Origin of the sequence: Bacillus coreaensis (assembly GCF_050586445.1) — a bacterium.
Classification (GTDB): domain Bacteria; phylum Bacillota; class Bacilli; order Bacillales; family Cytobacillaceae; genus Robertmurraya_A; species Robertmurraya_A coreaensis.
Map to the genome: position 1 here is coordinate 1 of NZ_JBOCCY010000004.1, position 338,466 is coordinate 338,466.

Here is a 338,466-nt window from a genome sequence, read left to right on the forward strand (position 1 = left end):
ATTATTAATTATTATTAAAAAAAGCGTAAATAGAAGGAGAGATTCCGCCTATTGGCTCGAAAAAGTCAAAAAGGAGCAATTTTTCTTTGCATAAGCGGAAAACCTCCCCTTATTTACCCCCAAACGAGGCTCCATTCTGCATTTAACCGGAAAATCTCCTCTTATTTTACTTTTGCTGGCAAGAGGCCAGTATGAATGGTTCTCTTGCTTTGTTTATGTTACGCTTCAGGATCGATATGTTTGACGATTTTCTCACAAATTTCGTGGGTGGTGAGAGAGTCATCAATGGATGGGTCTGGTGTCGAATTTGTTTGAACACATTCGATGAAATGGTCCATTAGCTGGTAAAAACCACGCTTATATAGCGTCGGCTCCCAGTCACCGAATTTTGTTATGCTAATTTCTTTATCATGATATCTCGTTGTTTCTAATAGGCTGTTCACGACAAATTTCTGATGCCCAGACATATATTCAATGATTTCTTCAGTAACACCACCATTCCGATTCATGATTCCGATAGCTATACAACCATCACCAATTAGCTGGATAACAAGTTGATCCAGTTTTTCTTTGTTTTTTACATAATCAACCTTTACCTCTTTGACTTCAGTAGCCATGAGGAAACGTAGCGTATCTACAACATGGATAAAATCTTCTACCACAAATCTACGTACATAATCTGGTGCTGCAAAGCGATTCTTTTGCATAATAATAAGGCTTGGTTTCCCGTGTTCTTTTAGCTCTCTTACACGAGGGATAAATCGTCTGTTGAAACCTACCATGGCAATTTTCCCTTTGTCTTTAGCTAGCTTAACAATTCTGTCAGCTTCATGAAATTTCATGGATATGGGCTTATCGATATATGTATGAATCCCATTTTCAAGCAACATTTCTGCTATTTCAAAATGACCTTCTGTCGCTGTGCTTACGATGGCTGCATCAATTTTTCTTGAAAGTAACACATCGATATTCTCAGCGGTTTCTTGAATTCGGTATTTTTTAGACAATTGAGCAAGCGTTTCAATATTTCTTGTACAAAGGACAAGCTCAATTCCTTCTTTTTCAGAAAGTACGGGTAAATATGCTTTCTTTGCAATATCTCCTAATCCAATGATTCCAATTTTCATAAAAACACCTCATTTCTACTCATTTAAAAAACAGCCCCACAATTCTTATTGTGGGGCATAAACTCTTAAATCTCAATATCTACACCGATGCTATCAAGTCTTCCAACCTCGCGGATGAAGGCAGCAACTTCTTGGTGTTGTTCATTTATTGTATAGGCTTCAACGGCAGCCACATTTTCGAAGCGAACCATAAGAATCACCTGATATTCCTTACTTTTTTCAGAAAGATTAAAGGCAGCTTGAATTTCAACCACTCCAGTAATTGTTTTTTTCAGTGCTTTAAAGCGTTTGATTACCTCTTCCATTTGCTCCTGTGTTGTTGTTTCAGCGAATTTTAGTAATACAGTACGTTGTATCATGTTGATCCTCCTACTAATTTTCTTTTCTTGTATTCTATAATGTTCGAGCATATATATCAATAAATACATGAATTCCCATTTTTACTACAGAAATAGTGTTCATTCGGCAAAATCATTTTCATAATAGAACAAAACTAGTCAAAGGAGAAATTTCTCATACCTAGAAATTAAACTAGTACGCGTAATTTCTAGTAGATTTACTAGAAAATTACATAGAAAAAAAGCTTTAAGGGAGGAATACTTGTTGAAGATAGCAAGGAGCATGAAAAGTATTTTTGGAGTTCTCTTAATTTCTCTATTAATTTTTACAGCAGCTGTACCGATTCAAGCGATAGTAAAAAATGATGATGGACAATCTTCTGTTACCGTAGACAGTGAATATGCTTTTATACAGTTTGGAGACGTCCCAATTGCTTCCTATGAGGGAACGATTGCGGGATATGAGAAGACAAAACCATCACAAGGGAAAAAAGTAGATTTGCAGTCACGAGCGGCAAAGAAATATGGAAGTCGTTTGGAAGCCCAGCGCACAAATTATATAAAATGGTTAGCTAAACAATTTCCTCAAGTAGAAGTGGTAACAGAGTATGATGTTACGTTCAATGGAATTGGCTTAAAGTTAAACGGAGCTTCCCTAAAGGAAGTTAGCCGTGGTCCAGGAGCCGTAAAGAGTGGGTATAGTGCAACCTATCAAAAAGCGATGAGTGAAAGCACGGCTTTAATTGATGCAGAAGCGATTTGGGAGTCTGTTGGTGGACAAGCAAATGCAGGGGAAGGAATGAAAGTCGGTATTATTGATTCAGGAATTGATCAAACACATGAATTCCTTGAGCCAAATGAGGGAATGACATATCCAGAAGAATTTCCTAAAGGGGATACAAGTTTAACTACTCCTAAAGTCATTGTAGCTAAGGTATATAGCCAGAATCCAAAGCTAAGCGCAGAAGCAGTCGATAGCCATGGTACGCATGTAGCAGGAACGGTTGCAGGAAAGGCAGGTACAGAAACGGAAATAGATGATAAGACCTTGAGTGGAGTAGCACCTGGAGCGTACCTAGGGAACTATAATGTTTTCCCGGGAGATATCGCAAATGCAAAAAGCTTATTTATTGCTAAAGCCGTTGAAGAAGCGGTTGAGGATGGTATGGACGTTCTTAACTTAAGTTTAGGGGGAACACCACATAAAGGGGCAGACCTGCTTGATATGACCGTGAATTCTGCGGTAGATGCTGGAGTAGTAGTGGCCATCTCAGCTGGAAACGAAGGACCAGGGAACTATACGGTTGGATCTCCTGGAACAGCGGAGAACGTAATCACGGTAGCAGCAACAACAAATAGTCGAACCTTTGCGATGACATTGGAGTCAGAAGCATTTGCAGAACCAACCATTGCGACAACAGGTACACAGGGTGGAGAGGTAAAAGAACCTTTAACAGGAGAGTATGCGGTATGGGCTGATGTGGCTGGTGGCGATAAATTGGCATGTACCGCTATATCTGGAAAGCCATTAGAAGGAAAAATTGCGGTGATTCAACGCGGCTCTTGTACATTTGCTGAAAAAATTAATAACGCGGCTGCAGCAGGTGCAGTAGGGGTGATCATCTATCAGCTTGATGGAATTGCAGAACCAACGCCAATGTCTTCTGATGGGGCACTAGTTCCAGCCGTTATGATTGGAAACGAAGCAGGAATGGCGCTTGTAAGCTGGACGGGAGATCGTACCGTTACCATCAATAGTGACTTACAAAAGGTGAGCACAATTCCCAATCTGTTAGCAAACTTTAGCTCGTGGGGACCAACGCCAAATTACACACTTAAGCCTGATGTGGCAGCTCCAGGGGTAAATATTTACTCATCCGTCGTGGGTGGAGGTTATGAGCTTTACCAAGGTACATCAATGGCATCTCCACATGTAGCAGGTTCTGCCGCCGTATTATTAGCGTATAGCAAGCAAAATGATTTAGGCTGGGGGCCAGCTGAAGTGAAAGCGGCCTTAATGGGAACAGCAAACGATGTAGAAGGAAGTGTTTTACCTGATACAGATGTTTCTGATCCATTAAAAGTGGGAGCAGGTCTTATTGACCTTAGCAAAGCAATGAGTCCATCAGCGCTTGCCTTTCCATCATCCTTAAGCTTTGGATTAGTTCGCCCGGTTGGAAACCAGACGTATAAGATGAATGTTACGTTAACGAACCCAACTAATGAGGAGTTAGCTTATACCATTAGAGATGATGAAAATGTAAAAGTGAGTGATATGGAAGTAACGATTCCTGCTAAAGGAAGTAAGGAGATTACGGTAGAAGTGGTGAACCGTGGTACTCATACAGGGGGACAAGCAGGTACACCAAATTTCGTTAGCAGCTACTTGAACGTAAGCTCAGCTGCAGGTGATATTCGGATTCCATACTTATATGTAATGGATTACAATCGCTAAAACATATAAAAGGAGATTGCCAGGGGGGAAGGGCAATCTCCTTTTTTCAAAGTTAAGAGATATTGTTATTTTATTAAGGTGTTGTCCAGCTGCAGCGCCTAGCTCCTCGATGGAATAATCTAAAGCCATTATTCCTAGGTCATAAGTCAAAGCCCTACAGAGGTCAGGACCTCTTACGGTCTCCGCCTTTTGCCTTTCGGAGCTGGACAAGGCGCTTCCGCATTTCAGTTACGCTGTAAAATTCCCATCATAACTTAGCATAATGGCGGATCTTACTCCATCCATTTCGGAAATATTGTTGATAAAGCTCATGTCATTGTCCCTTACGCGGATTTCATAAGTGACTTCATACTCATTACCAGGCAATACTGATTTTGATTTAATCGTATGCTTTTTTGAGTTCTCAGTTACCACATGCTCTAATGACTTTTCAATCGAGTGGCCATTGTATCGTACGACTAATAGATATGGATTTTCCACTTTAATACGATTTCCAAAGAAGATTAGAATGGCTGCAATGAGTAGTGAACCAAGAACAGCAAGTGGCACAAAGCCAGCTCCGCTAAGAATACCTACAATGATTGCCCAGAACAAGTAGACGATGTCAATTGGATCTTTAATCGGTGTACGGAAACGAACAATCGATAATGCACCAACCATACCAAGTGATAATAATACATTAGATGAGATACCGATAATCACTAGGGATGTGGCCATTGACATAACAATAAGTGAGATATTAAAGGTGTGTGAATAGATCACACCTGTGAACGTCTTTTTATATACCCAATAGATAAAAAGACCAATCACTAATGATGCAAATAATCCAATTAAGGAATCGACGATTGAAAAGCTGTTTGTTTGCTCTAAAAATTTAGACTTGAAAATATCCTGAAAATTAATTGTATCCATTTTCTATTCCTCCAATATTGTTAACCGAACATACGGCTTATTTGGTATTTTGAATAAGTGCCTCTTCGTCTGTCATGAAGCTGAACTAACTGCTTGATGACATCAGGTAAAAACTCATCGTATTTTACTTCTAAAATGACAATACCAGGGGTTGTTTCCACCATTGGTACATCCGGATTTAAAAGATCATTGTTTCGGAAGCTTGTCTTAACGGAGCTATCGAATGTGACTCGGACATTTCCATACTCGTAAATAAAAACCTCTCTCTCATAATCCACGATGGTCACGGGTTTGATTTGCAGGAGATTCATTTGCATGTACAAATCTCTCATCAATGGTCGTGAATCATTTTCCATCCAAGCGATGTCTCCGATTCTTACCTTTTCATATTCATCAATGGTCATACGACATTTTTGTTTATATGTCATATTGTTTCGTTTGCTCTTTTTTTCGAGATTAATGTAACTCGTGTTATGGTCATACAGCCTGACACGGAACTTGTCTCGTTCGAAAAAACCTTCCTTCTTTTGTTGAAGAACTTTATTATCAAAATTATCGAAGTATACACTTCGGATTAAGTATTTCCCATCATTATTCGCGTTTGGGTCAGCCGTCATCACATGTTGTAGCTTGCTTCTTAATAAGTAGCAATCCATTTTTGTGATTTCGTGCTTTAGTTCATATCTCCCTTGAACACCATTTAAGGTCATTGCCTTCACCATGTTTCAACTCCTTTATGTTAGCTCCTTGATTCACATTATCGGTGAGCAACCTTAAACAAACCTTAAAAGAAATTTACAATATAATTTTTTGTACAGAGGAAAGCTAGTAAAATAGTAGTAATAATTTTTTCCGTTGAGAAACGGAAAAAAGATAGATATTAATGAAATCGCTTTCATTGTAATATGAAATCAACAAGGAGATGACAACACATCTTCTTAATCAAAAGAACTTATCTCTGATTTATTAACTAATAAGCAATTAAAACACTTTAGGAGGAATTTATAATGAACATCTTATTATGCTGTGCAGCAGGTATGTCTACAAGTTTACTAGTAACAAAAATGGAAGCGGCTGCAAAAGAACAAGGTCTTGAGTCAAAAATCTGGGCAGTAAGTGCGGATCAAGTAAAAGCAAATATTGATCAAGCGGATGTCCTTCTTCTTGGACCACAAGTACGTTACCTATTGCCACAAATGCAACAACTAGGAAAAGAAAAGAATATCCCAGTTGACTCTATTAACCCAATCCACTACGGAATGTGTAATGGTGCAGAAGTATTAAAAACAGCAGTCGCACTGAAAAACTAACAAATTATCTCTATTTAGAGAAGGGAATGAAACGTGATGAATAAGTTTTTAAATTTCCTAGAATCAAAGTTTATGCCTTTTGCTGGTAAGTTAGCAGCACAAAGACACTTAGGTGCATTAAAAGATGGAATCATCCTAGCCATGCCAATGATTATTATCGGATCAGTATTCCTAATCTTAGGCTTCCTACCGATTCCGGGCTATGCTGATTTCATGGCAAGCGTGTTCGGAGATCAATGGTTAGCAAAACTAATGTATCCAACAGATGCAACGTTTAACATGATGGGTCTAATCGCAGCATTCGGTATTGCTTATCGTTTAGCTGAGCGGTATGGGATCGACGCCATTACAGCTGGGGTTATCTCACTGTGTGCGTTCTTACTAGCAACACCATTCAATGTTCCTTTTACTCCAGATGGAGCAGCAGAAGCCATTGCAGTTGGAGGAGCGATTCCCGTTGCCTTTATGGGAAGTAAAGGACTTTTCGTAGCCATCTTAATCGGTTTATTTTCAACAGAAGTATACAACTTCATTTTGAAGAAAAATATCGTTATTAAAATGCCAGATAGCGTTCCACCGGCAGTAAGTAAATCGTTTGTTGCACTTGTTCCTGGTTTTATTGTTATCAGTATTATCTTCTTCATTCGCTTAGTGATTGAATACTTTGGAATCAGCAGCATTCATGACGTGGTTCAACTAGTTCTTGGTAAGCCACTTGGTTTATTAGGTGGAAGCTTAATCGGTTCCATTGTAGCTTACATGCTTATTATGATGCTTTGGTCAGCAGGTCTACACGGAACAAACATCGTTGCGGGTGTACTAAGCCCTGTTTGGTTAATGGCAACAGAAGAAAACCAAATCGCATTCCGTGCGGGTGAAGAATTACCAAATATCTTTACATCTCAATTCTTTGAAGTATTTGTCAATATCGGTGGTACGGGTGCCACATTTGGTCTAGCGATGTTAATGCTTTTCTGGGCAAAGAGCCAACAGATGAAGGCATTAGGTAAATTATCCGCTGGTCCTGGAACATTCATGATCAACGAACCTATTATTTTCGGTACACCAATCGTAATGAACCCATTACTAATCGTACCATTCTTCTTAACACCAATCGTTCTAATCATTGTAACGTACTACTCAATGAAGTTAGGTTTAGTGGCAAAGCCAGCTGGAATCGCGATTCCATGGACAACACCACCAATTATCGGTGGATACCTAGCAACTGGTGGGAAAATTTCAGGTGCGGTTATGCAGGCTGTCAACGTCGTTATTGCTCTAGCTATCTACTTCCCGTTCTTCAGAATGTGGGATAGAATGAAGCAACAAGAAGAAGGCGGAGTAAATAATTCATCAAAAGTGAGCTAATAACATCAAGACATCAAAACAATTAGTCTCACATGAGTACATGTGAGACTAATTTCTTACGGAGGGTTTTACAATGGCATCTATGGAAGAAACGATATTTCAAATTATTTTACATGGTGGAAATGGAAAGAGCTGTTCAATGGAAGCGATCGCGGCTGCAAAGCGTGGGGAATTCACCGAAGCAAGAGCCAAGCTGCAAGAAGCGGCAGATGCACTGAACGAAGCACACCATGTTCAAACCTCCTTGATACAAAGTGAGATTAGAGGAGAAAAAGTAGAAATCTCTCTATTGATGGTTCATGCGCAAGACCATTTGATGAACTCAATCACCATGAAGGATTTAGCAACAGAATTTGTTGAGTTGTACGAAACAATTAAGTTAGAAAAGGTATCTAGCTAATGATAAACATTCAATACTTCTAATTAAGGTATGGGTTAATAAAATCCATGCCTTAATTTTTGTATAAAAAAGAAGACCACATTTGTGATCTTCTATCTTGGTAGTTTGACTTTAAAGGTAGTACCTTTGTTTTTATTCTGGCTAGCCTTAATGGTTCCATCATGCTGCTTTACAATCCAGTGAGCAATAGATAACCCAAGACCGACTCCACCTGTTTCTCTCGAACGGGCTTTATCTTCGCGATAGAAACGGTCAAATATATATTTCATATTTTCTTCCTTGATCCCGATTCCCGTATCACTTACCTCAAAGACAATTCTGTTGTCTTCATCATACGTTTTCACACCGATACTATCATTTTCACCAGTGTATTTTAATGCGTTATCAAGCAATATAACGAGTAGTTGATGAAGGCGTACTTCGTCTGCTTCCATTTTCATGTCGCAATTTAACTGAAGCCACAGATGCTTATCCTGTGACTCTGCAATTTCCACATAAGGGGCACATACGTTTTTCACGAAGGTATCCACATGAACGGTTTGCTTTACGAGCTGTGTCTCAGCAGAATCAGCACGAGCCAGTGTTAGTAAATCAGAAGTTAGCTTCGATAGTCTTCTAGTTTCGGATAAGCTTAGCGCAATATTTTCAAACTTGTTTGCTATTTTTTCCTGAGGAGAGGTTAATAATAGCTCCAGTTTATTTTGGATAATCGTCAAAGGAGTCCGTAACTCATGTGATGCATTTTCGACAAACTCGGCTTGCTTTTTCCACGATTGAATAATAGGATGCATCATCTTTTTTGATAAAATATAACTCGCTGAAATAGATAGAACGATAAAAACGATTGAAAAAATAATGATTAACTTTTGGAAGTTATTTATGATCGTTTCTTCTGCGTCGGTATTAATTATTAATTGTACATATGCCACATCATCATCTTGGTTCGTATCTTCAAATAGCAAATATCGATAGTGGTGATCGTCTATAGTAGTATTGGTCACCGTATCAAGATTGTTTTTGTCTAAAGTAAAGTCTTGTAAATAACTTTCGTAAAATAATGATCCAAATAGATCTTCCTCTATCATTTCGCCCTCTTTACTCCAGTTTAAGACAATAATTCGTGGATTTTTGATTGCCCTTTGGTCCTTCATTGGAGGAGTACGATCGGTATCATCTAATGGCCGGTCTCCATTGGTCATATCAGAGAACTCACCTATATTTTTTTCTTTCACCATGAAAAGCTCTTCGTCCGTTTTTTTAAATAGCGTTCCTTGAACTTGGCTGAAAATGACAATCCCAAAAATCGTGAAAATAATTGTAAAGGCAATAAGGTTAAAAATCATGAATTTGAGCTGTTGGCTACGAAAGATTTTCTCCTTAAACATTTCCTTCACCATCTGAAAGCATATAGCCTAACCCTCGAAAGGTTTTGATATATTGGTCATAATCGTATTTTTTTAAGTTTTTGCGTAAGTTACTTGCGTAGACTTCCACCACTGTCGTTGATGTATCAGACTCAAATCCCCAAATTCGATCAAAAATTTGTTCTTTGGTTAGGATCGTATTTTTATTGTTGATTAAGTACTCGAGTAAATCAAACTGCTTGCCATTTAGTTTAATCACTTCCTCACCAATCGACGCTGTTTTATTTTTCAAGTGTAAATGTAAGTCCTTAAAGGAAAGGATATTTTCTTTAAATGAACCCACAGACCGTCGAACCATAGCTTCTAAACGTAATAGAAGCTCCTCGCGATGGAAGGGTTTGACTAAATAATCGTCTGCACCCACCTTAAATCCTTTAATCTTATCATCTATGCCGTCTTTTGCTGTCAGGATAATAACAGGCGTTGTAATATTCTTCTTTCGGAGTTCCTCTAGTACCTCGTAACCATTCATATGAGGCATCATAATGTCTAAAATGATCACATCAAAAATATTTTGTTCTGCTAAATACAATCCTTCTTCTCCATCAAATGCTTGTTCAACTTGAAACAAATCATTTGTCGTTTCTTTGATCGATTCCGATAGGACTTTATCATCTTCTATAATTAATAGATTCAATTTTCTTCGCCTCCTTGTAGGAACTGTTTTTGCTTGAATGAATTAAGTTCGATTATAGGGGCTAATTCGAGAAATGCAAATTATTTATTGAATATAAATTTTTTTAAGGTTTTGTTAAGGTTGGGCAAACATAATAGGCTTATCAAATAGAAAAGGAGCCAAGTTGATGAAACGAAAATATAAATTTACGAAGTTAATTGCACCTTTATTGTGCACCACATTATTATTTGCTTGCAGCAATACAGAAGAGGAATCAAGTACAAGTACAAGCACAAGTACAGCCACAGAGGTTAATATAGAGAGCTTAAGTACACTAGGAGATAGTGACATAAAATCCGTTGTAAGCGGACTTGTAAGCTATAGTGATGATGATCTTTATACAGACTGGGAAAATGAAGAGGTAACAAGTATCCAGTTGAATGGATCAACAGCAACCTATGAAGGATCAGGTGGTGTAGTTGTTTCAGGAAGTACCGTTACGATTAAAACAGGGGGCGTATATGTTCTTAGTGGAACATTAGACGATGGTCAAATTGTTGTAGATGCAGAAGATAACAATACCGTTCGAATCGTATTAAATGGAGTAGATATTACTAGCAGCTCTTCAGCCCCTATATATGTGAAGAATGCAGAGAAGACAGTTATCTCTATGCCTGAAGGAACGGAAAATACAGTAACAGATGGAACACAATATGTGTACGATGATGCAGAAGCAGAAGAACCAAACTCAGCCATTTTTAGTAAAGGCAATTTAACGATTAATGGGGAAGGAAAACTTGTGGTTGAAGCGAATTTTAACAACGGAATTACAGGAAAAGATGATCTGAAAATCACGGGTGGAAATATTGAAATTACCGCTAAGGATGATGCGATTGTTGGAAGAGACCTGCTGGCTATTAAGGACGGAACGTATACGATCACAGCAGGTGGTGACGGCATGAAAACGACCAATGATGAGGATGTTGAAAAAGGAAATCTAGTCATTGAAGCTGGATCATATTCGATTACAGCAGAAAATGACGGAATTCAAGCCCAAACCTCTCTGTATACATTAGGTGGAGACTATACCATTACAACTGGTGGAGGAAGCCCTGAGACGGTAGCGGCAAATGAAAATGCGATGGGTGGAAGAGGCCAAAGTGAATCAACTACTACAACAACAACGACAGAAACAAGCAGCTCAAAAGGGTTAAAGGCAACAGCTGAACTGGCCATCGCTGGTGGAACATTTGACATTGATTCTCTTGACGACGCCGTTCATAGTAATGGTAACGTCCTTATTGAAAGTGGGGAATTAACGATTGCAACGGGAGATGATGGTATTCACGCAGACGCATCTGTCTTAACAAAAGGTGGAAATATTACTGTTGCTAAGAGTTACGAAGGAATTGAGGGTTCAGTAATTGCGATTGCAGATGGAACGATCGATGTAACAGCAAGTGATGATGGACTCAATGTTGGTGGTGGAGTCGATGGGTCAGGAATGGACATGGAGAGCAGTGCATCTTCTGATATGATGCTTCAAATCAGTGGTGGTTATGTGTCTGTTAATTCACAAGGTGATGGACTTGACTCGAATGGAAACTTTGTTATGACTGGAGGAACGGCGGTCGTAAGTGGCCCAACCAACTCTGGGAATGGTTCATTAGATTATAATGGGACCTTCGAAATCTCTGGAGGATTATTAATCGCAGCTGGCAGCTCCGGAATGGTCCAAGCAAGCTCTGATACGTCTGAGCAAAATGGCATTCTTATGACATACCCAGCAACTCAAAGTGCAGGGACATTAATACACTTAGAAGATAGTGAAGGAAATACAATAGCTACATTTGCACCAGAAAAAGAATATTCTTCTGTATATATCAGCTCGCCTGATTTAGAAAAGGACTCTAGTTACACATTATATTCTGGAGGAAAATCAACAGGTACAGAAACGAATGGTTTATACACGGATGGAGAATATAGTGGTGGCACGAAGGTGGTCGAGTTCACTATTTCCGATGTCGTAACCTGGCTGAATGAATCAGGAGTGACAGAAGCCCAAAGCGGTATGGGTGGAATGGGAGGCCGTGGTGGTGGCGGCGGAATGAGAGGCGATGGAGGAACACCGCCTGAAGGCATGGAACGACCAGATAGAGGGACAGCACCTGGCACGGATTCAAGCACGACCGACCAAAGCACAACAACGGGTGATAGTTTATAAGAACGAGTAAAAGGTAGAAGGGATTGCCTTCTACCTTTTTTAACATGGAATATGTTTTTGATTTTTTACATCATACAGTCCTTGAGCGGTTAGCTTAATTTCTGGGATGACTGGTAGAGATAAGAAGGATACCGTTAAGAACGGGTTGAAGCCTTCGCCTACTCCAATTTCCTCTAATGCAAAGGTCAGCTTATTTAAACCAGCATACACGTCTTCATATGTGCCCAATGAAAGAAGACCAGCAATGGGGAGGTGAAGAGAGGCTAATACTTCTCCATCTTTCACAACGACAAGTCCGCCCTGCATTTCCTTTATTTTTTGAGCAGCAAATAAGATATCAGAGTCGCTTGTTCCAGCGACCACTAAATTATGTGAGTCATGAGCAACAGTAGACGCAATCGCTCCATTTTTCAATCCTAACCCTTTGACGATTCCTACGCCAATTTCATTCGTATAATGATGCCTTTCAATAACAACTAGCTTACATTGATCTTTTTCAAACGAAGATTCAAAACAACCCGTTTCGTTTACGGTCACTTCTTCAATGAGATGATTGGTTACGAGACTGTTTTTATTGATTTCTATAATATTGGCTTTGTTTTCAGTAATAGGAAGATGTAATGCCTCTTCGGTAAAATCATGAAAACAAACGGTGTTTACATATTCAGAGGAGATATCTGCTTGCTCATTTTCTGGGAAATAAATTAATTGCCCATGTTCAACCATAAGATTTCCATCTTTAAATACATGGGAGATGCTTACGGATTCCAGATCATCTAGCAGTAAAAAGTCTGCGTCATATCCTGGTGCAATTGCTCCTTTTTCCTGTAACCCAAAGCACTCAGCTGTATTAATGGTAGCTAACTGAATCGCCGTAAGGGGGTCGAGTCCTTCTGAAATGGCTAATCGAACATTGTAATCAATGCTTCCTTCATGAAGGATATCATCAAGATGCTTATCGTCTGTAACAAATAGACAGCGTCTAGCATTTCTTTCGTTAACGACAGGAAGCAGCTTCTTTAAATCTCTAGCAACGGTACCTTCTCGAATCATAAGGTACATCCCGCGGCGCAAACGAGCCATCGCATCTTCGGCCGTAGTACACTCATGATCGGTACGTACACCAGAAGTCATAAAGACATTAATGTCCATATCACTTAGACCAGCGGCATGACCATCAATTTTTGCGTTTAACCGCTTTGCTTCATATAGCTTATTTAACATCGACTCTTCCGCATGTTTCACAGCTGGAAAATTCATAACCTCTGCTAAACCGAGCACTCTTGGATGGGAAAACAATGGCGACAGATCCTCAATCTCAAGTGTGGCACCCGCTAACTCAAAGCTAGTGGCAGGTACGCAAGAAGGAAGCATAAAGTAAAAGTTAAAGGGGAGATTTTCTGAAGTATCAAGTAAAAGCTTTATGCCTTTTACACCTAGTACATTGGCGATTTCATGAGGATCGGCAATAATAGTGGTCACTCCTCGTAGCAGCTCAACCTTCGCAAATTCCTTTGGAGACACCATAGATGATTCAATATGAACATGACCATCAAGAAAAGCAGGGCATACATATCGCCCGCTTGCATCAAATTCCTTTTTACCAGAATAATTCCCTACTCCAACAAAGGCACCATCTGTAATAGCAACGTCACCTTCATAGATTTCACCGGTAAATACATCAATAATTTTGCCATTTTTTATGACAAGGTCAGCCTCCATTTTCCCTGAAGCTGCTTCAATACGTTGTTTTAGTCTGTTTTTGTCCATACTCTCCTCCTAGAGTGTCTATAAGAGACTAGTATTCTGTTTTGTCAGATGATACTTCCCACATTTTAAACGGTAGATTGTACTGCTCAACCGTAATTTGATTCATCATAATCGTTCTGTTTTCAATTGGCAAGCTAATTTCTTCATAAATAAAGTGGTCATCAAAGCCAATTTGAGCCGCTTCCTCTTTCGTACAAGCATAATAAACTGCCTTTGGTCTCGCCCAATAAATCGCTCCGATGCACATCGGACATGGCTCACAGCTTGTATAAATCTCACAATCTGTTAATTGAAAGCTACCTAAATAGGAGCATGCCTCACGAATCGCTTGAACCTCAGCATGGGCAGTAGGGTCATTGCTGCTCGTGACCTCATTTTTTCCTTTTCCGATAATTTTCCCGTCTTTAATTACAATTGCCCCAAAAGGACCACCATGATTACTTAACACATTCTCACAAGCTAACTTAATCGCTTCATTCATAAAAAATACTTTTTCCAAAAAAATCACCTTTTCCGATGTTGTGAATGTTTGTGTAAAAAACTAACCTTTGTAAAAAGGTTAGTTTTTTGGGGTTGGAGGGATAAAGAAGGTTCATATAATAGGTGGGTATATTTCTTTATTATATGTATGTTTGAATATTCTGTCTGTTATGTTGTAACATTTTTTAACAATAAAAAAGCTCTTACCTGGAAAAGGTAGGAGCAACTTGTCAGATTATTTACTTAGAACGTAGTCTCTTGATAGCTTTTACGAGTAAGATGATATATCCAATCATGATCCCATAACCAATCAGAAGAATAAGCATAGGCACATATTCGGGAGTAGTCCCAGAATCGGTAGACATGCCAGCCAAGAACAAAGGCATGATTGGAAGCATGATGACACCTGGTCCCATTCCAAGTACCGGTAAGGCACCGATCCCAATGACTACCCATGGCCAAATAGGTTTTTTCTCTTGAGGAGTCGGATCTAGATTTGTTTCAATGACAGTGTATTTTGCTTTATATTCGTTATATTTCTTAATGGCTGTCCAAGCTCTCTTCATTCCCCATAGCAAAACAACAATCATGCAAACACCAATTGTAAAGAAAATGATGGAGATAGAAGTTACGATTTCTAGTTGTCTGATTTGCATAAAAAGTGTTAACAGTATACCGGGTAAAGAGAAAACGATAAAAAGGCCACCCAAAATAAGAACAACCCAAGCCCAAATAGGTTTTTGTTGATATGGTTGAGACATATGTGATCCCCTTTTTAATAGAATAAGTGATATTTTCTTCCTATTATAATGGGTAAAAAGGGAAAAATGTTACTTTGTTTTATTAATAATGGAAGAATTTATTTGAGGAAGATTATGATACCAAATAGGTATAAGGAACTATTTAATGGTTGCTCCTGTTATTAATTGGAATTGCTATTTCTGAAAAATAAAGATGATAAATGAGGAAATTGAAGATACTGCTCTGTATGGGAAAATAGTATAGAAAATGGTGTTTTTAAATAATGTTTAGCCAACATTTCCTAATAGTAAATTTACATAAAACCTCTTTTTTTTTCATTTTTTTTAGTGTAGACTACTAGTAAATAAGTAATGTTTATCACAGAGTCTTTTTCATTAGATAAGGGCGCGAAGAAATATGACTTGTACGTGGGCACCTGAGTCATATCGAGCGATTGGTGCAACCGACCTTTACAACTACATTCTATAGAATGAGCTGTAAAGGTCTTTTTATTCCCAAATTTAAGAACAAGCTCTCGAAAAAACATAAAAATTAAAAGGGGGACCTTTCTTCATGTTAAAATCATTAAAGAAGAAAATGAAAGACCAAGCGGGTTTAACACTGATTGAACTACTTGTTGTTATTGTTATTTTGGGGATTATTGCTGCTGTTGCTTTACCGATGGTAACAAGCAACAAAGATAAGGCAGCAAAAAACACAAACTTGCAAAATATTGCTATATTAGAGGATGCTGTTAATCGATATAATACACTAAATACGACTGCCATAACTTCACTAGAAACTTTAACGGTTGCTGAATCAGGAACTAGTAATATAGGCGGTAAATACTTAGAGTCTTTACCTGAGGTTAAAACCTTTAATGGGTGTAGTGGTTCTTTTGTATTATCTGGGACAGATGTACAAATTAAGAACGGAACAACTAATAACACTGCTGCATGCACGCAATAATTATTTTATATAGGCTGTCGCGTCTCTTAAAGACGACGGCAGCTTTATTTTTACTAACTTTAGCAATAATAAAGGGGCTGTAAATATGTTTATATTTGATCTTTTTATTATTATAATGTCCCTACTTTTCGGTAGCTTCTTCAACGTAGTAGCTATCCGCCTACTAAAAAAAGAATCCATCTCCTATCCTCCATCCCACTGTACCTCCTGTAACCACAGGCTAGGTTTCTTTGACTTATTTCCTCTATTTAGTTATCTGTTCTTAAAAGGTCGTTGTCGTTATTGTAAAGAAGAAATATCTCCTCTATATCCATTAGGAGAAGCTATGACTGCAAGTATATTTTTTGTGGTTTACAAAGAAATAGGCCTTACGTCAGAACTAGTACCTGCAATCCTATTATCAACTTTACTAATTCTTTCTGTGTTAACAGACATTCGTGAGAAGTTAATCTTAGACGTAATTACTCTACCTAGTATTGTGGTTCTTGTCATTGTCCGTTTCTTCATCGGGGAAGATCCATTTTTATCTTACATACTAGGCGGTTTGATAGGCTTTGGTTTGCTCTTGTTGCTTGCAGTAGTCAGTAAAGGCGGCATGGGTGGCGGTGACATTAAGCTATATGCAGCTATTGGAGTGGTACTCGGCCCAGCACTTACTGTAATGAGCTTGGTTTTAGCCTCATTCGTTGGAGCAGTTGTAGGAATACTATTAATCGCTTTGAAAATTGTTAAACGAAAAGAACCGATTGCCTTTGGGCCTTCGATTATGATTGGAACATTAGTGGCATACCTGTACGGAGAGGATATTTGGACCTGGTACAGCTCACTACTCCTATAAGGGGCAGATAAAAATGAACAACGAAAAGGGAGTCACATTAATTGAATTATTGATCTCTGTCGTTATTGCGGGCATGGTGATTGTTCCGTTGCTCCTAATCATGACGGGTTCTTTTACCAGGACAGTAGAGCAAGGGGAAGACACGCAGTTGAACTATTATGGTCAACAGATCATGGAAATTATTCGTGAAAAAGGGTACAAAAGTGGTAACTCCCCTACACAATATTATTGTCAAAAAGATCAGGGATGTGTCACCACTACCATAGCTAACTATGATGCAAAAGTTACGATCACAGCGAAACCGGTTATGTATAGTGCGATTGAGTTCTTTGAAATAACAGCAAAAGTAGTATCTAATGACTCCTCTAGTCTAGAGCTTGTCACGGTGGTGAAAAAGCAGTGAGAAATGAAAAAGGTGTAACCCTAATTGAATTACTCATTGTCATTTTAATTATGGTAAGTATCTCAGCACTGGCCTTCTCATTGTTTAGCTATGGCACAAATATGGAACGAACGGTAGCGAAAGAAAATGAACTACAGCGTGAGGCCCGTTTTATTATGGAAACGATCTCGAATACGGTAAGAGATGGACAAGAGATTAGTAGTAAAATCGTTTATTCAAATGGCGAAATAAAGCTTGTATCAGGGCCCGTTTTATCTAAGAATGTTAAGAGCTATACGGTTACTGAACAGCTAGTAGAAGGTGGAACGAAAAAACGGTACAAAGTGATACTTATATTAGAAAAAGATGGTCACGAGTATAAAGTTTCAACAGAAGTCTTTAATGACGCTCAAAAACGAGTAAGGTATTAAGTGGTCGATGGGGGGATCAATATGATTCAAAGATTAAAAGAAAACGAATCAGGGGCAGCGTTAATGATTGTCCTCTTTATTGTTATCCTTGTTAGTATCGTGGGAACAGCCATGTTATCAACCACTACGTATGGCCTTCAGAATGTTGTTAAAACAAAAAAGGAACAAGAGGAATTTTATCGGGCTGAAGGTGCGATTGAAATAGTCTTGTCTGAAATGACCAATTATAAAAATGCTAGCACTGGGAACAGTGGTCCTTTTGCCTATTTGAGGGATATGACAAATAATACGAATTCTTATCAAATTGGTGGAAGAAATGTACAGGTAAAAGTTACATCTAATCCAATAAACATAAGTTCCATTACCCCAAATTCAAATGTGCAAACGGTGAAAGTAAGCCTTGAAGCAAGCTATTCTAATTCAAATCAGTCTAAAATTGCTCGATATATGGAGTTTGATGTAAATGTCAGTGCAGATGCATTAACAAAAACAAAAACAGCTTATGGTTATGTCTCTCCTGGACATTTTATTGATAAAGATCAATTTGCAGATGGTCTTAGGACTTACATTGCATCTATCGATTATAACAAGGTTATATCAGAGTTAGGGATTAATTGGAGTAGCTATACTGATACAATTGGACCGAATGATATTAAAAAGGGTGATGTATATACTTTTCCAAAAGGGATCACAAAGTTTTCTCAAATCTCGATAAATGGTGGGGGAGAAACAATAATTATTCCTAAAGGAGCTATTGTTTATGTGGAAGATATATCGATTGGTGGAAGCGGAAATGCAGTGACGCAATTAACTATTGAAGGTGCATTAATCGCAAAGTCAATCACACATAGTGGAAACTCAGTAGTGACAGTAAATAGCGGATTAATAGCTGAAAATTATAATGGAACGTCCCACTTTGAGGTAAATGGTAAAGGGGAAGGGATTGAGTGTTCAGATATTAAAAATGTATGTTCAATTATTAACGGCACAGCTTCCTCTGATAAGTATACGTCTAGTCTAGATTCATCTACTATCAATTTTTCAACCAAACGATAATTCAACAACAGAAAGAAGGTGCAACATGTTCAACTTCAAGAAAAACGATACATTCTCTGGTATAGACTTTCGCGATCAGTATATTACAACTGCGAAGGTCCAAATCCAAAACAATAAACCTGTTTTACTTGATATAGATATGACAGATACAAAGAATACCATATTAGAAAATTCAAGAATTGCCGATATAAAGGGTGTAGCCAGTTTGTTGAAGGAGAAAGTGGTGGACAAGCAGGTTCATCTAGCCTTTCCTACACAAAACATTATTGTGAGAAGAATTACCTCTCTTCCTGATTTAAAGGAAGAAGCGCTTGCGAAGCTTCTTCAATACCAGGTTGGGGAAAGTATCCATCTCCCTTTTGAAAAGTCTATTTATGATTTTGTGAAGATCGGGACGATCAAGGCAGAGCCCGACGAGCAGATGGATATCGAAAATTTGACGGCTGTGGAGTTTGCTTCTGAGGTAAGAGAAAAGGCAACCGATAAAGCGGATATTCTGTTTTTTGCGACGTCTTTGCCGTTATCGGAGGACCTTTTGGAAGTGAGTATTCAGGCTGGTTTGAAGCCGTTAAGTGCGGAGATTCGCGGCACAGCTTTGCAGAGATTGGTTTCACATACAAACCCAGAGTGGTTGCAGGGAACCGAAATGATCGTGGACCTTTCTAGAGACTCTATAGATATCCATATTTTCGACAATGGAACCATAGCCTTTTCAAGAACGATGACAGTGGGAGCGATCGAGTCGGAACAGGAAGATTTGTTTTCAACCAGTGATGTGTTGCCTTTTGATGGGTTTGTTGAGAGCTTAATAGAGGCGTCTGTATCAGCTGAGGAGACAGCCATCTATGAAGAGACTTATATTAACGATGTTGTTACTGAAATAGAGAAAGCACAGAACTTCTTTCAATTCTCATTAAGTAAGGGAAATGGCTATTTTAAACGAGTGATTGTTACCGGGGTTAATGCTTGCCAATTTGTATCTGTTCTTTCTGATAGACTTGAGGTACATGTAGCAGATATTGATTTTTCAAAGATTGTTACGGACCATTTCCCAAACAAAGACCTATTGAACTCAACAAGTGTTGCGATTGGACTAGCTCTTAAAGGAAATGAAACTGTAAAGAAGAAGTGGAAAAAGTAATGGTGGTAGTTAGGAGAGATCGTAGTGAACTTTAGCATTGATTTATTGCCACAGGAAAGGAGAAACAGGTTAAATAGATTGCCATACCTACTTGGCACAGCAGCCTTGTTTCTTGTGATTTCCGCATTACTCATTATTTTATTTATTACGGGGAAAAGTTCAATCCACGAGCTCGACGAGAAAATTGCAACGAGCACGGAAGCGAGAGATACGGTATTAGCGGAGATTACGGCCCGTCGATCGGGTGTGACAGAATATAATTTTGTAGATAAATATAATAGAATTCATGGGTTTTTAAATGCTATTTATAAAAACCCAATCAATATAAAAGAAGATTTATACAAACTTCTTCCAGAAGGTGGTTCCGTCTCCAATTATACCTTTGAAAATACGGGTGCATTGACTATGACGGTTTTATTCCCAACAAAGGATTCAGCAGCGACCTACCTTCAGCAGCTATTACAGGCTGACTTTGTCACAGAGGCAAAGGTGACGAGTATTAATTTAAATACGGAGAAGAATTTATACGAAGCATATTTTGAGGCGACTGTTGTGACGTTAGAAGGTGAGCAGCAATGAAATTAGAGAGTTTGCTAAAAGAAAAGATACTAATTATTGCAATTGCGATATTGGTTGTATTTAGTGGAATCTTTTACTGGGCTATCTTACGACCACTTTCTGCGGAACAAGCAGAAAAGGAAGCGAACCTACAAAAAATTGAAGCTGACACTAGCAGCTATGAAAAGGTGCTCCAATCATTAGAGCCACAAACGATGACGGAAGCGGAAAAGCAGGAGTTATTTCAAGGAATTCCTGGACGTCCGAATATAGAGCAGGTCATCAAGGATATTGAAAAAACTGAAGGAGAAACAGGAACATCGGTTTCTACTATTTCTTTCCAAACGGAGTCAGACGAAGAGACTCAAGCTGAAGTGACAACTACCGCTGATGGAACGGTAGAGCAGGATCAGTGGAGTACATTATTTCCTGAATCGATCTACAAGCTTCTTGAAGAAAGAGTAAGTGAGGTCAAGGAGTTTACGGTTTCTTACAATGATGTACAAATCTCATTGAATGGCAGTGATGAAGACATCAATGAGTTCGTGGATAAGCTTGAACAATTGCCGAGAGTGTTTCATATACAGAATGTCACATACTCTTTAAATTCTGAAAAGGGTAATATGGATGCAACTGTCTCTGCACGAGTATTTTATTGTGAAGCTTTTCAACAGGTACTTGAATAACTCAGGAACAATACAACAAAAAGGAGAGCAACAGAATGGCACTTAAGCGAAAGCGTATAGGCGATCTGCTTATTGAAACAAATGTAATTACAGAAGAGCAATTAATGGATGCCCTGCTTCAGCAAAAAAGTTCTGGTTTGCGTCTCGGTGATCAATTAGTTGCGATGAATATTGTGGATGAAGACACGATTATTCAAGTGCTAGAGTTCCAGCTCGGCATTAAAAAGGTGAATTTGTATGAGCTTGAGATTGATCGAAAGCTTATTAATATTATAGATGAAGAATTAGCGAGAAAGTACCAGCTGCTTCCGCTTAAAAAGACGAATGATAAATTACTAGTCGCGATGGTGGACCCGCTCGATTATTTTGCGATTGATGACCTTCGTTTGAGTACTGGCTTCCGGATTGAGCCTGCGATAGCTAAAAGGCATGAAATTCAAGTAGCCTTAAATCGTTATTATGGCATGCAAAAATCGATTGATAAAATGCTCGAGGATATGCCGTTAAACGAGGATGATGAGGGCTTTTTAGAGGCACAGCAGTCCGATGATTCGCCAGTTGCGAAAATGGTGAATCAGCTCTTGAGTCAGGCGCTTCAAGTCGGAGCGAGTGATATTCATATTGACCCGCATGAACACGAAACGCTTATTCGTCTTCGTGTGGATGGGGTTCTGAGAACAGAGAGGACCCTTCCTAAAAACATGAACAATGTTCTTGTTTCAAGAATCAAGATTATGTCCAAGTTGAACATCGCAGAAAAGCGCCTTCCGCAAGATGGCCGTTTTAAAATGGACATTGATATGAGAAGTATTGACCTTCGTGTATCCATTCTTCCAACTGTTTTTGGAGAAAAGGTTGTTATGCGTTTGTTGGATACAGGAAACGTGGTGCTCGGAATTGAAAAGCTTGGTTTTTCAGAGAGAAACGAAACCAATTTCCGAAAAATGATTAGCAATGCGTACGGAATTATTCTCGTTACAGGTCCTACTGGGTCAGGAAAGTCGACGACCCTTTATACCGCGTTACAAAAGCTGAATACCGATGAAGTGAACATCATCACGGTTGAAGATCCTGTTGAATATCAAATTCGTGGAATTAATCAGGTTCAGGTGAAGGCGAATATTGGTATGACGTTTGCGGCTGGGCTTCGCTCCATCCTCAGACAGGATCCAGATATTATCATGCTTGGTGAGATTCGTGATACTGAAACAGCAGAAATTGCTTTACGATCAGCGCTCACCGGTCACCTTGTATTAAGTACGCTTCATACGAATGACTCGGTTTCTGCGGTGAGCCGTCTAATGGACATGGGTATTGAGCCTTTCCTTGTGTCATCAGCTGTTACGGGAGTAGTCGCACAACGTTTGGTTCGAAAAATATGCAAAAATTGCGCTAGTCCATATGAACCGACAATGGAAGAGACGGTGATGTTTCAATCAAGAGGAATTGATACAAGCCATTTGAAAAAGGGGAAAGGTTGCTCTGTATGTAATAACTCAGGCTATCGCGGACGTATGGCCATTCATGAGACTCTCCTCATTGATGATGAGCTACGAAATATGATTACACAAAAGATGCAGGACTCTGCTTATCGTAAGTACGTAAACACAAAAGGTTTTGTATCGATGTTTGAGGACGGACTGCAAAAAGCCGCACAGGGTTTAACCACATTGGAAGAGGTTTATCGCGTAACGGTAGAATAATGGGGGAAGAGCACGATGATTCAAAAACTATTATTATTCGCGTTTCAAAATGGGGCATCGGATTTACACATTACAACGGCGGTTACTCCCATTGTAAGAATCAATGGAAAGTTAAAAAAGGTAGGAAGCCAAGCACTCACTCCTAATGAAACTGAGGAAATGGCAAGGGAGCTCATGACTCCAGAGCTGCAGGAGCATTTTGATCAAAAAGGTGAGGTTGATTTTTCCTATGCTTTGCCAGGGATCTGCCGTTTTCGTGTGAATGTTTTTAGACAGAGAGGTTCTGTTGGGATTGTCTGTCGTGTGATCAATAGTAATGTACCAAACTTTCTTGATCTTCATCTCCCAGACATTATCAAGGTGTTTGCACAGAAGACACAAGGATTATTAATCGTTACAGGACCAACGGGAAGTGGGAAGTCCACGACGCTTGCGTCCATTGTTGACTTTATAAATGAGAATATGAGCAAGCATATTTTAACGCTAGAAGATCCAATCGAATACTTGCATAAGCATAAAAAAAGCATCGTGAATCAGCGAGAGATTGGATTGGACTCCAATTCCTTTGCGATTGGTTTACGAGCGGCACTAAGGCAGGACCCTGATGTGATTCTCGTGGGAGAGATGCGAGATCTTGATACGATTCGAACAGCGATTACGGCTGCTGAAACAGGACATCTGGTTCTTGCAACTCTTCATACATCTGGTGCAGCACAGACGGTTGATCGAATCATCGATGTGTTTCCAGCCGAGCAGCAACAGCAAATTCGTACCCAGCTCGCAGGGACGTTAGTGGGGGTTGTGTCTCAACGATTATTGCCTGTTGCCAAAGATGACGGAAGAAGAGCAGCTATGGAGATTTTAGTGAATAACCATGCAGTTGCCAATTTGATTCGCTCCAATAAAATTCACCAAATTCAATCCATTTTGGAAACAAATAAGGCTCTTGGTATGCAAACGATGAATATGTCAGTTAGAGAGCTGGTCCAAAGTGGGATTATTACGAAACAAACGGCTGATGAGTTTATCCCGAATTGGGATGCCCATCAGTAATCATGGACATTACGCGCTATAGGCGGTGAAATCATGCAATTTAAATACAAGGGAATTGACTCCCTTACCGGCAAAGAGCAAAAAGGAAAGCTCATGGCTGCCAATCAAGGAGCGGCAGCAGAGGAGCTTGAACGAAGAGGTTTATATATTGCCGAGCTAAAGGAAATAAAAGAGTCGATTTTAAATAAGGATCTTAATATTATTATTGGAGCACCTGTAAAGAATCAGGACTTCGTTATTTTTTGCCGTCAGTTAGCTACCTTGTTGAATGCAGGGACACCGATTGTCGATGCGATTAATCTTTTGTCCGAGCAAGTGTCATCAAAGCCCTTTCAACAAGCGTTAAAGACGATTTATCAAGATGTTCGTTCCGGGACGTCTTTGTCAAAATCATGTTCACAGTTTCCGAAAATCTTTGATCGTATTTTTGTCAATATGGTTCTTGCTGGGGAAACGAGTGGGGACTTAGAAAATGTGATGAACCGGTTGGCGATCTTTTATGAAAAAGATCGTAAGGTGAAGGAAAAGGTAAAGTCAGCGATGGTCTACCCGATTGCTGTTTCGATTGTTGCAGTTATCGTTGTCGTGATCCTTTTAACAAAGGTTCTTCCGAGTCTATTAAACAACTTACTATCAGTAGGTGGAGAAATTCCTGTTCCGACGAAAATCGTGATGGCAGCGTCTGATTTCTTGATTCATCAATGGTATATCGCCCTTTCCGTTGTCATCTTACTAGTAGTAGGATTTATCGCAACGAAGCGGAATCCAAAGGGAAGATATATGCTTGATTTAATCGCTTTACGAACGCCAATCTTTGGGACATTATTACAGAAAACGATCTTAGCTCGTGTATCAAGGACGATGGCTTCTCTGTTTGCTAGCTCGGTTCCGGTTCTGCAAACACTAACCATGAGTGCAGAGGTGGCAGGGAATTCAGTTGTCGCGAAGGTGCTAGAGGACTCAAAGAATTCATTAAGACGAGGGGAAAGCTTATCCACTCCGCTTGCAAACAGCTGGGTATTTCCTAAGATAACTACGCATATGGTGAGAATTGGGGAAGAAACCGGTCAGCTTGATACGATGTTTGAGAAAGTTGCCGAGTTTTATGAAGATGATGTGGAGGAAATGTCGACTCGTTTGAGTGCGATCTTAGAGCCGCTTATGATCGCTGTGTTGGGAAGCATCGTCGGGTTAATCGTAATGGCTGCGATGCTACCGATGTTCTCCATCTATGAAAATTTTAAATAACAGCAATAAACCACATAAAAGCTGACTCACAAAGAGTCAGCTTCAACTATTACGCCACTCGATTCCAATTCGAAATATCTTCTTCAAGCGGTAAATTGTTTGCCCGTGCTTTTTTCGCCGCTCGGAAGAACATGACCACTAAAACCACTGTTCCGATCAACCCACCAATCCATGAAGTATTCATAGAAAGTCCGAATCCAATTTGGGCATTTAATATATACGTGATAACCATCACGAGCATAAATGTTCCTGGTACGAGTGCAATATAGTAATTCTTTTTCGCGATGTAAAGGTACATGGCTGCAACGAATAACGCGATTACAGCCGTGGACTGGTTAGCCCAGCTGAAGTATCTCCATAATAAGTTAAAGTCCATTTGAGTTAGAACAGCAGATACTGCAAATAATGGAACAGCGATCCATAAACGGTTGCTCAGTTTCTTTTGTGCGACATTGATATATTCAGCGATAATCATACGTGCACTTCGGAAAGCTGTATCACCCGAAGTGATAGGAAGAACGACTACACCAAGGATTGCTAATGTACCACCGATCGCACCAAGTAGGGCAGTAGACGCTTGGCTAACAACGGCTCCAGGTCCTCCAGCAGCTAGAACCTCTTGTAATCCTGCATAACCACCATCAAATACGCTCATCGCAGCCGCCGCCCAAATCATAGCGATGACACCTTCTGTGATCATCATGCCATAGAAAATTTTACGGCCTTGTTTCTCGTTTTGAGTGGTACGAGAGATGATTGGCGTTTGTGTGGCATGGAAGCCAGAAAGAGCTCCACAAGAGATCGTAAAGAATAACAATGGTAAAACTGGTAGATTATCAGGGTGGAAGTTTGTTAATGATAGTTCAGGAATAGGTGCACCTGTGACCACCAACATGACTCCAACACCTAGTGCACTGATTAGTAAAAGCGCTCCGAAATATGGATACAAACGACCAATTAATTTGTCCACTGGAAGCAAAGTAGCTAAAACATAATAAGCAAAAATAGCAAAAATGATAAGAGACAAGGCAATTTTTCCATCCATCACAACATGTAATAAGCTAGCTGGAGTGGTGACAAACACGGTTCCAACTAGTAAAAGAAGAAGAACCGCAAAGCCATTTACAACGTGCTTCATCACTTTTCCTAGGAAGCGGCTCGCTAGCTCAGGGAGATGAGCTCCTTTGTTTCGGATAGAAATCATACCGGTTAAATAGTCATGAACAGCACCTGCAAAAATACAGCCAATGACAATCCAAATGAAGGCAACCGGTCCGTAAAGAGCTCCTAATATCGGTCCGAAAACAGGCCCTGTACCAGCAATATTTAAAAGCTGAATAAGGGAGTTCTTTGGTGTGCTCATTGGCACATAGTCAATTCCGTCGCTATTCACATACGCGGGTGTCGCACGATCCACTTTCACCCCAAAGATTTTTTCAACGAATTTTCCATAAGTAAAGTAACCAACGATGAGTAGGGCAATTCCTGCTAAAAAAGTATACAAATTAATTCCCCCTTATAAGATTAATGAATGCGTTTTCAAAAATAATTATAAAAGACAAGAAAGCTTGAAAGGGGGATTTTGGACTGAAAAGCAGTTTTCCAACGTTATCATGTCGTTAACCTGAATTAACCTGCATAATAAGTAGATCATTAGATTTCAAGTCTTGCTCGGAGTGCTTTCACATAGTTTCTACTCACAGAAAGAAGCTCCTTTTTTCCTTCAAGTTCTAACTGGTAAGCACCGTTAAACCATGGAGTTAGCCGTTTAACATAGGTTAAATTCACAAGAAAGCTTTTATGAATACGGAAAAAGCTAAAGGGAACAAGCCTTGATTCAAATTCTTTAAGAGGGAGCTTCGTAATGAGCTCATGATCCTCCGTAACCAGCTTCGTACTCTTCTCATCTCGTACAATATAGTAAACTTCCTTTGGGTCAATAAATAAAATTTCCCCGTCTGCTTCAATCGCAAGCTTTCCAGAGGTTTTGCTTTGTTCCTTTATTGGAGAAAGCTTTTTTTCTAATCTTCGGATGGTTTCGTGTAGCTGCTCTTCATCAAAAGGTTTCAACAAATAATCCAAGGCATCATACCGAAAGGCTTCCGCAGCAAACTCAGGATACGCGGTAGCAAACACAATATAAGGCGGTTTTTTAAATTCTTTAAGTGCCTTTGCTAACTCCATTCCGTTCATACGAGGCATTTCGACGTCTAAAAAGATAACGTCTGGCTGAAGCTGTAATACTTTCATAAGGGCCGCTTCACCAGACTCTGCTTCTCCAACCACTGATATGGTTGAAAAGGACTGCAGCAGATGCTTTAATTCTTCGCGACTGTACGGCTCGTCGTCCACCACCATCACTTTAATGAATGAATCCATCTTCGTCCACCTCCCCGATTGGTATCGAAAACTGAATGCTCGTACCTTGTTGTAATATGCTGTTGATTTGAAGGGTAGTTTTTTCACCAAATACAAACGATAGGCGACGGTTTACATTGTATAGTGCGACTCCACTTCCTGTTTCAGAAAGAATGGGCTGCGCTAATAATTGCTGAATTCTCTCAGTAGGAATTCCTTCGCCATTATCTTTAATGGTGATGAGTATATGTGTTGGTTCTTTTTTAATTGAAATATAGATGAAACAATTCTTCTCTTTATCTTTAAAACCATGCTTAATCGCATTTTCAACAATGGGTTGAAGCGTAAGCGGAGGAATATTTTGCAACAATGTATGTTCGTCTATATCGTAGGTGACCGATAATTTATTAGAAAATCGTGCCTCCTCAATGGCTAAGTAAGCTTTCACATGCTTTAGTTCCTGCTCGAGTGTAGTTAAGCTTTGAGTGGTAACGGACAAGTTTTGCCGTAAAAAATGCGACAGTGAAACAAGTAGCTTGCGTGCCTTCATAGGATCCAGACGAATGAGCGACAGAATCGTGTTCAGTGTATTAAATAAAAAATGTGGACTGATTTGTGCCTGCAAAGCTTTAATTTCTGCTTCCTTTGCCAGCTGATAAGCACGATCAACATCAGCGATCTCAAGCTGATTACTTAATAATGAGCTTAATCCTGACACAAGCTCCATAATTACAGGAGTGATTTCTTTTTCAGAACGAAAGTAAAATTTTAACGTTCCAATTGTTTCTCCTCTTTGTCGTAATGGAGCAACCACTACAGCACCAAGAGGACAACTCTTTTCGCGGCATTGAATGGCAGTTTTATCGGCAACGATTGTTTCTCCCTTTTGGATAGCAGACTGTGTAATTTGCGTTTGGATGGGGCTCCCAACTTGATGATGGTCATAACCAAGCCCTATATGCGCAAGAATTTCCTTCGTATTGGTCATAGAGACAGCACTTGTACGGATCTCGTTATGGAGAATATGACAGACAGCTTTTGCCGAATCATGTGACAGTCCATTGCGTAAATGGCTAAGCGTTTTTTCAGCAATACGAAGTGTTTTTTGTGCTTGAATGGCACCGGTTCGCTCTTCTTCGTTAATTACGCTTTTGATAATTAGTAAAAAGAGTGCGCTTCCAATTCCGTTTGCGAGAATCATAGGAATACCGATAATTTCTACAAGTGTCCAAGCCTTTTCAAACGGGCGAGAAATCAGTAAAATAATGAGCATTTGAACAGACTCTGCCAGGGCACCGATAAAAAATGCCGATTGCAATCGAACATGTTTATTTTTGCGGTGAAACAGACCCGCGAGAATTCCAGCGATGATGGCGGCAAGTCCACAAGAGATGCCGGTAAAGCCCCCAAGCGTGAACCGGTGCAGACCAGCGATAATTCCTGCCCCAATGCCAACCTTATATCCTCCAAGCAGTCCAGCAATCACCACGCCTACGACACGCGAGTTCGCAATCGCTTCATCTTGGTTCAAACCCGCTGTCCACGAGCTAAAGTGTAAACTTTCCGTGCTTAATGTTAATCCCGAATAAGTTCCAATAATGCCAAAGAAGCCAAAAAAGAGGATGGCCGTAAATTGCTGTTTTCGATCCAGCTGTTCTTGATAAATCATGTCCCGGAAAAAAGGAAAACGTGTTAACACGAACGCAATCGTAACAATAATCCCCAACCGTTCAACCATCGTGAGCAATAATTCAAACATGGCGCAAGACCCCTTATCGTGATTACTCTTCTATATATATTTTAGCAGTTTTGTAGGGAGGGGGGCATTTTAATTTTTAGAGGTTGGGGGGTTCAGTACCCGTTTGGGAGGAAAAAGCAGTTGAACGGTAAATGAAGAGGGGTCAGTGCCCGTAAGTTTAGAAAAAGCTGTTAATCGGTAAGATAGGGATATTCTAATTGCCCACTGCAACCCTATAGGTCACCGACCGGTCAAATAGCGCAACTCTAATTGCCCGCAGCAACCCAAAAAGTCACCAACCGGTCAAATAGCACCGCCTCTAATTGCCCGCAGCAACCCAAAAAGTCATCAACCGGTCAAATAGCACAACTCTAATTGCCCGCAGCAACCCAAAAAGTCACCAACCGGTCAAATAGCACAACTCTAATTGCCCGCATCGACCCAAAAGATCCCCAACCGGTCAAATAGCGCAACTCTAATTGCCCGCAGCAACCCAAAAAGTCACCAACCGGTCAATTAGACCAGCCCATAATATAAAAAAATCAGGTTTGCGCTTCCCCCAACCTGGGTATTTCATTAAAACAAAAAAGAAGCAGCAGATGATTATCCATCCACTACTCCTTTTTTGGAATATGATTAAATATTTCCTTGGATTCGAGGCTGTCAACAAAACGGTTAAGCCAGTCATAGTAATCTAGTGCATATTGATATTTTTCAATATCTAACTCTGCAGAAGTCTTTACTTCGTCACTTGTTTCTGGATTTTCAAGAAGAGCACGGAGCTCTTTCAGGGATCTATTAATAGTAGAGATATTAAGGGAGATGCCTGTTCGCCAGCTTGTGGTAAACAAAGCAGAGAAGGATTCGTACCAGTCGTCTGCGGCTTGGTATAAATCTTTTCTTTCACCTTTCTTCCACACTTTTTCTACCATATTTAGTTCTTGAAGCTGTCTGACAGCTGTGCTCATACTCGTTTTGCTCATTCCAAGCTCGTCTTTCATTTCATCAAGAGTCATTGGCTTTTCATTAAAGTATAACAATCCATACAGTCTTCCTACCGAATGGGTAATTCCGTAAAGACTCATATTTTTAGCCATAGAATCAATAAAACGATCTCTTGCCTTCAATAGTTTGTCTTGTTCATTCAAGATATTTTCACTTCCCTGAGCTTTCTATCTATAGATTATCACATTGAATTTAAAAGTAGAAACCTATTATTTTGGAGGATTCTGGAGCATTCGGGAGGAATTTTAACCATTATGTTGTTTAATTTGTACAGTTAAAACTTTACGAACTATATATACGGAATATACAGAAATTTCGGCTTTGTTAAACACATGACAATCAAGCTACAATAAAAGGGCAGGAAAACTTTAAAACTATTTACTCTCTTCGTTTTTCCTCTTATATACAATACACATCTTTTCAATCTATCAATCTATCAAATAAATAGAGATACAAAAAAGGGGTTATAAAATGAATAAAATTCATGTGAAAAATCTCACGAAGGTGTTTGGCTCAAATCCAAAAGAAGGAGTTAAGCGCTTACAGCAAGGGCAAAGCAAGGAACAAATATTAAAAGAAACAGGAATGACCGTCGGTGTCAACAATGCTTCTTTTGAAGTGAAGCCCGGAGAATTCTTTGTTCTTATGGGACTATCAGGGAGTGGGAAGTCGACACTGATTCGCTTAATCAACCGTTTGATTGAACCGACCGATGGTGAAGTTCTGATCGATGGTCAAGATATTACGAAAATGAATAAAAACGACCTGATGCAAACTAGAAGAAAAAAATTATCAATGGTGTTTCAAAAGTTTGCTTTGTTTCCACATCGGAATGTACTAGAAAATGTGGCTTATGGCCTTGAAGTACAAGGAGTAGAAAAAAGCGTAAGAGAGGAAAAAGCTCGTAAATCTATTATGGATGTTGGGTTAGAAGGATACGAAAATAGTTTTCCTGATCAACTGAGTGGTGGGATGCAGCAACGAGTGGGGCTTGCGAGAGCTCTTGCAAATGATTCCGATATCCTTCTCATGGACGAAGCGTTCAGTGCACTAGATCCCATTATTCGTAAAGAGATGCAGGATGAGCTTCTTCAGCTTCAGAGCAAGCTTGGAAAAACGATTCTCTTTATTACACATGATCTTGATGAAGCACTGAAACTTGGTGACAGAATTGCGATTATGAAAAATGGAGAAATCGTTCAAATTGGAACCGCTGAAGAAATCCTTGAGAATCCAGCCAATGAATATGTATACAACTTTGTAGAGGACGTGGACCGTTCGAAGGTACTCATGGCTTCTAATATTATGAAAAAGCCTGACGTTATCACAACGTGGAAGGATGGCCCAAGGGTCGCGATGAAAAAGATGGAGGATGCAGGCCTCTCAAGTATTTTCGTCGTGGATAAGGATAAAAACTTAAAAGGGATTTTAACGATCGATGCGGCCATCAAGGCCTATAAGGAAAACAAATGGGTGGAAGACGTACTAGAGTCAGATTTCCATACGACTGATCCTTCCACTCCACTAAGTGAACTGATTGGTATAGCAGCAGAATCAAGATATCCTATCGCTGTTGTGGAGGAAAAAAACAAGCTAGTAGGAATTATTGTTAGAGTTTCGATCCTTTCGGGACTTGTGTTAGGGAAAGAGCAAAGCGAGGGGATGAAAGAATGAACTACTTTACATTACCGTTAGAGGATTGGACGAATAATTTTGTATACGACTGGTTAATTCCAGTCATGGGTGGCTTTTTTGATTCGGTCAGCTCCATTATCTCTTTTTTCATCAATGGCGTGGCTGACTTGTTTCTTATGATTCCAGCTGAAGTCATTGCTATATTATTAATTTTATTAGCTTGGAAAATTGCTGGAAAAGGGATTGCTATTTTTACTTTAATCGGTACTTTATATCTTGGTTCCGTTAACCTGTGGGAAGATGCGATGTTAACATTGGCCGTTGTTATCGTAGCAACCGTCTTTTCCATCCTCATTGGATTACCATTAGGAATTTTAACGGCAAAGTATGCAGTTTTAGATAAAATTGTTCGTCCAATATTGGACTTTATGCAAACTTTGCCGAGTTTTGTGTATTTGATACCGGCCATTCTGTTATTTGGATTAGGTGAAGTTCCAGCCGTTATTTCAACGTTTGTGTTTGCGACTCCGCCAGCGGTGCGTATGACAACCCTGGCCATTAAACAAGTTCCTGAAGATATGGTTGAAGCAGCAAGGGCTTTCGGATCCACTTCATGGCAAATGCTCGTGAAGGTACAGCTACCCGTTGCGATTCCAACGATTATGGCAGGGGTAAACCAAACGATTATGTTAGCACTATCGATGGCAGTTATAGCATCTATGATCGGTGCACCGGGCCTTGGTTCAACCGTATTAGCCGGAATATCTAGCGTTAACGTTGGATTAGGACTGGTTGGTGGATTAGGAATTGTTGTATTAGCTATTATCCTAGACCGTATTACACAAGGTTTAGGTAATAAAAATAAAAAATAGTCAAGGAGTGGGGAAGATTGAAAAAACTAAAGGTAAGCTTATTATTACTACTGGCGTTCATTTTACTTGTTGGTTGTAGCAGTGGAGCAAGTACTTCTGGAGAAACTGAAGAAGACAGCAAAGATGTCACCATTAACTTTGGAGTAACACCGTGGACGAGTACAATCCCACCTACAAAGGTTGCCAAGCTTCTTCTTGAAGACTTGGGTTACACAGTAAAAGAAACAAGTGCTGATGCTGGTGGAGTGTATACTGGTCTTTCAAAAGGAGATCTAGATGTATTTATGGATGCATGGCTTCCAGTCATGCATGCGAACTATATGGAGCAATTTGGAGATAAACTTGAAGATACAGCAGTAAGTTATACAGATGGAGAGCTTGGTTGGGTTATTCCAACGTATGTAGAAGGCATCGAGTCTGTTGAAGATCTAAAGGGCAAAGAAGATTTATTTGGTGGAAAGGTTTATGGAATTGAAGAGGGAGCAGGAATGAGTGTAACCTCTCAAAAAATGATTGAAGAGTTAGGATTGGATCTTGAATATGTGGCATCCAGTGAAGGTGGGATGCTTGCACAAGCACAGCGTCTAATGGCGAAAGAAGAGCCCGTTCTTTTCCTTGGTTGGAGACCACATCCAATGTTTGCTAACTATGATTTAAAGGTACTTCCAAGTCCAGAAGGATACTTTGATACATCTGAAGTTCATGTTATTACAAACAATGAGTTAAAAGAGAAAGCACCAGAAGCATTTGAACTATTAACCAACTGGAGTATGAACGTATCAGATATTGAAAAAATGATTGTTGAGATTGAAGATAATAACCGTGATGCAGAAGAAGTGGCACAAGAATGGATTGACAATCATCCTGATGAAGTAAAAGCTATTAAGGGTGAGTAATAGCAAGTAGAAAGGCTGACGATTAAATGTCAGCCTTTTTTTATGAAAAAAGTGTAGATTTACACTGTGTTTACTTGGTATAATATACCTGAAATGGAACTTATAGTTGTTTTTAGGGGGATAAATATGGAGTACAGACGTAGAAATACCACGGCCTTTACCGTATTAGCTTATTTTACATTCTTTGCAGGGGTATTCCTTTTTAGTATCGGTCTTTATAACGCTGACAGTCTTGAACTTAATGAAAAAGGGTACTATATCGCTGTTATGATTCTAGTTGCTGTAGGCGCGATCTTGACTCAAAAAGTAACAAGAGATAATGCAGAGGATAACGAAATTCTCGCTGAACAAGAGCGTCAGCGTTCACATTCAAATAGTGTTGAGTAAGAAAGAGGGAATGACTTGAGTCATTCCCTCTTTTATTTTTTCACAAGCTAAAATTCCGCGTTTTTCCTAGTTACTAGCCTGTACACTTTTTAATTTTATGAATCTAATGTAAAGAGAATGTAAATAAAACACTGGTTTGTAGGCAGTGAATAGTATGTAGAAAGGTGGTTACTTTTTTTGAACACTAGCGAGTTAAGACAGATGGTTGAGAGCATTACAGTCAATAATCTAGAAAATCAAGATGTAGAAGTGATCAATAATGGCCCGCTTCGAATGATCGGGAAGGGGCGTCAAGGAGCAGTATTTCAATATACCGACGATGTATGTGTCAAGGTATTTGGAAATGAAGAAGATTGCGCGAGGGAGTATGAAGCATTATTGATGGGAGAGCACACGGGTTTGTTCCCACGGGTTTATGATCATGGACCTCTTTTTATTGTGATGGAAACCATTAAAGGCGTTGATTTGAGGGAGTACTTACAATCACACCCGCTAACAGAAGAATTATCAGCAAAGCTGATTGAAATGCTAGTCACTTTTAAAGATATTGGCTATGAGAGAATTGACCATCATAAGAGGCAAATTTATCTCCAAGCAGATGGTAGTCTTCGCGTAATTGATGTCGCAAGGACGATTTGGCGTGACCGGGTATATCCATATCCTCGCAAGCTATTAACCTCATTAGGAGAAGCTCATAAAGAGACGTTTCTATCGCATGTAAAGGCTTTTTCTCCAGAGCTTCTTGAGGAGTGGAGCTATTATATGCGCATGGAAGATCTAGCCAGAGAGATTTACCCTTTGTTATTAGAGAGCGGAAAAACGAAGGAAGTGGTTAAGGATATAAGTAGTCGACTGTTAACGAAGGATGAAAAGGAAAATGCTCACAATCTCGTTAACTTAATGCACAAGGTATTTAAAGAAGAATGGGTAAAAACAATGTTGGCTAGAGGGCATAATCCTGATGAAGTGATGCAGAAAATTGATGAGCACTGGGATGCATTAGAGCAGAATCAGCAACTACAACAGCAGCAACCAGTAGTTGAAGGGTCAAACACAAAACCACAAAAAATTGATTTTACAGACATTCAACGTATCATTGATGGATTTAGCAAGCCAGACAAAAAAGAAAAAGATGACAAGAAAAGCAAGATGGATAAAAAGAAATTTGAAAAGGCTTCTCCAGCAGAGAAAAGCAAAATGTTAAGACAGGAGCTAACATCCATATTAATGCAAAAAATCATGGATAACAGTAAAAAAGGCAAAAAATAAGGAGAGTCATGATGAAAATACTTGTAATCTGGCGTCTACTCACGGTTGGAGGGGTGAATGCTGGGTGGCGTAACCGGGCGATTTATTTTAAAAAATATGGCATAAAAACAGAGTTTCTGTATACGACAGATCACGGTGGTATGCATATTATGGAAGATATCGCTCCCGTTTATTTGACGAAGGACAAAAACGAAATAGCGAAAATCATACAAGATAATCAATATGACGCAATCATTGTTGTTGATACAAAGGATGCTTTTAAATGGCTACAAATGGCCAATTACAATGGACCAGTAATAGTTGAAGCACGTACCCCGGAACTTATAAAACTCACTCCTCATCTCCAGAACTTTTACGGCATTCAACCGGTTGCAGTCATTGTTCCCTCCCATTATCAAAAAGGGCTTGTATCCATCCTTATTGAAGGAATTCCAATTGAGGTGATTTATAACGGAATTGATCCAGCTTATTATTATGCACTTAATGAAGAAGAAATCGATTATGATGCTGAGCCCAGCCTGCCAAAGGATAAAAAGGTTATCGGTTGGATTGGACGATTGGATAAAAGGAAGAACTGGCCAATGCTTGTGGAAATCGCTAAAATAGTAAAACAGGAACGAGAGGATATTGAATTTTGGATCATTGGTGGAGCACAAAGTGTGCAGAGAGATGAGTTTGCGGCAAAGTGGAAAGAAGAAGGATTAACCGACATCATCAAGTGGTTTCCGGTCATTCCTTACCAGCAAATGCCACATGTGTATGCAAAGATTCGTCAATCTGGTGGCTGTACAATCGCGACTACAAAAACGGAGTCATTCGGGAACACCTTTGTGGAATCTATGATTTGTGGAGTCCCAGTGGTTGCGTCTCGCATGATGCCCGTCACAGAGATTGTAAAAGATGGAGAAACAGGGAAACTGTTTTACGGAATGAATATTGATGAGGCAATCAAGAAGCTATATTTCATTATCGACCAGCCAGAAGTACAGAAAGAGATGTCTGAAGCGGCAATCTTACACACACTTGAGCACTTTCATATTCACCGAGTGGCCGAGAAATATGTCCAGTTTTTACTAGCAATCATGCAAAAAGAAACAGGTAAAGATGGTGTGGTGAAGGTGGATGATTAAGCCGGTTTCATACGTAAAGAAGTTAGAAGGGAAATCAAACACTCACTTAATCAAGTTTGACGATGGATATGAGTATGCAGTGAAGTATTTCATACCAGGGTTCGAAAAATCATTGCCAAACGAATGGGTAGCATACTGCTTAGCCAGATACTTACAGCTACCAATTCCCTATGCTCAAATTGTAGAAATACCAGCGGAGTTCTCCGCTCAAATTCCTGATTTTAGCGGAAGTACCAGTCGCTATCAGTTTGCCTCACGATATATTTCTGGTTGTTACAACGGACATGAAGTCTCTCAAATTAAGGGAATTGTAAACGAGCAACAGCTAGCCTCAATTATTTTATTTGATTACTGGTTATCAAACCGCGATCGAACGAAGAAAAATATACTACTAAAAGAAGCGGGCAATGAGACGTATCATCTATGGATTATTGACCATGCGGAATGCTTTGGTTCCTATAACTGGACAGGAGAACAAGTAGAAGATCTTCCTGTGAAAATATTAAAAAGTGCGACTCATCGTTTAATGGCCCAATTTGTAAAGGATGAATCGGATTTTTATGAAGCAATAAAAGTGATTCAAACCATCCCTAACTTCCTAATTGAGGAAATTGTCAGCATCATTCCTGATGATTGGCAAGTAAGTGCAGAAGAGAAAAAAATACTTTCTCAGTATTTAATTAGACGCCGTAAAAAGATGCTTCCACGTAGTTTGAGAAAATTCATGGAAAGAGAGTACCTCCCGCTTCAATCGGCAGAGAGGACTAGAGGGGAGGGTGAAGGATGAAGGTACGAAAGGCAATTATCCCTGCTGCAGGATTGGGAACAAGATTCCTGCCAGCAACAAAGGCACAGCCAAAAGAAATGCTTCCCATCGTCGATAAACCGACGATTCAATATATTGTCGAAGAGGCAGTCGCAGCTGGGATAAAGGAAATTGTGATTATAATCGGGCGAGGCAAACGTTCGATTGAAGATCATTTTGATAAATCTTATGAGCTCGAAGACACATTAACAAGGAAAAACCAGGTAGAGCTTCTAGAAGAAATTCGCAAGTTATCCAGTTTAGTAACCATCTATTATGTACGGCAAAAGGAACCACTTGGATTGGGTCATGCGATTCTATGTGCGAAAAGCTTTATTGGGCAGGAGCCGTTTGCCGTCATGCTCGGTGACGACATTGTGGAATCAGAAGTACCTTGCTTAAAGCAGCTCATGAATGTTTTCGAATACTGCAATAGTTCGGTTGTGGCTGTTCAAACAGTGAGCGACGATGAGGTAAGCAAGTACGGAATTGTGAAACCGAAAGGAGCCATCGGAATTCCTAATCTATTTTCACTAGATTCATTAGTCGAAAAGCCAAAGAAGGAGGATGCTCCCTCAAACTATGCGATTATCGGAAGATACGTATTTAGACCAGAAATTTTTGAAAAGCTTGAGTCATTACCGATCGTTCCTAATGTTGAGTTGCAGCTAACTGATGCAATTAATGAACTGAATAAAGAACAAGCTGTATTTGCTTATTCATTTGAAGGTACACGTTACGATATTGGAGACAAACTTGGGTTTGTGAAAGCAACACTCGATTTTGCGCTAAGAAGGGAAGACATGAGGGAAGTGGTTCTAGAGTATATAAGAGACATCTATGAGAATATGGATTTTCAACAACGAGAGAATGATGGAGTATGAGAATAGCTGTAATTGGAACGGGGTATGTAGGATTATCTACAGGTGTTTGTTTAGCGGAAATCGGCCACCACGTTACATGCATTGATACGAGTGAGGAAAAAATAAACCTTCTTCGTGGGGGAAAATCCCCCATTTATGAACCAAGAATGGAAGAATTGATAACGAATAATATGGATGCCAAACGATTGCAGTTTACCACGTCGCATCAAGAGGGCTTGGAGAAGGCAGAAGCCATTATCGTTGCGGTTGGTACTCCTCAGAAAAATAGTGGTGAAGCAGACTTAACGTATCTATTTCAGGCAATCCAAGATGCTGTTCCCTATTTAAAAGAAGAAGCAATCATTGTGATAAAGAGTACCGTACCTGTTGGCACAAATGAAAAGGTGAGAGAATTACTGGAGGCAACTGGTCAAAAGAAAATTTCGCCTTCCGTTGTATCCAATCCGGAATTTTTGCGGCAAGGATCAGCTGTGCTAGATACATTACATCCTGACCGCATTGTGATTGGGTGTGAGAACAAGGAGGCAGCTGTAGTAATCGAAAAGATGTATGCTCCTCTAAATGCTCGGGTTGTCACGACAGATGCAAGAAGTGCAGAAATGATTAAGTATGCATCGAATGCTTTTTTAGCAACAAAAATTAGCTTTATTAATAATATAGGAAATCTGTGTGAGGCAGTAGGTGCAAACGTAGAAGATGTATCGAAGGGAATGGGTCTAGATCAACGAATAGGGGCAGCCTTTTTACAAAGTGGAATTGGTTATGGCGGGTCCTGTTTTCCTAAGGATGTTAGTGCTCTTTTAGCTATCGCTAAAGAATATCAGGTGCCTTTTTCAATGATTGAAGAAACGATGATGATTAACAACCGACAAAAGCAGCTTCTTGTGAATAGGGCTCTGAATCGTTTCGGAAATCTGAAGCATAAGAAAATAGCTGTATTAGGCTTTGCTTTTAAACCGGAGACAGATGATATGAGAGAAGCACCTTCGATTACAATTATCCATTCTTTACTGAAAGAAGGAGCAACCGTAATCGGATACGACCCAGTGGCAACTCGTAATGCGAAAATGATTTTCGGAGAACAAATCACATATGCTACTTCGGTAGAAGAGGCGTTAAAAGACGCAGATGCAGTCTTTATCGTTACGGAGTGGAAGGAAATCAGGCAGCTCGTATTATCAGAAGTTATTTCTCATATGAAAGAGCCAATCGTATTTGATGGAAGAAACAGTTATTCGGAAGATGCCGTTCGGAACTGTGAAGAAATTGAATATTATCCCATCGGTAAACCAGCCATCATTAGTAGAAAAAGCTGAAGAATACCCTTCAGCTTTTTTACTGTTTCGGTTCGTAATTCAGGTTTTTAAACAGTTCCCTTTTTTCTTCTTTTGTTAAATCTCTCCACTGACCAAGAGGGAGGCTGCCAAGATGAATGTTCATAATTCTAGTACGCTGTAGGCGAACGATGCCGTACCCTAAGCTTGAACACATGCGACGAATTTGTCGGTTTAATCCTTGTGTTAAAATAATTTTAAACACGTACTTTGAAAGCTGCTCTACTTTACAAGGAAGGGTTTTTGTATCAAGAATTTCTACACCCGATGACATTTTTGCGACAAACTCTTTTGTGATGGGTCTGTCTACAGTCACAATATACTCTTTCTCATGTTTGTTTTCGGCTCGAAGAATTTCATTGACGATGTCCCCGTCATTTGTTAGCAGAATTAAACCATCGGAGTCTTTATCAAGCCTTCCAATATGGAATATCCTTAGTGGGTGATTGACGAGATCGATAATATTCCCTTTAATATGACGCTCGGTTGTACTCGTAATTCCGACGGGTTTATTAAGCGCAATATATACATAGTTTCTCGCTACCACGATGGATTTGCCGTTCACCCTTACATCGTCTCCCGCTTCCACCTGACTCCCAAGCTCAGCGACACGCCCGTTAATGGACACTTTCCCTTCACTAATGAGCTTGTCTGCTCCGCGTCTGGAAGTAAAGCCCGATTCGCTAATAAATTTATTTAATCTCATTATTTTTACATCCTTTAGGTGTTTTGTCCTTTAAAGAATACAGCAATTGTTTGTTTGTTTTCAAGCGGGTGGGTGGATGAGGGGGTCATTCCCTTTAATTTCAACCATTTTTTCTAGAAGAACTCATTGAATCTATCGAATGATAGGAGTACGATGAAACATAAGATTACTAGTTCAGTTCATTAGGAGAAGTTGCCCTATGCGAAGTTACCTTATTTTAGCGATGTGTGGCCTTTATTTGATTCAATATTTTGTAGAGCTAACGTGGCTTCGGTATGTGGTGGTGGCTCTAGCTTTAATTGCGTTCGTCGGTAGTGCTCCGAAAGCAGACCCTTTACCAAGACTTCTTGGCTTTTTTATGATGGGACTTGGAATTGTCCTTGAAATGGGGAAGGGGACAGGTGTTGAAGGAATAAGTGAGGGCCTGTTTCTTATTTTACCTCTACTTTGTTTAATTACGTTAGCCCCTCTGTTGTCGATTCCCTTGCGATTCGGAGGGTACTTTGAGGCGGTAGCTCTTCTTCTAAAAAAGTTGATGCAGCAGCCAAAGAAATTATATGCCGGAATTACAGGTACTTTGTTTTTATTAAGTCCGGTCTTAAATCTAGGCTCGGTTCGGATTATCAATGAATTTTTAGATGAATTAAAGCTCCCATCGATGATGTCGGCGAAAAGCTATCTCGTTGGTTTTACGACCGCCATTTTCTGGTCTCCTTACTTTGCATCGGTTTCATTAGTGCTTCATTATTTACATGTTCCGTTCACTCAGTACATTGGATATGGAATCGTTCTGTCATCTTTGTCTTTATTGATCGGAAATGTCTTATTTGCCCTTTGGCAGAAGAGAAATCCTATGAATGTGGAATCAACAACATTTCATTTACTAGATAACAAGATTCGTAATCAGATTATTCGACTCGTTTTCTTCGTTGTCTTGTTAATGAGCTCTTGCCTTTTAATTGAGTGGGCTACCCATTGGTCGATGATCGTTATTGTTTGTCTGATTTCTGTTCTTGTTCCGGCAGCATTTGCGGTTCTCCCTCGCAACTGGGAGAAAATGCGCCCACTGTTAATTGATTATCGAGATCGTACCGTTCCACTGATGAATAATGAAATGATGCTCTTTATGAGTGCGGGAATGCTTGCCTTTGCTATAAAAGGAACCGCGTTAGCAGAGGGTGTCAATTTTGTCTTAACTGGGTTTGCAAAGGAGTCCTTTTTCCTCTTTGCACTAGCCGTCATTATGATCGTACTTATACTCACCTATATGGGAATTCACCAGATTGCTGTTGTCGGAGCGCTAGCGATGCAGCTTCAGCCCGCTGAGCTTGGGATAACAAGTATTTCTCTGGCGCTATTATTGTTACTCACCTGGGCGATGTCAACGGCGCTTAGTCCGTTCTCTGGTTTGAACTTAATGGTTAGCCGCTTTGCAGGAATTTCTGGTGTTCAGGTTGGATTGCGAGCCAATGGGGTGCATATGTCCCTCGTTGCAATCGTAGGAGTCACGATTATTTCATTTATTAGTTAACTAGTCACCAATGGGCCTCTTAGATATTCTAAGAGGTTCTTTTTTTACAACAAAAGAGCCGTACCGTTATACTTATATAAAAAGCAGGAACGATAAAAAGAATTGAATTCGCATGTGAAAGACAGGGAAGGGAGTAATAAGATGGGTTATCATGAGCAGTATTTTCTAAAAACAAACCGTCACAAAGAGCTTTATAGCATGGTGAGTAAGCTAGCTGATTCCTTTCAAGAACGCTCAGAACAATATGACCGGGAGGGGAGCTTCCCATATGAAAATATCGAGGAGTTAAAGAAAAGTGGCTACACGAAGCTTTCTGTTCCAAAGGAATTGGGAGGAGAAGGGATTTCACTTTATGAACTTGTTCTTCTGCAGGAAAGACTCGCTCAGGGAGATGCCTCGACTGCTCTTTCGATTGGTTGGCATTTAGGAATTGTCATGGATACTGCCGAAAAGAAGTTATGGAAAAATGGTGCTTTTGAGAAAATCGCAAAAGACATCGTACATAATGGAGCGTTATTAAACAGTGCCGTATCTGAGGCAGCAACAGGGAGTCCAACAAGAGGAGGCAGACCGCAAACTCTTGCCGTACAAGAAGGAGATCAGTGGGTATTGAATGGTCGAAAAACGTTTACGACGATGTCCCCTGTACTGGATTATTTTATTGTCGTTGCAGCGGTGGAGAAAAATGGCGAAATTGCTCAGTTTATTGTTCCACGTGAAACAAAAGGGTTGGAAATCGTCGAAACATGGAACACTATGGCGATGCGTGGAACAGGAAGTCATGACATTGTTTTACAAAATGTGAGAGTTCCTTATGATGCGCTTGTACAAGTTCTTGACCAGGAATCAAAGAAGAAGGCGAGCGGGTGGCTTTTGCATATACCGGCCTGTTACATGGGAATCGCGTTAGCAGCAAGAAATTATGCGGTTAAATATGCAAATAATTACAAACCTAATAGTATCAAAGGTCCCATCAGTGAGCTTCCCAATATTCGTCAGCTTATCGGGGAGATGGAGCTGAAGTTAATGAGCGCCAGAACCTTCCTTTATTCCGTTGCGGAAAGATGGGATCAAGATCTGGAACATCGCTATGAACTACATGCGGAGCTTGCAGCGGTGAAACATGTGGTCAACAATACAGCCATGGAGATTGTTGACAAAGCTATGCGCATCGTAGGAGCGCAAAGCCTTTATCATAAAAATCCACTGCAAAGATATTACCGAGATGTTCGAGCGGGTCTGCATAATCCGCCAATGGATGATGCAGTTGTATCAATGCTTGCACAAAGAGCCCATAATGAGAAATAGATATGTCAATAAATAGCCTTTCTTTCAAAGAGATAGGCTGTTTTTTTTTGCGTGATAAAATGCTATTCTAATGTAAGAGCAAACGATTGCACAAAAACCAGTGCATATGAGAGGAGAAATACATATGGATCAATCGTGGTGGAAAGAAAGTGTCGTTTATCAAATTTATCCTCGAAGCTTTAAGGATAGCAATGGAGATGGAATTGGTGATCTTCAAGGGATTATTGAAAAGCTTGATTATTTAAAGGAGCTCGGTGTTGATATCATTTGGCTGTCTCCTGTATATAAGTCACCAAACGACGATAATGGATATGATGTAAGCGATTACCAGGATATTATGGATGAGTTTGGAACGATGGCAGATTGGGAGCATTTAGTTCAGGAGATGCATGACCGGGAAATGAAGCTCATGATGGACCTTGTAGTAAACCACTCATCAGATGAACACCGATGGTTCCTTGAGGCGAAAAAGTCCAAGGACAATCCATACCGGAATTATTATATTTGGCGCAAGGGAAAGGATGGCAAAGAGCCAACGAATTGGGAATCATTTTTTAGTGGTTCAGCATGGGAGTATGATGAAACCACTGACGAATACTTTCTCCATCTATTTAGTAAAAAACAGCCTGATTTAAATTGGGAAAATCCAAAGCTTCGCAGAGAAGTGTACGATATGATGAATTGGTGGATTGACAAGGGTGTTGATGGATTCCGAATGGATGTAATCAATCTAATTTCTAAAGCAGGATATCAGGATGCACCGAATCTAGAAGGAAAAAAGTATGCTTCAGGTGCAGAGTATTTCTTTAATGGCCCTAAAATACATGAGTATTTACAGGAAATGAATAAAGAGGTGCTTTCAAAAGGTGTCGTTACGGTAGGTGAGACGCCAGGTGTAGATGTGGAGCAGGCGAAGCTTTATACCGGTTCAGATCGAAATGAGCTAAATATGGTGTTTCAATTTGAACATATGGATCTTGATTCAGGACCAGGTGGGAAATGGGATTTGCGTCCGTTGAAGTTAAAAGACTTGAGAGACAATTTTACTAAATGGCAAAAGGGACTTGAAGGGGAAGGTTGGAATAGCTTGTACTTAAACAATCATGACCAGCCTCGTATGGTTTCACGATTTGGGAATGACGGGAAGTATCGAGTAGAATCAGCAAAAATGCTTGCTACCTTCCTTCACACTCTACAAGGAACTCCTTATATTTATCAAGGTGAGGAAATTGGCATGACAAATGTCAAATTTGACACCATAAAAGAGTATAAAGATATTGAAACATTGAATATGTATAACGAAAAGGTTAAAGATAACAACGAAGATGAAGCAAAAGTAATGGAGTCCATTTATGTGAAAGGTCGGGACAATGCGCGAACACCGGTACAGTGGAATGCTAGTGAACATGCTGGTTTTACAACGGGAACGCCATGGATCGCTGCAAATCCAAATTACAAAGAAGTGAATGTGGAACAAGCAATGGCTGATCCGGATTCAATTTTCCATTACTACAAAAAGCTGATCAAATTAAGAAAAGAGAATGATGTTATCGTGTATGGGACATATGATTTACTTCTTGATGATCATGAACAAATCTATGCCTATACGAGAACGCTTAAAAAAGAAAAGCTGTTGGTAATCCTGAATTTCTCTGATCATCGACCGGTGTTTAAGCTACCAGAAGATATGATTTGCCGTGATGTAGAAGTACTAATCAGCAATTATGAGCAGCCAGAGAAGCCGGATGTGACTTCGATCAAGCTTCGTCCATACGAGGCAGTCGTGTATAAATACAGATAACAAAACAGGCGAGGGAAGAACCCTCGCCTATTTTAATACGCCCTCAATCACTCGTTTGGTTAGTGTGGGAACCACTTCTAAGGAGTAGGTCATTTCGAGTCTTTCTAATCGTTTGTGTGCGTCAATTCCGTATGGTCCGATATTGATGACAGGAACATTAATATCTCGTATATCTTGGAAATTGATATAGTGCTTCCGTCCCCAGCTTGGATTGTTGTTTGTGACTGCTTGTAGGCCTGCATCATCATCGCTTAATGCAACAAAGCTCATATCAGAGATATAAGGGAAAAAGTTACGTGTGACGATCGGATATGGGTAGTCTGGCTGTACTTCAGCAACTGCATCATCAAGTGCCTCAATAAGGATGGATTCATCAGATGTTTTCCCTGTTAGTTCAATTCTTGGTGAATACAATGATGAATAAAACAATATCATGGCAGGGCTCTTGTCCTTCATCCATTTCCATGCTTCCTCTACTACACGCGCGGCATACATCCGGCTATCCAATGATTTGTCTTCCTGCAGTCGGTCTTTAAATTGGTTCATATGTTCTTTGTACGTGTCCCCATGATCAGCAAGCAGCTTTTCTTCCATCTGCTCATAAGTAAACACTCGTGTTTTCCATGGAAGGGGTCGGTAAGTTTCTCCGCTAATTTTACAATAATTTTTATAGCGCTCCTCATATGTACGTAAGGCACGATCAAAAGCAATGGTCGCTTGTTCGGTCAGCTTGTCGATGACATCCTTTGGCGTCCACGAATGAATAAAAAAGTTATAGTACACATAAGCAGCTAAGGCGGTTTGTACGTCATATGAAGGCTTCATATCCATTTGTTTTAGAGATACAGGAGGGACGGTCGTTTCCCCTAACGCCTCGTTGCAAAGCTCCGGATTATAATTGATTTGCTGCGTTAACTCGGCTGCTAAAAAATTGGGGTCTAATCCTTCAAAGCAAGCTCCGACATGTGTTTCTGCACCGGTGATGAAAAAGGAAGGCAGGAGCTTTCCGACAGTTCCTTTGTATATGTATCGATTTTGATCCCCTTTGAATCGTGGAGCTACGAAATCAGCGTTAATCGCTGCAACATAGTCGAAGTGATGCTCCGTTTTCCATCTTTTTAATGTTTTTAACGATGATAAAATTCCGTTTGAACTGTCCTCCTCGTCACATTCTGCCAAGAAGACCAGATTTCCATCAAGCTCTTCAGGATGTTCGGAGTAGTATTTTAGTAGATAAAGGTGGCTCGCAAGTCCGCTCTTCATATCCAGAGTGCCTCTACCGAAGAGCCAGTCCCCAGATTCAAGCTGTTCCTTTACCTCTTCAGCTAAGTTTTCTTTCTTTAAAGCTTCAGCTAGATCGTCAGGATAACAAGCAAGGCCTTTTAATTGATTGAAATCATCTATCCCAACGGTATCCACATGCCCCATTAGAATGACCGTGCGGCTGCTTGTTCCTTTTGTTCCTTTTACAAAGGCAAGAACATTATATCTTTCGTAATCATCATCAATGGTTGGTTCAATGACGAGATGTGAAGGGTTTTCTTGAAAATAAGGAAATGAAGTCAGGAGTGTATGCAATGAATGTGAGATGACTTTTTCTCCATCTGTATTGACGACACTTTCAATTTGAACGAGCTGTTTGGTGAATGTTAACACATCAGTAAGACAAGGTAATAGCATGGGTTTTCTCCTTTTTCCTTGAAATAATCAGCTACTTTCACTATACGACAACGAATTCTTAATAGAAAGTAGCAAGTGTAAGAGGATTGTAACAATATGGATGATTCAACGAGTTTGTTAACTCCTATAATGAGAACATTGAAAAATTAAAAAGATGGTTAGGTGATACGATGCATGGGAAACATGTTCCTGTTGATTACAGCCAAAATCCGTTTATTGTCATATGGGAAGTAACGAGAGCTTGTCAGCTTAAGTGCGTGCACTGTCGAGCGGACGCACAGCTGACGCCAGACCCAAATGAGTTAACCCATGAAGAAGGGATCGCTTTAATCGACGAAATTTATGAAATGAACAACCCAATGCTAGTTTTTAGTGGTGGTGATTGTATGATGCGCGACGATCTACTGGAGCTAGCAGATTATGCGGTTAAAAAAGGAATGCGAGTTTCTATGACTCCTAGTGCCACGGTCAATGTGACAAAGGAGAAGATGAGACTAGCAAAGCAGGTGGGGTTATCAAGGTGGGGATTTAGCTTGGATGGACCGACTGCTGAGATCCATGACCAATTCCGTGGCATTCCTGGTTCATTTGACTTAACACTTGAGAAAGTGGCGTACTTGCGTGAGTTAAACATGCCGCTTCAAATCAACACAGTGATTTCGCGTTATAACTATGACCATCTTGAGCAAATGGCCAAGCTAATGGAAGAGCTTGATGTGGTGATGTGGTATATCTTTTTACTTGTACCTACGGGAAGAGGCCAAGTGGATGATTGTTTAACGCCGCTTGAACACGAAAGGGTATTTAAGTGGTTGTACGACTTAAGTAAAAGAGTCCCATATGATATTAAAACAACGGCAGCGCAGCATTATCGGCGTGTGGTTCTTCAGCAAAAAATGAAAGAGCATAAAATTGAAACAGGTCATATTTGCTACGAAGATACCATGACGATGGATCAGAACAGAATCCGAGATGGTTTAAAGCGAGCGCCAAAGGGTGTGAATGATGGAAATGGATTTATCTTTGTTTCTCATACCGGAGATGTGTATCCGAGCGGCTTGCTGCCAATAAAAGTCGGGAATATCCGTGAGAATCGGTTAGATCATATTTATCGAACATCACCAGTCTTAAAGGAACTCCGTAATCCAGACCTCTACAAAGGAAAATGTGGAATGTGTGAGTACCGTCAAATTTGTGGAGGTTCCCGTTCTAGAGCATATGCTATGACAGGGGACTACTTAGCAAGTGAACCGTTTTGCGTATATGTACCACAAAGCTTACGATAGCTGCTTGTATAAGTATGAAAAAAGGTAAGCCTGCTGATTCATGTCAGCAGGCTTTTTGATTTAACTATTTTGAACGTTTCGAAGAATTTCATAAGCTTTTTCACCAGCTTCACTTGTTAGACTCTCCCAGATTTCGTCTCGAAGTAGATCTAGTTCAATAATCTTCTTGGCTAAGGTAATCGCATCTTCAGTTTTCATCATCATTCTTCCTTTCCTTTTTCTTTCTTGATGCTACCCATTTTCTATAGACCTCTTCCATTTCGGTAAGAGTGAAATCAGCTGAGTCTTTACGAACTGTGAGGGCACCGGCTTTTGTTAGGAAACTCTCATACTCTTTTCGCCTTTTCTCAACCATTTCTCTTAGAAGCGCCATGGGGAGTTCATCCTTTCTGATTGGTATTAACGTTATTGTAAGCGGAATGGAAGTACTTATCACCTCGAGTGTTAGTTTAATTAACAGCATATTTAAAACTTGTTAGAAAATCTTACAGGTTAGACGTCTATTGTGTAAGGTAATGGTATAATCTAGAAGCAAACGGTGTGGGAAACGGAGGAATAAACCATGGGGGAAGATACATCATATAAAAGTCGAAAAGTCATAACGATTGGTGTAGTTAGTGAATTAACAGGACTTTCCGAAAGGCAAATCCGTTATTACGAGGAAAGAAAGCTCATTTTCCCTGAGCGGTCTGAACGAGGAAACCGAAAGTATTCATTCTCTGATGTAGAAACGCTAATAGAAATAGCGAATAAGCGAGAAGAAGGCGTTCGAACGTATGAAATTAGGCAGGATATGATTAAGAAAAATAATTTAGCCAAAGATGAAAAACTCCGTAACAAAATGCTTCGTGGCCAAATTAACGCTAGATTCGGAATTCAAAAAAATCAATAGCCCTTACTTGAAGAGCCTGCATAAGGCTTTTTTGTTTGCCATAAAAGATGATTGAATATTTTGTACACTCTATTAATATGTTACAATTAAAATATTAAGGGTAGCTAAATAATTTGTAGGTTTTTCTGTAATGGAAATGGAGGGATCCGCCATGAAGAAGCTTTTTAAATATATATTTCCCTATAAATATGCAACGATCATCGCTTTATCACTTACCGGCTTTGAGTTGGTAGTGGAGCTTATACAGCCTTTACTCATGGCAAAAATCATTGATGAAGGCATTACAAACGGAGACATGAGTCCTGTTTACCTATGGGGAGGCATTCTCTTACTTCTTTCTTTTATCGCCTTTGTTGCAGGAATTATAAACTCCTTTTACTCCTCGCAAGTAGGTCAAGGGGTCGGTTACGATCTTAGGAGAGACTTGTTTGAAAAGATCCAACAATTTGCCTTTAAGGACTTTCAGGAAATTCCCACTTCTAGCTTAATTACGAGGCTTACAAACGATGTAACTCAAATACAAAACTTTCTTTTTATGAGCTTACGAATTGCACTCCGAGCTCCTTTGTTTATTTTGGGTGGTATGATTATGGCGTTCACGGTAAACGTGAAGCTTGCTACTATTCTGCTTATTTCCGTTCCTCTCTTATTGGTGATTGTTTTGACACTTATTCGAAAGGGAGTCACTCTTTTTCAACTTGTTCAAAAAAAGCTTGATACAGTGAACAGTATCATTCAGGAAAATTTAGTAGGTATCCGGCTTATTAAAGCGTTTACAAGAGGTAACCATGAGCAGGGACGGTTCGAAAAGGTAAACAAGCTGCTAAGAGAAGATAATAAGAAAGCCCTTCAAATCATGGAGATGACCATGCCTATTCTTATGTTCGGAATGAATGTTGCGATGGTGATCATTCTTTGGTTTGGCTCTCTTCAGATGGATATGGGTGGGGCACAAGCGGGAGAAATCGTCGCTGTTCTGAATTATGGAACGAAAATTATGTTTGCTTTTACCGTTTTTTCATTTGTTATGATGAATTACTCAAGGGCACAAGCGTCTTCAGGAAGGCTTGTTGAAATACTTGAACAAGAGACAAATGCTGAACAGCTAAAGACTTCTTCAACAGGAAAAATCATAGACGGAAGAGTGGAATTCCAACAGGTGAGTTTCCACTATCCACAATCGCTCAAGCCAACACTGGATAACATTAGCTTTACGGCCGAGGCAGGTCAAAGAATTGGAATCTTAGGGGAAACAGGGTCAGGAAAAACATCCTTATTTCAGTTAATTCCTCGTTTGTTTGAGGCAACTGAAGGACAAATTACGATTGATGATGAGGATATTACTAAGTATGAGAAGGAAGAATTGCGGAGGCAAATCGGAATGGTCCCGCAAGAAGCCCATTTATTTACGGGGACAGTAAAAGAGAATATTGGCTGGGGGAAGGAGAATGCCACTTTTGATGAGATCATAGAAGCTGCAAAAAAGGCAGAAATTCATGAGTTCATCATGACTCTCCCACATCAATACGAAACCATGGTAGGACAGCGTGGGGTAAATTTATCAGGTGGTCAAAAGCAACGTCTCTCCATCGCGCGGGCAATTGTAAGACAGCCAAGTATCTTGTTAATGGATGATAGTACGAGTGCGCTTGATGCCAAAACAGAGGCGAATATTCTAGCCTCGATTAAGGAACAAGCATGTACCACATTTATCATAGCTCAAAAAATTAGTTCAGTTATAAAAGCCGATCAAATTCTTCTTCTTGAAGAAGGCCGATTAGTCGCAAAAGGGACGCATGAACAATTGCTAAAAGAAAGTAACAGCTACCGTAGAATTTACAAGTCCCAGATGCAAAAGGAGATGGAGCAGCTTGCATAAACCTCAAACAAAGCCAAAAGCAAAGAATATGAAAGGAACACTGCTTAGGGTTCTTGGCTACGCAAACAAAGAAAAGACCCTGCTTTCTTGGGTTCTTTTTATGGTAATTGCAAGTTCTGTTTTTTCCTTGATTGGTCCTTATCTATTAGGAGTGGCGGTTGACGATGTGATAGCGGGAACCAATAAAGAACGATTTTTATTATTGTTATTTGGAGTCATCATCGTCTTTCTTTTGCAATCAGGGGCCCTATTTTTCCAAAACTATTGGATGATTGGAATCGCTCAAGAAATTGTTTTTCGAATGAGAAACCAGCTTTTTAAAAAGCTACATCTGCTTCCTATTTCCTTTTTCCAGAAGCGTCAGCATGGGGAGCTTATGAGCCGCTTAACAAATGATATGGAAAATGTTAGTCGAACATTAAACACAGCTATTTTACAAGTGGTGACAAGCACATTAACAATTATAGGAACGGTTGCCATGATGTTATGGCTGAGCCCGTTGCTAACGGTATTAACATTAACAATCGTTCCTGTCATGTTTGCTGGACTGAAATGGATTACGAACCGAACAGGGAGGTTTTTTAGGGAGCAGCAAAAAACACTCGGTGATATGAACGGTTTTATCGAGGAAACACTGTCTGGTCAAAAAATTGTAAAAATGTACTCGCAAGAACGAAAAGTCATTGGGCAATTTGCGGAGAAAAACGATGCGTTAAAGAAATCAAATTATTGGGCACAAACATACTCAGGTTTTATTCCGAAACTGATGAACATGCTAAATAACGTCAGCTTTGCGATCATTGTTGGGATTGGTGGAATTCTTGCCATTAAGGGGACGGTCTCGATCGGTATTATTGTTACCTTTACTACATACTCTAGGCAGTTCACGAGACCATTAAATGATCTCGCCAACCAGTTCAACATGATTTTATCGGCTGTAGCTGGTGCTGAGCGTGTGTTTCAAATCGTGGATGAAAAAGACGAACAGGTGGATGAAGGGAATGCAATATCGATTGATCGTTTGCATGGAGAAATTGTATTCGATCAGGTTGGCTTTTCCTATGATAAGGGCCTTGCGACATTAAGGGATGTCAGTTTTCAAGCAAGAGCTGGTGAGACGGTTGCATTAGTTGGACCAACGGGAGCGGGCAAAACGACGGTGATTTCCTTGCTTGCTCGGTTTTATGACAGTGATCAGGGTACGATTTGGATTGATGGAAGAGATAGCAAGGAAATTACACGAGACAGCTTAAGAAAGCAAATTGGTTTTGTTTTACAGGATTCCATCCTTTTTGAATCAACCGTTCGAGAAAATATTCGATTTGGTCGTCTAGATGCTACTGATGAAGAGGTGGCCCAAGCAGCGAAAGAAGCAAATGCGCATGATTTTATCATGAAGCTTCCCCATGGATACGATACCGTGCTAAACGGGGAGGGAGCAGGAATTAGTCACGGACAGCGACAGTTGCTATCCATTGCCCGTGCGTTATTAGCAGACCCAGCTCTGTTGATTCTAGACGAGGCGACAAGCAGCATTGATACGATTACGGAAATGAAAATTATTGAGGCGTTAGAAAGACTGATGAAGGGCCGAACCACCTTTGTGATTGCCCACCGCCTTAACACGATTCAAAATGCAGACTTAATCGTAGTATTAAAGGATGGTCAAGTGATTGAAAAAGGTTCGAACAAAGAGCTTCTGAAACAAAACGGATTTTATGCAGATTTAGTACGTACACAACAACAAAAGGCAATTATGTGAAAGTTGGCCCTTAGTGGGTCAGCTTTTTCTTCTTTTATAGCAAAAAATACGTGGTAGTTGGGCAAGGTAAGGAGGTAGAAAGGAGCAGAAAACAGTGATGTATGATTGCGTGATTATCGGTGGAGGAATTGCTGGATTACAGTGTGCCATACAGTTAGGAAGATATATGTATAAAGTGCTCGTGATTGATTCCGGAGATGGCCGGTCTACTCTGTGCCGAAGCTATCACAATGTACTCGGTTATCCATCCGGGGTGAGCGGGGAGTATTTACGGTCGATTGGGGAGAAACAGGCAAAGCAGTATGGAGTCGAGTTTTTACTAGAAAAGGTGGAAAAGGTGGAGAAGAAAAAAGAGGTCTTTCATGTAACCACTCATCATGGAGACGAGAAAAAGGCAAAGAGATTGTTAATTGCAACTGGCGTTATGGACCGGATTCCGCCTATCCCTGAGCTGTACCCGTGCCTAGGTCAGAGTGTGTATATATGTCCTGATTGTGATGGATACGAAATTAAAGACGAGGAATGTATTGTGATCGGCTCTGGTAATGTTGGAGCCAATGCGGCGTTGACTTTATTGTTTTGGTCAAAAAAGCTAGTTTATGTAAATCACGAGCGAAAAGAAGTGGATGAAAAACTACTTAAACAGCTTAAAAAGGAGAATATTGAGTACTATGAACAGGCGATTGATCAGGTACAGGAGAATAACGGCCAGTTTCAAGGTGTCACCTTGGCAGATGGAACTCAGTTAGTTTCAAACCACGGATTTGTCGCATTTGGAAACAACGAGGTACGTTCCGAGCTTGCTGCTCAACTGGGAGTGGAACGCATGGAAAATAAACATATCCTTGTTGACCCTCGTTCCAAAATGACCAATATCAAACATGTATGGGCAGCAGGTGATGTGGTCGCTCATTCCGAGCAAGTGACTGTTGCGATGGGAGAAGGTCTTCAAGCAGCCATTTTTATTCATAAATCATTGATGAGTGAATCTTAAATGGGAAACTGGCCGTTTTTTAGGACGGCCAGATGATTTTTTGGGTTAAGTGGGGTGGTTAATTGAAATGGTTCATTCGCAACGGAGCAAAAAAGAAATCAGTATTGCGTAAATTCCATGTAGGCATTAAACTATAAACAACAGCGCAACCTTTTAATAGGTTATTTTTTATCTCATTTTATGCAAACGATTGCGCACTAAAAAAGTAATTTATAGCATGAAAAAATAGAATGTCAGAGGGGTAATGTATGAAGAAGATATGGTGGAAGGAAGCCGTGGCATATCAGATTTATCCAAGAAGCTTCCAGGATTCAAATGGAGATGGAATTGGCGATTTACAGGGAATCATTGGGCGCCTTGATTATATAAAAGATCTTGGGATTGATGTGATTTGGATTTGTCCCATGTATAAATCACCGAATGACGATAATGGATACGATATTTCTGATTACGAAGACATTATGGAAGACTTCGGGACGATGGAGGACTTTGATGCTCTTTTAGCTGCCGTTCATGATCGTGGAATGAAGCTAATTATTGATTTGGTCCCTAATCACACAAGTGATGAGCATCAATGGTTTATCGAATCACGTCAATCAAAGGACAATTCGAAGCGCGATTGGTATATTTGGCGGGATGGGAAAGATGGGGCAGAGCCGAATAACTGGGAAAGTATTTTCGGAGGTTCTGCTTGGCAATACGATGAGCAAACACAGCAATACTATTTGCATGTGTTTTCAACTAAACAGCCTGACTTGAATTGGGAAAACCCGGAGGTTCGTGATGCTGTCTATAGTATGATGAATTACTGGTTAGACAAAGGTATAGATGGGTTCCGAATAGATGCGATTAGCCATATTAAAAAACGTCCAGAATTCCCGGATATGCCAAATCCCGAAAATAAGAAATACGTTTCTTCTTTTAACATGCATATGAACCAGGAAGGAATTCATGAATTCCTTTCCGAGATGCAAGAGAAGACGTACGGAAAATATGATGTGATGACGGTAGGAGAAGCAAATGGGGTGTCAGTAGACGAAGTACATCTTTGGGTAGGAGAAGAAGAGGGTAAAATGAACATGGTATTCCAGTTTGAGCATCTGGATCTTTGGGATACCGATCCTGCCAAAGGTCTTGATATTTTAGGCTTGAAAAAAGTGCTCACACGCTGGCAAAAGGGATTAGAAAACGACGGCTGGAATGCGTTGTTTATTGAAAATCACGATAAACCGCGAATTGTCTCCACATGGGGGAACGACAAAGAATACTGGTACGAAAGTGCAACAAGTATGGCCGCGATGTATTTCTTGATGCAGGGGACACCATTTATTTATCAAGGTCAAGAAATAGGAATGACCAATGTCCACTTTGCAAGTATAGATGATTATGATGATGTGGCTGTTAAGAATATGTATCGTTTGAAGCGTGAAGAAGGGGTTTCACATGAGGATATTATGGATATCATTTGGGCCACTTCAAGAGACAACAGCCGTACACCTATGCAATGGTCAGATGAGCACGAAGCTGGATTTACAACAGGAACACCTTGGATGAAGGTGAACCCAAACTATAAAGAAATTAATGTAAAAAAACAGCTAGAGGACGAACAATCTATCCTTTCCTTTTATAAAAAAATGATTCAACTGAGAAAGAACAATGAAGTGTTTACGTACGGTAAATATGAGCTTCTATTAGAAGAAGATCCACAAATTTACGTGTACACACGAGAAAGCGAAAACGATAAGGTCGTGGTTTTAGCGAATCTAACAGGGGAAGAAGCAAGCTTTGCTGTAGACGGATTAGAGTTAAAACACAATCAGCTGTTATTAGCGAATTATGAGATGGATCAACATGAAAACATCAACGGATTTACATTAAAACCATTTGAAACAAGGGTATATCGTTTGACATAATACTGCTCGAAAAGACCATATCCACTCGATATGGTCTTTTCAATTTCTTAACACGATCTTAGCAATTCTCTCCACTCATACAAACTATACTGATAATAAGACAGAGTAGATATCAGTGGGGGTGGTCTGGATGAAAATTACCGTATGCGGGACAGGGTATGTTGGATTGGTCACCGGTGTATGCTTAGCTGAAATAGGGCATGAGGTGGTTTGTTTTGATCGTGATGAACAAAAAATCAATATGCTTAAAGCGGGGCAATGTCCAATTTATGAACCAGGTTTAGAAGAGCTTCTGTTAAAGCAGCTTATCGCAAAAAGGCTCCACTTTTCAACAGATGCAAAGCAAGCTTATAAGGAATCCGAAGTGATTTTTCTAGCAGTTGGCACTCCACAAAAAGAAGATGGAGCGGCAGACCTAACGTTCATAGAACAAGCTGTAGAAACCATCGCACAACATATCAATTCACATAAAATTGTCGTAACAAAAAGCACCGTCCCCATTGGTACGAATGATCAGATCCAAGCAAGATTTGACGAGAAAGGTGTGTCTGTTGATGTAGTCTCAAACCCTGAATTCTTGCGAGAAGGTTCGGGCATCTATGATACGTTTCACGGTGACCGAATTGTAATTGGTTCCAATCACAAGGATGCCAAGGAGAAAGTGGAGAAAATCTTTCAACCTCTTCAGATTCCAATTGTTCATATGAGTAGACGATGTGCTGAAATGGTTAAGTACGCGTCCAATACCTTTTTAGCGACAAAAATTTCATTTATTAACGAAATAGCAAAGCTTTGTGAATATGCGGGTGCAAATGTAGAGGATGTTGCACTTGGAATGGGGATGGACAGTCGAATTGGTACGCCTTTTTTAAAGGCAGGAATCGGTTTTGGTGGGTCCTGTTTTCCAAAGGATACGAAAGCATTAGAAAATGTGGCAAGTCTGTACGGATACGAGTTTCAAATTCTCCAATCCGTTATAAAGGTGAATGAAAAGCAAAAGTCCCTTCTTTTTGAAAAAGCGGTGGACCGTATGGGGACGGTTAAAGGAAAAACCGTTGCTGTTTTGGGTCTTTCCTTTAAACCAAATACAGATGATATAAGGGACGCTCCCTCTATTCCATTAATGGATGATTTATTAGAAGCAGGGGCCCATGTCCGGGTGTACGACCCTATTGCTCTTCATCATGTCAAAAAGAGATATCAAAATACAATCCACTATTCGAAAACGATAGAAAACGCTATAGAGCAAGCAGATTTAGTATGCATTGTGACGGAATGGGGAGAAATTAAGGATTTTCCACTCGACAAGTACAAACGAATGATGAGCGAACCACTCCTTATTGACGGTCGAAATTGTTATAAGCTTGAACAAGCGAAACAAGCGGATATCACGTATATTTCAATCGGTCGAGAAGTAGTTGAGAGGAAAACACCAATATTCCGTTATTAAATACACCTTCAGTGGCAGGGAATTGTATCTCCCTGTCTTTTTTCGTATCATAAAAAATGGGTGTTTTGGTAAAGATTATTGTTAAAATCTTAAAGCCGATTTTAACGAGGAAATAGCTATTTTGCGCTTAGGGATTTAGTTTACAAGCTTTTTTCTTATTAAATTTATGCTTATTTCTGCGGAAACTTAGCACAATTGTTACAATTATGATCCAAAAGCAACAAGGTTTAAGAAAAAAGCCTAAAAAATAAAAAGGGTGCGGTGTATGGCGAAGCAGGCAAAAACCAATGCAATGCGAATTCTAGATAGTAAAAAAATCGACTATGAATTAATCACGTACGATTCACATGATGGGAAAATTGATGGAGTGTCTGTGGCAGAAAAGATAGGAAAAGATCCAAAGCAGGTGTATAAAACGCTTGTTGCCCAAGGTGCGAGCAAGCAACTGTATGTTTTTATTGTTCCTGTTGAGAAAGAGTTAAACCTGAAAAAAGGGGCGCAAGCATGTGGTGAGAAAAAAATAGAGATGATCCCCGTCAAGGATATTCAAAAATGGACAGGTTATATTCGTGGCGGGTGTTCACCCGTAGGGATGAAAAAACAGTACCCAACTGTAGTTGACGAGAGTGCAGAAGAGTTATCTTCGATCATCGTGAGCGGTGGGAAAATCGGAGTCCAAATGGAGCTGAAGCTGCAAGACTTACTTTTTGTTACAGGTGGGAAATTAGCCGAACTTACGAATGAATAAGTAAAAATCATTTGGGGTCATCCACTATGTTAGATTATGTGCTAAGACAAGGAGAGAAACGCATATATTTCTAATGCTCCACGTATGAATTTTCAGCAAAGGATGTGTGCGGATGGCTGGGAGTATTAGAAACTACTATGCTGGCGGAAATACAGCTAAGGGTTTTCATAGTTTATTTGATGACTGTTTAAAAGATTTACAGAAGGTTTTTATATTGCAAGGGGCACCAGGAACAGGAAAATCAACACTTATGAAGAAAGTGGGAGAATACTGGGCGGGAAGAGATTATCAAGTGGAATACATGCATTGTCCGCTAGATACTTCCTCTGTTGATGGTGTGATCATTCCAGAGCTCAAGGTGGGAATCGTGAACGGTTCGAGTTTCTATACGATTACCCCAAGGGCAATGGGTGCAATAGAGGAATACGTAAACCTAGGAGAAGGCTGGGACTCAAGTAAACTAACAGAACAAAAAGATCCAATTCTGAGATTGTCTATGCTAGCAGGTAATGCCAAACAAAAAGCGTATGAGCACTTTGCCGAAGCGTTAAGCATTCATGATAATTGGGAAAAAATCTATATTGAAGCGATGGATTTCCAGAAAGCAGATGATTTAACTAGAAAATTAGTATTACAGTTTTATGGAAATATGACCTTAAATAAAGAATCAACGGTAAAGCACCGATTTTTAGGTGCAGCTACTCCGGATGGAGCAGTTGACCATGTTCCTAATTTAACAGAGGATGTGGCTAAAAGGTATTTTATTAAAGGAAGACCAGGATCTGGGAAATCAACGATGCTAAGAAAAATTGCTGAAGAAGCACAAGTCCGTGGATTAGATGTAGAAGTATATCATTGTGGATTTGATCCAAATAGTCTAGATATGGTCATTGTTAGGGAGCTGGGAATTGCCATCTTTGACAGTACGGCACCGCATGAATATTTTCCAAGTCGCGATGGAGACGAGATTGTGGATATGTACGGCTCCGTCATAGCTAGTGGAACGGATGAAATTTTCGAAGAAGAGATATCCAATCATAAAGCAGCCTATAAAAATATGATGGATCAAGCGATGGGATTTTTAAAGGAATCAAATGAGTACAATCAAGAACTAGAACAAATTTATACAGGTGCTATGAACTTTGAAAAGGTCAATGAACTGACAGAACAGGTTCAAGATATAATTCATCAGCTCGAGGAAAAATAAATGACCACTCACCCCTCGTAGGCGTTTTGCATACATTACAACGAGATGTATGTAGAGAGGGGTATGAACGTGAACTTTTATCATCCGAATTATATTTCAAATGACCGACAACAGCCAACAACTGGAGGCTTCCCGGGCGGATTTCCAGGCGGCGGCGGATTCCCTGGAGGAGGCTTCCCGGGCGGCGGATTTCCAGGCGGCGGCGGATTCCCTGGAGGAGGCTTCCCGGGCGGCGGATTTCCAGGCGGTGGCGGATTCCCTGGAGGGGGCTTCCCGGGCGGCGGATTTCCAGGCGGTGGCGGATTCCCAGGAGGGGGCTTCCCAGGAGGGGATGACGACTTTCCTGGAGGAGGCTTCCCACCATTTGGCGGCGGCGGAGGTGACCAATACGGTCCACCATCAGGCCCACCGCCTTCTTACACACCGCAACAAGGTTTTTCTCCTTTCGCGGTTGACCCTGGTGCCATTAGAAGATGTCGATTCCGCTTCACGTATATTTGGTTAAATAACGGTCGTAGCTTCTGGTTCTATCCAACGTATGTTGGAAGAGATTCCATTGCCGGCTACCGTTGGAGAAACAGACGTTGGGTTTATTATGGTACGGATTTAAGAAGAATCAGCAGCTTCCAATGCGGTGGAAGATAGCTAAGACTGAACAGGCATGAACTCATCTGGGTTCGTGCCTTTTTCTATGAACAGAAAAACCTCAGGAAGAATATCATATAGGTGTCAGACCTTATGAGGAGGAGAACGATGTACCCTGTATACCCATATTACGGAATGATGAAAGAAACAAAAAATGTTCCGATTGCCTTCCCGCCCCAGGAGCAACCGCGTCAGCCTGGTTTTGAATATGAGATGATTCCTCTTCCTATTTCCGAACATCCAGCCTACCAAGGATCCGGAAAACTTCGTGGAAAGGTAGCGATTATTACAGGAGGAGATAGTGGAATTGGTCGGGCCGTTGCCTATTCTTTTGTGAAAGAGGGAGCAAAGGTTGTCATTGTTTACTTCGATGAGCACCAGGATGCACAAATCACTGAGAAAAGAATTCAGGAGCTTGGTGGGGAAAGCCTTTTGGTACCCATCGATTTACGAGAGGAGAAAAGTGCGCAAGTGGTCGTAGACAAAACTCTTGAAGCATTTGGGAAAATTGATATTTTAGTAAACAATCATGCGGTTCAGTTCGTTCAAAAAAGTATCCTCGATATTACGGCTGAGCAGTTGTTAAACACATTTCAAACGAATATTTTTTCCTTTTTCTATTTAGTAAAAGCGGTTTTGCCTCATCTACAGTACGGTAGCTCGATTATTAACACCGCTTCGATCACAGCTTACGACGGACATAAGAAACTCATAGATTATTCCTCAACGAAGGGGGCTATCGTTACTTTTACACGATCCTTATCTCTATCATTAGTGAAAAAGGGGATTCGGGTGAATGCGGTAGCGCCAGGACCGATTTGGACCCCGCTGATTCCGGCAAGCTTTTCCGCCAAAGAGGTGATGAAGTTTGGGGTAGATAACCCAATGAAGCGTGCCGGACAGCCTTTTGAGCTGGCGCCAACATATGTGTATTTAGCTTCAGATGATTCCAGGTATGTATCCGGTCAAGTGTTGCATGTAAATGGTGGACAAATGGTCGAATCATAAGAAAAGATGGCTGATTCCCGCATCTAGGTTCAAGAGAGTCCGCACTAACAGATGAGAGTTCAGGCTAAGTATCCAAACTGATAAATAGCCGGAGAAGTTCCGCTTAATAAGTAATTATTATTAAAAAAAGCTTAAATAGCCGGAGAGATTCCGTCTATTGGCTCGAAAAAATGGAAAAGGGGAGGTTTTACGTTGCATAAGCGGAAATCCTCCCTTTATTTACCCCGAAACGAGCTCCAATCTGCATCTAACCGGAAAATCTCCGCTTATTACTATTGTTGATTTCAGCACGTATTTTAAGAAAAGCACTTCAAAACGGCACCCCTACTTTCGTGAGTTTCGGCCTTTTAATAAATTTTTACAGTTGCATTGTTGGAAAATTTACAAAAAAACTCTTACAATAAAGTTATGTCACTATAAAGGAGCACTGTATGAAAGAGATCCTCATCCTAACAAAATTATTTCGAGCGAATGGAAATCGCGAGAATGCTTATTATATGGAAAAATATATGCGAAACCAGTTTCCTTTTCTAGGAATCAAAACGCCATTAAGACGTGAGCTTATGAAGCAGTTTTTTGAGGAAACCGGTTTATTAAAACAGCCATATAATGAAGAGTTTGTCAAAGAGGTATGGGCCCTTCCAGAAAGGGAGTTTCAAGCAGCTGCACTTGATTATATGGAAAAATCGTTAAAAAAGCTGGAAAAAAGGCATCTGCCTGGAATTGAAAAGCTCATCACCACCAAGTCATGGTGGGACACTGTTGATGTCCTCGGTCCCAAAGCAGTCGGAAAAATAGCAGCCGATCATCCAGAAGTAATTAAAGAAACGATTGATAATTGGGCGTATGGTGATGATTTATGGTTAAGGCGTGCAGCAATTCTTTTTCAATTAAAATATAAAAAGAATACAAATGAAGAGCTTTTGTATCGTTATTGTAGAGAAAACGCCGACAGCAAGGAGTTTTTTATACAAAAGGGGATTGGCTGGGCATTGCGTGAATACTCAAAAACGAATCCGAGCAGTGTAAAGAATTTTATTGAACGCACGTCTTTATCTAAGCTCAGTATTCGTGAAGGCAGTAAATACATATAGAGGTGGAACCGATTATGATTAAATGCATCGCTAGTGATATGGATGGAACATTATTAAACTCAAAGCAGGAAGTATCCGAAAAGAACCGCGAGGCGATTCAAAAGGCGCTGAATTCAGGAGTAGAAGTCGTTATTGCAACGGGTCGTTCCTATGAAGAGGCTATATCAGTTTTACAGGAGTCTGGCTTACAGCTACCGATTATTTGTGCCAATGGGGCAGAGATACGAACAAAAGAAGGCGAAGTCGTCAAGGCTCATCCGCTAGATCACAAGATCGCAAAACAAGCAGCAGACGTGTTAAATCAAGTCGGCATTTACTACGAAATTTATACAAGTGAAGGTACTTATACAGTCGATTATGATAAGGGAGTTGATATCATTATCGACATCTTTACGACTGCGAATCCTGAGCTTTCAAGAGAGCTAGTGGAAGAAGAAGCTCAACATCGATATGAGAAAGGCTTGATTCATATGGTGGATAGCTATGAGCCAATTTTAAACGGAGAAAAAACCATTTATAAGCTATTAGTATTCCATAAGGATCACAGCTTTTTAGATGAGGTCGAGGAAAAGCTTAAGCAAATTGATCATCTTGAAGTGACCTCTTCAGCATTTGGAAATCTAGAGTTGATGAACACACAAGCACAAAAGGGGATTGCATTAGCTGAGTTTGTAGAAGAAAAGGGAATTGCCTTACAAGATACGATGGCGGTTGGCGATAATTATAATGACTTATCCATGTTTCGAGTGGTGGGTCGATCAGTAGCCATGGGCAATGCCAATGACGATATTAAAGAACAATGCACGCATGTGACATTGAGAAATGACGAAAGCGGTGTAGGAGAAGCGATCCTACAAGCGTTAGCTGAGTAAAACAGGAAGGCTTGGGGAATGAACCCTCAAGCCTTTTCTTCTGGTGCTAATCCATGCAAAATAAATTGAATCGTTGCTTCGATTTCTTGTTCATCGTCCCAATCTAGCTCGGGAAATAGAAGATAGCGCCCGATCAGGAATCCGAAAATACTGGAAGCTGTCATTCGAACGACTTGATATGGAGGAAGGTCAATCAATTGGCCAGCCTCTTGATAATGCTTGATAATAGCTTCCATTCTTTCGTAAACCTTAATCGCAATATGCTCTTTGAATTGCTTTTGAAGTTCTGGTTGAAAAGGAATTTCTTGAAGGACAATTTTGAACAAGGGAATGTTTGCATTTAGAAACTCGGCCCGATTATGAATCATTGCCCGCAAAAAATCTTCTAAGCTTTCAAAATCCTGGTTCAACACTTTATTCAAGTCTTTTATCACAAACGGTGCAATCAGCTTTGCCATCATAGGGGCAACAATCGATAACAAGAGATCTTTTTTTGTTTTATAATGGCGGAAAATGGTGCCTTCAGCTACACCTGCCTTCTTTGCGATTTCACTCGTGGAAGTAGCGGCATAGCCTTTTTCTGCGAAGGATTCAATAGCAGCTTCGAGAATGAGCTTTTGTTTTTCGGTAAGATTCTCGTTTTTATCTATAATCTCATCAATCATATGATTATCTGACATATAAACTCCTTGTTAAATAGAACGATATTTTTTTAGGGCAAGGATGTTTAAAACCATGAAAAGAAGTGAAAATCCTGCTAACATAAGCAAATCAAATGAAATATCACCCCACCCATACCCTCTTATCATAACATTTCTTAAGGCATCAGCTCCATAGTATAAGGGAGTGAGTGGGCCAATCCAGCTTAAATAATCTGAAATCGTCTCAAGATTAAACAATCCAGAGAAAAAGATCTGTGGAACGATGACAAGCGGAATAAACTGAATCATTTGCAATTCATTGTTTGCGAAGGCTGAAAGCAATACCCCTAATGTTAAAGCGGTCAAAGATAAGAGTAAGGTAATGACAAGCACATAAATAAACGCACCCTCCATCATCATTCCAAGAACATAGATGGCATAGGAGGCAATAATGGTCGCTTGTATCATCGTGAAAATTCCAAAGCCGATCACATAACCAACCACGATTTCCCATTTTCGAAGAGGACTACAAAGCAGCCTTTCCAGCGTTCCGGTCGTTCGTTCTCGTAAAAAGGATACTCCAGCAATAAGGAATACGAAAAAGAAGATAAAAAATCCGAGCAACACGGGCCCAAACGAGTCAAACTGGCTCATCTCGCTTGAACCGTGGAGATAGTTGACCTCAAGCATAGCAGCGGAGGAGTCAGGTTGCATTGACTTCAGTGACTCCTGTAACCACTTCATCGTTGCTCCTGACATATTCACATATCCATCAATATCTCGTTTCTTTAAGGCCGTCTTTGCTTCGTCGGTTGTATCGTATAGGGTGATGGCCGCTTCATCATCATCGAGCTGTTCTACAAGGGGAGTGGGAAGATCAACAAAACCAACCTTTGGTGAGTAGCTATCTCCATTAAAGACGAGATGAAGCATCGTTAAAACAAGAATGGGAGCCATAATGAGCAGTAGCATCGTTCGTTTATCACGAACAATTTGTTTTAAAATTCTTCTTACAAGGGCCATGACGCGCATCAGTTCCCACCTCCGTAGCTCAAAAAGGCATCTTCAAGATTCGTACTGTTCATGCTTTCTTTTAGTGCTTGTGGAGTACCGACAGCGATTAAGTGTCCGTCTCTTATCATCCCTAATCGATCACATTTTTCTGCTTCATCCATGACATGTGTGGTGACAATAATGGTTACTCCTTGCTTTTTTAACTCATAAAAGGATTCCCAAATGCTTTTCCGAAGCACAGGGTCAATCCCGACCGTAGGTTCATCTAAAATTAATAGCTTTGGTTCATGGATAAGGGCAATTGCAAGTGAGAGGCGGCGCTTCATTCCTCCTGAGTAATTGGAAACTGGTTTATTGATATGGTCAGTTAGCTGAACAATCTCCATACAAGCTTGAATTCTTTCCTTTTGACGGGCTCCATTTATTCCGTATAAAGAAGCAAAGAATTGAAGATTTTCTCTTGCCGTTAGTTCTCCGTACAAGGCATCCGACTGAGCCATATAACCGATTTTTGAAATGATTTCAAGTGAAGGCATCACGACGCTAAATACTTTGTTTTTCCCAGTTGAAGGGAGCTCAAGGCCCACAAGCTGCTTCACGAGGGTGGTTTTTCCCGCGCCGGATGGACCAAGTAATCCGAAAATTTCTCCCTCGTTAATATTTAAACTAATTCCTTTTAATACTTCTTGCTTTCCAAAGTGCTTTGTCACCTGTTCAATTTGGACAATTGGATTCATGTGAATCCCTCCTTAAAATAAAAGTGAGTAATCACTCACTACAATCATAAGCGAAACTTTTTCAAATGAAAAGGGAGATTTTGTGAATATTTTCGACAGATATTTTACGGTATTTTAGTATAATAAGGACAAACAATCGTCCCGAGGTGATTATAAATGGCTGATTTTCGAGTAAGTGAGATCATTCACCGACCGATCGAAGAAGTATTTAGTTATCTATCAAACCTAGAAAATGCCACAACTCTATTGCCGTTTGTGACGGATATGGAGAAATTGTCTAATGACCAGTTGGACATGGAAGCCGATTCTTAGAAACAAGGCTAGTCAGAAGAAGACGTATACAAGCGGAAGTTCATATAACCATGTTCAATCGACCAACGGCCTTTACTTCAAAAAGCACTTCAAATGGAGTAGAAATCCTTTATCACTATACATTTTCGGCCATTGAGGAAGGTACCCAGGTAGAGATGGTGGCCGAAGTGAAAACAGGGGGATTTTTAAGCTTCCTTACGAAAAAACAGCTAGTCAAAATTATTAAAAATGAAGATGGCGGACAGTTACAGAAGTTAAAAGAAGTACTTGAGGCGGAAGAAGTTTACAGATAAAGAAAGTGCCCACAGGCTAGAAATCCTGTGGGCATTGTTTTTAAAATTTATACGTCCAAAAACGTTCGTTATTAACCCAAGCAATCATGTCGGGATCATTTGCTTTAAGCTTTTCAGCCATATTTTGAATCATTAATTGCGTTTGTGACGCATGAGCCTGGATCGTGGCAATTTTCTGATCAGATACTGCAGTAACATCATTTACGATGTCCGGTGCTCCAAGCTCCTCCAACGAGTTTTTAGAAAAAGCGACACAGTGCAGCTTGGGTCTTTTTTCTGGAGCTAATCGACCGACCGCGTTTACAACTGCAGCACCCGTTGCATCGTGGTCAGGGTGTACGGAATATCCTGGGTAAAACGTGATGATTAAGGACGGGTTCACATCGGCAATGATTTCCCCCATATGATCGGCCAGTTTTTCAGGATCCTCAAACTCTACCGTTTTATCGCGATATCCAAGCATGCGTAAATCTTGGATTCCAATCGATTTGGCTGCATTTTGAAGTTCCACTTTACGAATATGCGGGAGCGATTCTCTTGTTGCAAACGGTGGATTCCCTAAATTGCGCCCCATTTCACCAAGTGTTAAGCAAGCATATGTGACAGGTGTCCCGTTTTGAATATGCAAAGCAAGGGTGCCTGAAACACCAAATGCCTCGTCGTCAGGATGAGGGAAAATGACTAAAATTTGACGTTCTTTTTCCATGATGGCTCCTCTCTACTCAAATGGTGTTGGACTGATTTGGAAAGCAACTGCTAGTTTTCCTTGATAATCGTGTCCAGCCATTAATAATCTATTTTGATCATCTACTTCAAAATGAGTAATTCCTTCTGCATAAACCCAGCCAATATTCAGCTTCAAGCCAATGCGATAAGGACCATTTCCTTTGATTTGACCAATCTCGTATTTCACCAGTGCATTGCGAATAAATGCCCCTGAGGAAAAAAAGGATTCATCATTATGAGTCGCATACGCTCCATTTGTCGTTTCTAAATGTATATACACATCTTGGTTCGCAAGACGGTTTAGCTCTTTTTGAACTTCTTCCACTATGACAAGCTCCATCTTATTTCCTCCTTCACTTCTTTAACACATATAATAATCTATATATTACTAAAAACGTGCTGGAAAAGCGAAAAGTAGGATTGGTTGATTTTAAAACAATATTGTGTCTGTAAGAGTTTTAGCTTTTCATTTGCGGAATGTTTAGGGTATAATGAGAGCAATTTAAATAGTATTCCTTCGGGGTCGGGTGCAATTCCCAACCGGCGGTGATGAAGCAAGAGCTTCTTAGTCCGTGACCCGTTTGAGTGTTCATTCAAACGGTGGATCTGGTGAAACTCCAGAGCCGACAGTTAAAGTCTGGATGGGAGAAGGAAAAAAATTTTGGTTTATGTGTATGGGTGAAGTGTACCCATTTTTAGACCTTTATTTGACATTGGCTTTTTTCTGACCCCGTTCCTTAATTGGTGCGGGGTTTTGTTTTTGTTTATGACTCCATCATGAAGGAATATTTGAGGCAAAAGGTCATAAAAGAGTGGTTATGACTTGTTGCCATTTGAAGATTCAGGTTAAAAGGTCATAAACTATGGTTTATGACATGTGCGCTTTTAAAAAGGGAATGCTTTAGGTCATAAAAGCTTGTTTATGACCTTATGGATGAAAATTCGGTCTCCATCAGTCATAAGCAATGGATATGGTCTTACACGAGAGAATCCCGAGATTTTCGGAAATGCTACAAGTAGGAAAAGGTAAAATGAGCGACATAAGTAGCTTGACTAAGGAAGGAGGCAAGAAAAATGTTTACAGGGATTATTGAGGAAATTGGACTGGTAACCAATACAAAGAATACAGGGCAATCTTCGGTGCTAACGATTGAGGCCAATCATATTCTCACGGATGTAAAGCTTGGCGACAGTATCGCCGTGAATGGAGTTTGTTTAACGGTCACTTCTTTCACGTCTAACGCATTCACAGTAGATGTGATGCCGGAGACAATTAAGGCGACCAGCTTGCGAGATGTGGAACCAGGGTCCCATGTGAACCTGGAAAGGGCGATGGCAGCTGGCGGACGGTTTGGTGGTCACTTCGTGTCGGGGCATGTGGATGGTCTCGGAGTGATTAAAGAAAAGAGAGAGGTTGCCAATGCTGTGTATTACGAGATAGAAGTATCGAGTGACCTTTTACACTATATAATCGAAAAAGGGTCTGTTACAGTGGACGGAACTAGTTTAACGGTTTTTGGTGTGTCAGAAACGAGTTTCCTTCTTTCATTGATTCCACACACGTTATCGGAAACGATTATCGGGCGAAAAGGGGCTGGGGATATCGTGAATATTGAGTGCGATATGATTAGTAAGTACATTTCACACTTTTTATCCAAACAAGCAACTCAAACCATTCAAAAGAGTTCTTCTCTTTCGGCTCAATTTCTAGAGGATAATGGGTTTAAATAAGGAGGAAAAGATATGTTTAATTCGATTGAAGAAGCATTGGAAGACTTAAAGAATGGAAAAGTCATCATCGTTTGTGACGATGAAGACCGAGAAAACGAAGGAGATTTCATTTCGTTAGCGGAAAAAACAACCCCTGAGGTCATCAATTTAATGGCCACACATGGTAGAGGGCTGATTTGTGTTCCAATCGAAGAGGAGTTAGCTCAGAAGCTCGAGCTCATGCCGATGGTTGCTAGAAACACGGATCCGCATGGGACAGCCTTTACTGTAAGTATTGATCATAAAAACTCTACGACAGGGATATCCGCCTTTGAGCGTTCGGATACGATTTTAGAAATGCTCAATCCAGAATCAAAAGCGGCTGATTTTAAACGTCCAGGTCATATTTTTCCGCTAATAGCGAAAAAAGGCGGGGTACTGAAGCGTGCAGGTCATACGGAGGCAGCTGTTGACTTGGCCATACTATCAGGCGCAAAACCAGCAGGGGTTATTTGTGAAATCATGAATGAAGATGGCAGCATGGCACGTGTACCGCAGTTAAAAGAGATTGCCAATAAGCTGAATGTCAAAATGATTACGATTAAAGATTTAATTGAGTATCGTAATCGCGAAGATCGCTTAATTCAAAGAGAAGTGGAAATTGAACTTCCAACTGAATTTGGCCAATTCCGAGCTGTGGGATATTCCAATGTCATTGATGGCAAAGAGCATGTCGCTTTAGTAAAAGGAACGATTGACTCTAGCAAACCAATTCTAGTTCGCGTTCACTCTGAATGCTTAACAGGTGATGTGTTCGGTTCGTATCGTTGCGACTGTGGTCCTCAGCTACATTCGGCTTTAAGCCAAATTGAGCAAGAAGGTACAGGAGTGTTACTGTATTTACGTCAAGAAGGTCGCGGACTTGGACTTTTGAACAAGCTAAGAGCGTACAAGCTTCAAGAGGAAGGCTACGATACGGTTGAAGCGAATGAGAAGCTTGGCTTTGGGGCCGATTTACGAGAGTACGGGATTGGCGCTCAAATTTTAAAAGACTTAGGGATTAGCCAAATTCGACTGTTAACGAACAATCCTCGAAAAATGAAAGGATTAAAGGGGTATGGTTTGGAAATTGTTGATCGTGTGCCGATCCAAATGCAATCACGAGAAGAGAACGAAAAGTATTTAAAAACAAAACAAAGTAAATTAGGACATTTACTACACTTCTAGGAGGAATTAATGATGGGAAGAAGCTTTGAAGGAAATTTAGTTGGCAGTGGGTTAAAGGTTGGAATCGTTGTAGGTCGTTTCAATGAGTTTATTACAAGCAAATTACTTAGCGGAGCACAAGATGCTCTGAAAAGACACGGTGTAGCTGACGAAGATGTAGATGTGGCTTGGGTACCAGGTGCATTTGAAATTCCATTAATTGCCCAAAAAATGGCCCAAAGCAAGAAATATGATGCGGTAATCACATTAGGAACGGTTATTCGTGGAGCCACTCCACATTTTGATTTTGTATGTAATGAAGCAGCAAAAGGCGTACAGGCAACCACACTAAACACAGGCGTTCCCGTTATTTTCGGTGTGTTAACAACCAATACAATTGAACAAGCGATTGAAAGAGCAGGAACAAAGGCTGGAAACAAAGGCTGGGAATCAGCAGTTTCAGCGATTGAAATGGCGAATTTAGGTCGAATGTTTGAATAAAGAAAAGCGGAAGTACACTAGTTGCTGGGCAATGGAGCTAGACATCTAAAGGAGAAAAGCCGCTGGAATCTACTCCAGCGGCTCTCTTTATTATGCATTCACTTTTGCACCAAAAGTACGGTACGCACCGTGCATTGTTGGTCCAACATACTCATTTAACTTAAATCCATGTGCGATTGCCGCTGTAATGAAGTCCTTTGCTGTAGCAACAGCTTCCTTCACCGATTTTCCTTTTGCAAGCTCGGCTGTAATAGCTGAAGAGTAAGTGCAGCCTGCACCATGAATATAAGTGGTATCAATTTTTTCACTTTCTAGTAAAGTAAATTCCTCCCCATCAAACAGAAGATCGACTGCTTTTTCGTGATGTAGCTTACTTCCACCCTTAATTAATACATACTTGGCACCAAGTGCATGAATTTTTACCGCTGCTTGCTTCATATCTTCAATCGTACGAAGAGGAGCGGTTTGTGCAAGCTGACTGGCTTCAAATAGATTTGGAGTGACAACTGTTGCACGTGGTACAAGGATTTCACGAAGAGCATCGGTCGTCTCTGGCTGCAATACTTCGTCTTCCCCTTTACATACCATAACTGGATCAATAACGACGGTTTGAAGCTGGTTCTCATCAATTACCTTAGCAGCTAGCTCAATGATTTCCACCGTTCCTAACATGCCTGTCTTCATCGCATCGATTCCTACAGAAAGAATCGTTTCAAGCTGTGCTTCTAGCGTTTCAATCGCAATGGGAAACACATGGTGATGCCAATGATTTTTCGGATCCATCGTTACAATCGTTGTTAGAGCGGTCATTCCATACACGCCAAGCTCCTGGAATGTTTTTAAATCCGCTTGAATGCCAGCGCCTCCGCTTGTGTCAGAACCAGCGATTGTCATTACCTTTTTTAATGTCATTGTGTTGAACCTCCTATGAGCTTTATTTTTCTAATCATAGTCTAGTTTCCCAGATGTTTCTAGTATTTTCTTTCGGTTACCTAAATTAGTGATAAACTGTGCTCAATTTGTAAATAAAGGCGAACAAACTTAATAGTCTTTCTCCTCTTTCCATATTAAAATAGAGGCATATATTCTTAAAGAAAGGTGGACGATGAGCCTGAGTAGAACGGGGATTATTTTAGCAGGTGGTCAATCAAGTCGAATGGGGCAAAACAAGGCATTGATGATGATTGACGGTGTACGAGTCATCGAAAGAATTAAAAATGAACTTGAAAAAATCACGGATGAGCTACTCATCGTTACCAACACATTTCATACTTATGAATATTTGAACATACCGATGGTTGAAGACGAGCAAAAGGGGAAAGGTCCCCTTGCAGGCATACAAGCAGGACTTAAAGCTTCCAAGTCCGAGAAAAACTTAATCGTGGCCTGTGATATGCCGTTTATCTCTTCAAGCCTGGGGGAATTTTTACTAGAGGAGTTAGAAGACTACCAAGCAGCCATTCCAAAACTTGAAGGTCGAATGCATCCTCTATTTGGTGCATATCGAAAGGATGTTTTACAAGCTGTTTCGCAGTCTTTAGAGAAGAACGAGCTTCGTATCATGAGCCTGTTTCAGAATCTTCATGTGAAGTATATTTCAGAAGATACCTTGAGCAGAGAAGGCATCCTAGTGAAGAATACTGCTGTTTTTAATATGAATAATCAGATAGAGTATGAAAAAGCGTTAAAGCTAGATTGTGATGGGAACTCGTTTTGTGAGAAGAGCGAGGGAATATGATACAATCTTAAGACAAGATAGAACGGAAGTAGGTGCAAACATGAATTTTGAAATATCGAAAGAGCCCCTTGATACGCAATCGATTATTGACAAAGTCGTTCAAAGGGAAGTGGGAGCCATTACAACGTTTATTGGAACGGTAAGGGAGCTAACCGCTGGGAAAAAGACTTTATACTTAATTTATGAAGCATATGAGAGCATGGCTGTTAAAAAGCTGGAGCAAATTGGACGTGAAATCAAAGAGCGCTGGCCGGGGGCAAAGGTGGCGATATCGCACCGAGTAGGTAAGCTTGAAATCACGGATATAGCTGTTGTCATTGCTGTATCTACTCCACATCGTGCAGATGCATACGAAGCTAATCGTTACGCAATCGAACGAATCAAGGAGATCGTTCCCATTTGGAAAAAAGAGCATTGGGAAGACGGAGAAGAATGGATCGGAAATCAACTTGAAACGGTTGCTTATCCAAAAGGAAAACCAGAGGAGAGTGATCTAAATGAATAAAGTCATGTTTTTCGCTCATTTGCGTGATGCGGTTGGAGAAGAATCGGTAGGGGTAGACCTTACAGGAAAAACAATTGCGGAGGCTAAAGCAATTTTAAGCGAGCAGTATGGAGTGAATTTGGATACGGTTATGGCAGCAGTAAACGAAGAGTTTGCTGGTGACGAAGATGTGCTGAGTGATGGAGATGTGGTTGCGTTTATACCTCCTGTGAGTGGAGGGTGATTAGACAAGAGTAGCCGGACAGAGGAAGGAGGTTTGAAGCATGGATGATCGGTATTCAAGGCAAATTCTTTTTTCGCCGATTGGAAAAAGTGGACAGGACAAGCTGAGATCTAAGCATGTGCTGATGATTGGTGCCGGTGCACTTGGGTCGGGAAATGGTGAAGTGCTTACGCGCGCGGGAGTTGGGAAGCTAACGATTGTGGATCGAGATTATGTGGAAGCGAGCAATCTGCAAAGACAGCAGCTGTACACAGAAGAAGATGTTCGAGAGAAGCTTCCAAAGGCGATTGCAGCTGAAAAGAGATTGCGTGCCATTAATAGAGAGGTTGAGATTGTGCCGATTGTTGGCGATGCATCGCCTGACATCTTAGAGGAGCTTGTCGAGGATGTGGACTTGATCTTGGATGCAACGGATAATTTTGAAACGCGAATGGCCATTAACGATATTTCTCAAAAGTACAAAGTCCCTTGGATCTATGGCGCTTGTGTTGGGAGCTTTGGCATGAGCTTTACGATTATTCCAGGCAAAACTCCTTGCTTAAATTGTTTGCTGAAAAGAATCCCTATTCAAGGAATGACCTGTGATACAGGAGGAATCATTGGACCGGCTGTGCAGATGGTCATTGCTCATCAGTCGGCAGAAGTGCTGAAGATTCTTGTGGAAGATTGGGAGGCGGTTCGTGATTCATTCGCAAGCTTTGATTTATGGCGAAATCAGTATACGAGCATGAAAATGGGAAAAGCAAAGGATCCAGGCTGCTTGTCATGTGGCGAACTTCGCGAGTATCCGTATTTGGATAAGGAAAATCTTTCACGCTCAACGGTACTCTGTGGTCGTGATACGGTGCAAATTCGGCCACCACGCCAAAGTGAACTAGATCTAGCGGACTTATCGAGTCGTCTAGTTCAGCTGGGGTACGTGGTGAAGGCAAATCCATATTTGCTTTCGGTTGAAATGGACGAGCAGCGTGTGGTTCTTTTTAAAGACGGAAGAGGACTTGTTCATGGAACGAAGGATATGAGTCAGGCACGGTCGATTTATCAGAGATTGTTGGGGTAGTTTGGTAGTTGGAGAGACGCTTTTTGAGTGCTTACTTATTAAAAGACACAAGAAAGACGTATGAATACGTCTTTTCTTTATTTATTAACATTTCTATTCCCATAGCTAGGTTCAAGAGGGGCCGCACTTATCGGATTGGGGATCAGGTTAAGCCTCGAGCTGATAAATAGACGGAGAAATTCCGCCTATTGGCTCAAAAACTACGAAAATAGGAGATTTTGCTTTGCATAAGCGGAAAACCTCCCCTTATTTACCCCCAAACGAGGCTCCATTCTGCATCTAACCGGAAATTCTCCGCTTATTCCACTTTTGCTGGTTCCTCGATTAAGGACAAGCCATCTTATTTAATCTACTAATATCTTCTATACGACTTCTTTCTGCAAAATTCTACAAATTCCCTCGGCAGCCGTTATAATGAAATTTAGAAGTTTGTAAGGAGGGTGAAGATGAACGAGAAAGAAGTACAGGCGCAATTAGAGGCCTTGCAGAAGGAACTTACGGAAGCGAAGCAGCAAATGGCAGCCTCAATAACATTCAATGAGCTACAATATCATAATCAATCAAAAGCGAGAGTGATTCCGAAATCATTAGCATGGAAGCTAATAGGAATGGCCATTTTCATTCTAGTCATAATCGGAGCCGTTTTTGCGATAAAAGGAACCAATCAAGCTACCGTACAAAAAGGTAGTTTTATAGAGCAAATAAAAGACTTGTCGTCACTTGCGTCAGCACAGGCGTATGTAAAGGCAGTTATTGAAAAAGAGGACAATCAGCTATTTGGGAAGGAAATTAGTACGAATCTTCCCGGAACAAAGAGAAAGTTCCTTCTTATTATTCCGGGTACGGTTACGGCGGGAGTGGACTTAACTGGAATCACCCCATCCAATCTCCACGTAAATGAAGAAGAAAAAACAATAGAAATCAAGCTTCCACAAGCTTCAATTATCCAAGAGCCAACACTAGATTTTGACCAAGCTCAGGTGTTTTCCGTGGAAGGAATCTTTCGGGATGAAGTGAATTGGGATGAGGCTTACGAGCTTGCAGAGGAGGCCAAGGGGCTCATAAAGGAAGAGGCACTATCTCAAGGGCTCATACAGGTGGCAGAACAAAATGCAGAGAAAACATTAACGGAATTTTTCTCAGCACTTGGATATCGCGCGGTGATCACGTATGAAGAGTAATTGGAATGGCTGGGAGTCTTACATCGGGGACGAGTTTAAAAAGGAATACTTCACAAAGCTCGAACACCTGATTGAAGAGGAGTATGAACGGTATACGATCTATCCGAAAAGAGAGCATATCTTTTCTGCATTACAGTACACAAGGTATGAGCAGGTGAAAGTCGTCATACTTGGTCAGGATCCTTATCATGGACCAGAGCAAGCTCATGGCCTGAGCTTCTCAGTCCTACCTGGTGTTCCAACGCCACCATCGTTAAAAAATATTTTCAAAGAGTTGCAGAGTGATGTAGGCACCCCCGTACCAAACCACGGATATTTAAAAAAATGGGCCGATGAAGGGGTTCTTCTATTAAACACCGTTTTAACCGTTCGAGCGGGTCAGGCACATTCTCATAAAAAAATGGGCTGGGAAATCTTCACCGATGCAGTGATTAAAAAGCTTAGTGAGAGAGAGAAACCGATGGTGTTTTTGTTATGGGGGAAACCAGCACAAGAGAAAAAGAAGTTGATTTCCGACCATCATTTTATTATTGAATCTCCTCATCCAAGCCCGCTTTCAGCTCATCGCGATTTCTTTGGGAGCCGACCGTTTTCAAAGGCAAATGGCTGGCTGAAAGAGAATGGCTACACAGAGATTGATTGGACAATCGAATAGGAGGGGAATACATGAAGGTGGAAAGAAAGGACTGCTTTAAGTGCCAATATTTCTATGTTACCTGGGACCCTCATTTTCCAAAAGGATGTAAAGCATTTGGGTTTAAAACCAGGCAGCTTCCGTCTGTTGAAGTAATGAAGGCTTCGGGACAGGCTTGCCTACGTTTTGAGAAAAAGTAACGCTATTCTTTGGAAAAATCCGTGACAGGTCGTATACTATAGGGTAGACAAGGGTATGAGGTGAACGAATTGGATATTAGTGTGCAAAAGCTACTTTTAAAAATGGAACAGGAGCTACAGGCAGCCAAATCAAGTGGAACAAACTCACAAGTGAGAGAACGAGTTCAAGCGATTAAAACGTTATGCGAGCTTGTCCTTGAAAGTCAAATGGGTGAGACCACACGTGAGCTACCGCGAGCGAATCCTATGATTCCAACAAACGAGAAGCAAATTCTAACTCCTTCACCCCTTCAAACACAGCCGAAAAAGCTGCAAATAGATGATGAAAGTAATGGAGATTCACTGTTTGATTTTTAACATAATGGGGTGGAGAGGTTGAAAACGTTTATTATTATTGGTGCCATTAATGCTTTTTTATCAGTAGCATTAGGGGCCTTCGGCGCACATGGTCTAGAAGGTCGAGTGGAGCAAAAATACTTAGAGATTTGGAAAACGGGAGTAACGTATCAAATGTTTCATGCTACCGGCTTACTGATTGTAGGTGTGTTGCTTGGACGCTTGCCGGCTAATGCGCTTTTATCATGGTCAGGCTGGATGATGTTAATTGGTATCATTCTTTTCTCAGGTAGTTTGTACGTCATGACATTAACGAAAATAAGCATCCTTGGTGCGATTACACCATTAGGAGGCTTGTCGTTTTTAGCTGCATGGATTTTAATCATAGTAGCAGCGGTAAAATATTTGTAAACAACAAGGAGCATCCTGCATTTGAAGGATGCTCCTGTTTTTATATTTTATTAGCGGGGAGGATAAGAAGCTAATCCAGGAACATAGCCAGGATAGTCATACTCAAGTTCCTCATCAAATGTTGCGTACGCGAAGTAGACCATCGGAATTAAAAATCTCATTCCTGTTTGCGGGTCACTTAAAATTAAATGGTCGCGTCCAGCAGCTTCAATAATTCCCTTAAAGGTTCTAGATAGACCCTCATCGTTTCCGTCAAAATTGGTGTACACGGTAGTTAGCTTTCCTTTGTTTAGGCGGAAGATGTTTTCGATATATGACTCCTCAAGCGGTAGCATACCTGGTACTTGAGGACCAGCTGATGGCGCGTTAAAGGCACCTGAGTATCCAGGAACAGCGCCTGCTGGTGGAATCGTTGAGCCCGCTGGCATAGTAGGATATGCTTGTGGTAGTGCACCGTATGTAGGCACACCGGTGCCAGCGCCTGCTACTTGGCCTGCTGTCGGATATTTTGGTGCAGTGGGCTGGACAGGGGCTCCGAAATAAGGTTGTTGATACCCTGTTTGTCTGTAAAAAGCATTTGGATCATAATTTTGTGACAAAGAAAATCCCTCCTAGAAAAATGTTCGTTAATAGACTTTTGGACAGTCCTGCTGGGTGGGACTGAAGAAACAGTGTGCTTTAAAGCGCCCTGTGTTCCACTGGTTATACCACTGAGCGGGACAGGCGCCAGTTGGTCTAAAAAACCAAAGAGCATTTGAACCGGGGTGAAATCGCTCCCCCTTTATGACACGTCTTGCCAGCTTTATCTCATTTTCTCTCGGAGCTTGATAAAAGTATCCTTTGACAGTTGCTTCAAATCCACCGGGACGCTGAAAGACCATTTTTCGTAAGTCACGTATGTCTTTAAAATCCAGACATTGTCCTCTTACTCTGTTCACACCAACATTTCCAACTAACAGCATACCTAAATTTCCATCGCCTTCAGCTTCAGCCCGAATTAATCGGGCCAACAGCTTTACATGTTCTTCTGTGTAAGGGATCACACCCATAAATTTCACCTCTCTTCGTGTTGTACCTTCTGTGGTGAGATGAAAGGGTCAATTAAAAGGAAAAGCTCACTAATTCATTCGTATGTGAGGAGAAATTCTTTTATTCCTAGGTAATACAAAAAAACCCTCTAGCCGAAGCTAGAGGGCCAAACATAATTTAATTAACGTGTAAGAAGCTATGTAGACGATCGATTTCTAGTAAATTTCCTACAAAGAAGGCACCGAATTCACCGTAACGTGCACTAACTTCATCGAAGCGCATTTCGTATACGAGTTTCTTAAATTGTAATACATCATCTGAGAACAGTGTTACGCCCCATTCGTAATCGTCGAAGCCAACAGATCCTGTAATAATCTGCTTCACTTTTCCTGCATACTGTCGACCGATCATACCGTGGCTGCGCATCATTGTACGACGCTCTTCCATCGGTAGCATGTACCAGTTGTCATTGCCTTGGCGACGCTTGTCCATTGGATAGAAGCACACATGCTTCGCTTTTGGTAGAGTTGGATACAAACGAGCAAGGATTTCAGGGCTTTGATAAGGATCCTGATCAGCTGGAAGATAGTTGCTTAGCTCAACAACAGAAACGTATGAATGAGCTGGAATGGTATATTCCGCTAGCATGGTCTTACTGAATTCTGTTTCAATTTCATTTAACTCTTCCATCGTTGGGCGTAAAATCATCATCATAAAATCAGCTTTTTGACCAACAATTGTATATAAAGCATGGCTGCCCTCTTTCTTATCCTGAGTGGCATTCCATTTTTCTACTAAACCTAAAAATTCATGAATAGCGGTTTGTCTGTCGTCGCTTGATAGTAATTTCCAAGCACTCCAATTAATTGTACGGAAGTCATGTAAACAATACCAGCCATCAAGGGTTTGTGCTGCTTCTGCCATTTGTTTCACTCCTCATTAGAATTATTATAATGTACAAAACATACTATACCATAGTTTCACCAGGAAACGTGTGAATAAAACCTGAATTTTCACGATGGTATTATTAAAAAAGGATATTTTTAATGAGAATTGCAGATAGTAAAGAAGATAAGTATTTTGTGGATTATTCAGAAAACAAAAACTTTTTAGGTGGAAACGGTAACAATCTGTGAAATAGTTGAAATTTTATGTGGTAAGCGTATGCTAAAGGTATAGTACATAAGGGAGGATTCGTCATGAGCGACCTATTTACAGGACTGAAGGAAAAAGTAAGTGGACAAAACATTAAGATCGTTTTTCCTGAAGGTCTAGACGAAAGAATTATTAGTGCAGCTGGACGTTTAGCTGAAGAGAATGTATTAACGCCTATTTTAATAGGAAATATAGAAGCAATTGAAACGAAGGCGAAAGAATTAGGCGTGTCTCTAGAGAAGGCTGAAATCTACGACCCAAGTCAATTTGCGATGATGGATGAGCTAGTGGCATCCTTTATCGAGAGAAGAAAAGGGAAGGTAACAGAAGAGGATGCACGCAAGATTTTACTTGATGAAAATTACTTTGGAACGATGCTTGTTTATTCAAACAAAGCGGATGGACTAGTAAGTGGTGCAGCCCATTCAACGGCTGATACGGTAAGACCTGCGCTTCAAATCATCAAAACAAAAGAAGGCGTTCGTAAAACATCAGGTGTATTTGTTATGGTACGTGAAGATGAAAAGTATGTGTTTGCAGATTGTGCGATCAACATTGCGCCAGATGCACAAGACTTAGCGGAAATCGCAGTAGAAAGTGCAAAAACAGCAAGAATGTTTGATATCGAGCCAAGAGTGGCGATGCTAAGCTTCTCAACAAAGGGTTCTGCGAAATCTCCAGAAACGGAAAAGGTATCTGCTGCTGTTCAAGAAGCAAAGCTAAGAGATCCTCTTCTAGTATTAGATGGAGAATTCCAATTTGACGCTGCATTTGTTCCTTCTGTAGCAAAGAAAAAAGCGCCAGACTCAGTGATTCAAGGCGATGCGAACGTATTTGTTTTCCCAAGCCTAGAAGCTGGTAATATCGGGTATAAAATTGCACAGCGTTTAGGAAACTTTGAAGCGGTTGGACCCATTTTACAAGGCTTAAACCGCCCGGTAAATGATCTTTCTCGCGGTTGTAACGAAGAAGATGTATACAAGCTGTCATTAATCACAGCTGCCCAAGCATTAAGTCAATAAATACAAGTGAGCCAGTTCTCTATAGCTGGCTCTTTTCTATGGTAAAATAAAGGCAAGAAAACACGAGGTGACGGAAACGATGGAAGAAGCGCAGAAACTATTAAACCAGCCAACATGGCGAATTATTGATCAATCAAGTACGGGACTTCATATGAGTGCTCTTCATTCGTTTGGGTATGATGATACGCTCTGCGCCTCGATAGGTACAAAGGGAGCACCTGCAACCGTTCGAGCATGGGTTCATGCCGATACCATTGTACTTGGAATTCAAGATACTAGATTGCCTTTTATAAGTGATGGACTAGAGTACTTGAAAGACCAAAGCTACGAGTATATCGTTCGTAATTCAGGTGGATTAGCTGTTGTACTCGATGAGGGGGTTCTAAATCTATCAATTATTCTCCCAGAACAGGAAAAGGGAATCGATATCAATCGAGGATATGATGCGATGTGGACGCTTGTTCAAGAGATGTTTGCTGATTTTGACCGTTCGATCGTGGCTCGTGAAATTGTAGGTTCTTACTGTCCAGGAAGCTATGACTTAAGCATTGATGGAAAAAAGTTTGCTGGAATCTCACAGCGACGTTTACGAGGCGGCGTGGCAGTACAAATTTATCTTTGCGTTACGGGAAGTGGAAGCGAACGTGCCAAGGTCATACAAGAGTTTTACAGTCGGGCCATTCAAGGGGAGGAGACGAAGTTCTCTTATCCAAAAATAGAGCCAGAGGTCATGGCCTCTTTGTCTGAGTTGTTTGGTGTTTCACTTTCGGTTCAAGATGTGATGTTAAGGCTCTTGCTCACCTTGAAAAAGAAGGCAGGACTCTTGCAGGCAGGAGTGTTAGCGGACGAAGAATTGCAAATGCTTGATTCTTATGTCTTAAGAGTCGTAGAGCGGAATGATAAATTTTTAATTGAGGCGAATGAATAAAGAGAAGTACAAAAGCCGTACCCTATGCAGGTACGGCTTTTCAACTAAGAGATATTGTTGCCTACTCTCCCAAAATAAGTCTCTATGTTTAAAAGAAAATATAAATTTTTGAACTTTGAACAGTGTCTAGCTCCAGCGCCCAGCGACTAGTGTACTTCGCTCTCTTCCCTACGATAAGTCAACATCGGAACGCTTACGCTCTCCGTGTTTCCTTTATCTCAGTCAGAGTGCTCCAGTCCATACGTCACTAAACGGGCACTTCCGCATTTCGTTATTCTGCGATTTTCTCCAGATTTCCATTTCGGTCCATTTTGAATTTGGTGGCTGGGCGTTCTTCTTCTTCCTCTAACACCACTAGTTTACGAGCACGATTCATGATTTTCATTAATGTCTCGTAATCTTCTTGGATAATTTCTGTATTTTGCTCAAGATGGTTTATCTTTCCTTCTAGTTCTTCATTGCGTCTTTTTAATGAAGCAATTTCGCGCTTCAGTCTCTCATTCTCACTTTTTAAAATATCCACTTGAATATTGGACCCACCTAGTGATCGGAGATAAGAGATGACGGTTTCCATATTCATCTCTCTTGAAGATGGCATTTGTTGTGCTGCCGGGCTTGGTAAGGCTACTTGTGTGACACTTTGAGCGATTGCTGCTGGCTCAACGGCTATTTCTTCAGAGAAATTTGGTACTTCATAGGTTTCTACTTCAGCTGCTGCAATGGGACCAACTTCTTCTAATGTTGGAACTGGTGGTGAGTATAATAGTTTCTTTTTCCCACCTTGGTCTTTTCCTAGTATTCTTTGACGCTGCTTTCGTTGCTTTTTCGCTAATTGTAATGCTTTTTCGTAGCGATGTCTTACAACGGCATTCCAGCGGAAACCACATGCTGCAGAGGTACGATTAAGCTTGTCCCCAACCTCTTCAAATGCATTTAGCTGTGTGCTTCCTTCTCTTACATGTCGTAAAACCGTTTCGGCTAGTAATAAATCATTTTCATCTGTCCACGCGTCTTGTCTAACTTTCATTCTACTCAACTCCCTGACTTTAATACATTTTCAAGTTCTTAGTTAAAGCATGACCACATGCGGCTGGTTTTATACAAATTGATTGCAAGGATAGTAGAGTTTTTTTAATACTCTTTTTCAAAAGTGTCTTTATTCAATGCAAAGTAATAAGATACTATACTCATTTTTTGATAAATACTCCTTATGTCAGCTTGAAAAGAGCAATGGATACGAGATAAGTAGTGCTATCTTAATATATAGTGTAAAAGGCCGGATCTTGGGACTTTTACGAAAATAACAATGTTTGTAAACATTACAACCTTTAAAATTAATTAAGATTTCACTAGATAGACAGGTTTTTTATGGATAATCGGCTAAGGATTACAGCTTGCATTAGAAGAAAAGAAACGGTAAAATACCGTTTAGATTATTAAAAAGAGTTTACTTGGCTTAGTTTGCACCGAAGAAAGGGTTGTAATATAGATGGCAAATGAATTTCGTGTGTGTGACGATTGTCAGGCCGTAAATTTAAAAACGTTGATTCCTCGCTTAAAGGACATCGATCCTGAGGCAACAATTGAAATTGGCTGTCAATCATACTGCGGACCAGGGAGAAAGAAAACATTCGCATTTGTGAATAACCGTCCCCTTGCAGCGCTAACAGAAGAAGAATTAATGGATAAAATTAATAAGAAGCTGAAAAAATAAAATCACCTATTGGAACGGAAGATAGGTGGTTTTTTTCTTTGTAAAGTCTTGTGGACACTTAGTCCAGCTCCAGCGCCTAGACCCTCGGGGTCATAAGCTAAAATCCTCCAGAAGGCAGGCCTTCCTGCGGATTTCGTCTTATGCCTGTCGGGTCTTAACAAGGCGCTTCCGCTTTCTAATTTTGTCGAAATTCTGTAGATTTTTTCCTTTTTTAGGGTGAATTGTAGAATGAATCAAGTTATAATAGTTTAAAGATAGATAGGAAGAGGGATTCTACAGTGGCATATTCACAGGAAAAGCTAGTGGAGGAAAAGGTTTTTAAAGATCCCGTTCATCGTTATGTACATGTGAGAGACCGTGTGATTTGGGATTTGATTGGTACGAAGGAATTCCAACGTTTACGCCGGATTAAGCAGCTTGGAACGACATATCTTACATTTCACGGGGCAGAGCATAGCCGTTTTAACCATTCGCTCGGAGTCTATGAAATCATTCGTCGCATTATTGATGATGTGTTTGATGGACGACCGGAATGGAACAGTGAGCAGCGCTTGCTTTCACTTTGTGCTGCACTCCTTCACGACCTCGGACATGGACCCTTTTCGCATTCGTTTGAAAAAGTATTTGACCTCGATCATGAAGCTTTTACTCAAAAGATCATTCTTGGTAACACAGAAGTAAATAGAGTTCTTACAAAAGTAAGCAAGGATTTTCCGAAGATGGTCGCTGAGGTGATCGCCAAAACCTCGCCAAACAAGCTTGTGATTAGCTTGATTTCTAGCCAAATTGACGCGGATCGTATGGATTATTTGCAGCGTGATGCGTACTTTACAGGTGTGAGTTATGGGCATTTTGATATGGAACGGATTCTTCGTGTGATGCGACCGAAGGAAGATCAAGTCGTGATCAAGCAAAGCGGTATGCATGCAGTGGAAGACTACATCATGAGTCGATACCAAATGTATTGGCAAGTGTACTTCCATCCCGTTACTCGTAGTGCAGAGGTGATTCTGACCAAGATTCTCCACCGTGCCAAGCATTTGTACCAAAAAGGCTACCAATTTAAGCAAGAGCCGATTCATTTTTATTCTGTATTCGCTGAAAATATTACCCTTCATGACTACTTGAAATTAGATGAAGCGGTTATTCTCTATTACTTCCAAATGTGGGAAGAGGAAGAGGATTCCATCTTACGTGACCTGTGTGTCCGTTTTATGGATCGAAATCTGTTTAAATATGTGGAATTTGACCCAGCAAAAGAGTATAAGAAGCTAAGTGAGCTTTCTACTTTATTTGCTAAGGCTGGTCTTGACCCGGAGTATTATTTAGTGGTTGATTCTTCGTCTGATTTACCATATGACTTTTATCGCCCAGGTGAGGAAGAAGAACGCCTGCCGATACAATTGCTCATGAAAAATGGAGAAGTAAGAGAGCTTTCAAGGGAATCTCAAATCGTTGATGCCATTTCAGGGAAAAGAAGAACGGACCATAAGTTGTATTTCCCTGCGGATCTTTTAAAAGACGATTCATCAAAAAAGAACATTAAAAAGCAAATTCGCAACTTACTAGACCTATGAGATAGGTTCTTGATATAAATATGAAGTAGGAGAGGGTCTCATTGTTAAAGGATCATGCCAAAATAATGCAAGCTTTTGCAGCGGCAGGGGAAATTGTTGGTCGGAAAAAACTGCAAAAAATGATTTATATAGCGAAAAAAGTAGATTTTCCTTTCCAAGAGAGGTTTCAGTTTCACTTTTATGGACCTTACTCCGAAGAGTTGACCCTTCGCGTAGAGGAGCTATGCAATATGGGCTTTCTTAACGAGGTAAAGGAGAAAAAGGGCGGGTACATGCAATATCGCTACTCCTTAACAGATGAGGGAATGGAATTTTTAAATATGAACCTAGTGGAACTTCCGGCACTAGAGGATTGTTTAACAGACATGAATAGCCAGAATGCTAGGTTTCTAGAACTCGTATCAACGGTACTTTACTTCGACGAATTAGAAGTAGAGGAAGTAAAGGAGAAAATCTTTACTCTAAAGAGCAAGCAAAAATACACCGAAGACGAAATTAAGCAGGCATATGAATATATTGAAGCATTAAAGGGGAAAGTAGTCCCTGTATAAAAGAGAGGCTTGGACATTTTTTGTCCAAGCCTCTTTCGATAGGTTGTCGGTTGTAATGCAGGCTCGAGCCTTTATTCCAATAGGAATACCAGCGAAGAGAATGCATAACAACCGACATCCAGTCACTAATTTTACTCGTCAGACATCCTTTTTCCAGCAATCCCATAATTATTTTTCGTCATTTCATCAATGAATACAACGACTTTCTCAGCAGGTGCTCCAGTTGTTTCCACAACAGCAGCGGTTACTTTTTCCACAAGAGCTTTCTTTTGGTCGTCTGTACGGCCTTCTAGCATTTTTACGGTTACGTATGGCATGGTGATTGCCTCCTTGAGAGATATGTAAGTTCTTCATACATAATCATAATGTTCCAAACGTGAGAAAGGAATACTCATTTTTCCATTTATCCTATATTTCATGTATAATTTGGCTAAATAGAGTCTTCGAAAAGGAGTTGTCGTGTTGGAGCAACTATCTAGGTTTTTAGCTTTTGATTTAGAAATGATCCCATACGTGGTTATTACGCTTATCATAGCGTTTTCCGTCCATGAATTTGCACATGCGTGGGTAGCCTATAAGTTTGGGGATCATACGGCGAAAAATCAGGGCAGACTAACTCTAAATCCGATGAAGCACTTGGACCCATTTGGCACATTGTTAATTTTTTTAATTGGATTTGGTTGGGCGAAACCTGTTCCTGTGAATCGCTTTTTCTTTAAAAATCCTCGCCTAGCAGGTATTCTTGTATCAATAGCAGGACCTCTCAGCAATCTATTGCTATCCATTCTTGGCTTTGTGTTATTGTATGGATTGGTGGCTACTGGTGCGGCGGAAACCCTACCTCCATATGTGTTTGAGTTTCTTAATATATTTTTGTATTTAAATGTTGCTTTATTTGTGTTTAATCTGCTGCCGTTCCCACCGTTAGATGGATACCGAATCGTTGAAGACCTCGTTCCGGTGAATGTACGGGCAAAAATGACACAGTATGAGCAATATGGAGCACTAATCTTTCTTATTTTAGTTATTACTCCGCTTGATCAATATACGATTGACCCATTGTATTCCACTGTCGTTCCGTCGATTCTTTCGACTTTAGATCAGTTCTTTTATCAGTTATTTTTGTAGGAGGCGTTCATTTTTATGGAAGAAAAAAAGAAGAAAAATATTGGCTTTAATATTATTAAAAGTGATCCAACTGAGGGACATGGAGGATTTGGTGTTGGAGCTCTAACCCTAGATAATGTATCACCGGTTATTATTGATGTGGATGCAGGGGACGCGGTCATTGATGTTGGGGCCATGCATGCAAGAAGTGTGGTGGAAAAAGGGATTAAGTTTTTAAAAACAAAGGAAGAAGTTCCAAATGCAAAGCCGTACTGGCTGGTATGGGTCACGATTGACCGAAAGCAGGAAGGACCTTATTATGCGGGTGTGACCGCTTGTGAAATGACCGTAGATCGTGAAATTCGTCGTGGCTATAAGTCACTCCCTGAGCATGTGAATCGTATGGATAAGTCGATTAAACGTCATATCATCGTCGACCATATGGATAGTCGCTCAAAAGGAATTTTAGCTGAATTTTTGAAAAATCATGACGCGGGTATGTGGGAGAGATCAGAAGAGAAATTGAAGGCTGATCTTCAAGGGTAAGAAAATTATCCTAAAAAGGTTTTTTTAACAAATTGTAAGGAAATACTTGCCGTTTTCCGTTAAAAAAAGTAAACTTTAAACAGCGATAACACGCTATAGCACTAGGACAGAAAAAGCCCCGAGTACATGTGACTCGGGGCTTCTTCGTATTTTTGAATAGTGATGGGTTGTGGCGATGGCCTGTAATCGCAAGTAAGTAGGGTGAACCGCAAATAACTGGAGCAAATAAATTTTGAAGATCGCAAATAAGTTTCAGGAATCGCAAATAAAATCTGAGAATCGCAAATAAATTTTTGAAATCGCAAATATCCTGAAAAAAATTCCCCCATTTTCCTTTCAGAGGCCTCGAAAAACCGCAATTTCTAATTAAAAAGGAGCCAACTCAGGTGAAAACCTGTTAGCTCCAATCAAAAATCCTCTTATACCACGTCTTTTTCTCTTTCTTTTCTTCTTTTTTCTTTTCGGTTGGCTTTTCGGCATCATGTTCAAGATGATTGATGCAGTGCTTGGTTGGTTCTGTTCCTGCAATAAAATAGGTTAGCCGTTTGACAGGGCAGTCGTCGGTAGCTAATAGGCCGCTTTCAGGATCGATATATACTCCAACGGTTCCTTTAGGGGCTTTGAAGTTTTTAATCGGCTCATCAGCTAATGCGTCCTCCATATAGTTGACCCAGATGTTTTTCGCGTACGATTTCTCGGCCACGATTTCAATCGGGTTTCCTTGGTCATAACCTGTCCATACCGCGGTCACTAACTGAGGAGAAAAACCGACCATCCAGCTATCGGAATCTGTGGAGCCAGACTTTCCCGCATAAATCCGTGTCATATCATTGATCATGGAGCTCCCGGTCACATTGGAATAGCCATCGAGCTTTTTATCAAACATCCCTGTCATCATATGAGTCATAACGAATGCTTCATCAGCTTTTAATACACGCTCATTTTCCTTTTCGTACTCATAAATGACTTCCCCACGATGGTCTTCCACTCTTTTAATAAGAACCGGTTTTACTTTTTCCCCACCGTTAGCAAACAAACTATAGGCATTGGCCATATCAATCACCTTAACCCCACTAGTCCCAAGTGCCAATGACGGTACTTTTTCCATTGGAGTCGTAATCCCAAATTGCTTGGCTGTTTTTACGAGTGTGTCTTCTCCTAAAAATAAATGTGTTTTAACTGCATACACATTATCGGAAAGGGCTAGCGCTTGTGCCATCGTGATTTCTTTTCCCGCATACTTATTATTAAAATTATGTGGTGTATACTCCGCTCGGTTATCGTCAAATCGGAAGGTCGTCATTTCGCTTCGCACTAATGATGCGGGCGTAAATCCTTGGGATATCGCCGCATAGTAAAGAAGTGGTTTGATGGTAGAACCTGGTTGACGAACCGCTTGAACGGCACGGTTGAACGGACTTTCCACATAATCTCTTCCGCCTACCATCGCCTTAACATACCCGTTTTTCGGATTCATTGACACGAGTGCTACCTGCAATTCAGAATCCTTTGCCATATGAGTGGAAACATTTTTCTCTGCTAACTCCTGCTGTTCGGTATTAAGTGTTGTATATACACGTAGTCCGCCAAGCTCAATCGTCCGGTCATCCAAACCTAAGTCATTTTTTAATGCTTGCTTGACAGCATCCTGAAAATACGGAGCAATTTGTGTCACAGCATGGGAATGCTCACCAACAAAGGAGAGCGTCTCATGTATCGCTGCATTGGCATCAGCTTCAGTAATGTATTTGCTTTTTACCATAGAATCCAAAATGATTTTTTGACGACTCTTCGCATTTTCCTCAGAAATAAGAGGAGAGTAGATGCTTGGACCTTTTGGAATTCCAGCTAGCATAGATGCCTCAGCTAGAGTCAAGTCAGCGGCATTTTTTCCTAAATAATACTGACTGGCTGCTTGTATTCCGTATGCTCCTTTTCCATAATAGATCGTATTTAAATAACCTTCGAGAATCTCGTTTTTCGTATAATTCATTTCGATTCGTATCGTGTAGAGTGCTTCTAGCAGTTTACGCTTCCACGTTTTTTCATGCTCGAGAAATAGATTCCGGGCATACTGCTGACTAATCGTGCTTGCACCTTGAACTTTGGCCATTGCCTTAAGGTCAGCAAGGGCAGCACCAGCAATTCGTTTAAAATCAAATCCGTTATGCTTATAAAAGGATCGGTCCTCTATCGCTACGGTTGCTTCAATTAAATGGGGAGAAATTTCATCGATTCCTACCCAGTATCTCTTTTCTCCATTATTGCTTTCACCGATAACTTGCCCATCATCCGAGTAATATAGAGACGATTGTGGCACGGCAAGAGGAGGAGGGCCCTGCACCTTGGCGTATAAAAGAACACCGGTCACTAATAAAACAAGTAAACCAAGACCGATTGATCCAAGAATGAGTAAGGCACGTATGTATTTCATCGTTCTTCTAAACCGCTGATCCGTAATAACCTCCAAGGATTGACACCTCACCTTCAGATAGATTTTTCCTGTTTTCCCATCTTTCTTACTAGTATGAAAAGAAAGAGGCTGTTTTAAACGCCTATCTATTAAAAAAAGAATTTTTTTCTTGCAATTTTGCTAGATTCATCTATACTTTTTCTCATGTTTGAGTTTTTTTGGGGAAGAATAACAATACAGGAAATTAGTATTGAAACCGATAGATATTTTTTAAATAAGGAAGGATGGCGTAAATGGGACTTTGGTTTACGGAAAAACAAACTGAGAATTTTGGTATCACAATGAAGGTAAAGCGCACATTACATACGGAGCAAACAGACTTTCAAAAGTTAGATATGGTAGAAACAGAAGAATGGGGCAATATGCTTCTTTTAGATGACATGGTAATGACGTCTATTAAAGACGAGTTCGTATACCACGAAATGGTTGCGCATATTCCATTATTCACTCACCCAAATCCAGAAAACGTACTAGTTGTTGGTGGCGGAGACGGTGGAGTTATTCGTGAAGTGTTAAAGCACCCAAGCGTGAAAAAAGCAACACTTGTTGAAATCGACGGAAAAGTAATTGAGTACTCTAAAAAGTACCTTCCAGAGATCGCAGGACAGCTAGACGATCCACGCGTAGAAGTAAAAGTGGATGATGGTTTCATGCACATCGCTACAGCAGAGAACGTATACGATGTGATCATGGTTGACTCAACGGAGCCAGTTGGTCCAGCAGTAAACCTATTTACAAAAGGTTTCTATGCAGGGATCTCTAAGGCGTTAAAAGAAGACGGAATCTTCGTTGCGCAATCAGATAACCCTTGGTTCAAAGCGGACTTAATTCGTTCTGTACAAAAAGACGTAAAGGAAATCTTCCCGATCACTCGCCTTTACATCGCAAACATCCCAACCTATCCAAGCGGAATGTGGGCATTCACTTTAGGATCAAAGAAGCATGATCCACTTGAAGTAGCTGAAGAGCGCTTCCATGATATTGATACTAAGTATTACACAAAAGAACTTCACAATGCAGCATTCGTGCTACCGAAGTTTGTTAAAGATTTAATCGAAGGCTAATAATAAATAAGACGGGGGGAGATTCTCTCCGTTTTTTACTGTGGAAGGATAGAATGTGGGGGGCAGTTTCCGCCTGAAGGAAGCCTTTGTTACGTAGTAACACCAGCTGACGTAAGGCGAAACTGACCCCCTCTTAATTTAAAGGAGGAAACAAAATGCGTTTTGATGAAGCATACTCAGGTAATGTGTTTATTAAAAGCCATCCAAGCTTTGAGGAAAGTAAAGCCGTATTGTACGGAATGCCAATGGACTGGACAGTAAGTTACCGCCCAGGATCTCGTTTTGGTCCAGCGCGTATTCGTGAGGTGTCCATCGGATTAGAAGAGTACAGCTTATACTTAGACCGTGAGCTAGAAGATGTGAAATACTATGATGCGGGAGATATTCCACTTCCATTCGGAAATCCACAGCGCAGTTTAGATATGATTGAAGAGTTCGTCGATCAGGTGCTTGATGCAGGGAAATTTCCACTTGGCATGGGTGGAGAGCATTTAGTTTCTTGGCCCGTTTTTAAAGCAATGGTGAAAAAGTATCCGGATTTAGCCATCATACATATGGATGCACACACAGATCTTCGTGAGAACTATGAGGGAGAGCCATTATCTCACTCCACACCGATTCGTAAGGTCGCAGATTTAATCGGGCCACAAAATGTGTATTCATTTGGGATCCGAAGCGGCATGAAAGAAGAATTCCAATGGGCGAAGGAAGTGGGCATGCATATTTCTCCGTTCGAAGTGCTTGAGCCTTTGAAAAAAGTATTGCCAACATTAGCGGGGCGTCCCGTGTATGTAACGATTGATATCGATGTTCTTGACCCTGCGCATGCACCAGGAACAGGTACAGTTGATGCAGGTGGAATCACTTCAAGAGAGTTACTAGCTTCAATTCACGAAATTGCACGCTCGGAAGTGAATGTAGTGGGAGCAGACTTAGTAGAAGTAGCCCCAATTTACGACCACTCAGAACAAACAGCAAACACAGCAAGCAAACTTATCCGCGAAATGATTCTTGGATGGGTGAAATAAGAATGGACTCGTGCACCTGCCAGTTTTTGGCGGGTGTTTTTTTGCTTGTTCCTAAATAAAAAAGACCTCAGTGGTAACAAATAGGATAATTGAGTGCCCGAGAGGCCGTCCAAAAGAGTTCAGCGGTAAATGAATAGGTGATTGAGTGCCCGAGAGGCCGTCCAAAAGAGTTCAGCGGTAAATGAACAGGTGATTGAGTGCCCGAGAGGCCGTCCAAAAGAGTTCAGCGGTAAATGAATAGGTGATTGGTGCCCGAGAGGCCAACTAAAAAGACCTCAGCGGTAACTGAATACCACAATGAGTGTAACAGCAAGTAAGTGTTGTCACTATAACCAACAATAATATACAATTCCACTGTTCTCACACCTTGCGTTCCCCCACCAAAATCTTTATAATTATTAAGTTATAGAGAAAGCAATGATAAAAGGAAGTGTATGGCCGTTGCCGATTCAACCAGCGGATCAAATTGCCGTAAAAATTAAGGTACATACGACGATAGAGAATGGTGGGGAAAAGGAAACTTTTGAACTCACAACTTTTGGTCGATACTATGTAAAGAATGCGAGCGGCTACCTTCAATACGAGGAAAGTACAGAAGAGGGGCCGATGAAGACGACGATGAAGCTCACGGATGATGGAATTCTTCTGATGAGAAGTGGCTCGATTAAGATGCGAATGCTGTTAGAAGAAAAGAAACAGCATCGTGGCAGTTATACAACTCCATTTGGAGAGCTGCTAATGATTACAGATACAAAAGAACTTCAGCATAGATGGAACAGTGAGAGTAGTAATGGAAGGATTGATGTTTTATACGATCTTTCGATACAGGGCTCAAAAGCAGGTACATACAAATTGCAAATCGTGTTTGAGGAGGAATAACGTTGAATATCGTTGAACAGGTACAATTGAAGCTTAAAGAGGAAATAAGAGCGGCTGTTATCAAAGCTGAGCTAGCAACAGAGGAACAGCTTCCAGATGTGATTTTAGAAACGCCGAAGGATAAAGCAAATGGGGACTACTCGACCAATATGGCGATGCAGCTAGCGAGAGTAGCAAAGAAAGCACCGCGTGCGATTGCGGATGCGCTTGTGGCAAATTTTGATCAATCCAAGGCATCGATTGAAAAAATTGATATCGCTGGTCCTGGATTTATTAATTTTTACATGAACAATAATTATTTAACAGATTTAATTCCAACCATTCTTACAGCTGGTGAAAAGTACGGGGAAACAACGGTTGGAAACGGGCAAAAAGTTCAGGTTGAGTTTGTGTCTGCGAATCCAACCGGAGATCTTCACCTTGGACATGCTCGTGGTGCGGCTGTTGGGGATTCTCTTTGTAACGTGCTAGCAAAAGCTGGTTACGATGTGTCGCGTGAATACTATATTAACGATGCAGGAAACCAAATCAATAATCTGGCCTTATCGGTAGAAGCTCGCTACTTCCAAGCGCTTGGGATGGAAAAAGACGTACCGGCTGATGGATACCATGGGGAAGATATCATTGGAATCGGTAAGCGTTTGGCTGAGGAGTATGGCGACAAGTTCGTCAATGTTGATGAGAAAGAGCGCTTTGACTTTTTCCGTAGCTACGGGTTAAAAGAGGAAATGGCTAAGCTGAAGCAAGACCTTGAGGACTTCCGCGTGCCATTTGATGTGTGGTACTCAGAAACATCTCTTTATGGAGATGGAAAAATTGATGTAGCTTTAGACAAGCTTCGTGAAAATGGATATATTTACGAAGAAGATGGAGCCACTTGGTTTCGTTCAACCGATCTAGGAGATGACAAAGACCGCGTGCTTATTAAGCAGGATGGTTCTTACACCTACCTAACACCTGACATCGCTTATCATAAAAATAAGCTTGATCGTGGCTTTGAAAAGCTTATCAATATTTGGGGTGCGGATCACCACGGATATATTCCTAGAATGAAAGCAGCGATCGAAGCATTAGGATATGGAAAAGATGTACTTGAGGTGGAAATCATTCAGCTTGTTCACCTTTACAAAAACGGTGAAAAGATGAAGATGAGTAAGCGTACAGGGAAAGCTGTTACGATGCGTGATCTAGTGGAAGAGGTAGGATTAGATGCGACTCGTTACTTCTTTGCGATGAGAAGTGCGGATACACATATGGACTTTGACCTTGATCTAGCCGTATCACAATCCAATGAAAACCCAGTATACTACGCTCAATACGCACATGCTCGTATTTGTAGCATCCTTCGTCAAGGGGAAGAGAATGGGTTCACGTACGATACGAACGCTGATTTCTCTTTAATCGGCGCTGAAAAGGAAATTGAAGTACTGAAAAAGCTTGGTGAGTTTCCTTTAGCAGTGGCAGAAGCTGCCGAAAAGCGCATGCCACACCGAGTGACGAACTATATTTATGAGCTTGCATCTACTTTCCATAGCTTTTATAATGCAGAAAAAGTATTGGATGCGGAAAACGTGGAGCGCACAAAGGCACGCCTTTCATTAATTAAAGCGGTGCAAACGACGTTAAAGAATGCACTGAAATTAATCGGAGTTTCCGCTCCTGAAAAAATGTAAAAAGTGAGAGGCTTCCGGATGGGAAGCCTCTTTTGAAACTTAAAGGTGGAGGAAGACATGATTAGAGACTGTTCAGTTGAAAAGTTTTTAGAAAATAAAGAGCGATATACGACGATCGATGTACGGTCACCAGGTGAATTCGCTGATAGCCATATTCCTGGATCGGTCAATATTCCTCTTTTTACAAATGAAGAGCGGGCCTTGATTGGAACCCTATATAAGCAAGAAGGGCAAAAGGAAGCTAAGTGGAAGGCGATGGAGATTGTTAGTCCGAAAATTCCTGATATACTTGCTCAAATTCAAAAGATTGAAGAGTCTGGTCGCGAGCCCATGGTGTACTGCTGGAGAGGTGGAATGAGAAGCCAATCCGTTGCCACGTTTGCCACACTTGCTGGGCTTCATGTGAGGAGAATCGAGGGAGGCTACCGTGCCTATCGTGAGCATGTGATAGAGCATATCTCTGACTTAATTCCTGCTGAATCTGTGGTCATTACCGGGATGACAGGAACAGGGAAAACAGAGATTCTTCAGCATTTAAAAACGGCGGGGTATCCAGTGCTCGATTTAGAGAAGTACGCGAACCATAAAGGATCGGTTTTTGGCTCGATTGGTGGGGAAACGCCACATAACCAAAAGATGTTTGATGCTCTTCTTTTTGAAGATTTAAAGAAGCTCAAAGGCTCTCCCTATTTCATTATGGAAGGAGAAAGCAAACGAATTGGACATGCAGTGCAGCCGCCTGAGTTAACCGAGAAAAAACTAAAAGGACTTCATATTACGGTTTACTCCTCTATTGAAAAACGAATGGAACGTATTTATGAACAATACGTAAAGCCTTACGAGCATACGGATGCCTTTCATGAACGGGTCGAACTTGCTTTAAAGATGATTATTAAGAGAATAAAATCAGTCGATTTTCAAACGGAGCTGCTAAGATGTGTGGAAGAAAGAGATTATTTGCCCCTTATCAGACTGTTAATGGAACATTATTATGATCCGCGCTACAGCAATAAAGTAGGGGACTATGAGAACCCGGAAATTTTTGTTTGCAGTGATTCGATTTTAGAAGCAACAAACAAGATAGCTGAGATTATTGAGCAATCAAGAAGAGCAAAAATCGAAGTATAAAGGAGCATTGTGGGGAATGCTTTAAAGTATACAAATGATTTTTGGAGGGGTTCTATGAAGCTTGTCCTGCTATCGTTAGTCACAGGTTTTTTCGTCGGGTTTATTTTTGCCCTCTTTCGTCTACCGATTCCGGCTCCACCTGCTTTAGCGGGTATCACCGGGATTGTTGGGATTTATTTAGGTTTTAAAGTGTTTGAGCAGTTAACTCCATGGCTGCAAAGTTTCGGGAGATAAGTAAGTGTGAAGGTCTTGCCCTTAATCGGCTAACCAGGAAAATAAGCGGAGATTTTTCCGTTAGACGCAGAATGGAGTTCATTTTGGGGTAAATAAGGGGAGGTTTTCCGCTTATGCAAAGCAAAACCCCCCATTTTCGAATTTTTCGAGCTAATAGGCGGAATCTCTCCGTTTATATAAGCTCTTTTTAAAAAAAATTACTAGTTAAGCGGAATTTCTCCGTCTATTCATCAGCGCGGGTGCTTAACCTGATCCCTCAGCCTAATAAGTCGGACCTTACAGAGGGTCATTTCCATTCAATCTCAGCACCGCCCACTCGTTTCACCCCCCGAATGCGGCTAATGTCTTCTACAAGTTTGAGGCATGCCATATCCTTCGCCTTTGCTTCAATCATAAAGTCGACATCCACATTCATGGAACGGAGAAGTTCGATCAAGGGCATGATATATTCCAAATCAACAAAATCAGCATGTGCTCGGTACATTTTTTCCGACTTCGGTGAAGAAATATGGATTTTCGGTTTTAATGAATGGCCTTCCCATGTTTGAAAGACTTTTGGAAGCAGCGTATCCAGAGGCTCTTCACTCAAATTGGCCATATGATGGTGATAATCAAAGACCAGACGAATGCCTTCTTTCCGACATACAGAAAGGGTCTCCTCGGTTGTGTACGTTTTATCATCATTCTCTAAGGTGGTGACTTCTTTGATATGGGAGGGGAGAGATTGGATGTTTTCGTGAAATCGTTTTAGTGACTGTGTTTTATCCCCGTAGGCTCCTCCGACATGAATATTCAGGACCCCCTCTTTTTCCACTCCCATCGCTTCTAACATTCTGTAATGATAGTCCATATCAATCACCGCATTCTTTGTTACTTCTTCACGAGGAGAGGTGAACAAAGTGTATTGGTTAGGGTGAAAGCTTACACGCATCTGATGTCTGCGAATTAAATCGCCAAGCTCCTTCCACTCCTTTCGAAACGGGGTGACAAAATCCCAGTTTACCTCCGGGTGGGTAGAAAGAGGGGCGATCGAACTAGATAAGCGATACACTTGAATGCCGTGCGCGATATTATAGGATACCATTCGTAACGTATTAAAGATATTTGCACCCGTAACAGCCATTAGTTTTTCCTCGCGTTCAGAAGCAGGAAGCTGCTTATACCGGGTAAAGGTTAAGGCTCTTGCAGGCGACGCCTCCCAAAGAGAGAGAGCAGTCGATACATAGCCAAAGCGAATTCTCATGGTTATATGAACTCCTAACTAAAGAAAATAAGAAATAGGGCGGGCGATCCATTCGAGTATTTTTTGCTTGAAGCTTAAATGAGTTAAGTCATGAAGGGATAGTTTTTTTCCATCTTTTATATCCGTTTCATATATGTCTTTCATATGTGTGATGATGTCTGGATCGTACATATAGCAGTTAATTTCAAGATTTAAGAAAAAACTTCTTTTGTCAAAGTTGGCGGTTCCAGAATCACAAATCCGATCATCAATGATAATGATTTTTGCATGGTAAAAGCCTTTGACATAATCGTAGACATTGGCTCCCTTAGAAACAAGCGTGCGCAAATAGGGGAACGAGGCTTCTTTCACAAATGGGTGGTCAGGAGTTTGGGGAACAAGGATGGTCACTTCCACACCGCGATCCAATGCAGCCAACAAATCTTGAAAGATGCGCTTGCTAGGGATGAAATAAGGAGAACCGATGTGAATCGATGTCTCAGCCCCTCGAATCATTCCGGAGAAGGTTTCTTCGAGGTAAAACCCTTCGGATGGAATAATTTGGTGACGAATCGGTCCAGAGACTGGATCAGGAAAATATGTGGGAATCTTCAGAAGATGCTCTTGCGTTTCCTCTTCCCAGTCCTTTAAAAACTCACGTTGTAGATCATGAACCCCTTCACCTATAATTTTCAAATGATAATCACGCCATGGGTTCAGCTTTGGATCCTCGTTTAAATACTCTTTTCCGACATTGAATCCCCCAATATAACCAAGTTTTCCATCAATGACCGTAATTTTTCGATGATTTCGAACTTGTGATCGGTAAAAAAGAAAGGGAAATTTCGGTTTATGGCTATACGAAAAATGTATGCCGGCTTGTTTCGCTTCATTTACGATTCTACGTGGAACACTAAAGCTTCCTGCCCAATCGAGGAGCAGTCTAACTTCCACCCCTTCTAATGCTTTGTTTTTTAAAATCTGCAGAAACCTGCGGCCATATGGATCATCTTTTAATATATAAAAAAGAACATGAATATGCTCGTTTGCGTGTTCGATTTCTGAAAATAAGTCAGTAAAGAGGGCATCTCCTCTGGTAAATACATCAATATGACTTTGCCTCATGGGATAACTTTTTCTATAAATAGAAGATAAATGTTGTCTTCTGCCGAGGATAAAGTCGACATACAATAGCAATAGGATGAGTATGAAAGCAAGCAGGATGAAACCAATAATCTTCATCAAATTCTCTCCCTTCAGAGGATATCCCATTGGTTCAGGAGTGATCGTACGTTGTAGTATCTCCTGTTAATGTTCTTTCTATGAAGACAGAAAGTTGCGATAAAAAAATGTTGACTGAATGATCATTCATTATATAATAGGGGTAGATACTATTCAGAAAATTATCCATTTTCACGCAAAACCTGTGCTACTTGAAGGGGAGTTCGAGTAAGCCAGAAAGGGGTAGAAAAGATGAATGCCATGCTTTGGATCAACTTGATTGCTTTTCTAATTGTAACCGCTTACGCAGTTAGTCTGTTTGTTTATGTAGTAAAAACGAGAATCGAGTACATAAAGCTTGGGAAAAAGGTTGAGTTTGATTCTCGAGTAAAGGAAAGACTCGAGAAAATTTGGGTCAATGTATTTGGTCAAAAAAAGCTATTAAAGGATAAGAAAAGCGGAATTATTCATGTGATGTTTTTTTACGGATTTATCCTTGTTCAATTTGGGGCAATCGACTTTATTGTTAAAGGTCTTGTACCTGGTGCGCACTTGCCACTAGGGCCTCTGTATCCAGGTTTTACATTTTTTCAGGAAATCGTCACTTTAATGATTTTAGTTGCTGTTTTCTGGGCATTCCATCGTCGATATGTAGAAAAGTTAGTTCGTTTGAAACGGAATTTTAAATCGGGACTGGTGTTAATTTTTATCGGTGGATTAATGCTTTCTGTACTACTTGGGAATGGAATGAGTATCATCTGGCATGCTCATGAAGCCTCATGGACAGAACCAATTGCCTCATTAGTGAGCGTAGCTTTTTCTTGGATAGGAGAGACAGCTTCCATCGCGATTTTCTATGTGGCTTGGTGGATTCATCTTTTGTTCTTACTAGCTTTCCTTGTGTATGTTCCCCAGTCCAAGCACGCGCACTTGATTGCAGGTCCAGCCAATGTGTATTTTAATCGCTTAGAAAAGCCAGGGAAATTAACCAAGATTGATTTTGAAGATGAAACACAAGAGACTTTCGGTGTGGGGAAAATTGAGGATTTCACTCAGCACCAGCTCATCGACTTATACGCGTGTGTTGAATGTGGACGCTGTACGAATATGTGTCCAGCAACAGGGACAGGAAAGATGTTGTCGCCGATGGACTTGATTGTAAAAATGCGCGATCACTTAACAAATCATGGTGCGGCTATTACGCAAAAGCAGCCATGGGTTCCGACCTTTGCTTTTTCCAGTACAAAAGGAAATCAAATCGCATTAGCAGCTGCTGGTAAAGGAGTTCAGGAGTCTGCGGCAAGTCTAGCTTACAGTCCAAGCTTGATCGGAGATGTGATAACAGAGGAAGAAATTTGGGCTTGTACCACTTGCCGAAACTGTGAAGATCAATGTCCGGTCATGAATGAGCATGTGGATAAAATTATCGATCTTCGTCGTTATCTTGTTCTAACAGAAGGAAAAATGGATGCCGATGCACAAAGAGCAATGCAAAACATCGAACGTCAAGGAAATCCTTGGGGACTAAACCGCAAAGAGCGCGAAAACTGGCGCAGTGAGAGAGAAGATGTTCTCATTCCAACGGTAAAAGAAATGAAAAAGTCTGGTGAAGAGTTTGAGTACTTATTCTGGGTGGGTTCTATGGGCTCTTATGATAATCGCAGTCAAAAAATTGCTTTGTCCTTTGCGAAGCTTTTAAACGAAGCGGGTGTGAAGTTTGCGATTTTAGGAAGCAAGGAAAAGAACTCGGGTGACACCGCAAGACGTCTAGGAAACGAGTTTGTATTCCAAGAGCTTGCGGCGAAAAATATTGAAGAATTTGAAAAGAATGAAGTGAATAAAATCGTGACGATCGATCCTCATGCGTATAATACATTCAAAAATGAATACCCTGATTTCGGATTACAAGCGGAAGTGTACCATCATACGGAGCTACTTGCTGAGCTTGTGAAGGATGGAAGATTAAAGCCTAAGTTCGAAGTGAACGAAACAATCACGTTCCACGATTCTTGTTATTTAGGACGCTACAATGAAGTATATGAAGCCCCACGCGATATATTAAAAGCCATACCAGGCGTTACACTCGTAGAAATGGCTCGTAACAGAGACAAGGGAATGTGTTGTGGAGCTGGTGGTGGGCTGATGTGGATGGAAGAAGAAACTGGCCATCGTATCAATGTGGCAAGAACTGAGCAGGCATTAGCGGTTAAACCGTCTGTGATTTCATCTGGGTGTCCGTATTGCTTAACCATGCTTTCAGATGGCACAAAGGCAAAGGAAGTGGAAGAAACGGTTTCAACCTATGACGTGGCAGAGCTTTTAGAGAAAGCTGTTATTGGAGAGACACAAATCGTGTCATAAACCAAATAGAAATAATTTGCATGATTTTTGTGTAAATTATTTCTATTCTAACTATTTTGATAGTAAAATAGAAGAAGGAAATAAAGCGCTTACAAATTAAATTTACTTCAAAGGAGAAACTCCAATTCTCCTTTTTTCCACCTCACATACTGAGCGAGCGTTCAGTCACATCACAGAATCAATCAAACAAAGAAAAAATCCAAACAAATGAATACGAAAAAGGGGAGAGTAACATGGGGAAAACAGTTATTTTAAGCGGAGTTCGTACACCTTTTGGAAAAATGGGCGGAAGCTTAAGCTCATTTACAGCTTCTGATTTAGGGGGAATGGTGATCAAGGAAGCACTTGGTCGCGCAGATGTGGAAGCAGAAAAAGTTGATGAAGTGATTTTTGGAACGGTTCTGCAAGGGGGACAGGGTCAGATTCCATCACGACAAGCAGCTCAAAAAGCAGGACTTCCATGGAATGTAAAAACAGAAACGATTAATAAGGTTTGTGCTTCTGGCATGCGGAGTGTGACGTTAGGAGATCAAATCATCCGTTTAGGAGATGAAGAAGTCATCGTTGCCGGAGGAATGGAGTCGATGAGTAACGCTCCTTATTTTCTTCCAAAGGCTCGTTGGGGATTACGAATGGGTGATTCGTCAGTTAAGGATTTAATGGTGTATGACGGATTAACTTGTACGTTTACGGGTGTTCATATGGGAACATACGGAAATGGTGTGGCAAAGGACATGGAGCTGTCGCGTGAGGAGCAGGATCAATGGGCGCTTAGAAGTCATCAACGTACCGTTCAAGCAATGGAATCTGGTGTCTTAGCCGAAGAAATTGTAGCCGTCCAAGTTCCGCAGCGTAAAGGCGAACCACTTGTGGTGGCGACTGATGAGTCACCGAGAAAAGATACGAGCATTGAAAAGTTGGCTAAGCTTGCACCAGTGTTTAACTCAGACGGAACGATCACAGCAGGGAACGCACCTGGAGTGAATGATGGAGCTGCCGCATTGGTGTTGATGAGTGAAGAACGAGCAACTCGGGAAGGAAGAACACCAGAAGCATACATTATCGGGCAGGCAGCTGTCGCGGTAGAAGCAAAGGATTTCCCGAAAACACCGGGAATCGTGATTAACGAATTATTGAAGAAAACCGGCAAATCCGTTGAGGAGATTGATCTATTCGAAATTAATGAAGCGTTTGCGGCTGTTGCCTTGGCAAGTGCAGAAATCGCAGGACTGGATCATGAAAAGGTCAATGTGAATGGAGGAGCCGTAGCGATTGGTCATCCGATCGGTGCAAGTGGAGCAAGAATCATCATTACATTAATGTATGAGTTGAAAAGACGCGGTGGTGGAATCGGTGTAGCAGCGATTTGCTCAGGTGGAGGGCAAGGAGATGCGATTATGATTGAGGTGCCAAAGCAGTAGAATTTATGGGGGATTTCCGAACATCTTGTACGGAATGTCCCCTTTTTTAAGAACTCTAATGGTAGAAAAGGGGGATTAGATGGAAATCAAAAAGGTAATGGTCATTGGTGCTGGCCAGATGGGATCGGGAATTGCTCAAGTTTGTGCACAAGCTGGGTACGATGTCATTTTGCACGACTTGAAGGAGGACTTTGTTCTGCGTGGGCTGGGTGTCATCCGAAAAAACCTAGCTCGTCAAATCGATAAGGGAAAAATGACACAAGATCAAATGGAAGTGATTTTAGCCTACATCCAGCCTTCAACCGATTTGCATAACGCAAGTGGTGTTGACCTAGTGATCGAAGCAGCAGTGGAAAACATGGAGATCAAAACAAAGATTTTCCGTGATCTCGATAAAATCGCTCCTGATCATGCGATCTTAGCGAGCAACACTTCTTCGCTACCAATCACAGAAATTGCTGCAGCAACCTCAAGGCCAGAAAAAGTCATCGGAATGCACTTTATGAATCCTGTCCCAGTGATGAAGCTCGTAGAAATCATCCGCGGCTTAGCAACAGATGACGAGGTATATGAACTCATCGAAGGCATGACAAAAACGATTGGAAAAGTGCCAGTTGAAGTGAATGATTTCCCTGGATTCGTGTCCAATCGAATTCTCATGCCGATGATTAACGAAGCCATCTTCACTCTGTATGAAGGGGTAGCAACGAAGGAGGCCATCGACGAGGTCATGAAGCTTGGGATGAATCACCCAATGGGCCCACTCACCTTGGCCGACTTTATCGGGCTCGATACCTGTCTGTATATTATGGAAACCCTCTACGAAGGCTTTGGCGACAGCAAATATCGCCCATGCCCACTGCTCCGCAAATACGTAAAAGCTGGCTGGCTCGGAAGGAAATCGGGTCGCGGATTTTATGAGTATAGTTAACTACCCCTATATCAGGAGGAAATGATATGGATTTACGATGGACGGAAGAACAGCAGATGATGAGAAAGATGGTTCAGGATTTTTCCCGAACCGAGATCAGTCCATTTATTGAAAAAATGGAACAAGGGGAGTTTCCCAGAGGCATCCTTAAGCAAATGGGGAAACTCGGCCTCATGGGGATCCCTGTTTCCGAACAGTACGGCGGAGCGGAGATGGATTTCACCTCATATATCATAGCGATTCACGAGCTTTCAAAAGTCAGTGCCACAATCGGAGTCATTCTCTCTGTGCATACATCGGTCGGTACGAACCCTATTCTTTATTTTGGTAATGAAGCGCAAAAGAAAAAGTACGTTCCTAAGCTCGCAAGTGGGGAATACTTGGGCGCCTTTTGCTTAACCGAACCAAGTGCGGGCTCTGACGCTGCGAGCTTAAAATCACGTGCCGTCAAAAAAGAGAATCATTATGTCGTAAACGGCTCAAAAGTGTTTATTACAAATGGTGGGGAAGCAGATATTTACATTGTGTTTGCCACAATAGAAGGCAAGGGAATCTCGGCTTTTATCGTTGAAAAAGATACCCTAGGACTTGTGATCGGGAAAGATGAGCACAAGATGGGCTTGCACGGGTCAAGAACCGTTCAGCTTACATTTGAAGATATGCAGGTGCCGGTAGAAAACCTACTGGGTGAAGAAGGCCAAGGCTTTAAAATAGCTCTTGGCAATTTGGAAGTTGGACGAATCGGCATTGCAGCCCAAGCGCTTGGAATTGCCGAAGCAGCCTATGAGGCAGCTGTCGACTACGCGAAACAACGTATCCAGTTTGGAAAGCCGATCTCCCATCAGCAAGGAATTGGATTTAAATTAGCTGATATGGCAACGAATATTGAAGCTTCAAAACTATTAATCTATCGAGCAGCCGAGCTCCGTTCCCTGGGGCAACCATGTGGAAAAGAAGCTTCCATGGCGAAATTATTTGCCACTAAAACGGCGATGGAGGTAACGACGGAGGCAATTCAAGTGTTCGGTGGTTACGGCTATACAGAGGATTACCCAGTTGAGCGTTTTTTCCGGGATGCAAAAGTGACCGAAATCTACGAAGGAACGAGCGAAATTCAACGTATCGTTATTAGCAAGCATTTATAGACTTTGAAAAAGCGAGGAGAACAGGATGAATTTCAAATTGTCAGAAGAACATGAAATGATTCGTAAGATGGTTCGTGACTTTGCGAGAAATGAAGTGGCACCAACCGCCGCAGAAAGAGATGAAGAAGAACGATTTGATCGCGAGATTTTCGATAAAATGGCGGAGCTCGGTTTGACGGGGATTCCGTGGCCAGAAGAGTACGGTGGAATTGGCAGTGATTATTTAGCCTACTGTATCGCGGTTGAAGAACTATCTCGCGTATGTGCGTCAACCGGTGTGACGCTGTCCGCTCATACCTCTTTAGCTGGCTGGCCCATTTATAAGTTTGGTAGTGAAGAGCAAAAGCAAAAGTTTTTGCGTCCGATGGCATTAGGTGAAAAGATCGGTGGTTACGGGTTAACTGAACATGGTAGCGGGTCTGACGCAGGTGGCATGAAAACCACCGCACGTCGAGATGGTGATGATTTTATTTTAAACGGCTCCAAAATCTTTATCACAAACGGCGGCATTGCTGATATTTATGTCGTGTTTGCGGTAACAGATGCCACCCAAAAGCATAAGGGCACCTCGGCCTTTATTGTTGAAAGTGATACGCCAGGTTTTTCGGTAGGGAAAAAGGAGAAAAAGCTGGGCATTCGTTCGTCACCAACAACAGAAATCATCTTTGAAGACTGCCGTGTACCTGCCGCTAACATGCTCGGAGCTGAGGGAGAAGGATTTAAAATTGCGATGATGACGCTTGATGGTGGACGTAACGGAATTGCGGCTCAAGCCGTCGGAATCGCGCAGGGTGCACTAGATGCAGCAACCGATTATGCCAAAGAACGTGTGCAGTTCGGAAAGCCAATCGCCCAGCAACAAGGCGTCGGCTTTAAACTAGCTGACATGGCAACAAGCATTGAAGCCTCTAGATTATTAACCTACCAAGCAGCATGGCTAGAGTCGGAAGGCCTTCCGTACGGAAAAGAATCGGCGATGTCCAAATTATTTGCGGGTGACACGGCGATGAAAGTAACAACCGAAGCGGTCCAAATCTTTGGCGGTTATGGATACACAAAGGATTATCCAGTAGAACGATATATGCGCGACGCAAAAATCACGCAAATTTATGAAGGAACGCAGGAAATCCAGAGGCTCGTTATTTCAAGGATGATTACGAAATAAATAGGGACTTAGGGGGTGGTTTTTGGTAAGAGGCTTTTGGTTAATTTAGTTGGGTTGAGTTGAGTTGAGTGCCTGAGGGGGATGAAAAAAGAGCTACGCAGGAACTGAAAGCATGATTGAGTGCCCGAGGAGGAGGAAAAAAGAGCTGCGTGGGAACTGAAAGCATGATTGAGTGCCCGAGGGGGAGGAGAAAAGAGCTACGTGGGAACTGAAAGCGTGATTGAGTGCCCGAGGGGGAGGAGAAAAGAGCTACGCGGGAACTGAAAGCGTGATTGAGTCCCCATGCGAGCGAAAAAACGAGCTGTACGGGCACTTAAGTACCTGTTGATACCCGAGGGCTAAAAATTATCCTGGTTGCGGTAACCAAACCAAATCCTTAGGTGAACAAAATTCCAACCACTAAAACCGAAGCTAACGAAACCCAGCCACATAAAACCCAACACCCAATAACAACTAATCTCTCTAAAGGGGTAGAAAAATCGATGAAAAAAAGAGAAGTTCATGCCTCTGTGAAGGATGAACAGCTCGTCTTGAAAAGGCGTGACCAGATGATTAAAGGGGCGGTTGCGCTTTTTAAAGAGAAGGGCTTTCATCGCACTACAACTAGAGAAATTGCGAAAGCATCCGGCTTTAGCATTGGAACCTTGTATGAATATATACGGACAAAGGAAGATGTGTTGTACCTAGTCTGTGATCATATTTATGACGAAGTGCAGGAGCGGTTGCAAAAGGATTTAGATACGAAAAAGGGAACGTTACAAAGCTTGGAACGAGGAATTGCCAACTATTTTCGCGTCATGGATGAGCTTCAATCAGAAGTGCTCGTCATGTACCAGGAGGCAAAATCGCTGAACAAGGATGCTCTTCCGTATGTACTAAGAAAAGAAATGGAAATGGTCGCGATGTTTGAAGATGTCATTGCCCACTGTGTGGAAAATGGGGAAATCAATCTGACTGAAAAACAGGTGAAAATGATTGCTCATAATATTTTTGTTCAAGGGCAAATGTGGGGATTCAGACGCTGGGCACTCCAAAAGCTCTACACACTTGAGGAATACATCACCCTTCAAACAGAGCTATTGTTTTCAGGCATAACGAGGATGGGAGGAGAACAATGAGTACGGAACCAACGTATACACATAAGCATCATATCCGATTTGTCACCGCGTCTAGCTTGTTTGACGGACATGATGCCTCCATCAATATTATGAGAAGAATCCTACAGGCAAGTGGGGCAGAGGTCATCCACTTAGGCCATAATCGCTCGGTGGAAGAAGTGGTGAATGCTGCGATTCAAGAGGATGTTCAAGGAATTGCGATTTCCTCTTACCAAGGTGGACATGTGGAGTACTTTAAGTACATGTATGACCTTCTAAAGGAAAAGGGTGCCACTCATATCCGTATTTATGGTGGTGGAGGTGGGGTGATTATTCCACGTGAAATTAAGGAGCTTCATCAATATGGCATTGCTCGGATCTTCTCACCTGAGGATGGGAGATTACTTGGCTTGCAGGGAATGATTGACCTCATGCTAGAGGAGTGCGATTATCCAACGATTACGACTGAAGTGGATTCGTATCTTTCAAAGCTAGATTCGGGTGACACGATTGCGACAGCCAAGCTAATTACCTTTGCCGAGCAGCAGGTGGGTGCAAATAAAGAAAGTGCCGCAGCGGTAGAAACGGTGATGCAGCAGGTGAAGGCACGGCAAAAATCAGTTCCTGTCCTCGGGATTACAGGGACAGGTGGTGCGGGTAAAAGCTCTTTAACAGATGAACTGATACGTCGCTTTATTAATGAAGTACCGGAGCAAAAGATCGCGGTACTCTCTGTTGACCCAACCAAGCAAAAAACGGGTGGGGCGTTGCTGGGGGATCGAATTCGCATGAACGCGATTTTTTCTCCGAGAGTATATATGCGAAGCTTAGCGACCAGACAATCAAAGACCGAGCTATCGCTTGCGATTCAAGATGCGATTGCGGTCGTTAAGGCGGCTGGCTTTGATCTCATCATTGTAGAAACAAGTGGAATTGGCCAAGGTGATGCAGAGATTGCGGAGATTTGTGATGTCTCTATGTACGTTATGACAAGTGAGTTCGGTGCCCCGTCACAGCTTGAGAAAATAGACATGATCGATTACGCCGATTTAATCGTCATCAATAAGTTTGAGCGAAAAGGATCCGAAGATGCTCTTCGACAAGTACAAAAGCAATATCAGCGCAGCCGTATGCTTTTTGAAAAAGAGCTGGATGACATGCCAGTGTACGGGACGATTGCAAGTCAGTTCAATGATTCGGGCACAAATGCTCTGTTTGCGGCATTGATTGAAACATTGAATGAAAAAACGGGATCCTCTTTCTCGACCACTTTTACAAAAAATGCTCTTGTAGAAAAGCAGAGCGTCATTATTCCTACTGATCGCCGCTACTATTTACGTGAAATCTCAGATGCTGTTCGAGGCTACCATAAAAAAGCGGAGGACCAGGCAAATCTCGCTCGAAAGCTTTATCAAATAGAAGGTACGCTTGATGCTTTAACAGAAACAGGCACGAGTGAAGATGCGATAAAGGCGTTAGAAGAACTAAAAGCTCAAGTGGAGGAGAAGCTTACTGCAGAAACCCAAAAGGTATTATCTTCTTGGGAGGAAAAACAAAAGCTATATAGCTCTGAGCACTTTGTGACAGTAATCCGCGACAAGGAAATCGTAACGATTTTAAAAACAAAAAGCTTGTCCGGCTTATTGATTCCAAAGGTTGTACTACCGAAATACAAAGACTATGGAGAAATAATTCGCTGGGTGTACAAAGAAAATGTACCAGGTGAATTTCCATACACAGCAGGAGTGTTTCCGTTTAAGCGTGAGGGCGAAGACCCGAAGCGTCAGTTCGCAGGGGAAGGAACACCAGAAAGAACCAACCGACGATTTCATTACCTCTCAAAGGATGACGATGCGAAGCGCTTGAGTACGGCGTTTGACTCGGTTACTTTGTACGGGGAGGACCCAGATTATCGGCCAGATATATACGGCAAAGTTGGGGAAAGTGGTGTAAGCATCTGTACATTAGATGATATGAAAAAGCTGTATGATGGCTTTGATTTATGTCATCCGTCTACTTCGGTATCCATGACGATTAACGGTCCGGCTCCGATCATTTTGGCGATGTTTATGAATACAGCGATTGAACAGCAAGTGGAAAAAAAGGAACAGGAACTAGGTCGACCGCTGACACTCGAAGAATGGACGGGAGTCAAGGCGGCCACTCTTTCAACCGTGAGAGGCACAGTTCAAGCCGATATATTAAAAGAAGATCAAGGGCAGAATACATGTATTTTCTCCACAGAGTTTGCGCTTCGAATGATGGGAGATATTCAGCAATATTTTATAGATCATAAAGTTCGTAACTATTATTCTGTTTCAATTTCTGGTTACCATATCGCTGAAGCGGGGGCCAATCCCATTTCTCAGTTGGCCTTTACTCTTGCAAATGGACTGACGTATGTGGAGTACTACTTAAGCCGTGGTATGCATATTGATGAATTTGCACCGAATTTATCCTTCTTTTTCTCTAACGGACTGGACCCTGAATATACAGTGATTGGTCGCGTGGCCCGTCGTATTTGGTCTACCGTAATGAGAGAAAAGTACGGAGCGAATGAGCGTAGTCAAAAGCTGAAGTATCATGTTCAAACAAGCGGTCGCTCTCTTCATGCGCAGGAAATTGATTTTAACGATATCCGCACGACACTTCAAGCACTTATGGCTCTTCAGGACAACTGTAACTCGCTTCATACGAATGCGTACGATGAAGCCATTACGACCCCAACAGAAGAGTCCGTTCGTCGCGCAATGGCGATTCAAATGATTATTACAAAAGAACATGGCTTATCGAAAAATGAAAACCCTCTTCAAGGCTCTTTTATTGTTGAGGAGCTCACGGACTTGGTGGAGGAAATGGTTCTTCAGGAGTTTGAGCGATTGAATGACCGTGGGGGAGTCCTCGGTGCGATGGAGACGCAATACCAACGCGGAAAAATCCAAGACGAGTCAATGTACTATGAAATGAAAAAGCATACGGGGGAGCTGCCGATTATCGGAGTCAACACGTATTTGAATCCGAATCCTCCGTCAGAAGAAGAGACAGACAATATGGAGCTAGCACGAGCAACAAAAGAAGAAAAAGAACTACAAATTCAAAATTTGCGTGAGTTTCATGAGAGGAACGAAGATCAAATAGCAAAAGCGTTACAAAAACTAAAACAAACAGCAGTCAATAACGGCAATATATTCGAGGAACTAATGGAAACAGTAAAAGTAGCAAGCCTCGGTCAAATTACCCGGGCGTTGTATGAGGTTGGAGGGCAATATAGACGGAATATGTAGGTTTCAAAAAGAGCAAAGTGAAAGCTAGCGCTTTCTCTTTGCTCTTTACACTTTTTTTACATAACTCATACCTAAAATGTCCTAATTTTTACTATAATAGAAGAAGATCAAATGGTCTTTTTCGAAGGCTATTTTCTAAAACATTGTTGCTATATACACACTTTTTCGGAACTATATGTTTCAACAGCTAATCAGGATTTTATCATCCTTAGAAAAGAGCTACTCTCAAAATAGACCAATATACCCAGTGTTATAAGGGGAAAAATCCGGCTTCTGGGATTTTTCCAAAACAACAAACTTTACGAAAACAGCCTTTTCAAACGAAGGACCTAACCATTTATCACGGGATGTGAGATTATTTGAAACAACTTCTTCAATTTATTGCTGTTATTCTTACTGTTGTTTCTGCTATTTATCTATACTCATTGCAGCTTGGTGCCATCCCTTTCTTTCTATTGGCCATTTTTTTCTTTTATTTAGCAGTCAGATTGTTTGTTAAGGAGAAAAAGAGGCAAAAAAGTGAGGGCAAGTACTAAAAAGTTTGGTATCGATTAGATAGAACTAGCATAAAGGTCCATATTTTGTTTATAATGAAGAATATGCAATAATTGTGTACATATTTAATTTGTCGTGTTTTACATAGCGAAAGGAAGTGCAAATATTGAGTTTGAAACAAGTTACTCAAGAAGAATTGCAAGAAATGTCCTTAATTGAGATTGCGTTTGAATTGCTTAAAGAAAAGAAACAGCCGGTCTCTTTTAAAGAATTAATGGATGAGATTACAGAACTGCGTGGATTAACAGAAGATGAAGTGAGAGTGAGAATTGCTCAATTTTATACGGATTTAAATATAGATGGACGCTTTATGACGATTGGTGAAAACCGCTGGGGTCTTCGCGTTTGGTATCCAGTAGACCAAACAGAAGAAGAACACGTAACAGCTGTGAAGCCGAAGAAGAAAAAGGCGAAGAAAGTGGTCGATGAGGACGAGGATCTTGACATTGAAGAGTATGACGAGTTAGAGGAAGAAGAACTCGACTACGATGATGTGGATGATGACTTTGATGACGAAGATGATGATGACGACGATCTTCTAGAGGATGACATTGATGAAGATCTAGAAGACGATGATGAAGAGCTACTCGAAGATGATGAGGAATTCGATCTGGACGAAGATGAAGAAGATGAAGACCTTGAAGAAGATGATTTTGATGATGAGGACGATGAGAAGCTTTAAGTCGAAATTTGTAGGATCTCGACTTGACTTTTTACAGAGCTGTAGGTAGAATACTTTTTGGGCTCCTTAAAAAGGAACAATCGAAACGTAATTTCACGCTCCCCTTGCTATTTCTAGCAGGAGGGGCGTTTTTATTTTTTTTATAGGCTTTTTTCAGGTGTGAAAATCGGTCTTCAAAAATCGTTTGATCCCCTTGCCAATGTAATGGATTGATATTTTAAAAATATGCACAAACTTAATAAGAGGGGGATTACAGATGACAAAGTATATTTTCGTAACAGGTGGAGTGGTTTCTTCATTAGGAAAAGGAATCACAGCAGCATCTTTAGGACGATTATTAAAAAATCGTGGCTTAAGCGTAACAATCCAAAAATTTGATCCATATATTAACGTGGATCCAGGGACAATGAGTCCGTACCAACACGGAGAAGTATTCGTCACAGGTGATGGTGCTGAAACGGATCTTGACTTAGGTCACTACGAGCGTTTCATTGACATTAACCTAACGAAGTACAACAACGTGACAACTGGGAAAATTTACTCAACGGTTCTAAAGAAAGAGCGCCGTGGAGATTATTTAGGTGGAACAGTACAGGTTATTCCGCATATCACTAACGAAATTAAAGAGCGCGTATTCCGTGCGGGTCGTGAAACAGGTGCGGATGTGGTAATCACAGAAATCGGTGGAACGGTTGGGGATATCGAATCATTACCATTCCTTGAAGCGATTCGCCAAATTAAGAGTGATATCGGTCGTGATAATGTAATGTACATCCACTGTACACTGATTCCTTACATTAAAGCAGCAGGCGAAATGAAAACAAAGCCAACTCAACATAGTGTAAAAGAGCTTCGCAGCTTAGGAATTCAGCCAAACATTATCGTTGTGCGTACAGAAATGCCAGTATCACAGGACATGAAGGATAAAATCGCTTTATTCTGTGATATCGATTCGAAGGCAGTCATTGAATGCCAAGATGCAGACACATTGTATGCAGTACCAATCGCACTTCAAGAGCAAAAAATGGATCAAATCGTATGTGACCACTTAAAGCTTCAAAGTCCAGAACCAGAAATGACAGAGTGGTTAGCACTACTAGATAAAGTTCGCAATCTCTCGAAAACTACTCGTATTGCACTAGTTGGTAAATACGTGGAACTTCAAGATGCGTATATCTCTGTTGTAGAATCATTAAAGCACGCAGGATTTGCATTTGATTCGGATATTGATATTAAGTGGATTAACGCAGAAGAAGTGACTGAAGAAAATGCACGTGAGCTTCTTTCTGATGTGGATGGAATTCTTGTTCCTGGTGGTTTCGGAGACCGTGGAATTGAAGGGAAAATCACGACCATTAAATATGCACGTGAAAACAAAGTGCCTTTCCTTGGAATTTGTCTTGGTATGCAGTTGGCTTCTGTTGAATTTGCGCGTAACGTGCTTGGTCACGCAGATGCGAACTCTGCGGAAATTAACCCAGAAACAAAATACCCAATCATTGACCTTTTACCAGAGCAAAAAGATATCGAAGATCTTGGCGGAACACTGCGCCTAGGTATCTTCCCATGTAAGCTAGAAGAAAATACAAAAGCATTTGCTGCTTACAATGATGAAGTGGTGTACGAGCGTCACCGCCATCGTTATGAGTTCAACAACCAGTTCCGTCAAGAAATGGAGCAAGCAGGCTTCATCTTCTCTGGTACTAGTCCAGATGGACGCTTAGTGGAAATCATTGAGCTTGCTGACCACCCATGGTTCGTTGCATCTCAATTCCACCCAGAATTTATCTCAAGACCAACAAGACCTCAACCATTATTCAGAGATTTTGTTGAAGCTTCATTGAAGTCTAAAAACTAATATAGAAGGCCTCCCGCGGATGTTAAAGAGTTCCGTTTCGAACCGAATTGACAGTCGTATTGGCATCATTATGGGTATATAAAATAAACTCGCCATAGTAAATTGGCGAGTTTATTTATTATGAATACAAAAAAAATTATATAAAGCCTCACTCCTTTATAAATAAGATGTTTTGTCCTTAATCAAGTAGCTAGCAAAAGTGAAATAAGCGGAGAATTTCCGGTTAGATGCAAAAAGGAGCCTCGCTTTGAGGTAAATAAGGGGAGGTTTTCCGCTTATGCAAAGCAAAATTTCCTATTTTCGGATTTTTTGAGCCAATAGACGGAATCTCTCCGTTTATTTAAGCCTTTTTTAATAAGAATTACTAATTAAGCGGAATTTCTCCGTCTACTTATCAGCTCGGGTGCTTAACCTGATCCCCAAAAGAAAAGTGAGGACCATCGCTTCCGCTTTTCTATTAATATTCTTCCATAATCTCATCAATAGTAAATTTTAATCCATAATAAACGTATAAGGCAGACATGGATGCGGGGTAGCCATAGCGGTTTCCTTCCTCATCGGGAAGCAGTCCCTTTTTTAATTGAAGGTCGATATGAACGTGAGCTAAATCATTCAGCGCATCTCCATCACCCTCGTCTACAGTAGCAACCGATACAAATGGAATTCCTTTTTCTTCAAGAGCTTTCCCCATCGCGACTGCACGGTCATCGTGAGTGGTTCTCGCCATAATTAATACACGATCAGCAACTGTCACCTGATCGATTTCAGCCAAACCCTCAAGTACACGTGCGCGTTGTAAGGGCTCCTTGCTATGAATAGCTTCCGCTTGAACGGCAGAAAGTTCATTCTCTGCAAAAATAAATATATGGCCATCTCCAATAAGCGCTTGGGCAAGAAGTCTTGCGCCATCCTCTATGGCAAGATCTTCTTTATCTTGGATTTTTTTAAATAATCCAGTCAATTGGGTTGTGAACATTTTTAACATAAAAGGCCTCCAAATCTTAATCTTCATATATTATAAAAGAAACGGACAAGGAAGGTAAAATCATTAACTGTAAAAATTTATATGATTTTGATGTAAAATGTTAGCAGGAGAAATAAAGTAGTATATCGAACTACATGAAGGTGGATAGTCCTAATCGTTTAATTACATACAAAAATTAAAAATCCAGAAAAAGAAGGTGGCTTTTCATGAAAGGCAAAATATTAATAGTAGATGACCAATTTGGTATTAGAATTCTGTTAAATGAAGTGCTACAAAAGGAAGGCTACGAAACATTTCAAGCGGCAAATGGAGTACAAGCACTTGAAATCGTGACGAAAAACCCGCCAGACCTTGTATTATTAGATATGAAAATTCCTGGGATGGACGGAATTGAAATTTTAAAAAGAATGAAAGTTATTGAAAAAGATATTCGTGTCATCATTATGACTGCCTATGGGGAGCTAGATATGATTCAGGAAGCAAAGGATCTAGGAGCACTCACTCATTTTGCAAAACCATTTGATATTGATGATATTCGTGCGGCGGTTAAGAAGTATTTACCAGTAAAAAATAGTTGATTTCCACAAAGTTTGGCAAAATATACAAATGGTAGCGATTGCATTTCATCTATTTTATGACATCCTATAAAAGTGACCAAGATTGATAGCATTTCTATTTTTTATTTGGTATGATTACAAATGAATTTAGCGGATGATCAATCAAAGTCAGGATCTCAAATTACATAACGTTAATTGTTTAGGGAAAACTCTAATAGGGAACCTGTCTATAAAAAGGTCATCATGAATAGGAGGAAGAAGAATGCCTTTAGTATCTATGACAGACATGCTCAAGAAAGCAAAAGCTGAAGGGTATGCAGTAGGACAATTCAACTTGAACAACCTTGAGTTCACACAAGCAATTTTACAAGCGGCTGAAGCAGAAAAATCTCCAGTAATCCTTGGGGTTTCTGAAGGTGCAGCTCGTTACATGGGTGGCTTCAAAACAGTTGTAAAAATGGTAGAAGGTCTTTTAGAAGATTACAAAATCACTGTACCTGTGGCTATCCACTTAGACCACGGTTCAAGCTTTGATAAGTGTAAGGAAGCAATCGATGCTGGTTTTACATCAGTTATGATCGATGCATCTCACCATCCTTTCGAAGAGAATATCGAAACTACAACTAAAGTAGTTGAGTATGCTCATTCAAAAGGTGTGTCTGTTGAAGCTGAGCTTGGAACAGTTGGCGGACAAGAGGATGATGTTGTTGCTGAAGGTGTTATCTATGCTGACGTTCAAGAATGTAAAGAACTAGTATCTCGTACTGGTATCGATTGCTTGGCTCCAGCACTTGGTTCAGTTCACGGTCCTTACAAAGGTGAACCTAACTTAGGCTTCAAAGAAATGGAAGAAATCGGTGCAGCTACTGGTGTACCATTAGTTCTTCACGGTGGAACAGGAATCCCAACAGCTGACATCCAAAAGTCAATCTCTTTTGGAACAGCAAAAATTAATGTAAATACTGAGAACCAAATTGCTTCTGCAAGAACGGTTCGTGAAGTGTTAGCAGCGAAACCAGATGAATACGATCCACGTAAATACTTAGGACCAGCTCGCGATGCGATTAAAGAAACAGTTATCGGCAAAATGCGCGAATTCGGATCTTCAGGTAGAGCGTAATCGAACTTATTTGCTTCATAAGTTGAAACCGCCTTTTCTTGAAAAGGGCGGTTTCAATTGTATTGATGTCATTTTAAAAAAAAAGTCGATTAATGTAAAAGGGAGAGTGGAACAGGTGAAATTTTTTATTGATACAGCAAATATGGAAGAGATTAGAGAAGCGTATTCTTTAGGAGTTGTTGCAGGGGTTACAACAAATCCATCATTAGTAGCAAAAGAAAAAAATGTTTCATTTGAAGACCGTCTTCGTGAGATCACGGCATTAGTTCCAGGTTCAGTTAGTGCAGAAGTGATCGCGCTTGATGCAGAAGGTATGATTCGCGAAGGTCGCGAGCTAGCTGCCATTGCTCCAAATATTACAATTAAAGTGCCAATGACACCAGAAGGTTTAAAGGCGGTATCGACTTTTTCTAAAGAAGGCATCAAGACAAACGTAACATTAATTTTTAGTGCAAACCAAGCATTGCTAGCAGCAAGAGCTGGCGCTACATATGTATCTCCTTTTGTTGGTCGATTAGATGATATCGGTTTCAATGGACTTGATTTAATCTCAACAATTGCAGATATTTTCGCGGTTCATGGTTTAGAAACAGAAATTATTGCTGCTTCAATCCGTCACCCGCAGCACGTGACAGATGCAGCTCTACGCGGGGCGCATATTGCTACGATACCATACAAAGTAATTATGCAATTATTCAATCATCCTCTAACTGATAAAGGCATCGAAGCCTTTTTAGCAGATTGGAAAAATAGAGAAAACTAATAAGTGGGACATTTTTCCTATTTATAACTTTTTTATAATTCCATACATGAAGTTTAAAATTTCGTGTAAACTATAAATTAATGGTATATGTCGTTTTTTGTATTTTTTTAGTGGTAAAATATACCTCGTATAGATTGTCGAAAAAGCATATATGGAAAAATAAAAAAGATGAGCCAAATCAGTACAAGATATAACACGTATTCTGTGTGAATGATATGGCTTAGAAGGGAGTCAACGATGGATAAGCTGATGATTGCCGGTGGAGACCCTTTAAAGGGAACCGTTCGTATAAGTGGTGCCAAAAACAGTGCAGTCGCACTCATTCCAGCGACCATTTTAGCCGATTCACCAGTAACGATTGAAGGATTACCTGATATTTCCGATGTTCAGATTTTACAAGGATTGCTAGAGGAAATCGGAGGGAAGGTCACTTTTACAAACAATGAAATGTGGGTGGACCCTTCCGAAATGATCTCTATGCCTTTGCCAAACGGAAAGGTAAAAAAACTTCGTGCAAGCTATTATTTAATGGGTGCGATGCTTGGCCGTTTTAAAAAGGCAGTGATTGGCTTGCCTGGTGGCTGTCATTTAGGACCAAGACCGATTGACCAACATATTAAAGGTTTTGAAGCACTAGGGGCGACCGTGACCAATGAACAAGGCGCGATCTATCTACGTGCGGACGAGCTTCGTGGGGCAAGAATTTATTTGGACGTGGTGAGCGTCGGTGCAACCATCAATATTATGCTTGCGGCAGTTCGTGCGAAAGGGCGTACGATCATTGAGAATGCGGCAAAAGAGCCGGAAATCATTGACGTGGCTACGTTGCTTACGAATATGGGTGCGAAGATTAAAGGAGCAGGAACCGATGTTATTCGTATTGACGGAGTGGACGAGCTTCATGGCTGTCAGCATACGATTATTCCTGACCGGATTGAGGCTGGTACGTATTTAATTCTTGGTGCAGCAGTAGGAGACGGGCTGTTAATAGATAATATTATTCCTCAACACTTAGAGTCGTTAATTGCGAAGCTTCGTGAAATGGGTGTACCGATCGAAACAAGTGATGACCAAGTATTTGTAGGAAAAGCCGAGTCGTTTAAAGCAGTCGATATTAAAACATTAGTTTATCCAGGTTTCCCAACGGATTTACAGCAGCCACTAACCTCGTTGTTAACTAGCGCTGTTGGGACAAGCATGGTGACGGATACGATTTATGGAGCTCGCTTTAAGCATATTGATGAATTAAGAAGAATGAATGCCAACATCAAAGTCGAAGGTCGCTCAGCGATTATTCACGGACCTGTCAAACTGCAGGGTGCCAAAGTGAAGGCTAGTGATTTACGAGCGGGCGCTGCTTTAGTGATCGCCGGATTGATGGCAGAGGGAGTTACAGAAGTAACGGGCCTTGAGCATATTGACCGTGGATACAGTCATCTTGTCGAAAAATTAAATGGACTTGGTGCAACCATCTGGCGTGAAGCGATGACAAAAGAAGAGCTTGAACAGCTCAAGAACGCTTAAAACCTAACAATAGATAAAGAAAAATAGAAAGAAGGCAGACCTGCTTTCGTCTGCCTTTTTTTATTATTATCCTCCTTACTAACTTCCCTATAAAAATAATGTTGATTAATAATTAATAAAAAGGGTAAAATAGAAATTGTTTTTTAAAAAAAGGCTTACACTAAAAAAGCCTTGTCTTTATAGAATATAACTTTCTCTATCTCTTCTTATACTTCTAGAAAGCCTCAAACATTCAATTCTTTCCATCCATTTTATTGAAAAAATTCATAAAGCCTGTGGTGGAACAACTTATTATGTAAAAGAGTGGTGTACTAATGGAATTAACAATTTCAAGCCTGGAAAATATGAAGCTAAAAGAGCTTTATGAGCTAGCCAAGACCTTTAAAGTGTCTTATTATAGCAAGCTAACAAAAAAAGAACTTATTTTTGCGATTTTAAAAGCACGTGCGGAATCAGAGGGCTTTTTCTTTATGGAAGGTGTTCTTGAAATCATCCAGTCTGAAGGCTTCGGTTTCCTACGACCTATCAACTACTCCCCAAGCTCAGAGGATATTTATATTTCAGCCTCACAAATTAGACGTTTTGATCTCAGAAATGGTGATAAAGTATCTGGTAAAGTTCGTCCACCAAAGGAAAACGAGCGTTATTTTGGACTTTTACAGGTTGGTGCCGTTAACGGTGATGACCCAGAATCAGCAAAGGAACGTGTTCATTTCCCTGCGTTGACACCTTTATATCCTGATCGTCAAATGAAGCTTGAAACGTCACCAAAGCATGTGAGTACAAGAATTATGGATCTAATATCTCCTGTCGGTTTTGGTCAGCGTGGATTGATTGTTGCTCCACCAAAAGCGGGGAAAACGATGTTATTAAAGCAAATTGCCAATAGCATTACGACGAATCATCCAGAAGCAGAGCTGATTGTTCTGTTAATCGATGAGCGTCCGGAAGAAGTAACAGACATCGAGCGTTCGGTTGCTGGAGATGTGGTGAGCTCAACGTTTGACGAAGTACCTGAAAATCATATTAAAGTGGCTGAGCTAGTGCTAGAGCGTGCGATGCGTCTAGTGGAGCATAAGCGCGATGTAATCATCCTTATGGATAGTATTACTCGTCTTGCTCGTGCGTACAATCTGGTTATTCCTCCAAGTGGCCGTACGTTATCAGGGGGGATTGACCCTGCAGCCTTTCACCGTCCGAAACGATTCTTCGGTGCTGCGCGTAACATCGAGGAAGGTGGTAGCTTAACCATCCTTGCCACAGCGCTTGTGGATACAGGATCTCGTATGGATGATGTGATTTATGAAGAATTTAAAGGAACCGGTAATATGGAGCTTCACCTCGATCGCGGCCTAGCTGAACGCCGTATTTTCCCTGCGATCGACATCCGTCGTTCGGGAACTCGTAAGGAAGAGCTGCTTATTCCGAAAGATCATTTGGATAAGCTATGGGCTATCCGTAAATCGATGTCCGATACGCCTGACTTTGTCGATAAATTTCTACGTAAGCTGAAGCAAACAAAGTCAAATGAAGAGTTCTTTGCTAAGCTTGACGAAGAAATAAAAGCAAAAAGGAATTCATAGGGAAATAAATCCCATGTTGCAAAACCTATACCTGCTTGTTATAATAACATCAGTGTGTTTTTCCATTACACCTTGTGTGTATGAATAACTCTGTTTCGAACGACTCAGGGCAAAAGGAGATGAAAGGTAATGAGAGAAGGAATTCATCCTAACTATAAAAAAGTAACGGTATCTTGTGCATGTGGCAACACATTCGAAACTGGTTCAGTAAAGAAAGAACTTCGTATCGAAACTTGCTCAGAATGTCATCCATTCTACACAGGACGTCAAAAGTTTGCTGAAGCAGGCGGACGTGTTGACCGTTTCAACAAGAAATACGGAATTAAAGCTTCAAACTAATAAGAAAAAAGAAACAGGCAAGAAGATTTCAGACCTTGCCTGTTTTTTTATGAGGCTCTTTTCTAAACTTCATTGCTTTTGGAAATGAAAAATGCTTGATTGAGCTAAAATTTTATGAAAATGAACGTACATAGTTAGACAGTGAAAGGATAATTTACGTAAAAACTGTCTACTTTAAAATAGAGAGCGAAGCGGAAGGAGAGGCCGTTTATGTATGTAATGAAGCACCATGGTTGGGTAGAAGTGATTTGTGGCAGCATGTTCTCTGGGAAGTCAGAAGAACTGATCCGCCGCGTAAGAAGAGCCCAGTTTGCCAAACAAAACATTGCCGTCTTTAAGCCGAAAATTGATAATAGATACAGTGATGAAGCTGTTGTCTCTCACAATGGTACATCGTTTATTGCGCGTCCAATCGCGCATTCAACAGAGATTTTTCAGCATATTGATCCTGAAATCGATTTGATCGCCATTGATGAAGTGCAATTTTTCGATGACGAAGTCGTAAAAGTGATTCAGCACTTAGCTGATAGTGGTCATCGCGTTGTGGCTGCAGGCTTGGACCAAGACTTCCGTGGCGAACCATTTACCGTCATGCCAGCATTAATGGCTATCGCAGAGCTAGTAACAAAGCTGCAAGCGGTATGTGCGGTTTGCGGATCACCAGCTAGTCGAACGCAACGTCTCATTAACGGAGAGCCAGCCTCTTACGATGATCCAATTATCCTGGTAGGTGCATCAGAAGCATACGAACCGCGCTGTCGCCACCACCATGAAGTACCGAAATCACCAAACATAATCGAACGAGCGGACTTTACACAGTCAAAATTATAAAATGGTATCCACCCTATGTGTAGGGTGGATTTTTGGTTAAAAGAGAAACCGGAAATAATTAGCGAGAGTAATTTCGAAAAGCGATTGCAACACTATCCATAGGAGGTGTTGGCAGTGAAAAGATGGCTATTTATACTTTTGGCAGTTTTACTTTTGGCGGCTTGTAACAATAATCCGAAGGGCTTGGCTGATCAACAGGAGGATCGTGCGGGAAGGTCATTTGTTGCTAATAAAGATACTGGGCAAGACAATACTCAGTCAAGAGGGTGGCAACGAGGTGATCAAAATCCAAACTTTTTGAATACTGATGGTGGTCGGGTTGATTACGATGGGTATATTGATAAAGCGAGAGAAACGGTGAATGCGACCGATGAGTTCGAAGCAGGATCGATTTGGGTGAATGGAAATCGTCTGTGGGTGACCGCCTATAAAAAAGGGCAGATGTCACGTCAGGAACGAGTGGATGCAGAAGCGCGATTACACAAGAAGCTCGTAAAGGCTGTCCCACGTTATGATATTGAAGTACAGGTCAAAGAAGACCGCTCATAACATGTCCCAAAGGGCATGTTATTTTTCTATGGGGAGGATGGTTTTGACGAGGTGTTTCACCTATACTATAATAGAAATGTTAAGCACTTATAGATTTGCTTTTAGATTCGGAATAACTAGCGTGTAACCACGCGTGACTAATATAAGAGGTGAAGGACTTTGTTTGATCGTCTTCAATCAGTAGAGGATCGCTATGAAAGGCTGAACGAGCTTTTAAGTGACCCAGAGATCGTAAATGATTCGAAAAAATTACGTGAGTACTCGAAGGAGCAGTCAGATTTATCTGCAACTGTCGAAGTGTATCGTGAGTATAAAGATGTAAAAGAGCAGCTTCAAGATGCAAAAGCGATGCTTGAAGAAAAGCTGGATGCAGATATGCGTGAAATGGTAAAGGAAGAGCTAAGTGAATTAGAAGACCGTATGGAAGAGCTTCAAGCTCGTCTACGTATCCTGTTGATTCCGAAGGACCCGAATGATGACAAGAACGTTATCATGGAAATCCGTGGAGCAGCTGGTGGAGATGAAGCAGCGTTATTCGCGGGTGACCTGTACCGCATGTACTCTAGATATGCAGAATCGCAAGGTTGGAAAACAGAAGTGATGGATGCCAACACAACGGGCGTTGGTGGCTACAAAGAAATTATTTTTATGATTAATGGTACCAGTGCATATTCGAAGCTAAAGTTCGAAAACGGAGCTCACCGCGTACAGCGTGTTCCGGAAACAGAATCAGGCGGACGTATTCATACATCAACAGCAACGGTTGCCGTTTTACCGGAAGCAGAAGAACTAGAAGTAGAAATTCATGACAAAGATATTCGTACAGATACCTTTGCATCAAGTGGAGCTGGTGGACAGTCCGTTAATACAACGATGTCAGCCGTTCGTTTAACGCATATTCCAACTGGTGTTGTCGTTTCGTGTCAGGACGAGAAATCACAGATTAAAAACAAGGAAAAAGCGATGAAGGTACTTCGTGCCCGCGTGTACGATAAATTCCAACGTGAAGCACAAGCAGAGTACGACCAAGTTCGTAAATCGGCAGTTGGAACAGGTGATCGTTCTGAGCGTATCCGTACGTATAACTTCCCACAAAACCGTGTGACTGACCACCGCATCGGGTTAACGATTCAAAAGCTTGACCAAATTTTACAAGGAAAGCTTGATGAAGTGCTTGAAGCGTTAATTGTGGAAGAGCAATCAAGAAAGCTAGAAGAAGCATCAAATGAGTAAAAAAGTGTTCGAAGCCCTCGCTTGGGCTTCTTCTTTTTTAAAGGAGCAAGGCCGCGACGAAAATGCAGGGGAATTATTGCTTCGGCATTATATGAATATGTCTCGGTCAAGCCTTTTGGCGAGTTTGCATGATGTGGTCGAAGAACCGATATGGAAGCAGTTTGTTGAATCAGTCAAAAAGCATGGCGAAGGAACTCCTGTTCAATACATGATCGGTTATGAAGAATTTTACGGTCGTCGTTTTTCTGTTAATCAAGAGGTGTTGATTCCAAGACCAGAAACCGAAGAACTGGTGTATAGCGCATTAGACCGTATAAAGAGGTTATTCGGTGAGGAGCAGGTTCAGCTGGTTGATATCGGAACCGGGAGTGGAGCGATCGCGATTACGATGAAGCTTGAGCGTCCCATGATACAGGTAACAGCGACCGATATTGCTGAGACTTCGCTAGTGGTTGCTCGAAAAAATGCTAAGGAGCTTGGAGCCAAGGTTGAATTTTTACAAGGAGACCTGCTCTTGCCATTTATAGAGTGTGGAGCGAAATTTGACGTGGTACTCTCTAATCCCCCTTATATTCCGACCGGAGATGAGAAGGAGATGTCGGTCGTCGTGACGAAGCACGAACCACACCGAGCCTTATTTGCGGGAGAAGACGGCTTGGACTTGTATCGCCGCTTCATGAATGAACTCCCTCAAGTAGTAAAAAATAAAGCGTTAGTTGGCTTTGAAATTGGTGCTGGGCAGTCAGAAGCAGTTAGCGGAATGCTTAAAAAGACGTTTCCAAATGCATCAGTTGAGGTTGTATATGATATCAATGGTAAGGACCGGATGGTTTTTGCGGAAATAGGGTTTTGATTAAGATGATGACTCAGAAGGTGTGTTGAACAACAACTTTTTGAGTCATTTTTTTATTTATGTTTCTATTAAACACTCTGTTGATTGGAGCGGAAGGCGCTTGACTCCTGGGGTATTAGCGCGACAGGTTAGACCCCGCAAGAGCAAAGCGATGAGGAGGCTCGGCGAACGCCGCCCGGAAAGCAAGCGCCTGGAGCGGAAATCAGTACCCCAATTGTTCTACTATTTTTTTTCAATTTACTAGTTTAAGATGAACATCTCTTGTCCACACTGTTGATAGTGAAGGGATGGTGCTAGTAAATGAAAACAAAAACACTTGCGAAATTATATATAATCATATTATCCATAGGAACATTATTAAGTTTATACATACCAAAAAACGAAGTTACTGCCGACGAAGCGATTGTCATCCCAAATGAGGCCATTCGCTTACGAATTCTAGCAAACAGTGATTTAGAAGTAGACCAAGAACTCAAGCGTGAAGTTCGAGATGAAGTAAACGCAGCGATCACCGAATGGGTAGCAGAATTAACCTCCGTAGAAGCAGCACGCGACTTAATTCAATCACGCTTACCAGAAATTAAGGCGATTGCAGAAGAAGTATTAGAGAAGAATGGATCGAACCAAAGTGTAAAAACAGATTTCGGAAAAGTAGAGTTTCCAACGAAGTTATATGGTGAGTTCTTGTATCCAGCAGGTGAGTACGAAGCGGTACTGATTACATTAGGATCAGGAGAAGGGGCGAACTGGTGGTGTGTGTTGTTCCCGCCTTTATGCTTCCTAGACTTCTCTAATTCCGTAGCCGTAAAAGAAGGCGTGGACGAGCAAGAAGAGAAAGAAGTAAAAGTAGAAGAAGAAAAAGTCGAAACTCAAGAAGCAAAAGAGCCAGTGTTCGTAGAGGAAAAGAAGGATGAGCAAGAAGTTGAAGTGAAGTTTTTCCTGGTAGAGCTTTGGGATAAGATCTTTTCATAAGAAAATGGGGCGCAACCGTTGTGGTTGTGCTTTTTTTAATGGGAATGGTTGCGTTCTTAGAGAATTTGGGGATTATACTTGCTATTTAGAAGATTTTATTTGCGGTTTCAAAAACTTACTTGCCATTCCAATGATATATATGCGTTTATTTTCCCATCTCAAAAAATTATCCCCAAATCTAGTTCTACTTTCCCTACCTTTTCATATTCATAGAGTAACAACAAAAAAATAGAGGTGATTTGGGTGGAAACGATGGTTCGTTGTGCACAAGTAGAGGATGTAAGAAAACTAGTAAACTTTTTAGAAAAGGCAAACCTAGGAACAGATGGAGTAGAGGAAGCTGTGGATTATTTTCTTCTATTAGAAGACGAAGCTGGAAATATTCAAGCAACACTTGGAATCGAACCACATGGTCCCGTCGGATTGTTGCGATCATTAGCCATTACCTCCCGTGCGAGTGAAAAGGAATTGCTGTTAATTTTTGAACAAATGCTATTATTAGCGAAGGAAAAGCAGATGCAATCATTATATTTAGCCACAAACAAAAAAGGATCTGTCCAATTTTTCGAGATGATGGGTTTTCAACAGGTGGAAAGAGAAAAGTTACACGAAAAAATATTTGAGTCCGCTCATGTTCAACATATCCTAACTGTGGATAACTCTTTGTTCATGGAGTTGAAACTGGATTAATCCACAAAGTTACCCACAAAATAGCAAATGTTATACACAATTTGTGGATAAAACTTGAGTTATACACCATCTTCTTTTATACTTTCTTACGTATTACAAGAAAAATAGGGAGAAATACTCAAGGTGGAAAACATACAAACAAAGCTATGGTCAGTGGATAAAAATGTGGATAATCCAAAAAACTATCCACAAATTGCACAGGCTGCATCAATTTTAAGAGAAAATGAAGTGGTTGCATTTCCTACTGAGACGGTATATGGACTCGGAGGAAATGCACATTCGGATAAAGCAATTCACAAAATATATGAAGCAAAGGGTCGCCCGAGCGATAATCCACTAATTATTCACATTGCCGACAGGGAACAACTAAATGAATTTGTTACCCACATTCCGGAAAAGGCTAATAAGCTAATGAATGAGTTTTGGCCGGGCCCGCTTACGATCATCTTTGAAAAAAAGACATCTGAATTGTCTCAGCTAGCAACAGCGGGTTTAACCACAGTGGCAGTAAGGATGCCGGGTCATCCCGTTGCTTTAGCAGTGATAAAAGAAGCGGGAGTTCCGATTGCTGCGCCAAGCGCGAACAGTTCAGGCAAACCGAGTCCGACGAAAGCGTCTCATGTGCTAGAGGATTTGAATGGAAAAATCGCTGGTATTGTGGATGGTGGAGCAACAGGAGTGGGAGTGGAATCAACCGTCATTGATTGCACAGAAGAAATTCCGATTATTTTACGGCCGGGTGGAGTGACAAGGGACGAGCTTGAGCAAGTGGTAGGTGAGGTTCTAGTGGACCCAGCTCTAAAGGATCAGAACGAAGCCCCGAAATCACCTGGCATGAAGTATCGTCATTATGCACCCAAATCACCTCTTTTTTTAGTAAAAGGAGACAGAGACAAGCTTCAGCAACTGATTGAAAAAGAAAGAAGTGAAGGTCGAAAGGTTGGCGTGTTAACGACAACAGAGAATGAAGGGTTTTACCAAGCAGATGAAGTGATTTTCTGTGGAACAAGAGAAAATTTGGCTACTGTGGCAAGCTCTTTATACGATGTGTTACGCTCGTTCGACCAAAGAGAGGTAGACATTATTTTTAGTGAAATGTTCCCTTCTACAGGAGTGGGAGAAGCGATTATGAACCGACTGATGAAGGCAGCAGGAAACCAGATTATTGAATAAGCATTTTTGAATGATTTTCTCATTCTAAACCCTTTTGGACGTGCATATGCTGAATTAGCAAGTCCAAGGGGGCGAAAGTATGTCATCGATGGTTGGAGAATTGGTCACACTAATAATAATGGCATTTGCACTAGGAATGGATGCATTTTCCGTGGGCTTGGGAATGGGAATGTTCAGGCTCAGACTTCGGCAAATTTTAAAAATTGGAATCACCATCGGGTTATTTCATATTTGGATGCCGTTATTAGGGATGATTGCAGGAAGATTTTTGTCCGAGCAGTTTGGTGCATTTGCTGCTTATTGTGGTGGAGGCCTGTTAATTGTATTAGGTTTGCAAATGCTTTGGTCGTGCTTTAGAGAAGACGACAGTTCCTTTATCACTCCGGTAGGTTTTGGGTTACTTGTATTTGCACTAAGTGTTAGTCTTGATAGCTTTTCGGTCGGGTTGACACTAGGTATTTATGGTGCCAAAACATTTCTAGTCCTAACTTGCTTCGGAATTGGTGCCACTATTTTAACTTGGTTAGGTCTTCTTGTAGGGCGTAAAGTTCAAGGGTGGCTTGGAACATATAGTGAAGCATTAGGAGGCACGATTTTGCTTGCCTTTGGGATTAAATTATTGCTACCATTCTAATACAATAAACCATAGTAAAAAGGTGTTTTCGATATGAAAATGCCTTTTTGCGTTAAAAGTCGGACTTTAGTAATAAGGAAATATGTCATATAATAAAAATGGAGGAGAGAATTATGATTAATGTTCTGTTTGTATGTACCGGAAACACGTGCAGAAGTCCAATGGCTGTGGCTATTTTAAAAAGTAAAAATATACCCGGAGTAGAAGTTCGTTCTTCCGGAGTATTTGCGATGAATGGAAACGAGGCATCTTCACATGCAAAAAAAGTACTAGACACTCAACAGATTGTGCATGACCATCAATCCTCTTTATTAACGGAACAGCAGGTAGAGTGGGCCACGTATATATTAACGATGACAGCGGGTCATAAAGCGAATATTGTTGCCACGTTCCCGTCAGCACAAGTGAAAACCTTTACATTAAAAGAGTTTGCTGGTGAATTTGGGGATGTGAGTGATCCTTACGGTGGATCTCTGTCTGTTTATCAGCAAACATTCGAAGAACTGAAACAATTAATTGAAAAAAGCTTACACAAATTATCGTAACACAACCAGGGGGAAGGCTTTATGGGGGAGAAAAAGGCATTCAAGTTTGGCCTTAGGAAAAAGCTAGTTTTATTTACAACTATTTTAGCAGTGATTACGTATACAACGAGTGCGTTATTTATTGATGTATTATTTCCGATCATTCAGGACGTTATTGGAATGAATAAAGCGGGCTTTTCCATCATCACTTATTTAATGGGGATCATTTGGTCCGGGATTTTAGCATTTTTAGCGGCTGGTTTTATTATTAAGCCCCTTCAAAAGTTAGAGCGAGTCACATTAAAAGCAGCTCACGGGGATATTGGTGAGGATGTGGAGTTATCCCAATCGGATGATGAAATTCGCTCGTTAGGCGTTGCGTTTAATCATATGCTGTTTAATTTACGTGATATGGTCCAAACCATTGATGAGAACTTCAAGCAAACGAATGAAAAAGTAATTGCCATTTCAAAAGAAAGTGCCTTGGCGGCAGAAAGGGCAGAAATGATCGATCGAACGGTCAATGAAATCTCGCTTGGAGCGGAAAACTCAGCGGCTGCGACTCAAAACTCAGCCAGTTCGATTGATGAAGTGACTCACCTGGCGGAAGAAGTTCAATTAACGGCAAAGCAGTCGAAAGAAATTTCCGATGAAATGGTTGAGGAGCTTGACCAGTCTAAAAAGGTGATATTCTCACTAGTATCAGGTATTCAATCGCTAGCTGAAGATAATAAACAGTCACTAGTATCAGTAAAAAAACTAGAGGAAAATGCGTCGCAAGTGGAACACATTATCCAATTGGTTGGGGATATCGCGGCCCAGACTAACCTTTTAGCGCTTAACGCATCGATTGAAGCAGCTCGGGCGGGTGAGCATGGAAAAGGCTTTGCGGTTGTAGCGGATGAAGTTCGTAAGCTAGCGGATGAAAGTGCAAAAGCGGTTCAAGGAATTTCTGAGCTGATTCAAAATATACAGGGTGAAGTACGAAGTGTGGTATCTCAAATAACAAACCAAGTAGAAACAACACTTGGACAAGCTGAAAAAGGTAATGCGACTAACCAAGCAATTGGAGAAATGACAAGGACAGTCGTTCAAATGGCGTCAGCAGTAGAAAAAATTTCAACTCTTGTTGACCAGCAAATGGAAGGAATTCAGCGTACGGCCACGCAATCACAGGAAGTGGCTGCGATAGCAGAAGAAACGTCAGCAGGAGCAACAGAGGTAGCCGCGGCGATCGGTCAGCAAACAGAGGTCATCGAAAACGTTGAGCGCCTTGCACACGAGTTGAACGACCAGGCAGTTAAACTTAAAGGAACGATCACTAGATTTAAGATGTAAGAGATATGGACTCTGCAAACGGATGCAGGGTCTTATTTTTTTAGAAGCACAACCTTTATCTTTATATAAGGTTATGTCAAAATAAAGGTAGTTTTTACAAATGGGAGGCGTAACGATGAAGGTAGCAATTGCATCTGATCACGGTGGCGTAAATATTCGAGAAGAAATTAAAAGTCTTATGGATGAAATTGGCATTCAGTATGATGATTTTGGCTGTGAATGTGATACATCAGTCGATTATCCTGATTTTGCTTTGCCGGTTGCGCAAAAGGTAGCAAACGGGGAATACGATCGTGGAATCTTGATTTGTGGGACAGGAATCGGTATGAGTATTGCTGCCAATAAAGTAAATGGCATTCGTTGTGCCCTTGTTCATGATGTATTTAGTGCGAAGGCAACACGTCAGCATAACGACAGCAATATGCTAGCGATGGGAGAAAGAGTTATCGGACCTGGACTGGCACGTGAGATTGCTATGGTGTGGCTTGAAACAGAATTTGAAGCCGGAAGACATGCAAATAGAATTGGGAAAATAAGCGATTACGAGAAAAGCAAGTAAGTCGATGGAGGGGTACAAATGACAAGTGAATTGTCCATTTGGAAAAACCAGCTGCAAACGATTTTAGCAGATCTTTCGGACCAAGTAATGTTAACGGATAAGCATGTACTTGTGATTGGCTGTAGTACGAGTGAGGTGATTGGGAAGAAAATTGGTACAGCGGGTACAAATGAAGTAGCTGAGCTCATTTTTTCAGGTCTTCGTGACTTCAGTCAACAAACAGGGGTTTCCCTTGCTTTTCAGTGCTGTGAGCATTTAAATCGTGCCCTTGTTGTTGAGCAAGCGACTGCTGATCAAAAGGGATGGGAGGAAGTGTCCGTTGTTCCAGTGAGACAAGCTGGGGGAGCGATGGCTACATATGCCTATAATCACTTTTCTGAACCGGTAGTCGTTGAGTTTATTCAAGCGGATGCGGGGATTGATATTGGAGATACTTTTATTGGGATGCATATAAAGCATGTAGCAGTTCCGGTTCGAGCATCGATTTCTGAGCTTGGCAGTGCACATGTGACGCTGGCTCGAACGCGTCCGAAATTAATTGGAGGAGCTCGAGCAATATACGAACATTCGAAGGGTAATGAGTCTTGTTCATAAAGCTTTTGCAGATTTTGCAGAAGCTTTTTTCTTTCGAATAGCGAAAAATGTTGGAAAAAGACGAAAATAACGCTTACAAAAATATTTTTTTCGTGCCTGTCATATGGAGGTTGTGTTAAGATAAAGTAGGAATTTTCGAAACTGCTATATAAATTAGTTTTTTAACATACAAGGGGGATTACGATGAAGCATTTAGCACAGCAAGATACGCAAGTTTTACAAGCTATTCAAGACGAATTAGGGCGTCAAAGAACGAAGATTGAACTAATTGCATCAGAAAACTTTGTAAGTGAAGCGGTAATGGAAGCACAAGGATCTGTTTTAACAAACAAGTATGCAGAAGGCTATCCAGGCAAGCGTTACTACGGTGGCTGTGAGCATGTGGATGTGGTAGAAGACATCGCCCGTGACCGCGCAAAAGCAATCTTCGGTGCGGAGCATGTAAACGTACAACCTCACTCAGGTGCTCAAGCCAATATGGCAGTTTACTTTACTGCTCTTGAGCAAGGTGACACGGTACTTGGGATGAACTTATCACATGGTGGTCACTTAACACACGGAAGTCCGGTTAACTTCAGTGGTGTTCAGTATAACTTCGTAGAATACGGAGTGGACGAGCAAACACAAACGATTAACTATGACGTCGTTCGCGAAAAAGCATTAGAGCATAAGCCGAAAATGATCGTTGCTGGTGCTAGTGCATACCCTCGTGCCATCGATTTTAAAAAGTTTAGAGAAATCGCTGATGAAGTGGGCGCTTACTTAATGGTCGATATGGCTCATATTGCTGGTTTAGTAGCAGCTGGTTTACACCAAAATCCAGTACCATACGCTGATTTCGTAACAACAACTACACATAAAACATTACGTGGCCCTCGTGGTGGAATGATCCTAACTAGTGAGGAATGGGGTAAGAAAATCGACAAGTCGATCTTCCCGGGAATCCAAGGTGGTCCATTAATGCACGTTATCGCTGCAAAAGCAGTTGCTTTCGGAGAAGTGTTACAAGATAGCTTTAAAGAGTATGCTGGAAACATCATTTCTAACGCAAAGACATTAGCAGAAAGTCTTCAAAAAGAAGGGATCAACCTAGTATCTGGTGGAACAGACAACCACCTTCTATTAATTGATGTACGTTCTTTAGGCTTAACTGGTAAAGTAGCTGAGCATGTACTTGATGAAGTAGGAATCACAGTGAACAAAAACACCATTCCATTTGACACAGCAAGCCCATTCGTAACAAGCGGAATCCGTATCGGAACAGCAGCTGTTACTTCTCGTGGATTTGGTGCGGCTGAAATGGAAGAAATCGCAGGCATCATTAGCTTCACGTTGAAAAACCATGAAGATGAAGCAAAGCTAGCAGAAGCAAGAGAGCGCGTATCTGCATTAACGAGCCGTTTCACTTTATACCCAGAAAGACAAATATAATTTTTTGCTAGCCAGCCTCTTGTTTTTTAAAGGGCTGGCTTTTTACTTTGTCTCAGAATTGTTATATCCAATTTCTGTTCGAGGTTGCCCGCGGGAAGTTTTTTCTGTAAAATTAGACGAAGTGTTTATGAATCGAGTTAGAAAAGGAGAGATGCTAGATGGCAAAGGTATATGTGTTTGATCATCCCCTCATTCAGCATAAGCTTACATACATCCGCGAAAAAAATACAGGAACAAAGGACTTCCGTGAGCTAGTAGACGAAGTAGCAACATTAATGGCGTTCGAAATTACTCGTGACATGCCGTTAGAAGAAATCGAAATCCAAACACCAGTAAGCACAATGAAATCAAATGTGTTATCTGGGAAAAAAATAGGGATTGTCCCTATTTTACGTGCGGGAATCGGAATGGTAGATGGTATCTTAAAACTTATCCCTGCAGCAAAAGTTGGACATATCGGTCTGTATCGTGACCCAGAAACATTGATGCCAGTTGAGTACTACGTTAAGTTACCGAGCGACGTAGAAGAGCGTGACTTCATCGTAGTGGATCCAATGCTTGCGACAGGTGGTTCAGCGATCGAAGCGCTCCACTCATTGAAAAAGCGCGGCGCGAAGCATATTAAATTTATGTGCCTAATCGCAGCACCAGAAGGCGTGGACGCTCTTAAAGAAGCACACCCGGATGTAGACATCTACATCGCAGCGCTAGACGAAAAATTAAACGACCACGGCTACATCGTCCCTGGATTAGGTGACGCTGGTGACCGTTTGTTTGGAACGAAGTAAGAATGGGCTAACCGCCGGGGCGGTTAGCTTTTTTTGCATAGAGTAGTTGATGTGCGCTGAAGGGTACTTGGATAACTAATCCCGCTAGCACAAGGATTGTGTCTGAATAGAGGTGTCATTCGGCCAGGAAAGAGCGCTGGGACCAGGGGTGTGGTCTGAATAAAGGTGTGATTGAGACAAAAAGAGTGCAGGGTCCAGGCGATGAGTCTGAATAGAGGGGTCATTCGGACAGGAAAGGGCGCTGGGACCAGGAGAGTAGTCTGAATAGAGGAGTGATTCGGACAAAAAGAGAGCAGGGTCCGGGCGGAGAGTCTGAATAGAGGTATCATTCGGACAAGAAAGAGCGCTGTGTGCAGGAGAGTAGTCCGAATAAAGGTGTGATTCGGACAAAAAGAGTGCAGGGTCCGGGCGGAGAGTCTGAATAGAGGTATCATTCGGACAGGAAAGAGTGCTGTGTGCAGGAGAGTAGTCCGAATAAAGGTGTCATTCGGACAAAAAGAGAGCAGGGTCCGGGCGGAGAGTCTGAATAGAGGTATCATTCGGACAGGAAAGAGTGCTGTGTGCAGGAGAGTAGTCCGAATAGAGGTGTGATTCGGACAAAAAGAGAGCAGGGTCCGGGCGGAGAGTCTGAATAGAGGTATTATTCGGACAGGAAAGAGCGCTGGGACCAGGGGTGCAGTCTGAATAAAGGTGTGATTCGGACAAAAAGAGTACGGGGTCCAGGCGATGAGTCTGAATAGAGATATCATTCGGACGAAAAAAGGACTGGAACTATGTTCAAGTTCGAATATAACTCAACCTTCAATTCTCTGGGAATAAAAAAAGGCACTATCGATCACTCCCACATACGCATAACTCACCACCCTATGGCAAAACATAGTAAAAAACTTCGGAGGTGCTAACACAAAGTGAAACTGAAAATCTTCACTCTTTTAACAGCCGTAGTATTCTCATTTGTTTGCACTCCACCAACATCAGCAAAAACACTCATTCATCCTCCTATTCCTGAGGAAGACCCAACAACTGAAAAAGTGGCAATCGTGACATTGCCGGAAAAAACAAATGTACACCAAATTAAAGAGCTCATCACACCATACCCTGACCTTGAGCTCCGCCATATTTTCACTGAAGCTCTGAATGGTTTTTCGGTTAAAGGGACGAAGGGATCTCTTGATAAGCTCGCACAAACGTCCAAAGTCGAGTCAGTTTCCCCGGTGACAACCTACAGCGTACAATCGGAAACGAATACGGAGATCATCGGTGCAGAAACGATCAGGGGCTATTTTGATCCGAAACATCAAAGACTTACCGGAAAAGGAATCACCGTTGGGGTCATTGATACAGGCATTGATTACAATCATCCTGACTTAAGACGAAGCTATAAAAGAGGCTATGATCTGGTTGATATAGATGATGATCCGATGGAAACGAAGGGAATGTATGGCCAAAGCACCTTACATGGGACACATGTAGCTGGCATTATTGCGGCAAACGGAAAGATCCAAGGGGTGGCTCCGGACGCGAAGATTATTGCCTATCGTGCACTGGGTCCAGGTGGCTCGGGAACAACAGAGCAAGTGCTTGCTGCAATTGAAAAAGCCATCAAGGATAAGGTCGATGTATTGAATCTATCACTAGGAAACAATGTGAATGGACCTGATTTACCAATATCACTTGCTCTAAATAAAGCGGTAGATAACGGTATTGTCGCTGTGACCTCGTCTGGAAACTCTGGCCCGAATATGTGGACGGTTGGTTCCCCTGGTACGGCTGCAAAGGCCATTTCGGTTGGTGCCTCCACACCCCTATTAAAAGTTCCATATCTCACGATCGATGGAACAAAAGATACTTTAAGGCTTGAACCGATACAGGGCTCTATGGATTGGAAGCTTGATCGGTCGTATGAAGTGGTATATGGGAAGCTTGGGAAGAAAGAAGACCTTGCAGCTGTGTCTGGAAAAATTGCTCTTATTCAAAGAGGCGAACTAACCTTTTCGGAAAAAGCATGGTATGCACAGGAGGCTGGTGCCGTCGCTGTGATTATTTTTAATAATATGAATGGTGAGTTTGCTGGAAATCTCGATCGTCCGATTGATATTCCGGTTGCTACCATGTCTAGAGAGCTCGGGTTAGACATCGTAAAATCAATGGCTAGCCAAAAAATACTTGCAAAAACAAATATAATAGAAGAAAAGGATTTGCTTGCTAGTTTTAGTTCGAGAGGACCTGTTACTTCCACTTGGGAGATTAAGCCGGATGTGGTAGCGCCGGGAGTAGCCATAACAAGCACGATACCTGGGGGCTACCTAGCCCTTCAAGGAACTAGTATGGCGGCTCCGCATGTGGCTGGAGCAGCAGCGCTTATCAAACAAGCACATCCAGATTGGGGACCGGAAGATATCAAGGCTGCTCTCATGAATACGGCCATTCCTATTGTGGATGCAAAAAACGTTCCTTATAAAACGTACGAGCAAGGTGCTGGAAGAATAAGAATTCCTGAAGCGATTCAAACCGGTACGCTTGTCAAACCAGCTTCCTTGCAATTTGGGAAATTCAAGTTAGTAGAAAGGCAGCATGAACATACACAGCAGCTTACTTTTAAAAATGTAAGTAATCACCGGATGTCCTATCGATTTGAGGTTCCTCATCAAAGGGATGGCATACAGTTTGAACTGCCGCAATCTTTTTCGGTAGATGCGGGCAAAGAAAAGACGGTGAACGTTACGATGAGTGTGGATCCCAAAGAACTTACGAAGAAGATACATGAAGGTCATTTAACCATCATGGCTGGCTCTCAAAAGGTGAGTGTCCCCTATCTGTATGTTTTAGAGGAACCGAACTATCCTCGGATTATGGGGTTTGAATTTGGTCCGGGAGATAAACAGGGTGTGTATCATTACGAAGTGTATTTGCCGGGTGGAGCAGATGAATTTGGTATTGCTCTCTTCGATCCAGACACGTATCGGTTCGTTAAATTCTTAGATTGGAAACGGAATGTAGGGAGAGGAATGCTGAAGATGGACATCCTGCCCGAACAACTACCAGAAAATGGATTATACTTAGCGAAGGTTTTTGCAAAAAAAGCTGGAAAAGAAGATATGGTCGAAACAGGGATTGCTGTCTCGAAAGTGAAAGAGCGGTAAGGAAAACAGGGGCGAGAACAACGCTCGCTCCATATGCAATAGGAAAATAAAAAACTTTTTGAACATAATGTGAACAAGAATTTCTATTGTTTGAATTGTGAACTTTTTCACTCCAAACTAATTGACATTGACAAGTGCCTATTGTATGCTTACAAAGGGTATTAATGATAGGGTTTTCAACATGGGTACTGTATAAATGATGCTTTCCTAAGCAAGCAAGTCCATTGTAAAAAACAAACTTCTATCTACCAGTCTCTTTAAAAGGACGTGCCTGAAATGAATCAAAAAAACCGTCGTCCATATCAAGCAATGGCGTTAATGTCGGGGATTCTTTCGCAGTTGGTAGGCTCCGTATTAATCGGCATTTTTGCTGGAAGATGGCTTGACCGTTCACTGGACACCGAGCCGCTCTTTTTAATCATCGGACTACTCCTCGGATTAGCCGCTGGCGTATATGCCATGATCAGACTAATTCAACATTTCTTTTCAGGAGATAATAAGTGATGCCCGAAATACAACTGATCTACATCCGGCAACGAAAGTACATATTCTTCTTACTAGCTTTATACGTGCTAGGGTGGGGATTTACCTCATATCAAACTGTTTTTTTAGGGCTTATTTTAGGTACGAGCTTAAGCCTTTTTAATTTGTGGTTATTGGCCAGAAGGACTATTAAATTCGGCGATGCGATAGCAAAAGGCGAAAAGGTCCGTTCCCTCGGCATGTTTTCAAGAATGGCGACGGCTGTTTTAGCCGTGATGATCGCTCTTGAATATCCTGACAAGCTCCATCTTTATAGCGTAATTATTGGATTAATGACCTCATACGTGGTTATTATGATAGATTTTTTTCTTCAAGCATTTCATTCACATAAATAGCGGGGAAGAGAGGTGAATACTGTGCATCATGAAGCTCCTTTAAGAGAATTTATGGGCCTAACCTTTAACTTATCAAATGTCTTGATGATAACAATTGCTAGTGTGATTGTCTTTATCATCGCAGTGCTTTCCACTCGCTCATTGGCTATGAAACCAACGGGGATACAAAACTTCTTCGAATGGGTAATGGATTTCGTCAAAGGAATCATTAATAGTACAATGGATTGGAAAGATGGTGGAAGATTCCACATTCTGGGTATTACATTGATTATGTATATATTCGTATGTAATATGCTTGGACTTCCATTCGGAATTACTTATGACGGGACATTGTGGTGGAAATCACCAACAGCTGATCCAGTGATCACACTGACATTAGCAACGATGGTCGTCGGGCTTTCTCACTATTATGGTGTAAAGCTGAAGGGAGTAAAAGAATACGGTCGAGATTTCGTTCGACCAATGTGGTTCTTGTTCCCGCTGAAACTTATTGAAGAATTTGCAAACACCTTAACACTCGGGCTTCGTCTCTACGGTAACATTTATGCAGGAGAAATCCTTCTAACGTTACTAGCAGGAAGTCTAGCAACTGGAGTCGGCGGCCATCTCGCTGCGGTTATTCCAATGCTTGCTTGGCAAGGGTTCTCAATCTTTGTCGGCGCGATTCAGGCGTTTATCTTCACCATGTTAACAATGGTTTACTTGGCACACAAAGTGAGTCATGACCATTAATATATACCTGTTCATTTAATGAACAAAATAACACAAAATCATGTTTATACAATTTAAGGAGGAACTTTATAATGGGTCTTTTAGCAGCAGCAATTGCAATTGGTTTAGCGGCACTAGGTGCAGGTATTGGTAACGGTCTTATCGTATCTAAAACAGTTGAGGGTATCGCTCGTCAACCAGAAGCTCGTGGTATGCTTCAAACAACAATGTTCATCGGGGTAGCGTTAGTAGAAGCGGTTCCGATCATCGGCGTAGTTATCGCGTTCATGGTTATCGGCGGCTAATATACGGTTTTTTAACAAAACAATGGCGAAGAACATTTTACGTGAAGCTTCGCCATTCCTTTATGTTCATCTATTAACATTTGTAACGTTATAAATTGTAAGTGTACGACTCTTGAAGGGAGTGAGCAAGGGTGTTAACAAGCAGTCTAGTATTAGGTGCAGCTGGTGGTGGGTTTAACGAAGGAGATATCCTTTTCCAATTAGTAACTTTCATCATCTTGTTAGCATTACTTAAGAAGTTTGCATGGGGTCCATTAATGGGCATCATGAAACAACGTGAAGAGCATATTGCTGGAGAAATTAATGCTGCTGAACAAAGCCGCGGTGAAGCAAAGCAATTACTAGAAGAGCAACGTACGCTTTTAAAAGAAGCTCGTACAGAAGCTCAAGGATTAATTGAAAATGCGAAAAAGCAAGGCGATGTACAGCGTGAAGAAATTATTGCGTTAGCGCGTGCGGAAGCAGACCGTCTGAAGGAATCTGCTAAGCTTGAAATCGAACAGCAAAAAGACCAAGCGGTTGCTGCTATTCGTGAACAAGTCGCTTCATTATCTGTACTTATTGCTTCTAAAGTAATTGAAAAAGAACTTTCAGCTGCGGATCAAGAGAAGCTAATCAATGAATATATCCAAGAGGCAGGAGAAGGGCGATGAGCAACTCGACTGTAGCGAAGCGCTATGCGTTAGCTCTTTTTCGACTAGCAAAAGAGCATCAACTTCTTGACCAAATGGAAAATGAAATGCGTGTAGTTAAAAATGTAGTAAAAAATAACGGCGACCTAGGTGTTGTCTTAAAGTCTCCTAAGCTTACGAATGAGAAGAAAAAGGAGATTATTAAACAGGCATTCTCTGGTGCTAGCGTGTACGTTCTAAATACGTTAATGATCTTAATTGATCGTCATCGTGAAGACTACATTGAAGCAGTAGCTGATTATTTTATTGAATTCGCAAATGATGAAAGAGGAATTGCTGAGGCGAAAGTGTACTCCACTCGTCCGCTAACAGAAGCTGAGCAACAAGCATTATCTGCTTCGTTTGCAGCTAAAGTTGGGAAGCAATCTCTCCGTATTGAAAATATTGTTGATACCAATCTGCTCGGCGGCATCAAGCTTCGAATCGGAAACCGAATTTTCGACGGTAGCTTGCGCGGAAAGCTGGAGCGCTTGGAACGTCAATTGTTAGGCTAAGATTCGTAGATAGGGGTGAAACTCATGAGCATCAATGCTGAAGAAATTAGTGCGCTGATAAAACAGCAAATCGAAAACTATCAGTCGGAAATTCAAGTGAGTGATGTAGGTACTGTTATCCAAATTGGTGACGGAATTGCTCGTGCTCATGGTCTTGACAATGTAATGTCAGGTGAGCTAGTTGAATTTTCGAACGGCGTTATGGGTATGGCGCAAAACCTAGAAGAAAATAACGTTGGTATTATCATCCTTGGACCTTTCACTGATATTCGTGAAGGTGACGAGGTTCGTCGTACAGGACGTATCATGGAGGTTCCAGTTGGTGAAGAGCTAATTGGCCGCGTGGTAAACCCTCTTGGACAACCGGTTGACGGTATGGGTCCAATTCAAACAACAAAATCTCGTCCAATTGAAGCTGGAGCACCTGGTGTTATGGATCGTAAATCTGTACACGAGCCACTTCAAACGGGAATTAAAGCGATTGACGCACTTGTGCCAATCGGTCGTGGTCAACGTGAGTTAATCATCGGAGACCGTCAAACAGGTAAAACATCTGTTGCTATCGATACCATCCTTAACCAAAAGGATCAGAACATGGTATGTATCTATGTAGCCATCGGACAAAAGGAATCAACGGTTCGTAACGCAGTTGAAACCCTTCGTAAAATGGGTGCATTAGAGTACACAATCGTTGTAACAGCTTCTGCATCTCAACCAGCTCCATTATTATACTTAGCTCCTTATGCTGGTGTAACAATGGGTGAAGAATTCATGTACAATGGCAAGCACGTACTAGTAGTATACGATGATCTTTCTAAGCAAGCTGCGGCTTACCGTGAATTATCACTATTACTACGTCGTCCTCCAGGTCGTGAAGCATATCCAGGGGATGTATTCTACTTACACAGCCGTCTATTAGAGCGTGCTGCAAAGCTTAGCGATGCAAAGGGTGCTGGTTCAATCACAGCTCTTCCATTCATCGAAACTCAAGCAGGTGACGTATCTGCTTATATTCCAACAAACGTAATTTCGATTACGGACGGACAAATCTTCTTACAATCTGACCTATTCTTCTCTGGTGTACGTCCAGCGATCAACGCAGGTCTTTCTGTATCACGTGTAGGGGGCTCTGCCCAAATCAAAGCGATGAAAAAGGTTGCAGGTACACTGCGTCTTGACCTTGCTTCATACCGTGAGCTAGAAGCATTTGCTCAGTTCGGATCTGACTTAGATAAAGCAACGCAAGCAAAGCTTAACCGTGGAGCTCGTACTGTTGAAGTTCTTAAGCAAGATCTTAACAAGCCGTTAAAAGTAGAGAAGCAAGTAATGATTCTTTACGCATTAACTAGAGGTCACTTAGATGATATTCCGGTAACGGATATCCAGCGTTTCGAAGGTGAGTTCTTATCTTGGTTAGACCACAACCGTAAGGACGTGCTTGACCAAATCGTAACTACAAAAGACCTTCCAGCTGACGATGTATTAGTTTCTGCAATTAACGACTTCAAAAAGACGTTTGCTATTAGCGAGTAATTAATGAATGGGAAGAGGAAGACCGGTTCTTCCTCTTTCCCAAGTGTTTCACTTTGAAAACAAGGTGGTGAGAATCTGTGGCATCATTACGCGATATAAAATCTCGTATTACTTCGACGAAGAAGACGAGCCAAATTACAAAAGCCATGCAAATGGTATCTGCTGCAAAGATGAATCGTGCGGAAATGAACGCGAAAGCTTTCGTTCCTTACATGACGAAGATTCAAGAGGTTACTGCTTCGATCGCACAAGGAAGTAAGGGCGTGCAAAACCCATTGCTTACAAGCCGTCCGGTAAAAAAGACTGGGTATGTAGTCATTTCTTCTGACCGTGGTCTTGCGGGTGCATACAACAGTAACGTGCTAAGGCAGCTATTTAATACAATTAAAAGCCGTCACAAATCAAACGACGAATTTGCGATTATCGCAATCGGACGTGTTGGCCGTGACTTCTTTAAGAAACGCAATATGCCGGTTATTCTGGACATCATTGGAGTTCCAGATCAACCAAGCTTCGCTGAAATAAAAGACATCGCTTCAAAGACCGTTGGTATGTTTGCTGACGAGACATTTGATGAGTTGTACCTATATTACAGCCACTACGTAAGTGCGATTCAACAGGATGTAACCGAGAAGAAGCTTCTCCCTCTAACTGATATTCAATCAGAAGGGAAACTTACATCTTACGAGTTTGAACCATCTGCGGAGGAAATTCTTGATGTCCTATTGCCACAGTACGCGGAGAGCCTAATTTATGGTGCCCTTCTTGACAGTAAAGCAAGTGAGCACGCTGCAAGGATGACTGCTATGAAGAATGCAACAGACAACGCAAATGATCTAATCAGCAACCTAAGCCTTGTCTACAACCGTGCACGTCAAGCGGCAATTACACAAGAGATAACAGAAATTGTTGGTGGAGCAGCTGCGTTAGAATAGCGGAAGCGGCTTGACCAGCTCCGACAGGCATAAGACGAATACCGCAGGAGGTCCTGACCTCTGGAGGGTTTTGGCTTATGACCCCGAGGAGCTAGCCGCTGGAGCTGGACACCGAAACACAATACAATACCATACCATTCTTCTATGGGCCTGATATCCATAGATTATATTTGCTAAGTTTTATGAAGTATTAGGGAGGGAACACAATGACTAAAGGACGCGTTCTTCAAGTTATGGGTCCGGTTGTTGACGTAAAGTTCGAAAGCGGTCATCTACCACAGATCTATAATGCACTTAAAATTGTAAACAACGCGCAGAGCGAATCTGAAGTTGATATCAACTTAACCCTTGAAGTTGCCCTTCACTTAGGTGACGATACAGTTCGTACCATCGCAATGGCTTCTACTGATGGATTAACTCGTGGAATCGAAGTAGAAGACACTGGTGCTGCTATCTCTGTACCAGTTGGTGATGTAACACTTGGACGTGTATTTAACGTACTTGGTGAGGCAATCGACTTAAATGAGGAGATTCCTGCGAGTGCTCGTCGCGACTCTATCCATAGAGAAGCACCAAAATTCGAGCAACTTTCTACACAAGTAGAAATTCTTGAAACAGGTATCAAAGTAGTAGACCTACTTGCTCCATATATTAAAGGTGGAAAAATCGGTCTATTCGGTGGTGCCGGTGTAGGTAAAACAGTTCTTATCCAGGAGTTAATCAACAACATCGCTCAAGAGCACGGCGGTATCTCAGTATTCGCAGGTGTTGGTGAGCGTACACGTGAAGGTAACGACCTTTACCACGAAATGACTGACTCTGGAGTTATTAAGAAAACAGCGATGGTATTCGGACAAATGAACGAGCCGCCTGGAGCACGTATGCGTGTTGCTCTAACGGGTCTGACAATGGCTGAATTCTTCCGTGATGATCAAGGACAAGACGTTCTTTTCTTCATGGATAACATCTTCCGTTTCACACAAGCAGGTTCTGAGGTTTCTGCCCTTTTAGGTCGTATGCCATCAGCGGTAGGTTACCAACCAACTCTTGCTACTGAAATGGGTAGACTGCAAGAACGTATCACATCTACTAACGTAGGTTCTGTTACATCTATCCAAGCGATTTACGTACCTGCCGATGACTATACGGATCCGGCTCCAGCTACAACTTTCGCTCACTTAGATGCAACAACTAACCTTGAGCGTAAGCTTTCTGAGATGGGTATCTACCCTGCGGTGGATCCACTTGCTTCAACTTCTCGTGCCTTGTCACCTGATATCGTTGGAGAAGAGCACTACTCAGTAGCTCGTCAAGTACAATCAACATTACAACGTTATAAAGAACTTCAAGATATCATTGCGATCCTAGGTATGGATGAGCTTTCTGACGAAGATAAGCTTATCGTAGCTCGTGCTCGTCGTATCCAGTTCTTCTTATCTCAAAACTTCCACGTGGCTGAACAGTTCACGGGACAACCAGGTTCATATGTTCCTGTTAAAGAAACGGTTAAAGGCTTCAAAGAAATCCTAGAAGGTAAGTATGACCATCTTCCAGAAGATGCATTCCGTCTTGTAGGTAGAATTGAAGAAGTAATCGAATCTGCAAAGAAAATGGGCGTAGAGGTCTAAAATAGGACCAGGAGGGTAAAAAATGAAGACGATTAAAGTCAGTGTTGTTACTCCCGATGGCCCGGTGTATGAATCAGATGTGGAAATGGTAAGTATGAAAGCTCAAAGTGGTGAGCTAGGGATCTTACCAGGACATATTCCAATGGTCGCACCGTTACAAATTGGATCTGTTCGTTTGAAAAACGGCGGCAAAACAGAATACGTAGCAGTAAGTGGCGGTCTTTTGGAAGTTCGTCCAGACCAAGTATCAATCTTGGCTCAATCTGCGGAAGTATCTGATAGCATCGACGTCGAACGCGCACTACGTGCAAAAGAGCGTGCAGAAGAACGCCTGCGCGAACAACAACGTGCACACGTAGACTTCAAGCGTGCCGAAATGGCATTGCAACGTGCCATCAACCGTATCTCTGTTTCAGAGAAGCGATAAAACAATCAATCAACCCCCTTGGGCGATCCTAAGTCAGATCGTCGGAGGGGGTTTTTTATGTTTATATTTTGGTGGAGCGGGGAATAAGAGGGTGTTAGGTTCCCATGAGCGAGGAAAAAGCAGTGTGAGGGTAACCATTGTCAGGCTTTAGTGCCCGTGAAGCTGGGAAAAAAGCTCGTTTGGTAACTGAAAGGGTGATTCAGTGCCCGTGGAGCAAGCAAAAAAGTTTGTATGGTAACTGAAGAAGGGTTTCAGTGCCCGTGGAGCAAGCAAAAGGGGCTCGTATGGTAACTGAAGAAGGGTTTCAGTGCCCGTGGAGCAAGCAAAAGGGCTCGTATGGTAACTGAAGTAGGGTTTCAGTGCCCGTGGAGCAAGCAAAAGGGCTCGTATGGTAACTGAAGTAGCGTTTCAGTGCCCATAGAGCAAGCAAAAAAGTTCATACGGTAACTGAAAGGTCGATTCAGTGCCCATGGAGCAAGCAAAAAAGCTAGAAAGGTAACTGAAAGGCCAATTTAGTGCCCGTATAGCAAGAAAAACCACTCGACCGGTAACTGAAAGACCAATTCAATGCCCATGGATCATGAAAATACTCTTCCATGGTAACTGAATCAAACAAAGACTCACCAGCACAACTCAATGATCTACTAATCCTCCAAAAATAATAATATTTTCATATTTTATTGATTATTCTCACAGACAAACACCGCTTTTTACCATTTAATAGAATAAAGATTATTATTTCACATACTATATCCTCGAGGGACAAGAAAACATTTTTTTAGAAATTCCAATAAAAGTCTTTGGCTTGTCGACACAAATTTGTAACAGTGTTATAATGAATTCGGTTACATAATTAAATGTTTAGAAAATTATAAGACATTGGAGGGGATGGACATGGAGCTGTTAAATGTATATCAGAATAACTATCTGATTGTCTTTGTGTTTCTATGTCTTGGTGTTTTATTACCTGTGGTTGCGCTGTTTCTGGGGAAACTATTGCGTCCGTATAAGCCTTATGATGCGAAGTACACCACATACGAAAGCGGAATTGAACCATTTCACGATTCTAGAGTGCAGTTCAATGTCCGCTATTATATTTTTGCTCTAATGTTTGTAATCTTTGATGTTGAAACCGTGTTTCTTTATCCATGGGCAGTAGCTTATGAGAAACTCGGTATCTTTGCATTGATTGAAATGCTTATTTTCGTATTAATGCTGCTTGTAGGACTTGTCTACGCTTGGAAGAAGAAGGTGTTAAAATGGACTTAAAATTGGAAAACATCTCACCAGAAGAATTAGAAGAGTTAAAGAGAAATGTATTTTTAACAACCCTTGAACAAATTAAAGCCTGGGCGCGAAGCAATTCATTGTGGCCAATGACGTTTGGGCTTGCTTGCTGTGCGATCGAAATGATGGGCGTAGGTTCTTCACACTATGACCTTGACCGGTTCGGATCGTTTTTTCGTACGTCACCACGTCAGTCAGATGTCATGATTGTGTCAGGTACTGTGACGAAGAAAATGGCACCAATTGTCCGTCGACTATACGATCAAATGCCAGAGCCTAAATGGGTAATCGCGATGGGGTCATGTGCTACAGCAGGTGGACCTTATGTGAAATCCTATTCGGTGGTAAAGGGAGTTGACCAAATCGTACCGGTCGATGTGTATATCCCAGGCTGCCCTCCAAACCCAGCAGCACTTATTTACGGAATTAATAAATTAAGAGAAAAAATTCGCTATGAGGCTAAGACTGGGAAGAGGGTGATTTAATCCATGAGTGGGGAAAAGGACCTGGAACAGTTAAAGAAGGAAGCTGCGGAAAAAGCCAAAGCTGCCGCACTTGCAAAAATGAAAGCAAAGGAAGCTTCAACAGATGCATCCAATGATAAGCCGATGACGGATGAGGAAAAAGCAAAGGCAAAAGCTGCTGCATTAGCAAAAATGAAGGAAAAAGAGCAAGCTGAGGTAGTGTCGTCTAGCTCGGAGGACACGGATTTAGCAAAACAAAAAGCTGCCGCCGCTGCCAAAGCGAAAGCCGCCGCAGCCGCAAAAGCAAAGGCCGCTGCACTAGCAAAACAGCAAGGTGGAGCAGAAGAAGCACCAGCAGAAGGTGACGAAAAGGCCAAAGCCATCGCCGCTGCCAAAGCGAAAGCCGCCGCAGCCGTAAAAGCAAAGGTCGCTGCACTAGCAAAACAGCAAGGTGGAGCAGAAGAAGCACCAGCAGAAGGTGACGAAAAGGCCAAAGCCATCGCCGCTGCCAAAGCGAAAGCCGCCGCAGCCGCAAAAGCAAAGGCCGCTGCACTAGCAAAACAGCAAGGTGGAGCAGAAGAAGCACCAGCAGAAGGTGACGAAAAGGCCAAAGCCATCGCAGCCGCGAAAGCGAAAGCCGCCGCAGCCGCCAAAGCAAAAGCTGCCGCACAAGGCGGTGCTCCTGGAGATGATGAAAAAGCAAAGGCGATTGCCGCCGCCAAAGCGAAAGCTGCAGCTGCAGCCGCTGCAAGAGCAAAGGCAAAGCCTGCGGAAGAAGAGGCTCCTGAAGAGCTGGTCCCATCGCCAAACCAACCGTATTTGGATAAATACGTGAAGGTGATTGAAGAGCATCTTGGCAAAGATGTATTGGAAGACTTCTATATTAATAATCTGTCGAAGGACGTACCAACCTTGGTGGCAAAGCCGGAAACCTATTATAAAATTGCTGAGTTCCTTCGCTACAATGAGCAACTTGGTTTTAACTATTTATCAGAGTTTCATGGGGGAGATTTTGAGACGCACATGGAAGTGTATGCTCATCTTTACTCATATAATAACAGGCAATCCGTTGCGTTAAAGGTGAAGATTGATCGTGAGAAACCTGAGGTGGAGTCGCTTTCTAAGCTTTGGGCAGGTGCCAACTGGCCAGAGTGTGAAGCGTATGACTTACTGGGAATTCAGTTTAAAAATCATCCGAACTTATACCGAATTATGCTCGGTGATGATTGGATTGGTCACCCTCTACGCAAAGACTACGAACCATACGATGTGGAGGTGTAACGAGTGCTTCGAACGGAAGAAATGCTATTAAACGTAGGGCCTCAGCATCCAAGTACGCATGGTGTTTTCCGTCTGGTGTTAAAAATTGATGGAGAAATCATCAAGGAAGCAAAGCCAGTCATTGGATATTTACACCGCGGAACGGAAAAGTTAGCTGAAAATCTACAATACACGCAAATCATTCCTTACACAGACAGACTCGATTATTTAGCAGCGATGACGAACAACTACGTGCTCTGTCATGCAGTTGAAACGATGATGGATTTAAAGATTCCGGACCGAGCAGAATACCTGAGAGTCATTGCGATGGAGCTTGGTCGTGTCGCGAGCCATCTGGTTTGGTGGGGTACATATTTACTCGATATTGGAGCGGTAAGTCCGTTTCTTTACGCATTCCGTGAGCGTGAAATGATTATTAATATGTTAAATGAATTATCCGGTGCACGCCTTACCTTTAACTACATGCGTGTAGGTGGCGTGAAGTGGGATGCACCTGAGGGTTGGATTGAAAAAGTGGGCGAGTTTATTCCATATATGCGTGAGCAGCTGAAAGGCTACCATGACCTTGTGACGGGGAATGAAATATTCATGAACCGTGTGAAGGGTGTAGGTCGCTACACGAAAGAAGATGCGATTAATTACTCACTAAGTGGAGCTAACCTAAGATGTACGGGAGTCAAATGGGATCTTCGTAAAGATGAGCCGTATTCAATTTATGACCGTTTTGACTTTGATGTTCCTGTTCAAGAAGGTGGAGACGCATGGGCAAGATACCATGTTCGTCTAGATGAGCTCGAGGAATCTTTGAAAATCTTAGAACAAGCGGTCGAGCAGTTCCCGAAAGAGGGAGAGATCCTCGCGAAAGTTCCAAAGATTATTAAAGCACCCAAGGGTGAGGCTTACGTTCGTATTGAGTCACCTCGTGGAGAAATTGGATGTTATATCGCGAGTGATGGAAAAAAAGAGCCGTACCGCTTGAAGTTTAGAAGACCTTCTTTTTACAATTTGCAAATTCTTCCGAAGCTATTGGAGGGAGAAAATATAGCAAACTTAATCGCGATTTTAGGTGCAATTGATATTGTCCTAGGGGAGGTTGATGGCTAATGGTAGAGGGACTGCTGCAATCACAACCAGGACTCTTAAACTTTGGGATTTTCTTTTTACTAGCAACGGTTCTATTATTAGTGGTTTTAGGATTTGTTACGTATGCCATTTTAGCAGAGAGAAAAGTCATGGGATTTATGCAGTTGCGTCAAGGACCGAATCAGGTTGGTGGACGCTGGGGCCTTTTGCAAACGGTAGCTGACGTATTAAAGCTTCTATTAAAAGAAGACACGATTCCAAAGCTAGCAGACCGCCCGCTCTTTATCCTTGCTCCTGTCATTGCATTCGCACCGGCATTTATGGTGCTAGCAACGATTCCGTTAACTGATCATCTGCAGTTTGCTGATATTGGTGTGGGGTTATTGTACTATATCGCCATTTCCGGTTTAACCACTGTGGGAGTGGTAACAGGTGGATGGGCATCGAATAATAAGTACGCACTGCTTGGTGGGATGCGTGCGGCTGCCCAAATGATTTCCTACGAAATCCCACTCGTTATGTCGGTGATTGGGGTTATCCTTTTTGCAGGCAGCTTGAATTTGAACGATATCGTCGCCGCTCAAGATGAGCAAGGCTGGTTCATACTTTGGCAACCGATTGCGTTTCTTGTCTTTATCATCGCGTCCGTTGCTGAATTAAACCGTACACCGTTTGATTTGCCAGAAGCCGAGTCCGAACTAGTAGCCGGATTCCACGTCGAGTACTCAGGCTTCCGTTGGGCATTTTTCATGCTCGCGGAATATGTATACTTATTCGCAATGGCATCACTAACAACCGTACTATTTCTAGGAGGATGGCTACCACCATTCGACTTCTTAGGATTCATCCCAGGAGCCGTATGGTTCGCCCTAAAATTCAGCGTCGTCATCTTCTTCCTAGTCTGGATCCGAGTCACCTTCCCACGCCTAAGAGCAGACCAACTAATGGAATTCGGATGGAAGGTGCTATTACCAGTAGCATTAGCGAATATTTTCTTAACCGCAATTGTTAAAGAATTGTTGAAACTTTTTTAAAAAAATCTGTTAAGTCAAAGTGGATTTTACACTCTGTTGATTGGAGCGGAGGGCGATTGACTCCTGGGGGATCAGCGTTACAGGAGAGACCCCGCAGAAGCGTTAGCGCCGAGGAGGCTCTCCGAACGCCCCCCGGAAAGCAAGCGCCCGGAGCGGAAATCAACACCCAGTTTAACAGAGTCAAACTAGAGAGGGTGAGTCAACGTGCTTGGATTAGCAAAAGGGTTAGCCTATACACTCAAGAACCTAACAAGGGAAAAAGTAACCTACGATTATCCAAATGAGCCGCTGCCACTTCCGGACCGGTTCCGTGGGATACAGAAGTTTTACCCCGAAAAATGTATCGTCTGTAATCAGTGTGCAGCCATTTGTCCAACCGATTGCATTCAATTGACCGGGAAAAAACACCCTGACCCTACGAAAAAAGGAAAAATCATTGATACGTATGATATCAATTTCGAAATCTGTATCCTATGCGATCTTTGTACGGAGGTATGTCCGACAGAGGCCATTATTATGACGAATAACTTTGAGCTCGCGGAATATAGCCGAGATGAGCTATTTAAAAACCTAGAATGGTTAGATGAAAACGATGAAAATATTCGGAAGGTGAATAAAGCATGACAGTTACGGGTGAATTAATCGCATTTATGTCGCTAGCGCTCGTTGCGGTCATTGGCGGCGTTCTGTTATTGAATTTAACGAAGGTTGTTCATATGATCGTGGCTCTTGTGTTCACCTTTGTGAGCATTGCGGGAATTTACGTGATGCTCTCTGCTGAATTTGTCGCAGCGGTTCAAATATTAATCTACTCAGGCGCCATTACCATCATTATGCTATTTGGGATTATGCTTACCCGTCATAATGATACGAGCGAACCAGAAGAAGGTTGGATTCGAAAGACTCTCCTTTTTATCGGTGTCCTTGGTTTTGCGGTTGTGATGTATATCGGGTTGTATGATTTAGATTTGGCCTCTGTACCAAATACTCTTCATGAAAATAATACCGAGCAAATTGGTGTGGCGCTTTACTCAAAGTTTGTCATTCCATTTGAAATCACTTCTGTCATCTTGTTAGTTGCTTTGATCGGAGCGATTGTGTTAGCGAAAAAAGATGATGAAAAGGAGGCGAATAAGGAATGAGTTCAGTTCCCGTTTCAGCCTACCTGACGCTTGCGTTAATTCTGTTTTGTATCGGATTGTACGGTGCATTAACGAAGCGAAATACGGTTATCGTATTAATTTCCATTGAATTGATGCTAAACGCAGTCAATATTAATCTGGTTGCCTTTAGTAAGTACGGTGCGAATCCAGGGATTACGGGTCAAGTGTTTGCATTATTTTCGATCGCTGTGGCAGCAGCGGAGGCAGCCGTTGGGTTGGCGATTTTAATTGCCCTTTACCGTAACAGAAAAACCGTTAATATGGATGAAATGAACACCTTAAAGCATTAAGAAAAATATGACTCGCTTATTACAGCGGGCCTCAATCAAACGCGCAACATACCAAAACCGGAGCGCGTTCTAAAAAGGGGATTGTGATATTGATGGAAAATGCATGGATCATACCGCTTTTCCCGCTACTATCATTTTTGTTCCTTCTTCTGTTCGGAAAAAAGCTAAAGGAAAACAGCGCCTATGTCGGTATCCTGCTAGTGGGTGTGTCGTTTGTTTATTCGCTCATCGTCTTATTTGCGCGTTTTACACAACCGACCTATAAAGCAGAGGGCATATGGCTTTCGATCGGAGATGTTCAACTAACAGCGGGTTTTGAAGTAAACCAGTTAAATGCGCTAATGCTCGTCATCGTATCTCTCGTTAGTTTGCTTGTACATACGTATTCAAAGGGATATATGCACGACGATGAACGCTTTCATGTGTTTTATGCGTATTTAGGATTATTTACGTTTGCAATGCTTGGTTTGGTTTTATCACCTAACCTTTTACAAACGTATATTTTCTGGGAATTAGTCGGGGTTGGTTCCTTCCTCTTAATCGGTTTCTATTTTTATAAGGAAGACGCCAAAAAGGCGGCAAAAAAAGCTTTTATCATGACCCGTATTGGGGATGTTGGCCTTTTTATCGGGATGATTCTATTATTCTGGCAGGTAGGAAGCTTTGAATATGATGAGATTTTTGCTGCGGTAGAGGCGGGCTCGATTTCTGCAGGCATGATCACATTAACGGCAATCCTGATCTTTATTGGAGCCGTTGGGAAATCTGGTCAATTCCCGCTTCACACTTGGTTACCGGATGCCATGGAAGGTCCGACACCTGTGTCAGCATTAATCCATGCGGCAACGATGGTTGCGGCAGGGGTATACTTAGTAGCGGCTTTATTCCCGCTTTTCACTGCGAGTGAAACCGCGTTAATGACCGTTGCTGTGATTGGGGCAGTTACCGCGATCTTTGCGGCTAGCATCGGTTTAGTTCAAACCGATATCAAACGGGTACTTGCTTACTCAACGGTATCTCAGCTTGGTTATATGATGTTAGCACTTGGATCGGCAGGCTATGTGGCTGGGGTATTCCACCTGATGACACACGCGTTTTTCAAAGCGTTATTGTTCTTAGCCGCAGGCAGTGTCATCCATGCCGTTCATACGCAAAACATTGAAGAAATGGGTGGCTTATGGAAAAAGCTTCGCGTCACTGGTCCATTATTTTTAGTGGGAACATTGGCGATTAGTGGAGTTCCATTATTCTCAGGGTTTTTTAGTAAAGATGAAATCTTAATTTCAGCTTGGGTTCATGGAAACACAGCATTATTTTGGTTAGCTGTGATCGCTGCTTTCTTTACGGCTTTTTATATGTTCCGTTTATTCTTCCTCGTCTTTACGGGTGAGGCTAGAAAAGAAATCAAAAATGTACACGAGTCACCTTCAGTGATGACACTTCCTATGGTGGTGCTTGGCGTACTGGCTGTGGTTGCTGGATATGTGAACACACCTTGGTTTGGGACATTTTTAGGCGATTGGTTAGTGGAAGGCAATGAAGCGCTTGGCCATGGTCACGTCGAAGGTCCAGCGTGGATCATGATTGTGGCAACACTAGTGTCACTAGCAGGAATTTTCCTTGCGTATCTTATGTATGGGAAAAAGTCTCTGTCACGCGATTGGTTATCCAGCCGTGCACCAGTGACGTACAGTGTTTTATACAATAAGTACTTTATTGATGAGTTTTACGAGTTAACGATTGTGAACATAACCAAGTTCTTTAGCTTGTTCCTCAAGTATATTGAAGTGTTTATTGTGGAAGGAATCATCAAGCTAGTCGTGGAAGCTGTCCAGATGTTTGGAAAAACAGGTTCACGCGTGCATAACGGTCAGATGCAAATGTACGGAACCGTTGCTTTCGTTGGCTTAGCTGTATTGTTTGTGATCTTTGCTGTAACAGGGGGGTACTTCGGATGAATTTGATGTTAGCACTCATCGTGTTTTCCCCGTTACTTGGGATTCTCGTTTTATCATTTATACCAAAAATGCAGGAGAGTTCCATTAAGCTAGTTGGGATTCTTGCCACTTTGCCAGCGATGGTTCTTTCATTGGCTGTTTTCTCTCAATATAAAAATGGCACAGAGCTGTTTGCGTACAATCTGAAATGGAACTGGATCCACTTTGGAATGAGTGAAGGAGTATTTGAAATTCCGTTTGAGTTAGGGATGGATGGCTTCTCATTGGTCATGGTTGTTTTAACAAGCATTCTTTCTTTGTTAGCGGCCATTGCTTCGCTTCATATTAAAAAAGAGTGGAAGGGCTACTTCATGCTATTCCTTCTCCTTGAAGTAGGGATGCTCGGAGTATTCGTGGCCGAAAACCTCATTCTGTTCTTCTTATTCTTTGAAATCACGCTCATACCGATGTTCTTTTTAATCGGAAAATGGGGTTATCATGAAAAAGAAAAAGCGGCTTATAGCTTCCTTATTTACAATGGACTTGGTTCAGCTGTCCTACTGATTGTCATTATGGTGTTGTTCGCTCGCACAGGAACATCCAATATTGATGTGTTGCAGCAATTGCTTACTGCAGATGCAGGTCATGCACGTATCACAGACAACGTAAAAATGGGGCTATTACTAGCATTATTAGTTGCATTCGGTGTAAAGCTGCCAATTTTTCCGCTACATACATGGATGCTACGCGTTCACGTTCAGGCTCCACCATCGATCGTTATGCTTCACTCAGGAATTCTTTTGAAGATTGGGGCATACGGGTTAATTCGCTTTGGAATGGGCATTTTTCCAGAACAATTCACCTCCATTGCTTGGTTGCTTGCCACACTCGGTGTTGTGAACTTGCTGTATGGTGCCTTTCTTGCACTGATTCAAAAGGATTTCAAGATGGTGCTCGCGTACTCTTCAATTTCTCATATGGGAATTGTGTTAATCGGAGTGGGAGCGCTCAATGAAGCGGGGATACAAGGAGCGATCTTCCAAGTGGTTTCTCACGGCTTGATCTCTGCCTTATTGTTCTTCTTAGTAGGAATCTTTTACGAACGTTTCCATACGTCTGAAATTACCAAGCTTGGCGGAATGGCAAAAGGAATGCCGATTGCAGCTGGTTTCTTATTAGCTGGAGCAATGGCTTCACTTGGTCTACCAGGAATGAGTGGTTTCGTAAGTGAGTTCATGGCATTTTTAGGATTATTCGAAGCCATGCCGGTACTCGCTGCAGTCGGCTGCTTTGGAATCATTTTAACAGCTGTGTACTTACTGCGAGCGGTGTTAGGGATGACATTTGGAAAAGCGCACCGTGAATTCACTAGCATATCGGATATTCGTTCCTTTGAATGGGCACCGGTTCTCGTGCTTGTGATGTTAATTGTGTTAATTGGTGTTTACCCAAGTGTACTAAGTGAACCACTACAAGCCACACTTGAGACTATCATGCTTGGGTTAGGAGGGTGATGAAGGATGGATCTTGAACAAATGTTATCGTATCAATGGGCAATTATGACACCGGAGTTCATCATCCTTGGTATTGCAACCGTCCTTTCCATCATGGACTTGTTCATGCCGAAAAACCAAGATCGAAAAATTCTTGGTTGGATAGCATTCACAGCTATTATTGCAGCGTTTGTCTCACTATTAGGATTGGTAGATTTAGAATTAACGAGTATTTTATATGATACGTTTCGCTTAGATTCATACGCAAAAGCATTTAAGTTGTTACTGCTCCTTGGTGCAGCGCTTGTTATGTTACTCGCAATCAGCTATGAACCAAAGGAAGGGATGAATGAATACAAGGGAGAGTTCTATTATTTGTTTTTAACCGCTTTGCTCGGAGCAATGGTTATGACGTCGAGCGGAGACTTAATCACATTATTTGTCGGACTTGAACTTTTATCACTTTCTTCTTATATATTAGCGGGCATTCGTAAAAAGCATCTTCCATCCAATGAATCAGCCATGAAATATGTCATCAATGGTGGAATTTCAACAGCTGTCACACTGTTTGGATTAAGCTATGTGTTTGGTTTAACAGGATCAACCAATTTAACCGAGATTACAGGTGTGTTATCAGCGAATTTTGATACACAGCAGATCTACTTGCTTGGGTTATCCTTTTTACTAGTATTTGTTGGTTTATCGTTTAAATTGGCATCGGTACCGTTTCATATGTGGGCGCCGGATGTGTATCAAGGGGCACCAACTCCAGTTACTGCGTTTTTAAGCGTAGTGTCCAAAACAGCTGGATTCGTGATATTGCTTCGTATTCTATTGACTGTATACGGGGCGGCACCATCTGGTTCGAGTACCGCATCATATCCAATGTTAATTAAGATGCAGGATTACATCGCACTGCTTGCAGGAGCGACGATGATCATCGGGAATGTGATTGCGTTACGTCAGCGTAATGTGAAACGACTATTCGCATACTCGAGCATCGCGCATGCGGGTTACCTATTGGTAGCGATAGCGGCATTGTCAGCGTTCATGTTTGACGCGATGTGGTTTTACTTAGGAGCTTACTTGTTTATGAATCTTGGTGCATTTGCCATCATTCAACTGATCAGTGGAAAATCTGATAATGAAGATATTAGTGCATTTGCTGGCCTTTATAAGCGTTCACCAATCTTGGCTGTTTCGATGGGAGTGTTCCTCCTTTCGTTAGCGGGAATTCCTGGAACAGCAGGCTTTATCGGAAAGCTGAACATCTTTATGGGAACGTTCTATGTGGATCCAGCACACTATGTGCTAGCATCGGTCATGATCGCCACGACCGTCATTTCGTACTTCTACTATTTTGGCATTTTTACACAAATGTTCTTCCGACCAGCAGCAACCGATGAAAAAATTCAACTGCCAGCTGGAATCATTGTCGTGTTAGTCATTACGGTCGCAGCAACGATTGTATTCGGTCTATTCCCGAATTTGGCGTTTGATTTCTTGCACAATCACTTCAACGGCTTTTCGGACATGTTTCAATAAGTAATAATGGGAGAAAAACTAGCAAGAGTTGGGGGACTTTTGCTAGTTACACAACACGGTAAGATGGGGTTTTAATAGAGGAAGCAAGAAGAGGGTTGGGGAACCCTCTTCTTTTTTATGTAAGGTTTTAAATACTGGGATGTGGGGAAAAGAGGGTTTTATGACGTGTTAGAGGAGAAAATTTAACTGGTGTGCGTCATAAAGATCCGTTTATGACATGAAATGATAAAAATCATGATACATAAGGTCATAACCATGGTTTTATGACGCTTCACGCGATTACCCATAGCTTGAATATGTCATAAAACCTCCACCGATAAAAATCCCTCAAAAAAATGAAACTTTTCCTGACCCTCATTCGTCAATAATGAGGTATGTGGTTCTGTTTTCGTTAAAAAAATGATACAATGAAAGGTAGGCTTGCCCAAAGACCAATTGTACAAAGGGAGAGAAGAAGTACCGATGATCGCAGAATTTGGACATCAAGCGTTGATTAGTATTATGTCGCATTTGTTTTTTATTGCACTTGCCTGGTGGGCGCTACAGTCCATTAATTACGAAAAACTACTAAGAGCGAACCATGTGTTACAAGCACGAGTGTTATTTATATTTTTATCCATTGTGATTGGTTCTACTGTTAGTAATTTTTTCCTGGATTACCTGCTTTGGTCACAACAACTACCACTACTCTTTCAAATGATTTGTAAAATATAGGTCTTCTGACATTTTTATTAGCGTCTAAATTTAAGTACAATTCTCTTTGTGTGTTACTGCACAAAATCTTACATAAGACTTGTCAAAAAGTGACGACAATTCCTAAGTATGACCTTGAGCTACCTGGTAACAATGGTAGTAAGGGGAGGAATTGTAGATGAAAAAACTTTCTTATGTCTTATTAATACTTTGCTTAACAGGTTTTGCCATTATAAACATTGGGAATAAAACGATAGTAGCTAAAGAACAGCTTGACTTACTAACACTTGCATCTGTCGTGGAAGGGGAACAAATTCCCATCACTGAATGGTCTCTACATGCAAGAGAGAAAATGGATCATTTAACCAGCCTTGAGGACGTGAAGGAGTTCGGTAACGACTTGCAAAAAAAATTTCCTGAATGGTCATGGAACGTGAATTCTAAAGCGAATATGTGGGAAGCTACAGGTATAAGCACCACTGACCATGGTCCAAAGGAAAAAATCCAAGTTTTAACAACCCTCACAAATCAGCACCCTCAAACGTATATCATTTATGAGGTGAATGACGAGAATTTTTCGCAACAAACCACACAATTTCTTGAAAAGGAACTACCATTGCTGCTCTCTGACATATTTCGAGGAAAACCAACAATTTTCTCTTGTATAAAAGGCGAATTCAGTGATAAGATGAATACGTCTTTGCCTGATACTGTCAATCAATTGCTGTCACAGTTTAAGGCGGAAGAGATCGAATCATTAGACGAAAATAATTTTGTATCAACATCGGCGTATTCGCCTATGTTGTCAGAAAGTTTAACAAGCAACCAGAAAGAAATGAATCTACAAGTAGGACTTAGAACGCAAGGATTGGGCGCAAAGACTACCCTAGTAGTTGGCACACCAATCATTACGATTGAATATTAATATAGAGAAAATGGACGCGGAGGGGAATACACTTGGAAAAAATCATCGTCCGCGGCGGAAGAAGGCTTAGTGGCTCAGTGAAAGTAGAAGGCGCTAAAAATGCAGTTTTGCCTGTGATCGCCGCAACATTATTAGCAAGTGATGGAAAATGCGTAATTAAAGATGTGCCGACGCTCTCCGATGTATATACAATCAATGAAGTGTTACGTTATTTGAATGCCAATGTTGGATTTAAAGATAACACGGTAACGGTTGATGCATCTGGAGTATTAAGAGAAGAAGCACCATTTGAATATGTTAGAAAAATGAGAGCATCTGTACTAGTAATGGGTTCATTGCTAGCTCGAAATGGCCGTGCACGAGTTGCATTGCCGGGTGGCTGTGCGATTGGTTCACGTCCAATTGATCAGCATTTAAAAGGCTTCGAAGCTATGGGTGCTAAGGTAAAAGTTGGAAACGGATTTATTGAAGCCGAAGCTCCAGAAGGTCGCTTACACGGCGCAAAAATCTATCTAGACTTCCCAAGTGTCGGTGCGACTGAAAATATTATGATGGCCGCGACTCTTGCCAATGGTACAACAGTGATGGAAAACTGTGCGAAAGAGCCAGAAATTGTGGACTTAGCGAATTTCCTTAACAAAATGGGTGCCAAAGTAAGAGGAGCAGGAACAGGTACGATTCGCATTGAAGGTGTAGACGTTCTATTTGGTTGCGAGCATCATATTATTCCTGATCGTATTGAGGCTGGAACATTCATGGTCGCTTCCGCTATTACTGGTGGAAATGTGCTTGTAAGAGGAGCCGTTCCAGAACATTTAACCTCACTAATTGCGAAAATGGAAGAGATGGGCGTTATTATTGAAGAAGAGGCGGACGGCTTACGTGTCATTGGACCAGAAAAGCTTAAAGCTGTTGATATTAAAACAATGCCACATCCAGGATTCCCAACAGATATGCAATCACAAATGATGGCATTACTTCTTCACGCAAAAGGAACAAGTATGATTACGGAAACGGTATTTGAAAACCGCTTTATGCACGTGGAAGAATTCCGTCGTATGAATGCTGATATTAAAATTGAAGGTCGTTCAGTGATTATGAATGGACCATCTAACCTGCAAGGAGCAGAGGTTGCTGCAACAGATTTACGTGCGGCTGCTGCGCTTATTTTAACAGGGCTAGTGGCTGATGGCATTACTCGTGTAACAGAGCTTAAGCATTTGGACCGTGGGTATGTTGACTTCCATCATAAGCTTGCAGCACTTGGTGCAGATATCGAGCGTGTGACAGAAGTTGTTGAAACAATCCAAGAAACATACGTTAGCGATATGAATGCTTAAATAAATATATATTCGAAAATGTAAACCGTAGAAGTATTCCATACTCTGCGGTTTTTTACATTTTTATTACATAAAAAAGATGACCACCTAGAATATTGTGATGCTTCCATGATGTTTTTATTCATGAAATTTGTATTCGAAAAGATTATTGTTAAAATCTTAAAGCAGATTTTAACGTGGAAATAGCTATTTTGCGCTGGAAAATTTAGTTTGCAGGCTCTTTTCTTATTAAATTTAAGCTATTTACAGCGGAAACTTAGCACAATCAATAAATTTATGTTCCAAAAAGCAATAAAGTATAAGTAAAGAACTTTCATGAAAGAAGAAAAAGTCATATTTGCTTGTCCAAGTCCATATGTATGAATGGAGACGGGACTACATATTCCTTGTTACCTAATGCGTACTGGAGGCACAAGCATAATGAAACTAAAACCATTTGTAATCGTATCCGCCATTCTATTCGTCGTCACACTCATGATTCCTACACTCGTCGTGCTCCCTTTTTCAGAGGGTAAGGTAAGTGGTAAACTTGGAGAGGAAACCGCTAAAGAGACGGTAGCTGAAGCACCACCAACGGGTCCGGCTGTAGAAGTTGCTGTCTACCGTACGGCATCAGAATCGGTTGAGACATTAGAACTCGATAACTATGTAACGGGCGTCGTTGCATCGGAAATGCCAGCCACGTTTGAACTTGAAGCATTAAAGGCACAAGCTCTTACAGCCAGAACCTATATCGTGAGACAAATGATCAGCTCGGAAAAGCTAGAGGTACCTGACGGGGCGATCGTGACGGATACGGTACAGCACCAAGTATTTAAAAATGAAGAAGAGCTTCGGAAAATTTGGGGCAAGGATTATTCTTGGAAAATAGAGAAGATCCGTAAAGCTGTACAGGAAACGAGCGGACAGATACTAACCTACGAGGGAAGCCCAATCGATGCAACGTTCTTTTCAACTAGTAATGGGTACACTGAAAATGCCGAATCAGTCTGGCAAGGGGCACTTCCTTATTTAAAAAGCGTTGAGAGCCCTTGGGATGTGAACTCAAAGGAATTTAACGGACAAAAGGTCGTTTCAGTGGCAGACTTTGAACGCTTGTTAGGAGTAAAGATTGGCTCAGGTGATACAATTGGGAAAGTGGTTGAACGAACATCCAGTAACCGAGTCAGCAAAGTGGATTTTAGTGGCACGGTTTTGACAGGGCAAGACATTCGTACGAAGCTGGAGTTGAAATCCACCGACTTTACGTGGGAGCGAAAAGGCGATCAAATCGTAATTAATACAAAGGGATACGGCCATGGCGTGGGTATGAGCCAATACGGGGCGAATGGAATGGCGCAAGAAGGCAAGAACTACGTAGATATCGCGAAGTACTACTATCAAGGAGTAGAAGTCGTATCATCAAACGATCTGCTCACGAAGATTACTGCCCAGAAATAAGCTAGAGCTTTTGCTCTAGCTTATTTTTTTTCAAAAGATAAAAACGGTTAACGGCATAATAAGCTACGGTGACACCAATGACGTCCTTTACAAGGTCAATCCACGTGGCGGAGCGGTAGGGAACGAAGGACTGGTGGATTTCGTCTAGTGCCCCGTACAGGCAAGCGATGATCGCAAAGAGTAGGCTCGTCTTTTTTGTTAGCTGACCATTTCCATATAGTGCAAGGGCGAATAAAAGATACAGAATACCGAATTCAACCAGATGTAATGATTCTTTAATGATACGATCGAGGGACAAATCAGTTAGTGCGACGAATTCGTCCGCCGGGAAGCTGGAAAGTGTCCAAATGAGCGCCATATATGCAAGGGGAAGGGCCCAAAGAAATTTTTTCATAAAACATTCTCCTATCATGAATAATTGTAAAAGCTTTGTCGAAAAATAAGTCTAAAAAATTTTTTTATCACAAGGTATATATTTCTCTCACATTGTTCAAACTGGTTGCTGAGGTGATGATAAATGAGAGAGGAAGAAAAGAAACGATCTTCTCAAGATTCAAATGTTAAGCGCTTTTTAAAGAAAAGATGGGCATTCCCAGCAATTTATCTAGGAAGCGCAGCGATCATTTTAACCGCGGTTTTATGGTATCAAAACGGTGCAACAGACTCAGACAAGTTTGGGTACAACAACGAGGCTACTGACGTTACAGACAAGAAGTTCAATGAGCCAGCTGTTGAAGTATCACGTACAATGGAAAACTTTGTAATGCCGGTAACAGATCCAAACAAAGTCGAAATTCAAAAGCAATTCTATGATAATAACGGCTCAGAAGAACAGCAAGAAGCAGCCCTAGTATTCTACGACAATTCATACCATCCAAACACTGGTATTGATATTGTGCAAAAAGACGGGGAAGCATTCGATGTTGTTGCAGCTCTTAGCGGAACCGTTACGAAAGTGGTTGATAACGATTCCCTGCTTGGAAATGTGATTGAAATTGAGCATGACAAAGGAATTGTAACACAATATCAATCAGTTAGTGACATCAAAGTAAAAGTGGGCGATGAAGTAAAGCAAGGTAAGTCAATCGCAACTGCAGGTGAAAGCCTTGTTAATGAAGAAGCTGGCGTTCACGTACACTTTGAAATTCGCAAAGATGGAGTCGCTCTAAATCCAATTGACTACTTCCAAAAGCCTTTAAGTGCACTGAAAGATGTTAATGTGTCTGATATGGAAAACAGCGGAAAAGATGATCCAAATGCAGTAGAAGAAGAAGAGGAAGCAACGGATGATGAAGCAGAAAAGAAAGCTGCTGAAGAAGAAGATGCGGACAAGTCTACTGAAAAAGAAGGAACAGATTCTGGTAAAGAAGAAACTCCTGGAACTGAAGAAGGAACTGACAGCACAGATAATTCTGATGCATAGGTTATGAAATGAGGAAACCCGCCATGTGCGGGTTTTTTTGTTGAGGAGAAGGAACTTTGTTATCAAATGTCCACCTGAGACGGACAAAAACCAAAATTTGTCCACGTGCGGTGACAGACACCCTAGTTAGCAATTTCTTAATTATTGGAAAAATTCAAAATCTATCGTATAATATTTCGAAAGACGAAGTTTAATAGGGGGAGTTTCATTTGTCATACCTTACATATCCGTATCGATCGCAGCGAATGGCGACGATTGCTAGAAATGGCATGGTGGCGACATCTCAGCCACTGGCAGCACAAGCAGGGCTAGATATGCTAAAAAAGGGCGGAAATGCCGTGGATGCGGCGATTGCGACAGCGGCGTGCTTAACCGTGGTTGAACCAACGTCAAATGGCATTGGTGGCGATGCCTTTGCACTTGTTTGGATCAAAGATAAACTGTACGGTTTAAATGGGAGCGGACCTTCCCCGCAAGGAATATCGATTGAAAAAATGAAAGAGCTTGGGCATGAACAAATGCCATCGCACGGCTGGATTCCCGTCACGGTACCTGGTGCACCCTCTGCATGGGCGGAGCTCTCCAAACGCTTCGGACGTTTGCCATTAACGGAAGTGTTACAACCGGCAATTTCATATGCACGTGATGGCTACCCAGTTTCCCCAACGCTTGGGAAGTATTGGGCTGGTGCTTATAAAATTTACCAGAAACGCTTTGGAAATGACCTTCCATACAAAGAATGGTTCCGCGTGTTTGCTCCAGATGGAAAGCCACCACAAATCGGTGAGATGTGGAAGTCGGAGGATCATGCAAATACCCTTCAAGAAATTGCCGAAACCAATGCTGAAAGTTTTTACAGAGGCCGATTGGCAGATGAAATCGACGCTGCTTCTAAGGCTCATGGAGGATTTTTACGAAAAGAGGATTTAGCAGCCTACAAAGCAGAGTGGGTCGATCCGATTAGTGTAAACTACCGAGGCTACGATGTGTGGGAAATTCCACCGAACGGACAGGGCTTGGTTGCGCTTATGGCACTCAATATATTAAAAGGCTACGAGTTTTCACATCGTGAAGATTTAACTGGATTGCATCTGCAATTAGAAGCGATGAAGCAGGCATTTACGGATGGGAAAACGTATATTACAGATCCAACCACGATGAAGGCAAGAGTTTCAGATATGCTCTCAGAGAAATTTGCCGAGCAGGCGCGCGAAAAAATCACAGACGAAGCTCAAATACCAGAACCAGGCACTCTTCCAAAGGGTGGAACGGTGTATTTGGCGACTGCTGATGGGGAAGGAAATATGGTTTCTTTTATCCAAAGCAACTATATGGGCTTTGGCTCTGGAATCGTCGTTCCAAACACAGGGATCGGACTGCAAAATCGTGGCCATGATTTCTCATTAATTGAGGAGGACGAAAATGCGCTTGCTCCTGGGAAAAAGACGTATCATACGATCATTCCTGGTTTTATAACGAAGGATGGCGAGGCAGTCGGACCGTTTGGTGTGATGGGTGGATATATGCAGCCACAAGGTCATGTACAGGTAGCGATGAATATGATTGATTATGACCTCAATCCACAAGCGGCGCTGGATGCTCCTAGATGGCAATGGATATCAGGAAAGAAAATAGAAGTAGAGCATGATTTCCCGAATCATCTGGTTCAGGGTCTAGTGAGAAAAGGACATGAGATGGTTGTTGCTCATGATTCTGGCGGATTTGGTCGAGGTCAGGTAATTGTTCGCAATCCAGAGACTGGCGTGCTTACGGGAGGTACGGAGAAACGTACGGACGGTAGCATTGCTAGTTATTAAGGGGAGACTTCTCTATGAAAAAGCTATTGTTAACGGGGTTTGAACCGTTTCTAAATCATCCGATCAATCCAACAGAGGACATCGTGTTAAGACTGGATGGAGCACAAATTGGTGATTACGAGGTGAAGGGGGTACTTTTGCCGGTAGATTTTGAAAAAGCACCAGTGACGATATTGGAAGCGGTTCGTGAGTTTGATCCTGATGCGGTCCTGTCGCTAGGCCTTGCTGCTGGACGAACGGAAATAACACCAGAGCGGATTGCCATTAATTGTCGCGACGGGGCAGCGGATAATAGCGGGAGAGCTTTAGTAGATTCTAAGATCGTTGAAGAGGGAGCGGACGGCTATTTTTCTACGCTTCCTATTCGGATGCTAGTGGATGCTCTTAATGAGAAAGCTTATCCTGCATCTATCTCCAACAGTGCGGGTACGTATTTATGCAACAATGTGATGTATACCGTTTTACATGAGTTAAACGAGAAGCAACTAAATATTCCAGCTGGCTTTGTACATGTTCCGGCCTCCCACGAACTTGTGATCGATGAGAAAAAAGCGATGCCAAGCTGGTCCTCAAGAGACTTGCATGAAGCCGTTAAAATAATGATTAAGACATTGAGCATGTGAGCTTTTCACATGCTTTTTTTATGTTGCCTTTTTGGTTGGGGTTTCTAATTTCAACATAGTGATAACTCATATGATAAACTCTTTGAAAGAAAAAAGTTTTCGACGGATGTTTTAAAAGGAAAGTATTGGTAATGCTGTGTTTCCTAGTTCTATCTTCAAATTTCGACAAGCCCTCTGAAAATTTAATGGCTAGTCTTACTTGACCAAGAGACAGTTTATGTAGATAATAAATATTGAATTTTCGTAAAATTTCAGAAAAGTAAAAATTGTTAACGCTTTCACATAAAAGGAGGCAAGAAATGATCTTTTTTGGCTTACTTCTCATCTCTGTCGTTTGTTTGTTTTTTGCATTTAAAAAGAAAAGACCCTTCTTCTTAGTCATTCCTTTCCTATCCATTTTCGTCTACTTTATCGTACAAATCATTCTAGTTCCTATGCCATTCATTGATACCATCAAATTTATCTTCAGCTTAAGCTAGTACGGTTGTTGGCTTTTTCTCGCATAACTGGCGGGTAAAAGTTCATATACATTTTTTTGAATAGAAAGGAGGATATGTTTTACAAAAAAACAGTTCATCTAGACACGCACAGGAACATCATTTTTCATGGGGGTGTAAGTGTGAAGAAAATTGATAAAGAAGTAGCCGATCGTTATTTCCGAGAAAGAACTCGCAATATTATTATTTATTTTATCGTCTGGTTTCTCGTTTCTTTTGGGGTGGTCTTTTTTGCTGAGCCACTAAGTCAGTATTCCATTAATGGATTTCCACTCCATTATTTCATGGGAGCTCAAGGGGCAGTGATTACGTTTATCATTTTACTATTTGTTAATGCGAAGCTTAGTGACAATGTGGATAAAAAATACGGAATTGATGAGAGCAAAAATGAACAAATCAGTTCTGGAAAAGTGTTTGAGCATTAAAGTGGAATGCTCGGGGGGTCTCAAATAGAAAAAGACGAAATCAATCAATAGGGGGGAATACATTTGGATACACAATTCTTGGTCTCATTAACGATCATTTTAGCGACGTTTGCCCTGTATATCGGGATTGCCATTTATAACAAGGCGAAGGCAACCTCTGATTTCTATGTAGCCGGACGCGGGGTACCACCTATTTTTAACGGGATGGCCATTGGGGCGGATTGGATGAGTGCAGCTTCATTCATTGGTATGGCGGGTACGATCATGCTACTCGGATACGATGGTCTTGCTTATATCATGGGTTGGACGGGCGGTTACTTATTACTGACGTTCTTGCTTGCTCCTCAGCTACGTAAGTACGGTCGCTACACGGTTCCTGAATTTATTGGTGACCGCTTTGACAGTCATACGGCTCGTGTCATTGCGGCTCTCATTACAATTATTATTTCTTTTACGTATTCGATCGGTCAGCTGTCAGGCTCTGGGGTAGTTATCGGCCGACTGTTTGAAATCGATGCGAAGCTTGGAACGATGATCGGGGTTGTGTTAATTGCCTTCTATGCGGCGTTCGGAGGAATGAAAGGGATTACATGGACGCAGGTAGCTCAGTATATTATTTTAATTATTGCCTACTTGATTCCAGTTATTTTTATGAGTTTACAAATTACAGGCAACCCAATGCCATGGCTATCATACGGGGAGCTTGTTGGAAAAATGGGTGAACTCGACCGGGAGCTCGGCATTTCTGAATACTTTGCACCATTTACAAACGGAACGAAGTGGCAGTTCCTTGCTCTTATGTTTACACTTATGGCTGGAACGGCTGGACTTCCACACGTAATCGTTCGTTTCTATACGGTATCAACGATGAAAGCGGCACGTTGGTCAGGAGCTTGGGCATTGCTTTTCATCGGATTATTATACTTATCGGCACCAGCTTATGCGGCGTTTTCACGCTTTATTTTAATGACAAAAGTGGCTGGTAGTAAAATTGCGGAGCTTCCGGCTTGGACAAAAACATGGGTCGACACTGGAAAGCTTCAGGTAGCGGATGCTAATGGTGATGGCATTCTTCAGTGGAGCGAACTAGTAATCTCAAACGATATCGTCGTTATGGCGACACCTGAAATTGCCAACCTAGGTGTATTCGTCATCGGTTTGGTAGCTGCTGGTGCGATGGCTGCGGCTTTATCAACGGCAGGTGGATTGATGATTGCGATCTCCTCTTCCTTTGCACATGATATTTATTACCGTGTGTTGAAGCCGAATGCTACTGAAAAGAAACGTCTTTCTGTTGCACGCTGGTCGATCGTTATCGCGACTTTATTTGCAGGGTTGATCGCACTTAACCCACCGGGAGCCATTACACAGATTGTGGCTTGGGCGTTTGCGCTTGCAACAGGAACATTCTTCCCAGCACTTGTTCTTGGGGTATGGTGGAAGCGTTCGAATGCAAAAGGAGTAATCGCTGGATTATTAGTCGGCTTGGGTGTGACGTTAACGTATATTTTTGCCGCAAAATACGGTGGATTTACGATTTTAGGCATAATTGATACAGGGGCGGGAGTGTTTGGAGCAGCTGCGGCGTTCCTAACGAATATTATCGTTTCTTTATCAACGGAAGCTCCATCTCAGAAAATCCAGGAGGAAGTTATTGACTTACGCTATCCAGAGCAGATGGTGTATAAGAATGGCGAGGTTTGGATGAACGATGGAACCAAACAACTATAATGAAACCATTTTTGAGGCTGTACGGTTTCACCCCTTTTTTCAAGGGGTGGATGTTCGTACGGCCCTTTCCCTTATCGAGCTTTGTGAGCTGCGGATGTATGAAAAGCACGAACCGATGCTGAAAAAAGAAACGCAGCGTGACGGCTTGCTCCTCATCTTATCGGGGATTGCTGAAGTGTATATAAAAAATGAGCACAGGACGCAGGAGGAAGTGCTAGAGATTGTTCAAAAAGGGGAGTTGATTGGTTTTTCTAGCTTGGCTGATTTCTTAGGTGCCTCCAAACTAGGCAAGGAGTCAGCCACTCAAGTGGAGGTACGAGCGGTCGAACCGTGCAAAGCCCTTTATATCCCTTTTACCGTCATTGCCAAGCGGTGGAATGACCCCAATGTGCATGATTATTTATTAGCCCAGGTGAGTGTGCGGCTTAAGGATATTTATGCCTCGTTAGCAGAGCAGGTTCAGCTTGCACGTGATTTTGGGGAAAGAGATGCGTTTATGCTGCGCGTTCAAGATTTGATGACGGAACAAGTAGTGAGTGTTTCCCCGACAACAACGGTTCAAGAGGCAGCCCTTCTGATGTTTAAAGAGCGCACAAGCTCTGTACTAGTAACGGAAAATGGGAGACTTGAAGGAATCATTACAGAACGAGATATGGTTGAGCGGGTAATTGCGGCAGGACGATCTCTGGATTGTGTCGCGCGCGATGTCATGACACCCCATCCGGTTACGATCTCACGTTTCTCCTATTATTATGATGCGTTATCTTTAACTCTTTTAAGAGGAATCAAGCATTTGCCGGTCGTAGAAGGTGAAAAACTCCTCGGCGTGGTTACGTTATCGGACTTATTACGGAAAAAGAATGAAAATGTGATGAAGACGATTCAAAAGATCGAGCAATGCACGGAAGAGACAATTGTTTCTGTGAAAAAGGCGATTTATGACATACTTGAAACGCTTATTAAAGACAAGATTCCTATGTTAAAAACGTTAGAGATTGTGACACAGTTGTACGATCGACTAGTAAAGAGAGCAGTGGAGCTTTCAGTCGATAAGCTAGGGGAAGAGGTTCCCTGTCACTATGCTTTATATCAAATGGGAAGTGCGGGCCGTGGGGAGCAGTTTATGCTCACGGATCAGGATCATTTTCTTGTTTACGAGAAGGAAGAGTACAAGGAGTATTTTACAAGATTAGGCATGGAGATGACAAACATGCTTGAAAAAGCAGGATATGCCCGGTGTATTGGTTTGATGATGTGTAGTGAGACGAGTTGGCGTGGGACCATCTCTGAGTGGCAGGAAAGGGTCAGAGGGTGGATGCTGCAAGCGACGAATGACCATCTCTTATTAGCGCAAAACTTCTTTTCGTATCGCTTTTTAACAGGATCTCATACGTTGCATGAGAGATTCGAAGAGGGAATACGAGAGCTATTACAGCGCTCCAAAATCTTTTTGTATCGATTGTCTCAAGTGGAGAGAGAGCATGTGATTCCGACTCTAGATCAACCGATAAGGTCATTATTCAAGCTGGAGCGAAAGCAGCTTGATATGAAAAAGGAAGTGTTATTTCCTTATCATCATAGCTTGCAAATTCTCACTCTTTTGCATGGGGGAGTGTCTGGGACGTCTATAGACAAGATCGTCTTTTTAAAAGAGAAAGGGGTTCTTTCGGACGTGTTTGCTAACGATTTGAAGCAGGCGGTGGAAGAGGTATTGCGTCTGTATGTCACTCAGCGCTGGCAGCAGCAAGGAAGGACCCATATCGAGTTTGCTAGACTATCAACACGTGAAAAAGAAGAGCTTATTCTCAGTTTAAAATCATTAAAAGAGCTGCAAAGCCAAGTGTTTGCTAATTTTACTGTATAGAAGGAGGGAAGAGATGTTCTTTCTACGAAAATCACTCACTTGCCCGCTTCTATATCAGGAAATACCGTTATCCACTCCACTAGAAGAGCTGAAATTTGTCGTTTTTGACACGGAAACGACAGGGTTCGAAATAGCTACATCAGACAGATTGATAGAAATTGGGGCGGTTCTAGTAGACGGTTTTAAGGTTTGTGAGGCTTCAAGCTTTCAAACCTATGTGAATCCATCTCGACAAATTTCTCGGGAAATAACGGAATTGACGTCTATTTCTAATGAACAAGTGGCTGGTGCACCCTATGCATTTGAGGCCATTTCTGATTTCTTTTCGTATGTGAGAGAGCAGGAAACGGTGAGTTTGGTTGGGCATTATGTAAGCTTTGACACGCTTGTGTTGAAAAATGAATTGAAACGAGAAAGGATCGGGCTAAAGGGGACTTTTACGATTGATACACTTGATCTGATCGGGTTTCTTGCTCCGTCCTATGATATGCGCGACCTCGAGCGATATGCGCGTGCGTTTGGAACAAGAATTTATGAGCGGCATCATGCAGTAGGTGATGCGAAGACAACGGCGTATTTATTTGTGGAGCTTATCCAACAATTTCGCGATCGCGGCTATCGTACATGGGGGGAGCTGGTGAAGGCAACAGAGAGTCAAGCGCGTTCGTTACAGCTGTAAGAGCATGGGGAAAACCCCATGCTCTTACGTTTATTCCGGTTGTATAGATACTAACGCACCATTTTTATAGGAAAGAATGTACTCTTTACCTGATAGCTTCTGATAGGCCTCAGCCGTTCCGTAAGACACTTTTAAGGGAAGTGTTGAAGTGGCTGTTTGGAACTCGACGGTAAACTTGTCAATCGCACCAACTACCTTTGCTCTTGTGGTGATAGGTGCTTCAGTAATCAGTAATTTTTGTCCGATTAAGATCATTTCTGTATTTAGGCCATTTTGTCCTTTTAACACATCAATGGACGTACCAAAGCGCTTTGCTAAGCCATAGATGGTATCTCCAGGTGCAACGGTATAAAACTTCGCAAGCTGCTTTGCTTTTTGTGATATTTCCTTTTCCTTACTTGGAATCAGTAAATTTTGTCCGATTTTGATTGTATCCGATGATAGTTTGTTTGCTTTTTTAAGTTCTGAAATCGTTGTTCCGTATTTGACAGAAATTCGATATAACGTATCTCCGGAAACTACCTTGTGTGATTGAAAGGAAATCTCTTCATAGTCCTCTTCTTCCCCAAGGTGAGTAGGAACCTCAAGCTTTTGTCCGATATAAATCTTGTCGGAAGCCAGCTTATTTTCCTTCATCAGCTCGTTTACGCTTACATTGTATTGTTTGGCAATGCGTGTAAGGGTATCACCCTTTTGAACGGTGTAGAAGCCTGCTTCTGTTTCTGCTTTTGCTGACTTCATACCAGATCCAAATAAGGATGAAGCTGTAATCGCTGCCATCATGGTCACACCAGCAAGTTTACGACGGTTTGCCTTTGAAGCAGCTTTTCTTTCGTTTTGAATCCTTGTTTTTCTTGAATAGTCCATAATATCTCCCCAAAATGTAGTAGTAAAACCAATATTTATGTATAAATTCACCTCATTCTACGTAATATGTCCCTGGGTAGACAATAGGGATAACCTCTCTAAAATTTCTACAGAGTTCTTCAAACCTTTCACCTATTTTTCAACAAACTGTGAAAGTTTTTGGCATAATACGACCTACGCTTTTGGGTGGTATTTCCAGAATTTACGGCAACAGGGTCAAAATGACCGGTAAATGATAGTTGCTTGTCCTTTATATCGAATGGTCCTTTTAACTTGTTTTTGACGATTTTGTAACATTTATTACGAAAAAAATATGTGAGGATAGATCGTTTTTGTCCGATTTTTCAAAAAATTTTCAATAAGCCTTGTCCCTATTGTGTTTTTCGTGCATATATTCTCAACCAAGCTAATAAAATGGTTACAAACCTACAAAGAGAGTGTATGAGGTGAGGAGTCGTTTGCAAATGCGCGAGATTTAGTTCCATACATGTTTATTCCTTGTAACGTTTAGAAAGTGTCACACTTTCTGCCGCACACAATGCTCAGAAGAAATTTCTTTTTGAAAATAATAATGGATGTTGTGCGGGTAACAGTACACCAAAAGCGGAAGCGGGTCTCATTTCACACTTCTCACATCCAATTTAGGGAGGGCGAGTGGTGTGCACGATTACATCAAAGAGAGAACTATCAAGATTGGAAAGTATATCGTGGAGACGAGAAAAACAGTTCGCGTAATCGCGAAGGAGTTTGGCGTGTCCAAAAGTACAGTCCATAAAGATCTAACCGAAAGACTACCCGAGATAAACCCAGAACTGGCAAACGAAGTGAAGGACATATTAGATTACCATAAATCGATCCGCCACCTGCGCGGGGGAGAAGCGACAAAAATGAAGTATAAGAAAGAAGAACTAGAAGGCGAGCCTGTTCAGTGATTTTTAAAACCTTCCATGAATGTATGGAGGGTTTTTATTTTGTTTGTGATGATCCGGCGATTGGTGCAGATAATACGTGTATTGACCTTGTTTTACATAGAAAAGGATAGTGAACTTTCGTATTCAAAAGTTTTTTTGACATTTTGTCTGTCTTTTTGACAAATTATTATTGTAATTTACCAATTTGTGATAAAATACTCTATTAGAGACATTAGGTTCGTAATAGGTAAGTCTCTTTTCCTACACACCGAGTTTTTAATAAGAATTTAACCCATGATATATATGAGAAGAGCACGAATACGATTGTTACCTTTCAAGGAGGAAATGAGAAGGATGTTTGCGAGAGATATTGGAATCGATTTAGGAACAGCTAACGTACTGATCCATGTGAAAGGCCGCGGCATTGTGTTAAATGAACCATCAGTTGTGGCTATAGATAAGAATACGAATCGTGTGCTTGCCGTTGGTGAAGAAGCGAGAAAGATGGTTGGACGTACACCAGGGAATATCGTTGCGATTCGCCCACTTAAGGATGGAGTAATCGCTGACTTCGACGTAACAGAAGCGATGCTTAAGCACTTTATTAATAAGTTAAATGTGAAAGGCTTTCTATCTAAGCCACGCATTTTGATTTGCTGCCCAACCAACATTACAAGTGTGGAGCAAAAGGCAATTAAAGAGGCGGCTGAGAAGAGCGGTGGGAAGAAGGTATACTTAGAAGAGGAGCCAAAGGTAGCAGCGATTGGCGCTGGGATGGATATTTTCATGCCAAGCGGAAATATGGTTGTTGATATCGGGGGCGGAACAACAGACGTTGCTGTTCTTTCTATGGGTGATATCGTTACTTCTTCTTCTATTAAGATGGCTGGAGATAAGTTTGATAACGAAATTCTTCATTATATCAAGCGTCAATATAAATTATTGATCGGTGAGCGTACGGCAGAGAATATCAAAATCAATATCGGGACGGTTTTCCCAGGTTCTCGTTCAGAGGAAATGGAAATTCGCGGGCGTGACATGGTATCAGGACTTCCACGCACGATTACGGTTCGTTCAGAAGAAATCGAAGGAGCACTTCGCGAATCAGTGGCTGTTATTGTACAAGCCGCAAAATCTGTTCTTGAGAGAACACCACCAGAATTATCTGCGGACATCATTGACCGTGGAGTGATTTTAACAGGTGGAGGAGCACTACTACACGGCATCGACATGCTTCTTTCCGAAGAGCTGAAGGTTCCTGTATTAGTAGCAGAAAACCCAATGGACTGCGTAGCGATCGGAACAGGCATCATGCTTGATAACATCGACCGCCTACCACGCAGAAGACTAGGCTAAAACCAAACAAAAGGCACTTCCGTCCGGAAGTGCCTTTCGTTTGACGTCTTAGGGTGTCTGTCACCCTTCGTGGACAAAACAACCCAATTTTCCACCTCAGGCGGACAGTCTGATGAGTGTCCACCCCAGACGGACAAAAGTGACCAATCTGTCTTTCTTTGGTGACAGACACCCTCCGTGGACAAAATGGGGTGATTTGTCTTTTTGTGGTGTCTGTCACCGAGGTTTCGAATTTCCTGAAAAAACATAATGTGCTTTTCGACATTTTTTTTTATAATAGAAAGTAAGTGTGGTTTTGAAATATATTCTGATATTTATATAGATAGTTGAAAATGAAGAGGTGACAAGATGTTTAGAGGGTTTTATACGGCTGCGTCAGGTATGATCTCCCAACAGAGAAGAACAGAGATGTTCTCTAATAATATGGCGAATGCGAATACTCCAGGATTTAAGGCGGACCAGGCATCCATGCGTGCGTTTCCTGAGATGCTATTAAAACGGTATGATTCGCTATCCATTCCAACTGAAAAAGGGTTAAACCTTACGACCGGAACGACGATTGGTGCAATAAATACGGGTGTATATATGCAGGAAGCTGTTCCGAAGTTCATTCAAGGCGATTTACAAGCAACAGAGCAACGTACGGATATTGCACTAGTTGATGTGTATATGCCGGCTAATGCGCAAAATGGCCTAGCAGGATCGGTTTTTTATAGCGTACAAGGTGCAGATGGAACGGTAAAATATACTCGTAATGGTGACTTTACATTAGATGGACAAGGGTTTTTGACGACTTCTAGTGGCAACCTAGTCCTAAATGATCAGGGACAACCGATCCAGCTTTCAAGCGATCAGTTCACAGTAAGTGAAGATGGCCTTATCACCGGTGCAAATGGAGAAACAGCTCGCCTAGGAGTAGGATTTGCAGAAAATCCACAGCGAATGATTAAAGAGGGCGATGGGTTATACCGCACAGAAGATGGAAATCCACTTGTCAATGCCTTTGACACAGATGGCATTCAGTTTAAACTGCAGCAAGGGTATTTAGAACGCTCTAACGTCGATGTGAGCCGTACAATGACAGATATGCTAACGGCATATCGTGCTTTCGAAGCCAACCAAAAGGTGCTTCAAGCGTATGATAAGAGCATGGACAAGGCAGCGAATGAAATTGGAAGAATTGGATAAGGAAGGAGGCACTCATTCATGAATCGTACGATGATTACAGCGACAAATACATTATCCCAGCTTCAAAAGCAAATGGATATTATCTCTAATAATATGGCAAACGTAGATACAAATGGCTATAAAAGAAGAGAAGCTACCTTCACCGATCTATTGGTTCAAGAGTTTAACAACCAAGAGCGTGCGAATAAAGAAGTGAACCGACTGACTCCCAATGGTATCCGCCAAGGAACAGGAGCAAAGCTTGGACAGGCTCAACTCGTTATGACTCAGGGAGCACTTAAACAAACCGATCGCTCACTAGATACGGCTTTTACAAAAGAAGGGCAATTTTTTAAAGTACTTGTTCAAACTAATGGAGTAAATGAAGTTCAGTATACGAGAAATGGTGCGCTTTATTTATCGCCTCTTTCCGATACAGAAGTGATGCTTGTTAATGGCGATGGATTGCCAGTACTTGACGAAAATAATAATCCGATTACAATAAATGGTGAAGCCAAGGATTATAATATCGATGCGAATGGCCAGTTAACGGTAACGAAAACGGCAGGAGCGACAGAAGTGTTTAACCTTGGAGTAGTTCGTGTGAACAAGCCACAATTCTTAGAGCAACGTGGTGGAAACTTACTTGGTCTTCCAGCAAATGTGGCTGAAGATGAAGTATTAACAGAGCTAAATGGAGGGCTACGAGCAGAAATCAGCCTTCAACAGGGAGCGCTCGAACAATCGAATGTGGACCTTTCAAAAGAAATGACTGAGCTAATCAATGTTCAGCGTGCATATCAATTTCAATCTCGCTCCGTGACACTTGCAGATCAGATGATGGGACTTGTGAACGGAATTCGTTAAAAGGGGAATCAACCATGGCTGTAAACAATAGTAACCAGGAAGCTGTTTCCTTACGCGAGCAGCGAAAAAAGGAACGCAGAGAAGAAAAGGAGAAAGCGCTGAAGGAAGGCCGAAAGCGAATTCGCGTTCGTCTGATTCCGATCTGGCTTCGGGTTATCATCGTTGCCATTCTACTTGTTGTAAGTACCGTATCAGGTGTAATGGTCGGATACAGCGTCATGGGTAATGGCAAAGCCAAGGATGTGTTTGACAAATCAACGTGGACGCATATCGTTGAATTGGTGAATAGTGATAAATAAGCAGAAAGCAGTCAAATATTTGACTGCTTTTTTTGTTTGCTTTTCCTACTGGCTTTCCGATACAATAGTATATATAAAACCTAGTATTAGTAGGAGGTACTAAATCTCATGTTGAATATAGAACAAATTAAAGAAATCATTCCGCATCGTTATCCATTCTTGCTAGTGGACCGAATTTTAGAGCTTGAAGAAGGAAAACGTGCAATCGGTATTAAAAATGTGACAGCGAACGAAGAGTTTTTCAACGGACATTTCCCTGAGTTTCCTGTTATGCCTGGTGTTCTCATTGTAGAAGCTCTTGCACAGGTGGGAGCCGTTGCGATGCTCGTTAAAGAAGAAAATAAAGGCCGTCTGGCATTTTTTGCAGGAATTGATAACTGTCGCTTTAAGCGCCAAGTTGTACCTGGTGATCAGCTTCGATTAGAAGTCGAAATGACAAGAGTACGCGGCACTTTTGGCAAAGGCAAAGCGGTTGCTACGGTAGAGGGCGAACTTGTATGTGAAGTGGAAATTATGTTTGGTCTTGGAGACAAAAAGGAATAGATTAAATGAGGCCGAATCATTGGATTTGGTCTATTTTTTTGGAGGATATATGAAAAAGCTTTTGATTGTTTTACTAATACTAATAGCGGTGAGTTATTCTTTATTTCAAGTATCCAAATCTCGAAGCTTTCAATTTTTTGGAGGCATAGTCGAAAAAGTAGAGACGGAAGAAAAAGTCGTCGCATTAACGTTTGATGATGGGCCAGGGGTTCATACCGATGAGATTCTGTCCATTTTAGAAGAAAAAGGGATAAAAGCGACCTTCTATTTAACAGGAGTAGAAATTGAAGAAAATATGGAAGAGGCAAAAAAGGTTGTGCAGGACGGGCACGAAATAGGCAACCATACCTATTCTCACGAGCGGATGGTGTTAAAATCACTAAGCTTTATAAAAAATGAAATCGAATCGACGGATGAGTGGATTCGGGCAGCTGGGTACGAAGGTGAGATTACGTTTCGACCTCCTTTTGGAAAAAAACTATTGTTCCTCCCATATTACTTGAATAAGCATGATCGACCAACAATTATGTGGAATAGGGAGCCAGAGACCGATCCAGACATTGCCGCTGATTCTAAGAAAATAACCGATGATATTGTGACGCATGTTGAGCCTGGTTCGATTATTTTACTGCATGTGATGTATGAAAGTCGGAAAGAGAGCTTGAATTCGGTGGGGCCAACTATTGAAGCTTTGAAAAAGAAAGGATACACTTTTGTGACGGTTTCTGAGCTTTTACAGTATGAATGAAAAACATGGGTTGTAGGAAACTCTAAGGAAAAAAGGAGTTTCTGATCATGAAATTGAGACAGCAATGGACAGTTAATGTGATCATGGTGATTCTCTCTTGGGCCACGGTGTTGTTTTTAGGAAAACAAAATATTAAGAGATTTTTGCCTGCATCGATCTTTGCTGTAACCTTTGAAGCCATTAATGTGTTATATGCAAAAAAGAAAAAATGGTGGGTCTTTTATAATAAACCTAAATCGTATGTAACGGGGGAAATGTCTTTTAATATTGGTCCGTTTATCGTGGCTTCTATGTGGATATTAAAGTGGACCTACGGAAACCTAGGAAAGTTTTTGTTACTGAATGCAGGGATGAACGCCTTTTTTGCCTTTATTGTGATCCGGGTTTTAGCCCGCTTAAAAGTAGCTAGGTTAAAAAAAATCAGTCAACCCCAATTTTTTCTTTACTTCTTTTTCAAATCGTTCTTTTTATATGGATTTCAGTTTATGGTTGATAAGGTAAGGAAGTAAATGAAACGTCAACAAGCAATGCTCGTTGACGTTTTCTTATGAGGTAGAAGTTAATTTGGGTTTGGTCATCATTTTTTCACGGAATTCGCGTAATAGCTCTTCTCCGCTTAATCCTTTGTCAATCAGGTCACTTAACAGTAGCTCTGCGTAATTTTTCGATCTTTTTAAAAAGCCTTCAAATAAAACAGAAAGACGACCATCGATTTTTTTCACAGAAAGAACCCTAGTGGTAAAACTGGCAGGATCGTTTTCCTTTTTGGATATGACAACTTGCGCTGGTGTTTCTTTTTCCGATTGTAGAAGCTTCGTAAAAAAATCATGATAGTTAGCACCTACATACGCTTCAATTAGCCATCTGTTTCTTTCGTCCTCTTTGTTGATAATTAGTCCGTCATGGAGAGTAATATCTAGTGCTTCACTGTCGTCAATGATTTGTAAAGAAATCAATTTGAACGTTTTCATTTTGATACCTCCCGAACAAGCTTTCCTAAATTATAACATATGCAGAGATGAAAGCGAATTCTGCTTCCTTTTGAAAAAATCCATGCGAAATGGTCAAGGAAAAGCTCTATGAATAAGATATTAGCATGAGCTAGTTTAGAGGTGATTTCTTTGTATTTAGAGGGTGAAGAATTAAATGTGGTTGGGGCCAATTTATTGGCGATAGGTGCTTTCATTTCGGCCGTTGGGGAAACGGGGGCTCATCCAGTGGAAGAAATCAATAAGAAGCTCATACGTGATGGCAATGCGGTACAAGCGGTTGGAAATACCTTGCAAGGAGTTGGCCGGTTAAAGCTGATGGATGAGCCGGAGGAAGAGAAGAATGTCCTTGGGATGGTCGGAACCTTTTTGCAGGCAAGTGGAAATACGATTAATAGTTTGGCAACCAATATGGAAATAGAAAGCCCCTCACAAGAGAATACAAGGTTCAATTCATTAGGAAGCACGATTCAATCGATGGGGGCGGCGCTAGAAGCAACTGGTGTTGCCCAAGTCGGAGAAGGAACGGCACCAAACCTAGAGTTGGCTGGATTGAGTCTGATTACGTTAGGTACGATCCTCGATTCAATCGGTGTACTAACTCCGGAGGAAAAGGAGAAACAAAAGCGAATCCTTCTTTTTACAGGAGGGTGGGTGGAATTTGCGGGAACAGTCCTTATTGCCTATGCGTTGAACAAATAGCTTTGTCGAAAAAAACTTTTGAAAAGGTGAAAATCATAATTTGGAGAGGTAGTTAGAGGACAAATTTGCATTTTTATCTAAGGGAATGATGAAAAATTCATGGGAAATAAATAGGAAAATTGAACCATGACTATTTTACATAGGTATCCTTTTCCAATTATGATAAGAGCATCAATTGGAGAGGAGATGAAAGATGATTAATCAAGTGACATTGGTAGGGAGGTTGACGAAAGATCCGGATTTGAGAGTGACCCCAGAAGGAGTATATGTCTGCAATATCATCCTCGCAGTAAACCGACAATATCGAAACCAAAAAGGAGAGGTGGACACAGACTTTGTTCATTGTACCTTATGGCGAAAAACCGCCGAAAACACATCTGCCTTTTGTAAAAAAGGCTCCCTCATTGGCATTACCGGCAGAATCCAGACACGCAGCTATGATCAACAGGGGAAAAGAACGTATGTAACCGAAGTGGTCGCTGAAAACGTTCGATTTATCGGTCCGAGAAGAGAAGACGACCGGGCCGCAAAAATCCCACTTCCAACTCCTCCACCAGAAAGAGAGGTCGTTGCTCCTTGATACAAATGAACGAACATGTAGTGGAACAGCTGATTGAGCTCGTGGGTAAATCCCATGAACATATCTCTCTGTTACAAATGAGAATCGCTCAGTTAGAATGTGCGATACGAGAAACGCACTTAAGATACTAAAATAATCCTCATATTTTCTCCCTTAGATAGAATCAATGACCGCCCCACTCCCCCTCACTATTCGAGCAGCTTTATTGGCTGCTCGATTTTTTGTGTAATGTCGATTGGAATGCAGAATCGAGCCTTAATTCGATAGAAATAACAGCAAAGAGAATGCAGTCCAATCGACCACCTTCTATATGTTTTTTTATGGCAGTTTTCTATAAAAATAGTTGTTATTCTTGACTTTAAATTATTCCAAATGGGTTTTGAAATTAATTCCCTAATTTTTTTTCAGTTTTAGATAAGAATTTATCAAATGCTTCACTAATATCAATATCCATGCGTTCAGCCAAAACGGTCAGCCACCACATACATTCACCAAGTTTGTGTTCAAGTTCAGGTATAGTGTCTCCATTTGTTGTCCAACGACCTTGTTGAGACATTGTTAGACGACCAATCAAACCTGCATCCGTAAGAAAAGCTAATGCATCCTCTTCTACAGTCCATTCTTTCTCATGATGCTGTCTTTCTAAATGATGATATAGTTTTCTTATTTGTTTAGAACGCTCAACAGCTTTACTAAAGTCCAAATTTTCCAATTATATTCCTCTTTTCGCTTTTATTAAAAACCTCTCGTAATTCAAGCTTTTCAAATATTTAAAATCCTAGCTTGGTTCATGCTACTTACATGATCGAAAAATCCTTATTTTTGATTATTGCTACACCGATTACGATAGCTCAATAAGGACTGCGCATCGAATTTCGATAGTCGTAAGCTATCGCACGTTTCTGTCATTGCAAATACAAATGATGTTAATAAAAACTCTTTTTATGGTGTTTTAAGCATTCTGTCGAGTCGAATGTACGTTCTCATTATATCAAGGTTTCGGAAAGAGTTCAAATATCAACACTGTTCTTTAACAGAGACATTTACCAAAATTTTCAAGTGGGTGAATTATTTTTTGAAAGGTCACTAACATCACGATAAACGTGTCTCCGCATATCTGAGCACTTTCATAAACGGCATTATAGCAACAAAAACAGCGTTTTTTATAGTAAAATGAAGATAGTCTTTATTAAAAAGGTGGCGAATCAACTCGACTATGTACGTTACGAAGGTAATTTTTCAGATTGGTATATTGATTGGTTTATTTTATATAGGCAGTTTCTTCCAAGGCTTTCTCCATATTCCTCTTCCTGGTAGTATTATTGGATTGTTATTATTGTTGCTTTTATTATTTTTTAAAATTATTCTTGTCGTTTGGATTCAGGACGGTGCGAGTGTTCTTATCACTTTTCTTCCACTGTTACTAGTACCAGCAACGGTCAGTGTGATGAATGAACCATCCCTTTTATCAGGAAAAGGGTTAATCTTATTCGGGATTATCATGGTAAGTACGATCGTGACGATGATATCGGTTGGGCGGTGTTGTCAGTTCTTGGAAAGAATGGCCCAAAAAAGGAAGGAGAAAATTCAGTGCAACAATTCCTTGTCTCAATAATAATTGTGGTATTAACGGTTGGCATGTATCTTTTGATGAACCGGTTGTACTTGAAGTATTCCTTCGCGTTTCTTCTTCCCTTACTGACAACCACCATTGCGATTATAGTGATATTAAGTGTGTTTCAACTATCCTATGAAACGTATATGATTGGTGGAGAATGGATCAACCACTTGCTTGGACCCGCAGTTGTTGCTCTTGCCCTTCCGTTGTATAAGCAGAGAAAAACGTTAATGGGTCAGCTGGTTCCGATTGTGGGAGGGGTGGTTATGGGGTTAGTAGTAGGTATGGTTAGCGGAGTGTTGCTGGCGGAGGTTTTAGGAGTTTCACAAAATCTCATTCTTTCTATTATTCCTAAATCGATTACCACTCCCGTTGCCATCCAGGTGACAAAAGCGATCGGAGGATTTTCGTCTATGACGATCGTATTCGTGTTGCTGGCAGGCCTGACAGGAGCGGTGTTGGGACCTACTATCTTTAACTGGTTCCGAATTACAAGCCAATTAGGGAGGGGAATGGCCTTTGGAAGTGCCTCTCATGCGATTGGAACCTCGAAGGCGAAGGAATTTGATGAATTAACGGTTTCGATTAGCTCGGTTGCTATGACGTTAAGTGCGATTTTAGGTTCGAGTTTTGCGACGTTGATTGTTTGGTTGTTTTATATATAAAAGAATTGTCGAACACTTTTTCTAGAATTGGAATAATTTTCTGTTATTCTGTTCTCATAAAGGGAGGTTGTCTTTATGAGGGCAGAAAGGCGTAAGAAAAAGCGGAGATGGGTCAGGGTAACAGGAATCATCCTGCTGCTGCTTTTTCTTGGTGCAGGTGCATATGCATATTCGGTGTATCACTCGCTGAGTAAAGCGATGGAGACGATGCATGATCCAACGAGTAGGAAGGTTTCCGACAAGAGGGCACAGGAGGTTTCGCTCGAGGCGCAGGAGCCGTTCTCTGTGTTGATGCTTGGTGTGGATGAGAGAGAAGGAGACAAAGGCCGATCAGATACGATGATTGTATTGACGGTGAATCCGGAATTAGAGACAGTGAAGATGTTGAGTATCCCTCGTGATACGAGGGTGGAGATCGTTGGTCGTGGTACCGAGGATAAGATTAATCATGCGTACGCCTTCGGAAATGAAGAAATGGCGATGGCAACCGTTGAGAACTTTCTCGACATCCCGATCGACTATTATATAAAGGTGAATATGGAAGGTTTTCAAGATATTGTGGATGCAGTAGGCGGAATTACAGTAAACAACTCGTTTGAGTTTTCTAACGGGGGCGTTACTTTTAAAGAAGGTGAAATCGGCTTAACGGGTAAGGAAGCTCTTTCGTATGTGCAAATGAGGTACGATGACCCACAAGGTGATTTCGGAAGACAGCAGCGCCAGCGCCAAATTATTCGAGGAGTTATCCGTGAAGGGGCAAGCTTTAGCTCACTAACCAATTTCGGTGATATTTTCTCCGCACTCGGAGAAAATGTACGAACGAACCTAACTTGGGATCAAATGGTCGATATCCAGAAGAATTATCGGAAATCGGGGAGGATGATTGACCAACTCACGATTCAAGGTGAAGGCGGGTACATAGGGAGAGTGTGGTACCTTTTTGTCTCCGACGAGGAAAAAGAACGAGTGCAACAAGAACTAAAAGGACACTTAGCAGTATAAAGGAAAAGACCCAGCCATCGTGGCTGGGTCTTTCTACGTCCCGCTTGCGGTGACAGACACCCTTCGTGGACACTTTTGTCGGTTTTGTCCACCTGAGACGGACAGTAGACAGAGTGTAAAGTGTCCACCCCGGGCGGACAAAATGGCCCGATCTGTCTTTTTGTGGTGACAGACACCTTATTGCTAGGAGAGTAGGATTAAGTCGCGGAGCTCGTCGGTGGAGAGCTCGGTGATCCAGTTGTCGCTTTGGATGATGGCATCGTTTAGCGTTTGTTTTTTCTCTAGCATGGCGTCGATTTTTTCTTCGAGTGTGCCTGTGCTGATGAATTTGTGAACGTGGACGAATCGTTTTTGACCGATTCGGTAGGCACGGTCGGTTGCTTGGTTTTCGACGGCTGGGTTCCACCAGCGATCGTAATGGATGACGTGATTTGCCGCTGTTAGATTTAACCCGGTTCCACCGGCTTTTAAACTTAGCAGGAACACAGGGAACTCGCGGTTTTGGAATCGTGTGATCATTTCATCACGTTTGGCTTTTGGCACACTTCCGTTTAAGAAAGGAACTTCAATGCCGTACTTCTTATTTAACACACGTCGGATGATTTCACCCATTTCGATGTATTGGGTGAAAATCAAGCCGCTTTCTTCGCGCTCGAGTACCGCTTCAATGAGCTCGGTTAATTTTTCAAGCTTAACTGAACGTTCAAGAAGCTGTAACGGATTTTCTTCCTTCAAGTAAAGGGCAGGGTGGTTGCATAGCTGCTTTAAGCGGCTCAACAATTGTAAAATAAGTCCCTTTCGTTCGAGGCCAGTAAGCGTTTCGATCTGAGCAAATGTATCTTGGACGAGTTGCTCGTATAATGATGCCTGCTCGGCAGTGAGCGGACAGTATTCCTTTTGTTCCTGCTTATCCGGTAGATTGAGCGCCACTTCTTCATCTTTTTTCGTCCGTCTGAGTAAGAATGGTCGAATCAATGCTTGAAGCTCACTGATTTTTTCCTTCTCATTGTCTTTTTCAATCGGCAAGACGAACTTTTTCTGGAAATTCCCTAAGCTTCCTAAGTACCCGTGATTGGTAAAATCAAAAATGCTCCAAAGCTCGGTTAACCGATTTTCCATCGGTGTTCCCGTTAGTGCGATGTGGTGCTTACCGTTCAGCTTTCGGACCGCACGAGATTGCTTTGTTCCAGCATTTTTAATATTTTGCGCTTCGTCGATCGCGACCGAGCTCCATGTAATGGGCTCGAACTCGGCTGTGTCGATATGAGTGAGTCCATAGGAGGTGAGGACGACGTCGGACTCTAACGCTTTTTCCTTGAACTTCTCCTCTTTCAAACGATTCGAACCGTAATGGAGATATACTTTCACATTAGGTGCAAAACGTTCGATCTCCTTTTGCCAGTTGCCAAGTACAGAAGTTGGACAAACAATCAAAGCGGGTGCTGGATTTTTGTCCTCTTTTTTCACTTGTAAAAGGTAACTGATCAACTGAATCGTTTTTCCAAGTCCCATATCATCAGCTAAAATCGCACCAAACCCATACTTACGCAAGAACAATAGCCAGCTCATGCCTTGTTTTTGATATGGTCTCAGCTCACCAAGGAAGCTTTCTGGGACCTCAACCTCGGGAATCGAACGAACGTCCTGAAGTTGCTTGATCATTTGCTTCCATTGACGGTTCAGCTCAATTTGTATTTTGGCAAACGCACGTGGATCATCCAGCGATTGAGAAGGATCTTCATCATCTCCACCTAAAAGCTCCTGCTGGATGAGGTCTCTTACGTGTAAGCCTTCTTTTTCCGCCTTTTTCATTAAGTCTTGAATGGTACGGATAAATCCTGGGTCGAGCTTGATCCAACGACCGCGAATAAACACGAGGCGTCTTTTTTCCTCAACCAGCTGATGGAACTCATCTTCACTCAGCTCCACTCCGTTCATCGAGAAGCGCCAGTTGTAATCAAGCATCGCCTGGAGTCCCACAAAGGACTGACCGCGTGAGCCCGTTCCCTTGAGCTTGGCTTTGACCTTCAAGTTCGCGTTCTTCATCGCTTGCCACCAAGAAGGGAGGAGAATTTCGACTCCTAATGCCAGCAACGTTTCACTCGCATCAGACAAGAACATCCAAGCATCGTTTTCCGTTAACTGACTGGTGACTCCACGTCTTCCTTCCAGCCATGGAAAAAGCTCCACCCAGCGCTGTTGCTCACGTTCAATATACGAATCATACGCCTGCCAGCTTTTAGGCATATTGCTGTCATCTTTGGCATCGACAATCAGATCGGGTTGATTTTTTCCGCGTAAAAAGACTTGAAGCTCCCATGTTCCATCAAGGTCCGCTGGCTCTTCTAAGCGCAAACCTAATGAAAACGGTACTTGAGACTCTTTCAGTCCAATCCATTCGCTCCATGTTTCTTCATCAAAATAGGTAGCCAATGCGCGTGGAGAAAGGGCTTGGTTTTTCAAAGCATCAAGCTTTACTCCGACTTTTTCGTGCCATTCCTGGTTTCTGTCGAAAAAGGCGCTAAGGGAGGAATCGAACCATTTTTCTATAAAAAGTTGAACGGTTTCATCCTCAGAAATTTGTTGCTCGAAAAAAGACGGATCAAATTCCTGCTTGACCCGCTCAGGAAGCGCCCAGCGGAATTCGTCTTGTTCCCATGCTGAAAAGTCAGGAAGCCAATCTTTTTCCGAAATCGCTTCGTGCAGCGAATGGGCAGAGGCCAGACAGATTTGCGCCGTTTCATCCCAATCCCACTCGATAAGCTGATTGAATTGCTCTTGTGCTAAAAGGGACACAAGCTGCCAAGCGTCGATGGACACGCCGGGATGTTGGTCAATCGTTTCTTCATCGACAAAGGTACCGTAATACGATTCCTTGTGACGGTTAAAAAGAAGCGATTTCCACTGTGACGGTTGGACGTCGTCGTTATGGTCATTGGTTGCCCAAATAAAGTATCGGTTGTTTTCTATATGACGAATGTGTATGTGTACGAGTCTCGTTTTAAGCATGAATCAGCTTACCCCTTTGACATTCCTCGTGAAACGCTCGAAGCCGTTTCGTGCGCTCAAGTAATAGGTCGAAAAATTGCTCAAATTCGTCTTGGCGCTTGAGTTTTTTGTATAGTGTTCGAAGCTTTTTTAGCTCACGAACGGCTTGGCGATAGTTGCCACGATTTTTCAAATCAATATTTTTCTGAATCGATTGATGGTAGAGCGGCAATAGGACGGCTGGGTCCTCTTTTTGAAGCTCTTTGATTTTGTCGGTCGAGATGGAGGTCATGTCATAGCCGATATAGGCTTGCAGGTCGCTCCATTTTTCGTATTGCTTTTCCATATATAAGTATTGCTCGTATTCACGGTAGCTATAGGGAAGAAGCTGCATGAGAATTTTTTCATACAGATCAATCCGATTAGTTTCAGCACAATAGGATTGCAGCACTCTTGTTGCATACCTTGTGAAGTCAAAGCACGCGTAGCTGTTCGGCAAGCTGAGTAAATAAGGGCGTAAATAGCCTATAAATGCCTCGACGAATGGCCCCATGCGTTTCCAGTCACGCTGTGATTTAAAGTCCTCTAACCAGATGAGAAGAAAAGGACTAATGTCTGCTTCGTGTTGAGTGATGATGGATAGAGCTTTTTCGTCTCGTTTTAACAACAGATTTAGATGAATGTAGCCAATGGATAGGGCGTAGGAGCCATTGATTTTCCCAAGGTTCGCTAGTTTTTCTAGCTCTTCTTCACGCCAATGCTTCTTTTTAAAAAGAGAACTCCAAAGCAGCTGATAAAGCTGGATTCGTTCAAACTCTAAAGCAACCTCGTCAATGAGAAGGTCGGTTACATCATCTTTGAGTCGGGCGATGAACTCATCAAAGGCGAAAGGAAGGGCGTGTACGCTTAGGCGGTTGATGAGCACTTCGATTTCGTCAATGAGTGAGAAAAATAGCTGCTGGTAGTTGCGTTCAATGTCATACGAGCTATGACCGGATTCCTGACTTAAGTTGAGTAACTGGCGGAACGAAAAGATATTTCCGACCAATTGATACAGATTCTTCCACTCTAATTCAACCGGTGCGGTGGCACGCAGTCGTCTCGTATAGGCCTGGTACAGTTCTGGGATGAGGTAGGGCTTTGGTGTTCCTTGGCCATTCATGATGGATTGGAAGCTGTTTTGAAAGGTTTGAACCCAATGATCGTAATCGGGTTTGATGGTACCTGATCCTTTCATTAAATCCTTGGCCTTCATGAGTCCGAGCTGATGCGCCGTTTTTTTCTCATGAAGAGGGGTGCGCCATTCCTCGACCCAGTCAGCCACACTGCCGACTTGGGAAAATGCGTAAAGGAATGTAGCGACGATATGACGGCAAATTCCATCAGCTGGGCAGGAACAGGAGCTTGTTTGGAAGAAGTTCAACTCCACCTGAACAAAAACCGGTGTAACATCCTGAACCGTTGATGTAACCGAGCCATCCTCGTAACGGACCTTTGTAACGAGTCCTTGCCTATATATAAGAAGTCCTTTTTGCATCAGCTTCGCATCCGGTTCATAACCCGGACTTAGGAGCTTCGAAACATCTGCGGCAGCCGTTTCAATTAATTCTTTGTAAACCTCAGGGATATGTGACATCCGTCCGACCCTCCCGTTATCAAAAATAGTCTATCCTCCATTATACCACCGAATGCGGTGACAGACACCCCTCGCGGACAGAATGTGGGAAAGTGTCTTTTTGCGGTGTCTGACACCCTTCGTGGACAGAAATACTGTTTTTGTCCGTGTGGCGTGGACAGTGGGGGCGAACAACCAAAAAAACTGACCCAAATTAGTTGGGTCAGTCAGTGATTCTTATGTTCGAGCACTTATTTCTTAAGCTTCTGCCAAGTTGCGTCGAAGGCTTTCATGGTGTCTTCTTTAGATGCTTGGCCGCCAACGTATGCTTGAAGCGCTGCACCGAATTCTTGACCAGCACCGTCTGGGTACTTCATGAACTGCCAAGAGTATGTTTTGCCTTCTTGAGAGTACTTCAGAAGGTCAGCGCCTAGAGGTCCGATGTCGTCAGCAGATGCTTCAACAGACTTGAATGCAGGGATGTACTTGAATTCTTTTGTTAATGCCGTTTTACCAGCTTCAGAGGTAACCATCCAGTTTAAGAAGTCTTTTGCTACTTCTTTTTCTTCATCCGTTGAACCGTTGTGAACAACCCAGTTACTTGGAACGTCAACCATTAGCTTATCTGTTTGAGCTTCGTCATCTGTAAGTGGCATTGGAATAAATCCAACTTCAATTTCAGGGTTGATCTTGTCTAACATTGGTTGAATCCAGTTTCCTTGTTGCGTCATTGCAGCTTCGCCAGTAGCGAATAGCGTTACTTGTGTGTTGTAGTCAGTTGTTAATGGATTTTTGTTACCGTACTTGATCGTTAAGTCGATTAAATCAAAGTACTTGCTTACGAATTCGTTGCCTTCAATTTTACCAGAACCGTCGTTTAAGCCAGTGAAGAACGCGTCAGTGTCTTCTTGGTAAGCAAATGGAACGTTTAAGCCGTGGTTTGCTAATACCCACCACTCGCCATAACCGATCGAGAATGGAGTGATGCCAGCATCTTGAAGCTTCTTAGCTGCTGCTTCTAATTCAGAGAATGTCGTAGGAAGCTCCGTGATACCTGCTTTTTCAAATAGTTCTTTGTTATAAGCAAAGCCGTAACCTTCCATGTTTAAAGGCATACCGTAAATTTTCCCGTCAGATGTCATTCCATCTAAAGTACCATCGAATGCGTCAGCTACCCATGGTTGATCAGATAAATCTTCTAACTTATCCTGCCAAACCAATAATTGTGCATCTCCATCATTTGTGAAAATATCAGGTGCTTTATTAGAAGCAAATTTTGCTTTTAGTGCAGCCGCACCGTCCGCACCGCCACCAACTGTTTCAATATTAAAAGTCACATCTGGATGTTCTTTTGTATACTCATCTGTTAACGCTTTCAATTGATCAGCAATTTCAACCTTCCCTTGGAAAATATCAATTACCACTTTATCGTCCTTGCTTGCACCTTCTTTGTCGCCAGAAGTGCTATCGCTTGAACAAGCTCCTAAAAGAAGTGAGGCAGACAATACACCTGCTAAAACCGAATACTTTTTCAACTTTAAAGCCATTTTTGTTTTCCCCCTTGGAAAAAGATCTTTAAAATTTTTATATTTGATTCCACAGCCTGAGCCAGTCAGACCGTGGAGGTAAAACCCTTACTTAATTGAACCGCTAGTAATTCCCTTAATGATGTGTTTTTGCATCGAGAAGAAGAAAATCAATAACGGAATGATACCAAGTACCAATGCAGCTAGTGCTAAATCCCACTGCTTCGTATATTGACCGAAGAAGAAGAAAGTCGCAAGTGGAATCGTTCTTAGCTCCGGATCCTGAAGAACAAGAGACGGCAATAAGAAGTCATTCCAAATCCATAAGCTGTTTAAAATCACAATCGTCACCGTAATCGGCTTCAATAGAGGAAAAACAATTCTCCAGAAAACCCCGAATCGTGAACAGCCATCAATGATAGCTGCTTCTTCCAGTTCAACCGGAATTCCTTTAATAAACCCGTGGTACAAGAAGATCGTCATTCCAGACCCGAAGCCTAAATACATAATCACCAGGCCCCACATGCTGTTCAGTAATCCAAAATTTCCAGCTGTTTTAATCAGCGGAATCATAATCGATTGGAACGGAATAATCATCGCAGCAACGAAGGTCATAAAGATGATATTACTAATCTTCTTTTTCGTACGAACGAGCATATACGCCGCCATCGAGCAAAAGAGCACCAAAACTACATTACTAGCAATTGTGATAATCAACGAATTTTTAAAAACGTTAAAGAAATCAAGCATTTCAAAAGCTCGTACATAGTTTTCAAACTGAAACACTTTCGGTAGTGCCGATGTATTCGTTAAAATTTCGGCAAAAGGCTTCAAGGAATTTGACACCACATAATAGAAAGGGACTAGGAACAAAAGTCCGAGCACAATCGCAAAGATCTCAACACTGAAGGTTCTCCATGAATACTTGTGACCCATCACGATTCAACCTCCCTTTTCTTAGAAATCGTCACTTGTAGTACGGTAATCGCGGCTACGACAAGGAAGAAAATCAATGCCTTTGCTTCACCAATTCCGTAACGGTTATTAACGAAAGCCTCTGTGTAAATATTAAGCGCTAACATCTCGGTTGATTTAAATGGTCCACCATTCGTTAGCGATAGGTTCGCATCAAAGATTTTAAAAGAGGATGCCGTTGTTAAAAATAAACAGATCGTTACAGCTGGTGCAACTAATGGCATCGTGATGTGACGGAGAATTTGAAATCTGTTAGCTCCGTCAATTCTTGCTGCTTCAATTAATTCTTGTGGAACATTTTGTAGTGCGGCGATGTAGATGATCATGATGTAACCTGCACCTTGCCACACGCTGACAATCACAATTCCCCAAAAGGCTGTGCTTGCATCTCCTAACCAAGCTAGTTCAAAAAGTGGAATTCCTGTGATCTCGCCGATAGAAGCGAAACCTTTTACAAAAATGAACTGCCAAATGAATCCTAGTAAAAGACCACCAAGTAGATTTGGCATGAAGAAGACTGTTCGTAAAATATTTCTCGTTTTCAGCATTTGTGTCACGATAATCGCTAATCCAAACCCGATCACGTTTGTTAGCAAGATTGCTACAACCGTATATTTCGTCGTTAGAAGGAAGGAAGCGTGAAACTGTTTATCTTCAAAAATCAAATACTTAAAGTTATCAAGTCCAACCCACTGGACCGACCCTGTAATCCCGTTCCAATCCGTAAATGCATAATAAACACCCGAAAAGAAAGGAATTAAGACAATTAAGGTAAATGCTAAGAACACAGGTCCAACGAATAAGGTGAACAATCCTGCATCTTTCAGCTTCTTTTTACTAAACAAAGGAGTGGACACAGCTTTTTGCGTGCGTTTCTCACTAACAACAACTGCCCCGTCAACTTCTTTTACATTACTTTGACTATTCATCCCCTGCACCTCCATAGTCCTATTTTCAACTATTTTAAAAAACTATGAAACGGCTTACATTGACCAACAGGGTGGAAAATATTGAACGGTTTCATTTTTTACACCCTCTGTTGAAGTCCAAGAAAATTGTGCTACAATGAGTGGGATTTCGTGTCCAGAGGAGGAGCAGGGAGCTATGAAGTGGGGAATTCGAAAAAAGTTAATCATCTTTTTAATGCTGGCAACCATCCTTCCATTTGGTACAGCGATTGGAATCACCTATTACCAAACCACCAACTCTATTAATGATCAGTTTGTCTCCACGAATCATGACCTTATCACAAAAGGGGAGCAGGAGCTGACGGTGTATCTGGAAGATATTGCACAAATGTCAACGGTGCTCTATCGATATGACCCGCTAATGAGCGTGATGAGAGAAGGAATATCGGGAGACATTGGGAGTAACCAAGAAGAAATCCGACGCGCGCTAGCGTATTTATTTAATACACGTCCTGAAATTGAACAAATGCATCTGTATATTGATAAGGAAAAGGACTCGTTTACGAACTATCATTCTACGATTAGTGGCAGGGGTGAATACGAGAATATCATGTCGCATCCTTATTATGCGCAGCTGCCTCGTCATGATGATTTTTATTTAATTGAACCGCCACATGAAATATCCAGCTACAACAATATGGCCTTTATACCCAAATCACAGAGTACAAAGGTCCTCAGCTTTCATAGCATCATTCGCGACGTACCAGCGGAAGATATATTAGGTTTTCTCTCCATTGATATTAATTTATCAAGAATCGGAGCGGTTGCGGATCGATTATATACGAAGGACATCGAAGAGCTTTTCATTGTGAATGACCAAGGAATCGTGGTGTATTCCTCTAATGAAGAGATGATTGGAGAACCGATGACCGAAAGTTGGTACGAACCAATCAAGGAGCAACCAACCTCCACAAAGAGCCTCGAGTGGGAAGAAGGGGTGATTGTGTTTGACCAATTTTCAGGACCTGTGGAAAATTGGTATATTGCGAAGCGAATTCCGTATGATGTGTTGTACCAAATCGCTCGCCAGACAGCCTTCACCAACATTCTAATTGGAATTGTAACCATGGTGGTCGTACTAGTAGCCACCATGTTTGTTTCCTTTAAAATTACAGCCCCTATCAAAGTGCTGATCACTAATATGAAAAAGGTAGAAAAAGGGGAGTTCAAGGCTGATTTTGAGTCATTAGGAAATGACGAAATTGGTATGCTAGGAAAGCATTTTAAGAGCATGATTGAAAAAATAAATGAACTGATTGAACGCGAATACCGGTTGGATATAGAGAATAAAGCCTCCCAGCTTCGTGTTTTGCGCTCACAAATCAATCCGCATTTTTTATATAACTCACTTCAGTCGATTGGCACGTTGGCACTCAAAGCTAACGGGACAAAGGTGTATACGTTGTTAACGTCACTTGCAGGAATCATGCGATATAGCATGAATATGAAGGAAGATGTAGTTCCACTATCACATGAAATACGGCATGTGAAATCATACTTGCAGCTGCAGAAACAACGATTTGATGATCAATTTAATTTTCACTTGGTTATTCAAAAGGAAACAGAGGGAATTTTGGTTCCGAAAATGATTCTGCAGCCGATTGTTGAAAATTGCTTTAAGCATGGCTTTGATCAGCATACAGATAAACAAGCGATCATCATTTCTGCGGCTGTCCAGGAAAATGGGATGCTTAAAATATCCGTGAAGGACAATGGAGCAGGGGTAACCGATGAGCAATTAAGCCTTATTCGTCACGAGTTGTATAGTGGAACGGAGAAGTCGTCGGCATCGATCGGCCTGAAAAATATTTATGATCGATTAGTGATTTATTATCGAAATCAAGCGGATTTTTCCATCTATAAAAATGGAGAAGAAGGCTTTGTTGTAAGCATATGCATTCCTGTTGAAATGCCAAAGGAGGGGAACTAGCCGTGATCGTTTTAATTGTTGATGATGAAAAACATGTACGTGAAGGAATCAAACTTCTAGGGAATTGGGAAAAGCACGGAATCACCACGATCTATGAAGCAAGCAATGGAGAAGAAGCAACCAACCTCATTGAAAAACACCGTCCAGAGATCATTTTTTCCGATATGAAAATGCCGAAAATGGACGGCACGAAGCTACTCGAATGGATCAAAGGAAATCACCCCACAAGCAAGGTGATCGTCGTCACTGGGTACGATGACTATCATTATATGAGAAAAGCAATTCACTTCGGAAGCACGGATTATTTGCTGAAGCCTGTGGATCCGGAAATATTGAATCAAACGTTAGAAACGGCAGTGAATGAATGGAAAAAGGAAGAAGAGGAGCGGAAAAAAGAAGAAACGAGCGGGCAGTTGATGAATATGATGAAGCCCGTCTACCGCGACCGAAAGTTCACGCAGCTCATGAATAGTGACGAGGGTGTGGACGAGGGATTGTTCGAGGAATTAGGATTTCAGTCATCACGAAGTTATAAGGTAGGGATTATTCGGGTGAACCGAAGAACGATTGAAGCTTTTGGTGGAGATCGTGATTTAGCCTATTTTACAGTACTAAATGTGGTAAACGAAATGTTACTAGAAAAAGAGTGCGGAATCGGATTTCGATATTTATCTAACAAAGGTGAGGTTGTCATCATCTTTTGGGATCGATTTGATGAGGTGAAGGAAATTCTCACTGGCATTTACAAATCGTTGCAAGCGGCTATGAATATCGCCTGTCCGATCGCTTTAGGGAAAATGGTCGAGGAAAGCTCCCAGCTGAAGGGATCGTACCGAGAAGCGAGGATGGTACTCGTGGGCAGAAATCTGTTGGAGCCAAAAGCATGTAAGGTGTATGTGGAATATATGATGCCGGACAAACCGTTGAAGAGCCTTATGGATTACTCCTCAAGCATAGACCTCGCGATTCAGGCAGGGGAAATCGAAGCATTTGATGAGCTCATTGAGCAGGTGCGGATCGATTTTACCGAACAGAACTACTTATCGGTTAGACAAGTAGTGCAGTTTGAAAATGAGTACTTGCTATTGAGCAATCGCTGGTATAAAGCCAATAAGCTTGAGGTGAAGGTATCTGAAGATGTCGAGGGCCGAGTCGATTCGTTCTTTGATGAAGAAGGGAACTTCATGCTGGAAGACTATGTGGCTGCGAAAAGGCGCGAGATCAGTTTGTTTTTAAGGAAGCTGAAGAAACAGGTCAGTAGAAAAACAACTAATATCATTGAAGATATTGAAGCGTATTTGCAGGCAAACTTCGATCGTGACGTGAAGCTACAAGAGATTTCTGAGCATTTTTACATTAGCCGCGAGTATATTTCACGAAAGTTCAAGCAAGAATTTAACGTAAATATCTCTGATTACATCGTGAACATCCGCATGAAAAAGGCAAAATCGCTGTTGAAAAATAGCCAGCTGAAAATTTATGAGATTGCAAATATGATTGGTTATCAGGATGATAAGTATTTTCGTAAGGTGTTTAAGAAGGTTGTGGGGATTACGCCGAATGAGTATCGGGCGGGTTTGGTTGGGAAGAAATAGAGTTATTGGGAGACTACTTTGAGGTGGTCTCTTTTATTTGTATGGGGAAATTTGTAGGTGGTTGGAAAGGAGAGGTCGAGTTGGCGGGGGTGTCAGTGCCTGTTTATTAGGAAAATAGGGTTTGGTGGTCACTGAAAGGGTGATTGAGTTCCCGATGAAGGGAGGAGAACGGGGTTAGCGGTAAATGAAAGGGCAGTTGAGTTCCCGTAGGAGGGAGGAGAGCGGGGTTAGTGGTAAATGAAAGAGCAGTTGAGTTCCCGTAGGAGGGAGGAGAGCGGGGTTAGCGGTAAATGAAAGAGCAGTTGAGTTCCCGTAGGAGGGAGGAGAGCGGGGTTAGCGGTAAATGAAAGAGCAGTTGAGTTCCCGTAGGAGGGAGAAGAACTGGTCTAACGGTAAGTGAAAGGGCAGTTGAGTTCCCGTAGGAGGGAGGAGAGCGGGGTTAGTGGTAAATGAAAGAGCAGTTGAGTTCCCGTAGGAGGGAGAAGAACTGGTCTAACGGTAAGTGAAAGGGCAGTTGTGTTCCCATGGAAGAAGAGAAACTAGTCTAGTGGTAACCAAAAGAGCAGTTAGGTTCCCGTGAGGCAGGAAACCAAGTCTAGTAGTAATCAAAAAGGCACTTAGGTTCCCATAAGGGCAGGAAAACTAAGCTACCGGAAACCAAACATCCAGTTAGATTCCCATGAAAGCAATAAAACGAAACTTATGGTAACGAAAAGGGTTTCTAAGTCCCCATGAAGCAGAATATATATATTTGATAGTAATCTGGTTACTTTCACATCCGGTGAGGTCAATATTTTCCACCCTACTCGTCAATGTAAGCAGTTTCATAAAATCTATGAATCTCTAAAATAGGGAGTAAGATATTGTAAAAGGAGTGGTTTGACGTGGTGAAGGTAACAGTATGGAATGAGAATCGACATGAGCAGAAGAATCCAGTGGTAAGGGATATTTATCCGGAGGGTATTCACGGGGCGATTGCGTCGTTTTTAACTTCAGCAGGTTACGAAGCGAAGACAGCGACACTTGATGAGCCGGAGCATGGATTAACGGATGATGTGTTAGCGAATACAGATGTACTTGTTTGGTGGGGACATCTTGCTCATAACGAAGTATCAGACACAGTCGTACAAAAGGTGCAGCAGCGCGTTCTTGATGGAATGGGCTTAATTGTGCTTCATTCTGGCCATTTTTCGAAAATCTTTAAAACATTAATGGGAACGAGCTGTGATCTGAAGTGGCGTGAAGCGGATGAGAAAGAGCGTCTTTGGGTAGTGAGCCCGAGTCACCCGATTGCAGAGGGAATCGGTGAATATATTGAGTTACCACAGGAAGAAATGTACGGTGAGCATTTTGATATTCCGCAGCCAGATGAGCTTGTTTTTACTAGTTGGTTTGAGGGCGGCGAAGTGTTCCGAAGCGGCTGTACATATACACGCGGAAACGGGAAGGTGTTCTACTTCCGACCAGGACATGAAACGTACCCAACTTACCATAATGAAAAAATTCAAAAGGTCATCACAAACGCAGTCAAATGGGCACAGCCAGTGAAGAGAGAACGTCCAGTTTACGGAAATGCAAAACCGTTAGAAACGATCAAAGGGGGAAACTAGCATGAAAAAACTACGTGTAGGTGTGATTGGCTGCGGAAGTATCGCGCGCCATCGCCATTTACCTGAATATGCTGCAAATCCGAATGTGGAGATTGTGGCGGTTTGCGACAATAACGCGGAGAGAGCACTAGAAATCGGAGAAAAGTATGGAGTTCCATCGTACACAAGTTTCGTGGAACTTTTAAGAAACGCAGAAGTTGATGCGGTGAGCGTGTGTACACCGAACTATCTTCATGCACCAATCTCGAATGCCGCGCTGCTTGCAGGTGTTCATGTTCTATGTGAAAAGCCAATGGCAACTTCAGAAGAGGAAGCAAAATCGATGATCGAGACAGCGAAAAATAGCGGCAAAAAGCTAATGATCGCGCACAACCAACGTTTTGTGGCTTCTCATCAAAAAGCTCGTCAATTGATTCAGAGCGGTGAAGTTGGAAAGATTTATAGCTTCCGTACCGCTTTCGGACACGGTGGACCAGAAGGCTGGAGCGTGGAAGGCAAGGAAGGTTGGTTTTTCCAAAAAGATAAAGCGTTCGTTGGTGCAATGGGTGATTTAGGTGTTCATAAAACAGACCTTCTACGATATATACTAGGAGAAGAAATCGTTGAAGTGGGTGCATTTGTTGAGACGAGTGCAAAGGAATTTGCTACGGTTGATGACACAGCAGTTTGTGTGTTGAAAACAGAAAGCGGTATCATTGGGACACTTGCGGCGAGCTGGTCGTATGTGAGCAAGGAAGACAACTCAACGATTATTTATGGAGAGAATGCGATTCTTCGTTTAGAGGACGATCCAACCAATTCGTTAGTTGTTCAATACAAGAATGGTGACGTCGTGAATTACCAATTAGGAAAAATTCAGTCGAATGACGAGGGCGGCCAAAGTAGTTCGCATGTGATTGATCTGTTTGTGGATGCTGTGCTAAATGATAGAGAAGTGGCTGTGAGCGGCGAAGAGGGAATGAAGTCCTTAGGAGTAATCTTAGCAGCTCTTGAGTCTAATGAAACGAAACAAATTATGAGAGTAAAAGAATAATGGAAAAGCTACGAATCGGGATTATCGGGGTTGGCGGGATTGCACAGGCCCGCCATATCCCGGCTTTTCTTGCTTTAGGCGATAAATGCACGATTACGGCCGTTAGTGACGTGAATGGTGAACGAGCTCGCGAGGCGGCGGAAAAGTTCAATATCCCACATGTGTTCGAGGACTATAAAGATCTTTTTCAAGAGGTAGATGCGGTTTGTATTTGTACTCCGAATAAATTTCATGCAGAAATTACGATTGCTGCGTTTGAAGCGGGAGTCCACGTGCTTTGTGAAAAACCGATGGCGCTAAGTGCGGCCGAGTGTGAGAGGATGATTGACGCTTCGAAAAAGGCAAACAAGGTACTGGCGATCGCGTATCACTACCGTTTTATGAAGGAAGCCATCGCGGCGAAAAAGTCGATGGAAGACGTTGGGGAGGCATTGGTTGTCCGGGTTCAAGCGCTCAGACGTCGCAAGGTTCCTGGCTGGGGTGTTTTTACAAACAAAGAACTACAAGGTGGCGGAAGCTTAATTGATTTCGGTTGCCATCTTCTTGATTTGGCTCTTTGGCTGATGGGAAATCCGAAGCAAACAAGCGTTACGGGTCGCACATACAATACGTTAAGTAAAATTCCTGGTCAAGTAAACCAATGGGGAACGTTTGACCATCAGACGTTTGAGGTGGATGATCATGTAACGGCTTACATGAGGTTTGAGAACAGAGCTTCGATGCTGTTTGAAACGTCTTGGGCAGCCAATATCAAGGAAGATGTGGCGAACGTGAGCATTTCGGGTGTTGAGGGCGGAATAAATGTATTCCCATTTGAACTATACACAACGAAAAACGGCATGCTTTTTAACATGCAAGCGGATTGGATGCCAGGGGAAGAGGAACCAGATGTGCCACAGGCAAGGAATTTTGTCGCGGCTTGTTTGGGTGAAGCGGAGCTTGTGGTAAAACCAGAGCAAGCACTACAAGTATCACAAATTATTGACAAGATATACGAGAGCAGTGAAAGGGAGGAAGGTTCACGATGAAACTAGGTGTATTTACAGTGCTTTTTGCAGAAAAATCATTCGAGGAAATGCTTGATACGGTAAAAAATGCAGGCTTACATGCAGTTGAAATTGGTACAGGGTGTTATCCAGGGAATAACCATTGTGATCTGGACGGTCTTTTGGAAAGCGAAGAAGCAAGAGCAGAGTATCTTCGTAAAGTGGAAGAGCGCGGTTTAATTATTAGTGCGTTCAGTTGTCATGGTAACCCGATTTCTCCTGATAAGGAATTTGCGGAGCAGTCCAATGATACGTTGTTGAAGACGATCAAGTTGGCGTCACTTTTAAACGTACCAGTGGTGAATTGTTTCTCTGGTACAGCTGGTGATCACGAGGATGCGAAACAGCCGAACTGGCCGGTGGCACCATGGCCGAATGAGTATGGCGATGTGTTGAAATGGCAGTGGGAAGAGAAGTTGATTCCTTACTGGCGTGAAGTTGGGCAATACGCTAAGGATCATCATGTGAAAATTGGTCTAGAGTTACATGGCGGATTTTTAGTTCACACACCATATACTTTGTTAAAGCTACGCGAGGAAACTTGTGACGCAATTGGGGCGAACCTAGATCCGAGTCACTTATGGTGGCAGGGAATTGACCCGGTGGCTGCGATTAAAATTTTAGGAAAAGAAAATGCGATTCATCATTTTCATGCGAAGGATACGTATATTGACCAAGACAATGTCAATATGTACGGATTGACCGATATGCAGCCGTATGGGGAGATCCGAACTCGTGCGTGGAACTTCCGCAGTGTGGGTTGTGGACACAGCCTGAAGGAATGGTCCGATATGATGAGTGCGTTACGAACTTACGGCTACGATTATGTTGTGAGCATTGAACATGAAGATCCAATTATGTCGATTGAAGAAGGCTTCACTCGTGCAGTTGTGAATTTAAAGTCCGTATTAATTGAACAGCCTGTATCACAAATGTGGTGGGTGTAAGTAGAAATAGAGGTGCGAACGTGAACAAGAAGTGGTGGAAGGAAAGCGTTGCCTATCAGGTGTATCCAAGAAGCTTCATGGATAGCAATGGAGACGGGATTGGCGATTTAAAGGGGTTAACCTCGAAGCTAGATTATATAAAGGATTTGGGCATTGATGTGATTTGGCTTTCGCCGATGTACAAATCGCCGAACGACGATAACGGCTATGATATTTCCGATTATCATGACATTATGGATGAGTTTGGGACGATGGCGGATTTTGATGAGCTGTTGGCGGGTGTTCATGAGCGTGGGATGAGGATTATTTTGGATTTGGTGATCAATCATACAAGCGATGAGCATCCTTGGTTCATTGAGTCACGGTCGAGCAAGAATAACCCGAAGCGCGATTGGTATATTTGGGCCGACGGGAAGGAAGGCAAGGAGCCGAATAACTGGGAGTCGATTTTCAGTGGTCCGGCTTGGAAGTATGACGAGGAGACCGACCAGTATTTCATGCATATCTTCTCGACGCGTCAGCCTGATTTAAACTGGGAAAATCCAGAGGTGCGTGAGTCGTTGGAGAACATGGTGAACTGGTGGCTTGATAAGGGCATTGATGGATTCCGTGTGGATGCGATTTCTCATATTAAAAAGAAGCCAGGTTTCCCGGATATGCCGAATCCTGAAGGGTTAGATGTGGTTCCTTGCTTTCCTTACATGATGAATGTGGAGGGAATCGATGAGTGGCTGGCTGACTTTTCACAGAGGACCTTTAAAAAGTACGATGTGATGACGGTCGGGGAAGCAAATGGGGTTAAGATTGCTGACGCGGATCGCTGGGTTGGAGAAGAGAACGGCTATTTTAATATGATTTTTCAGTTTGAGTTTTTGGACCTTTGGGATAAGAACTCGGATGACAGTCGTGTGGATGTGCGCGCGTTGAAAAAGGCGCTGACAAAGTGGCAAACGGGATTGGAAGGAAGAGGATGGAATGCGCTCTTCATCGAAAATCACGATCAGCCGCGCCGCGTGTCGAGCTGGGGGAATGACAAGGAGTACTGGAAGGAAAGTGCGAAAATGCTGGCTGCGCTGTACTTTCTGATGAAAGGAACTCCGTTCATTTACCAAGGCCAAGAAATTGGAATGACAAATGTGCAGTTCCCGAGGATTGAGGATTACAACGATGTGGGTATGGTGAATTATTACCGAGTGGAACGCGAGAAAGGTCGCTCACATGAGGAGCTCATGAAGCTTATCTGGAAGCAATGCCGAGACAACTCTCGCACGCCGATGCAGTGGAATGCTTCATCAGAGACGGCTGGATTCACGAGTGGGGATTCTACATGGTTGGGCGTGAACCCGAATTATGTGGATATCAATGTCGAGAAGCAGCTGGACGATCCGGATTCGATCTTGAGCTTTTATAAGCAGTTGATCCGGTTGAGAAAGGATCAGCCTGTATTCGTGTACGGTACGTATGAGTTATTGCTGGCAAATCATCCGAAGCTGTTCGCGTATACGCGCAAATGGGGGAAAAAGATGGCGCTTGTGGTGAATAACTTCAGCGAAGACGTGACAAGATTCAGAGTGCCGGGAAGTTCTGTTGTTAGTGCTGGAGGGAAACTAGGAGACTTTGAATTAGTGTTGGCAAACTATGAAGGGGTTGACAGGAAGCTCCACAAAGAGTTCACCCTCCAACCTTACGAAACAAGAGTCTACTTACGGTGACAGACACCGTCCGTGGACAAATATGGCCAATCTGTCTTTTTAGGGTGTCTGTCACCCTTCGTGGACAGATTTGGTCTTTTTGTATTTCTGGAGTGGACAGTTGGTAGAGGAGGGGAGTAGTATAATACAAGCCTCCGCTTTCCCAAAGCAATAACCCCCAATATTGTTAATGAATATTGGGGGTTAATATGCATTATTTTTTCTTCCCACATAATACACATTCACTTGTATAGTAGCTGTATTTATGATATCTCCTGATAAAACACAGGATAGCTTTTAATTTCCCCATATATATTAACTCCTCTATTGTTAAATACCTTAGGACAATAATAGAGGAATGTTATTATAGGCTGGTTACAATTTGATTAAGAATTATAACATTGCTATTACAATATAGAGACAGGGGGCTAATTTAGTCCTCGTTTTTATTTTTAAGTTGAAGGTGAGGGTAAGGTGATTGTTCATATAGTTGATGCCACATCTTGCGGTGACAGACACCCTCGGTGGACAAATATGGGCAATCTGTCTTTTTAGGGTGTCTGTCACCCTTCGTGGACAGATTTGGCCCTTTTGTCTTTCTAGAATGGACAGTTTGGAGGGAAGAGAGATTGTTATGTTTATTATGATTTGTATGAGGTAAACTGTTGACTCTATTTATTGGTGGGTGAGAGAGTAGTATAATACAAGAAACCCCGCTCCCCCGTTTTTTAAAACTACCAAGTTCTCCACAAAAAACACCATTCTAATTAAAGGAGGTTCACGCATGGTAAGACGTGCACGTACTTGGTTTCCGGGTGCGAAGTATCATATTACAAGTAGAGGAATCAGGAAGCAACCCTTGTTTTACGATGATCCCGATCGAAGGAAATACTTAGGAATGTTATTTGAAACTAAAGAAAGATACGATTTTAATATCCACACCTACTGCCTTATGTCCAATCATATTCATCTTCAGCTTGAAACCACAAAAATTCCTCCAGGCCCGATCATAAAATACCTTCATAGCAAATACGCCAGGTATTTTAACCTCAAATATGACTTCTCCGGACATGTGTTCGAAAAGAGATATTTCCACGATATAATCGATTCCCCTGAACATGAGTTAGAACTTAGCCGTTATATTCACAGAAACCCCTTATCTGCAGGTATCGTTGAATCTTTAGAAACTTACCCATGGAGCAGTTACCGAGCCTACATGTTCAACGAACACAATCCCCTTGTAACCAAAGAGCAAATTCTCTCGTATTTTCCTGAACCAAGGCAAGAACACTATCTAGAGTTTTTGATGCAAAAAGAGAATTATGGATCAAAAGAAATGGAGCGGTTGTATGGCTTCAATTGTTTATAGTTTTGCTTTGTTGGGGATTGATGGGCAGGTGGTTGAAGTGGAGACAGATACAATGGTGGGAATGAGTTCCGTATCCATTGTGGGGTTAGGTGATAAAGCAGTGAAAGAGGCACGAGAAAGACTGGAAGCAGCGATGTTATCATCAGGCTTTGTTTTTCCTGTAGTCAAAGTGGTTTTTAACCTTGCCCCTTCTGATATGAAGAAAACAGGAACTCATTACGATTTGGCTATGGCAATAGGGTTACTTTTAAGAAGCAACCAAATACCCGAACCAAAGGATTTGAATCAAACGGCATTTATTGGAGAACTTTCATTGAATGCTAACATTCGTGGAAGCAGTGGAATTCTTCCCATGGTTTTAAAAGCAAAAGAGGTTGGAATTAAGAAAATTCTCCTACCTATAGAAAATGTACAGGAAGCGAAATTAGTAAAAGGGGTAGAAATCTTTGGATGTAGGGATTTAAGAGAGGCTGTTGGAATATTGGGAGGGAAGGTACCAGACGAACTACTACTAAGTGAAAACGGTATTCTAGAACAACAAACCTCACTAGATTTTATTGATGTTAAGGGACAGGAAATCATCCTTAATTACATGGTAATAGCAGCAGCTGGGGGACATAATCTACTTACATTAGGTTACATTATCAGCCAATATAATCACTGACATTAAGATTGGTATAATCTATTCTCTTCCCTCGTATTTGTTCTGAATAGTTACCAACATATCTATTTATCACATCAAAAACTTTTAATTCAAAATTCGCATATGGTTGCTTTCTATTCTCACTATCTCTTTCAATTGTTATAGTTTTTATATTATTGATTATCTCTTCTCTAGTGAAGACTTTTTTTATACCCTCGGTTTTTATCATACTTATTATTTTATTTAGTTCCTCAATATCTTCTAATATTTCATTTTGCCCTTTTGAAAGTTCAGTAATTTCTTGTTTAATTCTCTTTATTTCCTCTTCAATTTGTTCATTTTTTTCATGTAATACACTCATGTCAAAGGTATCCTCTAAATATAAATCAATAATTTTACTTTTCTTTTCCTCCAATGTATTCAATTCATCTTTTTTAATTTCGGCATCTTCAAATGTATCTTTATCAATACTTTGCTTCATTCTTTCTTGTATCTCAGTCAACTGTTCTATTTGTATATCTTTATTATTGTTAAAAACTTCATAAAGTCCACCATGTGCAAGACCATATAAAGCAGTATGGATATATTCTTCTGAAAGATTAACATTATCACACGCTTTAATACCTCTAGTTTTCTTTGTAGAGCAATTATAAAAAACCCTTCCTTTATCTACATTTCTTGTATATGATGCACCACATTGTTTACACTTTATTAATCCTGCAAATTCGCTCTTCCCATGATAGACACCTCTTTGTTTTCTTGCCTTTGATTTTCTTATTTCTTGTGCTTTTTGAAATATGTCCTTTTCGATAATGGCAGGTACTCTTTCCTCATGGATTACCCATTCATTTTCAGGTCTTTTTTTAGGAGTTTTTTTCTTATGGAATACAACACCTGTGTCATATTTATTGCGTATTAAAGTTCCACAATATTTTTCATTTTCTAATATTCGTGAAATAGTGCTTTTAATAAATGGCTTTCCTTCTCTCGTTCTATAGTTATTTTCATTTAAATAATCAACTATTTTACGAAATCCATATTTGTGATTAACATACAAATTGAAAATTTTAGATATTACTTTTGCTTCATCTTCAATAATCTCTAATTCCTTTGTTACTAAATTGTAGTTGTACCCATATATTCTTTTATTAGTAAAGATATTTCCCTTTTTAGCACTTTCGAAAATACCAAATTTGACCTTTTTACTTTTATCAATCGAATCTTGTTGGTCAAAATTTAAAAATAAATTTAAAACAAACTCATAGTCTTCTTTGTCTGTAGAGATATTTATATCAAAAAAGTCAATGTATACACCGTTTTCCTTTAACTTTCTAATTATAGATATTACTTCCATATTCCTAGCGAACCTACTAGAATTTTTCACTAAAATACGCTTAAACATAGGTTTACGGTCATGGTCAATTCTAAAAGTTGGTTCTCCTTCAACGTCAATTATATTTAATCCTGCGTCATACAACATTTGATTAAATTGTTCCCGTTTACTTAGAGATGTTCCTGTAATTCCCTTATCTGCATAGATTTTATAAAGGGAATATTTTTCATTTTTTTTAATTTCCCGTTCAAAATAAGATTTTTGATTTTCAAAGCTATTTTCTTGGTCTTTTGAATCGGTGGAAACCCTACAATAAGCACATACACTAACCTTTTCCATAATGCTATATCACCTCACCTTGATATTGTACCTTAATTAATTATACTACATTATCAAGTTAATTGATTGTCATTTTTAATTAGATTGTGGGAGTGGGAGTGCTTGTACAATAGACTATATTCAATCATTATATTTTGGTGATAACATACCCCCACTAAAACAAAAAAGACACTCTTTAGGAGTGCCTAGAATAGTAATTCGAGTATTCTCTATATAGATTCTCTAAATACCTTTTATTTGGCGATATGCTGTACGGGACATAAAATTTCACAAAAACAACATTAAATCAATGTTTTGGCTTTTTTATTCCTATTTATATGTGCTTGTATTCTTTATTGCTCGTAACAATCGGTCTTGTAAAGAACCTACCTATTTTTATAGCTGGTTTTTCGACTAGAGAATACATAAGACTTGAAATAACAAATGTTCCTACAACTACAATCAAACAAATAGTCCATATAGGCATAATACCACTTAGTAGGTGTATACACGAGAATAAGACTGCTAGATGTGTTAAATATAAACTATAAGATATCTTACCAATGTAATTCACAAATCTGTTTCTTAGTATTTTCGAGAATAGATTAGGTGAAACTGCAAATGAAATTAAAATAGTTGCCCCAAAAGAAGTAAACCAAGTATCAATAACTGCTCTATAGAATGGATTAAAATCTTGAATTAAGATATTTAATACAAATGAGGGATGAGCATAAAGGTATAAAATTATTCCAATAAGAAACAAAAGAATTTTACTCTTTATACTAAGAGTTGAGAGTTTATTGATAACATTTACTCGATATTTTGCAAGTAACGCTCCTACTATAAATAAGGAAGTGCAATGAATTGTATAATACAATTCTGTCCCTAAAAAGGGCTTATCTGATGTAAAAGAAACAATAATACCAATACTTGATAATAGAATTGCTAATCCAATTCCCTTTTTAAAATCTGATTTGATTAATATTAACATGATCACTGGAAAAATTAGAGAGATTCTCATTTCATGTACTAATGACCACACTACATTATTTAGATTACTTGTAAATGTGCCAACTAATAACAAATGGTCTTTTATAGAATTATAATCCAATGACTGCGACCAATTCACATTAAACCAAGCTGTTAAACCTTCTACTTTTCCTGTATAGAACATTTCTCTAAATATAATTGCGATTACCATAGCAATTATATAAGGTATATAAATCCTACAAAAACGTTTAACAGCATATGCTCCATAATTAAAATGTTTTTTAGAATAAAAAGGTAAAGATAGCACAAATCCACTCAAAACAAAGAATAATGTTACTGCTTCACTTCCAGCAACTGTAACACGTAATAATCCATATTCAAACAGTAATTTAGAAACAATAGTTTCATGGAAGATTAGATACATATGGCTAAAAAATACTGATAATGATGCTAACCCCCTAAGCGAATCTAGTTCTTCATAGCGACCAATAATAAACGCCCCCTTTATTATGATAAGAAATCTCGTATTGTTGGACAAATGATAATAAGTTTTTTTAAAATATCCATCCTATCTATGTACATATCAATATAGAAACTATATCATCTTTTTTGTTCTATTTAAAGAACATTTTATTCTTTATTTTAAATTGCCTCAATACCATACATTTAAACAGGACTTAAAATTAGAAATATGACTAGACATTATGAACCCTAAAAAATCTATTGCTATCAGCTTTAAAATTGCACATTAAAAAGACACTCATTAATTTATGAGTGTCTAAATTGTTAGTTCATACTCTCCTATAATTTTATAGAAGGTGTTCTTCTTTAACTCTAACATGGTCATAAACTCAACGCTTGTAATCTCTTTTCTTTTCCATTTAGGATAGTTGCCTTCTAACGTTTTCTTTTGTTCTTTATTAAGAGTGTTTAAATCTAATTTTGGTCTACCTAGATGTTTTCCTTGTGCCTTTGCTACTTTTATTCCTTCTGCTTGTCGTTGCAAAATATTATCTCGTTCACGCTCACTAACGAAGGCTAACACTTGCAAAACCAAATCAGATACGAAAGTTCCCAATTGGTCTTTATATTGCGTTGTATCGAGTAAGGGCATATCCAATACTTTTATATCAGCTTTGATATTTTGTGTAATATCTTCCCATTCCTTCTTTATCTCTTTTGAGTTTCTTCCAAACCTATCAATAGATTTAATGTAGAGTAAATCCCCTTCACGTAAACATTGTTTTAATGCTTGGTATTGGCTTCTATTAAAGTCTTTTCCACTCTCTTTATCAATAAATATATCTCGTTTGTCAATGCCTAATGCTTTGATTTCTTCTAGTTGCCTTGCTTCATTTTGGTCTTTACTTGATACCCTTATATAAGCAAATGTTTTCTTACTCATTATGCTTCACCATTCCTATAGGTTATTTATTAATTAAATTATAACCCATCAGTTTATAAAGATAAACAATACTTTATAAACGTTTATAAATAATAAAAATACCCTTTACAAACAACAAAAACACCTCATTATCTATAGCCTTAAAGGTATACCTTAATAAACTATAAAGAGCCATATTAAGATGTATGTCATTGTTTAATACGTCTGTTCAATGGCCTTTTTCACAAGACTTATTAGACTATTCATGGTTCTTTCCATACCCGTAATAATTGTATGAATCTCCTCTTTATCCGTTACATGACCAACTTTATTGCGTAACGATGTATAAACTGATTTTGTTTCTTCTGTACCATCAGTTCTCTTCCGGGTCATTAATTCATTATTAGGGTCATGTTCTGCAATAAACTTTTCAACCCTTTTTTGTTTATCACCATTAATAAGTGCTAATAAACTATAAAGTAGTAAAAATTTTGCAATCGTATCATCAATTAGCATAATTTTTCTTAAAAAAATATGGTAAGGATTTGAATTTAATTCTTTAATGAATTTACTATTCTTTAGACTATCAGAAAGCTCAGATGAAAAATCTCCAATAATCTGTTTCAATCCAAGAGTAGTTGAAGACGCTGTTCCATAAACATATCGATTACCATCGCTATAATATGCTATTGGAATCGAATTGTAACTAATACTGAACCTATAAGAAACTATATGAAGAATGTCTCCTAGTAAGTCATTCGTGAAATTCCTTGCACGTTCTTTATCATTAACCTTATCAGTAAAATAGAATCTTACATCTAATAAATTATTACTTTCTTGTTCAATTTCAACCCTAATTACATACTCACTATCATATTTATGAATAAACTTATTGGGTAATGGAAAACTAGGTATCTCGACTTTATATTGGATATAATTCATATAGACCCCCATATTATGATAAATAATTCCCTCTTTATAACACTATTTTCCACTTACTTTGTTCGTTAAAAATTGCCTTTTATACAGCTAATCTAGCTAAATAAGATTTAAAAAACATCAAATTTTCCTCTCACATAATTGCGAATATATTTTTTAATATAAATTTTACCATTTAACCCTATAATTTGTATGTAATAAAATAGAAAAGACTTATAGCGTTTGAAAATATTATGTGAAAAACACACGGTAAAAGCATGTCAATAGACGAGATTTAATGAAATTTCATACGGTACAGGTATTTAATAAACTGTGGGAGTATAATACTTCTTTTTACAGCAATTCTTTTGATAAAAATCGAATCTTATTTATCAGTAAGTAAGCAAAAACAAATAACTAAGCGTTATAGCCTAGTTATTTGTTTTAAAAATAATGTTTTTATATCCATCTAAACTAAATTTTTCTATTAATTCCCTATTTGCTTTTCTATATTCAAGCCCATGTTTTCCTTTAATGATAGAAATACTTCTATTAAATTCTCTTTCAATAATCGCAGTTTTACTACCTTTTAAAAATCCATACTCTTTATTATTAACCTTTTTAAAATTAATCTCCAATTCGTTAATTATTTTACTCTTGGTCGTATATCCAACTTTTTCAATCTCATCTAATATAAATTTTTCTATTTCTCCAGATACATAATTACTATATTCTGAAACAGATCGATTATCTTGAAAAACCTTGTCAGCAAATTCCTGTCCAAAAACGTTAATTAAAAATATCTTTGAAAAGGCATTTGCTCTATAATTATTTTCTAACATAGTTTTTGCTAATCGGTTGGCTTTCATGAGAGTTTTTTTATCATAAAGAGGAATAGTATAAAATGTAGCTTCTTTTAGTTTAGTTGCATTTATATTCATAAATTTTGCCAACTGTTTTTTCTCTCTTATCGCTCTTCTTCTCATGGTTCTATTAATATTATCAAATGGTACTTTTTCTATTAAACCTAGAGTACAAAAGATATTAATATTTCTATTCCAAGTATTGTAATTTGAATAATTAAAAATTAAGGGCAAATCCCTGCTTTTAGCAAAAAAATAAAAATGACCATTCTTAGTTGCCAATCGGCTAACCATCTTATCAATCGAATAATGAATAAAGTCGGTTAAATAACGCAAATTTCGGTTTATTACCCTATATAAGAAAGTATAGTTTTCTTTTAGGCTGTTGTTATCCTTTAAAGTTGAAAGATTTTTCTCTAACTTAATGAAATGGTCTATAATATTCTCAGCATAAAAATTCGGATAACGAGTATGATGTTTTTTTAATAACTTTTCTAAACCTTCTTTTGTTATATCAAAGGGTTCTTTATCATTGTCCACAACTTGACCTTTATTAATGGTAAACCTCGGTATTAGCAATTTCTTATTATTATTCAATTTCACCACATCATTTCTCACGATTATTTATATTCACATTATAACTTTGTGGAACAATAAATAGTGCCACTTAATATTTTACATGGTCTTATTTCTAAATCAAGTCAAAACCATGTATAATAAGGCATTTTCAATAACAATATATATCTTGATATTGTAATATAATCTCCTAATGATTGGGCCACCCGGTTGTGGCAAATCAATGATTGCTAAAAGAATTCCTACGATTCTTCCTGAGATGAGTGAAAAAGAGTCATTAGAAGTAACCAAGATTTATAGCATAGCAAGTATGTTACATGAAAAAGGAACCTTAATAACACAGAGACCGTTTCGTGCACCCCATCATAATGCTTCAACAAACTCACTCATTGGAGGTGGACCATTTGCGAAGCCAGGAGAGATTTCTTTTGCACATAATGGAGTTCTTTTTCTTGATGAGATCGCTGAGTTCAGTAGGAAAACTCTTGATGCTCTAAGGCAGCCTCTTGAGGATCAGATGGTCACAATCACTAGAGTGTGGGGTTCAAACTCCTATCCTGCTAATTTTATGCTAGTTGGTGCGATGAATCCTTGTCCTTGTGGTTATTTTGGGAATGAAAAATGTAGATGCACAGACTACGAAATTATTAAATATCGGCAAAGATTATCAGGTCCGATCATGGATCGAATGGATATTCAGAAATACGTTAATAACGTAAATTTCTTTTCAAATGTTCTTCCATCAAAAAGTTCGGCTGAATTAAAAGCGCGGGTGGACAATGCAAGAAAGATCCAGGAAAAACGGTACAAATATATATCAGGAATAAGCTCAAATGCTCAACTAACGGCATCCTTAATCACGCAATTTTGTCCTTTAGATTCTGAAACTACTTCATTGCTTCAAAAGGCATACGATCGTTTTAAGTATAGTGGTAGGAGTCTTCATAAATTTATAAAAGTGGCGCGGACCATCGCTGATCTAGAAGGTGAAGAGAAAATAAATTCAAATAACATGAGAGTAAGTTTACAAAGTAGAGACTTGGATAAAGACGCATTTCATTTGTTTGGAGGAGGCCATGGATAAGTATTGGATTTGGCTATCAACATTAAAATATATTGGTCCAGTTATGCAGAAGAATCTCTATTCATATTTTAATGGTGATCTTAAGAGGATTTACGAATCAACACAAACGGAATTGAGTGGAGTTCCTGGTATCACTACACGAATGATTCAACAAATAATGGATAACAAGAGTTTTGAAAAAGTTGATTCAATTAGCAGAACCATTGAAGAAAAGGGTATAGGTTTGTTACCCGTTACTGATGACAGGTATCCGGAAATCGCAAAGACATGTGGGGAGTCGCCAATCCTACTTTATTATAAGGGTAAGTTGCAGAAATTTGAGCGGTCGATTGGAGTCGTTGGTGCGAGACGTTGTACTGAATATGGGAAAAAAGTAGCCAGGGACATAGGAAAAGAACTTGCTAAAAGGGACGTAGTATTAGTGAGCGGCTTTGCGAAAGGTATTGACTCGTATTCACAAGCTGCCTGTATGAAGGCGGGTGGTAAAACGATTTCTTTTTTAGGGAGTGGGGTGGACATATGTTATCCCTCTGAACAGCGAAAGCTATATGATGAACTGCTTGAATCAGGAAGCGTATTTTTATCTAAATATCCACCTGTAACACCAGTTAAACAACAGCATTTTGTCGAAAGAAATGCCTTAATTAGTGCTTGGTCAAACGAAGTCATTATAGTTGAGGCTGGTGTCAAAAGTGGGGCACTCTGGACCGCGAAGTTTGCTGAAAGACAGAAACGGGAGGTATATGCAGTCCCGCATCCCATCTATTCATTAGATGGTCAAGGATGTAATCAATTATTGGTAAAAGGAAAGAGGCCATATGTTGGAGTGGAATCAGTATTTCACGAAAATGCGAGTATGGATTCTATAGCTGCTACTAAACTAGATACAAATTTAGTTTTATTGGAGAAAATACCACAGTCTAGCTCAATCAGCAAATTAAAACAGGTGTTAGGGTCGGAACATAGAGATCTAGAAGAGCAACTATTTTCATTGGAATTAGAAGGAAGAATTATTATAAGAGGAGATCAAGTAGTTAGAATATAACGATTAAGGGTTGGCTCACAAAGAGCCAACCCTATTTTTATGAAAAAGTGTCCACTCCACACGTACAAACTGGGTGGAACTGTCCACGAAGGGTGACAGACACCCTCCGTGGACAAAACTAGCCAATCTGTCTTTTAAGGGTGTCTGTCACCATAACTACATATTCACTGTGTTATCTGTAGATGACGTATTCGTAGCTGCACCTTTCTCTTCGGCTAGCTTCTGTGTGTCCCACATTTTAAAGAATGGGAAGTAGATGAAGAATGACACTACGATGATAGCCAATTGAAGAATGGCACCTGAGATACTGCCTGTGATGATATAACCGTTTAGGATAGGAGGCATGGTAAACGGTGTTACGACACCGATTGGTTTTGCTACCAATCCTAAATCCATGGAAACAAACGTCATAATAACCGCAGCAACTGGTGCTAAGATAAATGGTATCATCATAATTGGATTCAGAACGATGGGCATACCAAACGTTACTGGTTCATTGATATTAAAGATTCCTGGTCCAATACCAAGGCGCCCTAACTGTTTCATCTGTTGGCTTCTTGCGAAAAATACCATCGCGAGTACCAAAGAGAGAGTTGTACCAGATCCACCAATAAAGACAATATCATTAAATTCGTTTGTTACAATATTTTTTACAGGTTCGCCAGCTTCAAATGACATCGCATTTTCTTGTGTCAGAGTTAACCAAACCGGTAAGATAACTGCGTTAACAATATTTGCTCCGTGTAAACCTAAGCACCATAACATTTGAATAAGTATAAAGACAATAATTGTTCCAACCAAGCTTGTGCCAAGGCTCGTTAACGGCTGCTGCAAGAGGACGGATACAACATTGTGTATGCTGCCGAAGTCACCAATGTTTTCTACAAGCAAGCGTAATCCCCATGCTACAACAACAGCTACAAACGCTGGTATTAAGGCAGAGAATGATCTTGAAACAGCAGGAGGTACTCCATCTGGTAGCTTGATTACAATATTCATTTGAGTAATTTTTCGATAAATTTCGGTGGATAGGATGGCAATGATCATCCCAACGAATAAACCTTTACTTGTAAAAAGTCCAGTATTATATGCATTTTCCAAGATGTCTGCACCGGTATTTGGATCTTGTCCAATCACATAGCTAGTAAAAGGAGATACAACAAAGTAGGCAGCAAGTGAAATGGCAGCTCCAGCTAGTGCATCGAGCTTATAACTTTCAGATAAGCGATATGCGACTCCAAATGTAGCGACGAGCCCCATGATCTCGAATGTCCCACGGTATGGATACAAGAGGCTAGTTTTAATGGTAGGGTGTTCTGCTAGATAGTTAGTCCAAGCGGCAATTGGGAAGTTAGCAATGATTAAGAAAAGAGAACCAATGATAATCAGTGGCATGGCTAGGATAATACCGTCTCGTAGTGCACCAAGATGTCGCTGGGCAGCCAATCTACCTGCCACAGGCATTACTTTTGTTTCTAAGAAGCTATTAAATTTACTCATCCTCTTTCCCCCTATGTACGTCTTTAACTCACGTCCTAAGATCGATCTATAAATATTTAATAGGTGAAAACTCTTCTGTTTTTCTGGATGCGATAAATAAATACCTCATATGTTCGTATGTCCCCTGATAACTAAATAACTGAAGATTCAGATACCTGGGTGTGTAGGTGTTGGTGATATTTGACAAGTACTTGTAATCAACATTGTAATCGCTTACACATTGTGGGTAAATAAACATTATGTATATAGAGATTTTTACCATTCGTTGTAATTTATTCCTTCAGAGAAACACTATGTATTCCTTTAGGCTTACTAAATAAACACTTTAGAATAAGTTAGGAAACAGACTGTCCGCCCCACGCGTACAAAAACACAAAACTGTCCACGAAGGGTGACAGACACCTTATTAACACCGCAGTAGTGCTTAATACGTAAAAGACACCTGCATCACTGCAAGTGCCTTTACGTTGAGTCTATTCAATTTTCATCCTGGTAGTCCAACTCTATTAGATCCCAAGCAGTAATGATTCCTAGTGGTCTTTCGAAATTTCTTCCATTTTCAGTAATAATAATCGCTTCTAAATCCACCTTATTCTTATGTTTTTCTTCATAAATTTCTTCTACTGAAAAGATGTCCATTGTTTTTGAAACAAACTCTATTGGGTGGTTTTCTACCGTTGAAATAATATCAAAAACCCGAATGTCAGTAATATCTACAATCGTATTGATCAGATTCTCAGACATCCACCTAACAATATCATCAGTGGATAATAAACCTATACATTCTTTATTTTTATAGAGAGGATATTGAGCGTATCCATATTCTTTTATGACCTTGAATACCTCTTGTAGGCTATCTTCGTAATCAAAACAAATCACATCTTTAGTCGCGATGGATAATGCATAATTTGGTCTTCTGAACACTTTAGCAATCATTTCAATATGTTCGACAATCTCCCCATGGGGTTCGGCAATATAAAAGCCTAACTCACGCTTATCATGGACAATCGCATTTCTTAATTTAGCATATTGTTTTAAATCCTTTTGATAAGTTGCTATCAACTGATGTCTATTCGCACCTCTATCCAGCAACACTACAAATCTATCGTCATTTATTTTTACTTTGGTTTTTAGCACTTCATGGATTTGGTTAAAGGCAACCTCAAAGCGCTCCGATAATGTATAGTTCATCGTATGTTTCATGGTGGTAGCTCCTATTATATGTAAGTGGTAATGAATGTATTTTACATGAAACTTAAGGATTGTGTAAAAGGTCCTGCACTATAAAAGTTTAACTGTCCTCTTGTATACTATTAGAATGGTGATATTAGGCGAAAGATCAGAAGAAACTCATATTTAGGAGGGATATCAATGATAAAGTCAAATGAAGAGCCACTTGAAAAGGCATTACGAAATGCGAAAGCATCTCTAGAAATCTCAGGCTTAAACGTGACAGCGAAACATGAGAAGCTAGTTCAATCAAGGCTAAACGGAGAAATAAGCGAAGAGGAATTTTTGAAAAAGGCGTTAGAACTAGCAAGGAATCCAACGAAGACTAAGTAATAATGTAATGGAGTGTCCATCTCAGGCGGACAAAAGTGTAGGATCTGTCCACGAAGGGTGACTGACACCGCTCGTGGACAAATTGTACGATTTTGTCTTTTTGTGGTGACAGACACCATAGTGGGGTGATATTATTAGGTTAGTAGTTTGTGAAAGCGCTTGCGCAACTTGTTGCACAGGGCGTCAACTGAACTATTATCTCTTTTTTCATCTTTTGTGCAACCGATTGCACAAACCTCTGCCACCCATTGCAACATGAAGCTACATAAAGTAACAAGTTGTACCACATTTCTCAAAAAACAACACCAAGATCTACAGTTAGCCAGCAACATCCGTAAAACAGAATAGGAGGAGAAGCGATTGAGTAGGAAGAACATGAGGGCATTCTCGATAGTGATGGTTTTTGCTCTGCTACTTCAGCTAGTTTCAGGAAGTGGATTGTATACAAGAGCAAACGCCGAAACTACACCAGCGAGCCCGATCATCCATGAAGACAACAGCGTTACCTTTAACTATGTGAGCACAGGGGAAACTGCCGCGTATGTCATTGGTACCCATAACAACTGGACGCTTGAGACAGCGACCCCAATGACCTTAGAAAACGGTGTGTTTACCGCAACTTTACCAACCCTAGCGGAAGGAAACTATGAATATAAGTTTCTATTAAACAACAAAAGCTGGGATCAAAGCACGGCGGACCCATTAAACACGAACCCGAAAGCGGGGGATAATTCGACTTTCCTTATCGGACCGCCACCAGCGACAGCCTCAAGTCCAATCATCAGCGATGATGGCACGGTCACGTTCCAGTACTTAGGTGAGGCTGACCGTGTGCGTGTCGCAGGCAGTTTTACGAGCTGGGCAGACAACGCAAAAGAGATGACGAAAAATGCTGAAGGTGTGTGGCAGCTCACCACTGAGCTTGCTCCAGGAACGTACGAGTACAAATTTATTATTGGGGAAAGCAACTGGATCACCGACCCAAGCAACCCGAACCAAGCGAACGGAAACTCCGTCGTCCATGCACCAGGCCTAATCATCAACGCGCCAGCCACAACGAAAAAAGGCCAAACGGTCACTCTCTCTGCGAAAGCACTTAACGAAAAGGGAGAACAGTCTGATGTGACTCCACAATGGAGCCTGAAGGATGGTAGAGTCGGAATCGCGTTATCCAACAACAGCTTATCGATCGCTGATACGTATTCCGTTAAACCAAATGACAGCATCACCGTCCAAGCCTCTCTTGACGGAAAAACAGCAGAAAAAACAATTCAAATCCTAAGCACTACTTATTCTTATACGATTAATTACTACCGCTTTGATGATGCCCAAAACAATTGGGATATGTGGATTTGGGAGGATGGAAAAGAAGGAGCAGCTTATCCATTCACGACAACCGTCGACGGATTTGCGCAAGCAACGTACGAATTCTCATCAAGCTCCATCAACATCATCACAAGACCAGGAGACTGGACGACACAAGATGTTCAAAGAAAAATAGAGATCAAAGATGGCAACTCAGTAGAAGTTTGGCTCACCCAAGACCAAGCCGAAGTAAGCTACACCAAGCCTGACTTAACGGCAGCTGTTCAAGCGGCATTAATGGACGCAAAAAACAGCATCACCGTTTCCGTAAACAAAAAGCTAGCGGATGACACCATCTTCACACTAACCGATGTCGCTGCGAACCAAGACATTGCAACAACAGTAACCAAGCTTAGCGACACAAAAGTGAAGCTAACCATCACAGACCCATCCATAATCGACGTAAGAAAGCAATATCAAGTGAACGCAACAGGTTACCAACCTACAAAGGTGACCATGAGAAACATACTAAACGATGATCAATTCTATTATGATGGAAAAGACTTAGGCTACACATACACACCATCAGAAACAAATTTCAAACTATGGGCACCAACTGCTCAAAAAGTAAGCGTTGCCACCTACGATAACCAAGGAACATATGAAGGGGCGTTCGTCACTGACAACTCAAACGGTCAGGAAACCCTAATGACTCGTGCTTCAAACGGGGTATGGTCACTGACCCTAAACGGTGACCAAAACGGAAAATATTATATGTACAAAGTCGAGTTCGCGGACGGAACGACCAACTATGCTGTTGACCCATATGCCCGCTCCACTTCGCCAAACGGTCAACGGACAGCGATCATCAACTTGGATGATACCGACCCAACCGGTTTTAATCCTGAAGCAAAACCAGCGTTTGTGTCGCCAACCGATGCGATTTTATACGAGTTGCACGTTCGCGATTTTTCAATAAATGAAAATTCAGGCATGACCAATAAAGGGAAGTACAAGGCATTCACCGAGTCGAACACCACGGGGCCAAATGGCGTCAAAACCGGCTTAGACTCACTAAAGGAATTAGGAGTGACACACGTTCACTTACTACCAGTCTATGACTTCGGTTCCGTGAACGAGCGAACGGTCGATGACCCGAACTCCACCGACCCTAAGTTCAACTGGGGCTATGACCCGATCCACTTCAACGTACCAGAAGGATCGTACGCCACCGACCCAGCGGACCCAACGTCACGCGTGACGGAGTTCAAGGAAATGGTTCAAGCCATGCACAACAAAGGCATTCGCGTCGTGATGGACGTTGTGTACAATCACACGTACATCCCTGAAGCGACCCAGCTTTCTGGTGGTTCTCCGTTTGATAAAATCGTTCCGGGCTACTACTACCGTACGGACGATGCCGGAAAAATTACAAACGGTTCGGGCACAGGAAACGAAGTCGCATCCGAACGACCGATGGTTCGTAAGTATATTAAAGACTCCGTGAAATATTGGGCATCCGAATATGGAGTCGACGGCTTCCGCTTTGACTTGATGGGCTTAATCGACCGTCAAACCATGAGCGAGCTAACGAAGGAGCTGAAAGAAGAAGTTGATCCGAGCATTCTGATTTATGGCGAGCCATGGACTGGCGGATCCACAAGCTTAGATGCTTCCTTACAAAACTTCAAAGGAACGCAAAAAGACCAAGGTTACGCGGTATTTAACGACAATATCCGTGGCGCCATTAAAGGCGGAAGTGATGACGCATCCACTGGTTTCGCAACAGGCGCAACTGGAAAGGAAGCGGACGTTGCAAAGGGTGTCATCGGTTCAATCACCGACTTTGCGAACCGTCCATCCGAAAGCATCAATTACGTGACCGCGCATGACAATTTGAACCTGTGGGACAAAATGATGAAGGTCGCGAACCAGGATATCACGACGGATCCGCACGCGATTATCACGGAAGACATCGCGCTACAAAACGAATGGGTCAAACGCAGCCTACTAGCGAATGGCATCGTGCTTACGTCACAAGGAATTCCTTTCCTCCATGCAGGGGAAGAAATGCTAAGAAGTAAATACGGTAACCACAATAGCTATAAGAGTCCAGACAGCATCAACCAAATCCGTTGGGAGCTGAAGGACCAATACCAGCCAGTGTTCGACTATTACCAAGGCTTAATTGAGCTACGTAAAGCGCACCCAGCGTTTAAAATGAACACAAAAACAGCGATTGAGCAAAATCTGCAAGTGTACAAAACTGAAGACAATATCGTTGCATTCCAGTTGAAAAACTATGCGAACAACGATTCTTGGAAAAACATCGTCGTCATTTACAATGCGAACAACGCAGCGAAGGAAGTTAGCCTCCCATCCAGCGCGACTTGGAATGTCGTAGTCGACGACCAAGCGGCCAGTGTCGAAACGCTTCGCACGATCAATGGGGCTCAAGCAACCGTCTCTCCATTATCGATGATGGTAATGTATGATGAGGCGGAAGGTGAATACACACCAACGGTCACAAGCATCGAAACGAGCACAACCAGCTTTGCGATCAACCCAGGCACAACGAAAACGATCACGGCTTACGTGAAAGACCAAAAAGGTCGCATCATGCTCGACCAAAACATCACATGGACGTCTTCCAATCCAGAAGTAGCAACAGTGGAAGGCGGGAAAGTCTCCTCTGTGAAAAATGGGTCAGCAACGATTGTTGCCGCAGTGGGTGATGTGAAGGCGGAAATTCTAGTCACGGTGGCCACACTCGCACCGAAGAGTATCACGATTTCAGGAGATAATTCCGTTTATGAAACGTATACGGCTCAGCTATCCGCGCTAGTTCGTGACCAATTCAACCAAGAAATGCTTGGCGCAAAGGTTACTTGGACATCGTCTGACGAGAGCATTGCCATCGTGGATGGAACAGGCAAAGTATCAGGCTTAAAGCCAGGAACCGCAACGATTAAAGCAAAAGCAGGTGAAGCAGAAGCAACAATTGCTTTAACGGTAAAGAAAAACGTGAAACGCTATGTTCGCGTAAAATACGTAAGACCAGATAAGGATTTCACTGACTGGAATATTTGGGTATGGAATACAGGCGTGAAGAACGATCAAATCGACTTTACGGAAATCAATGATGATACAGCGATTGCCAATATTGAAATCGCGCCAACAACCGAATCCATTGGCTTCCTCATCCGAAAAGGAACGGACTGGGCAACGGCGAAGATTGCACCGGACAGTGACGACCATGTGGTGAAAATTGACCGTGATGAAGTCATCACAAAGGTAACGGTGGTCACAGGTGTGGCGGGCCAAACCGTTGTACCAGCAGTAAAAGGACCTGTTTTAGAAGATGGAAATGTAACGTTCTACTATCGTGATGAAGAGCTGTACCAAAACGACGAGATGCACACGATTGAAGGCGTGAAGGTGAAAGTCGGAGCTCAGGAATATGTGATGACATATGACGAGAAGAATGAGTACTTTTACTACACGTTGAAAAACCTCGACCCAGGCACCTACGAGTACAGCTTCCTTGTGACAAAGGACGGCGAAACAACTGAGGTGACCGACCCGAAAAACACGGTCGATGGCAAATCGGTCATTGTGTATACCGTGCCAAAGGTGACAATAGAAGGTCAGGTCTCACCAGGGAAAATCACGCATAACGAAAATGCCGTTTTAAAAATCAACGTGACAACGGAAGAAGAGGTTACTTATAAAGAAATGTACGTGGATTTGGCGCCACTTGGTGGGAAATCCAAGCTCATGATTGACCCGCAGCTTCAAGCCGTCACAATCGGAGTGAAGGATTCGGTTGCTGCAGGAATCAAGAATCTGACGGTAACCGCGGTGGACGAATTCGGAAACCGTCACAATCAAACGGTACCAGTTGAAGTCGCACCACGAACGTACCAAGGAGATCTTGACTTTGATTGGGATGAAGCACGAATTTACTTTATGCTCACAGACCGTTTTAAGGATGGAGACACAAGCAACAACCCGGTTGGATACGATCCGAACCACAGTGAAGCATATCACGGTGGGGATTTCCGAGGAATCATCAATAACCTTGATTACTTGGATGACTTAGGAATCAACACAATCTGGATTTCGCCAATCGTTGATAATATCGACTTCAATAAGGGTGTCGATTTTACAACAACCGAGGGCTTAGATGCGAAGCAATACGCGTATCATGGGTACTGGGCAAAGGACTTTACGTCTCTAGATGAAAGCCTCGGTGACATGGAAACATTCAAAAAGCTAATAGAAAAGGCGCACGACAAAGGCATCAAAATTATGGTGGACGTCGTGTTAAACCACGCTGGTTACGGAATGGATTCCATCGAACCGAACTGGCAGGGTGAAGCAGGCCTACCAACTGCAGAGGAGCAAGCGGCATTAAAGGATATGCTTCGTACCACAATGGAGGACCCAACCGTTCGCGGAGAACTAGACGGACTTCCTGACTTTAGAACCGAAGACCCAGACGTTCGTGCCAAAATCATTGAGTGGCAAACCGCTTGGTTGGAAAAAGCAAGAACGGATAGCGGAGAAACGATCGACTACTTCCGTGTCGACACCGTGAAGCACGTCGAAGAAACCACATGGATGGCGTTCAAAAATGCGTTAACCGAAATCAGCCCGAGCTTCAAAATGATTGGCGAATATTGGGGAGCTAGCGTCACCAATGACGGAGGCTACCTGCGTTCCGGTCAAATGGACTCGTTGCTTGACTTTGATTTTAAAGAAAAAGCAAAGAACTTTGTGAACGGTGACATCAGTGGAGTCGAGTCATATTTAGTCGAGCGCGATGCTCGTATCGACAACACCTCAACGCTTGGACAATTCTTAAGTTCGCATGACCAGGACGGCTTCTTGTCCGAGTATGTGGGTGGCGATGTTGGCAAGCTGATGGTCGCAGCGGCCCTGCAAATTACGTCCAAAGGTCAGCCAGTCATTTACTACGGAGAAGAGCTTGGGAACTCCGGCAAATCAAGCTGGGAATCTAGTAATGGCGTTGTATCCGCATTCGGCCAAAACCGTGACGGAATGCCATGGGAAAAGCTTGAAAGTGGAGACGAAACCGCGGTTAAGCTGCATGACCACTATGCTAAGTTGCTAAATATTCGTGGCGATTACTCGAAGATTTTCTCGAAAGGTACACGAATGATGGTGGCTGGCGGTAATGAAGAGAAGTACTCCATTACGAAGCGTGAGTACCTCGAAAAGAAAGTGTATGTTGGATTAAACACAGCCACAGAAGCGAAGAAGGTCACATTTGCGGTGGACTTTGAGCCGGGCACGGTGCTGGTGGATGAGTATAGTGGAGTGAGCTATACCGTTTCTGGTGCGAGGGAAGTAGCGGTGGATCTTGCTTCTCGTGATGCGGGTGGAACGGTTATTTTAGCTGAGGCGGCAACTACTGGGGAGCCAGGTGACGGAGATGGTGGAAATAATTCGGGGAACCCAGGAAATCCAGGGAACGGAGGCAATAATCCAGGAAATGGTGGAAACAATCCTGGAAATCCGAATAGTCCAGGAAACCCAAGTGTTCCTGGCAACCCTGGAAAGCCAAACAATCCTGGCCAAAACAACGTAGTAACAAAGCCAACTTTGAAAAATAGAGTCGCAACCATTACAGACGCTGAAGTTACACAAGTGGTTCAAAACGGTACAATCACCGTTGAAATGAAAGAAAAGAATGCAAAAGTAAGTTTTACTGCTGAGCAAATTAAAGAGCTCAAGGAAAAAGGAGCAAAGATCGTGTTTGCGAATGGGGAAGCCTTGTTAACTATCCCAGCATCCATACTTCCAAACGGTGCAGTAAGAATTGAAATGAAGCAAATGAAAAAGGTCGATGGTGCTGTAAGTGAAGTGTACGACTTTACCATTTACGATGAAAAGGGTAAAAAGTATACAAAGTTCAGCTCACCAATCACGATTACCTTTAATGTAGGAAAACAGTCTAACCCAGAAGGCCTAGAAGTCTACTATTATAATGAAGAGGCGGATAGATGGGAGCTTGTCCCTGGAGCCGAGTACAAAAACGGTCAGGTAAGTGTTCCAACGACTCACTTTAGTACATTTGCGGTTTTTAATAAAGATGTAACTAAGGTAGCGTCAGCTCCGAAAGTAGGAAAGGCATTGCCAAACACAGCAACCCATCTATTTAACGTATTGTTGCTAGGAGTGGCGCTACTTTCTACGGGATTAACGATGTTTGGAGTTAGATTGAGAAGGAAATAGATTATAGAGGAAGGGAATCTCTCAATAGAGGGATTCCCTTTTTCCCCAAAAGGAGTGCTATAATTTTTAAAAGGGGGACTGGACAGGATGAAGGTTATTATTTATCTTTTCATTCTCTTAGGACTAGGTATTACTGGATATGCAGGGTATCAAATTCTGCATTCGAATGTACAGGCAGAACAATCCTTGATGGAAGCAAAGGGTGTTGTGGAAACTCAGGAAGAGCAAGTGGATGAGACTGCTTTTGAGCCAGAAGTTGGAGAAGTGGTAGGGCTACTCTTATTACCAAAGATAGAGTCAGAGCTAGCAATTGTTGAAGGAACCGATCCAGACGTACTCGCAAAAGGAGTTGGCCACTACAAGGGTTCTTTTTATCCAGAACAAGGTGGCCAAATTGTCTTATCAGGTCACCGTGATACCGTATTTAAACGGGTAGGGGAACTAGAACTTGGTGATGAACTTGTTATGAAGATGCCGTATGGAGACACATCGTATAAGATTGTAAATACGAGGATTGTTGATGCTGACGACACAAGTATTATTACGTTGCAGGATCAGGAAGAGCAGCTTATTCTCACCACCTGTTATCCGTTTGGGTATATTGGGGATGCTCCTGAACGGTATATTATATATGCTACTAAGCAATAAAAATTGATGGCCAAACCTAAAGGGTTTGGTCATTATTTTTTAGAAAAAGATAGTACTACTTCGAACGAAAAAAATCCGCTATTGCCTAGTTTGCTCTTTTACCAATAAAGGGAAAAGGGTAAATAATAAATTAGTGAGGTGATTACCATAGTTAAAATATTTATAGATCCTGGTCACGGTGGTACGGATCCTGGTGCAGTAGGAAATGGTATTCAGGAAAAAAATATTACACTCCAGATTTCTCAAAAAATTAGAGAAATTTTAGAAAGAGAATATTCTAATGTAGAAGTAAGAATGAGTAGGACTGGAGATCAGTCTTTAAGTCTTAAACAAAGGACAGATATGGCTAATCAATGGGGAGCAAATTTCCTGTATTCAGTTCACATTAATTCCGGTGGTGGTATAGGATACGAAGATTTCATTTATAGTCGATTATCTAACACTTCGAGAACAGCTCAAATGCAGAGAACCATTCATGCAGAGATTGTATCAAGAAATGGTATGACCGACAGAGGTGCAAAGAAAGCAGACTTCCATATGTTACGTGAGAGTAACATGGATGCAATTCTTACAGAGAATGGATTTATTGATAATCCGAGTGATGCGGCAAAGATGAAAAATCCAACATGGATAGAGTCTACGGCTAGAGGTCATGTAGTAGGCTTAGAGAAAGTGTTTAATCTTACTAGAAGACAAGGTGCACAAACACAGCCTCAAAGAGTATCTACTTCACCCTACAAAGAAACAGGTGTAATTCGTTATATCTACACTGGTGGTTTTGCCGGTCAAGCATTATTAGATGTCCATACATTTCTAACCACTAAAGGGTATTCATTTAAAGCAAGGAGCAATAATGACTTGTCTATTTCCTTCTTAATCGGACCTTTTGATGTAGGAACAGAAAGTTATGCAAGATTAAAATACTTCTTAGATCAAAACAAACATCATAATACTCTTTTAACTAGGGAAGAAGCAGATAAATGGAGATAATGCCCTCTTTTTGAGGGCCTCCTTATAGAAAATTCACATGTTTCTATACATAAGAAAATGATTCAAAAGGTGCTTCGCTAGTTATTATGGTATAGACAGTGCTGATAACTAAGCATTTGAAGCATATAGTAATGATACCGAATTTCGTAGTAATAAGATTGTGGAACCAGGAACCATTCTAGCTAAGCTTGAAGACCTTCAGATTAGAAATTCATTCACACGAAATAGTCTGGGTTAGCGAGATTCCTTTTGTTACCCAATAGTGTACTATGATTTTTCTAAAGGGGGAATCAGACAGAGTGAAATAGATCATTTATCTATTCATTCTCTTGGGATTGGGGTTTACTGGTTATGCAAGTTATCAGATTTGGCAAACGAATATAATAGCAAATAAATCGTTGAAAGAAGCAAAAGGAATTGTAGAAGAAACCTCTTCAGAAAAGATTTATGAGGGTACTTTCAACCCAATTACTGGGGAAGTGGTAGGTTTACTTTTAATCCCCAAGATATATTCTGAATTAGCTATTATAGAAGGTACAGATCCAGACGAGCTAGAAAGAGGAGTTGGCCATTATAAAGGCTCATTTTTTCCAGGAGAAGGAGGACAAATTGTCTTATCTGGACATCGTGATACTGTTTTTAAACAGGTAGGGGAGCTTGGGCTTGGGGATGAGCTTGTTTTGAAGATGTCTTATGGGGAATCCTCCTATGAAATTGTAAATACGAAAATTGATGATGCAGATGACACAAGTATTATTACCTTATAGCATCAGAAGGAAGAGCTAATTCTAACTACTTGTTATCCGTTTGGATATATTGGTGATGCGCCGGAGAGATATATTATATATGCGAAGAAGAAGTAATACTTCTAAGATATTCAAGTTTAATTAAAGAATTCTCTTGCTAGACTTTTTTACCAAAATATATTGATTTTTACCACTTATGTAGTATTATGGTAATAGTTCAAAAGGGGGGTGATATTGTGAAGTGTCATAAACATTATGAGATGGACGCAGTATCGACTTGTGTCGACTGTGGAAAGGCTCTATGTCCACAATGCTCTGAAAAGTTTACTTTTCCTATTTGTGATAGTTGTAACTTAACAAGAATTAAAAATGACAAAAACCTTCTTGTTAAAAACTCTATTATTATGGCAATATTGTTTATCATAGGTTTTTCTTCTTCTAGCGGTGGATTTTTCGGTGCTTTATTATTAGGGTATTTCTTTGCAGGAATCCCATGGGGATGGAGCGCGCTAAATAAAATCACACCTAATATTTTCCTTTTTATGCCACTTATCGGCTGGGTAATCTATTTTGGTATTAAACTTGTATTATCATTATTAATTGGTATGTTTGTAACACCATTTAAGATTTACCAGATTGTGAAAGGTATGAAAGAGGTAAAGGAACTTGAGGAGTACACTAGGGCTTCTTAATAGTATACATAACCAAAGGGTGTCCCAAAGTTTTGGCTTTGGGACACCCTTTTTTTAATTCCAGACAATTAGTTGTTTTTATTTAGATTATTTAGTGAATCTTAAATTAATATTTACAAAAAACAGGAAAAACCCTAATATTTAGACTTGATAATAGAAACCATAAAATCCCTTTTTCGTCTAATATTAAGAGGTGTTGTAAATGTTGAGGTTCATGATCTTATTATTAATTTTGGGTTTAACAGCTTGTTCTAGTCCAGAGGATGTATATTTAGAGGGATATGTCACATATAGAGATAAGAAGAGTGTTGAGGTGGAGCTTATAGGAGCTACAAATCACAGTTCTAATAATATAACTGTTAAGGTCAAGAGTGAAAACATGTTAACAGATGTAGATGAAGGTGAGAGTATAGTGGTAAAGTGTAAAGGCATAAACTGGTGGGCAAACCCTCCGGAAGCTGAGGCCTTAACAGTTGAAACTATTAGTTTTAATGAATATTGATCATTAAATAAGAGGGGAAACTTGATCAGGTCCCCTCTTTCTATCTAAAAATTAATTATTAATATACTTCTCAAACACATCACCAAAATCTTTTTCATGATACTGTTCACGAATAGAAGTTAACCAGTTGAAGCCAAACTCTGTTAGTTCCTTGTACTGCTCAGATAGCTTCAATTCCTCTGTACGAGAGTTTTGCAGAATAGCAACAGCCTTCGCCAGACTTTCGTTTGCTAAGCTAGTCACTACTGAATTTTCATAAGTAGTCTCAGAGATTCGTAATAACGCCTTATACAAATCCTTCAGCTTTTCAATTTGATCCTTTTGCACATCAATATCAAACTGAACATCACCTAAACGGAATTTAATCTCCACATCCATATCAAGCTTTCCGGCAGTTTCTAATGTAACGTTGGAAATCTTGTGCTGAGAATAGGGGTAACGATACAATGTTCTTTTAGATGAAGCAGCACTTTGCCCATCCACATGAATCAAAGCTAAATTCGTAAAGCAATATTCATCTGCCTTTGTCTTGATTAAGAAGTAAATTCTTTCATTGTCTTCATGCATGACATAATCGTCAGCATCAGTCTTGTCAAAATCCTTTGGCTCAATAATCTTTCCAATATCCGATAAACCTAATGCATCAGCAGCGATTTTTTTAAACAACTCCATCATCCTCCTAGAAATTATGTACTATTCCATTTTAATTCCATTTTTGACAATTATGAATACTTTTAGAAAATTCCCCAATTGTAAGGGTAGAATGTCATAAAATTATTCTTCTATTAATTACAAATTTTGTTATAATTCTCATAGAATGGTATTTTTATAATACAATAATAATTGAAGATAAGTGGGGAAAAAGTATGAATCATTGGAAAAGGCTCCAAAAAACAGCTTTGCCCGCAGCGATGTCCTTGCTGCTGATTGCAAGTCCGCTCAGCACCTATGCACAAACAACCTCTGTAGCCGGTAAAGAAACTCAAAATTTGAAAGAATTGCTTCTTAGGGAAACTCAGAACAGTAACGACAAGAGATTTTCTTTGCAAATGAACAGCGGTGAAAAACAGACAGAGGAAAATACATACATAGTTAAATATTCAGAACCACTGTCAACTAAAGAGCACAATTTGGCCGGGGTTACAGTCAAGAAACACCTTCCGAAACTAGGCTATGACGTTGTGACCGTCAATTCAAAAACCAGCCTCAAAAAAGTAGTAGAAGCTTATAAAGCGAATTCGAAGGTTGATTCCATTACACCAAGTGTGCAGTATAAAAAATCAGGAGTATTTGACCCGAAATTAGATCAAATGTACCATTACTCTCAATTAAATCTTGCTTCAGCCCAACAAGAAGCAGGTGACAGTGAAGTTAAGGTAGCCGTCATCGATGGCGGGATCGACATTAACCATCCGGACATGAAAGATAACGTGATATCGTCTGTCAATATCATGGATCCAATGAGAAAGGCACCTGCTGATCTGCATGGTACCCATGTGGCTGGGATTATCGCGGCCCAAAGTGGAAATTATGTTGGTGGCGTGGGAGTTAATCCCAATGCAAAGATCTTGGGAATCGATGTATTTAATGGTTCTCTAGGCGCTTACGATTATATCATCGCAGAAGGAATCATGTATGCGATCGAGAATGGCGCTGAGGTTATTAATATGAGCCTAGGCAGTCCGTTTCCGTCTCCAATAATTGAAGCGGCTGTTCAAACGGCAATTGATAGCGGCATTACTGTTGTAGCAGCTGCTGGTAATAGCGGTGTCAATGCGATGGAATATCCTGCTGCATACGAAGGGGTTATCAGTGTTGGGTCAACAAATGATAAGAAGAAACTCTCTGAGTATTCTACTTTTGGTCCTTCCGTTGATTTGGTCGCACCAGGTGAAGCGATATACAGTACGGCCTATAATGGGAAATCAACTTATCAAAAACTTAGTGGAACATCGATGGCATCTCCAATCGTTGCCGGCGTAGCATCTATGCTAAAATCTCAATCAAAAGAACTGACTCCATTTGAAATTGAAAGTATTCTTGAACTGTCCGCTGACGACCTGGGAGATAAAGGTTATGATGTAAAATTCGGTCACGGGCTCATCAATCCGATCGCTGCTTTGGATTTCGATCTTGAAAAACTTCCGGCAGATGCTAGCTTGTCACCTGAAGAAATTGCCGACAATGCCAAAGCTCTTGAGCTTGCTGAAGCCGTGACGGTTAAAGGAGTCCTGAAATCTCCTAACCAATCCGACTGGTTCAGCACTGAAGTTATTGAGGGGGATTACATTCAGCTGTTATTGGAAGGTTCAAAGCTTCATGATCTTGGGTTTGAACTTTATTTCCTTTCAGAAGGAGAGACGCAACCTTATCTTTGGGAAGAAGTAAACAATGCTACTGAAACCCAAAAAGAAGGATATCTGTTTGAAGCATATGAAACAGGAACTCTCTTTATCGGGGTAAAAGACGCCAATGGAAATTACGGTGAAAGCGGAAGCTATAGCTTTACAGCAGAAAAAAGTACTTCATTGAAAGATGATGGCAACGATTATGAAACTCCAGTTGACATTGCTTCTTTTCCTTATGATACAAATGAGCATTACTTGAATGGGGAAGATGGAGATGTTGATTATTATGGCTTTTCAGTCGAGGAAGCACAAGTAGTACGAGTCAAGTTGGACGGGCTTCCTGGAGTGGATAACGGAATTAATGTCTACATGGCAGATCCAGAAACTGGGGAAGAATATGAGTTGGCTTTTGCGAATAACCAATATATTTCCGGTGAGGAGGTAGTTGTGTTTGAAGCTTTGCCTGGCTATCAATATTCCGTACAGGTAACCAATACACCTATGAGTCTGGATGAGTTTTTCGGAATTGAATTTGATATATGGGGCGGAAATTCCAACCTACCGTATCATTTGAATATTAATGGGAAAATTCTCCCTGCAGATGCAGACGGTTTTCCTGATTTTGGAAATAGCGAAGAAGAATTATTAAGTGATACATTGACAGTAGAACAATATGCGAAATTAAAGCTTGAACAGAAAGCTGAGTCAGAGGAAGAAATTCCTGGCGAAGAAGAAATCATTGACGAAATCACTCAGTATGCACTTGATTATCAATTGGGTGAAACGGTTGAGGAGTATTTCCAATCTGCAGCGGACATCGACCTTTATAAGTTTACCGCGGAAGAAGATGCGATCTATAACTTTGCAATTAAAGGTAAAGATGGGATCACTCCGTTGCTGGAGCTTCTTCAATATGATGAATTGATGGGCTGGATTCCTATTAGTGTTAATTTTGGTTCGGTGGACTTGGAAGAGAACCAACAAACTGGATTAAGAAAAGGTGTTCAGTACGCTCTTGTAGCATCCTACTTTGAACCGTCATTCGAAGAGTATACTATTAAATCGTCCAAAGTTACCGATATTTCTGACGCAAGCGAGCCTAATGAGGTTGAGAGTGATGCAATTATTTTAGATGGTGAAAAAGTTAAGGGCAACTTCGCCTTCACGGGTGATGTAGATATGCACTATTTGGAAGGTGGGGAAGCAGGTATTATCGGTTTTATGGCTGATCCTGACTCTTCTGTTGAAAATGCTCCATCCGGATACTTGGAAACACCATTAGATCCAGCTGTTTTCATCGTCGAGGATACGAACTCCAATCAAGTAATCGATGAAGAAGAATTTAACACGGTAATCGCAATTGATGCCGGTTGGAATAATGAAATTGAAACAGGATCTTTCAAACGTAAGGAAGACACTGGTTACTTTTTAGTGCTTACCAATTATCAGTGGCATATTAACAGGGTTCCTCTTGCAAATTATGAATTAACCGTTGCTCCGGCTGTAATAAATGATGAAGATGCTGGCTCTGAAGTAACAGGTAATGTTCCGTCAGCTTCTTTATCTTTGAAAGTTGAAAGCAAGAATTCCTATTCGGCAAAAGGCTTTGTGAATTACAGTGAGAATGATGGAGATGCTGACTGGTATGAACTTAATAACAGTGCAAACTCCACTACAGCAGTAACCCTAAAAGAACCTAAAGACCTGAACGGTGAACTGGCTGTATATAGCAAAGATGGAAAACTACTTGCTTCTTCTGAATTGTACGGACGCGGGGATGGGGAAGTTCTAGTATCGAATCTGCCTGCAGGTCCAAATTATATTAAGGTTTCCAGCGCAGATAAGAACCCAAGTCTGGAGCCTTACCAATTGAACGTAACAACTGAAGTCCTTCCAGCAGAAGGAAATGTTGAAAGGATTTCTGGAGAGACAAGATATGAAACATCTCTTGGATTCGCCAAGCGTTTGCCTGACGATTCACTGGACACTGTCCTTATCGCTTCAGGGGATAATTATCCTGATGCACTTTCCGGTGGGGTCTTGAATGATGTGGTGATCGGTACGACGATTCTTATCAAAGATAATAAGAATGTGATTGAACAGGTACTTAACGAAGCCAAGCGTTTATTAAAACCAGAGGGGAATATTGTCATCCTAGGAGGAAAAAAGGCTGTTTCAGAAAACATTGAGAAGTCATTTGCAAAAGAATTCAATGTCAGCCGTATTTCGGGAGATGACAGAATGAAGACTTCAATAGAAATTGCCAAAAAAGTAACGAAATCACCTAAGGAAGTTTTTGTTACTACAGGGCTTGATTTTGCAGATGCGTTAAGTGTTGCCCCATATGCAACACAAACACAAATTCCGATTTTACTCAATGGCTCCAAGAAATCATTAAGCAGTGAAATTGAAAAGTATGTGAAAGACAATAAAATCAAAAAAGTCACTGTAGTTGGCGGTAAAAACGCTATATCAGCAGATGCTGTATCTAAATTAAAAGCAGCAGGTGTGACAGAGATTGAAAGAATTTCAGGAGATGACAGATTCCAGACATCACTTGCAGTTGCGAACAAATACTTTCCTAAAACAAAGAATGTGGCTCTTTCTAATGGCAGGAACTTCCCTGATGCTCTGAGCGGAAGCCATTTCGCAGCCGAATTAGAAATGCCGGTTGTTCTAACGGAACAGAATAAATTGGCTAGTAAAGCAAATGAGTATTTTGAAAAGGCTGAGGTCGAAAACTTCTATCTGTATGGGGGAACAAAGGCTATCAGTGATAGTATCATAGAGTAATTGAAACAAACCCTTCCAGCTGGAAGGGTTTGTTTTTCGTTAGTTGTGCAATATACCAGACTCAAGAAGAGGCCGATAACAGTATTAGTATTTCTTCTTTCCTGCTAGGAACATAAGTCCATGATAGATAAGAGCTAAAGCAAAGATAAGGACAGTTAGAACTCCAATGCCATCGATCAGTGGATCAAGAGGTGTTAAGAAACCGCTTACAGGAACGCGTAACAATCCAAAACCAGCAAGCATGGCAGCTAAGAATAATAAAGGATAGCTATTCAACATAAATCCCTCCTTTCAATAGTATGTATATTCATGCAGTGGGACATATGTTAATAAAGTTCACTAAATACTGCTGGAAAGGTGGAATATTTACATGCTAAATAGCATAGAGAATAAATGTTTTAAAGTGAGCGATGATTAATTATTCAGAGGTATTACTTGAAGACATTGCCTGTGACCGAAAGCTAATGGCTTTTAAAATAAAGATTTTGTCTTGAGCAGTAAGCATCTTCCAGCTTTTGACCTTAATCTTCACAAGACCACTCCTTTGTAATTGTCACTTCAACCTAGGTATCAAGTACTCTTTATTTACCACATACCATATACAGATAAACAACCAAAACTTCTACAAAGTCCGACACCAGCAACTTTAATGGGCCTATCATGCCTAAGCGGTGTCAGGGACTGTCCACCCCACGCGGACAAAACGAGTGTGTTTGTCCACGAGCGGTGACAGACACCTTAAAAAGACAAATCACCCAAAAGTGTCCACGGAGGGTGTCTGACACCCGGTGTTCCCAGGTTCTCAGTCTTGAGACCTAGATGTAAATACAAAGGAAGTCCATTTTGAATATGGTCAATTTCGGTTATATTGGTTATAGAGAATTTTAGTTGGGTCAAAAACTAGATTCATGCAAACTTGAAACTTTTTTTACAATTGGTTCGTATTACTTAATATAGAAATCCCGAGAGGTCAGGAGTCGATTATAGTGAACTTCTTAATTGTGTTGCTTATTTTTACCTTTGTTTCCATACCAGCTTCCATTTTGACATGGCTAATTAGCTTTTTTGCTTTGAACAATGGGTTCCTTACAGCATCAGGAATCTCACTAGTAGCTGGTATTGCTGCTTATTTAATCACCAACGGAATCGTTAAGGCAAAAACATTCAAGAAATATAACATCTCACGTAAAGAGTATGTATACATTAGAAAGAACCTAAAAGAAGCTAAGCCAAAGCTGCAGCGTTTGAGAAAAGCATTCTTCCAAGTAAGAGACGTCGCGGCTTTTAAGCAACAGCTTGATACACTTCGAGTAGCAAATAAGATCTACTCCATTACAAAAAAAGAACCAAAGCGCTTTTATCAAGCGGAACCATTCTATTATTCACACTTAGACTCAATGGTTGAGCTAGCAGAAAAATACGCGTTCTTATCTAGCCAACCGAAAAAGAACTCGGAATTACTTATCTCTCTTCAAGATACGAAAAGCGCTCTACGTGACCTTTCCCGTGTAATTGAAGAGGATTTAAACCAAGTGCTATCGAATGATATAGATAAACTGAACTTCGAGCTTGATGTGGTGAAGAAAATTACCCTGAAGCCGAAGAATCTAGACCCGAATGAAGAAAGTAGGAGAATTAAATGACAGATCGTAACAATGAGCCGCAATTGCAGCGGGCAGCATCTAGCAGCAATATGTTAGACGATTTGCTCGGAAATCCATTTGCTGATCCGATTTCAGCACAGGACCAACCTATTTTAGCTACGCAACAAACAGATAAACCCTTAAAGCTAATTGACGTAATCCCACCGGAGAACAGGGAGAAGGCATTTCAATTAGCGCAACAAATTGACCCGAAAAACCATCAAGCAATCATCACGTACGGAACGCAAGCGCAGTCGAAGCTAATGACTTTCTCGAATTCGATGATCGAACATGTAAAAAAAGAAGACATTGGAGAAGTGGGGGAGATCCTCTCTGATCTTATGAAGAAATTCAATGAGGTCAATCCAGACGAACTAAAGCCGGAGAAACGCTCGATGTTTTCAAGGATGTTTGGGAAAATCCAAAATTCACTACAAGAGGTGCTCTCGAAATACCAAAAAACAGGTGCGCAGATTGATCGAATCAGTGTAAAGTTAGAGCGCTCGAAAAATACATTAATGAGCGATGTGGTGTTCCTCGAAAAGCTATACGAGCACAATAAAGAGTATTTCCACGCACTGAACGTATACATTGCAGCCGGTGAATTAAAGCTTGATGAACTGAACCAATCTACCATTCCAAAGCTTAAGCAGAAGGCTGAACAAACTCAAGATCAAATGGCATTCCAAGAAGTCAACGACATGATGCAGTTTGCGGACCGTCTAGACAAGCGTATTTACGACCTAAAGCTCAGCCGTGAAATCACCGTGCAAAGTGCACCACAAATTCGCTTGATTCAAAACACCAACCAAGCACTGATTGAAAAAATTCAATCATCCATTATGACAGCAATTCCACTATGGAAAAACCAAGTGGCCATTGCACTCACGCTTATCCGTCAAAGAAATGCAGTAGAAGCACAAAAACAAGTTTCAAAAACAACAAATGAACTCCTACTCAAAAACGCTGAAATGTTAAAAACAAACACAATCGAAACAGCAAAAGAAAATGAACGTGGCTTAGTCGATATTGAGACACTCAAGAAAACACAAGAAAACCTCATTCAAACACTAGAGGAAACCATCCGCATTCAGCAAGAAGGTCGAGTCAAGCGTCGTCAAGCGGAACACGACCTCGCTCAAATGGAAGACGAACTAAAACAAAAGCTCCTCGATTGGGGAACGAACCCAAGGTAAATACTCTGTCCACAAAGGGTGACAATCACCTTTCGTGGACAACAAATACATAAGTTAATACCCTAGGGGGAAGGTGTCTGACACCTTCCCCCTAGGGTATCCTCATAAATTATGTTTAAATAATAATTAGTAATTAAACAAGGATGAATCATCTGAGCACTTACCGTCTCACCGTCGGAAGTGGTCTTTTTTTGTCGATTTCGTTTCCAAAATATATCAAATCAAGTAAAATAAAATGTAGTAATATCGCAATAAATGCCAAAAATTGGAGGATAACTATGATTTATCGTGTACAGTTGTTCCGTGGACTGAAAGAACCATACATCATCGGACATCAGTTGACAAACGCTGAAAAAATAGAAGGGACTTGGAAGTATACGATCATCCTCACCTTCGCTAGTTTCCTATTATACTCATTGAGTGCATATCTGGGTATTGGTAGTGAAATGCTATCTAAAGAAATCTACCAGCTAACTAGTGCTGAATTCGAAGCAACAAAGCTTCTTTTTGCTGTTGGACAAGTTCTACTAGGGGTGGTAGGTACTATTCTCTTCATCTTTTTTCCTGCACTAGTTTTCTGGTTATGTGCAGATACGAACTATATCAAACTAGTAAATATACAACTTATCATCACTATGATTATTTTAATAGAAAAAGCAATCAGTATTCCGTTTCATTTCTACCTTGGTCTTGACCCAGTGTCACTTCCCTATTCGTTAGGAGTGATTGCTCAGCATCTTACAGATAATCGATACCTGATTCTATTCTTTTCCCGAATTTCCTTGTTTCAAATTTGGTTAATTACCCTTCAGTATTTTTACGTAAAGAGAATACTGAATCGAAGCAAACCAATAGTATTATTAATAATTATTATAACAAATGTTTTCATTTGGCTTTTGATGGCGTTATTCTCATACATTGATTTTGAAAAAGTACTTTAAAGGAGTTGCTAGATTTATGAACTGGAAAAAATGGACAGTCATCCTAGTGGGCACTCTATTCGTGATCAGCAATCTCTACCTGATTTTTAAGAAGGATAGTCAAATTAGTAGAATTAGCTACGTCGATACCTGGACAACGGTTTCGGAACAGAATTTAGTAGAGTCTAAAGCAGATAAAGGGTTAATCATGCCAGTAGAAGAGGAATATATCTATTACGAAGAAAATACAGGTGACTTTAAAACCTTTCTGGTAAAAGAAGGGGACCAAGTAGAGGAAAACACACCAATCCTTGAGCTTTCATCCGTCAATATTGATGCAGCAATTGCACAGAAGGAAATAGAAATTTCGAAACTAGAAGACGAAATTGAGGCATTAGAAGACAATATTGATAATTTAGATGATTTATTAAGTGATATAGAAAGATCGACAACAGTAGAAAATGAGACCACGAATAGTGTAATGGCAAACTCACTGGAAATCGAAATCTATGAGAAAGAGCTTCAACTAAGTAGATTAGAAGCTGAACTTGAGACACAAGAGACCGCTTTATCAAGCATCGATGGGAGATTATCGAGCCTTACGATAAACAGCACAATTTCAGGTACCGTTAAAGAGATTCGACAAGATTTAATGAATCCAATCGTTACAATCACATCAAATAACCTTCAAGTAGAAGCAACTCTTTCTGAAAAAGAAATGGCTAATTTTGATGTAGGCATGAAGGTATATGTATCCTCTCATCTTCAAAAAGAGAAAATGGAAGGTACAATTGGAAGTATCTCAACTTTACCGAAAACAGAGCCTGTGGAAGGAAAAGAAACTCAATTTACCTATACCATCCAATTTAATGAGCAACCTGGTTCCTTAATTCCAGTTGGAACAAATGTGGATCTTAAAATCATTACAAATGAAATAAATGATGCCCTCACAGCTTCCACAAAAGCAACTCAAGAAAAAGGTATCAAAACGTATGTATACGTGATGATGCCCAATGGAACAATCGAGCGCCGAGAGGTTGAAACGGGACTACAACTTAACCATGTAGAAGAAATTAAAACAAACGTTGAAAAAGGTGAAAAGCTAGTAGTAACAGCAAATACCCTTAAGAACAATACTGAGTTTTTTACCTCTCTTGAACCAAAGAAGCTGGAAAAAAGTGTGTTTAAAGAGATGGGGAAAAAAGCTGCATTTAAAGAGTTTTTAAGAGGTGTATTAGTAAATTGATAAAAACAAACCCAAAGCGGTTTGTTTTTCATATTTTATATATATTATGAAATACTAAATGTAAATAAATTGTAAGTGAGAACAAATATGAAGCCATTTGATAAATTACCAAAGAACATTAAAAAGACCATTAGATACATTAATCAAGATGTTAAGTCCTTAGAAGATTTGGAACACCTAGAACAAACCATTTTTTCTTTTATTGAGAGAAGAAAAACACAATTAAAGCATCCGAAGTAAACCACACAATATTAATTAAAGATAGCCTCGATTATAGGGAGGCTATTTTACTATCTAATAACAGCACCCGTACTAGAATGAGCATAAATCTTCACTCTACCAAAGTCAGCTGTATCAATGATATATGTGTCCGGCTCACGACCATTTGCTACAATTCGGTAAGATAGTCCACCAAATTTCGCTGGTCTTAGTTGCCCGATTGCATTGGCTCTGACTGGCGCATCATTCACATGATAAATTCTCCAAGTATCAGCAGAATCTGGAAGATAAAGAAGTCTACCTGATGATGGTGCAGGAGAAGGAGATGGCGCCTGTGTAGGTGTGGCAGCAGGTGTAGATGCTACAGGAGCATTCCCGTTTCTTGTAAGGTTATAGATTCTTTCCAGTCCAACTACATGTCCTCTCGCCACTGACTCAATCCATGCTGGATCCTTCATTTTAGCCGCATCCCCAGCGTTATCGATGAATCCATTCTCTGTTAACACGGCATCCATATTCGTCTCACGAAGCATATGGAAATCCGCTTTTTTCAGTCCTCGGTCATTCATATTGTTTCGAGCGGTAATCTCCGAGTGAATGGTACGTTGCATTTGTGCGGTACGAGAGCTACTAGACAATCTACTATAAATATAATCCTCGTATCCAACACCACCACCTGAATTCACATGAACGGAATAGAGAAAATCGGCTCCCCATGAATTTGCAGCATTTGATCTTTGATTTAAAGAGACGGTGGTATCTCCTGTACGACTCATCCTTACCGACACATTGGAGTACTCTCTTTCTAAAATATCTCTAATTCTTAATCCTATCTGCAAAGTCACATTCTTTTCTTGAATCCCGTTTCCTACAGCGCCTGAATCCGTTCCTCCATGGCCAGGATCAATAAATATTTTTACCATCTTGTTCACCTCATCTTTTTTATGTTTCTCTTTTCCCTTTTGAAGGGTAGTCACAAACTAGACGAATGCGAATTTATCAATACATTTACATTTATATGGTAAAATAGGTGAAGAGGTTAAAGGAGGAGACGTATGAAAAAGTCGCTTTGGTTTGTAGTCATGATCACCTTAATCTTTCTTGCGGGCTGTAATAAGGAGCCGCAGCCAGAAGATCAATTTTCTACGTATGTAAAGCTTTGGAATAATCAAAAGTTTGAAGAAATGTATGATTATTTATCCACAGAAGCAAAGGAAAGCATTAAAAAAGAAGAATTTGTAGACCGTTACAAAAAGATCTACAACGATCTCGGAATCACAAGCCTTAAAGTCACCTATGAGAAACCTGAGGAAGAAAAGGAACGTGACAAAAAAGTAACGGAAGTAAGTCTTCCTTTTTCCATCAGTATGGACAGCATCGCAGGTGAGATTAGTTTTGAGCATGATGCCCGACTAACGAAGGAAGAAAAAGAAGACAACACGAATTGGTACCTAAATTGGAACACTACATATATATTTCCTGAGTTGAAAGAAGGAGATAAGGTGGGAATCAATACCGTCTCACCAAAAAGGGGTGATATTCTCGATCGAAATGGATTAGAACTTGCCACCACTGGAACAGCTCTTGAAATGGGTTTGGTCCCTAAAGAAATTGAAGGACAGGAAGAAGCTGTTATCGAGCAGCTTGCCACAGCTCTCGGAATCACGAAAGAAAGCATTGAAAAAGCACTGAACGCTAGCTGGGTTCAACCAGACTATTTCGTCCCAATTAAAACCATTGCAGAAAATGATACCGAATTGAGAGCGAAGCTTGGTCAAATTCCAGGTGTACAAAAGAAAAATGTAGAAGCTCGTGTGTATCCTTTCGGTGAAGCAGCTGCGCACCTTATTGGGTACGTCGGAGCTATTACAGCGGAAGAACTAGAGAAACAAGAGCCAGGTACGTATACTGCCAACGATGTCATCGGAAAAAGAGGTCTAGAGCAAGTTCTGGAAAAACGGCTAAAGGGTGAACAGGGTGTTCAAATTCTCATTCAAAAAGAAGATGGAGAAGAAACCATATTAGCTGAAAAACTTGTGAAAGACGGAGATCATATAAAACTTACAATTGACGGGGCTGTTCAGCAAGACATGTACCTCGAGTTGAAAGAAGAAGCAGGAATGAGTGCGGCCATTCACCCAACTACGGGTGAAACACTCGCTTTAGTAAGTAGCCCAAGCTTTGATCCTAACAAACTTTCACTTGGTGCAACAGCAGCTGAATGGAAGGCGCTTGAAGAAAACTCGAAGCAACCACTATTGAACCGTTTTAAGGCAACATTCGCACCTGGATCTGTGATTAAGCCAATAACGGCCGCAATTGCTCTGCAAGCTGGAACTACAGACTGGCAGAAAACCATGCAAATCAGTGGAAAGCAATGGCAAAAAGACTCCTCTTGGGGCAGTTACTATGTAACAAGGGTTACCGATCCAAATGGACCAGTAAATCTTGACAAAGCGTTACTATACTCAGATAACATATACTTTGCCCAATCATCATTAGATCTGGGAAAAGAGAAATTTGAGGAAGGTTTGAAGTCTTTTGGATTTGAAGAGGAATCAGACTTCCTATTCCCATTAGAAACTTCCACATTTGGAGATATGAGTTCTGAAGTGACGCTAGCTGATTCGGGCTATGGTCAAGGTCAAGTTGAAATGAATGTATTGCACCTAGCAAGCACATACACGCCATTGTTAAGCAATGGAAACATGATCAAACCAACACTCCTTCTGGATGACCAAGATAGTCAGGTATGGAAAGCTGGCTTGATTGGTGAAGAAAACCTAACCAAATTAAATGCTGCATTAAAGCAAGTTGTTGAAAATCCAAAAGGTACAGCAAATGCGGCAAAAATAGAAGGTTACCCTCTAGCCGGAAAAACGGGAACAGCTGAGTTCAAAGAAAAGCAAAATGAAGCAGGAAAAGAAAATGGCTGGTTCGTTGCCTACAACACAGATAATCCAAGCCTCTTAATCGCAATGATGATTGAGCATGTCGAGGGTAGAGGTGGTTCAAAGGTAGTCGTTGAAAAAGTGAAACGAGTGTTCCAAACGGAATAAAAAAGGCCCCTCTTAAAAAGAGGGGTCAATACGTTGAAAGGTAAGAGATAAAATGAAACTAAATAAAATCCATCATATCGCCGTTATTTGTAGTGACTACAAAAAATCAAAGGAATTTTATACCAAAGTTCTTGGTCTGACACCCAAAAATGAGGTGTACCGTAAAGAAAGAGACTCATATAAGCTTGACCTCGAAGTTAATGGACAGTATCAAATTGAATTATTCTCCTTTCCCAATCCACCTAAAAGACAGAGTTTTCCAGAAGCTACTGGGTTAAGGCACTTGGCTTTTGAAGTTAATAATATTGAAGCTACTGTAGGTGAGTTAAAGGAAAAAGGAATCAAAGTGGAACAAATTAGAGTGGATGAATTTACCATGAGGAAATTTACCTTTTTTTCAGACCCAGATGGGTTACCGATCGAATTGTATGAAAAGTGATAATTATCAACTGTAAATTCCCTTCCAAATAATTCTCGGGGTGTTCATAAGTCTATTAAATTAATATAATAGTTACTAGACTTATAGAACTTTGGTTTTAGGAAGGAAGTTGGCATGAAAAAGAGAATAAGGTCATCGCTATTGCTAATATTAGCTATTACGGTCATAGTAGGTTGTGGAAAACAAGCAAGTAATGAAAAGGTACAGGTAGAAGAAGATAAATCTGAGAAATCAATATTGGCAGAAATACCAGAAGTATCTCATGGTCTTGGGTATATAGATGGGCATTATGTTACAAATACGATTGAGGCCTTTGAGGAGAACTATAAACGTGGTTTTCGTGTGTTTGAAGTAGATTTAATTATGACTTCTGATAACCGGCTAATTGGACGTCATGATTGGACTCTTGGTCATTATGGTTGGTTGGGGCAAGAGGCACCAGCTGTTGAAGAACCGCTCCCTTTTGATACAGTAATGGGATTAACAATACATGGTGAGTATCATGCTCCATCATGGGAACAAATCCTAGAGTTAATGCAAAAATATCCAGATGTTTATTTTGTAACGGATACTAAAGATAAAGATGAGGCCAATGTTCGAAAGAGTTTTTCTTATATTGTGAATACCACAAAAGAAGTGGCTCCATCTTTACTAGATAGAATTATTCCTCAAATTTATGACCAGCCAATGTTGGGGTATATAAACTCCTATCATGTTTTTAATGAAGTAATATACACACTGTATCACCATACAAATGAAAATATGCCTACCCCAGAGGAACTTTCCAAATGGTGTGTAGAAAACAATGTAACCGCAGTTGCAGGTCTTCCATTTCGTCTAACTGCTGAAATGCAATCAACACTAAAGGATAGTAATATTGCGATGTATACTCATACGATAAACAATCCTGAAGAGGCTGAAGCTTTCAGGGCTAATGGAATAGGGGTATATACCGATTATTTGTTATATGATGGAGAAAAGTTTTTAACTCCTAGTGGTGTCAAGCAGTAATATAAATTCGAACATTAGGAAACCCTCATTATAAAACATAATGAGGGTTCCTTTTGTTAAAATAATGGTACAGGTGGGTCGATACCGAGTACAGGCACTCCATCAACTGTTAACCAGATATAATAATGATCGATTTCTCTATTGATAATGGACTCAATTTTTGCAATCAACGCTTCTTGAAGTTCAAACGATAGCCTTGCTGTTTCTGGACCTAGGGGAACATCTTTTAAACCAAGTAGGTCTGCGATAGCACGCGCTTCTTCATAAGAAACTTCTACATACTGGTCATATTCAGATAAATAAGCTGCTTTAGCTGGTGAAACGGCAACACTTATTGCAAAAATTAATAGAGCAACAGCGGTGATCAACGTCTTTTTCATTCTTCTTTCACTCCTAATATAGTATTCTTTAATCCTATGAATGTATCAACTACCTCAGGGTGGTACATGGATCCTCGGCAGCGTAATAATTCCTCAAAAGCATAGTCTGGAGATCTTCTAGATTGATATATTCTGTCTGATGTCATAGCATCATAGGAATCAACTACTGATATAATGGCCGATTCAATACAGATATTCTCTCCGGAAAGTCCTTTTGGATAGCCTGTTCCATCATATCTTTCGTGATGCTGTTCAACTACCTCTCCTATTGAAGCTAAGACGGGTATTTTTGTATCCTCTAACAGTTTCCTTCCGAATGTGGGGTGTTGCTTCATAATTGACCATTCATCAGAAGTCAATTTGCCAGGCTTTTTTAATATTTCTTCTGGAATGTTCACTTTTCCAACATCATGAAAGAAGGAACCTAAGTTCAATCTAAGTATTTGCTCAGAGTCGAGGCCTAAAGCTTCCCCGACATGCATAGACATTTTACTTATTCTAGTACAGTGATCGACAGTATAACCATCTTTCTCTTCAATTGATATAGCAAGTGACATAATATCTCTAACAATATTACTATATCTATGAAATATAGGTTGTGAGCTAACATAAATAAATTCGGTTACACCTACAGCCTTAAATGTATAGAATTCTTTGACTGGATGTCTATAAAAAGAATCACCGGGTTTCAGGGAAGGGACCGTTTCATTCTGTGGAAATGTTTTAAGTTCTCCCTTAAGAATAATTAAATATTCTAGAGCATTCCAGCCTTCTTCAGGTTCAATAGCCCAACTTGTCCCATCATCAAGGCGATGATGGATGATCTCTGCAGTACTGCTAGAGGCGAGCAGTGATACCTGAGTTCCCTTCATACGAATCGTCTCTATAAAATCCTTTTCATTTATATTAATCACGGAGAATCCTCATTTCTAGTAGTAAAATGACGCTGCTTACTATATATAATCGGTGAAGATTCCTATTTTGTTAATAGGTAATTAGTAAATTTGACGGTATAAAAATATGCCAAAACACTCACAAACTCATTATATAGAAAATATTTACTGGAGGAAAGTAGAAAAAGTTAGTATTTGGATGTAATTTGTGAATATTCATATTTTTCGATGAATAAAAAACCATCCCTTCATATGAAGAGATGGCTCATTTTATTTAGTAGAATCTCTTAAACCCATCTAAATGCTTTTGATAATAGGAGTTAGAGAGTTTAGTAATGGTCACTCCTTTAGTGGAGTCCGCATGAATAAATTCGTTATTTCCAAGATATATTCCCATATGAGAGATTCCACGTTTGTATGTACCTTCAAAGAAAACAAGGTCGCCAACTTGGGGTTGATCTACATAGTATGAACGGCTATAGTACCCTTCCGCTGAGTAACGGCCCATTTTTTCTCCAGCTTTATTAAACACATAATAAATAAAGCCACTGCAATCAAAACCTGAAGCGGTACTGCCACCCCATACGTACGGAACACCAATAAGACTTTTTGCGATGTCTACAACGGATGTGGAAACACTCGGTGGTGTAGTAACGGGAGCACTTGATGTACCATTTTTGCTAACAATCAGCTTTTGACCCACATAAATCATATCCGACTGCAACCCATTCAATGATTTAAGCTCTTGTACGGTCAGCCCAAATTGTAAAGCAATCTTTCCTAAGTAATCCCCACTTTTAACGGTGTACTCAGTCCCCGTTGTTGTGGTAGGGGGAGTAGCGGGTGATGGTGTTGGTGTTGTCACTACGGGAGTACTCGGAGTGGTGCTTCCAGGGTTCGAAACGATAAATTTTTGACCAGGATAGATTAAATCACTTGTTTGGTTATTCCATTTCCGCAAATCGCTTAAAGAGATACTATATAAGCTTGCGATTTTACTTAAACTGTCGCCAGGTACTACCGTATGATAGGTAACTTGACTAGTAGTTGGAGTAGTAGGGGCTTGAACGCCACTAGTAGTCTCTCCCTCCCCGACCTGAAGGACTTGATTGATATAAATCATATCAGAGGTTAACTGATTCAATGATTTTAAAGCTGGTACGGTTGTATTGTATTTTCCGGCAATACGAGAGAGCGTATCCCCTTTTTGAACCGTATAGCTACTTGCTAGTGCATTGGTAGCGAATGTTGAGGTTAATAGGACAGCAGAGGTAAGAGTTACGACTTTTTTCTTCATTTTTTTACAATTCCTCCTAAATCTACTAAAGATAGATAAATCTATATTACCATATTGAATAATTGATAGAAAGAAATCCTTTAATCAGAAGATTTTATATGGTACTTTTTTCTTACTTCGGTTTAATTGCCAATAATAAAAAGAGCTGTACTCCCAAATTAGGAATACAGCTCTTTTTTTGAGCAAAATAAATTAACTTGGTTGATACTTCGTAAGTGTTAGTTTTTCTTCATCATTATGCTGTATGATAATTTGGTTAGCATCTATCTCAATCAATACTTTCCCGCTATTGCCAAAACCATCATCCTCATATTCAAGTGTTCCTTTATTAGATGAAAATTCAACTTCCATCAGATCTGTAGAACCTATCGAAGTGCAGTTGTTCCAACAATAATCGAAATAAATATTAGCTTTGTTTGTTGTATAGTCTTCAATGGTTAAAAACCTTGAATTGTTCCGATCAATCCATTTTCCATTGTAATCGATTTCCCCATTAGATTCAGTTGAGGCTTTCTTAGGTTCAACTTCTTTTTCATCCTTATCTGATTCGTTCTCCTCAGCAGAAGCAGTATCATCGGCTTTTTCTAAAGTTGCTGCCATTGCATGTATAAGAGCCATTACATTTTCATCCTCTGTTGCTATATCCGTTGTAAACTCTAACGCTAAAACCCTTCCATCTTCCTCAAGTTTTACAAGTTCATAATAATTTGAGCTAATCATATCGTCATTCTGAGAACTAGTTAAATAAAAATTATAATTGGATAAAACAGGGTAATTAGATAAATCAATTTCTTGTACCTCATTATTATTAGATCCTATTTTCATGGCCTGAATATGATCCTTTTTTGCTTGTTCCAATGTCTTTATGTCAAAAGACTTAATAACGAACATTTCATCTATTGTTTTTTTCGGATCTCTATCTTTTCCTGTGAAAATTTCATCGATACCTTCATACTCATTTTCCATTAACCCAAAATGTTCTGGAACAGTAACATTATAGCCACTCGTTGTAGTAATAACTTTTGCATCGATTTCTACTAGTTTCCCATTTACCTCATATGATAATTTTGTCTTTTCCTCAGTTCCTAGTTCATCCTTAGAATCGGATTCAGAAGTCTCTTTTCCGCTTGCTGTTGAGGTTTGTGAGACTTTTGTCTCTGTGTCAGTTCCACAAGCGGTTAGTGCCAATAGTACTAATATTGTTAAAAAAAATAATCTCTTTCCCATGATAAATACCCCTTATATAATTGTTAAATTTTGCACAAATAATTATAATACTAAAATTCAATATTTAAAATTATGTAAACTGTGTGTTGTAGTCCCTCTGGTTTTTTAGTAATAAATAAGTTCAATTTACCTATGAATATCCTTGCTATATTGTAAGTCTATTAACGAAGGAAAATAGTCTTGTAAGACTATTTGACAAAATCGTCAATATGTTACAAATTTAACGAAAATTTACAGAAAAATGTACAAATTATGTCAATATGAGTTTATAATCGACTTGGAAGTATAAAAGATTGAAAGGTGGAATCGTCTTGAAACGAAGCAAGAAAAAGCTTAGTGGATTAGTAGCATCGACTTTGGCAGTAACTATGTTAGCACCTTTTGGTGGGAGTTTTGTCTCAGCTCAATCAACACCGACGAATGTCCTATCAAATGAGGCCTATGTTGACCTGAAAATTATGGGTACAACAGATATTCATGGAAGTATTATGAATTATGATTACTATTCAGGTACTTCAGCGAATAAAGGACTTGTGCAAGTAGGCACTCTTATTAAAGAAGAGCGTAAAGAAAATAGTAACAATCTTTTATTAGATAATGGAGATTTACTTCAAGGAAATCCATATACCGATTATCTTGCAAAAGTAGATCCATTAACTTTCGTTGACCGTGTATCAGGAGCAGATCGTTTTAACACAGCCATTCAGGTTTCAAAAGAAGGTTGGGAAACATCGAACACAGTCATTATTGCTCGTTCAGATGATTATGCCGATGCATTAGCGGCAACTCCTTTAGCTTACCAACTAGATGCACCCATTCTTTTAACTAGCACAACATCGTTAAATGCAGATACGAAGGCAGAAATTAAGCGCTTAAAAGCCAAGAAAGTTATTATTCTTGGTGGTACAGGGGCAATCTCTGACAAAGTACAAAAAGAAATTCAAAATGATTTAAAAGTATATATTAAGAGAATCTCTGGTAAGGATCGTTTCGAAACAGCCGTAGAATTAGCTGCTGAGCTTGGAAGTGATACGAGCACAGCAGTATTGGCATACGGAAGAAACTTCCCTGACGCAGTATCTGTTGCTGCCTATGCGGCCAAGAATGGTCTGCCGATTCTATTAACTGAAAAAGATAGTCTTCCTGCGAGCACAAATACAGCTCTAGAAGGGAAAGAAAGTACGATTATTGTGGGTGGAACAGGTGTCGTTTCTCCTGCAGTAGAAGGTGCTGTTACAAACCCAACTCGTATTAGTGGAGCAACCCGTTATGAAACTTCATATCGTGTGGCAACGGAACTTGAAGGAGAAAGCAATAGAACATTCCTAGCAACTGGAACTGGATTCGCTGATGCCTTGACAGGTTCAGTACTAGCAGCAAAGCAAGGAGCAAATGTTCTTTTAGTAAGACCTGATTCATTAACAGAAGAACAAACAGCATATGTTGACGGTAACACCGTTACGATTTTAGGTGGAAAAGCAGCTATTGCTGATGGTTTAGTAGAAAATGAAACAAACCCAACTTATGATGCAATGAATCTATTAGGATATGATGCTGCAACATTTGGAAACCATGAGTTTAACTATGGTTTAGACTTCTTAGAAGGTAGCATTAAAGGGGCAGACTTCCCTTATGTTAGTGCGAACGTATACGTAGATGATCATGACAATGATCCGACAAATAACAAAACTCTTATTAAGCCTTATCAAATCATTGAAAAAACTGTAAAAGATTCAGAAGGCAAAGAACAAAAAGTCAAGGTTGGGGTAATTGGTTTTGTTGCTCCACAAATTATGCAGTGGGATAAAACAAACCTTGAAGGAAAAGTAGTGACAGAAGATATCGTTGCATCGGCTGAAAAGTGGATTCCTGAGATGAAGGAAGACGGTGCAGAAGTCATTGTGGCTCTTAACCACAGTGGTTTTGATAAAGATAAGACAAATAAGGAAAACACAGTATACGCTTTAAGTGAAGTGGAAGGAATCGATGCGATTATCTTTGGACACACACATCTTTCATTCCCAGGTACAGATGCTTCATTCAAGGATGTAGAAGGTGTTGACCCTGTTAAAGGAACAATTAACGGAGTAGCAGCTGTTCAATCGAATGTAGATGCAAGTGCATTAGGTGTTATTGATCTGAAACTACAACAAGCAGATGGGAAATGGACAGTCGTTGATTCTCAATCGGAAGTTCGTAGCTCGGCTGACGTTGCTGCAGATCAAGAGCTCGTTGATGTAATGAAGGAATCACATGATGCTACGGTTGAGTACATTAACAGCCCAGTAGGAGAAACAACGGATTCAATTCACAGCTATTTTGCACGAGTTCAGGATGACCCATCGGTGCAAATCGTTAACAATGCTCAAAAAGAGTATGTGGCTGACGCATTAAAAGGAACAGAATACGAAAATCTACCACTTCTTTCGTCAGCAGCTCCATTTAAAGCTGGTCGAAATGGTGCGGATGAGTACACGTATATCCCAGAGGGTGATATTACGATTAAAAACGTGGCTGACCTTTATAAATACAACAACACAGTACAAGCGTTGTTACTTTCTGGTGCTCAACTAAAAGAGTACTTAGAATGGACGGCTGGTAACTTTAATCAAATTGATCCTTCAAAGACGGAAGAACAGTCTCTAATCAATCCTGACTTTAGAGCTTATAATTTCGACACAATTGACGGTGTAACATACGAGTTTGATGTAACTCAACCAGCAAAATATGATGTGAATGGAACATCCATCGTTAATCCAGCTGCTAACCGTATTAAAAACTTAATGTACAATGGGAAGCCGGTAACAGACGATCAACAATTTGTTGTTGCAACAAACAACTACCGTGCAATGTCTACGAAAGTGGCAAATCCAGATGGTCAACGTGTGATTTTTGAATCGCCAGATGAAAACCGTCAAGTGGTTATGAACTATATTATTAAAAACGGTACAATCAATCCATCAGCAGATAGTAACTGGAAGATTGCTGGTATTGCAGGGAACGTAAATGTAACATTTGAATCTTCAGGTTCAGAAACAACTCAAACATTAGCGAAAGAAATTTCTAATGTTCAATACGTTGGACCAGTTGATGCAGCAAAACCAACTGGATTCCATAAGTATTCAATTGATTTAAAAAAGAATATTGAGCTTCAATTATTAGGTATTAACGATTTACATGGTCAGTTAAATACCATTACAAATGTAAGTGGAAAACAAGCAGGTGGAATTGAGTATTTAGCTGCATACTTAAAGGAACGTGAAGCAACAAATCCAAATACAGTTATGCTACATGCAGGTGATGTGGTAGGAGCGAGTGCTCCAGTATCTGCGTTACTTCAAGATGAGCCGACAATCGAGATATTAAACGAAATCGGTTTTGATCTAGGAACAGTTGGAAACCATGAGTTCGATGAAGGTGTCGAAGAGATGCTTCGTTTAATCAATGGAGGAACACATCCGAAAACAGGAGATTTTGCAGGTGCAGAATTCCCTTATATTGCAGCAAACGTAGTGGATGAAACAACAAATGAGCCAATTTTAGATCCTTATGTGGTCAAAGAAGTTGAGGGTGTGAAGGTTGGATACATTGGTATTGCTTTCTCAGGTACACCTGGAATCGTTATTCCAAGTGGAACAGCAGGAGTTAAGTTCACTGATGAAGTAGAGGCCATTAACAAATACACTACTGAACTAAAAGAGCAAGGTGTAGAATCAATCATTGTTGTTTCTCACAATGCAGTTAAATCAGATTTTGATGGTGCAAACCCAACAGAAGAACTAGTTGATATTGCAAATGCCGTAGATGATGAAGTAGATGTTATCTTTGGTGGACACAACCACCAATATGCAAACACGGTAGTGGATGGCAAACTTCTTGTTCAATCATATTCTTATGGATCAGCATTCTCTGATGTTGACTTGGAAATTGACCCAGTAACAAAGGATATTGTTAAGAAAGAAGCCGAAATAGTAACAACTTTCCAAGAAGGTGTTACTCCTGATGCAGAAATCAAGGCTATTCTTGATAGTTATATCGAGCAAGTTGCGCCAATTTTAAATGAAAAAATTGGGGTAGCTGCAGATGAAATTTCAAGAGACGCTAATGCTGATGGCGAATCTGAAATGGGTAATGTCATTGCTGATTCTATGAAAGCATATACTGGAACGGACTTTGCGTTCATGAATCCAGGTGGAGTTCGTGCAGGAATCGATGCAGGTGACATCACTTGGGAAGAGGCTTTCAAGGTTCAACCTTTCAACAATGACCTTGTAACAATGGAATTAACTGGAGCTCAAATTAAGACGTTATTCGAATCTCAATGGGGTTCAAAAGAGAGAATTCTACAAATCTCTGGTATTAAAGTTTCTTATGATAGTTCCAAAGAAGCGGGTAGCAGAATGGTTTCTATCACAAAAGCAGATGGAACACCAATCGTAGATACTCAAACGTATACAGCTACAGTAAATAACTATATGGCTGGCGGTGGAGATGGATATTCGGTTCTTAAAGAAGGAAAGAACCAAGTCATTACGATTGTCGACCTTGATGCTTTAGTGGAATACATTAAAGACCAAGGTACAATTTCTACAACTACTGAAGGTCGTATTACAAAGTTAAACAAATAGAACGAAGAAAGGAACCTAGTCAATGACTTAGGTTCCTTTCTATCTATTAATATGGCAAGTTTATTAGGTCCCACACAACTTGATCACTAACGGCACTATTTCCACCCAGAATAGTAAACCACATGTAGTCATATTCTTCAATAAAGCTCTTTACACTAGGATGTAAGTAATTTGATGGTGTTAACAACAATGGTTCTCCGTAAAAGCTAGCATTTACCGAACCAGTTAATGCATCGGCAAAGTTGGAGCCGGTAGCTATATAGGCACTATGTCCTTCAAAATGACCTTTTAGAGCGGGATCATAGAAATATTCTGCTACCTTTGCAGAGGTTTCATACCGATCAGCTCCGCTTATACGAGTTGGATTACTTAACTTTTTGTATAGAGTTTCTGATACGGCGCCTTTACCACCAATAACAAATGTGTCTCTATATATTTTAAGTTTATTAGAGGTTGTTGTAGGTATAGAATTTGATTCAACCAACAAGATAGGTGCTCCTTCCCGAGCAGCAATAGGAGCAATGGAAAGGGCATCGGGGAAGTTTCGCCCATTAACCACATAGGCGGTACTATCTCCATTGTAATTAACTAAACGATCCGAGATTTGAGCGGCCGTATCAAACCGATCCTTACCAGCAATTCTCTCAACTTTAACGCCTAGCTCAGTTTTTAAGTACAGTTCAACCTTTGCTGATATAACTCCTGTGCCACCAATAATGGTTACCTTGGAAACGTTCGAATCGTAAATGTAGTCAACTACAGCATTAGGAAGCTGATCCTTTTTGGTTAATAGGATGGGAGCATCCAGCTGGTTTGCTAAAGGACCAGCAGCTAAAGCATCTGGGAAATCCTGCCCCGTTGTTAGTAAAACTTCATTAGCAGAATAGCCCCAACCATCATACGCGATTTCTACAGAAGTCTCATATCTGTCCTCCCCAGAAAGTCTATAAAAACTACTTGGAACTAACATGCTTGCAAATAAGTACTCTTGTTCATAAGCGATTCCTGGTCTTGGAGTCAGTTCAACATAATAACTTCCTGGTTCAAGGAGTACAGCTCCGCTGAAAAACATGTCTTCGGCAGTTTCAGAGTCCGTACTAACTACTTCACCGTTAGAACCGTATATAGTAGCTTGTACCCAAGAAGTGGTTCCATACACAATACCAGTTGTAAAAAAGTACCCTTTCTCAGTAACGTCCACTTGATAAAAATCTACATCGTTACTTGACATGGTGCCACCATAGACCTCTTCCAACATCAGATAATCTGCTGAAAAAAAGTTATCATTCGGCTCAATCTCGCTTATTACATCACCATGTTCAAGGGATTGAGTGAGCTCATTTCTAAAATCCTTTTTCTCAAATGCATAAGCGTTATTCGGTATGCACACTAAAAGTAAGGTTGCTACTGTAGCGAGAGAAACTAAAATTTTCCTCATAAATCATCCTCCATTTTATAGTTTCATACTACACTATTTTATCAGTTTAATAACGGTGGTAAAACCAAAATTTTCTATATTTTTCGTAATACTTAAACTTTTTGTACTTTATTAAGAACTGCGGATGTGTCCCAAAAGTGTCGGAGTAATTTGATAAAATGGTAAGGGGAGTGTTTTGTTAGATGGTTTTTTGTAACAATATAGGGGGTTAGTATGAAAAAATTATTAGTGTTATTGATGATTCTTGGATTAGGAGCATGTTCTGGGTCAAACTCTACAAATAATACTGTTCTATTACCAGAAGGCTTTGAAGGAATTATCTTTGTATTTTATAACATTCCTGGTGAAGAAGAATTACAAATGGAAGGAGATTATACAGTAATACGTGTCGAACAAGAGGCATTAGATGAATTAAATGCAATGGGGGTAAAAGGTTTCGGGACCTATTTTACTTCAACACCGGATATGAAGTATGGGACAGTAACTGATAAATACTACTATGTAAATAAAGGCTCTCACAGAACACCGATTAACAATGATTGTATCCACTTATCAGGAACCGGAGTAATAACCACAGAGAATGGAAGGGATATTCCTTTTAGTAAAATGCAAGTGACCGGAACTAATTGTACTAGTAACTTCAATCTAAGGGGAAGTAATGAACTAAGTAATAAATTATCAGAAGTAGAAAGCTATTTACTTGATTACATTAGCTATACATACTAGGTTTGATTAATTTATGTAAGGGTCCTTATAAAAGAGTATTTTGAAGAAATGAACTAAATAAATAAAAAAACCTCCTAAAAAGGAGGGGAATTAATAATATTATTTGATTTTTCCTTCAACTGTATCTGAAATAGCACTCTTTCCACCAAATAATACGATTTTCTCTTTATCGTTAACTGTAGTGAGAACACTAGCGGGTACATCATTTGAGGGAATTAAGATAACAGGCATATCCTCAAAGTAAGCAAATGGACCAGCAGATAAAGCATCTGGGAAACTGAAGCCATTGGCAATTGAAACTTTAGTCGATCCAGGGAAGTAGGTTTTTGCTACTTCTAAAGAGGTTTGCGTTCTGTCAGAACCAGAGATTCTAGTTACCATAACTTGATTCTCTTCCAGTGTATGAACAACAGCCTCAGGAATCGCGCTAGATCCACCGACTAACGTAATCTTCTCAATACCATGTGTTTTGATATAATTGAGAAGTTCAGGGCTTAATTCCGTTTTGCTACTATTTAATAAGATCGGCATATTCATTTTATTAGCAGCTGGAACCACCGATAAGGCATCAGGAAAATTATGTCCATACACAAGGAAAGCCTCGTTTGCGTCCGGATATCCAAGCTTTGCTACCTCGATGGATGTATCTACTCGATTTTTACCAGCTATTCTCTCGACGGTAAAGCCGTTTTTTCGATAATATTCTTCAGTTCCAGTAGAAATGGCAGATGTACCACCGACAATATAAATTTTCCCATTCGTCTCCATTAATAACCGTCTGATTTCTGGAAGACTGTTGGTTAACGTTGAACTTTGGTTATTGATAAGAACAACAGCAGTGTTTAATGGTTTGGCTAATGCTCCTCCAGCTAATGCGTCTGGATAGTTTTCTCCTGACACGAGAATAATATGGTCAAGAGAATGATCAGGGAGCTGCTGTAGGATTTGACGATTTGTTGCATAGCGGTCTGACCCGCTTAAGCGTTGCACCTTTGAACTGTATTCGGTAACTAGGTTAGTACCAGGATAGTAGAAGGTAAGAATATCCTTATAAGATTGACCATTATCAGCACGTTTCTTGGCTCCCCATTGGCTAAGACCTACACCATGACCGTCTCCTCGTCCTTTAATAGTAGTCAATGTTTCAGTCGTAACTACTTCATCAACTAAATAACTTAACATTTGACGGTTCCCTAACAGCGCACGAATGCGAACGGCTGTGGTATTAGACAAGTCAAGTTTTTGTAAGACAAGCTGATTATTCGCGTCTCTGATATCTCTTACAAAAAACTTTATTACAATGGAGCCCTTTGTTACTCTGCCACCACTTGAAGGCTGGGAAAGGGAAAGGTTGTTGACAGAGACAATTTTTATTTCCTTATTATAATACCCATTATTATAAAGCCATGCTTTAATATTGGATGCAATAACTGGATTGGCCTCTGTTGTTGTGTTCCACCATTCCTGCTCATTGATCAGATTTTTGTTCGTTACATTAATCTGTTCCTTATTAACTGTAATGGTCCAAGCTGTTTTCGGATCAAAGGAATCCTCTTTTACGATGAAATAAGGAACCGGTGTAGAACCCCAAACATTCGCGTTCGATTCAGTCATACCGCCATTGCTTGCGGAAAAAACTGCATTAATCAGTCTTCCGTTATATTTTAATACCTGTCCCGCGGTAGCTTTGATAGCAGCATCAGAATAGGGATGAGTATTTAAACCACCATACACTTGATAGTTAATGGTGTCGTCAATAACACCACCGAGGTAGCTTAGTGCATACGTACGTGCAGCCACAGACTGAGCTTTTAAAGCATCTAATGACCAAGAAGCAGGCATTTCATTTGGAACGACTCCACGTAAGTATTCCTCGATGGTAATGGTATTAATTGGACGAATATATCTGGCATAAGAAGTAGACTCTATAGTAAAGATAAAAGAACCAGAATAAGGTTTTTGGTTAATGGTCAAAATATTTGTAGAATGCAAAGGTGATAAAGAAATAGAGTCAAAGCGACCAATAAATTGGGCTCCAGAATACATGGCAATTTGGCCATTCTCTAACTTTAATTTTAGTGAAGTGCCGTCACTCATAACTGTATTGGAGTTACCAAGTAAATAGTTCCCTCGAATAGACACGGTTACTTCTGTTTTATTTCCTAAATAATTGCGTAGCTTTACTTGAAGCGTGGGCTCTGCCGCAGATGTTTTGGTTATTGGAAATAATGAAAAGATGATTGTAAATAGAAGTAATATCTTCACTAGTTTATTTATCATAAAGAGGACTAACCTCCTAATCTATTTTACCTACCTTAGATATTGTAAGAGATTTGGAAGTTTACTAGCAATGTAAATTGGTGGAAGAAGCACTGAACTAGGTGAGAGGGGTTGATTGGTATGCATTCTCTTCGCTGTTATTCCTATTGGAAATAAAGGCTTGTTTATACATACCAATCAACAATACATTTTATATAAGAAAAAGAACCTCATAAAGGAGGCTCTAAAAGGATGCTATTAATTATTAATAAAGTAATCAGCTAAGAAATTTGCCCAAACCTCTTGGCCTTTATCATTTGGTAAACTACCTTCTTCATCAAGATAGCTTTGAATCTCAACAGTAGTTGGGTCTGGCCAAGCAGTCCAATGGTTTAGATAAGGAATTCCATTATCAGTTGCAAATTTCTCAAGTGAAGAAACCTGAATTGGATAGAACTTCGTATTGTATAAAGGATGTGGTGGCTGAAGGATCACGGTAGCATCAATTTCAGCTATCATCGTTAGGATATTTGCATGAGATTGCTCTATCACGACTTCACCATTATCATTTAACGTAAAAGGTTCAAATACAATTAAGTCCGCTTCACTATTCCATTGTTTATACAATTCCTGTGCAACGTATTCATCTGAGATTAAATCAGTTGTTATGGTTTCAAAGGTAAAAACAGATTCGCCATATGCTTCTTCCATTAATAATTGGAGTTGTTGGGGCCAAGGGTTGCTTCCAGCTTCGATTGCTTTCGAACCTACGAATAAGATATGAAACGGTTGTCCTTCTGAAAGTGCAGCTTGGAATGCTACCTTTGTGTCTTCTGGCCAATTTCCAGCAAGCTCTAATATTTTTGCGATGTCTTCTTCTGTCTTAGTTTCTTTTTCCTCTATATTAGTAGTAGGCTCGTTATCTCTCTCTTCAATCTCATCTCCTGCCTGAACAGAAGTCCTCTTATTCCAATGTATATTTCCTAGAATAAGAACGGCAACGCAAATAATGGCTAACAAAGTTGTAAAAAATGCCTTCAATTCTATTCCTCCTCCAATATGTAGAAAATTAATTGTAAGTTAGTTCCAAATGAAATTTACTACTACAATTTTAAAAAACAATCATGTACTATTAGCAGTGTCATAAAAACACAAGGTATGACAAATCTACTAAAATTATGACAATAAAAACAAAAATTTACAACATTTTATGATATAATTACACTTAGTTTTTTTAAGTAGAATTCAGGAGGAGAACAATGGAAGAGACTATCAGTTTAAAAGAACTTTTTCAAACTCTGAAAAAAAGAATGAGTTTGATCGTGATAATAACATTACTTGCAGTAATGGCAAGTGGAATCATCAGTTTCTTTTTCTTAACACCAATCTATCAAGCTTCAACGCAAATTCTAGTAAACCAAACGAAAGATGATCAAACTTATTACAATACGAATGAAGTACAAACGAATCTTCAATTAATTAATACGTATAATGTTATCTTAAAAAGTCCGGCAGTTCTAGAGAAAGTAATAAATGATTTAAACTTGGATCTGTCAGTAAGTACATTAAATTCAAAAATTAGTGTGGCAAGCGAGAATAATTCGCAGGTTGTAAACATTAATGTTCAAGACGAGGATCCACAAAGAGCAGCTGATATTGCAAACTCTACAGTTAAGATGTTCCAAAAGGAAATCAAGACCATAATGAATGTAGATAATGTAAGTATTCTAGCCAAAGCAGAAGTTGGTGAGAACCAATCTCCAATTAAACCACAACCTTTATTAAATGTAGCAGTTGCTATGGTAGTTGGATTAATGCTAGGAGTAGGTGTTGCATTCTTACTTGAATACCTGGATAACACATTAAAAACAGAACAAGATATTGAACAAACTCTAGGTTTACCAGTACTAGGGGCTATTCCTATGATTAAAGAAACGGATCCAATAGATTCACGCTCAAGCAAAAAGCGTACAAGAGGTGAGAAATTTGGCGCATAAATTAAAAAAACAAAAAGTGACTAACTCTAAAAGAAAACTAATTGTAAAAAATGATCCGAGATCTCCTGTATCTGAACAATATAGAACGATTCGTACTAATATTCAGTTCTCAACAGTAGATAGTGATATACAAACTTTGATGATTACGTCCTCTGGACCAGGGGAAGGAAAATCAACAACTACTGCAAACCTGGCAACCGTATTTGCTCAACAAGGAAAGCGTGTGTTGTTAGTTGATGCGGATATGAGAAAGCCAACTGTCCATTATACATTTAGTTTAACCAACACATTCGGTTTAACTACTGTACTAACGAAACAAATGGACTTATTAGATGCAGCTACAGAACTAGATACATCGAATCTTTTTGTTTTGCCAAGTGGTCCGATTCCTCCGAATCCATCCGAGTTAATGGGCTCTCGAGCAATGGATGAGTTCCTTGAGTTGGCTAAAAGAGAGTTTGATTTGGTAATTTTTGACACGCCACCTGTATTGGCGGTAACTGATGCGCAAATCCTTGCGAATAGATGTGATGGAACCATTCTAGTTGTTTCATCAGGTACTACAGAAAAAGAAAATGCAGTTAAGGCAAAGGAACTACTAACTGCCGCTCAAAGTAAGATTCTTGGGGTAGTACTAAATAATAAAAAGCAGGATATGAACCAACAATACTATTACTATGGGACCGAAAAATAGAATAATAGTGATAATTTTACAAATAAGTAGGTCTATGGTAATATGTAGACCGTCTAAAAATGTTTATTAGAGGAGTTGTGGGTTGTATGATAGATATTCATTGTCATATTCTCCCTTCAATAGATGATGGGGCAAAGGATATAAGTGATTCTATTCAAATGGCGAGAGAAGCGGTAAAAGAAGGCATTCATACAATTATCGCGACTCCTCATCATATGAATGGAAAATATGAAAATCCAAAAAAAGAAATTATTAATAGAGTAAAAGAATTAAATGCTGTTTTAATGGAAGAGAATATTCCGCTTAAAATTCTTCCAGGTCAGGAAACGAGGATCTTTGGCGATATCCTAGAAGAAACCGAATTTGAACATATTTTGCCTTTAAATCACACACAGTATGTATTTATTGAACTTCCTTCTAATCATGTACCAAGATACACTGAAAAGCTTTTGTTTGATATTCAAGTTAAAGGTTTGATACCAATTATAGTTCACCCTGAGAGAAATCAAGAAATAATGTCTAACCCGGATTCATTATATAATTTAGTGAAAAAGGGTTCTCTAACCCAGGTGACCGCTTCGAGTGTAGCAGGATATTTTGGAAAAAAGATTCAGAAATTCTCACAACAATTAATAGAAGCAAATTTAACACATTTTATCGCTTCTGATGCACACAATGTGAATAATCGAACATTTAAGTTGGAAGAGGGACTAGATATTATTGAATCCAAGTTTGGTGTAGATATGGTTTACTATTTTAATGAAAATGCAGATCTCCTTTCTAATGGGAAAAACATTATGAAAGAAATTCCAGAAAAAGTAAAGATAAAAAAATTCTTAGGCCTCTTTTAAACAAAGTATTACACAAATATCTAAAGAGAAAGTATTTATCCAAAATATGTCTTTTCTTTAGATATTTTTATGACTTCCATGCTTTAGTTTAAGAAAGTGTTTTGTAGATTACCTAAATAAAAAAGAAAGGGAGGGATATTATGACGTATCAAAAGAGGTTAACGTTTCTATCTTTGTTAGATTCATTAATTGTTTTAGCGGCTATTTTTGTAAGTTATATTATTCTTCATCCATCATTTGATGTCATTACATACAAACCGTTGTTAATGACACTAATAATTAGTTCTGTAACCCTATTGATAAGCCATCATATATTCGCCTATTTTTACCGTCTCTACCAGAAGGCATGGGAGTATGCGAGTGTTGGTGAATTAGTTGCAATTGTGAAAGCAGTAAGTTTTGCGGTCATTACGGCGGCTATAGTTCAGTTAGTACTATTTCAGGACATTTATGTAAGAGCGCTTGCTCTAGCATGGATGATGCATGTCCTATTAATAGGAGGCTCCCGTTTTTCTTGGAGAGTTTATCGCGATCGTTATATAAAACCAAAGGTAGAACAAAAAAGAGCATTGATTATCGGAGCAGGAGATGCTGGAACTCTGCTAGTTAGGCAATTAATGAGTCACTTAGATACAGGGCTTCTACCAGTTGCTTTTATTGACGATAATGCAAAGAAGCAAAAGCTAGATATCTACGGTGTACCCGTCGTTGGCACTTCAGCAAATATCAATGAAGTGGTTGGTAAATATAAAATCGATAAAATAATCATTGCCATCCCATCACTTAGCAAAAACGAAATGAACAACATCTTTCAAGAGTGTGCAAAAACGAAAGCAAAAACGGTTATTATGCCGAAAATCGAAGATGTCATGCTTGGTAGAGTGACAGTTAAGCAATTCCGTGATGTAGAAGTAGAAGACCTTCTAGGACGTGATCCAGTTGAACTAGATATCGAAAGTATTTCAAAGAAGATAACTGGAAATACGATTCTAGTTACTGGTGCTGGAGGTTCTATTGGATCAGAGATTTGTCGTCAAGTTAGTAAATTTCAGCCGAAAAAACTACTTCTATTAGGACACGGTGAAAACTCAATTTATCAAATTGATATGGAACTTAGAAACAAATATAAAACTGATTTCGAAATTGTTCCTGTCATAGCAGATATTCAAGATCGTGGTCGAATCTTTGAAGTGATGGAAACCCATCGTCCAGATGTCGTGTACCATGCTGCTGCTCATAAGCATGTACCTTTAATGGAGTATAACCCTAAAGAATCAGTAAAAAACAATGTGATTGGCACTAAGAATGTAGCAGAAGCTGCTGATACGTTTTCTGTAGGAACCTTCGTATTGGTTTCCTCAGATAAAGCAGTTAACCCAACTAATGTAATGGGCTCAACCAAGCGCATTGCAGAAATGGTGATTCAAAACCTAGCACAGAACAGTCATACAAAGTTTGTAGCTGTACGATTTGGGAATGTTTTGGGGAGTCGAGGTAGTGTAATCCCGCTATTTAAAAAGCAAATTCAAGCTGGTGGGCCAGTAACTGTTACACACCCAGATATGACTCGTTATTTCATGACAATACCTGAAGCTTCAAGGTTAGTGATGCAAGCAGGTGCATTAGCGCGTGGAGGAGAAATATTCGTCCTGGATATGGGTGAACCAGTGAAAATTGTAAATCTAGCAAAAAATCTAATCAACCTGTCTGGGTATTCTATAGAAGAAATCGGAATTCGGTATTCAGGAATTCGTCCAGGAGAGAAGATGTATGAAGAGCTTCTTGGAGAGAATGAAGTTCATGGTGAAGCTGTGTTTCCTAAAATTTTTATTGGAAAAGCTGTGCTCAGTGGATATGACGAAGTGGAATATTTAATTAACGAGTATACTCATATGAATTCAAAGGAGATTCAAGAGTACGTTCTGGGACTAGCGAATAAGAAAGATTCTCTAGAAAGCGTGTTTGCAGGTTAAGACGGTCCTAGATTTTTGGTAGAAGTGACTTGGAGATGATCTTCTTGATTGGAAACTTGCTTATAGTGGGTGCTGGTGGCCATGGTAGAGTTGTAAATGAAACTGCGATTGCTATGAATTCTTTTGGGAAAATTGATTTCTTAGATGACAATTCTGATATAGCAATCGGGAAATGTAATGAATACGGAAAATTTGTCAACAACTACAACTATGCTGTTATTGCACTTGGTAAAAATAAAATAAGAATGAAATGGACTGAAGAATTAATAAAAGTTGGTTTTCAGATTCCAATTCTTATTGAGCCAACCTCATATGTCAGTCAATCCGCTAGTATTGCAGCTGGGTCTATAATTTGTGCCAAAGCAGTTGTTAATACCAATGTAAAAATAGGGATGGGGAGCATCATTAGTGTGGGAGCATTAATAGATAATGACAGCTATGATGGTGAGTATTGTCATATTAATGCTAGTGCAATTGTCAAAGCTAATAGTAAGATTGATAGGCTAAAAAAGTTAGATGCCGGAATGATTTGTTAGAATGAGATTTACAAAATGATAATTGGGGTGTAAGTAGTATGTATTTGAAGATAAAAAGGTTGGTTGATATAATCTTATCTTTTATCGGACTTATTGTTTTATCACCAGCTTTTTTAGTTCTAATTATAGCTATAAAACTTGAATCTAAAGGGCCAGTGTTATTTAAGCAGAAGCGTGTAGGTATTAATAAGACCCATTTTAATATATTGAAGTTTCGTACAATGAGAATAGATACTCCAAAGGATACACCAACTCACTTGCTAGAGAATCCAGAGCAGTACATTACTAGAATTGGCAGATTTCTGAGAAAAACCTCACTAGATGAGTTACCTCAGATTTGGAATATCTTTGTTGGACAGATGAGTATTATTGGGCCTAGACCAGCACTATGGAATCAATACGACTTGATTGCTGAACGTGATAAGTATGGAGCAAATAATGTACCACCTGGCCTAACTGGATGGGCTCAAATTAACGGGCGTGATGAGCTTCCAATTGAGGTCAAATCCAAGCTGGATGGGGAATATGTTGAAAGGATTAGTCTCTGGATGGATGTAAAGTGCTTCTTTGGGACCATCGTTAGCGTTGTAAAAAGTGATGGTGTTGTTGAAGGTGGAACGGGAGCCAAGAAAGAAGTACTTAAAAGCAAGGAGAGTATTTCTAAATGAAAAGAGTATTAGTAACCGGTAAAAATAGTTATGTAGGTTTGAGTTTTGAGAGATGGGTTGCAAAGTATTCGGAAAACTATTTAATAGAAAAGATTAGTCTTAGAGAAGACAATTGGAAGGAATTAGACTTCTCCGGCTATGATGTTGTGCTTCATGTTGCTGGTATTGCACATGTTTCATCTGACCCAAAAATGGAAGACTTATATTATAAGGTAAATCGTGATCTGACAATAGAGGTTGCAAAAAAGGCAAAGACTGAAGGAGTAAGGCAATTTATCTTTCTGAGTAGTATTATTGTATACGGAGATAGTAGTAGTGAAAAAAGAGTTATTTCTCAGAATACAATCCCTACTCCAAGTAACTTTTACGGAAATAGTAAACTTGAGGCAGAAGAGGGTATAAAACAATTAAATAGTGATCATTTTAAAGTCGTGATTATTAGACCGCCAATGATTTATGGAAAAGATTCTAAAGGGAATTATCCGAAGCTTGCAAAAGCAGCTCAAAAACTCCCTATATTTCCTGATATAGATAATCAGCGAAGTATGCTTCATATTGATAATTTAAGTGAGTTTATTAGATTGATAATCGATAATAAAGATAGCGGCTTATTTTTCCCACAGAATAAGGAATATGTTAGGACTAGTGAGATGGTGAGATTAATAGCAGAGGTTCATGGTAGAACGATTAAGCTTACTAAGGTCTTTAATCCTTTATTAAATATATTAGGGCCAAGGGTAGGAATTATTAATAAAGTCTTTGGTAATCTGGTATATGAGGAAAGTATGAGTGTTTATAAGGATGATTATCAAATAAGGAATCTTCAAAAAACAATCGAGATGACCGAAGTATGACTAAAGGGGGGTGGAAGAGAATTGAAGAAACATATATTAGTTATTTCACAATATTTCTACCCTGAGCAATTTCGTATTAATGATATATGTACTGAGTGGGTAAAAAAGGGTTATAAAGTAACTGTAGTAACTGGTATTCCGAATTATCCGAAAGGTAAGTATTACAGTGGGTATGGGCTTTTTAAGAAGACGAGAGATACTTACAATGGAATTAACATTATAAGAATTCCATTACTCCCGCGAGGAAACAGCTCAATAATGCTTGTCTTAAATTACCTATCATTTGTTGTATCAGGATTTTTTTGGGGGAAATTCACTAAGTTAAAAGCTGATCAAGTCTTTATTTTTGAGGTATCCCCAATGACTCAGGCGTTACCTGGTGTATGGTTCTCGAAAAGGAGGAAAATTCCTTGTTACTTATATGTCCAAGACCTATGGCCAGAAAACGTCGAGATTATTACTGGAATAAAAAATAAACATATAATTGGTGCTATTGGTAAAATGGTTGATTATATCTATAAACATTGTACAAAGATATTTACTACTTCAAATAGTTTTGTCGAAGCCATTGTTAAACGTAATGTGCCTAGAGAAATGGTAGAGTATTGGCCACAATACGCCGAGGATTTCTATATACCGTTAGCTCCAAAAAATATTGCTGAAATCCCAGCTGATGATGTATTTAATATTATTTTTGCAGGTAATATTGGGAACGCTCAAGGTTTAGATATTTTACCTAAAGTGGCTGTGTTATTAAAAGAAAAACGATTAAATAAAAAGGTCAGATTTAATATCGTTGGTGATGGCAGGTACAAGCAAACGTTAATTGATATAGTAAACTCTTCCGGTTTAGGTAGTATGTTTAATTTTATAGAAAAACAACCTGCTGATAGAATACCTGAATTATTAGCTGCTAGTGATGCAGCTTTCCTAAGCCTAACGGATAGTCCTCTTTTCTCAATGACCATTCCTGCAAAGCTACAATCATATATGGCTTGCGGAATGCCAATAATTGCATCTGCTGAGGGTGAAACATGCAAAATCATCCATGAGGCAAAATCTGGATATTCAAGTCCTGCAGGTGATGAAGTGAAACTATCAGAGATTATTATCAAAATTTTATATAAATCTAATAAGGAATTATCACAATTAGGTGAAAATGCTAGAAATTATTATAATTCTAACTTTAATAAAGATGAATTGCTAAAAAAAATGGATATACATTTTAATCATAATTTAAAAATGGAGGAGAAGAAAATTGTTTAATAATAAAACTCTCTTAATTACAGGTGGTACAGGATCCTTTGGTAATGCAGTTATGAAAAGATTTCTAGATACAGATGTAAAGGAAATACGAATTTTCTCAAGAGATGAGAAAAAGCAAGATGATATGAGAAAACTATATAAAAATGAAAAGTTGAAATTTTATATTGGTGATGTAAGAGATTTGGCAAGTGTTAAGAATGCTATGCATGATGTTGATTATGTTTTTCATGCAGCAGCTTTAAAGCAGGTACCATCTTGTGAATTCTTCCCTCTTGAAGCAGTTAAAACAAATATCATCGGTACAGAAAATGTTTTGACTGCAGCAATTGAATATGGAGTAAAAAAGGTTATATGCCTTTCAACGGATAAAGCAGCTTATCCGATTAATGCAATGGGTATATCCAAAGCAATGATGGAAAAGGTGTTTGTTGCCAAATCAAAGACAACATCACCTGAACGAACTCTTATTTGCGGTACAAGGTATGGAAATGTAATGGCATCCCGTGGTTCGGTTATTCCCTTATTTATTGAACAAATTAAAAATGGACAGCCTTTAACCATCACAGACCCAACGATGACGAGATTTCTAATGAGTCTTGAAGAAGCAGTTGAACTAGTTGTTTTTGCTTTTCAAAATGCTCAAGCAGGAGATATCATGGTTCAAAAATCACCGGCAAGCACAATAGGAGATTTAGCACTAGCTTTAAAGGAATTATTTGATGTGAATAATGAAATTAAAGTAATAGGTACCCGTCATGGGGAAAAACACTATGAAACATTACTCACTAAAGAAGAGTATGTTGTCGCGGAAGATATGGGTGGCTTTTATCGAGTCCCTGCGGATCAAAGAGACTTGAATTATGATAAATATTTTGCAGATGGTGATAGTAGATTATCAACAATGGAAGAATATCACTCTTCTAACACTCAACAGTTAACAATAGAAGAAATTAAGGGGAAGCTACTAGAATTAGATTATGTACAAGAGGAATTATTGAAATGGAAAGATAAAACAAAAGTAACGATTTAAAAGGTGGTTATTTGATGAATATCCTAGTTACAGGAGCAAACGGATTTATTGGAAAAAATTTAATCGCAGAGCTTAAAAATCAAGGGTATAATAACATTTTTGAGTTTACTAGAGAAAGTGATCCTTCATCACTAGAGAAATATGCTAAAGATTGTGATTTTGTCTTTCATTTAGCTGGCGTTAATAGACCCATTGAAGAAAAGGAATATATGGTGGGTAATTTTCATTTAACACTACACTTATTAGAACTATTAAAGAAATATAATAATAAAGCTCCAGTTTTAATTACTTCTTCTATTCAGGCAGAGAAGGATAACCCATATGGTAAGAGTAAAAAGGCGGGGGAGGATTTATTATTTAATTATTCCTATGAAATAGACTCGAGAGTATATGTATATCGATTACCAAACGTATTTGGTAAGTGGAGCAAACCTAATTATAATACAGTAGTAGCTACATTCTGTCATAATACAGCAAGAAATTTAGATGTACATGTAAACAATTCGGATGCAGAACTTAATCTGTGTTATATAGATGATGTACTAGCAGAGTTTATAAATGCACTAAAGGGAAATCCTACTAGGGAAAGTGATTTCTGTATTGTTCCTGTAACTCATAATATTAAACTTGGAGATTTGGCCAACCTTATTAAGAGTTTCAAAGAAAGTAGAACAACTTTAAACATTGCTAACATGAAAGATGAACTGACAAAAAAGTTATATAGCACTTATTTAAGTTTTTTACCTGAAAACGAGTTCTCTTATGATCTTAAAATGAATTGTGACCATAGAGGCTCTTTTACAGAATTTATAAGAACACCAGAAAGAGGACAAGTTTCTGTAAATATATCTAAACCTGGTATAACTAAAGGTAATCATTGGCATCACACTAAAAACGAGAAATTTTTAGTTGTTAGTGGAGAAGGTTTAATACGATTTAGAAATATAGATTCTGAAGAGATTATTGAATATAGAGTAAGTGGTGAGAAATTACAAGTAGTTGACATTCCTACTGGATATACACATTCTATTGTTAATATTGGAGAAGCTGACTTAGTGACAGTAATGTGGGTAAATGAATGCTTTGATCCGGAAAAGCCGGACACTTACTTTTTGGAGGTATAACTAATGAAGAAATTAAAAGTCATGACGGTTGTAGGTACTAGACCAGAAATTATAAGACTGTCGGCCGTTATTAAAAAACTGGAAGAATCAAATGCAATCGATCATACACTTGTTCATACCGGACAAAACTATGATTATGAATTGAATGAAGTTTTCTTCAAAGACTTTAATTTAAAAAAGCCAGATTACTTTCTTAATGCGGCTAATGGTACAGCTGTCGAAACGATTGGAAACATACTAATAAAGGTAGACCCTATTATGGAGAAAGTACAACCCGATGCATTATTAGTACTTGGGGATACGAATAGCTGTTTGTGTGCTATTGCAGCAAAAAGACGTCATATTCCTATATTTCATATGGAAGCAGGAAATAGATGTTTTGACCAAAGAGTGCCAGAGGAAACCAATAGAAAAATTGTTGACCATACGGCAGATATTAATTTAACATACAGTGATATTGCTAGAGAGTATCTTTTAAGAGAGGGTTTCCCTGCAGATAGAATTATAAAAACTGGAAGCCCAATGTTTGAAGTTTTAAGCTCAAGAAAATTAGATATTGAAAAATCTAATGTGCTACAAGAGCTAGACTTAGTAGAAGGGAATTATTTTGTTGTTTCTGCTCATAGAGACGAAAATATAAATTCTGATATTAACTTTCTTGATTTAGTGAATAGTCTGAATACTATAGCAGAAAAGTACAAACTACCTATTATTATGAGTACTCATCCAAGGACTAGGAATATGCTAGAGGCTAAAGGCATTGTATTTAATCCGTTGATAAGAACAATGAAACCTTTAGGGTTTAATGATTATGTAAAACTTCAGAGTAATTCTAAAGCTGTACTAAGTGACAGTGGAACGATCAGTGAAGAGTCCTCAATCTTAGGGTTTAAAGCATTAAATATTAGGCAAGCGCATGAACGTCCAGAAGCAATGGAAGAAGCATCAGTTATGATGGTAGGATTAGAAAGTGATAGAATACTCCAGGGACTAAATATACTAGAAACTCAAGAGGAAAAGTCATTAAGGCCTGTAAGTGACTATAGTATGCACAATGTATCGGATAAAGTCCTAAGAATAATTTTATCATATACAGACTATGTTAACAGGGTTGTTTGGGGTAAAAAATTGTGAAAGTACTACAGATAAATTCTGTATGCGGTATAGGTAGTACAGGGAGAATAGCCACAGACATTCACAATATACTAATTGAAGGTGGTTATCAGAGCTACATTGGATATGGAAGGGATAATCCGAAAAATTGTGAAAATAGTATTAAGATAGGAAATAAGAAAGATATTTATTTTCATTTATTTTTATCTAGAATATTTGATAAACACGGTTTTGGGTCAAGTTCTGCTACTCATAAATTTATAAATGATATAAAAAATATTAATCCTGATGTAATTCATCTTCATAACATACATGGATATTACCTTAACATTCAAATACTTTTCGAATTTTTAAAGGAATTTAATAAACCTGTTATTTGGACTTTACATGACTGCTGGTCATTTACAGGCCATTGTGCCTATTTTGATTATATTGGTTGTGATAAATGGAAAGATTTATGTTATAAATGTCCAGCGAAGAAAGCATATCCTTCTAGCCTAATGATAGATAATTCTAAAGAAAACTACTTGAACAAAAAACAAATATTTAATGGGCTTAAAAATTTAACTATCATAACACCTTCCGAGTGGCTTGCTGAGAAAGTTCAGAATTCCTTTCTAGGACATTATCCAATTCAAGTTATTAACAATGGGGTAGACGTGAACGTTTTTAAACCAAGCAATGGGAATATTAGGGAGAGGTTTGGGCTTAAGGATAAGTTTATCATTTTAGGTGTTGCGAGTATATGGGATAGAAGAAAAGGCCTGCAGTATTTCAAGGATTTAAGTGTGAGACTTGATGCAAATGAATTAATATTATTAGTAGGATTATCAGATGAGCAAGTTAAAGATCTACCAAATAATATAATTAGCATTCCCAAAACGAATAACATTGAAGAGTTAGCAGAGATTTATTCTTGTGCGGATGTTTTCGTAAATCCAACTCTTGAGGATAATTTTCCTACTACGAATTTAGAGTCCTTGGCATGTGGTACTCCAGTTATTACATTTAATACTGGAGGTAGTGTTGAATCTGTAGACCATGGGAAAACAGGGTTCATAGTTGAAAAGGGAAATGTTAATGAGTTATTGGACTATATACGACTAATAAAACAAAAAAGTAAATCCTACTTTTTTGAAAATGCTACAAATAGTGCTAAGAGTAAGTACGATAAACGGAAAAAATATAAAGAGTATGAAAAATTATATATTTCTATGACATAGATGCTGAAAAATATTTTAGCGAGAAATATAAAAGGGAGTTATAGTAATGAAAAAAATAGTATTATATAGCCCAGGTTTATCATCAATGAATTTAGGAGATAAGATTATTGCTGAATCTGCAAAAGATAGAATTGATTTCCTCTTAGAAGATTCTTTTTCGGTTGAAGTAGCAACACATTTACCTCAATCATTTTATTATATGAGAAATTTAAGAAGTGCGGACTATAAATTTGTATTGGGAAGTAATCTTTTAAAGTCAACCTTTTTTGGCTTTAAAAGACAATGGGATGTTACATTAAGATTAGCCAAGGTTACTGGTCCGTGTATTCTAATAGGAGCGGGTTGGTGGCAATATGGAAATAAACCAAACCTTTATACTAAGCTGCTGTTTAAATCAATACTATCAAAAAAGCATATCCATAGTGTGAGGGACGATTATACTGAGGAAGTTCTAAGAAGTATGGGTTTCGATAATGTTATTAACACATCATGTCCAACGATGTGGGAGTTGACAGAAGAACATTGTAAACAAATCAAAGAGGAAAAATCAGAAAATGTTGTATTCACTTTAACTGATTACAATAAGGATGCTTTAAGAGACAGTAAGCTAATTAGTATTCTTGCAAGTAATTATAAGACTGTATATTTTTGGCCCCAAGGTTTACCGGACTATGAGTATTTTGCTGAAATTAACAAACGTTATAAAAATATAACAATATTGGGAGCATCTTTAGATGCATTTAATGAAGTCTTAGAAAAAGGCAGTATTGATTATATTGGAACTCGCCTACATGGTGGAATTAGGGCACTGCAGAAAAAAGTAAGAACTATAATTATCAGTATTGATAATCGAGCAAGAGAAAAAAGTAAATCATTTAATCTGCCCATTATTGAAAGAGATAATATTGACAGTTTAGAGGAGTTAATAAATGCTAAGTTTGAAACAAAAATAAATATCCCAATAGACAATATAAATGTTTGGAGAAAGCAATTTGAAAAGTAATTCAAAAGATATTAGTCTTATTATAGATTTTATTATTATCTTTTTATTATCTCCTTTTCTTTTTATTAAAAAATTATACACCGTAATAAAAAGGTGTAGATTATACCCTTTAATTTTTATAGAAATATATGTTCTATTCACAGTCATACTGTTTTATTTTGGTCCAATAGAATATCCTTTAGTAAATCCAATTAAGACCGTATGTCTGATTCTTTTATATAATTTTGCCCTCATTGGTGGTTATTACCTTGCAGATTCCAAGTTTATTGTTAAGGGAAACAAGTTTAGAATGAATTTTATAAGTGTGAGAATGCTATTATGGATAGGGACAGTAGTTAGTATTACATTTTCGTTCGTACTATTTACCCAATATTCGAGTACTTTAAGTTTATCTATAATTATTGATGACTTAATGTTAGGAATAACAGATCCTGGAGAATCTTATCTTAGAAACATTAATAATGCCAAGGAAAGTAGTATCTTTACGCAACTTATGACTCTTCTCTCTCCATTGACATATCTAGTAATACCACTAGGCTTATTTTATTTTTCTAAGTTAAGATTTTTAGAAAAAGTCCTCTTGATTATTGCGATAAGTTTTGAACTTTTTGCCTTTATAATTAAAGGTACAAATTTTGGTGTTTTTAAAGTTGCAGCTATTTTCTTTGTTGTATTTTTTCTTGTTAAGAAAAAAAGGAAGATTAATGCTAATTCCAAGATTTTAATAGTATTTGCAATTGTATATTTCTTATTTTCAATTACAAATAGAATGAATCTAACGGGTATTCCAAATACTGTGTATGGTATGGAGATTGATCAAAATCACTTATTGTTTAATATTTTACCAGTATCATTAAGTATTCCCATAATGTTAGGTACTTCCTATATCTCTCAAGGTTATTATGGGCTTTCATTGACATCTTTATATAATTTCGATTCTACCTATGGTTTTGGAAGTGGAAGATTTTTATTAACTAAGGTAGAAAGTTTGTACAACATTGAACTTTGGGAAAGAACATACCAATATAAAATGGATTTGCTTTGGGATTCTAGGGTGAACTGGCATACAATTTATGTCTGGTTTGCAAATGATTTTGGACTACTGGGTGTTCCAATTATAATGGCTTTAATTGGATTTATGTTTTGTTTAATTTTTAGAGATGTGAAGGAGCACAAAAGTGTGTTAGCTACAATACTGCTCCCACTTTATGTACTAATGATACTGTTTATTCCTGCAAATAATATAATATTTGATAATCCATTAATGTTTATTCCTTTTATCTTTTTCAATATATTATGGATCTTTTCAAAAAGGTGGAGGGTGAAACTGTGAAAAGAAGAATATTGTTTGTAGTTAAAGGATACTATCCTGATCTTTCACCTTCGGGTAATTTAGTAAAACCCTTAGTTGAAGAATTATCAAAGAATAATTTTGTTTATGTGCTATCTTGGTCAGGTAAAAGTCATACTGGGCAATATACTAAAAATTTACATTTTAAGAAAATAGAACTAAAAAAATCAGGTGGCATTTTTTTTAGGTTATTGGGGTTCTTGAAGAGAAATTTTGGACTTAAGATTTATGATAATAATCTAGTAAACAAAATGAAATTGGAAATTGAATCTCTAGATAGAGAATATAATTTTGATTCTATAATAGCTGTTACTTTTGAAGAGATTTTAGCATTGATGTATTCTAGAATACTTGCTAAGAAGAAAAGTGCATTTTTACTAGAAAAAATACCTTTAGCTTCAAATATTAAGGTTCCCTTCTTATATCCTTATAGGAGGGAACAAAAAGTTAAAATAGAAGAAGAAATAATGGATAAATTTAATAGCGTTTTTGTGTTACCGATAATGTATAAGTACTTTTCACAGAATGATAAATATAAAAATAAAACTAAACTGGTGGAACTAGAACACCCAATGGTAGTTAACAATATAAGTTCGAAGAAAAGCAACAATAAAGTATATAAATTAATATATGCAGGAGGTCTAGATAGAAACCAAAGAAATCCATTGCAAATACTGAACTTCTTTTTAAAAGTAAGTAAAGTAATAATGGTTGATTTGAAATTTTACTCATATGGAAACATGCAGAATAGTCTTTATAAGTTTGCATCTGCAAATAGTTTTTTTTCCCAGAGTGCCGGGATTAGTGCAGATTTACTTAAAAAAGAGATTGATGGAACAGACTTTATAGTTACTATAGGAAATAAGGAGTCAGATATTGTACCTAGTAAGATATTTGATTGTATCTCCACGGGTAAGCCAATAATTCATTTTGCCCAGATTGCAGAAGATCCGTATAAGAAATATCTAGATCTCTATCCCAATTCAATAATGGTTAATGTTCAAGATTTGAGTGAAGATGAAACAGTATCAAAAATTGTTAGCTTTATGGAGAAAAATTATAATAATCAAACAACCTATAAATACATTTATAACAATTTTTATGAGTGTACACCTGAATATGTGGGTCGGAAGCTATTAGATATATTACAACAGGAATAACTTAATCTAAACAAACAAATTCCCGCTATTATAATGGAAGTTAATATATTCCTTAAAACTTAGTGATATGGAAAGATCGGAATGATTTAATGAAGTCGGTATACCAGGTTCTATCTTTTGATATGATATCAAAAATATTTATAGGTTTTGTTAGTATATTTATTATTAGGTATTTAGCAGAAGACCAATATGCAACCTATACTCTTGCTTTATCATTAATTACAATTGTTTCTCAAACAATTTCTTCAACTTTTAGAAGAATATATATTGTTGGTTTCGAGAATTTTAATATGAAGGAACATAAAAGGTCATTTCTTGGGTTACAAATTATACTTGCATTTGTTATAGCACTATTTTTATTACCAATGCTAGGAGATATACCACTATTCTTAATTACTTTTAGTGTAATCTTTGGATATATACTTATTGAATTCCTCAAGACGACCTATCAGCAAGAGCTAAAATTTAAAGAATATTCGTCAATTGAGATAACTAGATCTACTTCATTCTTTTTATTTACAATAATTCTCATCTTATTATTGAAATTTGACCTGAAGGCATGGCAGGTTTTAACTGTTCAATCTATTAGCATGATAATTATCTATATAGTGTCAAGTTTTTTGCAAACAGATAATAGTCAAGTGATAAATATAAAAGGGGCATTTAAGATAGGTAGAGATATAGTTAAAGGTAGTTATTTCTACTTACTAGGCTATACATTGTTTGGAACAATGTTAGGTAATTTAGATGTAGTATTGTTAAAGTTGCTGGCAAATGAAAATGAACTTGCAACATATGGTTCTGCTTTTCGTTATTACTCATTATTGTTATTAGCACTTGGTTCAGTTAACTCCGTATTACTACCAGTCATACAAAAAGTAGAAAACTTAAAAGAATTGCATGACATATATAGAACTCACAGAAAACTGATTACAATATTTGTCCCTTTAGTAATTTTAGGGGCTTGGTTATCAAAGTGGGTAATTCCTATTATAGATTTAGGAAAATATCCAGATGCAGTTTATGTCTTTCAGATACTAGCTATATCAGCTTTGATATCGTTTGTTTTTAGCCCACATACAAATTTTATAATGAAGTATGAAGATTTTAAGTTTTTATTTATTATTATTATAATCTCTGTAATAATTAACATATCTCTGAATATATTATTAATTACTAGATTAGGTGCAATTGGAACAGCTTGGGCGACTTTAATTACATTTGCCTTTAGTAATATCATCACTTATATTAGGTCTCGGAATTTCCAACAAAGGTTAAAAATAAACAAGATAGGATAAATACAAAGTTTTTGGGTATTTATCCCTTTTTGACATTTATAAGTGATTACGTAGGACTTAATTATATAAATTATTGTATTACTAATAGTAGACAATTTTCTTTGAACCTTTAATTAAAAATTCAGTTGAATTCAGTTCCCTCATATAATATCATCAAAAAATCTTATAATTTGGAGAATCTTAAATTTTGGTATGTCAGTAGTTTTATAGTTCGTTAAACAGTGAGCCTTGAAAAATCAGGGGCTTCTCAGTCTATTAAAAATATTCTTCCATTAATCAATCTGAGGGTTGTGGTAATGATGCTTTATTATTTATAATATTTTTTTATAAGTAAAAGCTCTCCCCCTTGCTTTTTTGTTAAGCGCTAACACGAATTAATTTTGGATTAATAAAATGGGAGCCTTCTATAAACCTCATAAGTATATCTACTCCTACTAAAACTCTATTCAACTTTAGAATGACGAAGTAATGGTCACAAAATTAATTAAGTTCTTTCGCGATATATTTAAGAAATTACCACAAGATTAGTGGGAAAGCATAAAGTACTTTTAACTATTGGATTATAAATTTTCATACAATAACATTTATTATTTAATTTATTATTTTTAGCTTCATTAAATACAAGAAACTACTATTCGAACGTAAGGGATTTCACATTGTAAGGCAAATATACTTATGATAAAACGATAGCCTAGAAATTATGAAAATCATACACTATGATAGTGATTGTTAAATCACCTTGACAACGTAATCATTTTGATTTTACACCTTAAAATTGAAATATGACTAGAATCCAACGTGCTTATTTAAACTACTTTTCAGTGGTTTTGGAGTCCATATGATAGGGTGAGCTAATTTATATGGAGTTTAGTAAATGTTTCTATAGCAATGTACTTAGTAAAGGTTAGATAAAGTATAAGGAAAACCGTTTAATCTATAATTGTCGTTTTACTTGTAATATATTATTACAGTGAGTGAGAGAAGGGTGGGGATTTTATGAAAATTACTATTGCAGGGACTGGCTATGTGGGATTATCCAATGCAATTTTGTTAGCTCAAAATAATGAGGTAATTGCGCTGGATATTATCCAAGAAAAAGTAGATATGCTTAACAGTAGAAGATCTCCAATCATTGATTGTGAGATAGAAGAATACTTAGCCACGAAAGAGTTGAATCTAACTGCAACAACCGACAACTTTAAGGCTTACAAAGATGCAGAGTATGTCATTATTTCCACGCCAACAAATTACGATCCAGAAAAAAACTATTTCAACACTAGAACTGTTGAAGCAGTTATTGAAAATGTGTTATCCATTAATCTTGATGCAATTATGGTTATCAAATCAACAGTTCCAGTTGGATATACAGAGAAAATCAAAGAGAAATTTAATACAGATAATATTATTTTCTCACCAGAATTTTTGCGTGAAGGGAAAGCATTGTATGATAATTTATATCCTTCTCGTATAATTGTAGGTGAACAGTCAGATAGGGCAAAAGTTTTTGCTGATTTGTTAACTCAGGGAGCTCTCAAGGAAGATGTTCCAGTTTTATTTACCCATTCAAGAGAAGCGGAAGCTATTAAACTTTTTGCTAACACTTATCTAGCGATGAGAGTTGCTTTTTTTAATGAATTGGATTCATATGCAGAGGTAAGAGGTTTAGATACAAAACAAATAATCGATGGAGTTGGCCTAGATTCTCGTATTGGTAATCATTATAATAACCCTTCATTTGGATATGGTGGCTATTGTCTACCTAAGGACACAAAACAATTACTAGCAAATTATTCTGATGTTCCAAATAATATTATGACTGCGATAGTAGATGCGAATAGAACTAGAAAAGATCATATTGCAGAAATGATAATTAAAAGGAATCCCAAAGTAGTAGGAATCTTTAGACTTACAATGAAAATAGATTCTGATAACTTTAGACAATCAGCTGTTCAAGGTGTAATGAAGCGTATTAAAGCAAAAGGTATTGAAGTTGTTGTATACGAGCCTGCTCTAAATGAGAGAACTTTCTTTAATTCAAGAGTGATAAATGACTTTGAAGAATTTAAAAAAATAAGTGATGTGATTCTAGCCAATCGTATGTCTGATGATTTAAGAGCAGTTGAGGATAAGGTTTATACAAGAGATTTATTTAGTAGGGATTGAAGCTGACCAGATAAAAGTACTCACTGGACTGTCTTAATTGGCATCTTAGTGGGTATTTTTTATCTCAATTTTTTAAAATCTTAACTATAAAAGCTTTAATTTGAAATATAACTGATTACGGCCACTGTAATCTAAAGTTAATAACTTTGGTTTTGCTGCTGATGACATAGGATGCATTATAATTAGATATCCATAGTTTGAGCTCGGAACGAAATCAGATTAGACAATAATTCATTAAGAGTTATAACATCATGACAGGGGGGAATGGATGTGGGTTCACAAAGAGTGAAAATTATTATAGTCTCTCTCTTACACTCACTATTTGTTTTACCGAATATAGGCGTGGGGTTCCAAACATTATTAGTGGGTGAGGAAAAGGAATCTTTGCTTGAAAACTACCAAATCCTACTATTTGTATTTGCTGTATATTAATAAACTTTTTTATACATTTCATACCTGCAGTACTAATTGGAATAATGGGATGGCTTGGATTTACTAGTTTAACTGTCTTAGTGTCTATGATCTTCTTTGGCGTGGATTATATAGTTTTATACAGACAACCCTCAATGAAATTTAGACATACTCCTAGTCCCTTTGGCTATTATCCTTTTTTCAAGCTTACCCGCGATTATGGACAGAGTTCAAGATGCTATTGACTTTACCGTTATAAAATCCAAAGAAACTCCTGAAATTGAATTATATGTTAATTAGGAAAGGATATCTATTCGTCCAAGTTCCTGTTGGAATAGTGATAACAGTGAGGGGTGTATGGGTGATACCGTACCAATTATATTGTCGATTAGTCCAGTTGGTCTTGATGAATTCGTTGTTTCAGGTGAAGTAGAGATAGAATTAAATGTAGCAGAAGAAGAGAAATTTCCTATGAAGGCGTACTATTTAGACAGAGACGAGATTGTAGAAATGAATGCCAAAGGAAACAAATTTACGTTGCCAGCACATATTCATGAACAAGGGGTAAAGGTGGTAGTCACAACAGCAAATAACCAAATTTTATCCTTTGCATTTGGAATCAGGAATGGAGTTAGAGACTATTAAGCTTTACTTTTTGGTTGAAAAAAATAAGAGGTTTGAAAAAATGTAAAGATAAGGGACCCTTTCTATAATAGAATGGGTTCCTTTGTTCTTAAAACGGAATGGTTTTGTCACAAAGTATCTACATTTATAGAAAAAATTACCTAACGATTTTTAACATTCACCTATATAACTTCTATGAATGGATTTTTATTTGAAAGGGCTGAGGTTAAAGATGGCTAAGTATAGAATCGTACATACTAATTTTTGGCAAAATCCCATTGTTTTAGAAGAGATGACTCCGGAGGATAGGTACTTTTATCTCTATCTGATTACCAATCCACATACTACTCAAATTGGAATTTTTAAGATAACAAAGAAACAAATAGCTTTTGATTTGGGTTACTTACTTGAGAGTGTTCACTTGTTAATGGAACGATTCATTGTACATCACAAGTTGATACGTTACAATCCTGAGACTAGAGAACTAGCCATTAAAGACTGGGGCAAATTTATCTTGCATAAAGGCGGGAAACCAGTTATAGACTGCATTGCTTCCGAGTTAAAAGATGTTGAGGATCTTTCGTTGATCCAATATGTATCGGATACCATTAGTAAACGGGAAATCCTTAGTCTATACGAATCTTTTTATAAACAAGAAGAGAAGAGTTTCATTGAGGAGGTCGAAGAAGATGAAATGAATACATATGTAGATATGGAAAGTAAAGGGTTTGACGATACGTTCATGGGTCAAAATACGATACGTAGACAAAAAGAAAAAGAAAAACAAAAAGAAAAACAAAAAGAAAAACAACAACAAAAAAAGCTTTTAATCCTAATGTAGAGGAAAACCGACATATAGAGATTCCACTGCAAATGAATCAAGAAACAGAAGCTGTGAAAGAGATTGTTGAGTTTTGGGATTCTAATGGATTTGGTATTACGAACGTCCATGCGAAACAGCAGTTATTGTCTCGGTTGGATGATTCTATTTTTTTACAGCCAAAGGATATGATTTTAAAAGCCATGAGGATTGCCTGTGAGAATAATAATCGAAAATTGAACTATAGTTATGGGGATTATGAGAAAGTGGGAAAAAGAGTCATTTCTGACCGTTGAAGACACTATTTTGTATAGGGAAAATCAGAAGCAAGTTTTAAGGCATAGGCAATCAACCGTACCAGTTACTACTGGTAGAGATATTCCCCAGGAATTTGTATTCGATATTACAGCAGGTGAAGATTGGTGAAAAAGTGGGATATGGGGACAGGTTCCGTCATGTGGGGGAAAGAATCTAATCGTATTTGTTTTTTGGGCAAGGGACCTGACCGCTTGTACTCCTATATGCTATAATTTTACAGGAGAATGAAGCTTTAATCTGAATCATTTTGTCTTCACTACTACTCACGAACAGGAATGACCATCTATGATCGGTAATGAATTAATTCATCGTCGAAACGTTCTTTTGCTCAGCTTAATGGCTACTTTTTATTTCGTACAAGTTACGATCAATTTTTCCATTGAAGGATTAACAAGTGAATTTCCACCGGCTTTTTTATTCATCACTGTGGGTATTCTTGTGTTAATGATGATTCTTAGGAAAGTAAACCCAAGTGTGATCATGTATGTAATGATCTTCTGTACATATATCTATTTTTACTTTCTCTTGACTGATTCTCTGTACCTAGTCAATTACTTATTTATGTGGTTGGGGCTTCCTCTAAGTGCTATCTATCAAAACTATCGAGTGGTATTACTAGCTTTTACGGGCTCAATGATAATAAACTATTACTCTTTCTTTTACTTACATGAGGAAATATTCCCGAATGTCGTTAAGGGAGAATTTGTGTATCTCGTTTTGTTTGGTGTATTTTCTACGGCTTTTCTATTAACATTTATCCATATGACTCTCCGACTATGGAGGGAAACGAGAGAGGCGAATGAAAAGCTTCAGGAGATAGCCTATCATGATCCATTGACTGGGGCAGCTAACCGTTTATTGCTTAAGAAAGAATTTGAACTACTAAAGAATAAAGAAGTGGATTCCATCGCATTATTATTCCTGGATATGGATCAGTTTAAATACATCAATGACACGTTTGGTCATGATTTTGGAGATCAATTATTAGCGAAGGTTGTATTAAGGGTAAAAGGAAGGCTTAGGAAGTCGGATTTACTCTGTCGATTGGGTGGAGATGAGTTTGTGGTCCTATTATCAAATATAGACCACAAAGAGTTAGAAGGGCTATCAGCACGAATTCAATCCTCTATGGAACAGCCGCTGAGCATCAATGATCATACGATACAAGTTTCTGCAAGTATAGGCTCGTCGTTTACAACAGAATTATCCTGTGTTGATCTAGATGCAATGATTAAAGAAGCGGATGGAGATATGTACATGGCAAAGAGGATGGGAACGCGGGGACAGGCACTGTGACCCAATCTAGTTTTGAGATGAGGGACATTGAACTTGACCTTCCCTCACTTTTGATATAATCAAAATAAAAAGAGGAACCCCAATGTATAAAATATTTTTGTATACATCAGTCTTTACACTACTTTTTTTCATTATCTGGGTAGGGGTAGAAACAATACACATAAAAGTTGTTTTAGCTGTTATCGGTCTAACACTTTTAATACCAAAAGTAAGAAAAAAACTATACAAGACTCGCCTATTAATAAGAAAAAGTATAGTGGCTCTATATACGTCTTTGACTCTTACATGTTTGTCTTTTATTTTTGTCTTTAAAGAAGTTTTAACAAAATCGGATTTTGAGTTAACAAATTTTATGCTCATATTTGCTATATTTTTATACAGCGCTTTAGGAAACTTTATTTATGGAATACCTGTATCGTTATTTTCAGATTTGGTAACAGCAAGTCTAAAAAAATTTAGGATCTACAGTTCTTTCTTAATTCATATTGGATTTGGTTTACTTACTTGCTTTTTTATTGGTCCAGGTATGATCTTCGCGGCTCTCTGTTCATTAATCTTTTTTCTTATAGATGAATTTTTAAGGAAAAGAGATTATAGTCCTTATGAAATATAGACTTACATCTGTCTTGTTTGCGGAAAACTAAATCAATCCAATTTTAATAACATTTTGATTCTCAAAACTATGGTTTTATATCTTTTGTCACCAGAAAGGTTATATTGGTAACCAATTTGGCATTCTTTGGTGCACTTCTTATTAATTGGTAGAAAACCCCATGTAAGAGGTGGTACATTTCAATAGCTGTAATCAATAGTAAAGGTCAACCCTAAAACAGGTTGACCTACCGTTAAGTACCCATGGAGAATTCAATCAAACGTTTGATTGAAAATTACTTTTCCCGTTTTTTAAGGTTAATCCTTGGCTTTCTTTTATTTGGATCCAATACCATCAACATCGATCTTGGATTTTTCCCCATTTCGGTTGTTATGTTTCTGAGTTGCATGGCATTTTGGAGCTTGGTGTTAAAGGCAGTGATCGAGCAATGGATAATGAGAGTGGTCCCATTGGTGAATTCTATGTATGTTTTCTTATTATAACTGGTGGTGCGAACAATATGTGCAGGGTTAAACCAAATCGTGTCGTCATTCTTAGCTGATTTGTTAGAAAATAAGCAAATTCGTTGTATCGGGTTAATCATAACAGGTGGCATATGGATATCACCTAAAATCCATTTTGCTGATGACATGGCTCCTTTTAAATTATAACCAATAGATTTAATGCTGTTTTCTAATATGTGGAGAGGAGAATCATCTATGAACAAGGTCTTTTCCAGTTCTCTAACGATGGTACAAAGCTTTCCATTTCGATCATAAACACCATTCAGATAATGAGTATTCGGATTAATCATATAACATTCTACTAACAACAAGTTCCTCAGCTCCCTCAGCTTTCAAATAAGTTTACAATCCCCCCTTAACAATACCTCCTATACTTAATTAATGTCTTCCCCTTTCTTGTGATTATAAGTAAAAAGTAGTGGGTTTAAATACCTGTTGCAAGAAGTTCTTCCAAGGCAATATTGTGAATCGGAGGAACGGTTAGTGGTCTCATTTCCGAGTATCGATAGTGGTTTTCCCTTTTTTAGTACTTGTTTGTAGGGTTCGAGGCTTTAGTGATAATAATCACTTGCTTATATAAAGGGGGGATTTTACACGAGTAATTTTCGTAACTAAAGGGGGAGAAGATCGAACAATGACCGAGTCAGCGAATGTTGATATGCAGTTTCAAGCAGAAATTCGACCAGGAATTTTCAAATGCATAGACGGCAATCATCGAAAGGCAAGAGCCTATCGCAAGGAGTGAGCACATGTGCCTTCCTACAAGCTAAAGGGCGAACAGCTCTTGCGATTCTTTAAGGATAGAACTGAATATTGGACGTTCGTGGAGTATTAGAACTTAGAGCTTTAAGAAAGGGATGAGATAAGGAACCTGTCCTTTAGTCTCTTTCTAGCCCCTGATCGCCAAAGCTTTACGGTTGACTGTGAGACGTTTTCGAGTGTAGAAATCTCTTTAACGGTTAAGCCGTAAATGACAGTGTACATCAGCCATTTCTTTTCCTTATATGTTAACTCCTCACAATTCAAATCCTCCCATTCAAATGGAAGCCGACAGTTTAAGTCAGGGATGTATTCCCAACTTTCATCATCTATGCATACATAATGTTCCATATGCTTGTTTCTCTTGGTCATTTCCGTCTGGAGATGTCCTTTAATATAGGAATAAGCAAAGGAGGAAAAAGCTCCACGTTTTTGATCGTATCTTTCGGCAGCATGCCAAAGAGCAATTAATCCCGTTTGAAAGAATTCTTTTCGATTTTTATAGATACCTAGTGTCTGAATAATTTTGTGAATCATAGGCTCATATTGTTTTGCGATTACATTAAAGTGTTCCACTTGCTATCCCTTTCAGGAAGCGCGCTACCAATTGTATTCCCGGGTACCTTCACAATACTTGTTGGGAAGCTAATTGTTCCAATTGTGAAATGTGGAGTTGGTATACAAAATAAAGGCTTAAATTTCTGATTTGAAATAGATATGGGCTAAAAATATAGTAGATGTGACTCAAATTTTAAAAACAATGAAACTGGGGTATGGTTTTACAGAGATATAGTTCTATAGTAGTATTTAGGAGATTAATAGGAAATTGTGAGGTTGTTACATATGAAAAAGATACTGGGTGTTATCCTTGTTTCAGTGGTAACGGTTTTAGTGACGTTGGTTGTCTTATGGAAGTTAGACGTTATTATTCTTAATACTGAACCGGTAGTCCCCTGAAAAAGTAAAAAAAGTAGCAGGTGTGGATGAGCTTTCAAAGTTGTTAGATCTTGAATATCCGCGACTTGGAGATCCGATGGAACAGGCACATGAGTTATTAGATGAGGTAGCCTTTGAGTCAGAGGACCAAATTGATTTTTATTCTTAGAACAAGAAGAAAAGTTGTACGTTGAGTATCAGAAAGATCAAAATTCTAGTGAAGATACTATAATTTCAATGCATCTGTACACAGAAGGTGAGATAAAGGACATTCAAAAATTGGGAGAAAAAATGCTTCCTGAGGGATATTCCTTTGTCAAAAGTGACTACTCTGAATCGGAGGATAGAAATGAATCTTTTAGATATACAGAAACTAATTATGAAGACACTTTTATCTATGAACCTCCTAATCCGAATAGTTATGCTGCTGTACAAGTCACTCACAGTACATCTGATTTATTTTCCGATAAAGAAAAGGAAGAAATGCCTGAGAAGCCGATTATTTATAGAATGAAAGTTTTTCTTGTAGAGGATTTAGAGGAGTTTGAACTCGAAGTAGGTACAGTGGAAGATGTAGTCACAGACAAGGAGGGTAGTGAAGAAGTGGTGGTGGAGGAACAAGACTCTGCCGAAAACAATGAGCAGACAAGCGATCAACCTTTTAATGATGAGGTTGTTCATAGAAATAATAATATCTTAGGAGAGGGAGATTTCTTATCTTTTGCCTCTCAAGGAATGATTAATGGGATAGATGTTTCAGTTGGTTCACCAATTGGTCCTACTATTGAAAATGTAATCGGTTTGCCTGAAGAAGAGTGGGAATCGCATGGAGGAAAGCTACTAATCTACAATAGCAATGGTTATGGACTTGGAGTGGATTATGATTACGAAGCATACCCCGAGTCACCTGTTTATAGTCTCTACCTTCCTATTAAACTTTCCTATGATGATCTAATTCGGTCATTAGGTGAACCTGAAGAGGAAGGACAAAGTGAAGTCGACTCCAGATATTATCTTTATTATCAGGCAGGAGAATATTCAATCTATGTAAATAATAGTGGAGGGAGTGCAATCGGCACATTTGACTCCATTACCTTGAAGGCGAGATGAGAGGTAGCAGTGTGGAACTAAGAAAACTCTCTTTGGAGCGGATATAATAAATAGAAGCAGTCTATCAAAGATAGGCTGCTTCTCTATATAACTACTATAATTGGTGGGAAAGCATTGTTACTACAGCACTTAAAATCATTGTACCTAGGATAATTGATGCGTAAAGAATAACTTTATTTCTCTTTCTTCTTACCATCACTTCTTCAGGTGTAAGAAATCTTGACATATCCCATTCTCCTTTGTTATTGATAATAGCTGGCTGGCTTTATCCTTTTGATAGAGGCCCCTATAGTTTTGCGTGAGTCACCTTTCAGCGACCTTGCCTTTAGTATCTAGTACTATTATTGTGTAAAGGAGACAAAAGGTTAATAGGAAAATGTGACTAAATGTCAAACGTTGTCGAAATTTTTATTGTGCGGGTTCCTATCTATGCCATCGACTTTCCATATAACTCGTTGCTGATGAAAAGTAATCAGTTACAGATATAAGGCCGATGCTATATTTTCCTTCCTCTGGCTTCCAAATTCCATAGGCGTTTAATGCTTGTTGATAGGTTTTTTTTGAACCAAAACGCATTTTGACCTTCTTTGAATAGGAAATATTTTCAAATTCCTGAATGGGAATATGATAATATCCACGTTCGGTAATTCCCTCAGAAGTTAACTCTCTTAAGGCTATTCCGGTAGAAGCATGATCAGCATGTGGGTCTTGATCACTCATCACATGGTGCTTCGCCCCAATATATTTCTTCTCCATTTCCTGAATGACCTCTTTTACTAACTCACTCGTAAATTCTCCATCAGGTAGATCTTTTATGATAATATGATTTTCAGGTACTCCCATCGAAGTAACGGAATGTTTAAATTCCTCGATTCGAGCCTCTCCAAATACCTCTAATCCAATCGGTTGCTTTCCTTCACTTTCTAATTTTGCATTAACCTTATTTATTGCGGAACTTGCTAATCCTTGTGAAAGAAGAACAACGTAAACCTCGTTCCCCTTTTTTACCTCTTTAATAATAGAAGCACCCATACTTAGTACTTCGTCATCAGCATGTGGAGAATAAAATATGACTGTTTCTTTTTTGAAAAATAGAAAACTACTGAATAGTAATGTGACAGCAAGTAAGGCGAAAATTGTAAAATGCTTCAAAAAAATGACCTCTTTTCTGCTTTTTTGGCGAAAAATATTATATCATAGAATGGAATTGAAAGAGAAAGGATTCAAATAAATGACAGAAGAAATGCAGTCAACCAAAAAGAAGGATCGCTTCCGTTCTCTAGATGTAACGAGGGGCTTAATTGTTATGCTTTCGGTCTTGTTGTATCATATCCCACCTGGAGGATATGAAGCGCTACGTCATGCGGAATGGTATAACGTGAAAATTATGGACTTTATTCTACCTTGCTTTATCACAGTTTTCGGAACAGGGATGGCATTCGCCTACCATCGTGGAATCGCTTGGGGGAAGTTCTTAACCAGAACCATTCGTTTGATTGTCTATGGTTTTATTTTTAATATGGTCGTTGCTTGGAGTATTGATTTTACTACTCTACGAATAACAGGGGTGTTGCAACTCTATGCTGTATTGGGACTAGTAACGGTATTATTAACAACATACATTCCTTGGAAAAAGCTTTTTCTACCCGTCATTCTCTTAGTTATCACACAAGGATGGATCTTGCTTTCCTTCAGTAACAGTTGTGTGAAAGGGTTGCCTCAAATAGACTGTAATCCATCTGGAATGATTGATGTCATGATATTTGGTGCCTCTCATTTATATAGAGGTGGAACCGCTGGGTATGACCCGGAAGGTATTTTAACAATATTTGGAGCCTTAACCAATGTATTAATAGGTTTTATAGCTGGGAAAATTTTATTGGAATATCGAAAGAGGGGGGCATGGATAAAGCTATTTGGCTTGGGTACGCTTGTTGTTGTAATTGCCTACTTTACCTCAGACATTCTTCCTTATAGCAAAAAGATCTGGACACCTACCTTTGCCCTATTAACTGCAGGAACTAGTATACTAGCGCTGAGTATTCTCTATATACTAGTGGATGTCATAAATAAGAATCAAAAGAATGGATTGATTTGGTTTATTGAAGCCTACGGGCGAAATAGCTTCTTTATCTATTTTGGAAAAATGGTTCTGTTCTCCATCATAACCCATTGGACGATTCATATGGGTGGTATGGACAAATCTATATCTACGATTATTTATGACTATATCGCGATATATACGGAGATTCCTCAGCTCATGTACGCATTTGTCATGTTTATCGGATGGTCGTTGGTTGCCATCATCCTTCATAAAATGAAATGGTATGTAAAGGTGTAGGGCTAGAATATGAATAAATACAAAAAAGGAACACGAAATTGGTTCAAAATCATCCTTCTACTCGCATGTCTCATTGCCTGTACATGGGTCGGCCTTGAAATAAAGGGTATACATGATCTCTTATATAAAAAATATTCTGTCACGTTCTATGATGATAAAGATAAAAAGATAATAAAGATTGAACAAAAGCTTATTGATTATGACCAAATAAAGGACGTTCTTCCCATGATTCAAGCGGTTTCAAGTAAGGAGATGGAAAACCAACTCAATCAGGAAGGTCTTTTCGCAACTACCTATTCTTCACTTTTCATGAATGAGGAAGAAGAGATAGCCAGTTACTATAATCATCAATACTTTGGCGGTGGAATGATGGGAATAGCGACCGCTGCTGACTATCTTTTTCAAAAGGATATCCAACAACTAGAAACATCTGAATGGATTTATCTTCTTGCTTTAGTGGATGGCAAAAAAGAGCTTGTTACAGAGGAGACGGCAAACATTAATACCTATATAAAAAAGGTGAATGATGAGCTGCTACGTAAAAAAATACTAACTACTTCTGAGGTAACTAAGGTAGAGGGAGAAATCCCTACTCTTATTCAGACGACCAATGATCAGCCAATCGCTGAGTGGTATTCATATTTTGATTTGGTGCTAAGTGAAGCCGCATATGTAGAGGGGGTATCTGAGCAAGAGTTGCTGAAAGATCACATAAAACTATACACGGAGCTTGACTCTAATCTGCAGAAGAAGACATTTGACACCTTCCAAGTTAATGAGAATTTTCCTGAAAGTGTACACGTAGAGAATCCCATTGAAGGGAGTATGATCGTGATCGATCATACGACTGGTGGTGTAAAGGCGTTAGTAGGTGGAAGAAATCCTTTTGGCTTCATCCAAAATCAAGCAACTGAATTGAAGCGTCCACCAGCGTCAACTTTTAAACCGTTAGTCGTCTTTGCACCTGCTATGGAAGCGGGTTGGAAGGCTTCAGATGAGTTAAAAGATGTTCCACTTCAGTTAGAAGATTTTAAGCCCAAAAACCACGATAAAAGCTACCGTATTAAAGTGACATTAGAACAAGCGATCGTTCAATCTCTCAATGTACCTTCAGTTTGGTTGTTAGATCAAATCGGACTCCAAACAGGGATTGATTATCTGAGGAAATTCCAGCTGTTCACATACCATCCTTTAGATGAATACCGAGTGGCATTGGGCTTTTTAAGAGAGGGTACCTCCCCGTACCAGCTAGCGCAAGCTTATACAGCATTTCCGAATGAAGGAAAGATGAAAACAGGGCATGCATTGAAACAGGTAGAAGGTGAACATGTTCGATTCGAGGTCGAATCTGAACAAAGGGAGATTTATACAAAGGAAACAGCTGAAGCTACACTGGACCTATTAAAAAAAGTGGTAGAGGAAGGAACGGCACAGCGAGCAAAGCTTCCAAACACCATTACCTATGGAAAAACAGGGACCACTTCTTATGATGGGTGGTTTGTCGGGATTTCTTCAAAGTATACTGCTGCTGTTTGGGTTGGCACTCAAAGGCAAGCGAGTGGACTTGAGCAAGAAGTGGCGGGTGGAAGTGCACCTGCTGAAATATATAAAAAGATTATGACAACAGATAGTAAATAAGGAGGGCATCATGAGTTTTCGAGCAATCATCTTTGGTTTTGTTTGTCTTCTTTTCATTTTCACCCCTTTCCAAAAGGGGCTTTATTTTGACTCCAACCTATATATGATCGAACTATTCATCTTTTTATTTTTTATTTTGGTCGTTAGTTATCAGTTAATTAGGCAGAAGCAGGTACTTTTACAGTTTCCACTACTAATCGTTGTCCTGCCTCTATGTTGGGTTGTTTCCTATTTCTTTGCTGAAACACCATTAGGAGTGATTAATCAAATTCTGCGATGGACGGCTTATAGTGCGTTATTTTATGTGATGTCTTATGTCGCACTGAGCGAAAAATATAGAACCTATTTACTTTATTTAGTACATCTAACAGGTATTATACTAGCTTTCCATGCCATTCTCGGATATATGGGACTAATTGAAGCCGAAGATATCATTTTAGCTGATAGGTTAGCGGGTGTTTTTCAATACCCGAATACACTAGCGGTTTTATTAGGGGCATTGTTTTTATTCTCCATAATAAAGATATTGGATCCATTATTATCAAGGAAAGAAAGAGTGTTCTATGGTGCACCTATCGTTTTGTATGTATTGTTACTTCTCTTCACAGAATCTCGAGCAGTCATAGCTCTTCTCCCTGTTAGTTGGCTGATTTCGCTTCTAGTGTTAAAAATTGCAGATCAGGTACGAATGACTATTTTAACCATACTTGCTGGTGCATGGGGTCTTATCGGTTATCAGTTCTTTGCTCAGCATCACCTCTTGCTGTTAGGTACCATAATAGTTGCTTCTGTAGCATTGATCTGGGTAAGTGAGTATTCGCTAAAACTAGATATAAAAGTAGAAAAAGGCGTAGGAAGAATAAAAGGAATTCACTTTATTCTTCCTATCGTGGGCCTCGGCTCTATAGTGCTTTTAGCGCTAGATCTATTCTATAAGGGTTTTGTTTCTAGATTATTACCTGCAGCAATACAGGACAGATTATATAATCAGCCTGATACCTTTATGGAGAGAATGATCATTGCCAAGGACGTTATTCGGGCTAGCATGGATGCCCCTATCTTTGGCTTTGGGGGAAATGCATGGGGCGTTCTTTATCCTTCTTATCAATCATTACCGTATCAAGCTCGGGAAATTCATAATGGATTTTTAGAGTGGTTAATTAATACAGGTTGGTTGGGGCTACTTTCGTTTTTCATTGTTTTTACTTATTTATTCATTCAAGTCTTTAAACAAATAAAAATAGAAATGAACTATACAGCGATTTCTGCACTGATCTTTATTCTAATGATCTTTATTCATAGTGTAATTGATTTCAATCTTTCTTTTGGAACCATTTGGTTATTTATTTTTACAATAATGGCTGTTGCTCTTCCAGTTGAGAAGGTAAGTATTGGATCTAGGTCGAAAGGCATCTTGATTACGGGAATGAGTATGTTGGTCGTACTTGTGCTATTTTCTAGCGTTTATTCGTATCGGTTTCTCCAATCAAACCAGGTTTATGAAAATGCCTTAGAGGAACAATCAACTTCTGTTATCAAGACAGAAGTATATAAATCCTTACAATATAACCCGTACGATGTTGAGAAGTGGAATGCTCTAGGGATTCTCCTGGAAGATAGTAGTACGATTGATAAACAAATAGAACTGGAGCCAAATAACCCAAAGGTCTATCAAAATGCAGCCAATCTGTTTGAGGAAATAGGGAATGTAAAAAAAAGTCTAGTGATGGTTGAGAAGGGGTTAGAGTTAGATGCAATGAACAACGATCTCCGAACAAAGGAGATACAGTTAAACACCAACTTGGCTCTTTCTGAAGGGAAATCATACGCTGAAATGGCTATTAAGAGGTATAAGAAATACCAATCTGATGTAGAAAAGATAAATGTGGCACTTCCTAGCCAACGTTACAATAGTCGGGAATTTGCTGTAAGCGAGGAAGCCATTTATTATACGGCTCTTTCGTACTTCCATTTAGAACAATGGGAGGATATTAATCTGATCATACCTGACCCTACAAAGGTGAAAAATCAACAGGTCAAAATTAGATTATTGGTCCTTAGTGAAATAGCCTCGGATAAAATGGATATTCCATCTCCTTATATTCAATGGATTAGAAAACACGAAAGTGAAGAGGAATATATCTCCTATTATAAACAAATTTTAGGACTTTAAATAAATAAATGGAAATAATCCATTTTTCTGGTATAATAGTCAAGGTGTGTGATTATACCTAATCTTGATAAAACTAATATAGGTCTATGGTATGTGTTCACGCTAAATAATATTTCAACGATCACCCGCCTTTCAACTAGCGGGAACGAAATTAGCAGCTTAAAAGGTTTAAATAGTCTAACAAAAATTGACCAGCTTGATCTTAGTGATAATAAGATTAGTAGCTTAGAAGGTCTAAATCTATCTGTTTCCGAACATGCTTATGGGACATTTGATTTTAGTGGAAACAACATTAAGACAGTAGGAGAACTAAGTAAGCTTGCTTCTGCTGAAATGGACTTAAGAAACAATGATATTTCTGATATCACTCCATTAAAAAATATGAAGAGTGGTGCATTGTACTTAACAGGAAATCCATTAAATGCTGATTCATTAGCATTGATTAAAGTATTAAAAGACCGTGGAGTATATGTAGAATATAATGAAACGGTTACACGAGTGTCTGGAAGCACACGTTACGATACAGCTGCCCAAATCTCTCAACAAGGTTGGGAAACAGCAGATACTGTTATTATTGTTCGTGGAGATGATTTCCCAGATGCACTAGCTGGGGCTCCACTTGCCTATCAATATGATGCACCAATTCTTATGTCTGCAAAAGACAGTCTTGGTACAGCTACAACAAATGAAATCAAGCGTCTTGGTGCAACGAATGCCATTATTCTTGGTGGAACAGGTGTATTATCAGATAACGTAAAGTCTGAGTTAACGAAATTAGGTCTTGATACTCGCCGAATTGGTGGGAAAAATCGTTATGAAACATCGAAGCTAATTGCAGAAGAGTTAAACCCTACTGATACAGCTGTAGTTGCGTTTGGTAGAAACTTCCCAGATGCTTTAGCCGTTGCTTCTTATGCAGCGGTTATGGGATATCCAATCCTATTAACAGAAAAGGAATCTCTTCCTGCAGAAACATCTGCTGTACTTGATGACAAGTCAAACACCATTGTAGTTGGTGGAACAGGTGCGGTAAGTGATAAAGTGTATAAGCAATTACCTGGAGCAGATCGTGTATCTGGAGCAACAAGATATGAAACTGCTGCAAAGATTATTTCAAAATTCGATGAATCAGGTATCCCGGTTGAAAAAGCATTTATTGCAAACGGACGTGGATTTGCTGATGCATTAACAGGCTCTGTCCTTGCGGCAAAACAAGGTGCACCACTTCTACTAGTAGAGCAATCTTATGTACCAGCAGAAACTAGTGCCGCCATTTCAGATAGCAAGATTAATGAATTTACTATCTTAGGTGGTAAGAATGCTGTGTCAGATTCAATTTACAATGAACTAAAGTAATAGTAAATACCTTGACCGGATGAATGATCATCCGGGTTTTTTTTTATAGGAATGACTGTGTTTATGCATTAACTTGTTAAAAGGTGATAATAGTCTAATAAAAAAAAGACAACCCCATTGGATTGCCTTCAACAACTTCTATAGTTCTAAATGACCTTTTAACTCATTTTGTACCCTAGCTTTTTCTTCTTCGGATACTACCAAATAGTAAATGCTATTGATCTTAGTTCCTTTGCCAGTTACTTGAAGTTGTTCGATATTTTTAGCTGCGTTTTTATAATTTGCTTGAATATCCACCATTTCATCAAAGGTAATATTTGTTTTTACATTTTTACCAAGAGCGGCGAATATATCGTCAAATTTTGTTAAAGAGCTAAAGCTTGCACCGCGATTCACAACACCTTGAATAACCTGACGCTGTCTTTGTTGGCGACCAAAATCACCTTGTGGATCCTCATAGCGCATTCTAACATAGGATAAAGCCTGGTCACCATTTAAGCTGATTAGACCTTCATTAAAGTTAAAGCCATCTTGAGAAAAATTCAGAGTATTATTCACTTGTATTCCGCCCACTGCATTAACAATATCCTTAAAACCTTCCATATTCACACGAACATAATAATCAATAGGTATATCAAGGAAGTTCTCCACTGTATTCATCGCCATTTCTTCTCTACCGAATGCGTATGCATGATTAATTTTATCTTGGGTCCCGCGCCCAACAATCTCTGTTCGTGTATCACGTGGAATACTGAGCATTTTAATAGAGTTTAGATTGGGATTCACTGTTAATACAATAGTGGTATCGGAACGACCACTGTCGCCTTCTCTCTGATCCACACCCAATATTAAAATTGAGAAAGGATCCTTTTTCTCAAGCGTCACCTGTTCCTCACGTTTATCTGATTTTCCTCGATCGATTGGCTGGTGCATCGTATCAACTGCTTTAGTTAAAGAGTGATATACCGAATATATATAGGCACCCGCGCCAACAAATAGTAGTAAAGCTACTATCCCTAAAACCTTCACCCAGGTTCTTTTTTTCTTTTTATTCTCTCTTTTCAACGTAATTCCTCCTGAATATGACAAAAGTCTACATACTACAATACCAGAAAAACTGTAATAAAAAAATATAAAAATATGGTAGAGATATGGGAAATAAGTAACTATATTCGACAATATTTGTTCTGCCAATTTTCACAAGTACTTGTCTATTTTCCAGACATATGGAATAATTATTCATAGTGAATATTCATAGAAAAAAGGAGATTTATAGATGCAAAAGGTAAAGAAGGCCATTATCCCTGCTGCTGGTCTTGGTACAAGATTCTTACCAGCGACGAAAGCCCAGCCAAAAGAGATGCTACCGATTGTTGATAAGCCAACACTCCAATATATTATTGAAGAAGCCGTTCAATCAGGAATCGAAGAGATCCTCATCATTACGGGAAGAAATAAAAAGTCAATTGAAGACCACTTCGATAAGTCTGTTGAGTTGGAACTTGAACTAGAAACGAAAGGTAAGCATGAATTATTAGCGCAAGTTCGAGAAATATCTGAGATGGTTAATATTCACTTTATTCGACAGAAAGAGCCAAAAGGCTTGGGGCATGCCATTTATTGTGCGAAAAGCTTTATCGGAAACGAACCTTTTGCTGTCCTTCTAGGTGATGATATTGTCTATAGTGAAAAGCCTTGCTTAAAGCAAATGATTGATACTTATGAGGAATATAAAACCACGATTTTAGGTGTGCAGGAAGTATCTAGTGAAGATGTGGATAAATACGGAATCATTGATGGAAAGCATATTGAAGACCGTGTGTATAAGGTTAAAGGGCTTGTTGAGAAACCACCAGTTGACGAAGCACCTTCCAATGTGGCAATCCTTGGAAGATATATTATTAATCCAGCCATTTTTGAGATTTTGGAGAGTACAAAGCCAGGTAAGGGTGGAGAAATTCAGCTTACTGATGCATTAAAGGAACTCGCTCAAAAAGAAGCTGTCTATGCTTATCATTTTGAAGGCAGACGCTACGATGTGGGCGACAAATTAGGTTTCCTAGAGGCTACAGTTGAATATGCGTTGAGAAGAGAAGATTTACGTGAAGACTTCCTTAAGTACCTAGTGAAAATAACAGAAAATGAAAAAGTTTCAATTTAATGTAAAAGCTTGGCTCTTGTTAGAGTCAAGCTTTTTTACATTTCCTTTACATAACTTTATTTATCTTTAACGAAGGAGTAAAATAGATAACTAAAGAATATACAGTGGAGGAAACAATGAAAAAAACAAAGATACAAACAACCATTTTGTTGCTTACTACGAATGTTTTCTTTGCATTGTTGGCTTTATTTTTTATTAAATTGTTTCGAAATAATTATAGTATAGAGAACTTTATTCTTTGGGCACACGATGAAACGAAAAAAATGGCCTTCTACTTCATTGTGTTGCTTTTATTTTTCCTTGCAACAGCAAAGCTTCAGTTCAAGACTATTCAATACGCTAAAGGACGCTTTCCATGGTTATTAACTATTAGTAAGGTCATAGGAGTTTTTTTTCTTACATTATTTACTGCTATTATAGTTAATTATTTTTTTCAATATTTTCAGTGGCTACAGGACCCAGTGAATACGACAAAATGGATTACCGAAAATAGTAATATTTTTATAGCTGGTATCCTTTATCTACAGATGCTGTTCTTGTTAGTGTTTGCAATAATTGGAAACGTTTTTATTAGCTCTTTTTTAACAAGTGTGTTATTACTTCTTCTTGGTTTTGTTCATTATAATAAGTTAAATTTACGGGCTGAGCCTTTGTATCCCATGGATTTTTTGCAAATCGGTCAGGTGAAAGATGTTATTCCAATGGTGAGGGAATATCTTTCAGTTAGCTTAGCTATTGGAGTTCTTGTGGGGATCTTATTTCTAGTACTTTGGATAATGGCTTTGCCAAAAATGAAAATGAAAATATGGGTAAGAGTAAGCTTGTTATGTGTTTCACTTTTTCTTGTTTATGCCTATACGAACTTTCCGAAAACCTTTATGAACAAAGTAACTGATTACTTTGAAGTGGCCATAGTTCAGTGGAATCAGCCTTCTAACTATGAAACCAATGGGTTTTTGTTCGGTTTTATATACAATTTATACAATGATAGCTTTGCGGAACCTGATAATTATTCCAAGTCACATGTGTTAGAAGTGGCTAATAAGTATAAAAATTTCTCAGATCAAGAAGAAAAAGGAACATCGAATACGCCTAATATTGTTTATTTAATGAGTGAGGCTTTTTGGGACCCGACTAAATTGCCTAATGTAAACTTTAGTGGCGATCCGATGAGTAATCTACGCCGACTCATGACAGAGTATTCCTCTGGTCAGCTAGTATCCCCTGTGTATGGCGGTGCAACGGCCAATGTGGAGTTTGAGGCTTTAACCGGCGTAACTACATCCTTTTTAAAGAGTGGATCTATTCCTTATCAAGAGTTAGTGGACAGAAAAAACTTTATTCCTACCATTGTCAGTGACTTGGAGAAAAAGGGATATAGCTCGTTAGCTATTCATCCTTATAAGCGTATTTTCTATAAACGGAATTCCGTTTATAACACATTCGGGATAGATGAGTTTTTAGATGAAGAAACCATGGCAAATACAGAAAGAACTCAAGGTGGGGTCATTTCTGATCAGTCCTTAACCAACGAGATAATGGATAGCCTAAAGAAAGAAGAAAAGCCCTTATTTATTCATGCGGTATCCATGCAAAATCATATGCCATATAACCCTGGTGCATATGAAAGTACAGCTATTCAAGTAAGTGGGCTTACACCAGAATCCATTGCACAGCTAGAGGTATATACAGAAGGAATTAGAAGATCAGATGAGGCGCTTCAGCAGCTTGTCAATCAATTAGAGGAGTTAGATGAACCGACGATGGTGGTTTTTTGGGGAGACCATCTACCAGTGCTAGGCGCGAATCGTGCGATTTTTAAAGAAGCTGGCTTCGAAGAGAACTTAGGTAAGGTAGATGAGGAATTATTGTATCATGAAACTCCTCTTCTAATTTATTCAAACTTTGACGTACCAAAACAAGTTTTAAATAGTGTGAGCTCTTTTTACCTAGCTTCCATCGTTTACGAACTTAGTGGAATGGAAAAACCAGTGTACTTTCATCTTCTAGGCCTTTTGCAAGAACAAATTTCGGCTATAAAAGAAGCAACGAAAATAAATAGTGATAGAGAAATTATGGAAGAACTAACAAAAAAGCAAAAAGAACTACTCGAAGATTACCGGTTATTGTCCTATGACTTATTAGTGGGTAAGCAATATAGTTTATCTGTTTTATATGGTGATTAAAGGAAGTTGGGCTTGTACCAACTTCTTTTTAATGTCAATTTGTAACAAAATTTTAATAATTCCGCCTTTTTCTCGTATGATATACTAAGAAAAGTCATAATTATACATAATTCGGAGGAGTAGGTATGAGGAATAGGAGTGGTTTGTACGTATATTTCATTATGTTCGTTCTTTTTATTTTAATAAGACCTGTAAGTGCTGAAGCAGTAAATTTGGCATTTAAACGGATAAGTGGGGTGGATCGATATGATACCGCTGTCAAAGTGTCTCAGGAGGGTTGGACGTCATCTCAAACCATTGTCCTTTCAATTGGGACAAACTATCCTGATGCCTTAGCTGGAACGCCTCTAGCCTATTCACTTAATGCACCTATTTTATTAACTCAACCTATGAGTTTACCAAAACAAACGAAAGAAGAGATTCGTAGGTTAGGAGCGAAGAAAGCGATTATTCTAGGAGGATACTCTGTTATCTCGGAAGCGGTGGAAAGGGAACTAGGTACAATAGGAGTTTCAACGGAAAGAATAAATGGAACAAACCGTTATGAAACTTCTCTAAAGATCAATCAACGGTTGAATTCGACAGGTGATACGGCTGTAATTGTGTCTGGTAATAATTTTCCCGATAGTTTGTCTATTGCTTCTATAGCAGCTAAAAATAAGTACCCTATATATTTGGTAGAAAAAGATCATTTAAATCCACAGGTTAAGGAAGAGTTAAAAAAATATAAGAAAACGATTGTAGTTGGAGGAGAGGCAGCAATAAGTTCATCTGTCTATCACCAGTTGCCTAATCCTCAGAGGATAGCAGGAACGGATCGCTATGATACATCAGCTAAGATTGTCAATTCCTATGTTTCCGCTCAACCCTCGACTGCCTTTATTGCAACAGGGCAAAGCTTTGCTGATGCTCTTGCAGGTTCTGTTCTTGCAGCAAAGAAGGGAACGGCGATGATGCTTGTCCAACAAAGTGCAATCCCTAGCTCTATTAAAACAACGATTGAGCAAAAAAAGATCAACCATCTCACCGTTATAGGTGGAACAACCGCAGTATCGGATATGGCCATTCAAGCTTTAAAGTCCCCAATCGAGGATATTATAGCAACAGCTCAGTCTTTGGTTGGAACTCCTTATGCATGGGGAGGGACTACTCCAAGTGGCTTTGATTGCAGTGGCTACTTGAACTATGTTTTTAATGCTCATGGAGTGGCGTTACCTCGCACAGTCGCTGACTTATGGAATATGGGAACAAACTCTGAATTAGAGCGGGGAGCGGTTGTGTTCTTTGAGACATATAAGGCAGGCCCTTCTCATGCAGGCATTTATTTAGGCAATAATGATTTTATCCATGCAAGTTCATCAGGAGTTATGATTTCTAGTATGAGCAATTCTTATTGGAGTCAGCGTTATTTAGGTGTGAAGTCCGTTCTAAAATAAAAAATCAATTCTATTTAAAACCCTTCATTTAACTTTGAAGGGTTTTTCCATTGGTTTTACCTATCATTAGGCTTTCTATTTTACTATACTTGTATTTATAAAGAGTGAAGGTGGGATACAATTGCAAGTTGTTCGATTGTTCTTTTTAACTATTTCTCTATTACTTATTGGGTTTGCACATATTACTCAAGAAGCATCGGCTGAAGAGAATGTGCGTATTTTAGTAAAATATAAAAATAATGAAATTGTGACACTCTCTAAAAATAATAAAGTAGCAAAAAAGATAGAAGTTGTTCAGACAACAAAAGATAAAGTAAAGACCAAAATTAAGGAATTAGAACAAAATTCGCAAGTGGAATATGCAGAAATCGATCAGAAAGTATATACACAAGGATATACGCCTAATGATCCTAACTACTCTTTGCAAAAAACAGTCTTTGATGTGTTAGATGTAAGTGAAGCATGGGGGAATTACAAACCTACGACCGAGATAGTCGTTGCGGTAATTGATTCAGGTGTGGACCTCGACCACCCTGATTTAACCGATGCACTTGTTGAAGGAGAAAATGTTATAAAACCTGAAAGACTTCCGGAAGATACAAATGGCCATGGGACTCATATAGCAGGTCTTGTTGGTGCTTCAACAAATAATGGGATTGGGATCTCCTCGATTTCTAAAGATGTAAAGATCATGCCTGTAAAAGTTTTGGAAGGTGAGACAGGCTATATGTCTGACGTGATCAAAGGAATATACTTTGCAGTTGATAACGGAGCGAATATTCTAAATCTCAGCTTAGGTAGTTATACAAACATGCAGGGACTGAAAGACGCGATAGATTATGCTGAATCAAAAAATGTGCTGATAGTGGCAGCGGCTGGGAATGATGGATTAAATCGAGTCATGTATCCAGCTGCTTACGAAGAAGTAATCGCTGTTGGAAGTGTGATAACAGAGACATTAGGTAGAGCAACATTCTCTAATTATGGAAGCTATGTTGATGTATATGTTCCTGGAACTAGCATTTACAGTACGTTTTTAGATAATAGATATGCAACAATGGATGGAACAAGCATGTCCACGGGTATTGTTAGCTCGGTGGCAGCCATGATTAAGCAACAGGCACCATTTTTACAACCAGCTCAAATTCAGAAGATCATAGGGGAGTCTCTACACTCCAAGACTCCTGGACAAGAAGGAATTGTCAACGCTGCAAAAGTATTAGAACTAATTGAAACGTATCAGCGTCTATCAGGGGCAACTTCCGTAGAAACCGCCATTGAAATTTCTAAAGAAGGGTGGCAGTCTCTACAGGAGAAATCGCTATCGGTAAAAGGAAAGCAATTAAAAGGGTCGTTTGTTGTCCTAGCAACGGCCGATACGTATCCTGATAGCTTGGTTGCCTCGCCATTAGCATCATATCTTGATAGTCCAATTTTACTCGTGAAAAATCAAAAGATAACGGAAGAAATCATTTCTGAAATCACTCGTCTACGGCCAACTTACACAGTAATTGTGGGTGGGAAAAATGCCGTTAGTTCAGAATCAGAGGCTACATTAAGTCAGTTAGGTACACAAACGGTCAGATTATCAGGAAAAACTCGTTATGAAACAGCTATTGCTGTAAATGAAGTGATTCCTTATACAACTAATAAAACGTTCATTGTATCCGGTGAAAACTACCCAGATGCTTTATCCATTGCTCCATATAGTGGACATCTTCAATATCCTTTACTATTTACACGTTCCACGGCCCTGCCAACGGAGGTGGTGTCGTATTTAAAAGAAAAAGCAATAACCAAGTCGTATATTGTCGGTGGATCAGCAGTAATATCTAAAACGGTAGAAAACCAACTACCTAGTCCATTTAGATTATCGGGAGTGGATAGGTTTGCTACTAATAATGTTGTGCAAAAAACGTTTGGACAAACAACGTCTGAAGTACCCCTATTTTACGCAACAGGTTTTAACTACCCAGATGCTTTAGCAGTAGGTCCTTTGGCTGCGAGAACAGGGAGTCCTGTTATTCTTGTCAATAAAACTGACAGCTTGATATTAAAGGATTCTACAGAGTTATTTTCCTCGAAAAATTATTATATTCTTGGTGGAAATGGGGCTATTCCTTTTCAAAAGGCTTGGGAAATAGATGTGTATGTAAATAATTAAATAGACTTGCATTTGCAAGTCTATTTTTTTTGTAAACTTTTGTAGAAAAAGAGTTTAATATTGGAAATTAGTTGACTATATTTAGAAAAAACTAGTAAAATCTAATTATATTCCGACTTGTTAGAATTTTTTATAAATACTAACAATGATAGAGTAGACAAATTCATAGGAGGGGAAGACTTTGGGGTTTAAGAAAAAAGTATTATCCGTGGTTGCTAGTGCGACTATGGTAGCAACCTCATTTACTGGTGTCGTCTCATTTGACCCGCAAAAGGCAGAGGCTGCACTACAGGAAACGAAGAAGTTTCGTGTTTCTAACTTTCAGGAAGTTATGTCTCTTGCACTGAGTGGTCAACAAACTCAGGAATTAATTGTCATCGGTAACGGAAAAGATGCAACGACTCAACTGGAGAAGTTGGGGGCGAAGGTAAAGCTAAATCATAAGAATTATGCTTATCTAGCTGAGGTACCGACTTCTAAGGTTTTACAAATCGTTGAACTAGAAAATGTTCGTACAGTAGGTAAGAATGTTGAAGTTCAATTGGATAAGGTTCAAGACGAAGAACTAAGGGTGGAGGGCCAAAACGAGGTAGCTTCTGATTCAGCAGTCACTCCAGATCAAGCTGAAACACATGAACCTACTGGTGTTCTTGATTTCCACAAGCAATACACTGGAGAAAATACACGTATCGCTGTGATTGACTCTGGTCCAGATCCAGGGCATGAATCCTTTACAAGTGCATTAGATGAAGCAACTCGTAAATACGGGGCTTCTAAAATTGTAGGTGTACGTGATTATACAATCTCCACGCCAAACGGTGTTCCATCTGTCGTTGAAGGAGTTAATGGATTAAAGTACAAAGCAGAAGGCGATGTATACTTTAGTTCTGAGCATGCAGAGGGGGCTTCTGTAACCGTTGATGGTGTTACATATAACACTGATGGGCTTGATTCTTCTGATGATAAAGTTTACTTCGGGACAACAAGCTTTGAAAGAAATCCTTATGGACCAACTCATGCTGATTACACCAATCAGGACTTAAATGCTGATGGTAAGACTGGAAACGATGTTAAGACTTCAAATGGATCTTTCCAACAGTCTGATAACTTCCCAGTGCTATTAGTTGGTGACAAGGTGTACGTGGACACGGACCTTGATAATGATTTTACAGATGAAACGGCGTATGCTAATGGAGAAACTGGAACGTTTGACGTGGATGTAAATGATACTAAAACAGGCGCAAACTTCCGAATTTCTGATTTGAATACAGAAGACAAGTATGTAACGTTATTTACAGACTTTAATGGTCATGGTTCACACGTATCTGGTATTGCAGCTGCTGATGGAAGCCTAGTTTCTAACCAGTATGGTGCAGTTGCTGGTGAAGGGGTAGCACCTGGAGCAGAATTAGTTGGATTACGTGTGTTCAAAGCTGCTGGTGGTGCTTCTACTTGGAGTATCCAAACAGCGATGATTGATGCGGCATTACCTGAATCACTGGGTGGTTTTGGTGCGGATGTTGCGAACTTAAGTTTAGGTTCTTCTCCAGACCTTAACGATGGTATGGGATCATACGGGGAGTTAATGGCAGCTCTTAGCGAAGCGACTGATATTATTTTCGTTACTTCTGCAGGGAATGCTGGTCCTGGGGTAGATACGGTTGGATCTCCTGGGGATGTAGCGCCGATCATTTCCGTTGGAGCCTACATCAACTCTGAAATGTGGGCAAAAGAATACAACTACTATCCATATGGTATAAACAAAGATGGCACTCCTGTTCATGGAGAAGGTTTATGGTACTTCTCGTCTGTTGGACCAAATGAAGTTGGTAACCAAAAGCCTGATATCGTTGGACCTGGATCTGCTTATGCAGCGCACCCAGTACAAAACGGACCATATGTAGTGATGCAAGGAACAAGTATGTCCTCTCCTTACGTGGCTGGTGCGGTAGCATTGTTAAAATCAGCTGCTGAGAAGGATCGTGTACCATTTAATTACGAAATTGCCCGTGAAGCATTGCTTCAAACAGCTAAGGGTTTAGATGGTTATAACCGTGCTCAAGAGGGGGCTGGATTAATTGATATCCCGGCGGCCTATGAGTACTTAAAGAAACATTTTATTTCTGATATTAAAGAATTAGATGTAACGGTGTATCATGGAGAAAAAATTTCTGGTGGACCAGGATTATACGTAAGAAATAAAGAAGTCCCTGAAACAGTTGAAGTTCTTGTAGAAAACAACACAGACGAAGACAAGTCTGTTAATGTTTCTGCTAGCGAAGGCTGGTTCACTCCTTCTGTTGATAAGTTAGATCTACCTGCCGGTACGTCTAAAACGATTACAGTAAAGTATGACGAGGATAAGCTTGCAACAGGCACAAATGCAGGAACATTACTGTTCGATGACGCATCTACTCCATATACAGAAGCAAGATCTTATCAAACTATAATCAAAGGAAATGAATTTACTGCGGAAAACAACTTCCGATCTAGCGTAACGGATGAAGTCATTTCTTCACAAACGAAGGGCTACACGTTTGAAGTTGAACCAGGTGCAAGTGAAGTACGCTTCTCTTTAAGCGCACTTAGTGAAGGTGATGAATACCAAGGGCGCGTTCGTATGATCGTATTTGATCCAGATGGGAAAGAAGTAAACACATACATTGGTTATGCTGGTTACAGTGGTCTTAACGTGGAAGATGCTGTATTTAAGGGTCCTAAGCCTGGTGTGTGGGAAGTACAAGTATACGGTACTGCTGCTCCAGTTGCTGGTAAAGAAGTGAACAAGTACAAATTAGAAGCGTTTGTTCAAGATGTTGTTGCCCAACCAGGTGAAATTAAGCTTGGTAGCGTAGCTGCTGAAACAAAAGTAGAAGAAGAGGTTACCTTCTATAACTACCTATCTGAAAAGAGAAACGTGAAACTTGCTGCCGCCGGTTTTAGCGGGCCGAAAGAAATAGCAGGTCGCTATGAAGTAGCAAACGAAGCAAGCTATACCGTTCCATTAACAATTAAAAACAATGTCTCCTTTAGTGCAAGTATTTCTAATCCAGGGGATGTTACTGCTGACCTAGATTTGACTCTATATGATGCAAACTTCAATGTAGTTGGTCAAAACTGGGATGGTGGCTCTGAAGAGCAAATATCCTTCACAAGTCTTCCTGATGGAGAGTACTATTTAGATGTTTTCGGATATTCAGTCCCTGAAGGAAACACAGAGTTTGACCTGTCATTCTCAGAAGAAAAAGTATTAGACCCGGGTGAAGCTGGAACAGGTACCATTGCTGTAGAAGAGACTGAAAAAGCATTAGCCGTTGGTCAATCTCTATCAGTTAATGTATCTATTACAACTCCTGAGGAAGCTGGTAAATATACTGGTGCAGTATATTTATTAGATGCTAATACAAATGAGGTCCTATCTTTATTACCAATTTCAACCGATCAAAGTGTGTTGAACAGCGTAGCGGGAGCTAACCGCTTTGATACAGGTATCGAAATTTCTAAGCAGTTACATCCAGAAGGATATGCTGAGGGAGACGAGAATAAAGCGGTTATTTTAACCACTGGCTATAACTTCCCTGACGCATTATCTGCTGGTCCATTAGCTTCTGCATTAAATGCACCGATTCTTTCTGTTGGCCAAGACGGCAAGCTATCTGCTGAAGTATTAGCTGAAATTGAAAGACTTGGAGCTGAGAACGTATATGTTCTAGGTGGTAGTGCAGCAGTTTCTGATGAAGCGATTGCACAATTAAAAACAGTTGGAATTAGTACTGAAAATGTAGAAAGATTAGTAACTGAAGGAATGCCAAACCGTTATGGGACAAACTTAGCAATTGTTACGAAGTTGAAAGAACTTGGTTTTGCGGGTAACGGTGTGTTCCTAGCCACTGGAGCAAACTTTGCGGATGCTCTAAGTGCTGCTTCTGTTGCTGGTGCAAATGGAATGCCAATCGTTTTAACAGATGGATCTTCTCTATCTGAAGAAGCGAAAACAATTCTTGAAGATGAAGCCGTTTATGTGGTTGGTGGAAAAGCTGCTGTATCTGATAGTGTTTATAAAGAAGTAGATAAAGTAGCACTAAGTGTTGAAAGATTATCTGGAGACACTCGTTATGGAACGTTGGCTAAGATTCTAAATACATTTGCTACTGGTACAGATCGCCTATATGTAGCTAGCGGAAGAAACTTCCCTGATGCATTATCTGCTGCTCCGCTAGTAGTTGGAAATGGCGGGTTATTATTACTAGTTGAACCTACTGCTTTACCAAAAGAAGTGGATGCGTTCTTAACGAAGTTTGTTTATACAAACAAAGTAAACTCTGTAACTGTACTTGGTGGAAATGGTGCTGTCAATGAAGATGTACGTGCTGCACTACAAGCGAAGGTTACAAAATAATGTACAGTTTGATAGTCTCTCTATTTTAGAGAGACTATTTTTAATTTGGAAATATTTCGTGAAACCATAACAAATTTGGATATGGTAAAATAAGACTATGAAAATATACTTATGTAGATGGGAGAAAAATAATGGGGGAATTTCGTAAGTTACTAACCTTATTTATAGTCTTACAATTACTTTTCATTCCAACGAGTGTTTTCGCCAATGAGGTGAAGTTGGTTGAATTTCCGAAACCAGAACTAACTATTAAAAAGGATATGTCCACAGATGAGGTAACGAAGCGTCTTGCCAACCAAGAGCTTAGTGTCAATCCGGCTGATTATCCCTTATTGGTTGAAGCTGATTACGTATATCTCAATGATTCATATAATACGTATCATTATTTATTTTACCAAGGAATTTATGAATCATATTATGATAGTGGAGAGTTCACGTTAGATCTAACTTATTACTCAGATGATATGTATTATAAAGATCCGCTTGTTACCTTGGAATTTTATAAAGACAATGGGTACTCATTAGATTATTCAGGTTATATAGAATTTGATACATATGGGGAAGATGCACTCTATCTAGAATCGTACCTTACAAAAAGCGAATTCGATGACCAAAGATATATCTACGTAAGATTGGGAGTTTCTGAGAGTGTCTATTCTGAATATTACTCAGATGTAACTCTGTTTAAAGTGGAAAATCCTTATTACAATCAGAGTGGTGACGGGGGCGGAAGTACGCCACCACCATCAACAGAGGAAGATACTTATGCTGTCATTAGTAATGAATCCGTTGATGGGTACAGTAGCCAATATACAGGTACATTTAGTGTAAATGAAATGAAGTATACAATGGATTCTAGTTTAAAGCAAGAAGCTTATAAAATGGATGCGGTTTTACCTTTCGATTTTAAAGAGAACGAAGATGAACTGGTGAAGCAACAATCGATTCCAAAGAGTTATAGTGTTGGAGATTACAAGACTTTTTGGGTGACTAATTTAAGCACGTATGAAGACTATCAAATTAGTGCGAGGCTAGCGTATAACGGAACAAACTCATATGTATGGGTGTACAATAATGAAATTACCGATGCAGATGCGAATATGATGGGGAAAGAATTCGATCAGAACATCCATCCATCAGTAACAGCTAATTTTGGTGTGGAATCTGATATTAATAATGATGGAAAAGTAAATATCCTTTGTTTTGATATTCAGGATGGTTTTAATGGGTATGGTGGTTATGTTGGTGGGTATTTTTATTCAAGGGATTTATCGAACGATTATTATTCGAATATGTCCGAGACATTCTATATTGACACGTATCCTGCCATGGGAATGAGTTCAACAAAGGATGTAACAAGTGCATTTGAAACGGTAGCCCATGAATTCCAGCATATGGTTAACTTTAATCAAAATGTATTGGTTGAAGGTGGAGCAGACATGGACATATGGCTAGATGAAGCATTATCCATGGCATCGGAGCAAGTCTATAGTGGACAGGGATTAATGGATCGAGTTGACTACTATAATATGTCTAACTCCGTTACCAATGGTCATTCCCTGTTATATTGGGGTCACAATGGTGATGTGCTCTCAAACTACTCTTTATCATACTTATTTGGACAATATATTAAAAAACAAGCGGGTATTGGTGATCGAGTGTTCAAAGAGATTACAATGGATCCTAACAATGATTATCGTGCAGTTGAAAACATAGTTAAGAAATATATTGATCCGAATATGACATTCGGTCAATTCATGACAAACTTCCGTATTGCACTGCTATTAAATGAACCTACAGGCTTGTATGGTTTCAAAAATGATCCGTTTTTTGATTCCGTAGAGAAAAAGATCTACAGTGGAAGCTCAGGTTATTTAAATGGTGGGGGAGCAATTGTAACTACACTTAGTTCCTCAGAAGGCTTGGAAGAACCATACTATAAAGGTGAGGATATCACTTATACGTATTTTGATATGTACCCTTCAGAAGGTGGAGACGTTACACCTCCTAGCAGTCCTTCGGTAAATGCAGTAGGTGATTCAGATACTACGATTAGTGGTTATGCTGAGGCGAATTCTACTGTATATGCTATGGTAGGCCAATCAGAGATTGGAAGAATTACAGCTGATATAGATGGTAGCTTTAAAATGAGTGTTGCACCTGTTTCAGCCAATACAAAAATTCTAATCTATTCAATGGATGCTTCTGGAAATATAAGTGCTCCAACTGAGATAACAGTGGGAGACAAAACCGCCCCGTCAGCACCAGTGGTCAATCAAGTGACAGACCAATCGACGGTCGTAACGGGAACAGGAGAAAAGTCAGCGAAGATTACGGTGAAGAGTGGAAGCAATAGCTGGACAGGAACGGTTACCCAAGAAGGAACCTTTTCCATCTCGATTCCAAAACAGAAGGCAGGTACTGTATTAGAAGTAACCGCAACAGATGCTGCTGGAAATGTAAGTGCAACAGCGAAAGTAACCGTAGTGGATAAAACTGCCCCGTCAGCGCCAGTAGTCAATCAAGTAACAGATCAATCGACGGTTGTAACGGGAACAGGAGAAAAGTCAGCGAAGATTACGGTGAAGAGTGGAAGCAATAGCTGGACCGGAACGGTTACGCAAGAAGGGACCTTCTCTATCAGCATTCCGAAACAAAAGGCAGGCACGGTGATAGAAGTAACGGCCACAGATGCGGCTGGAAATGTAAGTGCAACAGCGAAAGTAACAGTAACCACCGTAGCAGATAAAACTGCTCCGTCGGCACCAGTGGTCAATCAAGTGACAGACCAATCGACGGTCGTAACGGGAACAGGAGAAAAGTCAGCGAAGATTACGGTGAAGAGTGGAAGTAATAGTTGGACAGGAACGGTCACCCAAGAAGGGACCTTCTCCATCATGATTCCGAAACAAAAGGCAGGAACAGTGTTAGAAGTAACCGCAACAGATGCTGCAGGTAATGTAAGTGCTGTTACTAAAGCACAAGTGCTAGAAACAGGCCTTCAGCAGCTAGTTGGTAAAACGAGATATTCAACTGCAGTAAAGGTGTCAGAAGAGGGATGGTCTACAGCAAATACAGTTGTCTTAGTAAATGGTGGGGCCATTGCAGATGGATTAACAGCTACACCACTTGCTTCAGCTAATGGTGCACCTATTCTTTTAACAACAAAGGATAGCTTGCCTAATGAAACATTGGCTGAGCTTCAAAGATTAAAGGCAAAGAAGATTATTCTTATTGGTGGTACAGGAGTTATTTCAAAAACTGTTGCTGATAACCTTGTAGCTAAAGGATATACGGTATCAAGAATTGGAGGAGTCAACCGCTATGAAACATCCTTGCTCATCGCGAAGGAAGTGGATAAGTTAGTTGATGTTCAAAAAGTATTTATGGCTTATGGATACGGTGAGCCGGATGCACTTTCCATTGCTGCACAGGCAGGAAAAGAAAAGCAACCAATTATTCTAACAGATAAGCAAAGTGTTCCGACAAATACATTTAATTGGTTAAAGGGTGAAAACCTAGATACATCCTATTTCATTGGTGGGACAGGTGTAATTAAACCAGCTATACTTAGTGAAATGGATAAGATTACATCACAAAGTGTCCTAAACAATCGATTAAGTGGTTCCGATCGTCAAGAAACCAATGCTAAAGTTATTCAACATTTCTATAAAGAATCAGCTATGCAAACGATTATGATTGCTAATTCGCAAACGGCTAAACTTGTTGACGCTCTATCAGCAGGTCCGCTTGCAGCGAAGTATAATGTACCAGTATTATTAGTATCTGATAAAATTTCAGTTTCGCAAATTAATGTTATTACTCCTTATCAAAGCCCAGCTGTACACCAAATTGGTGGAGGAATTAATACTTCAGTTGTGAACCAAGTGGTAGAATTAATGAAATAAGCTTAAAATTATTGAAGAGTGAAGGAAGGACGTGGTCTGGAATTCACTTTTCTTTTTGTTTAGGTATTCAACGGGGCATTGCTTGTCTTAATTGATTCAGTATGGAATAATTTATGTACCTACTATTGAACAGGAGTTAGTTAAAATTGAAAAAAGCACAAATACTATTGTCGACCTATAATGGAGAAAAGTATATAGAGCAGCAGCTAGACAGTCTTTTGAATCAAGATTATCATCCGTTGGAAATACTTATTAGAGATGACGGGTCCAAGGATCGAACTCTTAGTATCTTAGATGAGTATCAACGGAAATATGAACAGATTAGAGTAATAAAGGCGGAAAACAAAGGTGTTATATCAAGCTTTTTTGAATTAGCAATGGAAGCTGACACTGAAGCGGAATACTTTGCCTTTTGTGATCAGGATGACTATTGGCAACCTTCGAAGGTTTCAAGAGCGGTTAGTATGCTTGGAAAACAAGAGAGTAACGTACCACTTCTATATTTTTCTCGTTTAGATATTGTTGATGACAATCTTCAATTATTAAAGCAGTCTCAGATTCCACCTAGAGGTGTTGGCTTTAAAAATGCCCTTATTCAGAATGTTGCTACTGGTTGTACCATAGTTTTTAATAAAGAAATGCTAGAACTGTTTAAATCAAAAATTCCAGATACTCAAAAGGTAACGATGCATGATGGATGGTTTTATTTATTAGCATCTGCATTTGGAAAATTGGTTTATGATCCGGAGTCTCATTTGCTGTATCGCCAGCATTCCTCAAATACGCTAGGGATGGCTAATAACAAGGTTCAAAGTGCCATAATTCGCTATAAGAACTTTAAGAAGACAGGCAAAGAAAAGCCATTCACCAAACAAGTAGAAGAGTTTTACCGACTGTTTAAAGAAGAACTTCATCCAGAGAAACGAAAAATAGTTGAAGACTTTTTATATAAGAGAAATTCAACGATTTCCAGAATGGTATATACACTAAATACACCCTTATATCGCCAGAATGACAGGGATACGATTATCTATAAAATGTTGTATGCTTTGAAGAGCTATTAGATTTGTAGAGGGATCGCAAAAATAATACAAGAATCGCAATTATATTTTGGGAATCGCAAATAAAAATTTAGAATCGCAAATATAATTTTGGAATCGCAAATAAAAATCTAGAATCGCAAATATATTTCTGGAATCGCAAGTAAAATTTAAAAATCGCAAATAACTGCTAAAAAGATAATACGAATCAACGAAAATAATATTAGTTCGAGATCATATTGAATAAAAACGGCCGTTTTTTGACTCAAACAACCAAAAAACCCTCAGGAAGTATCAAAAACTCCTGAGGATTTTTTAAGTTGTGCTTCTTTATCCTTGATTCTCCACGGAACTATACTGGTTTTTCCACTTCCAAACATGAATACCCTTTTTCCATAAGAAAATGGCCATTATAGATGTGGCAAAGATTTCAGTTAATACTGCAGTCCAAGCTGTTCCATATTGGAGTAGGGTTGGAATAAGTGTCACCATACAAATGACGCTAAAAATACTAGCAGCTACATATATCCGTGATAATTGTTTTTTGTATTCAAAGTTGATCATCGTTAAGATTCCGAAAATGTTAGCCCACCCAAGAACAATTGGGAGTACCGATAGAATTTTCAGAAGTGGGATGGATTGTTGATATTCTTCCCCTAAAGCAAGGTTCACTAACGGTTCAGCGAAAATACCAAGTGCAAAAGATAGAAGACCCATCGTTACTGTAATTAGAATAAAAATCTTATTAATGATACCAACCGCTCTTTCCTTTGAATCTTGTAGAGCTCTGCTTAGGAATGGATAGACCGTTTGAATAAGTGGTGAAATCATACTTGAAACAGCTTTGACTATTTTCTCCGCACTTGAATAATATCCAACGATCGTGTTGCTTGCAAAGAATCCAAGGATAAATACATTACTAATGGTGTAAAGACTTGTCGCCAAATTGGAAACAAAGATGTCCCAGCCTGATTTTAACTGATGTACAAATTGGTCCTTTGTTGGCTTAACTACTTTCACTTTGTATCGGATAAGGATGATATATAGTGCGGCTATTCCAACAGCTATATAACCTAGTGAATTTAAAATGGGTACAATTAAGAACTGATCCTGATGTTTCACAAAAACAAATATTCCAATTGTAAACACGGACTTGGAAATGATATTTAGGATAGATATGACTTTCATATGCTCCATCCCTTGGAAGAACCAGACTGGGAACATCACATTTCCAATAACCATTCCAAAGGTTAAATAATAGATGATACTGTATTCATGGAACTTAGGGATGAATGTTACGACCAGTAACAATATCACCAAGCTAATAGCTAACAGCAAAATCCTTACCAACATAACGGAAGAAAAGATTTCTGCAACCTTCTTTTTATCATCTCTATGAATCGAAATTTCTCTTGTTGCGACAAAGTTAAATCCATAGTCTGTAAAATAGATAAAATATGTGATAAATGCTTGGGCAAAACTAATGAGTCCAAATTTACTTGGACCAACGACCTGTAACAAGTATGGCAAAGTCACGATTGGAAGTATAAAGTTCAGCCCTTGCATGGTGGCTAAGGACATAAAGTTAGTAATCAAACGCTTTTTTGTGGACATGTTTGAGTAGGAAGCTCCTTTAGGTAATATCGTAATAAACTCATCATTTTATTATAAGTGAAGGGAGAGAGGTTATCAAAGAATAAATGAACTTGAAAAAAGGAAGAAAGAGATTATGATATGATAGAACATATATTGATCGAAAAGGAATTCAAACGATGTCAAAAAAAATACGTATATCTGTTCTTTTGTTTCTCTTTTCTACTATTTTACTGAAGTTCTCCAGTATGTTTCGTGATTTAGTTATTTCAGCCCTATATGGTGCTTCTTATAAAGCTGATGCTTATTTTGCTGCTATGACGATACCAAATGCCATTATCCTTTTTCTGTTAACGGGTATGAAAGATGCCTTCCTACCTTCTTATTACAAATTTGAAAAGGATGGAAAGGGTTTTTCCCACTTAACTAATATTGTAAAAGGAACCTTTATCCTTTCGGTTATTATTGCGATATTGGGGGCTGTTTCTGCACCGGTTATTGTAAAATGGCTTTATCCTGAGTTTGGTCAATATCAAGATGGCTTTAATATTGCTACTTGGACCATTGCCTTTTATTTTCTTTCTATTATCTTCTTGGGAGTAAACGCAGTTTATGAAGGGTATTTTGATGCAAAAAGAAGATTTTCTTTTTCAACATTTTCTCAAACCATTGTTGTGTTAACTACCCTAGTATTTGCTTTGCTTTTTCATGAATCATTAAGTATTTATTCGGTTCCAATCGGATACCTTGTCGGATCATTGCTTTCACTTTTATTAAAGGTCGTTGTGTTAACGCCTAGAAAACTGATGGACTGGGGTCAAAAAGCCGATTGGAAGGAAATTAAGAGCTTTTATTATATTTTTGTACCAATTGGCGTAACCATTGCTGTTGGCCAGATAAACTTAACCGTAAATATGCTCTATGCATCTAGGATGGCTGAGGGGGTCGTTTCTAACCTTAACTATGCATTCAGATTGGTCACGATTCCGCAGGCTATTTTCGGTGTTACTATTGCCACTATCGTCTATCCCACATTAGCAAAAGCAATGTCATTAAATGATCAAAGCATGTTTAAAAAGGGGATTGAAAAAGGACTATCTTCTATGTTCTTATTAATAGCCCCATCCGTAGCTGGAATGATGATCCTAATCGAACCAATTGTTAGACTTGTTTATGAACGTGGTGCTTTTACACCTTCAGCTACTGAGATAACTAGTCACTACGCGTTGTTTTATATGGGCTCTGTTTTGTTTTATAGCATTCAAGCAGTGGTAGCAAAAGGCTTCTATACTTTGGGAAAAGGAAGCTCCTTTATGCGCATTGGTCTTTTATCCATCCTTTTAAATATTGTCTCAAACTATTTTTTTGCAACATGGATGGGACCAACTGGATTAGCGTTGTCAGCTTCTATCGTTGGGGTAATCTACTCAACTCTTACATTTACTACTTTGCACAGACTTTCGGGTGGTTTCCGTTTAAAGCATCTCGGTAAAGAATTTGGAAAAATCATGATGGCAACTACTACAATGATAGTTAGTCTACTTGCTGTACTTTCCATCAATGGATTTAAAGAACAGAATGATTGGGTTATCTTGGCATTAACTATACCGGTAGGAGTAGTGATATATTTTGTTATTCTTTGGTTGAGTAAATCACTAACCTTATCAAAATTACTCCAAACCTATTTAAAAAGAAACCGCGTGAAAAGAGCAGAGTGATCTGCTCTTTTTTTAGATTTTCGAAATATACTACTTTTGAACTATTTTCCTATTGTAAAAGTTTGATGAAAACCTATGAAAATTGTAATAAAATAGAATAATATGATGGTATAATGTAGAAATGTAGCGAATTGTGGAAAAAAGTAGGAGGTCTGAAATGCGGGGGAAACAAGGGAAGATAATATTCTTTATGATGCTACTATTGTTCCTTTTTCCATCAAGTAGTTTTGCAGAAAAACTATTAGTCCTTGATCCAGGACATGGTGGGAAATATTCAGGAACCTGTGGGTACTCAGGGAATAAAACAGGATTTTGTGAAGAAACAGCAAATTTGTTGGTTGGTCAAAGAGTTAGGGAGATCTTAAAAAATACTGGAATACGAGTATTTATGACGAGAGATACAGATCGGGAATTTAGTACAGTTAGTGCAAGTGCCGATCTAATCGAAAGAATGAAGGTTGCAAATCAAGCAGCAGCTAATAATAATGATAATAGTTTATTCATTTCTATTCATCATAATGCTAGTCCGTCAAGTCCTTATGTGAAGGGACTTGAAACCTATTACTATGACGGTGTGAATCACTACCAACCGGACTACCCACCAGATCCAATTCAAATGGGGTATTTGTCTGAAAGTAAAAGGTTAGCAGAAACAGTTCATCCTAAGCTTTTAAATTTGCTTGGTTCAACCAATCGTGGAATTGGAAATGACCAAAGCTTCTATGTTATTCGTACAGCACAAATGCCAGCAATTCTATTAGAGTTAGGCTATATGACGAATAAAGAAGAAGAAGCTCGTATCAAGACAGCAGATTTTCAACAAAGAGCGGCTCAAGCCATTGCAGATGCTGCTATCGAATTCTTTAAAGTGTTTGAGGTTCATGACGATAATGGAAAAATCCTCAAAATGTTTAAAACGCAACAAGAAGCTATTAATTATGCCAATCAGCTTTCTTATAATGCTAGAGTCTTTGATAAGGATAAACAAACGTATACGTATACTAATAGTAGATACGAAGTTTACCATCGTACCAATGGTCTGCTAAAGACGTTTGCTACGGAAGAGTTAGCTGTAAATTACGCAAAGGGCTGGTTAAACACTCGCGTAACATCGATTGAAACTGGACGAACAGTTTGGTCTAACTACCTTGCCAAGAAATATAGCGTGTTTGTAAACAACCAGTTAAGTGCAGGTTTTTATGAGTATGATTCAGCACTCACATATAGCAGTGGAAAATCTAGTGTAAAGATTATAAATAATCAAACGAATGATGTGTTATGGACAAATGCTTCGAACGTGGCTGTAACTAGAGACGTAACCGTATCTAGTCTATCTGGAAAGACGCGTTTTGAGACAGCAATCCAGATTTCAAAAGAGATGTATCCAAATGGATTTGCAGCAGATAAAGAGCAAAAAGTTGTTATTTTAAGTACGGGATATCAATTTGCTGATGCTTTATCCGCGGGGCCATTAGCAAGCTATTATGATAAAGCACCAATTTTATTGAGTCGTGCAGATGCTCTTGATGAGACAGTAAAACAAGAAATTACAAGACTAGGTGCTACGAAGATCGTTTTAGTTGGTGGAACAGCAGCACTATCAAAATCTGTTGAAGATACATTAAATAGTATGAAGCTAGAGGTGGAAAGAATTTCTGGTTCTACTAGATATGAGACGAACCGAAAGATTTTGGAGAAAATCGGTCAGGTTGAAGGTCTCTTTGTAGTGTACGGTGAAAACTTCCCAGATGCTCTTGCGGCGGCTCCGATCGCAGCTAACAATCAGTGGGGAATTCTTCTAGCACAAAAGGATAAGGTAACACCATTACAATCACTGAACTTAGCAAATAAAGAAGTAGTTATTGCTGGTGGAACAGCAGCGATTTCTGATGGTGTAAAGCAGCAGTTGAGTAGCAGTTATCCTAACAGTAAGGTGATTCGCCTTTCAGGTAGCGACCGTTATGCAACAAATGCAAGAATTAACCTATACTTTGAAAACATCGTACAATCAAATAGTATTTTGTTAACAACTGGTAAGGACTTCCCAGATGCTCTTGCTTCTGCTCCATTATCAATTGGTACAGGTTCCCCGTTAGTATTAATGGGAGACCAAATGTCTAAGAGTATGGAGTCATTCTTGCTTGAGTATGGTAGTGATAACGTTGTTAATGAACTACAAGTAATTGGCGGAGTTGTTAATGTCCAATCATCGCAATCTGTAGTAAACAAGGTGAAATAGATGTATGGATTTATAAAAGACTCGATAATGTGTTATCGAGTCTTTTTTCCAAAAAGGTGGTTTGAAAAATGAAAAATAGACTTATAGTGTTTCTTATTAGCTTATTAGTCTTATTACTAGGCGCATGTAATCAAGTAGATAATTCTAGTGAAAATGAGAATAAAACAACAAGTGTGAAGACAGAAGATATAGATCAATCGAGTGAAAATGAAGAGACAACAGATGAAGCAGAAAACTCTGAAGAGCCTGGAGCTGTAGAAGAAGGTTTAAACTTTCAAGAGTTCCGTCCGGAAGTAGGAAGTAAAAAGACATTTACTTCAGATGGAGAAGTGATTTTTACGGAGGAAATTATTTCTGCTAATGATGAGTATGTTCAAACTCTGTTTCAATTAGGTGATAACTTAACGACAGAAATTTATCGCTGGACGAAAGATGAGGTAACCTTATTATCCTCAGAATCTAACAGTGAGAATCCTAGACAAGATCAATTGCCTAACTTTACTCCATTAGAACAGTTAGAAACCTTTATGGCAAATGATGCGAATAAGCAAACGACCTGGAAGCTTCTATCAGTAGATGGAACTGAGGAAGTTCCTGCTGGGACATTTCAGGATGTCCTAATGATTCAAAAATCAACCAATGAAGTTGTTGATGAAGAAACTACTTTAACTAGGTACTATGCTCCAAAGGTAGGCTTAATTAAAGAAATCTACACCCAAAGTGGTGAAAATGGATTTACAGCAACATCCGTTTTAGAAAAAGTAGAATAAGAGAAAACGAGGAGTGATTACGGTTGAGTGTTAAAAAAAGGGTTTTGCTATTGCTAGCCTTGTTTTTATTGGCAGTTCCTTCGTTCGCTGGAGCAGCAACTGAGCAAGTGTCAGTAAAGCTAAAGCATCATATTGGAAACACATCATCTATTACGCTATCTGTAAAAGGGAAGTATTTAATTAACAATGTAGCACAAATTGGTGATGGCCAAAACTTTACGATTAAAGTTGAAAATAGTACAACATTAGGATTATATGAGAACAATGTGAGAGTTAGCACATTTCAAAATAGCTTTGTCATTACTCCGGTTCAATATGGAACAAGTAATTACGCGGCAATCAATGGTCGTCATTACTTAGGAACCACTCAGTTTACAATTGAAAGTGGGGCATATGTTAGACCAATTAATTCCCTTCCTCTTGAGGATTACTTAAAGGGTGTTGTACCAGGTGAAATGCCAGCATATTGGTCATTGGAAGCTTTAAAAGCACAAGCGGTTGCAGCTAGAACTTACGTAAAATCAAAATCCGGATCAGTAATAGATGATACAACCACTTACCAAAGATATGATGGATTTATTTGGGGTTCATCTTCTTACAATAATTCTAATGCGGCAGTTGATCAAACTGCTGGTAAGGTCCTTAGATATAATGGAAATCTTATCTCTGCCGTCTATTCTTCAAGTAACGGTGGATACATCGAGTCAAATGCAAATTACTGGGGAACAGCTCAAGTTCCATACTTAACAGCTAAAAAAGATCCTTATGATCCAAAAAACACATGGAAAATTGCATTAACTAAACAACAAATTAACACTTCTCAACTCGATTTAAATCACCCTGAAAAATGGTGGAGTAGCGTAAAGGAATCACAAGCAAGTACTACTGAGTTTAGTAATATCAAAAACTATGTAGCTAGTAAAATAGGAGTATCCAAAGATAATATTAAGATTACTAGTATTTCTAAAGTTGCTTTCCCGGATGAATTTACAAAAACATCTACTGGAGAATCAACGGGGAATCGTACAAAGGGTACGGTTCATGTTGAGTACTTTATGAAAGATGCATCTGGTAACTTTGTGAGAACCTTACCTGGTGAGCTTTCGGACTCTTATTCCACAACCATTTCTGGTAGTACAAGATATGAAACAAGCGTAGAAATTTCAAGAAAAGGCTGGACCGGTACAGCAAATGCTGTAGTAATTGGTCGTGGTGATATGCATGTGGATGCAATTACAGGGGCTGTACTAGCTAAGAAGTATAACGCTCCACTTCTACTTACAACATCGAGTTCCCTTTCAGATGTGGTAGTAAATAGAATCAAGGAATTAAAGCCAAGCCAAGTCTATTTACTTGGAGGAGAAGCAGCTATTTCTAATTCTGTAAAGGTAACGCTTGAAGGATTAGGTTATAAGGTTGATAGAGTTAACGGATCTACTCGTTACGATACTTCGGTCGAAATTGCAAAGAAAGTAGGTCAATTTTCTGAAGTGTTTATAACTAGTGGTGCTGAAACATCACCTGATGCATTATCGATTGCGTCCTATGCTGCTAGTAAACAAATTCCTATTATCCTAGCAAACACAAATTGGCTTAGCGATAGTACGGTGCAGCTTTTAAAGGAAAAGCAGGTGAAGAAAGTAACGTTAATTGGTGGAGCTTCAGCAGTATCTAATAGTATCGTAGAAAAACTAAAATCAATTGGAATTACCAATATTGAGAGAGTAAGCGGTGGAACCAGATACGATACAAGTATCGCTATTGCAAAGAAATATGGTTTTGATACAAGTAAGGTATATTTTGCACAAGGTCGAGTGTTTATTGATGCATTGCCTGGAGCGGTTCTGGCTTCTTATCAAAATGCACCAGTAGTATTAACAGACATAGCCTATTTGCCAGATGTATCAAAACAGTGGCTTCAATCTCTAGGAACGAGACCAAGTATTGTATATCTAGGTGGAAATGGAGCTATTTCCACAACTGCTAGAGATCAAATAAAGTCTGCGTTAGTTGGTGATATTAAGAAACTCGTATACCAACTTGAGAATACGAAAATTAGTAACATTCGTAGCATGATGGGCGGTATCTATTTCAAAAGTTACATGGTTACCAATGTTCAAGATACGGGATCTCAATTCATTATTAATGGACAAGGTTTTGGACACGGAGTTGGAATGAGTCAATACGGCGCGAAAGCAATGTCAGATACCGGTAAGAATTATGGAGAAATTTTAAGTTTCTACTACCCAGGAACAACCTTGACACAGTAAATAAAAAAGGGGCTTAGATTATAAAAAATCAAAGTCCCTTTTTTAGGTTAATTGCAAATTTGTAATAAACTGACATACACCTTTTGGGTTCTATTCACTCATAAATATTGTTATAATGACTTTATGTGTTTAAATTGGTAGAAACTACTACATAGGAGAAAAAACAATAGGTGTTCTATATGGATGATAAAAAGGTTTTAGTGTTAACAAATATGTATCCTAGTAAAGAGAATAGAAGCTTTGGAATTTTTGTTAAAAATCAAGTAGAAGCCTTAAAGCAAAGAAATCTCCAAGTGGATGTTGTTGCAATTACGAATCCCCATAGTGGAAAAAGGAATGTGTTAAAAAAATATTTTATTTGGGGTATGCAAACCATTTGGGCTTTGTTAACAAAAGGTCGAAGCTATGATGTCATTCATGCACACTATGTATTTCCTAGTGGATTATTAGGACTGCTTTTTAAATGGTTCCTTCATAAACGTTTAGTTGTCACCGCTCATGGTGGTGATATAGATAAAATGGCTAAAAAAAATGCATTGCTCTTTTGGCTCACGAAGACCATTTTGGGTAAAGCTGATCATGTAATTGCTGTTGGAGAAGAGCTTCAGAAACAATTGATTAGTACCTTTTCTATCAATCAGAATAAGCTTTCCTTATTAAATATGGGCGTGAACCGCAAAGTGTTCAAACCTATTGATAAGATACAGGCAAGAATACAATGTGGCCTTGAGCAAGATGGTCAGGTCATCTTATTTGTTGGAAATATCCTCGAACAAAAGGGATTACTTGAGCTCATATCATCCATAAGGATTCTTATTCAAGCAGGTGAAAAGGTAACGCTATATATAATAGGTGCAGAAAAAAGTACTATTTTTAAAACGAGGCTTGAACAGAAGATAAGAGACGAACAAATTAATGACCACATTGTGTTTCTTGGTGTAAAGGATCAAGCTGATATTGCTTTGTGGATGAGTGCAGCGGATTGCTTAGTCCTTCCATCACATATAGAGGGATTTGGTCTAGTGGCTTTAGAAGCTATGGCGTGTGGTACACCTGTCATAGGAAGTGAAGTAGGTGGGTTAAAACATTTATTAGCAGAAGGTACAGGAGTTTGCACACCTGTTCAAAATAGTGTAGAGCTTGCTAACAATATATTTACTGTTCTGTCATCTGAAGAAAAAAGAAATCAATTTATTAGCAAGGGATTAAAAAAAGCAGAGGAAAACGATCAAGATCGTATCATCAACCGGTTACTTGAGGTGTATTTTCCTGCTGGAGGGTAAGGTATGCAAGGGCAATTAGATAAAAGAAAAAAAGTGTTATTTATTTCTTCTCTTGGTGGTCATTTAACACAACTATTACAATTAAAACCGCTATTTAAGGAGTATGACTATCATATTATTACTGAGAAATCGATTATTACAAAGGATTTAAGCAAGCAGTACAAAATATCCTTTTTGGCATACGGTGCTAGGAATTATCCATTTAAATATATTTTTAAGTTTAGCTATAATATTATCAAGTCATTCCTTTACTTCCTAAAAGAAAGACCTGATGTGGTCGTTACTACAGGAGCGCATACGGCTGTTCCTATTTGTTATATTGCAAAGCTTTTTCAAAAAAAGGTTATTTTTATAGAGAGTTTTGCGAAAACTTCCACCCCAACTATCTCGGGAAAGCTTGTCTATCCAATAGCCGATCTTTTCATTGTGCAGTGGCACGATATGAAAAAGCATTATCCTAAGGCTATTTATGGAGGCTCAATCTATTGATACTAATTGTTTTAGGAACACATGAACTTCCTTTTGAACGCTTACTAAGGGAAATGGACAGGCAAATCTTAGTGGGTAATGTAAAGGAGGAAGTTCTTGTTCAAGCAGGTCATACCAAATATCAGTCAGAACATATGGAGATATTTGATTTCACTACTTATGAGAACATGGAAAAATTGTATAGGGAAGCAAGCTTCATCATTACTCATGGCGGCACAGGATCTATTACAATGGGAGTAAAGTTGGGGAAAAAGGTGATTGCTGTTCCGCGACTAATCAAATATGGTGAGCATAATGATGACCATCAATTGGAAATAGTAAAGCAATTTCAAGAAACCGGGCATATTCTTACTTGGGATGAGCCCACAAGTCTAGCAGATGTCATCCGACATGTGGAGAATTTCAAGCCCGTTCCATTTATCAGTGGTAATGGACAAATCTTATCAATTATAAAGAACTTTATAGATAAGGAAGGCTAGAACAAGTAAACCTCTTTGCATTTTATACGCGAAGGGGTACTTTAGTTTGATTTATCATAATAGAGAGGAATGGACGTCATGAATACGTTCGAAAAGATGTGGCTGACAGTCTTTTTTGTTGAGCTTTTTATCGGGGGTGGAGGAAGACTCATTGACTTTGGGTTTCTATCCATTCGACAAGTATTGTTTATAGGATTAATCCTCATATTTTTAATAAGAATCATGAAGGAAAAAGCGTATCTTAATATGGAAGTGAACACGTTCTTTAGAATGGATCCTATTTCGATAGGTGTATACTTGCTAATAGCTTCCTTTTTATTTAGTGCTGTAAACGGGTTTATAAATGGAAACCCACCTTCTATTATTGTAATGGATTTCTTTAGAGTTTCACTAATCGTTGCCTATTTTCCATTAGCCTTCTATGTTTCTGAAAAAAGATTCTCTAAGGACCGTATTATTCAGCTATTGAAAAAGAGTGCATTTCTGGTTGCGATTTTTACTATCATGATCGCTCTTTTGGGTAAAACCGTGTTTAGTGCAAATTTCGATGAATATAAAGATTTCTGGAAAAGTATTATGAATGATGATCTTCTGTTCAGACTTAGTCATAGTGTGTTTTATAAGAGTCATTTCTTTGTCTTAATAGGATTGGTTCTCTCTCTAAATGATGTTTTGTCTAAAAGGTTTACAAAGTTAGATGTCTTTAATATCGTGCTAGGCTCACTTTCTATCTTTTGGTCTGATACAAGAGGTCTGTCCATTGCTTTAATGGCAAGTATATTCCTCATTGTGGTTATCGACTTACTAGTGTTCATTCAACCAATCATTGGCTGGAAGAATAAGTTCATTGCTGCCGTGAGAAATGGTGAGCTTATAAAAAAAACGATTGTTCTCATTGTGATTACTATATCTGTGCCTATCTTGTATCACTACACAACACTTGAGAGATTTGCTCAAACAGAGAATTCAATCGATTCGGGCGAAGTTCAAGATACTAGTGTAGGTGCAAGGGTTGAGTTTTTATTAGATGCCAAACGGATATTGTTGGATGGGCCAGCCCCATTCCTCATAGGTGAAGGTTATGGTACTTCTATTGCAGGCAGAATTGATGGAATTGAAATGAGTTTTCTTGATATTTGGATTGAACAAGGGGCCATTGGACTCATGGTTTGGTTATTCCTATGCTTTATTGTGTTTTATAACTATTATCATGCCTATCGAACGGGAGAGAAACTTTCAACTTTAGACCGATCACTTTTAGGTGCTTTTTTTGGTATGTTGTTACTAACAAATATCAACCCGTTTATTAATAATCCCATTGGTATGCTTTTCTTTATCTTAATGTTGATTTTTTCGAATCATATTAGATCAGGGCATGGGAAAACTAATTAAAAGGGTTGACAAGCTTTCTTAGTGACAATTGAACTTCTTCCTTTCTTTTTGTATAATAGTGGGCGAACTTAGGTTAATAGAAAATATAGTAAATACAGGGTTTTTAATTAATAGAAAGTAGGAAATATAATGATGAAAAATATTTTAATTACCGGTGGAGCGGGATTCATCGGCAGTAATTTAGCACTTAGACTACTAGGTAAAGGTTATCATGTCACAGTTCTAGATAATTTATCTCCTCAAATTCATGGAGAAGACGGTACAAAGTCAGAGCTTTTCTTAAAAATAAAAGATAAGGTTACTTTTATTAAAGGTGATGTAGTCAACAGTGATGACTGGAGACAAGCTTTGAAAGGTCAAGATGTGGTTGTTCATTTAGCAGCAGAAACAGGGACAGGACAATCCATGTATGAAATTAATAAATATATTGATGTAAATGTCAAAGGTACTTCTAACTTACTTGATATTTTAACGAATGAAGAGCATCAAGTGAAAAAAATCGTTATTGCTGCTTCAAGAGCCATATACGGTGAAGGGATGTATCACTGTACTGACCATGGCACAGTCTATCCTACCGCTCGTATAGAAGAGGATATGAGCAAGGGCGATTTTGAAGTAAAATGTCCGATCTGCCGAGAAAATGTGGAGTTAATGGCAACAACAGAAGAGACGAAAATACACCCTACATCCATCTATGGAATTACGAAACAAATGCAGGAAGATATGTGCATGGTTGTAGGAAAATCACTAAATATACCGGTTGTAGGATATCGTTATCAAAACGTGTACGGTCCTGGACAATCTCTTAAAAACCCATACACAGGAATTTTATCTATCTTCTCTACGAGCATCAAAAATGGGAATAACATTAACATTTTTGAAGATGGAAAAGAATCTAGAGACTTTGTTTTCATTGATGATGTTGTCGATGCGACGATTCTTGGAATTGAGAAGGAAGAAGCTAATTTCGAAAGCTTTAATGTGGGGACAGGTGTTTGTACAAATGTTTTTGAGGTAGCATCTCTATTGAAGGAAAAGTATCAATCCGATACGGAAATTGTTATTAGTGGAAATTATCGTTTAGGTGATATTCGACATAATTATGCAGACCTTAAAAAGATTAATGAAAAGCTTGGGTTTACACCTAAGGTTAGCTTTGAACAAGGGATTACTCAATTTGTTCAATGGGTGAATGAGCAAGAGGTAGTTGAGGATAATTATCAAAAATCTATTGAAGAAATGAAGAAAAAAGGACTATATAAGTAATGGAACTCCTTTTAAAAGATAAAAAAATATTGTTTTTGTGCCCATTATTTTTTAACTATCATAAAAAATTAATGGCTGCTATGGAGAGAATGGGTGCTGATGTCGATTTCTTCGATGAGCGCCCCTCCAATACTGTTTTTTCGAAAGCTTTATTACGAATTAACAGAAATTTAGTAACTGGCCAAATACAAAAGCACTACCAAGGAATTTCCTCACGTATTAAGGGTAAAGCATATGACCATATTTTTATTTGTCAAGCAGAGGCAACACCGATTCATTTCTTAAAGGAAGTGAAGGAGAGAAACCCTGAAGCAAGAATGGTTCTTATGCTTTGGGACTCAGTTGCTAATAAAGTGAATACGCTAGAAAAATTAGATCTATTTGACGAAGTATTTTCATTTGATCATCATGATTGTGATAAATTTGGTTTAACCTTTAGACCTTTGTTTTTTGACGTAGAATATGAGGAGATTGCTAACGATCAACACACTCTTGTCTATGATTTATTTTTTGTAGGTACTGTCCATAGTGATCGATATAAGATTCTAAAAGAAGTTAAGAATCAATTTGAGCGCAACCATTTGAAGGTTTTCTATTATATGTATCTTCCTAGTAAGCTAATGTACTATCAGCGGAAGTACTTGACCAATGATTTCGACGGAAGTAATATGAGTGAATTTTCCTTTGTAGGTTTACCTAGTGATCAATTAACTGCCAAATTAAAACAATCAAAAGCTGTTGTCGATATTCAGCATCCTAAACAATCCGGTCTTACCATGCGTACGATTGAAATGCTTGGGGCTAATAAAAAAATGATTACGACTAACAAAGAAATACAAAAGTATGATTTTTACCACCCAAATAATATTTGTGTAGTTGATCGGAATCATGTTGAGGTTCCTACAGAGTTTATGATTGCTCCTTACGTGCCAGTGGAGGAAAAGATAAAAGAAAGATACTCTATTGAGTATTTTATTAAAGATTTACTTGGATTGACTAAAGATAAGGACCATCAATTTTATAGGGAAGATAGTGGAGGAATCCAATGAATGTTTCTGTAGCGATGGCGACCTATAATGGAGAAAAATATATAAGACAGCAGATTGATAGCATATTGTCTCAGTTGGGAATGAATGATGAGTTAATTATTTCGGACGACCATTCTAAAGATGGGACCATCTCCATCATTAAGGAATATATGAAAGAAGACTCTCGAGTCCAACTGTATATGAATGATGATAAAGGAGTCACCTCCAATTTTGACAACGCTATTAAGCATACGAGAAATGATATTATCTTCTTAAGTGATCAAGATGATGTTTGGAAGCCTGAAAAGGTAGAAACAATAAAAAGCTACTATGAAAAGCATCCAAACATTCATATGATCATGTCTGATATTACGGTAGTTGATAATAATCTGAATCCAACCATAGATTCTTTTTATGCATATAGAGGGAGTCGAGCAGGTGTACTTAAAAATATCCTGAAAAACAGTTATATTGGTTGTGCAATGTCCTTTAGGAAAGAGCTAAAGGAGAAAATATTACCGATCCCGAGAAATGTTCCGATGCATGATATGTGGATTGGTCTTGTTGCGGATATGAATAAAAGTGCTTTATTGATTCCTGAAAAGTTAATTTATTATCGCAGGCATGAGGCTACGGTTACGACTGTTGAAAATCAGTCCACCTTAAAAGAAAAGATTCTTTGGAGATTTCAAATTAGTAGCTTGTTACTTCAATCAATGCTTAAAAATAGGTAAAAGAAAAAGCCCTTTAGTGGGGCTTTTTCTTAGTTTAATTAATAGGTATTTGGTGTGATATTGATTCTTGCAACGGTAGAAGTAGTTAGTCCTAAATGTTGACGGAGTTCATCTGAAAGATCTTGACGTGTCTCGTCTGTAACGAAGTAATACCAGCCATTATCTGTAGATGTTCCTTCCCCGTCCATTTGTAACTTTTCAATGCTTTTTGCTGCTCCTTTATATGTTGCTTGTATACCAATCATATCGTTTAATGTTAAGTTGGTAAGGACATTATCTTGTAATGCTTCAAGTATATCATCGTATTTAGCTAGTGAGGTTAAAGAAGCTCCCTTTGCTACAACCTTAGATATTACTTCCTTTTGTCTCTCTTGACGGCCGAAGTCACCAAGAGGATCTTCTTTTCTCATTCGTGCATATTGTAGTGCTTCTTCACCATCCAAATGTTGAGGACCCTCTAATAAAGTTGTACCATCTAATTCGAATTCGTATTGATTGTTTACATCGATTCCGCCTACTGCGTCTACAATATCTCTAAAACCTTCCATATTCACTTCAACATAATAATCAATAGGGATGTTTAAGAAGTTCTCAACTGTATCAATTGTCATTTCGATTCCGCCATAAGCATAAGCAGCGTTAATCTTTGTTGTTCTGTTCTTGTCTGGATCACTATTGCTTATGATTTTAGTTCTCGTATCACGTGGTATACTTAATAATTTTGTGGAGTTTGTCTCAGGATTAACAGTAGCAACAATCATTGAATCGGTACGACCGCTATCTCCTTCACGCTTATCAACACCTACAAGCAAGATTGATAAAGGATCTTTTCTGTCAAATTCCACTTGTTCTTCTCTCTTATCAGAGCCTTCTCGGCTAAGAGGTTGATTCATTTTATCGACAGCATTCGCTACATCTGAGTATACATTATAGAAATATACACCGGCACCAGCCAGGATTATAAAGAGACTAAGAAAGAAAACACGAGCAATTCTCAGCTTTCTCCTTTTCTTCTTGTCGGTTCTTTGAGATCTATTAATGGTATAACAATCCCTTCTATATAAAGTTTATTAAACTATCATTAGCATAGTCATGCATAACCAAAATTATAATCCTGACTTCCCATAATATCAACTATAAATACATAAATGGAAAATAAAGTGATGCAATCTTCGACAAGAAGATGCTATAATTTCAGTTGTGACAATTTTTTTAAAGATGTTGTCGATAAATGTTTTATCTTACAAAAGAGAACTCAGTCTGACACTGCCTTAGGATATAAAAATAAAATTGAAAAGGTGGATGCCAATTGTTATTTAAGGGGAATTATATAGAACAGAGCTTAGATGCTCGTAAAAATAATTTAGATATTATTCGTTTTATTGCTGCAACACTTGTTCTTTTTTCACATGCTTATCCTTTAACAACCGGAAATAATGCTTCAGAGCCTTTTGCCATTCTAACTAAAGGGCAGATGACTTATGGAGAGTTTGCGGTAAGTATATTCTTTGTTATTAGTGGTTTTCTTATTACCCAAAGCTTTGATCGTTCTAGAAACGCTATTAATTATATGAAAGCGAGAGCCTTACGGATATTTCCAGGGCTAATTCTTTGTGTCCTCTTAACCGTATTTGTGTTGGGACCTATCTTTACGGACTTAAGTCTTTCTGAGTACTTTAGAAATCGTGAGACATACGACTATTTTAAAGTGATCACATTATACTGGCTTCAGTTTGATCTTCCAGGTATGTTCGCTGAAAATATTTGGCCAGGAGCAGTGAATGGATCTTTATGGACATTATGGTATGAGTTTTTCTTTTATATCGTTGTTGTTGCTTTAGGTGTAACGAAACTGTTAGATAGAAGAATTGTGCTATTAGGGTTTCTTCTTAGTTCAGCCCTTTTCTTTATTGGAAAAGGTGGCTTTTATACAGACCTGTTTCGATATTTTAGTGCCGGGATGGTCTTTTATCTATTTAGAAAACAAATAAAAATGAATGTGATGCTTGCCCTAGTTTCACTAGTAGTCCTGATCTTAACAGCGAATCTTGGTTATTTCGAATTTGTTTTTACGATTTTTGGTGGGTATCTTATTTTCTTTTTAGCTTTTGAAACGAGATTACGCTTGCATAACTTTGGGAAGTTTGGTGACTTCTCCTACGGAATTTATATATACGCATTTCCAATTCAGCAGGTGGTGACTTCTCTATTTAATAATGAGATCACTCCACTTCAAAACTTCTTATATTCCTTTCCACCAACACTGGTTCTTGCAGTGATGTCGTGGTATGTAATTGAGAATAGAGCACTGAAGTATAAAAAGGTTACCATTAAAGAGGTATATCAAAAATTCTCAGCGAGTGCTTAATTGGTGAGGTTGCTGGTTGTTAGTTCAATAGTATGTTCGATTTAGAATAGGAGAGGTACGATAATGAATGGGTTTGAAAAAGTATTGCTAACGATTATATTTATAGAGCTATTCGTTGGTGGCGGAGGCAGATTGATTGATTTTGGAGTGTTATCCATTCGCCAAGTTCTATTTTTACTTCTAATTGCTACATTTATCTATCGAATTATAAAAGATAAAGCTTACCTAAACTTTCGTGTGAATACATTTTTTCGTTTGAATCCAGTCACAATTGGTATATATGCTTTATTATTTTGGTTTGTTGCTAGTGCATTAATAGGCTTCATTAATGGACACCCACTTTCCGTAATTGTAATGGATTTTTTCAGGGTATCTTATTTTGTCGCTTATTTCCCACTTGCTTATTATCTTTCAGGAGAAAGGTTTTCAAAAAGCCGTATTATTTCCATATTAAAACCAAGTGCATTAGTGGTTGCGATATTTACGATTATCGTGTCCTTATTGGGGAAAACGATCTTTAGTGCTAATTTTGCCCCTTTTTATAACTTCATGAACTGGATTATGAATGATGATCTTTTCTTTAGACCAAGTAATAGTGTTTTTTATAAGAGTCATTTGTTTGTAATGATTGCCTTAATTATTTCATTGAATGATGTGTTAAATAAGAAATACACCAAGCTTGATGTCGCAATTGTTATTTTGGGAACTGTTTCTGTTCTATGGTCAGAAACAAGAGGATTTTTACTCGCATTAATGGCAAGTCTCTTTATGCTAGTAATATTAGATGCAAAAGTAGTGTCAGATAAGTTTAATGGGATATCAAATAAGCTCAAGAGTCTTTTCCAATCGAAGTGGTTTGTTAAAAAAACCATCATTCTAATGATGATTGTATGTGTGCTCCCATTTCTATATAAACACATGACTTTAGAAAGATTTAATGAAGATACGATAATTATTGATCCAGCGGATGATATTACTGTTGATCAAGTACCACAAATTAATGATGAAAGTGTTAATGCACGACTGGAATTTATTGTGGATTCGAAGGAAATTTTATTAGATAATCCGATCTATCTTGTTTTCGGTACAGGGTATGGTATGGAAATTGCTGAAAGATTAGATGGGATTGAAATGAGCTTCCTTGATATTCTTGTGGAACAAGGGTTAATTGGTTTAGCGATCTGGTTTTTTCTTTTCCTCCTTGTATTTTATAATTACTATGTTGGGTATAAGAAAACAGGTAAGCTTCATACACTAGAAATTTCCTTAATGGCCGCCTTTATAGGTGTACTCTTAGTAACAAATATTAATCCATTTATTAATAATCCAATTGGTATTAGTTTCTTTCTTGTTTTGTTAATTCTGTCACAAAACTGGAAGGAATCACCGGTAAAAGAGGGATGAGTATGAAGAAGACAATCATTGTCGTACTCTATAAACAGTTAATAGAGGAAAGTAAGACGTTTCAAACGCTAAAGTCTAGCCTATTTACATCAGAGCACAATCTCGACCAATTGGAAATCATCCTGTACGATAATAGTCCTGTAGAACAATCTTTTGATGCCTCGACGTATGGACATGTAAAGATTACTTATATGCATGATGCAAGAAACTTAGGGATTGCTACAGCTTATAATGTTGGATGGTCGGTTGCGAAGTCCAATAACAGTGAATGGCTACTTCTTTTCGATCACGATACAGAGATTACAAAGGAATACGTGGATGCTGTAATGACAATAGAAGAAGTGGATAAAACTGTCTCGGGGATTGTCCCTGTTGTTAATTGTGAGGGTACCATGATCTCACCAGTGTTTAGTCATTCGTTACGTCCCCTTCAGGGAGAAAGGCCAGTTGTTGGTATCCAGGAAGAACCAGTAATGGCGATTAACTCAGGAACGTTGATTCGAACTTCTTTCTTAAATGAGATTGGTGGTTTTAATACTGAATTTTCCCTTGACTATTTAGATCATTGGCTGTTTTATGAAATATATTCAAGGGGCAACAAAGTGCTACTCTTAGATGTTACCCTGGAGCATGAACTATCTGTTATGGACTATAGTAGAGTTAGTCTAGATCGATATGAGAGTATCATAAAGTCGGAGATGAATTTCTACCGGAATTACAAGAAAGAGCTCCTTTCTGCTTATCGCTTTCAGCTTTTGAAAAGGGCTTTAAAACAGGTGTTATTGGTGAAAAACAAACAAATAGCCTATTGTACTTTTAAAAAATTTCTAACTTTATAGTGTAAAAGCTCCTGTAGATTGAAAAGTTTGATCTTCCCTATTTAGAGAAGGTCTTCTTTTCATAGTAGGAGGGATAAATAAAATGATTGTATTTGGATATGTTATTGAAAAACTAGGTATTTTAACATTTTCTGCGAAAAGCTATTTTACTTTTTCATTAAAAATTTGACATCATTGTATTCTTTTTGATTAACCTTCTTTATAATGGGGAAGGTGCTTGTCGTGTAATTACTTATCTCAAAATAAGAGGAGTTGGTTATTAATGAAAGGAATTATCCTTGCAGGTGGAAGTGGTACGAGACTCTATCCATTAACAAAAGTGGTTTCAAAACAGTTATTACCAGTTTATGACAAACCAATGATTTATTATCCACTTTCAGTACTTATGTTAGCAGGAATCAAAGATATTTTGATCATTTCCACACCGGAAGATACTGCACGTTTTGAACAAATTTTAGGTGATGGTTCTGATTTAGGAATGAACTTTACATATAAAATTCAACCTCACCCTGGTGGACTAGCACAAGCCTTTATTTTAGGCGACGAGTTTATTGGGGATGATAGTGTAGCTCTAGTTCTCGGAGATAATATCTTCTATGGACACGGATTAACCGAGCAATTACGGAGAGCTGCTTCAAGAGAATCAGGTGCAACAGTATTCGGATATTATGTTAATGATCCAGAGCGCTTTGGTGTTGTGGAATTTGATGAAGAAGGTAAGGCTGTTTCGATTGAAGAGAAGCCAGAAGATCCTAAATCCAATTATGCGGTAACAGGGTTATATTTCTATGATAACCGTGTAGTGGATATTGCTAAAAATATTCAACCTTCTCCACGTGGCGAGCTCGAAATTACCGATGTGAATAAAGCATACCTCGAGATGGGCGAATTAAATGTAGAGTTACTTGGCCGTGGATATGCTTGGCTAGATACTGGTACTCATGCTTCGTTATTAGAAGCATCCCAATTTATTGAAACGGTTGAGAAAAGACAATCCTTAAAAATTGCTTGTCTTGAAGAGATTGCTTATAAAATGGGTTATATTACAAAAGAGAAGTTGATTGAACTTGCTGAACCACTTAAAAAGAATCAATATGGTCAGTACTTAATTAAGATCGCTAATCAAACAAAGTAATCTGTTAAGAGAGGTATATAAAATGAAAGTTATTGAAACTAAATTATCTGGAGTAAAAATTCTAGAGCCAAAAGTATTCGGTGATCACCGTGGTTATTTTATGGAAAGCTATAATAAACATTTGTATGATGAGTTTGGTTTAACCTTTGATTTTATCCAAGATAACCAGTCTTTATCAGCTCCTGTACATACACTCAGAGGTTTGCATTTTCAACTTAATCCGAAGGCACAAACGAAGCTTGTTCGTTGTGTGACTGGAGCCATTTACGATGTAGCTGTTGATATCCGTAAAGGATCTCCAACTTATGGTCAATGGGTTGGTGTTGTTCTTTCTGAGCATAATAAACGTCAACTATTAGTACCAAAAGGTTTTGCTCATGGTTTCTGTACATTGGTACCTGATTCTACCGTTGCTTATAAAGTGGACGAGTATTACTCGCCAGAGCACGACGGCGGTATTGCATGGGATGACCCGGCTCTTGCCATTGATTGGCCTACTACTAACCCAATCTTGTCAGAAAAAGATACAAAGCATCCTGTTTTAGCTGAAGCGACACATTTGAACTTTGTTTACGAGGAATAGGAGGAAGATTTTAATATGAAATTATTAGTAACTGGTGGTGCGGGCTTTATTGGTAGCAATTTTGTTCGCTACATGGTTAATAAATACCCAGAGTATACGATTGTAAACCTGGACTTGCTTACGTATGCAGGTAATTTAGAGAATCTAAAGGACATTGAAAATGCTCCTAACTACAAGTTTGTTCGTGGAGATATTGCTGATCGTGACTTTGTTGATGGTCTTTTTAAAGAAGAAAAGTTCGATTATGTGTTGAACTTCGCAGCTGAATCTCACGTAGACCGCAGTATTACAGATCCAGGAATTTTCGTACAAACGAATATTCAAGGGACTTTAGCTCTTTTAGATGCTGCTAAGACGTACAAAGTAACGAAATACCTTCAAGTATCAACTGATGAAGTATACGGAACTTTAGGAGAAACAGGTTACTTCACAGAGGAAACGCCACTTGCGGCTAATAGTCCGTACAGTGCTAGTAAAGCAGGAGCGGATTTACTCGTTCGTGCGTATAATGAAACATTTGGACTACCAGTAAACATTACTCGTTGTTCTAATAACTATGGACCATTCCACTTCCCTGAGAAGTTGATCCCATTAATGATCATCAATGCATTAAATGATAAAGAGCTTCCGATTTACGGGGATGGCTTAAACATTCGTGACTGGTTACACGTAGAAGATCACTGTCAAGCTATTGACCTTGTTCTTCACAAAGGTCGTGACGGAGAAGTGTACAATGTGGGTGGAAACAATGAACGTACGAATATCGAGATTGTTAAAACCATTCTTAAGCATTTAGGCAAGCCAGAATCACTAATGAAGTTCGTTAAAGATCGTCCTGGTCACGATCGTCGCTATGCCATCGATGCAACGAAGCTTCGCACAGAACTTGGCTGGTCACCGAAGTATAACTTTGATACTGGTATTGAACAAACAATCAAGTGGTATTTAGAAAACCAGGAGTGGTGGGAGAACATCATCTCTGGTGATTACCAAGATTATTTTAAATCTCAATATGCAGATCGCTTAGAGGTTGAGTAATGTTAGTTCTCGTTACTGGTATAAGTGGACAGCTTGGTTTTGATGTAGTAAAAGAACTAAAGTCAAAAGGCCATGAAGCGGTTGGTGTTGATCGTTCTGTGTTAGATATTACTGATGAGTCAGCAGTTTCAAATTATGTCAAAAACCTACAGCCCGAGGCGATCATCCATTGTGCTGCCTATACGAACGTTGATGCGGCGGAAACAGATCAAGAAGGTGCCTATAAGGTAAATGCACTAGGTACTAAATACCTTGCTGAAGCAGCAAAAGAAGTAGATGCGAAAATGATTTACGTTAGCACGGATTATGTATTTGATGGAGCAGGTACAGAACCATATGAAGTGGATCATCCAACAAAGCCTCTAGGAGTATACGGTGAAACAAAGCTTGCAGGTGAAAAACTTCTTCAGGAAACATTGGACAAGTTCTATATTGTGAGAACAGCTTGGGTATATGGAATTAACGGAAATAACTTTGTTAAGACGATGTTAAAGCTTGCGCAGGACCGAAAAGAGTTAGGGGTTGTATACGATCAAGTTGGTTCTCCTACTTATACAGTTGATTTAGCTCGGTTTTTAGTTGAACTAGTTGAATCAGAAAAATATGGAGTATATCATGCTTCTAACGAAGGTGTATGCTCTTGGCATGAGTTTGCGGTCGAAATTTTTCATCAAGCTGGATTGGATATAAAGGTAAATCCACTAACATCAGATGAGTTTCCACGACCAGCTGCAAGACCGAAATATTCAGTTTTAAGTAAAAAGAAAATTATAGAACAAGGATTCACCCCGCTTCGTGATTGGAAGGAAGCACTACAAGATTATTTAAAAGAGTTAGCATAAAAATACAGCCTGCGGAGATTAAAATCCGCAGGCTGTATTTTTATGTTTTAATATCAGAAAATTTAAATATTTGTGAAACGAGAAACTTTTTTTTCCTACCTTCGTCAAATTAGGAGTAATAAAGATATAGAGAGAAAATGAATACCTTTTCAAAAAATGCTTTTAAAAATTTTGGTTCCAATTTGGAAGAGGTGTATGATATAATTCACTAGGAATTAGTTTTGCCCATAAATTCTTCCTTTATCCGACAAAAAAGAAAATAAATTTACATTTTTCTTTACGAAATAGATAATGATATAAACATGGAGGGGCATATTGTGTATTTGACTTTAATTATTTGTTTTTTAGCTGCAATACTCCTAACACCGGTCGTAAAAAAGTTCGCTTTCGTTATCGGTGCTACTGATAAACCTAATCAAAGAAAAGTTCATCAAAAAATTATGCCTCGCCTCGGTGGTTTGGCAATATTCATAAGTTTCTTAATTGGTGTAGTAATCATTCAACCGAGTGATTCATACCTCATTGCCTTTTTTAACTTGGATGGAAGTATTCACCTACCAATTATCTTAGGTAGTATTATTATCATCTTAACGGGTGTTTTTGATGATGTAAAAGAGATCTCACCAAAAGTAAAGTTATTAGGTCAAATTGTGGCAGCGCTGATTGTAGTCGTTGTCGGAGATATAAGAGTAGAGTTCATTAACCTTCCATTTGGTGGGGAATTAGACTTTGGTTACCTTAGTATTCCTATCACTATGATTTGGATCATTGGAATTACAAATGCAATTAACCTTATTGATGGATTGGATGGTCTAGCAGCTGGCGTATCGACTATTGCATTATTCACTATTGCTGGTATGGCCTTTACAATGGGGAATTCCTATGTCATGATAATGGCGCTTATTCTTGCTGTCTCTAGTCTTGGATTCCTTCTGTATAATTTTCACCCAGCAAAGATTTTTATGGGTGATACAGGAGCACTTTTTCTAGGGTTTATGATCGCTGTTCTATCACTATTAGGGTTTAAAGGAGTTACATTTGTCTCCTTGGTTATTCCTATCATTATTCTTGGAGTGCCAATTTCAGACACCTTGTTTGCTATCGTTAGACGATTAGTGAATAAGCAGCCTTTATCAGCTCCAGATAAGTCGCATTTACACCATTGCTTGTTACGACTAGGCTATACACACAGACAAACAGTGCTATTAATTTATGCAATGAGTGCTGTGTTTGGATTAGCTGCTTTTATCTTCTCGCAAGCAACGCTGTGGGGCTCAACAGTAATTCTTCTAGCGATTCTTGTAGCAATTGAATTGTTTGTTGAAAAGATTGGATTAGTACGTGAAGATTACAAACCTCTATTAAATCTAATAAGAGGATTTAGACCAGTAAATGTAAAAGAAAAATAAAATAAAATAAGTAAGACCCTCCAGAAAAAGATTTAGGAGGGTCTTTTATTTTGGCTGTTTTCGTAAAGTTTGTTGTTCTGGAAAAATCCCAAATGCCTGATTTTTCCCCGAATAACGCTGTGTATATTGGTCTATTTGGAGAGGAGCTCTTTTCTAAGAATGAAAAAATTTTTCTTAGCCGTTGAAACATATAGTTAATTTCCTAAAAAGTGTGTATATAGCAACAATGTTTTAGAAAAGAGCCTTTATTTTTAAATAAGTGTTTCTTGGTACAATGTTTCTCCAGTTGTGATGTTTCCTTGACCATTAGTTAGTTCAATCATCCAATCCACAAACTTCTGTGTTTCTGCTTCATTGACAAACACTTCGATTTCAACTGCTTCTAAATAATGGATCTCTTTTATCTCGTAAATGGAAGCTCTCAGTTCATTTTCTAATTTACCGAGCCATGTATAATCAACTTTGACATGCATTACTTGCATTAGCTTCCTCTCTACAATCCCTGTTGCATTTAATCCTTCAGATGTCGCTTTTCCGTAGGCACGTATAAGTCCGCCAGCACCTAGCTTTATACCTCCGAAATAACGTGTAATCACTACTACGGTGTCTTTTAACCTTCTTTTTTTCAACACCTCTAATATAGGTACACCTGCTGTTCCACTAGGCTCTCCATCATCATTAGCTTTTTGAATTAGATCATGCTCACCAATTAAATAGGCCGAACAATTATGTGTGGCATTCCAGTGCTTTTTCTTAATGGTTTGAATGAAACCTATAGCTTCTTCCTCTGTTTCTGCTCTAGCTATATGTGCAATAAAACGTGATTTTTCTATATTAATTTCATTTTCACCATAGCCTTTTACGGTTAAATATGAGGGCAACATAGTTACCATTCCTTTCGTAAATCCAATCGTATCTGATATTTATTCATTTATTATAATTCTAAAATGACTTCCTCGACAAATAAATCGAGGTACACTTCTTAATTAATGTTAATTGTGGACTATGGTAAAATTGATTGAGAACTGAAATTGTTAAAACAGGATATTTATGAAAGAAGGTTCTTGGATGGATTTCTTTAAGAAATGATTGAAAAGGGGATTCTTGTATGCCAGTTATTTGGTATCGACAATTTATTAAAGCGCCTATTGAATATTGTTTTGATCTAGCTAGAAATGTAGATATTCATACTCAAACAACTTCTAAGACAAATGAAATAGCAGTTGGGGGTGTAACGAAAGGACTTCTTGAACAAGGAGACACTGTTACTTGGGAAGCGGTACACTTTGGTGTCAAACAGAGGTTAACAGCTAAAGTAGTCGTAATGGAAAAGCCTAATATGTTTGTTGATGTAATGGTGAAGGGGGCATTTCATTCGTTTGTACACACTCACCAATTTGTTGAAGAACCTAATGGTACGTTAATGATCGATCAGTTTGAATATAAATCTCCATTGGGGCCAGTGGGCGTCATTGCAGATAAATTATTTCTGGAGAGATATATGAGGACTTTTATTGAAACGCGTGCAGAAGAGCTAAAACGGATTGCTGAATACCATTACTTATAAAGTTTGAATATGATTGGAAATTATTGATAGTTATTATGTACTGTGTGTAATTAGTGTGTTTGTAATGTAAACAAACTTTAATCTATGTAATTTTTTCACATGTTATAATAAGAAAGTGAATTAATTTATCTGATTCTATTATTTCAGCATAATTTATTTACTGTTTGGGTAATAAAATAGTAATGAATAATAAATAAAGGATCTAGGATAAATTGCACATTTATATAAAAAAATCTCGTTCTTTTTAACGATTTTCTTGTGTTTCGACAGTTTTTTCGCCACCAATAGATAGTATATTTATCTAAATCAAGCTAAAATAATATCAAAGCCGAAAGGGAAAATGGGACCCTTGGAGGAATTATTATGTTGAAGAAAAAATTTGATATAAAGACACTTGATTTTATCCTTGAGAAAATGATAGAGACGGTCGGTACGAGTAAGGATGAGATTTTCCGTATAGGAGAGCAGTGCCGTAAGGATTATGAATCACTCGCAGATGAACTAAAAGATGTGAAGCGAATGGTCATTGAAGTGATTGATGATGGCGATAAGCTTGAAACGCAATCACGGTTTGCTCGGAAAAGATTGTCTGAAGTAAGCATGCACTTCAAGGACTATACCGAGGCAGAGGTTCGCGATGCTTATGAAAAAGCTCATCAGCTCCAAATGGAATTGACAATGAAGCGGCAAATGGAGAAACAACTTCGTGATCGCCGTGACGATATTGAACGCCGTTTACATGGTCTGACGGAAACGATTGACCGAGCTGAGCATCTAGTTTCTCAAATTTCCGTCGTGATGAACTATCTGATGAGTGATCTCAAGCAAGTCGGTGAAGTATTAGAGGACGCAAAGCAGAAGCAGGAGTTTGGCTTGCGTATTATAGAGGCTCAGGAGGAAGAGAGAAAACGAGTGTCTCGTGAAATCCATGATGGTCCTGCTCAAATGATGGCAAATGTGATGATGCGCTCGGATTTAATTGAACGTGTTTTCCGTGAGCATGGGGAACAAGCAGGCATGGGTGAGATAAAAAATTTAAAAAAGATGGTGCGAAATGCATTGTATGAGGTACGTAGAATTATCTATGACCTTCGTCCGATGGCACTTGATGACCTAGGCTTAGTGCCTACCCTCAAAAAATACCTACAAACGATCGAAGAGTATCATAGTGATACAAAAATTAGTTTTGTTAATTTGGGGAATGAAAAAAGGTTACCAGCCAAGTTTGAGGTCGCATTATTTCGATTGGTACAAGAATCTGTCCAAAATGCCATCAAACACGCAGAAGCACATGAAATAAAAGTAAAACTCGAGCTGACACGAAATAGTATTTCAGTAGTAGTAAAAGATGACGGAAAAGGCTTTGATATGAATTTGGACAAACCAGAGTCGTTTGGAATATTAGGAATGAAAGAGAGAGTGGAGCTTCTACAAGGACAGCTTTCCATCGATTCCAAAATTGGGCGAGGAACGATTGTCATTATCCAAGTTCCATTAGAGAGTTAATTTATTGAATAGGCTTAGGGAGGCTGAGAGAAATGACTACAAAGATTGCCATTATTGATGACCACCAATTATTTAGAGAAGGTGTCAAAAGAATATTAGATTTTGAAAAAACGTTTGATGTGGTTGCTGAAGGCGAAGATGGTAACCAAGCCGTTACGATTGCAGAAGAGTATCAACCAGACGTAATGATTATGGATATTAATATGCCCGATGTGAATGGTGTGGAAGCCACTCGACAATTGATTGAGAAATTTCCTGAATCCAAAGTGATCATTCTTTCCATTCATGATGATGAAAACTACGTAACACATGCGCTTCAAACAGGTGCTAGTGGCTATCTATTAAAGGAAATGGATGCAGATGCATTGGTAGAAGCGGTAAAGGTAGTGGCTGATGGAGGTTCTTATTTACATCCGAAAGTGACACATAATCTAGTAAGAGAATACCGTCGATTAGCAGGTGAAGGCGGTGGAGGTTATGTGGGAGCTACCGAAATTCGCCGTCCACTTCACTTATTAACTCGTCGTGAGTGTGAAGTTCTTCAGTTGTTAACAGACGGAAAGAGTAACCGTGGAATTGGTGAAGCTTTATTTATTAGTGAAAAAACGGTTAAAAACCATGTGAGTAATATTCTTCAAAAAATGAATGTAAATGATCGTACTCAAGCAGTCGTAGAAGCTATTAAAAAGGGCTGGGTTGAGGTTCGATAAAATATAAGTGTTGGGGCATCTGTCTAAAATATAATAGACGGGTGCCTCTTTTTCATTTGGAAGCATTTCCAATTTTGACAAAGTAGTGAAAAACATTTTACAAATAGGTGTTTTTGCTTATAATACTACTTAAACTAGTATAAATGGAGGTGTTTTCCATTAATGCATCTCTGGGTATTTTATCAGATGAGGATTTAGTTAACGTATATAGCAAGGCATTAAATTATAAACTGGATACGAGATTTGTTGATCTCATTTTGGAAGAAATACAGCGTAGGGGCTTAAAGGATGCGAGTTAAGATTTCCCTCACGGGCGTGTAGGTAATGCAATTTGTATAGTTTTCATATAAAATAGGCTTGAGACATATAGTAGAGAAAAACAAAGGTGGTTACTTTTATATGAAAACGGCAGTTGTAACGGATAGTACCGCGTACATCCCGAAAGACCTGCGTGACAAGCTTGATATTCATATGATTCCTTTAAGTGTGATATTTGGTACTGAGACGTATCGTGAAGAAATAGAGATTACCGCCTCAGAATTTTTCGAAGAGGTAAAGAATCGCGAGCTTCCAACCACGTCACAGCCACCCGTTGGTGAGTTTGTTCAGCTATTCGAACAATTATCGAAAGACTATGATTCGGTGGTCAGCATCCACCTATCAAGCGGGATCAGCGGCACCTTTCAAGGGGCAGTATCAGCTGGAGAAATGGTAGAGAATATTGATGTGTTTGCATTTGACTCGGAAATTAGCTGCATGGTTCAAGGTTTTTATGTACTAGAGGCAGCGCAAATGGCCCAAGAAGGTAAAGAGCCGGAGGAAATCATAGCAAGGCTCGATGAAATGAAGAAAACGTTGTACGCCTATTTTATGGTGGATGATTTATCCCATTTGCAGCGTGGAGGAAGACTATCTAGTGCGCAGGCGTTAATCGGAAGCTTGTTGCAGGTGAAGCCACTTCTTCATTTTCAGGACAAGAAAATTGTTTCGTTTGAAAAGATTCGTACCCGTAAAAAGGCAATGCGCCGTATGGTAGATTTGTTAGCTGAAGCATCTGCGGGTGAGGAATATCGTGCAGTGATTATTCATGCCAACCGTGAACAGGAAGCAAATGAATGGAAGAAAGAGCTTGAAGCTGAGCTTCCAAACGTTGAATTTGTGATTAGTTACTTCGGACCGGTCATCGGTACGCATTTAGGTGAGGGCTCTATGGGACTTGGGTGGGTTAAAAAATAATTTTTTGGTTACTGAACTTATATCTTATTATTATTTGACGCCATTTCAGCGATTGCTGGAATGGTGTTTATAGTTTTCGGGCGTTTTTTGAAAATTTGTTAATGAGGTGATAATTTGAATTTGGTTGATTCTCCTTTAATTTCTAAAAGACCTGGAATTTTGTTTGATAAGAAAGGTCGTGCATGTTGTAATCGGTGTGGCAATAGTGATAAGGGGTTACTTGCTGAGTTTCCTTGTGTTCGATGTGGGAAGAAGTGTGTTTATTGTCGTGCATGTATTATGATGGGGCGTGTGAGTGAGTGTACGCCTTTGTATGGATGGAGTGGTGAGTTACCCGAGATAGATGCTGCTCTTCTTCAGTGGAATGGTTCTCTGTCGGATGGTCAGCATGTTGCTTCGGATCGAGTGGTGGAGGCTATATCTCATAATGAAGAGTTGCTCGTTTGGGCGGTGTGTGGTGCTGGGAAGACTGAGCTTCTTTTTAAAGGAATTGAAGTGGCTTTTGCTAGTGGTAAGCGAGTGTGTATCGCTACTCCACGTACAGATGTTGTGTTAGAACTAACTCCAAGATTACAGACCGTGTTTCCCTCTATACAAATTGCCTCTCTATTCGGTGGTTCAGATGACCGCCATCAGTTTTCCCCTTTAACGATTACTACTACCCACCAGTTATTACGATTTTATCAAGCGTTTGATGTGATGATTGTTGATGAAGTGGATGCTTTTCCTTATTCTGTGGATCCGATGCTTCAGTTTGCTGTGAAAAATGCTCGAATGGTTAATTCGAGTTTGATATATTTGACGGCTACTCCTAGTCAGAATTGGCAGAGGGAGTGCCAGAGAGGGAAGAGGGATTTTATTACAATTCCTGCTCGTTTTCATCGTCGTTCGTTGCCTGTTCCTGAGTTTGTTTGGTGTGGGAACTGGGAGAAGGTGGTCGAGAAAGGTTGGTTACCTTCGAAATTGCAAAGTTGGATTGAACAGCGCTTGTTAGTGGGTACACCTATGCTAGTATTTATCCCTACTGTTGAGTGGATGGCTAAGGTATTACCGTTGCTACAAGTGATTGATGAAAGGATTGAGTCAGTCCATTCAGAGGATCCTGAAAGAAAAGGGAAGGTACTAAGGATGAGAAAGAGGGAGATTCCGTTGCTTGTAACAACAACCATTCTTGAAAGGGGAGTAACATTTCCTGGTCTAGATGTGGCTGTTCTTGGTGCTGAAGATCGGATTTTTACTGAATCGGCACTTGTTCAAATTGCTGGAAGAGTCGGACGAAGTGCAGATAAACCGTTTGGCAATGTGACCTTTTTTCATAATGGCAGGACACAGGCAATGGAAAAGGCAAAAGGTCAGATCGTTTCTATGAATAAAGAAGCTATAGAGAAGGGGCTGGTTGACGAGTGAGGTGTCTTTATTGTGGAGAGGGAATCAATTTGTCCATAGGTTGGGGGAGTTTGCTTTCTAGGGAGAAAGAGGTTTTGTTTTGTGAGCAATGTACAAAACAGCTTGTACCTATTGATGGAGAATGCTGTGTTCGATGTAGTCGACCTTATGAAGGCTTAGCGGTAGAATTTCGTAAAGGTGAGTTTTGTTACGATTGTGTTCGCTGGGAGGAAGACAAAGAGTGGCAAGGTATTCTAGAACGCAATGTCTCTCTTTATGAATACAATGAATTTCTAAAAGGAGTAATTAGTCGGTATAAATTTCGTGGAGACTATGTGCTTTCGAAATTTCTTTGTAAAGGTCTAAAAAAAGTGATTAAAGAGTACGATTTGTTTAGCCCAATACCATTGAGTAATGAGCGATTATTTGAACGAGGATTTAATCAAGCGGAAGCATTAATTTTGGAGGCTGGATTAACACCAACATTTGTTTTAAAACGTACTCATACAGAAAAACAATCGAAAAAGTCACGAGAAGAAAGAATTCAGCTTTCAAATGTCTTTGAAATAGCTAGTAAGGAAGAAATTGTCGGTAAGAAAGTGTTGTTGGTTGACGATATATATACTACAGGCTCTACGGTATTGCACGCAGGTAAACTTTTGAAAAGGGAAGGGGCATTATCGGTTTCATCCTTTACGGTAGCGAGAGGTTAGCGACAATATTCAACAAAATGCAGCAGTTGTAAAATTCAATCAAACGTTTGATTGAAATCACCCCACCATAAGAGCCTCAAGGTTTACGTCCACTTCAATCAAACGACCGATTGAATACATTTACTTCCAAATAATTTTCATATGCTTACACAAATCGACAAGCTATAATGAGTCTATCGACTTATTTTAAAAAGGGGAAAATGAAATGTCTCAAATAGAAACTTGCCCTAGCTGTGGGGATATTTATGTAAAAAATCAATTTCGTGATGTTTGTCAAAATTGCTGGAAGGAAGAAGAGAAGGCTTACGATGAAGTGTCCAAATTTATGAGAAGACGTGAAAATAGAGCAGCAACGATGTCGCAGGTCGTAGAAGCTGTAGGAATTGAGGAAGATCTGTTGTTAAAGTTCATCCGTTCTGGTCGTCTGAAGGTAACACAATTTCCTAATCTAGGCTATCCTTGTGATAAATGTGGGACTATTATACGTACCGGGAAACTTTGTGAGCCTTGTGCATTAGAAATAAAAAAAGATTTAGAACAACACGAACAAGAAGAGGCTTTTAAAGAAGAACTACGAAAGCGAGAAAAACAAGCCACATACTTTACAACAAATAAGACTATAAGGTAAATAGGATTAAATACCTATATATTAGTTATTTTGATACATTTTTAAAATAAATGCTAAAATAACCTTCGAAATGTCCGATAATACTAGTAGAAGTTGGAACGGACTTTGAAGGAGATGGATATACATGAAAATCAACAACATTGGTACAACAGGAATTAATCCATATAAAAAAGCAATCAACAAACTTGATAAAGTCAATAACACAACAACTGCTAAAGCGGATAAGGTTGAGATTTCTTCCGCAGCAAAAGAAATGCAGCAGATTTCTCAAGTAGATACTGCTCGTCAAAAGAAGGTTGAAGAGCTAAAGCTAAGTGTTCAAAACGGAACATACAAGCCAAACGCTACTGCAACTGCATCTAGTATCATTAACTACTTTAAAATATAGGGAGGAGGGGCTTTGATGTCCGCTGATCAATTAGTAACAGTCATGGAAAGGCTACTTGACCTGCATAACAGTTTGCTTGAAAAAGCCTATCAAAAAACGACCGTTATTGAAAAAGGGGACATTGATGCCCTGAACACTATCATTAAAGAAGAACAAAAACTACTACCTAACATAAATAAATTCGAACAAGTAAGACAACAGGTTGTGAGAAATTTTCTCACTCCTTTTCATGTAGAGGAAGAAAACTTTACAATTTCTACTTGTTTAACATATATAGATGATTTAAAAAAGGACAAGCTTGCTGATTTGCGTGAGGAGCTATTAGAAGTTGCGCAGAAACTTCAAAAGCAAAATGAGTTAAATTCAGAGCTCGTCAAACAATCACTACAATTTGTCCAAATGTCATTAGACATGTTTTACCCAAAAACACCTGAATTCAATTATGGACCACCTAAACAGTCCGGACCGTCCACATCGAATTCCCTTTTCAATCGAAAAGCCTAAAAAACGGAGGCGCGAACATGAGATCAACATTTATGGGGTTAGAAACAGCCCGTAGAGGTATGTTTACACAACAAAGTGCTCTAAGCACGACAGGTCATAATATCGCGAATGCAAGCACACCAGGATATACAAGACAACGTGTTAACTTCACACAAACAGAACCTTATCCGAATGTGGGCCTAAATAAGCCCCAGCTTCCAGGCCAAATGGGAACGGGTGTAGAGGCTGGTTCGGTTCAACGAGTGAGAGAAAGCTTCCTTGATGTGCAATACCGTGCGGAGAATAACAAGTTAGGGTATTGGGAAGCTCGTGCAGAGTCGTATACGAAGATGGAAGAAATCATGAACGAGCCGTCTGATAGCGGACTTTCTGCAACAATGGACCAGTTTTGGCAATCACTTCAGGACTTAGCAGTGAACCCGAGTAACCCTGGAGCACGTTCAGTAGTGAGACAACGTGCAGTTGCAGTAACGGAAACATTTAATTATCTAGCAAGCTCATTAAACAGTATTCGAGCAGACTTGAAAAATGAAATTACAGTTACTGAGAAAGAGATTAACTCTTTATCTGAGCAAATTAATAATATCAATAACCAGATAGCTAGTGTAGAGCCACATGGTTTGTTACCTAATGATTTATACGATGAGCGTGATCGATTGGTTGATCAGTTATCGTCACTTGTTAATATTAAAGTGGATTACACGTCAAGCGGTGGAAATGCATCTACACTTGCTGAAGGGAAAGTTAATATTACTTTACTAGATGCAAATGGTGCTAGTTTGGGTCAGCTAGTAAATGGGACAGGCTTTAATAAGCTCACGGTTAATTTTAACGGTACCGATGAATCGGTAAAAACGATACAACTCGGATCCACACAGGCGGATTTTCAGGCATTCAGTTCAACTGGAAAACTAAAAGCGATTGTTGAGTCCTATGGTTATCAAACCTCCTCAGGTGAAGTAACAGGAGTTTATCCGGATATGCTTGCGGAGTTAGACAATATGGCTTTTATGTTTGCCTATCAGTTCAATCTTCAGCATGAGGCTGGGGCTACTCCCAATCAAATTAACGGATCAACGGATGAAACACCGGCTTTCTTTTCTGACACGGAAAATGGAGAAGTTGATATTACGAACAAAAAGGGCATGGCTTCTCGTTTGCAAGTATCGGATGAGATAATGGCAAGTCTAGACAATATTGCAACAGCTAGTAAGGGGAATCCAACACTAGGTGATGCTACAAATATTAAAGCATTAGCCGATATTATTAATAAGCCTTTTAAATATGGTAATGACACAGAATCTAGCTTCCGAAATTATTATGAAGTATTGGTAGGTGGAATGGCTGTAGACTCGCAAGAAGCCGCAAGACTATCAACAAACAGTGGCACACTTCGTCAAGCGGTTGAAGAAAGACGCATGTCAGTAAGTTCTGTTTCATTAGATGAAGAAATGACCAATATGATTCAATTCCAGCATGCTTACAATGCATCTGCTCGAATGATTACATTACAGGATGAAATGCTTGATAAAATAATTAACGGTATGGGTACTGCAGGAAGGTAGGTGGATAAATAATGCGTGTAACACAAGGAATGTTAGCATCAAATTCCCTTAAGAACTTAAGTAATAGCTATAAACAAATGGGTAAATACCAGGATCAGCTTGCCACTGGGAAGAAGATTACTAGACCTTCGGATGATCCAGTAGTTGCTATGAAGGGAATGTACTACCGATCAAATCTTTCAGAGGTAGAGCAATATAAGCGAAATCTTTCTGAATCTTATCTTTGGATGGAAAACTCAGAAGCTGGTATTGAACAAGTTAACGAAGGGTTACAACGTGTCAGAGAACTGACTGTTCAGGGGTTAAACGGAGCACTTTCTGAAACAGATAAAATTGCGATTGCAACAGAAGTTGAACAAATTAAAAAGGACATAATGACTGTAGCAAACACACAAGTGGGTGGAAGATATATATTTAATGGAACAAATACATCTAACCCACCTGTTGCTGACGGTGGAACAAATGCTCCACAGGTAACATTAAATACAATGGATTACACAGTAGAAGTTTCAAGGGGTATTTCTTTAAAGGCAAATATCAATCCGGAGAACGTCTTTGGACAAAAGACTTTTGATACCTTACATGAAATTCAAAAATTTCTAGATGGCACCGGAAGTAGTGACTTAAACACACTTCTTGAGGATCTAGATAAACAGTTAGACACCTTGTCTGCAGAACGTTCCGAACTTGGAGCTCGTTATAATCGACTAGAGATGGTTGAATCGAGAATTGATCAACAAGAAATTATTGCTAATAGGGTTCTTTCAGATAATGAAGATGCTGATATAGAACGAGTAATTACAGAGTTAACTGTTCAAGAGAGTATTCATCGTGCTGCACTAAGTGTAGGTTCTAGAATTATACAACCTAGTTTAATGGACTTTTTAAATTAAAATAAGTTAGGAGATAGTCCAGATACGACCGATTATATTGCGGCTGACCAGCTATTTAGCGGTCAGTTTTTTTATAACAGTTTTTGGTGGTGATAAAAGTATGAATATTCCGCAAATACGGTTGCAAACAACATCTGCAAAAATAGAAATAAATACTACGCCAGCTCAATTATTAATAGAACAAATTCCAGGAGATTTACAGATTGAACAACCTATGGCTACCATGAATATTACTCGTGTTCCAGGGAAACTTACGATAGACCAAACAAAAGCTAGGGAAGATGTTGGTTATAAGTCAGTCAGAAGGGCTGTTGAAGATGCTGCTCAGGAGGGTAGGAAATCAGTATTAGAGGGTATTGCTAGAAGAACTAGTGATGGGGAAGAACTAATGAAAATTGAAAATGGTGGTAACCCGATTGCTACACTAGCAAAGAGAAATAGTGAAAAACAACCGTATCAATTTAATATTGGATTTATACCAAGTCCTAATTCGGTAGTTACATCCTATGATTCTGGAAGTATAAATGTTGATATTCAACCCAACAAACCTACTATTAAATATACTGCCAATAGGCCTGTTACTGAGTACCAACCTGGAAATGTTGATATATTACTAAGAAGCCATTCTTCTCTATCAATAGATTTTGAAAATTTAAAATATGTTGGCACTAATTATGAAATATTAATTTAAAAGGAATGATTAAATGCAGTTACAAACTAAATATCATGGGTTAATTGAAATTACAGAAGAGCAGGTATTGACATTTGAACATGGGATTCCTGGCTTTATAGATGAAGAGAAATTTATTATTTTACCACTCGAGCAAGATGAAACATTTATGATCTTACAGTCAGTGAGCACAGCTGGGCTTGCCTTTGTTCTTATAAATCCTTTTCACTATTTTCCAGACTATGACTTCTCATTAGACGATAATGCTATTTATCAGCTTAAACTTTCGTCGCCAGATGATATAATTGTATATACAATATTAACTATTCATGATCCATTTGAAAATACAACTGCAAATTTACAGGCACCAGTCATAATTAATAGTAAAAATAAATTGGGAAAACAAGTAATTTTAAATGATACAAAATATACGAGTAGGCACAAAATAATTGAAAAGGGGTGAAAGTAGATGCTTGTTTTAACCAGAAAAATTGGAGAAACGGTAAAAATTGGAGATAACATAGAGGTAACCATATTATCAATAAAAAATGACCAAGTAAAAATAGGGATAAATGCACCTAAGGAAGTGGATATTCTACGAAAAGAGTTAATCATCCAAATTTCAGATGAAAATGTTCAAGCATCTACTACCCATCACAATCTTCTTAGTATTCTTGAAAAAAAAGTATAAATTAGTAAAAACCCGTTAGAGGGTTTTTATTTTTAGTACCGAACACTATTCAATTTTGTTGTTGAAAAGACATTAGTTTTTTAAATAAAATACTTAACAATTTGCGCTAATTGCCGATATTCTTAATATGAGGTGTATTAGAGCGGCCAACCTAATTTATATCTTTATATCTTTATATCTTTATATCTTTATTGTTTTATGTGGTTTACAAGGAAGTAAACCTAAAATTCAAGGAGGAAATAATAATGAAAATCAATCATAATATTGCAGCATTAAACACTTATAATAAGCTCAATGCAGCTTCTGGAGCACAATCAAAATCTATGG

304 protein-coding genes, 2 pseudogenes and 3 riboswitches are annotated in these 338,466 nt (G+C 39.6%); of the genes and pseudogenes, 240 read left to right on the forward strand and 66 right to left on the reverse strand.

The window, feature by feature from the left end; all coding sequences use genetic code 11:
- Nucleotides 1-218: 218 nt before the first annotated feature.
- On the reverse strand, nucleotides 219-1,127 hold the full coding sequence (locus ACQ5H4_RS07705; RefSeq protein ID WP_430774380.1) for a Gfo/Idh/MocA family protein: 909 nt from the start codon (nucleotides 1,125-1,127) through the stop codon (nucleotides 219-221).
- A gap of 65 nt (nucleotides 1,128-1,192) precedes the next feature.
- The gene (locus tag ACQ5H4_RS07710; RefSeq protein WP_430774381.1) at nucleotides 1,193-1,486 is read right to left on the reverse strand and encodes a Dabb family protein; all 294 of its coding nucleotides are present in this window, start codon (nucleotides 1,484-1,486) and stop codon (nucleotides 1,193-1,195) included.
- A 244-nt stretch (nucleotides 1,487-1,730) separates the two neighbouring features.
- Between ACQ5H4_RS07710 and ACQ5H4_RS07715 the strand changes: the two genes are divergently transcribed.
- Nucleotides 1,731-3,920 carry a S8 family serine peptidase gene (locus tag ACQ5H4_RS07715; RefSeq protein ID WP_430774382.1) on the forward strand — a complete coding sequence of 730 codons (2,190 nt, stop codon included), beginning with the start codon at nucleotides 1,731-1,733 and terminating at the stop codon, nucleotides 3,918-3,920.
- Nucleotides 3,921-4,148: 228 nt separating this feature from the next.
- Here ACQ5H4_RS07715 and ACQ5H4_RS07720 read toward each other — a convergent pair whose 3' ends face one another.
- Both ACQ5H4_RS07720 and ACQ5H4_RS07725 read right to left on the reverse strand, forming a co-directional pair.
- Nucleotides 4,149-4,832, reverse strand: a complete 684-nt coding sequence (locus ACQ5H4_RS07720) for a DUF4956 domain-containing protein (RefSeq protein WP_430774383.1) — start codon at nucleotides 4,830-4,832, stop codon at nucleotides 4,149-4,151.
- A gap of 20 nt (nucleotides 4,833-4,852) precedes the next feature.
- Nucleotides 4,853-5,551 carry a polyphosphate polymerase domain-containing protein gene (locus tag ACQ5H4_RS07725; RefSeq protein ID WP_391557107.1) on the reverse strand — a complete coding sequence of 233 codons (699 nt, stop codon included), beginning with the start codon at nucleotides 5,549-5,551 and terminating at the stop codon, nucleotides 4,853-4,855.
- Between the two features lie 288 nt (nucleotides 5,552-5,839).
- Here ACQ5H4_RS07725 and ACQ5H4_RS07730 point away from each other — a divergent pair, with 288 nt between their 5' ends.
- The 3 genes from ACQ5H4_RS07730 (at nucleotide 5,840) to ACQ5H4_RS07740 (ending at nucleotide 7,910) form a co-directional block, all read left to right on the forward strand.
- Nucleotides 5,840-6,142: a PTS sugar transporter subunit IIB gene (locus ACQ5H4_RS07730; RefSeq protein ID WP_160548206.1), complete on the forward strand. Its 303-nt coding sequence runs from the start codon at nucleotides 5,840-5,842 to the stop codon at nucleotides 6,140-6,142.
- 36 nt (nucleotides 6,143-6,178) lie between these two features.
- Nucleotides 6,179-7,510 (forward strand): PTS cellobiose transporter subunit IIC, encoded by a 1,332-nt coding sequence (celB, locus tag ACQ5H4_RS07735; RefSeq protein ID WP_430774384.1) that lies wholly within the window; start codon nucleotides 6,179-6,181, stop codon nucleotides 7,508-7,510.
- Between the two features lie 73 nt (nucleotides 7,511-7,583).
- Complete coding sequence (locus tag ACQ5H4_RS07740; RefSeq protein ID WP_430774385.1) at nucleotides 7,584-7,910, forward strand: PTS lactose/cellobiose transporter subunit IIA; 327 nt, start codon at nucleotides 7,584-7,586, stop codon at nucleotides 7,908-7,910.
- Nucleotides 7,911-8,002: 92 nt separating this feature from the next.
- On the opposite strand, the gene ACQ5H4_RS07745 is transcribed toward ACQ5H4_RS07740, so the two are convergent.
- Both ACQ5H4_RS07745 and ACQ5H4_RS07750 read right to left on the reverse strand, forming a co-directional pair.
- Entirely contained in the window at nucleotides 8,003-9,295 is a 1,293-nt protein-coding gene (locus tag ACQ5H4_RS07745; protein ID WP_430774386.1) for a sensor histidine kinase, read from the reverse strand.
- Nucleotides 9,288-9,971 (reverse strand): response regulator transcription factor, encoded by a 684-nt coding sequence (locus ACQ5H4_RS07750; protein ID WP_430774387.1) that lies wholly within the window; start codon nucleotides 9,969-9,971, stop codon nucleotides 9,288-9,290. Before ACQ5H4_RS07750 ends, ACQ5H4_RS07745 begins: the two co-directional genes overlap by 8 nt.
- Before the next feature lie 166 nt (nucleotides 9,972-10,137).
- Here ACQ5H4_RS07750 and ACQ5H4_RS07755 point away from each other — a divergent pair, with 166 nt between their 5' ends.
- Nucleotides 10,138-12,174 carry a carbohydrate-binding domain-containing protein gene (locus ACQ5H4_RS07755; RefSeq protein ID WP_430774388.1) on the forward strand — a complete coding sequence of 679 codons (2,037 nt, stop codon included), beginning with the start codon at nucleotides 10,138-10,140 and terminating at the stop codon, nucleotides 12,172-12,174.
- Between the two features lie 39 nt (nucleotides 12,175-12,213).
- Here ACQ5H4_RS07755 and ade read toward each other — a convergent pair whose 3' ends face one another.
- The 3 genes from ade to ACQ5H4_RS07770 form a co-directional block, all read right to left on the reverse strand.
- The gene (gene ade, locus ACQ5H4_RS07760) at nucleotides 12,214-13,944 is read right to left on the reverse strand and encodes an adenine deaminase (protein WP_430774389.1); all 1,731 of its coding nucleotides are present in this window, start codon (nucleotides 13,942-13,944) and stop codon (nucleotides 12,214-12,216) included.
- A 28-nt stretch (nucleotides 13,945-13,972) separates the two neighbouring features.
- Nucleotides 13,973-14,443, reverse strand: coding sequence for a nucleoside deaminase (locus ACQ5H4_RS07765; protein ID WP_430774390.1), 471 nt, complete (start codon nucleotides 14,441-14,443; stop codon nucleotides 13,973-13,975).
- A 220-nt stretch (nucleotides 14,444-14,663) separates the two neighbouring features.
- Complete coding sequence (locus tag ACQ5H4_RS07770; protein WP_430774391.1) at nucleotides 14,664-15,185, reverse strand: hypothetical protein; 522 nt, start codon at nucleotides 15,183-15,185, stop codon at nucleotides 14,664-14,666.
- Nucleotides 15,186-15,559: 374 nt separating this feature from the next.
- Nucleotides 15,560-15,643: riboswitch (cyclic di-GMP riboswitch) on the forward strand.
- Nucleotides 15,644-15,738: 95 nt separating this feature from the next.
- Between ACQ5H4_RS07770 and ACQ5H4_RS07775 the strand changes: the two genes are divergently transcribed.
- From ACQ5H4_RS07775 to ACQ5H4_RS07825, 11 genes are all read left to right on the forward strand, one after another.
- Entirely contained in the window at nucleotides 15,739-16,134 is a 396-nt protein-coding gene (locus ACQ5H4_RS07775) for a type II secretion system protein (RefSeq protein ID WP_430774393.1), read from the forward strand.
- 115 nt (nucleotides 16,135-16,249) lie between these two features.
- Nucleotides 16,250-16,972 carry a prepilin peptidase gene (locus tag ACQ5H4_RS07780; protein WP_430774650.1) on the forward strand — a complete coding sequence of 241 codons (723 nt, stop codon included), beginning with the start codon at nucleotides 16,250-16,252 and terminating at the stop codon, nucleotides 16,970-16,972.
- Between the two features lie 13 nt (nucleotides 16,973-16,985).
- Complete coding sequence (locus tag ACQ5H4_RS07785; RefSeq protein ID WP_430774394.1) at nucleotides 16,986-17,375, forward strand: type IV pilus modification PilV family protein; 390 nt, start codon at nucleotides 16,986-16,988, stop codon at nucleotides 17,373-17,375.
- Nucleotides 17,372-17,785, forward strand: a complete 414-nt coding sequence (locus tag ACQ5H4_RS07790) for a prepilin-type N-terminal cleavage/methylation domain-containing protein (RefSeq protein ID WP_430774395.1) — start codon at nucleotides 17,372-17,374, stop codon at nucleotides 17,783-17,785. The genes ACQ5H4_RS07785 and ACQ5H4_RS07790 overlap by 4 nt, the downstream gene beginning before the upstream one ends.
- 21 nt (nucleotides 17,786-17,806) lie before the next feature.
- Nucleotides 17,807-18,841 (forward strand): hypothetical protein, encoded by a 1,035-nt coding sequence (locus ACQ5H4_RS07795; protein ID WP_430774396.1) that lies wholly within the window; start codon nucleotides 17,807-17,809, stop codon nucleotides 18,839-18,841.
- Nucleotides 18,842-18,866: 25 nt separating this feature from the next.
- Complete coding sequence (gene pilM, locus ACQ5H4_RS07800; RefSeq protein WP_430774397.1) at nucleotides 18,867-19,982, forward strand: type IV pilus biogenesis protein PilM; 1,116 nt, start codon at nucleotides 18,867-18,869, stop codon at nucleotides 19,980-19,982.
- 24 nt (nucleotides 19,983-20,006) lie between these two features.
- Nucleotides 20,007-20,561: a hypothetical protein gene (locus tag ACQ5H4_RS07805; protein ID WP_430774398.1), complete on the forward strand. Its 555-nt coding sequence runs from the start codon at nucleotides 20,007-20,009 to the stop codon at nucleotides 20,559-20,561.
- Nucleotides 20,558-21,226 (forward strand): hypothetical protein, encoded by a 669-nt coding sequence (locus ACQ5H4_RS07810; protein WP_430774399.1) that lies wholly within the window; start codon nucleotides 20,558-20,560, stop codon nucleotides 21,224-21,226. Before ACQ5H4_RS07805 ends, ACQ5H4_RS07810 begins: the two co-directional genes overlap by 4 nt.
- 35 nt (nucleotides 21,227-21,261) lie before the next feature.
- Nucleotides 21,262-22,929 carry a GspE/PulE family protein gene (locus ACQ5H4_RS07815; protein WP_430774400.1) on the forward strand — a complete coding sequence of 556 codons (1,668 nt, stop codon included), beginning with the start codon at nucleotides 21,262-21,264 and terminating at the stop codon, nucleotides 22,927-22,929.
- A 15-nt stretch (nucleotides 22,930-22,944) separates the two neighbouring features.
- Complete coding sequence (locus ACQ5H4_RS07820) at nucleotides 22,945-23,982, forward strand: type IV pilus twitching motility protein PilT (protein WP_430774401.1); 1,038 nt, start codon at nucleotides 22,945-22,947, stop codon at nucleotides 23,980-23,982.
- A 33-nt stretch (nucleotides 23,983-24,015) separates the two neighbouring features.
- A complete protein-coding gene (locus ACQ5H4_RS07825) occupies nucleotides 24,016-25,230 on the forward strand; it encodes a type II secretion system F family protein (RefSeq protein WP_430774402.1) in 1,215 nt (404 codons plus the stop codon).
- 49 nt (nucleotides 25,231-25,279) lie between these two features.
- Here the strand turns inward: ACQ5H4_RS07825 and ACQ5H4_RS07830 are convergent, their stop codons facing one another.
- The 4 genes from ACQ5H4_RS07830 to ACQ5H4_RS07845 form a co-directional block, all read right to left on the reverse strand.
- Nucleotides 25,280-26,734 carry a carbon starvation CstA family protein gene (locus ACQ5H4_RS07830; protein WP_430774403.1) on the reverse strand — a complete coding sequence of 485 codons (1,455 nt, stop codon included), beginning with the start codon at nucleotides 26,732-26,734 and terminating at the stop codon, nucleotides 25,280-25,282.
- 149 nt (nucleotides 26,735-26,883) lie between these two features.
- The gene (locus ACQ5H4_RS07835) at nucleotides 26,884-27,609 is read right to left on the reverse strand and encodes a LytR/AlgR family response regulator transcription factor (RefSeq protein ID WP_430774404.1); all 726 of its coding nucleotides are present in this window, start codon (nucleotides 27,607-27,609) and stop codon (nucleotides 26,884-26,886) included.
- Nucleotides 27,593-29,347: a LytS/YhcK type 5TM receptor domain-containing protein gene (locus tag ACQ5H4_RS07840; protein WP_430774405.1), complete on the reverse strand. Its 1,755-nt coding sequence runs from the start codon at nucleotides 29,345-29,347 to the stop codon at nucleotides 27,593-27,595. Before ACQ5H4_RS07840 ends, ACQ5H4_RS07835 begins: the two co-directional genes overlap by 17 nt.
- A 593-nt stretch (nucleotides 29,348-29,940) precedes the next feature.
- On the reverse strand, nucleotides 29,941-30,477 hold the full coding sequence (locus ACQ5H4_RS07845) for a GbsR/MarR family transcriptional regulator (protein ID WP_430774651.1): 537 nt from the start codon (nucleotides 30,475-30,477) through the stop codon (nucleotides 29,941-29,943).
- A 325-nt stretch (nucleotides 30,478-30,802) separates the two neighbouring features.
- Here ACQ5H4_RS07845 and ACQ5H4_RS07850 point away from each other — a divergent pair, with 325 nt between their 5' ends.
- The 9 genes from ACQ5H4_RS07850 (at nucleotide 30,803) to ACQ5H4_RS07890 (ending at nucleotide 39,525) form a co-directional block, all read left to right on the forward strand.
- Nucleotides 30,803-32,005: a quaternary amine ABC transporter ATP-binding protein gene (locus ACQ5H4_RS07850; RefSeq protein ID WP_430774406.1), complete on the forward strand. Its 1,203-nt coding sequence runs from the start codon at nucleotides 30,803-30,805 to the stop codon at nucleotides 32,003-32,005.
- Nucleotides 32,002-32,838: an ABC transporter permease gene (locus ACQ5H4_RS07855; RefSeq protein ID WP_430774407.1), complete on the forward strand. Its 837-nt coding sequence runs from the start codon at nucleotides 32,002-32,004 to the stop codon at nucleotides 32,836-32,838. Before ACQ5H4_RS07850 ends, ACQ5H4_RS07855 begins: the two co-directional genes overlap by 4 nt.
- Before the next feature lie 17 nt (nucleotides 32,839-32,855).
- Nucleotides 32,856-33,734 (forward strand): glycine betaine ABC transporter substrate-binding protein, encoded by an 879-nt coding sequence (locus ACQ5H4_RS07860; RefSeq protein ID WP_430774408.1) that lies wholly within the window; start codon nucleotides 32,856-32,858, stop codon nucleotides 33,732-33,734.
- A 126-nt stretch (nucleotides 33,735-33,860) separates the two neighbouring features.
- Nucleotides 33,861-34,121, forward strand: coding sequence for a YiaA/YiaB family inner membrane protein (locus tag ACQ5H4_RS07865; RefSeq protein ID WP_430774409.1), 261 nt, complete (start codon nucleotides 33,861-33,863; stop codon nucleotides 34,119-34,121).
- A 177-nt stretch (nucleotides 34,122-34,298) separates the two neighbouring features.
- Nucleotides 34,299-35,390 carry a serine/threonine-protein kinase gene (locus tag ACQ5H4_RS07870; protein WP_430774410.1) on the forward strand — a complete coding sequence of 364 codons (1,092 nt, stop codon included), beginning with the start codon at nucleotides 34,299-34,301 and terminating at the stop codon, nucleotides 35,388-35,390.
- A gap of 11 nt (nucleotides 35,391-35,401) precedes the next feature.
- Nucleotides 35,402-36,520, forward strand: coding sequence for a glycosyltransferase family 4 protein (locus ACQ5H4_RS07875; protein WP_430774411.1), 1,119 nt, complete (start codon nucleotides 35,402-35,404; stop codon nucleotides 36,518-36,520).
- Complete coding sequence (locus ACQ5H4_RS07880; protein ID WP_430774412.1) at nucleotides 36,513-37,307, forward strand: HipA family kinase; 795 nt, start codon at nucleotides 36,513-36,515, stop codon at nucleotides 37,305-37,307. Before ACQ5H4_RS07875 ends, ACQ5H4_RS07880 begins: the two co-directional genes overlap by 8 nt.
- Complete coding sequence (gene galU / locus ACQ5H4_RS07885) at nucleotides 37,304-38,209, forward strand: UTP--glucose-1-phosphate uridylyltransferase GalU (RefSeq protein WP_430774413.1); 906 nt, start codon at nucleotides 37,304-37,306, stop codon at nucleotides 38,207-38,209. The genes ACQ5H4_RS07880 and galU (ACQ5H4_RS07885) overlap by 4 nt, the downstream gene beginning before the upstream one ends.
- The gene (locus ACQ5H4_RS07890) at nucleotides 38,206-39,525 is read left to right on the forward strand and encodes a UDP-glucose dehydrogenase family protein (RefSeq protein ID WP_430774414.1); all 1,320 of its coding nucleotides are present in this window, start codon (nucleotides 38,206-38,208) and stop codon (nucleotides 39,523-39,525) included. Before galU (ACQ5H4_RS07885) ends, ACQ5H4_RS07890 begins: the two co-directional genes overlap by 4 nt.
- 19 nt (nucleotides 39,526-39,544) lie before the next feature.
- Here ACQ5H4_RS07890 and rluF read toward each other — a convergent pair whose 3' ends face one another.
- On the reverse strand, nucleotides 39,545-40,249 hold the full coding sequence (gene rluF / locus ACQ5H4_RS07895; protein WP_430774415.1) for a 23S rRNA pseudouridine(2604) synthase RluF: 705 nt from the start codon (nucleotides 40,247-40,249) through the stop codon (nucleotides 39,545-39,547).
- A gap of 199 nt (nucleotides 40,250-40,448) precedes the next feature.
- Here rluF and ACQ5H4_RS07900 point away from each other — a divergent pair, with 199 nt between their 5' ends.
- The 3 genes from ACQ5H4_RS07900 (at nucleotide 40,449) to ACQ5H4_RS07910 (ending at nucleotide 44,889) form a co-directional block, all read left to right on the forward strand.
- Entirely contained in the window at nucleotides 40,449-41,780 is a 1,332-nt protein-coding gene (locus tag ACQ5H4_RS07900; protein WP_430774416.1) for a hypothetical protein, read from the forward strand.
- Nucleotides 41,781-41,921: 141 nt separating this feature from the next.
- Nucleotides 41,922-43,088 (forward strand): acyl-CoA dehydrogenase family protein, encoded by a 1,167-nt coding sequence (locus ACQ5H4_RS07905; protein WP_430774417.1) that lies wholly within the window; start codon nucleotides 41,922-41,924, stop codon nucleotides 43,086-43,088.
- A 124-nt stretch (nucleotides 43,089-43,212) separates the two neighbouring features.
- Nucleotides 43,213-44,889, forward strand: a complete 1,677-nt coding sequence (locus ACQ5H4_RS07910) for a glycoside hydrolase family 13 protein (protein WP_430774418.1) — start codon at nucleotides 43,213-43,215, stop codon at nucleotides 44,887-44,889.
- 27 nt (nucleotides 44,890-44,916) lie between these two features.
- Here the strand turns inward: ACQ5H4_RS07910 and ACQ5H4_RS07915 are convergent, their stop codons facing one another.
- On the reverse strand, nucleotides 44,917-46,569 hold the full coding sequence (locus ACQ5H4_RS07915; protein ID WP_430774419.1) for a M20/M25/M40 family metallo-hydrolase: 1,653 nt from the start codon (nucleotides 46,567-46,569) through the stop codon (nucleotides 44,917-44,919).
- A gap of 170 nt (nucleotides 46,570-46,739) precedes the next feature.
- Here ACQ5H4_RS07915 and ACQ5H4_RS07920 point away from each other — a divergent pair, with 170 nt between their 5' ends.
- Nucleotides 46,740-47,855, forward strand: coding sequence for a TIGR04053 family radical SAM/SPASM domain-containing protein (locus tag ACQ5H4_RS07920; protein WP_430774420.1), 1,116 nt, complete (start codon nucleotides 46,740-46,742; stop codon nucleotides 47,853-47,855).
- A gap of 60 nt (nucleotides 47,856-47,915) precedes the next feature.
- Here ACQ5H4_RS07920 and ACQ5H4_RS07925 read toward each other — a convergent pair whose 3' ends face one another.
- Together ACQ5H4_RS07925 and ACQ5H4_RS07930 are read right to left on the reverse strand one after the other, a co-directional pair.
- Entirely contained in the window at nucleotides 47,916-48,053 is a 138-nt protein-coding gene (locus tag ACQ5H4_RS07925) for a hypothetical protein (protein ID WP_430774421.1), read from the reverse strand.
- Entirely contained in the window at nucleotides 48,043-48,228 is a 186-nt protein-coding gene (locus tag ACQ5H4_RS07930) for a hypothetical protein (RefSeq protein ID WP_430774422.1), read from the reverse strand. The genes ACQ5H4_RS07925 and ACQ5H4_RS07930 overlap by 11 nt, the downstream gene beginning before the upstream one ends.
- Before the next feature lie 189 nt (nucleotides 48,229-48,417).
- Here ACQ5H4_RS07930 and ACQ5H4_RS07935 point away from each other — a divergent pair, with 189 nt between their 5' ends.
- The 12 genes from ACQ5H4_RS07935 (at nucleotide 48,418) to ACQ5H4_RS07990 (ending at nucleotide 62,319) form a co-directional block, all read left to right on the forward strand.
- Nucleotides 48,418-48,747 (forward strand): MerR family transcriptional regulator, encoded by a 330-nt coding sequence (locus tag ACQ5H4_RS07935; protein WP_066057067.1) that lies wholly within the window; start codon nucleotides 48,418-48,420, stop codon nucleotides 48,745-48,747.
- Nucleotides 48,748-48,898: 151 nt separating this feature from the next.
- Nucleotides 48,899-50,626, forward strand: a complete 1,728-nt coding sequence (locus ACQ5H4_RS07940) for an ABC transporter ATP-binding protein (RefSeq protein WP_430774423.1) — start codon at nucleotides 48,899-48,901, stop codon at nucleotides 50,624-50,626.
- A 28-nt stretch (nucleotides 50,627-50,654) separates the two neighbouring features.
- Complete coding sequence (locus tag ACQ5H4_RS07945) at nucleotides 50,655-52,388, forward strand: ABC transporter ATP-binding protein (RefSeq protein ID WP_430774652.1); 1,734 nt, start codon at nucleotides 50,655-50,657, stop codon at nucleotides 52,386-52,388.
- Nucleotides 52,389-52,485: 97 nt separating this feature from the next.
- Entirely contained in the window at nucleotides 52,486-53,382 is an 897-nt protein-coding gene (locus ACQ5H4_RS07950; protein WP_430774653.1) for an NAD(P)/FAD-dependent oxidoreductase, read from the forward strand.
- A gap of 248 nt (nucleotides 53,383-53,630) precedes the next feature.
- Nucleotides 53,631-55,295, forward strand: coding sequence for a glycoside hydrolase family 13 protein (locus ACQ5H4_RS07955; protein ID WP_430774424.1), 1,665 nt, complete (start codon nucleotides 53,631-53,633; stop codon nucleotides 55,293-55,295).
- A gap of 130 nt (nucleotides 55,296-55,425) precedes the next feature.
- Complete coding sequence (locus tag ACQ5H4_RS07960) at nucleotides 55,426-56,745, forward strand: UDP-glucose dehydrogenase family protein (RefSeq protein WP_430774425.1); 1,320 nt, start codon at nucleotides 55,426-55,428, stop codon at nucleotides 56,743-56,745.
- A 265-nt stretch (nucleotides 56,746-57,010) separates the two neighbouring features.
- The gene (gene ybaK / locus ACQ5H4_RS07965) at nucleotides 57,011-57,493 is read left to right on the forward strand and encodes a Cys-tRNA(Pro) deacylase (RefSeq protein WP_430774426.1); all 483 of its coding nucleotides are present in this window, start codon (nucleotides 57,011-57,013) and stop codon (nucleotides 57,491-57,493) included.
- A gap of 112 nt (nucleotides 57,494-57,605) precedes the next feature.
- Nucleotides 57,606-58,700 (forward strand): PRK06851 family protein, encoded by a 1,095-nt coding sequence (locus ACQ5H4_RS07970; RefSeq protein WP_430774427.1) that lies wholly within the window; start codon nucleotides 57,606-57,608, stop codon nucleotides 58,698-58,700.
- A gap of 69 nt (nucleotides 58,701-58,769) precedes the next feature.
- Nucleotides 58,770-59,345, forward strand: a complete 576-nt coding sequence (locus tag ACQ5H4_RS07975; RefSeq protein WP_430774428.1) for a hypothetical protein — start codon at nucleotides 58,770-58,772, stop codon at nucleotides 59,343-59,345.
- A gap of 108 nt (nucleotides 59,346-59,453) precedes the next feature.
- Nucleotides 59,454-60,353, forward strand: a complete 900-nt coding sequence (locus ACQ5H4_RS07980) for an SDR family oxidoreductase (protein ID WP_430774430.1) — start codon at nucleotides 59,454-59,456, stop codon at nucleotides 60,351-60,353.
- Between the two features lie 431 nt (nucleotides 60,354-60,784).
- On the forward strand, nucleotides 60,785-61,447 hold the full coding sequence (locus ACQ5H4_RS07985; RefSeq protein ID WP_430774431.1) for a DNA alkylation repair protein: 663 nt from the start codon (nucleotides 60,785-60,787) through the stop codon (nucleotides 61,445-61,447).
- A gap of 14 nt (nucleotides 61,448-61,461) precedes the next feature.
- On the forward strand, nucleotides 61,462-62,319 hold the full coding sequence (locus tag ACQ5H4_RS07990; RefSeq protein ID WP_430774432.1) for a Cof-type HAD-IIB family hydrolase: 858 nt from the start codon (nucleotides 61,462-61,464) through the stop codon (nucleotides 62,317-62,319).
- A 26-nt stretch (nucleotides 62,320-62,345) separates the two neighbouring features.
- Here ACQ5H4_RS07990 and ACQ5H4_RS07995 read toward each other — a convergent pair whose 3' ends face one another.
- The 3 genes from ACQ5H4_RS07995 to ACQ5H4_RS08005 are packed head-to-tail and all read right to left on the reverse strand — an operon-like array spanning nucleotide 62,346 to nucleotide 64,711.
- Complete coding sequence (locus tag ACQ5H4_RS07995; RefSeq protein ID WP_430774433.1) at nucleotides 62,346-62,999, reverse strand: TetR/AcrR family transcriptional regulator; 654 nt, start codon at nucleotides 62,997-62,999, stop codon at nucleotides 62,346-62,348.
- Nucleotides 63,000-63,011: 12 nt separating this feature from the next.
- Complete coding sequence (locus ACQ5H4_RS08000; protein ID WP_430774434.1) at nucleotides 63,012-63,992, reverse strand: ABC transporter permease; 981 nt, start codon at nucleotides 63,990-63,992, stop codon at nucleotides 63,012-63,014.
- Nucleotides 63,992-64,711: an ABC transporter ATP-binding protein gene (locus tag ACQ5H4_RS08005; RefSeq protein WP_430774435.1), complete on the reverse strand. Its 720-nt coding sequence runs from the start codon at nucleotides 64,709-64,711 to the stop codon at nucleotides 63,992-63,994. Before ACQ5H4_RS08005 ends, ACQ5H4_RS08000 begins: the two co-directional genes overlap by 1 nt.
- A gap of 156 nt (nucleotides 64,712-64,867) precedes the next feature.
- Between ACQ5H4_RS08005 and ACQ5H4_RS08010 the strand changes: the two genes are divergently transcribed.
- Both ACQ5H4_RS08010 and ACQ5H4_RS08015 read left to right on the forward strand, forming a co-directional pair.
- A complete protein-coding gene (locus ACQ5H4_RS08010) occupies nucleotides 64,868-65,023 on the forward strand; it encodes a hypothetical protein (RefSeq protein WP_430774436.1) in 156 nt (51 codons plus the stop codon).
- A gap of 50 nt (nucleotides 65,024-65,073) precedes the next feature.
- Nucleotides 65,074-65,316, forward strand: coding sequence for an SRPBCC family protein (locus ACQ5H4_RS08015; RefSeq protein ID WP_430774437.1), 243 nt, complete (start codon nucleotides 65,074-65,076; stop codon nucleotides 65,314-65,316).
- 40 nt (nucleotides 65,317-65,356) lie between these two features.
- Here the strand turns inward: ACQ5H4_RS08015 and bshB2 are convergent, their stop codons facing one another.
- Together bshB2 and ACQ5H4_RS08025 are read right to left on the reverse strand one after the other, a co-directional pair.
- Complete coding sequence (bshB2, locus tag ACQ5H4_RS08020; protein WP_430774438.1) at nucleotides 65,357-66,022, reverse strand: bacillithiol biosynthesis deacetylase BshB2; 666 nt, start codon at nucleotides 66,020-66,022, stop codon at nucleotides 65,357-65,359.
- Nucleotides 66,023-66,034: 12 nt separating this feature from the next.
- Nucleotides 66,035-66,382, reverse strand: coding sequence for a YojF family protein (locus ACQ5H4_RS08025; RefSeq protein ID WP_119710310.1), 348 nt, complete (start codon nucleotides 66,380-66,382; stop codon nucleotides 66,035-66,037).
- Between the two features lie 169 nt (nucleotides 66,383-66,551).
- Nucleotides 66,552-66,699: riboswitch (FMN riboswitch) on the forward strand.
- Nucleotides 66,700-67,116: 417 nt separating this feature from the next.
- Between ACQ5H4_RS08025 and ribE the strand changes: the two genes are divergently transcribed.
- The 3 genes from ribE to ribH are packed head-to-tail and all read left to right on the forward strand — an operon-like array spanning nucleotide 67,117 to nucleotide 69,459.
- Complete coding sequence (ribE, locus tag ACQ5H4_RS08030; protein WP_430774439.1) at nucleotides 67,117-67,773, forward strand: riboflavin synthase; 657 nt, start codon at nucleotides 67,117-67,119, stop codon at nucleotides 67,771-67,773.
- Between the two features lie 12 nt (nucleotides 67,774-67,785).
- On the forward strand, nucleotides 67,786-68,979 hold the full coding sequence (locus ACQ5H4_RS08035; RefSeq protein WP_430774440.1) for a bifunctional 3,4-dihydroxy-2-butanone-4-phosphate synthase/GTP cyclohydrolase II: 1,194 nt from the start codon (nucleotides 67,786-67,788) through the stop codon (nucleotides 68,977-68,979).
- A 12-nt stretch (nucleotides 68,980-68,991) separates the two neighbouring features.
- Nucleotides 68,992-69,459, forward strand: coding sequence for a 6,7-dimethyl-8-ribityllumazine synthase (gene ribH, locus ACQ5H4_RS08040; protein WP_430774441.1), 468 nt, complete (start codon nucleotides 68,992-68,994; stop codon nucleotides 69,457-69,459).
- A gap of 90 nt (nucleotides 69,460-69,549) precedes the next feature.
- Here ribH and pdxK read toward each other — a convergent pair whose 3' ends face one another.
- Nucleotides 69,550-70,371, reverse strand: a complete 822-nt coding sequence (gene pdxK / locus ACQ5H4_RS08045; RefSeq protein ID WP_430774442.1) for a pyridoxine/pyridoxal/pyridoxamine kinase — start codon at nucleotides 70,369-70,371, stop codon at nucleotides 69,550-69,552.
- A gap of 193 nt (nucleotides 70,372-70,564) precedes the next feature.
- Between pdxK and mobA the strand changes: the two genes are divergently transcribed.
- The 9 genes from mobA to ACQ5H4_RS08090 all read left to right on the forward strand — a co-directional run bounded on the left by mobA (nucleotide 70,565) and on the right by ACQ5H4_RS08090 (nucleotide 75,747).
- Entirely contained in the window at nucleotides 70,565-71,197 is a 633-nt protein-coding gene (gene mobA / locus ACQ5H4_RS08050) for a molybdenum cofactor guanylyltransferase (protein WP_430774443.1), read from the forward strand.
- Nucleotides 71,198-71,237: 40 nt separating this feature from the next.
- Nucleotides 71,238-71,702 carry a molybdenum cofactor biosynthesis protein MoaE gene (locus ACQ5H4_RS08055; protein ID WP_430774444.1) on the forward strand — a complete coding sequence of 155 codons (465 nt, stop codon included), beginning with the start codon at nucleotides 71,238-71,240 and terminating at the stop codon, nucleotides 71,700-71,702.
- Nucleotides 71,695-71,925, forward strand: coding sequence for a molybdopterin converting factor subunit 1 (gene moaD / locus ACQ5H4_RS08060; protein WP_430774445.1), 231 nt, complete (start codon nucleotides 71,695-71,697; stop codon nucleotides 71,923-71,925). Before ACQ5H4_RS08055 ends, moaD begins: the two co-directional genes overlap by 8 nt.
- 40 nt (nucleotides 71,926-71,965) lie before the next feature.
- The gene (locus ACQ5H4_RS08065) at nucleotides 71,966-72,985 is read left to right on the forward strand and encodes a MoeB/ThiF family adenylyltransferase (RefSeq protein ID WP_430774446.1); all 1,020 of its coding nucleotides are present in this window, start codon (nucleotides 71,966-71,968) and stop codon (nucleotides 72,983-72,985) included.
- Between the two features lie 446 nt (nucleotides 72,986-73,431).
- Complete coding sequence (locus tag ACQ5H4_RS08070) at nucleotides 73,432-74,166, forward strand: DUF4230 domain-containing protein (RefSeq protein ID WP_430774447.1); 735 nt, start codon at nucleotides 73,432-73,434, stop codon at nucleotides 74,164-74,166.
- Nucleotides 74,156-74,821 (forward strand): uracil-DNA glycosylase, encoded by a 666-nt coding sequence (locus tag ACQ5H4_RS08075; RefSeq protein WP_430774448.1) that lies wholly within the window; start codon nucleotides 74,156-74,158, stop codon nucleotides 74,819-74,821. Before ACQ5H4_RS08070 ends, ACQ5H4_RS08075 begins: the two co-directional genes overlap by 11 nt.
- Before the next feature lie 11 nt (nucleotides 74,822-74,832).
- Complete coding sequence (locus tag ACQ5H4_RS08080; protein WP_160545899.1) at nucleotides 74,833-75,000, forward strand: uracil-DNA glycosylase; 168 nt, start codon at nucleotides 74,833-74,835, stop codon at nucleotides 74,998-75,000.
- A 60-nt stretch (nucleotides 75,001-75,060) separates the two neighbouring features.
- Nucleotides 75,061-75,357, forward strand: coding sequence for a YwdI family protein (locus tag ACQ5H4_RS08085; protein WP_430774449.1), 297 nt, complete (start codon nucleotides 75,061-75,063; stop codon nucleotides 75,355-75,357).
- Nucleotides 75,358-75,375: 18 nt separating this feature from the next.
- Complete coding sequence (locus ACQ5H4_RS08090) at nucleotides 75,376-75,747, forward strand: DUF423 domain-containing protein (RefSeq protein ID WP_430774450.1); 372 nt, start codon at nucleotides 75,376-75,378, stop codon at nucleotides 75,745-75,747.
- Nucleotides 75,748-75,797: 50 nt separating this feature from the next.
- Here the strand turns inward: ACQ5H4_RS08090 and gerQ are convergent, their stop codons facing one another.
- From gerQ to hemQ, 3 genes are all read right to left on the reverse strand, one after another.
- Nucleotides 75,798-76,346 (reverse strand): spore coat protein GerQ, encoded by a 549-nt coding sequence (gerQ, locus tag ACQ5H4_RS08095; RefSeq protein WP_430774451.1) that lies wholly within the window; start codon nucleotides 76,344-76,346, stop codon nucleotides 75,798-75,800.
- A gap of 27 nt (nucleotides 76,347-76,373) precedes the next feature.
- A complete protein-coding gene (locus ACQ5H4_RS08100) occupies nucleotides 76,374-76,796 on the reverse strand; it encodes a cell wall hydrolase (RefSeq protein ID WP_430774452.1) in 423 nt (140 codons plus the stop codon).
- A 157-nt stretch (nucleotides 76,797-76,953) separates the two neighbouring features.
- Entirely contained in the window at nucleotides 76,954-77,700 is a 747-nt protein-coding gene (gene hemQ / locus ACQ5H4_RS08105) for a hydrogen peroxide-dependent heme synthase (protein WP_430774453.1), read from the reverse strand.
- Nucleotides 77,701-77,975: 275 nt separating this feature from the next.
- Between hemQ and pta the strand changes: the two genes are divergently transcribed.
- Both pta and lipL read left to right on the forward strand, forming a co-directional pair.
- A complete protein-coding gene (gene pta / locus ACQ5H4_RS08110) occupies nucleotides 77,976-78,953 on the forward strand; it encodes a phosphate acetyltransferase (protein ID WP_119710297.1) in 978 nt (325 codons plus the stop codon).
- A gap of 79 nt (nucleotides 78,954-79,032) precedes the next feature.
- On the forward strand, nucleotides 79,033-79,881 hold the full coding sequence (gene lipL / locus ACQ5H4_RS08115) for an octanoyl-[GcvH]:protein N-octanoyltransferase (protein WP_430774454.1): 849 nt from the start codon (nucleotides 79,033-79,035) through the stop codon (nucleotides 79,879-79,881).
- A 271-nt stretch (nucleotides 79,882-80,152) separates the two neighbouring features.
- Here lipL and ACQ5H4_RS08120 read toward each other — a convergent pair whose 3' ends face one another.
- Nucleotides 80,153-80,908, reverse strand: a complete 756-nt coding sequence (locus ACQ5H4_RS08120) for an RsfA family transcriptional regulator (protein WP_430774455.1) — start codon at nucleotides 80,906-80,908, stop codon at nucleotides 80,153-80,155.
- A gap of 462 nt (nucleotides 80,909-81,370) precedes the next feature.
- On the opposite strand from ACQ5H4_RS08120, the gene ACQ5H4_RS08125 reads away from it, so the two are divergent.
- The 3 genes from ACQ5H4_RS08125 (at nucleotide 81,371) to ACQ5H4_RS08135 (ending at nucleotide 83,723) form a co-directional block, all read left to right on the forward strand.
- On the forward strand, nucleotides 81,371-81,595 hold the full coding sequence (locus tag ACQ5H4_RS08125; protein ID WP_251520499.1) for a YuzB family protein: 225 nt from the start codon (nucleotides 81,371-81,373) through the stop codon (nucleotides 81,593-81,595).
- 278 nt (nucleotides 81,596-81,873) lie between these two features.
- Entirely contained in the window at nucleotides 81,874-83,172 is a 1,299-nt protein-coding gene (locus tag ACQ5H4_RS08130) for an HD domain-containing protein (RefSeq protein WP_430774456.1), read from the forward strand.
- Between the two features lie 41 nt (nucleotides 83,173-83,213).
- Nucleotides 83,214-83,723 carry a YwgA family protein gene (locus ACQ5H4_RS08135; RefSeq protein WP_430774457.1) on the forward strand — a complete coding sequence of 170 codons (510 nt, stop codon included), beginning with the start codon at nucleotides 83,214-83,216 and terminating at the stop codon, nucleotides 83,721-83,723.
- Between the two features lie 131 nt (nucleotides 83,724-83,854).
- Here the strand turns inward: ACQ5H4_RS08135 and thmT are convergent, their stop codons facing one another.
- Nucleotides 83,855-84,064, reverse strand: a complete 210-nt coding sequence (thmT, locus tag ACQ5H4_RS08140) for a 2-hydroxymuconate tautomerase (protein ID WP_430774654.1) — start codon at nucleotides 84,062-84,064, stop codon at nucleotides 83,855-83,857.
- Between the two features lie 160 nt (nucleotides 84,065-84,224).
- On the opposite strand from thmT, the gene ACQ5H4_RS08145 reads away from it, so the two are divergent.
- Both ACQ5H4_RS08145 and ACQ5H4_RS08150 read left to right on the forward strand, forming a co-directional pair.
- Nucleotides 84,225-84,851: a site-2 protease family protein gene (locus tag ACQ5H4_RS08145; protein WP_430774655.1), complete on the forward strand. Its 627-nt coding sequence runs from the start codon at nucleotides 84,225-84,227 to the stop codon at nucleotides 84,849-84,851.
- A 15-nt stretch (nucleotides 84,852-84,866) separates the two neighbouring features.
- A complete protein-coding gene (locus ACQ5H4_RS08150; protein ID WP_430774458.1) occupies nucleotides 84,867-85,376 on the forward strand; it encodes a YwhD family protein in 510 nt (169 codons plus the stop codon).
- A gap of 397 nt (nucleotides 85,377-85,773) precedes the next feature.
- Here the strand turns inward: ACQ5H4_RS08150 and ACQ5H4_RS08155 are convergent, their stop codons facing one another.
- A complete protein-coding gene (locus ACQ5H4_RS08155) occupies nucleotides 85,774-87,846 on the reverse strand; it encodes a transglycosylase domain-containing protein (protein WP_430774459.1) in 2,073 nt (690 codons plus the stop codon).
- A 236-nt stretch (nucleotides 87,847-88,082) separates the two neighbouring features.
- Between ACQ5H4_RS08155 and speE the strand changes: the two genes are divergently transcribed.
- The 6 genes from speE to ACQ5H4_RS08185 all read left to right on the forward strand — a co-directional run bounded on the left by speE (nucleotide 88,083) and on the right by ACQ5H4_RS08185 (nucleotide 93,855).
- A complete protein-coding gene (gene speE / locus ACQ5H4_RS08160; protein ID WP_119710289.1) occupies nucleotides 88,083-88,913 on the forward strand; it encodes a polyamine aminopropyltransferase in 831 nt (276 codons plus the stop codon).
- 155 nt (nucleotides 88,914-89,068) lie between these two features.
- Entirely contained in the window at nucleotides 89,069-89,941 is an 873-nt protein-coding gene (gene speB, locus ACQ5H4_RS08165; protein ID WP_160545889.1) for an agmatinase, read from the forward strand.
- A 417-nt stretch (nucleotides 89,942-90,358) separates the two neighbouring features.
- A complete protein-coding gene (locus ACQ5H4_RS08170; RefSeq protein ID WP_430774460.1) occupies nucleotides 90,359-90,820 on the forward strand; it encodes a YwiB family protein in 462 nt (153 codons plus the stop codon).
- A 2-nt stretch (nucleotides 90,821-90,822) separates the two neighbouring features.
- On the forward strand, nucleotides 90,823-92,493 hold the full coding sequence (gene argS / locus ACQ5H4_RS08175) for an arginine--tRNA ligase (protein WP_430774461.1): 1,671 nt from the start codon (nucleotides 90,823-90,825) through the stop codon (nucleotides 92,491-92,493).
- Nucleotides 92,494-92,550: 57 nt separating this feature from the next.
- Nucleotides 92,551-93,621 carry a tRNA 2-selenouridine(34) synthase MnmH gene (gene mnmH / locus ACQ5H4_RS08180; protein WP_430774462.1) on the forward strand — a complete coding sequence of 357 codons (1,071 nt, stop codon included), beginning with the start codon at nucleotides 92,551-92,553 and terminating at the stop codon, nucleotides 93,619-93,621.
- A gap of 54 nt (nucleotides 93,622-93,675) precedes the next feature.
- Complete coding sequence (locus ACQ5H4_RS08185; protein WP_430774463.1) at nucleotides 93,676-93,855, forward strand: XapX domain-containing protein; 180 nt, start codon at nucleotides 93,676-93,678, stop codon at nucleotides 93,853-93,855.
- A 286-nt stretch (nucleotides 93,856-94,141) separates the two neighbouring features.
- On the opposite strand, the gene uvsE is transcribed toward ACQ5H4_RS08185, so the two are convergent.
- Together uvsE and cls are read right to left on the reverse strand one after the other, a co-directional pair.
- Nucleotides 94,142-95,098 (reverse strand): UV DNA damage repair endonuclease UvsE, encoded by a 957-nt coding sequence (gene uvsE / locus ACQ5H4_RS08190; RefSeq protein WP_430774464.1) that lies wholly within the window; start codon nucleotides 95,096-95,098, stop codon nucleotides 94,142-94,144.
- 18 nt (nucleotides 95,099-95,116) lie between these two features.
- Nucleotides 95,117-96,319: a cardiolipin synthase gene (gene cls / locus ACQ5H4_RS08195; protein WP_430774465.1), complete on the reverse strand. Its 1,203-nt coding sequence runs from the start codon at nucleotides 96,317-96,319 to the stop codon at nucleotides 95,117-95,119.
- A gap of 231 nt (nucleotides 96,320-96,550) precedes the next feature.
- Between cls and ACQ5H4_RS08200 the strand changes: the two genes are divergently transcribed.
- The 10 genes from ACQ5H4_RS08200 (at nucleotide 96,551) to pyrG (ending at nucleotide 110,797) form a co-directional block, all read left to right on the forward strand.
- On the forward strand, nucleotides 96,551-98,659 hold the full coding sequence (locus ACQ5H4_RS08200) for a (Fe-S)-binding protein (RefSeq protein ID WP_430774466.1): 2,109 nt from the start codon (nucleotides 96,551-96,553) through the stop codon (nucleotides 98,657-98,659).
- Between the two features lie 233 nt (nucleotides 98,660-98,892).
- Nucleotides 98,893-100,080, forward strand: a complete 1,188-nt coding sequence (locus ACQ5H4_RS08205) for an acetyl-CoA C-acetyltransferase (protein ID WP_430774467.1) — start codon at nucleotides 98,893-98,895, stop codon at nucleotides 100,078-100,080.
- 79 nt (nucleotides 100,081-100,159) lie between these two features.
- On the forward strand, nucleotides 100,160-101,011 hold the full coding sequence (locus tag ACQ5H4_RS08210) for a 3-hydroxybutyryl-CoA dehydrogenase (RefSeq protein WP_430774468.1): 852 nt from the start codon (nucleotides 100,160-100,162) through the stop codon (nucleotides 101,009-101,011).
- Nucleotides 101,012-101,037: 26 nt separating this feature from the next.
- The gene (locus ACQ5H4_RS08215; RefSeq protein ID WP_430774469.1) at nucleotides 101,038-102,156 is read left to right on the forward strand and encodes an acyl-CoA dehydrogenase; all 1,119 of its coding nucleotides are present in this window, start codon (nucleotides 101,038-101,040) and stop codon (nucleotides 102,154-102,156) included.
- A gap of 25 nt (nucleotides 102,157-102,181) precedes the next feature.
- Nucleotides 102,182-103,321, forward strand: a complete 1,140-nt coding sequence (locus ACQ5H4_RS08220; RefSeq protein ID WP_430774470.1) for an acyl-CoA dehydrogenase — start codon at nucleotides 102,182-102,184, stop codon at nucleotides 103,319-103,321.
- Between the two features lie 482 nt (nucleotides 103,322-103,803).
- Complete coding sequence (locus ACQ5H4_RS08225; protein ID WP_430774471.1) at nucleotides 103,804-104,439, forward strand: TetR/AcrR family transcriptional regulator; 636 nt, start codon at nucleotides 103,804-103,806, stop codon at nucleotides 104,437-104,439.
- A complete protein-coding gene (gene icmF / locus ACQ5H4_RS08230; protein ID WP_430774472.1) occupies nucleotides 104,436-107,702 on the forward strand; it encodes a fused isobutyryl-CoA mutase/GTPase IcmF in 3,267 nt (1,088 codons plus the stop codon). The genes ACQ5H4_RS08225 and icmF overlap by 4 nt, the downstream gene beginning before the upstream one ends.
- 359 nt (nucleotides 107,703-108,061) lie before the next feature.
- Nucleotides 108,062-108,238, forward strand: coding sequence for a hypothetical protein (locus tag ACQ5H4_RS08235; protein ID WP_430774473.1), 177 nt, complete (start codon nucleotides 108,062-108,064; stop codon nucleotides 108,236-108,238).
- A gap of 125 nt (nucleotides 108,239-108,363) precedes the next feature.
- Nucleotides 108,364-108,939: a DNA-directed RNA polymerase subunit delta gene (gene rpoE, locus ACQ5H4_RS08240; protein ID WP_430774474.1), complete on the forward strand. Its 576-nt coding sequence runs from the start codon at nucleotides 108,364-108,366 to the stop codon at nucleotides 108,937-108,939.
- Nucleotides 108,940-109,195: 256 nt separating this feature from the next.
- Nucleotides 109,196-110,797 carry a CTP synthase gene (gene pyrG / locus ACQ5H4_RS08245; RefSeq protein ID WP_430774475.1) on the forward strand — a complete coding sequence of 534 codons (1,602 nt, stop codon included), beginning with the start codon at nucleotides 109,196-109,198 and terminating at the stop codon, nucleotides 110,795-110,797.
- A gap of 457 nt (nucleotides 110,798-111,254) precedes the next feature.
- Here pyrG and ACQ5H4_RS08250 read toward each other — a convergent pair whose 3' ends face one another.
- On the reverse strand, nucleotides 111,255-111,782 hold the full coding sequence (locus ACQ5H4_RS08250) for a DUF2529 domain-containing protein (RefSeq protein WP_430774476.1): 528 nt from the start codon (nucleotides 111,780-111,782) through the stop codon (nucleotides 111,255-111,257).
- 206 nt (nucleotides 111,783-111,988) lie between these two features.
- On the opposite strand from ACQ5H4_RS08250, the gene ACQ5H4_RS08255 reads away from it, so the two are divergent.
- The 46 genes from ACQ5H4_RS08255 (at nucleotide 111,989) to spoIID (ending at nucleotide 156,558) form a co-directional block, all read left to right on the forward strand.
- The gene (locus tag ACQ5H4_RS08255; protein ID WP_119710273.1) at nucleotides 111,989-112,360 is read left to right on the forward strand and encodes a response regulator; all 372 of its coding nucleotides are present in this window, start codon (nucleotides 111,989-111,991) and stop codon (nucleotides 112,358-112,360) included.
- A gap of 241 nt (nucleotides 112,361-112,601) precedes the next feature.
- Nucleotides 112,602-113,459 (forward strand): class II fructose-bisphosphate aldolase, encoded by an 858-nt coding sequence (locus ACQ5H4_RS08260; protein WP_119710272.1) that lies wholly within the window; start codon nucleotides 112,602-112,604, stop codon nucleotides 113,457-113,459.
- A 115-nt stretch (nucleotides 113,460-113,574) separates the two neighbouring features.
- A complete protein-coding gene (fsa, locus tag ACQ5H4_RS08265) occupies nucleotides 113,575-114,222 on the forward strand; it encodes a fructose-6-phosphate aldolase (RefSeq protein WP_430774477.1) in 648 nt (215 codons plus the stop codon).
- 237 nt (nucleotides 114,223-114,459) lie between these two features.
- The gene (gene murA, locus ACQ5H4_RS08270; RefSeq protein WP_160545873.1) at nucleotides 114,460-115,746 is read left to right on the forward strand and encodes a UDP-N-acetylglucosamine 1-carboxyvinyltransferase; all 1,287 of its coding nucleotides are present in this window, start codon (nucleotides 114,460-114,462) and stop codon (nucleotides 115,744-115,746) included.
- A gap of 314 nt (nucleotides 115,747-116,060) precedes the next feature.
- Nucleotides 116,061-117,329: a transcription termination factor Rho gene (gene rho / locus ACQ5H4_RS08275; RefSeq protein ID WP_066056852.1), complete on the forward strand. Its 1,269-nt coding sequence runs from the start codon at nucleotides 116,061-116,063 to the stop codon at nucleotides 117,327-117,329.
- Between the two features lie 129 nt (nucleotides 117,330-117,458).
- The gene (rpmE, locus tag ACQ5H4_RS08280) at nucleotides 117,459-117,668 is read left to right on the forward strand and encodes a 50S ribosomal protein L31 (protein WP_430774478.1); all 210 of its coding nucleotides are present in this window, start codon (nucleotides 117,459-117,461) and stop codon (nucleotides 117,666-117,668) included.
- 210 nt (nucleotides 117,669-117,878) lie between these two features.
- On the forward strand, nucleotides 117,879-118,499 hold the full coding sequence (locus ACQ5H4_RS08285; RefSeq protein ID WP_430774479.1) for a thymidine kinase: 621 nt from the start codon (nucleotides 117,879-117,881) through the stop codon (nucleotides 118,497-118,499).
- A gap of 114 nt (nucleotides 118,500-118,613) precedes the next feature.
- On the forward strand, nucleotides 118,614-119,048 hold the full coding sequence (locus tag ACQ5H4_RS08290) for a lipoprotein (RefSeq protein WP_430774480.1): 435 nt from the start codon (nucleotides 118,614-118,616) through the stop codon (nucleotides 119,046-119,048).
- 159 nt (nucleotides 119,049-119,207) lie between these two features.
- Nucleotides 119,208-120,281: a peptide chain release factor 1 gene (prfA, locus tag ACQ5H4_RS08295; protein WP_430774481.1), complete on the forward strand. Its 1,074-nt coding sequence runs from the start codon at nucleotides 119,208-119,210 to the stop codon at nucleotides 120,279-120,281.
- Nucleotides 120,274-121,134 carry a peptide chain release factor N(5)-glutamine methyltransferase gene (gene prmC, locus ACQ5H4_RS08300; RefSeq protein WP_430774482.1) on the forward strand — a complete coding sequence of 287 codons (861 nt, stop codon included), beginning with the start codon at nucleotides 120,274-120,276 and terminating at the stop codon, nucleotides 121,132-121,134. The genes prfA and prmC overlap by 8 nt, the downstream gene beginning before the upstream one ends.
- Nucleotides 121,135-121,434: 300 nt before the next feature.
- A complete protein-coding gene (spoIIR, locus tag ACQ5H4_RS08305; RefSeq protein ID WP_430774483.1) occupies nucleotides 121,435-122,106 on the forward strand; it encodes a stage II sporulation protein R in 672 nt (223 codons plus the stop codon).
- A gap of 252 nt (nucleotides 122,107-122,358) precedes the next feature.
- Entirely contained in the window at nucleotides 122,359-122,796 is a 438-nt protein-coding gene (locus ACQ5H4_RS08310) for a GNAT family N-acetyltransferase (protein ID WP_430774656.1), read from the forward strand.
- A gap of 132 nt (nucleotides 122,797-122,928) precedes the next feature.
- A complete protein-coding gene (locus tag ACQ5H4_RS08315; RefSeq protein ID WP_430774657.1) occupies nucleotides 122,929-123,969 on the forward strand; it encodes an L-threonylcarbamoyladenylate synthase in 1,041 nt (346 codons plus the stop codon).
- Between the two features lie 79 nt (nucleotides 123,970-124,048).
- Complete coding sequence (locus ACQ5H4_RS08320) at nucleotides 124,049-124,603, forward strand: manganese efflux pump MntP (protein ID WP_430774484.1); 555 nt, start codon at nucleotides 124,049-124,051, stop codon at nucleotides 124,601-124,603.
- A gap of 113 nt (nucleotides 124,604-124,716) precedes the next feature.
- A complete protein-coding gene (locus ACQ5H4_RS08325; RefSeq protein WP_430774485.1) occupies nucleotides 124,717-125,148 on the forward strand; it encodes a low molecular weight protein arginine phosphatase in 432 nt (143 codons plus the stop codon).
- Between the two features lie 21 nt (nucleotides 125,149-125,169).
- Nucleotides 125,170-126,465: a methyl-accepting chemotaxis protein gene (locus tag ACQ5H4_RS08330; RefSeq protein ID WP_430774486.1), complete on the forward strand. Its 1,296-nt coding sequence runs from the start codon at nucleotides 125,170-125,172 to the stop codon at nucleotides 126,463-126,465.
- Between the two features lie 115 nt (nucleotides 126,466-126,580).
- Nucleotides 126,581-127,024 (forward strand): ribose 5-phosphate isomerase B, encoded by a 444-nt coding sequence (gene rpiB, locus ACQ5H4_RS08335; protein WP_430774487.1) that lies wholly within the window; start codon nucleotides 126,581-126,583, stop codon nucleotides 127,022-127,024.
- Nucleotides 127,025-127,042: 18 nt separating this feature from the next.
- Nucleotides 127,043-127,618, forward strand: coding sequence for a TIGR01440 family protein (locus ACQ5H4_RS08340; RefSeq protein ID WP_430774488.1), 576 nt, complete (start codon nucleotides 127,043-127,045; stop codon nucleotides 127,616-127,618).
- A gap of 183 nt (nucleotides 127,619-127,801) precedes the next feature.
- Complete coding sequence (gene glyA, locus ACQ5H4_RS08345) at nucleotides 127,802-129,049, forward strand: serine hydroxymethyltransferase (protein ID WP_430774489.1); 1,248 nt, start codon at nucleotides 127,802-127,804, stop codon at nucleotides 129,047-129,049.
- A gap of 158 nt (nucleotides 129,050-129,207) precedes the next feature.
- Entirely contained in the window at nucleotides 129,208-129,837 is a 630-nt protein-coding gene (upp, locus tag ACQ5H4_RS08350; protein ID WP_430774490.1) for a uracil phosphoribosyltransferase, read from the forward strand.
- Nucleotides 129,838-130,745: 908 nt separating this feature from the next.
- Nucleotides 130,746-132,980, forward strand: coding sequence for a S8 family serine peptidase (locus tag ACQ5H4_RS08355; RefSeq protein WP_430774491.1), 2,235 nt, complete (start codon nucleotides 130,746-130,748; stop codon nucleotides 132,978-132,980).
- A 276-nt stretch (nucleotides 132,981-133,256) separates the two neighbouring features.
- Complete coding sequence (locus ACQ5H4_RS08360) at nucleotides 133,257-133,484, forward strand: AtpZ/AtpI family protein (protein ID WP_430774492.1); 228 nt, start codon at nucleotides 133,257-133,259, stop codon at nucleotides 133,482-133,484.
- On the forward strand, nucleotides 133,484-133,858 hold the full coding sequence (locus tag ACQ5H4_RS08365) for an ATP synthase subunit I (RefSeq protein ID WP_430774493.1): 375 nt from the start codon (nucleotides 133,484-133,486) through the stop codon (nucleotides 133,856-133,858). The genes ACQ5H4_RS08360 and ACQ5H4_RS08365 overlap by 1 nt, the downstream gene beginning before the upstream one ends.
- 21 nt (nucleotides 133,859-133,879) lie before the next feature.
- The gene (gene atpB / locus ACQ5H4_RS08370) at nucleotides 133,880-134,590 is read left to right on the forward strand and encodes a F0F1 ATP synthase subunit A (protein ID WP_119710252.1); all 711 of its coding nucleotides are present in this window, start codon (nucleotides 133,880-133,882) and stop codon (nucleotides 134,588-134,590) included.
- Between the two features lie 71 nt (nucleotides 134,591-134,661).
- A complete protein-coding gene (gene atpE, locus ACQ5H4_RS08375) occupies nucleotides 134,662-134,874 on the forward strand; it encodes a F0F1 ATP synthase subunit C (protein WP_066059974.1) in 213 nt (70 codons plus the stop codon).
- Between the two features lie 131 nt (nucleotides 134,875-135,005).
- Nucleotides 135,006-135,527, forward strand: a complete 522-nt coding sequence (locus ACQ5H4_RS08380) for a F0F1 ATP synthase subunit B (RefSeq protein WP_317458088.1) — start codon at nucleotides 135,006-135,008, stop codon at nucleotides 135,525-135,527.
- Nucleotides 135,524-136,060 carry a F0F1 ATP synthase subunit delta gene (locus tag ACQ5H4_RS08385; RefSeq protein ID WP_430774494.1) on the forward strand — a complete coding sequence of 179 codons (537 nt, stop codon included), beginning with the start codon at nucleotides 135,524-135,526 and terminating at the stop codon, nucleotides 136,058-136,060. The genes ACQ5H4_RS08380 and ACQ5H4_RS08385 overlap by 4 nt, the downstream gene beginning before the upstream one ends.
- 24 nt (nucleotides 136,061-136,084) lie before the next feature.
- On the forward strand, nucleotides 136,085-137,593 hold the full coding sequence (gene atpA / locus ACQ5H4_RS08390; protein WP_317458086.1) for a F0F1 ATP synthase subunit alpha: 1,509 nt from the start codon (nucleotides 136,085-136,087) through the stop codon (nucleotides 137,591-137,593).
- A 77-nt stretch (nucleotides 137,594-137,670) separates the two neighbouring features.
- Complete coding sequence (locus ACQ5H4_RS08395) at nucleotides 137,671-138,528, forward strand: F0F1 ATP synthase subunit gamma (RefSeq protein WP_430774495.1); 858 nt, start codon at nucleotides 137,671-137,673, stop codon at nucleotides 138,526-138,528.
- A 206-nt stretch (nucleotides 138,529-138,734) separates the two neighbouring features.
- Nucleotides 138,735-140,156 carry a F0F1 ATP synthase subunit beta gene (atpD, locus tag ACQ5H4_RS08400; protein ID WP_251520574.1) on the forward strand — a complete coding sequence of 474 codons (1,422 nt, stop codon included), beginning with the start codon at nucleotides 138,735-138,737 and terminating at the stop codon, nucleotides 140,154-140,156.
- 22 nt (nucleotides 140,157-140,178) lie between these two features.
- Complete coding sequence (locus tag ACQ5H4_RS08405; RefSeq protein WP_430774496.1) at nucleotides 140,179-140,583, forward strand: F0F1 ATP synthase subunit epsilon; 405 nt, start codon at nucleotides 140,179-140,181, stop codon at nucleotides 140,581-140,583.
- Between the two features lie 894 nt (nucleotides 140,584-141,477).
- Nucleotides 141,478-141,852, forward strand: coding sequence for an NADH-quinone oxidoreductase subunit A (locus ACQ5H4_RS08410; RefSeq protein ID WP_066059966.1), 375 nt, complete (start codon nucleotides 141,478-141,480; stop codon nucleotides 141,850-141,852).
- Nucleotides 141,843-142,355, forward strand: coding sequence for a NuoB/complex I 20 kDa subunit family protein (locus ACQ5H4_RS08415; RefSeq protein ID WP_430774497.1), 513 nt, complete (start codon nucleotides 141,843-141,845; stop codon nucleotides 142,353-142,355). The genes ACQ5H4_RS08410 and ACQ5H4_RS08415 overlap by 10 nt, the downstream gene beginning before the upstream one ends.
- Nucleotides 142,356-142,358: 3 nt before the next feature.
- Nucleotides 142,359-143,615, forward strand: coding sequence for an NADH-quinone oxidoreductase subunit C (locus ACQ5H4_RS08420; protein WP_430774498.1), 1,257 nt, complete (start codon nucleotides 142,359-142,361; stop codon nucleotides 143,613-143,615).
- Nucleotides 143,616-143,618: 3 nt separating this feature from the next.
- Nucleotides 143,619-144,719, forward strand: a complete 1,101-nt coding sequence (locus ACQ5H4_RS08425) for an NADH-quinone oxidoreductase subunit D (protein ID WP_119710244.1) — start codon at nucleotides 143,619-143,621, stop codon at nucleotides 144,717-144,719.
- Nucleotides 144,719-145,732 (forward strand): NADH-quinone oxidoreductase subunit NuoH, encoded by a 1,014-nt coding sequence (gene nuoH, locus ACQ5H4_RS08430; protein WP_430774499.1) that lies wholly within the window; start codon nucleotides 144,719-144,721, stop codon nucleotides 145,730-145,732. The genes ACQ5H4_RS08425 and nuoH overlap by 1 nt, the downstream gene beginning before the upstream one ends.
- A gap of 204 nt (nucleotides 145,733-145,936) precedes the next feature.
- On the forward strand, nucleotides 145,937-146,356 hold the full coding sequence (gene nuoI / locus ACQ5H4_RS08435; RefSeq protein ID WP_066057898.1) for an NADH-quinone oxidoreductase subunit NuoI: 420 nt from the start codon (nucleotides 145,937-145,939) through the stop codon (nucleotides 146,354-146,356).
- Nucleotides 146,353-146,874: an NADH-quinone oxidoreductase subunit J gene (locus tag ACQ5H4_RS08440; protein WP_430774500.1), complete on the forward strand. Its 522-nt coding sequence runs from the start codon at nucleotides 146,353-146,355 to the stop codon at nucleotides 146,872-146,874. Before nuoI ends, ACQ5H4_RS08440 begins: the two co-directional genes overlap by 4 nt.
- The gene (gene nuoK / locus ACQ5H4_RS08445; protein WP_160545851.1) at nucleotides 146,871-147,185 is read left to right on the forward strand and encodes an NADH-quinone oxidoreductase subunit NuoK; all 315 of its coding nucleotides are present in this window, start codon (nucleotides 146,871-146,873) and stop codon (nucleotides 147,183-147,185) included. Before ACQ5H4_RS08440 ends, nuoK begins: the two co-directional genes overlap by 4 nt.
- Nucleotides 147,186-147,274: 89 nt before the next feature.
- The gene (nuoL, locus tag ACQ5H4_RS08450; protein WP_430774501.1) at nucleotides 147,275-149,143 is read left to right on the forward strand and encodes an NADH-quinone oxidoreductase subunit L; all 1,869 of its coding nucleotides are present in this window, start codon (nucleotides 147,275-147,277) and stop codon (nucleotides 149,141-149,143) included.
- On the forward strand, nucleotides 149,140-150,636 hold the full coding sequence (locus tag ACQ5H4_RS08455; protein ID WP_430774502.1) for an NADH-quinone oxidoreductase subunit M: 1,497 nt from the start codon (nucleotides 149,140-149,142) through the stop codon (nucleotides 150,634-150,636). The genes nuoL and ACQ5H4_RS08455 overlap by 4 nt, the downstream gene beginning before the upstream one ends.
- Before the next feature lie 6 nt (nucleotides 150,637-150,642).
- The gene (gene nuoN / locus ACQ5H4_RS08460; RefSeq protein ID WP_430774503.1) at nucleotides 150,643-152,160 is read left to right on the forward strand and encodes an NADH-quinone oxidoreductase subunit NuoN; all 1,518 of its coding nucleotides are present in this window, start codon (nucleotides 150,643-150,645) and stop codon (nucleotides 152,158-152,160) included.
- 462 nt (nucleotides 152,161-152,622) lie between these two features.
- On the forward strand, nucleotides 152,623-152,874 hold the full coding sequence (locus ACQ5H4_RS08465; RefSeq protein ID WP_430774504.1) for a DUF1146 family protein: 252 nt from the start codon (nucleotides 152,623-152,625) through the stop codon (nucleotides 152,872-152,874).
- Nucleotides 152,875-153,031: 157 nt separating this feature from the next.
- Nucleotides 153,032-153,778 carry a YwmB family TATA-box binding protein gene (locus ACQ5H4_RS08470; protein ID WP_430774505.1) on the forward strand — a complete coding sequence of 249 codons (747 nt, stop codon included), beginning with the start codon at nucleotides 153,032-153,034 and terminating at the stop codon, nucleotides 153,776-153,778.
- 32 nt (nucleotides 153,779-153,810) lie between these two features.
- A complete protein-coding gene (murA, locus tag ACQ5H4_RS08475) occupies nucleotides 153,811-155,118 on the forward strand; it encodes a UDP-N-acetylglucosamine 1-carboxyvinyltransferase (protein WP_430774506.1) in 1,308 nt (435 codons plus the stop codon).
- Between the two features lie 417 nt (nucleotides 155,119-155,535).
- The gene (spoIID, locus tag ACQ5H4_RS08480) at nucleotides 155,536-156,558 is read left to right on the forward strand and encodes a stage II sporulation protein D (protein WP_430774658.1); all 1,023 of its coding nucleotides are present in this window, start codon (nucleotides 155,536-155,538) and stop codon (nucleotides 156,556-156,558) included.
- A gap of 1 nt (nucleotide 156,559) precedes the next feature.
- On the opposite strand, the gene ACQ5H4_RS08485 is transcribed toward spoIID, so the two are convergent.
- Nucleotides 156,560-156,952 carry a VanZ family protein gene (locus tag ACQ5H4_RS08485; protein WP_430774507.1) on the reverse strand — a complete coding sequence of 131 codons (393 nt, stop codon included), beginning with the start codon at nucleotides 156,950-156,952 and terminating at the stop codon, nucleotides 156,560-156,562.
- Between the two features lie 123 nt (nucleotides 156,953-157,075).
- Here ACQ5H4_RS08485 and spoIIQ point away from each other — a divergent pair, with 123 nt between their 5' ends.
- The 8 genes from spoIIQ to ACQ5H4_RS08525 all read left to right on the forward strand — a co-directional run bounded on the left by spoIIQ (nucleotide 157,076) and on the right by ACQ5H4_RS08525 (nucleotide 165,617).
- Complete coding sequence (gene spoIIQ, locus ACQ5H4_RS08490; protein WP_430774508.1) at nucleotides 157,076-157,981, forward strand: stage II sporulation protein SpoIIQ; 906 nt, start codon at nucleotides 157,076-157,078, stop codon at nucleotides 157,979-157,981.
- Nucleotides 157,982-158,190: 209 nt separating this feature from the next.
- Nucleotides 158,191-159,798, forward strand: a complete 1,608-nt coding sequence (locus ACQ5H4_RS08495) for a gamma-glutamyltransferase family protein (protein WP_430774509.1) — start codon at nucleotides 158,191-158,193, stop codon at nucleotides 159,796-159,798.
- A 14-nt stretch (nucleotides 159,799-159,812) separates the two neighbouring features.
- Complete coding sequence (locus ACQ5H4_RS08500; protein ID WP_430774510.1) at nucleotides 159,813-160,421, forward strand: pyroglutamyl-peptidase I; 609 nt, start codon at nucleotides 159,813-159,815, stop codon at nucleotides 160,419-160,421.
- A 299-nt stretch (nucleotides 160,422-160,720) separates the two neighbouring features.
- The gene (locus ACQ5H4_RS08505) at nucleotides 160,721-160,900 is read left to right on the forward strand and encodes a hypothetical protein (RefSeq protein ID WP_430774511.1); all 180 of its coding nucleotides are present in this window, start codon (nucleotides 160,721-160,723) and stop codon (nucleotides 160,898-160,900) included.
- Between the two features lie 140 nt (nucleotides 160,901-161,040).
- Nucleotides 161,041-161,343, forward strand: a complete 303-nt coding sequence (locus tag ACQ5H4_RS08510) for a DUF4212 domain-containing protein (RefSeq protein WP_340905894.1) — start codon at nucleotides 161,041-161,043, stop codon at nucleotides 161,341-161,343.
- 63 nt (nucleotides 161,344-161,406) lie between these two features.
- Nucleotides 161,407-163,074, forward strand: coding sequence for a sodium:solute symporter family protein (locus tag ACQ5H4_RS08515; RefSeq protein ID WP_430774512.1), 1,668 nt, complete (start codon nucleotides 161,407-161,409; stop codon nucleotides 163,072-163,074).
- A complete protein-coding gene (locus ACQ5H4_RS08520; RefSeq protein WP_430774513.1) occupies nucleotides 163,055-164,938 on the forward strand; it encodes a DUF294 nucleotidyltransferase-like domain-containing protein in 1,884 nt (627 codons plus the stop codon). The genes ACQ5H4_RS08515 and ACQ5H4_RS08520 overlap by 20 nt, the downstream gene beginning before the upstream one ends.
- Nucleotides 164,939-164,951: 13 nt before the next feature.
- Nucleotides 164,952-165,617, forward strand: coding sequence for a 3'-5' exonuclease (locus tag ACQ5H4_RS08525; RefSeq protein ID WP_430774514.1), 666 nt, complete (start codon nucleotides 164,952-164,954; stop codon nucleotides 165,615-165,617).
- 30 nt (nucleotides 165,618-165,647) lie between these two features.
- On the opposite strand, the gene ACQ5H4_RS08530 is transcribed toward ACQ5H4_RS08525, so the two are convergent.
- On the reverse strand, nucleotides 165,648-166,484 hold the full coding sequence (locus tag ACQ5H4_RS08530; RefSeq protein ID WP_430774515.1) for a LysM peptidoglycan-binding domain-containing protein: 837 nt from the start codon (nucleotides 166,482-166,484) through the stop codon (nucleotides 165,648-165,650).
- A 659-nt stretch (nucleotides 166,485-167,143) separates the two neighbouring features.
- Here ACQ5H4_RS08530 and spoIIID point away from each other — a divergent pair.
- The 8 genes from spoIIID to ACQ5H4_RS08570 all read left to right on the forward strand — a co-directional run bounded on the left by spoIIID (nucleotide 167,144) and on the right by ACQ5H4_RS08570 (nucleotide 172,884).
- Nucleotides 167,144-167,416, forward strand: coding sequence for a sporulation transcriptional regulator SpoIIID (gene spoIIID, locus ACQ5H4_RS08535; protein ID WP_119710225.1), 273 nt, complete (start codon nucleotides 167,144-167,146; stop codon nucleotides 167,414-167,416).
- 333 nt (nucleotides 167,417-167,749) lie between these two features.
- The gene (gene mreB, locus ACQ5H4_RS08540; protein WP_119710224.1) at nucleotides 167,750-168,751 is read left to right on the forward strand and encodes a rod shape-determining protein; all 1,002 of its coding nucleotides are present in this window, start codon (nucleotides 167,750-167,752) and stop codon (nucleotides 168,749-168,751) included.
- 348 nt (nucleotides 168,752-169,099) lie between these two features.
- On the forward strand, nucleotides 169,100-169,939 hold the full coding sequence (locus tag ACQ5H4_RS08545; protein WP_430774516.1) for a flagellar hook-basal body protein: 840 nt from the start codon (nucleotides 169,100-169,102) through the stop codon (nucleotides 169,937-169,939).
- Between the two features lie 18 nt (nucleotides 169,940-169,957).
- A complete protein-coding gene (locus ACQ5H4_RS08550; RefSeq protein ID WP_430774517.1) occupies nucleotides 169,958-170,785 on the forward strand; it encodes a flagellar hook-basal body protein in 828 nt (275 codons plus the stop codon).
- 14 nt (nucleotides 170,786-170,799) lie between these two features.
- The gene (locus ACQ5H4_RS08555) at nucleotides 170,800-171,084 is read left to right on the forward strand and encodes a DNA-directed RNA polymerase subunit beta (protein ID WP_430774518.1); all 285 of its coding nucleotides are present in this window, start codon (nucleotides 170,800-170,802) and stop codon (nucleotides 171,082-171,084) included.
- Between the two features lie 108 nt (nucleotides 171,085-171,192).
- Entirely contained in the window at nucleotides 171,193-171,627 is a 435-nt protein-coding gene (gene fabZ, locus ACQ5H4_RS08560) for a 3-hydroxyacyl-ACP dehydratase FabZ (RefSeq protein WP_119710220.1), read from the forward strand.
- A gap of 49 nt (nucleotides 171,628-171,676) precedes the next feature.
- Nucleotides 171,677-172,375, forward strand: coding sequence for a polysaccharide deacetylase family protein (locus tag ACQ5H4_RS08565; protein ID WP_430774519.1), 699 nt, complete (start codon nucleotides 171,677-171,679; stop codon nucleotides 172,373-172,375).
- 47 nt (nucleotides 172,376-172,422) lie between these two features.
- Nucleotides 172,423-172,884 carry a hypothetical protein gene (locus tag ACQ5H4_RS08570; protein WP_430774520.1) on the forward strand — a complete coding sequence of 154 codons (462 nt, stop codon included), beginning with the start codon at nucleotides 172,423-172,425 and terminating at the stop codon, nucleotides 172,882-172,884.
- Between the two features lie 36 nt (nucleotides 172,885-172,920).
- Here the strand turns inward: ACQ5H4_RS08570 and ACQ5H4_RS08575 are convergent, their stop codons facing one another.
- Nucleotides 172,921-173,346, reverse strand: a complete 426-nt coding sequence (locus tag ACQ5H4_RS08575; protein ID WP_430774521.1) for a YwpF-like family protein — start codon at nucleotides 173,344-173,346, stop codon at nucleotides 172,921-172,923.
- Between the two features lie 150 nt (nucleotides 173,347-173,496).
- Here ACQ5H4_RS08575 and ACQ5H4_RS08580 point away from each other — a divergent pair, with 150 nt between their 5' ends.
- A complete protein-coding gene (locus tag ACQ5H4_RS08580; RefSeq protein ID WP_430774522.1) occupies nucleotides 173,497-174,066 on the forward strand; it encodes a DUF6944 family repetitive protein in 570 nt (189 codons plus the stop codon).
- Nucleotides 174,067-174,259: 193 nt separating this feature from the next.
- Complete coding sequence (gene ssb / locus ACQ5H4_RS08585; RefSeq protein WP_430774523.1) at nucleotides 174,260-174,646, forward strand: single-stranded DNA-binding protein; 387 nt, start codon at nucleotides 174,260-174,262, stop codon at nucleotides 174,644-174,646.
- A 385-nt stretch (nucleotides 174,647-175,031) separates the two neighbouring features.
- Here the strand turns inward: ssb and ACQ5H4_RS08590 are convergent, their stop codons facing one another.
- Nucleotides 175,032-175,358 carry a nucleoside triphosphate pyrophosphohydrolase family protein gene (locus ACQ5H4_RS08590; RefSeq protein WP_430774524.1) on the reverse strand — a complete coding sequence of 109 codons (327 nt, stop codon included), beginning with the start codon at nucleotides 175,356-175,358 and terminating at the stop codon, nucleotides 175,032-175,034.
- Between the two features lie 504 nt (nucleotides 175,359-175,862).
- On the opposite strand from ACQ5H4_RS08590, the gene ACQ5H4_RS08595 reads away from it, so the two are divergent.
- The 3 genes from ACQ5H4_RS08595 to ACQ5H4_RS08605 all read left to right on the forward strand — a co-directional run bounded on the left by ACQ5H4_RS08595 (nucleotide 175,863) and on the right by ACQ5H4_RS08605 (nucleotide 177,931).
- Nucleotides 175,863-176,261, forward strand: coding sequence for a CidA/LrgA family protein (locus ACQ5H4_RS08595; protein WP_430774525.1), 399 nt, complete (start codon nucleotides 175,863-175,865; stop codon nucleotides 176,259-176,261).
- Nucleotides 176,237-176,929 carry an LrgB family protein gene (locus ACQ5H4_RS08600; RefSeq protein ID WP_430774526.1) on the forward strand — a complete coding sequence of 231 codons (693 nt, stop codon included), beginning with the start codon at nucleotides 176,237-176,239 and terminating at the stop codon, nucleotides 176,927-176,929. The genes ACQ5H4_RS08595 and ACQ5H4_RS08600 overlap by 25 nt, the downstream gene beginning before the upstream one ends.
- 75 nt (nucleotides 176,930-177,004) lie before the next feature.
- Nucleotides 177,005-177,931: an LCP family glycopolymer transferase gene (locus tag ACQ5H4_RS08605; RefSeq protein ID WP_430774527.1), complete on the forward strand. Its 927-nt coding sequence runs from the start codon at nucleotides 177,005-177,007 to the stop codon at nucleotides 177,929-177,931.
- 183 nt (nucleotides 177,932-178,114) lie between these two features.
- Here ACQ5H4_RS08605 and ACQ5H4_RS08610 read toward each other — a convergent pair whose 3' ends face one another.
- The 5 genes from ACQ5H4_RS08610 to ACQ5H4_RS08630 form a co-directional block, all read right to left on the reverse strand.
- Nucleotides 178,115-180,940: a DEAD/DEAH box helicase gene (locus ACQ5H4_RS08610; protein ID WP_430774528.1), complete on the reverse strand. Its 2,826-nt coding sequence runs from the start codon at nucleotides 180,938-180,940 to the stop codon at nucleotides 178,115-178,117.
- The gene (locus ACQ5H4_RS08615) at nucleotides 180,933-182,555 is read right to left on the reverse strand and encodes an SWIM zinc finger family protein (protein WP_430774529.1); all 1,623 of its coding nucleotides are present in this window, start codon (nucleotides 182,553-182,555) and stop codon (nucleotides 180,933-180,935) included. The genes ACQ5H4_RS08610 and ACQ5H4_RS08615 overlap by 8 nt, the downstream gene beginning before the upstream one ends.
- Nucleotides 182,556-182,785: 230 nt before the next feature.
- On the reverse strand, nucleotides 182,786-184,081 hold the full coding sequence (locus ACQ5H4_RS08620) for an ABC transporter substrate-binding protein (protein WP_430774530.1): 1,296 nt from the start codon (nucleotides 184,079-184,081) through the stop codon (nucleotides 182,786-182,788).
- An 87-nt stretch (nucleotides 184,082-184,168) separates the two neighbouring features.
- Nucleotides 184,169-184,996, reverse strand: a complete 828-nt coding sequence (locus ACQ5H4_RS08625) for a carbohydrate ABC transporter permease (protein ID WP_430774659.1) — start codon at nucleotides 184,994-184,996, stop codon at nucleotides 184,169-184,171.
- Nucleotides 184,996-185,964 carry a carbohydrate ABC transporter permease gene (locus ACQ5H4_RS08630; RefSeq protein WP_430774531.1) on the reverse strand — a complete coding sequence of 323 codons (969 nt, stop codon included), beginning with the start codon at nucleotides 185,962-185,964 and terminating at the stop codon, nucleotides 184,996-184,998. Before ACQ5H4_RS08630 ends, ACQ5H4_RS08625 begins: the two co-directional genes overlap by 1 nt.
- A gap of 175 nt (nucleotides 185,965-186,139) precedes the next feature.
- Here ACQ5H4_RS08630 and ACQ5H4_RS08635 point away from each other — a divergent pair, with 175 nt between their 5' ends.
- From ACQ5H4_RS08635 to ACQ5H4_RS08675, 9 genes are all read left to right on the forward strand, one after another.
- Nucleotides 186,140-187,933, forward strand: coding sequence for a cache domain-containing sensor histidine kinase (locus tag ACQ5H4_RS08635; protein ID WP_430774532.1), 1,794 nt, complete (start codon nucleotides 186,140-186,142; stop codon nucleotides 187,931-187,933).
- A gap of 2 nt (nucleotides 187,934-187,935) precedes the next feature.
- The gene (locus ACQ5H4_RS08640; RefSeq protein ID WP_430774533.1) at nucleotides 187,936-189,528 is read left to right on the forward strand and encodes a response regulator; all 1,593 of its coding nucleotides are present in this window, start codon (nucleotides 187,936-187,938) and stop codon (nucleotides 189,526-189,528) included.
- 884 nt (nucleotides 189,529-190,412) lie between these two features.
- Nucleotides 190,413-191,138 (forward strand): ThuA domain-containing protein, encoded by a 726-nt coding sequence (locus tag ACQ5H4_RS08645; protein WP_430774534.1) that lies wholly within the window; start codon nucleotides 190,413-190,415, stop codon nucleotides 191,136-191,138.
- 1 nt (nucleotide 191,139) lies between these two features.
- Complete coding sequence (locus ACQ5H4_RS08650; RefSeq protein ID WP_430774535.1) at nucleotides 191,140-192,171, forward strand: Gfo/Idh/MocA family protein; 1,032 nt, start codon at nucleotides 191,140-191,142, stop codon at nucleotides 192,169-192,171.
- Complete coding sequence (locus ACQ5H4_RS08655; protein ID WP_430774536.1) at nucleotides 192,171-193,199, forward strand: Gfo/Idh/MocA family protein; 1,029 nt, start codon at nucleotides 192,171-192,173, stop codon at nucleotides 193,197-193,199. The genes ACQ5H4_RS08650 and ACQ5H4_RS08655 overlap by 1 nt, the downstream gene beginning before the upstream one ends.
- Nucleotides 193,196-194,164, forward strand: coding sequence for a sugar phosphate isomerase/epimerase family protein (locus ACQ5H4_RS08660; RefSeq protein ID WP_430774537.1), 969 nt, complete (start codon nucleotides 193,196-193,198; stop codon nucleotides 194,162-194,164). Before ACQ5H4_RS08655 ends, ACQ5H4_RS08660 begins: the two co-directional genes overlap by 4 nt.
- A gap of 20 nt (nucleotides 194,165-194,184) precedes the next feature.
- Nucleotides 194,185-195,876, forward strand: a complete 1,692-nt coding sequence (locus ACQ5H4_RS08665) for a glycoside hydrolase family 13 protein (RefSeq protein WP_430774538.1) — start codon at nucleotides 194,185-194,187, stop codon at nucleotides 195,874-195,876.
- A gap of 763 nt (nucleotides 195,877-196,639) precedes the next feature.
- Complete coding sequence (locus ACQ5H4_RS08670; RefSeq protein WP_430774539.1) at nucleotides 196,640-197,224, forward strand: transposase; 585 nt, start codon at nucleotides 196,640-196,642, stop codon at nucleotides 197,222-197,224.
- Complete coding sequence (locus ACQ5H4_RS08675; protein ID WP_430774540.1) at nucleotides 197,205-197,888, forward strand: magnesium chelatase domain-containing protein; 684 nt, start codon at nucleotides 197,205-197,207, stop codon at nucleotides 197,886-197,888. Before ACQ5H4_RS08670 ends, ACQ5H4_RS08675 begins: the two co-directional genes overlap by 20 nt.
- Here ACQ5H4_RS08675 and ACQ5H4_RS08680 read toward each other — a convergent pair.
- From ACQ5H4_RS08680 to ACQ5H4_RS08700, 5 genes are all read right to left on the reverse strand, one after another.
- Nucleotides 197,869-199,539, reverse strand: coding sequence for a recombinase family protein (locus ACQ5H4_RS08680; protein ID WP_430774541.1), 1,671 nt, complete (start codon nucleotides 199,537-199,539; stop codon nucleotides 197,869-197,871). The genes ACQ5H4_RS08675 and ACQ5H4_RS08680 overlap by 20 nt on opposite strands.
- 313 nt (nucleotides 199,540-199,852) lie before the next feature.
- Nucleotides 199,853-201,046, reverse strand: coding sequence for an acyltransferase family protein (locus tag ACQ5H4_RS08685; protein WP_430774542.1), 1,194 nt, complete (start codon nucleotides 201,044-201,046; stop codon nucleotides 199,853-199,855).
- Nucleotides 201,047-201,286: 240 nt separating this feature from the next.
- Nucleotides 201,287-201,913: a recombinase family protein gene (locus ACQ5H4_RS08690; protein ID WP_430774543.1), complete on the reverse strand. Its 627-nt coding sequence runs from the start codon at nucleotides 201,911-201,913 to the stop codon at nucleotides 201,287-201,289.
- A 195-nt stretch (nucleotides 201,914-202,108) separates the two neighbouring features.
- Nucleotides 202,109-202,834: a hypothetical protein gene (locus ACQ5H4_RS08695; RefSeq protein WP_430774544.1), complete on the reverse strand. Its 726-nt coding sequence runs from the start codon at nucleotides 202,832-202,834 to the stop codon at nucleotides 202,109-202,111.
- Between the two features lie 407 nt (nucleotides 202,835-203,241).
- Nucleotides 203,242-204,270 carry a hypothetical protein gene (locus tag ACQ5H4_RS08700; RefSeq protein WP_430774545.1) on the reverse strand — a complete coding sequence of 343 codons (1,029 nt, stop codon included), beginning with the start codon at nucleotides 204,268-204,270 and terminating at the stop codon, nucleotides 203,242-203,244.
- 172 nt (nucleotides 204,271-204,442) lie between these two features.
- On the opposite strand from ACQ5H4_RS08700, the gene ACQ5H4_RS08705 reads away from it, so the two are divergent.
- Nucleotides 204,443-205,333: a YifB family Mg chelatase-like AAA ATPase gene (locus ACQ5H4_RS08705; RefSeq protein WP_430774546.1), complete on the forward strand. Its 891-nt coding sequence runs from the start codon at nucleotides 204,443-204,445 to the stop codon at nucleotides 205,331-205,333.
- Nucleotides 205,326-206,378, forward strand: a complete 1,053-nt coding sequence (gene dprA, locus ACQ5H4_RS08710; protein ID WP_430774547.1) for a DNA-processing protein DprA — start codon at nucleotides 205,326-205,328, stop codon at nucleotides 206,376-206,378. Before ACQ5H4_RS08705 ends, dprA begins: the two co-directional genes overlap by 8 nt.
- Nucleotides 206,379-206,534: 156 nt before the next feature.
- Here dprA and celB (ACQ5H4_RS08715) read toward each other — a convergent pair whose 3' ends face one another.
- Together celB (ACQ5H4_RS08715) and ACQ5H4_RS08720 are read right to left on the reverse strand one after the other, a co-directional pair.
- Entirely contained in the window at nucleotides 206,535-207,878 is a 1,344-nt protein-coding gene (gene celB, locus ACQ5H4_RS08715) for a PTS cellobiose transporter subunit IIC (RefSeq protein WP_430774548.1), read from the reverse strand.
- A gap of 477 nt (nucleotides 207,879-208,355) precedes the next feature.
- Nucleotides 208,356-209,081 (reverse strand): CBS domain-containing protein, encoded by a 726-nt coding sequence (locus ACQ5H4_RS08720; protein ID WP_430774549.1) that lies wholly within the window; start codon nucleotides 209,079-209,081, stop codon nucleotides 208,356-208,358.
- Nucleotides 209,082-209,249: 168 nt separating this feature from the next.
- On the opposite strand from ACQ5H4_RS08720, the gene ACQ5H4_RS08725 reads away from it, so the two are divergent.
- The 7 genes and pseudogenes from ACQ5H4_RS08725 (at nucleotide 209,250) to ACQ5H4_RS08755 (ending at nucleotide 220,585) form a co-directional block, all read left to right on the forward strand.
- Nucleotides 209,250-209,441 carry an antitoxin VbhA family protein gene (locus ACQ5H4_RS08725; RefSeq protein WP_430774550.1) on the forward strand — a complete coding sequence of 64 codons (192 nt, stop codon included), beginning with the start codon at nucleotides 209,250-209,252 and terminating at the stop codon, nucleotides 209,439-209,441.
- A gap of 360 nt (nucleotides 209,442-209,801) precedes the next feature.
- The gene (gene pulA, locus ACQ5H4_RS08730; RefSeq protein ID WP_430774551.1) at nucleotides 209,802-217,007 is read left to right on the forward strand and encodes a type I pullulanase; all 7,206 of its coding nucleotides are present in this window, start codon (nucleotides 209,802-209,804) and stop codon (nucleotides 217,005-217,007) included.
- Between the two features lie 87 nt (nucleotides 217,008-217,094).
- On the forward strand, nucleotides 217,095-217,655 hold the full coding sequence (locus ACQ5H4_RS08735) for a class D sortase (protein ID WP_430774552.1): 561 nt from the start codon (nucleotides 217,095-217,097) through the stop codon (nucleotides 217,653-217,655).
- A gap of 138 nt (nucleotides 217,656-217,793) precedes the next feature.
- Nucleotides 217,794-218,645 carry an N-acetylmuramoyl-L-alanine amidase family protein gene (locus tag ACQ5H4_RS08740; RefSeq protein WP_430774553.1) on the forward strand — a complete coding sequence of 284 codons (852 nt, stop codon included), beginning with the start codon at nucleotides 217,794-217,796 and terminating at the stop codon, nucleotides 218,643-218,645.
- Nucleotides 218,646-218,953: 308 nt separating this feature from the next.
- A pseudogene (locus ACQ5H4_RS08745) lies at nucleotides 218,954-219,508 on the forward strand (class D sortase).
- A gap of 119 nt (nucleotides 219,509-219,627) precedes the next feature.
- Nucleotides 219,628-220,083, forward strand: a complete 456-nt coding sequence (locus ACQ5H4_RS08750; RefSeq protein WP_430774554.1) for a B-box zinc finger protein — start codon at nucleotides 219,628-219,630, stop codon at nucleotides 220,081-220,083.
- Between the two features lie 202 nt (nucleotides 220,084-220,285).
- Nucleotides 220,286-220,585 carry a hypothetical protein gene (locus ACQ5H4_RS08755; protein ID WP_430774555.1) on the forward strand — a complete coding sequence of 100 codons (300 nt, stop codon included), beginning with the start codon at nucleotides 220,286-220,288 and terminating at the stop codon, nucleotides 220,583-220,585.
- Between the two features lie 51 nt (nucleotides 220,586-220,636).
- Here ACQ5H4_RS08755 and ACQ5H4_RS08760 read toward each other — a convergent pair whose 3' ends face one another.
- Nucleotides 220,637-221,251: a PH domain-containing protein gene (locus tag ACQ5H4_RS08760; protein ID WP_430774556.1), complete on the reverse strand. Its 615-nt coding sequence runs from the start codon at nucleotides 221,249-221,251 to the stop codon at nucleotides 220,637-220,639.
- A gap of 200 nt (nucleotides 221,252-221,451) precedes the next feature.
- Here ACQ5H4_RS08760 and ACQ5H4_RS08765 point away from each other — a divergent pair, with 200 nt between their 5' ends.
- Entirely contained in the window at nucleotides 221,452-225,726 is a 4,275-nt protein-coding gene (locus ACQ5H4_RS08765) for a S8 family serine peptidase (protein ID WP_430774557.1), read from the forward strand.
- An 84-nt stretch (nucleotides 225,727-225,810) separates the two neighbouring features.
- On the opposite strand, the gene ACQ5H4_RS08770 is transcribed toward ACQ5H4_RS08765, so the two are convergent.
- A complete protein-coding gene (locus tag ACQ5H4_RS08770) occupies nucleotides 225,811-226,005 on the reverse strand; it encodes a hypothetical protein (protein WP_430774558.1) in 195 nt (64 codons plus the stop codon).
- 707 nt (nucleotides 226,006-226,712) lie between these two features.
- Here ACQ5H4_RS08770 and ACQ5H4_RS08775 point away from each other — a divergent pair.
- The 4 genes from ACQ5H4_RS08775 to ACQ5H4_RS08790 all read left to right on the forward strand — a co-directional run bounded on the left by ACQ5H4_RS08775 (nucleotide 226,713) and on the right by ACQ5H4_RS08790 (nucleotide 230,731).
- Nucleotides 226,713-227,369, forward strand: coding sequence for a 5-bromo-4-chloroindolyl phosphate hydrolysis family protein (locus tag ACQ5H4_RS08775; RefSeq protein WP_430774559.1), 657 nt, complete (start codon nucleotides 226,713-226,715; stop codon nucleotides 227,367-227,369).
- Nucleotides 227,366-228,565, forward strand: coding sequence for a toxic anion resistance protein (locus ACQ5H4_RS08780; protein ID WP_430774560.1), 1,200 nt, complete (start codon nucleotides 227,366-227,368; stop codon nucleotides 228,563-228,565). Before ACQ5H4_RS08775 ends, ACQ5H4_RS08780 begins: the two co-directional genes overlap by 4 nt.
- Before the next feature lie 278 nt (nucleotides 228,566-228,843).
- A complete protein-coding gene (locus ACQ5H4_RS08785) occupies nucleotides 228,844-229,506 on the forward strand; it encodes a hypothetical protein (RefSeq protein WP_430774561.1) in 663 nt (220 codons plus the stop codon).
- Between the two features lie 16 nt (nucleotides 229,507-229,522).
- Nucleotides 229,523-230,731, forward strand: coding sequence for an efflux RND transporter periplasmic adaptor subunit (locus ACQ5H4_RS08790; protein WP_430774562.1), 1,209 nt, complete (start codon nucleotides 229,523-229,525; stop codon nucleotides 230,729-230,731).
- Nucleotides 230,732-231,021: 290 nt separating this feature from the next.
- Here the strand turns inward: ACQ5H4_RS08790 and ACQ5H4_RS08795 are convergent, their stop codons facing one another.
- Nucleotides 231,022-231,873, reverse strand: a complete 852-nt coding sequence (locus ACQ5H4_RS08795) for an N-acetylmuramoyl-L-alanine amidase family protein (protein WP_430774563.1) — start codon at nucleotides 231,871-231,873, stop codon at nucleotides 231,022-231,024.
- A gap of 132 nt (nucleotides 231,874-232,005) precedes the next feature.
- On the opposite strand from ACQ5H4_RS08795, the gene ACQ5H4_RS08800 reads away from it, so the two are divergent.
- The 3 genes from ACQ5H4_RS08800 to ACQ5H4_RS08810 all read left to right on the forward strand — a co-directional run bounded on the left by ACQ5H4_RS08800 (nucleotide 232,006) and on the right by ACQ5H4_RS08810 (nucleotide 235,459).
- Entirely contained in the window at nucleotides 232,006-234,009 is a 2,004-nt protein-coding gene (locus tag ACQ5H4_RS08800) for a penicillin-binding transpeptidase domain-containing protein (RefSeq protein ID WP_430774564.1), read from the forward strand.
- 52 nt (nucleotides 234,010-234,061) lie between these two features.
- Nucleotides 234,062-234,448, forward strand: coding sequence for an SMU1112c/YaeR family gloxylase I-like metalloprotein (gene gloA2 / locus ACQ5H4_RS08805; protein ID WP_430774565.1), 387 nt, complete (start codon nucleotides 234,062-234,064; stop codon nucleotides 234,446-234,448).
- Between the two features lie 114 nt (nucleotides 234,449-234,562).
- A complete protein-coding gene (locus tag ACQ5H4_RS08810; RefSeq protein ID WP_430774566.1) occupies nucleotides 234,563-235,459 on the forward strand; it encodes a phosphatidylinositol-specific phospholipase C/glycerophosphodiester phosphodiesterase family protein in 897 nt (298 codons plus the stop codon).
- Nucleotides 235,460-235,515: 56 nt separating this feature from the next.
- On the opposite strand, the gene ACQ5H4_RS08815 is transcribed toward ACQ5H4_RS08810, so the two are convergent.
- The 4 genes from ACQ5H4_RS08815 to ACQ5H4_RS08830 form a co-directional block, all read right to left on the reverse strand.
- Nucleotides 235,516-235,839 carry an 8-amino-7-oxononanoate synthase gene (locus ACQ5H4_RS08815; protein WP_430774567.1) on the reverse strand — a complete coding sequence of 108 codons (324 nt, stop codon included), beginning with the start codon at nucleotides 235,837-235,839 and terminating at the stop codon, nucleotides 235,516-235,518.
- On the reverse strand, nucleotides 235,836-236,753 hold the full coding sequence (locus ACQ5H4_RS08820) for an HD-GYP domain-containing protein (RefSeq protein WP_430774568.1): 918 nt from the start codon (nucleotides 236,751-236,753) through the stop codon (nucleotides 235,836-235,838). Before ACQ5H4_RS08820 ends, ACQ5H4_RS08815 begins: the two co-directional genes overlap by 4 nt.
- Nucleotides 236,754-237,006: 253 nt before the next feature.
- Nucleotides 237,007-238,029 (reverse strand): C40 family peptidase, encoded by a 1,023-nt coding sequence (locus tag ACQ5H4_RS08825; RefSeq protein WP_430774569.1) that lies wholly within the window; start codon nucleotides 238,027-238,029, stop codon nucleotides 237,007-237,009.
- A 192-nt stretch (nucleotides 238,030-238,221) separates the two neighbouring features.
- Nucleotides 238,222-239,256 carry a hypothetical protein gene (locus ACQ5H4_RS08830; RefSeq protein ID WP_430774570.1) on the reverse strand — a complete coding sequence of 345 codons (1,035 nt, stop codon included), beginning with the start codon at nucleotides 239,254-239,256 and terminating at the stop codon, nucleotides 238,222-238,224.
- A gap of 311 nt (nucleotides 239,257-239,567) precedes the next feature.
- Between ACQ5H4_RS08830 and ACQ5H4_RS08835 the strand changes: the two genes are divergently transcribed.
- Nucleotides 239,568-243,884 (forward strand): bifunctional 2',3'-cyclic-nucleotide 2'-phosphodiesterase/3'-nucleotidase, encoded by a 4,317-nt coding sequence (locus ACQ5H4_RS08835; protein ID WP_430774571.1) that lies wholly within the window; start codon nucleotides 239,568-239,570, stop codon nucleotides 243,882-243,884.
- Nucleotides 243,885-243,930: 46 nt separating this feature from the next.
- Here the strand turns inward: ACQ5H4_RS08835 and ACQ5H4_RS08840 are convergent, their stop codons facing one another.
- Nucleotides 243,931-245,322, reverse strand: a complete 1,392-nt coding sequence (locus ACQ5H4_RS08840) for a cell wall-binding repeat-containing protein (protein WP_430774572.1) — start codon at nucleotides 245,320-245,322, stop codon at nucleotides 243,931-243,933.
- A 213-nt stretch (nucleotides 245,323-245,535) separates the two neighbouring features.
- Here ACQ5H4_RS08840 and ACQ5H4_RS08845 point away from each other — a divergent pair, with 213 nt between their 5' ends.
- Nucleotides 245,536-246,048, forward strand: coding sequence for a DUF6843 domain-containing protein (locus tag ACQ5H4_RS08845; RefSeq protein ID WP_430774573.1), 513 nt, complete (start codon nucleotides 245,536-245,538; stop codon nucleotides 246,046-246,048).
- Between the two features lie 99 nt (nucleotides 246,049-246,147).
- Here the strand turns inward: ACQ5H4_RS08845 and ACQ5H4_RS08850 are convergent, their stop codons facing one another.
- Nucleotides 246,148-248,328: a SpoIID/LytB domain-containing protein gene (locus tag ACQ5H4_RS08850; protein ID WP_430774574.1), complete on the reverse strand. Its 2,181-nt coding sequence runs from the start codon at nucleotides 248,326-248,328 to the stop codon at nucleotides 246,148-246,150.
- Nucleotides 248,329-248,565: 237 nt separating this feature from the next.
- Entirely contained in the window at nucleotides 248,566-249,348 is a 783-nt protein-coding gene (locus ACQ5H4_RS08855; RefSeq protein WP_430774575.1) for an SGNH/GDSL hydrolase family protein, read from the reverse strand.
- A 218-nt stretch (nucleotides 249,349-249,566) separates the two neighbouring features.
- Between ACQ5H4_RS08855 and ACQ5H4_RS08860 the strand changes: the two genes are divergently transcribed.
- The 21 genes and pseudogenes from ACQ5H4_RS08860 to ACQ5H4_RS08960 all read left to right on the forward strand — a co-directional run bounded on the left by ACQ5H4_RS08860 (nucleotide 249,567) and on the right by ACQ5H4_RS08960 (nucleotide 272,080).
- Nucleotides 249,567-250,304, forward strand: a complete 738-nt coding sequence (locus ACQ5H4_RS08860) for a YveK family protein (protein ID WP_430774576.1) — start codon at nucleotides 249,567-249,569, stop codon at nucleotides 250,302-250,304.
- Nucleotides 250,294-250,998 (forward strand): CpsD/CapB family tyrosine-protein kinase, encoded by a 705-nt coding sequence (locus tag ACQ5H4_RS08865; RefSeq protein ID WP_430774577.1) that lies wholly within the window; start codon nucleotides 250,294-250,296, stop codon nucleotides 250,996-250,998. Before ACQ5H4_RS08860 ends, ACQ5H4_RS08865 begins: the two co-directional genes overlap by 11 nt.
- Before the next feature lie 86 nt (nucleotides 250,999-251,084).
- Nucleotides 251,085-251,849 (forward strand): tyrosine-protein phosphatase, encoded by a 765-nt coding sequence (locus ACQ5H4_RS08870; RefSeq protein ID WP_430774578.1) that lies wholly within the window; start codon nucleotides 251,085-251,087, stop codon nucleotides 251,847-251,849.
- A 140-nt stretch (nucleotides 251,850-251,989) separates the two neighbouring features.
- Complete coding sequence (locus ACQ5H4_RS08875) at nucleotides 251,990-253,822, forward strand: polysaccharide biosynthesis protein (RefSeq protein ID WP_430774579.1); 1,833 nt, start codon at nucleotides 251,990-251,992, stop codon at nucleotides 253,820-253,822.
- Nucleotides 253,823-253,866: 44 nt separating this feature from the next.
- Entirely contained in the window at nucleotides 253,867-254,358 is a 492-nt protein-coding gene (locus ACQ5H4_RS08880; RefSeq protein ID WP_430774580.1) for a PglD-related sugar-binding protein, read from the forward strand.
- A gap of 38 nt (nucleotides 254,359-254,396) precedes the next feature.
- Nucleotides 254,397-255,026, forward strand: a complete 630-nt coding sequence (locus ACQ5H4_RS08885; RefSeq protein WP_430774581.1) for a sugar transferase — start codon at nucleotides 254,397-254,399, stop codon at nucleotides 255,024-255,026.
- Complete coding sequence (locus ACQ5H4_RS08890; protein ID WP_430774582.1) at nucleotides 255,023-255,880, forward strand: NAD-dependent epimerase/dehydratase family protein; 858 nt, start codon at nucleotides 255,023-255,025, stop codon at nucleotides 255,878-255,880. Before ACQ5H4_RS08885 ends, ACQ5H4_RS08890 begins: the two co-directional genes overlap by 4 nt.
- A gap of 21 nt (nucleotides 255,881-255,901) precedes the next feature.
- On the forward strand, nucleotides 255,902-257,146 hold the full coding sequence (locus tag ACQ5H4_RS08895) for a glycosyltransferase family 4 protein (protein ID WP_430774583.1): 1,245 nt from the start codon (nucleotides 255,902-255,904) through the stop codon (nucleotides 257,144-257,146).
- Nucleotides 257,139-258,176: a polysaccharide biosynthesis protein gene (locus ACQ5H4_RS08900; RefSeq protein ID WP_430774584.1), complete on the forward strand. Its 1,038-nt coding sequence runs from the start codon at nucleotides 257,139-257,141 to the stop codon at nucleotides 258,174-258,176. The genes ACQ5H4_RS08895 and ACQ5H4_RS08900 overlap by 8 nt, the downstream gene beginning before the upstream one ends.
- Before the next feature lie 14 nt (nucleotides 258,177-258,190).
- Nucleotides 258,191-259,300, forward strand: coding sequence for a polysaccharide biosynthesis C-terminal domain-containing protein (locus ACQ5H4_RS08905; RefSeq protein WP_430774585.1), 1,110 nt, complete (start codon nucleotides 258,191-258,193; stop codon nucleotides 259,298-259,300).
- Between the two features lie 3 nt (nucleotides 259,301-259,303).
- The gene (wecB, locus tag ACQ5H4_RS08910) at nucleotides 259,304-260,434 is read left to right on the forward strand and encodes a non-hydrolyzing UDP-N-acetylglucosamine 2-epimerase (protein ID WP_430774586.1); all 1,131 of its coding nucleotides are present in this window, start codon (nucleotides 259,304-259,306) and stop codon (nucleotides 260,432-260,434) included.
- Nucleotides 260,431-261,636 (forward strand): glycosyltransferase, encoded by a 1,206-nt coding sequence (locus ACQ5H4_RS08915; RefSeq protein WP_430774587.1) that lies wholly within the window; start codon nucleotides 260,431-260,433, stop codon nucleotides 261,634-261,636. The genes wecB and ACQ5H4_RS08915 overlap by 4 nt, the downstream gene beginning before the upstream one ends.
- 46 nt (nucleotides 261,637-261,682) lie before the next feature.
- A complete protein-coding gene (locus ACQ5H4_RS08920) occupies nucleotides 261,683-262,639 on the forward strand; it encodes a polysaccharide pyruvyl transferase family protein (protein WP_430774588.1) in 957 nt (318 codons plus the stop codon).
- Entirely contained in the window at nucleotides 262,629-263,972 is a 1,344-nt protein-coding gene (locus tag ACQ5H4_RS08925; RefSeq protein WP_430774589.1) for an O-antigen polymerase, read from the forward strand. Before ACQ5H4_RS08920 ends, ACQ5H4_RS08925 begins: the two co-directional genes overlap by 11 nt.
- Complete coding sequence (locus ACQ5H4_RS08930) at nucleotides 263,969-265,150, forward strand: glycosyltransferase family protein (RefSeq protein WP_430774590.1); 1,182 nt, start codon at nucleotides 263,969-263,971, stop codon at nucleotides 265,148-265,150. Before ACQ5H4_RS08925 ends, ACQ5H4_RS08930 begins: the two co-directional genes overlap by 4 nt.
- Nucleotides 265,151-265,239: 89 nt before the next feature.
- Nucleotides 265,240-266,448 (forward strand): MATE family efflux transporter, encoded by a 1,209-nt coding sequence (locus tag ACQ5H4_RS08935; RefSeq protein ID WP_430774591.1) that lies wholly within the window; start codon nucleotides 265,240-265,242, stop codon nucleotides 266,446-266,448.
- A gap of 996 nt (nucleotides 266,449-267,444) precedes the next feature.
- Nucleotides 267,445-268,611, forward strand: coding sequence for a nucleotide sugar dehydrogenase (locus ACQ5H4_RS08940; protein WP_430774592.1), 1,167 nt, complete (start codon nucleotides 267,445-267,447; stop codon nucleotides 268,609-268,611).
- A 270-nt stretch (nucleotides 268,612-268,881) separates the two neighbouring features.
- On the forward strand, nucleotides 268,882-269,043 hold the full coding sequence (locus ACQ5H4_RS08945; protein ID WP_430774593.1) for a hypothetical protein: 162 nt from the start codon (nucleotides 268,882-268,884) through the stop codon (nucleotides 269,041-269,043).
- Nucleotides 269,044-269,379: 336 nt separating this feature from the next.
- The gene (locus ACQ5H4_RS08950; RefSeq protein WP_430774594.1) at nucleotides 269,380-269,667 is read left to right on the forward strand and encodes a hypothetical protein; all 288 of its coding nucleotides are present in this window, start codon (nucleotides 269,380-269,382) and stop codon (nucleotides 269,665-269,667) included.
- A 211-nt stretch (nucleotides 269,668-269,878) separates the two neighbouring features.
- Nucleotides 269,879-270,892: pseudogene (locus ACQ5H4_RS08955) on the forward strand (DnaD domain protein).
- A 177-nt stretch (nucleotides 270,893-271,069) separates the two neighbouring features.
- The gene (locus ACQ5H4_RS08960) at nucleotides 271,070-272,080 is read left to right on the forward strand and encodes a GGDEF domain-containing protein (protein ID WP_430774595.1); all 1,011 of its coding nucleotides are present in this window, start codon (nucleotides 271,070-271,072) and stop codon (nucleotides 272,078-272,080) included.
- A gap of 887 nt (nucleotides 272,081-272,967) precedes the next feature.
- Here ACQ5H4_RS08960 and ACQ5H4_RS08965 read toward each other — a convergent pair.
- Both ACQ5H4_RS08965 and ACQ5H4_RS08970 read right to left on the reverse strand, forming a co-directional pair.
- Entirely contained in the window at nucleotides 272,968-273,507 is a 540-nt protein-coding gene (locus ACQ5H4_RS08965) for a competence protein ComK (protein WP_430774596.1), read from the reverse strand.
- 535 nt (nucleotides 273,508-274,042) lie between these two features.
- Nucleotides 274,043-274,531, reverse strand: coding sequence for a sigma-70 family RNA polymerase sigma factor (locus ACQ5H4_RS08970; RefSeq protein WP_430774597.1), 489 nt, complete (start codon nucleotides 274,529-274,531; stop codon nucleotides 274,043-274,045).
- A 639-nt stretch (nucleotides 274,532-275,170) separates the two neighbouring features.
- On the opposite strand from ACQ5H4_RS08970, the gene ACQ5H4_RS08975 reads away from it, so the two are divergent.
- Nucleotides 275,171-276,001 (forward strand): hypothetical protein, encoded by an 831-nt coding sequence (locus ACQ5H4_RS08975; protein WP_430774598.1) that lies wholly within the window; start codon nucleotides 275,171-275,173, stop codon nucleotides 275,999-276,001.
- A gap of 94 nt (nucleotides 276,002-276,095) precedes the next feature.
- On the opposite strand, the gene ACQ5H4_RS08980 is transcribed toward ACQ5H4_RS08975, so the two are convergent.
- Nucleotides 276,096-276,227, reverse strand: coding sequence for a hypothetical protein (locus ACQ5H4_RS08980; protein ID WP_430774599.1), 132 nt, complete (start codon nucleotides 276,225-276,227; stop codon nucleotides 276,096-276,098).
- 21 nt (nucleotides 276,228-276,248) lie between these two features.
- Nucleotides 276,249-276,335, reverse strand: a riboswitch (cyclic di-GMP riboswitch).
- Nucleotides 276,336-276,424: 89 nt separating this feature from the next.
- Complete coding sequence (locus tag ACQ5H4_RS08985) at nucleotides 276,425-277,153, reverse strand: PIG-L deacetylase family protein (protein ID WP_430774600.1); 729 nt, start codon at nucleotides 277,151-277,153, stop codon at nucleotides 276,425-276,427.
- A gap of 79 nt (nucleotides 277,154-277,232) precedes the next feature.
- On the opposite strand from ACQ5H4_RS08985, the gene ACQ5H4_RS08990 reads away from it, so the two are divergent.
- The 4 genes from ACQ5H4_RS08990 (at nucleotide 277,233) to ACQ5H4_RS09005 (ending at nucleotide 283,509) form a co-directional block, all read left to right on the forward strand.
- Nucleotides 277,233-278,342 carry a heparan-alpha-glucosaminide N-acetyltransferase domain-containing protein gene (locus tag ACQ5H4_RS08990; RefSeq protein WP_430774601.1) on the forward strand — a complete coding sequence of 370 codons (1,110 nt, stop codon included), beginning with the start codon at nucleotides 277,233-277,235 and terminating at the stop codon, nucleotides 278,340-278,342.
- Nucleotides 278,343-278,351: 9 nt separating this feature from the next.
- Nucleotides 278,352-279,980 carry a transglycosylase domain-containing protein gene (locus tag ACQ5H4_RS08995; protein ID WP_430774602.1) on the forward strand — a complete coding sequence of 543 codons (1,629 nt, stop codon included), beginning with the start codon at nucleotides 278,352-278,354 and terminating at the stop codon, nucleotides 279,978-279,980.
- A 10-nt stretch (nucleotides 279,981-279,990) separates the two neighbouring features.
- Nucleotides 279,991-282,153, forward strand: a complete 2,163-nt coding sequence (locus tag ACQ5H4_RS09000) for an O-antigen ligase family protein (RefSeq protein WP_430774603.1) — start codon at nucleotides 279,991-279,993, stop codon at nucleotides 282,151-282,153.
- Between the two features lie 93 nt (nucleotides 282,154-282,246).
- Nucleotides 282,247-283,509: a cell wall-binding repeat-containing protein gene (locus tag ACQ5H4_RS09005; protein WP_430774604.1), complete on the forward strand. Its 1,263-nt coding sequence runs from the start codon at nucleotides 282,247-282,249 to the stop codon at nucleotides 283,507-283,509.
- Nucleotides 283,510-283,647: 138 nt separating this feature from the next.
- Here ACQ5H4_RS09005 and tagU read toward each other — a convergent pair whose 3' ends face one another.
- A complete protein-coding gene (gene tagU, locus ACQ5H4_RS09010) occupies nucleotides 283,648-284,574 on the reverse strand; it encodes a polyisoprenyl-teichoic acid--peptidoglycan teichoic acid transferase TagU (protein WP_430774605.1) in 927 nt (308 codons plus the stop codon).
- Nucleotides 284,575-284,785: 211 nt separating this feature from the next.
- On the opposite strand from tagU, the gene galU (ACQ5H4_RS09015) reads away from it, so the two are divergent.
- The 7 genes from galU (ACQ5H4_RS09015) (at nucleotide 284,786) to ACQ5H4_RS09045 (ending at nucleotide 300,827) form a co-directional block, all read left to right on the forward strand.
- Nucleotides 284,786-285,670, forward strand: a complete 885-nt coding sequence (gene galU / locus ACQ5H4_RS09015) for a UTP--glucose-1-phosphate uridylyltransferase GalU (protein ID WP_430774606.1) — start codon at nucleotides 284,786-284,788, stop codon at nucleotides 285,668-285,670.
- A 116-nt stretch (nucleotides 285,671-285,786) separates the two neighbouring features.
- Entirely contained in the window at nucleotides 285,787-287,856 is a 2,070-nt protein-coding gene (locus ACQ5H4_RS09020; RefSeq protein WP_430774607.1) for an LTA synthase family protein, read from the forward strand.
- Nucleotides 287,857-287,981: 125 nt separating this feature from the next.
- Nucleotides 287,982-289,292: a cell wall-binding repeat-containing protein gene (locus tag ACQ5H4_RS09025; RefSeq protein ID WP_430774608.1), complete on the forward strand. Its 1,311-nt coding sequence runs from the start codon at nucleotides 287,982-287,984 to the stop codon at nucleotides 289,290-289,292.
- A gap of 121 nt (nucleotides 289,293-289,413) precedes the next feature.
- A complete protein-coding gene (locus ACQ5H4_RS09030) occupies nucleotides 289,414-291,456 on the forward strand; it encodes a S8 family serine peptidase (protein ID WP_430774609.1) in 2,043 nt (680 codons plus the stop codon).
- A 181-nt stretch (nucleotides 291,457-291,637) separates the two neighbouring features.
- Nucleotides 291,638-295,855, forward strand: coding sequence for a cell wall-binding repeat-containing protein (locus ACQ5H4_RS09035; RefSeq protein ID WP_430774610.1), 4,218 nt, complete (start codon nucleotides 291,638-291,640; stop codon nucleotides 295,853-295,855).
- 131 nt (nucleotides 295,856-295,986) lie between these two features.
- On the forward strand, nucleotides 295,987-299,763 hold the full coding sequence (locus tag ACQ5H4_RS09040) for an Ig-like domain-containing protein (protein ID WP_430774611.1): 3,777 nt from the start codon (nucleotides 295,987-295,989) through the stop codon (nucleotides 299,761-299,763).
- A gap of 146 nt (nucleotides 299,764-299,909) precedes the next feature.
- The gene (locus ACQ5H4_RS09045; protein ID WP_430774612.1) at nucleotides 299,910-300,827 is read left to right on the forward strand and encodes a glycosyltransferase family 2 protein; all 918 of its coding nucleotides are present in this window, start codon (nucleotides 299,910-299,912) and stop codon (nucleotides 300,825-300,827) included.
- A gap of 306 nt (nucleotides 300,828-301,133) precedes the next feature.
- Here ACQ5H4_RS09045 and ACQ5H4_RS09050 read toward each other — a convergent pair whose 3' ends face one another.
- Entirely contained in the window at nucleotides 301,134-302,417 is a 1,284-nt protein-coding gene (locus ACQ5H4_RS09050) for a flippase (protein WP_430774613.1), read from the reverse strand.
- Between the two features lie 158 nt (nucleotides 302,418-302,575).
- Here ACQ5H4_RS09050 and murJ point away from each other — a divergent pair, with 158 nt between their 5' ends.
- From murJ to ACQ5H4_RS09105, 11 genes are all read left to right on the forward strand, one after another.
- A complete protein-coding gene (gene murJ / locus ACQ5H4_RS09055) occupies nucleotides 302,576-304,114 on the forward strand; it encodes a murein biosynthesis integral membrane protein MurJ (RefSeq protein ID WP_430774614.1) in 1,539 nt (512 codons plus the stop codon).
- Between the two features lie 157 nt (nucleotides 304,115-304,271).
- Entirely contained in the window at nucleotides 304,272-306,353 is a 2,082-nt protein-coding gene (locus tag ACQ5H4_RS09060) for a cell wall-binding repeat-containing protein (protein WP_430774615.1), read from the forward strand.
- A 68-nt stretch (nucleotides 306,354-306,421) separates the two neighbouring features.
- Entirely contained in the window at nucleotides 306,422-307,123 is a 702-nt protein-coding gene (locus ACQ5H4_RS09065; RefSeq protein ID WP_430774616.1) for a hypothetical protein, read from the forward strand.
- A 23-nt stretch (nucleotides 307,124-307,146) separates the two neighbouring features.
- Nucleotides 307,147-309,393 (forward strand): SpoIID/LytB domain-containing protein, encoded by a 2,247-nt coding sequence (locus ACQ5H4_RS09070; RefSeq protein ID WP_430774617.1) that lies wholly within the window; start codon nucleotides 307,147-307,149, stop codon nucleotides 309,391-309,393.
- Nucleotides 309,394-309,572: 179 nt separating this feature from the next.
- Nucleotides 309,573-310,676 (forward strand): glycosyltransferase, encoded by a 1,104-nt coding sequence (locus ACQ5H4_RS09075; RefSeq protein ID WP_430774619.1) that lies wholly within the window; start codon nucleotides 309,573-309,575, stop codon nucleotides 310,674-310,676.
- Between the two features lie 3 nt (nucleotides 310,677-310,679).
- Complete coding sequence (pssD, locus tag ACQ5H4_RS09080) at nucleotides 310,680-311,165, forward strand: PssD/Cps14F family polysaccharide biosynthesis glycosyltransferase (protein WP_430774620.1); 486 nt, start codon at nucleotides 310,680-310,682, stop codon at nucleotides 311,163-311,165.
- Nucleotides 311,162-311,644 carry a PssE/Cps14G family polysaccharide biosynthesis glycosyltransferase gene (gene pssE, locus ACQ5H4_RS09085; protein WP_430774621.1) on the forward strand — a complete coding sequence of 161 codons (483 nt, stop codon included), beginning with the start codon at nucleotides 311,162-311,164 and terminating at the stop codon, nucleotides 311,642-311,644. Before pssD ends, pssE begins: the two co-directional genes overlap by 4 nt.
- Before the next feature lie 78 nt (nucleotides 311,645-311,722).
- The gene (locus ACQ5H4_RS09090; RefSeq protein WP_430774622.1) at nucleotides 311,723-313,036 is read left to right on the forward strand and encodes a hypothetical protein; all 1,314 of its coding nucleotides are present in this window, start codon (nucleotides 311,723-311,725) and stop codon (nucleotides 313,034-313,036) included.
- Between the two features lie 129 nt (nucleotides 313,037-313,165).
- Nucleotides 313,166-314,302 carry an SDR family NAD(P)-dependent oxidoreductase gene (locus ACQ5H4_RS09095; RefSeq protein WP_430774623.1) on the forward strand — a complete coding sequence of 379 codons (1,137 nt, stop codon included), beginning with the start codon at nucleotides 313,166-313,168 and terminating at the stop codon, nucleotides 314,300-314,302.
- Nucleotides 314,302-315,351, forward strand: a complete 1,050-nt coding sequence (locus tag ACQ5H4_RS09100; RefSeq protein WP_430774624.1) for a WaaS/CpsH family glycosyltransferase — start codon at nucleotides 314,302-314,304, stop codon at nucleotides 315,349-315,351. Before ACQ5H4_RS09095 ends, ACQ5H4_RS09100 begins: the two co-directional genes overlap by 1 nt.
- Nucleotides 315,348-316,064 (forward strand): glycosyltransferase family 2 protein, encoded by a 717-nt coding sequence (locus ACQ5H4_RS09105; protein WP_430774625.1) that lies wholly within the window; start codon nucleotides 315,348-315,350, stop codon nucleotides 316,062-316,064. The genes ACQ5H4_RS09100 and ACQ5H4_RS09105 overlap by 4 nt, the downstream gene beginning before the upstream one ends.
- A 38-nt stretch (nucleotides 316,065-316,102) precedes the next feature.
- Here the strand turns inward: ACQ5H4_RS09105 and ACQ5H4_RS09110 are convergent, their stop codons facing one another.
- On the reverse strand, nucleotides 316,103-317,062 hold the full coding sequence (locus tag ACQ5H4_RS09110; protein WP_488592168.1) for an LCP family glycopolymer transferase: 960 nt from the start codon (nucleotides 317,060-317,062) through the stop codon (nucleotides 316,103-316,105).
- Nucleotides 317,063-317,373: 311 nt separating this feature from the next.
- Between ACQ5H4_RS09110 and ACQ5H4_RS09115 the strand changes: the two genes are divergently transcribed.
- The 8 genes from ACQ5H4_RS09115 to ACQ5H4_RS09150 all read left to right on the forward strand — a co-directional run bounded on the left by ACQ5H4_RS09115 (nucleotide 317,374) and on the right by ACQ5H4_RS09150 (nucleotide 325,682).
- The gene (locus tag ACQ5H4_RS09115) at nucleotides 317,374-318,432 is read left to right on the forward strand and encodes an acyltransferase family protein (RefSeq protein WP_430774627.1); all 1,059 of its coding nucleotides are present in this window, start codon (nucleotides 317,374-317,376) and stop codon (nucleotides 318,430-318,432) included.
- 63 nt (nucleotides 318,433-318,495) lie between these two features.
- The gene (locus ACQ5H4_RS09120) at nucleotides 318,496-319,836 is read left to right on the forward strand and encodes an O-antigen ligase family protein (RefSeq protein WP_430774628.1); all 1,341 of its coding nucleotides are present in this window, start codon (nucleotides 318,496-318,498) and stop codon (nucleotides 319,834-319,836) included.
- Between the two features lie 2 nt (nucleotides 319,837-319,838).
- Nucleotides 319,839-320,675 (forward strand): glycosyltransferase, encoded by an 837-nt coding sequence (locus tag ACQ5H4_RS09125; protein WP_430774629.1) that lies wholly within the window; start codon nucleotides 319,839-319,841, stop codon nucleotides 320,673-320,675.
- A gap of 262 nt (nucleotides 320,676-320,937) precedes the next feature.
- A complete protein-coding gene (gene rfbA, locus ACQ5H4_RS09130) occupies nucleotides 320,938-321,810 on the forward strand; it encodes a glucose-1-phosphate thymidylyltransferase RfbA (RefSeq protein ID WP_430774630.1) in 873 nt (290 codons plus the stop codon).
- A gap of 22 nt (nucleotides 321,811-321,832) precedes the next feature.
- Entirely contained in the window at nucleotides 321,833-322,393 is a 561-nt protein-coding gene (rfbC, locus tag ACQ5H4_RS09135) for a dTDP-4-dehydrorhamnose 3,5-epimerase (protein WP_430774631.1), read from the forward strand.
- Nucleotides 322,394-322,408: 15 nt separating this feature from the next.
- The gene (gene rfbB, locus ACQ5H4_RS09140; RefSeq protein ID WP_430774632.1) at nucleotides 322,409-323,431 is read left to right on the forward strand and encodes a dTDP-glucose 4,6-dehydratase; all 1,023 of its coding nucleotides are present in this window, start codon (nucleotides 322,409-322,411) and stop codon (nucleotides 323,429-323,431) included.
- Nucleotides 323,431-324,273, forward strand: a complete 843-nt coding sequence (gene rfbD / locus ACQ5H4_RS09145) for a dTDP-4-dehydrorhamnose reductase (RefSeq protein ID WP_430774633.1) — start codon at nucleotides 323,431-323,433, stop codon at nucleotides 324,271-324,273. The genes rfbB and rfbD overlap by 1 nt, the downstream gene beginning before the upstream one ends.
- Nucleotides 324,274-324,587: 314 nt before the next feature.
- Nucleotides 324,588-325,682: a glycosyltransferase family 4 protein gene (locus ACQ5H4_RS09150; RefSeq protein WP_430774660.1), complete on the forward strand. Its 1,095-nt coding sequence runs from the start codon at nucleotides 324,588-324,590 to the stop codon at nucleotides 325,680-325,682.
- A 251-nt stretch (nucleotides 325,683-325,933) separates the two neighbouring features.
- On the opposite strand, the gene ACQ5H4_RS09155 is transcribed toward ACQ5H4_RS09150, so the two are convergent.
- Nucleotides 325,934-326,566 (reverse strand): YigZ family protein, encoded by a 633-nt coding sequence (locus ACQ5H4_RS09155; protein WP_430774634.1) that lies wholly within the window; start codon nucleotides 326,564-326,566, stop codon nucleotides 325,934-325,936.
- 224 nt (nucleotides 326,567-326,790) lie between these two features.
- Here ACQ5H4_RS09155 and ACQ5H4_RS09160 point away from each other — a divergent pair, with 224 nt between their 5' ends.
- From ACQ5H4_RS09160 to csrA, 15 genes are all read left to right on the forward strand, one after another.
- Nucleotides 326,791-327,249 carry an SRPBCC family protein gene (locus tag ACQ5H4_RS09160; protein ID WP_430774635.1) on the forward strand — a complete coding sequence of 153 codons (459 nt, stop codon included), beginning with the start codon at nucleotides 326,791-326,793 and terminating at the stop codon, nucleotides 327,247-327,249.
- 363 nt (nucleotides 327,250-327,612) lie between these two features.
- Nucleotides 327,613-328,755, forward strand: coding sequence for a sensor histidine kinase (locus ACQ5H4_RS09165; protein ID WP_430774636.1), 1,143 nt, complete (start codon nucleotides 327,613-327,615; stop codon nucleotides 328,753-328,755).
- Between the two features lie 32 nt (nucleotides 328,756-328,787).
- On the forward strand, nucleotides 328,788-329,465 hold the full coding sequence (locus ACQ5H4_RS09170) for a response regulator (RefSeq protein WP_430774637.1): 678 nt from the start codon (nucleotides 328,788-328,790) through the stop codon (nucleotides 329,463-329,465).
- 143 nt (nucleotides 329,466-329,608) lie between these two features.
- Nucleotides 329,609-329,764 carry a sporulation histidine kinase inhibitor Sda gene (gene sda, locus ACQ5H4_RS09175; protein WP_430774638.1) on the forward strand — a complete coding sequence of 52 codons (156 nt, stop codon included), beginning with the start codon at nucleotides 329,609-329,611 and terminating at the stop codon, nucleotides 329,762-329,764.
- 100 nt (nucleotides 329,765-329,864) lie between these two features.
- Complete coding sequence (locus ACQ5H4_RS09180) at nucleotides 329,865-330,701, forward strand: DegV family protein (protein WP_430774639.1); 837 nt, start codon at nucleotides 329,865-329,867, stop codon at nucleotides 330,699-330,701.
- 114 nt (nucleotides 330,702-330,815) lie between these two features.
- On the forward strand, nucleotides 330,816-332,108 hold the full coding sequence (locus ACQ5H4_RS09185; protein WP_430774640.1) for an ATP-dependent helicase ComFA: 1,293 nt from the start codon (nucleotides 330,816-330,818) through the stop codon (nucleotides 332,106-332,108).
- A 74-nt stretch (nucleotides 332,109-332,182) separates the two neighbouring features.
- Nucleotides 332,183-332,800: a ComF family protein gene (locus ACQ5H4_RS09190; RefSeq protein ID WP_488592167.1), complete on the forward strand. Its 618-nt coding sequence runs from the start codon at nucleotides 332,183-332,185 to the stop codon at nucleotides 332,798-332,800.
- 205 nt (nucleotides 332,801-333,005) lie between these two features.
- The gene (locus ACQ5H4_RS09195) at nucleotides 333,006-333,428 is read left to right on the forward strand and encodes a TIGR03826 family flagellar region protein (protein ID WP_430774642.1); all 423 of its coding nucleotides are present in this window, start codon (nucleotides 333,006-333,008) and stop codon (nucleotides 333,426-333,428) included.
- A 124-nt stretch (nucleotides 333,429-333,552) separates the two neighbouring features.
- Nucleotides 333,553-333,816, forward strand: a complete 264-nt coding sequence (gene flgM / locus ACQ5H4_RS09200) for a flagellar biosynthesis anti-sigma factor FlgM (RefSeq protein ID WP_430774643.1) — start codon at nucleotides 333,553-333,555, stop codon at nucleotides 333,814-333,816.
- 15 nt (nucleotides 333,817-333,831) lie between these two features.
- Nucleotides 333,832-334,320 carry a flagellar protein FlgN gene (locus ACQ5H4_RS09205; RefSeq protein WP_430774644.1) on the forward strand — a complete coding sequence of 163 codons (489 nt, stop codon included), beginning with the start codon at nucleotides 333,832-333,834 and terminating at the stop codon, nucleotides 334,318-334,320.
- A gap of 17 nt (nucleotides 334,321-334,337) precedes the next feature.
- Nucleotides 334,338-335,885 (forward strand): flagellar hook-associated protein FlgK, encoded by a 1,548-nt coding sequence (flgK, locus tag ACQ5H4_RS09210; RefSeq protein ID WP_430774645.1) that lies wholly within the window; start codon nucleotides 334,338-334,340, stop codon nucleotides 335,883-335,885.
- A gap of 11 nt (nucleotides 335,886-335,896) precedes the next feature.
- Entirely contained in the window at nucleotides 335,897-336,778 is an 882-nt protein-coding gene (gene flgL, locus ACQ5H4_RS09215; RefSeq protein WP_430774646.1) for a flagellar hook-associated protein FlgL, read from the forward strand.
- Nucleotides 336,779-336,878: 100 nt separating this feature from the next.
- The gene (locus ACQ5H4_RS09220; protein ID WP_430774647.1) at nucleotides 336,879-337,469 is read left to right on the forward strand and encodes a DUF6470 family protein; all 591 of its coding nucleotides are present in this window, start codon (nucleotides 336,879-336,881) and stop codon (nucleotides 337,467-337,469) included.
- A 13-nt stretch (nucleotides 337,470-337,482) separates the two neighbouring features.
- Nucleotides 337,483-337,911, forward strand: coding sequence for a flagellar assembly protein FliW (gene fliW, locus ACQ5H4_RS09225; protein WP_430774648.1), 429 nt, complete (start codon nucleotides 337,483-337,485; stop codon nucleotides 337,909-337,911).
- A gap of 6 nt (nucleotides 337,912-337,917) precedes the next feature.
- Nucleotides 337,918-338,139, forward strand: coding sequence for a carbon storage regulator CsrA (csrA, locus tag ACQ5H4_RS09230; protein ID WP_430774649.1), 222 nt, complete (start codon nucleotides 337,918-337,920; stop codon nucleotides 338,137-338,139).
- The last annotated feature ends 327 nt before the right edge of the window (nucleotides 338,140-338,466 follow it).

What these genes read in the sequence shown, in the direction of transcription:
- ACQ5H4_RS08220 (WP_430774470.1), top strand. Translation starts at nt 102,182, where the DNA reads ATGAATTTCAAATTGTCAGAAGAACATGAAATGATTCGTAAGATGGTT.
- ACQ5H4_RS07900 (WP_430774416.1), top strand. Translation starts at nt 40,449, where the DNA reads ATGCGAAGTTACCTTATTTTAGCGATGTGTGGCCTTTATTTGATTCAA.
- ACQ5H4_RS09065 (WP_430774616.1), top strand. Translation starts at nt 306,422, where the DNA reads ATGAAAAATAGACTTATAGTGTTTCTTATTAGCTTATTAGTCTTATTA.
- ACQ5H4_RS08340 (WP_430774488.1), top strand. Translation starts at nt 127,043, where the DNA reads ATGACAAGTGAATTGTCCATTTGGAAAAACCAGCTGCAAACGATTTTA.
- ACQ5H4_RS08080 (WP_160545899.1), top strand. Translation starts at nt 74,833, where the DNA reads ATGAAGGTGGAAAGAAAGGACTGCTTTAAGTGCCAATATTTCTATGTT.
- ACQ5H4_RS09195 (WP_430774642.1), top strand. Translation starts at nt 333,006, where the DNA reads ATGTCTCAAATAGAAACTTGCCCTAGCTGTGGGGATATTTATGTAAAA.
- ACQ5H4_RS07955 (WP_430774424.1), top strand. Translation starts at nt 53,631, where the DNA reads ATGAAGAAGATATGGTGGAAGGAAGCCGTGGCATATCAGATTTATCCA.
- ACQ5H4_RS08695 (WP_430774544.1), bottom strand. Translation starts at nt 202,834, where the DNA reads ATGAATTATATCCAATATAAAGTCGAGATACCTAGTTTTCCATTACCC.
- ACQ5H4_RS08260 (WP_119710272.1), top strand. Translation starts at nt 112,602, where the DNA reads ATGCCTTTAGTATCTATGACAGACATGCTCAAGAAAGCAAAAGCTGAA.
- ACQ5H4_RS08890 (WP_430774582.1), top strand. Translation starts at nt 255,023, where the DNA reads ATGAAAAGAGTATTAGTAACCGGTAAAAATAGTTATGTAGGTTTGAGT.
- ACQ5H4_RS07960 (WP_430774425.1), top strand. Translation starts at nt 55,426, where the DNA reads ATGAAAATTACCGTATGCGGGACAGGGTATGTTGGATTGGTCACCGGT.
- fabZ (WP_119710220.1), top strand. Translation starts at nt 171,193, where the DNA reads ATGTTGAATATAGAACAAATTAAAGAAATCATTCCGCATCGTTATCCA.
- ACQ5H4_RS07985 (WP_430774431.1), top strand. Translation starts at nt 60,785, where the DNA reads ATGAAAGAGATCCTCATCCTAACAAAATTATTTCGAGCGAATGGAAAT.
- ACQ5H4_RS09205 (WP_430774644.1), top strand. Translation starts at nt 333,832, where the DNA reads ATGTCCGCTGATCAATTAGTAACAGTCATGGAAAGGCTACTTGACCTG.
- ACQ5H4_RS08530 (WP_430774515.1), bottom strand. Translation starts at nt 166,484, where the DNA reads ATGGACTATTCAAGAAAAACAAGGATTCAAAACGAAAGAAAAGCTGCT.
- ACQ5H4_RS08215 (WP_430774469.1), top strand. Translation starts at nt 101,038, where the DNA reads ATGGATTTACGATGGACGGAAGAACAGCAGATGATGAGAAAGATGGTT.
- ACQ5H4_RS09170 (WP_430774637.1), top strand. Translation starts at nt 328,788, where the DNA reads ATGACTACAAAGATTGCCATTATTGATGACCACCAATTATTTAGAGAA.
- ACQ5H4_RS07755 (WP_430774388.1), top strand. Translation starts at nt 10,138, where the DNA reads ATGAAACGAAAATATAAATTTACGAAGTTAATTGCACCTTTATTGTGC.
- ACQ5H4_RS08595 (WP_430774525.1), top strand. Translation starts at nt 175,863, where the DNA reads ATGTACGTTACGAAGGTAATTTTTCAGATTGGTATATTGATTGGTTTA.
- ACQ5H4_RS08075 (WP_430774448.1), top strand. Translation starts at nt 74,156, where the DNA reads ATGAAGAGTAATTGGAATGGCTGGGAGTCTTACATCGGGGACGAGTTT.
- ACQ5H4_RS08485 (WP_430774507.1), bottom strand. Translation starts at nt 156,952, where the DNA reads ATGAAAAAATTTCTTTGGGCCCTTCCCCTTGCATATATGGCGCTCATT.
- ACQ5H4_RS08225 (WP_430774471.1), top strand. Translation starts at nt 103,804, where the DNA reads ATGAAAAAAAGAGAAGTTCATGCCTCTGTGAAGGATGAACAGCTCGTC.
- ACQ5H4_RS08570 (WP_430774520.1), top strand. Translation starts at nt 172,423, where the DNA reads ATGAAATTGAGACAGCAATGGACAGTTAATGTGATCATGGTGATTCTC.
- ACQ5H4_RS08635 (WP_430774532.1), top strand. Translation starts at nt 186,140, where the DNA reads ATGAAGTGGGGAATTCGAAAAAAGTTAATCATCTTTTTAATGCTGGCA.
- ACQ5H4_RS08205 (WP_430774467.1), top strand. Translation starts at nt 98,893, where the DNA reads ATGGGGAAAACAGTTATTTTAAGCGGAGTTCGTACACCTTTTGGAAAA.
- ACQ5H4_RS07875 (WP_430774411.1), top strand. Translation starts at nt 35,402, where the DNA reads ATGAAAATACTTGTAATCTGGCGTCTACTCACGGTTGGAGGGGTGAAT.
- speE (WP_119710289.1), top strand. Translation starts at nt 88,083, where the DNA reads ATGGGACTTTGGTTTACGGAAAAACAAACTGAGAATTTTGGTATCACA.
- ACQ5H4_RS08500 (WP_430774510.1), top strand. Translation starts at nt 159,813, where the DNA reads ATGAAAAAGCTATTGTTAACGGGGTTTGAACCGTTTCTAAATCATCCG.
- ACQ5H4_RS08940 (WP_430774592.1), top strand. Translation starts at nt 267,445, where the DNA reads ATGAAAATTACTATTGCAGGGACTGGCTATGTGGGATTATCCAATGCA.
- ACQ5H4_RS08565 (WP_430774519.1), top strand. Translation starts at nt 171,677, where the DNA reads ATGAAAAAGCTTTTGATTGTTTTACTAATACTAATAGCGGTGAGTTAT.
- wecB (WP_430774586.1), top strand. Translation starts at nt 259,304, where the DNA reads ATGAAGAAATTAAAAGTCATGACGGTTGTAGGTACTAGACCAGAAATT.
- galU (WP_430774606.1), top strand. Translation starts at nt 284,786, where the DNA reads ATGCAAAAGGTAAAGAAGGCCATTATCCCTGCTGCTGGTCTTGGTACA.
- ACQ5H4_RS08705 (WP_430774546.1), top strand. Translation starts at nt 204,443, where the DNA reads ATGATTGGGCCACCCGGTTGTGGCAAATCAATGATTGCTAAAAGAATT.
- ACQ5H4_RS08780 (WP_430774560.1), top strand. Translation starts at nt 227,366, where the DNA reads ATGACAGATCGTAACAATGAGCCGCAATTGCAGCGGGCAGCATCTAGC.
- ACQ5H4_RS07970 (WP_430774427.1), top strand. Translation starts at nt 57,606, where the DNA reads ATGGCTGGGAGTATTAGAAACTACTATGCTGGCGGAAATACAGCTAAG.
- rluF (WP_430774415.1), bottom strand. Translation starts at nt 40,249, where the DNA reads ATGAGATTAAATAAATTTATTAGCGAATCGGGCTTTACTTCCAGACGC.
- ACQ5H4_RS08650 (WP_430774535.1), top strand. Translation starts at nt 191,140, where the DNA reads ATGAAAAAACTACGTGTAGGTGTGATTGGCTGCGGAAGTATCGCGCGC.
- murA (WP_160545873.1), top strand. Translation starts at nt 114,460, where the DNA reads ATGGATAAGCTGATGATTGCCGGTGGAGACCCTTTAAAGGGAACCGTT.
- csrA (WP_430774649.1), top strand. Translation starts at nt 337,918, where the DNA reads ATGCTTGTTTTAACCAGAAAAATTGGAGAAACGGTAAAAATTGGAGAT.
- atpE (WP_066059974.1), top strand. Translation starts at nt 134,662, where the DNA reads ATGGGTCTTTTAGCAGCAGCAATTGCAATTGGTTTAGCGGCACTAGGT.
- ACQ5H4_RS08360 (WP_430774492.1), top strand. Translation starts at nt 133,257, where the DNA reads ATGAATCAAAAAAACCGTCGTCCATATCAAGCAATGGCGTTAATGTCG.
- ACQ5H4_RS08800 (WP_430774564.1), top strand. Translation starts at nt 232,006, where the DNA reads ATGAAAAAGTCGCTTTGGTTTGTAGTCATGATCACCTTAATCTTTCTT.
- upp (WP_430774490.1), top strand. Translation starts at nt 129,208, where the DNA reads ATGGCAAAGGTATATGTGTTTGATCATCCCCTCATTCAGCATAAGCTT.
- ACQ5H4_RS08015 (WP_430774437.1), top strand. Translation starts at nt 65,074, where the DNA reads ATGTTCAATCGACCAACGGCCTTTACTTCAAAAAGCACTTCAAATGGA.
- ACQ5H4_RS08875 (WP_430774579.1), top strand. Translation starts at nt 251,990, where the DNA reads ATGACGTATCAAAAGAGGTTAACGTTTCTATCTTTGTTAGATTCATTA.
- ACQ5H4_RS08125 (WP_251520499.1), top strand. Translation starts at nt 81,371, where the DNA reads ATGGCAAATGAATTTCGTGTGTGTGACGATTGTCAGGCCGTAAATTTA.
- ACQ5H4_RS08920 (WP_430774588.1), top strand. Translation starts at nt 261,683, where the DNA reads ATGAAAAAAATAGTATTATATAGCCCAGGTTTATCATCAATGAATTTA.
- ACQ5H4_RS07825 (WP_430774402.1), top strand. Translation starts at nt 24,016, where the DNA reads ATGCAATTTAAATACAAGGGAATTGACTCCCTTACCGGCAAAGAGCAA.
- ACQ5H4_RS09040 (WP_430774611.1), top strand. Translation starts at nt 295,987, where the DNA reads ATGGGGGAATTTCGTAAGTTACTAACCTTATTTATAGTCTTACAATTA.
- ACQ5H4_RS07855 (WP_430774407.1), top strand. Translation starts at nt 32,002, where the DNA reads ATGAACTACTTTACATTACCGTTAGAGGATTGGACGAATAATTTTGTA.
- ACQ5H4_RS08625 (WP_430774659.1), bottom strand. Translation starts at nt 184,996, where the DNA reads ATGGGTCACAAGTATTCATGGAGAACCTTCAGTGTTGAGATCTTTGCG.
- ACQ5H4_RS08210 (WP_430774468.1), top strand. Translation starts at nt 100,160, where the DNA reads ATGGAAATCAAAAAGGTAATGGTCATTGGTGCTGGCCAGATGGGATCG.
- ACQ5H4_RS08185 (WP_430774463.1), top strand. Translation starts at nt 93,676, where the DNA reads ATGAAGCTTGTCCTGCTATCGTTAGTCACAGGTTTTTTCGTCGGGTTT.
- ACQ5H4_RS07705 (WP_430774380.1), bottom strand. Translation starts at nt 1,127, where the DNA reads ATGAAAATTGGAATCATTGGATTAGGAGATATTGCAAAGAAAGCATAT.
- ACQ5H4_RS07880 (WP_430774412.1), top strand. Translation starts at nt 36,513, where the DNA reads ATGATTAAGCCGGTTTCATACGTAAAGAAGTTAGAAGGGAAATCAAAC.
- glyA (WP_430774489.1), top strand. Translation starts at nt 127,802, where the DNA reads ATGAAGCATTTAGCACAGCAAGATACGCAAGTTTTACAAGCTATTCAA.
- ACQ5H4_RS07785 (WP_430774394.1), top strand. Translation starts at nt 16,986, where the DNA reads ATGAACAACGAAAAGGGAGTCACATTAATTGAATTATTGATCTCTGTC.
- ACQ5H4_RS07770 (WP_430774391.1), bottom strand. Translation starts at nt 15,185, where the DNA reads ATGTCTCAACCATATCAACAAAAACCTATTTGGGCTTGGGTTGTTCTT.
- sda (WP_430774638.1), top strand. Translation starts at nt 329,609, where the DNA reads ATGGAGGTGTTTTCCATTAATGCATCTCTGGGTATTTTATCAGATGAG.
- galU (WP_430774413.1), top strand. Translation starts at nt 37,304, where the DNA reads ATGAAGGTACGAAAGGCAATTATCCCTGCTGCAGGATTGGGAACAAGA.
- ACQ5H4_RS08660 (WP_430774537.1), top strand. Translation starts at nt 193,196, where the DNA reads ATGAAACTAGGTGTATTTACAGTGCTTTTTGCAGAAAAATCATTCGAG.
- ade (WP_430774389.1), bottom strand. Translation starts at nt 13,944, where the DNA reads ATGGACAAAAACAGACTAAAACAACGTATTGAAGCAGCTTCAGGGAAA.
- pilM (WP_430774397.1), top strand. Translation starts at nt 18,867, where the DNA reads ATGTTCAACTTCAAGAAAAACGATACATTCTCTGGTATAGACTTTCGC.
- ACQ5H4_RS08005 (WP_430774435.1), bottom strand. Translation starts at nt 64,711, where the DNA reads ATGAATCCAATTGTCCAAATTGAACAGGTGACAAAGCACTTTGGAAAG.
- ACQ5H4_RS07710 (WP_430774381.1), bottom strand. Translation starts at nt 1,486, where the DNA reads ATGATACAACGTACTGTATTACTAAAATTCGCTGAAACAACAACACAG.
- ACQ5H4_RS08255 (WP_119710273.1), top strand. Translation starts at nt 111,989, where the DNA reads ATGAAAGGCAAAATATTAATAGTAGATGACCAATTTGGTATTAGAATT.
- spoIIR (WP_430774483.1), top strand. Translation starts at nt 121,435, where the DNA reads ATGAAAACAAAAACACTTGCGAAATTATATATAATCATATTATCCATA.
- ACQ5H4_RS07745 (WP_430774386.1), bottom strand. Translation starts at nt 9,295, where the DNA reads ATGTTTAAGGAGAAAATCTTTCGTAGCCAACAGCTCAAATTCATGATT.
- rpmE (WP_430774478.1), top strand. Translation starts at nt 117,459, where the DNA reads ATGAGAGAAGGAATTCATCCTAACTATAAAAAAGTAACGGTATCTTGT.
- rpiB (WP_430774487.1), top strand. Translation starts at nt 126,581, where the DNA reads ATGAAGGTAGCAATTGCATCTGATCACGGTGGCGTAAATATTCGAGAA.
- rho (WP_066056852.1), top strand. Translation starts at nt 116,061, where the DNA reads ATGGAATTAACAATTTCAAGCCTGGAAAATATGAAGCTAAAAGAGCTT.
- pssD (WP_430774620.1), top strand. Translation starts at nt 310,680, where the DNA reads ATGCAAGGGCAATTAGATAAAAGAAAAAAAGTGTTATTTATTTCTTCT.
- ACQ5H4_RS08735 (WP_430774552.1), top strand. Translation starts at nt 217,095, where the DNA reads ATGAAGGTTATTATTTATCTTTTCATTCTCTTAGGACTAGGTATTACT.
- ACQ5H4_RS08455 (WP_430774502.1), top strand. Translation starts at nt 149,140, where the DNA reads ATGAATTTGATGTTAGCACTCATCGTGTTTTCCCCGTTACTTGGGATT.
- ACQ5H4_RS07740 (WP_430774385.1), top strand. Translation starts at nt 7,584, where the DNA reads ATGGCATCTATGGAAGAAACGATATTTCAAATTATTTTACATGGTGGA.
- mreB (WP_119710224.1), top strand. Translation starts at nt 167,750, where the DNA reads ATGTTTGCGAGAGATATTGGAATCGATTTAGGAACAGCTAACGTACTG.
- ACQ5H4_RS08555 (WP_430774518.1), top strand. Translation starts at nt 170,800, where the DNA reads ATGGCTGTAAACAATAGTAACCAGGAAGCTGTTTCCTTACGCGAGCAG.
- ACQ5H4_RS07775 (WP_430774393.1), top strand. Translation starts at nt 15,739, where the DNA reads ATGTTAAAATCATTAAAGAAGAAAATGAAAGACCAAGCGGGTTTAACA.
- moaD (WP_430774445.1), top strand. Translation starts at nt 71,695, where the DNA reads ATGAATAAAGTCATGTTTTTCGCTCATTTGCGTGATGCGGTTGGAGAA.
- ACQ5H4_RS08790 (WP_430774562.1), top strand. Translation starts at nt 229,523, where the DNA reads ATGAACTGGAAAAAATGGACAGTCATCCTAGTGGGCACTCTATTCGTG.
- ACQ5H4_RS07780 (WP_430774650.1), top strand. Translation starts at nt 16,250, where the DNA reads ATGTCCCTACTTTTCGGTAGCTTCTTCAACGTAGTAGCTATCCGCCTA.
- ACQ5H4_RS08785 (WP_430774561.1), top strand. Translation starts at nt 228,844, where the DNA reads ATGATTTATCGTGTACAGTTGTTCCGTGGACTGAAAGAACCATACATC.
- ACQ5H4_RS08630 (WP_430774531.1), bottom strand. Translation starts at nt 185,964, where the DNA reads ATGAATAGTCAAAGTAATGTAAAAGAAGTTGACGGGGCAGTTGTTGTT.
- ACQ5H4_RS09120 (WP_430774628.1), top strand. Translation starts at nt 318,496, where the DNA reads ATGAATGGGTTTGAAAAAGTATTGCTAACGATTATATTTATAGAGCTA.
- hemQ (WP_430774453.1), bottom strand. Translation starts at nt 77,700, where the DNA reads ATGGCAGAAGCAGCACAAACCCTTGATGGCTGGTATTGTTTACATGAC.
- ACQ5H4_RS08675 (WP_430774540.1), top strand. Translation starts at nt 197,205, where the DNA reads ATGGCTTCAATTGTTTATAGTTTTGCTTTGTTGGGGATTGATGGGCAG.
- ACQ5H4_RS09060 (WP_430774615.1), top strand. Translation starts at nt 304,272, where the DNA reads ATGCGGGGGAAACAAGGGAAGATAATATTCTTTATGATGCTACTATTG.
- ACQ5H4_RS09125 (WP_430774629.1), top strand. Translation starts at nt 319,839, where the DNA reads ATGAAGAAGACAATCATTGTCGTACTCTATAAACAGTTAATAGAGGAA.
- ACQ5H4_RS08550 (WP_430774517.1), top strand. Translation starts at nt 169,958, where the DNA reads ATGAATCGTACGATGATTACAGCGACAAATACATTATCCCAGCTTCAA.
- uvsE (WP_430774464.1), bottom strand. Translation starts at nt 95,098, where the DNA reads ATGAGAATTCGCTTTGGCTATGTATCGACTGCTCTCTCTCTTTGGGAG.
- ACQ5H4_RS08100 (WP_430774452.1), bottom strand. Translation starts at nt 76,796, where the DNA reads ATGGGTGTGATCCCTTACACAGAAGAACATGTAAAGCTGTTGGCCCGA.
- ACQ5H4_RS08150 (WP_430774458.1), top strand. Translation starts at nt 84,867, where the DNA reads ATGGAAGAAAAAAAGAAGAAAAATATTGGCTTTAATATTATTAAAAGT.
- ACQ5H4_RS08055 (WP_430774444.1), top strand. Translation starts at nt 71,238, where the DNA reads ATGAATTTTGAAATATCGAAAGAGCCCCTTGATACGCAATCGATTATT.
- fliW (WP_430774648.1), top strand. Translation starts at nt 337,483, where the DNA reads ATGCAGTTACAAACTAAATATCATGGGTTAATTGAAATTACAGAAGAG.
- ACQ5H4_RS08935 (WP_430774591.1), top strand. Translation starts at nt 265,240, where the DNA reads ATGAAGTCGGTATACCAGGTTCTATCTTTTGATATGATATCAAAAATA.
- ACQ5H4_RS08525 (WP_430774514.1), top strand. Translation starts at nt 164,952, where the DNA reads ATGTTCTTTCTACGAAAATCACTCACTTGCCCGCTTCTATATCAGGAA.
- flgK (WP_430774645.1), top strand. Translation starts at nt 334,338, where the DNA reads ATGAGATCAACATTTATGGGGTTAGAAACAGCCCGTAGAGGTATGTTT.
- nuoH (WP_430774499.1), top strand. Translation starts at nt 144,719, where the DNA reads ATGGTAGAGGGACTGCTGCAATCACAACCAGGACTCTTAAACTTTGGG.
- lipL (WP_430774454.1), top strand. Translation starts at nt 79,033, where the DNA reads ATGGAAGAAGCGCAGAAACTATTAAACCAGCCAACATGGCGAATTATT.
- ACQ5H4_RS07950 (WP_430774653.1), top strand. Translation starts at nt 52,486, where the DNA reads ATGTATGATTGCGTGATTATCGGTGGAGGAATTGCTGGATTACAGTGT.
- murJ (WP_430774614.1), top strand. Translation starts at nt 302,576, where the DNA reads ATGTCAAAAAAAATACGTATATCTGTTCTTTTGTTTCTCTTTTCTACT.
- ACQ5H4_RS08025 (WP_119710310.1), bottom strand. Translation starts at nt 66,382, where the DNA reads ATGGAGCTTGTCATAGTGGAAGAAGTTCAAAAAGAGCTAAACCGTCTT.
- ACQ5H4_RS07945 (WP_430774652.1), top strand. Translation starts at nt 50,655, where the DNA reads ATGAAAGGAACACTGCTTAGGGTTCTTGGCTACGCAAACAAAGAAAAG.
- ACQ5H4_RS08465 (WP_430774504.1), top strand. Translation starts at nt 152,623, where the DNA reads ATGATCGCAGAATTTGGACATCAAGCGTTGATTAGTATTATGTCGCAT.
- ACQ5H4_RS08755 (WP_430774555.1), top strand. Translation starts at nt 220,286, where the DNA reads ATGTTGAGGTTCATGATCTTATTATTAATTTTGGGTTTAACAGCTTGT.
- ACQ5H4_RS08145 (WP_430774655.1), top strand. Translation starts at nt 84,225, where the DNA reads ATGATCCCATACGTGGTTATTACGCTTATCATAGCGTTTTCCGTCCAT.
- ACQ5H4_RS07835 (WP_430774404.1), bottom strand. Translation starts at nt 27,609, where the DNA reads ATGGATTCATTCATTAAAGTGATGGTGGTGGACGACGAGCCGTACAGT.
- ACQ5H4_RS07905 (WP_430774417.1), top strand. Translation starts at nt 41,922, where the DNA reads ATGGGTTATCATGAGCAGTATTTTCTAAAAACAAACCGTCACAAAGAG.
- ACQ5H4_RS09025 (WP_430774608.1), top strand. Translation starts at nt 287,982, where the DNA reads ATGAGGAATAGGAGTGGTTTGTACGTATATTTCATTATGTTCGTTCTT.
- ACQ5H4_RS07890 (WP_430774414.1), top strand. Translation starts at nt 38,206, where the DNA reads ATGAGAATAGCTGTAATTGGAACGGGGTATGTAGGATTATCTACAGGT.
- ACQ5H4_RS09160 (WP_430774635.1), top strand. Translation starts at nt 326,791, where the DNA reads ATGCCAGTTATTTGGTATCGACAATTTATTAAAGCGCCTATTGAATAT.
- ACQ5H4_RS08885 (WP_430774581.1), top strand. Translation starts at nt 254,397, where the DNA reads ATGTATTTGAAGATAAAAAGGTTGGTTGATATAATCTTATCTTTTATC.
- ACQ5H4_RS09105 (WP_430774625.1), top strand. Translation starts at nt 315,348, where the DNA reads ATGAATGTTTCTGTAGCGATGGCGACCTATAATGGAGAAAAATATATA.
- ACQ5H4_RS07925 (WP_430774421.1), bottom strand. Translation starts at nt 48,053, where the DNA reads ATGAAAACTGAAGATGCGATTACCTTAGCCAAGAAGATTATTGAACTA.
- ACQ5H4_RS08620 (WP_430774530.1), bottom strand. Translation starts at nt 184,081, where the DNA reads ATGGCTTTAAAGTTGAAAAAGTATTCGGTTTTAGCAGGTGTATTGTCT.
- ACQ5H4_RS08815 (WP_430774567.1), bottom strand. Translation starts at nt 235,839, where the DNA reads ATGAAAAAGACGTTGATCACCGCTGTTGCTCTATTAATTTTTGCAATA.
- ACQ5H4_RS09095 (WP_430774623.1), top strand. Translation starts at nt 313,166, where the DNA reads ATGATGAAAAATATTTTAATTACCGGTGGAGCGGGATTCATCGGCAGT.
- pta (WP_119710297.1), top strand. Translation starts at nt 77,976, where the DNA reads ATGAGCGACCTATTTACAGGACTGAAGGAAAAAGTAAGTGGACAAAAC.
- ACQ5H4_RS09000 (WP_430774603.1), top strand. Translation starts at nt 279,991, where the DNA reads ATGAGTTTTCGAGCAATCATCTTTGGTTTTGTTTGTCTTCTTTTCATT.
- ACQ5H4_RS08830 (WP_430774570.1), bottom strand. Translation starts at nt 239,256, where the DNA reads ATGGGAAAGAGATTATTTTTTTTAACAATATTAGTACTATTGGCACTA.
- ribE (WP_430774439.1), top strand. Translation starts at nt 67,117, where the DNA reads ATGTTTACAGGGATTATTGAGGAAATTGGACTGGTAACCAATACAAAG.
- ACQ5H4_RS09050 (WP_430774613.1), bottom strand. Translation starts at nt 302,417, where the DNA reads ATGTCCACAAAAAAGCGTTTGATTACTAACTTTATGTCCTTAGCCACC.
- ACQ5H4_RS08615 (WP_430774529.1), bottom strand. Translation starts at nt 182,555, where the DNA reads ATGTCACATATCCCTGAGGTTTACAAAGAATTAATTGAAACGGCTGCC.
- ACQ5H4_RS08850 (WP_430774574.1), bottom strand. Translation starts at nt 248,328, where the DNA reads ATGATAAATAAACTAGTGAAGATATTACTTCTATTTACAATCATCTTT.
- ACQ5H4_RS08720 (WP_430774549.1), bottom strand. Translation starts at nt 209,081, where the DNA reads ATGAAACATACGATGAACTATACATTATCGGAGCGCTTTGAGGTTGCC.
- ACQ5H4_RS07910 (WP_430774418.1), top strand. Translation starts at nt 43,213, where the DNA reads ATGGATCAATCGTGGTGGAAAGAAAGTGTCGTTTATCAAATTTATCCT.
- spoIIQ (WP_430774508.1), top strand. Translation starts at nt 157,076, where the DNA reads ATGAGAGAGGAAGAAAAGAAACGATCTTCTCAAGATTCAAATGTTAAG.
- ACQ5H4_RS08845 (WP_430774573.1), top strand. Translation starts at nt 245,536, where the DNA reads ATGAAAAAATTATTAGTGTTATTGATGATTCTTGGATTAGGAGCATGT.
- ACQ5H4_RS08410 (WP_066059966.1), top strand. Translation starts at nt 141,478, where the DNA reads ATGGAGCTGTTAAATGTATATCAGAATAACTATCTGATTGTCTTTGTG.
- ACQ5H4_RS09165 (WP_430774636.1), top strand. Translation starts at nt 327,613, where the DNA reads ATGTTGAAGAAAAAATTTGATATAAAGACACTTGATTTTATCCTTGAG.
- ACQ5H4_RS07920 (WP_430774420.1), top strand. Translation starts at nt 46,740, where the DNA reads ATGCATGGGAAACATGTTCCTGTTGATTACAGCCAAAATCCGTTTATT.
- ACQ5H4_RS07980 (WP_430774430.1), top strand. Translation starts at nt 59,454, where the DNA reads ATGTACCCTGTATACCCATATTACGGAATGATGAAAGAAACAAAAAAT.
- ACQ5H4_RS08960 (WP_430774595.1), top strand. Translation starts at nt 271,070, where the DNA reads ATGATCGGTAATGAATTAATTCATCGTCGAAACGTTCTTTTGCTCAGC.
- ACQ5H4_RS08325 (WP_430774485.1), top strand. Translation starts at nt 124,717, where the DNA reads ATGATTAATGTTCTGTTTGTATGTACCGGAAACACGTGCAGAAGTCCA.
- ACQ5H4_RS07795 (WP_430774396.1), top strand. Translation starts at nt 17,807, where the DNA reads ATGATTCAAAGATTAAAAGAAAACGAATCAGGGGCAGCGTTAATGATT.
- rfbB (WP_430774632.1), top strand. Translation starts at nt 322,409, where the DNA reads ATGAAATTATTAGTAACTGGTGGTGCGGGCTTTATTGGTAGCAATTTT.
- ACQ5H4_RS09180 (WP_430774639.1), top strand. Translation starts at nt 329,865, where the DNA reads ATGAAAACGGCAGTTGTAACGGATAGTACCGCGTACATCCCGAAAGAC.
- ACQ5H4_RS08310 (WP_430774656.1), top strand. Translation starts at nt 122,359, where the DNA reads ATGGTTCGTTGTGCACAAGTAGAGGATGTAAGAAAACTAGTAAACTTT.
- pdxK (WP_430774442.1), bottom strand. Translation starts at nt 70,371, where the DNA reads ATGACATTAAAAAAGGTAATGACAATCGCTGGTTCTGACACAAGCGGA.
- ACQ5H4_RS08670 (WP_430774539.1), top strand. Translation starts at nt 196,640, where the DNA reads ATGGTAAGACGTGCACGTACTTGGTTTCCGGGTGCGAAGTATCATATT.
- ACQ5H4_RS08770 (WP_430774558.1), bottom strand. Translation starts at nt 226,005, where the DNA reads ATGTTGAATAGCTATCCTTTATTATTCTTAGCTGCCATGCTTGCTGGT.
- ACQ5H4_RS08070 (WP_430774447.1), top strand. Translation starts at nt 73,432, where the DNA reads ATGAACGAGAAAGAAGTACAGGCGCAATTAGAGGCCTTGCAGAAGGAA.
- rfbA (WP_430774630.1), top strand. Translation starts at nt 320,938, where the DNA reads ATGAAAGGAATTATCCTTGCAGGTGGAAGTGGTACGAGACTCTATCCA.
- ACQ5H4_RS08520 (WP_430774513.1), top strand. Translation starts at nt 163,055, where the DNA reads ATGGAACCAAACAACTATAATGAAACCATTTTTGAGGCTGTACGGTTT.
- ACQ5H4_RS08000 (WP_430774434.1), bottom strand. Translation starts at nt 63,992, where the DNA reads ATGCGCGTCATGGCCCTTGTAAGAAGAATTTTAAAACAAATTGTTCGT.
- ACQ5H4_RS08905 (WP_430774585.1), top strand. Translation starts at nt 258,191, where the DNA reads ATGAATATCCTAGTTACAGGAGCAAACGGATTTATTGGAAAAAATTTA.
- ACQ5H4_RS08605 (WP_430774527.1), top strand. Translation starts at nt 177,005, where the DNA reads ATGAGGGCAGAAAGGCGTAAGAAAAAGCGGAGATGGGTCAGGGTAACA.
- ACQ5H4_RS08035 (WP_430774440.1), top strand. Translation starts at nt 67,786, where the DNA reads ATGTTTAATTCGATTGAAGAAGCATTGGAAGACTTAAAGAATGGAAAA.
- ACQ5H4_RS08010 (WP_430774436.1), top strand. Translation starts at nt 64,868, where the DNA reads ATGGCTGATTTTCGAGTAAGTGAGATCATTCACCGACCGATCGAAGAA.
- mobA (WP_430774443.1), top strand. Translation starts at nt 70,565, where the DNA reads ATGAGCCTGAGTAGAACGGGGATTATTTTAGCAGGTGGTCAATCAAGT.
- ACQ5H4_RS08470 (WP_430774505.1), top strand. Translation starts at nt 153,032, where the DNA reads ATGAAAAAACTTTCTTATGTCTTATTAATACTTTGCTTAACAGGTTTT.
- ACQ5H4_RS08415 (WP_430774497.1), top strand. Translation starts at nt 141,843, where the DNA reads ATGGACTTAAAATTGGAAAACATCTCACCAGAAGAATTAGAAGAGTTA.
- ACQ5H4_RS08870 (WP_430774578.1), top strand. Translation starts at nt 251,085, where the DNA reads ATGATAGATATTCATTGTCATATTCTCCCTTCAATAGATGATGGGGCA.
- ACQ5H4_RS08680 (WP_430774541.1), bottom strand. Translation starts at nt 199,539, where the DNA reads ATGGAAAAGGTTAGTGTATGTGCTTATTGTAGGGTTTCCACCGATTCA.
- cls (WP_430774465.1), bottom strand. Translation starts at nt 96,319, where the DNA reads ATGAAGATTATTGGTTTCATCCTGCTTGCTTTCATACTCATCCTATTG.
- celB (WP_430774548.1), bottom strand. Translation starts at nt 207,878, where the DNA reads ATGAGTAAATTTAATAGCTTCTTAGAAACAAAAGTAATGCCTGTGGCA.
- rfbD (WP_430774633.1), top strand. Translation starts at nt 323,431, where the DNA reads ATGTTAGTTCTCGTTACTGGTATAAGTGGACAGCTTGGTTTTGATGTA.
- ACQ5H4_RS08505 (WP_430774511.1), top strand. Translation starts at nt 160,721, where the DNA reads ATGATCTTTTTTGGCTTACTTCTCATCTCTGTCGTTTGTTTGTTTTTT.
- ACQ5H4_RS08065 (WP_430774446.1), top strand. Translation starts at nt 71,966, where the DNA reads ATGGATGATCGGTATTCAAGGCAAATTCTTTTTTCGCCGATTGGAAAA.
- ACQ5H4_RS08575 (WP_430774521.1), bottom strand. Translation starts at nt 173,346, where the DNA reads ATGAAAACGTTCAAATTGATTTCTTTACAAATCATTGACGACAGTGAA.
- prmC (WP_430774482.1), top strand. Translation starts at nt 120,274, where the DNA reads ATGAGTAAAAAAGTGTTCGAAGCCCTCGCTTGGGCTTCTTCTTTTTTA.
- gloA2 (WP_430774565.1), top strand. Translation starts at nt 234,062, where the DNA reads ATGAAACTAAATAAAATCCATCATATCGCCGTTATTTGTAGTGACTAC.
- ACQ5H4_RS08330 (WP_430774486.1), top strand. Translation starts at nt 125,170, where the DNA reads ATGGGGGAGAAAAAGGCATTCAAGTTTGGCCTTAGGAAAAAGCTAGTT.
- ACQ5H4_RS08655 (WP_430774536.1), top strand. Translation starts at nt 192,171, where the DNA reads ATGGAAAAGCTACGAATCGGGATTATCGGGGTTGGCGGGATTGCACAG.
- ACQ5H4_RS07990 (WP_430774432.1), top strand. Translation starts at nt 61,462, where the DNA reads ATGATTAAATGCATCGCTAGTGATATGGATGGAACATTATTAAACTCA.
- ssb (WP_430774523.1), top strand. Translation starts at nt 174,260, where the DNA reads ATGATTAATCAAGTGACATTGGTAGGGAGGTTGACGAAAGATCCGGAT.
- bshB2 (WP_430774438.1), bottom strand. Translation starts at nt 66,022, where the DNA reads ATGGAAAAAGAACGTCAAATTTTAGTCATTTTCCCTCATCCTGACGAC.
- ACQ5H4_RS07915 (WP_430774419.1), bottom strand. Translation starts at nt 46,569, where the DNA reads ATGCTATTACCTTGTCTTACTGATGTGTTAACATTCACCAAACAGCTC.
- ACQ5H4_RS08200 (WP_430774466.1), top strand. Translation starts at nt 96,551, where the DNA reads ATGAATGCCATGCTTTGGATCAACTTGATTGCTTTTCTAATTGTAACC.
- atpA (WP_317458086.1), top strand. Translation starts at nt 136,085, where the DNA reads ATGAGCATCAATGCTGAAGAAATTAGTGCGCTGATAAAACAGCAAATC.
- ACQ5H4_RS07810 (WP_430774399.1), top strand. Translation starts at nt 20,558, where the DNA reads ATGAAATTAGAGAGTTTGCTAAAAGAAAAGATACTAATTATTGCAATT.
- ACQ5H4_RS07865 (WP_430774409.1), top strand. Translation starts at nt 33,861, where the DNA reads ATGGAGTACAGACGTAGAAATACCACGGCCTTTACCGTATTAGCTTAT.
- celB (WP_430774384.1), top strand. Translation starts at nt 6,179, where the DNA reads ATGAATAAGTTTTTAAATTTCCTAGAATCAAAGTTTATGCCTTTTGCT.
- ACQ5H4_RS07850 (WP_430774406.1), top strand. Translation starts at nt 30,803, where the DNA reads ATGAATAAAATTCATGTGAAAAATCTCACGAAGGTGTTTGGCTCAAAT.
- ACQ5H4_RS08405 (WP_430774496.1), top strand. Translation starts at nt 140,179, where the DNA reads ATGAAGACGATTAAAGTCAGTGTTGTTACTCCCGATGGCCCGGTGTAT.
- ACQ5H4_RS08420 (WP_430774498.1), top strand. Translation starts at nt 142,359, where the DNA reads ATGAGTGGGGAAAAGGACCTGGAACAGTTAAAGAAGGAAGCTGCGGAA.
- ACQ5H4_RS08285 (WP_430774479.1), top strand. Translation starts at nt 117,879, where the DNA reads ATGTATGTAATGAAGCACCATGGTTGGGTAGAAGTGATTTGTGGCAGC.
- mnmH (WP_430774462.1), top strand. Translation starts at nt 92,551, where the DNA reads ATGATTAGAGACTGTTCAGTTGAAAAGTTTTTAGAAAATAAAGAGCGA.
- atpD (WP_251520574.1), top strand. Translation starts at nt 138,735, where the DNA reads ATGACTAAAGGACGCGTTCTTCAAGTTATGGGTCCGGTTGTTGACGTA.
- ACQ5H4_RS08840 (WP_430774572.1), bottom strand. Translation starts at nt 245,322, where the DNA reads ATGAGGAAAATTTTAGTTTCTCTCGCTACAGTAGCAACCTTACTTTTA.
- ACQ5H4_RS08990 (WP_430774601.1), top strand. Translation starts at nt 277,233, where the DNA reads ATGACAGAAGAAATGCAGTCAACCAAAAAGAAGGATCGCTTCCGTTCT.
- ACQ5H4_RS07930 (WP_430774422.1), bottom strand. Translation starts at nt 48,228, where the DNA reads ATGGCGCTTCTAAGAGAAATGGTTGAGAAAAGGCGAAAAGAGTATGAG.
- ACQ5H4_RS09155 (WP_430774634.1), bottom strand. Translation starts at nt 326,566, where the DNA reads ATGTTGCCCTCATATTTAACCGTAAAAGGCTATGGTGAAAATGAAATT.
- ACQ5H4_RS09220 (WP_430774647.1), top strand. Translation starts at nt 336,879, where the DNA reads ATGAATATTCCGCAAATACGGTTGCAAACAACATCTGCAAAAATAGAA.
- dprA (WP_430774547.1), top strand. Translation starts at nt 205,326, where the DNA reads ATGGATAAGTATTGGATTTGGCTATCAACATTAAAATATATTGGTCCA.
- ACQ5H4_RS08795 (WP_430774563.1), bottom strand. Translation starts at nt 231,873, where the DNA reads ATGGTAAAAATATTTATTGATCCTGGCCATGGAGGAACGGATTCAGGC.
- ACQ5H4_RS08545 (WP_430774516.1), top strand. Translation starts at nt 169,100, where the DNA reads ATGTTTAGAGGGTTTTATACGGCTGCGTCAGGTATGATCTCCCAACAG.
- speB (WP_160545889.1), top strand. Translation starts at nt 89,069, where the DNA reads ATGCGTTTTGATGAAGCATACTCAGGTAATGTGTTTATTAAAAGCCAT.
- ACQ5H4_RS08320 (WP_430774484.1), top strand. Translation starts at nt 124,049, where the DNA reads ATGTCATCGATGGTTGGAGAATTGGTCACACTAATAATAATGGCATTT.
- ACQ5H4_RS08980 (WP_430774599.1), bottom strand. Translation starts at nt 276,227, where the DNA reads ATGTCAAGATTTCTTACACCTGAAGAAGTGATGGTAAGAAGAAAGAGA.
- icmF (WP_430774472.1), top strand. Translation starts at nt 104,436, where the DNA reads ATGAGTACGGAACCAACGTATACACATAAGCATCATATCCGATTTGTC.
- nuoN (WP_430774503.1), top strand. Translation starts at nt 150,643, where the DNA reads ATGGATCTTGAACAAATGTTATCGTATCAATGGGCAATTATGACACCG.
- ACQ5H4_RS08120 (WP_430774455.1), bottom strand. Translation starts at nt 80,908, where the DNA reads ATGAAAGTTAGACAAGACGCGTGGACAGATGAAAATGATTTATTACTA.
- ACQ5H4_RS08170 (WP_430774460.1), top strand. Translation starts at nt 90,359, where the DNA reads ATGATAAAAGGAAGTGTATGGCCGTTGCCGATTCAACCAGCGGATCAA.
- ACQ5H4_RS08860 (WP_430774576.1), top strand. Translation starts at nt 249,567, where the DNA reads ATGGAAGAGACTATCAGTTTAAAAGAACTTTTTCAAACTCTGAAAAAA.
- ACQ5H4_RS07815 (WP_430774400.1), top strand. Translation starts at nt 21,262, where the DNA reads ATGGCACTTAAGCGAAAGCGTATAGGCGATCTGCTTATTGAAACAAAT.
- ACQ5H4_RS08365 (WP_430774493.1), top strand. Translation starts at nt 133,484, where the DNA reads ATGCCCGAAATACAACTGATCTACATCCGGCAACGAAAGTACATATTC.
- ACQ5H4_RS08950 (WP_430774594.1), top strand. Translation starts at nt 269,380, where the DNA reads ATGGGTGATACCGTACCAATTATATTGTCGATTAGTCCAGTTGGTCTT.
- ACQ5H4_RS09090 (WP_430774622.1), top strand. Translation starts at nt 311,723, where the DNA reads ATGAATACGTTCGAAAAGATGTGGCTGACAGTCTTTTTTGTTGAGCTT.
- ACQ5H4_RS07820 (WP_430774401.1), top strand. Translation starts at nt 22,945, where the DNA reads ATGATTCAAAAACTATTATTATTCGCGTTTCAAAATGGGGCATCGGAT.
- rfbC (WP_430774631.1), top strand. Translation starts at nt 321,833, where the DNA reads ATGAAAGTTATTGAAACTAAATTATCTGGAGTAAAAATTCTAGAGCCA.
- flgM (WP_430774643.1), top strand. Translation starts at nt 333,553, where the DNA reads ATGAAAATCAACAACATTGGTACAACAGGAATTAATCCATATAAAAAA.
- pyrG (WP_430774475.1), top strand. Translation starts at nt 109,196, where the DNA reads ATGACAAAGTATATTTTCGTAACAGGTGGAGTGGTTTCTTCATTAGGA.
- ACQ5H4_RS07730 (WP_160548206.1), top strand. Translation starts at nt 5,840, where the DNA reads ATGAACATCTTATTATGCTGTGCAGCAGGTATGTCTACAAGTTTACTA.
- ACQ5H4_RS08725 (WP_430774550.1), top strand. Translation starts at nt 209,250, where the DNA reads ATGATAAAGTCAAATGAAGAGCCACTTGAAAAGGCATTACGAAATGCG.
- ACQ5H4_RS08250 (WP_430774476.1), bottom strand. Translation starts at nt 111,782, where the DNA reads ATGTTAAAAATGTTCACAACCCAATTGACTGGATTATTTAAAAAAATC.
- ACQ5H4_RS08810 (WP_430774566.1), top strand. Translation starts at nt 234,563, where the DNA reads ATGAAAAAGAGAATAAGGTCATCGCTATTGCTAATATTAGCTATTACG.
- ACQ5H4_RS07995 (WP_430774433.1), bottom strand. Translation starts at nt 62,999, where the DNA reads ATGTCAGATAATCATATGATTGATGAGATTATAGATAAAAACGAGAAT.
- ACQ5H4_RS08995 (WP_430774602.1), top strand. Translation starts at nt 278,352, where the DNA reads ATGAATAAATACAAAAAAGGAACACGAAATTGGTTCAAAATCATCCTT.
- nuoK (WP_160545851.1), top strand. Translation starts at nt 146,871, where the DNA reads ATGAGTTCAGTTCCCGTTTCAGCCTACCTGACGCTTGCGTTAATTCTG.
- ACQ5H4_RS08825 (WP_430774569.1), bottom strand. Translation starts at nt 238,029, where the DNA reads ATGAAGAAAAAAGTCGTAACTCTTACCTCTGCTGTCCTATTAACCTCA.
- ACQ5H4_RS09075 (WP_430774619.1), top strand. Translation starts at nt 309,573, where the DNA reads ATGGATGATAAAAAGGTTTTAGTGTTAACAAATATGTATCCTAGTAAA.
- ACQ5H4_RS07940 (WP_430774423.1), top strand. Translation starts at nt 48,899, where the DNA reads ATGAAGAAGCTTTTTAAATATATATTTCCCTATAAATATGCAACGATC.
- ACQ5H4_RS07935 (WP_066057067.1), top strand. Translation starts at nt 48,418, where the DNA reads ATGGGGGAAGATACATCATATAAAAGTCGAAAAGTCATAACGATTGGT.
- ACQ5H4_RS08440 (WP_430774500.1), top strand. Translation starts at nt 146,353, where the DNA reads ATGACAGTTACGGGTGAATTAATCGCATTTATGTCGCTAGCGCTCGTT.
- ACQ5H4_RS07840 (WP_430774405.1), bottom strand. Translation starts at nt 29,347, where the DNA reads ATGTTTGAATTATTGCTCACGATGGTTGAACGGTTGGGGATTATTGTT.
- ribH (WP_430774441.1), top strand. Translation starts at nt 68,992, where the DNA reads ATGGGAAGAAGCTTTGAAGGAAATTTAGTTGGCAGTGGGTTAAAGGTT.
- ACQ5H4_RS08690 (WP_430774543.1), bottom strand. Translation starts at nt 201,913, where the DNA reads ATGAGTAAGAAAACATTTGCTTATATAAGGGTATCAAGTAAAGACCAA.
- ACQ5H4_RS09020 (WP_430774607.1), top strand. Translation starts at nt 285,787, where the DNA reads ATGAAAAAAACAAAGATACAAACAACCATTTTGTTGCTTACTACGAAT.
- ybaK (WP_430774426.1), top strand. Translation starts at nt 57,011, where the DNA reads ATGGCGAAGCAGGCAAAAACCAATGCAATGCGAATTCTAGATAGTAAA.
- ACQ5H4_RS09100 (WP_430774624.1), top strand. Translation starts at nt 314,302, where the DNA reads ATGGAACTCCTTTTAAAAGATAAAAAAATATTGTTTTTGTGCCCATTA.
- ACQ5H4_RS07720 (WP_430774383.1), bottom strand. Translation starts at nt 4,832, where the DNA reads ATGGATACAATTAATTTTCAGGATATTTTCAAGTCTAAATTTTTAGAG.
- ACQ5H4_RS08765 (WP_430774557.1), top strand. Translation starts at nt 221,452, where the DNA reads ATGAATCATTGGAAAAGGCTCCAAAAAACAGCTTTGCCCGCAGCGATG.
- flgL (WP_430774646.1), top strand. Translation starts at nt 335,897, where the DNA reads ATGCGTGTAACACAAGGAATGTTAGCATCAAATTCCCTTAAGAACTTA.
- ACQ5H4_RS08610 (WP_430774528.1), bottom strand. Translation starts at nt 180,940, where the DNA reads ATGCTTAAAACGAGACTCGTACACATACACATTCGTCATATAGAAAAC.
- ACQ5H4_RS08385 (WP_430774494.1), top strand. Translation starts at nt 135,524, where the DNA reads ATGAGCAACTCGACTGTAGCGAAGCGCTATGCGTTAGCTCTTTTTCGA.